The sequence below is a fragment of the Ancylobacter sp. genome, assembly GCF_965229075.1.
In the GTDB taxonomy this organism is placed as follows: Bacteria; Pseudomonadota; Alphaproteobacteria; order Rhizobiales; family Xanthobacteraceae; genus Ancylobacter.
Window position 1 is genome coordinate 454,557 of sequence record NZ_CBDDIO010000002.1, and the last position, 449,944, is coordinate 904,500.

411 protein-coding genes, 4 tRNA genes, 1 other RNA gene, 8 pseudogenes and 2 riboswitches (2 of these 426 only partly in view) are annotated in these 449,944 nt (G+C 66.9%); of the genes and pseudogenes, 226 read left to right on the forward strand and 198 right to left on the reverse strand.

Translation table 11 applies throughout. From position 1 onward, the window contains the following. Positions 1-1,031 carry the 5' portion of a glutamine synthetase family protein gene (locus tag ACO07Z_RS08210; RefSeq protein WP_421698267.1) on the reverse strand. 370 nt of this gene lie to the left of the window's left edge, so only the first 1,031 of its 1,401 coding nucleotides appear in the window; the start codon lies at positions 1,029-1,031; its stop codon lies off the left edge, out of view. 190 nt (positions 1,032-1,221) lie between these two features. Between ACO07Z_RS08210 and ACO07Z_RS08215 the strand changes: the two genes are divergently transcribed. From ACO07Z_RS08215 to ACO07Z_RS08245, 7 genes are all read left to right on the forward strand, one after another. Further along, on the forward strand, positions 1,222-2,397 hold the full coding sequence (locus tag ACO07Z_RS08215; protein WP_421698268.1) for an ABC transporter ATP-binding protein: 1,176 nt from the start codon (positions 1,222-1,224) through the stop codon (positions 2,395-2,397). Positions 2,398-2,407: 10 nt separating this feature from the next. Further along, positions 2,408-3,319, forward strand: coding sequence for an ABC transporter permease subunit (locus tag ACO07Z_RS08220; RefSeq protein WP_421698269.1), 912 nt, complete (start codon positions 2,408-2,410; stop codon positions 3,317-3,319). Further along, positions 3,319-4,137, forward strand: coding sequence for an ABC transporter permease (locus ACO07Z_RS08225; protein WP_421698270.1), 819 nt, complete (start codon positions 3,319-3,321; stop codon positions 4,135-4,137). Before ACO07Z_RS08220 ends, ACO07Z_RS08225 begins: the two co-directional genes overlap by 1 nt. A 379-nt stretch (positions 4,138-4,516) precedes the next feature. Next, positions 4,517-6,376: a DNA mismatch repair endonuclease MutL gene (gene mutL / locus ACO07Z_RS08230; RefSeq protein WP_421698271.1), complete on the forward strand. Its 1,860-nt coding sequence runs from the start codon at positions 4,517-4,519 to the stop codon at positions 6,374-6,376. Positions 6,377-6,392: 16 nt separating this feature from the next. Beyond that, positions 6,393-7,673, forward strand: a complete 1,281-nt coding sequence (locus tag ACO07Z_RS08235; protein WP_421698272.1) for an NAD(P)/FAD-dependent oxidoreductase — start codon at positions 6,393-6,395, stop codon at positions 7,671-7,673. A gap of 3 nt (positions 7,674-7,676) precedes the next feature. Further along, positions 7,677-8,201: a DedA family protein gene (locus ACO07Z_RS08240; RefSeq protein WP_421698273.1), complete on the forward strand. Its 525-nt coding sequence runs from the start codon at positions 7,677-7,679 to the stop codon at positions 8,199-8,201. A 94-nt stretch (positions 8,202-8,295) separates the two neighbouring features. Next, a complete protein-coding gene (locus tag ACO07Z_RS08245) occupies positions 8,296-8,817 on the forward strand; it encodes a macro domain-containing protein (protein ID WP_421698274.1) in 522 nt (173 codons plus the stop codon). A 120-nt stretch (positions 8,818-8,937) separates the two neighbouring features. On the opposite strand, the gene ilvC is transcribed toward ACO07Z_RS08245, so the two are convergent. The 3 genes from ilvC to ACO07Z_RS08260 form a co-directional block, all read right to left on the reverse strand. Next, a complete protein-coding gene (gene ilvC / locus ACO07Z_RS08250) occupies positions 8,938-9,957 on the reverse strand; it encodes a ketol-acid reductoisomerase (RefSeq protein ID WP_421698275.1) in 1,020 nt (339 codons plus the stop codon). 14 nt (positions 9,958-9,971) lie between these two features. Continuing rightward, positions 9,972-10,652: a TetR/AcrR family transcriptional regulator C-terminal domain-containing protein gene (locus ACO07Z_RS08255; RefSeq protein ID WP_421698276.1), complete on the reverse strand. Its 681-nt coding sequence runs from the start codon at positions 10,650-10,652 to the stop codon at positions 9,972-9,974. 69 nt (positions 10,653-10,721) lie between these two features. Further along, positions 10,722-11,663 (reverse strand): DMT family transporter, encoded by a 942-nt coding sequence (locus tag ACO07Z_RS08260; protein WP_421698277.1) that lies wholly within the window; start codon positions 11,661-11,663, stop codon positions 10,722-10,724. 186 nt (positions 11,664-11,849) lie between these two features. Between ACO07Z_RS08260 and ACO07Z_RS08265 the strand changes: the two genes are divergently transcribed. Then, positions 11,850-12,410 carry a DUF924 family protein gene (locus tag ACO07Z_RS08265; protein WP_421698278.1) on the forward strand — a complete coding sequence of 187 codons (561 nt, stop codon included), beginning with the start codon at positions 11,850-11,852 and terminating at the stop codon, positions 12,408-12,410. 39 nt (positions 12,411-12,449) lie between these two features. Here ACO07Z_RS08265 and ilvN read toward each other — a convergent pair whose 3' ends face one another. After that, the gene (gene ilvN, locus ACO07Z_RS08270; RefSeq protein ID WP_421698279.1) at positions 12,450-12,965 is read right to left on the reverse strand and encodes an acetolactate synthase small subunit; all 516 of its coding nucleotides are present in this window, start codon (positions 12,963-12,965) and stop codon (positions 12,450-12,452) included. A 144-nt stretch (positions 12,966-13,109) separates the two neighbouring features. Then, the gene (locus tag ACO07Z_RS08275; protein ID WP_421698280.1) at positions 13,110-14,870 is read right to left on the reverse strand and encodes an acetolactate synthase 3 large subunit; all 1,761 of its coding nucleotides are present in this window, start codon (positions 14,868-14,870) and stop codon (positions 13,110-13,112) included. Between the two features lie 349 nt (positions 14,871-15,219). On the opposite strand from ACO07Z_RS08275, the gene dapB reads away from it, so the two are divergent. The 3 genes from dapB (at position 15,220) to ACO07Z_RS08290 (ending at position 17,263) form a co-directional block, all read left to right on the forward strand. Next, positions 15,220-16,026: a 4-hydroxy-tetrahydrodipicolinate reductase gene (dapB, locus tag ACO07Z_RS08280; protein WP_421700776.1), complete on the forward strand. Its 807-nt coding sequence runs from the start codon at positions 15,220-15,222 to the stop codon at positions 16,024-16,026. Positions 16,027-16,046: 20 nt separating this feature from the next. Further along, positions 16,047-16,670, forward strand: coding sequence for a 2,3-bisphosphoglycerate-dependent phosphoglycerate mutase (locus ACO07Z_RS08285; protein ID WP_421698281.1), 624 nt, complete (start codon positions 16,047-16,049; stop codon positions 16,668-16,670). 149 nt (positions 16,671-16,819) lie between these two features. After that, entirely contained in the window at positions 16,820-17,263 is a 444-nt protein-coding gene (locus ACO07Z_RS08290; protein WP_421698282.1) for a PACE efflux transporter, read from the forward strand. 20 nt (positions 17,264-17,283) lie between these two features. On the opposite strand, the gene ACO07Z_RS08295 is transcribed toward ACO07Z_RS08290, so the two are convergent. Continuing rightward, positions 17,284-18,165, reverse strand: a complete 882-nt coding sequence (locus tag ACO07Z_RS08295) for a methylated-DNA--[protein]-cysteine S-methyltransferase (protein ID WP_421698283.1) — start codon at positions 18,163-18,165, stop codon at positions 17,284-17,286. A gap of 72 nt (positions 18,166-18,237) precedes the next feature. Continuing rightward, positions 18,238-18,768 (reverse strand): DUF2244 domain-containing protein, encoded by a 531-nt coding sequence (locus ACO07Z_RS08300; protein ID WP_421698284.1) that lies wholly within the window; start codon positions 18,766-18,768, stop codon positions 18,238-18,240. 22 nt (positions 18,769-18,790) lie between these two features. On the opposite strand from ACO07Z_RS08300, the gene nth reads away from it, so the two are divergent. Beyond that, a complete protein-coding gene (gene nth / locus ACO07Z_RS08305; RefSeq protein WP_421698285.1) occupies positions 18,791-19,660 on the forward strand; it encodes an endonuclease III in 870 nt (289 codons plus the stop codon). Positions 19,661-19,663: 3 nt separating this feature from the next. On the opposite strand, the gene ACO07Z_RS08310 is transcribed toward nth, so the two are convergent. Beyond that, a complete protein-coding gene (locus ACO07Z_RS08310; RefSeq protein ID WP_421698286.1) occupies positions 19,664-20,326 on the reverse strand; it encodes a sulfate transporter family protein in 663 nt (220 codons plus the stop codon). 270 nt (positions 20,327-20,596) lie between these two features. On the opposite strand from ACO07Z_RS08310, the gene ACO07Z_RS08315 reads away from it, so the two are divergent. Continuing rightward, positions 20,597-21,976 (forward strand): flavin monoamine oxidase family protein, encoded by a 1,380-nt coding sequence (locus ACO07Z_RS08315; RefSeq protein WP_421698287.1) that lies wholly within the window; start codon positions 20,597-20,599, stop codon positions 21,974-21,976. 111 nt (positions 21,977-22,087) lie between these two features. Here ACO07Z_RS08315 and pheT read toward each other — a convergent pair whose 3' ends face one another. The 5 genes from pheT to ACO07Z_RS08340 all read right to left on the reverse strand — a co-directional run bounded on the left by pheT (position 22,088) and on the right by ACO07Z_RS08340 (position 28,167). Continuing rightward, positions 22,088-24,493 (reverse strand): phenylalanine--tRNA ligase subunit beta, encoded by a 2,406-nt coding sequence (pheT, locus tag ACO07Z_RS08320; protein ID WP_421698288.1) that lies wholly within the window; start codon positions 24,491-24,493, stop codon positions 22,088-22,090. 121 nt (positions 24,494-24,614) lie between these two features. After that, complete coding sequence (gene pheS / locus ACO07Z_RS08325; protein WP_307022213.1) at positions 24,615-25,715, reverse strand: phenylalanine--tRNA ligase subunit alpha; 1,101 nt, start codon at positions 25,713-25,715, stop codon at positions 24,615-24,617. Positions 25,716-25,949: 234 nt separating this feature from the next. Then, positions 25,950-26,318 (reverse strand): 50S ribosomal protein L20, encoded by a 369-nt coding sequence (gene rplT / locus ACO07Z_RS08330; protein WP_013165152.1) that lies wholly within the window; start codon positions 26,316-26,318, stop codon positions 25,950-25,952. 31 nt (positions 26,319-26,349) lie between these two features. Continuing rightward, complete coding sequence (gene rpmI / locus ACO07Z_RS08335; protein ID WP_091437955.1) at positions 26,350-26,550, reverse strand: 50S ribosomal protein L35; 201 nt, start codon at positions 26,548-26,550, stop codon at positions 26,350-26,352. Positions 26,551-26,748: 198 nt separating this feature from the next. Next, positions 26,749-28,167 (reverse strand): SH3 domain-containing protein, encoded by a 1,419-nt coding sequence (locus ACO07Z_RS08340; RefSeq protein WP_421698289.1) that lies wholly within the window; start codon positions 28,165-28,167, stop codon positions 26,749-26,751. Between the two features lie 242 nt (positions 28,168-28,409). Here ACO07Z_RS08340 and ACO07Z_RS08345 point away from each other — a divergent pair, with 242 nt between their 5' ends. After that, a complete protein-coding gene (locus ACO07Z_RS08345; RefSeq protein WP_421698290.1) occupies positions 28,410-29,216 on the forward strand; it encodes an undecaprenyl-diphosphate phosphatase in 807 nt (268 codons plus the stop codon). Positions 29,217-29,292: 76 nt separating this feature from the next. Here the strand turns inward: ACO07Z_RS08345 and ACO07Z_RS08350 are convergent, their stop codons facing one another. After that, on the reverse strand, positions 29,293-30,315 hold the full coding sequence (locus ACO07Z_RS08350; protein ID WP_421698291.1) for a complex I NDUFA9 subunit family protein: 1,023 nt from the start codon (positions 30,313-30,315) through the stop codon (positions 29,293-29,295). Between the two features lie 274 nt (positions 30,316-30,589). Here ACO07Z_RS08350 and ACO07Z_RS08355 point away from each other — a divergent pair. Further along, positions 30,590-30,674: transfer RNA gene (locus ACO07Z_RS08355), tRNA-Leu, on the forward strand. A gap of 189 nt (positions 30,675-30,863) precedes the next feature. Here ACO07Z_RS08355 and ACO07Z_RS08360 read toward each other — a convergent pair. Then, a complete protein-coding gene (locus tag ACO07Z_RS08360; protein WP_421698292.1) occupies positions 30,864-32,210 on the reverse strand; it encodes a PLP-dependent aminotransferase family protein in 1,347 nt (448 codons plus the stop codon). 163 nt (positions 32,211-32,373) lie between these two features. On the opposite strand from ACO07Z_RS08360, the gene ACO07Z_RS08365 reads away from it, so the two are divergent. Further along, positions 32,374-33,225, forward strand: coding sequence for a DMT family transporter (locus ACO07Z_RS08365; RefSeq protein ID WP_421698293.1), 852 nt, complete (start codon positions 32,374-32,376; stop codon positions 33,223-33,225). Between the two features lie 25 nt (positions 33,226-33,250). Here ACO07Z_RS08365 and ACO07Z_RS08370 read toward each other — a convergent pair whose 3' ends face one another. Beyond that, entirely contained in the window at positions 33,251-33,751 is a 501-nt protein-coding gene (locus tag ACO07Z_RS08370) for an SH3 domain-containing protein (RefSeq protein WP_421700777.1), read from the reverse strand. Between the two features lie 297 nt (positions 33,752-34,048). Here ACO07Z_RS08370 and ACO07Z_RS08375 point away from each other — a divergent pair, with 297 nt between their 5' ends. The 5 genes from ACO07Z_RS08375 (at position 34,049) to ACO07Z_RS08395 (ending at position 38,557) form a co-directional block, all read left to right on the forward strand. Next, positions 34,049-35,050, forward strand: a complete 1,002-nt coding sequence (locus ACO07Z_RS08375; protein ID WP_421698294.1) for a 2-hydroxyacid dehydrogenase — start codon at positions 34,049-34,051, stop codon at positions 35,048-35,050. Between the two features lie 924 nt (positions 35,051-35,974). Then, complete coding sequence (locus tag ACO07Z_RS08380; RefSeq protein ID WP_421698295.1) at positions 35,975-36,763, forward strand: hypothetical protein; 789 nt, start codon at positions 35,975-35,977, stop codon at positions 36,761-36,763. A 23-nt stretch (positions 36,764-36,786) separates the two neighbouring features. After that, on the forward strand, positions 36,787-37,032 hold the full coding sequence (locus ACO07Z_RS08385; protein ID WP_421698296.1) for a hypothetical protein: 246 nt from the start codon (positions 36,787-36,789) through the stop codon (positions 37,030-37,032). Positions 37,033-37,426: 394 nt separating this feature from the next. Then, entirely contained in the window at positions 37,427-37,735 is a 309-nt protein-coding gene (locus ACO07Z_RS08390) for a hypothetical protein (protein ID WP_421698297.1), read from the forward strand. 237 nt (positions 37,736-37,972) lie between these two features. Continuing rightward, positions 37,973-38,557 carry a hypothetical protein gene (locus ACO07Z_RS08395; RefSeq protein WP_421698298.1) on the forward strand — a complete coding sequence of 195 codons (585 nt, stop codon included), beginning with the start codon at positions 37,973-37,975 and terminating at the stop codon, positions 38,555-38,557. 87 nt (positions 38,558-38,644) lie between these two features. Here ACO07Z_RS08395 and ACO07Z_RS08400 read toward each other — a convergent pair whose 3' ends face one another. Continuing rightward, positions 38,645-39,448, reverse strand: a complete 804-nt coding sequence (locus tag ACO07Z_RS08400; protein ID WP_421700778.1) for a HesA/MoeB/ThiF family protein — start codon at positions 39,446-39,448, stop codon at positions 38,645-38,647. 141 nt (positions 39,449-39,589) lie between these two features. Between ACO07Z_RS08400 and ACO07Z_RS08405 the strand changes: the two genes are divergently transcribed. From ACO07Z_RS08405 to ACO07Z_RS08430, 6 genes are all read left to right on the forward strand, one after another. Beyond that, positions 39,590-40,822, forward strand: a complete 1,233-nt coding sequence (locus ACO07Z_RS08405; protein ID WP_421698299.1) for a glycine hydroxymethyltransferase — start codon at positions 39,590-39,592, stop codon at positions 40,820-40,822. Between the two features lie 115 nt (positions 40,823-40,937). Beyond that, positions 40,938-41,014 (forward strand) — tRNA-Arg (locus tag ACO07Z_RS08410). A 1,111-nt stretch (positions 41,015-42,125) separates the two neighbouring features. Beyond that, positions 42,126-43,124 carry a Bug family tripartite tricarboxylate transporter substrate binding protein gene (locus ACO07Z_RS08415; protein ID WP_421698300.1) on the forward strand — a complete coding sequence of 333 codons (999 nt, stop codon included), beginning with the start codon at positions 42,126-42,128 and terminating at the stop codon, positions 43,122-43,124. 202 nt (positions 43,125-43,326) lie between these two features. Further along, the gene (locus ACO07Z_RS08420) at positions 43,327-44,835 is read left to right on the forward strand and encodes a tripartite tricarboxylate transporter permease (protein ID WP_421698301.1); all 1,509 of its coding nucleotides are present in this window, start codon (positions 43,327-43,329) and stop codon (positions 44,833-44,835) included. Then, positions 44,832-45,389 carry a tripartite tricarboxylate transporter TctB family protein gene (locus ACO07Z_RS08425; protein ID WP_421698302.1) on the forward strand — a complete coding sequence of 186 codons (558 nt, stop codon included), beginning with the start codon at positions 44,832-44,834 and terminating at the stop codon, positions 45,387-45,389. Before ACO07Z_RS08420 ends, ACO07Z_RS08425 begins: the two co-directional genes overlap by 4 nt. Before the next feature lie 277 nt (positions 45,390-45,666). Beyond that, the gene (locus tag ACO07Z_RS08430) at positions 45,667-46,599 is read left to right on the forward strand and encodes a LysR family transcriptional regulator (protein WP_421698303.1); all 933 of its coding nucleotides are present in this window, start codon (positions 45,667-45,669) and stop codon (positions 46,597-46,599) included. Positions 46,600-46,616: 17 nt separating this feature from the next. Here ACO07Z_RS08430 and ACO07Z_RS08435 read toward each other — a convergent pair whose 3' ends face one another. From ACO07Z_RS08435 to ACO07Z_RS08455, 5 genes are all read right to left on the reverse strand, one after another. Further along, on the reverse strand, positions 46,617-47,195 hold the full coding sequence (locus tag ACO07Z_RS08435) for an SRPBCC family protein (RefSeq protein WP_421698304.1): 579 nt from the start codon (positions 47,193-47,195) through the stop codon (positions 46,617-46,619). Positions 47,196-47,259: 64 nt separating this feature from the next. Then, entirely contained in the window at positions 47,260-48,246 is a 987-nt protein-coding gene (locus ACO07Z_RS08440; RefSeq protein WP_421698305.1) for an ABC transporter substrate-binding protein, read from the reverse strand. Between the two features lie 87 nt (positions 48,247-48,333). After that, complete coding sequence (locus ACO07Z_RS08445; protein WP_421698306.1) at positions 48,334-50,703, reverse strand: xanthine dehydrogenase family protein molybdopterin-binding subunit; 2,370 nt, start codon at positions 50,701-50,703, stop codon at positions 48,334-48,336. Then, positions 50,700-51,176, reverse strand: coding sequence for a (2Fe-2S)-binding protein (locus ACO07Z_RS08450; protein ID WP_421698307.1), 477 nt, complete (start codon positions 51,174-51,176; stop codon positions 50,700-50,702). The genes ACO07Z_RS08445 and ACO07Z_RS08450 overlap by 4 nt, the downstream gene beginning before the upstream one ends. A gap of 25 nt (positions 51,177-51,201) precedes the next feature. Further along, positions 51,202-52,068: an FAD binding domain-containing protein gene (locus ACO07Z_RS08455; protein ID WP_421698308.1), complete on the reverse strand. Its 867-nt coding sequence runs from the start codon at positions 52,066-52,068 to the stop codon at positions 51,202-51,204. 536 nt (positions 52,069-52,604) lie between these two features. On the opposite strand from ACO07Z_RS08455, the gene ACO07Z_RS08460 reads away from it, so the two are divergent. The 12 genes from ACO07Z_RS08460 to tcuB all read left to right on the forward strand — a co-directional run bounded on the left by ACO07Z_RS08460 (position 52,605) and on the right by tcuB (position 66,359). After that, complete coding sequence (locus ACO07Z_RS08460) at positions 52,605-53,588, forward strand: zinc-binding dehydrogenase (RefSeq protein WP_421698309.1); 984 nt, start codon at positions 52,605-52,607, stop codon at positions 53,586-53,588. Further along, positions 53,585-55,147 (forward strand): class I adenylate-forming enzyme family protein, encoded by a 1,563-nt coding sequence (locus tag ACO07Z_RS08465; protein WP_421698310.1) that lies wholly within the window; start codon positions 53,585-53,587, stop codon positions 55,145-55,147. Before ACO07Z_RS08460 ends, ACO07Z_RS08465 begins: the two co-directional genes overlap by 4 nt. Then, on the forward strand, positions 55,144-55,590 hold the full coding sequence (locus ACO07Z_RS08470) for a PaaI family thioesterase (RefSeq protein WP_421698311.1): 447 nt from the start codon (positions 55,144-55,146) through the stop codon (positions 55,588-55,590). The genes ACO07Z_RS08465 and ACO07Z_RS08470 overlap by 4 nt, the downstream gene beginning before the upstream one ends. 9 nt (positions 55,591-55,599) lie before the next feature. Continuing rightward, entirely contained in the window at positions 55,600-56,970 is a 1,371-nt protein-coding gene (locus tag ACO07Z_RS08475) for a hypothetical protein (protein ID WP_421698312.1), read from the forward strand. Positions 56,971-57,088: 118 nt separating this feature from the next. Continuing rightward, the gene (locus tag ACO07Z_RS08480; protein WP_421698313.1) at positions 57,089-57,613 is read left to right on the forward strand and encodes a thiamine pyrophosphate-binding protein; all 525 of its coding nucleotides are present in this window, start codon (positions 57,089-57,091) and stop codon (positions 57,611-57,613) included. A 12-nt stretch (positions 57,614-57,625) separates the two neighbouring features. Continuing rightward, the gene (locus tag ACO07Z_RS08485) at positions 57,626-58,237 is read left to right on the forward strand and encodes a thiamine pyrophosphate-dependent enzyme (RefSeq protein ID WP_421698314.1); all 612 of its coding nucleotides are present in this window, start codon (positions 57,626-57,628) and stop codon (positions 58,235-58,237) included. A gap of 11 nt (positions 58,238-58,248) precedes the next feature. After that, positions 58,249-59,661 carry an aldehyde dehydrogenase family protein gene (locus tag ACO07Z_RS08490; RefSeq protein ID WP_421698315.1) on the forward strand — a complete coding sequence of 471 codons (1,413 nt, stop codon included), beginning with the start codon at positions 58,249-58,251 and terminating at the stop codon, positions 59,659-59,661. A gap of 35 nt (positions 59,662-59,696) precedes the next feature. After that, positions 59,697-61,817, forward strand: a complete 2,121-nt coding sequence (locus ACO07Z_RS08495) for a hydantoinase/oxoprolinase family protein (protein ID WP_421698316.1) — start codon at positions 59,697-59,699, stop codon at positions 61,815-61,817. Position 61,818: 1 nt separating this feature from the next. After that, positions 61,819-63,414, forward strand: coding sequence for a hydantoinase B/oxoprolinase family protein (locus tag ACO07Z_RS08500; RefSeq protein ID WP_421698317.1), 1,596 nt, complete (start codon positions 61,819-61,821; stop codon positions 63,412-63,414). Positions 63,415-63,450: 36 nt separating this feature from the next. After that, positions 63,451-63,801, forward strand: coding sequence for a RidA family protein (locus tag ACO07Z_RS08505; RefSeq protein WP_421698318.1), 351 nt, complete (start codon positions 63,451-63,453; stop codon positions 63,799-63,801). A 22-nt stretch (positions 63,802-63,823) separates the two neighbouring features. Beyond that, positions 63,824-65,224 carry an FAD-dependent tricarballylate dehydrogenase TcuA gene (tcuA, locus tag ACO07Z_RS08510; protein WP_421698319.1) on the forward strand — a complete coding sequence of 467 codons (1,401 nt, stop codon included), beginning with the start codon at positions 63,824-63,826 and terminating at the stop codon, positions 65,222-65,224. A gap of 13 nt (positions 65,225-65,237) precedes the next feature. Next, positions 65,238-66,359: a tricarballylate utilization 4Fe-4S protein TcuB gene (gene tcuB / locus ACO07Z_RS08515; protein WP_421700779.1), complete on the forward strand. Its 1,122-nt coding sequence runs from the start codon at positions 65,238-65,240 to the stop codon at positions 66,357-66,359. 133 nt (positions 66,360-66,492) lie between these two features. On the opposite strand, the gene ACO07Z_RS08520 is transcribed toward tcuB, so the two are convergent. Further along, positions 66,493-67,458 (reverse strand): SDR family NAD(P)-dependent oxidoreductase, encoded by a 966-nt coding sequence (locus ACO07Z_RS08520; RefSeq protein ID WP_421698320.1) that lies wholly within the window; start codon positions 67,456-67,458, stop codon positions 66,493-66,495. A 155-nt stretch (positions 67,459-67,613) separates the two neighbouring features. Here ACO07Z_RS08520 and ACO07Z_RS08525 point away from each other — a divergent pair, with 155 nt between their 5' ends. After that, the gene (locus ACO07Z_RS08525; RefSeq protein ID WP_421698321.1) at positions 67,614-68,519 is read left to right on the forward strand and encodes an AraC family transcriptional regulator N-terminal domain-containing protein; all 906 of its coding nucleotides are present in this window, start codon (positions 67,614-67,616) and stop codon (positions 68,517-68,519) included. A 331-nt stretch (positions 68,520-68,850) separates the two neighbouring features. On the opposite strand, the gene ACO07Z_RS08530 is transcribed toward ACO07Z_RS08525, so the two are convergent. Then, positions 68,851-70,059, reverse strand: coding sequence for a glycosyltransferase family 2 protein (locus ACO07Z_RS08530; protein ID WP_421698322.1), 1,209 nt, complete (start codon positions 70,057-70,059; stop codon positions 68,851-68,853). Positions 70,060-70,102: 43 nt separating this feature from the next. After that, the gene (locus ACO07Z_RS08535) at positions 70,103-71,800 is read right to left on the reverse strand and encodes a hypothetical protein (protein WP_421698323.1); all 1,698 of its coding nucleotides are present in this window, start codon (positions 71,798-71,800) and stop codon (positions 70,103-70,105) included. A 331-nt stretch (positions 71,801-72,131) separates the two neighbouring features. Here ACO07Z_RS08535 and ACO07Z_RS08540 point away from each other — a divergent pair, with 331 nt between their 5' ends. Beyond that, positions 72,132-73,094, forward strand: coding sequence for a UDP-glucuronic acid decarboxylase family protein (locus tag ACO07Z_RS08540; RefSeq protein WP_421698324.1), 963 nt, complete (start codon positions 72,132-72,134; stop codon positions 73,092-73,094). A gap of 477 nt (positions 73,095-73,571) precedes the next feature. Beyond that, on the forward strand, positions 73,572-74,828 hold the full coding sequence (locus ACO07Z_RS08545; RefSeq protein WP_421698325.1) for an aminotransferase class III-fold pyridoxal phosphate-dependent enzyme: 1,257 nt from the start codon (positions 73,572-73,574) through the stop codon (positions 74,826-74,828). Here the strand turns inward: ACO07Z_RS08545 and ACO07Z_RS08550 are convergent. Continuing rightward, a complete protein-coding gene (locus ACO07Z_RS08550) occupies positions 74,823-75,569 on the reverse strand; it encodes a hypothetical protein (RefSeq protein WP_421698326.1) in 747 nt (248 codons plus the stop codon). The two genes, ACO07Z_RS08545 and ACO07Z_RS08550, sit on opposite strands and share 6 nt — an antisense overlap. 589 nt (positions 75,570-76,158) lie before the next feature. Between ACO07Z_RS08550 and ACO07Z_RS08555 the strand changes: the two genes are divergently transcribed. Both ACO07Z_RS08555 and ACO07Z_RS08560 read left to right on the forward strand, forming a co-directional pair. Then, on the forward strand, positions 76,159-78,390 hold the full coding sequence (locus ACO07Z_RS08555; RefSeq protein ID WP_421698327.1) for a TonB-dependent hemoglobin/transferrin/lactoferrin family receptor: 2,232 nt from the start codon (positions 76,159-76,161) through the stop codon (positions 78,388-78,390). A gap of 38 nt (positions 78,391-78,428) precedes the next feature. After that, positions 78,429-79,013 (forward strand): biliverdin-producing heme oxygenase, encoded by a 585-nt coding sequence (locus ACO07Z_RS08560; RefSeq protein WP_421698328.1) that lies wholly within the window; start codon positions 78,429-78,431, stop codon positions 79,011-79,013. Between the two features lie 66 nt (positions 79,014-79,079). Here the strand turns inward: ACO07Z_RS08560 and ACO07Z_RS08565 are convergent, their stop codons facing one another. From ACO07Z_RS08565 to ACO07Z_RS08575, 3 genes are read right to left on the reverse strand one after another with little or no spacing between them, the layout of a single operon-like run. Continuing rightward, positions 79,080-79,844: a heme ABC transporter ATP-binding protein gene (locus ACO07Z_RS08565; protein WP_421698329.1), complete on the reverse strand. Its 765-nt coding sequence runs from the start codon at positions 79,842-79,844 to the stop codon at positions 79,080-79,082. A gap of 4 nt (positions 79,845-79,848) precedes the next feature. Next, positions 79,849-80,931 (reverse strand): FecCD family ABC transporter permease, encoded by a 1,083-nt coding sequence (locus ACO07Z_RS08570; protein ID WP_421698330.1) that lies wholly within the window; start codon positions 80,929-80,931, stop codon positions 79,849-79,851. A gap of 2 nt (positions 80,932-80,933) precedes the next feature. Then, positions 80,934-81,902 (reverse strand): heme/hemin ABC transporter substrate-binding protein, encoded by a 969-nt coding sequence (locus tag ACO07Z_RS08575; protein ID WP_421698331.1) that lies wholly within the window; start codon positions 81,900-81,902, stop codon positions 80,934-80,936. Between the two features lie 283 nt (positions 81,903-82,185). Here ACO07Z_RS08575 and ACO07Z_RS08580 point away from each other — a divergent pair, with 283 nt between their 5' ends. The 6 genes from ACO07Z_RS08580 (at position 82,186) to ACO07Z_RS08605 (ending at position 89,507) form a co-directional block, all read left to right on the forward strand. Then, on the forward strand, positions 82,186-84,405 hold the full coding sequence (locus ACO07Z_RS08580; RefSeq protein WP_421698332.1) for a GumC family protein: 2,220 nt from the start codon (positions 82,186-82,188) through the stop codon (positions 84,403-84,405). Further along, the gene (locus tag ACO07Z_RS08585; protein WP_421698333.1) at positions 84,395-85,057 is read left to right on the forward strand and encodes a hypothetical protein; all 663 of its coding nucleotides are present in this window, start codon (positions 84,395-84,397) and stop codon (positions 85,055-85,057) included. The genes ACO07Z_RS08580 and ACO07Z_RS08585 overlap by 11 nt, the downstream gene beginning before the upstream one ends. Positions 85,058-85,216: 159 nt before the next feature. Next, positions 85,217-85,858 carry a hypothetical protein gene (locus tag ACO07Z_RS08590; protein WP_421698334.1) on the forward strand — a complete coding sequence of 214 codons (642 nt, stop codon included), beginning with the start codon at positions 85,217-85,219 and terminating at the stop codon, positions 85,856-85,858. Next, complete coding sequence (locus ACO07Z_RS08595) at positions 85,855-87,156, forward strand: outer membrane beta-barrel protein (protein ID WP_421698335.1); 1,302 nt, start codon at positions 85,855-85,857, stop codon at positions 87,154-87,156. The genes ACO07Z_RS08590 and ACO07Z_RS08595 overlap by 4 nt, the downstream gene beginning before the upstream one ends. A gap of 87 nt (positions 87,157-87,243) precedes the next feature. After that, positions 87,244-88,020, forward strand: a complete 777-nt coding sequence (locus ACO07Z_RS08600) for a metallophosphoesterase (protein ID WP_421698336.1) — start codon at positions 87,244-87,246, stop codon at positions 88,018-88,020. Beyond that, on the forward strand, positions 88,017-89,507 hold the full coding sequence (locus tag ACO07Z_RS08605) for an O-antigen ligase family protein (RefSeq protein ID WP_421698337.1): 1,491 nt from the start codon (positions 88,017-88,019) through the stop codon (positions 89,505-89,507). Before ACO07Z_RS08600 ends, ACO07Z_RS08605 begins: the two co-directional genes overlap by 4 nt. Before the next feature lie 16 nt (positions 89,508-89,523). Here the strand turns inward: ACO07Z_RS08605 and ACO07Z_RS08610 are convergent, their stop codons facing one another. Genes ACO07Z_RS08610 through ACO07Z_RS08620 form a run of 3 tightly spaced genes read right to left on the reverse strand, consistent with a single transcriptional unit; the run spans position 89,524 to position 92,235 of the window. Then, complete coding sequence (locus tag ACO07Z_RS08610; protein WP_421698338.1) at positions 89,524-90,114, reverse strand: polysaccharide biosynthesis/export family protein; 591 nt, start codon at positions 90,112-90,114, stop codon at positions 89,524-89,526. A gap of 37 nt (positions 90,115-90,151) precedes the next feature. Beyond that, positions 90,152-91,240, reverse strand: coding sequence for a glycosyltransferase (locus ACO07Z_RS08615; protein WP_421698339.1), 1,089 nt, complete (start codon positions 91,238-91,240; stop codon positions 90,152-90,154). 41 nt (positions 91,241-91,281) lie between these two features. Continuing rightward, complete coding sequence (locus ACO07Z_RS08620; protein ID WP_421698340.1) at positions 91,282-92,235, reverse strand: NAD-dependent epimerase/dehydratase family protein; 954 nt, start codon at positions 92,233-92,235, stop codon at positions 91,282-91,284. A 399-nt stretch (positions 92,236-92,634) separates the two neighbouring features. Here ACO07Z_RS08620 and ACO07Z_RS08625 point away from each other — a divergent pair, with 399 nt between their 5' ends. From ACO07Z_RS08625 to ACO07Z_RS08650, 6 genes are all read left to right on the forward strand, one after another. Continuing rightward, entirely contained in the window at positions 92,635-94,059 is a 1,425-nt protein-coding gene (locus ACO07Z_RS08625) for an exopolysaccharide biosynthesis polyprenyl glycosylphosphotransferase (protein WP_421698341.1), read from the forward strand. Positions 94,060-94,130: 71 nt separating this feature from the next. Beyond that, a complete protein-coding gene (locus ACO07Z_RS08630) occupies positions 94,131-95,219 on the forward strand; it encodes a glycosyltransferase (protein WP_421698342.1) in 1,089 nt (362 codons plus the stop codon). 58 nt (positions 95,220-95,277) lie between these two features. After that, complete coding sequence (locus tag ACO07Z_RS08635) at positions 95,278-96,171, forward strand: glycosyltransferase family 2 protein (protein WP_421698343.1); 894 nt, start codon at positions 95,278-95,280, stop codon at positions 96,169-96,171. Between the two features lie 2 nt (positions 96,172-96,173). Further along, complete coding sequence (locus tag ACO07Z_RS08640) at positions 96,174-97,253, forward strand: glycosyltransferase family 4 protein (protein ID WP_421698344.1); 1,080 nt, start codon at positions 96,174-96,176, stop codon at positions 97,251-97,253. Positions 97,254-97,265: 12 nt separating this feature from the next. Beyond that, complete coding sequence (locus ACO07Z_RS08645; protein ID WP_421698345.1) at positions 97,266-98,363, forward strand: glycosyltransferase family 4 protein; 1,098 nt, start codon at positions 97,266-97,268, stop codon at positions 98,361-98,363. Next, positions 98,360-99,775, forward strand: coding sequence for a hypothetical protein (locus ACO07Z_RS08650; RefSeq protein ID WP_421698346.1), 1,416 nt, complete (start codon positions 98,360-98,362; stop codon positions 99,773-99,775). The genes ACO07Z_RS08645 and ACO07Z_RS08650 overlap by 4 nt, the downstream gene beginning before the upstream one ends. A 20-nt stretch (positions 99,776-99,795) precedes the next feature. Here ACO07Z_RS08650 and ACO07Z_RS08655 read toward each other — a convergent pair whose 3' ends face one another. Further along, a complete protein-coding gene (locus ACO07Z_RS08655; RefSeq protein ID WP_421698347.1) occupies positions 99,796-100,581 on the reverse strand; it encodes an FkbM family methyltransferase in 786 nt (261 codons plus the stop codon). Between the two features lie 120 nt (positions 100,582-100,701). Next, positions 100,702-101,385, reverse strand: coding sequence for a GntR family transcriptional regulator (locus ACO07Z_RS08660; RefSeq protein ID WP_421698348.1), 684 nt, complete (start codon positions 101,383-101,385; stop codon positions 100,702-100,704). Between the two features lie 238 nt (positions 101,386-101,623). Here ACO07Z_RS08660 and ACO07Z_RS08665 point away from each other — a divergent pair, with 238 nt between their 5' ends. The 9 genes from ACO07Z_RS08665 (at position 101,624) to ACO07Z_RS08705 (ending at position 110,579) form a co-directional block, all read left to right on the forward strand. Next, positions 101,624-102,439: a transporter substrate-binding domain-containing protein gene (locus ACO07Z_RS08665; RefSeq protein WP_421698349.1), complete on the forward strand. Its 816-nt coding sequence runs from the start codon at positions 101,624-101,626 to the stop codon at positions 102,437-102,439. A gap of 152 nt (positions 102,440-102,591) precedes the next feature. Then, a complete protein-coding gene (locus ACO07Z_RS08670) occupies positions 102,592-103,254 on the forward strand; it encodes an amino acid ABC transporter permease (protein WP_421698350.1) in 663 nt (220 codons plus the stop codon). 26 nt (positions 103,255-103,280) lie between these two features. Beyond that, the gene (locus ACO07Z_RS08675; RefSeq protein ID WP_421700780.1) at positions 103,281-103,934 is read left to right on the forward strand and encodes an amino acid ABC transporter permease; all 654 of its coding nucleotides are present in this window, start codon (positions 103,281-103,283) and stop codon (positions 103,932-103,934) included. Positions 103,935-103,951: 17 nt separating this feature from the next. Further along, positions 103,952-104,677: an amino acid ABC transporter ATP-binding protein gene (locus tag ACO07Z_RS08680; protein ID WP_421698351.1), complete on the forward strand. Its 726-nt coding sequence runs from the start codon at positions 103,952-103,954 to the stop codon at positions 104,675-104,677. 39 nt (positions 104,678-104,716) lie between these two features. Beyond that, positions 104,717-105,613: a dihydrodipicolinate synthase family protein gene (locus tag ACO07Z_RS08685; RefSeq protein ID WP_421698352.1), complete on the forward strand. Its 897-nt coding sequence runs from the start codon at positions 104,717-104,719 to the stop codon at positions 105,611-105,613. A 207-nt stretch (positions 105,614-105,820) separates the two neighbouring features. Continuing rightward, positions 105,821-107,104 (forward strand): NAD(P)/FAD-dependent oxidoreductase, encoded by a 1,284-nt coding sequence (locus tag ACO07Z_RS08690; protein ID WP_421698353.1) that lies wholly within the window; start codon positions 105,821-105,823, stop codon positions 107,102-107,104. Positions 107,105-107,116: 12 nt separating this feature from the next. Next, a complete protein-coding gene (locus tag ACO07Z_RS08695; RefSeq protein WP_421698354.1) occupies positions 107,117-108,118 on the forward strand; it encodes a 4-hydroxyproline epimerase in 1,002 nt (333 codons plus the stop codon). 167 nt (positions 108,119-108,285) lie between these two features. Then, positions 108,286-109,389, forward strand: coding sequence for a cis-3-hydroxy-L-proline dehydratase (locus ACO07Z_RS08700; protein ID WP_421698355.1), 1,104 nt, complete (start codon positions 108,286-108,288; stop codon positions 109,387-109,389). A 152-nt stretch (positions 109,390-109,541) separates the two neighbouring features. Beyond that, a complete protein-coding gene (locus tag ACO07Z_RS08705) occupies positions 109,542-110,579 on the forward strand; it encodes a trans-3-hydroxy-L-proline dehydratase (protein ID WP_421698356.1) in 1,038 nt (345 codons plus the stop codon). A gap of 230 nt (positions 110,580-110,809) precedes the next feature. On the opposite strand, the gene ACO07Z_RS08710 is transcribed toward ACO07Z_RS08705, so the two are convergent. Genes ACO07Z_RS08710 through ACO07Z_RS08720 form a run of 3 tightly spaced genes read right to left on the reverse strand, consistent with a single transcriptional unit; the run spans position 110,810 to position 113,712 of the window. Then, on the reverse strand, positions 110,810-111,799 hold the full coding sequence (locus tag ACO07Z_RS08710; protein WP_421698357.1) for a TRAP transporter substrate-binding protein: 990 nt from the start codon (positions 111,797-111,799) through the stop codon (positions 110,810-110,812). Between the two features lie 27 nt (positions 111,800-111,826). Beyond that, entirely contained in the window at positions 111,827-113,092 is a 1,266-nt protein-coding gene (locus tag ACO07Z_RS08715; RefSeq protein ID WP_421698358.1) for a TRAP transporter large permease, read from the reverse strand. Further along, complete coding sequence (locus tag ACO07Z_RS08720; protein WP_421698359.1) at positions 113,092-113,712, reverse strand: TRAP transporter small permease; 621 nt, start codon at positions 113,710-113,712, stop codon at positions 113,092-113,094. Before ACO07Z_RS08720 ends, ACO07Z_RS08715 begins: the two co-directional genes overlap by 1 nt. Before the next feature lie 92 nt (positions 113,713-113,804). Here ACO07Z_RS08720 and ACO07Z_RS08725 point away from each other — a divergent pair, with 92 nt between their 5' ends. The 5 genes from ACO07Z_RS08725 (at position 113,805) to ACO07Z_RS08745 (ending at position 121,406) form a co-directional block, all read left to right on the forward strand. Further along, the gene (locus tag ACO07Z_RS08725) at positions 113,805-114,518 is read left to right on the forward strand and encodes a GntR family transcriptional regulator (protein ID WP_421698360.1); all 714 of its coding nucleotides are present in this window, start codon (positions 113,805-113,807) and stop codon (positions 114,516-114,518) included. Beyond that, a complete protein-coding gene (locus ACO07Z_RS08730; RefSeq protein WP_421698361.1) occupies positions 114,515-115,576 on the forward strand; it encodes an Ldh family oxidoreductase in 1,062 nt (353 codons plus the stop codon). Before ACO07Z_RS08725 ends, ACO07Z_RS08730 begins: the two co-directional genes overlap by 4 nt. A 108-nt stretch (positions 115,577-115,684) precedes the next feature. Further along, complete coding sequence (locus tag ACO07Z_RS08735; RefSeq protein ID WP_421698362.1) at positions 115,685-117,658, forward strand: 7TM-DISM domain-containing protein; 1,974 nt, start codon at positions 115,685-115,687, stop codon at positions 117,656-117,658. Beyond that, on the forward strand, positions 117,595-118,275 hold the full coding sequence (locus ACO07Z_RS08740) for a response regulator transcription factor (RefSeq protein ID WP_421698363.1): 681 nt from the start codon (positions 117,595-117,597) through the stop codon (positions 118,273-118,275). The genes ACO07Z_RS08735 and ACO07Z_RS08740 overlap by 64 nt, the downstream gene beginning before the upstream one ends. Positions 118,276-118,394: 119 nt before the next feature. After that, positions 118,395-121,406, forward strand: a complete 3,012-nt coding sequence (locus tag ACO07Z_RS08745) for an autotransporter outer membrane beta-barrel domain-containing protein (RefSeq protein WP_421698364.1) — start codon at positions 118,395-118,397, stop codon at positions 121,404-121,406. 137 nt (positions 121,407-121,543) lie between these two features. Here ACO07Z_RS08745 and ACO07Z_RS08750 read toward each other — a convergent pair whose 3' ends face one another. The 4 genes from ACO07Z_RS08750 to ACO07Z_RS08765 all read right to left on the reverse strand — a co-directional run bounded on the left by ACO07Z_RS08750 (position 121,544) and on the right by ACO07Z_RS08765 (position 127,065). Further along, positions 121,544-122,707, reverse strand: coding sequence for an osmoprotectant NAGGN system M42 family peptidase (locus tag ACO07Z_RS08750; RefSeq protein WP_421698365.1), 1,164 nt, complete (start codon positions 122,705-122,707; stop codon positions 121,544-121,546). Continuing rightward, a complete protein-coding gene (ngg, locus tag ACO07Z_RS08755) occupies positions 122,704-124,395 on the reverse strand; it encodes an N-acetylglutaminylglutamine synthetase (RefSeq protein WP_421698366.1) in 1,692 nt (563 codons plus the stop codon). The genes ACO07Z_RS08750 and ngg overlap by 4 nt, the downstream gene beginning before the upstream one ends. 16 nt (positions 124,396-124,411) lie before the next feature. Beyond that, positions 124,412-126,187, reverse strand: coding sequence for an N-acetylglutaminylglutamine amidotransferase (locus tag ACO07Z_RS08760; RefSeq protein ID WP_421698367.1), 1,776 nt, complete (start codon positions 126,185-126,187; stop codon positions 124,412-124,414). A gap of 185 nt (positions 126,188-126,372) precedes the next feature. Further along, on the reverse strand, positions 126,373-127,065 hold the full coding sequence (locus ACO07Z_RS08765) for a TetR/AcrR family transcriptional regulator (protein WP_421698368.1): 693 nt from the start codon (positions 127,063-127,065) through the stop codon (positions 126,373-126,375). 81 nt (positions 127,066-127,146) lie between these two features. Here ACO07Z_RS08765 and ACO07Z_RS08770 point away from each other — a divergent pair, with 81 nt between their 5' ends. The 3 genes from ACO07Z_RS08770 to ACO07Z_RS08780 all read left to right on the forward strand — a co-directional run bounded on the left by ACO07Z_RS08770 (position 127,147) and on the right by ACO07Z_RS08780 (position 131,139). Continuing rightward, positions 127,147-127,887 (forward strand): SDR family NAD(P)-dependent oxidoreductase, encoded by a 741-nt coding sequence (locus ACO07Z_RS08770; RefSeq protein ID WP_421698369.1) that lies wholly within the window; start codon positions 127,147-127,149, stop codon positions 127,885-127,887. A gap of 253 nt (positions 127,888-128,140) precedes the next feature. Next, positions 128,141-130,528: a glycosyltransferase gene (locus ACO07Z_RS08775; protein ID WP_421698370.1), complete on the forward strand. Its 2,388-nt coding sequence runs from the start codon at positions 128,141-128,143 to the stop codon at positions 130,526-130,528. 143 nt (positions 130,529-130,671) lie between these two features. Next, positions 130,672-131,139 carry a hypothetical protein gene (locus ACO07Z_RS08780; RefSeq protein WP_421698371.1) on the forward strand — a complete coding sequence of 156 codons (468 nt, stop codon included), beginning with the start codon at positions 130,672-130,674 and terminating at the stop codon, positions 131,137-131,139. 35 nt (positions 131,140-131,174) lie between these two features. On the opposite strand, the gene rnk is transcribed toward ACO07Z_RS08780, so the two are convergent. Continuing rightward, entirely contained in the window at positions 131,175-131,606 is a 432-nt protein-coding gene (gene rnk, locus ACO07Z_RS08785; RefSeq protein ID WP_421698372.1) for a nucleoside diphosphate kinase regulator, read from the reverse strand. A gap of 828 nt (positions 131,607-132,434) precedes the next feature. Between rnk and ACO07Z_RS08790 the strand changes: the two genes are divergently transcribed. After that, a complete protein-coding gene (locus ACO07Z_RS08790; RefSeq protein ID WP_421698373.1) occupies positions 132,435-133,271 on the forward strand; it encodes a class I SAM-dependent methyltransferase in 837 nt (278 codons plus the stop codon). A 280-nt stretch (positions 133,272-133,551) separates the two neighbouring features. On the opposite strand, the gene ACO07Z_RS08795 is transcribed toward ACO07Z_RS08790, so the two are convergent. Further along, a tRNA-Thr gene (locus ACO07Z_RS08795) sits at positions 133,552-133,626 on the reverse strand. Between the two features lie 264 nt (positions 133,627-133,890). Here ACO07Z_RS08795 and ACO07Z_RS08800 point away from each other — a divergent pair. The 11 genes from ACO07Z_RS08800 (at position 133,891) to ACO07Z_RS08850 (ending at position 142,238) form a co-directional block, all read left to right on the forward strand. Next, positions 133,891-134,082, forward strand: coding sequence for a hypothetical protein (locus ACO07Z_RS08800; protein ID WP_421698374.1), 192 nt, complete (start codon positions 133,891-133,893; stop codon positions 134,080-134,082). A gap of 165 nt (positions 134,083-134,247) precedes the next feature. After that, positions 134,248-135,537, forward strand: a complete 1,290-nt coding sequence (gene murA / locus ACO07Z_RS08805; protein ID WP_421698375.1) for a UDP-N-acetylglucosamine 1-carboxyvinyltransferase — start codon at positions 134,248-134,250, stop codon at positions 135,535-135,537. 105 nt (positions 135,538-135,642) lie between these two features. Next, complete coding sequence (locus ACO07Z_RS08810) at positions 135,643-136,122, forward strand: DUF2948 family protein (protein WP_244378791.1); 480 nt, start codon at positions 135,643-135,645, stop codon at positions 136,120-136,122. Positions 136,123-136,309: 187 nt separating this feature from the next. Further along, positions 136,310-137,602: a histidinol dehydrogenase gene (hisD, locus tag ACO07Z_RS08815; RefSeq protein ID WP_421698376.1), complete on the forward strand. Its 1,293-nt coding sequence runs from the start codon at positions 136,310-136,312 to the stop codon at positions 137,600-137,602. A 10-nt stretch (positions 137,603-137,612) separates the two neighbouring features. Continuing rightward, entirely contained in the window at positions 137,613-138,107 is a 495-nt protein-coding gene (locus tag ACO07Z_RS08820) for a UPF0262 family protein (protein WP_421698377.1), read from the forward strand. An 83-nt stretch (positions 138,108-138,190) separates the two neighbouring features. Further along, the gene (locus ACO07Z_RS08825; RefSeq protein WP_421700781.1) at positions 138,191-138,598 is read left to right on the forward strand and encodes a low molecular weight phosphatase family protein; all 408 of its coding nucleotides are present in this window, start codon (positions 138,191-138,193) and stop codon (positions 138,596-138,598) included. A 94-nt stretch (positions 138,599-138,692) separates the two neighbouring features. Then, positions 138,693-139,316, forward strand: a complete 624-nt coding sequence (locus ACO07Z_RS08830; RefSeq protein ID WP_421698378.1) for a Maf-like protein — start codon at positions 138,693-138,695, stop codon at positions 139,314-139,316. Next, on the forward strand, positions 139,313-139,525 hold the full coding sequence (yacG, locus tag ACO07Z_RS08835; protein ID WP_421698379.1) for a DNA gyrase inhibitor YacG: 213 nt from the start codon (positions 139,313-139,315) through the stop codon (positions 139,523-139,525). The genes ACO07Z_RS08830 and yacG overlap by 4 nt, the downstream gene beginning before the upstream one ends. Positions 139,526-139,816: 291 nt before the next feature. Then, positions 139,817-139,892: transfer RNA gene (locus ACO07Z_RS08840), tRNA-Phe, on the forward strand. Positions 139,893-140,070: 178 nt separating this feature from the next. Further along, complete coding sequence (locus tag ACO07Z_RS08845) at positions 140,071-141,255, forward strand: tyrosine-type recombinase/integrase (protein WP_421698380.1); 1,185 nt, start codon at positions 140,071-140,073, stop codon at positions 141,253-141,255. Further along, positions 141,252-142,238, forward strand: a complete 987-nt coding sequence (locus tag ACO07Z_RS08850; protein WP_421698381.1) for a hypothetical protein — start codon at positions 141,252-141,254, stop codon at positions 142,236-142,238. Before ACO07Z_RS08845 ends, ACO07Z_RS08850 begins: the two co-directional genes overlap by 4 nt. Here ACO07Z_RS08850 and ACO07Z_RS08855 read toward each other — a convergent pair. Next, positions 142,216-142,323 (reverse strand): annotated as a pseudogene (locus ACO07Z_RS08855) (IS5/IS1182 family transposase); the annotation flags it as partial. The gene ACO07Z_RS08850 and the pseudogene ACO07Z_RS08855 sit on opposite strands and share 23 nt — an antisense overlap. Then, positions 142,322-142,768, reverse strand: a pseudogene (locus tag ACO07Z_RS08860) (DDE-type integrase/transposase/recombinase); the annotation flags it as partial. The pseudogenes ACO07Z_RS08855 and ACO07Z_RS08860, both read right to left, overlap by 2 nt. Before the next feature lie 23 nt (positions 142,769-142,791). Here ACO07Z_RS08860 and ACO07Z_RS08865 point away from each other — a divergent pair. The 4 genes and pseudogenes from ACO07Z_RS08865 to ACO07Z_RS08880 form a co-directional block, all read left to right on the forward strand. Continuing rightward, a pseudogene (locus ACO07Z_RS08865) lies at positions 142,792-143,437 on the forward strand (IS5 family transposase); the annotation flags it as partial. 119 nt (positions 143,438-143,556) lie between these two features. Then, positions 143,557-143,877, forward strand: a complete 321-nt coding sequence (locus ACO07Z_RS08870; RefSeq protein ID WP_421698382.1) for a helix-turn-helix transcriptional regulator — start codon at positions 143,557-143,559, stop codon at positions 143,875-143,877. A 400-nt stretch (positions 143,878-144,277) separates the two neighbouring features. Continuing rightward, complete coding sequence (locus tag ACO07Z_RS08875; protein ID WP_421698383.1) at positions 144,278-145,189, forward strand: hypothetical protein; 912 nt, start codon at positions 144,278-144,280, stop codon at positions 145,187-145,189. Between the two features lie 357 nt (positions 145,190-145,546). After that, a complete protein-coding gene (locus ACO07Z_RS08880) occupies positions 145,547-146,344 on the forward strand; it encodes a hypothetical protein (protein ID WP_421698384.1) in 798 nt (265 codons plus the stop codon). 127 nt (positions 146,345-146,471) lie between these two features. On the opposite strand, the gene ACO07Z_RS08885 is transcribed toward ACO07Z_RS08880, so the two are convergent. The 3 genes from ACO07Z_RS08885 to ACO07Z_RS08895 form a co-directional block, all read right to left on the reverse strand. Next, a complete protein-coding gene (locus tag ACO07Z_RS08885; RefSeq protein ID WP_421698385.1) occupies positions 146,472-147,008 on the reverse strand; it encodes a hypothetical protein in 537 nt (178 codons plus the stop codon). Between the two features lie 149 nt (positions 147,009-147,157). Beyond that, positions 147,158-147,499, reverse strand: coding sequence for a hypothetical protein (locus ACO07Z_RS08890; protein ID WP_421698386.1), 342 nt, complete (start codon positions 147,497-147,499; stop codon positions 147,158-147,160). An 11-nt stretch (positions 147,500-147,510) separates the two neighbouring features. Continuing rightward, positions 147,511-147,930 carry a hypothetical protein gene (locus ACO07Z_RS08895; protein ID WP_421698387.1) on the reverse strand — a complete coding sequence of 140 codons (420 nt, stop codon included), beginning with the start codon at positions 147,928-147,930 and terminating at the stop codon, positions 147,511-147,513. A gap of 205 nt (positions 147,931-148,135) precedes the next feature. Between ACO07Z_RS08895 and ACO07Z_RS08900 the strand changes: the two genes are divergently transcribed. The 5 genes from ACO07Z_RS08900 (at position 148,136) to ACO07Z_RS08920 (ending at position 152,653) form a co-directional block, all read left to right on the forward strand. Next, the gene (locus ACO07Z_RS08900; protein ID WP_421698388.1) at positions 148,136-148,444 is read left to right on the forward strand and encodes a helix-turn-helix domain-containing protein; all 309 of its coding nucleotides are present in this window, start codon (positions 148,136-148,138) and stop codon (positions 148,442-148,444) included. Positions 148,445-148,680: 236 nt separating this feature from the next. Continuing rightward, entirely contained in the window at positions 148,681-149,286 is a 606-nt protein-coding gene (locus ACO07Z_RS08905; protein ID WP_421698389.1) for a hypothetical protein, read from the forward strand. Positions 149,287-149,418: 132 nt separating this feature from the next. Beyond that, positions 149,419-150,015: a recombinase family protein gene (locus tag ACO07Z_RS08910; RefSeq protein ID WP_421698390.1), complete on the forward strand. Its 597-nt coding sequence runs from the start codon at positions 149,419-149,421 to the stop codon at positions 150,013-150,015. Continuing rightward, positions 150,012-150,350, forward strand: a complete 339-nt coding sequence (locus tag ACO07Z_RS08915; RefSeq protein ID WP_421698391.1) for a DUF3768 domain-containing protein — start codon at positions 150,012-150,014, stop codon at positions 150,348-150,350. Before ACO07Z_RS08910 ends, ACO07Z_RS08915 begins: the two co-directional genes overlap by 4 nt. A 362-nt stretch (positions 150,351-150,712) precedes the next feature. Continuing rightward, the gene (locus tag ACO07Z_RS08920; RefSeq protein ID WP_421698392.1) at positions 150,713-152,653 is read left to right on the forward strand and encodes an ATP-binding protein; all 1,941 of its coding nucleotides are present in this window, start codon (positions 150,713-150,715) and stop codon (positions 152,651-152,653) included. 130 nt (positions 152,654-152,783) lie between these two features. Here ACO07Z_RS08920 and ACO07Z_RS08925 read toward each other — a convergent pair whose 3' ends face one another. From ACO07Z_RS08925 to ACO07Z_RS08945, 5 genes are all read right to left on the reverse strand, one after another. Continuing rightward, on the reverse strand, positions 152,784-155,009 hold the full coding sequence (locus ACO07Z_RS08925; protein ID WP_421698393.1) for a hypothetical protein: 2,226 nt from the start codon (positions 155,007-155,009) through the stop codon (positions 152,784-152,786). Positions 155,010-155,470: 461 nt separating this feature from the next. Continuing rightward, positions 155,471-156,685 carry a restriction endonuclease gene (locus tag ACO07Z_RS08930; protein ID WP_421698394.1) on the reverse strand — a complete coding sequence of 405 codons (1,215 nt, stop codon included), beginning with the start codon at positions 156,683-156,685 and terminating at the stop codon, positions 155,471-155,473. A gap of 191 nt (positions 156,686-156,876) precedes the next feature. Further along, positions 156,877-158,616, reverse strand: coding sequence for an ATP-binding protein (locus ACO07Z_RS08935; protein ID WP_421698395.1), 1,740 nt, complete (start codon positions 158,614-158,616; stop codon positions 156,877-156,879). Beyond that, positions 158,613-159,665, reverse strand: coding sequence for an SIR2 family protein (locus tag ACO07Z_RS08940; RefSeq protein ID WP_421698396.1), 1,053 nt, complete (start codon positions 159,663-159,665; stop codon positions 158,613-158,615). The genes ACO07Z_RS08935 and ACO07Z_RS08940 overlap by 4 nt, the downstream gene beginning before the upstream one ends. A gap of 221 nt (positions 159,666-159,886) precedes the next feature. Next, entirely contained in the window at positions 159,887-161,866 is a 1,980-nt protein-coding gene (locus ACO07Z_RS08945; protein WP_421698397.1) for an ATP-binding protein, read from the reverse strand. 454 nt (positions 161,867-162,320) lie between these two features. On the opposite strand from ACO07Z_RS08945, the gene ACO07Z_RS08950 reads away from it, so the two are divergent. Further along, on the forward strand, positions 162,321-162,635 hold the full coding sequence (locus ACO07Z_RS08950) for a hypothetical protein (protein WP_421698398.1): 315 nt from the start codon (positions 162,321-162,323) through the stop codon (positions 162,633-162,635). 298 nt (positions 162,636-162,933) lie between these two features. On the opposite strand, the gene ACO07Z_RS08955 is transcribed toward ACO07Z_RS08950, so the two are convergent. The 6 genes from ACO07Z_RS08955 to ACO07Z_RS08980 all read right to left on the reverse strand — a co-directional run bounded on the left by ACO07Z_RS08955 (position 162,934) and on the right by ACO07Z_RS08980 (position 168,353). Then, positions 162,934-163,659, reverse strand: coding sequence for an amino acid ABC transporter ATP-binding protein (locus tag ACO07Z_RS08955; RefSeq protein WP_421698399.1), 726 nt, complete (start codon positions 163,657-163,659; stop codon positions 162,934-162,936). Between the two features lie 8 nt (positions 163,660-163,667). Continuing rightward, the gene (locus ACO07Z_RS08960) at positions 163,668-164,333 is read right to left on the reverse strand and encodes an amino acid ABC transporter permease (protein WP_421698400.1); all 666 of its coding nucleotides are present in this window, start codon (positions 164,331-164,333) and stop codon (positions 163,668-163,670) included. Between the two features lie 11 nt (positions 164,334-164,344). Further along, a complete protein-coding gene (locus ACO07Z_RS08965) occupies positions 164,345-165,007 on the reverse strand; it encodes an amino acid ABC transporter permease (protein ID WP_421698401.1) in 663 nt (220 codons plus the stop codon). 163 nt (positions 165,008-165,170) lie between these two features. Next, positions 165,171-165,983 carry a transporter substrate-binding domain-containing protein gene (locus tag ACO07Z_RS08970; RefSeq protein WP_421698402.1) on the reverse strand — a complete coding sequence of 271 codons (813 nt, stop codon included), beginning with the start codon at positions 165,981-165,983 and terminating at the stop codon, positions 165,171-165,173. A gap of 181 nt (positions 165,984-166,164) precedes the next feature. Next, entirely contained in the window at positions 166,165-167,376 is a 1,212-nt protein-coding gene (locus tag ACO07Z_RS08975; RefSeq protein ID WP_421698403.1) for a glycine C-acetyltransferase, read from the reverse strand. An 11-nt stretch (positions 167,377-167,387) separates the two neighbouring features. Continuing rightward, positions 167,388-168,353 (reverse strand): aminotransferase class IV, encoded by a 966-nt coding sequence (locus ACO07Z_RS08980; RefSeq protein WP_421698404.1) that lies wholly within the window; start codon positions 168,351-168,353, stop codon positions 167,388-167,390. A 219-nt stretch (positions 168,354-168,572) separates the two neighbouring features. On the opposite strand from ACO07Z_RS08980, the gene ACO07Z_RS08985 reads away from it, so the two are divergent. The 3 genes from ACO07Z_RS08985 to argE (ACO07Z_RS08995) all read left to right on the forward strand — a co-directional run bounded on the left by ACO07Z_RS08985 (position 168,573) and on the right by argE (ACO07Z_RS08995) (position 170,856). Further along, positions 168,573-169,037, forward strand: coding sequence for an Lrp/AsnC family transcriptional regulator (locus ACO07Z_RS08985; RefSeq protein ID WP_421698405.1), 465 nt, complete (start codon positions 168,573-168,575; stop codon positions 169,035-169,037). A gap of 125 nt (positions 169,038-169,162) precedes the next feature. Further along, complete coding sequence (locus tag ACO07Z_RS08990; RefSeq protein WP_421698406.1) at positions 169,163-169,678, forward strand: peptide deformylase; 516 nt, start codon at positions 169,163-169,165, stop codon at positions 169,676-169,678. Positions 169,679-169,686: 8 nt separating this feature from the next. Next, a complete protein-coding gene (argE, locus tag ACO07Z_RS08995) occupies positions 169,687-170,856 on the forward strand; it encodes an acetylornithine deacetylase (RefSeq protein WP_421698407.1) in 1,170 nt (389 codons plus the stop codon). Positions 170,857-171,044: 188 nt separating this feature from the next. Here the strand turns inward: argE (ACO07Z_RS08995) and hdhA are convergent, their stop codons facing one another. From hdhA to ACO07Z_RS09010, 3 genes are all read right to left on the reverse strand, one after another. Next, positions 171,045-171,812 (reverse strand): 7-alpha-hydroxysteroid dehydrogenase, encoded by a 768-nt coding sequence (hdhA, locus tag ACO07Z_RS09000; RefSeq protein WP_421698408.1) that lies wholly within the window; start codon positions 171,810-171,812, stop codon positions 171,045-171,047. A gap of 22 nt (positions 171,813-171,834) precedes the next feature. Further along, positions 171,835-173,205 (reverse strand): serine hydrolase domain-containing protein, encoded by a 1,371-nt coding sequence (locus tag ACO07Z_RS09005; protein WP_421698409.1) that lies wholly within the window; start codon positions 173,203-173,205, stop codon positions 171,835-171,837. 174 nt (positions 173,206-173,379) lie between these two features. Then, a complete protein-coding gene (locus ACO07Z_RS09010; protein WP_421698410.1) occupies positions 173,380-174,639 on the reverse strand; it encodes a porin in 1,260 nt (419 codons plus the stop codon). Positions 174,640-175,299: 660 nt separating this feature from the next. On the opposite strand from ACO07Z_RS09010, the gene ACO07Z_RS09015 reads away from it, so the two are divergent. From ACO07Z_RS09015 to catB, 13 genes and pseudogenes are all read left to right on the forward strand, one after another. Then, positions 175,300-175,602, forward strand: coding sequence for an urease subunit gamma (locus ACO07Z_RS09015; protein WP_421698411.1), 303 nt, complete (start codon positions 175,300-175,302; stop codon positions 175,600-175,602). 19 nt (positions 175,603-175,621) lie between these two features. Then, positions 175,622-176,032: an urease subunit beta gene (locus tag ACO07Z_RS09020; RefSeq protein ID WP_421698412.1), complete on the forward strand. Its 411-nt coding sequence runs from the start codon at positions 175,622-175,624 to the stop codon at positions 176,030-176,032. A 33-nt stretch (positions 176,033-176,065) separates the two neighbouring features. Continuing rightward, positions 176,066-177,784, forward strand: coding sequence for an urease subunit alpha (locus ACO07Z_RS09025; protein WP_421698413.1), 1,719 nt, complete (start codon positions 176,066-176,068; stop codon positions 177,782-177,784). A gap of 61 nt (positions 177,785-177,845) precedes the next feature. Next, positions 177,846-178,229: a fluoride efflux transporter FluC gene (locus ACO07Z_RS09030; RefSeq protein ID WP_421698414.1), complete on the forward strand. Its 384-nt coding sequence runs from the start codon at positions 177,846-177,848 to the stop codon at positions 178,227-178,229. 9 nt (positions 178,230-178,238) lie between these two features. After that, positions 178,239-178,664, forward strand: coding sequence for a CrcB family protein (locus tag ACO07Z_RS09035; RefSeq protein WP_421698415.1), 426 nt, complete (start codon positions 178,239-178,241; stop codon positions 178,662-178,664). Continuing rightward, positions 178,636-179,286 (forward strand): urease accessory protein UreE, encoded by a 651-nt coding sequence (gene ureE, locus ACO07Z_RS09040; protein WP_421698416.1) that lies wholly within the window; start codon positions 178,636-178,638, stop codon positions 179,284-179,286. The genes ACO07Z_RS09035 and ureE overlap by 29 nt, the downstream gene beginning before the upstream one ends. Before the next feature lie 41 nt (positions 179,287-179,327). Next, the gene (locus tag ACO07Z_RS09045; RefSeq protein WP_421698417.1) at positions 179,328-180,008 is read left to right on the forward strand and encodes an urease accessory protein UreF; all 681 of its coding nucleotides are present in this window, start codon (positions 179,328-179,330) and stop codon (positions 180,006-180,008) included. Positions 180,009-180,033: 25 nt separating this feature from the next. Further along, a complete protein-coding gene (gene ureG, locus ACO07Z_RS09050) occupies positions 180,034-180,681 on the forward strand; it encodes an urease accessory protein UreG (protein WP_421698418.1) in 648 nt (215 codons plus the stop codon). Between the two features lie 3 nt (positions 180,682-180,684). Beyond that, positions 180,685-181,621: pseudogene (locus tag ACO07Z_RS09055) on the forward strand (urease accessory protein UreD). 15 nt (positions 181,622-181,636) lie between these two features. After that, a pseudogene (gene yut, locus ACO07Z_RS09060) lies at positions 181,637-182,649 on the forward strand (urea transporter). Positions 182,650-182,772: 123 nt separating this feature from the next. After that, entirely contained in the window at positions 182,773-184,014 is a 1,242-nt protein-coding gene (locus tag ACO07Z_RS09065) for an ammonium transporter (RefSeq protein WP_421698419.1), read from the forward strand. Between the two features lie 119 nt (positions 184,015-184,133). After that, entirely contained in the window at positions 184,134-185,384 is a 1,251-nt protein-coding gene (locus ACO07Z_RS09070; protein WP_421698420.1) for an SLC13 family permease, read from the forward strand. A gap of 490 nt (positions 185,385-185,874) precedes the next feature. Then, positions 185,875-186,513: a type B chloramphenicol O-acetyltransferase gene (gene catB / locus ACO07Z_RS09075; RefSeq protein WP_421698421.1), complete on the forward strand. Its 639-nt coding sequence runs from the start codon at positions 185,875-185,877 to the stop codon at positions 186,511-186,513. A 210-nt stretch (positions 186,514-186,723) separates the two neighbouring features. Here catB and ACO07Z_RS09080 read toward each other — a convergent pair whose 3' ends face one another. Then, positions 186,724-187,206, reverse strand: a complete 483-nt coding sequence (locus ACO07Z_RS09080; RefSeq protein ID WP_421698422.1) for a DMT family transporter — start codon at positions 187,204-187,206, stop codon at positions 186,724-186,726. Between the two features lie 12 nt (positions 187,207-187,218). Here ACO07Z_RS09080 and ACO07Z_RS09085 point away from each other — a divergent pair, with 12 nt between their 5' ends. Then, positions 187,219-188,199, forward strand: a complete 981-nt coding sequence (locus ACO07Z_RS09085) for a LysR substrate-binding domain-containing protein (RefSeq protein ID WP_421698423.1) — start codon at positions 187,219-187,221, stop codon at positions 188,197-188,199. Between the two features lie 128 nt (positions 188,200-188,327). On the opposite strand, the gene ACO07Z_RS09090 is transcribed toward ACO07Z_RS09085, so the two are convergent. Together ACO07Z_RS09090 and ACO07Z_RS09095 are read right to left on the reverse strand one after the other, a co-directional pair. Then, complete coding sequence (locus tag ACO07Z_RS09090) at positions 188,328-189,470, reverse strand: MFS transporter (protein ID WP_421698424.1); 1,143 nt, start codon at positions 189,468-189,470, stop codon at positions 188,328-188,330. Between the two features lie 76 nt (positions 189,471-189,546). Beyond that, complete coding sequence (locus ACO07Z_RS09095) at positions 189,547-190,080, reverse strand: helix-turn-helix domain-containing protein (RefSeq protein WP_421698425.1); 534 nt, start codon at positions 190,078-190,080, stop codon at positions 189,547-189,549. A 959-nt stretch (positions 190,081-191,039) separates the two neighbouring features. On the opposite strand from ACO07Z_RS09095, the gene ACO07Z_RS09100 reads away from it, so the two are divergent. From ACO07Z_RS09100 to ACO07Z_RS09115, 4 genes are all read left to right on the forward strand, one after another. Next, a complete protein-coding gene (locus tag ACO07Z_RS09100; RefSeq protein ID WP_421698426.1) occupies positions 191,040-192,800 on the forward strand; it encodes an amidohydrolase in 1,761 nt (586 codons plus the stop codon). Positions 192,801-192,902: 102 nt separating this feature from the next. Beyond that, positions 192,903-193,226, forward strand: coding sequence for a hypothetical protein (locus ACO07Z_RS09105; protein WP_421698427.1), 324 nt, complete (start codon positions 192,903-192,905; stop codon positions 193,224-193,226). A gap of 112 nt (positions 193,227-193,338) precedes the next feature. Continuing rightward, on the forward strand, positions 193,339-195,144 hold the full coding sequence (locus ACO07Z_RS09110) for a sulfatase-like hydrolase/transferase (protein ID WP_421698428.1): 1,806 nt from the start codon (positions 193,339-193,341) through the stop codon (positions 195,142-195,144). 167 nt (positions 195,145-195,311) lie between these two features. Further along, the gene (locus ACO07Z_RS09115) at positions 195,312-196,121 is read left to right on the forward strand and encodes a hypothetical protein (protein WP_421698429.1); all 810 of its coding nucleotides are present in this window, start codon (positions 195,312-195,314) and stop codon (positions 196,119-196,121) included. Between the two features lie 18 nt (positions 196,122-196,139). On the opposite strand, the gene ACO07Z_RS09120 is transcribed toward ACO07Z_RS09115, so the two are convergent. Beyond that, a complete protein-coding gene (locus ACO07Z_RS09120; protein ID WP_421698430.1) occupies positions 196,140-196,502 on the reverse strand; it encodes a hypothetical protein in 363 nt (120 codons plus the stop codon). A 199-nt stretch (positions 196,503-196,701) separates the two neighbouring features. On the opposite strand from ACO07Z_RS09120, the gene ACO07Z_RS09125 reads away from it, so the two are divergent. From ACO07Z_RS09125 to ACO07Z_RS09135, 3 genes are all read left to right on the forward strand, one after another. Beyond that, a complete protein-coding gene (locus ACO07Z_RS09125; protein ID WP_421698431.1) occupies positions 196,702-198,033 on the forward strand; it encodes an HdeD family acid-resistance protein in 1,332 nt (443 codons plus the stop codon). Positions 198,034-198,265: 232 nt separating this feature from the next. Then, positions 198,266-198,436, forward strand: a complete 171-nt coding sequence (locus ACO07Z_RS09130) for a hypothetical protein (RefSeq protein WP_421698432.1) — start codon at positions 198,266-198,268, stop codon at positions 198,434-198,436. Positions 198,437-198,648: 212 nt separating this feature from the next. Further along, positions 198,649-198,840 (forward strand): hypothetical protein, encoded by a 192-nt coding sequence (locus tag ACO07Z_RS09135; protein ID WP_421698433.1) that lies wholly within the window; start codon positions 198,649-198,651, stop codon positions 198,838-198,840. Between the two features lie 20 nt (positions 198,841-198,860). Here ACO07Z_RS09135 and ACO07Z_RS09140 read toward each other — a convergent pair whose 3' ends face one another. Further along, positions 198,861-199,469, reverse strand: a complete 609-nt coding sequence (locus ACO07Z_RS09140) for a hypothetical protein (protein WP_421698434.1) — start codon at positions 199,467-199,469, stop codon at positions 198,861-198,863. A gap of 229 nt (positions 199,470-199,698) precedes the next feature. Here ACO07Z_RS09140 and ACO07Z_RS09145 point away from each other — a divergent pair, with 229 nt between their 5' ends. Both ACO07Z_RS09145 and ACO07Z_RS09150 read left to right on the forward strand, forming a co-directional pair. Then, the gene (locus ACO07Z_RS09145; protein WP_421698435.1) at positions 199,699-201,390 is read left to right on the forward strand and encodes a type I secretion system permease/ATPase; all 1,692 of its coding nucleotides are present in this window, start codon (positions 199,699-199,701) and stop codon (positions 201,388-201,390) included. Between the two features lie 3 nt (positions 201,391-201,393). Continuing rightward, positions 201,394-202,731 carry an HlyD family type I secretion periplasmic adaptor subunit gene (locus ACO07Z_RS09150; protein ID WP_421698436.1) on the forward strand — a complete coding sequence of 446 codons (1,338 nt, stop codon included), beginning with the start codon at positions 201,394-201,396 and terminating at the stop codon, positions 202,729-202,731. Here the strand turns inward: ACO07Z_RS09150 and ACO07Z_RS09155 are convergent. The 3 genes from ACO07Z_RS09155 to ACO07Z_RS09165 all read right to left on the reverse strand — a co-directional run bounded on the left by ACO07Z_RS09155 (position 202,685) and on the right by ACO07Z_RS09165 (position 205,710). Then, positions 202,685-203,086, reverse strand: coding sequence for a phage terminase large subunit family protein (locus tag ACO07Z_RS09155; RefSeq protein WP_421698437.1), 402 nt, complete (start codon positions 203,084-203,086; stop codon positions 202,685-202,687). The genes ACO07Z_RS09150 and ACO07Z_RS09155 overlap by 47 nt on opposite strands. A gap of 401 nt (positions 203,087-203,487) precedes the next feature. Continuing rightward, positions 203,488-204,657 carry an MFS transporter gene (locus ACO07Z_RS09160; protein WP_421698438.1) on the reverse strand — a complete coding sequence of 390 codons (1,170 nt, stop codon included), beginning with the start codon at positions 204,655-204,657 and terminating at the stop codon, positions 203,488-203,490. Positions 204,658-204,675: 18 nt separating this feature from the next. Continuing rightward, positions 204,676-205,710, reverse strand: coding sequence for an aldo/keto reductase (locus ACO07Z_RS09165; RefSeq protein ID WP_421698439.1), 1,035 nt, complete (start codon positions 205,708-205,710; stop codon positions 204,676-204,678). Positions 205,711-205,816: 106 nt separating this feature from the next. On the opposite strand from ACO07Z_RS09165, the gene ACO07Z_RS09170 reads away from it, so the two are divergent. After that, positions 205,817-206,713: a LysR family transcriptional regulator gene (locus ACO07Z_RS09170; RefSeq protein ID WP_421698440.1), complete on the forward strand. Its 897-nt coding sequence runs from the start codon at positions 205,817-205,819 to the stop codon at positions 206,711-206,713. A gap of 710 nt (positions 206,714-207,423) precedes the next feature. On the opposite strand, the gene ACO07Z_RS09175 is transcribed toward ACO07Z_RS09170, so the two are convergent. The 5 genes from ACO07Z_RS09175 to ACO07Z_RS09195 all read right to left on the reverse strand — a co-directional run bounded on the left by ACO07Z_RS09175 (position 207,424) and on the right by ACO07Z_RS09195 (position 212,361). Next, positions 207,424-208,437, reverse strand: a complete 1,014-nt coding sequence (locus tag ACO07Z_RS09175; protein WP_421698441.1) for a proline racemase family protein — start codon at positions 208,435-208,437, stop codon at positions 207,424-207,426. A gap of 19 nt (positions 208,438-208,456) precedes the next feature. After that, positions 208,457-209,251: an ABC transporter permease gene (locus ACO07Z_RS09180; RefSeq protein ID WP_421698442.1), complete on the reverse strand. Its 795-nt coding sequence runs from the start codon at positions 209,249-209,251 to the stop codon at positions 208,457-208,459. Further along, a complete protein-coding gene (locus ACO07Z_RS09185) occupies positions 209,248-210,093 on the reverse strand; it encodes an ABC transporter permease (RefSeq protein ID WP_421698443.1) in 846 nt (281 codons plus the stop codon). The genes ACO07Z_RS09180 and ACO07Z_RS09185 overlap by 4 nt, the downstream gene beginning before the upstream one ends. After that, positions 210,093-211,136, reverse strand: a complete 1,044-nt coding sequence (locus ACO07Z_RS09190) for an ABC transporter ATP-binding protein (RefSeq protein WP_421698444.1) — start codon at positions 211,134-211,136, stop codon at positions 210,093-210,095. The genes ACO07Z_RS09185 and ACO07Z_RS09190 overlap by 1 nt, the downstream gene beginning before the upstream one ends. A gap of 184 nt (positions 211,137-211,320) precedes the next feature. After that, positions 211,321-212,361, reverse strand: a complete 1,041-nt coding sequence (locus ACO07Z_RS09195; RefSeq protein ID WP_421698445.1) for an ABC transporter substrate-binding protein — start codon at positions 212,359-212,361, stop codon at positions 211,321-211,323. 104 nt (positions 212,362-212,465) lie between these two features. Between ACO07Z_RS09195 and ACO07Z_RS09200 the strand changes: the two genes are divergently transcribed. Next, positions 212,466-213,560 (forward strand): GlxA family transcriptional regulator, encoded by a 1,095-nt coding sequence (locus ACO07Z_RS09200; protein ID WP_421698446.1) that lies wholly within the window; start codon positions 212,466-212,468, stop codon positions 213,558-213,560. Between the two features lie 281 nt (positions 213,561-213,841). On the opposite strand, the gene ACO07Z_RS09205 is transcribed toward ACO07Z_RS09200, so the two are convergent. The 6 genes from ACO07Z_RS09205 to ACO07Z_RS09230 all read right to left on the reverse strand — a co-directional run bounded on the left by ACO07Z_RS09205 (position 213,842) and on the right by ACO07Z_RS09230 (position 220,522). Next, positions 213,842-215,365, reverse strand: coding sequence for a PLP-dependent aminotransferase family protein (locus tag ACO07Z_RS09205; protein ID WP_421698447.1), 1,524 nt, complete (start codon positions 215,363-215,365; stop codon positions 213,842-213,844). Positions 215,366-215,431: 66 nt separating this feature from the next. Next, the gene (locus ACO07Z_RS09210) at positions 215,432-216,253 is read right to left on the reverse strand and encodes an ABC transporter permease (RefSeq protein WP_421698448.1); all 822 of its coding nucleotides are present in this window, start codon (positions 216,251-216,253) and stop codon (positions 215,432-215,434) included. A gap of 1 nt (position 216,254) precedes the next feature. After that, positions 216,255-217,115 (reverse strand): ABC transporter permease, encoded by an 861-nt coding sequence (locus ACO07Z_RS09215; protein WP_421698449.1) that lies wholly within the window; start codon positions 217,113-217,115, stop codon positions 216,255-216,257. Next, positions 217,112-218,194 carry an ABC transporter ATP-binding protein gene (locus ACO07Z_RS09220; RefSeq protein ID WP_421698450.1) on the reverse strand — a complete coding sequence of 361 codons (1,083 nt, stop codon included), beginning with the start codon at positions 218,192-218,194 and terminating at the stop codon, positions 217,112-217,114. The genes ACO07Z_RS09215 and ACO07Z_RS09220 overlap by 4 nt, the downstream gene beginning before the upstream one ends. A 68-nt stretch (positions 218,195-218,262) precedes the next feature. Further along, positions 218,263-219,462, reverse strand: coding sequence for an ABC transporter substrate-binding protein (locus tag ACO07Z_RS09225; RefSeq protein WP_421698451.1), 1,200 nt, complete (start codon positions 219,460-219,462; stop codon positions 218,263-218,265). A 118-nt stretch (positions 219,463-219,580) separates the two neighbouring features. Next, a complete protein-coding gene (locus ACO07Z_RS09230) occupies positions 219,581-220,522 on the reverse strand; it encodes an aminotransferase class IV (protein WP_421698452.1) in 942 nt (313 codons plus the stop codon). Between the two features lie 243 nt (positions 220,523-220,765). Here ACO07Z_RS09230 and ACO07Z_RS09235 point away from each other — a divergent pair. Next, positions 220,766-221,866 (forward strand): annotated as a pseudogene (locus ACO07Z_RS09235) (IS3 family transposase). Between the two features lie 56 nt (positions 221,867-221,922). Here ACO07Z_RS09235 and ACO07Z_RS09240 read toward each other — a convergent pair. Next, a complete protein-coding gene (locus ACO07Z_RS09240; protein WP_421698453.1) occupies positions 221,923-222,939 on the reverse strand; it encodes an AraC family transcriptional regulator in 1,017 nt (338 codons plus the stop codon). An 82-nt stretch (positions 222,940-223,021) separates the two neighbouring features. Here ACO07Z_RS09240 and ACO07Z_RS09245 point away from each other — a divergent pair, with 82 nt between their 5' ends. After that, entirely contained in the window at positions 223,022-224,236 is a 1,215-nt protein-coding gene (locus tag ACO07Z_RS09245; RefSeq protein WP_421700782.1) for an MFS transporter, read from the forward strand. A 48-nt stretch (positions 224,237-224,284) separates the two neighbouring features. Next, a pseudogene (locus ACO07Z_RS09250) lies at positions 224,285-224,449 on the forward strand (NADP oxidoreductase); the annotation flags it as partial. Between the two features lie 448 nt (positions 224,450-224,897). On the opposite strand, the gene ACO07Z_RS09255 reads toward ACO07Z_RS09250, so the two are convergent. The 7 genes from ACO07Z_RS09255 to ACO07Z_RS09285 form a co-directional block, all read right to left on the reverse strand. Continuing rightward, positions 224,898-225,758 carry a class I SAM-dependent methyltransferase gene (locus ACO07Z_RS09255; RefSeq protein ID WP_421698454.1) on the reverse strand — a complete coding sequence of 287 codons (861 nt, stop codon included), beginning with the start codon at positions 225,756-225,758 and terminating at the stop codon, positions 224,898-224,900. Next, a complete protein-coding gene (locus ACO07Z_RS09260) occupies positions 225,755-226,003 on the reverse strand; it encodes a hypothetical protein (RefSeq protein WP_421698455.1) in 249 nt (82 codons plus the stop codon). The genes ACO07Z_RS09255 and ACO07Z_RS09260 overlap by 4 nt, the downstream gene beginning before the upstream one ends. Before the next feature lie 11 nt (positions 226,004-226,014). Continuing rightward, positions 226,015-226,206 carry a hypothetical protein gene (locus ACO07Z_RS09265; protein WP_421698456.1) on the reverse strand — a complete coding sequence of 64 codons (192 nt, stop codon included), beginning with the start codon at positions 226,204-226,206 and terminating at the stop codon, positions 226,015-226,017. A 336-nt stretch (positions 226,207-226,542) separates the two neighbouring features. Then, positions 226,543-226,731, reverse strand: coding sequence for a DDE-type integrase/transposase/recombinase (locus ACO07Z_RS09270; protein WP_421698457.1), 189 nt, complete (start codon positions 226,729-226,731; stop codon positions 226,543-226,545). Between the two features lie 170 nt (positions 226,732-226,901). Beyond that, positions 226,902-228,440, reverse strand: a complete 1,539-nt coding sequence (locus ACO07Z_RS09275; RefSeq protein ID WP_421698458.1) for an efflux transporter outer membrane subunit — start codon at positions 228,438-228,440, stop codon at positions 226,902-226,904. A gap of 46 nt (positions 228,441-228,486) precedes the next feature. Next, a complete protein-coding gene (locus ACO07Z_RS09280; protein ID WP_421698459.1) occupies positions 228,487-231,636 on the reverse strand; it encodes an efflux RND transporter permease subunit in 3,150 nt (1,049 codons plus the stop codon). A gap of 11 nt (positions 231,637-231,647) precedes the next feature. After that, positions 231,648-232,916, reverse strand: coding sequence for an efflux RND transporter periplasmic adaptor subunit (locus ACO07Z_RS09285; RefSeq protein ID WP_421698460.1), 1,269 nt, complete (start codon positions 232,914-232,916; stop codon positions 231,648-231,650). 206 nt (positions 232,917-233,122) lie between these two features. On the opposite strand from ACO07Z_RS09285, the gene ACO07Z_RS09290 reads away from it, so the two are divergent. Then, positions 233,123-233,680, forward strand: coding sequence for a TetR/AcrR family transcriptional regulator (locus tag ACO07Z_RS09290; RefSeq protein ID WP_421698461.1), 558 nt, complete (start codon positions 233,123-233,125; stop codon positions 233,678-233,680). Positions 233,681-233,693: 13 nt separating this feature from the next. On the opposite strand, the gene ACO07Z_RS09295 is transcribed toward ACO07Z_RS09290, so the two are convergent. Further along, positions 233,694-234,623: a LysR substrate-binding domain-containing protein gene (locus tag ACO07Z_RS09295; RefSeq protein ID WP_421698462.1), complete on the reverse strand. Its 930-nt coding sequence runs from the start codon at positions 234,621-234,623 to the stop codon at positions 233,694-233,696. A 73-nt stretch (positions 234,624-234,696) separates the two neighbouring features. Here ACO07Z_RS09295 and ACO07Z_RS09300 point away from each other — a divergent pair, with 73 nt between their 5' ends. Continuing rightward, a complete protein-coding gene (locus ACO07Z_RS09300) occupies positions 234,697-235,899 on the forward strand; it encodes an MFS transporter (RefSeq protein ID WP_421698463.1) in 1,203 nt (400 codons plus the stop codon). A 56-nt stretch (positions 235,900-235,955) separates the two neighbouring features. Further along, positions 235,956-236,381 (forward strand): GFA family protein, encoded by a 426-nt coding sequence (locus ACO07Z_RS09305; protein WP_421698464.1) that lies wholly within the window; start codon positions 235,956-235,958, stop codon positions 236,379-236,381. 80 nt (positions 236,382-236,461) lie between these two features. Here the strand turns inward: ACO07Z_RS09305 and ACO07Z_RS09310 are convergent, their stop codons facing one another. The 9 genes from ACO07Z_RS09310 to ACO07Z_RS09350 form a co-directional block, all read right to left on the reverse strand. Beyond that, a complete protein-coding gene (locus tag ACO07Z_RS09310; RefSeq protein ID WP_421698465.1) occupies positions 236,462-237,370 on the reverse strand; it encodes a CDP-diacylglycerol diphosphatase in 909 nt (302 codons plus the stop codon). 1 nt (position 237,371) lies between these two features. Further along, positions 237,372-238,259, reverse strand: coding sequence for a hypothetical protein (locus ACO07Z_RS09315; protein ID WP_421698466.1), 888 nt, complete (start codon positions 238,257-238,259; stop codon positions 237,372-237,374). A 2-nt stretch (positions 238,260-238,261) separates the two neighbouring features. Continuing rightward, complete coding sequence (locus ACO07Z_RS09320) at positions 238,262-239,074, reverse strand: DUF4239 domain-containing protein (protein WP_421698467.1); 813 nt, start codon at positions 239,072-239,074, stop codon at positions 238,262-238,264. Between the two features lie 29 nt (positions 239,075-239,103). Further along, positions 239,104-240,486, reverse strand: coding sequence for a hypothetical protein (locus ACO07Z_RS09325; RefSeq protein WP_421698468.1), 1,383 nt, complete (start codon positions 240,484-240,486; stop codon positions 239,104-239,106). Positions 240,487-240,851: 365 nt separating this feature from the next. Further along, positions 240,852-241,361 carry a ferritin-like domain-containing protein gene (locus ACO07Z_RS09330; RefSeq protein ID WP_421698469.1) on the reverse strand — a complete coding sequence of 170 codons (510 nt, stop codon included), beginning with the start codon at positions 241,359-241,361 and terminating at the stop codon, positions 240,852-240,854. 231 nt (positions 241,362-241,592) lie between these two features. Then, complete coding sequence (locus ACO07Z_RS09335) at positions 241,593-241,814, reverse strand: general stress protein (protein WP_421698470.1); 222 nt, start codon at positions 241,812-241,814, stop codon at positions 241,593-241,595. A gap of 125 nt (positions 241,815-241,939) precedes the next feature. Beyond that, positions 241,940-242,818 carry an efflux RND transporter periplasmic adaptor subunit gene (locus ACO07Z_RS09340; RefSeq protein ID WP_421698471.1) on the reverse strand — a complete coding sequence of 293 codons (879 nt, stop codon included), beginning with the start codon at positions 242,816-242,818 and terminating at the stop codon, positions 241,940-241,942. Beyond that, positions 242,815-243,048, reverse strand: coding sequence for a DUF1656 domain-containing protein (locus tag ACO07Z_RS09345; protein WP_421698472.1), 234 nt, complete (start codon positions 243,046-243,048; stop codon positions 242,815-242,817). The genes ACO07Z_RS09340 and ACO07Z_RS09345 overlap by 4 nt, the downstream gene beginning before the upstream one ends. Further along, on the reverse strand, positions 243,045-245,141 hold the full coding sequence (locus ACO07Z_RS09350) for an FUSC family protein (RefSeq protein WP_421698473.1): 2,097 nt from the start codon (positions 245,139-245,141) through the stop codon (positions 243,045-243,047). The genes ACO07Z_RS09345 and ACO07Z_RS09350 overlap by 4 nt, the downstream gene beginning before the upstream one ends. Positions 245,142-245,414: 273 nt before the next feature. Here ACO07Z_RS09350 and ACO07Z_RS09355 point away from each other — a divergent pair, with 273 nt between their 5' ends. The 5 genes from ACO07Z_RS09355 (at position 245,415) to ACO07Z_RS09375 (ending at position 251,204) form a co-directional block, all read left to right on the forward strand. Beyond that, positions 245,415-246,326 carry a ubiquinol oxidase subunit II gene (locus ACO07Z_RS09355; protein ID WP_421698474.1) on the forward strand — a complete coding sequence of 304 codons (912 nt, stop codon included), beginning with the start codon at positions 245,415-245,417 and terminating at the stop codon, positions 246,324-246,326. After that, the gene (locus tag ACO07Z_RS09360; protein WP_421698475.1) at positions 246,323-248,452 is read left to right on the forward strand and encodes a cbb3-type cytochrome c oxidase subunit I; all 2,130 of its coding nucleotides are present in this window, start codon (positions 246,323-246,325) and stop codon (positions 248,450-248,452) included. Before ACO07Z_RS09355 ends, ACO07Z_RS09360 begins: the two co-directional genes overlap by 4 nt. Then, positions 248,449-249,081 (forward strand): cytochrome c oxidase subunit 3, encoded by a 633-nt coding sequence (locus ACO07Z_RS09365; protein WP_421698476.1) that lies wholly within the window; start codon positions 248,449-248,451, stop codon positions 249,079-249,081. The genes ACO07Z_RS09360 and ACO07Z_RS09365 overlap by 4 nt, the downstream gene beginning before the upstream one ends. Continuing rightward, positions 249,078-249,434 (forward strand): cytochrome o ubiquinol oxidase subunit IV, encoded by a 357-nt coding sequence (gene cyoD, locus ACO07Z_RS09370; RefSeq protein WP_421698477.1) that lies wholly within the window; start codon positions 249,078-249,080, stop codon positions 249,432-249,434. The genes ACO07Z_RS09365 and cyoD overlap by 4 nt, the downstream gene beginning before the upstream one ends. A 102-nt stretch (positions 249,435-249,536) precedes the next feature. After that, positions 249,537-251,204 carry an alpha-amylase family protein gene (locus tag ACO07Z_RS09375; RefSeq protein ID WP_421698478.1) on the forward strand — a complete coding sequence of 556 codons (1,668 nt, stop codon included), beginning with the start codon at positions 249,537-249,539 and terminating at the stop codon, positions 251,202-251,204. A 109-nt stretch (positions 251,205-251,313) separates the two neighbouring features. On the opposite strand, the gene ACO07Z_RS09380 is transcribed toward ACO07Z_RS09375, so the two are convergent. Further along, the gene (locus tag ACO07Z_RS09380) at positions 251,314-252,912 is read right to left on the reverse strand and encodes an alpha-amylase family glycosyl hydrolase (RefSeq protein WP_421698479.1); all 1,599 of its coding nucleotides are present in this window, start codon (positions 252,910-252,912) and stop codon (positions 251,314-251,316) included. Positions 252,913-252,948: 36 nt separating this feature from the next. Next, positions 252,949-253,941, reverse strand: a complete 993-nt coding sequence (locus ACO07Z_RS09385) for a TIGR03885 family FMN-dependent LLM class oxidoreductase (protein WP_421698480.1) — start codon at positions 253,939-253,941, stop codon at positions 252,949-252,951. A 207-nt stretch (positions 253,942-254,148) separates the two neighbouring features. Here ACO07Z_RS09385 and ACO07Z_RS09390 point away from each other — a divergent pair, with 207 nt between their 5' ends. The 5 genes from ACO07Z_RS09390 (at position 254,149) to ACO07Z_RS09410 (ending at position 258,296) form a co-directional block, all read left to right on the forward strand. Next, positions 254,149-254,385, forward strand: a complete 237-nt coding sequence (locus ACO07Z_RS09390; RefSeq protein WP_421698481.1) for a cysteine rich repeat-containing protein — start codon at positions 254,149-254,151, stop codon at positions 254,383-254,385. Positions 254,386-254,483: 98 nt separating this feature from the next. After that, positions 254,484-255,407: a glycine betaine ABC transporter substrate-binding protein OsmF gene (gene osmF / locus ACO07Z_RS09395; protein ID WP_421698482.1), complete on the forward strand. Its 924-nt coding sequence runs from the start codon at positions 254,484-254,486 to the stop codon at positions 255,405-255,407. Beyond that, a complete protein-coding gene (locus tag ACO07Z_RS09400) occupies positions 255,404-256,606 on the forward strand; it encodes an ABC transporter permease (protein ID WP_421698483.1) in 1,203 nt (400 codons plus the stop codon). Before osmF ends, ACO07Z_RS09400 begins: the two co-directional genes overlap by 4 nt. Further along, a complete protein-coding gene (locus ACO07Z_RS09405) occupies positions 256,603-257,538 on the forward strand; it encodes an ABC transporter ATP-binding protein (protein ID WP_421698484.1) in 936 nt (311 codons plus the stop codon). The genes ACO07Z_RS09400 and ACO07Z_RS09405 overlap by 4 nt, the downstream gene beginning before the upstream one ends. After that, positions 257,535-258,296, forward strand: coding sequence for an ABC transporter permease (locus tag ACO07Z_RS09410; protein ID WP_421698485.1), 762 nt, complete (start codon positions 257,535-257,537; stop codon positions 258,294-258,296). The genes ACO07Z_RS09405 and ACO07Z_RS09410 overlap by 4 nt, the downstream gene beginning before the upstream one ends. A gap of 9 nt (positions 258,297-258,305) precedes the next feature. On the opposite strand, the gene ACO07Z_RS09415 is transcribed toward ACO07Z_RS09410, so the two are convergent. Further along, the gene (locus ACO07Z_RS09415; protein ID WP_421698486.1) at positions 258,306-258,596 is read right to left on the reverse strand and encodes a hypothetical protein; all 291 of its coding nucleotides are present in this window, start codon (positions 258,594-258,596) and stop codon (positions 258,306-258,308) included. A gap of 197 nt (positions 258,597-258,793) precedes the next feature. Here ACO07Z_RS09415 and ACO07Z_RS09420 point away from each other — a divergent pair, with 197 nt between their 5' ends. Next, entirely contained in the window at positions 258,794-260,269 is a 1,476-nt protein-coding gene (locus ACO07Z_RS09420; protein ID WP_421698487.1) for a methyl-accepting chemotaxis protein, read from the forward strand. 9 nt (positions 260,270-260,278) lie between these two features. Here the strand turns inward: ACO07Z_RS09420 and ACO07Z_RS09425 are convergent, their stop codons facing one another. From ACO07Z_RS09425 to ACO07Z_RS09440, 4 genes are all read right to left on the reverse strand, one after another. Continuing rightward, positions 260,279-261,109 (reverse strand): ABC transporter permease, encoded by an 831-nt coding sequence (locus tag ACO07Z_RS09425; protein WP_421698488.1) that lies wholly within the window; start codon positions 261,107-261,109, stop codon positions 260,279-260,281. A gap of 3 nt (positions 261,110-261,112) precedes the next feature. Continuing rightward, a complete protein-coding gene (locus tag ACO07Z_RS09430; protein ID WP_421698489.1) occupies positions 261,113-261,964 on the reverse strand; it encodes an ABC transporter permease in 852 nt (283 codons plus the stop codon). Positions 261,965-262,138: 174 nt separating this feature from the next. Beyond that, the gene (locus ACO07Z_RS09435; protein WP_421698490.1) at positions 262,139-263,446 is read right to left on the reverse strand and encodes an ABC transporter substrate-binding protein; all 1,308 of its coding nucleotides are present in this window, start codon (positions 263,444-263,446) and stop codon (positions 262,139-262,141) included. Positions 263,447-263,497: 51 nt separating this feature from the next. Next, a complete protein-coding gene (locus tag ACO07Z_RS09440; protein ID WP_421698491.1) occupies positions 263,498-264,592 on the reverse strand; it encodes an ABC transporter ATP-binding protein in 1,095 nt (364 codons plus the stop codon). Between the two features lie 329 nt (positions 264,593-264,921). Between ACO07Z_RS09440 and ACO07Z_RS09445 the strand changes: the two genes are divergently transcribed. Beyond that, complete coding sequence (locus tag ACO07Z_RS09445) at positions 264,922-265,896, forward strand: Bug family tripartite tricarboxylate transporter substrate binding protein (protein ID WP_421698492.1); 975 nt, start codon at positions 264,922-264,924, stop codon at positions 265,894-265,896. Between the two features lie 113 nt (positions 265,897-266,009). Here the strand turns inward: ACO07Z_RS09445 and ACO07Z_RS09450 are convergent, their stop codons facing one another. After that, entirely contained in the window at positions 266,010-267,251 is a 1,242-nt protein-coding gene (locus ACO07Z_RS09450; protein WP_421698493.1) for a URC4/urg3 family protein, read from the reverse strand. Positions 267,252-267,418: 167 nt separating this feature from the next. Continuing rightward, positions 267,419-268,687 (reverse strand): GTP cyclohydrolase II, encoded by a 1,269-nt coding sequence (locus ACO07Z_RS09455; RefSeq protein WP_421698494.1) that lies wholly within the window; start codon positions 268,685-268,687, stop codon positions 267,419-267,421. Between the two features lie 216 nt (positions 268,688-268,903). Between ACO07Z_RS09455 and upp the strand changes: the two genes are divergently transcribed. From upp to hemA, 4 genes are all read left to right on the forward strand, one after another. Further along, entirely contained in the window at positions 268,904-269,566 is a 663-nt protein-coding gene (gene upp, locus ACO07Z_RS09460; RefSeq protein WP_307019117.1) for a uracil phosphoribosyltransferase, read from the forward strand. A 100-nt stretch (positions 269,567-269,666) separates the two neighbouring features. After that, positions 269,667-269,778: riboswitch (guanidine-I (ykkC/yxkD leader) on the forward strand. A gap of 93 nt (positions 269,779-269,871) precedes the next feature. Then, positions 269,872-271,077, forward strand: coding sequence for an agmatinase family protein (locus tag ACO07Z_RS09465; RefSeq protein ID WP_421698495.1), 1,206 nt, complete (start codon positions 269,872-269,874; stop codon positions 271,075-271,077). Positions 271,078-271,212: 135 nt separating this feature from the next. Continuing rightward, positions 271,213-271,722, forward strand: coding sequence for a hypothetical protein (locus tag ACO07Z_RS09470; protein ID WP_421698496.1), 510 nt, complete (start codon positions 271,213-271,215; stop codon positions 271,720-271,722). 134 nt (positions 271,723-271,856) lie between these two features. Further along, entirely contained in the window at positions 271,857-273,083 is a 1,227-nt protein-coding gene (gene hemA, locus ACO07Z_RS09475) for a 5-aminolevulinate synthase (RefSeq protein ID WP_421698497.1), read from the forward strand. A gap of 108 nt (positions 273,084-273,191) precedes the next feature. On the opposite strand, the gene ACO07Z_RS09480 is transcribed toward hemA, so the two are convergent. Next, positions 273,192-274,301 (reverse strand): AbrB family transcriptional regulator, encoded by a 1,110-nt coding sequence (locus ACO07Z_RS09480; RefSeq protein WP_421698498.1) that lies wholly within the window; start codon positions 274,299-274,301, stop codon positions 273,192-273,194. 122 nt (positions 274,302-274,423) lie between these two features. Between ACO07Z_RS09480 and hemN the strand changes: the two genes are divergently transcribed. Beyond that, positions 274,424-275,746 (forward strand): oxygen-independent coproporphyrinogen III oxidase, encoded by a 1,323-nt coding sequence (hemN, locus tag ACO07Z_RS09485; RefSeq protein ID WP_421698499.1) that lies wholly within the window; start codon positions 274,424-274,426, stop codon positions 275,744-275,746. Between the two features lie 118 nt (positions 275,747-275,864). Here hemN and ACO07Z_RS09490 read toward each other — a convergent pair whose 3' ends face one another. From ACO07Z_RS09490 to mscL, 10 genes are all read right to left on the reverse strand, one after another. Further along, positions 275,865-276,506 carry a Crp/Fnr family transcriptional regulator gene (locus tag ACO07Z_RS09490; RefSeq protein WP_421698500.1) on the reverse strand — a complete coding sequence of 214 codons (642 nt, stop codon included), beginning with the start codon at positions 276,504-276,506 and terminating at the stop codon, positions 275,865-275,867. Between the two features lie 132 nt (positions 276,507-276,638). Next, positions 276,639-276,986 (reverse strand): response regulator, encoded by a 348-nt coding sequence (locus ACO07Z_RS09495; RefSeq protein ID WP_421698501.1) that lies wholly within the window; start codon positions 276,984-276,986, stop codon positions 276,639-276,641. A 111-nt stretch (positions 276,987-277,097) separates the two neighbouring features. Continuing rightward, positions 277,098-277,715 carry a response regulator transcription factor gene (locus tag ACO07Z_RS09500; RefSeq protein ID WP_244378919.1) on the reverse strand — a complete coding sequence of 206 codons (618 nt, stop codon included), beginning with the start codon at positions 277,713-277,715 and terminating at the stop codon, positions 277,098-277,100. Positions 277,716-277,727: 12 nt separating this feature from the next. Beyond that, positions 277,728-278,903: a two-component system sensor histidine kinase NtrB gene (locus ACO07Z_RS09505; RefSeq protein WP_421698502.1), complete on the reverse strand. Its 1,176-nt coding sequence runs from the start codon at positions 278,901-278,903 to the stop codon at positions 277,728-277,730. A gap of 78 nt (positions 278,904-278,981) precedes the next feature. Further along, positions 278,982-280,196 (reverse strand): pyridoxal phosphate-dependent aminotransferase, encoded by a 1,215-nt coding sequence (locus tag ACO07Z_RS09510; protein ID WP_421698503.1) that lies wholly within the window; start codon positions 280,194-280,196, stop codon positions 278,982-278,984. Between the two features lie 110 nt (positions 280,197-280,306). Beyond that, entirely contained in the window at positions 280,307-281,179 is an 873-nt protein-coding gene (gene rfbA / locus ACO07Z_RS09515; RefSeq protein WP_421698504.1) for a glucose-1-phosphate thymidylyltransferase RfbA, read from the reverse strand. Positions 281,180-281,200: 21 nt separating this feature from the next. Continuing rightward, positions 281,201-282,088 (reverse strand): dTDP-4-dehydrorhamnose reductase, encoded by an 888-nt coding sequence (gene rfbD / locus ACO07Z_RS09520; protein WP_421698505.1) that lies wholly within the window; start codon positions 282,086-282,088, stop codon positions 281,201-281,203. Further along, positions 282,085-283,164 carry a dTDP-glucose 4,6-dehydratase gene (gene rfbB / locus ACO07Z_RS09525; RefSeq protein ID WP_421698506.1) on the reverse strand — a complete coding sequence of 360 codons (1,080 nt, stop codon included), beginning with the start codon at positions 283,162-283,164 and terminating at the stop codon, positions 282,085-282,087. Before rfbB ends, rfbD begins: the two co-directional genes overlap by 4 nt. Before the next feature lie 4 nt (positions 283,165-283,168). Then, the gene (gene rfbC, locus ACO07Z_RS09530; protein ID WP_421698507.1) at positions 283,169-283,744 is read right to left on the reverse strand and encodes a dTDP-4-dehydrorhamnose 3,5-epimerase; all 576 of its coding nucleotides are present in this window, start codon (positions 283,742-283,744) and stop codon (positions 283,169-283,171) included. Between the two features lie 93 nt (positions 283,745-283,837). After that, positions 283,838-284,266, reverse strand: a complete 429-nt coding sequence (gene mscL, locus ACO07Z_RS09535) for a large conductance mechanosensitive channel protein MscL (RefSeq protein ID WP_244378929.1) — start codon at positions 284,264-284,266, stop codon at positions 283,838-283,840. Between the two features lie 169 nt (positions 284,267-284,435). Between mscL and ACO07Z_RS09540 the strand changes: the two genes are divergently transcribed. Then, on the forward strand, positions 284,436-287,975 hold the full coding sequence (locus tag ACO07Z_RS09540; protein ID WP_421698508.1) for a PAS domain-containing hybrid sensor histidine kinase/response regulator: 3,540 nt from the start codon (positions 284,436-284,438) through the stop codon (positions 287,973-287,975). A 103-nt stretch (positions 287,976-288,078) separates the two neighbouring features. Here the strand turns inward: ACO07Z_RS09540 and ACO07Z_RS09545 are convergent, their stop codons facing one another. The 3 genes from ACO07Z_RS09545 to ACO07Z_RS09555 all read right to left on the reverse strand — a co-directional run bounded on the left by ACO07Z_RS09545 (position 288,079) and on the right by ACO07Z_RS09555 (position 290,597). Continuing rightward, a complete protein-coding gene (locus ACO07Z_RS09545; RefSeq protein ID WP_421698509.1) occupies positions 288,079-289,038 on the reverse strand; it encodes a putative phage abortive infection protein in 960 nt (319 codons plus the stop codon). A gap of 271 nt (positions 289,039-289,309) precedes the next feature. After that, the gene (locus tag ACO07Z_RS09550) at positions 289,310-289,987 is read right to left on the reverse strand and encodes a response regulator transcription factor (RefSeq protein ID WP_244378935.1); all 678 of its coding nucleotides are present in this window, start codon (positions 289,985-289,987) and stop codon (positions 289,310-289,312) included. A gap of 139 nt (positions 289,988-290,126) precedes the next feature. Next, entirely contained in the window at positions 290,127-290,597 is a 471-nt protein-coding gene (locus tag ACO07Z_RS09555) for a secondary thiamine-phosphate synthase enzyme YjbQ (protein WP_421698510.1), read from the reverse strand. Between the two features lie 129 nt (positions 290,598-290,726). Here ACO07Z_RS09555 and ACO07Z_RS09560 point away from each other — a divergent pair, with 129 nt between their 5' ends. Further along, positions 290,727-291,710 carry an alpha/beta hydrolase gene (locus ACO07Z_RS09560; RefSeq protein ID WP_421700783.1) on the forward strand — a complete coding sequence of 328 codons (984 nt, stop codon included), beginning with the start codon at positions 290,727-290,729 and terminating at the stop codon, positions 291,708-291,710. A gap of 16 nt (positions 291,711-291,726) precedes the next feature. On the opposite strand, the gene ACO07Z_RS09565 is transcribed toward ACO07Z_RS09560, so the two are convergent. The 3 genes from ACO07Z_RS09565 to ACO07Z_RS09575 form a co-directional block, all read right to left on the reverse strand. Then, positions 291,727-292,263 (reverse strand): hypothetical protein, encoded by a 537-nt coding sequence (locus tag ACO07Z_RS09565; protein WP_421698511.1) that lies wholly within the window; start codon positions 292,261-292,263, stop codon positions 291,727-291,729. A gap of 54 nt (positions 292,264-292,317) precedes the next feature. Then, a complete protein-coding gene (locus tag ACO07Z_RS09570; protein ID WP_421698512.1) occupies positions 292,318-292,932 on the reverse strand; it encodes a 2-hydroxychromene-2-carboxylate isomerase in 615 nt (204 codons plus the stop codon). Between the two features lie 150 nt (positions 292,933-293,082). After that, entirely contained in the window at positions 293,083-293,514 is a 432-nt protein-coding gene (locus tag ACO07Z_RS09575) for a MerR family transcriptional regulator (protein ID WP_421698513.1), read from the reverse strand. A gap of 410 nt (positions 293,515-293,924) precedes the next feature. Here ACO07Z_RS09575 and ACO07Z_RS09580 point away from each other — a divergent pair, with 410 nt between their 5' ends. Next, positions 293,925-296,258 carry a hypothetical protein gene (locus ACO07Z_RS09580; RefSeq protein ID WP_421698514.1) on the forward strand — a complete coding sequence of 778 codons (2,334 nt, stop codon included), beginning with the start codon at positions 293,925-293,927 and terminating at the stop codon, positions 296,256-296,258. A gap of 13 nt (positions 296,259-296,271) precedes the next feature. Here ACO07Z_RS09580 and pdeM read toward each other — a convergent pair whose 3' ends face one another. The 3 genes from pdeM to ACO07Z_RS09595 are packed head-to-tail and all read right to left on the reverse strand — an operon-like array spanning position 296,272 to position 300,453. Next, entirely contained in the window at positions 296,272-296,994 is a 723-nt protein-coding gene (gene pdeM / locus ACO07Z_RS09585) for a ligase-associated DNA damage response endonuclease PdeM (protein WP_421698515.1), read from the reverse strand. Continuing rightward, the gene (locus tag ACO07Z_RS09590; RefSeq protein WP_421698516.1) at positions 296,972-299,479 is read right to left on the reverse strand and encodes a ligase-associated DNA damage response DEXH box helicase; all 2,508 of its coding nucleotides are present in this window, start codon (positions 299,477-299,479) and stop codon (positions 296,972-296,974) included. The genes pdeM and ACO07Z_RS09590 overlap by 23 nt, the downstream gene beginning before the upstream one ends. A 47-nt stretch (positions 299,480-299,526) precedes the next feature. Continuing rightward, positions 299,527-300,453, reverse strand: a complete 927-nt coding sequence (locus ACO07Z_RS09595; protein ID WP_421698517.1) for a class I SAM-dependent DNA methyltransferase — start codon at positions 300,451-300,453, stop codon at positions 299,527-299,529. 49 nt (positions 300,454-300,502) lie between these two features. On the opposite strand from ACO07Z_RS09595, the gene ACO07Z_RS09600 reads away from it, so the two are divergent. From ACO07Z_RS09600 to ACO07Z_RS09620, 5 genes are read left to right on the forward strand one after another with little or no spacing between them, the layout of a single operon-like run. Continuing rightward, a complete protein-coding gene (locus ACO07Z_RS09600; protein WP_421698518.1) occupies positions 300,503-301,579 on the forward strand; it encodes a ligase-associated DNA damage response exonuclease in 1,077 nt (358 codons plus the stop codon). Next, on the forward strand, positions 301,576-303,273 hold the full coding sequence (locus ACO07Z_RS09605) for a cisplatin damage response ATP-dependent DNA ligase (protein WP_421698519.1): 1,698 nt from the start codon (positions 301,576-301,578) through the stop codon (positions 303,271-303,273). The genes ACO07Z_RS09600 and ACO07Z_RS09605 overlap by 4 nt, the downstream gene beginning before the upstream one ends. Before the next feature lie 3 nt (positions 303,274-303,276). Next, a complete protein-coding gene (locus ACO07Z_RS09610; RefSeq protein WP_421698520.1) occupies positions 303,277-303,546 on the forward strand; it encodes a DUF6460 domain-containing protein in 270 nt (89 codons plus the stop codon). A gap of 4 nt (positions 303,547-303,550) precedes the next feature. Further along, on the forward strand, positions 303,551-304,879 hold the full coding sequence (locus tag ACO07Z_RS09615) for an MATE family efflux transporter (protein ID WP_421698521.1): 1,329 nt from the start codon (positions 303,551-303,553) through the stop codon (positions 304,877-304,879). A gap of 27 nt (positions 304,880-304,906) precedes the next feature. Then, a complete protein-coding gene (locus ACO07Z_RS09620) occupies positions 304,907-305,776 on the forward strand; it encodes an FkbM family methyltransferase (RefSeq protein WP_421698522.1) in 870 nt (289 codons plus the stop codon). Positions 305,777-305,786: 10 nt separating this feature from the next. Here ACO07Z_RS09620 and ACO07Z_RS09625 read toward each other — a convergent pair whose 3' ends face one another. Genes ACO07Z_RS09625 through ACO07Z_RS09635 form a run of 3 tightly spaced genes read right to left on the reverse strand, consistent with a single transcriptional unit; the run spans position 305,787 to position 308,729 of the window. Then, complete coding sequence (locus ACO07Z_RS09625; protein WP_421698523.1) at positions 305,787-306,869, reverse strand: quinone-dependent dihydroorotate dehydrogenase; 1,083 nt, start codon at positions 306,867-306,869, stop codon at positions 305,787-305,789. Positions 306,870-306,885: 16 nt separating this feature from the next. After that, a complete protein-coding gene (locus ACO07Z_RS09630) occupies positions 306,886-307,248 on the reverse strand; it encodes a DUF952 domain-containing protein (protein ID WP_421698524.1) in 363 nt (120 codons plus the stop codon). A 32-nt stretch (positions 307,249-307,280) separates the two neighbouring features. Continuing rightward, positions 307,281-308,729: a pyridoxal phosphate-dependent decarboxylase family protein gene (locus ACO07Z_RS09635; protein ID WP_421698525.1), complete on the reverse strand. Its 1,449-nt coding sequence runs from the start codon at positions 308,727-308,729 to the stop codon at positions 307,281-307,283. Positions 308,730-308,879: 150 nt separating this feature from the next. Between ACO07Z_RS09635 and ACO07Z_RS09640 the strand changes: the two genes are divergently transcribed. Then, complete coding sequence (locus tag ACO07Z_RS09640) at positions 308,880-309,506, forward strand: S24 family peptidase (protein ID WP_421698526.1); 627 nt, start codon at positions 308,880-308,882, stop codon at positions 309,504-309,506. Positions 309,507-309,569: 63 nt separating this feature from the next. Here ACO07Z_RS09640 and ACO07Z_RS09645 read toward each other — a convergent pair whose 3' ends face one another. Next, complete coding sequence (locus tag ACO07Z_RS09645) at positions 309,570-309,827, reverse strand: YMGG-like glycine zipper-containing protein (protein WP_244378969.1); 258 nt, start codon at positions 309,825-309,827, stop codon at positions 309,570-309,572. 221 nt (positions 309,828-310,048) lie between these two features. On the opposite strand from ACO07Z_RS09645, the gene ACO07Z_RS09650 reads away from it, so the two are divergent. Then, complete coding sequence (locus ACO07Z_RS09650) at positions 310,049-310,684, forward strand: peroxiredoxin (protein WP_421698527.1); 636 nt, start codon at positions 310,049-310,051, stop codon at positions 310,682-310,684. A gap of 143 nt (positions 310,685-310,827) precedes the next feature. On the opposite strand, the gene ACO07Z_RS09655 is transcribed toward ACO07Z_RS09650, so the two are convergent. Genes ACO07Z_RS09655 through def form a run of 3 tightly spaced genes read right to left on the reverse strand, consistent with a single transcriptional unit; the run spans position 310,828 to position 312,791 of the window. Next, positions 310,828-311,277, reverse strand: coding sequence for a GNAT family N-acetyltransferase (locus tag ACO07Z_RS09655; protein ID WP_421698528.1), 450 nt, complete (start codon positions 311,275-311,277; stop codon positions 310,828-310,830). Continuing rightward, positions 311,274-312,191: a methionyl-tRNA formyltransferase gene (gene fmt, locus ACO07Z_RS09660; protein ID WP_421698529.1), complete on the reverse strand. Its 918-nt coding sequence runs from the start codon at positions 312,189-312,191 to the stop codon at positions 311,274-311,276. The genes ACO07Z_RS09655 and fmt overlap by 4 nt, the downstream gene beginning before the upstream one ends. Before the next feature lie 48 nt (positions 312,192-312,239). Beyond that, positions 312,240-312,791, reverse strand: a complete 552-nt coding sequence (def, locus tag ACO07Z_RS09665; RefSeq protein ID WP_244378977.1) for a peptide deformylase — start codon at positions 312,789-312,791, stop codon at positions 312,240-312,242. Positions 312,792-312,901: 110 nt separating this feature from the next. On the opposite strand from def, the gene ACO07Z_RS09670 reads away from it, so the two are divergent. From ACO07Z_RS09670 to ACO07Z_RS09680, 3 genes are all read left to right on the forward strand, one after another. After that, complete coding sequence (locus tag ACO07Z_RS09670; protein ID WP_421698530.1) at positions 312,902-314,110, forward strand: DNA recombination protein RmuC; 1,209 nt, start codon at positions 312,902-312,904, stop codon at positions 314,108-314,110. Between the two features lie 106 nt (positions 314,111-314,216). Continuing rightward, positions 314,217-315,116, forward strand: coding sequence for a LysR family transcriptional regulator (locus tag ACO07Z_RS09675; RefSeq protein ID WP_244378981.1), 900 nt, complete (start codon positions 314,217-314,219; stop codon positions 315,114-315,116). A gap of 87 nt (positions 315,117-315,203) precedes the next feature. Next, positions 315,204-315,377: a DUF1328 domain-containing protein gene (locus tag ACO07Z_RS09680; protein WP_018389091.1), complete on the forward strand. Its 174-nt coding sequence runs from the start codon at positions 315,204-315,206 to the stop codon at positions 315,375-315,377. 176 nt (positions 315,378-315,553) lie between these two features. On the opposite strand, the gene ACO07Z_RS09685 is transcribed toward ACO07Z_RS09680, so the two are convergent. After that, on the reverse strand, positions 315,554-316,105 hold the full coding sequence (locus ACO07Z_RS09685; RefSeq protein ID WP_421698531.1) for a sigma-70 family RNA polymerase sigma factor: 552 nt from the start codon (positions 316,103-316,105) through the stop codon (positions 315,554-315,556). Then, positions 316,102-316,338, reverse strand: coding sequence for a NepR family anti-sigma factor (locus tag ACO07Z_RS09690; RefSeq protein ID WP_421698532.1), 237 nt, complete (start codon positions 316,336-316,338; stop codon positions 316,102-316,104). Before ACO07Z_RS09690 ends, ACO07Z_RS09685 begins: the two co-directional genes overlap by 4 nt. Positions 316,339-316,539: 201 nt before the next feature. Between ACO07Z_RS09690 and ACO07Z_RS09695 the strand changes: the two genes are divergently transcribed. The 5 genes from ACO07Z_RS09695 (at position 316,540) to ACO07Z_RS09715 (ending at position 323,224) form a co-directional block, all read left to right on the forward strand. After that, on the forward strand, positions 316,540-317,343 hold the full coding sequence (locus ACO07Z_RS09695) for a response regulator (RefSeq protein WP_244378985.1): 804 nt from the start codon (positions 316,540-316,542) through the stop codon (positions 317,341-317,343). A 10-nt stretch (positions 317,344-317,353) separates the two neighbouring features. Then, entirely contained in the window at positions 317,354-318,673 is a 1,320-nt protein-coding gene (locus tag ACO07Z_RS09700) for a sensor histidine kinase (protein ID WP_421698533.1), read from the forward strand. Positions 318,674-318,900: 227 nt separating this feature from the next. Then, positions 318,901-319,338 carry a hypothetical protein gene (locus ACO07Z_RS09705; protein ID WP_421698534.1) on the forward strand — a complete coding sequence of 146 codons (438 nt, stop codon included), beginning with the start codon at positions 318,901-318,903 and terminating at the stop codon, positions 319,336-319,338. Positions 319,339-319,467: 129 nt separating this feature from the next. After that, complete coding sequence (locus tag ACO07Z_RS09710; protein WP_421698535.1) at positions 319,468-320,064, forward strand: PRC-barrel domain-containing protein; 597 nt, start codon at positions 319,468-319,470, stop codon at positions 320,062-320,064. 367 nt (positions 320,065-320,431) lie between these two features. Further along, the gene (locus ACO07Z_RS09715) at positions 320,432-323,224 is read left to right on the forward strand and encodes a [protein-PII] uridylyltransferase (RefSeq protein WP_421698536.1); all 2,793 of its coding nucleotides are present in this window, start codon (positions 320,432-320,434) and stop codon (positions 323,222-323,224) included. Between the two features lie 33 nt (positions 323,225-323,257). Here ACO07Z_RS09715 and ACO07Z_RS09720 read toward each other — a convergent pair whose 3' ends face one another. Next, on the reverse strand, positions 323,258-324,460 hold the full coding sequence (locus ACO07Z_RS09720; protein ID WP_421698537.1) for an MFS transporter: 1,203 nt from the start codon (positions 324,458-324,460) through the stop codon (positions 323,258-323,260). A 196-nt stretch (positions 324,461-324,656) separates the two neighbouring features. On the opposite strand from ACO07Z_RS09720, the gene ACO07Z_RS09725 reads away from it, so the two are divergent. From ACO07Z_RS09725 to ACO07Z_RS09740, 4 genes are all read left to right on the forward strand, one after another. Then, positions 324,657-325,079 (forward strand): HIT domain-containing protein, encoded by a 423-nt coding sequence (locus tag ACO07Z_RS09725; protein ID WP_421698538.1) that lies wholly within the window; start codon positions 324,657-324,659, stop codon positions 325,077-325,079. 8 nt (positions 325,080-325,087) lie between these two features. Next, on the forward strand, positions 325,088-326,077 hold the full coding sequence (gene nudC, locus ACO07Z_RS09730) for an NAD(+) diphosphatase (RefSeq protein WP_421698539.1): 990 nt from the start codon (positions 325,088-325,090) through the stop codon (positions 326,075-326,077). A gap of 121 nt (positions 326,078-326,198) precedes the next feature. Next, a complete protein-coding gene (locus ACO07Z_RS09735; protein ID WP_421698540.1) occupies positions 326,199-326,612 on the forward strand; it encodes a MerR family transcriptional regulator in 414 nt (137 codons plus the stop codon). Then, positions 326,563-326,994 carry a carboxymuconolactone decarboxylase family protein gene (locus tag ACO07Z_RS09740; RefSeq protein WP_421698541.1) on the forward strand — a complete coding sequence of 144 codons (432 nt, stop codon included), beginning with the start codon at positions 326,563-326,565 and terminating at the stop codon, positions 326,992-326,994. The genes ACO07Z_RS09735 and ACO07Z_RS09740 overlap by 50 nt, the downstream gene beginning before the upstream one ends. A 6-nt stretch (positions 326,995-327,000) precedes the next feature. Here the strand turns inward: ACO07Z_RS09740 and ACO07Z_RS09745 are convergent, their stop codons facing one another. Next, positions 327,001-328,119, reverse strand: coding sequence for a 2'-deoxycytidine 5'-triphosphate deaminase (locus tag ACO07Z_RS09745; RefSeq protein WP_421698542.1), 1,119 nt, complete (start codon positions 328,117-328,119; stop codon positions 327,001-327,003). Positions 328,120-328,239: 120 nt separating this feature from the next. Further along, positions 328,240-328,320, forward strand: a riboswitch (SAM riboswitch). 42 nt (positions 328,321-328,362) lie between these two features. Here ACO07Z_RS09745 and ACO07Z_RS09750 point away from each other — a divergent pair. The 4 genes from ACO07Z_RS09750 to argE (ACO07Z_RS09765) all read left to right on the forward strand — a co-directional run bounded on the left by ACO07Z_RS09750 (position 328,363) and on the right by argE (ACO07Z_RS09765) (position 332,872). Then, the gene (locus ACO07Z_RS09750) at positions 328,363-329,571 is read left to right on the forward strand and encodes an O-succinylhomoserine sulfhydrylase (protein ID WP_421698543.1); all 1,209 of its coding nucleotides are present in this window, start codon (positions 328,363-328,365) and stop codon (positions 329,569-329,571) included. Between the two features lie 130 nt (positions 329,572-329,701). Beyond that, positions 329,702-330,094: a Co2+/Mg2+ efflux protein ApaG gene (apaG, locus tag ACO07Z_RS09755; RefSeq protein WP_421698544.1), complete on the forward strand. Its 393-nt coding sequence runs from the start codon at positions 329,702-329,704 to the stop codon at positions 330,092-330,094. Between the two features lie 105 nt (positions 330,095-330,199). Beyond that, positions 330,200-331,651: a TrkH family potassium uptake protein gene (locus tag ACO07Z_RS09760; RefSeq protein WP_421698545.1), complete on the forward strand. Its 1,452-nt coding sequence runs from the start codon at positions 330,200-330,202 to the stop codon at positions 331,649-331,651. A 57-nt stretch (positions 331,652-331,708) separates the two neighbouring features. Next, positions 331,709-332,872 carry an acetylornithine deacetylase gene (gene argE, locus ACO07Z_RS09765; RefSeq protein ID WP_421698546.1) on the forward strand — a complete coding sequence of 388 codons (1,164 nt, stop codon included), beginning with the start codon at positions 331,709-331,711 and terminating at the stop codon, positions 332,870-332,872. 63 nt (positions 332,873-332,935) lie between these two features. Here argE (ACO07Z_RS09765) and ACO07Z_RS09770 read toward each other — a convergent pair whose 3' ends face one another. From ACO07Z_RS09770 to ACO07Z_RS09790, 5 genes are all read right to left on the reverse strand, one after another. Further along, positions 332,936-333,979: an Hsp33 family molecular chaperone gene (locus ACO07Z_RS09770; RefSeq protein WP_421698547.1), complete on the reverse strand. Its 1,044-nt coding sequence runs from the start codon at positions 333,977-333,979 to the stop codon at positions 332,936-332,938. 163 nt (positions 333,980-334,142) lie between these two features. After that, positions 334,143-335,081 carry an ornithine carbamoyltransferase gene (argF, locus tag ACO07Z_RS09775; protein WP_421698548.1) on the reverse strand — a complete coding sequence of 313 codons (939 nt, stop codon included), beginning with the start codon at positions 335,079-335,081 and terminating at the stop codon, positions 334,143-334,145. Next, the gene (locus ACO07Z_RS09780; RefSeq protein ID WP_421698549.1) at positions 335,078-336,286 is read right to left on the reverse strand and encodes an aspartate aminotransferase family protein; all 1,209 of its coding nucleotides are present in this window, start codon (positions 336,284-336,286) and stop codon (positions 335,078-335,080) included. Before ACO07Z_RS09780 ends, argF begins: the two co-directional genes overlap by 4 nt. Before the next feature lie 182 nt (positions 336,287-336,468). Next, positions 336,469-336,987, reverse strand: coding sequence for a Spy/CpxP family protein refolding chaperone (locus ACO07Z_RS09785; protein ID WP_421698550.1), 519 nt, complete (start codon positions 336,985-336,987; stop codon positions 336,469-336,471). Positions 336,988-337,013: 26 nt separating this feature from the next. Next, positions 337,014-337,367 carry a GCG_CRPN prefix-to-repeats domain-containing protein gene (locus ACO07Z_RS09790; protein ID WP_421698551.1) on the reverse strand — a complete coding sequence of 118 codons (354 nt, stop codon included), beginning with the start codon at positions 337,365-337,367 and terminating at the stop codon, positions 337,014-337,016. 422 nt (positions 337,368-337,789) lie between these two features. Between ACO07Z_RS09790 and ACO07Z_RS09795 the strand changes: the two genes are divergently transcribed. From ACO07Z_RS09795 to ACO07Z_RS09805, 3 genes are all read left to right on the forward strand, one after another. Further along, positions 337,790-338,293, forward strand: coding sequence for a GcrA family cell cycle regulator (locus ACO07Z_RS09795; protein WP_421698552.1), 504 nt, complete (start codon positions 337,790-337,792; stop codon positions 338,291-338,293). Positions 338,294-338,455: 162 nt separating this feature from the next. Continuing rightward, complete coding sequence (locus tag ACO07Z_RS09800; protein WP_421698553.1) at positions 338,456-339,223, forward strand: M48 family metallopeptidase; 768 nt, start codon at positions 338,456-338,458, stop codon at positions 339,221-339,223. Between the two features lie 335 nt (positions 339,224-339,558). Then, positions 339,559-340,893 (forward strand): YncE family protein, encoded by a 1,335-nt coding sequence (locus ACO07Z_RS09805; RefSeq protein WP_421698554.1) that lies wholly within the window; start codon positions 339,559-339,561, stop codon positions 340,891-340,893. A gap of 46 nt (positions 340,894-340,939) precedes the next feature. Here ACO07Z_RS09805 and ACO07Z_RS09810 read toward each other — a convergent pair whose 3' ends face one another. Continuing rightward, on the reverse strand, positions 340,940-343,201 hold the full coding sequence (locus ACO07Z_RS09810) for a transglycosylase domain-containing protein (protein ID WP_421698555.1): 2,262 nt from the start codon (positions 343,199-343,201) through the stop codon (positions 340,940-340,942). Between the two features lie 317 nt (positions 343,202-343,518). Between ACO07Z_RS09810 and ACO07Z_RS09815 the strand changes: the two genes are divergently transcribed. The 3 genes from ACO07Z_RS09815 to ampC are packed head-to-tail and all read left to right on the forward strand — an operon-like array spanning position 343,519 to position 346,794. Further along, positions 343,519-344,580 (forward strand): linear amide C-N hydrolase, encoded by a 1,062-nt coding sequence (locus ACO07Z_RS09815; protein ID WP_421698556.1) that lies wholly within the window; start codon positions 343,519-343,521, stop codon positions 344,578-344,580. 51 nt (positions 344,581-344,631) lie between these two features. Further along, positions 344,632-345,585, forward strand: a complete 954-nt coding sequence (pip, locus tag ACO07Z_RS09820) for a prolyl aminopeptidase (protein ID WP_421698557.1) — start codon at positions 344,632-344,634, stop codon at positions 345,583-345,585. Between the two features lie 30 nt (positions 345,586-345,615). Beyond that, a complete protein-coding gene (gene ampC / locus ACO07Z_RS09825; RefSeq protein WP_421698558.1) occupies positions 345,616-346,794 on the forward strand; it encodes a class C beta-lactamase in 1,179 nt (392 codons plus the stop codon). Positions 346,795-346,803: 9 nt separating this feature from the next. On the opposite strand, the gene ACO07Z_RS09830 is transcribed toward ampC, so the two are convergent. Both ACO07Z_RS09830 and ACO07Z_RS09835 read right to left on the reverse strand, forming a co-directional pair. Beyond that, positions 346,804-348,177, reverse strand: coding sequence for an APC family permease (locus ACO07Z_RS09830; RefSeq protein WP_421698559.1), 1,374 nt, complete (start codon positions 348,175-348,177; stop codon positions 346,804-346,806). A gap of 95 nt (positions 348,178-348,272) precedes the next feature. Next, complete coding sequence (locus tag ACO07Z_RS09835; protein WP_421698560.1) at positions 348,273-349,250, reverse strand: SAM-dependent methyltransferase; 978 nt, start codon at positions 349,248-349,250, stop codon at positions 348,273-348,275. A 236-nt stretch (positions 349,251-349,486) separates the two neighbouring features. Between ACO07Z_RS09835 and ffs the strand changes: the two genes are divergently transcribed. The 3 genes from ffs to ACO07Z_RS09850 all read left to right on the forward strand — a co-directional run bounded on the left by ffs (position 349,487) and on the right by ACO07Z_RS09850 (position 352,031). Further along, an RNA gene (gene ffs / locus ACO07Z_RS09840) (signal recognition particle sRNA small type) lies at positions 349,487-349,584 on the forward strand. Between the two features lie 147 nt (positions 349,585-349,731). Continuing rightward, positions 349,732-351,696, forward strand: a complete 1,965-nt coding sequence (locus tag ACO07Z_RS09845; RefSeq protein ID WP_421698561.1) for a DNA polymerase III subunit gamma/tau — start codon at positions 349,732-349,734, stop codon at positions 351,694-351,696. Positions 351,697-351,710: 14 nt separating this feature from the next. Then, on the forward strand, positions 351,711-352,031 hold the full coding sequence (locus ACO07Z_RS09850; protein WP_421698562.1) for a YbaB/EbfC family nucleoid-associated protein: 321 nt from the start codon (positions 351,711-351,713) through the stop codon (positions 352,029-352,031). A gap of 125 nt (positions 352,032-352,156) precedes the next feature. On the opposite strand, the gene ACO07Z_RS09855 is transcribed toward ACO07Z_RS09850, so the two are convergent. The 11 genes from ACO07Z_RS09855 to ccoN all read right to left on the reverse strand — a co-directional run bounded on the left by ACO07Z_RS09855 (position 352,157) and on the right by ccoN (position 365,668). Then, positions 352,157-352,792 (reverse strand): TetR/AcrR family transcriptional regulator, encoded by a 636-nt coding sequence (locus ACO07Z_RS09855; RefSeq protein ID WP_421698563.1) that lies wholly within the window; start codon positions 352,790-352,792, stop codon positions 352,157-352,159. After that, entirely contained in the window at positions 352,789-356,196 is a 3,408-nt protein-coding gene (locus ACO07Z_RS09860; protein ID WP_421698564.1) for an acyl-[ACP]--phospholipid O-acyltransferase, read from the reverse strand. The genes ACO07Z_RS09855 and ACO07Z_RS09860 overlap by 4 nt, the downstream gene beginning before the upstream one ends. Before the next feature lie 148 nt (positions 356,197-356,344). Next, positions 356,345-357,496, reverse strand: coding sequence for an MFS transporter (locus ACO07Z_RS09865; protein ID WP_421698565.1), 1,152 nt, complete (start codon positions 357,494-357,496; stop codon positions 356,345-356,347). Then, positions 357,493-357,693: a cbb3-type cytochrome oxidase assembly protein CcoS gene (gene ccoS, locus ACO07Z_RS09870; protein WP_421698566.1), complete on the reverse strand. Its 201-nt coding sequence runs from the start codon at positions 357,691-357,693 to the stop codon at positions 357,493-357,495. Before ccoS ends, ACO07Z_RS09865 begins: the two co-directional genes overlap by 4 nt. Next, on the reverse strand, positions 357,690-359,948 hold the full coding sequence (locus ACO07Z_RS09875) for a heavy metal translocating P-type ATPase (protein ID WP_421698567.1): 2,259 nt from the start codon (positions 359,946-359,948) through the stop codon (positions 357,690-357,692). The genes ccoS and ACO07Z_RS09875 overlap by 4 nt, the downstream gene beginning before the upstream one ends. Before the next feature lie 116 nt (positions 359,949-360,064). Continuing rightward, a complete protein-coding gene (locus tag ACO07Z_RS09880; RefSeq protein ID WP_421698568.1) occupies positions 360,065-360,562 on the reverse strand; it encodes a FixH family protein in 498 nt (165 codons plus the stop codon). 21 nt (positions 360,563-360,583) lie between these two features. Then, complete coding sequence (gene ccoG / locus ACO07Z_RS09885; protein WP_421698569.1) at positions 360,584-362,053, reverse strand: cytochrome c oxidase accessory protein CcoG; 1,470 nt, start codon at positions 362,051-362,053, stop codon at positions 360,584-360,586. Between the two features lie 159 nt (positions 362,054-362,212). Beyond that, positions 362,213-363,097, reverse strand: a complete 885-nt coding sequence (gene ccoP / locus ACO07Z_RS09890; protein ID WP_421698570.1) for a cytochrome-c oxidase, cbb3-type subunit III — start codon at positions 363,095-363,097, stop codon at positions 362,213-362,215. Positions 363,098-363,099: 2 nt separating this feature from the next. Next, positions 363,100-363,255, reverse strand: a complete 156-nt coding sequence (locus ACO07Z_RS09895) for a cbb3-type cytochrome c oxidase subunit 3 (protein WP_244379205.1) — start codon at positions 363,253-363,255, stop codon at positions 363,100-363,102. 10 nt (positions 363,256-363,265) lie between these two features. Continuing rightward, the gene (ccoO, locus tag ACO07Z_RS09900; RefSeq protein WP_421698571.1) at positions 363,266-364,021 is read right to left on the reverse strand and encodes a cytochrome-c oxidase, cbb3-type subunit II; all 756 of its coding nucleotides are present in this window, start codon (positions 364,019-364,021) and stop codon (positions 363,266-363,268) included. A gap of 12 nt (positions 364,022-364,033) precedes the next feature. Continuing rightward, the gene (ccoN, locus tag ACO07Z_RS09905; RefSeq protein ID WP_421700784.1) at positions 364,034-365,668 is read right to left on the reverse strand and encodes a cytochrome-c oxidase, cbb3-type subunit I; all 1,635 of its coding nucleotides are present in this window, start codon (positions 365,666-365,668) and stop codon (positions 364,034-364,036) included. Between the two features lie 349 nt (positions 365,669-366,017). Between ccoN and ACO07Z_RS09910 the strand changes: the two genes are divergently transcribed. The 5 genes from ACO07Z_RS09910 (at position 366,018) to cysG (ending at position 370,176) form a co-directional block, all read left to right on the forward strand. Further along, positions 366,018-366,317 carry a hypothetical protein gene (locus ACO07Z_RS09910; RefSeq protein WP_244379209.1) on the forward strand — a complete coding sequence of 100 codons (300 nt, stop codon included), beginning with the start codon at positions 366,018-366,020 and terminating at the stop codon, positions 366,315-366,317. 93 nt (positions 366,318-366,410) lie between these two features. Beyond that, positions 366,411-367,064 (forward strand): peptide-methionine (S)-S-oxide reductase MsrA, encoded by a 654-nt coding sequence (gene msrA, locus ACO07Z_RS09915; RefSeq protein ID WP_421698572.1) that lies wholly within the window; start codon positions 366,411-366,413, stop codon positions 367,062-367,064. Between the two features lie 159 nt (positions 367,065-367,223). Then, positions 367,224-367,946, forward strand: coding sequence for a hypothetical protein (locus tag ACO07Z_RS09920; RefSeq protein WP_421698573.1), 723 nt, complete (start codon positions 367,224-367,226; stop codon positions 367,944-367,946). A 141-nt stretch (positions 367,947-368,087) separates the two neighbouring features. After that, entirely contained in the window at positions 368,088-368,585 is a 498-nt protein-coding gene (locus tag ACO07Z_RS09925) for a TIGR00645 family protein (RefSeq protein WP_421698574.1), read from the forward strand. 88 nt (positions 368,586-368,673) lie between these two features. Beyond that, a complete protein-coding gene (gene cysG, locus ACO07Z_RS09930; protein WP_421698575.1) occupies positions 368,674-370,176 on the forward strand; it encodes a siroheme synthase CysG in 1,503 nt (500 codons plus the stop codon). Between the two features lie 316 nt (positions 370,177-370,492). On the opposite strand, the gene hisG is transcribed toward cysG, so the two are convergent. Further along, a complete protein-coding gene (hisG, locus tag ACO07Z_RS09935) occupies positions 370,493-371,464 on the reverse strand; it encodes an ATP phosphoribosyltransferase (protein ID WP_421698576.1) in 972 nt (323 codons plus the stop codon). After that, entirely contained in the window at positions 371,461-372,579 is a 1,119-nt protein-coding gene (locus ACO07Z_RS09940; protein ID WP_421698577.1) for an ATP phosphoribosyltransferase regulatory subunit, read from the reverse strand. The genes hisG and ACO07Z_RS09940 overlap by 4 nt, the downstream gene beginning before the upstream one ends. 206 nt (positions 372,580-372,785) lie before the next feature. On the opposite strand from ACO07Z_RS09940, the gene ACO07Z_RS09945 reads away from it, so the two are divergent. Continuing rightward, positions 372,786-373,013 (forward strand): hypothetical protein, encoded by a 228-nt coding sequence (locus ACO07Z_RS09945; RefSeq protein WP_244379221.1) that lies wholly within the window; start codon positions 372,786-372,788, stop codon positions 373,011-373,013. A 94-nt stretch (positions 373,014-373,107) separates the two neighbouring features. Here ACO07Z_RS09945 and hisS read toward each other — a convergent pair whose 3' ends face one another. From hisS to ACO07Z_RS09960, 3 genes are all read right to left on the reverse strand, one after another. Continuing rightward, the gene (hisS, locus tag ACO07Z_RS09950) at positions 373,108-374,715 is read right to left on the reverse strand and encodes a histidine--tRNA ligase (RefSeq protein ID WP_421700785.1); all 1,608 of its coding nucleotides are present in this window, start codon (positions 374,713-374,715) and stop codon (positions 373,108-373,110) included. Positions 374,716-374,839: 124 nt separating this feature from the next. Next, positions 374,840-375,955 carry a TIGR03364 family FAD-dependent oxidoreductase gene (locus ACO07Z_RS09955; RefSeq protein WP_421698578.1) on the reverse strand — a complete coding sequence of 372 codons (1,116 nt, stop codon included), beginning with the start codon at positions 375,953-375,955 and terminating at the stop codon, positions 374,840-374,842. 96 nt (positions 375,956-376,051) lie between these two features. After that, a complete protein-coding gene (locus ACO07Z_RS09960) occupies positions 376,052-377,944 on the reverse strand; it encodes a tetratricopeptide repeat protein (protein ID WP_421698579.1) in 1,893 nt (630 codons plus the stop codon). Between the two features lie 278 nt (positions 377,945-378,222). Between ACO07Z_RS09960 and ACO07Z_RS09965 the strand changes: the two genes are divergently transcribed. Continuing rightward, a complete protein-coding gene (locus ACO07Z_RS09965) occupies positions 378,223-379,560 on the forward strand; it encodes an aspartate aminotransferase family protein (protein ID WP_421698580.1) in 1,338 nt (445 codons plus the stop codon). 287 nt (positions 379,561-379,847) lie between these two features. Here the strand turns inward: ACO07Z_RS09965 and ACO07Z_RS09970 are convergent. The 3 genes and pseudogenes from ACO07Z_RS09970 to ACO07Z_RS09980 all read right to left on the reverse strand — a co-directional run. Continuing rightward, positions 379,848-380,356 (reverse strand): annotated as a pseudogene (locus ACO07Z_RS09970) (efflux RND transporter permease subunit); the annotation flags it as partial. Positions 380,357-380,510: 154 nt separating this feature from the next. Continuing rightward, positions 380,511-380,816, reverse strand: a complete 306-nt coding sequence (locus ACO07Z_RS09975; protein ID WP_421698581.1) for a MarR family winged helix-turn-helix transcriptional regulator — start codon at positions 380,814-380,816, stop codon at positions 380,511-380,513. A 296-nt stretch (positions 380,817-381,112) separates the two neighbouring features. Further along, the gene (locus ACO07Z_RS09980; RefSeq protein ID WP_421698582.1) at positions 381,113-382,147 is read right to left on the reverse strand and encodes an aldo/keto reductase; all 1,035 of its coding nucleotides are present in this window, start codon (positions 382,145-382,147) and stop codon (positions 381,113-381,115) included. Positions 382,148-382,259: 112 nt separating this feature from the next. Here ACO07Z_RS09980 and ACO07Z_RS09985 point away from each other — a divergent pair, with 112 nt between their 5' ends. Next, on the forward strand, positions 382,260-382,892 hold the full coding sequence (locus tag ACO07Z_RS09985; protein WP_421698583.1) for a TetR/AcrR family transcriptional regulator: 633 nt from the start codon (positions 382,260-382,262) through the stop codon (positions 382,890-382,892). 195 nt (positions 382,893-383,087) lie between these two features. Here the strand turns inward: ACO07Z_RS09985 and ACO07Z_RS09990 are convergent, their stop codons facing one another. The 3 genes from ACO07Z_RS09990 to ACO07Z_RS10000 all read right to left on the reverse strand — a co-directional run bounded on the left by ACO07Z_RS09990 (position 383,088) and on the right by ACO07Z_RS10000 (position 385,852). Beyond that, complete coding sequence (locus ACO07Z_RS09990) at positions 383,088-383,693, reverse strand: class I SAM-dependent methyltransferase (RefSeq protein ID WP_421700786.1); 606 nt, start codon at positions 383,691-383,693, stop codon at positions 383,088-383,090. Between the two features lie 88 nt (positions 383,694-383,781). Next, positions 383,782-384,423, reverse strand: coding sequence for a DedA family protein (locus tag ACO07Z_RS09995; RefSeq protein ID WP_421698584.1), 642 nt, complete (start codon positions 384,421-384,423; stop codon positions 383,782-383,784). A gap of 109 nt (positions 384,424-384,532) precedes the next feature. Next, positions 384,533-385,852: an MFS transporter gene (locus ACO07Z_RS10000; RefSeq protein ID WP_421698585.1), complete on the reverse strand. Its 1,320-nt coding sequence runs from the start codon at positions 385,850-385,852 to the stop codon at positions 384,533-384,535. Between the two features lie 165 nt (positions 385,853-386,017). Here ACO07Z_RS10000 and ACO07Z_RS10005 point away from each other — a divergent pair, with 165 nt between their 5' ends. The 4 genes from ACO07Z_RS10005 to ACO07Z_RS10020 all read left to right on the forward strand — a co-directional run bounded on the left by ACO07Z_RS10005 (position 386,018) and on the right by ACO07Z_RS10020 (position 389,819). Beyond that, positions 386,018-386,977 (forward strand): AraC family transcriptional regulator N-terminal domain-containing protein, encoded by a 960-nt coding sequence (locus tag ACO07Z_RS10005; protein WP_421698586.1) that lies wholly within the window; start codon positions 386,018-386,020, stop codon positions 386,975-386,977. A gap of 327 nt (positions 386,978-387,304) precedes the next feature. After that, the gene (locus tag ACO07Z_RS10010) at positions 387,305-387,772 is read left to right on the forward strand and encodes a DUF2147 domain-containing protein (protein ID WP_421698587.1); all 468 of its coding nucleotides are present in this window, start codon (positions 387,305-387,307) and stop codon (positions 387,770-387,772) included. Positions 387,773-387,843: 71 nt separating this feature from the next. After that, a complete protein-coding gene (locus tag ACO07Z_RS10015) occupies positions 387,844-388,704 on the forward strand; it encodes a DUF2306 domain-containing protein (RefSeq protein WP_421698588.1) in 861 nt (286 codons plus the stop codon). Positions 388,705-388,880: 176 nt separating this feature from the next. Further along, positions 388,881-389,819, forward strand: a complete 939-nt coding sequence (locus tag ACO07Z_RS10020) for an SDR family oxidoreductase (RefSeq protein ID WP_421698589.1) — start codon at positions 388,881-388,883, stop codon at positions 389,817-389,819. 59 nt (positions 389,820-389,878) lie between these two features. Here the strand turns inward: ACO07Z_RS10020 and ACO07Z_RS10025 are convergent, their stop codons facing one another. Next, positions 389,879-390,013, reverse strand: coding sequence for a hypothetical protein (locus tag ACO07Z_RS10025; RefSeq protein WP_421698590.1), 135 nt, complete (start codon positions 390,011-390,013; stop codon positions 389,879-389,881). A 272-nt stretch (positions 390,014-390,285) separates the two neighbouring features. On the opposite strand from ACO07Z_RS10025, the gene ACO07Z_RS10030 reads away from it, so the two are divergent. The 3 genes from ACO07Z_RS10030 to ACO07Z_RS10040 are packed head-to-tail and all read left to right on the forward strand — an operon-like array spanning position 390,286 to position 394,031. Next, positions 390,286-390,738 carry a (2Fe-2S)-binding protein gene (locus ACO07Z_RS10030; RefSeq protein WP_421698591.1) on the forward strand — a complete coding sequence of 151 codons (453 nt, stop codon included), beginning with the start codon at positions 390,286-390,288 and terminating at the stop codon, positions 390,736-390,738. Positions 390,739-390,741: 3 nt separating this feature from the next. After that, positions 390,742-392,961: a molybdopterin cofactor-binding domain-containing protein gene (locus ACO07Z_RS10035; RefSeq protein ID WP_421698592.1), complete on the forward strand. Its 2,220-nt coding sequence runs from the start codon at positions 390,742-390,744 to the stop codon at positions 392,959-392,961. A 44-nt stretch (positions 392,962-393,005) separates the two neighbouring features. After that, a complete protein-coding gene (locus tag ACO07Z_RS10040) occupies positions 393,006-394,031 on the forward strand; it encodes an XdhC family protein (protein ID WP_421698593.1) in 1,026 nt (341 codons plus the stop codon). Here the strand turns inward: ACO07Z_RS10040 and ACO07Z_RS10045 are convergent. Together ACO07Z_RS10045 and ACO07Z_RS10050 are read right to left on the reverse strand one after the other, a co-directional pair. Then, a complete protein-coding gene (locus tag ACO07Z_RS10045) occupies positions 393,958-394,884 on the reverse strand; it encodes an AraC family transcriptional regulator (protein WP_421698594.1) in 927 nt (308 codons plus the stop codon). The two genes, ACO07Z_RS10040 and ACO07Z_RS10045, sit on opposite strands and share 74 nt — an antisense overlap. Before the next feature lie 80 nt (positions 394,885-394,964). Continuing rightward, the gene (locus ACO07Z_RS10050) at positions 394,965-395,792 is read right to left on the reverse strand and encodes a helix-turn-helix transcriptional regulator (RefSeq protein WP_421698595.1); all 828 of its coding nucleotides are present in this window, start codon (positions 395,790-395,792) and stop codon (positions 394,965-394,967) included. A gap of 87 nt (positions 395,793-395,879) precedes the next feature. Here ACO07Z_RS10050 and ACO07Z_RS10055 point away from each other — a divergent pair, with 87 nt between their 5' ends. From ACO07Z_RS10055 to soxA, 9 genes are all read left to right on the forward strand, one after another. Continuing rightward, positions 395,880-396,797 (forward strand): SDR family oxidoreductase, encoded by a 918-nt coding sequence (locus ACO07Z_RS10055; protein WP_421698596.1) that lies wholly within the window; start codon positions 395,880-395,882, stop codon positions 396,795-396,797. 210 nt (positions 396,798-397,007) lie between these two features. Further along, positions 397,008-397,466 (forward strand): (2Fe-2S)-binding protein, encoded by a 459-nt coding sequence (locus ACO07Z_RS10060; RefSeq protein WP_421698598.1) that lies wholly within the window; start codon positions 397,008-397,010, stop codon positions 397,464-397,466. Between the two features lie 11 nt (positions 397,467-397,477). Further along, positions 397,478-399,670 (forward strand): molybdopterin cofactor-binding domain-containing protein, encoded by a 2,193-nt coding sequence (locus ACO07Z_RS10065; protein WP_421698599.1) that lies wholly within the window; start codon positions 397,478-397,480, stop codon positions 399,668-399,670. Further along, entirely contained in the window at positions 399,670-399,975 is a 306-nt protein-coding gene (locus tag ACO07Z_RS10070; RefSeq protein ID WP_421698600.1) for a c-type cytochrome, read from the forward strand. The genes ACO07Z_RS10065 and ACO07Z_RS10070 overlap by 1 nt, the downstream gene beginning before the upstream one ends. Positions 399,976-399,982: 7 nt before the next feature. After that, complete coding sequence (locus tag ACO07Z_RS10075; protein WP_421700787.1) at positions 399,983-401,227, forward strand: FCSD flavin-binding domain-containing protein; 1,245 nt, start codon at positions 399,983-399,985, stop codon at positions 401,225-401,227. Beyond that, complete coding sequence (gene soxX / locus ACO07Z_RS10080; RefSeq protein WP_421698601.1) at positions 401,224-401,688, forward strand: sulfur oxidation c-type cytochrome SoxX; 465 nt, start codon at positions 401,224-401,226, stop codon at positions 401,686-401,688. Before ACO07Z_RS10075 ends, soxX begins: the two co-directional genes overlap by 4 nt. 4 nt (positions 401,689-401,692) lie before the next feature. Continuing rightward, a complete protein-coding gene (locus ACO07Z_RS10085; RefSeq protein ID WP_421698602.1) occupies positions 401,693-402,193 on the forward strand; it encodes a SoxY-related AACIE arm protein in 501 nt (166 codons plus the stop codon). Then, positions 402,190-402,510: a thiosulfate oxidation carrier complex protein SoxZ gene (gene soxZ / locus ACO07Z_RS10090; protein ID WP_421698603.1), complete on the forward strand. Its 321-nt coding sequence runs from the start codon at positions 402,190-402,192 to the stop codon at positions 402,508-402,510. Before ACO07Z_RS10085 ends, soxZ begins: the two co-directional genes overlap by 4 nt. Further along, a complete protein-coding gene (gene soxA / locus ACO07Z_RS10095) occupies positions 402,510-403,283 on the forward strand; it encodes a sulfur oxidation c-type cytochrome SoxA (RefSeq protein ID WP_421698604.1) in 774 nt (257 codons plus the stop codon). Before soxZ ends, soxA begins: the two co-directional genes overlap by 1 nt. A gap of 20 nt (positions 403,284-403,303) precedes the next feature. On the opposite strand, the gene ACO07Z_RS10100 is transcribed toward soxA, so the two are convergent. Continuing rightward, positions 403,304-404,848: a sensor histidine kinase gene (locus ACO07Z_RS10100; RefSeq protein WP_421698605.1), complete on the reverse strand. Its 1,545-nt coding sequence runs from the start codon at positions 404,846-404,848 to the stop codon at positions 403,304-403,306. Next, positions 404,845-405,564 (reverse strand): response regulator, encoded by a 720-nt coding sequence (locus ACO07Z_RS10105; RefSeq protein ID WP_421698606.1) that lies wholly within the window; start codon positions 405,562-405,564, stop codon positions 404,845-404,847. The genes ACO07Z_RS10100 and ACO07Z_RS10105 overlap by 4 nt, the downstream gene beginning before the upstream one ends. A gap of 281 nt (positions 405,565-405,845) precedes the next feature. Between ACO07Z_RS10105 and ACO07Z_RS10110 the strand changes: the two genes are divergently transcribed. The 3 genes from ACO07Z_RS10110 to ACO07Z_RS10120 all read left to right on the forward strand — a co-directional run bounded on the left by ACO07Z_RS10110 (position 405,846) and on the right by ACO07Z_RS10120 (position 409,520). Next, on the forward strand, positions 405,846-406,121 hold the full coding sequence (locus ACO07Z_RS10110) for a hypothetical protein (protein ID WP_421698607.1): 276 nt from the start codon (positions 405,846-405,848) through the stop codon (positions 406,119-406,121). A gap of 393 nt (positions 406,122-406,514) precedes the next feature. Further along, a complete protein-coding gene (gene hrpB / locus ACO07Z_RS10115) occupies positions 406,515-409,007 on the forward strand; it encodes an ATP-dependent helicase HrpB (protein WP_421698608.1) in 2,493 nt (830 codons plus the stop codon). 294 nt (positions 409,008-409,301) lie between these two features. Continuing rightward, on the forward strand, positions 409,302-409,520 hold the full coding sequence (locus ACO07Z_RS10120) for a hypothetical protein (protein ID WP_244379257.1): 219 nt from the start codon (positions 409,302-409,304) through the stop codon (positions 409,518-409,520). Positions 409,521-409,529: 9 nt separating this feature from the next. On the opposite strand, the gene ACO07Z_RS10125 is transcribed toward ACO07Z_RS10120, so the two are convergent. Further along, on the reverse strand, positions 409,530-410,849 hold the full coding sequence (locus ACO07Z_RS10125) for a hemolysin family protein (protein WP_421698609.1): 1,320 nt from the start codon (positions 410,847-410,849) through the stop codon (positions 409,530-409,532). 180 nt (positions 410,850-411,029) lie between these two features. On the opposite strand from ACO07Z_RS10125, the gene aroC reads away from it, so the two are divergent. The 4 genes from aroC (at position 411,030) to ACO07Z_RS10145 (ending at position 415,648) form a co-directional block, all read left to right on the forward strand. Next, the gene (gene aroC / locus ACO07Z_RS10130) at positions 411,030-412,142 is read left to right on the forward strand and encodes a chorismate synthase (protein ID WP_421698610.1); all 1,113 of its coding nucleotides are present in this window, start codon (positions 411,030-411,032) and stop codon (positions 412,140-412,142) included. A gap of 139 nt (positions 412,143-412,281) precedes the next feature. Beyond that, on the forward strand, positions 412,282-412,590 hold the full coding sequence (locus tag ACO07Z_RS10135) for a hypothetical protein (RefSeq protein ID WP_421698611.1): 309 nt from the start codon (positions 412,282-412,284) through the stop codon (positions 412,588-412,590). A 793-nt stretch (positions 412,591-413,383) separates the two neighbouring features. Beyond that, complete coding sequence (ribB, locus tag ACO07Z_RS10140) at positions 413,384-414,688, forward strand: 3,4-dihydroxy-2-butanone-4-phosphate synthase (protein ID WP_421698612.1); 1,305 nt, start codon at positions 413,384-413,386, stop codon at positions 414,686-414,688. A 153-nt stretch (positions 414,689-414,841) separates the two neighbouring features. Next, on the forward strand, positions 414,842-415,648 hold the full coding sequence (locus tag ACO07Z_RS10145; RefSeq protein ID WP_421698613.1) for a DUF1194 domain-containing protein: 807 nt from the start codon (positions 414,842-414,844) through the stop codon (positions 415,646-415,648). Between the two features lie 6 nt (positions 415,649-415,654). Here the strand turns inward: ACO07Z_RS10145 and ACO07Z_RS10150 are convergent, their stop codons facing one another. Continuing rightward, positions 415,655-416,914: a class I SAM-dependent RNA methyltransferase gene (locus ACO07Z_RS10150; RefSeq protein ID WP_421698614.1), complete on the reverse strand. Its 1,260-nt coding sequence runs from the start codon at positions 416,912-416,914 to the stop codon at positions 415,655-415,657. 214 nt (positions 416,915-417,128) lie between these two features. Between ACO07Z_RS10150 and ACO07Z_RS10155 the strand changes: the two genes are divergently transcribed. Continuing rightward, positions 417,129-417,665, forward strand: a complete 537-nt coding sequence (locus ACO07Z_RS10155; RefSeq protein WP_421698615.1) for a DUF1097 domain-containing protein — start codon at positions 417,129-417,131, stop codon at positions 417,663-417,665. Positions 417,666-417,700: 35 nt separating this feature from the next. Here ACO07Z_RS10155 and ACO07Z_RS10160 read toward each other — a convergent pair whose 3' ends face one another. Both ACO07Z_RS10160 and dxs read right to left on the reverse strand, forming a co-directional pair. Continuing rightward, positions 417,701-418,456: a TlyA family RNA methyltransferase gene (locus ACO07Z_RS10160; RefSeq protein ID WP_421698616.1), complete on the reverse strand. Its 756-nt coding sequence runs from the start codon at positions 418,454-418,456 to the stop codon at positions 417,701-417,703. An 18-nt stretch (positions 418,457-418,474) separates the two neighbouring features. Further along, positions 418,475-420,397 carry a 1-deoxy-D-xylulose-5-phosphate synthase gene (gene dxs, locus ACO07Z_RS10165; RefSeq protein ID WP_421698617.1) on the reverse strand — a complete coding sequence of 641 codons (1,923 nt, stop codon included), beginning with the start codon at positions 420,395-420,397 and terminating at the stop codon, positions 418,475-418,477. 207 nt (positions 420,398-420,604) lie between these two features. On the opposite strand from dxs, the gene ACO07Z_RS10170 reads away from it, so the two are divergent. From ACO07Z_RS10170 to ACO07Z_RS10180, 3 genes are read left to right on the forward strand one after another with little or no spacing between them, the layout of a single operon-like run. After that, on the forward strand, positions 420,605-421,900 hold the full coding sequence (locus ACO07Z_RS10170; RefSeq protein WP_421698618.1) for a hypothetical protein: 1,296 nt from the start codon (positions 420,605-420,607) through the stop codon (positions 421,898-421,900). 15 nt (positions 421,901-421,915) lie between these two features. Further along, complete coding sequence (locus ACO07Z_RS10175; RefSeq protein WP_421698619.1) at positions 421,916-422,503, forward strand: protein-S-isoprenylcysteine O-methyltransferase; 588 nt, start codon at positions 421,916-421,918, stop codon at positions 422,501-422,503. Positions 422,504-422,518: 15 nt separating this feature from the next. Continuing rightward, positions 422,519-422,770, forward strand: a complete 252-nt coding sequence (locus ACO07Z_RS10180; RefSeq protein ID WP_421698620.1) for a DUF1272 domain-containing protein — start codon at positions 422,519-422,521, stop codon at positions 422,768-422,770. Here ACO07Z_RS10180 and ACO07Z_RS10185 read toward each other — a convergent pair. From ACO07Z_RS10185 to ACO07Z_RS10195, 3 genes are all read right to left on the reverse strand, one after another. Continuing rightward, entirely contained in the window at positions 422,736-423,197 is a 462-nt protein-coding gene (locus ACO07Z_RS10185) for a DUF1284 domain-containing protein (RefSeq protein ID WP_421698621.1), read from the reverse strand. The two genes, ACO07Z_RS10180 and ACO07Z_RS10185, sit on opposite strands and share 35 nt — an antisense overlap. Before the next feature lie 28 nt (positions 423,198-423,225). Next, positions 423,226-423,471: an exodeoxyribonuclease VII small subunit gene (locus ACO07Z_RS10190; protein ID WP_244379273.1), complete on the reverse strand. Its 246-nt coding sequence runs from the start codon at positions 423,469-423,471 to the stop codon at positions 423,226-423,228. Positions 423,472-423,537: 66 nt separating this feature from the next. Continuing rightward, the gene (locus tag ACO07Z_RS10195; protein ID WP_421698622.1) at positions 423,538-424,467 is read right to left on the reverse strand and encodes a histone deacetylase family protein; all 930 of its coding nucleotides are present in this window, start codon (positions 424,465-424,467) and stop codon (positions 423,538-423,540) included. 241 nt (positions 424,468-424,708) lie between these two features. Between ACO07Z_RS10195 and ACO07Z_RS10200 the strand changes: the two genes are divergently transcribed. The 3 genes from ACO07Z_RS10200 (at position 424,709) to ACO07Z_RS10210 (ending at position 428,109) form a co-directional block, all read left to right on the forward strand. Next, the gene (locus ACO07Z_RS10200) at positions 424,709-425,695 is read left to right on the forward strand and encodes an L-threonylcarbamoyladenylate synthase (RefSeq protein ID WP_421698623.1); all 987 of its coding nucleotides are present in this window, start codon (positions 424,709-424,711) and stop codon (positions 425,693-425,695) included. Positions 425,696-425,874: 179 nt separating this feature from the next. After that, positions 425,875-427,149 (forward strand): cell wall hydrolase, encoded by a 1,275-nt coding sequence (locus ACO07Z_RS10205; protein ID WP_421698624.1) that lies wholly within the window; start codon positions 425,875-425,877, stop codon positions 427,147-427,149. Positions 427,150-427,458: 309 nt separating this feature from the next. Beyond that, positions 427,459-428,109, forward strand: coding sequence for a carbonic anhydrase (locus ACO07Z_RS10210; RefSeq protein ID WP_421698625.1), 651 nt, complete (start codon positions 427,459-427,461; stop codon positions 428,107-428,109). Positions 428,110-428,397: 288 nt separating this feature from the next. On the opposite strand, the gene ACO07Z_RS10215 is transcribed toward ACO07Z_RS10210, so the two are convergent. From ACO07Z_RS10215 to ACO07Z_RS10245, 7 genes are all read right to left on the reverse strand, one after another. Next, on the reverse strand, positions 428,398-428,880 hold the full coding sequence (locus ACO07Z_RS10215; RefSeq protein WP_421698626.1) for an ATP F0F1 synthase subunit B: 483 nt from the start codon (positions 428,878-428,880) through the stop codon (positions 428,398-428,400). A gap of 10 nt (positions 428,881-428,890) precedes the next feature. Next, a complete protein-coding gene (locus tag ACO07Z_RS10220) occupies positions 428,891-429,493 on the reverse strand; it encodes a F0F1 ATP synthase subunit B (RefSeq protein WP_244379279.1) in 603 nt (200 codons plus the stop codon). 87 nt (positions 429,494-429,580) lie between these two features. Further along, positions 429,581-429,808 carry a F0F1 ATP synthase subunit C gene (locus ACO07Z_RS10225; protein WP_131833791.1) on the reverse strand — a complete coding sequence of 76 codons (228 nt, stop codon included), beginning with the start codon at positions 429,806-429,808 and terminating at the stop codon, positions 429,581-429,583. A 65-nt stretch (positions 429,809-429,873) separates the two neighbouring features. Further along, positions 429,874-430,623 carry a F0F1 ATP synthase subunit A gene (locus tag ACO07Z_RS10230; RefSeq protein WP_244450779.1) on the reverse strand — a complete coding sequence of 250 codons (750 nt, stop codon included), beginning with the start codon at positions 430,621-430,623 and terminating at the stop codon, positions 429,874-429,876. Positions 430,624-430,753: 130 nt separating this feature from the next. Beyond that, positions 430,754-431,137 carry an AtpZ/AtpI family protein gene (locus ACO07Z_RS10235; RefSeq protein ID WP_421698627.1) on the reverse strand — a complete coding sequence of 128 codons (384 nt, stop codon included), beginning with the start codon at positions 431,135-431,137 and terminating at the stop codon, positions 430,754-430,756. A 256-nt stretch (positions 431,138-431,393) separates the two neighbouring features. Then, positions 431,394-434,846 (reverse strand): chromosome segregation protein SMC, encoded by a 3,453-nt coding sequence (gene smc / locus ACO07Z_RS10240; RefSeq protein WP_421698628.1) that lies wholly within the window; start codon positions 434,844-434,846, stop codon positions 431,394-431,396. Between the two features lie 117 nt (positions 434,847-434,963). Beyond that, entirely contained in the window at positions 434,964-436,034 is a 1,071-nt protein-coding gene (locus ACO07Z_RS10245) for an FUSC family protein (protein ID WP_421698629.1), read from the reverse strand. 97 nt (positions 436,035-436,131) lie between these two features. Here ACO07Z_RS10245 and ACO07Z_RS10250 point away from each other — a divergent pair, with 97 nt between their 5' ends. After that, positions 436,132-437,307, forward strand: a complete 1,176-nt coding sequence (locus ACO07Z_RS10250) for a site-specific DNA-methyltransferase (RefSeq protein WP_421698630.1) — start codon at positions 436,132-436,134, stop codon at positions 437,305-437,307. Between the two features lie 78 nt (positions 437,308-437,385). Here the strand turns inward: ACO07Z_RS10250 and ACO07Z_RS10255 are convergent, their stop codons facing one another. Together ACO07Z_RS10255 and mutY are read right to left on the reverse strand one after the other, a co-directional pair. Beyond that, entirely contained in the window at positions 437,386-437,574 is a 189-nt protein-coding gene (locus ACO07Z_RS10255) for a CsbD family protein (protein ID WP_421698631.1), read from the reverse strand. An 86-nt stretch (positions 437,575-437,660) separates the two neighbouring features. Beyond that, the gene (gene mutY / locus ACO07Z_RS10260; protein WP_421698632.1) at positions 437,661-438,764 is read right to left on the reverse strand and encodes an A/G-specific adenine glycosylase; all 1,104 of its coding nucleotides are present in this window, start codon (positions 438,762-438,764) and stop codon (positions 437,661-437,663) included. A 66-nt stretch (positions 438,765-438,830) separates the two neighbouring features. Here mutY and ACO07Z_RS10265 point away from each other — a divergent pair, with 66 nt between their 5' ends. Both ACO07Z_RS10265 and ACO07Z_RS10270 read left to right on the forward strand, forming a co-directional pair. Further along, the gene (locus ACO07Z_RS10265) at positions 438,831-439,343 is read left to right on the forward strand and encodes a DUF721 domain-containing protein (protein ID WP_421698633.1); all 513 of its coding nucleotides are present in this window, start codon (positions 438,831-438,833) and stop codon (positions 439,341-439,343) included. Positions 439,344-439,474: 131 nt separating this feature from the next. Further along, positions 439,475-440,131: a DsbA family protein gene (locus tag ACO07Z_RS10270; RefSeq protein WP_421698634.1), complete on the forward strand. Its 657-nt coding sequence runs from the start codon at positions 439,475-439,477 to the stop codon at positions 440,129-440,131. 77 nt (positions 440,132-440,208) lie between these two features. Here the strand turns inward: ACO07Z_RS10270 and ACO07Z_RS10275 are convergent, their stop codons facing one another. Both ACO07Z_RS10275 and ACO07Z_RS10280 read right to left on the reverse strand, forming a co-directional pair. Next, positions 440,209-440,640, reverse strand: a complete 432-nt coding sequence (locus ACO07Z_RS10275; RefSeq protein WP_421700788.1) for a VOC family protein — start codon at positions 440,638-440,640, stop codon at positions 440,209-440,211. Between the two features lie 92 nt (positions 440,641-440,732). Further along, positions 440,733-441,848, reverse strand: a complete 1,116-nt coding sequence (locus ACO07Z_RS10280) for a PA0069 family radical SAM protein (RefSeq protein ID WP_421700789.1) — start codon at positions 441,846-441,848, stop codon at positions 440,733-440,735. Between the two features lie 335 nt (positions 441,849-442,183). On the opposite strand from ACO07Z_RS10280, the gene ACO07Z_RS10285 reads away from it, so the two are divergent. Next, the gene (locus ACO07Z_RS10285) at positions 442,184-442,771 is read left to right on the forward strand and encodes a glycosyl transferase (RefSeq protein ID WP_421698635.1); all 588 of its coding nucleotides are present in this window, start codon (positions 442,184-442,186) and stop codon (positions 442,769-442,771) included. A gap of 4 nt (positions 442,772-442,775) precedes the next feature. Here ACO07Z_RS10285 and moaB read toward each other — a convergent pair whose 3' ends face one another. The 4 genes from moaB to ACO07Z_RS10305 form a co-directional block, all read right to left on the reverse strand. Continuing rightward, positions 442,776-443,339 (reverse strand): molybdenum cofactor biosynthesis protein B, encoded by a 564-nt coding sequence (gene moaB, locus ACO07Z_RS10290; protein WP_421698636.1) that lies wholly within the window; start codon positions 443,337-443,339, stop codon positions 442,776-442,778. An 8-nt stretch (positions 443,340-443,347) separates the two neighbouring features. After that, positions 443,348-444,244: a neutral zinc metallopeptidase gene (locus ACO07Z_RS10295; protein WP_421698637.1), complete on the reverse strand. Its 897-nt coding sequence runs from the start codon at positions 444,242-444,244 to the stop codon at positions 443,348-443,350. Positions 444,245-444,344: 100 nt separating this feature from the next. After that, positions 444,345-444,977 carry an alpha/beta hydrolase gene (locus ACO07Z_RS10300; protein WP_421698638.1) on the reverse strand — a complete coding sequence of 211 codons (633 nt, stop codon included), beginning with the start codon at positions 444,975-444,977 and terminating at the stop codon, positions 444,345-444,347. Positions 444,978-445,037: 60 nt separating this feature from the next. Beyond that, the gene (locus ACO07Z_RS10305) at positions 445,038-445,970 is read right to left on the reverse strand and encodes a ring-cleaving dioxygenase (RefSeq protein WP_421698639.1); all 933 of its coding nucleotides are present in this window, start codon (positions 445,968-445,970) and stop codon (positions 445,038-445,040) included. 189 nt (positions 445,971-446,159) lie between these two features. Between ACO07Z_RS10305 and ACO07Z_RS10310 the strand changes: the two genes are divergently transcribed. Beyond that, positions 446,160-447,125 (forward strand): LysR family transcriptional regulator, encoded by a 966-nt coding sequence (locus tag ACO07Z_RS10310; RefSeq protein WP_421698640.1) that lies wholly within the window; start codon positions 446,160-446,162, stop codon positions 447,123-447,125. Here ACO07Z_RS10310 and ACO07Z_RS10315 read toward each other — a convergent pair. Beyond that, positions 447,115-447,564, reverse strand: a complete 450-nt coding sequence (locus ACO07Z_RS10315) for a MarR family winged helix-turn-helix transcriptional regulator (RefSeq protein ID WP_421698641.1) — start codon at positions 447,562-447,564, stop codon at positions 447,115-447,117. The genes ACO07Z_RS10310 and ACO07Z_RS10315 overlap by 11 nt on opposite strands. Positions 447,565-447,738: 174 nt before the next feature. On the opposite strand from ACO07Z_RS10315, the gene ACO07Z_RS10320 reads away from it, so the two are divergent. Together ACO07Z_RS10320 and ACO07Z_RS10325 are read left to right on the forward strand one after the other, a co-directional pair. Next, a complete protein-coding gene (locus tag ACO07Z_RS10320; RefSeq protein ID WP_421698642.1) occupies positions 447,739-448,761 on the forward strand; it encodes a sugar-binding transcriptional regulator in 1,023 nt (340 codons plus the stop codon). A 169-nt stretch (positions 448,762-448,930) separates the two neighbouring features. After that, positions 448,931-449,944, forward strand: partial view of an NAD(P)H-dependent oxidoreductase gene (locus ACO07Z_RS10325; protein WP_421698643.1) — the 5' portion only. Its footprint extends 288 nt past the window's final position; only the first 1,014 of its 1,302 coding nucleotides appear in the window; it begins with the start codon at positions 448,931-448,933; its stop codon lies beyond the right edge, outside the window.

The window sequence follows — 449,944 nt, forward strand, 5'->3', positions numbered from 1 at the left end:
TAGCCCCACTGCACGTTGATCGGCGCCATCGAATCGCGCGTCAGCCGGCGGTAGGAGTTCACGTAGGGCGCGAGGATCGACATGACCGCCGGCAGGTAGCGCTGCTGGCCGGCGATGAAGGAGAAGAACTCCGGCGTCGGGTCGCCATCGGCGTCGGAGAAGATGTTGCGCCCCGTCTCGCCATCCACGATGGACTGGTGGATGTGCATGGCCGAGCCCGGCTCGTCGGCGATCGGCTTGGCCATGAAAGTGGCGTAGATCTTGTGCTGCAGCGCCGCCTCGCGGATCGTGCGCTTGAACAGATAGACCTGGTCGGCGAGCACGATGGGATCGCCGTGCAGCAGGTTGATTTCCATCTGCGCCGCGCCGTCCTCATGGATCAGCGTGTCGATCTCCAGGCCCTGCGCCTCGGAGTAATCGTACATGTCCTCGAACAGGGCGTCGAACTCGTTGACCGCCTGGATCGAATAGGACTGACGGCCGATTTCCGGCCGGCCCGAACGGCCGATGGGCGGCTTGAGCGGGTAGTCGGCATCGGTGTTCGGCTCGACGAGATAGAACTCGATCTCCGGCGCGACGACGGCCTTCCAGCCCTTCTTGGCGTAGAGATCGACCACGTTCTTCAGCACCTGCCGTGGCGCCAGTTCCACCGGGCGCCCGTCGCGGTGAAACGCGTCGTGGATCACCTGGGCGGTGGGGTCCTGCGCCCAGGGCACGATGGCGAGGGTGGAGAAATCCGGCTCCATCACCAGATCGCTGTCCACCACCACCGAGTCGACGAGATTGTCGTAGGGCGGGTAGTCGCCGGAAATGGTTTGGAAGAACACGCTGAGCGGCAGGTTCATCGTCGGGCCGGACAGGAACTTGGAGACCGGCATGATCTTGCCGCGTCCGACGCCGGCGAGATCCGGCACCGCGCATTCGATTTCGGTAATGCCGCGCGCAGCCATCCACGCCTTTGCCTCGGCAAGGGTGGTGACGCCACGGGGATTGTCGACCGCGTCCTTCTCAGAACGCTTCTTCTTGGCCATGATTGCCTTCCTGATGCGCTTTCTGCGCCGCTTGAGGCAATCACGGCCCGCTTGCCGCCGTCAAGGCAGGGCTACCTCGCCACCTTTGCAGGCATGGTAAAATTGTTCGCAGCGAGGCGTTGAGCCGGTACGCGAAGCCGGTTAGCGTCCACATGCCGACATATCCGGCGGGGAAACGGGACCAGTCAGCATGAGCACCGGCGTCACCGAAAAGACGCAGAAGACCATTGGCGGCATCCGTCGGAAATTCGCTCCCTGGAACGACCCGCAGGCCGTCCCGCTGATCAGCTACAAGAACGTCAGCAAGCGCTTCGGCGAGTTCACCGCCGTCGACAACCTCTCCCTCGACATTTACGAGCGCGAGTTCTTCGCCCTGCTCGGCCCGTCTGGCTGCGGCAAGACCACGCTGATGCGCATGCTCGCCGGCTTCGAGGACCCGACCGAGGGGCAGATCACCCTCGCCGGGCACGACCTTGTCGGCACGCCGCCCTACAAGCGGCAGACCAATATGATGTTCCAGTCCTATGCGCTGTTCCCGCATATGAGCGTGTGGGACAACATCGCCTTCGGCCTCCGGCAGGACCGGATGGAAAAAGGCGCCATCGCCGCCCGCGTGGAGGAGATGCTCAAGCTGGTGAAGCTTGAGAAATTCGCCAAGCGCAAGCCGCACCAGCTGTCCGGCGGCCAGCGCCAGCGCGTGGCGCTCGCCCGCTCGCTCGCCAAGCGGCCCAAGGTGCTGCTGCTGGACGAGCCGCTCGGCGCGCTCGACAAGAAGCTGCGCGAGGAAACCCAGTTCGAGCTCATGGACATCCAGATGGAGCTCGGCATGACCTTCCTGATCGTCACCCACGACCAGGAAGAGGCGATGACGGTGGCCGACCGCATCGCGGTGATGAATCACGGCAAGCTGGTGCAGGTCGCCCCGCCGGCAGTCATCTATGAGCACCCCAATTCCCGCTACGTCGCCGATTTTGTCGGCGATGTGAACATTCTCGACGCCACGGTTGAAGCGGTGGAGGCCGGCATGGTCACGCTGCGGCCGAACGTGGCGCCGGAACGGCGCTTCCGCATCGCCCAGGACTGCGCGGTGAAGCCCGGCGACAGCGTCGCCATCGCCCTGCGGCCGGAGAAGATGCGGGTCGAGCTCGACCCCCCGGCCGATACCGGCATCAACTGCCTGCAGGGCGAGATCTGGGACATCGGCTATCTCGGCGATCTCTCGATCTTCCATGTCGAGCTGCCCGGCGGCACCCGCGTCAAGGCCGCCAAGCCGAACCTCACCCGCATGGTCGAGCGCCCCATCACCTGGGACGACAAGGTCTATGTGTACTTCTCGCCCGATGCCGGCGTGGTCCTGACGAGCTGAGGAGGCCACCATGGCAAGCAAGGCGAACGGGCGATGGCTGGTCCTCACCGTCCCCTATCTCTGGCTGCTCGCGCTGTTCCTGATCCCGTTCCTGATCGTCTTCAAGATCAGCCTGTCGCAGGACGCGATCGCGCAGCCACCCTATGTCCCGATCTTCGATCTCGCCGAGGGCTGGGCCGCGTTCAAGGACGCCCTCAGCGAACTCTCCTTCGACAATTACGGCTATGTGCTGTCGTGGGACAATGAGTTCATCGAGGCCTATGGCTCCAGCCTCTGGATCGCCGGCATCTCCACCCTGCTGCTGCTGATGGTCGGCTATCCCATCGCCTATGGCATGGCGCGGGCGCCGAAATCCATCCGCCCGACGCTGCTGATGTTGGTCATCCTGCCGTTCTGGACCTCGTTCCTGATCCGCGTCTATGCCTGGATCGGCATCCTCTCGCCGGAAGGGCTGCTCAACCAGCTGCTGTTCGCGCTCGGCATCGTCGACCGCGACGCGCCGCTGCAGATTCTCGCCACTGACACGGCGGTTTATATCGGCATCGTCTATTCCTACCTGCCCTTCATGATCCTGCCGCTCTATTCGGCGCTGGAAAAGATGGACGAGACGCTGCTGGAAGCCGCCGCCGATCTCGGCTGCCCGCCCCTCGCCGCCTTCTGGAAGATCACCTGGCCGCTCTCGCTGCCGGGCGTGTTCGCCGGCTGCCTGCTGTGCTTCATCCCGGCAGTGGGCGAATTCGTCATCCCCGACCTGCTCGGTGGCTCGGACACGCTGATGATCGGCAAGGTGCTGTGGACCGAATTCTCGGTGAACCGCTCCTGGACCGTCTCGGCGGCGGTGGCGGTGCTGCTCTTGATGGTGCTGGTGATCCCGATCGTCTTCTACCAGAACCTCCAGGCTCGCGAAGTGGAGCGACGCTGATGCGCAAGGGTCTCTCCTGGTTCAACGTGACCTCGATCACGCTGGGCTTCGCCTTCCTCTACATCCCGATCATCCTGCTGGTGATCTACTCCTTCAACGCCTCGCGCATGGTCACAGTATGGGCGGGCTTCTCCACCCACTGGTATGTGCAGCTGTTCCAGAACGAGCAACTGCTCGACGCCGCCTGGGTGACGCTGCGCGTCGCCTTCCTCACCGCCACCATCGCCACCGTGCTCGGCACGCTGGCGGCGATCGCCCTCACCCGCTACGGGCGCTTCTTCGGCCGCACCCTGTTCTCCGGCATGGTCTATGCGCCGCTGGTGATGCCGGAAGTCATCACCGGCCTTTCGCTGCTGCTGCTGTTCGTCGCTGTCGGTATCGATCGCGGCTTCTGGACCATCACCCTCGCCCACATCACCTTCACCCTGTGCTTCGTCTCGGTGGTCGTGCAGTCGCGCCTCGTCACCTTCGACCGTTCGCTGGAAGAGGCGGCGCTCGATCTCGGCTGCCCGCCGTTCAAGACCTTCTTCGTGGTGACGCTGCCGATCATCCTGCCGGCGGTGATCTCGGGATGGATGCTCGCCTTCACCCTGTCGCTGGACGATCTCGTCATCGCCAGCTTCACCACCGGCCCCGGCGCCACCACCCTGCCGATGCGCATCTATTCCCAGGTGCGCCTCGGCGTGACGCCGGAAATCAACGCCGCCTGCACCATCCTCATCGCCATCGTCACCGTGGTGGTAATCTTCGCCTCGATCATGACCAAGCGGCAGGAAATCGAGCGCGAGAAGGCCGAGCGCCTGGCGGCGGCGGGTTAAGCGGGCGCTTCGGCGCTTCAGAGCCGTCCCGCGCTTTCCCCTCCCCTCATCCCCGGGCGTGCCCCGGGGATTCCGTCTCTCGCCGGCATCGGAGGTCAAAATCTGGGTGCCCGGGCCAAGCCCGGGCATGAAGGAGTTCTGCACTGCGCCGGGCAGCATATGGCACGTCATGCTGAGGTGCCGGCCAACGGCCGGCCTCGAAGCACGCAGGCCCTGGCCGCCTCTGGCCGACGCCGCGTGCGTCCTTCGAGGCCCGGCTGCGCCGGGCGCCTCAGGATGACCAAAGTCCCAAAAGGTCAACAGTACCGGATCGGGCGCGCGCGCCACGCGCCTGCTATAGTCCGGCCGCCATCGCCCCCGAATCGTTCCCGGACCCATCATGCCGCTGCGCCTGCTGCCTTCCACACTGGTCGACCGCATCGCGGCCGGCGAGGTGGTGGAGCGTCCGGCGGCGGCGCTGAAGGAGATTGTCGAGAACGCGCTCGACGCCGGTGCCACCCGCATCGAGATCGTCATCGACGGCGGCGGCCGCCGGCTGATGCGCGTCACCGACGATGGCAGCGGCATGAGTGCGGAGGAACTCGCCCTCGCGGTGGAGCGCCACGCCACCTCCAAGCTCGACAGCGAGGATCTGCTCGCCATCCACACGCTCGGCTTTCGCGGCGAGGCGCTGCCCTCCATCGGCGCGGTGGCGCGCCTCACCATTACCAGCCGGCCGAAAGGCAGCGACAGCGCCCATGAGATCCGCGTCGAGGGCGGGGTGAAATTCCCGGTGCGCCCGGCGGCGCTTGGCTTCGGCACGCGAGTGGAGGTGCGGGACCTGTTCTTCGCCACGCCGGCGCGGCTGAAATTCCTCAAATCCGAGCGCGCCGAGACGGCGGCGGCGGTGGACGCGGTCAAGCGCCTCGCCCTCGCCCGCCCCGAGGTCGGCTTCACCGTTGTTACCGACGACCGCGCGCCGATCACCTGGCCGGCCCGGACCCGCGATGCGGCCGGGCAGCGCGCCCGCATCGCCGATGTGCTGGGGGCGGAGGCCGGCGGCAACGCGCTGGATGTGGAAGGCCTGCGCGAGGGGGCGCGCCTCTCGGGCCTCGCCGGCCTTCCGACCTATTCCAAGGCGAATTCGCTGTCGCAATATCTGTTCGTCAATGGCCGCCCGGTGCGCGACAAGGTGCTGATCGGCGCCATCCGCGCGGCCTATGCCGACCTTCTGCCCTCCGACCGGCACCCGGTGACGGCGCTGTTCCTCGATCTCGATCCGCGCGAGGTGGATGTGAACGTCCACCCCGCCAAGACCGAGGTGCGGTTCCGCGACGCCGGCAACATTCGGGCACTGATCGTCCGTACCCTCACCGACGCGCTGACCGCCGGCGTGCCGCGCACCGCCTCCACCGCCGCCGACCGGCTGGCGCAGTTCGCGCGGCCCGACTTCGCGACGAATTATCGCCCCGAGCCACGACCGGGCGCCTATGACTGGACCCGCTCCTGGGCGGCACCGGAGGGCCTCGCCGACCCGCGCGCGCCCGGCTTGAACGAGGCGCCTGCCCGCTTCGATTTCGACGCCCCCATCCATTCCCCGGGCGGCGGCCTCGGACTCGCCCTCGCGCCCGGAGCCGATGCCCGTGCCAATGCCGCCCCCGCCGCGCCGGAGGCGCTGGAGCGCCCGCTCGGCGCCGCACGGGCGCAGCTGCACGAGACTTACATCATCGCCCAGACCCGCGACGGCGTCGTGGTGATCGACCAGCACGCCGCGCATGAGCGCATCGTCTATGAAAAGCTCAAGGCGGCGATGGAACGCGACGGCCTCGCCCGACAGATGCTGCTGGTGCCGCTGGTGGTGGAACTTGACCCCTCCGAGGCGGCGCGCCTTGCCGAACGGGCCGGGGCGCTGGAAAAGCTCGGCCTCGTCATCGAACCCTTCGGCCCCGGCGCGCTGCTGGTGCGGGAAGTGCCGGCCCTGCTGGGCGACGCCGACATCTGCGCGCTGGTGCGCGAACTCGCCGAGCACGCGGCGGAATGGGACGACGCGCTGCCGCTGGAACGCCGGCTGCTCCACATCGCCGCCACCATGGCCTGCCACGGCTCGGTGCGCGCCGGCCGCCGGCTGCGGGTGGAAGAGATGAACGCCCTGCTGCGCGAGATGGAAGAGACGCCGAACGCCGCGCAGTGCAATCATGGCCGGCCGACCTTCGTCACCCTGGCGCTGGCCGACATAGAGCGCCTGTTCGCGCGGCGCTGACGGCGAGAGTTTTATCATGGCCCCCACCCTCGACCACCCCAAGAGCTGGTACGCCGCCACGGCGAACCGCTTCGCGCCCCTTCCCCCGCTGCAGGGCGGCACGCGGGCGGATGTCTGCGTCATCGGCGGCGGCTATACCGGCCTCTCCGCCGCGCTGCACATGGCCGAAGCCGGGCTCGACGTGGTGCTGCTGGAGGCCGGGCGCGTCGGCTCCGGCGCCTCGGGCCGCAATGGCGGGCAGATTCATAGCGGCCATCGCCGCGACCAGGATTTTCTCGAAGCGCAGGTCGGGCTCGACGACGCCAAGGCGCTGTGGCGCATGGCCGAAGACGCCAAGGCGCTGCTGCACGCGCTCATCAAGCGCCACGACATCGACTGCGATGTCCGCCCCGGCCTTGTCGTCGCCGATCATAAGCCCGGCTATGTCGCCCACAGCCACGCCTATGCGAAGAAGCTCAACGAGGTCTATGACTACCCCGACGCCGCGCCGCTGAGCCGCGAGGAACTGCGCGCCATCGTCGGCACGGATGTCTATCACGGCGGCATGATCGACCATGGCGGTGGACATCTTCACCCGCTCAACCTCGCCCTCGGCCTCGCCGACGCCGCCCGCCGCGCCGGCGCGCGGCTCTTTGAGCAGTCGCGTGCGCTGCGCATCGAGGAAGGCGCCAAGGTCCGCGTCGTCACGGCCGCCGGCTCGGTGAAGGCGGACTGGGTGCTGGAGTGCGGCGACGGGCTGCAGGATGGGCTCGACCGGCGCGTCGACACCCATGTCATGCCGATCTGCAACTACATCGCCGCCACCGCCCCGCTGGGGGAGCGGGCGCGGGAGATCATCTCCAATGGCGCGGCGGTGGCCGACAGCCGCTTCGTGGTCAATTACTACCGCCTCTCCGGCGACGGGCGGCTGCTGTTCGGCGGCGGCGAGAGCTACCGGCGCGGGCTGCGGCCGAATCCGGCCGAATTCGTCCGCCCCTATATGCTGCGCATCTTCCCGCAGCTGGCCGATGTCGCCATCGACTATGGCTGGGGCGGCGTTCTCGGCATCACCATGACCCGCCTGCCCTTCGTGCGCAAACTCTCGCCCCGCGTGCTCACCGCCGCCGGCTATTCCGGCCAGGGCGTGATGCTGGCGCCCTATTTCGGCAAGCTGCTGGGCGAGGCGGTGAAGGGCCAGCTCGGTGGGCTCGATCTGCTGGGACGCCTGCCGGTACCGGCGTTCCCCGGCGGGCCCCTTATGCGTTGGCCACTGCTCGTGGCGGGCCTGAGCTACTACGCCCTGCGCGACCGGCTCTAGCCTGTGGCGGATCTCCACGCCTATGCCCGCGACGTGCTTGCCTTCGTGGAGGCGCACGCCCATTATGCGCCCTACATCGGCTTTTTGCTCGCCTTCTGCGAATCGCTGCCGATCGTCTCGCTCTTCGTCCCCGGCACCTTCGTGCTACTCGGCCTTTCCCCGGTCATCGCCGCCGGGGGCGTGCCGTTCTTCCCGGTATGGGCGGCGACGGTGGCGGGCGCGGTGCTGGGCGACACCCTCTCGTTCTGGATCGGGTTTCACTTGAAGGGCAGCGCCCGCCAGCGCTGGCCGCTCAACCGCTTCTCGGAGGCCCTCAAGCGCGGCGAGCACTTCTTCCTGCGCTATGGCACGCTCGGCGTGTTTTTCGGCCGCTTCTCCGGCCCTCTCCGTCCCTTCGTGCCGCTGGCGGCCGGCATGTTCGCCATGCCCATGTCACGGTTTCAGATGGTGAACCTCACCTCCGCCATGCTGTGGGCGCTGCTCATGCTCGGCCCCGGCGCCGCAGCGGTGAAGGCCCTGGGCTACTGAGGCCCCGGCCAGGCCTTCTTGCGTTTCCTCAACGACACCGGCCCCGCCTTCCCCGACACAGGGCGCAACCAACGCAGCCGAGGAAGGACACCCCATGGCCAAAATCTACGAAGTGGAAGGCGACATCCTGCTGAGCGGCGCCGCCGCGATTGCCCATGGCGTGGCGCCGAACGATCATTTCGACAGCGGCCTCGCCCTCGCTTTGCGCGAGCGCTTCCCGTCGCTGGCCAAGGACTTCCGCCATTACTGCCGGGTCGACAATCCGCAGGCCGGCGGACTCTGGGTGTGGGGCGGCGTGGCGGAGGATGGCGCGGCGGCGCATATCGTCAACCTGCTGACGCAGGACGCGGCGGAAAACGCCATCGGCCGGCCGGGCCGGGCGTCGACCGAAAATGTCGGCCACGCGCTCAAGGCGCTGGCCCGCCTCGTTGCGGCGGAAGGCATCGCCAGCCTCGCTTTGCCGCGCCTCGCCACCGGCGTCGGCGGGCTGGACTGGGCGCAGGTAAAGCCGCTGATCGAGCGGCATCTGAGCGAGATCGACATCCCGGTCTATGTCTATGTGGTCTACCACAAGGGCCAGAAGGCCAATGAGCCGGGGCTGAAGGCGGCGGCCTGAACAGACCAGACACCAAAAACAAGGGCGGCCGAGAGGCCGCCCTTTGCTCTTGTGGCCGGCCCCAAACGCACATGGCCGGGCAGAGCCCGGCCATGTCGTTCGTCCCGAAGGCGAAAGACCTCAGTTCTTCGACTTGTCGACCAGCTTGTTGGCGCCGATCCACGGCATCATGCCGCGCAGCTTCTCGCCGACCTGTTCGATCTGGTGGCTGTCGTTGAGGCGACGGATGCCCTTGAAGCGCGACGCGCCGGCCTTGTATTCCTGCATCCAGTCGGAGGTGAACTTGCCGGTCTGGATGTCGGTGAGCACGCGCTTCATCTCGGCCTTGGTCTCGGCGGTGATGATGCGCGGGCCGGAGACATACTCGCCCCACTCGGCGGTGTTGGAGATCGAGTAGTTCATGTTGGCGATGCCGCCCTCATAGATGAGGTCGACGATCAGCTTCACTTCGTGCAGGCACTCGAAATAGGCCATTTCCGGGGCGTAGCCGGCTTCCACCAGCGTCTCGAAGCCGGCGCGGATCAGCTCCACGAGGCCGCCGCACAGCACCACCTGCTCGCCGAACAGGTCGGTCTCGCACTCTTCCTTGAAGGTGGTCTCGATGATGCCCGAACGGCCGCCGCCGACGCCGCAGGCATAGCTGAGGCCGAGGTCGAGCGCGTTGCCCGAGGCGTCCTGATGCACGGCCACGAGGCAGGGCACGCCGCCGCCCTTCTGGTATTCGCCACGCACGGTGTGGCCGGGGCCCTTGGGGGCGACCATCAGCACGTCCACCGTCGCCTTCGGCTCGATCAGGCCGAAATGCACGTTGAGGCCGTGGGCGAAGGCGATGGCGGCGCCGTCGCGGATGTTGGGGGCGATCTCGTCGCGGTAGATGTCGGCCTGCAGCTCGTCCGGGGTCGCCATCATCATCAGGTCGGCCCACTTGGCGAGTTCGGCGACGCTCATCACCTTGAGCCCGTCGGCCTCAACCTTCTTGGCGGTCGCCGAGCCCGGCTTCAGGCCGATGGCGATCTCCTTGACGCCGGACTCCTTGAGGTTCAGCGCATGGGCGCGGCCCTGCGAGCCGTAGCCGATGATGCCGACCTTCTTGCCCTTGATCAGGTTCACGTCGGCATCGCGGTCGTAATAAACGCGCATGGGTGTCTCCTATGTCACGCGTTGATTTTTGAACGTTCCGGCATGGGGTTGCCCGTGCCGTAGAGGGTGAGGAACTGGTCGGTGGCGCGGGCGGCGTCGCGCTCGATTTCGGCCTGCGTGAGGTCAAGCGTGTCGCCGAGCAGCAGGCGGATCTGCACATCGCGGCCCACCAGCCCGATGAAGCTGCGGAAGGCGGTCTCGGTGTCGTCGAAGGCGATCAGCCCGGCCTCGCGGCCGGCGTCGAGCACCGGCTTCAGCCGCGCGCCGATGGCGAAACGGCCATTGGCCAGCATGATGGCACCGAGGCTGGCGCCCTCGCCCGGCTTATGCGCGCCGCCGCCGCTCTGGGCGATGGCGACGCGGTTCAGCGCGATCGAGGTCGGGCTGGAAATGACGCCGAGCCAGTTGACGGCGAAGCGGATCAGGCTGTCGCGCAGGGCCAGCGCGTCGAGCCTGGTGCGGTCGTAATTGCCGGCGCGGACCTTGGAAGCCTGCCAGCGCACGGTGGCGGTGAGCAGCCCCTCCCGGTCGCCGAACCATTTGTACAGGCTTTCCTTCGAGCAGGAGGCGCGACGCGCCACCGCATTCATCGTCAGTTCGCCGCCCTGTTCCACCATCAGCGCCAGCACGGCGTCGAGGACCGCCTGCTGGCGCTCCGTCAACGTGTCGTCCTGTGTGTCTGAGGGCAAAGCCATGGGCGCCAGAGGTCCGTACCGTACGTTACGGTTCCCTCTACAGGAGGCCCCCTCCGGGCGCAAGCGGAGTCAGCGCGCCCCGCGCCGCAGGCGGTATTTCCATGGAATGCCTTTCAGCGAGGCGAGCGCGACGCCGCCGGCCGCCAGCGCCATTCCCGCCCAGGCGAGCGGCGGCATGGCCTCGCCGATCAGCCCCCAGGCGATGAGCGCCGTCGTCGGCGGCACGAGGAAGAACAGAGCCGACACCTTCGACACCTCGCCGGCACGGATCATGGCGAGATAGAGCGAGATGGCGATCAGCGAGTTGCCGATCACCAGATAGGCCAGCACCGCAAGGAAGGTCGGCGACCAGTTGACATGGCCGTCCTCCATCAGCAGCGCCAGCGGCAGCGTGCAGACGAAGCCGATGGCGCATTGCACCGTGTTCGACACGAGCGGATGCTGCGGCGTGCCGAAGCGCTTCTCATAAAGCGCGCCGCCGCACATGGCGAGCAGCGCGCCGACCGCCAGCAGCACCACGCCGGGCGAGGTAACCTCGATCGCCGAGCGCGAGGCGATCACCAGCCCTGCCCCGGCGAGGCCGAGCAGCAGGCCGAGCCAGCGCAGTGCCCCCACCCGCTCGCCGGTGAACACCGGCGCCACGAGCCCGACCACGATCGGCTGCAGCGAGACGATGATCGCCAGCGCGCCCGCCGAAATGCCGAAGCGGAAGGCGAAGTAGCTGAGGTTGAAATAGAGCACCTGGATGAGGAAGCCAACCACGGCGAGATCGGCATAGGCACGGGGCTGACGCGGCAAAGGCGGGCGGAACCAGGCCAGCAGCGGCAGCAGCACCGCCAGCACCAGCCCGTAGCGCCAGGCCAGCAGGGTGAAGGGGCCGGTGGAAAGGATGCCGATCTTCGCCACCGCGAAGCCGCCCGACCACAGCAGCAGAAAGATGAACGGCGCCGCCAGCAGCCACAGAGGCTTTCCTGTGCCCGCCACCGGCACCGCGCCTGCACGCTCGCTCACGTTTCCACGCCTCCGTCGCATGGCGGCGGCGCGAGGCGCCGCGACGCACCCCGCGAAACGCCATCTTCACATGCCTTGGCCGGGCAGGCCAAGAGCTTGTGTGCAGCGCAGCACAGATATCGGGGCTCGACTTTCGCCCTCGCACCGTCCTATCCGGGACCGTCGACAGAAAACGGAGCCCCCGCCATGACCCTGCCGAACAATGACCTTTCGACGGCCGACGCCATCATCGCCTTCTGGCGCGAAGCCGGCCCGGAGCGCTGGTTCGCCAAGGACGACGCCTTCGACGCCGCCATCCGCGCCCGGTTTCTCGCCGCCTATGAGGCCGCCGCCGCCGGGGAGCTCGGCGCATGGCGGGAGACGCCGGAGGGAAGCTACGCTTTGATCCTGCTGCTCGACCAGTTCCCGCGCAATCTGTTCCGCGGCTCGCAGCGCGCCTTCGCCACCGATGCGCAGGCGCGCGACGTGGCGGATGCCGCCATCGCGCGCGGCTTCGACCGCGCCTTCGAGCTACCGGAGCGCCGCTTCTTCTATGTGCCGTTCATGCATTCGGAGGAACTGGCGGATCAGCAGCGCTGCGTGGCGCTGTGCGAGGCGGCGGGCGATGAGGAGGGCGTGCATCACGCCGTCATCCATCACGACATCATCCGCGATTTCGGCCGCTTCCCGCACCGCAATCCGGTGCTCGGCCGCGCCATGACGGAGGAAGAGCACGCCTTCCTCACCTCAGGCGGCTTCGCCGGCTGAAGGAACGGCGCGGCAGCACGAGCAGCCGCGCCTTTTTCCTCACATGCCTTCGGCACCGCGCCCGATGGCGGCGACGCCGGTGCGCGAGACCTCGACCAGGCCGAGCGGCTCCAGGAGCGAGACGAACTGGTCGATCTTCTCCGGCTTGCCGGTGATCTCGAACACGAAGCTCTCCAGCGTCGTGTCGACCGTGCGGGCGCGGAAGCTGTCGGCGATCAGCAGCGCCTCCTGGCGCACCTCGCCCTTGCCGCGCACCTTGATCAGCGCCAGCTCGCGCTCCACCGACTTGCCGGCGACGGTGAGATCCACCACCCGGTGCACCGGCACCAGCCGGTCGAGTTGGCTCTTGATCTGCTCGATGATCGGCGGCGCGCCCGTGGTCACCACGGTGATGCGCGAGAGATGCGAGGCGTGGCTGACCTCGGAGACGGTGAGGCTGTCGATATTGTAGCCGCGCCCGGAAAACAGGCCGACGATGCGGGCGAGAACGCCCGGCTCGTTATCGACCAGCATGGACAGGGTGTGGCGCTCGGCGGGTTCTTGAACGGGAGGCATGGGGCACTCGGAAAAGGGGGCTGGAACGCCAGGCTCCCTCTCCCCGGCGGGGAGAGGGGTGGGGTGAGGGGCTACTGGCGCGTCCGCCCCCTCACCCGGCCGCTGCGCGACCGACCTCTCCCCGTCGGGGAGAGGTGAAGCGCGTCACACCAGCATCTTGCCTTCCTCGTCGATGGCCTCGTCCAGCGCCTCGGGATGATCGGGGAGGATCATCTCGTTATGCGGCTTGCCCGAGGGGATCATCGGCAGGCAGTTCTCCATCTTGTCGACCAGGCAGTCGAACAGCACCGGCCGGTTGACGGAGATCATCTCGTGGATCGCCCCGTCGAGATCGGCCGGGTTGGAGCAGCGAATGCCGACGCCGCCATAGGCTTCCGCCAGCTTGACGAAGTCCGGCAGCGATTCCGAATAGGAATGCGAGTAGCGCCCGCCATGCAGCAGGTCCTGCCACTGGCGCACCATGCCCATATATTCGTTGTTCAGCACGAAAATCTTCACCGGCAGGTTGAACTGCAGCGCGGTGGACATTTCCTGCAGGCACATCTGGATCGAGGCTTCGCCGGCAATGTCGATGACGAGGCTCTCGGGATGGGCCACCTGCGCGCCGATCGCCGCCGGCAGGCCATAGCCCATGGTGCCGAGACCGCCGGAGGTCATCCAGCGGTTCGGCTCCTCGAAATGGAAGTGCTGCGCCGCCCACATCTGGTGCTGGCCGACCTCGGTGGTGATGTAGACATCCTTGTCCTTCACCTGGTCGTACAGCGCCTTGATCGCCTGCTGCGGCTTGATGATGCGGTCGGAAGCCTTGAAGGCCAGCGACTTGCGGGCGCGCCACTTGTCGATCTGGCCCCACCAGCCGGCGATGGCCTTGCGGTCCGGCTCGGCCTTCATCGCGCGCCACATGGTCAGCATGTCTTCCAGCACATGCTTCACGTCGCCGATGATCGGCAGGTCGACCTTGATGTTCTTGTTGATCGAGGACGGGTCGATGTCGATGTGGATCTTCTTCGAGCCCGGCGAGAAGGCGTCGACGCGGCCGGTGATGCGGTCGTCGAAGCGCGCGCCGATGCAGACCATGACGTCGCAATCATGCATCGCCATGTTGGCTTCATAGGTGCCGTGCATGCCCAGCATGCCCAGCCACTGCTTGTCGGAGGCCGGGAAGGCGCCGAGGCCCATCAGCGTCGAGGTCACGGGATAGCCCGACAGCCGCGCGAATTCGCGCAGCAGCCGGCTCGCCTCCGGGCCGGAATTGATCACGCCGCCGCCGGTGTAGAGGATCGGGCGCTTGGCCTTGGCCAGCATCTCCACCGCGGTCTTGATCTTATCCGGGTCGCCCTTCAGGCGCGGCTGATAGGTGCGGTGCTGGATGTTCTCCGGCCCGACATACATGCCCTTGGCGAACTGCACGTCCTTCGGGATGTCGACGACGACCGGACCCGGACGCCCGTTCTGCGCGACATAGAACGCCTCATGCATGACGCGGGCGAGGTCGTTGATGTCGCGGACGAGGTAGTTGTGCTTGGTGCAGGGCCGGGTGATGCCGACCGTGTCGCACTCCTGGAAGGCGTCCGAGCCGATGAGATGGGTCGGAACCTGGCCGGTGATGCAGACGAGCGGAATGGAATCGAGCAGCGCGTCGGTGAGGCCGGTCACCGCATTGGTGGCGCCGGGGCCGGAGGTGACGAGCACCACGCCCACCTTGCCGGAGGAGCGGGCATAGCCCTCCGCCATGTGCACCGCCCCCTGCTCGTGGCGCACGAGAATGTGCTTCACCTGGTTCTGGTGGAACATGGCGTCATAGATCGGCAGCACCGCGCCGCCGGGATAGCCGAACATGTGCTCGACGCCCTGATCGATCAGGGCCTGCATCACCATTTCGGCGCCGGTCATCTCGCGCATCATGGTCTTTTTCCTTCCACGCTCGTCGTGTCTTGCGTCGTTTCGGAACAGCCCCGGGGAGGGCCAGAAAATCAAAAGGCCCCGTCAGGGGCCCGTCGCGCGTCACCGTTGAGCGGAGCAGCCGTCAGGCAAACTCCGCGGCGACGCGCCGTCCTACGATAAGGGTAATAATCTTGCGCATTCCGGCGCCACTCCTTCGTAAAGTTGCGCGACCTCTACAGCCACGCCGCGCAGGCGTCAAGCACATGGGCACGACCGCGCGAAGATTGTAGGAGAATAGCGCACTTTTCGCGGCGGATGAACGCCGCTATACCCCCGCAGTGCAACAGGAGCAGGCGATCCTATGACGCAGATGCGGCTCGTCGTCGTCGGGGCCTCGGGCCGCATGGGCCGGGTGCTGGTGCGTGCCATCAGCGAGGCGGCAGATCTCGTCCTCGTCGGCGCGGTGGACCAGCCCGGCAGTGAATATCTCGGCCGCGATGCGGGCGAACTCGCCGGCCTGCCGGCGCTCGGCCTCAAAGTATCGGACGATCCGCTGCCGCTCTTCGCGGCCGCCGATGGGGTGATCGACTTCACCATTCCCGCCGCCAGCGTCGCCTATGCCGCCTTCGCCGCGCAGGCGCGCATTGTCCATGTCATCGGCACGACAGGCTTTTCCGCGGAGGACGAGGCGAAGATCGCCGCCGCCGCCCGCCATGCCGTCATCGTGCGTTCCGGCAATATGAGCCTCGGCGTCAATCTGCTGGCGGCGCTGGTGCGGCGCGTGGCACGCACGCTGGACGAGGATTTCGACATCGAAATCGTCGAGATGCACCATAACCGCAAGATCGACGCGCCCTCCGGCACCGCCCTGCTGCTGGGCGAGGCCGCCGCGCAGGGCCGCGGCGTCACCCTGCAGGAAGCCGGCGTCTTCACCCGCCACGGCCACACCGGCGCGCGCAAGCCGGGCGATATCGGCTTTGCCACGCTGCGCGGCGGCACGGTGGTGGGCGACCATAACGTCATCTTCGCCGGGGCCGGCGAGCGGATCGAACTGGCGCACCGCGCCGAAGATCGCGGCATCTTCGCCCGCGGCGCGCTCGCCGCCGCCCGCTGGGCGCGCGGGCGCAAGCCCGGCCTCTATTCCATGACCGATGTCCTCGGCCTCACCGATTTCTGATCCAGCCGGAGAACGACCCGATGTCCGAACGCCTTCTCGTGCTCGTGCGCCACGGCCAGAGCGAGTGGAACCTCAAGAACCTGTTCACCGGCTGGCGCGACCCGGACCTTACCGCCCTCGGCGTTGAAGAGGCCAAGAAGGCCGGCGCGCGGCTGAAGGCGGAGGGCTACCAGTTCGACCTCGCCTTCACCTCGCAGCTGTCGCGGGCGCAGAAGACGCTCGACCTCGCGCTCAAGGAGCTCGGCCAGACCGGCCTGCCCATCACCCGCGACCTCGCGCTGAACGAGCGCGACTATGGCGACCTCTCCGGCCTCAACAAGGACGATGCCCGCGCCAAATGGGGCGAGGAGCAGGTGCATGTCTGGCGCCGTTCCTATGACGTGCCCCCGCCCGGCGGCGAGAGCCTGAAGGACACGGTGGCCCGTGCCCTGCCCTATTACGTCACCGAGATTCTGCCGAAGGTGATGCAGGGCAACCGCGTTCTGGTCGCCGCCCATGGCAATTCGCTGCGTGCGCTGATCATGGTGCTGGAGAAGCACTCGCCCGAGAGCATCATGAAGCGCGAACTCGCCACCGGCGCGCCGGTGATCTATCGGCTGAAGGCCGACACGACGGTCGAGAGCGTCACCGACCTCGCCGGCTGAGTCTTCCACCCGCACTGTGCGGCCGGCGCGCCTCAAGACCGCGCCGGCCTTGCCCTAACGCCCAGCAGACCCATATGACCAGCGTGAAGACGACTTCCCCCACTCCGGGAACCCAGGCGGGACGGCCCGAGGCCAAGGGGAGGACCGTCATGCGCGGCACCGCCGACCGCATCCGTCACGTCATCAGCTTCGAAATCGTCGCCCTGTCGATCATCACCCCGCTCGGGGCGTGGGTGTTCGGCGTGCCGATGCTGGACATGGGCGCGGTGGGCGCCGGCGCGGCGCTGATCGCCGCCGGCTGGAACTATGTGTTCAATCTCGGCTTCGACCACGCGCTGGCGCGCCTGCGCGGCTCGGTGCGCAAGACGCTGGCGCTGCGGATGCTGCACGCCCTGCTGTTCGAGGCCGGCCTCGTGCTCGTCCTCGTGCCCTTCGTCGCCTGGTATCTCGGCGTCGGCCTGTACGAGGCCTTTCTGATGGATCTGGCGCTGACGGTGTTCTTCCTCGTCTACGCCTTCCTGTTCAACTGGGCCTATGATGCCCTGTTCCCGCTGCCGGAACCCCGCCACCCGGCGGCCGCCGCTCCGCGCTGACGCCGGACCGGGGGTGCGGGTCAGCCCTTTGTGAGCTGGCCGGCTTCCCAGCCGAGAATGGCGCGCTTGCGGGTGAGCCCCCAGTGATAGCCGGTGAGATCGCCGTTCTTGCCAAGCACGCGGTGGCAGGGCACGACGAAGGACATCGGGTTCTTGCCCACCGCCGCGCCGATGGCGCGCGCCGCCTTCGGCTTTTCCACGCATTGGGCGATGCTGGAATAGGTGGTGGCCTTGCCGAGCGGAATGCGCATCAGCGTCTCCCACACCTTCACCTCGAAATCGGTGCCGATGAAGACGATGCGCAGCGGATCGTCCGGACTCCAGGTGCCACGGTCGAAGATGCGCGCCGCATAGGGGGCGGTGGCGATGGGGTCCTCGATATAGAGCGCGTTCGGCCAGCGCCGGCGCATGTCGGCGAGCGCGGCGTCCTCCTCGCCCTCATCGGCGAAGGCGAGGCCGCACAGGCCGCGCGGCGTCACCATGGCGAGCGCGGCGCCGAAGGGCGAGGCGTGGAAGCCATAGCGCACCACCAGCCCGGCGCCGCCGGTCTTCCACTCGCCGGGCGACATGGATTCGTGCACCACGAACAGATCGTGCAGCCGCCCCGGGCCGGACAGGCCGAGCTCATAGGCGGCGTCGAGCACATTGTCGGATTCGGTCAGCACCCGCCGTGCGGCGTCGATGGTCACCGCCTGCAGGAAGTCTTTCGGGGTGAGGCCGCACCAGCGGCGGAACAGATCGGTCAGCGCGCGCGGATGCACGCCGGAGGCGCGGGCGATCTCCTCCACCTCCGGCTGGTCGCGGAAGCGCAGATTCACATATTCCACCGCGCGGCGAACGATTTCATAATCCGCGGCAGCGATTTCCAGGGGGTGGGCGGCGTCGAGATTGGGCGCGAGCACGGGCGTTCTCCTCAAGCTGCCTCTATCCGACCACGCCCGACGCGGGCAGGCCACCCGATTTCGACGGCGGCGTCAGACGGCGGAGCGCGCCACGCCGCGCTTGGCCTCGGCGAGCGCGCGCGCCAAACTCTCCGCCAGTTCCTCGCGCTGCGCCGTGTGCAGGAAGCTGCCGATCACATAGGGCCGGCCGCGCATTTCCAGCGCCAGGCGCTGCACGCCGAAATCCTCGATCGCGTCGCAGGTCAGCCGGGTCCAGAGTGGGTTCAGTTCCTCGCGATATTCCGTGCCGTCCGCCGCGACATGGCGCAACCGGATGACGCTCGGCGTCACGGTGATTTCCTCGCAGGCGCGGGCGGCACGGTAATTCAGCCGGAACCCCCACCAGATCGCCAGCACGTCGAGCCCGAAAAGGCCGAACACCGGCCAGGCGCCCATCATCAGGAAGGCGAGGCCGCAGACGAAGCTGATGCCGGCAATGATGCCCATCACCACCAGAAAGCCCTGCGGCCCGAGCGAGCGGTGCGGCTGGTAGCGCACGGAAAACAGCTCCGGCTCGTCGAAGCCGGCGCCCTCATTGGGAAAGGCGGTATTGGCAGCGCTCATGGGCCCGCATTATAGGTCGAAAATGGCGGATGAGGATAAGGATTCGGTGCGACCCAGTGCGCGCCCGCGCAAGCGGCCGGCGGCAAAGGCGCGCCCCGCCGCGCCCGCCCTGGTGCGCGGCGGCAAGGCCGCCCCCCGAGCCGCGAAAACCAAAGCCGCCGTCGCGGTACTGGAAGAGCAAGCGGCGACCCGCCCCACCCGCCGGCGCGCCGTGGCCAATGCGGCGGCGGCCGCCATCGGCGGCGCGTTCCGGCCGTGGAGCGACGCGGAAATCGTCACCGCCTTCACCCGGTTCGAGGCCGCCAACCCGCATCCCGAAGGCGAATTGGAGCATCACGACCCCTTCACTTTGCTGGTGGCGGTGGTGCTCTCGGCGCAGGCCACCGATGCCGGCGTCAACAAGGCAACGCGCGGCCTGTTCAAGGCCGCCCCCACGCCGGCGGCCATGGTGGCGCTGGGCGAGGAAGGCGTGGCGCAGCACATCCGCACCCTCGGCCTCTATCGCGGCAAGGCGAAAAACGTGGTCGAACTCTCCCGTCGCCTCCTCGCCGAGCATGGCGGCGAGGTGCCCGCCGACCGCGCCGTGCTGGAGACCTTGCCGGGCGTCGGCCGCAAGACGGCGAATGTGGTGCTCAACATCGCCTTCGGCCTGCCGACCATCGCCGTCGACACGCATCTGTTCCGCATCGCCAACCGCACCGGGCTGGCGCCGGGCAAGACGCCGCTGGAGGTGGAACTAGGGCTGGAGCGCATCATTCCCGACCGCTTCAAGCTGCACGCGCATCACTGGCTGATCCTGCACGGGCGCTATGTCTGCAAGGCGCTGAAGCCGGACTGCCCGCGCTGCCTAATCGCCGATCTGTGCCGCTGGCCCGAGAAGACCCCGGCCTGACGCTCAGCTCTGCCGCGAGAGCCGCTTGTGCAGCCGCACCATGAAGATCGTCGCGAACACCGGGGTGACGAGGTTGAGGATCGGCACCGACACCACGGCGGCGATCGCCAGCCCGCCGAGGAAGATCGCGCCCGCATGGTGGCGGCGCAACAGCGCCACCTCATCCTCGCTGCGGTAGCGCATGGCCGCGAGCTGGAAATATTCCCGGCCGAGCAGATAGCCATTGGCGACATAGAACACGACGAGGTTCACCCCCGGCACGAGCAGGAGGAGCAGCGCCACCAGGTTCACCGCCAGCATGACGCCGAAGAACTTCACGGTCAGCCAGAGCGAGCGGGCAATTGGCAGCGCCTGCCCCTCCGGCTCCAGCGGAAAGTGATTGCGCTCCACCTGCGCGGCGACATCGTCGAGGAACAGGCCGGCGACCAGCGAGGTCACCGGCGGCACCAGGAAAATCGCGCCGATGAAGATGCCGAAGGCGGCGAGAATATCGATGGTGATCTCGGCCCAGCGCAGATCCAGCGTGACGAAATAGGTCAGCGCGTAATGCGCCCCAACGCCGAGCGCGATCAAGAGCCCGATGGCGAGGCCGACCGAGCGCAGCAGCACGCGGCGATAATCCGGCGAAAAAGTCTGGGCGAAGGCCGTGATCGCGTCCCGCAGCATCGAATTCCCCTTTGGCGACCGCCCCTAGGTAGGGCGCCCGACCCCGCCGCTCAAGCCGCGCCGGCGGGACGGCCGGCGGCGCGGGCAAGTTCGGGCTTGATTCCCGCGACGCACCTGTGAGTCCCGATTCGTTCTCCACGAACAAAACATGATTCAGCGCAAGCCTTTAGCCGGCATCTCCCCTACTCGCGGCAGCCATGGCGGCCGGCGCCTTCGCCTGCCCGGCCGGTCATGCTAGCCTGCCCGCCTCATCGCATGAGTACCCGCCTTATGACCCGAACGCGCCCTGGCGGCACGCTGAACCGCCGCCACTTCCTCGCTGCCGCCTCGGCCGCTCTGCTGCCGACACCGGCCCTCGCCCAAGCCGGGGCCAGCGATGTCGATGTCGTCATCATTGGCGGCGGCGCGGCGGGCATCGCCGCCGCCCGCCGGGTCGCCGAGGCCAAGCGCTCCTATGTGCTGCTGGAGGCCGGTCCACGTCTGGGTGGGCGGGCCCGCACCGAGAGCGCCTTCGGGCTCAAGGTCGATCTCGGCGCCAGCGGCTTCGCCGGCGACGACGGACCGCTGGGTGCCAGCGCGCTGGCGGCCGGGCAGACGCTCGTTCCCCTACCCTCCGGGCGGCGCCTGTTCGCGGAAGGGCGCGAGGTGCGCGAAAGCGGCTATGACGCCTTCACCGCCACGCTGGGCGCGTCGCGGCGGGACATGCTCGCGGCCATCGAGGGCGGCAAGGATATGGCGGCGGCGCAGGCCCTCGCCAGTGCCCCGCCGCCGGTGAAGGGCACACCCGGCTCGGGCGGGCCGTGGGCCGCCACGGTGGCGCAGTTTCTGGGTCCCCTGAGCTGCGGGCGCACCCTCGCCGCTCTCTCGGCGCTCGATCTCGCCCGGCGGGACGCCCGGCCGGACGACACGACGAGCCCCTTCGGTGTCGGCGCGCTGATGGAAGCGCTCGGCGCCTGGGTGAATGTGCAGAGGGACGCGCCGGTCACGCTCATCACCAATGGCGGACGCTTCCACAGCGTGACCGTGCGTGGGCAGCGCACGCCGATCCGCGCCCGCGCCATCGTGCTCGCCGTGCCGGCCCCGGTGCTGGCGGCGGGCGCGATCCGCTTCAACCCGGTGCTGCCGACACGGCTGGTGACCGCGCTACGGGCGATTCCCGCTGGCTATCTGGAACAGGTGGCGTTCCGCCTTGCCGGCAATCCGCTCGGCCTGCAGCCGAACGAAACCGTGCTGGCCAAGGCCAATGCCACCGTGCCGGCGCTGCTGCGCGGCCGCATCAATGGCGGCGAACTGCATGTGCTCACTTTCGGCGACGCGCCGGCCCGCGCCATTGCCGAGAAGGGGGCGGAGGCCGCCCTGCCGCTGGCGCAGGGCTGGCTGCGCGCCAACTTCCCCGGTGCGGAGACCGCGGTTTCGGAGGTGGTCGCCTCGCGCTGGGGGCAGGACCCGCTGATCCGCGGCGCGCTGAGCCCGGCTTTGCCCGGCCAGGGCGCGCAGCGCCGCGTCTTCACCGATACGGTGCAGAACCGCATTTTCCTGGCCGGCGACTATGTGCCGGAAAGCGGCTGGGGCACGCTGGCCGGCGCCTTCGCCTCCGGCGAGGCCGCCGCCGGCCGGGCGCTTCGGCTGTTTGGCGACGGGCCAGCCTAGACGCCAACCATCACTGTTTTACCGGCCGCAACGCCGACGACGTAAATCGCCTGCCGGATGTCGGACCCTCCCGGATCGGCCCTTCGGCCGTCCGGGATGGGCTTCGTCGCGTCAGCCGCGCAGCGTGGCGCCGGTCTTCTTCGCCACCTCGGCGACGATCTTCGCCGCCACCGCGTCGATCTCGGCATCGGTCAGCGTCTTCTCGCGCGGCTGCAGGGTGACGGACAGCGCCACCGACTTCTTGTCCGCGTCGATGCCCGGCCCCTCATAGAGGTCGAACACGTTCACGCCGGTTATCAGCTTGCGGTCGACGCCGGCCGCCGCCTTCACCATGTCGCCGGCGGCGACGCCCCGCGCCACCACGAAGGCGAAGTCGCGCTCCACCGGCTGGAAGGCGGCGAGTTCGAGCAGCGGCTTCACCCGCGTCGCCTTGGCCTTGGGCTCGGGAACGCGGTCGAGCAGCACCTCGAACGCCACCAGCGGGCCGGCGGCGTCGAGGGCCTCCAGCACCGAGGGGTGCAGTTCGCCGAAATGACCGATCACATTCGGGCCGAGCCGGAAGGTGCCGGAACGTCCGGGGTGGAACCAGGCGGGGGCGTCGGTCGATATCTGCAGATTCGCCACCGGCGCGCCGCAGGCGGCGAGCAGCGCCAGCGCGTCCGCCTTGGCGTCGAACGCATCGACGCCCGCCGCCTTGCCGGACCAATGCCGGCCGGCGCCGGTCGGCTTGGCGGTGGCGCGGCGGATGCCGGTCGCCGCAATGAACTGGTCCTGCGGGCGGTCGCCCTTGAACACCTGCCCGACCTCGAACAGCGCGACATCGCCGAAGCCGCGATCGGCATTGGCCTGCGCGGAACGCACCAGCCCCGGCAGCAGGCTCGGGCGCATGTCCGAGAGGTCGGCGGCGATGGGGTTGGCAAGCGCGAGCGCCGGCTGGCCGCCGCCGAACATCTCCGCCTGCGGCTTCGGCACGAAGGACCAGGTGACGGCTTCCACCAGCCCGCGCGCGGCGAGCGCACGCTTGGCCTTGCGGGTGCGAAGCTGCAGCGTGGTCAGCACCGGCTTGCGCGCGGTTTCGTCGCGCGGGAAAGGCAGCGAGGGAACGCGGTCGAGGCCGACGATGCGAATGACCTCTTCCACCAGATCCGCCTTGCCCTCGATGTCGCCGCGCCAGCTCGGCGGGGTGACGCGCACCGTGCCGGAGGCGCCCTCCACGGCGAAGCCGAGCGCCTTGAGCGTGTCGGTCTGTTCGGTCTCACTGGCGACCAGACCGGTCAGTCTTTCGGTCAGTTCCAGCGGGAAGTCGATCACCCTCGTGGTGTCGGGAATCGCGCCCGCCAGCACGATGTCGGAAGCCTCGCCGCCGCACAGATCGAGGATGAGCCGCGTCGCCAGTTCCAGCCCGGGCACGGTGAACGCAGGGTCGATGCCGCGCTCGAAACGGAAGCGGGCATCGGAATTCAGCCCCAGCTTGCGGCCGGTCTGGGCGATGTTGATCGGCTCCCACAACGCAGATTCGACAAGAACGTCAACGGTTTCGGCGTCGCAGCCCGACTCCTCGCCGCCCATCACGCCGGCGAGCGATTCCACGCCCTTGTCGTCGGCGATGACGCACATGGTGGCGTCGAGCGCATAGGTCTTGCCGTCGAGTGCCAGCAGGCTCTCGCCCGCCCGCGCGCGGCGCACGACGAGATTGCCGTGCACCCTCGCCGCGTCGAAGACATGCAGCGGCCGGTTCTGGTCGAAGGTGAGCAGGTTGGTGACATCGACCAAAGCATTGATCGGCCTAAGCCCAACAGCCCGCAGCTTGGCCTGCAGCCACTCCGGCGACAGGCCGTTTTTGACCCCGCGCACCAGCCGCAGCGCGAAGGCCGGGCACGGGGCGTCCTCGGTGATGGTGACGGAGACCGGGCAAGGATAAGTGCCCGGCACCGGGGCGATCGCGTCTTCCACCAGCCGGCCGAGACCGGCGGCGGCGAGGTCGCGGGCGATGCCGTGCACGCCGAGCGCATCGGCCCGGTTCGGCGTCACCGCGATCTCGATGACGGGATCATCAAGGCCAATCCAATCGACATAAGTAGCGCCCACCGGGGCGTCATCCGGCAGGTCGATGATGCCGTCATGATCTTCCGACAGCTGAAGCTCGGCGGCCGAGCACAGCATGCCCCGGCTCTCCACGCCGCGAATCGAGCCGATGCCGAGCGTGATATCCTTGCCGGGAATATAGGTGCCGGGCGGGGAGAACACGCTCTTCATGCCGGTGCGGGCGTTCGGCGCGCCGCACACCACCTGCACCGGGTCGCCGGCCCCGGTGTCAACGAGGCACACGCGCAGCTTGTCCGCGTTGGGGTGCTGAACGGCGGAGAGGACATAGGCGATGGTGAAGCCCTTGAGCTTGGCCGCCTTGTCCTCGACGCCTTCCACTTCCAGCCCGATGCGGTTGAGCGCGCCGGTAACGTCATCGAGCCCATAGTCGCCGGAAAGATGCTCGCGCAGCCAGGAGAGGGTGAATTTCATCGGACAAGCCCTTTGTCAGGCGTCATCCCGGCCGCAGCGAAGCGGAGAGCCGGGATCGTATTGGGACGATTGAGGCGCGGAAGGCGGTCCCGGATTAGCCAATCGCCATCCGGGAGACGGATCAGGCCGAAAGCCCACCCGCCAGTGTCGGGAAGTCGAGCGGGCGGAAGCCGTAATGGGCGAGCCAGCGGACATCGGCCTCGAAGAAGGCGCGCAAATCCGGCATGCCATATTTCAGCATGGCGATGCGGTCGATGCCCATGCCCCAGGCGAAGCCCTGATACTCGTCCGGATCCAGCCCGCAATTGCGCAGCACGTTCGGGTGCACCATGCCGCAGCCGAGAATCTCCAGCCAGTCCGAGCCCTCGCCGAAGCGAATCTCGCCCGGGCGCGAGCGGTCGCACTGAATGTCCACTTCCATGGACGGCTCGGTGAAGGGGAAGAAGGACGGGCGGAACCGCATCTTCACATTGTCCACCTCGAAGAACGCCTTGCAGAACTCTTCGAGAATCCATTTGAGGTGGCCGAGATTCGAACCCTTGTCGATGACAAGGCCCTCGACCTGGTGGAACATCGGCGTGTGGGTCTGGTCGCTGTCCGAGCGATAGGTGCGGCCGGGGCAGATGACGCGGATCGGCGGCTTCTTCGACAGCATGGTGCGCACCTGCACCGGCGAGGTGTGGGTGCGCAGCACCAGGCGCGAGCCGTCTTCCTTCGTCGGCAGATAGAAGGTGTCGTGCATCTCGCGCGCCGGGTGTCCTTCGGGGAAGTTCAGCGCGGTGAAGTTGTGGAAATCGTCCTCGATGTCCGGGCCTTCCGCCACCGCGAAGCCCATATCGGCGAAAATGGCGGTGAGTTCGTCGATCACCTGGCTGATCGGGTGCAGGCGCCCCTGCTCGGCCGGGGTCTCGCGCACGGGAAGGGTGACATCCACCCGTTCGGTCTCCAGGCGCTTGGCCAGCGCGGCGGCCTTGAGGTCGGCGCGGCGAGCGGCGAGCGCCTCGTTCAGCCGGTCGCGCAGGCCGTTAATGGCCGGGCCGGCGCTCTTGCGCTCTTCCGGACTCATTCCCCCGAGGCTCTTGAGCAGTTCGGACACCGAGCCCTTCTTGCCCAGCGCGGCGACGCGGATCGCCTCCAGCGCCGGCTCGTCCGCCGCACCCGCAATGCCAGCGGCCAGTTCGCGCTCCAGCGCGTCGAGATCGGGAAGGGCGGCAACGGACATATCGAATCCTCGGCGGCAAGGCGGTGTGGACGGAAGGATGGGCAGAGCGGAAGCAAGGGCCTCCTTCTGCCTGCCGTCATCCTGAGGTGCAAACGCGGTGAGCCCCGAAGGAGGACGGCGCGAGAGGATGACGGCAGCTGGAGCGTGGTCTCATAGCCGAGCCGCTCCAACGCGAAAAGCCCCAACGCTTGCGCGCGGGGCTTTCCAGCTTTCGGTCCCGGCGGTTCGGGAAGGTCAGGCGGCCTGCTTTTCCAGCGCGGCCTTGGCCTGCTCGACCAGCGCCGCGAAGGCGGCGGGCTCGTGGATGGCAATATCCGAGAGCACCTTGCGGTCGACCTCGATCCCGGCCTTGCCGAGACCGTCGATAAATCGGCCATAGGTGAAGCCGAGCTCGCGGGTCGCGGCGTTGATGCGCTGGATCCAGAGCGCGCGGAAATTGCGCTTCTTCACCTTACGGTCGCGATAGGCGTATTGCTGCGCCTTTTCGACGGCCTGCTTCGCGACGCGGATGGTATTCTTGCGGCGGCCGAAATAGCCCTTCGCAGCCTTCAGCACCTTCTTGTGCTTGGCGTGGGAAGTGACGCCGCGTTTGACACGTGCCATGGGGAAATCTCCTGGGACTGGCTAGGGGGCGTCAGCCGTTGGGCAGAAAGAACTTGCGAACGTTGAAGGCATCACGCTCGGACATGACCGTGGTGCCGCGCTGGTCGCGGATCTGCTTGTTGGTGCGCTTGATCATGCCGTGGCGCTTATTGGCCTGGGCCATGATCACCTTGCCGGTGCCGGAGAGCTTGAAGCGCTTCTTCGCTCCGGACTTGGTCTTCATCTTGGGCATTTGGCTCGATCTCCGCAGCCGGCGGCGCTCCCACGAGGGGATGTCCCGGCCCAATCTAGTGTGAGCGTTCGAACCGCCACGGCAGCCCTTGTAGCCGGGCGGTTCTTGAAGGCCGCACCCTCTACAGCAGAGGCGGCATTATTTCAAGTCGGTGACGGCGAAGACCCGACGGTGTGGATACCGCCGGGCCGTTCTTCGTCAGATATTGCAGCCGGGCGCACCCGGCGCGCACGGCGCCTGCCCCTGCGGGGGACGCCCCCCCGGCGGCGGACCGCCCTGTGGCGGCCGGCCGGCACCAGGACCGCCCGGCCCACCCGGGCCACCAAAGCCGGGACCACCGGGAATACCGGGACGCCCCGGACCACCGGGATTACCCGGTCCCCCGGGACCGCCAGGCCCACCGGGCTTGCCGGGGCCGCCCCAGCCGGGGCCGCCCGGTCCGCCGGGACCGCCAGGGCCACCCGGCTTGCCGGGACCACCCCAACCGGGACCACCGGGACCGCCCGGACCGCCAGGGCCGCCGGGCTTGCCGGGACCGCCCCAACCGGGACCGCCGGGATTACCTGGACCACCCGGACCGCCAGGACCGCCGGGCTTGCCGGGACCGCCCCAACCGGGGCCACCGGGGCCGCCCGGTCCGCCGGGACCGCCAGGGCCACCCGGCTTGCCGGGACCGCCCCAACCGGGACCGCCGGGATTACCTGGACCACCCGGACCGCCAGGACCGCCGGGCTTGCCGGGACCGCCCCAACCGGGGCCACCGGGGCCGCCCGGTCCGCCGGGACCGCCAGGGCCACCCGGCTTGCCGGGACCGCCCCAACCGGGACCGCCGGGATTACCTGGACCACCCGGACCGCCAGGACCGCCGGGCTTGCCGGGACCGCCCCAACCAGGACCACCCGGACCACCCGGTCCTCCGGGACCGCCAGGCTTGCCGGGACCACCCCAACCGGGACCACCGGGACCGCCAGGGCCGCCCGGCTTGCCGGGACCGCCCCAGCCGGGACCGCCCGGACCGCCAGGGCCGCCGGGCTTGCCGGGGCCACCCCAACCGGGACCGCCAGGACCACCGGGGCCACCGGGTCGACCCGGCGCACCCCAGCCGGGATGGCCGGGCCCCCAGTTCGGCGGACGCGGGCCCCACCCGCCGGGAGGCGGAGGTCCCCAGCCGCCCGGCGGCGGCGGGCCCCAGCCCGGCCCTGGGCCCGGATAAGGCCCCGGCCGATAGGGGGGGCCCCAGCGGTCATAGGTCGAATACCAGGGCCGCCCGCGGTAATAGCGGCCCCAATAATCATTGAAGCTGAAAGCGACGATCGGCACGCCGATGGTTGGGGCGTAGTCGTAGAACTCGACACGCCGCCCGCGATAGACCGTTTCGATATACTGGGCAGCGACCCAGCCGCGCATGTCGTCAATGCCGACATCGCACCAGCTATAATCGCCAAGGCAGCCGAAAATGGCCAGCGGCGCCCCTTCGGCGAGCACCACCACCACGGGGTAATCCACACCGGGCCCCGCTCGCAAATTCACATTCGTCGTCACAAATCCGCGGTCCTGCGCGACCGCGGCACCCGCGAGCGCCAGCCACAGCAGGGCGCCCGCCACCATTCTCTTCATGAAAAACTCCCAAACGCCGCCGTTTCCGGGCAACGCCGACCAACGGCAAGGGGAGCCGCCAGTTGAGGCGGATTCATGTCTGCCCGAGGCTGAGGCCGACCGCAACGGAAGTTTATTTGCCGGCCCTTACCCGGGGCTTCCATTGCGTCACGTTGCGAAGCCGGCGCGAAGCGGACAGGATGCGCCCGCGCCGCCCCGGCGCCCGCCCACTGCTCATCGCCTCTTCCCCACGGATAAGCCTCATGTCATTCGGCACTTTGCTCGAAGCCTTCCTTCTCGGCCTTCTGGAAGGCTTTACCGAGTTCCTGCCCGTCTCCTCCACCGGCCATATCCTGCTCGCCGGGCACTTCCTCGGCTTCGAGAGCGAAGGCAAGGTGTTCGAGGTCGTCATCCAGCTCGGCGCCATCCTCGCCTTGCTCGTGGTCTATTTCCGCCGCTTCTTCGATGTGCTGATCACCCTGCCGACCAGCCCGCGCTCGCGCAATTTCGTGTTCGGCATTCTCATCGCCTTCCTGCCGGCGGCGGTCATCGGCGCCTTCGCCCACGGCTTCATCAAGAGCGTGCTGTTCGAGACGCCAGCGCTGATCTGCATCATGCTGATCCTCGGCGGGATCATTCTGCTCTGGGTGGACACGCTGAAGGTGAAGCCGGTGCACACCGACGCCATGGCCTTCCCGCCCCTGCTGGCGCTGAAGATCGGCTTCATTCAGTGCCTGGCCATGATTCCCGGCGTGTCGCGTTCGGGCTCCACCATTGTCGGTGGCCTGCTGCTCGGCGCCAGCAAGCCGGCCGCGGCCGAGTTCTCCTTCTTCCTCGCTCTGCCGACAATGACCGGCGCCTTCGCCTATGACCTCTACAAGAACCGCGACGCGCTCAATGCCGACGACATGACTCTCATCGCGGTGGGCTTCATCGCCGCCTTCATCGCCGCGCTGGCCGTGGTGCGTGGGCTTATCGCCTTCGTCTCGCGCCACGGCTTCGCACCGTTCGGCTGGTGGCGCATTGGCGTCGGCGGGGTGGGCCTGGTGGCGTTGGCGCTGGTGGGTTGAGATCCACGCACGCCGCATGAAAAAAGCCGCCGGCGCGGGCGCGCCGGCGGCTTTTCGTTGGCGGCGTCCGCGTGGATCAGGCGGCTTCCGGCCGGGAGAACTGGCCGGCCTTGCGGTAACGCCAGAGATAGCCGGGCAGGATGGCCCCGAGAGCGCTCGGCGTGATGCCGAGCCCTTCCAGGGTCCGCCCTTCCGCCTTGGCGGCGTCAGAGACCACATTGTCGTAGCCGAGGAGACGGACCTGATCGCGGGTCAGCAGCGGATTGGGCAGCATTTCGAGGAAGCGGGCGTTGAAGGCCGCGAGCCCCGCCGGCATCGGCAGCAGCAGGCGCTTGCGGTCGATCTCGGCCAGCAGCAGTTCCATCAGTTGCTTGAAGGTCAGCACTTCCGGCCCGCCGAGTTCATACACCGTGCCCGGCCGCGCCTGGCCGTCCACCGCGCGGGCGAACGCTTCGGCGACATCGCCGACGAATACGGGCTGGAAGCGCGTTCCGCCGCCGCCGATCAGCGGCAGCGCCGGGGACAGCCGCGCCATGGCGGCGAAGCGGTTGAAGAAATCGTCTTCCGGGCCGAAGACGATGGACGGGCGCATCACCACCGCGCCGGGAACGGCTTCCAGCGCCGCCGCCTCGCCCGCCGCCTTGCTGCGGGCATACAGCGCATCCGAATCAGCCGAGGCGCCGATGGCGGACATATGGATCAGCCGCGCGCCGACTTCACGCGCCGCCAGCGCCACCTGCCGCGCGCCGAAATTATGCACCGCCTCGAAGCTCTGGCGGCCGCTCTCATGCAGCACGCCCACGAGGTTGATCACCACTTCTGCGCCTTCCGCCGCCCGCAGCACGGAAGCGGGGTAGCGCAGATTGGCCTGGACGGGGGCGATCTGCCCAACGGCACCGAGCGGCTGGAGATGGCCTGCGAGGTCCGGCCGGCGCACCGCCACCCGCACCCGCCAGCCCAGCCGCGCCAAGGCGCGCACCACGTGGCGGCCGACAAAGCCGGAGCCGCCATAGATCGTCACCAGCCGTTCCATCGGCGCCGGGCGACGGGCCAGTTCAGCCTCGCTCTCCAGCGGCAGTTCCTTCGTGGTGTCGACCATGTGACGTCTCCCGGCCCGGCATTGGCATGCCACGACGATTAGCGCGCCGCTGCGGCAGCGTCCAGCGCTCCGCGTGAGAGCGGCGCGGGCTTTTGCGCGCAGGCCGGAGCGGAGGCACCGCGCGGCGGGCGCCGAAGTGGCGCCGCCGTCTGTGAGCGAGCCCGCGACAACCGATGAACGAGATTTCCACCGCTAGCTTGGCTCTTCTGTGAAAGGTGCGTTGACAAGAGGGAGTCCACCCGACTATCTCTCGCCGCCGTGCCGCAAGGCACATGCCCAGGTGGCGGAATTGGTAGACGCGCACGGTTCAGGTCCGTGTGGGTAACACCGTGGAGGTTCGAGTCCTCTCCTGGGCACCATTTGACCGTCCGAGACGGTCCTGAGATGACCGAAAAACCGCTGAAACCAAAGGGTTTCAGCGGTTTTTTCGTTTTCGACGGCTCTACGTGGTCCGCCGGCATCCAACATTTTTGTTGGTGGCCTCGATACCTGCATCCACCTAGTGCCGACACCGGTCCATGTAAGCGGCGCGCCGGGCGCGGGTCGTCCTATCCAAGCGCGCGGCGCAGAAAGGCCAGCACTTCGGGGGGCATCTGTGTGACGTTGAAGCGCATGAAATCCGCCGCCGTCCGGCTGACGCTGAAGACATTGCCCGGCGCGAGGACGATGCCTTCCCGCAGCCCACGCTGCGCGAGTTCGGACGCATCGACGGCGCCCGGCAGCCGGCACCAGAGATAGAAGCCGCCCCGGGGCAGCGTCCACGGATGCACGTCGCTCGTGGCGAGCGCGGCGATGACCTCGCGACGGCGGCGCGTCAGCCGGGTCTGGAGGCTGCCGAGGTGCCGGTAATAGCTGCCATCGCTGAGGGTGCGGAACACGAGTTCGGCGGCAAGCGGGCTCGGGCCGCCAAAGCCCGTCGCCAGTTGCAGGTCGGCCAGCGCTTCGACGCGCTCCCGCCGCGCGGCGATGTAGCCGCAGCGGACCGACGCCGAGAGCGTCTTGGAGAAGCTGCCGATCCGGATCACCCGGTTCAGCCCGTCGAGGGCGGCGAGACGCACCGAACGTTCCGGCTCGAAATCGGCGAAGATCTCGTCCTCAACAATGATGAGGTCATGAGCGGCGGCCGCGGCGAGAAGCTGATGGGCGGTGCGCGGCGACAGGCTAGCGCCTGTGGGGTTATGCAGCGCGGCATTGGTGAGATAGAGGCGCGGCCGGTGGAGGGCGAGCGCCTCCTCGAACCGGGCGATGTCGGGACCGAAAGGTGTGTGGGGCACGCCTATGATGCGCACCGCATGTGCCTGCAGCAGCGCGCGAAAATTGAAATAGCAGGGGTCGTCCACCAGCACCGCATCGCCCGGCCGCAGCAGGTGCCGGCAGATGAGGTCGATGGCCTGCGTGCCGGAACTGGTCAGCAGCATATCCTCCGGCCCGGCCTCGATGCCCTCGGCGGCGAAAGAGCGGGCCAGCAGCCGACGCAGAGCCGGCGAGCCGCGGGTGGAGCCATATTCCACGAGCGTGGCATCGGTCGTCTTCGCCGCGGCGCGTAGCGCACGGCGGATGGCGGCGAGCGGCATCCAATCAGGCGGCAGCCAGCCGCAGCCGGGCCGGAGCGTTTCTCTCCCGGCGTCCAGCGACTGCCGCGAGACCCAGAACGGATCGACAGCGCGGTCGAGGGGCGCGTGCGTGTCGGCCACCCGCCCGGCCGGTGCGCTGGCGGCGACATAAAACCCCGATCCGGGGCGGGGGCGGATCAGCCCCTCCGCGGCCAGACGGTCATAGGCCTCGACCACGGTGGAGGGCGAAACCGCGCGCTCCCGTGCCAGCTTGCGGATCGAGGGCAATTTGTCCCCCGGCAGCAGGGATTGGCTGGCGATAAGGCGCCGGATCGCCAGCATCACCTTTTCCGTGCGCCCGGCTGGCGGAGCCGATGGATCCTCAGGCGACGTCAACTGTATGGCTCCGTATGCCCTCACTGTTCGGCTCCATGCTACGGAACCGTGGCTGTCAGCGCCATCCTTCCGCGCTTAGGAGGAGAGCTGTCGAGCAAAGGAGCCTGATATGGCGCGGGGATGGTGGAGCGGACTGATCGGCGTGGTCATCTTCAGCGGCTCGCTGCCGGCGACGCGAATCGCCGTTAGCGGCTTCACGCCGCTGTTCCTTACGTCTGCGCGCGCCGTCATCGCCGCGCTGCTGGGCGCCGGCCTGCTGCTCCTGCTGCCGCAGAAGCGGCCCGCACGCGCCGATATAGGGCCGCTGACGGTGGTGGCGGCCGGGGTGGTGATCGGGTTTCCGCTACTCACCGCCCTGGCGCTGGAACACATCACCGCCGCGCGCTCTATCGTCTTCATCGGGCTACTGCCGCTGGCGACGGCGCTGTTCGGCGTGCTGCGCGGCGGCGAGCGGCCGAAGCCGGCCTTTTGGCTGTTCTCCGTCGTCGGAGCGGCCACCGTCGCCGGCTTCGCGCTGGGAAATGGGATGCCGAGCTCGGTTGTTGGCGATCTGCTCATGGTTGGAGCGGTGCTGCTGTGCGGGCTCGGCTATGCCGAAGGGGCCCGGCTGTCGCGCCGTCTCGGCGGCTGGCAGGTGATTTCCTGGGCGCTGCTGCTGGCGCTGCCGCTCATGCTGGCCGTGGCGGTGGCGACGCACCCGGCCACGCTGGCGCCGGTGAGCGTGGCCGCCTGGGCGGGCCTTGCTTATGTCTCGGTGTTCAGCATGCTGGTGGGCTTCGTCTTCTGGTATCGCGGGCTGGCGCTGGGCGGCATTGCCGCGGTCGGCCAGCTGCAGCTGCTTCAGCCGTTCTTCGGGCTGGGGCTGGCGGCGCTCTTGGTGGGCGAGCAGGTCTCGGCCACCATGATCGCGGCGACGCTGCTCGTCGTGCTGTGCGTGGCGGGCGCGCGGCGCTTCGCCTGAGGCGAAAACGCCTAACGCCTTGCCCCTACTCCAATTTCTCGCCGGGATAGACGCCCCAGAGGCGTTCCTGTTCGATGAAACCGTCGAAGCCATTGTCGAAGAAACGGCACCATTTGCCGTCGCAATGCTCGACCTTGCCGAGCACACCAGCTTCCAGCCGGGCGCGGACGGGCGATTTGGCGGAAGGTTCGGCATAGAGGGAGACTTCCTCGCCCGCCTTCCACGGATTGACCAGCGCCGTGCGCCTGCCCGACAGCATGGAATGGTACACCCATCCCTCGGCCCCGTCGGCGTCACGGATGCGCCGCCACGTCTCGAATTCTGCGGTGATTTCAACGGGTAATCCGGCGCGGGTGAACACCCAGGCGACGCCGTGGTCGCGGGTGGGGCCGGAGCGCACATTCACCTTGTCGGCCTTCAGACTGACGAAACGCGGCACGGGCAGGCCGCTCGTGCGCCCCACCGGCCCCGCCGCGTCGGCCGGCGCGGCGTCCTTTGCCGCCCCCTGCGCCGCCTCCTGCGCCATGACCGGTGAGTGCAGTGAGGTGGACAGTGAGGCCAGACCGGCCAGCACGGCAATCGTCATCGGCAGCTTCGTTCGGCCTCGAAGCTTGTTGTCACGCATCGTCTCAATCACCCTTCGTCATCGGGCGGCGCTGTCGCGCAGCACGATCGTGGAAACACGCCTGCACTGCGAATCGGTGCATTTTTGTGTTTCCTGGACCTGTCTGCTAAGGAACGGCTCGCCCGGTTTTGGCGCGAGTGTGGGGCCCGTAGCGTTAACGGGAGCTTGATCGCCACGGTGATTTGTACGGGGAGCAACATGGCCCGCAGGAAGCCGCTGGTCGTCGTGACGCGAAAGCTGCCCGACAAGATCGAAACCCGCATGCGCGAATTGTTCGATGCGCGGCTCAATGTCGACGACGTGCCGATGAGCCAGGCCGCGCTCGCCGAGGCCGTCGCCACCGCCGATGTGCTGGTGCCGGCCATTTGCGACCGCATCGACGCCCGCGTCATCGAGGCGGCCGGGCCGAACCTCAAGCTGATTGCCAATTTCGGCAATGGCGTCGATCATATCGATGTCACCGCCGCCACCGAGCGCGGCATCACCATCACCAACACGCCCGGCGTCCTTACCGAGGACACCGCCGACATGACCATGGCGCTGATTCTCGCCGTGCCGCGCCGGCTCACCGAGGGGGCGGCGCTCATCACCAGCGATGACGGCGCCTGGCCGGGCTGGTCGCCGACCTGGATGCTCGGCCACCGCATCTGGGGCAAGCGGCTCGGCATCATCGGCATGGGGCGCATCGGCCAGGCGGTGGCGCGCCGTGCCCGCGCCTTCGGCCTGCAGATCCACTACCACAACCGCCGCCCCCTCCCCGCGCAGATCGAGGAGGAGCTGGAGGCGACCTATTGGGACAGCCTCGACCAGATGTTGGCGCGGATGGACATTCTCTCCATCAACTGCCCGCACACCCCGGCCACCTTCCACCTGCTCTCCGCCCGCCGGCTGAAGCTGGTGCGGCGCGACGCCTATATCGTCAACACCGCGCGCGGCGAGGTGATCGACGAGCATGCGCTGATCCGCATGATCGAGCAGGGCGAGATCGCCGGCGCCGGGCTCGACGTGTTCGAGCGCGAGCCGGCGGTGAGCCCGAAGCTTCTCAAGCTCGCCCGCGCCGGCAAGGTGGTGCTGCTGCCGCATATGGGCTCGGCCACGGTGGAGGCCCGCGTCGACACCGGCGAGAAGGTCATCGTCAACATCAAGGCGTTCATGGACGGCCACCGCCCGCCGGACCGGGTGCTGCCGGCAATGCTGTAGGGTGCGGCAGAGGGCGGGCGCGATCCCCAGACACGCCGCGCCCCGCGCGGCGCCGATCCGGGGTCAGGAGAGGCCTCGCGCCAGCGCAATCGCCTTTCACCTCTCGTACCTGCGCGCTTCGAGGCGCGCTGCGCGCGCACCTCAGCATGACGTGGGGCCTTTGTCCGGCATATCGTCATCCCGGACGGCCGAAGGCCGATCCGGGATCGCTCCGCATGATCGCGCGCAACGATAACCCCGATCCCGGCTCTCGCTGCGCTCGGCCGGGATGACGCCAGCCTGAAGCCGTGCAGGGAGCGCCGCTTCAGCGCATATGCCGCCCCCTACAGACCCGCGCCCGACCAAGCCACCCCATGGCAAGTAGACACCCCTGTCGCGTTGCCTCGCGCCCGCTCAAGGGGTAATGATCTTAGCGATTACGGCCTCACATCGCGGATTTTGCCGAGCTAATCGGCCTATGCACGGAGCCGATATGATAAAACGTGCATTACTTGCTATATTTGGATTCTTATTATTATATGTATCGTTATTTATATTTATGATAAGCTTAAATATTATAGTATTTGTCGTACATGTGGAAATTTTCCCGGTGGTACCATCGAAATAGGCGACAGCACCCGGCATATTTCAAAAAAAGATGGATATATAGCGTTCATTCAACAGTTAAATAGAGGTTCCGGCGCCACCCTGAACTGAGAGGACTCTATAGATACAGATGGATATTTTATATCTGAAATTGATCAATTTATATATATTGAAATAGATGGCTGCGACATAAAGGATATCCGGGGATATGATTTCGCATCTCCATTTATGATTATATTCGGTTTTTAATTCAGATTTACCTTTATATGTTTACCTGAGCACTGATTTCTATCCACTAGAGCGATCCGCGCGCTACTGGCGTGACGCAGATCGCCGCACGTGGCTCAAGTCTCTGTTCGGCGCGCTCCCGGAGGGACAGCACAGCCGCCGCCCGCTCCCATTTCCCGGACAATGCGCACCTGCGCGGCGCTGATCCGGGCCCCAGGAGAGCGTGTTGAGCCCCACCCCTCCCATCTGCGTGCTTCGCGACAGTGGAGAGGACCTGCGTCGGGCGGGGGCTTTCGTCCTGTACCCAGCGGCGCGGTGATAGGCGCGGCGGATCGCACTGATATATTGCAGGATCGACTGTCGCGGGATGGTGCCGCACTCGGAGTCGCAAGCGCGAGCGCCAAGATCGAGCAGCCGGCATGGCTACGAGTCGCCTCTGCGATGGGCGATTGCGAACAAGACGACAGTGACGATTCGGACGGCGCTGCATATTTCCATCGGATGCGACCATTATCGGGAGCGACTCTAGTGCCGGAAATCGACAAGCAGATCGTCTACGCCCGGGCAGAGATAATGAATTATGTACAGGAATTTGTCGTCAACGAGGGAATGTCATCGAAGAGAGGAAATACATATCTCAATTTCTCTTCAGGGAATCGTGATATGAAGAAATCATTTAAGGTTCTTGATAAAAATTACTGCTACATACATCGATTCGAGCTGCATTGCGGAATCAACTGGCGAGAAATATGGAGAATTTTTTGGATCGAAAAGCCCTTTATGAAAGAGAGTATGTTTAAAGATATGGCTCTTATTGGACTCATTTCAACAAGTGAAGATGAGTTCTTTGATATTCAATATCGATCAATGCGCGATGTCGATCGTACTTCAAATTTATAATCAGGTATTATAAGGAAAGAGTATTGCAATTCTTCGAAAAATGGTCGGATTATCGCAAGGTTAAGCAAGAGTTCTTCGCGCTTTCCGATGGCGCGAGGCAGATTACTCTTCTGCCAAGTGACATGTCTCGAATCGCTGTCGCCATCGCTTTGGCCGACGGCGACAGGGAGTTGGCTCGAAAACTGATAGAAGAACATGGACCGCATTTTAAGTCGGAACCAAAATTGGAACGGTTTTTTGAAACGTTGCGTGCCCGAGGCCTTGTTTAGGCCCGGCTTCCTATCGTCATCCCGGACGACTGAAGGCCGATCCGGGATCGCGCCGCATGAATGCGCGCAACGATAACCCCGATCCCGGTTCTCTCGCCGCTCGGCCGGGATGACGCCAGCCTGAAGCCATGCGGGAAGCGCCGGTTCGCGCCTATGCCCCCGGCAGACCCGCGCCCTATCGAGCCCCCCCATGGCACGCACGCGCCCCTGTCGCGTTGCCTCGCGCCCACTCAAGGATTAATGATCTTAGCGATTACGGCCACACATCGCGGATTTTGCCGAGCCAATCGGTCTACGCACGGAGCCGCATATGATAAAGCGACTATTACTTGCCACATTTAGCGCGCTTTTATTATATATATCTTTATGTATATTCATGATAAATTTCAATCTCGTGGTATTTGTCGCGCATGTGGAAAATTTCCCCGGCGGCATCATTGAGATAGACCACGTCACCCGACATATTGCAAAGAAAGATGGATATATAGCGTTCATCCAAGAAATAATAAGCGATACAGATGCCACCTTGAAATGCGTAGACTCCATCGACAAAGATGGATATTTCACGTCTAACCTTGACCACCTTGTTTATATTGAAATAGATGGATGCGATATAAAGTATTTATGGGAATATAATTTAATAGATCCATTTATGATTATATTCGGCTTTTTAATTGAGATTTATCTTTATATTTTTACCTGAGTGCTGAATTATATCCACGAGAGCGATGCGTGCGCTACTGCGTGACATAGATCGGTGCACGTGGCTCAAATCTCTGTTCGGCACGCTCGCCGGAGGGACAGCACAGCCCTCGCACGCTCGGCTTCCCCGGACAAGCCGCGCCTGCACGGTGCTGATCCGGGCCCGCACGGCTCCTCACCTCGTCAAAAGTGGCTTGCCAAGAGCTCGCCAGAGGACCTTCAATAGATCGCCGATCGTATGAAGCACAGCGCCGACATCGAACGCCCGCAACTTTTTCTGCCGAGACAAATGCAAAAAATGGAAGTTGGTGAAAGTAAAAGAAATATCATTCAGGGCGACGCCCTTGAGATGATACGTCACGGACGCTTTGGACCTATCTCCATCGGAAGCTCGCTCGCGGAGGTCAGGGAATTCCTAAGTCCGATAGAAGGACTTGAGCCCGAACCTCTCATCACATACGATCCCGATGTGGAAGATACATGTGCATTTGTTTTCGACTGTTTGCGTTTTTATTTGAGAAAGAAACATGGCGAAGAATTTAAAGTTTTTGCGATTGTCGTAGATGCTCTGACCGAAGATCAAGGATTTCTCGATTATGATGAAAATATATTTTTCAAATGCCACGGACTTAGACGTAAAATCAAAATAGAAAAGATAAAAAGACGACTGAATAATATGGGAATTGATATCATTGAACAAAAGACAGTCGCTTTTTGGGTCGAATTGCGTACACACCCATCCTGCGCTCTAATTTTGACGTTCTACGAACCGGAGGGAATATTCGAGTCAAAGGCAACTCTCTCAAAATTTGAGCTTAAGTAGTGTATTATCCTACAGGCGTTCCATTCGGCGGTACTTATCGCACCAGCGCGCTGCCCGCCGGCATGACACGAGCGCGATAAGGGCGCGCTACCTTACATGCCCCGACAAATCCGTGATCGTCGGGTTCTCGCCGGTCAGCGGGTTGTCCGGGTCCCAGCCATAGCTCAGCGTCTCGAAGCGCATGGTGAGCGTGTCGATCATCAGAAGCCGCCCGACCAGCCCCTCGCCGAAGCCGACCACGGCGCGCACCGCCTCCAGCGCTACCAGCGTGCCGGCCACCCCGGCCACCGCGCCGAGAATGCCGGCCTCGGCGCAGCTGGGCACCAGCCCCGCCGGCGGCGGTTCCGGAAACAGGCAGCGATAGGTCGGGTTCGGCGTGCCGTCCGGCCCCTTCTCATGCGGGCGCAGCGTGGTCACCGTGGCATCGAAGCGCCCCAGCGCGGCGGAGACGAGCGGCCGGCCCGCCAGCGCGCAGGCATCCGAGACGAGGTAGCGCGTGGAAAAATTGTCAGAGCCGTCGATGACAACGTCGGCCGCACCCACCAGCGCCAGCGCATTTTCCGCCGTCAGCCGGGCCGTGATCCCCTCGAACCCCACATGCGGGTTGAGCGCGACGATGAACGCGCCCGCGCTCTCGGTCTTGCGCCGGCCGATGGCCTGGGTCGTGTGGATGACCTGCCGCTGCAAATTCGACAGCGATACCTCGTCATCGTCGATGACGGTGAGATGGCCGACCCCGGCGGCGGCGAGATACATCAGCGCCGGCGCGCCGAGCCCGCCCGCGCCCACGACCAGCATCCGCGCCTTTTTCAGCTTCTGCTGGCCCGGCCCGCCGATTTCAGCGAGCACGAGATGGCGCGCATAGCGCTCCACCTCGTCAGGGGAGAACAGCGGCGCGCGCGGCGGCGGGGCGGAGGCGGCGGGTGTGTCTGTCATGGCTGAGCTATATAACAACCCGCCGCCCGCTCGCCACAGCCGGGATGCCCGCGCCGCAGCATTGGCCGGCGGCCGGGAAACGGCTATCTCGGTGCCATGACCGGGGATCACGCACCACTCTTCGCCGCCGCCGCCCGCCACGCCGAGACGCTGACCCGCGCGCGGCTGGTTCTCTATGCCGGCGCCAACCTGCCCTCACCCGACGTGCTGGCGGCCTTTGCCCCGGGCCTCGGCGCCATGCCGTCCATGGGCCCGAGCTTCGACAAGGAGCAACCCGGCACCGAGATCGTCTCGCAGTTCGAGGTGGCCATCCGGGCGGAAGCCTGCGCGCTGTTCGGCGCCGCCTGGGCCGAGCCGCGCCTGCCGAGCGCGACCCTGTGTAATCTCGCCGTGTTCCACGCCTTCGCCCGGCCGGGCGATGTGATGCTGGCGCCGGACAAGGCGCAGGGCGGACATCTGAGCCAGCGGCGCGGCGGCACGCCGGAGCTTGCCGGGCTCACCTGCGAGGAGCTTCCTTTTGATGCCGCCGGCCTGTGCCTCGATGCGACAGGCGCCGCGCGGCTGGTGGAACAGCGGCGCCCGCGCCTCGTCATGCTCGGGCGCAGTGTCACGGTTCGAGCGGACGACATCGCCCCCGTGGTGGCGGCGGCCCGGGCGGTGAGCGCCACCACCGTGTTCGACGCCTCGCATGTCGCCGGGCTGATCGCGGGCGGCACCTACCCGAACCCGCTGGAAGCGGGGGTGGATGTGCTTGTCACCTCGACCTACAAGACGCTGCCCGGCCTGCCGCACGGGCTGATCCTCGGCCGCGACCCGGCACAGGGCGAAGCGCTGGCGCGGCTGCTCGACGCCCGCTTCCTCGCCAATTCCAACGCCGCCCTGCTGCCGCCGCTGCTGCGCCTGCTCACCGACATGCGCGCCGGGGCGGCGGATTATGCGCACCGCATCGTCGCCAACACCGCCGCCCTCGCGCGGGCCTGCCGCGCGCGCGGCCTGCCGGTAATCGCCCCGGAAGCGGGGCATACGCACCAGATGCTGATCCCCATCGCGCCCTCGACCGAGCCGCGCGCGCTGGTGGCGGCGCTGGCGGAAGGCGGCATCATTGTCGGCCTGTGCCCCGACATCACCCGACCGGGACGCAGCGCGCTGCGGGTCGGCACGCAGTTTCTCGCCACGCTGGGGCTCGGTGCGGCGGACATGGAGTCGGTCGCCGATCTCCTCGCCGCCGCGCTGCAGGCGGACACCGAGGGCGTGGCGCTCAATCCCGCCGGCGCGGCGGCTCTGCCCGCGCGGATCCAGGCGCTGCTCGAAGGCGCGCGCCCGGCATAGGCGGCTCCGACGCGAGGTTGCGGCCCCTCTCCCCATGAAACCTCCCGCGCCCCCGTTGCCGGGGGCCGGCGCTTCGATTATGAAGACGCGGCACAGGCGCATCCTTCGCGCCCAGGCACCCGTAGCTCAGCTGGATAGAGCGCTGCCCTCCGAAGGCAGAGGTCGCACGTTCGAATCGTGCCGGGTGCGCCATTTTGCGGCTAAACGTCAGTAACTTACCAGCATGCTCCTTGGGGCTGCCCGCCTCTGACCCGCCACGGAAGCAGATTGCGACGTGCGGTAGCGTGCTCGGGCGTAGAGCAGGCGACGAGGATTCGCGATCAGTGCGGCGGCTCTGCGTCAGCCGCATCCCACACTTTATGAGAATCTACGCCGCGAGAGCGGGCTTGTCCTTGAACTGGAGAGGTCCCGATCGCCTCGGCGAGTTGGGGCAGCGCAGCGCGTGGCGCGCGCGCGAAGTCGAAATCCGGCTGCAACCCTCGTCTTACCGGCGGAACCGGTGGAGCCGAAGGATGGGATGATTGGTCCTGCAGGCCGGAAACGGGGATGGAGACGCGCTCCCGCATGGCCGCAGGCCCCAGGTGCCGAAAAAGCGGCCGTTGGCGAGACCGGCTGCTCCACCAAGCTGGAGAATCTCCCTCCACTGATCAACGGACGCCGAGCAAAAATATGCGGCAGGTGCAGCCACGCTGCTGAAGGCGCGCTGGGCAGCAGAAGCTGACCACCGCAGGCGAGCGGATTCGTTGATGACACTATATTGGCATACATTATAATTATCGCCCAAAATACCGGCGAGATGAGCAGCTTTCCTGCCTCCACTGCCATGTAAAGAGGCAAACGCGCCTGCGCCTTGTCCTAACGGCCCGAGCGATAAACTCGACGTCACCCGGCTTCGGGCAGGCTTTGTTGCGCCATATATAATCAAAAACGAATAAGCCAGAACAATTATAAATTTGCACCACGGAAAAGCCGGGCAATAATGCTCCTTAAGGCACACGCACGATGTGCAGATGAACAATGAGGGGACGGTTGACTATGGCTTGAATGAACCGCGGCACGCCGAGTTGGCTGTATCCAAACGGGTGATTTCAAGTATAGCGCACGCATTATCCCCCGCCACATCGTGTGATCGATGCTTGCCTGATGCTTTCGGGTGCGGACGCCTTGGCGGTTCGGCGTTCGGGACAGCGTAAGGGACCTTCCAGGAACCAATGAGCGGGAGATGAAATTGGGCACGTCATGTTCGTCGAGAGAGAAGAAGGCTGACCGTCCCGGGCGCAGGCTCAGTAAGCTGGCGGCGCCCGTGCTGCTGCCGTTGAGTCTCGCCGCGTTCGCGTCGGGTGCCGCCATGGCCGCCGAGAGCTGCGATTTCTATCAGGGCAAAACGGTCGAACTGATCGTACCGTTCTCTGCCGGCGGCGGGTTCGACGCCTATGGGCGTCTGGTCGCCAAATATATGGGGCCCGAACTTGGCGCCGCGAACATGATCGTTCGTAACCAGCCGGGTGCCGGTGGCCTTCTCGCCACCAACCAGACCGCCAAGGCGAAGCCGGACGGCCTGAAGGTGCAGCTGATGTCGGTGAGCGGCATGATTACCGGCGAACTCGGTGGTGCCGATGGGGTCAATTTCAAGAGCGGCGATTTTTCGTGGATCGGCCGCATCTCCGGAGAGCCCGACGTCATCGCGACCTCGCCCGCCAGCCCGATCAACACCCTCGCCGACGTGAAGAAGATCGGCGGGGAGCGCAAGATCCGTATCGGCTCCTCGGGGATCGGCGACATCGACTATATCGAGGCCGGGCTGCTGGCGAAAATGCTGGGTGTCGAGACGGATATCGTCACCGGCTTCAGCGGCTCGCCGGAAGTCTACGCCTCGCTCGGCCGCAACGAAGTCGATTTCTTCTCCTCCTCGCTCAGCGCCGGCGAAGCCGCGGAAAAGGCCGCCACCGCCCGCCTTCTGTGGTCATTCGACACCGAGCCGGTACCCGGCAGGCCGGAAATCAAGCCGCTCTCCGACATTGTGGATGCGCAGTTCATCCCGCTCATCAAGGCGCAGGCGGCGGTGGTCGCGGCGGGCCGGGCACTCGCCGGGCCGCCGAAGCTGCCGGCGGATCGGCTGACATGCCTGCGAAACGCCTTCGACCGCGCCATGGCAAGCCCGGCTCTCATCGAAGAGTCCAAGAAGATCAACCGTCCGGTCGCCCCGCTCACTGGCCAGCAGATCACCGATCTGGTGCGCAGCGTGACGGACGGCGCGCCCAAGGACTATCTCGAAATTCTCAGCAAGGCCTACGCGCACTAGGCGCCCATCCAAAGGTGCCTAAAGGGCCGGCGCGCTCAGGCCCGGCCGGCACGGCACTCCGACTGAGGGCGAGCACGGCACGCTTGGGTTGGTCTCGTCGGACGGGAAAAGGCGCTAGCCTCAGCCGTCCGCGAGGTCCTTCCGGACGTTTGCGCCTTGCGACCCGCCGCTCTGGACAGACCCAGCCGAATAGGACGACCTCATGCTCGATGCAGCGCTGTCAGGCCTGCTCCAGGTGCTCAGCCCGAACTCCATGATGCTGATGATGATCGGCATCTTCATCGGGTTCGTCGTCGGTATCCTCCCCGGTATCGGCGGGCCGGTCGCTCTGGCGCTGATGCTGCCCTTCACCTTCGGCATGCAGCCGATCGAAGTGTTCTCCTTCCTGCTCGGCATGAGGGTGGTGACGTCGACGACCGGCGACATCACCGCCGTGCTTTTCGGCATACCTGGCGAGGCCACCTCCGCCGCCACCGTGCTCGACGGCCACCCCATGGCCCGCAAGGGGCAGGCCGGCCGGGCGCTCGGGGCGGTGCTGATGAGTTCTCTGGTCGGTGCCGTCATCGGCGCGGCCGTGCTTGCGGTATCGATTCCGATCATTCGGCCCATCGTGCTAGCCTTCGGCCCGCCCGAGTTCTTCATGCTCACGGTGGTTGGGCTCATCTTCATCGCCTCGCTGTCGCGCGGTCAGATGCTGAAGGGCATGATCATGGGCTGCTTCGGCCTCCTGGTCGCCCTTGTCGGCATCGACCCGCAGGCCGGCATCCCGCGTTACGTCTTCGGCCAGCTCGAACTGTGGGACGGCATCGGCATCGTGCCGATCGTCATCGGCCTGTTCGGCGGCCCCGAGATCCTGCAACTGATGCTCAGCAAGGAGAGCATTGCCGGCAATGCCGCGAGCCGAAAGATCGTCGGCGTCTGGGAGGGCGTGCGTGACACGTTCCGCCATTGGAAGACGGTGGCCGTGGCCGGCATTATCGGCTCCGGTATCGGCGTTGTCCCGGGTGTTGGCGGCTCGGTTGCTCAGTTCATCGCCTACGGCCATGCCAAGCAGACCTCCAAGCATCCGGAGGAGTTCGGCAAGGGCAGCATCGAGGGTCTGCTCGCCGCGGGCGGAAACAACAATGCCAAGGATGGCGGCTCGCTCATCCCGATGATCGCTATCGGCCTGCCGGGCGGGGTCGGCACGGCGATCCTGCTCAATGCCTTCCTCATCTCGGGGCTCAATCCCGGACCGGAGATGCTGACCACCCATCTCGATGTCACCTTCGCGATGGTGTGGATCATGATCATCGCCAACATCCTCGTGGTGCTCATCTCGCTTCCTCTGCTCAAGCCATTGGCCCGCCTCACCTTCACCGAGGGCCCCATCCTGGTGCCGGGGCTGATGATCCTGCTGGTTCTCGGCGCCTATGCGGAGAACAACAGCCTGGTCGACGTCTGGGTGATGCTGGTGGCTTCCGCTGTCGGCGTCGCCTGCCTCAGATGGAACTGGCCGCGGGCGCCGCTGCTGCTCGGCGTGGTGCTTGGTGATCTGTGCGAACGCTATCTCTTCCTGTCCAACGCGCTCTATGGATGGGGTTGGATACAGCGGCCGTTGGTGATCCTTCTGTTCGCCGCCGTGGTGGCCATCGTCTTCAAGATCGTCTGGGATATGCGCAAACAGGCCCGGCGTCGCCACGCCGTCGATCTCAAGGAGGTGGGCTCGTGACACCCCAGCAAGAACCCCGCGCCCGTGTCGTGCCTTATGGCGACTGGGTCATCACCCTCGCCTTCCTGGTGATGATGGCCGGCGCCTATTTCCTCACCCTGGGGTGGCCGCCAAATGCCGCCTTCTTCCCGCAGCTTCTCGCGGCCACCGGCGCCGTCATGTGCCTGGTGCAGCTCGGCTGCTTGGCCTGGCAAGCACGCACGCCGCCGGCCCGCCGGGAGACGCGTCCTGTCGTCAGCAATGGCGAAGTGGCGCTGGTCGAGGGCGACGAGGAACAGGGGAACGAGGACGAGTTCCACAAGGTCTTCACCCACGCTGACGGCCGCTCCTGGGCGGCGTGCCTCGGCTGGATCGGGCTGTTCTTCGTCTCGATGTACACGGTGGGCCTGCTCATCACCCTGCCCGTGTTCACCGTCCTGTACCTGCGCGGCGTCGCGAAGGCGTCGTGGCTGACCTGCCTGCTCTACGTGCTCGGCACAGCCGGCGTGATGTATCTGCTCTTCGTCATGTTCCTGCACCTGCCGCTGCCGCAGGGCGTTCTCTTCGGCGAGTAGCCCCTGCGCCGGAGCGGTCTGCGGGAGAGCGCCGTATCCCGCCCGGCGCCGGACGGCCACGCTGCAACCCGCGGCTAGACAGGGAGCCCCCTGCTTGCCGCGCGAGTGAACGCGAGAAGCGTCCGGGATCGCGCCTGCCAGCGGTTATGGGCGTTATCCCCGTCCTGCTAAGGTGCTGGTGAGGGAGGGCCTTTGACACTCTCACCGCAGCTGCGCCATGCTGGTTGGTGTCGGGAAATCGGCCGCAGAAGAATGAAAAAGGGGAACACCTCAAGACATGGGCGCGGCCATCAAGCTCAGGCATTTGCGGTGTTTCGTCGCCGTCGCCGAGACCGGATCCTTCACGCTGGCGGCCAACCGCCTGTTCCAGACGCAATCCTCACTCACGGCGACCATCAAGCAGCTTGAGGAGGCGGCCGGGCTGAAGCTGTTCGACCGCACGACGCGGCGGGTCGAACTCACCAAGGATGCGATCTGGTTCAAGGTCGTCGCCGAGCGCGTGCTCCGCGACTTCGACAACGCGATCTCCGATCTCCAGGCTATCTCCAAGAGCCAGCGCGGCCACATCAAGATCGCCGTCGCGCCGTCGATGATGACGCATATCCTGGCCCCGACGCTCAAGGCGTTCCGGCGGCTTTATCCGGACATCACCATTTCCGTCTACGATCAGGGTTCGGACAAGATCGAGCGTTCGGTGCTTGAAGGCGAGATGGATTTCGGTCTGTCGAGCCGCCTCAACAACTTCTCCGATCTCGATTATGTGCCGGTTCTGTCCGATCCGTTCGGCGTCGTCTTTCCTGGCGACCACCCGCTTGCGACGCGCAAGGGCAAGGTGACGTGGGAAGACCTGAAAGCCTTCGACTATGTCGGCCTTACCGAGGATACCGGGATCGGGGCTATCATCGCGCGCCATCGCGAACTCGGCCTCAACGAGCGGGCGGAAACCCACGATCACGCCTCCAGCACGACCTCGCTCTACGCGCTGCTGCATCTCGGCGGCAAGATCTCGGTACTTCCATCGCTGGCGGCACGCACCAGTCCCCTCACCGAATTCGAGTTCCGCGAATTGTCGGAACCGGTGGTGACGCGCGAGATCTGCCTGATCACGCGTCATCTGCGCTCGCATTCGCCGAGCACCCAGCGGATCATCGAAATCCTGCTGGCGACGATCAAATCCACCGACGACATGCACGGCGCCAAGGCCTTGTGAGGCGCCGCGCGTGAGGGTCAGCCGCGCGACCAAAGCCGGCGCAGGCTCTGCCAGAGCACGGTAAGGATGAGCGAGAAGCCGCTGATCGGCTTGGCCGCTGCCAGCTGCGGTGCGGCCGGCGCCTGACCGGACTCCGTGTCCGCTGGCGTCGCGACGAGTGTCCGCAGATTGGCGGCAAACTGATTGCAGATCTGCGTCGCCACGCCCTGAATGACGCCGCTGCCCCGCCCATATTGCGCCACCGGACCGGAGAGGGTGACCTCGGTGGTGATGTCGGCCCGCGTGCCGGTGCCGCTGGGGCTGAGCTGGAAGGTGACGAGGCCGCTGGCGCCGCCACGTCCCTTCTGGTCGCTGCCCTGTCCCTTCATCTGCGCCCGGTAGGCTGCCGCGTCGCGCGCGACGAAATGGGCGACGCCCCTGAAGGACAGCGCCACCGGCCCGAGCTTGACCGCCACCTGCCCCTCATAGCCGCCATCGGCCGTCTGCCCGGTCAGCTGCGCGCCGGGCATGCAGGGCGCGATGCGCGGAATATCCGTCAGCACGTCCCATGCGCGGTCGGGTGGCAGCGGGATTTCAAAGCTGTTCTTGATCTCCACGGTAGATCCTCTCTCATCGCGACGGGGAACGGCGCGCCCGATGGGCTGGCGGCCACACTTCGAGTCAGGTGCGGAACTTGCCGCGCTTGCGCCCCTGGGAGACCGGCAGAAACAGCTCCTCCAGCGGAATGCGGCGGTCGATGAGGCCCTGCTCATGCGAATAGGCGACCAGCGTCTCGAAGTTGTTTCGGTTGGCCTCGCTGAGCCCATATTCCCAGGGGTCGGTACCGAGCAGTCTTTCCTGCTCCTCCCACGCTTCCTGATACCAGGCGAGCGGGACGAGCCGCGGGTTGTGCATGCGCTTCATCGCGATGTTCTTGGCTTCGTCGAAGGCCTGGTAGAGGTTCGGCACCACCCAGGGGTGCCTCTCGACCAGCTCCTGCTTCAGCCCCAGTACATGCATGATCGGGAAGATGCCGGTGCGCGCAAAGTAAGCTTCCTCCTCGGCCTTGTAGTCGGGGAAGAGACGCCCGACACGCGGGTCCTTGCGGAGGATCGGCTCGATGATGTCAGGGTGCAGCACGGCGTCGAGCTCGCCCTCCGCCAGCATCGTCTCGACCGACTTGTCGTCGGGCAGGCGGGTCAGCTTCAGACCCGGCGGCGGGGTGAAGTTGATATCCTCGTCCAGCTCCGCGAACCATTCGATCGACTGGTGCGGCACGCCATATTCGTGCTCCAGGATACCGCGCAGCCAGAGCGTGGCGGTCACCAGATAGAACTTCACGCCCACCTTCTTGCCGATGAGGTCGGTCGGCTTGGTGATGCCCTTCGCTGTATTGGTGAAGATGAAGCCATGGCGGAAGCGGCGATGGGGAAACACCGGCAGCGCGCGAAACGGCATGTCGCGCCCGCGTGCGGCAATGTAGGACGAGGCCGAGCACTCGGCGATGTCGTATTCGCTGTTGCGCAGAAAGCGCCAATGCCGCGTGGCCGAGTCGGCGCCGGTGAGAATGTTCAGCTCGATGCCGTCGGGACGGACCACGCCCTCCTTCAGCGGCCGGATGATCTCATAGTCCCCGCAGGCGAGGGTCAGCTGGAGTTTGCTGGTCATTCGAAGGGTCCTTGCTTGGATCCGGCTAGCATTTTCGAGCCAATTGGGTTCCGGCGCGCGTGAAGAAACTGCGTAGAGCGAACGCCTCTAAGGTGCGTGCGCGTGACGGGCGGCCTCGACCAGCCTGAACAGAGCTTCGGGAGGAATGGGTGTCTGCGAGATGCGGATGTCGAACGGGGCGAGCGCATTCTCGATCGCCGAGATGATCGCGGCGGCAGCCGGGATGGTGCCAGTCTCGCCCACGCCCTTGGCCCCGATGGGGTTGTTCGGCGCTGGCGTCTCGCGATGGATCGTTTCGAGCCGGGGGAGCTCGGTGGCGGTGACGAGCAGATATTCCTGGAAGGTAGTCGTCACCGGCTGGCCCGTGTCGTCATAGCCCATCAGCTCGTATAGGGCGTTGCCGATGCCGTGAACGATGCCGCCATGGATCTGGCCCTCGACCATCATCGGGTTGATCATGCGGCCGGAATCGTTCAGCGCGACATAGCGGGTGATCTCGACATGGCCGAGTGCCGGCTCGACCTCGACCTCGACCACATGGCAGGCATTGGCATAGGTGAGCGCGTCGGTGCGCCACTGGACGCTTGCCTCCAGTCCCGGATCGACGCCGGCGGGAAAGGCGTAGCCCGGCGCGCCGCGCAGCAGGCGGGCGATCTCGCCGAGGGCGAGGTTGCGATTGCCGCCCTTCACATGAACATGGCCCTGGCGCAGTTCGAGCTGTTCTGCCGGCACGTCGAGAAGCGCGCTCGCCGCCTTCAGCGTCTTGGCCGCGACCTCCCGGGCCGCGAGATGCACCGAGGAACCGGCGGTGACCATCTGGCGGCTGGCGAAGCCGCCGAGGCCGAGCGGCGTCGTCGAGGTGTCACCGGCGATGACGGTGACGTCTTCGGGGGCGAGGCCCAGCTCGTCCGCGCATATCTGCGCCAGCGCCGTCGCGAGGCCCTGGCCCATGGCGGTGGCGCCCGTGAAGACGCTCACCTTGCCGTTCTGGCCGACCCGGACTATCCCACTTTCGAACGGTCCGCGGCCGGTGCCCTTCACCGCATTGGCCATGCCGATGCCGATATAGCGGCCCTCCGCCAAGGCGCGCTTCTGCCGCTCGGGAAAGTCGTCCCATCCCGCCGCCGCCAGCGCTTCCGCCTGCGAAGCGGGATAGTCGCCGCTGTCATAGACCATGCTCGCGCCGGAACGGGTCTTCAGCTTCTTGGTATACGGCATCATCTCCGGTTTGATGAGATTGCGCCGCCGCACCTCCGCGCGGTCGAGCCCCAGCCGCGCGGCGATGAGGTCCATGGTGCGTTCCATGGCGAAGACGGCCTGGGGATAGCCGGCGCCCCGCACCGATGAGACCGGCACCTTGTTGGTGTGCACCACGTGCACATCCATGCTGTAGGCGGGCAGCAGGTACGGCCCGCTCATCGCGGTGGCGCCGTTATAGGGAAGGTTCACCGGCTTGGGGGCATAGGCGCCCTGATCGTGCACCAGATTGCCGCGAATGCCGAGCAGCCGGGCCTGCGCGTCCACCGCGACCTCGACCGTCCAGTACTGGTCGCGCTCCTGGATCGAGGAAATGAAGGTCTCGCGCCGGTCCTCGACCCATTTGAGATTGCGCTTCAGCAGGCGCGAGGCCGCCGGGATCGCGACCTCTTCCGGATACAGGCAGTATTTCGGCCCGAAGCCGCCGCCGACATCGGGCGTGATGACGCGCAGCGCGTTCGCATCCATGCCGAGCATGGTCTGCAGCATGTAATAGAGATCGTGTGGCATCTGCGTGGAGGACCATACGCAGAGATCATCCCCCGGCCGGATCTCGGCCAGCACGCCGCGCCCTTCCATCGAATGCCCGCAGCCGCGGTGCTGCGAGAGCACGTCCGAGAAGATGTGAGCCGCCCCGCCGAAGGCGGCATCGACATCACCGAACCCGACATGGAAGGTGCTGAGCACATTGCTGGCGATCTCGCTGCGCACCAGCGGCGCGTCGGCTTTCATCGCGGCGCGCGCGTCGCAGGCAACCGGTAGCGGCGTGAACTCGATGTCGACCCGGGCTACCGCGTCTTCCGCCACGTAGCGCGAGCACGCCACCACGAGCGCAATCGGCTCGCCGACATAGGCGACCTCATGGTTCGACAGCACGAAAGGCGTGCTCCGGGTCTCGCCGGCCACGGGGCTGGCCCCGAGCGGCATGCGGCCGGAGGTGAGCATCGGCATCAGGTCGGCGAGCAGCAGCACCGCATGCACGCCCTCCATCGCCCGGGCGGCGTCGACGTCGATCCGCTCGATCCGGGCATGGGCGACCGGGCTGCGCACGAAGGCGCAGTGCAGGATATCGGGAAGGTGGATGTCGTCGAGATAGCGCCCGGCGCCGGTCAGCAGCGCCAGGTCTTCGAGGCGTGGGACGGAGCGGCCGACGAAAGGCCCGCTGCCACCGAGGTCTTCCGGCACGCGCGTTTCGTTCATCGCGCCGTCTCCCGCGCGGCGACAACCCGCAGCGCGGCGTCGACGATGCTCTGATAGCCGGTGCAACGGCAGATATTGCCGGAAATGGCGTCGCGGATCTCACTTTCGCCGGGGGCATCCGTCTCCTTCAGCAACTCCACCAGTGTCATCAGCATTCCCGGCGTGCAGAAGCCGCATTGCAGCCCGTGCGTGTCGCGAAAGGCCTGCTGAAGCGGATGCAGCGTGCCGTCGGCGGCGGCGAGGCCCTCCACCGTCTCGACGATGGCCCCTTCGGCCTGCACCGCCAGCATCAGGCAGGCGCGCGCGCTCACGCCGTCCACCAGCACCGTGCAGGCGCCGCACACACCGTGCTCGCAGCCGACATGGGTGCCGGTGAGCGCCAGCGTGTGGCGCAGGAAATCGGCCAGCGTGGTGCGCGCCTCGGCAATGCCGCGATAGGGCCTGTTATTGATGAGCAGTTCGATCTCGTGCATCACGACGCTACCGCCTTGCTGGACGTCACCCATGGGAGGCGCGCGCCAGTGCGAGGTTCAGACTCCGGCGCAGCATGGTTCGCGCCACGCTGAGCCGGTAGTCCGGCCCGCCGTGGAAATCGCCGAGCACGTCCAGTTCGGCGCAGCTCTCGATCACGGATTCCAGCGCCTCCGCCGCGCCGGCACTTCCCACGATCAGCCCCTCCCCGATGGGATGCCGCTGCGGTACCGCGCCAATGCCGCCGATGGCGATGGCGCAGCGCGTGACGATGCCGGCGGCGTCGCGTTCGACCAGCACGGCCGCGGAGGCGACAGCGAAGTCGCCATGGCGGCGGGAGAATTCGTGGAAGGCGTGGCCGTGGGTCGGCGCCCAGGGCGCGAACTCCACGGCGGTCACGATTTCGTCCGGCGCGATTCCCGGCATCATGTAGCCGGCAACAAACTCGCGCACGGGAATGAGCCGAGTGCCGCTCGGCCCGGCTGCCTCGATCTGCGCATCGAGCAGGAGGGCGAGCGTGGGCAGTTCCGATGCCGGATCGAGATGGCAGAGGCTCCCGCCGATGGTGCCGCGATTGCGGGTCTGCCGATGCCCGACCAGCCTCACGGCCTCGCGAAAGATCGGCATCGCCACGTGGAGTTCGTCGTCGAGTTCAATCCGGCGCTGGCGCGTGAGCGCGCCGATGCGTATCCGCTCCGCACCAATGGTGATGCCAGCGAGATCGACGAGATCGTTGATGTCGATGAGGGCATCGGGGAAAACGTAGCGCAGATTGAGCATCGCCATCAGCGACTGCCCGCCTGCAAGCACCTTGGCGTTCTCGGTCCCGCTGAGCAGGGCGATGGCCTCGCCGAGCGTTGACGGTCTGAAATAGGCGAAGGGGGGCGGCTTCATCGGCGTGCTGCGGCTGCTGTTCCATACCGGGCCACGGGCAGCCCTGTCTCGAAAGAGGTTCATCCGGCGGGTGGTCGCGCGCCTCCCGGACGTATCGCCGATCGGCTCACCGCCGCACTGTGACATCCATCACCCAAAGCAGTGTAGTCGGCCGAGGTTCATTCGGTGAGACGAATTATCGGAAACAGATTTGATCACGACAAATTACTAATTCCGCTAAATTATTCGGCTCTACAAATAAATTGGTCTGCGAGCCATGGTCGCATGGTGGGGCGACTGGATCCTTCGACGGCGCGCTCCACCGCGCGAAAGGCAGAGCCGGCTGCCGGCCCGACAGCCAAATCTGGACCCGCTGCCGAGGGCAAGGGCGGCATTCGTGCCGTCGCCCCAGCGCGGCTTTTCCGGCCGATCATCTATCTGAAAATACGAACAATCAAGAATATTTAATAATTTGCGGCATCAGCGGCAAGCACTTATCGGTTGAATAGACCCCGATCAGCGAACGGAATCTCGCCCGAATGGCCACGAGCACAACCATGAATGTTGTTGCCCTGCATGCGCATGGCGGCACCGAACAGCTCGCCTTCGAACAGTGGGAGCGCCCCTCCCCCGCCCCCGACCAGGCGCTCGTGGAAATCAAGGCGTGCGGGCTCAACTATATGGACGTGTTCGTCATGCATGGCATGCCGGACATGCCGACCAAGATGCCCCGGATTCCGGGCGGCGACATTGCCGGCATCGTGCGTGAGGTCGGCGCGGACGTCTCCTCCGCATGGGTCGGCAAGCGCGTGGTGCTGTTCCCCCGCTTCCCCACGGGTGGCGTCCTTGGCGAGAACGGCAATGGCGGCTTGTGCGAGTACATCGCGGCCGACCACCGCCAGCTCATCGAGATTCCCGATGGAGTGAGCTTCGACGAAGCCGCCGCGCTGCCGATCGCCTATGGCACCTCGCACCGCATGTTGTTCACCCGCGGCAAGATCAAGGCGGGAGAGAAGGTGCTGATCCTCGGCGCCAGCGGCGGCGTCGGGGTATCCTGCCTCCAGTTTGCCAAGATGGCCGGATGCGAAGTCTTCGCCTGCACCTCGTCCGAAGAAAAGGGCCGCAAGCTGCGGGAGCTCGGCGCCGACCACATCATCAACTATGTCGAGACGCCGGAATTCTCGCGCGCCGTCTGGGCAGCCAGCGGCAAGAAGGGCGTCGACGTCGCCATCAACTTCACCGGCGGCGATACCTGGATCCAGACCCAGCGCTGCATGGCGCAGGGTGGACGCATCCTCACCTGCGGCTCGACGGCCGGTCATATCAGCGAGATCGACGTCCGCTTCCTGTGGCACCGCGAGACGGAGATCATCGGCAGCCGCGCCTATGTGCCGGACGATATCGCGGCGTGCCTGGGCTTCGTCGCGTCAGGCCAGCTCAAGCCGGTCATGGAGACCCGGCTGCCGCTCGAACGGGCGGCCGAGGGCATCGCCCTTCTCGAAAGCCGGCGCATCTTCGGCAAGGTGATCGTGAACCCATGACCCGCGCCATCCGCAATCTCGGCTGCCTGGGCAGCGACTTCCGCGACAGCGGTCATCTGGCGATCATCGACCTGCATGACCCGCAGCACCCGCGCGAGATCGACTACCCGACCTATCACGCCGCCTGCGATGCGGTGGCGCGCGGGCTCGTCGCGCGAGGCTTCCGCCCGGGCGACCGGATCGGCATGTTCTGCTCGAACCGGGCGGAATTTCTCGAGGTCTTCTTCGGCGCCATGCGGGCCGGCGTCATCCCGGTGATGATGGGCGTTTTGCTGCCCGAGGAAACGCTGGCCTGGATCATCGACGATTGCGCCATCAAGCTGGTGTTCTGCGAGACCGGCCTCGCGGCCCGGCTGCCGGCCGGCACGTCCCTCGTCCGCGTGGACGCCGAGGGCGCGGACGGTCTTGCCGCCTTCAAGGACCCGGGCCCGTTCACGCCCTTCCTGCCCGACCACGACTCCGTGGCCTTTCAACCCTACACATCGGGCTCCACCGGCCGCCCGAAGGGCGTGCTGCTCTCGCACCGCGCCCATAGCTGGGTCGCCGAAACCATCTCCCGCGACCGTGATTTCTCGCCGGCGGACCGGATGATCGTGGCCGCGCCGCTCTACCACAAGCACGCGATGAACTCGATCAAGTGCGTGCTGTATGGCGGATCGACCGTCGTGCTCATGCGCAAGTTCGAGGCGCGCCACTACATCGAGGCGATCAACCGCTACCGCACGACGGTGGTGTCGGGCGTGCCCACCATTCTGGCGATGATGCTGCAGCAGAGGGATCTGCTGGCCGGCCGCGATTATTCCTTCGTGCGCCTCGCCACCATGGGCGGCGCCCCCGCCTCCGATGAATTGATCGACCAGGTCGCGGAGCAGTTCCCCCAGGCCAAGATCAACCTGATCTTCGGCATCACCGAGACCAGCGCGGCGCTGTTCGGGCGCCATCCGCAGGGCGCGCCGCGCCCGCGCCATTCGATCGGCTGGCCGATCGCGGGCAACGAGTTCCGCCTCGTCGGCGGCACGCCGGACTTCGGCACGCTGCATGTGCGCGGGCCCGGCATGATGAACGGCTATCACAACAACACCGAGCAGATGGCCAAGAAGTTCGATGCCGATGGCTGGTTCAACACCGGCGACATACTGCGTCGCGACGAGGCCGGCTGGTACTATTTCGTCGGCCGCTCGGACGACATGTTCACCACCAGCGGCCACAACGTTTATCCGGCGGAGGTGGAGCTGATGCTGGAGCGCCATCCCGACATCGAACAGGCGGTGGTGGTGCCGGCGCCGGACGAGATCAAGCACACAGTGCCCTATGCCTTCCTGGTCAAGCGGAGCGGGTCGAGCCTCTCCGCCGAAGAGGTGAAGCAGCACGCGCTGAAGAACGCGCCGCCTTACCAGTATCCGCGCGTGGTGGTGTTCCTCGACGCGCTTCCGATGACGGGCGTCGGCAAGATCGACCGACGCTCGCTGGAAGCGGAGGCCTGCCGCCTGCGCGAGGTTGCGCGGACCCCGCCGAAAGCCGTCACCGGCACGGAAGCGAACGAAGGAGCGCGCATATGAGCACGGAAAAGCTCGGCAAGACGGCCGCCGACGTCCAGACCATCGTCGATCGCAGCCCCTTCCTGTCCTGGCTCAACCTCACCATCCTTGAGCTGGGCGACGACACGATCGAGTTGAAGGCGGCCTGGCGACCGGAATGGGTCGCCAACCCCACCATCGGCCAGACGCAGGGCGGCATTCACGCGGCGCTGATCGACTTCGCCGCCAATCTCGCCCTGATGAACAGCATGGGCCGGCCGGTTCTGACGGTGGATCTGCGGGTGGATTACCATCGGCTGGCCACCAAGGGCGACCTCACCGCCAAGGGCCGGGTGATCAAGCTCGGCAAGCAGGTCTCGACCTGCGAGGCGGAAATCTACGACGAGGCCGGGCGGCTCCTCGCCAGCGGCCGCGGCACTTTCCTGACGGCACCGCAGGAGGGCAAGGCCCCTTCCGGCACATAGGAGGCGATCATGAGACGTCGGACGACTGTGCGCGTTGTTTGTGGTATTTTAACACCTCTAATCCTGTCTTTCACCCCCGCCCACGCGTGGGATCTGCCGGCCGACAAGGGCACCATCTCCGCCGCGCAGGTCGAGGAAATCCGCGCCGGCAACGACTTCCCCGCCACCACCGGCTATGCCAGCAAGATCGACTATGTCGATTTTGACGCCAATGGCCGCAGCTTCACCCAGGTCGTCCTGCGACTCGATCCCGAAAAGCCGCTGCTGCACAACGGCCGAAAGGTCGTGCTGGTGGCGACCGAGGAGGGAAGCTCCAGCGTCAACGGCTTCCTGACCACGGATGAGGGCAAGGAAGGCATCGGTGTCTGGCTCGCCAAACGCGGCGTGACCTTCATCGGCCTGAACCGCGTCGGCCGCTGGAACTTCTTCGCCCCCGACCGCAGCGGCAGCTGGGAGAGCATCCCCCTCAACGACCGCATGCCGATCTTCTCGCAGCACCAGAAGGCCTACTGGTCGGTGGACGACTGGACCTCGCAGGCGGCGGGCAAGACGTCGAGTTCGTCCGGCAGCGAGTTCGTGCGCTTTCCCAAGCCCGATACCGAGCTTTACAACTACATGGTCGCCGCCACGCCGGTCGTCTTCGTCGATGGCTTCGAGAAGGGCTTGCGCCATGTCCTCAGCGAGGAAGAGCGCCGGCAGTCGCTGCTGCTCTACTGGGGCTTCTCCACGGGTGGCGCCTTCATGTGGCCGCTGGCCGATCGCATCAAGCCGGACGGCTTCCTCAATTGGGGCACCTCGCCTCCCGGCATCGCCTATTTCTATGGCGCGGCGCTGCACAAGGGGCGGTGGGACTGGCTCTACGAGAAATCAGCGCTGCGTGTGCGCGGCCGCGGCAGGGCCGATTTCGACTTCTACAACACCCGCGCCAATCCGGATGAGAAGGACGCGCGCTGGGAGCGCAACCTCAAGGAGCCGCGTTTCAAGGCGGCCGAAGACAGCCTGATGTTCTTTAATATCGGCGCGCTGTCCGAAGGTGCGCTGCGTCTCTACACGGCGGAATTCCTGCCGGCCGAGCGCCGCCAGCTCGGCTATGCCGCGCTGGTTCAGGAGCAGATTGCGATCGCCGAACCCGGCCCCGGGCTGAAGGGCGTTCCGATTTGGGACATGAACGGCACCTTCGACGAAGTCTATCCGCCGCAATGGATGGAGGCCGCCCGCGAGCTGACGGCGGAAGCCACCGGCAAGCATCGCATCACCCGCATCGAGGGGCTCAACCACAGCATCGTTGAACGCCAGGTGCCTGTGATTGGAACAGTGTGGCTGCGGGCGATCCAGGACGGGTTTTTCGATCCGTTATTTATCACCAAACCTGAACAATAGACAAAAATTAATAGTTTGTGTCGAACAGCCGGCGTGAACTAGCGTCATCTCAGACAGAAGGCGAGCAGAGCTTGCCTTCTGCATTCCGGCCCCCCGAAATCATCCAACCGAGGCCGACATGTCCGGTGAACCGACCGCCGAAAGCTGGGAAGAGATCGTCGTCCGCGTGCTCAAGGCGAACGATGTCAGCCTGGTCAGCTATGTCCCCGACAATGTGCTGGCGCGGCTGATCCGTCTTATCGAGGCCGATCCCTTCTTCACCGTCATCTCCCCGGCCCGGGAAGAGGAGGCCGTGGCGATCGTCACCGGCGCCTATATGGGCGGAAAGCGCGGCATCGCGCTGATGCAGACCAGCGGCTTCGCCACGGTCGTCAATGCGCTGGCGTCGCTCGCCTGCCCGTTCCAGATCCCGCTGGTGATGATGATTTCCGAGCGCGGGACGCTCGGCGAATTCCAGCAGGGGCAGGCCATCGTCTGCCGCACCATGCGGCCCGTGCTGCAGAGCCTCGGGATCGAGCACTTCGCCATTCAGGAAAAGGCGCAGGTGGAGTTCGTCGTCGACGGCATGGTCCGCCAGGCCTTCGCCACCCAGGCGCCGGCGGCGCTCATCCTGTCGCCGCTGCTCACCAAGCGCGCGGCGTGAGAGGAACCGATCATGTCGAACCTCGAACCTGAGATCACCCGCGACAGCGCCGCGACGCTGAACCGCACGGCCCTGACCCGGCGGCTGGTCGCCCGGCTGACCTCCGAAGAAGCCGTCATCGGCGGCATCGGCCACACCAATTTCGACCTCTGGGCCGCCGGCCAGCGGCCGCAGAATTTCTACATGCTCGGCAGTATGGGCCTCGCCACGCCCATCGCGTTGGGGGTCGCCATCGCCCAGCCGCAGCGCAAGGTGTTCGCTCTTGACGGCGACGGCTCGATCCTGATGCAGCTCGGCACGTTCGGCACGGTGGCTGCCACCGCACCGAAGAACCTCGCCATCATCATCTGGGACAATGGCGCCTACCACATCACCGGCGCGCAGAAGACGCTGACCGCGACCTGCACGGATATCGTCGCCGTCGCGCGAGGCGCTGGCCTGAAGCAGGCGCAGTGGGCCGCCGACGAGGCCCATTTCGATGAGCTGGTCACACGCGCTCTGGAAGGCGACGGGCCGTGGCTGATTGCCGCCAAGATCGACCAGACCAAGCCGGCGGGCGTCACCGAACGCGATCCCGTCAAGATCCGCCTCAACTTCATGGCCGGCATCGGCACGCGAGCGTGAGGAGAAAAGCCATGTCGCAGCTTCTCATCGGCGGAAACTGGGTGGACGGCGCCGCGACCGATCGCCTGCGGGACAAGTTCCGCGGCGAGGTTTTCGGCGAGATGGCGGTCGCCTCTCTCGAACAGGTCGACGCCGCGGTCGCGGGGGCACAGTCCGCCGTCGAGGCGTCCGCGCTCACGCCCTATGACCGCTACCGCATCCTTTCTCGCGCCGCACAGATCATCCAGGAGCGGGCCGAGCCCCTCATGGCGCTGATGCGCGACGAGGCCGGCTTCACCCGGGCCGATGGCGACAATGAGGTCCGGCGCTGCGTTCAGACGCTGGAGCTCTCGGCCGAAGAGGCCAAGCGGTTGAATGGCGAACTGGTGCCGATGCAGGCCGGTGACGGCGTGCGCGACCGGCTCGGCTTCACCATTCGGGTGCCGCGCGGCGTGGTCTGCGCCATCACCCCGTTCAACTCGCCGCTCAACGTGGTCGCCCACAAGGTTGGGCCGGCGCTGGCGGGCGGCAACGCCGTCATCGTCAAGCCGTCCAACCACACGCCGCTCTCGGCGGTGGAGCTCTGCCGGGCGCTGATCGACGCCGGCCTGCCGTCCGGATTGCTGGCGCTGCTGCACGGCCCCGGCTCGGCCATCGGCCGCCGGCTGCTGGACGATCCGCGCATCGCCTTCTACGCCTTCACCGGAAGTACCCGCGTGGGGCGCGAGATTCAGGCCGCCGCCGGGCTGCGCGGCACCCAGCTCGAACTTGGGAGCATCGCCAGCACCATCGTCTGCCACGATGCCGACCTCGCGCGCGCCATCCCGAAGATCGTCAATGCCGGCTTCCGCAAGGCCGGGCAGGTCTGTACCTCGGTGCAGCGCCTGTTCGTCGACCGCCGCATCGAAGGCAGCTTCGTGCCGCAGCTCGTCGAGGCGGTTCGCGCCGCCAAGGCCGGCGATCCTTCCGATCCTTCCGTGGTGATCGGCCCGATGATCTCCCGCGCCCATGCCGAGCGTGCCGCCTCCTGGGTGCAGGAAGCGGTGGCAGCCGGAGCGCGCATCCTTACCGGCGGCACGCATGACGGCGCCGTCTTCGCGCCGACCGTGCTCGACCGTGTCGCGCCTTCGATGAAGGTGGTGTGCGAGGAGATCTTCGCGCCGGTGCTGTCGGTCATTCCGTTCGATGACGTCGAAGAGGCGGTCGAGATGGCCAATGCCAGCCCGTTCGGCCTCGCCGCCGGGCTGTTCACCTCCGACATCAGCACGGCGCTGCGCACCGCGCGGGCGCTTCGCTTCGGCGGTGTCCACATCAACGAGGCATCGAGCGCGCGCGTCGATGTCATGCCCTTCGGCGGCGTGAAGGACAGCGGCTTCGGACGCGAAGGGCCGGCCTACGCCATCCGCGAGATGACCGAGGAACGGCTCATCACGATCGCCTACTGAACCCCGCCTGCATCCGTTCAGAAGCACCCAACGACATGAACAAGCCTGTCACCTTTGACAACACGCTGCGTGTGGCCGTCGATATCGGTGGAACCTTCACCGACGGCGTCGCCACGCTCTCGCCCGAGGGGCGGATCTGGGTGGCGAAGTCGCCGACGACGCCCGCCGATCCGGGCCAGGCGGTGACCACGGTGATCGAGGACCTGCTGCGGCAGGTCGCGCAGTCGCATGAGGGAGCCGCCACCGCCCCGCCGCTGGCGGAAGTCGTGCACGGCACCACCCTCATCACCAACACGCTGATCGAGCGCAAGGGTGCCAAGACGGCGCTCATCACGACGCGCGGCATGCGCGATGTGCTCGAAATCGGCCGCGAATGGCGCTACGACATCTATGATCTCGACATCGAAATCCCCAAGCCGTTGATCGAGCCGCACAACCGCATCGAGGTGGCGGAACGGCTCGACGCGACGGGCGAGGTGCTGGAACCGCTCAGCGAGGACGAGCTGGACCGCGTGGTCGCGCAGCTGAGGTCGCTCGATGTCGAATCCGCCGCCGTCTCGCTGCTGCACTCCTACGTCAATACCGAGCACGAGAAGCGGATCGAAGCGCGGCTGAAGGCCGCCCTGCCACATCTCGCCATTTCGCTGTCGGCCGATCTCGCCCGCGAGATCAAGGAGTTCGAGCGAACCTCCACCGTGGCGGCCAATGCCTATGTGAAGCCGCTGGTGGCCACCTATCTGCAGGAGCTGGGCGCGCGGATCGCCGCGATCCGGCCGGGCATTCCGCTGCGGGTGATGGTGTCGAGCGGCGGCTTCTCGTCGGCGCAATCGGGGGCGGAATCGCCGATCCTGCTGCTGGAATCCGGCCCCGCCGCCGGCGTGATGTCGGCCCTGAACACGGCGCGCCAGAATGGCGTCGACCAGGTGCTCGCCTTCGACATGGGCGGCACCACCGCCAAGGCCTGCGTGGCGGTCGGCGGCGAGGCGCCGATCGCGCACAGCTTCGAATGCGCCCGCGTCGAGCGCTTCAAGCGCGGCTCCGGCCTGCCTATCCTCATCCCGAGCATCGAGCTGATCGAGATCGGTGCCGGCGGCGGCTCCATCGCCCATTGCAACCGGCTCGGCCTGTTGAACATCGGCCCGGAATCGTCCGGCTCCGTGCCGGGCCCGGCCTGCTACGGACGCGGCGGCACCGACCCGACCGTGACCGATGCCGACCTGCTGCTCGGCTATCTCAGCCCGGACAATTTCCTCGGCGGCGAGATGAAGCTTGATGTCGCCGGTGCCGCGCGCGCCATGGAACGGCTTGCCGCCGAGCTCTCGGTCTCCCCCCTCGGGGCCGCGTGGGGGATCTGCAACGTGGTCAACGAGAACATGGCCAGCGCGGCACGTATCCACATCGCCGAGAACGGTCTCGACCCGCGCGACTTCACCATGGTGGCGACCGGCGGCGCCGGCCCGGTCCACGCGGTGGAGGTGGCGCGCAAGCTGCGCATCGGAGAGGTTCTCATCCCCATTGCTGCCGGTGCAGGCTCCTGTCTCGGCATGCTGGCGGCGCCGGCCCGCATTGATCGCGCCTGGTCAAACCCGCAAATGCTGGCGGATGTCGACTGGGCGGCGGTGGCGGAAAACCTCAGTGTCCTGCGGCGCGAAAGCGAAATCGAACTCGCGGCCGCCGGCGCGCACGACGTCGAGTGGGTGATCGGCGCGGCCATGCGCTATTATGGCCAGGGCGCCGAGATCGACGTCGCGATCCCCTACACGCAGGCCTCGCCGGCAACCAGCGTGGTGCTGCGTGCCGCCTTCGAGGCCGAGTATGAGCGCCTCTATGGTCGCCTGGTGCCCAATGCCGCGCCACAGGTGATGACCTGGCGCCTGGTCGGTCGCGCCCCCAGCGAAGGCCATCATTTCGAATGGGGCGACAACCGGGTCCGCGCCACGGAGAGCGGCAACGGGCGCCGTGAGATCTACCTTCCCCTGAAAGGCGCCTACGGCACGGTCGACGTCTATGACCGCTATTCCGTCGCCCCGGGCCGCACCCTGCAGGCGCCGCTGATCCTCGAAGAGCGGGAATCGACCATCGTCGTCGCGGTGGCCGCCGACGTCACCATCCGGCCGGACCTGACCGTCGCCGTCTCCATCAAGGAATTCGACTGACATGGAACACCTTGTCGCCGAGCAACGTCCCATCTCTTCCGGTCCCTCGTCCCCACGCAGCTCTTCCGCCTTTGATGCCATCGAGCTGGAGATCCTGTGGAAGCGGCTCGTCAGCGTGGTGGACGAGGCCTCCGCCGCCTTTGTGCGCACCTGCTTCTCGACGCTGGTGCGCGACGGCAACGATTTCGCCATCGTGCTCACCGATGCTGAGGGGCGATCGCTGGCGCAGTCGACCATGTCGCTGCCCGGCTTCATCGGGTGCCTGCCGGCGACCGTCCGGCATTTCCTCGACAAGTTTCCGGCCGAGACCATCCGACCCGGGGATGTGTTCATCACCAATGATCCGTGGAAGGGATCGGGTCACGTGCACGACGTGACCACCGCGACGCCGATCTTCCACCGCGGCAGGCTGGTGGCCTTTGCCGCCGTGGTCTCGCACCTGCCCGACATCGGCGGAAAGCTGCGCTCCAATTCCAGCCGCGAAATCTATGAGGAAGGGCTGCAGATTCCGCTGATGCGGCTCCTCGACGCCGGCAAGCCGAACGAGGTGCTGATCGAGATGATCACCCAGAACATCCGCGTGCCCGAGCAGGGCATGGGGGATATCTGGGCGCAGGTCGCCGGCTGCCGCACCATGGGCGAACGCCTCCAGGGTCTGCTCGACGCGGTGGATATCAACGCGCTGGGAGCCGAGGTGCGCACGCGCTCGGAAATGGCCATGCGTGATGCCATCCGGCAGATTCCCGACGGGGTCTACCGCTCCACCGTGCAGCATGACGGCTTCGACAAGCCGATCCTTATCCAGTGCGAACTGACGGTGAAGGGCGACGAGATCGCCATCGACTATGCCGGCACCAGCCCGCAGCTGCCGCACGCCCTGAACGTCGTGCCCATCTACACCTTTGCCTATACGGTCTATGGGCTGAAGGCGCTGCTCTGCCCGGACATTCCCAACAATGAAGGCAGTTTCCTGCCGATCTCCACCACGGCCCCGGTCGGCTCGCTGCTGAACCCGACCTATCCGGCCGCCTCCGGCGGGCGCAGCGCCATCGGTCATCTGCTGCCGGCCGCCGTGTTCAAGGCGCTCGCCGGCGTGCTGCCGGAGAAGGTGTGGGCGGGCGGGTCGCCGAATTCATCGCTCACCATGTCCGGCGAGTATCGCGGCAAGCGCTTCGCCGTGGTGAACTTCCTCAATGCCGGCCAGGGCGCCACCGCACGACGCGATGGCTTCTCGGCGCTGAGCTTCCCCGCCAATCTCGGCAACACCCCGGTCGAGATGATGGAGAACCTCGCCCCCATCAAGGTGCTGCGCCGCGAGATCCGGCGCGACAGCGGCGGCGCCGGCCTTCACCGGGGCGGCGGCGGCATCAGCTTCGAGTTCGAGATGCTGCCCGACGCCTCCGACGTGATGGCCTCGTTCCTGATGACGCAGCTCAAGACCCCGACCGCCGGCTTCGCAGGCGGAGGCACGGGCAAGCCGGGCCGCCTCGTCATCAACGGCACGCAGATCGACCCCACGGAGCCGCGCGTGCTCAAGGCCGGCGACCGCGTGCTCATGGAGACCGCGGGCGGCGGCGGCTACGGGACGGCGCGCTGAGCGATGTCACGGCTTCAAGTGAAAGGGACTTTCGACATGGACGACATCACCCGTATCGACCAGAACCACCGCCGCAGCCGTGCCCTCGTGCACAATGGCATCGTCTATACGGCGGGCCAGGTTCCGGACGACATGAGCCTCGATGTCGCCGGCCAGGCCGCCCAGGTGCTCGCGAAGATCGACGCGCTGGTCAACGAGGCCGGCTCGTCGCGGGAAAGGATCCTCACCGCCCAGGTCTGGCTGCGCACCATGGACGATTTCGCGGCCTTCAACGCCGTATGGGACGCCTGGGTGGCGCCCGGCCGCACGCCCACGCGCTGCTGCGGCAAGGTCGAGATGAACAACCCATCCTGCCGCGTCGAGATTCTCGTGACGGCGGCGCTCTGACACCGGCTCGGGACCGCACGCCATGGCAACGCCCGACCTGTCGCGGCATTACGACGTACTGGTGATCGGCGGCGGCAACGCCGCCCTGTGCGCAGCGATTTCGGCCCGCCGCGAGGGCCGCTCGGTGCTCGTGCTCGAAGCCGCCCCGCGCTTCTACCGGGGCGGCAACACCCGCCACACCCGCAACATGCGCTGCGCCCATGACACCGCGACGGGCACGCTGACCGGCCCCTATACCGAAGACGAGTTCTTCGATGACCTGCTGCGGGTGACGCGGGGCAACACCGACGAGCCGCTGGCACGGATGATGATCCGCGAATCCAAGCAGATGCTGGACTGGATCGTCGAACAGGGCGTGCGTTTCCAGCCCTCCCTCGGCGGCACGCTGAGCCTCGGGCGCACCAACTCCTTCTTCCTCGGCGGCGGGCGGGCCATGCTCAACGCGCTGTACCGCACGGCCGAGACGCTCGGCGTCGACGTGCTGTACGACGCAGAGGTGACGGCGCTCGCTATTGAGCAAGGCATGTTCCTCGGCGCCACCATCGGCGGGCAGGTCAATGCCACGGTGCGGGCCGCGACGCTGATCGCCGCTTCCGGCGGCTTCGAGGCGAATATCGAGTGGCTGAAGGAGGGGTGGGGCGAGATTGCCGGCAATTTCCTCATCCGCGGCACGCCCTATAATCGCGGCTCCGTGCTGCGCATGCTGATGGAAGCCGGTGTGCAGACGGTGGGCGATCCGACCCAATGCCATGCGGTGGCGATCGACGCCCGCGCGCCCAAATTCGACGGCGGGATCATCACCCGGCTCGATTGCGTGGTGTTCGGCATCGTCGTCAACAACCGCTGCGAACGCTTCTACGACGAAGGCGAGGACATCTGGCCCAAGCGCTACGCGATCTGGGGCCGCATGGTCGCGCGCCAGCCCGACCAGATCGCCTATATCCTGTTCGATGCGCCGGCGCTGAACCTGTTCATGCCCTCGCTGTTCCCGCCCATCGCGGCATCCAGCATCGCCGAGCTGGCCGGCAAGCTGGGGCTCGACGCCAAGGCGCTCGACGCCACCGTCGCCGGCTTCAATGCCGCGGTGAGGCCCGGCACCTTCGACCATACCGTGCTGGACGACTGCCGCACCGAAGGGCTCGTGCCGCCGAAGACCCATTGGGCGCGCCGCATCGACACCGCCCCGTTCTATGCCTACCCGGTACGGCCGGGCATCACCTTCACCTATCTCGGCACGCGCGTGAACGAGCAGGCCCGCGTGCTGATGCGGGACGGCCGGCCCTCCGCCAACATCTTCGCGGCGGGCGAGATCATGGCCGGCAATGTGCTCGGCGAAGGCTACGCGGCCGGCATCGGCATGACCATCGGTTCCGTTTTCGGGCGGATCGCGGGAAGGGAGGCCGCCTCACATGCGCGCAACTGACACCATTCCCGGCATGACGGCCCCCGGTGCGACGCTGACGCCGCATGCCGACGCCCTGCACGCCGAGGGCGATCGGCTGATGACCATCTGCAACTCCTGCCGCTATTGCGAGGGGCTGTGCGCGGTCTTCCCGGCCATGGAACTGCGGCGCGAGTTCCGCGATGGCGACCTGAATTACCTCGCCAATCTCTGCCACTCCTGCGGTGCCTGCTTTGTCGACTGCCAGTTCGCGCCGCCGCATGAATTCGCGGTGAACGTGCCGCGGACGCTGGCCCGTCTGCGCAACGACTCCTACCGCACCTATGCCTGGCCTGCCGCGCTGGCGCCGATGTTCGACCGCAACGGCCTGGCGATCAGCCTAGTTGCGTCCGTTGCCGTGGCCGGATTCATCCTGGGCTTCGTGGCCTTCAACGATCCCGGCGCCCTCACCGCGACGGCGAGTGGCCCCGGCGCGTTTTACCGGCTGATGCCGCACAACGCGATGGCGGCCCTGTTCGGCGCGGCCTTTCTCTATGCGCTGGTGGCCATGGGGCTCGGCCTGCGCGCGTTCTGGAAGGACATTGGTGAACCGGCGGCGACGCTCGGCCACCCGCCCTCGCTGTGGCAGGCCGCCAAGGACGCCGGACGGCTGCGCTATCTCGACGGCGGAGAGGCCGGCTGCTTCAATGAGGACGACCAGCCCAACGACCGGCGCCGCCTCTATCACCACTTCACGTTCTACGGCTTCATGCTGTGCTTCGCGGCGACGAGCGTCGCCACGCTCTACCATTACGCGCTCGGCCGCGAGGCGCCTTACCCGCTTTACGATCTGCCTGTTGTCCTCGGCACGCTTGGCGGCATCGGTCTCATTGTCGGTCCCATCGGCCTGTTCGCCGCCAAGCTGCGGCGGGCGCCCCATCTCGTCGACGAGGCGCGGTTCGGCATGGACACGGCGTTTCTCGCCATGCTGTTCCTGACCAGCCTCACCGGCCTCGCCCTGATGCTGCTTCGTGACACCCCCGCCATGGGCACGCTGCTCGCGCTGCACCTCGGGGTGGTCTTGGCGCTGTTCCTCACGATGCCGTACAGCAAGATGGTGCACGGGCTGTACCGCTATGCCGCTCTGGTCCGCTATGCGCGCGAGAGCCGGTGGTGATGCCGGCCCATAGCGTGCCCCTCTCCAACGAAGATAATGATACGCCACCACACTCTGGGACTAAACGGGTAGCTCTCGACAGCCTGCGACCGGTCGAGAAGCGCGCCCGGCATATCGCCGGGCGCGTCCGCCGTCAGAACGCCTCGCCGACGAGTTCCTCGCTTTTGCGCCACAGGGCCTCCGCCCGCTCGACGTCGAGCGCATAGGGGCGCACGCCGCCGCGAATGCCTTCGCCGTCCTGCACTTCAGCCATATGGCAGTCCTCGCAATAGCGCCCGCCGATCGCCTCGGCATCGGCGACGCAGGCGGCCCATACCGTGGTCGCCGCCCCCTGCGGGATCGACTTCAAGGCGAAAGGCGGCAGCCCCGCCGCTGCATGGGCGGCGTCGATCGACGCGATCAGCGCCTCCATCTCGCCCGAACTCATGTGCCGGCCAAGCTCGGTGTGGATGCCGCCGGGATGCACCGCCGTGGCGCGCACGCCGCGCGCGCGGTGTCGCCGGTCGAACGCGACGGCGAACAGGCTGTTGGCCGTCTTCGAGCGGCCATACGCGACCCACGGATCATAAGTGGTCTGCTCGAAATTCGGGTCGTCGAGGTCGACATCGGCGAAGCGGTGGCCGGCGGAGGACAGGTTCACCAGCCGCCCGCCATCCCCGATCAATCGAGCGATCCGGTTGACCAGCACGAAATGGCCGAGATGGTTGGTGCCGAACTGGGTCTCGAACCCGTCGGCGGTTCGGCCGAAGGGCGGCGCCATGACGCCGGCATTGGCGATCACCAGGTTGAACCGGCGGGCATCGGCCTGCAAACGGTCGGCGCAGGCCCGCACGCTGGAAAGCGAGGCAAGGTCCAGCGCGACCAGCTCGAAACTGCCACCACCCGCCCGAGCCGCCTCCCGCACGGCGGCGGTCGCCCGCTCGGCCTTGGCGAGGTCGCGCGCCGCGCCGACCACATCGGCGCCATGGGCCGCCAGAACCCTCGCCGTCTCGACGCCCAGCCCCGCCGACGTGCCCGTCACCAGAACGCGCGTGCCGTGGAGGTCGACGCCGGCGAGCACCTCGTCCGTGGTCGATGTCGCACCGAAAGCCTTTGTCATGATCTGTTCCTGTTCGCGTGAAGACGCGCGGCGATGCCGCGTCCTGGGCCATATGGGCCGCCACTTGCGAAGCCGAGCGCCCGATCATATCAACTCCTTGCCTGATCCTATCAGCGCCGCTTGCGCTGCCGGCGCGGAAGGACAAGATCATCGCCATGCAGGATGTGCTCGATCGCATGTGCCGGCGCATTGCGCGCCATACTGACGGGATGCGGCTGGAGACGCCCGTGCCGCATGTCGCCATAGGGGTTGCCCACCAGAACAGCGCGCCGGTGACGACGCTCTATGAACCGATGGTCTGCGCGGTGCTGCAGGGTAGCAAGCAGGTGCTGATCGGCGACCGGATGCTGCGCTATGGCGCCGGGACCTGCTTCATCGCCTCGCTGGAGCTGCCCGCCACCGGATGCGTGATCGAGGCGGCGCGGGACGCACCCTATGTGGTCACCGCCCTCGCTCTCGATCGCGACCTGCTCACCAGCCTGCTCGAAGAGATGCCGCCCGCCCCCTCAGCGGCGCCTCCGGCTGGACCGGCCTCCAGTTTCGGCGTCACGCCCGCCACGGCCGAGTTGCTGGAGGCGTGGGATCATCTGCTCGCGCTGCTGGACACGCCCGCCGACATCCCCTTTCTCGCGCCCTCGCGTGAGCGCGAGTTGCTGTACCGCCTGTTGCAGGGCGGCCATGGCCCGCTGCTCCGGCAGGCCGGGCGCGCCGACAGCCGCCTGTCGCAGGTGCGCCGGGCGATCGGCTGGATCCGCCGCAACTTCGACCAGACGCTGCGGACCGAGACCCTGGCCGAGATCGCCGGAATGAGCGTGCCGTCCTTCCACCGCCATTTCAAAGCGGCGACGGCGATGAGCCCGCTGCAGTACCAGAAGACGCTGCGCCTGCAGGCGGCGCGGCGATTGCTGACGACCCACACCGATGCGGCCCGCGCCGCCTATGCCGTCGGCTATGAGAGCGCCTCGCAGTTCAGCCGCGAATATGCCCGCCTGTTCGGCACGCCTCCGGCCCGCGACGCCGAGCGCCTGCGCCGCGCCGCGCAACTGGGGGAGGCACTCTGAGCCCGATCAAATTGAAACATCCCCACCGAGCCCCGTCGGTGCTGCATTGGATCATCGATCGCTGAAGCGGGCGCCGGGCGTGCCATTTCGCAACCTGCCCACGCCGCTGAAGCAAAACCCGATCATGTCTCGGGTGATGCGGGCGCGGGACGGTTCCCAGTGGCTGCCGCTAGAGTGGTACCGTCCGCGATGAACGCTTCATTCGAGCGCGTCGTCGCGGAGTGGGGCGGTGCATTTCGTCACCCCTCACCAATGAGGAGGACGGCGTCGCCCACGCCCTCGACCCATTCGTGCTGGCGCGCGAAGTCCTAGGCGGAAAAACGGCCGGCCGTTACAGAATGCCTCTTATGATCTTCCGCCACAGCCCCTGCGGCGGGAAGGATATCGGTGGCATAAGCCAAATGAAAAACTGCGCTGGCAGGCGCCCATCAAACCCCGCGCGGACGATCCTGATGCTGTTGCTCAGGTTGAAACGCGAACGGATCGCCCAGATGAACGCATGGCTGCTGCCCAAGGCGCGAAGTTCCTTGGCGTGGCGGCAGAAGGCATTAACGACAGCTTTGGAGTTGTAGTAGCGGTATTTCGATATGTAGGAGCGGCTCGTCAGCGTGTCGAGCGCTTCCCAGTAGCGCCAGCCCAGCAGCCAGTAATTGTTCTGGGCGTTCTGAAGGACGTTGTTGATCCGCTTCAAGGGGATGTCGACATTCTTCAGGCTATCCTGAAAGGAGCGCGCCACGACGCGGATGTCCGAGACGATTTCCATGGTGGCGAAATAATTGTCGCCATGAATGCGCCGCGTCGAAAGCGGGATATCGACAAAGGCCGTTCCGCCGAAGGCATGGCAGAGCTTGAGGAAATACGCATCCGCCGGCATCATCTGGACAGGCTCTTCCTCGAGGAAAAGCTCGGCCACCGAGCGCCTCATGACATTGCTGGTCCCCGGCGACCAGAGCCAGCCCTTGATGCTTCGGTCGGCCCGCGCCACGCGCGGCATCAGGGTCGATCGATAGAATTCCGCACTGAGCTGCGGCATCCGGGCGACGGTCGCCTCGTCGCGCAGCACCTGTTTGCCATCGGTCGCGCGCTGGAGCTTGCCCCAGCAGGAGGATGACAGGGCGCGATTCTCCGTGTCGGTCTCGATCACGTTGCTGGTCGTCAACGCCACGGTGTCTATGAGGGCGAGATGGGTCTGGACATGCACAGCCGTGAAGTCCGGAAACAGCACATCGTCCGCATCGATGACCGCAATGAAGGCGCCGGTCACGGCGCGAAAGCCGACGAACGCCCCACCAAGCTGCCCGAGATTCTCGGAAAGGCGGATCAGGCGGAAGCGCGCGTCGTCTCCCACGTGACGCTCGAACACGGTGACGCTGTCATCCGTCGAGCCATTGTCGACAACCACGCATTCCAGGCTGGGATAGTTCTGGTGTCGGATCGAATCGAGAGTCTCGCCGAGAAAATGACCATAGTTCCAGTTGACGACGACAAAACTGACCAGGGGCGCCTTGAGCCCGGCGACGGGCTGGCCATCGACCGTCATCAGATCACCGTCACCCTCGCGTGGAGGGGCGGAGAGCGCTGGATCAGAATTCATAGCCCTTCAACCCCGCTCGAGCCCGCACGTCGACCACGACGCGGCCACGCTTGAGATAACGATCCGCATAGGCAGCCTCCGCCGGGCGCTCGACGTCGCGCAGGAAGATCATTCCTCCCGGCGCGACCAGACGGGAGGCCGCGTAGATGCTCTTCATCCGGCCCGGACAATCGTCCTTGTGCCCGGCGGGCCCGTCGACCAGGATGATGTCCCATTTGCGCCCCGTGACGTCTGCCGGCAGGTCCATTTCCAGCGCCTCCGGACGAGGGAGAAGACGGCTCCAATCGCTCAGCCGCGTGCCGTATGTCACGAGGTGAACAGCGGAGGCGGCGAGCTTGCTCTGAACGGTGGAGGCCCAGTCGGGGTCGTCCTCCAGGAAGGTTGTCGTTCCCCCCGAATTCAGCCGCTCCCAAAGCTGCGAGTCGTTTCCGCAGCCGAAAACCAGCAGAGAAGCACCCGGCCGCGCCCGAAGGGCCTGCACGATAGGTCGCAGTTCCGTGACAGTGAGTTGTACGTCGTCGAGGCTTTGTGGATACATGCCGATTTCGCCGGCGAACGCGCGACGCTGCGCCTGCTCCATTGCCGCGATGTGATGCTTGAATCCATTCCACGGTACGCCGCTGACCGCCGCGAAGGGCCATGTGTTTGCGACGAACCGGCGCCGCTCACCCAGCTCTTCCCGCATGCCGTCGACGAGATCGAGGAAACGGCGTCGCTCCGGCTCGATCCGCTTCAGCGTCCGGGCGCGAATCTCGTGTCTCGGAATGTTCCGCGCCTTCAGGCCGGCCACGGCGTCGCGGATCGTCCGTGGGTCGGGCTCGACCACGGCGCAGTAGTCCGGATCGAAGAAAACGTCGCGTCCCCCCTGGCTTGGCGTACTCACGACGGATAGGCCGGCCAGCATGTACTCCACGGCGGCGTAGCTTGCTCCCTCCACTTCCGACAGGAGGAGGCCCGTCGTGGCCTTGGCGAGGCACTGATTGACCTCGGCGTGGGATAGCGTCTCCGGCAGCCCGTGCTTGAGCGGATTGAGCAAGACATGGCGGGGATTTCGAGCGGCCGTCTCCGCCCAGAGGCGGCGAAAATCGTCCTGCCGCGTTTGCTGCGGCTCGGCATAGGTCACATAGGCGACGTTGTTGATACCGGCGGCGAGTTCATGCCGCTTTCCCGCGACGAAGCGCGCATTATAGATCGCATCGAACGTGACGGACACATCGTCGAGTGGACGGAAAACCTCTTCCGAAACAGTGAATTTGTGATTCAGAAACAGGGCCGGTCGACCAAATCTGTTGAGGAGCTCCGTCTCGCGCTGCGTATTGCAAATGAACCGGAGTAGATGGTCGGGGTATAAGCGCTCATGGCGCGAGGCGAGATAGGATATATACCTCGCTTTTTCCTCGCTCTCGATTGACCACGTGGGATAGACGATAAAACCTGCTTTTGCGTTGCCATAGCGACGAGCAAAGGTCGGGGCAATTCCCAGAAACTCGTCATATGGCATGCCCGAAAGGAAAATGGGCGGATTCTCCGAGAGAAGAATAGCCGGACCGAAGTCGATGGGCCTTCCCTGGAGTTCGGGCAAGCGCTGCCGCTCGAACGGGGCCGCATAGAGAGCTGGAAAGGTATTTCGGATCGGTCGAGCTAGGCTGTGTCCCGCGCGCTTCACCAGACCGACAACACGCCGCACGCTTATCCGCTCCCGCAAGAACTCGCCAAGGGTCAAATTGACTCAATACTGGAGAAAATGGATAGACATGGACGGTGCCCCATGCAACCCGCGAATCGACATTCTCCGGCAAGCAGAGACGCACACACACGCTGCCGGACGGACTTCCAATACAGATCATCGCAACCACCAGACCGCGTGGAGTGCCCAAGAGAGTGTCAGGATTTCGGACGCTTGCCCCAGGACAGCGTAGCGCCTGTCGACGTCGCGCTGCCAAGGATATCCGCCGCTCGGCGCGACGGTCGAGCCTTGGCCGTATTCTTGAGGTGATGGACGTCCGCGGGAGTTTCCAATGGCGCGCGTATTAGTCAGTGGCGGCGCCGGCTTCCTGGGAAGCCTTGTCTGCGAGAGGTCTCTCGACGCGGGACATGAGGTGTGGTGCCTCGACAACCTGTCGACAGGCAGTCGGGAAAACGTGCGCCACCTGCGCGATCATCGGGATTTTCATCTTCTTGAGCAGGATGTCTGCTCGGATATCGCGGGCGAGTTCAACACCATATTCAACCTGGCGTGTCCGGCATCGCCCAAGCAATACCAGAAGGACCCCTTCCAGACCGTAAGAACCTGTATTCTTGGAGCAGTCAATGTGCTCGCGGTCAGTCGCCGGGCCGATTCCAGAGTTCTTCAGGCCTCAACTTCGGAGGTCTATGGTGACCCGCTGGTGCATCCGCAGCCCGAGACCTATTGGGGAAACGTCAATCCGATCGGCCCGCGTTCCTGCTATGATGAGGGCAAGCGCTGTGCCGAAACACTGTTTCACGACCACCATCGCCAGTTCGGCACGCGCATCCGCATCGCGCGGATTTTCAACACCTATGGGCCGTTCATGCATCCCGACGATGGCCGGGTGGTATCGACCTTCATTGTCCAGGCGTTGCGTAATGAGCCCATCACCGTCGCCGGTGACGGCTCGCAGACGCGATCCTTCTGCTACCGGGACGACCTCGTGGACGGGCTGCTGAGGCTTATGGATGCCGACGGCGCGATGGTCGGGCCAGTGAATCTCGGCAATCCCTCGGAAATTCCAATCCTCCATCTTGCCGAGCGCATCATCGCCATGACCGGCTCCCGCTCGCGAATTGCCCATGGTCCGCTGCCCGCCGATGATCCGCAGCGCCGGTGCCCGGCGATTGGCCGTGCGCAAGCGCTGCTGGGCTGGCAGGCGTCGACCAGCCTGGATGAGGGCCTGCGCGCCACCATCGCCTATTTTGAGCGTTGTCTGTCAGGACCTCAGGCGCTGCGGCAGGCCACCTGACGGCGCCGGTGAGAGGGAGGACGCCGCGCGTGTAGCGGCGCACCGGGCGCCGGCGACGAAGACAGCAAAGCCAGGGAACCAGCTGCTCCGGCCTCACTTTGGCTGCCGAGCCGTTCTCTCCGCGCAGGAAAAGCGCGATGACGCCGTTTCGATATTCGGTCGCGATCTGCTGGTCTGCAGCCGCAGCAGCGCGGAGTTGGCCGAGAATGCCGGGCGTCCCGGCATCGGACATCCGTCACCATTCGCCTTGCATCGCCGCCGATGTGGACATGCGCCCCAGCGAGGCATCGGGCCGAACCGTCCCGGCGCAAATGCCGTGTCCTGCGGCGGCGCACGGTCGGACAGCGCGCGAGCCGCCGTGACGGGCCTTGCCGCACCTTCCCGCCACGGGCGTCGTGACGCCGTTGCGTTCCTCATTGAGAAGCACACGCCCGGCGCTGCTAATCTTCCGACGGCCGCCGCCCAACGAGACGCACCATGACCGAAGCCGACGATCTGCTCGCCCGCGACAGCGCGGCCTTCTTCCACCAGCACGGCTCCACGCCGAGCCTCGGCGCGCTGCGCGCCGCACAGGGACTTTGGCTGGAAGATGCGGACGGCCGGCGCTTCATCGACCTGCATGGCAACACCGTCCACCATCTCGGCCATGGCAACCCGGAAATCGTGGCGGCGCTGAAGGCGCAGCTGGACGAACTTGCGTTTGCCCCGCGCCGCTACACCAACCTGCCCGCCGTCGCGCTGGCGGAAGCGCTGCGGGCGCGCTGGCCCGGTCCGCCAGCGCGGGTGCTGTTCGCCACCGGCGGCTCGGATGCGATTGAGATCGCCATCAAGCTGGCGCGGGTCGCCACCGGCCGCTCGGAGACGGTGTCGCTCGAAGGCGCCTATCACGGCCATGGTTTCGGCGCCTTCGGGCTCTCTTCAGCGGCGCCCGACCCGCGCCTCGGCGCCTTCCTGCCGGGACGCCACCATGTCACGCCCTATTGGGCGGGCGAGGACGGCCCAGCGCAGATGCTGGAGGAGATCGCCCGGCATCTCGCCACCGGGCGCATCGCGGCGGTCATCGCCGAGCCGATGCGCGCGAACTGCCATGTGCCGCCGGCTGACCTGTGGCCGCAGGTCCGCGCCCTGTGCGACGCGCAGGGGACCAAGCTGATCTTCGACGAGATTCCCTCCGGCCTCGGCAAGACCGGCCGCTTCTTCGCCTTCGAGCATTTCGGCGCGGTACCGGACCTCGCCGTGCTCGGCAAGGCGCTGGGCGGCGGCATGGTCCCGCTCGCGGCGGTGATCGGCGATGCCCGGCTCGATGTCGCGCCCGAACTGGAACTCGGCCATTACACCCATGAAAAGAACCCGCTGACCACACGGGCGGCGCTAACCGCGCTGGAGATCATTGCCCGTGACGGTCTGGTCGCCCGCGCCGCGGCGGCCGGGCAGACGCTGCGCGAGGGGATCGCCACCATCGCCACGCGCGTGCCGTGCGTCACCGGAATACGCGGGCTGGGGCTGCTGCAGGCGGTGGAGTTCGCTCCCGACCGCGCCGGCCATCCGCCAGGCCCGGCCTTTGCCGAGCGCCTGGTCGCCTGCGCCTTCGCCGAGGGTCTGTCGACCACCGCCAAGGACGACGCCTCCCTCGGCCTGTCGCTGCCGCTCACCGTCACCGATGCGGAGATCGCCGAGGTGCTGGCGCGGATCGAGGCGATGGCCGGGAGGCTTGGACGCGGCCCGCTCTCATGAGCGGCTGGCCAGCGAGATCGGGGCTTCGGGCAGGACGGGCGGCGCCTCGCCGGGCTCGACATAGACCCAGGCCTTCTTGGCCGCGAGTTCGTCCGTCTCGCCGCTGGAGAGCGCCTTGATATAGGGCTCGGGCGTGAGGAACTTGGTGCCCTGCACCTTGCGCAGTGGGGTGCCCTCCTCCAGCAGCCGCTTGCGGACGGTCAGGGCGCGGGTGACATCCTCGAAGATGAAGAGGACGATGGCCATCGCATTGTGCTGATGCGGGTGGCCGTTGGTCAGCGCGACGCGCAGCGTGTTGCAGAACACGAAGACCGGGACCTGATCCTCCTGCAGGATCGAATCATACAGCGCGACGGTGACTTCCGGCCGGACCAGCTCGCTCTGCAGCGTGTGGACCTTGAGCGGGCGGCTGGGGTCGGTCTCCGGCATGTCCTTCAGTTCGAGCCAGCTGGCGTAGAGGTTGCGCAGGCCGGCGAGATAGCCGGTGATGCGGTGCACGGCATCGTCGCGCGTGCTGGCGGAATGGCTGTAGAGCACGCCGAGATAGGCGAGCGCGCCGGCGGTGACGGTGGCAAGGGCGGCGAGGATCGCCCCGGTGAAGCCGAGCCAGTTCGAGATGTTGGCGTCGTTGATGCCGACCAGCAGCCGGTCCCAGAAACTGGCAGCCAGCGCAAAGCCGATGCAGATGCCGAGCAGCACATTGGCAACGGCAACGATCACGATCCGCACGCTGTCTTTCATCCCGCAGCCTCTCCGGCGGCCGAAGCGCGACCCTGCTGTCGCCGTCTCCCGCAAGCCGCCTACCCCTTTGTGATACCACAAGCTGGCAGCCGGCGAGGCGTGCGCCTCACTCCCGGGTCGCCGACCGTGGGTGATTCGCGGGTGCGGCTGGTCCGTTCGCTCCCACCCTGTCCACCGAACTCGCGGCGTGACCGCCCGGCAGCCCGAATTGGGGCGCCGGATGCCAGCGCGCTAGGTGCGCCGCGGCCCGCCCCTTTCCGGCGGGGCACGCGGCCCTTGTATTTCCTCGCTTTGGCGTCTCTCTGCCCTGTCTGAGGCCGACATGTCTTTAATTCCTCTAATATGACTCCTAGGTCGAGTTTAAAACGATCCAAAATTGCTGTTCTTTAGAATTGCTACATGTGGGTCGCTTGTTTTTAAGTTATAAAAATCAAATTAATACGTGATTTGACTCAACTATTTACTTACCTTAACCGTCCCGCCTCGACATTAACTCTGGGTTCGGCGTCACCGAACAGGGATGCGGGCTCCCGGCGTCCGCTGGGGAAGTCGTGTCGTCCGGCGGACGCTCGATTGGGGATGGATAGAGATGCGCAAGACGATCCGGGGGCATCGCCCCCTCTCGGCAATGGCACGGACGGCGGGCTGGGGTGTGTCCTGGCTCGCCCTGTTGGCGGCCGCGCCGGCCATGGCGCAGCAGGCGAGCGCGCAGGCCCCGGCCTCCAGCGCCGCCGTGGTCGAGACGGAGGAATTCGTCGAGCTCGATCCCATCACCGTCGTCGCCACCCGCACCGCCGAGAGCTGGATCGACACGCTGGCCGGCGTCACCGTGCGGCGCTCGGAGCAGCTTGAAGCACTGATGCCAGAGCGCACGGCGGACCTGTTCCAGGGCATGCCCGGCACGACGGCGATCCAGAACGCCAATACCAGCCAGACACAGATCAATATTCGCGGCCTGCAGGATTTCGGCCGCGTGGCGGTGATCGTCGACGGGGCGCGGCAGAACTTCAACCAGCTCGGCCATGCCGGCGCCGGCGGCTTCTTCGTCGAACCCGGCCTCATTGCCGATGTCGACGTGGTGCGCGGCCCGGTGTCGAACATCTATGGCTCCGGCGCCATTGGCGGCGTGGTCACCATGCGCACCAAGGACGCCGAGGACATCATCGCCCCCGGCAAGAGCTGGGGCGTGGAAGCCACCGGCGAGGCCGCCGGCAATGGCTTCATGGGCTATGGCTCGGTGCTGGGCGCGGCGAAGGTCGGCCAGAATGTCGACCTGTTCGTCGGTGGCACCTATCGCGACGCCGACAACTACCATGACGGCAATGGCGACGTGGTGCCCGACAGCGGCTACGAGACGTGGACCGGCATCGCCAAGGCGACCTTCCGCCCGGCCGATTTCCACGAGATCAAGCTCTCCGCGCTGAACTACGACACCCAGTTCACCACCAGCGCCGACGCCAACGCGGCGACGGCCTATTCGACGCAGGCGACCAACCGCACGGTGACGGCCGCCTGGAACTACCAGAACCCGGAAGACAATCTGTTCGACTGGCGCAGCTCGGTGTACTGGAACCAGGTCGACCAGGATCAGGTGAAGGTTTCCGGCTCCTCCAACCCGATCACCGGCGCGGTGGGCGATCCGCGCAGCTTCGTCATCGACACGGTGGGCTTCGACGCCAACAATACCAGCCGCTTCTCGGCCGCCGGCTGGAACAACGCCATCACCTTCGGCGGCGACTATTTCCAGGACCAGATCGACAACACCGACGATTACGGCTTCGGCGAGGGCTACAACCCCTCGGGCGATCGCGGCGTCGGCGGCGCCTTCGTGCAGTGGAAGGGCAATTATTCCACCTGGCTGGAAGCCATCGCCGCCCTACGCTACGACGCCTATTCGCTCAATTCCGACGATGGCGGCACCAGCGGCGAGCGTCTTTCGCCCAAATTCACCCTCGGCGTCACCCCCTGGTCGTGGCTGACCCTCTACGGCACCTATGCCGAGGGCTACCGCGCCCCGACCGTGACCGAGGCGCTGGTCTCCGGCCCGCATCCGCTGCCGTTCAACACCGGCGGCACGATGTTCTACTTCCTGCCCAACCCCGGCCTGCAGGCGGAAATCGGCAAGAACAAGGAAGTCGGCATCAACATCAAGAAGGACGACCTGTTCGTCGCCGGCGACAAGCTGCGCGCCAAGCTGAATTACTACCAAAACGATGTGGAGAACTATATCGAGCTGGTCGAGTTCGGCCCCTCCACCGGTACGATCTGCCCCATTCCCGGTCGGCCGACCACCTGCTTCCCCTATAATTGGGGCGTGCCGGGCTATGCGCAGTACCAGAACGTGCAGGAAGCGCGGCTGAAGGGCTTCGAGTTCGAGGGCACCTATGATGCCCGCAAATGGTTCGTCGGCCTGGCGGGCCAGATCTCGGAAGGCGAAGTCACGTCCGGCATCTATGCCGGGCAGCCGCTCTCCAGCATCCAGCCCGACCAGGTCACCGCGACGCTCGGCTTCCGCTTCCTGGAAGAAAAGCTCACCGTCGCCGTGCGCTGGACCGCCGTGGCCGCCGTCACCGCCTCCGACCTGCCGGCCAATTCGGTGTTCGAGCCGACCGACAGCTTCAACCTGGTCAGCGTCTATGCCGGCTATCAGCCCAGCGAGAACATCCTGTGGCGTCTGTCGGTCGAGAACCTGCTCAACGAGCAATACACCCAATATGAGAACTTCCTGCCAAGCGCCGGCCTGACGGTGAAGGGAGCCCTGACGGTGCGGTTCGGGGGCGGCGAGGTCGCTTCCGTCGCCGACCCGCTCTATGTGAAGTGAAACGGTCCCGTCGCCGGGCGGGATGAGAGGAGCAGTTGATGTCTATTGCCACCGATGTGGAAGCGCCGAGCCGTGCCAAGCGGCTCAAGGCCGTGTCCAATGCCGCGCATGAGCGGGTGGATAACGGCGTGATGCAGGCGGCGCCCTTCGCCAGCGCCGAAAACTATGCCCGCTTCCTGAAGTTCCAGTACCATCTGCACCGCCGGGTGGAGACGCTCTATGCCGATGCCGCGCTGCAGGAATTGCTGCCGGACCTCGCCGAGCGCTCCCGCCTGGAGGCGCTGGAACAGGACTTCGCCGATCTCGGCATGACCCCGCCGGAAGCCGATCTCGGCCCGTCGCTCAGTCTCGCCGAAGCGCTCGGCTGGCTCTATGTGGTCGAGGGCTCCAATATGGGCGCCGCCATCCTCGCCAAGGAAGCGGCCAAGCTCGGCTTCACCGCCGAGCATGGCGCGCGCCACCTCGCCGGCCACCCGGAAGGGCGGGCGCTGCACTGGCGCCGCTTTACCGCCGCGCTCAACGAGGTGGAACTGACAGCTGAGGAAGAAGCGCGGATCGAGGCCGCCGCCACCGAAGCCTTCCTGCATGTGGAGACGCTGGTCGGGCGCGAACTCGCCGCCTGAACCACCGGCACCGCCGCATCCCCGCCCCGCCCGGTCCCCGGGCGGGGCTTTTTCATGCGCGCCACTTCAAGCCCGCGAGGCGGCCTGCGGCAGCAGGAAGGGTGTCGGCGGCGCCCAGCCGATGCGCACATCCACGCCATAGAGCTCGGCGATGCACGCCTGCGTCAGCACCTCATCCGGCGTGCCGCGCGCCGCGACGCGGCCCAGCTTCAGCGCGACGATTTCGTCCGCCACCATGGCGGCGAGGTTGAGATCGTGCAGCACAGCGAGGATGCCGGCGCCCTCAGCCGCGAGATCGCGCATCAGCCGCAGCACCAGCAATTGCTGGGCGAGATCGAGACTGGCGGTCGGCTCGTCGAGCAGCAGATAGCCCGGCCCCTCGCCCGCCTCCAGCTGCACCAGCGCCCGGGCGAGCTGCACACGCTGCTTCTCGCCGCCGGAGAGCAGCTCATAGTTCTGACCCGCGAGAGCGCCGAGTTCGACCCGCGCCAGCGCCCGGCCGATGCGCGCCGGCAGGTCGCGGCCACGGGCGGCGCCGATGCCGACCACTTCCGCGACGGTGAAGGGAAAGGCGACATGCACGCTCTGCGGCAGTACCGCCCGCAGACGGGCGAGTTGCGCCGGCCCCAGCCCGGCGAGATCGATGCCGTCCAGCGTCACCTGCCCGCGCTGCGGGCGCCGCTCGCCGGCCATCAGCTTGAACAGGGTCGACTTGCCGGCGCCGTTCGGGCCGATCAGCACGGTGACCGTGCCAGGCCGCACCGCGACCGACGCGCCCTCAAGCAGGCGCCGCCCGCCGGCGGAGAAGCCGATGTCATGGGCACAATACATCGGCTCACCCCATCAGCGCCGCGCGCCGGCGCAGCAGCAGCCAGAGGAAGAACGGCGCGCCGAAGCCGGCGGTGACGACGCCGAGCGGCAGTTCAGCGGGGCTGACCACGGTGCGCGCCACCACATCCGCCCCCAGCAGCAGTGCCCCGCCGAGCAACCCGGCGCAGGGCAGCAGCAGGCGATGGCCGGGGCCGACCATCAGCCGGATGAGATGGGGCACAACGAGGCCGATGAAACCGATCACCCCCGCCACCGCGACGGAAGCGCCCGCCCCGGCGGCGATGCCGAGAATGGCCAGCCATTTGGCCCGCTGCACGTCGATGCCGACATGGAACGCCTCCGCCTCGCCGAGCGCGAGCGCGTCCAGCGCCCGGGCGAGACGGGTGGAGATCAACACCAGCAGCGCCAGGAAGGGCAACAGCACCGCCACTTTCGCCCAGGTGGCCCCGCCCAGCGAGCCGAAGGACCAGAAGGTGAAATCGCGCAATTGCTGGTCCGAGGCGGCGAAAACCAGGAGGCCGGTGCCGGCGGCGGCCAGCGCCGCTATGGCGATGCCGGCGAACAGCATGGTGACCACCGAGGTGCGGCCCTGATGCGTCGAAATCGCGTAGAGCGCCACCGTGGCGATGAGCGCGCCGCAGAAGGCCATCAGCGGCAGGCCGACATCGGTCAGCGCCGGCGGCAAATAGCCGGCGACATGGCTGCCGGCGACGATCCACGCCGCGGCCGCCAGCGCGGCGCCATTGGAGATGCCGATGAGGCCGGGATCGGCGAGCGGGTTGCGGAAAATCCCCTGCGTCACCGCCCCCGCCAGCGCGATGCCGCCGCCGACCAGGAGGCCGAGCAAGGTGCGCGGCAGGCGTACATCCAGCACGATCACCGCCTCCCGCAAGCCTGCCCCGCTCGCCCGTTCGCCGGCCAGCGCCGCGGCGAGAATGTCGAGGATGCGACCGGGGGCGATGGTGACCGGTCCGATCGCCAGTGAGGCCAGGAAGGCCAGTGCGACCAGACCGGCGCACAGGCCGAGGGCGAGCGACGCGCGGCGCGGCCGGAACGCCAGAGGCCCGGCGGCGGGAGAAACGGCCATGCTCACGGCGTGCCGGTCGCGCTGGGCGTGGAGGTCGCGTTGGCGGCATGCGCCGGCAGCGGCGGCAGCGCCAGTTCGGGATAGATCAGCGCGGCGAGATCGCGCGCCGCCTGCGGCGTGCGCGGCCCGAAGCTGAGGAGATAGCCGCCATCCATGCGGTAGAGGCGGCCGGCCTCGATCGCCGTGGTGCCGGCAAAGGCCGGCATCGCCTTCACCGCCGCGTCGGAGACCGCGTGGTTCTGGTCCTTCATCAGCACGATGGCATAGGGATCGGCGCCCAGCACCGCCTCACCGACCGCCGGCTTGTAGCCATTGAGCCCCGCCATGGCATTGGTCACGCCGGCGAGGGCGAACATCGCCTGCGCACCCGTGCCGGCCCCGCCGACGACGGGCGCCGTTCCCGATGCCGAGAGCACGAAGACGACGCTGCGCGGCGCGGGAAGGCGGGCGCGAAGCTGCGCCAGGGCGGCGAAATCCGCCGCCACCTCGCCCACCAGCACCTCGCCGCGCTCCGGCACACCGGCCAGCGCCGCGACACGGCGGATGGTGGCGAGCACGCCGGCCTCGTCCCGCGCCTCGGGCAGTGTCTCGAAGGGGATGGCGGCGCTCTTCAGCACCTTCACCGCATCGGGCGGGCCGGCGCCGTCGAGCGCAATGATGAGATCGGGCCCGACCGACAGCACGCCCTCGGGCGATAGCGCGCGCATGTAGCCGACATTGGGCTTCTCGGCGAGGGCGCGCGGGGGATAGGTGCTCGACGTGTCGACGGCGACCACCCGGTCCTCCAGCCCCAGCGCATACAACGTCTCGGTGACGGCGCTGCCAATGGCGAGAATGCGCTGGGGCGCGGCGGCGGCGGCGGAGGCCGCATGGGCGGCCGGCCCCTGGCCGATGACGGCCAACGCCAGCAGACCCAAAGCCAGCCGCACCATCGCAGGGACACTCGTGATCGGTACGCGCCGCAGCATCATGCGTCTCTCTTCTGTTCGTCGCCGGCACAATAGGCAGGCGCACCTCCCAATTCCACAGCAACGCGGCACAAAAGAGAGACACGACGAAGATTATAAATGTAATAAATTGAAGACACGCAGATGAGACGCGCCTGCCGCAACACCCTTGATCCGCTGCGCTGCGAAAGGCGCGGGCCGCGGCTCTCTAGGCATCCCCCACCGGTTTCATATAGTTGTTGCGGGGCGGGAGCCTCCGCCGCCTGCCTCGCGGGTCGCGATGTTCGCCGTCTCTGGATGGGACCTGATGCACGGACAGATTAACCGAGCCCCGGCAGCGGAGGATGATGATCGCATCGATCTTCATCAGGTCGTGGACTTCCTTGTCCGCCGCCGTCTGCTGATCGGCTTCATCGCCGTGCTGACAATGGCGCTGGCGCTGGGCACGGCCTTTCTTCTCACCCCCCGCTACACCAGCACCGCCGAAATCCTGCTGGACCCCTCCTCGCGCTCGGTGCTCGGCGATCAGCTCAGCGGCATGGATGCGGCGTCCGTGGCGGCGGTCTCGAACATCGAGAACCAGATTTCCATCATCGAATCGCTCAACCTGCTGCGGCGGGTGGTGGAGAAGGAAAATCTGGTTGCCGATCCGGAATTCGGCAGTCAGGCGCCGGGGCGCTCCTGGCGCTCGGTGCTTTCCGGCCTGTTCGGCGGCGGCGCGACGGAGCAGCCGGAACGCCCAGCAGAGCCGGGCGCCGCCGCGATTCCCGACGATATCCGTGCCTCCATCTACCGGCTGCGCGGCGCGCTGCTGGTCGAGCGCGTGGGGCGCTCGTACATCCTGCAGATCTCGGTCACCTCGACCGATCCCAACCGCGCGGCCCGTCTCGCCAACGCCGTTGCCGACGCCTTCATCGTCGACCAGCTGGAAACCCGCTTCGATGCCGCCCGCCGCGCCTCCGACTGGCTGAACGACCGGCTGCAGAAGCTGCGCGAGGCGCTGCGCCACTCGGAAGAGGCGGTGTCGCAGTTCCGCACGGAGCATAATCTCGTCTCGGTCGGCGCCCGCTCGCTCAATGAGCAGCAGCTCTCCGAAATCAGCGCCGAGCTGGTGCAGGTGGAGACGGAAGCGGCGGAGAAGCAGGCCAAATACGAGCAGGCCAAGAAAATTCTCGACGAAGGCGGCAACCTCGCCACGCTGCCCGATGTCATACGCTCCGGCGTGGTGACAAATCTGCGCGGCCGCCATGCCGAGGTGAGCGGGCGCGAGGCCGACCTCGTCACCCGCTATGGCGAGCGCCACCCGCTGGTGGTGAATGTGCGCGCCGAGCGGCGGGAGATCGAGCGCCAGATCAGCGCCGAGATCAACCGCATCGTGGCCAATCTCGAAAACGACTACGATGTCGCCCGCACCCGTGCGGCGGCGATGGCGGCCAATGTCGCCGCCGCTTCGGGGCAGAACACCAGCGACAACGCGCTCGCGGTGAAGCTGCGCGAACTGGAGCGCGACGCCGCCGCCAACCGCACGCTCTACGAGACCTTCCTGAACCAGTCGAAGGTCACCTCCGAGCAATCGGAAATGGACATTCGCGACGCGCGGATCATCACCCCGGCGCTGGCGTCGGGCAGCCCCTCCTTCCCGCGCAAATCGCTGTTCCTCGCCGCCGGCACCGCGCTGGGACTGGTGCTCGGCATCGGGCTCGCCGCGCTGCTCGATCTGCTCAATGCCGGCTTCAGCAGCCCGCGCCAGCTGGAGGAGGCCACCGGCCTGCCGGTGCTGAGCTCGGTGGAGTGGGTGAACCTTACCGAGGGCGAGAAGACCAAGGGCGCCATCCCGGTGGTCGATTTCCTCGCCGCCAAGCCGCTCTCGCGCTTCAGCGAGTCCATCCGCAGCCTGCGGGCCGGGGTACAGATGTCGGATGTCGACAACCCGCCCCGCGTCGTCGAGATCACCTCCGCCTCACCCTCCGAAGGCAAGACCTCGATCGCGCTGGCCATGGCGGCCTCCGCCGCCAGCTCCGGCAAGCGGGTGGTGCTGATCGACTGCGATCTGCGGCGCCCTTCGCTCACCCAGCAATTCGGCCTCGACGACAAGCCGGGCCTGGTGGAATGGCTGGCGCAGACCGCCGCGCCGGACGGGCTGCTGTACCGCCATGACGCCTCCGGCATCTTTGTGCTGGGCGCCGGCGGCAAGTCGCAGAATCCGCCGGACTTGCTGGGCTCGGCGCGGATGCAGCACCTCATCGAGCAGCTGCGGCAGAATTTCGACCTCGTGGTGATGGACGCCCCGCCCATCGGCCCGGTGGTGGACGCCGCCGTTCTCGCGCCGGTGGCGGACAAGGTGCTGTTCGTCGTGCGCTGGAACGCGACGGCGCGCGAATTCGTGCGCCACGCGATCGAGCGCATCCCGGGCGAGCGCAAGATCTGCGGCATCGCGCTCAACATGATCGACCTGCGCGGCGCGCCGAAATATGGGCGCTATTCCTATCATTCCTCCGCCTATTACAAGAAATACTATGTCGGCTGAGGCGGAGCGGCGTTCCGGTGGCGCACGGGTGGGGCGCGCGGCGTTCTCGCTGGCGCTGATCGCCCTTGCCGGCGCCGTGCTGGTGAAAGGCGTCGCCTTCGCCCGGCTGGGTGCGGTCGAGTGGGGCATCGAGCGCCACGCCGCCAGCCCCCCCGCGCCCGATGCAGCCGCGCGCGCCGAAGAGACGGCGCTGCTGCGCGCGGCCGTGGCGCCCTTCCTGGACGAAGGTGGGCTGCGCGACAAGGCGCGGCTTCTCAGCTTCAGCGCCGGGCGCCGCCTCGACCCGCCGGCGGCGAACGGGGTGCAGGAAATCGCGGCGGCGCTCGCGGTCGATCCCGTGGCGCCCGCCGCCTGGATGGACCTTGCGGAACTGACCTGGCCCGACCTCGCCCTTCGCCCGACCTCCATGGCCGCCTGGGAGCTCTCACGGCTTACCGGGCCTTACGAGTACGCCGAGATGATGCGCCGGGCCCGGTTCCTCGCGCAGCGGTGGATGTTCGCCAGCCCCGAGAGCAAGCGCGCCCTCGCCTATGACATCGCCTTCCTAAGGCGCTTTCCCGACCCGTTCCTGCGTTCCTGGCAGCAGCTGCTGGCCCCGTTGCCCGCCGCCCAGCGCCGGGCCTTTCTGGACGAGGTGGGAGCCGCGCCCTGATGCGGCACCGCACCATTCCGCCCCTCTCCCACACCACAGCACCGCCGTTACGCCAAGTAAGCCGGCAACTATCGGATTTTTAAGCCGAAAAGGACCCGCAATCGCTCGAATCCGTCGCGGGACGGGTGGCAGTGCAGCATGGCGTCTGGTATTTTGAGCATGGGCAGCTACGGCGGACGGGGCATGATCGGCAAAGCGGCGCGCATCTTGGTGGTGATGGCGGCAGTGGGTGTTTCTGTGCCCGTTGCCGGCCTTTTGCTGCCCGGTCACGCGCAGGCCGCGCTCTCGGCCGCCGAGCAGGCGGTGCTCGGCGTGGTGGTTTCCGCCGAGGGAAAATCCAGCGCGGCCGATCAGGTCAAGGCGATCATGAGTTCCGGGCTCAGCGGTCCGCAAAAGGCGCTGGCGCTGCAATGGCTGGCAGAAGGGGCCGCGACCGACGCGCAGGTGGCTGCCATCGCGGCGGCGATCATCTCGGCCGCGGTCGAAGCCGGCGCCGCCGGCAATACGGGCGTGGTCTCCGTTCTCGGCACGGGCCTCGGCCAAGCCTATGCCGCTCTCAAGGGCGACGGACGCAGCGGGGCCGCCGGCGCCATCCAGACGGCGGTTCAGGCCGCGACCGCGCAGCCGGGCGGCCAGGGCGGACTTTCGAGCCAGATGGCGGCGGTGCTGACGGGCGCGTTCAACGCCGCGGCGGCCGGCACGCCGCGCAGCGCCGCCGGCTCGTCCGGCAGCGACACGCCGACCCCGGGGCAGACGGACAATCCCACGACCACGCCGACCCCGACGCCGAGCCCCTCATGAGGATCCGTCTCATAAAGGCTCTCTTCCATGCCGCAGGCGTGCTCGCCCTCGCCGCCCTTGCCGTGCCCGGTGCGGCGCAGGCCCAGGATGCGCCGCCCAGCACCCGCCAGTCCGTGGAAGTCGATCCGGCGCGGGCAGCGGTTCTCGACCGCCAGCCGGTGAACTATCTCCCGCTCGGCGTGCCCGTAGGCTCCTTCGTGCTGTTTCCGACGCTGAAGCTGGAAACCGGCTACGACACCAACATCACCGCCGCCAACAGCAACGAGAAGGAAAGCTGGCTGTTCACCGTCCGGCCGGCCTTCGACCTGCAGTCGGACTGGGCGCGCCATTTCCTCGCTTTCGACGGCTATTTCGAGAGCACGAGCTACGCCCGCTACAGCAGTGCGGACTATGAGAACTACGCCGCCGGCGCGCGCGGGCGCATCGATGTCAGCAGCGATTTCACCATTGGCGGCTATGCCCGCTACGCCCATCTCAACGAATTGCCGGGCGATGACGAGACCAATGTGAACAGGCTTGGCGACCCGCTTCCCTATGAGCAGGTGACGGCGGGCGTCAATTTCGACAAGCAGTTCAACCGCATGTGGGCGACGGGCGGCATCGACTACCGCTACCGCGATTATGATGCCTGGCTGAACGGCCAACCCTCCGACCAGGCCTATCGCAACGGCAGCGACTATAATCTCGCCGGGCGCCTCGGCTATGAGCTCAGCCCGCTCACCAGCCTGTTCGTCGGCGGGTCCTATCACTGGTACGAGATGCAGGACCAGGACTATGACGCCGCCGAGTACAGGGTCATCACCGGCATCAAGATCGAGCCGTCGCGCCTGACGCGCGGCGAGGCCTATATCGGCTATTACAATTGGGCCTCCGACAATGGCGACCTCTCCGGCAGTTCCGGCCTGACCTTCGGCGCCAATCTGCAATGGTTCGTGTCGCCGCTGCTCACCGCGACCTTCACTGCCGGCCAGCAGGTGATCACCTCGAACTATGAATTTGCCGGCATCACCGGCTCGGCGGTGGTGAGTTCGACTGCCGGGGTGCGGCTCGACTACGAGTTCCGCCGCAACATCGTGGTGTCGGGCTGGGTGGACTATCTCAACCAGGATTACGATGAGTTCCCGCGCGTCGACAACCAGTATGTCATCGGTGCGGAACTGCGCTATTCCATCAACCGCTTCGCCACGGCGAAAGTGAACTACACCTATACGAACTTCGACACCAACTTCAACAACATCAACGGCGCCGAAAATTACGTCCGCAACCTCGTCCTCGCGGGCGTTACCCTGGCTTATTGAGGCCGGCCCGCAACCGTTGGGCCGGCGCTTGTGCGTGCGCCGGCGGCTGATAGGGTGCGCGGCGCGGTGCCGCCTGCGGGCGGCCAGATGAGTTTCGGGCTCGGCATGTTGTTCTCCCGCTTCCGCGCGGCTTCGCGTCGCCCCACCCCGGCGCGCGTTCCCGACGGCGCCCGTGTCTACGCCATTGGCGACATTCACGGGCGAGACGATCTACTGCGCGCCCTGCTCGCCGCCATCGCCGCCGACAGGGCAAGCCATGCCGGTCCCAGCCATATCGTGTTTCTCGGCGACTATATCGACCGAGGGGAGGCCAGCGCGGCGGTGGTCGAACGGCTCGCCAGCGGCCGGGACGAGGGCCGCGACGGGTCATGGAGCTGTTTGCGGGGCAATCATGAATCTACCTTTCTGGCCGCCCTGGCGGGCGAGGTGGACTGGGAACCCTGGCTGCGGATGGGCGGGGTGGAGACGCTGTTTTCCTATGGTGTCTCCGTCCGCGACATCACCGGCCCGGAGCGCGACGCGCAGCTGCGCGAGGCCGCCTTTGCCGCTATTCCGCCGGCGCATCTCGATTTTCTCCGCCAGCTGCCGACCAGCCGCGAGATTGGCGACTATTTCTTCTGCCATGCCGGCATCCGGCCCGGCGTGCCGCTCGACCGGCAGACGCACGAGGACCTGATCTGGATCCGCGATCCGTTCCTCCACTCCACGCGCGACCACGGCAAGCGTATCGTCCACGGCCACACGCCCGTCATGGCGGTGGAGATGCAGGCCAACCGTATCAATGTCGATACCGGCGCCTATCTGACCCACCGCCTGTCCTGCGTCGTGCTGGAAGGCGAGACGGCGCGGGTGATCCACACATGAGCCCGCCCGCCGCCGCCCGCAGCACATCCGACGTGTCCGGCGCGTCCGGCGGGGGGCGCGCCTCGGCCTTTCTCGCCCGCCGTACCGGAGCGGAAACCTATAACGACCTCGTCTTCGCCGGGCTCGTCCTCGCCCTCGCCTGGGTGCCCTTTCTGCTTGGCAGCAACCGCCTCGTCGCCTGGGGCGTGAATGCCGTGCTGTTCGCCCTGCTGCTCATTCTGTTCGAGGCGGGGCGGCTGGTCAGCGGCGCCCGCCACCCCGTGGCGCCCCGGCGCTTGTGGTGGCTCTTCCTGGCCGGCAGCCTGCTGGTCGGCTGGATATTGTTCCAGCTTTCCTCCTGGGCGCCGCCGGACTGGCAGAATCCGTTCTGGCAGATGACGGCGGAAACCCTCCAGCCGCTGCCCGGCGCCGGACCGGTGGCGGGCCGCATCTCGGTCACGCCGGAGGCCGGCCTGCGCGGGCTGGTCGTGCTGCTCACCCATGGAATCGCGTTCTATCTCGCGCTCCAGCTCTGCCGCGACGGGCGGCGGGCGGACCTGTTCCTGCGCGCGCTGGTGGTGATCGCGGTCGGCTATGCGCTTTTCGGCCTGATCCAGCACACGCTGACGCCGGACCTGCTGCTGTGGTTCGAGAAGAGGGCCTATGGCGGGCAGCTGACCTCCAGCTTCGTCAACAAGAACAGCTACGCGACCTATGCCGGCATCGGGCTTGTCGCCACGATTGGCCTGTTGATCGATGTCTATCGCCGCGCGGGCGGGCGGCGCAGCCTGCCGCTCGCGGTGCGGGCGACGGCCTTCGTCGAGACCACGCTGCGCTCCGCCCTGCCGGTTCTCGCCGGGGCCGCCCTCATCGGCGTCGCCCTCGTGCTCACCGTGTCGCGCGCGGGGTTCATTGCCGGCATGGCCGGCGTACTGGCGCTGGTGCTGCTGGCCTTGGCCTCCACCCGCCGGCGCTGGCTGGTGCTCGTGCTCGCCACCCCGGTGCTGGCCGTGCTGTTCGCCACACTGGCGCTGTTCGGCGACGATCTCGGCGAACGCTTCGCCCTGCCCGGGGCCCGCGATCCGCGCTGGGCGGTGGCGGCTCGCACGCTCGACGCGGTGCGCGACGCGCCGCTGACCGGCTTCGGCTATGGCAGTTTCGACCGCATGTTCGCGGTCTATCGCGGCGCGGAAGCCTTCTCGCCCTGGCATCACTGGGACAAGGCGCACAACACCTATATCGAACTGCTGTTCGAACTCGGCGTTCCCGCCACGCTTCTGCTCGCCACCCTTGTGGCCACCCTGCTGGCGGTGACGCTCGCCAACATGCTGCGGCGCGAAAGCCCGCATCCGATCAGCCTCGTCGCGCTCGCGGCGAGCGTTACCGTGCTGTCGCATGCGGCGTTCGATTTCAGCCTGCAGATACAGGCGGTGGCGCTGACCTATTGGGCGCTGCTGGGGGCCGGGCTCGCGCAGAGCTGGAGCCGGCGGTTCGACACCGCGGAGTGAGCGGGGGAGGCCCCGGTCAGAACAGCCGCTCGCCCACCCGCACGATATCGCCGGGCAGCACCATCGTCGTGGTGGTGACAGGATAGGAATAGTCCTGCGTCTGCCCCGCTCGGCGAATGGTGACCGTGGTGTCGTTCGCCCGGTAGGTGAAGCCGCCCGCCACGGCGACGGCGCTCATGATGTTCATGCCGTTGCGATAGGGATATTCGCCGGGCTTGGCGACCTCGCCGATGATGTAGAACGGCCGGTACTGCAGGACCTCGATATTGACCCGGGGATCGCGCATATAGCCGCCGGCCAGCTTCTGGGTGATAGCGGTCTCCAGCCCATGCGCCGTCTCGCCCTGCGCCTTGATGTTGCCGATCAACGGCACGGAGATGAAGCCGCCGGAATTCACCTCGAACTCGCCCGACAGCGTTGGCTCGTTGAACACGGTGAGGCGCAGCTTGTCGCCGGTGCCGAGGACATATTCGGTGGCGGTGGCGGCATCCGCCGCCGGCGGCGGCGCGCTCGGCGCCGTGGCGCAGGCCGCCAGCGCCAGGAACAGCGGCACGACAAGGAGCATAAGCCCTGTGCGGCTCATGCGCTTCCAACGACCCACGCTCATCGCGTTCTCGCACTCCGTCTTCGCGACCCGCCCCACCCTATCGTGTCCCGGCAAGGCGTTCGTCAATGAAGGACTTGATCCGGCTTTCGAACCGCTCGCGGCCGAAACCGGCGACATGGGTGCGGTAGTCCTCCGGCGCGCCATCCACCGCGCCCGCCTCGAAGCGCTGCACCGCCTCGATGATGGCGTCGGCGGTCTGCTGGTGGAACAGCAGGCCGGTCTTGCCGTCGATCACCGTCTCCGTGGCCCCGCCGCGCCCGAAGGCCAGCACCGGGCGCCCGCTCGCCATCGCTTCCAGGGGGACGATGCCGAAATCCTCGACGCCGGGAAACACCAGCGCCCGGCAGCGCGCCAGATGATGCGCCATCTCCCCGTCGCTGACCGGGCCGAGAAAGCGGATGGTGGGGCCTGCCCGGCGCTTCAGCGCCGCGTCGGCGCCCTCGCCGATGATGTCGAGCCGACGCCCCATGCGGGTGAAGGCCTCGACGGCCAGCTCGATCTTCTTATAGGGCGTGATCTGGCCGGCGCAGAGATAGGCCTCGCCAATGTCCTCCGCCGGAGCGAAGCGGGCGAGATCGACCGGCGGGTGGATGACCGTGGCCTCGCGCCGGTAGAACTTGGCGATGCGCTGCGCGACATAGGCGGAATTGGCGATGAAGGCGTCCACCCGCGCCGCCGTGGTCACGTCCCACTGGCGCAATCCCGGCCCGAACAGCGACATGGCCAGCCGGGTGACCGGGCCGGAGGCGGCGCGGTATTGCGGCTCCAGGTCCCAGAGATAGCGCAAAGGCGAGTGGCAATAGCAGACATGCAGACTGTCCGGGCGCGTCACCACGCCCTTGGCCGGGCCGGCCTCGCTGGATATCACCAGGTCGTAGCCGGTGAGGTCGAGGCTCTCCAGCGCATAGGGCATGAGCGGCAGCATCTTCTGATAGTGCCGCCGCCCGCCCATGTGCTGCAGGAAAGAGGTGGTGATGCGGTGCCGCCGCAGGGTTTCGGAAAGCTGAGCCGGCTCGGCAACCAGGGTGAAGATGTCGGCATCAGGGTAAAGGCGGCAGAAGGATTCCAGCACCTTCTCCCCGCCCCGCATCCCGACGAGCCAATAATGAACCAGGGCGACCTTCATTACATGTCGTCTTTCACACGGGGACGGTGTCGGGGCGATCGTCAGTTGAAGGCGCCGGCGGAATCGTTCTTCCAGCGTTGCAGCGCCAGGGGAAGCTGCCCGCGCCGTGCGAGGCCGTGCGCGTCCAGCCAGCCCGGCACCACATCGGTCGAGCGCACCAGCTTCATGACCCGCTCCGGGTGAATGCCGATGCCCGCGCCGGCCAGCGGCTTGAGGGCGCCCGCGGCGGCGAGCATCAGCGAACGGGGCATGGTCAGCGTCCTCGCCCGCGGAAAATGCTCGGCGCGAAAGGTCTCGACGATCGCCTCCAGCGTGTAGCGGTCGGGATAGCAGCCATTGAACAGCAGCACGCGCTCCTCCCGCGCGGCGGCGTGCAGCAGCGAATCCACGAGATCCTCGACATAGTAGCAGGCCTTGATCGTGTCGCGCCGCCCCGGATAGACAAACAGCCCGCGCCGCAGCAATCCGGCCAGGCGGGTGAAATTGCCCCCCTCGCCGGCACCGAAGACCACCGCCGGCCGGCAGATCACCAGCCGCCGCTCCGCCGCCTCCGCCTGCCAGGCACGGTGAACATCCTCCGCCATCGCCTTGGAGCGCCCATAGGCCGATTCAGGCGCGCGCCGCGAGTTTTCCGACTTCGTGTCCTCGCCGGGGCCATAGACGGAGATCGAACTGGTGAAGACGATGGTCCGCACCTTCTGGCGCCGGGCAAAGGCGCAGACTTCCAGCGCCCCGCTTATGTTGGTTTCGTAATATTCATGGTCGGCATGGCCCGGCGTGGTGTGAACCGCCGCGAGATTGAAGATCGTCGTCACGTCGCCGTCGACGGAGAAGGCGGCGAGATCACGGACATCGCCGGTCCGATAGTCGACGCCGGGAACCGGGAATTTCGGCGGGCGGATATCGACGCTGATCAGCTGCACGGGATGCGTCTGTGCCAGCCGCCGCAACAGGTGCGCGCCAATGAAGCCGGCCCCGCCGAAAACAATCGCCACTTCTCCTCGCGTCATGTCCTTCCCAGGCACCCATTCACCATCCAGGGACTATCGAATTAAAAACGTTCTAAAATTGTATCAGTACGCATTAACCGGTTTGCTTGACATAGCGTCGCTCCACAGGGGCAAATTGCACCCAAAATGTTGCACGCCGACAACTCTATCTGCTATGCAAATACCATAGCAATAGAAGCGGCATAAAGGCGGACGGGAGCGATCCCACGTCGACGGGGTCGGAGCGCACACCGGCTTGGTCCTGACGGCAAACGGGGGCGCGGGCGGCGCGCCGCCGTCTCCTTGTCATGGCGCACCGCGACACGGCACGTAACGGTTTCTTTGCCGGCTGATGAGCGGTGATCACCGCCCTATCACGGCAATCATTGCAAGGAAGGCAGCCGCATGGAGGTCCTCGGCGCTTATGGCGGCATCCGCGAGGCGGCCGCCAGCGTACCGCCGACGGAACCCGCGCCCGATCGGCTGACGCGTTACCGCGACTCTCTTCGCGTCTGCCTCACCCTCTCGCTCGCCGCCACCGACCTGCTCGCCCTCGCCGGCAGTTGCCTGGCTGGCGCGGCGCTGCGCCATGGCTCACCCTTTGACGGCAATTGGCAGATCTTCTTCTTTCTGGCTCCTACCTATCTTCTGGCGGCGGTGAGCCTGCGGGCCTATGCGATCGAGGCGGCGACCTCGCTCGGCCGGGCGCTCTCCGCCAGCTTCACGGCCCTGCTGATCACCGCCGGGCTGTTCCTCACCGCTCTTTTCGCGCTGAAGGTGGGCAGCCTGCTCTCGCGCCTGGAAATCGGCTACAGCTTTCTGCTGGCTTTCGCGCTGATCGGCATGGGCCGGCTGGTTGCCACCCTGCTGACGCGCAGCTGGCTTCTCCCCATCGTCGCGCCGCGCCTCGTCGTGCTCACCGACCGACGCGACACCGAGGCACCCGGCGGCGATGAGCTGACCACCTATGTGGAGGTGGGGGGCTCCGGCCTGACGCCGCGCCGCGACGATCCTGCCTTCTTCGCCGCTCTCAGCGAGACGATCGGTTATGCCGACCGGGTGATCCTGGCGTTTTCGGACGCACGGGAGCGGCTGGAATGGACCGAGGCGATGCGGCTGAGCGGTTTTGAGAGCGAGGTGGTGGTCGATCTCGGCCGGTTCGAGCCGCTGTCGCTGTCACGCTGGAACACCCAGACAACCCTGCTGGTGTCGCGCGGCCCGCTCTCGCTTACGGAGCGCCTGACCAAGCGGCTGTTCGATCTCGCCGTCACCCTGCCTCTCCTTCTGGCGGCGGCCCCGACCATTGTCGCCGCCGCCCTGCTGGTGAAGCTCGATAGCCCTGGGCCGGCCTTCTTCGTGCAGGAGCGGGTGGGGCGCAACAACCGTCCCTATCGCTGCTTCAAATTGCGGACGATGCGGCGCGAGGCAACCGACGCCACCGGACAGGTTTCCGCCGCGCGCAGCGACGGCCGCGTCACCCGCGTCGGGCGTTTCCTGCGGCGCACCAGCATCGATGAGCTGCCGCAGCTTCTCAACGTGCTGATCGGCAATATGAGTCTGGTCGGCCCGCGCCCGCATGCGCTGGGTTCGCGGGCTGAAGGCGCGCTGTTCTGGGAACTGGTTCCCGATTACTGGAGCCGCCATGCGGTGAAGCCGGGCCTGACCGGCCTCGCCCAGATCCGCGGCCTGCGCGGCGCCACGCAAAGCCGCCGGGACATCGAGGCCCGGGTGGCCGCGGACCTCGAATACATCAATAACTGGTCGCTCTGGATGGATGTTAAGGTGCTGCTGCTTACCGTCCGCGTCATCATCCACCGCAATGCCCATTGAGCCGATGCGCCCGCCTGTTCCGTTCCCGCCCGGCCGCCCCGCGATCCCCTCCAGCCGGGCGCGCGGGCCTCATGCCTCTTGATGTCGACTTCTCCCTCGCCTTCAACGACCGGACGGGGAAGCTGTTTCTCGGCCGGGAAATCATCGCCACGCTCGGCGCCCGCGTCGCCTCGGTGCGCTATGGCCGGCTGAAGCAGTTCCCCCGCAGCGATCTCGGCCGCCGCCTCGCCGGGCGGCTGACGCACTGGGAGACGATGGCGCGCGCCTTCGATCCCCGCCTTGCCGCGCCGCTGCCCCGGGTGCGGACACCGTATCCCACGCTCCATCTCGATCCGCTCAGCGTGCTGCGCCACCGGCTGCAGGAGCGGGACATCGTTCTGTGCCACGATGTCGGTCCGCTGACCCACCCCGACCAGTTCGCTCCCCGCGTCGACGAACTTTACGCCGGCGCCTATGCGGCGATCCGGGCGGCACGGCCGCATATGGTGTTCGTCAGCCGCACCTCGCAGCAGGCGTTCCACGCGCTTTTCGGCGAGGACTATCCCTCCTCCACCGTCATCTACATTCCCGTGCGGCAGGAAATGGCCGCGGCGTCGGCGTCACCCCCCGCCGATCACGGCACCCCGTTTCTGCTCACCGTCGGCAGCCTAGGCCGGCGCAAGAACCAGGCACTCTGCATCGAGGCTTTCGCCCGCAGCGGCCTCGCCGCCCAGGGCTGGCATTATGTGCTGGCCGGCGGGCACGAGCCCGGCGCGGATGAGGCCATTGCGCTCGGCATGAAGACCGAGGGCGTCATCCTGCGCGGCTATGCCGGCGAGCCCGAACTGCGCTGGCTCTATCGCCATGCCAGCGGCTTCGTGCTGATGAGCCGGCTGGAGGGCTTCGGCATGCCGGTGATCGAGGCGATCGAGCACGACCTGCCCTGTCTGGTGACGGAAAGCAGCGTTCTCGCCGAGGTCGGCGGCCCCTCGACGCTGCGCGCCGACGCCACGGATGTGGACGCGATCGCGGCGGGCATGCGCGCCCTGGCCCTGATGCCCGCGGCCGAACGGGCCGAACGTGCGGCCCGCAGCCGGACCCATCTCGCCCAGTTCGATCGCGAGCTCGTTCTCGGCCAATGGCGCCAGCTCGCCGACCGCCTCACCGGAGATGCGCCATGATCATCGACGAACCGATTTCCGCCCTGCCCCTTTTCAACAGCCGCAAGGGCCGACGCTGATGACGGCGAGCGGAGAACTTTCCGTCGGCATCGTCGTCGCCACCCTCGGGCGGGCGAGGAATGTGGAGACGCTGCTGGACCGCCTGGCGCTGCAGAGCCGGCTCCCGGCCTGCGTGCTGCTGTCGCTGGAGACGCCGGCCGACGCGCCGCCGGAGCGCCCTTACCCTTTCCCGCTGATCAGGATCTTCGGGCCGCGCGGCCTGTGCCAGCAGCGCAACCGCGGGATCGATGGGCTGCCGGCCGATATCGATATCGTGCTGTTCCTCGATGACGACTACGTTCCCTCGCGCCGACTGGTGGCCGGCGTGGCGCGCTTCTTCGCCACACATGGCGGCATAGACGGGGCGAGCGGCCGCCTGCTGGCGGATGGCATCAACGGCCCGGGCATCGCGCCCCGCACGGCGGTGGAACTGGTGGAGGCGGAGGATGCGCGGGGCGAGGAACCGGCGCTCAGCGTGTCGGCGCCGCATGCCGGCCTCTATGGCTGCAACATGGCGTACCGGCGCGCGTCGATCGGCGCCACGCGCTTCGACGAGAACCTGCCGCTTTATGCCTGGCAGGAGGATATCGATTTCGGCGGCCAGCTCGGTGGCCGGCTCGTCTATACCGATGCGTTCTATGGCGTGCATTGCGGCGAGAAGGCCGGACGGGAGCGCAATGGCCGGCGGCTGGGCTACAGCCAGATCGCCAATCCCTGGTATCTCTGGCGCAAGGGCTCCATGCCCACCCGCTTCGCCTATCGGCTGATGCTGCGCAGCCTGGTGGCCAATACGGCGCGGGTCCTGCGCCCGGAGCCGTGGATTGACCGAAAGGGGCGCTTGACGGGAAACTGGCTGGCGGTGCGTGATATTCTCATCGGAGGTGCCGATCCGCGCCGCATTCTGGAGCTGTAGGCATGGCCGGCAAGGCCCCGCTGTTCATCAACGGCAAGTTCATCTCTGCCGGGCCGACGGCGGTGCATCGGGTGGCGCTGGAGCTGGTGAAGGCCCTCGCGCCTCTTGTCTCCGACCGGGAACTCTGCCTGCTGGTGCCGCCGGGCCTTACGCAATTCGCCAACGATCCCGGTATCCCGGCCCGACCCGTGGGGGGGCTGAAAGGCACGGCGTGGGAACAGATTTCCCTCCCCTGGTATGCACGCGGGGGCGTCCTGCTGAACCTGTGCAACCGCTCGCCCCTCGTCCTGCGCAACGGCGTGACCCTGCTGCACGACGCCCAGGCCTTCACCGCGCCCCGGTCCTACGCTTTTTCGGGGAGGGTGGCAGGGCAATGGCAGGCCCGCGCCGCCGGCCGGCGGCAGCTGGGGCTGCTGACCGTGTCGGAATTCGCCAAATCCGAACTGGTCGGGCTCGGCCTCGCCCCGGCGGAGCGGGTGCATGTCATCCCCAATGGCGCCGACCATGTGCTGCGGGCGCCGCTGCAGACGGAGATTCTCGCCCGGCTCGGGCTGGCGCCGCGCGGCTATGCGCTCGCCCTCGCCAATCTGATGCCGCACAAGAATATTCCGCTGCTGGTCCGCGCCTTCGCCCGCCCGGCGCTGGCGGGGATGACCCTTGTGCTGGTGGGTGGCACCGGGCGCGCGGTCTTCGCCGCCGCCGGGGTGACGGCGGGCGCCAATGTCGTCTTCCCCGGCTATGTCAATGATGGCGAGATGCGCGCCTTGCAGGAAAACGCGCTGGCGGTGTGCACCCCTTCGCTCACCGAGGGCTTCGGCCTGCCGCCGGTGGAAGGGCTGATGCTGGGAACGCCGGCGGTGATCGCACCCTGCGGCGCCCTGCCGGAAGTGTGCGGCCCCGGCGCGCTGCAGGCGGACCCGCACGACCCCGCCGCCTGGGAAGCGGCGCTGCTGCGGCTGCGCGACGAGAGCGGCCTGCGCGACCACCTTGCCCGGGAAGGTCACGCCTTCGTCGCCCGCTTCACCTGGCAGGCCGCCGGCAGGCGGCTGCTTGAGGTGGTCGACACCGTAGCGCCAGGCTGAGCGGGAGGGCGCGTGGACATCTGCATCAATGGGCGCTTTCTCGCCGGCCCGCCGGCCGCGACCTATGCGGTGGCGGAGCGGCTGAGCCGCGCCCTTGCCGCGCTGGAAGCGTCGGGCGCCTATCCCGCGGATTGGCGGATGCGCGTGCTGGCGCCGCCCAATGCGCGCGCGCTCGATGTGGGACTGCCGGTCGAGCGGGTCGGCCGCCGGACGGGCAACCTTTGGGAGCAGATCGACCTGCCCCGGGCCGCCGGGGGCCGGCTGCTGATCAGCTTCGCCGCCCGCAGCCCGCTGCTGCTGCGCAACGGCCTGACCATGGTTCATGACGCGCAGGTTTTCACTACGCCGTCCTCCTATTCTCTGGCGTTCCGCGCCACCCTCAAGGCCAATATCCGTCTCGCCGGCCGGCGGCAGCTGGGGCTGCTGACCGTGTCGGAATTCGCCAAGGCGGAACTGGTCGGGCTCGGCCTCGCCCCGGCGGAGCGGGTGCATGTCATCCCCAACGGCGCCGACCATGTGCTGCGGGCACCGCCGCAGCCGGAGATTCTCGCCCGGCTCGGGCTGGCGCCGCGCGGCTATGCGCTCGCCCTCGCCAATCTCATGCCGCACAAGAACATCCCGCTGCTGGTCCGCGCCTTCGCCCGCCCGGCACTGGCGGGGATGACGCTGGTGCTGGTGGGCGGGACCGGGCGCGCGGCCTTCGCCGCCGCCGGGGTGACGGCGGGCGCCAATGTGGTCTTGCCCGGCTATGTCGGCGATGGCGAGATGCGCGCCTTGCAGGAAAACGCGCTGGCGGTCTGCACCCCCTCGCTCACCGAGGGGTTCGGCCTGCCACCGGTGGAAGGGCTGATGCTGGGAACGCCGGCGGTGATCGCACCCTGCGGCGCCCTGCCGGAAGTGTGCGGCCCCGGCGCGCTGCAGGCGGACCCGCACGACCCCGCCGCCTGGGAGGCGGCGCTGCTGCGGCTGCGCGACGACAACGGCCTGCGCGAACACCTTGCCCGGGACGGCCAGGCCTTCGTCGCCCGCTTCACCTGGAAGGCCGCCGCAAAGCGTCTGCTTTCCGTCCTCGACGCCGTCGCCTCCAAACACGGCAGGAGCCGGCCGTGAACGGGCTGGCCCTCGCCGGCTTCTGGGCGCTCGCGGTGTGGGGGCTGTTCTCGCGCCGCCAGCTCTTGCTGTGGCTGTTCTTCGCCATGCTGCCTTTCGGCATGTTCGCCGTCATCCCGACACAGCTCACCGGTGGCCTTTCGATTCTGGCGGCGCCTGTTGCGGGCGCGCTGTTCGCGCTGCGGCAGTTCCTGCTCCGCCGGCACGGCATTGCCGACCTGCTGACCCTGGCCCTGCGCGGGCCCGGAATCCTGCTGACGCTGTTCTGGACGGTGGCGCTGCTGGTGACGCTGTTCGCCCCGCGCCTCCTCGCCGGGCAGGTCGCCGTGGTGCCGATGGCGGAAGCCTTTCTCGGAATCGCCCTGCTGCGCCCGACCCTGCAGAACGTGTCGCAGATCGGCTATCTCACGCTCTCCGTGCTGCTGGTTTTCGCTTTCGCCCGGTTCTTCAGCATCCCGCGCCACCAGGGGCTGATCCTGCGCGGGCTGATGGTCAGCGCGGTTGTCACCATCGTCACCGGCGCCCTCAGCTATCTCTCCGCCACAATCCCGCTCGACCCGGTTCTCGCTCCGTTCAAGACCGCCGGCTACGCCTTGCTGGACAAGGTCAGCATCGGCGACGGCGTCCCGCGCATCACCGGCCTGATGCCCGAAGCCTCCGCCTATGGCGCGCTGGCGCTGAGCCTGCTGGCCTGCCTGTATTTCCTGCGCGGCATCGTCGACGACCGAACGCAGTCGCTCCGTCTCAATGCGTTGATCATTGCCCTGGCGGTCCTGGTGGTCGCCTCCACCTCGTCGGCGGGCTATGTGGGTCTCGGTGTCCTCGCCCTGCTTATCGGCCTCGACTGGTTCACCCGCGCCTTCCGGATCAACCGCCCGCGCTTCTCCCAGAGCGGCGTGCGCGAGGATTTTTTCCTCGCACTCGCCATCATCGGCTTCGCCGCGGCGGCGGTCATGATCACACCCGGCGTCTTCGAGCCGGTCATGGAGCGGCTCGATGAGGTGGTGTTCAGCAAGACCCAGACCGATTCCTATGTGGAGCGCAGCACCTGGACGACGCGCTCGCTGCAGGCCGGTTTGGACAGCTATCTCATCGGGGTCGGCCTCGGCTCGACGCGCGCGTCCAACTTCGCCGTGGTGCTGTTCGCCAGCACCGGCCTCGCCGGCTTCATTCTCTATTTCGGCTTCGTGGCGCGCCTGCTGCTGAGCCCCGGGCCCCGGGGCGAGCCGCAGTTGCACGGCCTGTCGAGCGCGCTCAAATGGTCGTTCTTTCCCGCTTTCGCCGTGAGCCTTTTGATCGGAACCACCCCGGATTTCGGCGCTTTCGAGGCGCTGCGGTTCGGGGCGCTGATCGCCCTCACCGAGGCCGGACGGCGGGCCTCGCTCGCCGAGCCGTCCCGCTACGCCGCGTAGAGCGCACGCGGTCGCCGGGTTCAGCCGACGGGTGGAGAGGCGGTGAAGCCTGGATTGTACATGATGCAGTCGATTTCCACGAGACTGGGGAAATGACCGTAATTGTTGGGAACGAAGGCGCTCAGCCTGAAGCCCAGAGATTCGTAGAAGCGGATCGCCTCGTCATAGGGCGTAGCCGAATCATAGATCTTGATGACGGACAGTTCGCTTTGCAGACCGACGAACGCCCGCATGATGTCGGCGGCGCCCGCGACGACCTTCACATCGCCACCCTGCGTATCGAGCTTGAGGAAAGGCCGCGTGAAGCCGAACCTCTCGCGATACATCCGGTAGTAGTTCGTCAGCAGGTCGACTTTGACCGTGACGGTGCGCACGACCCTGTTGGTTTCCTGGAAGAGATCGACGCCGCTATGGTCGGGAGACGCGAGCGAACTGAACTGGTGGGACGCCATGATGTTGAAGCGGTCGACGCCCACATGGTCCGCCAGCGCCACCTCCTCGACCTGCCACAGCGGGTCGCCCTTCGCCAGCGCACGCACATGGTCGGCGCATTCGGGAATGGGCTCGAAGGACACGATGAGCCCCTCATAGCCGACCTGCTGGCGCAGCATGGTCGCGTATTGGCCCCTATTGGCACCAACATCGAAAATGCAGTCGATGGCGAAATGCTCGATGAACCGCCGCAGATGCATGCGCTCGGGAAGGGCGTGCAACTCGCTGTCGCGGATCAGCAGGAGCTTTGAGCGGGAGCCGCGCTCGACCAGCTGGGAAAGACCGGCCACCGCCGACCGCATGAGCCGCTTCATCTACCCACCGTTCGCCCACACTCAGCCGCGCCACGGCGATGGCCGCCACAGGCCCGGCAAGACTGGCGCAGCGCGAACGGGGACGCAATCCACCTTCCGCCGCCTGACAGGGCGTTTCCCCTATGACGCCGCCTCCTCGGCCGCCCGGGTACGTTCGAGGAAATCGATCAGCGAGACGCAGGCACCGAGAATATGCTGGCGGGTGAGTTCGGCCGCCTCCTCGGCATCGCGGCGGATGCAGGCGAGCAGGATGCCCTCATGTTCGCGGCGGGCGCGGGCCATGCCGTCGGTAAGCACCAGCTGGGCGCGCAGATAGCGGTCGACGCGGTCAAGCGCGGCGCTGATGGTCTGCAGGTAGTAGGGCCGGCCGGACGCCTCGTAGAGACTGTAGTGGAAGCTGCGGTTGAGCTCGCCCCAGTGCGAGGAATCGGTCTCGGTAGCGAAGGCATGGGCGAAACGCTTGGCCGCCTCCAGCGCCTCGTCCGACATGCGCTCCACCGAATAGCGCAGCACCTCGGGCTCCAGCAGGGCGCGGAACTGGAAGATCTCGCGTATCTCGTCGGTGGACAGAGTGGTGACGACGGCACCGCGATAACGCTGGGTGGAGACCAGCCCCTGCTCCTCCAGCCGGGTCAGCGCCTCGCGGACGGGAATGCGGCTGACATTGAACATGCGGGCGATATGGTCCTGCCGCAGGGTCTGGCCCTCGGCGATGTCGCCCTTGGCGATCGCCTGACGCAGCGCGTCGAAAATGACATCCGAGGCGGATGCCATCTGCGCGATGTCCGTCGCCTTCACCTTCACCTGCCTGCCTCCCGAAACCCGGCGCCGATTCAGCCGAAATCCGGCTTTCGGCAGCGTGCCGCTTTGTCGTCCGCGATTCTACCTGATGTGCACAGGTAAAATTCGCACCGCGACCTCAAAATGGATATTGCAACTTGGATCCAAAAATTGGAAGCTCCTTTCCGTCGCCGGCCTGGACACCGCAAAGGCGCCGCCGGCCATCAACAATGAAGACAGCTTCCTCCAGAGGAGAGCCATTATGGCTAAGGGATTCGGCATTCTGGCCGCGGCGGCGCTGACGCTCGCCGCCGCTCTGCCCGCGCAGGCGGACAAGCTCGACGACATCATCGCTTCCGGCACGCTGCGCTGCGCGGTGGTGCTGGACTTCCCGCCCATGGGCTCGCGCGATGCCAGCAACAACCCGATCGGCTTCGACGTCGATTACTGCAACGATCTCGCCAAGGCGCTGGGCGTGAAGGCGGAGATCGTCGAGACCCCCTTCCCCGACCGTATCCCGGCGCTGATCTCCGGCCGCGTCGATGTCGGCGTCGCCTCGACCTCCGACACGCTGGAACGCGCCAAGACGGCCGGCTTCACCATCCCCTATTTCGCCTTCAAGATGGTCGTGCTCACCAAGGACGGCCTCGGCATCAAGGATTACGACAGCCTGAAGGGCAAGAAGACCGGTTCGGTCGCCGGCACCTTCGAAGCGCTGGCGCTTGAGAAGGACGTGAAGGCGTGGGGCGCGGGGACGACGTTCCGTGGCTACCAGACGCAGGCGGATGTGTTCCTCGCCCTCGCCCAGGGCCAGATCGACGCCACCGTCGTCACCTCCACCGTCGCCGCCGCGATCGTGAAGGAAGGCAAGTATAAGGGCCTGATGATGGGCGGCGATGCCCCCTACGACATCGACTATGTCGCCCTCATCGCCCTGCGCAACGAGCAGGGCCTCCTCAACTACCTGAACCTGTTCATCAACCAGCAAGTCCGCACCGGCCGCTACAAGGCTCTCTACGACAAGTGGATCGGCCTCGGTGCCGCCCCCGACCTGACGGTGCCCGGCGTCTATCGCTGAGCGCCCGCCCAACGCGTCATCCCGGACGGCCGGCAGGCCGATCCGGGATCGTCCGCAGGCTCTGCGCGCGATCCCGGCTCCGCACTCCGCCGCCGGGATGACGGATGGCCATCCCCCTTGCAGTTTCCGACCGAGCCGGACTGGCGCGACCCATGAACTACACTTTCCACTGGCTGCCGGCGTTCCGCGCCCTGCCCGACATGCTGTGGGGCGCGCTGGTCACGCTGGAGATCGCCGTGCTCTCCATGCTGCTCGGGGTCGCCTTCGCGATCCTGCTCGCGCTCGCCGCCGCCTCGCCCTACCGGGCGCTGCGGGCGGTGGCGGCAGGCTGGATCGAGCTCGCCCGCAACACACCGGCGCTGTTCCAGATTTACATGGCCTATTTCGGCCTCGGCTCGCTCGGCATCCATCTCGACAGTTTCGTCGCCCTGCTCGCCGGCATCACCTTCAACAATGCCGGCTATCTCGCCGAGACCTTCCGCGGCGGCCTGCGCGCCGTGCCGCCGACGCAAGTGCGCGCCGCCCGCTCGCTCGGCATGGGGCAGGTGCAGGCCTTCCGTCTGGTGGTGATGCCGCAGATGTTCCGCATCGTCTTCTATCCCCTCACCAACCAGATGGTGTGGGCGATCCTGATGACCTCGCTCGGCGTCATTGTCGGCCTCAACAACGATCTCACCGGCGTCACCCAGGACCTGAATGTGCGCTCCTTCCGCACCTTCGAATATTTCGCGCTCGCCGCCGTGATCTATTATCTGCTCGCCAAATTCGTCACCCTCTCCGCGCGCCTGATGGCGTGGCGGCTGTTCCGCTACTGAGAGGGGCGCGCGCCATGTTCTCCTCGCTGTTCGAGACCAGCTTCTCCTTCAACGACCTGCTGTTCATGCTCAAGGGCGCCGGCGTCACGCTGATGCTCACCTTCTGGGCGGTGCTCGGCGGCACGCTGCTCGGCGTCGTCTTCGGCGTCATCCGCGCCATCGCGCCCTGGTGGGTCAACGCCCCGCTCGGCGCCATTCTCGACGTGTTCCGCTCCATCCCGCTGCTGATCCAGTTGGTGGTGGCAAATTCCTTCAAGACGATCATCGGCTTGCACTGGGCGCCGTTCACGGTCGGCTGCGTCGTGCTGGCGCTGTACATGTCGGCCTATTGCACCGAGATCGTCCGCTCCGGCTTCCTCGCCGTGCCCACCACCACGCGCCGCGCCGCCCGCTCGCTGGGGCTCTCCTGGCGGCAGGATCTGACCGAGATCGTCTTTCCCATCGCGCTGCGCGTCGCGCTGCCGAGCTGGATCGGCCTGACGCTCGGCGTGATGAAGGACACCGCCATGGTGTGGTGGATCGGCGTCGTCGAATTGCTGCGCTCCTCGCAGGTCATCGTCACCCGCATCCAGGAGCCGCTCTTCGTGCTCTCCATCGCCGGGCTGATCTATTTCCTGATGAGCTTCCCCATCGCCCGCCTCGGTGCCCGCCTCGAAAAGCGCTGGCGCGAGAACGACTGAGACGCTGAGGTTTTTGTATGTCGATCGAAATACAGGACGTTCACAAATCCTTCGGCTCGCTCGAAGTGGTCAAGGGCGTGACCATGACCGTCGAGAAGGGCGAGGTCGTCTCCGTCATTGGCGGGTCCGGCTCGGGCAAGTCCACCTTGCTCATGTGCATCAACGGGCTTGAGCCGATCAATTCCGGCCGCATCCTCGTCGACGGCACGGATGTGCATGCGCGCGGCACCGATCTCAACAAGCTGCGCCGCAAGATCGGCATCGTGTTCCAGCAGTGGAACGCGTTCCCGCACCTCACCGTGCTGGAGAACGTGATGCTGGCGCCGCGCAAGGTGCTCGGCAAGTCGAAGGCCGAGGCGGAAGCCATCGCGGTGGACAAGCTCGCCCGCGTCGGCCTGTCGGAAAAGCTGAAGGTCTATCCCTCACGGCTCTCCGGCGGCCAGCAGCAGCGCATGGCGATTGCCCGTGCGCTTGCCATGTCGCCCGACTACATGCTGTTCGACGAAGTCACCTCGGCGCTCGACCCGCAGCTCGTCGGCGAGGTGCTCGACACGATGCGCTCGCTCTCCGCCGACGGGATGACCATGATCTGCGTCACCCACGAGATCGCCTTCGCCCGCGAGGTCTCCGACCGCGTCGCCTTCTTCCACAAGGGCAAGATCCACGAGATCGGCCCGCCCGCCCAGGTCATCGGAAATCCGCAAAAGCCGGAAACCATCGATTTCCTCAAATCCGTCCTCTGATCCCTTCGCGCATTCGCACGAGACTTAAGGAGCATTCCCATGTGGCAGGGCGTCTATCCCGCCGTTACCGCCAAGTTCAACGAAGACGACACGCTCGATCACAAGGAGATGGAGCGCAGCTTCGGCCTGCAGATCGACGCCGGCGTCGACGGCATCATCGTCAACGGCTCGCTCGGCGAAGGCCCGATGCTCTCGCATGACGAGCGCCTCGCCGTGCTGAAGACCGCCAAGGCGGTGGCCGGCAAGCGCCCGGTGCTGATGACCATCGCCGATTCCGCCACCCGCGATTGCGCGAGCCTCGCCAAGCGCGCCGCCCAGGCCGGCGCCGACGGGCTGATGGTGGTGCCGAGCCTTGTCTACCACACCAACCCGAAGGAGACGGTGGCCACCCTCTCCGCGGTGGCGCAGGCGGCCGACCTGCCGGTCATGATCTATTCCAACCGCGTCGCCTACCGCGTCGACGTGACCGTCGAGATCATGGCCGAACTCGCCAAGGACAAGCGCTTCGTCGCGGTGAAGGAATCCTCGGACGACATCCGCCGCACCGTCGAGCTGCAGAACGCCTTCGGCGACCGCTACGACATCTTCACCGGCGTCGACAATCTCGCCTATGAGGCGCTGGCGCTCGGCGCGGTGGGCTGGGTCGCCGGCCTCGTCGTCGCCTTCCCCGAGGAGACGGTCGCGATCTACCGGCTGATGAAGGCCAAGCGCTATGACGAGGCGCTGGCGATCTACCGCTGGTTCCGCCCGCTGCTCGATCTCGACGTGTCGACCTATCTCGTCCAGAACCTCAAGCTGGTCGAAGCCATGGTCACCGGCACCACCGAGCGCGTGCGCGCGCCGCGCCTGCCGCTGGAAGGCGAGCAGCGCGCCAAGGTGGAGAAGATCGTGCGCGAGGCCCTCGCCACCCGCCCGACCCTCGCCAAGGCGGCGTGAGGGCGGCAAACCGCGTGCCTCAGGCGTACGGCGCCCTGGCCACCGGCCTCGCAGCGCCGTCATGCTGAGGTGCGCGCAGCGCGCCTCGAAGGATGGGCTTCCGGCCCGCCCGGCACGCATCCTTCGAGGCCCGGCTCACGCCGGGCACCTCAGGATGACGCCGATTGGTGTTCCTCACCTTCCCATCCCCCGCTGACATGGCGGGGGATGCCCCCTCCCACGAGGTCGGTCAAAAACGTGCCCTCAGCCTCCCCCCAGAACGACATCGTCATCATCGGCGCCGGCATTGTCGGCCTCTCCGCCGCGTTCCATCTGCTGGCCGAGGGGCACCGGGTGCGTCTGGTCGAGCGCGGCGGCGTCGCGGAAGGGGCGAGCTATGGCAATGCCGGCGCGCTGGCCTTTACCGACATTCTCCCCCTCGCCTCGCCCGGCATGCTGCGCAAGGCGCCGAAATGGCTGCTCGACCCGCTGGGCCCGCTGACCATTCCCCCGCGCTATCTCGCGCCGATCACGCCGTGGCTGATGCGCTTCTGGCGCGCCAGCCTGCCCGACCGCTACCAGGCCTCGATCGCGGCGCAGAGCAACCTCATGCGCTTTGCCGCCACCGCCATGCAGGCGCTGGTGACCCAGGCCGGCCTTGCCGAGCATCTGCGTTCCGATGGCAACCTCCAGCTCTATGAGAGCGAGGCCGAGCTTGCCGCCGCGATGCCGGGCTGGGAGGCGCGGGCGCGCGAGGGCATCGCCTTCGAGCATGTGCGCGGCGCGCGGCTGGCGGAACTTCAGCCCGGCCTGTCGCCGCGCTTCACGGTCGGCACCTTCACCCCGCATTGGCAGACGGTGAGCGACCCCTATCATTTCGCGCTCGCCTTGTTCCGCATGGTGATGGCGCGCGGCGCGGGGCTCGTGCATGGCGAGGTGGCCGGCATCACGGCGACGGCGGAGGGCGTCGAGCTGCGCCTCGCCGACGGCAAGGTGCTCAAAGCTGGCCGGGCGGTGGTCGCGGGCGGCGCCTGGTCGCGCCCGCTGGCGAAATCGCTCGGCGATTCCGTGCCGCTGGAGACCGAGCGCGGCTACAACACCACCTTGCCCCCGGGCGCTTTCGATCTGCGGCGCCAACTCACCTTTGGCGGCCACGGCTTCGTGGTCACGCCGCTCTCCACGGGCATCCGCGTCGGCGGCGCGGTGGAACTCGGCGGGCTGAAGGCGCCGCCGAACTTCAAGCGCTCGGAGGCGATGCTGACCAAGGCGGCGCGCTTCCTCCCCGGCCTGCGCACCGAGGGCGGCAAGCAATGGATGGGCTTCCGCCCCTCCCTGCCGGATTCGCTGCCCGTGATCGGCCCCGCCACCGCTTCGCCGCGCGTGCTCTATGCCTTCGGCCACGGCCATCTCGGCCTGACCCAGAGTGCGGCGACGGGCAAACTGGTGGCCGATCTCGCCGCTGGGCGCCGCCCGTCCATCCCGCTCGAACCTTTCCGTCCCGACCGCTTCTGACGAGTATTTCCCATGGCGCGACACAGCTTCTTCTGCATAGACGGCCACACCTGCGGCAACCCCGTGCGGCTGGTGGCCGGCGGCGGGCCGAACCTCGTCGGCGAGACCATGATCGAGAAGCGCGCGCATTTCCTGCGCGAGTTCGACTGGATCCGCACCGGGCTGATGTTCGAGCCGCGCGGCCACGACATGATGTCCGGCTCGATCCTCTATCCCCCGACCCGGCCGGATTGCGATGTCGCCATCCTGTTCATCGAGACCTCCGGCTGCCTGCCCATGTGCGGCCACGGCACCATCGGCACGGTGACGATGGCGATCGAGCACGGGCTGGTGACGCCGAAGACGCCGGGCGTGCTGATGCTCGACACCCCCGCCGGCGTGGTGAAGGCAGAATACAAACAGGTCGGGCAATATGTGGAAGAGGTGCGCATCACCAATGTGCCGGCCTTCCTCTATGCGCGCGGGCTGACCGCCGAATGCCCCGGCCTTGGCGAGGTGACGGTGGATGTCGCCTATGGCGGCAATTTCTACGCCATCGTCGAGCCGCAGGCCGCTTTCCGCGACATGGCCGACTTCACCGCCGGCGAACTGGTGGGCATGAGCCCGGCGCTGCGCCGGGCGCTGAACGAGAAATACGAGTTCGTCCACCCGGAGAAGCCGGAAATTCGCGGCCTGTCGCACATTCTCTGGACCGGCGCCGCCCGCCACCCGGAAGCGCATGCGCGCAACGCGGTGTTCTATGGCGACAAGGCGATCGACCGCTCGCCCTGCGGCACCGGCACCTCGTCCCGCATGGCGCATCTCGCCGCGCTCGGCCAGCTGAAGGTGGGCGACGACTTCGTGCATGAGAGCATCATCGGCTCGCTGTTCAAGGGCCGGGTCGAGGCGGCGGTGAAGGTGGGTGAGCGCGACGCGATCATCCCCTCCATCGGCGGCTGGGCGCGGATGACCGGCTACAACACCATCTTCATCGACGACCGCGACCCCTTCGCGCACGGCTTCGTGGTGGTGTGAACAACGCCGGGCGCGACGTCATCCTGAGGTGCTCGGGCTTCGCCCGAGCCTCGAAGGAGGCTCAAGCAGGGCGCCATCTGTTTCAACATCCTTCGAGGCTCGCTGCGCTCGCACCTCAGGATGACGGCTGAACGCGGACCGCAACGGCAGACAACGGAAACCACGCCATGAAGATCACCGGCATCAAGGCTTACAAGGTCGGGCTCCCGCTGCGGGAAGGCCGCTACAACTGGTCGAACGGCAATTTCATCGAGGTGTTCGATTCCACCGTGGTGGCGGTGGAAACCGATGCCGGCATTACCGGCTATGCCGAATGCTGCCCGCTCGGCTCGGCATATCTTCCGGCCTATGCCCATGGCGTGCGCGCCGGGCTGGAGGAAATCGGCCCGAAGGTGATCGGCCTCGACCCCACTGACCTCAACGTGCTGAACCGGCACATGGACGCGGTGTTGCGCGGCCACCCCTATGTGAAGGCGCCGATCGACATCGCCTGCTGGGACATTCTCGGCAAGGTGGCCGGCCTGCCGGTCTACAAGCTGCTCGGCGGCGCCGCGCAGGAAAAGGTCGCGCTCTACCGCGCCATCTCGCAGGAGGCCCCTGACGTGATGGCGAAGAAGATCGCCGGCTACAAGGCCGAGGGCTACACCAAGTTCCAGCTGAAGGTCGGCGGCGATGCCGACCAGGACATCGACCGCATCCGCGCCACGCGCGACATTCTCGACGCCTCCGACATTCTCGTCGCCGACGCTAACACCGGCTGGACCCGGGCGGAAGCGGCGCGCATCTGCGCGGAAGTCGCGGACCTCGACGTTTATATCGAGCAGCCCTGCCCCACTTACGAGGAATGCCTCTCGGTGCGCGCCCGCACCGCCCGGCCCTTCGTGCTCGACGAGGTGATCGACGGCGTCGGCACGCTGATGAAGGGGCTGGCGGACGATGCGATGGACATCATCAACCTCAAGATTTCCAAGGTCGGCGGTCTGACCAAGGCGCGGCTGATGCGCGACATCTGCGTCGCCTCCGGCACGCCGATGACCATCGAGGACACCTGGGGCGGCGACATCGTCACCGCCACCATCGCCCATCTCGCCCGCTCGACACCGGAGGAGTTCACCTTCTCCGCCACCGACTTCAACAGCTATGGCACGGTGGACATCGCCAGCGGCGCGCCCAAGCGCGAGAACGGCTTCATGACCGCCTCCGACGCGCCGGGGCTCGGCATCACCCCGCTGTTCGATGTGCTCGGCGACCCGGTGGTGGTGATCGGCTGAGAACTTTCACTCCCTCTCCCCGTCGGGGAGAGGGTCGGGGTGAGGGGTCTTCGACGCGCCGCAATGGCAGCCCCCCTCACCGACCCGCTTCGCGGGCCACCTCTCCCCGTCGGGGAGAGGGTCAAGGCGCCGCACGTAAACGCGAGGCCCCCATGCGCTCTTCCAAGGTCATCCACATTGTCGGCTGCCATGCCGAGGGCGAAGTCGGCGATGTGATCGTCGGCGGTGTCGCGCCCCCTCCCGGCGACACGGTGTGGGCGCAGTCGCGCTTCCTCGCCTCCGACAACACCCTGCGCAACTTCGTGCTGCAGGAACCGCGCGGCGGGGTGTTCCGCCATGTGAACCTCCTGGTGCCACCGAAGGACCCGAAGGCGGCGGCCGCCTTCATCATCATGGAGCCGGAAGACACGCCGCCCATGTCCGGCTCCAACTCGATCTGCGTTTCCACCGTGCTGCTCGACACCGGCCTCGTGCCGATGACCGAGCCGGAGACGCATATGGTGCTGGAGGCCCCCGGCGGGCTGATTGAGGTCACGGCCTATTGCCGCCATGGCAAGGCTGAGCGGATCAAGGTGCGCAACCACCCCTCCTTCGCTGACAAGCTTGACGCCAAGCTGGAAGTGGAGGGGCTCGGCACGCTTACCGTCGACACTGCCTATGGCGGCGACAGCTTCGTCATCGTCGACGCCCATGCGCTCGGCTTTGCGATCCGCCCGGACGAGGCGAAGGACCTCGCCGAAACCGGCATGCGCATCGTCAAGGCGGCGAACCGCCAGCTCGGGTTCCAGCACCCCGAGAATGCCGACTGGAACCACATTTCCTTCTGCCAGTTCGCCGCGCCCGTGGTGGAGGTGGACGGGGTGAAGACGGGCGCCAATGCGGTGGCCATCCGCCCCGGCAAGATCGACCGCTCGCCCACCGGCACCGGCTGCTCCGCCCGCATGGCGGTGCTGCACGCCAAGGGCCAGCTGAAAGTGGGCGAGACCTTCATCGGCCGCTCGATCATCGATTCCCGCTTCGTGTGCCGGATCGAGGGCGAAACGACGCTCGGCGGGCGACCGGCGATCCTGCCCTCGATCATGGGCCGGGCCTGGGTGACGCACACCGCGCAGCTGATGGTCGACCCCGAAGACCCATGGCCGACCGGCTACCGGCTCTCCGACACGTGGCCGGTGTGGAAGCAGGACTGACGTTGGCCTTCCGGCCGGTGTGGAAGCGGGACAGATAAGGCTTCATCCTCACGCCGTCATCCTGAGGTGCTCGGGCATCGCCCCAGCCTCGAAGGAGGCTCACGCAGGGCACCCTCGGCTTCAGCATCCTTCGAGGCTCGCTATCGCGAGCACCTCAGGATGACGTTGCGAGCCCCCAAAAAGAGGCGCCCCGCGAGGCGCCTCTTTCATTTCAATCTGGCAATCAGCGTTCAGCCCAGCGTGGCGCCGATCTTGCGCAGTTCGGGCAGGATCGGCGCCTTGGGCGTCCAGATCTTGTCGTATTCGGCGATGATCGGCGCCGCATCGGCGGTTGGCGGCACGACGATCTTGATGCCGGTGCCCTCGAAATCCTTGATGAGCTTGGGCGCGTTGGCGACGGTCTGGTCGACCTGCACCGCCAGCGCTTCCTTGGTCGCGGCGGTGATCAGCGCGCGGTCCTCGCTGGACAGCGTCTGCCACGCCTTGCCCGAGGCCAGCGCGATGAAGGGCATGAACACCGCGTCCATGCGCATCAGCACCTTCGACACCTTGTCGAAACGCTGGTTCCAGGAGAAGTCGAGATCGGCCTCCAGCCCGTCCACCTGCCCGTTGGCCATGGCGTCATAGACCTGCGGCGTCGGGATCGGGGTCGGGGCGGCGCCGAGCAGCGAGTAGAAGTCGCGGAAGGCCGGCGTGGTGTTGATGCGCAGCTTCATGCCGTTGAGCCCGGCAATGCCGTCGATCTGCTTGGCCGAGAACACCACGCGGATCGAGGTGATGCCCCAGCCGAGGCCGAGCGTGCCGGTTTCCTTCGGCAGCGGCTCCAGCATCTGCATGGCGATGGGCTGGCGCACCAGCTTGGCGGCGGCCTCGGTGGAGCGGATCACGTAAGGCGCAAGGATGGCGGCGACGTTCGGCACCCGGTTGCCGACCTCGGCCGCCTGCAGGAAGGCCATGTCGAGCGCGCCGGTCTGCAGCTGCTGCATCATCGCGCCCTCATTGCCGAGCTGGCCGGCATGGAACACGGTCATGGTCAGCTTGCCGCCGGTCTTCTCCTTCAGAACCTCGGCGACCTTGAGCGCGGCGTTGTTCCAGGGGTGGCCGGGCGGGGTGATGATGCCGAGGCGCAGATCGCGCGTCTGGGCGCGCAGCACGCCGGGGGCGGCGAGCGGCAGGGTAGCGCCGGCAGCGGCGGCGAGCAGGGTACGGCGGGAGATCATCGGGGCGGTCCTTTCGGCTGGAAGGGTTCAGCGGACGAGGGCGGTGGAGAGGCCGGGGAAGATCGAGAGCAGCACCAGCAGCAGGCAGGCGGCGAAGAAGAACGGCAGGGTGACGATGAACATCTTGCCGGGCTTGGCGCCCGTTACCGCCGCCGCCACGAAGAAGCACAGGCCCACCGGCGGCGAGAGGAAACCGAGCACGAGATTGACCACCGCCACCACGCCGAACTGCACCGGGTCGATGTGATACACCTCGGTGGCGATCGGCAGCAGGATCGGCACGGTCATGATCAGCCCCGGCGCGCCGTCGATCACCGTGCCGATGACCAGCAGGATGACATTGACCAGCAGCATGAAGCTGACCGGGCCGGTGGCGATGGACTGGATCCACAGCGCCACTTCCTGCGGCACCTTGGCGAAGACCAGGACCCAGGACAGCACGCCGGCCGCGGCCACGAGAAACAGCACGATGCCGGAATAGACGCCCGCCCGCACCAGCATGCGCGGCAGCTGCGACAGCGACAGTTCGCGCGTCCAGAACCGCCCCACCAGCACGGAGGCCAGTGCGCCGACGGCGGCGGATTCGGTGGGGTTGGCGAGGCCGGTGAGGATGGAGCCGACGATGACGATGGGGATCAGCAGCGTCGGCGCGCAGGCCACCACGGTGGCGACGCGCTCGCGCAGGGTGAAGCTCTCCCCGCGCGGGTAGTTGTAGACATAGCCCATGACGGCGATGACAACGCAGAACATCGCGGTGAGCACGATGCCGGGGATCAGCCCCGCCACCAGCATGGTGCCGACCGGCACCTGCGCCAGCACCGAATACATGACGAACATGATCGAGGGCGGAATGATCGGCCCCAGCATGCCGGCATAGGCGGTGAGGCCGGCGGCGAAGGTCTTGTCGTAGCCCTTCGCCTCCATCTCCGGCACCATGATCTGCGCCATGATCGCGACCTGCGCCGTCGCCGAGCCGAGGATCGAGGAGACGAACATGTTGGCCAGCATGTTCACATAGGCGAGGCCACCACGCAGCGAGCCGACAAAGGCCATGGTCATGGAGATGATCTGGCGGGTGATGCCGCCGCCATTCATGATCTCGCCGATGAGAATGAACAACGGGATGGCGATCAGCCCGTAATTGTCGACCGAGCCGAACATCTGCATCGGGAAGCTCTGATAGAGCACCGGATTGCCGGAGGCCTGGATGAAGACGACGCCGGTAAGGCAGATGGCGATGCCGATCGGCACGCCGATCAGCAGGAAGGCGAGGAAGGCGGCGCCGGTGAGCATCAGGCGACCTCCTCGGCATTGCTGAGGCCGATACCGCTGCGGTCCGGCGGGCTGGCGAAGCCGAGATCTTCCAGCAGATTGGCCGCGCTATGCACCATGAGGGTGAGCGCGAAGAGCGGCATCACGAGATAGACGACCCAGCTCGGCCAGTTCAGCGTCTGGGTGCGCTCCGTATAGAGGAAGTTGAACGTCGCCCCGCCATATTCGCGCGCATCGAAGCCGGCCGAGGCAATGCCGACCGGGTCCATCCACAGCCAGCACATCACCGCCAGCGCCACGCCGAAGCCGAGAATGCAGAGCGTGGCGACGACCCGCATCGTCTTCACCGCCGCAGGAGGCAGGCGCTCCGTCAGAATGGTCATCGAGAAATCGAGCCGCAGCCGCGACATGGCGGAAGCGCCGAGAAAGGTGAGCCAGACGGTGGTGAAGATGGCGGATTCGTCGATCCAGTAGAGCGGAACGTGGCTGTAGCGGGTGACGACGTTGAGCAGGATCAGCCCGGTGAGCAGCGCCATCAGGCTGCCAATGGCGAAGCGCTCCATGACCAGAAGGGCTTCCGACGCTGCGGTGACGGCACGAAAGGGCCGACCACCGGCAGCAAAGCCGTTGGTGTGCGTCATATACCCGTTCCCCTCTTTTTTGTGATCGTAGATTTTATAAATTATATCCGTCAATATGTTTGGGTGATTATTCGCGGCGCGGCCGAAGGTAAATGAACCCGCTTCTCAAGCATCGAACCCTGTCGGCGGCGATCCTCGATCAGCTGCGCCGCGCCATATTGGACGGCACCTATCCCGCCGGCGCCCAGCTGCGGCAGGACGCGTTGGCCGCCACCTTCAATGTGAGCCGCATTCCCATTCGCGAGGCGCTGTTCCAGCTCGATGCGGAAGGGCTGGTGCGGATCGTGCCGCAGAAGGGCGCGATCGTTTCCGAACTCTCGGCCGATGAGATCAACGACGTGTTCGGCCTGCGCATGCTGCTGGAACCCCGCCTGCTCGCCCGCTCCATCCCTCATCTCGCCACTGCGGACTTCGCCCGCTTCGACGACATGCAGCAGCAGATGGTCGCGGCTACCGCAGCGCAGGATCTCAGCCGCTGGGGCCAGCTGAACGCGGAATTTCACATGGCGCTCTACGGCCATGCCGGCCAGCCGCGCTCCCTTTCCATTGTCCACTCGCTGCTGCAGTCGAGCGACCGCTACACGCGGGTGCAACTCAGCGACACCGCGGGGTCCGGCATGGCCGGCATGCAGCGCGCGTTCGAGGAACATGCCACGCTGATCGACCTCAGCCGCGCGGGCGAGACGGCGCGCGCCTGCGCCTTCCTGGAAGAGCACATCCGCACGGTGCATGACGACCTGCTGCGGGCGCTGGAGCGTGGCGCACGGGAAGCGGCCGGTCTCCCGGAAACGGGAGCCGTCTCATGAACGCGCCGGGCACGGGAAACGCGCTGGTCACGCTGAGCCTTGCCGAAATCCATGCGCTCACCCGCGACACGCTGCGGGCGGCGGGGCTGGGGGACGCGCATGCGGAAGCGATTGCCCGCTCCATCACCCGCGCCCAGGCGGATGATTGCCATTCGCACGGGCTCTACCGGCTGCTCGGCTATGTCGACAGCGTGCGCAGCGGCAAGGCGGAGCGCGAGGCACTGCCCGTGCTCACCCGCACGACGCCGGTCATTCTCAACGTCGACGCGCGGCGCGGCTTCGCCCCGCTCGCCATCGAAGCCGGCGTGCCGGCGCTGATCGAGGCGGCGAAGACCTATGGCATCGCCGCGCTGGCGATCCATGACTGCTATCATTTCTCCGCGCTGTGGGCGGATATCGAGCCCGCCGTGGAGGCCGGGCTCGCCGCCTGGTGCTTCACCGTCGGCCAAAGCTGCGTCGCGCCGGCGGGCGGCACCGCGCCCTTGCTGGGCACCAACCCCATCGCCTTCGGCTGGCCCGGGCCGGCGGGGCGGCCGTTCATTTTCGACTTCGCCACCAGTGCCGCCGCGCGCGGCGAGGTGGAACTGAAGCGCCGCGCGGGCGAGACCCTGCCCGAAGGCTGGGCAGTGGGCCCGGATGGCGACCCGACCACCGACCCCGCCGCTGCGCTCAAAGGCGCACTGCTCCCCTTCGGCGGACACAAGGGCTCGGCCCTCTCGCTCATGGTGGAACTCATCGCCGGCCCGCTGATCGGCGATCTCACCAGCCGCCAGGCCAAGGCGGTGGAGAATGGCGATTCCGGCCCGCCGCTCGGCGGGGAGCTGTTCATCGCCATGGACCCCGCTGTCTTCGGCCGCGACACGCTGAGCCAGCGCCTCGCTGACGCCGACGCGCTTTTCGCCCTCGCCAAGGCCCAGCCGGGGGTCCGGCTGCCGGCGGAACGCCGCTACGCCGCCCGCGCCCGCAGCCGTGAGGGCGTGCAGATTCCGTCACGTCTTCTCGCCGAAATCCACGCCCTGATACACGGCAACACCGAGGAAGAGCGCACGAGCAGCTAGCGAACGGACGGGGCCCCGGTTTATCTGGGATCGGTTATCTCAGGGCGGGTGCCGCGCCGATTGCGGGCCGAAGACGGGCGGAGCGGCATGCAGCAGCCGGCAGGAGACGTGAGCCGACAGGCAGACGGGCGCGCGCGGGCGCGCATCACCGACAGTCACAGCAGCCCGCTTTCGGCGGTCGCCCGCCTGCTCATCCTGCTGCTCCTCGTCGGCGGTGGCGGCGCCATCGCCTGGACGGCGACAATTCCCTCGCAGGACCATGTGATCGCCCGCGCCATGTTTGAGGACCGCGACGGCACCATGACCATCAACGAGGTGAGCAGTGCCGCCTTCGCGCCCGTCGCGCCCATTCTCACGCGCGGCTACACGCCCTCCGCGACCTGGCTGCGGCTGACCGTCGGGCCGGCCGATGGCGGGCCGCTGGTGCTGCGCATCCGCCCGACCTATCTCGACCGCGTCGCCCTGTTTGAGCCCGTGCCCGGGCGGCAAGGCGTCTGGCGCGAATATGTCACCGGCGACCGCACGCCCTTCCTCGAACGCGAGATGCCCTCGGTCACGCTCGGCTTCACCATCTGGCCGACTGGACCGGAGACGACCTATTATCTGCGCCTCACGACCACCAGCACCTCGCTGATGCATGCCGAGGCGCTGCTGCCGCAGGTGGCGGCGCTGCGCGACCTGCACATCCATGTCAGCCAGATCTTCATCCTGGCGCTGCTGCTCTTCATCCTGTTCTGGACCGCCAGCGACTTCGCCCTCAACCATGACATCGTGGTCGGCTGTTTCGCGGTCAACCAGCTGTTCTTCATCAGCCACAACGTGCTGATCATGGGCTATGGCGCCCTGATCTTTCCCAATGCACCGGTCGGCTTCGTCGACACGCTCACCAGCGTCTCGATCATCGCGGCGCCGCTGTTCTCGCTGCTGACCAACCGCCTGCTGCTGCGCCAGTTCGACCTGATCCCGCTGGCACGCTGGGGCATCGATGCGCTGCTGCTGGCCTTGGTCGTCGCCTTCGGCCTGCTCGCGGCCGGCGCCACCCAGCAGGCGCTGAAGCTGAACGCCCTGGTGGTGGCGCTCATCGTGCTGTTGCTGCCGCTGATGGCGTTCGGCACACGCCGGGAGGCGCCACCCGGCCGGCGGGTGCTGCGGGTCTTCTATGTCATCCAGGCGGTGGCGCTCCTGCTCACCATGCTGCCGATCCTCGGCGTGCTGCCCGCCTCGACCTGGAACCTCGACGCCAACATCATTCACGGCCTGCTGTCCGACCTACCCATGTTCGTGCTGCTGGCCCTGCGCTCGCGGGAGGCGCGCGAGCGCGGCATCGAGGCGCAGCTGGCGCTCGATCTCACGCGCGGCCAGCTGGAGCTGCAGCGGGCGCAGTTCGAGATGCAGAACCGGTTCATGGCGATGCTCACCCATGAATTGCGCACGCCGCTTTCCGTCATCCGCCTGTGCGTCGACACGGCGAAGGTGGCGGGCGAGCCGCGCCGGCTGATCGAGGCCGCTTTCGGCAATATGGAAGGCATCATCGACCGCTGCAGCTTCGCCGACCGCATGGAGCAGAAGGGTCTTGAGGTGGCGCGGGCGCCGGTGGATGTCGCGGCGGCGCTGCGGGCGGCGGTGGCGGCGAGTTCCGAGGCCGCCCGCGTCGCGCTGCATGTCGGGGCGCTGCCCAGCGTCACCTCCGACGCCCGCCTCATCGCCACGGTGCTGCACAATCTCATCGACAACGCGCTGAAATACTCGCCGGAGGGCGCGACCGTGGAGGTGACGGCTGCGGCGGAGGCGGGCGAGGCTGGCCCCGGTGTGCGGATCACGGTCGAAAATCCCTGCGGCCGCACGGGCGTGCCCGATCCGACGCAGCTGTTCGAGAAATTCTACCGGGGGCCACACGCGCGCACCAAGAGCGGCTCCGGCCTGGGGCTTTACATCGTCCACGGAATCGTGGACCTCCTTGATGGTTTGATCACATACGATTTCATCGAGGGAAGAGCGCGCTTCAGCGTCTGGTTGCCATGCTCAGCATTGCCGTCGTCGAAGACAATGACGATCTCCGAACCGCCATCGTCAACGCCCTGAGCGGCGAGGGCCACCATGTGGTCGGTTTCGACTGCGCCGAAGCCATCGCCGAACAGGGGCAGGCGCTGCGCATCGACCTCGTCGTGGTCGACCTCAACCTTCCCGGTGAGGATGGGCTGAGCCTCACCCGAAGGCTGCGCGTCACCAACCCTGATATCGGCATCATCATGATGACCGCCCGTACCCGCAGCGACGACAAGCGGATCGGCTATGAGAGCGGCGCGGATATCTATCTGCCGAAGCCGGTCTCGCTGGAGGAGCTGACCGCCGCCATTCTGGCGCTGTCGCGGCGCCTGCGCCCGGCCGCGCCAGCGCCAACGGGGCTTGTGCTCGATACGGTGCGGCTCACTTTGGTGGGACCACAGGGCAAAATCAGCCTCTCCGCCCCGGAAGCCGCGCTGCTCGCGGCCTTCGCCCGGGCGCAGGACCACCGTCTGGAAACCTGGCAGATCATCGTCGTGCTCGAACAGGGCGACCGCGCGCCGAACCGCAACGCGCTCACCGTGACTATGTCCCGCCTCTCCGCCAAGCTGCGGCACTGCGGTGGCGGCGCGCATCCGCTGCGCTCGATCCGCAATTGGGGCTATCAGTTCTGCGAGCCGATCATCCTGACCTGAGCGGTTGTTCACCGGCGGCACTACCCTCAAACACCTCCGGTAAGCTTCTGTAATCATCCAGTTCCCGGCTTCGCTACTTTACCGCCCCAGGTTGAGGGGTGGATGGGAAACGCTGGGCTATGGGGAAGCTTGAACGCCGGGTGAGCCGCAGGCGCGCCGTCGGGAGAATCGCGGCCGGTAGCGCGCTCGTCGCCGCCTTCTCGGGCCTTAGCCCGCAGGCGCAGGCCGACTGCGTGCGCGACGGCACGGTGGTGACCTGCGCCACGGCCTCGCCGGCCGGCTATGAAGAGATCGTCACCAACGGCCGCACCGACCGGACCGTCAACGTCGCCGCCGATGTGGCAGACGGCATCGAGATCCAACTCCTGCAGGGCGGGAATATCGACTTCCACCAGAAGTCCGGCACCATCACCAACAATTACGGTGACAGCGTCTATCTCAAGACCACCGATGGCAAAGTCACCGGTACGTTCGGCAACATGTCCACCAAGGACAACGCGCTGGAGATCGTGGCGTCGGAAATCGACATCACCGTCGATGGCTCGATCACCGGCACCGGTTTCGCCTCCTCCGGCGTTAACTTCTACGATGTCGGCTCGGTGAAGATCACCAATTCGGGCGGCGACGCCAACGCCATCAGCGGCAATTCGGCCGGGCTCAATGTCTGGCATGCGGACAGCTTCACGCTCATCAACGAAAACGGCAGCAAGATCACCGGCACGACCAAGAGCAGCGACGGTGTCTTCGCCAACGACATCGACGGGGATATCTCGATCTCGAACGACGCCAGCTCGATCACCGGCGCCACGGCCCTCGGCATCTGGTACAGCGCCGGCGACGTGACCATCGACAATGGCAGCGGCACGATCTCGGGCACGTCTTACGGCATCGACATCTACAAACTCGGCGGCAGCGCGAAGGTCAGCAATGGCAGCGGGACCATTGCCGGCGGCAGCTATGGCGGCGCCTCGTTTGACACCATTGACGGCGATGTGGAGCTGAAGAACGGCACGGGCGGAAAGATCACCAGCACGAAGAACTACGCCGTCTACGCCTCCGATATTGAGGGCGACACGCGGATCGAGAACAGCGGCGGCCTCATCGCCTCGACCAAGGGCGGCATCTATGCCGATGGCGCCAGCGTGACCATCATCAACCGTCCCGGCCTTGATGCCGGCGACATCGAACAGTTCGGCTTCATCACCGGCGGCATCGTCATCGACAGCGAGGCTTACTCGGCGAAGGACGACACGGGCGGCGCCACGCTGACCAATGAGGCCGGCGGCATCATCATCAGCCAGGCGCTGCCGGTGCTGGACGGCGAGATCACCCGCGAGCAGATCGCCGCCGCCTCGGCCGTCACAGCGGTGAAGGCCACCGGCGGGCGCATCTCCATCGCCAATGACGGCATTCTCATCGGCCGCGTCCAGCTCACCAAGTCGGACGACGTGTTCGAGAACACCGGCGGCTGGGTGGTGAGCGGCGTCAACGATTTCGGCGCGGGGCAGGACACGCTGACCAATAAGGGCACCATCTATGCGGCGGCCCTCGCCGACACCGCCGAGACCACCCGCTTCGACGGGCTGGAAAGCTTCACCAACCACCACATCTTCAGCCTCGCCGATGGCGGGGCCGGCGACACGGCGGTGTTCGCGGGCGATGTCGCCTTCGCCAAGGGCGCGACCTACATCATCGACATCGGCCTTGCCGGGCAGGCGGACCTCATCACCGCCGAAGGCAAGGCGACGATCGATTCCGACGCCGGCATAAGGCTGCGCGCGGTGGACGCCATCGCTTTCGGCACCGATTACCGCGTGCTCAGCGCCGCCGGCGGGGTGAGCGGCAATTTCGGTAATGTCGACGGCGAGGTGGAGGTATCGGCCTTTGTCGGCCTCACCTCGATCAACACCGGCTACGACATCTATATCCGCTACGATCAGGTGCGCGACTTCACCGCCGCCGCCACGACGCGCGACCAGTTCGCCGTGGCGAGCGCGCTCGACACGCTGCCGGGCAAGGGGCCGACGGGCACCCTGCGCAATGCGCTGGCGTTCCTTCCCACCGACGCGCAGGCGCGGGGCGCCTTCGACCAGCTCGCGGGCGAGGTGTACGCCTCCTCGCAGAGCCTGTTCGTCCAGCAGAGCAGCCTGATCCGCAACGCGCTGATTGACCGGATGCGGGCGGCGCAGGGGGCGGTGGGCGCCTCCGCCGCGCCGGTGCTGGGCTATGCGCCGGCGCCGGGCAGCAGCCCTGCCGCGCGGGCCATCGACGACGGCCTCGCCACCAAGGCCGCGCCACTCGCGGCGACCACGCCCGAACGGGCGCTGTGGGTGACCGGCTTCGGCTCCTGGACCGATTTCGACGGCAGCGCCAACGCCGCCGGCTTCAACGGCTCGACGGGCGGCTTCCTCATGGGCGGGGACGCCGGCTTTGACGGCGGCTGGCGCCTCGGCGTCGCGGGCGGTTACAGCGCCACCTCATTCAGCGGGTCGGGCGCGTCCGGCGACAGCGACAACTGGCATATCGGCGCCTATGGCGGCAACCAATGGGGCGCCCTCGCCCTGCGCGCCGGCCTCGCCTATACGTGGCAGGACGTGTCGACCTCGCGCTCGGTTGCCTTCGCCGGCTTCGCCGACAGCCTGAGCGCCGATTACCACGCCGGCCTGTTCCAGGCCTTCGGCGAGGTGGGCTATCGGGTGGAGACGGCCGTCGCCGCCTTCGAGCCCTTCGCCAACCTGACCTATGTCAGCCTCGACACCGACAGCTCCGGCGAATGGGGCGGGGCGGCTGCGCTCGCGACCCGCGGCAACGACATGGAAACCAGCTTCACCACGCTCGGCCTCAGGGCCGAGAGGGACATGGTGCTCGGCAGCTTCGCGACCACGCTGCGCGCCTCGGCCGGCTGGCGCCATGCCTTTGGCGACATCACGCCGGTGGCGACGCAGGCTTTCCTGGGCTCGGCGGCGTTCGACACGACAGGCGTCGCCCTCGCCGAGGATGCCGCCGTGGTCGAAGCGGGGCTCGATGTGCATGTCGGCGCCGGCGCCACGCTCGGCGTCGCCTATACCGGCCAATATGGCGACGGCGTCACCGAGAACGGCTTCAACGCCAGTTTCAAGCTGAGCTTCTGACGCGAACATCGAAATCCGGCGGGATGCGGGTTCCGCCGGTCTTCGCGGGGCTGGCGCTCACAGGGCGTCGGCCCCCGCGAGGCCCCCGGGTCGCACGGGCGGTGCGTCCCGGGGATGACTTTCCCGCCCCCGGGCGTCTATTCCGCGAGATCCTCGCTCTCGACATCGGAAGACAGTTCCTGCACCGCCTCCCGCGTCGGCTGGTGGGTGAAGCCCTTGAGGTCGGCCGTCGGCTGGAAGTCGCGGGTGATCTCCACCGGACTGACGACATAGGCGGTCACGAGTTCCGCCAGCGAACGCAGCGCGTGCATGTGGATGCGCTCATAGCCGTGGGACGCATCGACGCCGAAGGTGATGAGCGCCGTGCGCACATCCGCCCCGGCGACCACGGCGCTGGCCGAATCCGAACGGTAGAAGCGGAACACGTCCTTCTGGTAGCGAATGTCGTTGGCGCGGCACAGTTCCACCAGCTTGCGGGTGAGGTGGTAGTCGAACGGCCCGCTCTGGTCGGCCATGGAAATCGTCACGCCGAACTCGTCGGAGTTCTGCCCCGGCGCGGTGGTGCCGTTATCGATCACCACAAGCGAAGCGACATCCGCCGTGAGCACGGCGGAGGCGCCGACCCCGACTTCCTCGGCGATCGAAAACAGCCAGTGAATATCCACCGGCGTTTCCGCCTCCGCCTCATGCAGCGCCTTGATCGCCGCCAGCATCACCGCGACCCCGGCCTTGTCGTCGAGATGGCGCGAGACGATGAAGCCGCTGTCGAGAAATTCCGGCTGCGGGTCTATGGCGACGATGTCGCCGATCTCGAAGCCGAGATGCTGCAGGTCGGCGGCGTTGCGCGCCCGCGCATCGACCCGCATCTCGACGTGATCCCAGCCGACCGGCAGGTGGTCCACCTCATCGTTGAAGGTATGGCCGGAGGCCTTCAGCGGCAGGATGGTGCCGCTGTAACCGCCCTTCTCGGTGAAAACGGTACCGCGCGCCCCTTCCGCAAAGCGCGCCGACCAAGTGCCGATGGGCACGAGCGACAGCCGCCCGTTCTCCTTCAGCGCCTTCACCTGCGCGCCGAGCGTGTCGACATGGGCGACCAAGGCCCGCGCACCGAGCGGCGTGCCGCCGGGGCGGACGGCGCGGATGGCGCCGCGCCGGGTGAGCTCCACCTTCAGGTCGAAATGGGCGAGTTCCTTGGCGACGAAGCGCACGATGGTGTCGGTGTAGCCGGTGGGGCTGGGGATGGCGAGCAGCCGGCGCAGCACCTTGGCGAGGTACTCCGCGTCGATGGTCAGCCGCGTCATGCCTCCGCCCTCCCCTGCGGCGCGTCCATGGCGTGACGCACCCCGGCGGGAATCGCGAGCGGAAAGAGCAGGTCGATGAAGCGCTCGGCGGTGGGTTGCGGCTCGTGATTGGCAAGACCGGGACGTTCATTGGCCTCGATGAAGGCATAGTCCGGCCCGGTGGGCGATTTGACCATCAGATCGACCCCCACGACAGGTATGTCGATGGCCCGCGCCACCTTGATGGCGGCGTCCACCAGCGTGGGATGCACCATGTCGGTGATGTCATGGATGGTGCCGCCCGTGTGCAGATTGGCCGTGCGCCGCACCTTCAGTTCCTTGCCGGCCGGCAGGACATCCTCCATCGAGAAGCCGGCATCGCGCAACGTGCGTTCCGTCTCCCCGTCGCAGGGAATGCGCGATTCCCCCGAGGTCGCAGCGGCGCGTCGGCGGCTTTGCGCCTCGATCAGCGCGCGCACCGTGCTGCGCCCGTCGCCGACCACCGTGGCCGGGCGGCGGATGGCGGCGGCGACCACGCGGTAGTTGATAACGACGAGCCGCACATCCTCGCCCTCGACGCATTCCTCGACCAGCACCTCGCTGCAGAATTTGCGCGCCTCCGCGATGGCAGCGTCGAGTTCGTCCAGCGAGGCGACGCCGACGCTGACCCCCTGCCCCTGCTCGCCGCGCGCCGGCTTCACCACCAGCCGGCCATGGCGCTTGAGGAAGGCGGCGATCTCCTCCATCGGCGCGCTGGTGGTGAGCTGCGCCGGCACCCGCACGCCGGCCTCGGAGACGATGCGGCGGGTGATGCTCTTGTCGTCGCAGATCGACATCGCCACCGCCGAGGTCAGTTCCGACAGGCTCTCGCGGCAGCGCACCGTTCGGGCGCCGAAGGCAAGCCGAAAGAAGCCGCCGGCGGGGTCGATCGGCTCCACCAGAATGCCGCGGCGGCGGGCCTCGTTGATGATGATCTGGGCGTAGGGATTATAGCCCTCGCTCGGCTCCGGGCCGGCGAACAGCTTCTCATTGATCGGGTTCTTGCGCTTCACCGTGAAGAAGGTGACCCGCTCGAAGCCGAGCTTCTCATAGAGCGCGATGGCCTGCGTGTTGTCGTGCATCACGGAGAGATCGAGAAAGGCTGCGCCCTGCTGCGCGAAGCGCTCGGCGAGGCAGCGCACCAGCGCCTCGCCAATGCCGGGCTGGCGCGCCTGAGGATCGACCGCGAGACACCAGAGCGAGGTGCCGCGCTCCGGATCGTCGAAGGCGAGGCGGTGATCGACGCCCGTCACTGTGCCGACGATGCGCCCGCTCGCCTCATCCTCGGCCACGAGATAGGTGAGCGGGTCGGGCGCGCGCGGCGACTGGAAGAACTCCAGCGGCACCGTCACCATGCCGCGCGAGGCATAGATGCGGTTGATGGCGTCGGCATCCGCGCCGGTTTCCAGCGGGCGGATGCGAAAGCCCGAAGGCGGCCGCTCGGATGGCTGGTAGCGGGCGAGATCGAGCCGGAAGGTGTGCGAGGGATCGAGAAACACCTCCTGCGGCGCGTGCGAGAGCAGCACGTGCGGTTCCTCGACATAGACGGCGATGTCGCGCCGGTCCGGCCCTTCCTCGCGCAGCGTGTCCACGAGATCGGGCAGGCTGTCGAAGGTCTGGCCGAAGATCAGCCGGCCCCAGCCGACATTGAGAGCGCAATTGCGTGTCATATCGCGTCCCTCCCACTCAGACGCCGTGCGACTGGAGCCACATCTCCAGCAGCGCCACCTGCCACAGCTCCGAACCGCGCAGCGGTGTGATGTGGGAGACGGGATCGGCGAACAGCGTGTCGAGATAGTCCTGCCGGAACAGGCCACGCTCGCGCGCCGCCTGCGAGCCGAGCGCGTCGCGCACCATGTCGAGATAGGGGCCGGAGATGTATTTGAGCTGCGGCACCGGGAAATAACCCTTGGGCCGGTCGATCACCTCATGCGGCACGACGAGCCGGGCGGCCTCCTTCAGCACGCCCTTGCCGCCCTGCGCCAGCTTGTATTCCGGCGGGATGGTGGCGGCGAGTTCCACCAGCTCATGGTCGAGGAAGGGCACGCGCGCTTCCAGGCCCCAGGCCATGGTCATATTGTCGACCCGCTTCACCGGATCGTCGACCAGCATCACCTGCGAGTCCAGCCGCAGCGCCCGGTCCACCGGCGTGGCCGCGCCTTCCGCCTGCAAATGGGCGGCGACGAGATCGCGGCTGACATCGCTATCCGCGAGCCATTGCGGGCCCAGCTGGCGGGCGAGCGTGGCGTGGTCGCGGTCGAAGAAGCCGCGCGCATAGTCGCCGACCACATCGTCGCTGTCGGCAAGCGGGGGATACCAGTGATAGCCGGCAAACACTTCGTCCGCGCCCTGGCCGGACTGCACCACCTTGATCGACTTCGAGACCTCGCGGGAGAGCAGGTAGAAGCCGATATTGTCGTAGGACACCATCGGCTCGGACATGGCGTGGATGGTGTCGGGCAGCGCCCCCATCAGGTCGGAGGACGGCACGAAGATTTTGTGGTGGTTGGTCCCGAAGCGCTTCGCGATCAGGTCGGAATAGACGAACTCGTCGCCCTTCTCGCCATTGGCCTCCTCGAAGCCGATGGAATAGGTGGCGAGATCGCGCTGGCCTTCCTGCGCCAGCAGGCCGACGATGATCGAGGAATCGACGCCGCCGGACAGCAGCACGCCGACCGGCACATCTGCCACCATGCGCCGGCGCACGGCGGTGCGCAGGGCGTCGAGCACCCGGTCGCGCCAGTCATCGGCGGTGAGGTTGGCGTCTTGCGCCCGGCGCTCATAGGGCGGGCGCCAATAGACCCGCTCGGTGAAGGTGCCGTCCGGCGCATAGCGGCGCACCGTCGCCGGCGGCAGCTTGCGCACGCCTTTGAGGATGGTGCGCGGCGGCGGCACCACGGCGTGGAAGCTCATGTAATTGTGCAGGGCGTCGCGGTCGATGGTGGTGTCGACATCCCCCGCCGCTAGCAGCGCCGGCAGGCTGGAAGCGAAGCGCAGGCGCTTGTTCCCTTCCGTGTAGTACAGTGGTTTGATGCCGAAACGGTCGCGCGCCAGCACCACCGCCCCGCTGTCGCGCTCGGCGATGGCGAAGGCGAACATGCCGTGGAATCGCTCGACGCAGGCCTCGCCCCAGGCGTGATACGCCTTGAGGATCACCTCGGTGTCGCCCTGCGAGAAGAACCGGTAGCCCTTGGCCTCCAGCGCGGCGCGCAGCTCGGGGTAATTGTAGATGCAGCCATTGAAGGTCAGGGTCAGCCCGAGTTCGGGATCGACCATGGGCTGCGCGGCCTTGTCGGAGAGGTCGATGATGCGCAGGCGGCGATGGCCGAAGGCGACGGGGCCCCGCGCTTCCAGCCCGGCCCCGTCGGGCCCGCGCGGCGCGAGCACATCCATCATGGACGCGATGGCGCGCGCATCGGCGAAGGATCCATCAAAGCGAACGTCTCCGGCAATTCCACACATACGGCTCTCGGTCTCCTGTGGCTGGGGCATCGGCCCGGGAGCGGTGGCATCGTCCGATCCGACCTACTCCGATAGGGATAAGCACAGGGGGCGCGTTTCGTTTCATCGCCGCCACCGGCTTTCGAGCCGGGGGCGCGCCGCTTCCCTGTCGTTATGCGGCTAAGAAACAGGCTAGGGGACGGCTGTCAGGGCGCCGTCCCGGCGGGCGCGGCCTCGGCGTCTCGCGCCTGCCGGATGCGGGCGTCGACGCCCTGGAGCGCCACCTCGGCCACCGCTTCCAGAGCCGCCCGGCCGACGCCGTCGCGGGCGAGAAGCGACATCCCGCCCTGCACGGTCTGGAGGAAACGGGCGATGCCGTGGGCATCGAGGCCGGCGGGCAGTTCGCCTTCCGCCACGCCACGCGCCAGCCGCGCGGTGAGCCGTTCCAGCGTCGTACCGCGGGCGTCGCGCAGACGGTCGCACAGGGCGGGATGCGCCTCGGCATCCACCGCCGCGAGCGCCACCATGCAGCCATGGGGAATGTCGGCGCGGCAGCCGGTCAAGGCCGCGGCGGAATCGAACAGCAACGCCGCAATCGCCTCGCGCGCCGTTGGCGCCGCCTGGAAGCCGGCCCAGACCAGCCCCTCATAGCTCTGCCCGTAATGACCGAGGGCCTCGACATAAAGCGCCTCCTTGCAGCCGAAGGCGGCATAGAGGCTGGGGGCACCGATGCCCATGGCGGCGGTGAGATCGGCGACGGAGGTCGCCTCATAACCCTTGGTCCAGAACAGCCGCATCGCCTGCGCCAGAGCCGCCTCCCGATCGAAGGCGCGCGGGCGCCCCCGGTGGCGGGCCGGGCCGGCGGGACGGTTCGAGGCGGGGCCGTCTGAATTCTGCATCGCTCGATATATAAAGGCTTGACCGCCCCGATCAATCGCTTTAGCCATTTATGTATCAATCACTATATAAATGGATCGAACATGAGTGAACTCGCAGGAAAGCGCGCCTTGGTGACGGGCGCTTCGCGCGGCATCGGGGCCGCCATCGCCCTGGCACTGGCGGAAAAGGGCGCGGATGTTGCTCTCACCTATGAGCGCTCGGCGGAGCGCGCGGCGGAGGTGGTTCGCGGCATCGAGGCGCTGGGCCGGCGCGGACTGGCGATCCAGGCTGACAGCGCCGACCCGGAAGCGGTGCGGCGCTCGGTCGACGCGGCGGTGGCGGGGCTCGGCGGGCTCGACATTCTCGTCAACAATGCCGGCATCGCCCGTCAGGGCCCGGTGGCGGAGATCAGCCTCGCCGATCTCGACGCGCTGCTTAACGTCAATGTCCGCGCGGTGGTGCTGGCCTCGCAAGCGGCGATCCCGCATCTGAAGGCCGGCGGGCGCATCATCTCCATCGGCTCCTGCCTTGGCGAGCGCGTGCCCTTTGGCGGCGTGACGGTCTATTCCATGACCAAATCGGCGCTTCTGTCCTTCACGCGCGGCCTCGCCCGCGAGCTCGGCCCGTCCGACATCACGGTGAATGTGGTACAGCCCGGCGCGACCGACACCGACATGAACCCCGCCCATGGCGAGCAGGCGGACGGGATGCGGTCGCTCACCCCGCTCGGCCGCTACGGCAGCCCGGACGACATCGCCGCCGCGGTCGCCTTCCTCGCCAGCCCGGCGGCGCGGCAGATCACCGGCACCGCCCTTACCGTGGATGGCGGCTTCAACGCCTGACCCCGCCTTCCGCGCGCCCATCGACGAGGCGGCGGGAAGGCGGGCCGCAAAGGCCCGGCAACACGGTCGGGAGGCGATGCGCTCATCGCCTCCCTCTCCCTCATCCAGCGACCGCTCGCGGGGAGAAAACAGGCGCCGTCGGTTGACGGCCGGAGGCTCGTGGCCTAAAAATTGTACATTATAATATTTCGCATTATCGGCACTCCGTCGCCTCGCTGCTCTTTCTCTGCGCCCAAAAGGCTCATTTTGCGCAATGTCGATCGATGACTCTCGCGTCCGCTATTGGCCTCTCGGCGAGAATACGCAAAATTTCGGCGATTATATTTCTGAATATTTGGCAGCGCACCTCTTCTTCAACCTTCGGCCCGGCACGTCCGGCATCCACATCATCGGCAGCGTGATCGACGACATCTTCGTCCCGCCGCAGGCCGGGAGGGAACGCCCGGTCGTGTTCTGGGGATGCGGCGTGCGCGAACCCGGAGGTTTGTCGCGGGCAAACCGGCCGTCCACCGAAATTCGCGCCGTTCGAGGCCCGCTGAGCGCCGCGGAACTCAACCTCGGCGCCGATGTGCCGCAAGGCGACCCGGCGTTTCTCCTTCCCGCGCTTTACCGCCCGCGAAAGCTGGACGCGCTGCGAGGGAAGACCCTTTGCATCCCGCATTTCCATGACACGCGCGACGACGACGCTCTTCGCGCCGCCTCGGGCTGCGATGTGGTGGTGCGCTGCACGATCGCGCCGTCCGAGAAAGCGCTGACCGATATCATCGACGCGATCTTCTCCGCCGATTTCGTGCTCGCCTCGGCCATGCATGCCTGTCTGGTCGCCGCGGCCTATCGGCGGCCCTTCGCCTTCTGGAGCGGAAAGAGCATCGACCTGCCGTTCAAATGGCGGGATGCGGCGCTGTCGCTCGACATTCCCTGCGTCTTCGTTTCCCATATTGACGAGGGCCGGCGCCATTATACCGAGGCCATAGCGCCCGCGATCCGGCTGCCGGACATGCGGCCGAGCCTGCTGCGTGCGCCGCTGCTGGTGCGGGCCTCGGGGCTCGCCGCGGTCCTTCAATGGTATCGTGAAAACCCGCCCGCCGGGGGGCCCTCCGACCCGCTGGAGGACACCGAGGCCCTCGCCCGCTTCGCGACGGAGCAGCAGCGGCTGTTCGACAGCATCCTGGCGGCCACGCTCAGCCAGCAGCCGCCCGCGAAGGCGCTTGAGGCCCCTCCATGCCGCGGATCTTTACCCCGGATGCTGTTTGAAAAGGACGGCACGCCGAGGCTCGCCCTGCGCCGCCTGCTGTTCCACACCAGCGGCAAGCCGCGACGCCTGCTCCGGCGCTGGCTCATGCGCCATGGCGCGCCGCCCCGGCTCCTTCAGCCCTGGATGAGCAGCGACGCCTATCGGGCCTTGCCCAAGGCCTTCGGTCTTCCTCCGGTCGCCATACCCCGCACCGGCGCTCTCCGCGTCCCGAACGGGGCCTCAGCCATGCGACCGGAACGCCCGCCCGCCGGAATCCCCATCGTCGAAGGGCGCCGCCGGGTGCTCCTCATCGATGGTGCCTATCCCACGCCTGATCGGGACTCCGGCTCCATCGACGCGGTCCATTTCGTGCGCATCTTCAGCGAACTTGGATACAGCGTCTATTTCAGTGCCACCGGCAGTTTCACCTCCGGCGCCCTGAGCACCGTCCAGAGAGCCGCCAGGGCGCAGCTTCAGCGCATGGGCGTCATCGTTGTGGACGATGTCTATGCGCGCAGCATCGGCGATCTCATCCGCGCCAATGGCTTCCTGTTCGATCTCTTCTTTCTGTCCCGCGTGCATGCCGGTGGGCACTTCTATGAGACGGTGCGCGCCCACGCCCCAGAGGCACGGGTCCTCTTCAATTCGGTCGACCTGCACTATGTGCGGGAAGGCCGGGAAGGCTGTCTCGAAGGCGACAAGAGCAAGATCGACGCCGCACGCGCGACCCGCGAGAGAGAACTGCACTTGGTGCGCCACGCGGACGCAACCCTTGTCGTCTCCGAGGAGGAGCTGACACTGCTGCGCAAGGAGGCGCCGGAAGCCCGCGTGCACGCCTTCCCGCTGATCCGCGACATTGCCGGCCGGAGCGCCGATTTTGCCGCGCGGCGCCATATCGGCTTCATCGGCGGCTACAGGCATCAGCCCAATATCGACGCCGTCCACCACTTTCTCGAAGCGATCTGGCCCCGCATCCTGGCTGAACTGCCCGAGGCGCAGTTCCACCTCATGGGCGCCGATATGCCCGATTGCCTTAGCGCTCGGACGGACCCGGGCCTGGTGATCGTGGGCCATGTGCAGGATTTGCGCGCTGCCTTCGAGGAAATCCGGCTGACCGTTGCGCCCCTGCGCTATGGCGCCGGCGCGAAGGGCAAGGTGCTGTCAAGCCTGACCCACGGCGTGCCCTGCATCTGCACCTCGATCGCCGCTGAAGGGATGCAGTTGGGCAGCGACGGAGGCATTCTCATTGCCGACGCCCCCGATGACTTCGCCGCTCTGGTGGTTCGCGCCTATCGCGACGAGCCATTGTGGCAGCAGCTTTCGTCCGATGGACTGCGCCGCGCCGAGGAACATCACAGCTTCGCGGCCGGCCTCGCCCGCATGACCGCGATTGCCAACAGCCTCTAGAACCGGGGACTGAGCCCGGCGGGAACGTGGCGCGAGAGCCACCGCCCGTGTCGTCGCGATCCGCGTTCACCCTTGCACGGCGTCTCCGGCCTTTTGATCCGCCATGCCCTATAATCGCTACAGCTTTGCCGTAGGCCGCAGGCATGAACAAAGCTGCTCCCGTGCCGCCCGCCGTCAATCGCCTGCTTTATGGGGCGGCGTTCGCCTGCGTCGTCATCATCGTGGTCCTCTCCCTGCTCCCTGCTCAGGAGATGCCGCGCACGGGCATTCCCGATGGCACCGACCACTTCATCGCCTATTGGGGCACGGGCGGCCTGATGGCGCTCGCCTACCGGGGCAGGGGCGCGGTGCTGGCGCTTGCGGGCCTTGCCCTGGTCGGCCTTGGCGGACTCATGGAGGCGCTCCAGCAGCTTTCGCCCGGCCGCTCGACGACATGGAGCGACTTTCTCATGAGCGGTGGAGGGGCGGTTGCCGGCCTCACCATGGGAACCATAGCAGCCCGCGCCATCCGCTACGGGCGCCGGTACTGCCATGAGCGCCTCGGCAGCCTGCCCCGCCTCAGAGCCCCCACACCGCCGACGCCTTTGCCTGTTCGGCCGGGTCGCCGTTGATCGGCGAACCGCCTGTCGGATGAGGCCGGCCCCCCTCAGGAGCCGACGCCAGCCAGCTCACCGCTGACAGCCTCCTCGCTCGCCTCGACGCTGACGACCGTGAGCGTATGGACCGTGCCGTCACGGGCCGTCCACTTCATCGACTGCCCCCCTGAAAGCCCGATCAACGCAACCCCCATGGGCGTCATCACGGACACCTTACCCGCGAGAATATCGGCCTCGCCGGGGAGAACGAGCGTGACGGTGCGGTCGTCGCCGTCATCCGTGGTGAACCTGAACCGCGAGCCGAGGCGCACGAATGGGGAGCCGGGCTTCTCCGAAGCGACAACCCGTGCCCGGTCCAGCTCGGTGTAAAGCTCTTCGGCAAGGTCGGGGTGGCGGGACGCATAGCCGTCCGCCAGCTTCGTCAGGCGTGCGTGGTCGTCGCTTGTGATGAGGATGGCCGGCTTGCGGCTGCCGAGTGCCATTGAAGTCTCCAATTGAAATAGACGCAGAGCGCGGCGCGCTTCGCGTGTCGTTGGTCCGATGAGGTGGATTGTGCCGCCCAAGGCGGCTTCGCGGCCTACAGCCTGAGAGCACGCGCCCCGGTGCTAGGGCGCAAGACGGCCCAGCCGGGGGCTAGTGTCCCGCGATGGGACACACCCGAAAGTGTCGATGCTGTGCGCGTGCGATCGTCATAACTGGAAATTGGGGGTGGTCTGCCCCAAAGTCAAACCCCGGAAGCCGAGGAAAGGGTAGCGCCGCACGCGGACATGGGCCGTCGCCACTTTAGCCACGCCCCCAGCCGCCCCTCGCGTGGCGAGATCAGACGCTCCGCTCCCTCAACAGCGCCGCGCCCGCCCGCGCCGTTCCGGATGTCCGAGAGAGAAAATCTCAATCGTCCGGGCGAACTCACAGCTGATAGAAGCTGACGCTACGTCAACAGAAAGGGCGCCAGCTGCGAGTCGCTTTGCCCTCGGAGCCGCTTGCCATCAAACAAGGGCGTCTGTTGGCGATAGATTCCAGCGGAAAATGCTGTGGGAAAGCTCCATCTCGACATCGGCCTCCGGGTGAGCGGCGCCGAGCCTGTTAGAATGAGGGGCTTTGGAAGAATACGCTGAAGATCGCGTCAACTCTGGTTACTTCGTCCGAAGATCGGGTCTGTCGAATGCAATCTCGCGCGCAGAGGCTCGGAATCGGCCACGCATGTCGTCTCTCAGGGGTAACCCGGCGCAAGGTCCGTCCTTTCAGGACGAGCTTGAGTGACATGACAGATTTGGAATTCTAATCTTAAATCGTAAGTCGGACTTGATCGCATGTCCTATGATTTTTCTCCCACTGAATTTTCGGCCGAAGAAGCTCTCAAATGGTTCGAAGACTGTGGTGACACCGACGCCGGCTATCTGCTGGCACACTGGAGCCGATTTCAATCGACTTATGAATTTGCCATGGCCCCGGTCGATAAGAGGGCCAGACTCGATATACTGGACGTCGGATGCCACTGGCTGCACAACGCACTTCTTTATGCGCGAGCGGGCCACAGGTTAACCTGCATCGATGGATCGGCTCTGGTTGAGCATGCGAGCGTTATCGCGGCGGCTGAGCGCATGGGGGCCAGGCTGCTGCCCATGCGCCGCATGGAAACTGGTGAAGGCCTGCGGGCGCTTGCGGACAACAGCATTGATCTCGTACTTTTCTCCGAGATCATCGAGCATATCGCCTTCAACCCAATTCCGTTCTGGAAGGAAATCTACCGCATTCTTCGCCCCGGCGGAAGAATTGTCATCACCACGCCAAATGCCGTTTATCATCGATCGATCGATACGCAGATGAACCATCTTCTGTCGGGCCGTGGCGGCTTTGGAATCACCGTGAACGACATCATGGCGACAGGGACATACGGCCACCACTGGAAAGAATACAGCCTGCCCGAACTGAGAGACTATTTTGCCAAGCTGTCCGGTGATTTTGACACATCGCGCCACGCCATGCCGACGCGCGAGGAGGACGTGAACGCAATGCTGGGGGCGATTTCCGAGCTCGTAGCGGCGTGCGCCGATGTCAGGGCACATTCGATCTATCTCGATGTGGTGCTGACACGGAAGGATGCCGGAATAAGCATCTCGCCGCCCTGGATTCCGCCGCAGTCATAAGGCGGACGGGGGTGGACGGCGGGTCTGCCGGCGGCATTGGCGCAACGAGCGATGATCGCCACTACGCATTACCCCGCCAGCGTTGCCGCGCTTGGCGGGGTTTGCTTTTTTGGGGTCAGGCGGTTCAACCCTCATTCGCGCGTGCACGCCGAAACGGCCCGGGACCGAACTCCTCGCATTCTCTCCCATCCCCGACGCGACAAAGAGGGTTATACCGCTCAGACCCGTGGGGGAGCAGAGACCAGCTTCTCGTTCAAGGGCTGATTTTTCTTGGGAAAAATGGTGCTGCGAGAGAGGATTGAACTCTCGACCTCTCCCTTACCAAGGGAGTGCTCTACCACTGAGCTACCGCAGCGCCGGCTGTTGGTGGGCAGGGCCACCAAGGCGCGGGGACGTTTGCCACAGTGCGCCGGTCGGCGCAAGCGTCCGCCGTGCAAATCGCCAAGGCCAATCCCCAAGCCTGTGCATGCCGTGGACAAGCCGCAGCGGCGCGGCGCATCACAGGCCCCTTCCCGCCGCTCACGGGGCGGCCCTTCCGCCCGTGGGCGGGCCGCAGTAGAAGGTCGGATCACCGGCGGGCGAGGCGCGCCGGTGGCGAGCTGAAGGCGGAGGCGGCGGAATGAGTGGCGAGGGGGAAACCGAGCGGGCCGAGCGGCTCGCCGCCGCGCTGCGCGCCAATCTCGCCCGGCGCAAGCAGCAGGCGCGCGGGCGCCGGGAGGGTCCGCCGGTGACCGAGGCGCCCGACCCCTCCGAGCCGGCGCACGCCGGGACGCGGCCGCAGACGCCAGGCCCCTCCGACGGCGAGGGGTGAGCGCGCGTTGTCGCAGGCCGCGCCCCGCGCTAAAGATGACGGGAACAAGGATGGGGCGCCACGAATCGGCCCCATCGCCCAGACATGCCGCTGCCGACAGACGCCGACGCGACCGGATCGCGCGGGTCGTGCCCGCTGTCGCGCGCTGAAGGAGTACCTGACCTCATGGACCGTATCCGCATCGTCGGCGGCAATCCGCTCAACGGGACGATCCCGATCTCCGGCGCCAAGAACGCCGCCCTGCCGCTGATGGTCGCCGGCCTGCTCACCGACGAGAAGCTCATTCTGGAGAATGTCCCGCGCTTGGCGGATGTCTCGCAGCTGCAGCGCATTCTCGGCAATCATGGCATCGATATCACGGTGAACGGCAAGCGGCGCGGCGACGATGCCAATGCCGGGCAGACGCTGGAGATCGACGCGCGGGTGATCGTCGACACCACCGCGCCCTATGAGCTGGTGTCCAAGATGCGGGCGAGCTTCTGGGTCATCGGCCCGCTGCTGGCGCGCATGGGCGAGGCCAAGGTCTCGCTGCCCGGCGGCTGCGCCATCGGCACGCGCCCTGTCGACCTGCACATCGCGGCACTGGAAGCGCTGGGCGCCGAGATCGAGATCGATGCGGGCTATGTGCTGGCCCGCGCGCCGAAGGGGCTGAAGGGCGGGCGCATCGTCTTCCCGAAAGTGACGGTCGGCGCCACCCATACCGCGCTGATGGCGGCGAGCCTCGCCGATGGCGAGACGGTGATCGAGAACGCCGCGCGCGAGCCGGAGATCGTCGATGTCGCCGACTGCATCAACGCCATGGGCGGGCGCATCGAGGGACAGGGCACCTCCACCATCCGCATCACCGGCGTGCCGCGGCTGCGCGGCGCGCGCCACAGCGTGCTGCCGGACCGTATCGAAACCGGCACCTATGCCATGGCGGTGGCGATGACCGGGGGCGACGTGCTGCTTTCCGGTGCGCGCGCCGACCTGCTGGAGACGGCGCTCGACACGCTGCGCGAGGCGGGCGCGGAGATTTCCGTTTCCAATGAGGGGCTGCGGGTGAAGCGCAACGGCGCCGGCATCTCCCCGGTGACGGTGACGACCGAGCCTTTCCCCGGCTTCCCCACCGACCTTCAGGCGCAGCTGATGGCACTGACCACCCGGGCGCGCGGCACCTCGCACATCACCGAGACGATCTTCGAGAACCGCTTCATGCATGTGCAGGAGCTCGCCCGGCTCGGCGCCCGCATTCATCTCGACGGCGAGACCGCCACCATCGAGGGGGTGGAACGGCTGAAGGGCGCCCCGGTCATGGCCACGGATCTGCGCGCCTCGGTGTCGCTGGTCATCGGCGCGCTCGCCGCCGAGGGCGAGAGCATGATCCACCGCGTCTATCACCTCGATCGCGGTTTCGAGCGGCTGGAGGAGAAGCTCTCCGCCTGCGGCGCCGAAATCGAGCGTCTGGCGAGCTGAGCCCGGCTACGCAGTTTTCCGCAGCCCCTTGGTCTGCCGTAGCCCCTTGCCGGAGCGGGGTTGCGGCGCCATCTGTGCCGCGAGTGAGGCGGCGGAGAGAACGACATGGCCGGTTTGAAGCTGGTGGCGCTGGACAGCGAGGACCTCGCGGTCCTCTCGGTGCATCTGCAAGACGCGGTGGTCGCGATCGGCGACATGACCTTCCTGCCGAAGGAGCGGCGCTTCGTGCTGCTCGCCAATCGTTTCGACTGGGAAAAGGCGATCCAGGCCGAGGCGATGGCCGATGCCGACGCTCCCATCGGCGCGGCGGCGGCCGCCGCCGGCCCCTGCGTGCGCCGCCGGGCGGGGCTGCGCTTCGAGCGGGTGCTGGGCGCCCGTGTGCGCGGCATCGACCTCAAGAAGAAACAGGGCGTGCTCAACTTGCTGGCCGTCACCTTCCAGGAAATCGACGCCCCCTCCGGCATCGTCACCTTCCTGTTCTCCGGCGGTGGCGAGGTGCAGCTCGATGTCGAGTGCATGGAAGCCGGGCTGGAAGATCTCGGCCCCGCCTGGGACGCCAAGGGCACGCCCTGCCACGAGGCGTGAGAGCGCAGCCACCTGCCGCACGCGCTCCCTTTGCGAATGTCCTTGTCTTCGGCAAGCCCGGTTGCGATAGGACAGGGGAACAGGCAGCGGCGCCCCGCGCGACCTGACGCCCCCTGCGGCGTCGGGGCGACGGCCGGCAAGAGAGGCTGCTGCCGACGTGCCGCTTGCCGACCCGTAGGACCCCGCCATGCCGCTTCGCCTCGACACACGCTCGCCCGATTTCTCCGCGCGCTTCCGCGCCTTTCTCGGCACCAAGCGTGAAGTGTCGGCAGATGTGGCGGAGGCCGTGGCGCAGATCATCGACGCTGTGCGCCAGCGCGGCGACGAGGCGCTGATCGCCTTTTCCAAGACCTTCGACCGGGTGGACCTCGGCACGCTGGGCATACGGGTGACGGTGGACGAGATCGCCGACGCTCGCCGCGCCTGCGATGCCGCGACGCTGGAGGCGCTGAGCTTCGCCCATGAGCGCATCCGCGCCCATCACGCGCGCCAGCTGCCGGCAAGCGGGCGCTATGTCGACGCTGCCGGTGTCGAGCTCGGCCATCGCTGGACGCCGGTGGACGCGGTCGGGCTCTATGTGCCCGGCGGCACGGCCGCCTACCCCTCCTCCGTGCTGATGAACGCGGTGCCGGCCAAGGTGGCGGGCGTTGCCCGGCTCGCCATGGTGGTGCCGGCGCCCGATGGCGTGCTGAACCCGCTGGTGCTCGCCGCCGCCGAGCTTGCCGGGGTCGACGAGGTCTACCGCGTGGGCGGAGCGCAGGCGATCGCCGCGCTGGCCTATGGCACGGAAACCATCGCCCCCGTCGCCAAGATCGTCGGCCCGGGTAACGCCTATGTCGCCGCCGCCAAGCGCCATGTCTTCGGCACGGTGGGCATCGACATGGTGGCGGGACCTTCCGAGGTGCTGGTCATTGCCGATGGCGAGCAGAACCCGGACTGGATCGCCGCCGACCTGCTGGCCCAGGCCGAGCACGACACGGCCGCCCAGTCGATCCTGATGACGAACGACGCCGCGCTGGCCGATGCCGTGGTGGCGGCGGTGGAGCGCCAGCTCGCCACCCTGCCCCGGCGCGCCATCGCGGCGAAGAGCTGGGACGAGTTCGGCGCGGTCATCCTTCTCGCCAGCCTCGATGAGGCGCCGGCGCTGGCCAACCGCATCGCCCCCGAGCATCTCGAAATCATGGCGGCGGACGCCGAGGCGCTGGCGGACGCCATCCACCATGCCGGCGCGATCTTCCTCGGCGCCCACACGCCGGAAGCGATTGGCGACTATGTCGGCGGCTCCAACCATGTGTTGCCGACCGCGCGCTCGGCCCGCTTCTCCTCCGGCCTCGGCGTGCTCGACTTCATGAAGCGCACCTCGATCCTCAAATGCGGGCCGGAGCAGCTGCGCGCGCTCGGGCCGGCGGCGATCGCGCTCGGCGAGGCGGAAGGGCTCGGCGCCCACGCCCGCTCGGTGGCGATCCGCCTCAACCTGTGACGGGGCGGCCATGGGCGACGCGGATCCCCATGCCGAGACCCGCCGCCTGTCGGCGGTGACGCTGGACGGCGCTTCCATCGGCCGTTCCAATGTCGATGTCGAGCATGAGCGGGCCGTCGCCATCTATGACCTGCTGGCGGAAAACAGCTTCGCTCCGCTCGGCGATACCGCCCCCGGCCCCTACCGCCTCGCCATCGCGCTGAGCGAAGGTCGCCTGGTGCTCGATGTCACCCGCGAGGACGGCGCGCCTGTGGTGCAGCATCAGCTCTCGCTCAGCCCGCTGCGGCGCGTGGTGCGCGATTATTTCATGGTCTGCGAGAGCTATTATTCCGCCATCCGCACCGCCAGCCCGTCCCAGATCGAAGCCATCGACATGGGCCGGCGCGGCCTGCACAACGAGGCCTCCGAATTGCTGCGCGAGCGGCTGAAGGACAAGATCGCCCTCGATTTCGGCACGGCCCGGCGCCTGTTCACGCTGGTCTGCGCGCTGCACTGGAAAGGCTGAGCGTGGCGCCGCCCGGCTCCGCCGACGCCTCCCCCGGCCCCGCGCCGGCCGCACGCCGGGAGCGGCCGCAATCGGTTCTGTTCATGTGCGGGCAGAACTGCGTGCGCTCGCCCATGGCGGCGGTGCTGGCGCGCCATCTGTTCGGCCGCTCGCTCTATGTCGGCTCCGCCGGGGTGATGAAGGGCGAGGCCGATCCCTTCGTCACCGCCGCCATCGACGAGGTGGGGCTCGATCTCTCGCGCCACCGGCCGCAGACGCTGGAGGAACTGGAGGAGAATGAGGGCCTCGGCTTCGATCTCGTCATCACCCTTTCGCCCGACGCCCATCACCGCGCGCTGGAATTGACCCGCACCAACGCCATCGATGTGGAATACTGGCCGACACCCGACCCGACGCTGGCCAGCGGCAACCGCGAGCAGCGGCTCGACGCCTATCGCGAGGTTCGCGACGAGCTGGAACGGCGAATCCGCGCCCGCTTCCGCCCGAAATGAGCCGGCGTCGGCAAGGCCGTTCCGTTTTCCCCGCACATGCTCTAGCTTGCCGGCCGATTGCCCCGCCGGCCCGCCGGCGCAAAGGAGTGACCGCGTGAGCGCCCGCCCGACACTGGTGCTGGCCTCGGGTTCGCCGCGCCGCCTGGCGCTGCTGGCCCAGGCCGGAATCGAACCCGACGCCCTTCTGCCCGCCGACATTGACGAGACGCCGGAGCGTGGCGAACTGCCCCGCCGCCTGGCGCTGCGGCTGGCCCGCGAGAAGCTGGACGCCGCCGATGCGCGCCGCCGCGCCATGGACCAGCATGAGGGCGCCTTCCTGCTCGCCGCCGACACGGTGGTCGCGGTGGGCCGCCGCATCCTGCCCAAGCCGGACATTGCCGAAGAGGCGGCGGACTGCCTGCGCCTGCTCTCCGGCCGCGCCCACCGCGTCTATACCGGCCTCGCGCTGATGACGCCGAAGGGCGGTGTGCGCACCCGCCTTGTCGAGACAAGGGTGCGTTTCAAGCGCCTGTCGCGCGAAGAGATGGACGCCTATGTCGCCTCGCGCGAATGGGAGGGCAAGGCCGGCGGCTACGCCATTCAGGGCCTTGCCGGCGTGTTCGTGATCAAGCTGGTCGGCTCCTACACCAATGTGGTGGGCCTGCCGCTGGCGGAAACCGTGGCGCTGCTGGGGGGCGAGCGTTTCCCGGTCTATAAGCGCTGGGGGCATCCGGAATGAGCGCCGACACTGCCGGCCCAAGCGGCAAGCCGTGCCCGATCTGCGGCAAGTCCATGGTGGAAAAATATCGCCCCTTTTGCTCCGCCCGCTGCGCCGATGTCGATCTAAACCGCTGGCTGACCGGGGTCTATGCGATCCCCGTCACGGAAAATGACGACGAGGATGGCGAGGAACCCTCCCTCGCCCCCAAGCCGCCGCGCGAGGGCTGAAGGGGGCCTTCGGGCGGCGTCCGGGCCCGATACCGCTCTGGTGCGGCAGGGCTCGATGCACATGCGGCCGGCCCCACGCCCACCTCTCTGGCTTTGCCGAATGCCCGCAGGCGACGACCGGCGAACGACGCTCCATCCGAAACGGCGCCGGGCGCGACGGTGCGGGGCGAGCCGACCATCGGTGACACGGCTGGGGACAGGCTGAATTTCCGTTTCATGACATATGGACAGGGCGCAGCCGAGACTCTATAACCCGCCCGCTCCGCACGGCTTGCAGCCGTTGCCGGCTACGCCCAGGTAGCTCAGTTGGTAGAGCATGCGACTGAAAATCGCAGTGTCGGCGGTTCGACTCCGTCCCTGGGCACCATTTCCTAGTCTGGCACAGGCCGACTAGGTCCGGTAAACCTAGTAATATCAACAAAAACAAGCCTGTTGATGGTCCGGCGTCATCCAGCGCCGTCCGGGTGCATCCAATAAAATTGTTGGTATGGTTGTTGGTATCGATTTGGCGGGGTGTTGGTATCGCCCCGAGGTCGGGTGCCGCGATGCCGCTTTCAGATGCCGCCTGCCGGGGCGCCAAGCCGGCCGATTCACTGAAAAAGCTGTCGGATGGCGGTGGTCTGCAGCTGTGGGTGCAGCCCTCCGGCGCGAAACTATGGCGACTGGCCTATCGCTTTGGCGGCAAGCAGAAGCTGCTCGCCATCGGCCCCTATCCACTGGTGTCGCTGAGCGATGCCCGGCAGACTCGGGACGAGGCCAAGAGGGCGCTTCTGGCGGGTCAGGACCCGTCAGAGGTTAAGCGGGCAACGATCGCGGCGGCCAAGGCAGGGCCGACCTTCAAGGACATTGCGGAGGAGTACCTCGCCAAGCAGCAGCGGGCGAAGCGAGCGGAGCGTACCCTTGAGAAGTTAGAGTGGCTTCTCGGCTTGGCATACCCCGAGCTCGGCAGGCGTCCTTTGGACTCGATCAAGGCGGCCGACATATTTCCAGTTCTTCACGAGGTGGAGTTGCGCGGCAATCATGAGACAGCAAGGCGGCTGCGCTCCACCATTGGTGCCGTGTTTCGCTACGCGATTTCCACGGGTCGCGGCGAAGCCGACCCGACGATGGCGCTGAAGGGCTCCCTGGCTGCACCGACCGTCACGCCACGGGCCGCCGTCACTGAGCCCAAGAAGCTGGGCGGCTTGCTGAGGGCCATCGACGGATTTGACGGACAGCCAACGACCCACGCAGCCTTGAAGCTGATGGCAGTCCTTTTCCCGCGCCCCGGCGAACTGCGCGCGGCAGAGTGGGCGGAGTTCGATTTCGAAAAGGCCGAGTGGACCATTCCTGCCTCCCGGGCGAAGATGCGTCGACCGCACCGCATGCCGCTGCCGCCTCAGGCGATCACGATCCTCGAAGACCTGCGCCGCTTCACCGGCCGCGGCACCCTGCTCTTCCCTTCGGTGCGGACCGTTTTGCGCCCGATTTCCGAGAACACGCTGAACGCGGCGCTGCGCCGTCTTGGCTATGCTCAGGACGAGGTCACCTCCCATGGCTTCCGCGCCACCGCCTCCACACTGCTGAACGAATGCGGCCTCTGGCATGCTGACGCGATCGAGCGGCAGCTCGCCCATGTCGAGGGCAATGCGGTCCGCCGCGCCTATGCGCGTGGTGAGCACTGGGACGAGCGGGTCCGAATGATGGCGTGGTGGGCCGATTATCTAGATGGTTTGAGGCGGACGAAATGAAGAAGGCCTCGGATTCCAAGATTGCTGAACTGGGTGAAATCTACGGAAATTTAGTAGAAAGGCTGAACGAAGAGCCACTGACGTGGCCGGATTTCCCGCGCGGATCCTTCAAGGAGTCTGCATGGGATACATTCGATCCAGTTCAGGCGGCGAGCATATTATTGTCAGAGCGCGAGAGTTTCGCCGGCCATAAAAGGGTTTTGTTTTCAGCGTACTGTGCTTGGTCCGTTTCTCCAATGTACAGAAAAACGATTAGAACAGCGATATCATTGGCAATTATCGATCATATCGCGGCTGCTGAAACTATGGCGCAGAAGATGTACGGAGACGTTGGGCTTCTAGCCGACATGGCGGCTCGCTTTAATCATTTGGGTCACCATTTTTTGTACGAAATTTATTTTCCAATCGGAGGAATCCGGGCCGCATCACAGACATCGTCCCGCACGACACTTAAGAAGTGGCTTAATGAACATAGAATCGAAATTAAGTATCTTTGTATAATTCTCAATATGCGTCGATTTGGTAATGAATTCATGAAGGATAAATCACGTTTCATAAAGGTTAGCAATCATAACTCCATGAAATATGCTCAATTGATGACTAATGAATTGCCAGATTTTGGAAGTTCAAAGATGTATGAAGCATGGAAGAAAAGAAAGAGTTCTATAGCAATTCCGTATGCTGCGTCGTATGTAACTCTTCCGGATGGAAGCTCGTTACTAGACGTAATATTGGGTGGACGTATTTCATATTCTAAGCACTCCAAATATTTTCAGGAATGGATGGCTAAAGCGATATCCGCGTCAGTCGATGTGATTGGACGAATCGTCGATGCCGAAGTTGGTGCAGCGAACCTCAGCCAGCTTCCTAAGGTGAAAGGCTCACCTCTTGGTGAAATTCCATTCACTCCCCAGCAACAAAATTATCTAATCCAAAAATATTCCGTTAGTTGTGGTCATTCTAGGCGCCGTGGACAAATTTGAGCCAGTATCTAGCGGTGGCGATATGGACCATGCCTAGGAAGCTGTTGACAAGTTGATCATAGCGGGTAGTGATGGCGCGGTTGAGCGAGCAACCAGTCCCGGACATGGCGTCGCAGGTCGTCAATCGAGGCGTAGTGGAAGGCGCGCACGGTCGCGTCCTTGATGGTGCGAACCATCCGTTCGGCCTGTCCATTGGTCCAAGGGTGATACGGCTTGGTGAGCCTGTGCTCAATATGGTGTTCGGCACAGACCCTTCCGAAGACGTGGGCGCCGGAGCCACTTTCAGCTCTTTTGTCGTGGTGGACGAACTGAACGCCGTTATCGGTCAGCACCGTGCGGATCTTGTAGGGGGCCGCCATGAGCAGAGCCTTGAGGAAACCCGCCGCGACCAACTTCGTCGCCTTCCGGTAGATCCTGGCGAAGACCAGCTTGGATGTGCGGTCGACGGCCACGAACAGATAGGCCTTGCCGCCCTCGTAGCGCAGCTCGGCGATGTCGAGGTGGAAGTAGCCGATCTCGTAGGCTTTGAACATTACACTGTGGGACTAAACATTCGGGCGCGCCGCGGCGCGACCTGCCCGAGCGCTACGGCCCGCGTACCACCTGCTACAACCGCTTCGTGGGATGGCGGAAGGCGGGTGCCTGGGACCGGGTGATGGACGCCATTACCGCCGCTCACGACGGTGACATCCAGATTATCGACAGCACCCCTGTCCGAGCGCACCAGTAGGCAGCGACGGCCAAAAGGGGGGCAGGATCACCGTCTCGGTCGATCACGCGGCGGGCCCACGACCAAGATCCACGTTGTCGTCGACACGCAGGGTCTCCCGATCCGGCTCGGCCTAACCGCCGGGCAGACGCACGCTGGGCAGATCGCCGACGCGCTGCTCGCCCATCTCGGCCCACGCACCATTGTGCTGGCGGACATGGCTTATGATGCCGCTCGCATCCGCGAACTGATCCAAGAACTGGGCGCCACTCCCAACATCCCGCCGAAGGGCAAGCCGCGCTGGAAACCCCACTTCAGCAAGCGCCTCTACCGCGAGCGCAACCTGATCGAGAGGTTCTTCTCCAACCTGAAGCGCTTCCGCCGCATCGCCACCCGCTACGATAAGCTCGCCACCAACTTCCTCGCCATGGTCCAGCTCGCCTCAATGCGGCTGTGGGTCCGGGCTTATGAGCCTACGGCCCAGATCTGACAAGGTGTCCACCTAGAAATGGACACGTGTCCGCGCGAGGGTGGACACCTAATGTCCCGGGATTTTTCCCGATATATTCTTCCACGGCCAAATATTTAACTCGGCTTTAGGGAGATAACATGAAAGAATCGATGGATTTTGGGCCGATTTCCAGCAATTATGCTGCCTCATCTCGCAAAGCGCAGGTGTTGCCACAGGACCAATCAATCGCTCTCAAGCGGCTTGCGACTGCTGGCATGATCGAGGGCTCTGAGTCACGGCTGCAAGAAGGCTTGATTCGCCCCCGCGAGCTTGCCGCAACCCTTGGCATCAGTAGGTCGACACTTTTCGCGTGGACCGCTGCCGGTCGAGTTCCGCCTGGCATCAAGCTCAGTAGGTCCGTGCGCGTCTGGCCGCGCGCGGACCTGCCGGACATCGTTGCCGCACTCGCTCAGGAGTGAGGCAATGCCTGACGACGACACTAGGTAGACCTGCCTTCGGTTGTCGACGGGGGCGCCTTGTTCCATCAAATAGCCTGCGGTGCGGCACTCGTGCCGCACCGCAGGCGCCGATGCGTAAGCGAGCCCGTCTCGTTCCCCTGTCATGGGACATTGGATTGGTCGCTGGCCCCGCACCCCTCGATCTTCGCATGTCTGTGTAGGCGAAGAGCAAGATCGACGTTCTCTACGCCAGCATCAACACGACCATGGGCTCCGGCGGCTCGTAACGCCGGGGCCCTCATCACCTCCGAAGACCCGCCTGATTCCTGGCGGCTCCTTCACCTCTTAACCCCGACGGAAATCGTCTAAGCCCTTATCCGGGCTGCGACTTTATTTCTGAAGTTCATAAAGTTGGATGATCATGGACCCTTCAACCGATAACCGCCTTCAGGCGGCGATCAGAAATATCGCCAACGACCCCATCAATGTGATCCGCACCGCTCAGGATGCCTACCAGCGTGCTGCCTGTGGCTTCCGCGAGCGCCAACGCGAGATACTCGCCAGCGCGTACACCTTCGCAATGTACGTCCGCGACAAGCCCGAGTTGATCGCGAACTTCTATGCCGAGCCGTTCTTCAACCAAAAGAAGCGCCGCCCGAAAGACAAGGCGATTCTACGAATGGCGATTTGCTTTGCGCTAGGTAGCTTGAGTGGACCTGAGTACCGTCGTGCGATGGCGCTCGCCTATGTGTTGCAGCCCGACTTTGATAAGCACCGTACGCCCAAGGACGTGGCAGAGGACTTGCGGACCCTCGGGATTTTTAAGCTGAGGGCACGCCGGCTCCCCAACGAGAGCAAGGCTGGGCCCGCTCGCCCCCTCGATGAGATCGATAATGGGGAACTGCTCAAGGGCATCGATCCCGCAGAAATCGATCGGTACGACGACTTCCATGAGGCCGAAGACCCGTCCGGCGAAGAGGAGGAGCAGGAGGAGCAGGAAGACGAGGACGAGAAGGAGTGCGACGAAGAGCAGGTCTACGAAGACGAGTTCGACGAAGTGAAGGAGCCGGCCGGCCACAGCCGCGAAAAGCGCTCCAAGCTGCGGAAGCGCACCAAGAAGCAGCAAGCGGTCTATGACCTTCTGTCGGCTGTGAACGACGTGTTGGATGGCTGGGATGGCTCGCCGGTCCTCCTGCTCGAGGCTGGACAACACATCAACTTCGCGAGCCCGCTGGAACCCCAGCTCGGGCGTAGCGGGACCATTCGGTATGTTCGCAAGCGCCTGCCCGGCGAGTTCGTTCACATGCGAATCGAGAATCTGGAGCCGGACTAATAGCTCTGGTCAATGGCATTAGGCCCGCTGCAACAATGCCCTTGCCGCCAACCCGCGGCAAGGGCGAAAGATACAGGCAGACGATGACCACGCGTCATACCCCTTGTTACACACTTCACCTCGCACATGGGCCCAACGAAGCCTGTAAATCACCCTTCGTAGGCAACTGAACCCCTTTAAACCAAACCTAGTTGAAACATGACTACTAACGTTAAGCCCAAAGCGGCGAGGCGAACGCGCTTTCGTACCCATAAGGATTTCGAGAAAGCGCACAAGCAAGCCAGCGACGCCGTCAGGAACTACCTGCACTGCCCTCGTAAGAACCGGCAGACCCTTAAGCCTCATGAGGTCCGCGAAATGGCGCCGCAGGCGTGGCGCTACTGGTTGGCCAACAACGCCATCTCCCGCACCGCTTTCATGGAGATCATTGAGCGGCGGTTTGGCGAAACGGTGGAGAGCGAGCTGCCTGAAAATGCCGAGTTGGCCATGGTGACGCTCACCCCCCGTCAGTCGGCGGTGCCGATCGGGGAGGCCGAGACCTACGACACAGCGGCCTTGGCAAGCTGGACCCGCCGTACCCTCCACGGGTTCAACTTCATCGGGATGATAGAGGCCGGGTTGTTCGGAAACTACCGCATGGGCGCAGACGGCAAACCGGAGCGCGTAGTGCATTTCCACGTGCACTGCATTGTCTGGGGATTTCGTCGCCCAGACCTCACCCGGTTGAAGCAGCGCATCAACACGGAGGAGGAGGCGCTCTACACTGGCGGCAAACCGATGCATATCCGCCACCTCCAGCGGAAGCACTGGCAGGAGGACCTTCGATATCCGTTCAAGGGCCAGCTGACAGACTATCGACTCAGTCAGGTCACGGTGGCGGAGTTGATCGAGCGCACCGGAAAGGTCGCCAACACGCCCATCTGGTCCTTCCGTCAATACGCCTATCCCATGCGGCCGAGCGAGATGGTGCGGATGGTGCGGGTGATGGCGAGCCGCACGCTCGACAAACTGATCGTTGCCGGCGGCCATGAGGGTAACGCCCTCTGCACGGCGATACGCCGCGAGGCGTTGTTGAAGGTTCCGCTCAAGCACCGTGAGGAGGAGGACGAGCTCTTCCTGGACCGTACCGATCCCGACGATAAGGATGCTGACTAGAACCCCGCGTCACCGAGACTGTGACGCGGGCCCACTCGGGTAGGGGCTGGTCGTGAGACATGCCGGCCCCTACCTCCTTTTGATCACCCAGCTTCGCGATGGCCTTCTGGCTAGGCAGTGCCCCCAGTTACTTCCTCACCGGTCCCAGCCCCGGCGCGAGGGTGCGGATGTCGCGGCCGCTGTCGAGCCGCATGCAAAGCTGGACCGTCTTCGTCACCCAGCAGGCCCCGTCCTGCTCATTGAAGTCGTCGCCACCGATAAGTCCGAGATTCTGGTCGATGTTGTCCGACCCGGGCATGGCGTTCCAGGCGAGATATTGCTCGCGGCGCTTTTGCCGGCCCTGTCCGTCGTAGTGGCTGGTGAGGCGGAAGGCGTAGGAGAGGTCGTACTGGCCCGGGTCGCCGTCGAACATGTAGAAGTCTCCTACGCCCTTGCGCCCTCTCTCGTCGGTGGTGAGGACGCAGGCTTGGTCGTCGGCGATGATCCTCATGCGAGACTGGCCCGGTGCGACGACGGCGGAGAAGGTGCAGAAGCCCTTGATCATCATCTGCCCCTGTTGAAACCCGATCTCCTTGTCGGTGGCGGGGACGCCTGGAGTCTGTGCCTGCAGCGGCAGGGTGGCGAGCAACAGCGCGATAGCGGCGCCTGTGGCGGGTTTGGCCATGGTCAATCCTGGGGGTGCAATATGTGAGAGGGCCGGCGCAGTCGCGCGTCCGCCTCAGCCGGAAGTCCGGGGCGGCGGTTTGGCGGATGGCGTCATGGTGTGTGGCAGACACCCGCCACACACGAGGCGCGGCGGGCCGTGGTCGGCGTTCAGCTCTTCTCGCCGGCCTTCTTCTTCAGTTCCCGGCTGCCGAGGAAGGACAGCACGGTGAGCCCCAGCGCCACGAAGCCCCACACTTTGAGGTCCGGGAACTCGGCGGCGAAGCCGAAGGCGAGAAGGGCGGCAAAGGCGAAGATGCCGGCCGACAGTTTCGGGAAGCCCATGACGAAGGCAGCACCGAAGGCAAAGAGCAGTGCGACCAGCAGCCCAACGGCGCCGGCGGCAGAAACGGTCTCCTTGCTGGCGAGGCTGCCGCCCATGGTGACGGCACAGGATTGCAGCCCGACGACCAGCGTGAGGCACAGGGCGATGATGAGGACGGCGATGCGCATGGCGTGGCTCCTCACTTCACCCGACCATGACCGCTGCTGAGGCGATCCAGATCTTCCATGCCCTGCGCTGTCGGACCGAAAATCATCAGCCCGATGGCAAGAAGGTAGCCGACGTTGGTGGCGACGACGTCGCAGAGCCTTTGCTCGTCCGCCTTCGCGGGTTCTCGGCCCTGTCCGATGATGCGATCCGTATTGACGCTCATTCCGATCATGGGCGCTGCTTCCTCGCGCAGGCCCCGCCAGATGAAGCCGTTCTGCCGTTCAAAATGGGCATTCACCCGCTGGACGATCTCGCCAACTCCGGGGGCGTAATAGCAGGTGGCCTTGCTTTGCTCGTAGGCTTCCACCGCGCCAGCGGCCTGTTGAAGGCTGCGCAGATCGACGGCTGAAGCTGGCAGCGTCGAGAGGCCAAGCAGGGCGCCCGCGACCATGGCGAAGATACGTCCAGCTCGGGGGCTGCCTGCCCCGGTAGTCTTACGATGTAGTTCCATATTACCTCCGACTGGTCGGCTGTCCGCGTTGCCTGGATTGATCGTTGAGCGAGTGATCGGGGCTCCTTTTGAGCGCGCGATGCCCTTCGGAGCCGAGTGCGCAGCGGCGGCGACGCCAATAACTCGATAACCTTGAGCATACTCAATGGTAATCGATACGGCAAATTGGTCGCTTGCGGCCATGGATGGCCGAAAGCGCGTTGCCTGGAATCTCAGGCGGATAAGGGTTGAGCGTGGTCTCTCGCAGGAGAGGCTTGCGATCGACGCTGGCGTCGACCCCAGCTATGTCAGCCAGATTGAAACCGAGACCTACAACCCGACTGTGGGCGTGCTGGACAAGTTGTCCGCCGCGCTGGGAGTTGATGTCGGCGAGCTACTGTTGCTCCCGCCCGATGGCACCCCGCCGCCTCCTTTGCGACGTGGCCGCAAGTCATCGCGTAGCGCGGCCGGCTAGGTATTCACACCGGCATAGCCATCAAGGCGACACAGAATACTGTCGAGCCAAAAGCCCTTTTAGCGCCGGGCTTTGTCGGCTGTTCGCATGAGCCAGAAATGCAGACCGCAACCCCATGTCCTTGAAAAACAACTATAGATTGTAGTATGGTGGTGCCGCCACAGCCGGCCATGCGCCGGCATTTGCACCCACCTCCAAGGGCCCTTCGGGGCCCTTCTGCATTTCAGGAGCACGTCATGCCCAAACCTAGCCTTGCCGTCGTTTCCAAGAACGCGCCCCCGCCCGCCACGCGCACCGCCGCCCTCGTGCTGTTCGGCCGCGATGAGGCGGGAAAGCCGCACGCGGCCTCCTTCGCCACCACGGAGAGCGAGCGTGCGCAAGCCGCCGCTGCCGCCATGGGGCTGCGCCATGCCCCGGTGAATGGGGAGGCGGTCGCGAAGCTCGCCCGCCTGCTGCCCATCGGCCGGCTGTTTCCCAGCGGAAAAGCCTTCGTGCCCTTCGTCAAGGCGACGCTCTATGGCGAGCTGCTTGCCGCGCTCGGCGAAAAGGATGAGGAACAGGACGGCGGGGATGCCGAGGCCGAGCATGAGAAACTCGCCCCGGCGCTGTATGACTTCTCGGCCTATCGCCTGCCGCCGGGCTGGGGTGAGATCGGGCCGGGCCACCTCGTCCTCGCCACTGTCGGCCCGCAGGAGGGCTGGTATGAGGCGCTGATCACCGAGGTGAAGGATGATGGTGGGCTGTTCGTGCTGTCATGGCGCGACTGGCCCGAGGAGCCGCCCTTCCTGCGCCGCACCCATCAGCTGGCGCTGCTGCCGGTCATCGCCGCCGCCGCGGTCTGACCCGCCAAGCCGCTGGGGGCGGCGCTGGCGCCTGTCGGCTTTGTCGAGGGCGCCAATGAACCTTGCCGGCGCGGTTCCGCCGCCAGCGCCGCCCCTACGGCCTCACCTCATTGCCGTTCAGGGAAAACTCTCATGCTCGTGGGCTATATGCGTGTATCGAGCGCGGACGACCGCCAATCGGTGGACCTCCAGCGCGACGCTCTGATCGCCGCCGGCGTCGATGAACGCCATCTCCATCACGACAAGGCGTCGGGAGCCAAGGACGATCGGCACGGCCTGATGCGCTGCCTCGATGACCTGCGCGCCGGGGACTGTCTCGTCGTCTGGAAGCTGGATCGGCTCGGCCGCTCGCTCATTCATCTTTTGACGCTGGTCGAGGATTTGAAGAAGCGCGGCGTCGCCTTCCGCTCGCTCACCGAGCAGATGGACACCACCACCCCGCATGGGGAGCTTCTATTCTCGATCTTCGGCGCCCTCGCGCAGTTCGAGCGTGCCCTAACGAGGGAGCGCGTCATGGCCGGGCTCGCTGCCGCCAAGCGCCGGGGACGGCGCGGCGGGCGCCCCCAGGCCATCGATGACGAGAAGCTGCAGCAGATCATCGCCGCGCTGGAATCGGGGGCCTCCAAGGCCAGCGTTTGCCGCGCCTTCGGCGTCGCGCGCTCGACACTCGGCGGGGCGCTAGGGCGCAGCCGCTACCAGACTTCCCTGGACATGGGGGCACACTCATGAGCACCGCCCCGCGATTCGCCACTATCGCCCAGCTGAACGATGAACTGCGCCGGACCTTCGCCACCGGCGACGTCATGCTCACCGCCGGCATTCGCACCCTACCGCCCGCGCAGCTGCCCGCCGTGCTTGCCCGCGTCCGCCACCATAACGACTTCACGCCGGACAACGATCCCTACGGCGAGCGGGACTTCGGTGCCGTCGCCTTGGAGGGCCTCGGCCGCATTTTCTGGAAGATCGACTATTACGACCCGACCCTGACTTTCGGCAGCGAAGACCCCGCCGATCCCACCCGCACCCGCCGCGTCCTCACCATCATGCTCGCCGAGGAGTATTGAGGGGATAAGGGGGGACCGCACAACAAGGTGAGTTCGCCGCGATCGCAACGAATGGTCGGTATGGGGCCGACAGCTGACTATCCGCTTCTGGTCGAGAAACTGAGAAAGCCGACGGTCAAGGTCCGATCCCATCTACGCCGCCGCTAATGCAAATTAGGCGGCAACCGCGCCTTCTACCGCTTCTTGGATGACTTCATCCAGATGCCCGAGCGCGAGCGGTTCATGGGCACGGAAACCAGCACGGCACCTTCACCGCCGCGAGCGGCCGCCGCCTAGGCGGCTTCTTTACCCTTGACCCTCAGTCACGCTTCGTCGCTAATGAACGCACAGCGCGAGTAATACTTCGCGGCAGGGAGGTGGTTGTGAGAATTAAGGCTCTGATACTTGAAAACTTTAGGTCCTATAAGGAGCGAGCCACAATTCCCTTTGCACAGTTGACCGGCTTCATTGGACGCAACGATGCTGGGAAATCGACCGTTCTCGAAGCACTAGATATATTTTTTGAAGGCGGTGTAGCGAAAATTGAGCCAGCCGATGCGAGCAAAGGGGGAAATGCGCGAAACGTGCGCATCGGCGTCGTTTTTGATGATTTGCCCAATCATCTCATTCTCGACTCGAATGCGTTGACGACCCTCCAAGCCGAACACCTGCTTAACGCTGATGGCGACCTCGAAGTGCACAAGGTTTTCAATTGCGGAAATCAGACGCCAAAGGCCGTGATTTCCGCTCAAGCGGTCCACCCCACAACGCCCGAGGCCGCAGACATTCTACAAAAGAACCAGCGTGATCTCCGAACGATCATTCGTGACCGGGGCCTTGAGAACAATTGCAGCCAGGCCGAAAACCCCTCGATGCGGCAGGCGATCTATCAATCCATCGGTGGCTTGAACCTCCAGCTTCGTGACGTTCCGCTGAACGAGGAAAACGGCAAAACGATATGGTCGTCCTTACAAGCCTACATGCCTATATTCGCACTATTTCAATCGGACCGGCAGAGCAGCGATCAGGACGCTGAGGTCCAGAATCCGATGAAGATCGCTATCGAGCAGGCTTTGGAAACTCTTGAGCCCCAGCTCGATCAGATTACTGCTGAAGTCCATCGGAAGGCTCAGGAGACGGCCCAACGGACGCTTGAAAAGCTGCGAGAGACCTATCCCGAAATTGCATCGACACTGGAACCAAAATTCAAAAAGCCCTCTTGGAAGAACATCTTCAAGCTCGACCTCGAGGCTGATGATGGCATTCCACTTAACAAGAGGGGCTCTGGCGTCCGCCGTCTTGTGCTCTTGAGCTTCTTTCAGGCCGAAGCCGAAAAGCGACGCACCGAAGCACAAGCCGGAAATGCACCGCGCAGAAGGGTTGTCTATGCGATCGAAGAGCCTGAGACATCGCAGCATCCTGACAACCAAGAGCAGATCATCGGCGCCGTGAAAGCCCTAGCCGCGGCGGGCGATCAGGTTGTGCTGACGACGCACGTTCCGGCGCTTGCCGCCCTTATCCCCCTCGAAAGTCTCCGCTTCGTTGATCGTGACCCGGCGACCGGCGCTGTTCGCGTGCGCAGTGGATCGCAGGGCGATGGAGTGTACGCCGAAATCGCGGACGCTCTCGGTGTTCTCCCTGATCCGCTTGCCAAACAGGGCATTAAGGTAGCGGTCCTTGTAGAGGGAAAGACCGACATCGACGCAATCAGGTCTATGATGCAGGTCTTGGTAGCTGCCGGGGAAATTGCTCCGATCGACGAGCGTTACATCTTCTGGACAATCGGCGGAGGAGACAACACGCTGAAGGACTGGGTCGAGCGGCGCTATCTGGATAAGCTGAACGTCCCGCAGGTTATGCTTCAAGATTCGGATCGCACGAGCGCGGCGCTTCCGATCAAGGCGGAGAAGACTACATGGCTACAGGACATGCAGGCAAGGCCGCACACGACGGCATTCCTCACAAGAAAACGCAGTATGGACAACTACTTCCATCCTGACGCACTCACACGACTTACGAATAACCTCCTTAGTCTGCCTGCCGGAATCGACCTTGATTTCGTGAAGATGGCCGATGAGTTATCCATGCACCTGACCGCCGCTCGACAGAACGCAAGGCAGACTGGTTTCAACTACCAGCCCGACGACCATAACGGCGATCGGATCAGTAAGACAAATCCGGGGGCATGTAAGACCATCATCTGTGCGCACGTCATGCGGCACATGACTGCCGAAGAAATAAGGCAGCGCGCCAGCTATCAGAACGGTGCGGATACAAAGCACGAGGTCATGGAGTGGATCGCGGCCATTCAAGCGCATCTGTGAACATGACTAGAACGCAGTGTGAACCGCCCCGGGCCATTTTAGGTGGGGGCGAGTAGGCAATAGGTCAACCGAGGCCACCACCGAAACGGTCAACGAACCACGAAAAACCCCGGCATCAAGCCAATCCGCGTTAGTCATCGACATCGCGGAAGATGCTGTCTGACAGCCCTGAGTTAGCCTTTGGGGCATCCGAGGATCCACTAGGTGAAGGGGAAGGCTCGTACTCGTCCTCCATCTGATAGACAGCGTTTTTTACCAAGCTTGCCAGCGTCAAAATAGGTGTTTGGTCGCAAACGCCGTCCACATTCAGGGCGTCGCATAGCGTGATCACAGACTCTTCAAGCCGGTGGAAATGTTCGTCTGGCGGGTATTCGGGGTCCCAAGATGACCGCAACCGTTCCACATAATCGCTGAGCCGAGGTAAAACCCTCTCACGCGCCAACCGTCGGACTTCATCCATTTCGTCGGCACGGAGAATACTTTCAAGGTCAGGATTTTCAAATAAACTGGCGTCAGCTTCATTGATCAAGTTGTCCATCACCGACCTGACGAAATTCAGACGGTGCTCCTCAAGTAGGAGGCCTTGCCGGTACAGCTTCGACAGAAGTGAAGAGTCCGCATCGTCTGTGATTGGCGAGCTGAAATGATTGAACCCACTCAGGACGTCAGGTCGTTGATTTATCAGTAGTGCGTTTACCACCTTGCTAGAGCGATACGACATGAACGTGCGAAGATTGGCGATATGCACATTCTGGATGCGCTCAACCAACAGCGTGTTGAGTGATCCAGGCACTACGAGCGAAGCTCCCTGTACAGTTTCGCCAGCGCACACGACTTCGTAGAGGATCGTCTCGGCCTTCGCGCCTCGAAGATACACCTCGATCAGCTCCGGACTTCCGGCCAAGTAGGCCGAAAAGGCGTCACTTACCGTTGGATGCTTGTAGGTCCAATAGTGACCCTGCTCATCCAGCGCGAGCAGGAGAACGCTCCCGTTTAAGGCCTCTAGCTCATTCCTTACGGAGGCTACTCTCACCCCGAACGCACTTGCGCCCGCTTCCAGCTCGGACGCGCTGACGGGCGAACGAACTTTGCCGCCGTTCAGGAACACGACTGCTATTGCAGCACGGCATTCCGGCGAGAGGCCCGTTAGGGTTTCTTTCAAAAAGTCCCGCGGGTTCGCAAAGAAGTTCGTCAGCACTTCTTCGATCGGCAGCAGATTCTTGGCAAAGAATGTCGAACCTAGCCTTCGTGCTGTTTCAGGCAAGAAATTGCTTTGTCTAGCAAGAGCGGGAAGAAAGGGCTTCACCGCGCTTCGGAATTTGGTCGGTTGGTCGCCAAATTTCAGATGATTATAGAGGATTTGAGCGCGCTCTGCGTTCGACAGCTTGTGGACGTCTATAACGACTTGGCTTTTGTTAAGAACTGGTAGTGCTGATATTTTCAGGTCTGCCTTCGCGGATCGCCAGATGTAGTCACGCGATGTGATGAGAAATCTCGTGCCGCGTCGCATGGCGCTGTGCATGAGGGGGAATACTTGGTTCCACGCCTCAGCCGTTTGCTTCTGGTATTGCTTGCTCCCCCATGCATCATCGATCCAAAAGAATTGACCTCCCGCTGGATTCAGATGGCGCTGCAAATCATCGGCCGACGTTGCTCGTACTGTGCTGCACTGCCATCGATCTGCTGCGCCTACCGCGATGCTCGCGCCGATTGTGGATTTGCCGGCTGCAGGAGCACCCAGGAGCAGTACGAGGCTATGATCGCTGATAGCTTTCACGCTTTGCCGATGTGCGTCGGTCACCACGATCCGTTGAAGATCATCCCCCATGGCGCTCAGAATCATCTGCGCCTGCTGATACGCACGGCCGTCTAGGAGATCGTGAAGATCGCCCAAGCCGTACAAGCGGGGGACCAGCATACGAAGCTTGGGCGAACTGCGAATCTGACGGTTGATCCAATCTGCACCAAAAATCCGGCACTCCTTGACGCCAGTTTCTAGGAAAGCGGTTTTTATAGCGAGGTCGCTCTCACCGGTCACATGGTGGTTTGTGATGATGATGTAGTCGTCCGCTTCACCTAGCTCGACGAGTCTTTGTGCTTTTGTCAGCTCGTCTTTGAGCAACGACAGACTCAGGTTGTTTCCTTGCTTCGACGTGAATTTGCACTGCACCGTCGACCGGCCGGGATTTGCTCCATCCCACCTTCCGATAAATGCGCCATCGCGACCGGCATCACTGGACGGCAAGAAAGTTTGAACGGGTCGCGAGAGGCAAACTTCGGCGACACTGACTGCTAGTTCCTGAAAGGCATTCCAGCCCAGCAAATGCAGGGGGTAGGGCTGCAGGGCCTCAATCACGGTAACCTTTGGAGCTGCTGTCTCATTCACCCGCTAACACTATCAGAACGGCAAATTCGCGATAAGCCGAATTGAGGCTTTCGTTTGGTTTGCCCTCTGAATTTTTGCGTTATCGAGAAGACGGGCGGCACGCCTCAGACGCAGATCGGTGAGCAGTAGTCTCTTGCCGTCGGCGTGGCATTGTTTGAATGTCCATCTGTCGTCGTAGCGCTAATGACACTCCCGGCGCAAAGGTGACGCGGTGCCCCAACATGCGAACATCCGCATTTCGGCCGCAGCCGTTGCCAGATCAATGACCGCAATGGGGGCGCTTTGCTGACAGGCGGCATCGGGGCCGGGAGCGGACCGGCCGGTTTTGGATGCCGCTGTGCAGATAGCAGCCGTTCTGCGTCCGACCAACTCACGCTGTGCCAGTGCAACACGGTGAGCGACGACTTGCGATGGAAGCAGTCGTTCCCTGGCTAATCACATAGATCGAAAAGCGCGGGTTTGCCGTCCCATGCCGAATACAGGTTCCGGCCGTCCCAATAGCTTACTTCGCCGTTGTGGACGGACCGCTTTACGCGAAAGACCGTGCCCCTCGTCAAGCGCTCGATGCACGTCGGGCCAATTTCGGGTACCTCGTACCCCCTTTGCCCGTACCCATCGTCCGAAATCGTCTGTGAAGGGATGGCCATCAGTAGGGCCGCGTGCTTCGTTTCTTTCAGGACGATCGCGAACTGGTTCACAATAACAGAGTAGCCGGTCTGCGCGTAAACGACGCGTGGATCCCTGGGGGCGAGGCCCTGCAGCAGCGTAGAGACCGCCTGGGGCGTAACCAACTTCGACTTGTCGCGGATTATCCCGTCGCTCGCGTCCCGACACCACTCTTGAACGTCGGCGGAGGTCGCGAGCGTCATCGGAATGCGGGTCCGGCCGGCGAACGTCCGCGCCGAGGGCAGGTAGTCAGATGTTGTGACGAATATGCTCTTCTGGGCAGCCTCGACGTCGGCGATGCCGTGCAGCGCTGCGACCGCTGATATGTCGATCTTATTCCTCGGAGCGTAGCGCTTGGCTTGGACTAACGTCAGAATGTCGCCCAGTGGATCCCGCTGGAGCACGCGAACGTCGACGCCGCCGTCGTTCGAGCCGGGGCCAAGCTCGCAAGTGAACCCTTGGGCCTGGAAGATTCGGAAGAGCAGTATCTCGAATTCGCGCCAATCCAGCCGGTATAGGTCCTCGGGACGCTTCGCGAAGTGCGAATAAAGCTCCTCGTAGACGTCCGCGACGTCCTGCTGGACTAGCCCGCACACCCACTGCCAGTTCCCACGATCAAGGAAGGGCTGAAATAGGGGGCTGTCGTCCTCGGGATATATGTGGGCGCTAACGCCATCGTTGCGTTCATACCAGAACCCTTGACGCTGGAGCAGATCGAAGAACTCCATGTCGAGACCGTCGAAGTCGCCATCGAGCGCGCGTCCAAGGTCACCCTCAAAGTGTAGGATCGTGGCGACAGGGGGCTCCCCTGGCTCTCCGTTGATCCGTTCGGCATAGGACTGGAAACCGCAATCGAACCACAAGTCGTGGCGGGTTGCCCACTCCTGTATTGAACGCTGCAGGTCGGCGACGATGGCGTCGAGCTCGGAATCTGAGGGTGTCTCCGCAACGGTGTTCAGATCCTGACTTCCGTCAGACATATCTCGTTCCGCCTCTACTAGTTGCCACAGGGCTCTGTCTCTGCCGCGCGCCCATCGACCGTCGCCGTCGGGCTGACAGGGAGTTGACCTGATGCGAAACTTCGCAGCGTCCGTCAGCCCTGCCGGACGGCCGCTTTGAGTGGCTTGTGGATCCTCCAGCCCTCAGCACATGACTGCCAAGATGGCCCCATCTATTTGTTCATGGTCTGACGACGCCAGAAATCGACGGCATCGGCAAGAGCGTTCGTCGCCTTGGGATCGGCCCAGCGATCCCAGAAGTCTATAGTCCCGCTCAATGGCTCGTTCTTGGGCTGGGCAATCCGGATCCGAGTGGGCAGTAAGATCGCGTCGCCAACCACCAACGCCTCGCCGGTGTCGAGGACGGGGAGCAGATCGCCAAAGCCGCCAAGGCTGTCGGGCAACAGGCGTCGCACCACCGCTTGGTCCTCGCCATTGGTCAGGCGCATAGCAATCAAGTTGCTGCATTGGCTGACAACCGTGCGGCTGACTTCCGAAGGCCGCTGGCTGATGACGACGAGACCCACGCCGTATTTGCGCCCTTCCTTGGCGATCCGCTCGAAGGTCGCGATCGCATTTTCGGCCGCCCCCGAGTTGGCCTCTTGGGGGATGTATAGATGCGCCTCATCGCAGAATAGCGCCAAGGGATGACGTAGCCCTGCCGGGCTCCACTGCTGAACAGAGAAGGCTAGGCGGCCGACCATGCCAACGATCAGCGGCAGGATGTCTGACGGCACTTCGGAAAAATCGATGATCTTCACTCCGCCAGCCCCGCCCTTGGCTGAGCGCCCAGCCAGAAGCGCGTGCACCACTCTGTTGAGCCAGCCATAGGAGTCGGCGACCCCGTCTGCCGGGAATAGGAACCCGAGGCGACGATCGCTCTGCTTCGCTTCGAGACGCTGGATCAGCCGGCTGAGCTTGCCATGGAAATCGCCTTGTTTGTCTCGACCTCCAGAACCGGCCACCATTTCGACGTTCAGCCGATCAAGCTCGCCTAGCACCGCCTTCATGGCGAAGGGCACAGGACTGTCGATTGTGAAATTCGCCAGCACGTCATCGTGCTTACCGACCGTCAAGAACGCCTTCTTGGCCTCGACCACGGCGCGCGACATCACCATTGCCTGGTTGGGTGCGTTCTGGTCAGTGCGGTCGACGAACATCGAGATCAGGGCCTCGTAGCTCATTAGCCAATAGGGCAGGTGCAGCACGCCGTCGCCCAAGCTACGACCCGCTTCGATGTCACCCGGACCGGCAACGCGGAAATGGTCAAAGCCATCTCCGACCATCGAGGCGTACTCGCCGTGCATGTCCAGAACGATGGCGTTGGCCGCGCCCAATTCAGCGATCTGCTCAAGCATCCGCGCTGTCGTCCACGATTTGCCCGATCCGGTGCTGCCGACCACGACGGCGTGGCGTTGAAAGAGCTTGTTGCCGTTGACGAAGGCCTCGGCATTCTCGTCGAGCGTATAGCTGCCCAGCGACAGGCGCTGCCCCGCGCCGGTTACGGCGGAGATGACCTCCATGAAGCGTGTCAGGCGATCACCTTCTAGGGCAAAGCAGCGCGCATCGATTTCCGGTACCGTCTCCAATGTGCGCCGAAAGATATTAGGCCGTTCGCCAACCAGATCGAGCAAGGTCCCGATCAGAGCTATCCGCACCAGATTAAGCTCCGGATAGACCTGCTCGCCTTGGTCAACGTCACCAATCTTGGCGTCCTCAACGGCGGTCCGGGTGATCTTCTGGATTACGCCGATCAGGCGTTGGCCGGCCATGCTGCTTTGCAGAGCGACCAAGCGATTGACTTGTAGGCTTCGCAAGGACTCCACGTCATCGACGCGTACAACCACGGTAGCCGTATCCACCGATTGCACATGCCCCAAGGCGTCGGCGTCCGAAAAATCGAGTATGCTCAAGGCGTCACCCCAATCGTCATATCGAGGAACTTGTCGAGATCCCAGATCGGCTGGCCTGGAATGTCGAAACCGTCGGGTCGGTCATGCGCATAGGCTATTGCGCCGCCGCCACCGTCTTCCAGTGCCAGATAGCGCCGGCAGCGGCCGCCTTTTAGGAAGGCCCTGGCTATCGGCGTCAACTCCTTGGTAATAACCACAAGTGGCACAGCGTCATGTTCGCATCGTTCGACGAGTTTGGTCTGTACATGCTCGTCATTAAAGCCGTAGCCGACACAAAGGTAAGCGCGAGCCTCTTCCAGCGCCTTGTCTGCGCAGGCGAAGATGGAGCGGAACGGTTCACCGTGCGTGAGACGGTATTTGTCGATCCCTGGCGTGATCATCAGCGGCGTAAAACCCGCTGGCGTCTCCCTAGCCGATCGGACGCCGACGATTTGGCTAGTTCCTTGGAACCAATCGAGAGAACCGTGAACCTTCCAGATGCAGACGGTTCGGGCCTGATCCCTTCGCCCTGCCGCTGGACGAAGTTCTTCCTGCCTTGTACGCGTCTGCAAATGGCCTTGAGTGAATCCGGTGAAGGTCGAATAGTCAGCCGCGTCAGCAGCGTATTCGGCCAACCGGTCATAGTTGGGCGTCACGACATGCACGGTGCGTTGCGTGCTCGACGACAGATGCTTGAACAGACGCGATAACGGCAGGCTGCGACGGTCTGACAGCAGCCTCGTCAGAACCGCAAGATCCGACGGCAGGAGAAAGGATCGCGTCTGCTCGGCCACGAAATGGGTCTGGCGTTCGGTTAGGCGTACGGCCTGGAGCGCGCTTTCCAGATCATCCCCTGTCACCAATCGTCCTAAGAAGCGATCCCATTCAATCGTCTCTTCAGGTGTCCAGCCGCCCGGTGTCGTCGACCCCGACAAATGGGTAGTAAGGGGCCACATGCCTGGGACCCCTTGGGCGGCCGAGGCGCCGCTTCCCAGGATGATCACAGGAGAGGTATTGAGCGCCCCCTGCGCGAACTCGCGCGCCACCTCGAAAGCCGTCTTTGCCGCCATTCGTCTCCCCCGCCCTGAAGGGCAATTCTAATTCTATCGCGGCGACGAATTTGGAGCGACCGACAGTACATGTAAATACAATCACGGTCACCGCCCTCGTCGTTATGGTATTATTGCCTAATATAACAATTATATCGTCCGATTATGTGTCGTTCAATCTGTCTTGTATTCGTGATTACAATATTCACGAACTCTGCCTGTCGCCCACGGGCGCCGATGATCTACTCGTCCAGCAAGACCGAAAAGAAAGCCTGATTTCGTTTCTTAGCCATCTCAAGCAGCGTCTCGTAGCCGAGAGCTTGAATGAAAATTCGCTCGTTGTCGCGGTAGCGAACATACATTTTGGGATTCCAGTCGTTCTTAAAATCATGACCTTTCAGCACCTTGTGGAGGGACGGCGTGATATCCGCGACGATGAAAGCAAAGCGCCGGACGACGCCAGCAAAACTCATATGCGAGCCATCTGTCCGGGTAATTCCTCCAGCTGCGATAGCACCCTCCAAAGTCTCAATCACTTGCAAGACTGGATCTGTCCTGACGTTCCCGAACCTATAGTCATCACGGCTCGGGCGTTTGAATTCCACGATGGTTAGTGTCGTGCCGTCTTCGTCCCCAAGCACCATGCTGTCGTCGAAAAAGACGAGATCCGTGATTTTGTCGCCAGCCTTGCGGCCCTTTCCGTGCATCGCACGGTCGCTCGATATGTAGGGTAAGAAGCTGAGCGCATCGTCGATCAGCCAGAGATTGTGCTCGAAATATCCGGTCTGAACGTTGTCGCTGAAGCGCCTAAAGACAAGCTCGTGAATATCGTCTTCCGGAGACCGCTTGCCATCGTCCTGATACTTCCGGGCAGATTCCACGAGAGCAATGATGTTCTTTCGATGAATGACGTACTCGGCCAGCGCCTCCTTCTTGCCAGCATCTAGCTTGTCGACCAGGTCCTTGATCTTGCGCTCATAATCCGCAGGGCTATTGGCTGCGGCAGTGATTTGTCTTGTGAGATCCGCCGTGGCCCGAAATCGCTCGATAGCGAGGTCGGAAACGAACTGTTCCGCCTTCCAGTGATTGGGCTTCGCTGCGACATAATCAGTGAGGGACCGACCTCTCAGGCCGAGGCGCAAGATCGGGTTTTCTCGCAGAGCGCCGGTCAGGTCAGCCGACTGCTCCGACTTGATCTTGTCGATCTGCCCCTTTTCCTTTGCCTGAATGGCATCGGAGACTGAAGACACGATCGCCTCGACCGACTTGGGTGAAAGATTGATGCTGGTTCGAGCGTCGTTTAGGCGCTTTTCGAACGAGTCGCCGCGCACGACGGCGATCACAATGTAAGGCTTGCTGTTCTCGTCCAGGAAATGCGGCTGGCCAAGCTTGTTGGTCAGGTCACGAGGATAGCCGACGATGCGATCCGCCGCGGACAGCAACAGGCAGTGGCTCCTGAACTGCCGGCTCCTTGGAATCCGCGTGAGCGAGTAAGTCAGAGTCTCATCGGCACCATCGATATCGCACTGGAACTCGCGGGAATCCATTTGAACGAAGACATCTTTGAAGTGGCTGGTGATGTTCTCAGGCAGAGCATCATCGAACTGGATGGTTATCCTCGGAAGCCAACGATAAAGGAAATAGGGCAGAAAGTGGCTGCCAATGGCCTCTATGATGTCGCCAGGCTGCAGTTCCCTGATTAGCTCCCACCAATTCGTCAGAGGTTGACCATACTCCACGCGCAGTCCGGTACCTACGAACTCGGCGTCACCATCGTGAAAGGTAAACTCCTGATCCTGATGAATGTCGAAGCGGAAGGTGCGCAACTTTTGTTCCGTGAAGAACTCGTACCTGCTAGAATAAAGTATTCGAGAGAAAACCTTGAAGGCAATGAAACGCCCGAAGCCACGTCCGCGCTGGTGAAGTTTATAGCCGCTGAATGGCGTTTTAAACGAGAGGAAGTTCTCGTCCGTCAGTCCTATTCCGTTATCGGTCACGCTAACGACCAGTCTGGCTGGATCGTTGGGATTTCTGACGTGGATGTGGATTGAACCCTTTTCCTTAGCCTCCTCGCCAAAACGCGAGCCAATTCCGTCCATCGCGTTCGAGATGGCTTCCAGGACGGGAAGCAAAAAGCCATGCATGTCATGCGCCAGATGCGTTCTGGACAGGACAGCCTGCATGTCCGGCTTGCCCAGAACGTCGGTAGTTATGTCCGTCATCGCATGTAGCCCCCAGCACCCCGACTATGCGCAACAAGGAGGCACGCCGCAACGCGGGAGATACAGAGGAGTCCTCGAAAGAATGGACGGCAGATATATCCCGAGTCGAAGACCGGACACCGGCCTGATGGCGCGAAGGTTACCATCTGGCTTGTGGGGACAAGGCACTTTGGAAGCACAATCGCGAGTATCTGGGTAACGTGCGGTGTGTCCATTTCCGGGCTGCATCTGAATGCCTGCTCTTGGCGCGCAGGTGCCGACGTGCCCTACTTCAATAACGTCCGCTTTTGGGCCGCGACCGTTGCGAGATCAATGGCCGAGAAGGCGGCGCAAAGCGGACGTCTGGGGCAAGCCACTCGATGGGAGCAAAGAACCCTGGGCGGTGGCTCACGGCTCACGCGCTGCGGCGACTGTACGGCTGGTGGCCATGGCAGGTGCGAGGTGCAGTTCGCCCATGACCATTTCGGCGTGCACCGCAGCTGAGCAGTTGAGCCCTTCGCCCGTAGGGCGCTTGGCCGATTGCTCGCTTTCGGTCCTTTCCGAGATGCTCGATTGCGTGCCGGTCCGCCCCGCCATCATGGACCAAACCGCCGACAAACCCTCGCTTGGCGTTGCTGGGCATCAAGCCAATTCGGCAGGGATTATCGGCCGCTTCCGCACGGTGACGGTGGCGGCCATGTGCGGGGTGACCTCGCCTGCCGCAAAACACCTGTTTTTCGGCAAGGCTGCCACCATGCCGGGTGACGCGTCGCTCGCAATGCCGACATAATCAGAAGGCTGGCCTGGGAGGATGCCACCAAGTGTGGGCTGGCTGCACGTAGCCCGTCGGCTGGCAGACTTCAGTGACCTGATCATCATGGCGGACGATAGCAGTAGGCTTGCCGATCTGGTGGGTGATCGAGCAGTCCCCAATGCGCAGCCCGGTGCCGCTACCCCCCCCACAACGTATTCGCGAAGGCGCCGCGCTCGAATTTTTAGGCGAGTTTCTTATTGTCGGCTTCCTTCGCCTCAATTTTGAGGCGAAGGAATCTTTCAGGACTCGAGAACATCTAAGGTTTCCGCGGCATTCACAGCGTTGATTTCAGGAAGTCGATGGTTTCCGGCTTTTGCGGACTTCCGATGACCTGGGCGGGCGGGCCGATCTCGTGGATCTTGCCCTTGTGGAAGAAGGCGACGCGGTCGGAGACCTCGCGGGCGAAGGCGATCTCGTGGGTGACCACGATCATGGTCATACCCTCCCTGGAGAGGGCGCGCATGGTGTCGAGCACCTCGCCGACGAGCTGCGGGTCGAGCGCCGAGGTCACCTCGTCGAACAGCATGTAATCGGGCGACATGGCAAGCGCACGGGCAATCGCCATGCGCTGCTGCTGGCCGCCGGAGAGCCGTGAGGGATAGACCTTCAGCTTTTCCGACAGGCCGACGCGGGCGAGCTTGTCCACCGCGATGGCCTCGGCCTCGGCCTTCGACTTGCCGAGCACCTTTCGCGGGGAGAGCATCACGTTTTCCAGCACGGTCAGATGGGGGAACGCATTCCACTGCTGGAACACGATGCCGATCTTGCGGCGCAGTCTGTTGAGATCGGTGCCACGCGCATGCACATCCGTGCCGTCGACGAGGATGCGGCCCGCATTGATCGGCTCAAGCCCGTTGATGCACATGAGCAGCGTCGATTTGCCCGAGCCGGACCCGCCGATGACGGAGACGACCTCGCCCTTCTCGACGGTCATGGTCACACCCTTGACGACTTCGAGCGAGCCGAAGGATTTATGCACATCCTGGATTTCGATGGACATGTCGTTTCCTAGTCATTCTCGTGCCAGCGCTTTTCCAGCCGCGCCCCAAAGCGGGCGATGGGAAAGCTCATCAGGAAGTAGATCAGCCCGGCGATGGAGAGCACGAAGAGCGGCTCCTGGATGCGGGTGACGATGACCTGCGAGGAGCGCAGCAATTCGACGACGCCGATCCACCACACCATGGCGGTGTCCTTCATCACGCCGAGCGTCAGGCCGATCCAGCTCGGCAAGGCGACGCGCAGCGCGATGGGGAAGACGATCTCGGTCAGGTCCTGCCGCCAGGTGAGCCCGAGCGAGCGGGCGGCGCGGCGCGTGGTCGTGGGCACGGCGAGGAAGCCGGAGCGGACGATCTCCGCACAATAGGCCGACATGTAGAGCGCCAGCACGACGCAGCCGATTGTGAACGGGGGCCACTGGATACCGATGATGGTCTTAAATGCGTTCGCGAGGACAAGTTGGATCAGCAGAGGAACGGAGCGGAAGACGTCCAGCACGCCACCGATGGGGGCGTTGATCCACCACGGCGCGACGGTGCGGATCGCGCCTAGTGCCATACCGAGCAGCGTACCGCCGAGCACCGCCCAGAAGGTGAGCATCAGCGTGACGCCGGCGCCTTTCAGCATGAACATCAGGTCATTGAAGGAAAAGCTGGTGTCGAGGACCGAGGAGAACATTGCGCTTCTCCTCAGTAGCGGAACAGCCGCCACGCCATCAGGCGCGCGGAGCCGGTGACGAACTTGGCGAGCAGGTAATAGATCACGGCGGCCAGGGCGAAATATTCGAAGGTGCGGAAGGAGCGCACATTCAGGTCCTGGGTGACGCCGGTGAGATCGTTGTTGAGGCCGACAATGACGCCGAGCGAGGTCATCAGGATCGCCCAGACCATCTGGTTGGTGAGGGGATAGAAGACGATGCGGAACATCTGCGGCATCACCACCAGCCGGAAGGCCTGGACCTGCCCCATGCCGAGCGAGCGGGCGGCGCGGGTTTGCGTCAGCGGCACGGCGCGCAGGCCGCCGCGGAAGGTCTCGGCGAGATAACCGGCATTGTTGAAGGTGATGCCGGCGAGCAGGGCGACAAAACTGTCGAGATGGATGCCGAGCGAGCCGAGGCCGAAATAGGCCATGTAGATCTGGAACAGCGCCGGCGTGTTGCGCGCCAGCTCCACCCAGCTTGTCGATAGAGTGCGCAGCAGGCGCAGACGAGACGTGGTGCCGAGCGCGAGCAGGATTGCGAAGGCGACCCCGAGCAGCATGGAGAGCACGGCGATCTCCAGCGTCACTAGAGCCCCCGACATCATGTCGGGTACGGCTCTCAAGACGGGCAGCCAGTGGAAGGTATAGCTCATCGGGAACTCGTGGTCGCTGGGGGCGGCGCCGACATGGAGGCGCGGGAAACCGAACGATCATGTCGACCAGTGATGCAGCCGCATTTGCCGGGCTCGTCATCCAGGTGGGCTCCGACGTGATCCCGGACCGGTCGCGATCCGGGATCACGTGTGGCGGCCCGACTTAGCGGTAGACGCCGGGAACGGTGAGGTTGGGTAGTTCGCCCATGCCGATCCACTTATCGTAAAGCGCCTTGTAGCGGCCGGTGCGGACCTGCTGGTTGATGAACAGGTTCAGGTAGTTGAGGAGACCCTGCTCGTTGCGCAGGGCGATGAGGGCGACATAGTCGATGTCGTAGGGGGCATCGCCGCCCATTACGAGGCCCTTGTACTTGCCGTCCTTGACGATGGCCGCCGCGACGGTGGACGTGACGACGGTGGCGTCGATCTGCCCCTGGGACAGCGCAAGGAACACATCCGCTTGGTTCTGGTAGCCCCGGAAGGTGCTGCCCGCACCCCACTTCTTCACGTCGCTTTCCAGGGCCATGCCTTCATATGCGCCAGTGACGGAACCCACCTTGCGGCCTTTAAGCTTGTCATAGGTGTCGAGGCCGAGCCCTTCGCGCGTCAGCACGACATTCTTGTAGGCAAAGTACGGGATGCTGAAACCGACGGTTCGTGCACGCTCCAACGTGTCGGAGGTCGAGGCGACGCCAACGTCGACGCGGCCAGAGATCAGCGCCGGGATACGGTCGGGGAACGGAGTCTCGACGATCTCCGCCTTCACGCCGAGCGCCTTGGCGAGGTCGTTGCAGTAATCGACGTCGAAGCCGATCGGGTTGTTGCTGGCATCGCGCGCGCCCATGGGCGGGAAGTCCAGCACCACCGCGCAGCGCAGCGTGCCGGAAGCGATGATGTCGTCGAGCTTGTCCGCCTGCGCGGGAATGGCAACGCCGCACGTAAGGGCAAGCACAGTTGCCAGCATTTTGCAGTTCATGTTCACTGTTCCTCTGGATTTATGATTTCTGGACGATGATGACATCATCTCGCGCTCATATTTCCGCTTCTGGATGAAGTGTTCCGGACAAAGACATGCCGTGACAACGCCGCGTCGGTCATGTTTTTGGCGATGATGAAACGGATGTTTCAGCCGGCGCGGCCGGCCGCTGCGGCCGCCGTCAACGTCTCGCCGGGGGGAGCGCGCCGCTGGCGCGTCCGGCCTCCGCGAAGGCCTCGAGCGCAAAGGCGATGTCGTCGGCGGAATGCGCCGCGCTGACCTGAAGGCGGATGCGCGCCTGATCGCGCGGCACGACCGGATAGGAGAAGGCGGTGACGAACACGCCGCGTTCGCCAAGAGCACGGGCCAACGCCGCCGCGCGGGCAGCATCGCCGATCATGACGGGCACGATGGGGTGATCGACGCCGCTCAACCGAAAGCCCAGAGCGACCAGCCCCTGCCGCAGCTCGCGGGTTCGCGCCGCCAGATTCCCTCGCAGAGCTTCGTCACTTTCGGCAATGTCGAGGGCGACCAGCGTCGCCGCACAGATGGCGGGCATCAGCGCATTGGAGAAGAGGTAGGGGCGCGCGCGCTGACGCAGCCAGGCGACCAGTTCAGTGGCGCCCGACACATAGCCGCCGGACGCGCCGCCGAGCGCCTTGCCGAAGGTGCCGGTGAGCAGGTGCACGCGACCTTCGACCCCGTGCAAGGCGGGAGTACCCCGGCCGCCTTCGCCGACGAAGCCCACGGCGTGGGAATCATCCACCATGACCAGAGCGCCGTGCTTTTCCGCAACCGTGCACAGCGCAGGCAGGTCGGCGACGATGCCGTCCATGGAGAACACGCCGTCCGTCACCACCAGTATTGTCCGGGCCCCTGCGGCCTGCCCGAGCGCCATGTCCAGCGACGCGGGGTCGTTATTGGCGTAGCGGTAGCGTCGCGCCTTGGACAGGCGGATGCCGTCGATAATGCTGGCGTGGTTGAGCGCGTCGCTGACGATGGCATCCTCTTCGCCCAGCAGCGGCTCGAACAGGCCGGCATTGGCGTCGAAGCATGAGGGAAACAGGATGGTGTCCTCGGTGCGCAGGTAGCGGCTGACGCGTTGCTCCAGCTGGCGGTGCACCGCATTCGTGCCGCAGATGAAGCGGACGGACGCCATACCGAAGCCATGCCTGTCGAGCGCCTCTCGCGCGGCCGCGAGGAGGCGCGGATCGTTGGCGAGGCCGAGATAATTGTTGGCGCACAGATTGAGGACCCGATCGCCCCCGCCCTTGACGCCGACCCATATCCCCTGCGGGGTCTCCAGTGCCCGCTCGTGGCGCACGAGCGACTGCGCCTCCAACTGGTCGAGTTCGGCGCGGAAGCGGGCGAGTGCGGTCTCGACGACGGCCATGGCAGCCTCGCTCACAGCGGATAGGCCACGGGCGACGACCAGGCCGGGTCCTCGTGCTTCGCCCAGTAGAGGTCGGCCAGCCGGCGGGTGATCGGGCCCGGGCGACCGAGGCCGATGGGCGCGCCTTCGACGCGGCAGACCGGCATGATGCCGCCGGCGGTGGAGGTGATGAACACCTCATCCGCGCCGCGCAGGTCGCCGACGCTGACATCGCTCGCCGTGCAGCGGAGCCCTTCCTCGATGCACAGGTCGAACACGGATCGGCGCGTGATCCCTGGCAGCACGCCATAGGCCGGTGTCGTCAGCGCGCCGTCGCGGACGATGAAGACGTTGAAGCCCGGCCCCTCTGCGATGTTGCCATGGCTGTCGAGCACCAGCGCGGTTTCGGCGCGGCGGTCATAGGCGTCATAAAGCCCCTTCACGAGATCCAACCAGTGATAGTTCTTGATCTGCGGATCGACCGAGCCGGGCGGAATGCGCACCACATCGCTGATGGCGATGTCGAGCCCGCGCTCCAGCTGCTCGGCATTGGCGACCGAGCCGAACGGTACTGCAAAGGCGATGAAGCGGTTCACCGCCTGACGGGGATCGCGGCTGAACGTCGGCGAACTGCCGCGCGTGCAGATCATCTCGACATAGGCGGCGCGATGACCGGAGAGGGCGACGCAATTTTCCAGGATCGCCGTCACCTGCGCCCGATCATGCGGAATGCTCATCCGCAGACGGTCGAGACCGCCGAAGAACCGATCGAGATGCAGGTTCAGACGGAAGAAGCGGCCGTTCCAGACATGGGCGGTGTCATAGGTGGCGTCGGAATGCAGGAGCCCCCAATCGAGGACCGAAATCTTGGCTTCCGAGACCGGCAGATATTGCCCATCCATGAAGGCGACGCCCTCAGGATACGCCACAGGGTCGATATGCCTGAGGCTGATGTCGGGAAGCGGCGCGGGCGGGGTCGAAGAGGTAGGGTGAGCCATGGGTACGTCCTGATCTGTCTGCGCGCCGCCGACCCTCAGGCGGGGCTGGCCGTCGCCTCGAGTGAGGATGACGTCACTTTAGGCGCGGGTTCGGGGCCTTTCCCCTCAAAGTGAGACCAATTCTGGCTCATGCGTTGCAAGCATCTGCGATGAAATGAAATGCATGATCAGGGCGGCTCGCGTACAGCCGGGCGCCCGCCACTGGAGAGGAGACCCGCCGTGCCCACACGTCTCGATGATCTCGACCGACGCCTCATCCGCACCCTGCAGGATGATAACCGGCTCAGTTTCGCCGAACTCGCCGAAAAGGTCGGCTCTTCTGCCGCCTCCTGCATGCGGCGCGTGAACCGGCTGCGGTCGGAGGGCGTGATCGTCGGCGATGTCGCACTGATCGACCCGAAGAAGGTCGGCAAGTCGCTCACCGTCATCGTCAATGTCGAATTGGAGCGCGAAAGGCTGGATCTGCTCGACGAGTTCAAGCGCGCCATGCGCGCGACGCCGGAAGTGAGTCAATGCTGGATGGTGACGGGTGACGCCGACTTCGTGCTGGTGGTGCTCGTTGAGGATGTCGACGAGTTCGACAACTTCGTCAAAACCCGGCTCTACACCAACCCGAACGTGCGCAAATTCCGCAGCATGATCGCGCTGGAACGCACCAAATTCGACCCGCGCATCCATGTCTGACGCAGACATTTCAAAGTGCCGGCGGCTTTGAGGCGATTAAGGCGGATGGTTGCGCAATCTGTCGACATGTCGACGGCATAAACGGCGACAATGCCATTCCAGCGCCTCTCTGCACGAGGGAAGAAATGCCGGTTCGGCCTGTTGTTCTCTTCGGCGATCCCCGCCTTCGTCACATATGCCACCCCGTCGATATCGCGGCCGACGACTGGCGCACGGACGCGCATGATCTGGCCGATACGCTCACGTGCTTGCGCCAGCGGCTCGGCTTCGGGCGGGCGCTGGCGGCACCTCAGATTGGGTCGCAGCATCGCCTCATCGCCTTCGATTGCGCCCTGGGACGCTTTGTCATGGCCAATCCTGAAATCATCTGGCGTTCCGCTGAAATGCAGCCGGTCTGGGACGATTGCTTCAGCCTGCCGGGGGTCTGCATGGCGGTGATGCGCCATCGTTCGGTCAGCGTACGTTTCCGCACCCTCGACAATGAGCCTAGCGAATTGGCCGAGCTGCCACCCGACCTTGCCGAGCTGGTTCAGCACGAGATCGATCACCTCGACGGAATCCTCATGAGCGACCGGCTCGTCGATTCACGTGCCATCATCAGCGCGGAGATGGCGGCGCTGACGCCTCATCCCGGCGCATGAGACGGACGATGGAGGACAAAAGCGCCTTTCTCGCCCGCGCGCTTGCCTTGCTGGAGCGGCTCGTCGCGTTTCCAACGGCGCCGGACGCCAGCACTCTCGACCTGATCGATTTCTGCGGCGACTACCTCGCGGCCCACGGCGTCGAGAGCCACCGCGTCCCATCGCCCGACGGGCGGCACGCTGCGCTCTACGCGACGATCGGCCCCCGCTGTCCTGGTGGGGTGGTGTTATCGGGACATGTCGATGTCGTGCCAGTCGAGGGGCAACTTTGGACCTCGGATCCATGGCGTCTCACCGAGCGCGACGGCCGGCTCTACGGTCGGGGAAGCTGCGATATGAAGGGCTTCATCGCTCTCATGCTCGCGGCAGTGCCGGAGCTCTGCGCCGCTCCCCTCGCCCGGCCGGTGCATCTCGCGCTCTCCTATGACGAGGAGGTGGGCTTCGCCGGAGCCTATCGGCTTGTGCCAGTCCTCAAGCAATCCCTGCCGATGCCGCAGGCGGTGATTGTCGGAGAGCCGACACGCCATCGGATCGTCAACGGGCACAAAGCCTATGCCGAACTGGAAACACGGCTGCGCGGCCATGCCATCCATTCCGGTCGCGCCGATCTCGGGGTGAGCGCCGTGACCATGGCGGCTCGCCTCATCGGCCGGATCGACGAGATGGACCGGGAGAACGCTGCGCGGGCCGCCGCGCGGCCGCCGCTCTTCCAGCCCAACTACACGACGCTGCATTGCGGCCGGATGGAGGGTGGTGTCGCTGCGAGCACGGTGGCGGCGCATGCATGGTTTTCGACCGATATCCGCGCGGTGCCCTGGGAGAAGGCCGACGACTATATCGAACGCCTCCGCCGGATCGCCGCCGATATCGAAGCCGAGATGCGGGCAACGCATGCGGGATGCGGCATCGACATGCGGGTGATCGTCAACGTGCCCGGCCTGTCGCCCGAAGGCGACCAGAGCGCGACGGCGCTGGTGCAGAAGCTCCTGCCGCGAGCGGCGCTTACAACAGTCGCCTATGGCACCGAGGCCGGCATGTTCCAGCAAGCGGGCTGGTCCAGCGTCGTATGCGGTCCCGGCGACATTCTTCAGGCCCATCGTCCCGACGAGTACATCGAGCGTGCCGAGCTCGTGGCCGGAGTGGACGTTCTGACACGGCTGACGCAGGCGCTGTGTTGACGCGCTGTCGATGGAAACAACCTGCACAGGCCCTGCGCTTTACGGCGCATCGGGAAGCGAGATCGAACGCTGAGGGCGGCTGACGTTGCCCCCAACTTCTATCCAGCTCTAAGTAAGGACGTAGCGCTTCAAATTACTGAGACCCCATCGACGGATAAAATCTTACAAAAAAACTCCGCACCGCTCACTCATTCTAACTCCTGAACGCCACCACCCGATACAGTGAGCACTTGCCCGCTGATCCAGTTCGATGCTGGGGCGCACAGGAAGAGGGCCGCATTGGCGATATCTTCGGGCTGACCTAAGCGCCCGAGCGGCGTGCGTCGCAGCATCGACATCTCTATCTCTGGGGTGAGGACTTTCGCTAGCGCCTCCGTTCTCACAGCGCCGGGCGCAATGGCGTTGACGCGAATTCCTCGCGGGCCAAGGTCGAAGGCCATGTTCCTCGTCAAATGATTCACCGCAGCTTTCGACGAGCCGTACGAGGTCATCCGCGCGTTCCTGTTCTCTCCCGCCATCGAGGAAATATTCAAGATGGCGCCGTGGCCGGCCTCGGTCATATGCGGTGCGGCCAGCTGTGACAGCCGGAACAGCGAGAAGACATTAAGCGTGAACGCTCGGCGGAAATCGTCCATGGGCATGTCAAAGGGCTTCGGACCCCCGCCGCCCGCATTATTGACCAACATTGTCAAGCTGCCGAACGAGCCGACCGCTGCCTGCACCGCAGCGTTCAGATTGTCATCGTCGGTAACGTCGCACGCGATGGCAATCGCACGCCCCCCTGCCTTGATGATTTCCGAAGCAACGCCCCCGGCCCCGCTGCCGTCAATGTCGCTCACCGCTACCGCCGCGCCGGAGGCCGCAAAGGTCAGCGCGATAGAGCGTCCGATCCCAGCGGCCGCGCCCGTGACCAATGCGACCTCGCCATCCAATCGGAAAAGCCCGTGACCTGGCATTGAAAAGCTCCGTTGGAGACGTTCAGTCAGTCTGGTGCGATTTCAAATACGCGGCCACGGCGCGAAACGCCGGCAGCGAGGTCGGATCGATGAGGGGATTTTCCGCCCGCGGGTAGGACGCATAACGCACAAGCACCATGTCGGCCGACGGGTCCACGTAGATTGTCTGCCCATGGACGCCTCTGGCCGCGAAAACACCTTCATGGCCGGGGTAGATCCACCACATGCTGCTGTAGCGGCCACCCAGCAGCGTCGGATAGTTGCTGCCAAACTTGCTCGCGTCGCCGCCTTCGCGGATGCTCCGGACAGCCTCAGCCGGAAACAGCCTTTCGCCCCCGATCACACCTTCGTTGACCATGAGTTGCCCCAGGCGCCCGAGGTCGCGCAGACCCGCACTGAGCCCGCCTCCTGCGAATGGCACGCCTGTCCCGTCGACCGTCATATAGGCGTCCTGTTCGGCCCCCATCGGCTGCCACAGTCGCTCAGATGCCAATTCGGTCACGGACTTTCCCGAGACGCGCGACACGATCCAACCCAGCATGTCGGCGTCGATCGTCTTGTAATGGAACGCGGCCCCGTGTTCGCCCTGCGACTCCACGGCGGGTAGATAGTCAAAGTAACCCGAAGGCATTTGACCGGGCTCTGGTTTCGACAGCGGGTTCACCGCTGCGGAATACCGCCAAATATCCGCGTCGGGATCGGAATAGTCTTCTGAGAATCTGAGCCCGGTCGTCATGTCCATCACCTGACGGACCGTTGCCGATCCATATGCCTTTCCTTTGAGCTCGGGGATGATGTCAGATACGGGCGCGGTCTCGTTCAACTTGCCTTCGGCGACCAGGATAGAGGCGAGAAGTCCTGTCAGAGACTTTGTCATCGACATGGCGGCGTGTTTACCGGCCGGGTTCAAGCAGCCGAAATAGCGTTCATAGACGACACGACCCTTGTGAAGGATCAGCAGGCCATCTGTATAGTTGGCGGAGAGGGACTCCTCCCACGTCATCGTCTTGTCGCTGCCGATCGGCGTGAACGTCAGCGCGTCGATCGCCTGCCGATCGTTGGCAAACTGATAAGGCGGTGGATATTCGAGAGGACGGGGCGCGCCGAGGCCGCGACTGATCTCCTCCGTCGGCAGCAACTCGCGCAAATGGCAGACCGACCAGCGCAGCTTTGGAAAGCTGAAATAAACGGAGTCTGGTTGCGTGATGATCCGGGCGCGGGGAGGCGGAACCCCCTTCATCCAGCCCATGACGTCAGGATCAGACTGCTGCGCTGAAAGAGGAGCCGTTTGCGCGGCGGACGGTGCCGAAAGCAGCGACGCTGTCGCGATCCCGGCGCTGATTGCGTGGGCCAGAGCCGCAAAGCGCCGGCCAACAGAGCGCAGTAGGGTCATGGGCGCACCCGAAGTTTCGTTCCGACGGGCATGAGACCTGTCACTTGTCGCTTCAGAGGTAGGCGCTGCGTCGCCGCACCGAACGAAATCCGGTTTGCAGGATGGTCGAGCCGCGCCTCAACGACCGCGGGAGAACCGTTGCGCAAACGACGACCAGCGCAATTCCGTTTCGACTTAAAAATCATAGCGCGCCATCAGCAAAATCTGATGGGCGCTCTGTGAGCTCTGAGACAGTCCGTAAGACGTTTTTACATAATCGCGCGCCGCGTAATAATTGAAGACGTATTGCGCGACAAAGGAGAGATTTTCAGTCGCCGACCAAACGAGGTTTCCCCCTGCGTTGAAATTCTCACCGCCAGAGGCGCCGTAGCTCAAAACGGCATTGGCATTCTTGAACTCGAAGCGCCCATATGCCGCGTAGAACGCTGAATTTAGGACCGAAGACCAGTTGTGCAGATACTGCGCCGTTATGTTCCAGCCGGACACGCGCGAGAAGCCATCGTTCATGTCCCAATAGGCATCGGGTGGTGAGAAATCGCCGCTCGGATCGATCAAGCCGAGATAACTCGTCGCGCCATCGACATAGGCCGTCTGCAGGTAAAGGGAGTCGCCCTTCGCCAGCATCGGCAGATTAACCATCACGCCCGCCTGAAAGGCATAGCCCCAGGTGGTTGGGGATGAAGCGGTTTGCGGCAGGTCCCCTTCCAGCGCGATGCGGTGCAGCGCGCCCGAAAACTGATAGGAGCCCCAAGCCGTCGTCTGCCCGAGCGCGACGACAAAGTCCGGTGCCTTGTCGTTTTGGGCGAGCATCACCGCAGAAGCCGCGTCCGCCGGCTTGATGCCGCCATCGCGATACCTGCCTTGCTCGAGGGCGAGAGTTAGTGAGATGTCCCGCGCCAGCGCGAGGGTGTAGCCCAGGACGGGTAGCTTGGTGTCATCCCCCACAATACCGGGATCGGTACCGAGAACGTCCTCATTCTCGTAGAAATCGAAGAACGAATTCCGCACGCCGAAGGTTATGCCCGCCCATTCGAGATACAATGTCTGCGGTTTGATCTGGAACTCTGACGGGCCATCGGACCAGGGATCCGAGGTGCGATACTGGAAGCGGACATCCGCGACGCCCCGCAGAGGCCCCAGGAAAGCCGTCTCCGTCGTCGTGTTTGCCGTGATGGCAACCGTTCCAATGCTGTAGAATTCCTTGTCCTTCGCGGGATAGTTTGAATAGGTATTGTAGTAGCCCTCCGCCCATAGGTAACCGCCAGCCTCGACACAGGTTCGCAGGCTCTCGATCCAGACCTGTTTCGAGCCCTCGGAGGGGCAGCTCTCCCGGCTTGGCAAGAGATCGGATCCCGCCATTGCGCGGTCTGTCAGCGGATTGGCCAGCAGGAAGGCGACCGTCGCACAGCCTGTTGCTCCCGTTTTCCACGTCATCGGGCCGCTCCTCTCAAGCGTCTGACTGATCAAAGCAAGTTTGGCTAGGCGACAAGTCTTGTGGCCCACTGGCTGGGCACGAGCCCGCCTTGCCGTGTCTCCAACTTACGTGGACCGCCACCCTTCAGAGGTGATGACGTCCCCTCCGCGCCGCCGCACGCGCATCACTCTTTTGAGTGCATCGAGGCCGGTTATTGGATCGGCTGGTATAACGAATAACGTTCAGCTTGCGGCAGCTAAGCTGACAAAATGTATTAAAATGCCGTTACTTCCGGATTTTGAGCATAAGCCAATTCTAATTGAATGTAAACCCTATCCGGAAATCGCCACACTAAGACAATTTATCAAAAATTGATTCGAGAGGAATTTTAACAATTATCTTGGTGACACATGTACGAATCTGGGCTTGAATGACACCAGTTATCCGTTTCGCCTATTTGCGATATCGAAGGAAGGAGTTCTGTGCGTCTTATGGCGACCATGCCGAGGAATGGCATGGCGCCTAGGGCAATCGGAGACAACATCAGTTCCTGAAACGGGAACTTTTTCTCTTTACGCTACGAGTCCTTCCCGCCTCGGCGGGAGATCTCAGACATTGACCAGATTGGTCTCAGGTCGCCGCATAAAAAACGTGGGCCATGATCGTCGAGGATGTCCGTCATGCATTTCACGCCTAGAGAAATCGATAAGCTGCTGATTTACACGCTCGCCAACGTTGCGCAGCAGCGTAAGGATCAGGGCCTGAAGCTCAATCATCCCGAGACGGTGTCACTTATATCCATCGCGGCCCTGAACGGTGCGCGTGCCGGCAAGACGGTGGAAGAGGTGATGGAGCTCGCCGGCAAAGCCATCACCCGCGCGGACGTCATGGACGGCGTCGCGGAGATGATCCCCTACGTTCAGGTCGAAGCGGTCTTCACCGATGGCAGTCGGCTCGTCACCGTCCACAATCCCATCAAGTAGAGGGGCGAGGATTGGCATCATGGGCAATGATCAGAAGAAGGCGCCAGTCGGCGGACTTGTTTTCGGCAAGGGAGATATCGAAATCAATGCCGGCTATCCAACCACGTCGCTGAAGGTCCGCAACACGGGAGATCGGCCGGTTCAGGTTGGATCACACTTTCATTTCTTCGAGGTCAACGCCTTCCTGGAATTTGATCGCGAACAGGCCTTTGGTAAGCGTCTCAACATTCCCGCAACGACCGCTCTTCGCTTCGAGCCGGGTGATGAGAAAGAGGTCGTGCTCGTGCCTTTTCAGGGCAAGCAACGCGTTCTGGGTTTCAACGGTCTCGTCAATGGCTGGGTCGGCGACGAGAACTACGACGATTATCGCCCGCGTCTGACCGATGCTCTGGAGCGCGCGCAGCGCTACGGGTTCAAAAGCAGATCGTGACGAGCCTGCACAGGCACGCAATGGAGCTCTGAGATGGCAAAGATCTCGAGGCAGCAATATTCGGACCTTTATGGCCCCACGACCGGCGACAAGGTTCGACTTGGGGATACCGACCTCTACATCGAGATCGAGAAGGATCTACGTGTCTATGGCGAAGAAGCCGTCTATGGCGGCGGCAAGACGCTTCGCGATGGCATGGGATATGACAACGAACTGACCAGCGCCGCCGGGGCGCCGGATCTGGTCATTACCAATGTCACCATCGTCGATGCCGTGCTGGGGGTGATCAAGGCCGATATCGGGATCAAGAACGGTCTCATCTGCGGGATCGGCAAGGCGGGAAATCCGTCCGTCATGTCGGGTGTCACCCCGGGCCTGGCGCTCGGGCCAGGTACGGACGCGATTTCGGGCGAGCACCTCATCCTGACGGCGGGCGGCATCGACGCACACGTCCACTTCATCTCTCCGCAGCAGGCCCAGGCCGCGCTCTCCAACGGTGTCACGACCTTGTTCGGGGGCGGCATCGGGCCGAGCGACGGGACCAACGGCACGACCATCACGCCCGGCACGTGGAACATCGAAATGATGCTCCGGTCGTTCGATGCCTGGCCGGTGAATGCGGGCGTGCTCGGCAAAGGCAATGGTTCGGCCCCGCTTCCGATCGAGGAGCAGATCCGTGCCGGCGCGATGGGCCTGAAAATCCACGAGGACTGGGGCAGTACGCCGGCGGCGATCCGCAATGCTCTGACCGTTGCGGACAATTACGACATCCAGGTGTGTATTCACACCGACACGCTCAACGAAGCCGGCTTCGTTGAGAGCACCATCGCCGCCTTCGAGGGGCGTACCATTCACACCTACCATACGGAAGGTGCCGGCGGCGGCCATGCGCCGGATATCATCCGGGTCGCCGGCCTGTCGAATGTCATCCCCAGTTCGACCAACCCCACCCTTCCCTACGGGATCAACTCCCAGGCCGAATTGTTCGACATGACCATGATCTGTCACAATCTCAGCCCGAAGATTCCGACCGATGTCGCCTTCGCCGAAAGCCGCGTCCGCGCCGAGACCATCGCCGCCGAGAATGTGCTGCACGATCTCGGCGCCATCTCGATCCTGTCCAGCGACAGCCAGGCCATGGGACGGGTCGGGGAAAACTGGGTGCGCACCCTGCAGACCGCCGATCTCCTGAAGCAGCGCATGGGCGCCTACAAGGGGGACACGTCCGGCAATGACAATGAGCGGGTCCTGCGCTTCGTCGCCAAGGTCACGATCAACCCGGCCATTGTGCAGGGGGTTTCCCACGTCATCGGTTCTGTCGAGATCGGCAAGATGGCCGACCTTGTGCTCTGGGAGCCCGCCTTCTTCGGTGCCAAGCCGAAAATGGTCATTAAGGGCGGCATGATCTCCTGGGCGCTGATGGGCGATCCGAACGCCTCGCTGCCCACCCCCCAGCCCGTGATGTACCGGCCCATGTTCGGCGCGATGGGCTCGGCACTGCCCAAAACCCGGATGACCTTCACCTCGCATGCGGCCTATGAAGCCGGCATTGTGGATCGCTACGAGCTGAAGTCGCAGGTGGTCCCTGTCTACGGCACGCGTACGATCACGAAGAACTCCATGGTGCGTAACACCGCCCTGCCGGTGATCGAGGTCAATCCCGAGACCTTTGCGGTAACGGTCGACGGCACGCACGCAACGATCGAGCCGGCAACACGTCTTCCCTTGAGTCAGCTCTACTTCTTCAGCTGACCCCTGCACCGGACGATGGAGGGGCGTCGCCCCTCCGCCTCAACTCGATGGCAGACAGCCGATGCAAGCAATCGACATCGTGTGGGTAGGGTTGGGAGGCGGGATCGGGTCTCTGCTGCGCTGGCAGATTGGCCGCCTCATCGACGGGCACGTCAGCCACCCGTTCAAGGCGGGCACCTTCGTCATCAATGTCACCGGCGCCTTCGTCATCGCCTATCTCGCGACATTGCTCGCGGTGACATGGCATCATCGCTATGGCGACGTCATCTCGTCGCTTGTGCTGACAGGGGCGCTCGGCGGCTACACCACCTTCAGCACCATGCAACTCGATGCCGTTCAGATGGCGGAGGCGCGGCGGCATGGGCTCGCGCTGATTTATCTCGTCACGTCCGTGGCCACGGGCCTGCTTGCCGCCGCCATCGGCGTGGCGCTGGCGAAAGCGTAGGGCGCGACGATGTGGTGGCCGGTTTTCAGTGTTTTCGTGGGCGGGGGGCTGGGGGCGATCTCCCGCGAGTTCTCCATGCTCATGCTGGGACGCTACAGCACGGCCTTTCCGGTCGATGTTTTCGTCGCCAATGTCCTCGCGTCATTCCTGCTCGGCTTCATCTTTGGACTTAGTCGTGCCGGCAGGATGTCGAAGAATGTCACTCTCCTGGTGTCGACCGGCTTTTGTGGGGGAATGTCCACCTTTTCGACATTCATCTTCGGAGCCTACTCGGAGATCACGACCCCCGGCCAACTCGGCCTCTCACTTCTCTACATCATCGCCAGTCTCGTCGTCGGCTACAGCGTTACGTGGCTCGGCCTTCGCGTCGCGTCCCGCCTGACGCCGGGTTTCCAGGGAGACACACATGATTCTCGTCGAGAGCACGCTCGGTAATCTCCGCGACGCCATCTGGCAGGAACGCGCCCGCAGCGCGGCCGTCGATCTGCTGGTGTTGGAGCAGTGGGAAGCGCCCAAGAGCCGGCTGCGCAAGACGACGGGGAGCGGAGTGGAGATCGCCATTTCGCTGCCGCGCTCCGAGCACCTGCACGATGGCGACATCCTCCACTATGACGCGGAAGCGAAGTTGATCGTCGCGGCGCGGATCGCCCTCAAGGACGTTCTGGTCATCGAACTCGAAGGGCTCGAAAAGCTGTCGCCCGGCGAAATCCTGCGCACCTGCTTCGAGTTGGGCCATGGCCTCGGCAACCAGCACTGGCCGGCCGTGGTCAAGGACTCCACGGTCTATGTCCCGCTATCCGTCGATCAGAAAGTCATGGCATCGGTCATGCGCACCCATGCTTTCGATCATGTGAAGACGTATTTCGCGCCCGGTGAGGAGATCGCCGCCAAGCTGGATGCACGGGAAGTGCGCCTGCTCTTCGCCGGGGCCGACGCGACGCCCCATCACCATCACGATGTTTCGCCGGATACGCAGCCTCACCGTCATTCGCATGGCCACAGTCACAACGACGGCCATCACCATGGCCACGATCATTCGCACACACCGGTGACCTGACGATGGACGCAGTGACGCCAAAGAATGGCGGCTCCTCCGGCATGGCGCATCTCGCGCGCCTGCTGCAGTTCTCGGATTCCACGCTGCCCATCGGGTCCTTCGCCTTTTCCAACGGGCTTGAATCGGCGCTGCAGACCGGCGCCGTCTCCGATCCCGACAGTCTGCTGCGTTATGTCGACCTCATTCTGCGGCAGACGGCGCGCATGGATGGCATCGCGCTGCTGCACGCGCACCGCGCCGCGCTGGCCGACGATTATGGGGAAGTGCTGGCCGCGGATAGCGAGTTGTTCTGCCGGCGTGTCGGCGAAGAGCAGCAGTTGATGCTGACCCGGGTCGGCAAGAAATTCGGGGAACTGGTACTTAAGATCATGCCTTCCCCGATGCTTCAGCGCTGGCTCCACGCCATCCGCGCTAATGAAACGCCGGGTTGCCTTCCCATCGGCCAGGCGATTGCGCTTGCCCATATGGGGGTTGATGAGAGCGAAGCCTTCGTCATGCATCAATACGGCATCGCCTCCATGATCCTTAGCGCGGCGCTGCGGCTGATGCGCATCGATCACATCGAAACCCAGCGCATTCTATTCGCGGCGCAAGGGCGCGTCGAAGGCGATTACCAGGCCGTGCGTGAGCTCTCGCTCGACGAAATGGCCTCCTTCGCGCCGGTCTTCGACGTGCTCGTCGCGCACCACACGACCACCCATGTCCGTCTGTTCATGAACTGACGCGCCATCGGCAAAGGAGCGGCTCATGAAGAAAATCACCCGTATCGGCATTGGCGGCCCGGTTGGATCGGGCAAGACCGCGGTCATCGAGGCGATTACGCCGCGGCTGATCGATCTTGGCATCAAGCCGCTGATCATCACCAACGACGTGGTGACGACCGAAGATGCCAAGCAGGTGCGCCGCACGCTGCGGGGCATTCTGATCGAGGAGAAAATCGTCGGCGTCGAGACGGGAGCCTGCCCGCACACCGCCGTGCGCGAAGACCCCTCGATGAACATCGCTGCGGTGGAGGAACTCGAGGAACAATACCCCGATAGCGACGTGATCCTTATCGAGTCCGGGGGTGACAATCTCACCCTCACCTTCAGCCCCGCTCTGGCCGACTTCTATATCTATGTGATCGACGTCGCGGCGGGCGACAAGATCCCGCGCAAGAACGGCGCCGGTGTCTGCCAGTCGGACATTCTCGTGATCAACAAAAAGGATCTCGCTCCCTATGTCGGCGCGAGCCTGGATGTGATGGACCGCGACTCCCGGCTGATGCGCGGCACGAAACCGTTCCTGTTCACCAATTGCAAGACAGGCGAAGGCATCGACGATCTCATTCGTCTCATCCTCGATATGGCGCTGTTCGATGTGAAGGTGACGTCGCGCCTTCCGGTGGATGCCTGACACATGGGACTCAATGCGAGACTGGGGCAACTCGACACGGCGCGCGAACTGGTCGGCTTCCAGACCGAGCCCGCCCAGATGCGCGCCGCTGCCCCGGGCAAGGTCGGCGAGTTGCGCCTGGGCTTCTCGCTACGGGAGGGGCGCTCGATCCTGCACGACCTCTACCGTGTGACGCCGCTGCTCGTGCAGCAGGCGCTCTACTGGGACGAGGCGATGCCGGAATTGCCGATCTGCTCGATCATCGCGATCGGAGGCGGCATCCTTCAGGGCGACCGGTACAGGATCGACATCTCCGTCGGCGAGGGCGCGTGCGCCCATGTCACGACGCAGAGCGCCAATCGCGTGCACCAGATGGATGCGAACTACGCCTCCCAGCATCAGGCCGTAACGCTCGAGAGCGGCGCCTATCTGGAGTATCTGCCCGATTTCACCATCCCCTATCGCGGCTCCCGCTTCATCAACCAGACCGACATCGTTGTCGCGGAAGACGCGACGCTGCTGCATGGCGAGATGGTCCTCGCGGGCCGCAAGCACCACCATGTCGACGAGCGGTTCGGACTTGATCTCCTGTCCCTCGCCGTCGCGGTGCGTCGGCCGGACGGCCGCAAGATCTTCGCCGAGAAGATCCTGATCGAGAAGGACGAACCCACCGTCGACTATCCCGCGGTGATGGGGGGGCTTCGACGCCTTCGCCAACATTATGTGCCTCACCCCGCCGCCCGTGGCGACCCGCATCAAGGAACGGTTCGAGACCCATTTTCCCGCCGGGGCGCCGCGCGGCATTTCCGGTGTCTGTCGCCTGCCCAACGAGGCCGGGATCATGCTGCGTGCGGTGGGCATGGAGACCTATGACGTTCGAAACGAGGTGCGCCGGTTCTGGCAAATCGTTCGCGAGGAGGCGCGCGGCCGTACACTTCCGCAGGAATTTCTTTGGCGCTGAAAGAAAGACCGCCTCATGGACAGCCAGCAAAGAAATATCGGAACCGATCTTCTCAAGGGAACCAGCCAGGTCTTCTTTCTGGAGAACGCGCTGACGGGACTCTTATTTTGGGTCGCCATAGCTTATGCGTCCTATGTGACCGGTGTCTGGGCGACCACGATCGGAGCGCTGATCGGTGTTGTGGTTGCGACGCTGACGGCCCGGCTGCTGGATTGCGACGAGAAATCGGTTGCCTCGGGCCTTTTCGGCTTCAACGGTGTCCTTGTCGGCGCCGCCCTGCCGACCTTCATCGCCGTCACGCCGCAGCTTTGGGCCTATGTGGTGATCGGTGCCGCCACGAGCACGGTGGTTACCGCGGCCTTCAGCGCAACCCTCACGGCCAAGTGGGGCATTCCCGGCTCGACCGGACCTTTTGTGCTGACCGGCTGGCTGATGGTTGCCGGCGCCCACTCCTTGGCGGCCTTCAGGTCATCGGCGACGCCCCGAAGCTTGCCACGGACTATGTGCAAAGGCTGGCGCCCCTTCCCCAGCCGCTGGAGCTGGTTCAGATCTTCTTCCGTAACATCGGCCAGGTCTTCTTGCTCGGCAGTGAAATCTCCGGCGCACTCATCCTGGTCGGCATCTTCATCGCCTCGGTGCCGGCTGGTATCGCCGCTGCTGCCGGCTCGCTAGTGGCGCTGGCCGTCGCCATCGGCATGGGCGCCGATCCGGCGGTCGTCAGCCAGGGGCTATACGGCTTCAGCCCCGTGCTTACCGCCCTCGCTGTCGGCGTCATCTTCCTGCAGACATCGCCCAAAGTAGCCGCCTATGCGCTGCTGGCGACCGTGACGACGGTTTTCGTGCAGGGAGCGCTCGACGTGATGGTCGCGCCGGCCGGCATTCCCTCGTTCACGGCCCCCTACGTCTTGACGATGTATCTCTTCATTGCGCCGAAGAAGCTTCTTGCTCCGCACCCGCACCGGCCTGTGGCCGACCATATGATCGGCCGTGAGCACGGCGAGGCGCCCCCATCCACGAGGGCGATGTGATGGCGCGGACAGAACGGCCTCTGGGCACGCATCACACGCCAGGGCGGCTGCTAACCCATTGAATTCCAGCTTCGCGCGGTTGGCCACTGGGGTCGACCGGCGCCTTGAAGAAGGGGAAATGAGATGCAAGCGATCAATGCGGGCGATACCGCCTTCATTCTCCTATGCACCGCCTTGGTGTGCATGATGACCCCGGCCCTGGCGCTCTTCTATGGCGGACTCGTCAAGCAGCGCGACATGCTCTCGATCATGATCCAGAACTTCGTCTGCATGGGCGTCGTCGGGCTGATCTGGGTATTCGGTGGCTTCAGCCTCGTCTTCGGTCCCGATATTGGCGGCGTTATAGGCAGCATCGTTCCCTATTTCGGCATGTACCATGTCGGCATCGCGCCCAATCCGACCTATGGGCCGAACATCCCGTTCATCATGGTGTTCGCCTATCAGATGATGTTCGCCATCATCACGCCGGCGCTGATGACAGGCGCGTTTGTCGGGCGGCTCCGTTTCGGCGCCTATCTCTTCTTCATCGCCTTTTGGACCATCCTGGTCTATTTGCCCGCAGCCCACTGGATCTGGGGCGGCGGCTTCCTCGCCAAGCTGGGCGTGGTCGATTTCGCGGGCGGCATCGTCATCCACACGTCTGCGGGCTTTTCCGCTCTGGTGACGGCGGCCTATCTCGGCAAGCGCAAGCTCGCCCCCGGCGAGAGCGAATCCGAACCCGCGAGCCTTCCACTGGTGGCCCTCGGAGCGGGCCTGCTGTGGTTCGGTTGGTTCGGCTTCAATGCGGGCGGTGCCTACGCCGCCGATGCGCTCGCCGCCTATGCCTTCACCAACACCATGCTCGCCGGCTCCATCGCCATGCTCGTGTGGATGTTCTGGGAATGGCTGAAGACGGGCCGGCCTTCGTTCTCCGGCGTGCTGGTCGGGGCGGTCGCAGGGCTTGCGACCATCACACCCGCCTCAGGCTATGTCGAACCCATGTCCGCGCTGCTTATCGGCGCCATCGGCGCCACCGCCTGTTACCACGCCAAGCATGTGCAGGCCTGGCTGAAGATTGACGATTCCCTTGAGGTGTGGCGGGCGCACGGCGTCGGCGGCATGACGGGCGCTCTCCTGATCGGCGTGCTGGCAAGCTCGCACATCAATCAAGTGACGGCCGGTGTACACCAGCTCGGTGTCCAGCTGCTCGCGGTCGTCGTCGTCGCCGCCTATGCCGGCATCGTCACCTATGTCCTTCTCAAGGTGCTTGATGCGATGGGCGTATTGCGCGTGCCTGATGTCATCCAGGTCGAGGGGCTCGACCGGCCGCTCTATGGCGAGAGCGCCTATAATCTCTGGAACATGGACCGCGGTAATCCGAAGTAACCCCCGGCAAGGGGAGCGGCCGACCGCCGCTCTCCGTCCGCTCATGACGAACACCCGGCCCTTGCCCTTTGCCAGGAATGCCTGCCGCGTATCCGGTTCCGCCGGGGAGAGTGGGTGACATGGACCTGACGCTCACGATCTTCGTACTGGTTTACGTCGCCATGGGCGTTGGCCATTTGCCGGGCTTTCGCCTCGACAGGACCGGGGCTGCCACCGTCGGGGCGATGGTGCTTATAGCGTCGGGCGAGATTTCGCCCGCCGCCGCCTGGGCGGCGGTCGACTACCGGGTCATCGGCCTTCTCTTCGGCCTGATGACGGTGTCGGCGGCCTTCATGGTCGCCGGCTTCTATGACTGGATCGCCAACAAGATCGGTCACCTCGTTGTGGGCCCCAAGGGCCTCTTGGCTATCCTCATCGCCGTTTCCGGCGTCATGGCCGCCCTTCTGAACAAGGATGTCGTAGCCGTGGCGATGGCGCCGATCTTGTGCTCCATCTGTCTGGGGCGGCAGCTCAATCCACTCCCCTTCCTGCTCGGCTTCTGCTTCGCGGCCAATTTCGGTTCGACGGCGACCCTTCTTGGCAGTCCCCAAAACATGATTGTCGCCGAGACGTTGAACCTGTCCTTCGTTGACTTCATGGTGGCGGCGGCGCCGCCGGCCGCACTCAGCCTGCCGCTGATCTGGGTCGTGATCGCCATGTGCTATCGCGGCCGCTGGTCACTGCCCGATGCGGCCCGGCCGGCGGGTGGAAGCGTGGCCGCGAGCGCCCCCGATGCGCCGGTGAAGTTCAGCCGGGGTGAGACGATCAAGGCCGGCGTGGTTGCCCTCGCCGTCGTCGCGGCGTTCATCTTTACCGACGTTCCCCATATGCTGATCGCGTTGATGGGCGCCAGCGTGCTCCTCGTTAGCCGGCGAATTGCGTCGAGCAACCTCCTGCACCACGTCAATGGCGATCTGCTGCTGCTGCTGTTCGGGCTGTTCGTGGTCAATGCGGCGTTCACCGCCACCGGTCTGCCGGAACAGATGCTGGCGCGATTACGCGACGGCGGGCTCGATCTTCACGACCCGCCGTCCATGCTGCTCATCGTGGCGGTTCTGAGCAACATTGTCGGCAACAACCCGGCGGTCATGCTGGTGGCCCCCTTCATCTCCGGCAGCCACGAACCGGAAGCGCTGGGTGCCGCCATCGTCCTTGGCACCGGCTTCTCGTCGAGCGCGGTGGTCTTCGGCAGCCTCGTTGGGATCATCGTCGCCGAGGAATGCCGCAAGCGCGGCATCGCGCTCGGCTTCATCGAATTCGCGCGCGCAGGTGTCCCGACATCCATCATCTGCTTGCTGATCGCAGCCGTATGGATTCATCATCTCGGCTGAAGCGGCGCCTTGTGCAGGAGATACTATAGATGGGTGTCGTCTATGTTTCCGCGCCTCGGGCTGGGGGGAGAAGTTCGCAACCTCCAGCCTGTGCGCGTTCTGGAAGCGGTGGCGGCCCCGGCAGAGGACGGTGAGCGCACGGCCCGGCGGCAGGGCAAGCCGCGTGGCTCGCGGCTCGTGTTCAGGAGCCTTCCATCATCGCCATGGTCGACAGGGGCCGGCAGAACCGGCGCGTGAAGTTCGGCTTTAGCCGCTTCCGGGCATGCCCAGCCCCGAACGGATGCGTTGCGATGCCGCCTTGGCATGCCGCATCGACTGGGCCATGGTCCTCTCATGAAGGCTGCGGACCGAACCACCGGCATCGCGCTTCCGCGTTTCTGACGTGAGAAGCGGGGACGGGCGATCCTGTCGATCGCCTGTCGGTGTTCGCCTGCGCGACAGCGGGCAAACCGGCGCCGCATGCGCGGCTTGCGAACCTTCGGATTTTCTCATGCACAACGTCTTCGAAAGCCCGTTCAAGGGCATCACCCTCGATCGCCTCGTCACCCATCCCAACATCCGGGTCGGGCGCCATAGCTACTATTCCGGCTATTATCACGGGCATGGCTTCGACGACTGCGCCCGCTTCCTGCTGCCGGACGAGGGCGCCGACAAGCTCATCATCGGTTCGTTCTGTTCGATCGGCTCGGGCGCCGCCTTCATCATGGCCGGGAACCAAGGCCATCGCAGCGACTGGATCAGCACCTTTCCGTTCTTCTGGATGTCGGACGTGCCGGCCTTCGCCGGGGCGAAGAACGGTTACAAACCGGCGGGCGACACGGTGATCGGCAACGATATCTGGATCGGCTCCGAGGCGATCATCATGCCAGGCGTCACGATCGGGGATGGCGCGGTCATCGGCACGCGCGCGCTCGTGACGAAGGATGTGGAGCCCTACGCCATCATTGGCGGCAACCCGGCAAGGATCATCCGGAAGCGGTTCGACGACTCTGCCATCGCCAAACTTCTGGAGCTTCGCTGGTGGGACTGGAGCGATGACGAACTGCGGGATGCCATGCCCCTTCTTACCAGCGGGGATGTATCGGCTCTTCATCGCCATTGGAAAAGAGCCATGGCTCGCGCGACTTGATCACTGCGGTCGAACGGGCACGCCCTCGGCAACCTTCCCATCGAACCGTACCGGCGCCGGCCTTGCGGGCCTCCGGGCGCGGGCGGACCCAGTGCGACCGCCGGTGTCAGGCCCGCTAGAGGCCTGCCCGGATCGTCCCGCGCCCGGCATCGTCATTTATGCTCCGTGCGGACCTCTCCGCAGCCACGGCACGGGGCGCAAAGCCCCATGTCACGAACCGGCGGGTGGTTTTGCACCCAGCCCCTGGAACTGCATCACGATCAGCCCAAGAAAGACCAGACCGAGACCGACCAGACGTGAGGGTGACAACGGCTTTCGAGGCAGGCCCACGAGGCCCCACTGGTCGATGACGATCGAGGCAAGCATCTGCCCGGCGATCGCCGCGACGACGAAGCCGGCAGCGCCGAGTTTCGGCGCGAGCAAAAGCGCGCCGGTGATGTAGACCACCCCGACAAGGCCACCGATCCATATCCAGCGGGGCGCCTGCGCCAGATGCGACAGGCTCGGCGTCCCCGTCTTCGCCAGCACCATGACAGGCAGGATGCAGGCGAAGCTGACACAAAGCGAGACGAGCGTGCCCCAGAGGGGGTGGCCGAGCGCTCGTCCGAGCGCGGCGTTGGCGCCCGCTTGAAACGGAACAACCGCTCCGGCGATGACAGCGGCGAGGGTGAGAAGCACGGCGTTGGTTGGCATGGCGGACCTCCGATGCCCACCCTCATCCCCTATAGGCTTGGTCGATGGAAATTCCGATGTATCATTCTCGTTATGCACGATGCGAATACACTTCGGGGCGTTGATCTCAATCTCCTCGTCATCCTCAATGCCCTGCTGATGGAACGGCACGTGTCGCGGACGGCGGCGCGGCTGCACATGAGCCAGCCGGCCGTCAGCCACGCCCTCGGGCGTCTACGCCATCTCTTCGATGACCCTCTCCTGATCCGCCGCGACGGCCGTCTGGTGCCGAGCGCGAAGGCACTGGAGATCGCCCCTGCGCTGGCCGATGCCTTGCGACAGGTGCGGGACGTTCTGGGGCCGAAAGGCTTCGACCCAGCGGGAGAGAAACGGACGTTTCGCCTTGCGATGTCCGACTATGGTTCCGCCGTCCTTCTCCCCGGCCTTGTGAGGAAGCTACGGCTTGAGGCCCCCGGGGTCGATCTGACGATCACCCAATCGGGCCGTGAAGCCATGCTGGGCCGGGTGCTGGAGGGAGACTGCGATCTGGCACTGGGCGTCTTTCCAGATCTGCCTGGCCGGATGGAGGCGCAGGTGCTGTTCGTCGAGCGCTTCGCCTGCCTTGCGGACCGGGAAACACTTGGGGGCCGCGATCATCTGGACATCGCTGACTATCTACGCAGGCCTCATATGCTCGTTGCCATGGAGGACGGCTCTAGCGAGATCGAGGCGGCCCTCCGCGCGACCGGCCATGTGCGCCGCATTGCCGTCACGCTGCCCCACTGGGGGACGGCACCTCGGCTGATCGTCGGGACCGAGCTCCTTCTCACCGTCGCGCGCCGGACGCTGGCGCCCCAGCAGCACGATCCGGCCTTCGCCGTCTTCGAGCCGCCTTTTCCGATCCCGCCCTTCCGCTTTGTTCAGGTCTGGCATGAACGACGCAGCAGTGATCCCGCGCATCGCTGGCTGCGCACGGCCCTTGCCCAGGTTTCCGTGGCACTTGACGAGGACTAGCGGTTGCGAGCGACCAAAGGAAGTTCAGCGTGGCGACCAAGGAGGTCTGAGAGCTCTGCTATCGTACCGCTTGATACCCCCGCTGCGGATGTCGCATCCACACAGAGATATCGTTTCTGCTCGGATGATTATCTTTCATGAGAGCGGACGATGAGAAGGGCTGCAAGCGCTGCACAGGAGACCGATGCCGCGAATCCGGCAAGGGGCGCGAGGCCCAGCGCCAGAAGAGGTGCCAAGACCGCCGTCCCAAGGGCTGCCGCCATGAGGACAAGAAGGACGACGAGCGCTGCGGCCCGACTATCGTCTCCATCTGCGGCAACGATTGCCCGGTGAAAGCCGATTGGGGCGCGCAGGCCGAAGCCAAGGCCATTGAGGGCAAAGAGGGGTAGGATGACTTCGATGCTGCCGTAGCCCGTCACGGCAGAGAGGAAAATCAGCCCGAAGGTCGCGGCTAGGAGGCCTGTGCCCAGCCAGAGCAGTTTCGGCGCGCCGATGCGCTCGGCGATGCCAGACGACAAAAGGCTCCCCGCAATGAAGGTTGCAACGCCTACCAGTTGGAGGGCAAGGAACGCCTCCATTCCGAAGCCCTGCTCGACGAATACGGCCGGAGCGCCAAAGACGAAGATAAGGATACTTGCTAGCGAGAGGGACTGGCTGATCCAGTATCGCAAGAACAGAGGCTTTCGCGCCAAGGACATGTAACTGCCCTTGGCGAAGCTGCGCTTCCCGGAAAATGGACGCAGCAGCACGTGTGATGCCACCGCGCACGCCAGCCCAGCTCCAGCCAAGACCCAGAAGGACAGCCGCCAATCGCCAAGCCCGAGAAGATACAATCCCGCGATGGGCGCCAGCGCTGGCGCAAGGGACCCCGCAGAACCGAGCCACCCCATGGCTTTGGGTGCATGCTCGTCTCCAAATATGGAGCGCACAATGCCGGGCGCGAACACGGCTGGGGCCGCTCCAAATGCTCCTTGGATAAAGCGCCAAGCGACCAAACTGTCCAATTGGGAAACCGTTGTCGCGATGGCGGACACCAGAGCGAAGAGGACGAGTGACGACGTCAACAGCCGCACCTGATCGATCCTGGTCCCGAGTTCGCCAAAGGCGAGGAGGCCCAACGCTGTGCCAAGCGAATAAGCCGCGAGAACCAGTTGCGCGCGAGCCGTATCGCTGCCAAGCCTTTCCGGCAGCAACGGGACCGCTGGCAACACCAAGTCCACACCCGCTATCCCGACGATGGTTGAGGCGGCGACAACAAGAAAAAGCGGCATGCGTGAAGGTGCAGTCATGCCTGGCATGTGCCCGTCTGAGCAATGCAAGACAAGAGCTGCAGGTCTGCGGAATATTTTATGCGGGAAGTGACGTGGTCAGTCGAACGGCCCGGCCGTCGGCAAGGAGCAGCCTCTCCCAACGAACCATGCCGGCAGAGATCGGCACCTCAGGATCGCAGTTCGCGCCTGTCGCGAATTCCATCTCCGCAACAACGTCATCGAACCATCCGATCGAGTTCAGGCTGCGCTCTGCCGCCTCAATCTCTGGGGATGCATAGAGCAGGAGCGATTTGCCCAGTGCTTCGGGTGGATCGAGGTGCCATTCCGACCAGCGTGCGGGAGAAGCCGCGAGTAAATGATGAGTTCGGTCGTCAATCAGGTGCACTCGGCTGGTCGACGAATTGATGAGCCTGGCCAATATCGTGTCAGCAGACTGGCTCGGGCGCAGCAGGTGTTGTTCGAGCTTTCCGATCTGCTGGCCTGTCGGCGGGAGCAGGCCGCGTTCAAGGCGAGACAAAGTCGGCTGACTAATATCGAGAAGTTCGGCCAAGTGCTCCTGCTTCATCCCCCGGATAGTTCTAAGGCGACGTATCCAGGCCCCCGAGCGCATCTCACAAATCTCCAGATCGAACCCGGCGCAACGACCGCCTCAAGGATGATGCTGGCGAAGCTGTTGGATGTTCGAGCTTGGACCTTAGAGCCGCGACGGACGGCTAAGCAAGGTCCGCTTCCACGGCGTGCGCCGCCCGCAGTTGGCGCACTGTGCCTACGTACCGTATTCCGCTGATGCAGCCGTTACCAGATCAAGGGCCGGCATGGCGGCGCTTCGCTGACAGGCGGCTTCGGGGTCGGGAGCGGGCGGTCAGCTATCGGGTGGCGAATGCCGTTCAGCTGCCATTCTGCTCGCGGCCCCTCTCCAGCCTGGGTCGTCATACTTGTCGTCGGACTAACTGCTCGGATCATCCATCTGCGCAAGAAGGGCTCGCACGCGGCTGGGCACGCACCGAACGGGGAACTGCCAACTGAAGGGGCAAACGCGGCGACGCGGAGGAGGATCGCCGGACTTGAGTCGTGTCCCCAACTCGCCAGACATGTCCCATCGGCATGCTCAAAACTTCGTCGCTGGTATCAAGTGCAGGGGCCGCCCATTGCCGTTTGTGCGCCTAGCATCTCGCGAAAGCGATACGCGAAGTCAAAATAATCGCAATTTGTAACAGGATACCTAATGCAATGGCCCGCCCACTTGCGGACATTTAAAAGTCATAATAGCGTTTTCCTGCGACTCGACAGAATTATTGGAATAAAAGAGGGGCTGAGATATATGAGAATTATTTTCTCAAATTAACATTTATTGCAAAATTCAGCCTTTCTGGAGTGATTATCCCCGCAGGATCTGCGGGGCACTGTGTCTTGACTTGCCGCGGCGCGCTTAGCGCGGGCGGCAGTGTATGCATGCGGCAAGCGGGTGGGCTGATTTCGTGCATGTGCGGCATGCACGTTGGGGGGGGTGACATGTGTATTGCATGTGAGTGGGCGCCGTATTTTGAGGCCTTTGGCCGAAGTCAGTCCGTGAACCGGCGCTCGGTGCTGCGGGCGGGCGCGGCGATGACGGCGGCGACGGCCCTGGCGCCGGGCTTCTTTGCCTCCGACGCGCGTGCGCAGCAGCCCAAGGCTATGACGGACGGGCCGGCGGATTTCGTATTCCACAACGGACTGGTGTACACGGTCGGCGGCCCCGCCCCATGGGCGGACGCGGTCGCGGTGCGCGGCACTACCATCGTCCATGTGGGCGACGAGGCCGGCGCCAAGGCAATGGCCGGACCCAACACGCAGTTCATCGACCTGAAGGGCCGGCTGCTGATGCCCGGCTTCGTCGAGGGCCACACCCATCCGTTCCTGGGCGCCTTCATGACCTCGGGCCTCGATCTCCAACTCGCCAATCTCCCCGAGGTGCTGGCGGCGATCAAACAGTATGCGCAGGAGAACCCGACCGGACCGATCCGTGGCTTCGGCTGGCGCGTCGACATGTTCCCGCCCGAGGGGCCGAACCGGGCCGAGCTCGACGCCATCCTGCCGGACCGCCCGGCCTTCTTCTTCGCCATCGACGGCCATAGCCTTTGGGCGAATTCCAAGGCGCTGGAAATGGCCGGCGTCAGCCGCGACACACCCGATCCCATTCCGCGCTTCAGCTATTACGCGCGCGACCAGAACGGCGACCCGACCGGCTATGTGCTGGAAACCAACGCCGTCCTGAGCCTGGTCAACGCCGTGGAGCCGATCTCGGCGCAGGCCATGGGCCGACTGCTGGAAACCTGGCTGCCGAAGGCCGCCGCTGCCGGCATCACCACCGTGTTCGACGCCGGTGTCCCACCGGTCGGCAGCGATCAGGGCGCGATCATCGATCTCTACGTCGATGCGGAGAAGCGCGGCACGCTGCCCTTCCGCGTATCCGCTTCCTATTCCGTGAAATCGCTGCCGATCGACAATGTCGTCGCGGAGATGAGCGCGCTCAACAAGCAAATTGCCACCGAGCTTGTCCATGTCGACATCGTCAAGATCGTCGGCGACGGATCGCAGGGCGGCTATACGGCCTGGCTGCTCGAACCCTATGCCGACATGCCGGACTCCACCGGCGGCTCGCCCTTCACAGAGGACCAGTGGCACCAGCTCATCGGCATGGTGGATGCCGCCGGCTTCGACGTGCATGTGCACGCCTGCGGCGAGCGGACGGCGCGGGTCGCGCTTGATGCGATCGAGAAGGCCATCGCCGCCAATCCGGCACGCGAACGGCGCAATGCCATCGCGCATCTGGTCTATGTGGACGACGCCGACAGCCCCCGCTTCGCCAAGCTTAACGTCACCGCCCAGTTCTCGGCCTACTGGTCATCGGCCGATCCGGACACGCTAGAGAATATGGTGGCGCGTTACGGCGAGGCGCGCGGCAACAAGCTCTACCGCACGAAGACGATCCTCAACCAGGGCGGCCGGGTCTCCTTCGGCACGGACTGGCCGGCGGCCGGCTATTTCTCGACCTATGAGCCGCTCAAGTCGATCCAGGTCGGCATTACGCGGCAGCTTGTCGGCCTGAAGGATGCACCGGTTCTGAGCCCGGCAGACGAGCGGCTAACGGTGGAAGAGGCGATCCACGCCAATACGATGGGCGCCGCCTATCAGCTACGCATGGAAAAGGAGATCGGCTCCATTGAGGTGGGCAAGCGCGCCGACCTGATAGTGCTCAGCCAGAACATCCTGAAGATCGATCCGCACGAGATCCACAAGACGAGGGTCGAGCTGGGCATGATGAACGGCATCATCCGTCATCAGGCGTGAGGCCGCTCCCGAAGCCGACGAGGCGGGCCGCCCAGTGCCCCCTCGCGCCATCTCATCGCCGGTCATTGGCCTTGCCGCAGAGGTTGTCTGAAAGGTCCTCCCATGAAACGTCTTTTCGCTCTCGTGACACTCTTCCTGGGCCTCGCGGCAACGCCCCTGCTGGCCCAATCGCTGCCCGACATCTGCACCAAGAAAAACTGCTTCATGGCCTTCGACGGCAGCGAGCGCGGCTTCTGCCAGGCCTATGTTGAAGGCAAGTCCTGCTTCATGTCGTTCAACGACAGCGAGGATCGCGGATGGTGCCAGCATCTGCGCGAGGGAAAGTCCTGCATGATGGCGCTGGACGGTCAGGCGCGGAAGGACTGCGACGCGAACAGGATCCCCCGCGAGCATCGGCATTGGCAACGCATGTGCAGCTTCTGGTGAACCGCCCACGTGCCGCGGCACCTGCCGGCCGAAACTCCTGTCGCGGCCAGCCGGCGTTTCGCTCCTCTAACCCGTCGAACCTTCCGCGCGCGCATTCATAAGGCCCAGCTCCATGTCCCAAGACGATACGCCTGGCGGCATTTCCCGCCGCGACCTGCTCGGAAAGGGGACGGCGACGATCCTCGGCGCCAACCTTCTGCCCGGCATCGCGCCCGCGCCGGCGGAGGCCGCGACCGCGACCGGGCCGGCGGAGCCGATCATCGCGCCGGACAGTCCGCCGGGCGGCTACAACATCCTGTTCATTCTCGTCGACCAGGAACATTTCTTCCCGGAGTGGCCGTTTCCCGTGCCGGCGCGCGAGATGCTGAAGCAGAAGGGCATCACCTTCGCCAACCACCAGGCGGCGTCCTGTGTGTGCTCGCCGGCCCGCTCGGTCATCTATACCGGCCAGCACATCCAGCATTCCGGTGTCTTCGACAATCTGAACTATCTCTGGCAACCCGATCTCTCGACCTCGATCAAGACGATCGGCCATCGGATGAGCGAACTGGGTTATCATTCCAGCTACCAGGGCAAATGGCACATGAGTGCCAATCTCGACCAGACCAAGGTGGCGGTCGACGCGCCGATGGCGGACTATCGGGACATCATCCAGAGCTACGGTTTCGACGGATTCTTTGGCGTCGGCGACCTGATCGACAGCGGCCTGGGCGGCTACACGTTCGACGGCTTCACGGCGGATCGCGTGGCGAGCTGGATGCGGCGCGAAGGCGAAGAATTACGCGCGAAGGGACAGCCCTGGTTCCTGGCGGTCAACTTCGTCAACCCGCACGACGTCATGTACATCAACTCGGACCTTCCCGGCCAGGTGGTTCAGGGTAAGAGCGCGGCTATCGATATCTTCCCGACGCCGGACGACAAGCTCTATCAGGAGCGCTGGGACGACCTGCCGCTGCCCTTCAACCGCAGCCAGCCGCTCGACGCGCCGGGACGCCCGAAGGCGCACGCCATCTACCAGCAGATTCAGGACATGATGGTCGGCGCATGGCCGGATGAAGACCGGCGCTGGCATGTCCTGCGCAATTACTACTACAATTGCATCCGTGACTGCGACCGGCAGGTGATGCATGTCCTCAAGGCGCTTGAGGACAACAATATGCACAAAAACACCATTGTGGTGTTCAACGCGGATCATGGCGAACTGGCGGGCCATCACCAGATGCGCGGCAAGGGTAACTGCACCTACAAGGAGCAGAACCATGTCCCGCTCATCGTCTATCACCCCGCCTATCCCGGCGGCGTCACCTGCGAAGCCATCACCTCGCAGCTGGACCTCGCCCCGACCCTGATCGCCCTCACCGGCGCCGACCCGGCGGCACAGGCCAAAGCCGTCGACGGGCTGAAGGGGCACGATTTCTCCGGCCTGCTGAGGGCGCCGGCGACGGCCAAGGTCGACGCGGTGCGCCCGGCCTCGCTGTTCAACTACAACATGCTGTCCTACCAGGACGTCACCTGGGCCGAGCACTTCGTGAAGATGACCTTCTCGGGCGACGTCACTAACAGCGAGAAGATTCAGACGTATCTGAAGAACGATCCCGACTTCGCCGAGCGGGTGGGTATCCGCTCGATTTTCGATGGGCGCTACCGGTTCTCGCGCTACTTTGGTCAGACGGATTTCAACACACCGACCACGCTCGAAGACCTCGTCGCGAAGAACGATCTGGAACTTTACGACCTGCAGGAAGATCCTGGCGAAATGAAAAACCTGGCCATGGACACGGCCAAGAACGGCGAACTGCTTCTGGCGCTGAACAAGGTTGCCAACGACCTCATCGCGGCCGAGGTCGGCGTCGATGATGGCTCGTTCCTGCCGATCAAGGACGGCAAATGGTACTTCCCGACCAAAAGTGAACGTTAGGCATTGCCATGGCGCATGCGACAGGATGGTCAGGCACAGCGCGGCGCCCATGTCGCGCTCATGCGGGCGCACTGGCCGCTCTGCTGTGTCTTACGGCAGCACCCTCGGCGCGTGCCCAGGCCTGCAACGATTGCGCAAGCGGGAACGGTGACGGCACCTCGCAGCCAATGACCAATTTCTTCGGCAATTCGCGTTATCTGCAGGCGATGAGCGATCAGGTGAATCTCAGCCGGCAGGGCGGGCCGCTCCCCTTCACCCTGTCGGGCAATGTTCAGGCCTGGACCAGCGGCCCTTCGCAGCCCGACCTCTACACCGAGATCGCCCAGCTCGCCTACAAGCTGGACGACCAGTGGACGGTGATCGGCCAGCAACTCTACCAGCAGCAGGCATCGATCGAGCTGTGGAATTTTGTCGGCGGGTTCGGCTACCAGCCGACGGAGGACTTCAGCATCAACGTCATGGCCGGCTTCGGTGTCCACACGCGCTACACCTATGAGTGGGCAGCCTATGTCTCTCCGCAATACACGCTTCCGGTCAGCATAGGCGGCGAGAAGCGGATCGCGGTCGGGGCCAATGTCACGGTAGAAAGCTACGCGCTCGGCACCTTCTACCAGGTTCAGCCGCGTGTCAGTCTCCGGGCGGCGGACTGGCTTCCGCAGGTGCAGGTCGCCTATGCCTTCGGCACGTTCGACAATGCCACCGACGTCACGAAGACCCAGTACTACCAGCCGCAGGCCGTGAGCGGCTGGTCAGTTACGGCGGTGTTCCACCCCTTCGAGGCCATTTACGCCGTGATTAGCTATCTGCCGGAGAACCGCAATTACATAGCCGGCAACTATGCCACCCAGAGCACCGTCAGCTGCACGCTGCACATGAACCTGTCCCCTTCGCTGCGCACGTCGGTCTATTACCAGGATACGTGGTATCAGGGCGGCGGCGACCAGGCGCTCGGCGGCGGTTTCAGCGTGGCCTTCTGAGCATGACCCTCCGGGCGCTCACTTCAGGCCGGCCAGCGACCGCGCCTTGGCGACCGCCTTCAGGCAACCGGCTTCATCGCCCGCAGCCTGAAGGTTCAACGCCTCGTTCAACGCGCCGGCCGGCCCGCTTTCGGGCTGCTTCAGCCCGGCCGCCTCAAGCGACGACGGCGTCGGTTCGTGGGAATCTTGAGCGGCGACGGTCTGGTCCTGCGTCTTGGGCTGGGCCGGCGGCGGCTGCGTCAGCTTCAGCTCATGCTGCGTCTTGGCGATCGCCTCGACGCATGTTTCCCAGGTCGCAGCGTAGGTCGGCACCGCCACGACCTGCAGCACAAGCAGCGCGAGGCCCGCGAAGCCGAAACGAAATGCCTGATGCCGGTTCATGGCCGCCCTTCCCGGATGATAGCTGCGCCGGCAGCCGACGGCGATCACTGAAGCACCCGCCTTCCGCCAGCGTCAAGCCAGGGAACACCGCTCGGAAAGCCGGTGAACCTTGCGAGTCGGCGAAGCAGCGCCCAGCCCCCGCCGCGGCCATTCCGTCGCCTTCCTGGCGGAGCACGCAACATCCGACTGGATTCAAGCCATGTTCAAGCTGTCCTTCCTGTTGATCGGCGCGCGCGCCTTCCGTGAGCGATGGTATGTGCTGTGCGGCATGGGCGTCCTCTTGGTCGCCGCCGGCGTTTTCCTTGCCTTCCACGCGCCAGACCATCTCGTGGTCCTTACGGGGCGGGCCGTGGGTGTGGTTTTCCTGTTCATGGCGGCCGGAAATCTACTGCAGTTCGCGAGCCAGCTCCGCAGCGTGCGGGGGATCGTCGCCCTCATTCGCGCCTTCTGTCTCCTTGCGACCGGCGCGCTCGCCATCCATTGGCCAGGCCACGCCGAGGATTTGCTCGCGGCGCTGTTCTGCATCGTTTTCATTGCCGACGGTGTCGGGCGCATCGCGGTGGGGGTGCTTCTGAGGCTGCCGGATCTGCGCTGGCGGCTGATCTATGGCGGCGTACAACTCACCTTTGCCCTGGTCTTCCTTGCGGGATGGCCGGTCCCGCTGGAGCGCAGCATCGCCCTGTGCGTCGGGCTGATCCTCGCCTTTCGCGGCTGGCTGCTGCTGCGGCTTGGCCTGCTGTTCCGCCAGCTGCCTACCGACGCGACAATCCTCCACCTGCCGATGTTCGCCTCGCGCGGCTGGTACGAGCGTTCCCCCGACATGACGGATCCGGGCCTGGCGACGGTCGCTTATCCGATGATCGTGCATGTGTGGACACCGGTCGGCTCGGCGCAGGTGCCGCATCGCCGGCTGCTGATCGATCGCTACGTGGCGGCGGTGAACGCCGACGGGATGATTTCCACCGGTCACGCCTCGCTGGAAATGCCGCCGACGCTCTACATCAGCCACTATCCCGCCGTTGAGATGGACCGCTCGGGCGAGGATTTCGTCGGCGCGCTACGCGCCACCCCGGACAATGACGTGCCGGGCCACTTCCAGCCCTCCTATGCCGAGGAGGCGGCGGGGTGGTGCGAGGCCGATGGGCGGGTCGAATTCCACAATTACAGCCCCCGCCAGCTTGACGCGTTCTGGGCTCATTACCGCAAAGACCATACGTACAACCTTACCAACCGGAACTGCTCGGTCGTGGTGGCGCAGGCGCTCGACGCGGCGCTGGAGAGCTCGCTCGCGACCCGTTATCCGTGGCTGCAATTGCTCATGCTGCTGACAAATCCCGATGTGTGGCTCGGCGCCCTGATCCGCGCGCGGGCGAATGTCGGCACTTGGACGCCCGGCCTCGTTCTCGACTATGCCCACACCTTGGCACGCATTGTCGAGCGGCGTGAGATCTCCTGGTTCGAGAGTCTGGCGGGTTTGGTCCGGCGCCTGCGCCTACCGGCGCGGCCGAGCGGCGAGAGCGTTCCCCCGTGACCCTTCCGCCCCCTGCCTACTCGTCCGTCGTTGCGCAGGCGGCGGTCATCGCAACGGCCAGCATGTTCGGGCTGACCGACAGCCTCGGCGCCACCCTCATCGCCTTTAGTCTCGCCGACCAAGGCTGGGGAGAGGCGGCCATCGGTGCCAATGCCGCGATGCATGCGGCAAGCATCGTCGTCGTGGCGCTCCTGCTGCCACGCATCGTTCCGATTTTCGGCATACGCCGCCTATGCTGCTGGCGCTCGTCGTGGCGGGCATCGTGCTGGCCAGCTTTCCGGCGCTACCCTTCCTTGTGCTCTGGTTCGTGCTGAGATTTCTTCACGGCATGGCCTCTGAAATGCTGTTCGTCCTGTCGGAAGCCTGGACGAACAGCCTGAACCGGGAAGAAACGCGCGCCTGAGTCATGGCGGCCTGCACGGGAGTCCTATCCGTCGGCTTCGCCGGCAGCCCCTCCATCCCGTCGGTCATCGGAACGTCCGGCAATTTGCCCTATCTCGTCGGCGCCAGCCTTGCGCTCGTGGCGATGTTTCTGGTCGCTACACCCAAGGTGGCGGCGCCGGATTTCGCCGAGGCCGCCATGGGGAGCCCGCTGCGGTTCTTCACCTGGCCCCGGTGGCAATCGCCGCTACAACCCTCAACGCGGCGCTGGAGACCTCGGGCCTTTCGTTCCTGGTGGGAGCGATCGCGCTTCAGCTGCCCATCGGCTGGTTCGGCGACAAGTGGGACCGCGTCAGGCTGGTGGTCTGCCTCGCGGCGGCCGCCGCCTTCCTGACTGTCATGGGTACAAAGGGCGGTTTCCCCTGACCGCCCGATCGGAAAGGGGTCTAGGCGATGAAATCGTCGGCCACTGGCCGCGGGGCGGTGACGATGTCCTCGATGCGGTCGCCGGTCGGGTCCGCATACGCGGCCTCGAAGGTCGAGACGGTGGCGCTGTCGCCGCCCGACGGCAGTGCGGAGGCGCTGTCGACGGCCAGGGACTCCTCCGCCTCTGCGAGACCCCTATCGTCGATATTGGAGAAATCCAGCAGGCCAGACGATCCTTCCGCGCCGGCGGTGCCAGGCTCGAGCACGAAATCATCCGCGCCGCCGCTGCCCTGGCCCTGCGCGTCGCTGGTCTTATCGTCGATCCGGCCAAAATTGAGGCCGATATTCTCCGACGGCCGGTCGTCCCCGCCGCTGCCTTGGCCCTGCGCACTGATGGTCTTGTCGTCGATCCGGCCGAAATCGATGCTGATATTTTCCGACGGCCGGTCGTCGCCGCCGCTGCCTTGGCCCTGGGCACCGCTGGTCTTGTCGTCGATCCTGCCGAAATCGATGCTGATATTCTCCGTTGGCCGGTCGTCGCCGCCACTTCCCATGCTGGCGCCGCCAGAGGGCCTGACCCCGGAGGTGGCATCCTGGCCGGCACGATCGAGGCTGGCTGTCGGGCTCATCGGAGAACTCCCTTGATGAAAGCGGATCAGAGGTAGCATATAGCGGGGTGGTGGCGGGAGAGGCCGGCGCGGCGGCGGGAGTGTCATCACGCCAAGGTGTTTCATCCGCGCACCCCGTTCCGTTCATTCTCCGCGAGCCGCCGCCACATGAATGCGCGTCCAAGCCATGCACCGGCCATAGCCCCCACGCGATGGACCCGGACGCCAGAGCCGGCACGCGGAACCGACCGTGACTGACGCGTCCGTCCGGAGTGGGACCGCGGTGGCGCAGGCGCTACGCGAGGTGCGCGGCGCCTTTCTGGGCGTCGGGGTGCTGAGCGGGGCGAGCAATTTGCTCATGCTCACCGGCCCGCTTTTCATGATCCTCATCTATGACCGGGTGCTGACCAGCGGCAGCGTGCCGACGCTGGTGGCGCTGGGCGTGCTGGTGATGGGGCTCTATGCCTGTCTCGGCCTCATCGAGATCCTGCGCAGCCGTGTGCTCGCCCGGATCGGCGAGCGGATCGACGAGAGGCTCGGGTCCGCCAGCTTCCGGCTAGCGCTGGAACTGCCTCTGGCCGCGCCTCTGGGCACGGCCGCCCGGCCGGTCGGCGATCTCGACCTGATCCGCGGCTTTTTCGCCGGGCCGGGCCCGGTGGCGCTGTGCGACCTGCCCTGGCTGCCGGTCTATCTCGTCGTGGTGTTCGCCTTCCATCCCTGGCTGGGCTGGCTGGCGGTAGCCGGCTCGCTGCTGCTGATGGCCAGCACGCTTGCCAGCGAGTGGGCCATGCGCGCGCCCGTGCGCGAGAGCGCCGGCCTCGCCATCCACCGCCAGGACCGGCTGGAGGCGGGACGGCGCAATGCCGAGGTGCTGCGTGCCATGGGCATGGCCCCGGCCTATGCCGCCGGCTGGCGCCGGATCAATGACGAGCATGCGCGGCTCCGCCTGCGCCTCGCCGACATCGCCGGGCTGCATGGTGGCCTCACCCGGGCGCTGCGGCTCGCGCTGCAATCGGCGGTGCTCGGTCTCGGCGCCTATCTGGTGATCCGCCAGCAGCTTTCGCCGGGCGTGATGGTCGCGGCCTCCATCATTACCGCCCGGGCGCTGGCCCCGGTCGAGCAGGCGATCGCCAATTGGCGCGGCTTCATCGCCGCGCGGCAGGCCCGTGCCCGGCTGGAGACGCAGCTGGCGCCGCCCCCCGATGCCGAGAAGCTGGCCCTGCCGGCGCCCGTGGCCAGCCTCGCGGTAGAGCACATTGCCGTCGCACCGCCGGGCGTGGCGCAGCCGGTGGTGCGGGAGGCGAGCTTCCGGCTGGAGGCGGGGCAAGGCCTCGGCATCGCCGGGCCGAGCGGCTCGGGAAAGTCGAGTCTCGCCCGGGCGCTGGTAGGAAGCTGGCGCTGCCTGCGCGGCACCATCCGGCTCGATGGCGCCGAGCTGAAGCAGTGGCGGCCGGAGGCGATCGGCCGCCATATCGGCTATCTCCCGCAGGATGTGGAGCTGTTCGACGGCACGGTGGCGGAGAACATCGCCCGTTTCGAACCCGGGGCCCCGGCGGAGGAGGTGCTGGCGGCGGCCCGCAATGCCCATTGCCACGAGATGGTTCTGCATTTTCCCGAAGGCTACGACACGCGGATCGGGCTTGACGGCATGGCGCTCTCCGCCGGACAGCGCCAGCGCATCGGCCTGGCCCGCGCGCTCTACCGCAAGCCCTTCCTGATCGTGCTCGACGAGCCCAATGCCAATCTCGACCGGGATGGCGAGGCGGCGCTCGCCGCCGCCATCCGCGCCGCGCGCGAAGGCGGTGCCATCGTCATCGCCATCGCCCACCGCACGCAGCTGCTCGGCACGCTGGACCAGCTGCTGATCCTGAAGGAGGGCCGGGTCGCCGATCTCGGGCCGCGGGACGAGGTCCTCGCCCGGCTGAAGATGCCGGTGGAGTAGCCCATGCACCCTGTCATGCCCCCCGAAGCGCCGGCCCGCGCTATCTCCCCTGCCGCCCGCGCGATCCGGCGCGACCTTGCGCTCGGCTTCGGCGTCATCGCACTGCTCATTGGCGGCCTCGGCGGCTGGGCGGCGACGACGGAGCTCGCCGGCGCGGTGATCGGCAACGGCTCGCTGGAAGTGGACGGGCGGGTAAAGAAGGTGCAGGCACGCGACGGCGGCGTGGTCGGCGACATCACCGTGCGCGACGGCGACCGGGTGGCTGCGGGGGACGTGCTGGTCCGGCTCGATGACACGCTGACGCGAGCCAACCTCGCCATCGTCGAAGACCAGATCCGGCATCTAGTCGCCCGGCGCATGCGGCTCATTGGCGAGCGCGATGGCGCGGCGCGCCTCACCGTTCCCGAGGAGTTGCAGCCCGCCGATGACCCCTCCGGCCGTGCCGCCGCCCTCGTCGCTGCCGAGCAGTCGCTATTCAATGCCCGCCGCGACCTCGGCGCCGGGCAGAAGCGCCAACTTGAGGCGCGCATCGCCCAGATCCGCCGCGAGGTTGAGGGGCTGGCCGAGCGCCGCGACGCTAAGACCGAGGAACTCGCCTGGAACGCGCGCGAGCTGGAGAGCATCACCACCCTGCACGGCAAGGAGCTTGCCACCCTCGGCCAGGTGGCGGAACTGAGCCGGCTGCGTGCCCAGCTGAACGGCGAACATGGCCAGTTCGTCGCCGAAATCGCCCGCGCCGAGGCCCGCATCGCCGAGACTGAGCTTGCGATCATCGAGATCGACCAAGAGCGGCAGGCCGAGGCTATGGCCAGCCTGCGCGAGATCGACTTCAGGCTGGCGCAGCTTTCCGAGCAGCGGATCGCCGCCATCGAGCGGTTGCAGGGAATGGAGGTGCATGCCCCGCAGGCCGGCGTCGTCCATGACCTCGCCGTGCACACGCTCGGCGGTGTCGTCGCGCCAGGCGAAACACTGATGCAGATCGTGCCGAGTGCGGACGCGCTGGTGGCCGAGATGCGGCTGCGCCCGCGCGACATCGACCAGGTCCACACCGGCGAGCCGGCGGTGCTGCGGCTCACCGCCTTCAATCAGCGCACGACGCCTGAGCTGGCCGGCACGGTGGCGCAGGTCTCCGCCGACGTGCTGGTCGACGCGGCCAGTGGCGAAAGCTGGTACACGGCACGGATAGCCCTCGACCCTGCTTCGGTGGCGAAGCTCGGCGGGCTCCAACTGGTGCCCGGCATGCCGGTGGAAGTGTTCATCCACACCGAGCCGCGGCTGGCGATTTCCTATTTCCTCAAACCGCTGCAAGACCAGCTGATGCGTGCCTTCCGCGAGGAATGAGGTCGCAAAGCCGGGCGGGCGACATGGCGGCGGCGAGCCGGACCACGGCATCCCGGCCGATGGCTCCGGAGCCGGAGCCGCCGATGTTGCGCGACATGCGGTGGGCCATGTCGATCGAGCGCCACACGGCAAGGATGAGCCCCGACGCCTGCGCCACCCAATAGCCGACGGCGTTGAGGCTGGCCTCGGTGCCGCCGGTCTGCGCGCCCATCATCAGCACCACCTGCTTGACGGGCGAGGCGGTGGAGAGGCAGTCAATGCTCTCGGCGAGATAGGGCACACGCGCCGTGCGCCACGGGCCGGGCTCGGCATTGGTGCCCGGCAGGGTGCGGTTGGCGTCTTCCCATTCGGTCACGGTGAGTTGCAGCTGCGGCCGCGGCCCCCGCCGCTAGGTCGCGTCGACGCCGGACAGAGGAAATTTGCAACCACAGTGGCGATTTGGGAGAAGACCGCCATTTCGTCACGGTCAGTTCAGCAGAATGACAGCTTTTGCGAAGTGCCCGTAATGAATTGAATATCCGGGATGGCGACGCAAGGCGGACATACCGCCGTTGAATGCCGAGGGACGGAACTGCCCGTCCCGCAACCTTCCGAACGTCTGCAGACGTGCAGGACCGCGCCGCTCTTCCCAGTCTGGCAGGGCCATTTCGGGCGGTTACCAAGCGTCCAATTCAGTCCAGCAGATTTGTCATGTCGATACCGGAGGTCTGGAATATGCACGGGTCGCCAACGTCGGCTCGTGGCACACCCTTCAGCTCAGCGCAGACCGCATACCATGGCGGGCCGGCGGCGCCGGACCATCAGCATCATCAGCGTAAGACCGCAAGCGGCCGCCGCCGCGCCGGCGAGCGCGATCGCGGGGTAGCCGAGCCCGCCGCTGATCACCGCGCCACCCAGCGCCGCGCCCATGGCGTTGCCCAGGTTGAACGCACCGATATTCACCGATGAGGCGAGATTGGCCGCGTCCGCAGCGGCGGCCATCACCCGCATCTGCAGCGGCGGCACCAGCGCGAAGCTGGCGACGCCCCATAGGAAGATCAGCACGGCGCTCGGCGCAGCGAACGGCATGGCGGCGGCGAAGGCCACCAGCAGCGCGACCAGCGATGCCAGCGTGACGATGAGCGTGCGGTCCACCGAGCGGTCGGCGAACCGGCCGCCCAGCCAGTTGCCAAAGGTGAGGCCGACGCCATAGGCCACCAGCATCGCGGTGACGAAGCCGATCGACGCCTGCGTCTCCTGCTGCAGGATCGGCGAGATATAGGTGAACACCGTGAACATGGCGGTGGAACTGAGCACGGTGAGCGCGAGCGCCAGCACCACCGGCGCCCGGCCAAGCACCTTCAGCTCCGACACCACGTCGCCGCCGGCCCCGGCGGCAATATCGGGCAGCGTCAGGCGCAGCGACGTCATGGCGACGACGCCGAGCAGCGCGATGCCCCAGAACGCGGCGCGCCAGCCCATCAGGTCTCCGGCCCAGGTCGCCAGCGGCACGCCGACGACATTGGCGATGGTCAGCCCCATGAACATCGCGGCGACCGCACCGGCGCGCCGGTTCTCCGGCACCAGGCTGGCGGCGACGATCGAGCCGACACCGAAGAAGGCGCCATGGTTCAGCGAGGTGAGCAGCCGGGCCACGAACAGCATCTCATAGCTGGTCGACAGCGCGGCCATGAGGTTACCGATGGTGAAGATCGCCATCAGGCCGATGAGCAGCGTGCGGCGCGGCACCCGGCCTGTGGTGAGCGTCATCAGCGGCGCGCTCAGCATGACGCCGACGGCATAGGCGCTGATCAGCAGGCCGGCCGTCGGGATCGATACGCCGAGATCGCTGGCGATCACCGGGAGCAGGCCCATCGGGGCGAATTCGGTCACACCGATGCCAAAGGCGCCGGCGGCCAGCGCAAGAAGAGGCGGATTGAGTTTCACGGCAGGGGCGCCTTGCGGTCAGACCAGAGGGGGATTGAGACGGGCAAATCCCGCCTGCTGGCGATAAGGCGTGTGCGGATAGGGCGGCAGCACGTCACTGGCCGCATCCAGCGCCGCTATCTGCTCGAGCGTGAGGCTCCAGCCGACGGCACCGAGATTCTGGCGCAGCTGTTCCTCGGTGCGGGCGCCGATGATGACGGAGGACACCGTTGGGCGCTGCAGCAGCCAGTTGATGGCGATCTGCGGCACGCTCTTCCCGGTTTCCTCGGCGATGGCGTCGAGGGCATCGATGACACGGTAGAGATGCTCGTCCTCGACCGGCGGGGCAAAAATCGCGGTCTCGTGCAGGCGGCTACCCGCGGGGATCGGCGAGCCGCGGCGGATCTTGCCGGTCAGCCGGCCCCAGCCCAGCGGACTCCACACCAGCGCGCCGACGCCCTGATCCAAGCCGAGCGGCATCAGGTCGGCCTCATAGGCGCGGCCGATCAGCGAGTAATAGACCTGATGGGCGACGTAGCGCGGGCGTCCGTCGCGCACGGCCGCAGCCAGCGCCTTCATCAGCTGCCAGCCGGGATAGTTGGAGACGCCGGTGTAGCGGACCTTGCCGGCGGCCACGAGGGTTTCAAGCGTGGCGAGCAACTCCTCGACGGGTGTCGAGGCGTCGAAGGCGTGCAGCTGCAGCACGTCGATGTAATCCGTGCCGAGCCGGCGCAGCGCCGCCTCGACCTGGCGGATCAGTCGGCTGCGCGACACGCCCCAGTCGGCCGGGCCGTCGCCGGTTGGCAAGCCGGTCTTGGTAGAGATCAGCACGGCGTCGCGCCGCCCCCGGATAGCCTCGCCCAGCACCCGTTCCGAGGCGCCATCGGAATAGACGTCGGCGGTATCGAACAGATTGACGCCCGCCTCCAGGCAGATGTCGACCAGCCGGCGCGCTTCATTGGCGTCGCTCCGCCCCCAGGCTCCGAACAGTGGCCCGGCGCCGCCGAACGTCCCGGCACCGAAACTGAGAACGGGAACCCGTAGCCCCGATGATCCCAACTGACGATAGTCCAAAGAGGCCTCCAACGATCGGTGATTATGTCTCCACGCAAAGATGGACGACATGAACGCCAGCGAGTAGGGCTTTCAGAGGCCAATGTTTTTTGATCCGGACGCAAAGATGGTGATTGAAGGAACCGATCGCGCCAGGGAGCTCGAAGTCTTCTCCACCATTGCACGCACAGGCAGCTTCTCCGCCGCCGGCCGCTCCCTAGGCCTCACGCCTTCGGCAATCAGCAGGACGATTGACCGGATCGAGGCGCGCCTCGGCGTAAGGCTGCTGATCCGCACGACGCGCGCGCTCACCTTCACGGCGGAGGGGCAAAGCTATCTCGGTGCCGCACGGCGCATCCTGGCCGATCTCGACGAGGCCGAGCGCGTCATCGCCGACCAGGGGGCGCCGCGCGGGCGGCTGCGGGTGAGCGCGGCCTTTTCGCACGGGCGGCTCTGCATCGTGCCGTTGCTCGGCGATTTCGCCCGCCTCTACCCGCACATCCTCGTCGACATCAGCCTGACCGACGCGGTCGTCGACGTGGCCGCGGGACAAGCGGATGTGGCGATCAGGTTCGGGCCGCTGGCCGACAGCGCCCTGACCGCGCGGCGGATCGGCGAGACCGGCCGCGCGGTCGTCGCCTCGCCCGACTATCTCGCCCGGCACGGCACGCCGCGCGTGCCGGAAGACCTGCTCGGCCATAACTGCCTGAACTTCAATTTCCGCCGCGCCGAGCCGGTATGGCCCTTCCGCCGCGAGGGGCGCGACTATGCGCTGACCGTCACCGGGAATATCGAAGCCAATAATGGCGAGACGCTGGGACAGCTTGCGGTGGACGGGGTCGGCATCACCCGCGTCGGCAATTTCGGCATCATCGATGATGTGACGGCGGGCCGGCTGGTGCCGATCCTCGAGGCGTTCAACCCCGGCGATGTGGAGCCGATCCATGCCGTCTTCGTGGGTGGCGCCAACATGCCGGCACGGGTGCGCGTCTTCGTGGACTATCTGGCCGGCCGCTTGCGCTGAAGTCATCTATCGGATCGAGTCTTGCTCGGCATCGCGTCTTGTCTGTCGAGTCGGCCGGTGGAGTGGTCGCTCTCGGCATACAGGCAACCGTCCGCTATTGGCCGCAAAAGCGCCGACGTGCCCCACCTCGCTAATGTCCGCTTTTGGGCCGCGGCCGCTACCAGATTAACGGCCGGAATCGCGGCGCAAAGCGGACGTCGCTGGGGGCATCGGAGGTGGCAAAGCGTCATGGGTGACAGCTCACGCGCCGTGGCGCCTGCGCGGCCGGTGTCCTTGGCATGAGTAAGGTGCAGTTCGTAGGGGGTTATTTTGGCGGGTTCGAGGGCTGAGCCGTTTAGCCGTTCGCCCGCCGGGCACTTGGCCACGTGCTCGCTCGCTGCTTTGCCGAGGTGCTCGATCGCTGATCGGCCCACTCCCTCATCACGAAGCCAAGCCGTCGACAAGCCCTCGCTTGCCGTTGTTGGCCATGTGGCCAATGCGGCGTGGTTTATCGGTCACTATCGTTCACTTCCTCAGGTTGGCCGTACCGCCTCTTAGGGGGGGGGGGGCGACTTCGACTGCCGCAAAACACCTGGTTGCCGGCACCGGCGTGGCAGTTGTTACGAATTTGGGGAAGCCTCCAGGGATCGAAGGGTCGATCAGATCGGCGCCGCATCGCGGCGCCGATCCTGGGTTCAATCGATCTCTCACGGGCGAAGAGAGGCCAGACGTCAGGCTACCAGGAAGCCCGCTCCGACGGGGTCCTTGCGATCAACGATCCACCGTGCCGTGCCAAGGAGCCCTGCCGTGCCCTTCACCGTCGGGCGCACGGCGCGCACATCGTTGAGCCGCGTCTCGCCGATCAGTTCGCCCTCGAAAGTGCCTGTGCCGAGCAGGCCTTCGGAGGTGATGGGCTGGTGGAGGCCGATGACGCCGCGCGCCTCGAACATCGCCATCATCGCGCTGGTGCCGGTGCCGCCGGGGGAGCGGTCGAGCTGGCCGGCGCTGAACACATGCACATTCTTGTAGAGCGCGCCCGCAATGGTCGGCTCGTGCCAGAAGGTGACGAAGTTGAAGTTGTTGATGTGGCCGGCGGTCGGGTGCTGGATCTTCACCTTCTCACGGATCGCCTCGCGGGCGAGGATGCCGAGGCGGGAGAGTTCCGAGCCGTTCTCCGGCCCGATCTTCAGCAAGGTGCCGCGCAGGTCGATGATGCCGAAATAATTGCCGCCCCACACGATGTCGGCCTTCAGCGCGCCGACACCCGGCAGGTCGAACGCCACATCCTGCGCCGCGACATAGGCCGGCACGTTCTCAAAGCGCGTCCACAGCACCTCGTCGCCCTGTGTGGCCACCTCGGCCTGCACAAGCCCGGCGGTGGTCTCGAAGCGGATCTTGGTAAGGCCGTCTTCCGAGCGCCGCACGAAGCCGTTCGCCACCATCGCCATCGCCACCGCGATCGTGCCGTGGCCGCACATGTGGGAATATTGCGTGCCGTCGATATAGATCAGGCCGGCGTCGTAGTCAGGCGAAGACGGCGGGGTGAGGAACACGCCGAACATGTCGCGATGGCCGCGCGGCTCGCGCATCAGCGCGGTGCGCACCCAGTCGTAATTGGCTTCAAGGAAGGCGCGCTTCTCCAGGATGGTGGAGCCGGCGGGGTAGGGAATGCCGCTATGGATGATGCAGAGCGGCTCACCCTCCGTGTGCGTGTAAATGACGTCGAAACTATCCTGCTTGCGCATCGCGAAGGCTCCGTTGGACTTAGGGCTGTTGGCGCTCGGACAGCATGTCGAGGCCGATCAGCAGATCGAGAAGGACGATGACGAGCGCAGCCGCGACGATGGTGATCGCGGACACCGCCGCGATCGTCGGATCGATCGTGTACTGCACGTAGTTGAACATCTTCACCGGGATGGTGTTGAGCGCCGACGTCGTGTTGAAGATCGACAGCTCGACATTGATCCAGGAGGAGATGAAGGCGAGAAGCGCGCCCGAGACGATGCCGCCGCGGATCTGCGGCAGCACGACCAGGAAGAAAGTGGTGAGCGGCCGGCCGCCGAGGTCGGCCGAGGCCTCTTCCAGCGCCCGCTGTTCCGGGGTGAGCAACGGCAGAACCGAGCGCAGCACGAAGGGCATGACGATGACGACATGGCCGACCAGCAGCGCCTCGAAGGAGCGCGCCAGCCCGAAATCCGTGCCGAACTGCAGCAGCGCCGCGCCCAGCACGACATAGGGCAGCACAAGTGGCGACATGAGCAGGGAGGCCACTGCCGCCCGGCCGGCGAAGACATAGCGCGCCAAGGCGAGGCTCGCAGGCACCGCCAGCAGCACCGCCACGACCGTTGCCGCCAGCGCCAGCAGGGTCGAGGTGACGAAGGCCGAGACGTAGGAGGGGTCGTCGAACAGCACGCCGAACCATTTCAGCGTCAGACCCTGCGGGGGAAAGGCGAGGTAGCTGGTTTCCGTGAGCGAGGCGCCGATGATCACCACCAGCGGCAACACCAGATAGGCCATGGCTGCCAGGGCAATGAAGCGAATGAGTAGCCGTGCGATCATGCCGCCCTCCGCCCGCGCTCGCCGATGCGGCCGGCGAGAGTGACAAGGAGCAGCGTCAGGACGAGCAGCGTCACGCTCAGCGCGCCGCCATAATGGAAGTCGAACACCGAGGAATATTGCTGGAAGATCAGCATCGAGAAGACGGTGATCTGCCCACCCGAGAGCAGCGCCGGCGTCACATAGGCGCTCACCGCTAAGGCGAACACCATAATGGCGCCGGAGACCGCGCCCGGCAGGCACAGCGGCAGGGTGACGAACCAGAAGGTGCGCGCCGGCCCGACGCCGAGATCGGCCGAAGCATCCTCCAGCGCGGTGTCGATCTTGGCCAGTGCATTGCCGACCGAGAGCACGACGAACGGCATGAGGATGTAAACCATGCCGATGAGGATGCCGGTCTCGGTGCCAAGGAAGCGGATGGGCCGCTCGGTCAGCCCCATCCCCATCAGCCCCTGATTGACGAGGCCCGTGCGCCCCAGCAGCACCATCCAGCCGAAGGAGCGCACGATGTTGGAGGTGAACAGCGGCACCACGATGAGGATGACGCAGGCCCGCCGCCAGCTCCGCCAGCGCACGATGCGCACCAGGTACCAGGCCAGCGGAAAGCCGATCAGCAGGCACAGCGCCGTGGTGGCGAGCGCGATGCGGAAGGTCACCCACAGCACGTCCCAATGATACTGGTCGAACAGGATGCGGGCGTAATGGGCGAAGGTCGGGCCGCCCTCGTCCGTGGTCAGACTGGAGAGCGCGACCACCGCCATCGGCGCCAGGAAGAAGGCGGCGAAGAAGGCGAGCGGTGCGAACAGCAGCAGCGCCAGCGTGGTGCGGGGAGCGGCCACCGGCATCACTCCGCGATCAGGTGCAGCGCGCTGGGGCGCAGGCCGATGGTGACCGTGCTGCCGGGCTTCAGCCCGGCGCCCGACATGCCGAGCCGCGCCACCTTAACCACCACCGCCCCGCAGCGCACGAACAGTGTGGTAAGCGGGCCGATAGCCACCACCTCCTCGACGACACCCGGCGCCGTCACGAGGTCGCCTGGTGCGGCGCCTTCCACCAGCACTACGTCCTCGGGCCGCACCATGGCGAAGCGCATGCCGTCCGGCGCGGTAAGGTCCGCCCCGCCAATGGCGAGGCGGGCGCGGCCGGGGCCGGTGGGCTCAAGAGCGATAAGGTTCGGCTCGCCGACGAATTCGGCGACGAAGCGGGTCGCGGGCGCTCGGTAGATGGCTTCCGGCGTGCCGATCTGCTCGACGCGGCCGGCATGCATCACCACGATCCGGTCGGCCATCGCCATGGCCTCTTCCTGGTCGTGGGTGACGAAAATGAAGGCGATGCCGAGTTTTTCCTGGATGTGCTTGAGCTCGATCTGCATGCGCCGGCGCAGCTTAAGGTCGAGAGCGGACAGCGGTTCGTCCAGCAGCAGGAGCTTGGGCCTGTTGACGATGGCGCGCGCGAGCGCCACGCGCTGCTGCTGGCCGCCGGAAAGCGCGCGCGGCAGCCGCGTGCCCATCTCCTCCAGCCCGACGAGAGCCAGCGCCTCGCGCGCCCGCTCCTGCGCCTCGCGACGGCCGACGCCCGCCCGGCGCGGGCCATAGGCGACATTGTCAGCGACGCTCATATGCGGGAAGAGCGCGTAGCTCTGGAACACCGTGTTCAGCGGCCGGCGATAGGGCGGGGCGTGGGTGATGTCCTCGCCGTCGATCAGGATGCGGCCCCCATCGGGGGTGAGAAACCCGGCGATGCAGCGCAGCAGCGTGGTCTTGCCGCAACCGCTCGGCCCCAAGAGGGCGATGAACTCACCGGCCTCGACCGCGAGATCGACCTCAGCCAGCGCCCGGTGGGCGGCAAAGCGCTTGGAAACGGCATCGATGGAAAGAAGCGGCTGCACGGATCATGTCCTCGCGGGGAGCGGACGGCGCGACAAAGGGTGGCCGTCCGAAGTCGGCGAAGGTCAGACTACGCCGGAACCGGCGCGCGCCAAGCGTTGGGGCGCGGGGGCGGCACGGCAGCTAAAGGGGGAAAGCCCCGCCCGGAAGTCTCGCCCGGGCGGGCCTATCCGCGTTTCGCGCGCCCTATTTGCGGGCGATCTCGCGATTCCAGGTGTCGACCAGTTCGGCGCGCTTGGCGTTCACCTCGGTCCAGTCGAGCAGGTAGAGGTCGGCGACCGAGCCCTTGGCGCCCCAAGGCAGCTTGGCGGCGGTCTCGGGCGACACCTCGACGTTCTTCACCGACGGGCCGAGATACAGCTTCTCGGCAAGGCACTGCGAGGCGGCCGGGGTCAGCGCGGTGTCGATGAACTTCTGCGCCAGCTCCGGGCGCGGCCCGTTCTTTACGAGGTGCAGGCGGGCATCGGTGGCCCACACGCCTTCCTTCGGCACGGTGAAGCCGATCGGCAGGCCCTTGGCGATGAGATCGAAGGCGCCGACATTGAAATGCGCGCCAATAATCGCCTCGCTGCTCTGGAAGGCATTGGAGGCGGCGCCCGAGGAATCGAAGAACAGCGCCGGCTTCAGCTCCTTGATCTTGGCGAAGACCGGGGCGAAGTCGCCGGCCGGGGCGTTCCAGATCTTGTGCAGGAAGAACAGGAACGGCACGCCGGAGGAATTGGCTGGCGAGGGGATCGTCACCGCGTCGGCATATTCCGGCTTCCACAGGTCGTTCCAGGAGGTCGGCGCCTCGGGAATCTCCTTGGTGTTGTAGGTCAGGCCCAGCGAGTAATAGCCGGTGCCGACGGCATAGGTGCCCTTGGCGTTGCTGTAGACCGCCTGCGGCACTGCATCTTTGAGGTTGGGCACGCCGGCCGCCGTGATCGGCGCCAGCACGCCGGCGGCTTCCGCCAGCTCGCTCACGCCGCCATCCATCCAGGCGACATCGAGGGTGGGAGCGTCCTTCTGCTGCTGCAGCTTGGAGAGGGTGACGGTGGAGGTGCCGACTTCCGGTACCACCGCGACGCCGGTCGCCTTGGTGAAGGGATCGGCGACGCAGGCCTTGAAGGCGTCGCCCCAGTTGCCGCCATACCAAGCGACGTGGAGAGACTCCTGCGCCGAGGCGGGCGCGAGCGCGGCAGCGAGCGCGAGCGCCGATGCCGTAACAAAACCGGGTAAGCGTGCCATGTTGTTATCTCCCCTCATGTGCAGGCATCGCCTGTGGGCAGGCAGGGTGCATCTTCCGCCCCTGACGCAGCGTCGGCTTGCAGGATCGGGCCAAAAACTTTGATATGAGCGACATGACGTCCGCGCCAGACCTCGCCTCCCCCCGCAGCGGCGAACCGCCCGCCGTACCTGGCCGGCTGTCTCCGCTGCGCGTCGGCTTCGTGCTGCTCGACCAGTTCACCCTCGCCGCCTTCGGTGGGCTCATTGACGCGCTGCGCCTCGCCGCCGATCACGGCGGGCGCAGCCGGCAGATCCACGCGTCCTGGACGGTGATGAGCCTCGACGGCACGCCGCGCCGGGCCAGCTGCGGCGTGGTGATTTCAGACAGCGCGCCGCTGCTCGATCCCGTCCAGTTCGACTACATCGCGGTGTGCGGCGGCAACGACTATCTCAACGAGCACCAGCCGCCGGCGCTGCTGGACTATCTGCGCCGGGCCGCCGCCGGCCGGGTCCGGCTCATCGGCGTGTGCACCGGTACCTTCGCCATCGCGCAGGCGGGCCTGGCAACGCGGCGCACGGTCTGCATCCACTGGAACGTGCTGGAGGCGTTCCAGGTGCAGTTTCCCTCGCTGAGGGCGGTCACCGACAAGCTCTTCGTCGACGAGGGCGACCTGCTGTCCTGCGCCGGCTCCACGGCGGCGATCGACCTCGGCCTCTATCTCGTCACCCGCCATTGCGGAGCGGCCAAGGCCAACCAGGCGGTGCGGCACATGATGCTGCAGGGCATGCGCCCGCCCTCGCTGCCGCAGCCGCATTTCTTTGCCGATCTTGCCAGCGTCACCGATGCACGGGTGCATCAGGCGGTGCATTTCATGGAGCAGCGGCTGGACGATCCCCCGACGATGGAAGCGATCGCACGCTATGTCGGCTGCTCGTCCCGCCAGCTCGAACGCGCCTTCGGCGCGACGCTTGGCATCGCTCCAGCGGCCTACCAGCGACGGCTGCGCACGCATTACGCCTGCTGGATGCTGGAGAACAGCCCACGCTCCATTACAGAAATCGCCTTTGATTGCGGCTTTTCCGACGCGGCCCATTTCTCTCGGGAATTCAGGACCTCTCTGGGTGTGTCCCCCCGCCAGTACCGCGCGGAACACGTCACATCTCGCAAGGCGGCAGCACCCGTCCAGATGCGCTTGGCCCGGGGAAGCCGATCTCGTTGAATTTGCGGTCGGGCTGCTCTTGGGTGGGAGAGTTACGCGGACGGAGAAGTGCCCTTCGCTGCCGCCACGGGGAAGAGACCACGAGTTTTGCCATGGTAGGGACAATCCCAACATTAGCGTGGGGATTGTCCCGGAAGGCCGGCGGCGGGGTTTCCCACTCCGGCGAGATCGCTCTGGGCAACCGCTCGCGCTTGGGCAGCGGGGAGGTTGTCAGACGTCACGCCAGACATTGCGACGGATGAAATGGGCTTGCTGAGGAAAACCACGACGCCCCCTATCTCTCAGCTGGCCTGATGCTCTGGCCTATCGCCACGCTCAAGCTCGACAAAAATGTCATGAAGAATATCAATTCCTTCGGCTATTTGATTTTCGCCAAAGGCGCTGAAGCCCAGCGTCACAAGCTGATCGACCTGCGCGCTGCGTGCGAGAGCAGCGATGGGCAGTATCTCGAGCCCGCGGCGCGCTGCCGCCTGTGAGAGAACTTGACCGCTCAGCCCGGCTGAGAGGCGGGCGATGATCTCCATGCCGGTATTGGTCGGCGTGGCCGCCATCCACCGTGAGAGGCGTCGCTCGATCGCCTGCAGAAGATAGTTCTGTCGCCGTGCATAAAGCAGCCGCATGCGCCGCACATGGGTTGCGAGGTGGCCATCCCTCATGAAGCGGGCAACCAGCGCCTGTTCAAGCATCGGCGAATAACGTCCGACAATGGCGCGTGCCGAAACGAAAGCCTCGACCAGAGCGTCCGGCAGCACGGCGAAACCCAGACGCAGGCCGGGAAACAGCATCTTGCTGAAGGTGCCGAAATAGAGAACGCGGCTCTCGCGATCCAATGCGTGCAGCGCGGGCATCGCACGGCCCGCATAGCGGAACTCCGTGTCGTAATCATCCTCCAGCACCCAGGCGCCAGCAGCACCGGCCCACTGCAGCAGGGCATGCCGCCGCTCAAGGCTCAGTTCCATGCCGAGCGGGAACTGCTTGGACGGCGAGACATAGACAAGCCGGGCGTCGGGCGCGAGGTCCATGCCCCGCTCGACCTCGATTCCTTCGTCATCAACCGGGATTGCCACGGGTATGGCGCCTGCCGCCGTCGCCGAGGCGTAGATGCCATCATAGCCCGGATCCTCGCACCAGACCTGCTCGCCGGGCGTGAGCAGGATGCGGCAGGCGAGATCCACCGCATGCTGCGCTCCCGCGAAGATGACGATGTTGTGCGGCGTGCAGGTCAGGCCGCGGCTGAGCGCGACATGCTCAGCGATAGCAACACGCAGCGGCTCGTAACCCTGCGGATCGCCCTCCCCGAGCAATTCTCCGGCGGCGTCGGGATCCAACTCGCGGTAGAGCGCGGCCGCAAGGCTGGCCCATTGCCGGACCGGGAACATGTCGACGGCCGGAAAATTGGCGCGGAACGGCACCGGGCGACGCATGTGACGTAGCGTGGAAGGCGCATGGGTGATCGCCGAATCCGGCGCCATGGACCGGCTCAGATGCCCGGCCGCCTCAATAGCGGGATTTATGCGTGCGGACGCCTTGGCCGGTCGCTGTTCGGGCAGTTCCCGCGAAATATAGGTGCCGGAGCCTGTGACAGGCTCCAGATAGCCTTCGGAAATCAGGTGATCGAAGGCGAGCAGCACCGTGTTGCGCGACACTCCCAACAGCCCGGCGAAGTCGCGCGTCGAGGGAAGTTTCTCGCCCGGCCGCAAGGCGCCGGCGGTGATCTCCTCCACGAGCCGGAGATAGAGCTGCCGGTGCAGCGGTGCGTCGGCGACCCTGTCGATATGGAGCGCGAGCGAATCCAGCAGCCTCACAATGCCTCCGCGATCTGATCGATGGGGAGAACGCAAGTTCCGCACCAACCAGCCCGCGTCCAGACGCTAAACGGCGCTGCGTTCGCGCTCCGGCCGGTAGCCGAAGGTAACGAGGCCGGTTCTCATCAGCACGAATATGAGGCCGAGCAGCAGGAACACCACGAGGTTCACGCAGGTCGCCAGCGCATAGAGTTCAGGTTTGACGCCGTAGCGCAGCGCGCCCCAGGCCGCCGACGGCAGGGTCGGCGTCGCGCCCAGCAGGTAGAACGAGATCTCTAGATTGTTGAACGCCATGATGAACGCCACGATGAAGGCCCCGAGCAGCCCCGGCCAAATCAACGGCAACGTCACTTCGAAAAAGGTGCGAAACGGGCTCGCCCCGAACACCATGGCCGCGTCGTCGAGCCTCCAGTCATAACGATAGAGCTGTGTCGCAATGATCAGCAGCGCGTAGCTGAAGCAGTGGACCCCGTTGGCGAGGATGGCCGAGACCATGTTGCCCCGTAGTCCGAGGAACAGGCCGTTGAAGATGAGCGAGGATATGCCCAGCAGCACCTCCGCTACGAAGAGAGGCGCGATGAACAGCGCCAGATAGAGCGGCGCGCTGCGGCCCGCGTGCCGCATCAGGCCTATGGTGGCGAGCCCCGCCAGCGTCGTCGACAGCAGCGCCGCGAAGATGCCGATGACGAGGCTGTTGCCCAGCGCGGTCTGATAGAGCGAGTTGGAAAACAGCCGCGTCATGATGTCGAGCGACCATTTCGGCGGATAGGGGAAGTTCGAATTCCGGGCGACGCTGGCCAGACCGATATGGACGACCGGCAGATACAGGAACAGGTAGGACACGGCGACCGTCGCCAGCAGCGCGGTCTTTCCAACTTTTATGCGCATCTCATCCCCTCCCGAAACCGGTGAAGCCGGTGCGGCGCAGATCGATGAACCGGGAGACGGTGACAACCAGCAGCACCGATACGGCAAATAGAACGACGCCCATGGCCGCGCCCAGCGCCCAGGTGCCGCTCTCGCCAAATTGCTGCGCCATCGCCATGCCGTAGAGCGTGCCATTGGGCCCGCCGAGGAAGCGGGGAGCCAGTGTGGCCGAGAGGCAGGGAATGAAGCACAGCGCGAAGCCGATCAGCGTACCGAACAGGTTCAGCGGCCAGGTGATCTCAAAAAAGGCGCGCGCCGGGCTTGCGCCGAAAATGGTCGCGGCATCGATCAGCCGCTGGTCGAAATTCAGCAGCGACAGATAGATCACCGTCACCACGATCGGCAGGTAGAGATAGACGAGGCCGATGGCGCTGGCGACATTGGTGTACATGACCACCCGCAGCGGCGCCGCCCCCAGCGACAGCAGCACACCATTGAGCAGCCCGACCGGGCCGAGGAGACCCTGGAGCGCGATGATGCGCAGTACCTCGCCGGTGAGGAACGGCACGGCAAAGGCGAGGGTCAGCAAGAGCTTGTAACGCCCGCCATAGAGGGTGATGCCGTAGGCGACGGGCCAGGCCAACAAGGTACAGATCAGCGAAACCGCGCTCGCCATCACGAGCGAGCGCACGAGAAAGGTCATGTATGCCCCTTCCGTCGCCAGCACCGCGTAATTGTGGAAGCTGAAGTCCTGGATGATGTGGTAGTTCTCGGTCCGCCAGACACTCAGCACCAGCATGGAAACGAGCGGCAGCACGAACAGTCCGACCAGGAACACGGTGGGTATGCCGAGAAAGATGGTCCGGGCGGCGCGTCCTTTCATCGGGCGTCCTCCGTCACCGGAAACAGGTCGATATCCCCCTCATTCCAGAAGCAGGCCACCTCGGTGCCTGCGGTGAACTCCGCCTCGCTGCGCGGCCGGCTGGCAATGATCTCGCCGCCGTTCCACCCGAGCACATATTCAGCATAGGCGCCGCGCAGGATGACGTAGCGGATCGTCGCCGTGAGGCTGTTGGCGGTGCCCGCCGGCACCTCCGCGACGGGCCGGAGCTGAATCTTCTCGTTCTTCACATAGGCGGCCAGCGGGTCGCCATCGGCGATGTCCCGGCGGGCCGCCGTCTCGATCCGGATGCCGTCACTGTGCAGGCTGACGTTGTCCGGGGTAACCAGCGCCGCGCCGGTGAAGCGGTTCGAGCGCCCGACGAACTGGGCGATGAAGGCCGTTCGCGGGTGGTCATAAATGGCCGTGCGCGAGGCGAAATCCTCGATGCGGCCGCCGCGAACGACCGCGATGCGGTCGCTCATCGACAGCGCTTCTTCCTGATTATGCGTCACATAGATGAAAGGGATGCCCAGATCCGTCTGGTGCTTGCGGATCTCGACCTCCATCTCCTGTCGCAACTCGCGGTCGAGATTGGCGAGCGGCTCGTCGAGGAGAAGCACCTTTGGCCGGCCGACGAGGCCGCGCCCCAGCGCCACGCGCTGCTGCTGGCCACCGGAGAGCTGGTTCGGATAGCGCTTTTCCAGTCCGCGAAGGGCGAGAATGCCCACGACCCATTCGACGCGCGCCTCGATCTCCCCCTTGGGCAGCTTGAGCATGCGCAGCGGGAAGGCAAGATTCTCGTAGACGGTGCGATGGGGGAACAGCAGGAATTCCTGGAACACCATCGCCACCCCGCGCTTGTGCGGCGGCAGCTCGGTCACGTCCTCGCCGTCGATCAGCACGCGTCCCTGCGTCGGGCGCTCGAGACCCGCGATGATGCGCAGCAGCGTCGTCTTTCCCGAGCCGCTCGGCCCGAGCAGCGAGACGAATTCATGTTTCTCGATCGACATAGCGACGCGATCGACCGCCCAGACACTCCCATACTGCTTGGAAACGCCTTCGAGATGGATATAGGCCAAGCGCCGTACTCCCTGATCGAACCAACCGAAGCAAGGCCCGGGCCTTTCGCGGCCCGGGCTATGGCTTGTCAGGCAGCCTGCACGCGCGACCAGACGCGCTCCCATTTCTCCGTCGAGGAGGGTTGGTCGAACTGATACATGCTCGACAGCTCCTCCGTGCGGTCCATCAGGAACAGCTTCTGCTCCTCCGGCGTGGAGATCGAGCGCAGATCGATCGTCGCCGACGACCCTGCGATGAGCGAGATCTTCTTGATGTTCTCCGGCGCGAGAAAGGTGTTCATAAAGTCATGACAGATGTCGAGCGCGGCGGGATCGGTCACGCCCGAGGTTACCAGCCAGGTATCGACCCAGCCGAGACCGCCCTCCTTGGGTACCAGCTGATGGGCGAAGTCGGCGGAAATCTCGCCCTTCTCCTTCTTCTGCACCAGAATGCGGTAGACCTGCGCAAATTCAGGCGCGGCGACGATGGCCCCGCTTTCCAGCAACTGCTGCAGGGTGGTGTTGTCCTGATAGCGGGTGAGCAGCAGCGATTTTTGCTGGATCAGCAGCTTCTCGACCTCGGCGAGTTCTTCATCCGTTAGGACGTAAGGGTTGAACGGCTTGCCGTCCGGGCGCGGCTTGTCCTTTGTGCCCATGCGGGTGGCAGCCAGAATGCCGGTAAGCGCGATATTCTCTTCAAAGCGTGCGCTGGTCGCGAGGCGCCCGGCAAAGGCCGGATCGAACAGGACCTCGATGCTCTCGACCTTCTCCTTTGGAACGTCGCCAGCATTATAGGTGGTGCCGTAACTACCCCAGCACCAAGTGACGCCGAAGTGCTTGCCACTCGCCTGGTCGGTGAGGAGCTTGAAACGGTCGGGCTTGAACACCGGGTAGACATTGGCGGTGTTGGGGATCTTGGCGTAGTCGATGTCGCGGATCAGCTTCTCGCGGAAATACAGGCCCGGCCAGAAGCCGTCCGCCTGAACGAGATCGAAATCCTTGGTGCCGCCGACGCGCAGCTTGTTGTAGGCCTCTGAATTGCCGTCGAAGAAAGTCGGGGAGAACTTGATCTTGTGCTTCTCTTCGAACGCTCCGACGATGTCGGGAACGGCATAGACTTCCCACATCAACGCGCGCAGCTGGGTGGGCGCGGCCGAAGCGGGCCGAATGTAGGGCGCGGCAAGCGCGCCGGCCGTCCCCGCCGCGAGTGTCTTCAGCATGGTACGGCGACTGACGGACGCGGCGGACAGGACCGCAGCGTCGGAAGAGATGAAGGTCGATTTGGTCATGGCCACGCCCTCTGGTTTTTGAAATCGGTGCGATCGGTCCTTGCGGGGCCCTTGCCTCGTGCGTTTCCCCCTCAGGGCAGTCTGAGCGCCACCCTTGAGCCGTCACTGGGAGGTCGTGTCACGCCGCGACCTTGAAGGGATTGTCGGCGTCGGCGTAGTTGACCGGCGTCATATGCCAGCCTTCCTTGTGCTTGCGCCAATAGGTCTCCTTCAGCTTGGCGCTGATCGGCCCCGGCCGGTCATTGCCATAGATGCGCTCGTTGACCCGGGCGCAGGGCATCACGCCGCCGGCGGTGGTGGTGGTGAACACCTCGTCGGCGTCCATGAGGTCGTCGAAGGTGATCGGGCCAACGATCGGCTCAAGCCCGAGTTCGGGGCACAGGTCGAGGACGGCCAGTCGGGTGATGCCGCGCAGCGCTCCGCGATCCGGGGTGATGACCTTGTTGTCCTTGACGATAAAGACGTTAAAGCCGGCGCCTTCGGTCAGGTAGCCCTCGCTGTCGAGCAGGATGGCGGTGTCGAAACCCTTGTCCTTGGCCTCGAACATGCCGCGGGTGAAGTCGCGCCACATATAGTTCTTCAGCGTCGGGTCGAGCGAATTCTGCGAGATACGGGGAACCTGCGCCACGAGCAGGTGCGCGCCGCGTTCCTGGACATCGGGCTTGATCACGTCGACCCACGGCACCGCATAGGCGATGAAGGTATTGTCGCAATCGGCCGGGTCGCGCGAGCCGTAGACGCGCGGGATGCCGCGGGTTGACAGCATCGCCACGAACGCATCCTTGAGCCCGCTCAGCGCGACGACCTTGCCGAGAATGGTTCGCATCTCGTCGCGGGTAACGCCCGGATCGAGGCGGTAGCCCTCCAGCGAACGATGAAAACGGTCGAGGTGGTCCTCCAGCCGGAAGAAGCCGCCATCGGTCACATGGACCACGTCATAGGTGACGTCCGAATGGGTGAAACCCCAGTCGCCAACCGGAATCTTCGCCTCAGAGATTGGCACATAAATGCCGTTCAAGTACGCGGCGCCTTTTGAGAAATCGGGGCCCGACTCGCTCATATTTTCCTCCTGCACAATCCCGCGCCAAGCGGGTCAGAGGAGCTTTCCTGCAAATGGCCCCGTCAAAAAGGGCCGCTTCTGGTGAAAATGGCAGGGCCACTTTGCAAAGTGTGCCTCCGATCGCGTCTTTCTCAACTAGAGGTTTATGAGCGAGAATAGGCTTAGCACCTCTCGTGCGAACTGACCTGAGCCCCTGATCCTCCTCCAGATTTGAGTAGAGTCCGTCGATCATGGAGACGGACGATGCGAGCCTCACGGTTCACAGAGGAACAGATCATCGGGATGCTGAAGGAGCAGGAGGCGGGGCGCTAAGACCGCTGGCGTCTGCCGCAAGCACGGCATCTCCTTGGCGACCTTCCACACGTTCAAGGCCAAGTTCGGCGGCATGGACATGTGCGATGCCCGGCGGCTGAGGACGCTTGAGGAGGAGCATGCGCGGCTGAAGAAGCTGCTGGCGGAGCAGATGCTCGACAACGCGATCCTGAGGGATGTCAGCTCAAGAACATGGTGACGCCCGACGCGAGGCGCAAAGACGTGGCTCATGCCTGTACGGCGCACGGAGTGAGCCAGCGTCGGGCGTGCAAGGTATTGAGCGTAGATCGCAACAGCATGCGCTATCGAAGCGTCCGTCCCGACGATGGGGCCCTGCGCGAGGCCATGCAGGCCGTGGCCGGCGAGCGCCGCCGCTTCGGCTATCGGCGGACCCACATCATGCTCAGGCGCCAGGGTATCGTCATGAACCAGAAGAAGCTGCGCCGGCTGTATCGGGACTAGACGCTCCAGGTCCGTCGGCGCGGAGGACCCAAGCGAGCGCTCGGCACGCGGCGTCCCATCATGGTCCCGGATCGGACCAACGTCCGCTGGAGCCTCGACTTCGTGTCGGATGCCTTCACGGACGGTCGGCGCTTCCAGGTGCTGGCCGTGGTGGACGACTTCAGCCGGGAATGCCTGGCGCTGGTCGCCGACACCTCGCTTTCAGGCCTGCGGGTGACGCGCGAACTCGACGCGCTGCGCGCCATCCGAGGCAGGCCTGCGACCATGGTTTCCGACAACGGCACGGAACTGACTTCGATGGCCGTTCTCAAATGGTCCCAGCAGACCGGCGTCGAATGGCACAACGTCGCTCCCGGCAAGCCGATGCAGAACGGCTTCGCCGAGAGCTTAAACGGTCGCTTCCGGGACGAGTGCCTGAACGAGACCCTGTTCTCGAGCCTGGGCAAGGCTCGTGCCGCCATCACCTCATGGAAGGAGGACTACAATGTGAACCGCCCCCATTCCGCTCTCGGCAATCGATCTCCTACCGAGCTGGCGGCAATAATCGCACTGGAAACCGGGGCCGCCTGAGGCCACAGATCAACCCTCGGACTCTCTCATAAGCCGGAGGAGAAATGGGTCTCAGGTCATCTCACCTCGCGCTGCTCGATCGTTCCCGGGGCAAACTGTATTGACCGCAGAGCCCCCGGCGCATGCCCAAGCGTTCGCTTGAAGGCTCGGCTGAACGCGGCGTGCGAGCCGTAGCCGAGCCGGTCGGCGGCCGTCTCGATGGGAATCTTGTCCCGCGTGATCCACTGGGCCGCCAGACGCATCCGCAGCTCGGTGAGATAGCGCAGCGGCGTCATCCCCGTAACTTCGAGAAAACGTGCGGCGAATACGGAGCGAGAACTTCCCATGACCGAGGCCATTTCGGCCACCGTCCATTCGCGGCCGGGATTGCGGTGCACGGCGGCAATGACGCGCGCAAGCCGGGAATCACGCAGCGCGGCCACCCATCCGGCGGCGGTGCCACAGCCGCATTCGACCCAGGCCCGGACGATGAAGACCGACACCACCTCGGCGAGGCGGGCGAGGATGCCGGCGAAACCTGCACGGTCGCCGCGGGTTTCCCGTTCCATAGCCTCCAGCATCGGCAGCAATTCGGGATAGCGATCCAGCAATGTGCCGACCGACATCACCGATGGCATCAAGGCGACCAATGGGGTCATGCCGCCGAGGTCGAATTCCATGCAGCCGCTGAAGATCACGACATCGGTGCTGCGGCAGAGATCGGTGTCGCAGGCATTGATCGCGGCGACGGTGCCGCAGAGCGGAGCCTCTGCAAAGGCGGATACCGTGCGGCATGGCAGGTCCGGAGCGGAGAGCAGGTCATGCCCGCCACCATGCGGCAGCAACACCGCGGATCCGGCCTCCAGCTTCTCGACATCGCCCTCGGGTCGCCGCAGATAGACCGTGCCGCGCGATATGAAATGAAACTGCGCACGTCCCGCCTCATTGCCGAAATGCACGCCGAAGGGGGGGGATATCTGAATACGGCGGTATTTCAGGCCGACAAACCGCATGCCGCCGAGCAGTTCGCTCACGACGTCGGCGTACGTGGAGAGCCCGCGGGAGGCCACATTTTCGGACGAATGATCAATCATGCCGGATATCCTGACATAGTTCGTCTTACCAAACCAGCCTAGTCTGTTGCAACGCAACATCCTTGTCTGGAAAGGCGAACGAATGAGTGACACGCTTGCGGTGGACGCGACACAAGCGCCCGCCATCTCCCCGGCATGGGCGGCCGTCGGCGCGATGACGCTGGGGGTTTTCGGTCTGGTAACGGCGGAGTTTCTTCCCGCCAGTCTGCTGACCCCGATGGCAGCCGATCTCGGCATCACCGAAGGCGCTGCGGGACAGGCCGTGACGGCAACGGCTCTGGTGGCGATGGCCGCCAGTCTGCTGGTGTCGGCGGCGACCCAGCGCATCGATCGGCGCAACCTCATGGTCGCCTTCTCGATTATGCTGGTGATCTCGAACCTTATCGTGGCATTCGCACCGAACCTGCCTCTGCTCATCCTCGGCCGCGTGCTGCTGGGGCTCGCGCTTGGCGGTTTCTGGGCGATGTCGGCGGCGCTGACCATGCGGCTCGTGCCTGAGGCGATGATACCGCGCGCGCTGTCGATCCTGTTCAGCGGGGTTTCGGCGGCGACGATCTTCGCCGCGCCGGTCGGAAGCTATCTCGGCTATCTCTTCGGCTGGCGCGCCGTGTTCCTGCTGGCGGCGGCCCTGGGCGTCGTGACGATCATCGCCCAGATCATGACCTTGCCGCGCATGGCACCGACCGGCACCGCTGGGCTGCGCACGCTGGCCGACGTTCTGCGCCGGCCGGGGGTCGCGTTGGGTATGTCGGCGGCCATGCTGGCTTTCGCCGGTCATTTCGCGGTCTTCACCTATATCCGGCCGTTCCTCGAGACGGTTACCGGCATCGGCATCAACGCGCTCTCCGGCATTCTGCTCGGCTTTGGACTGGCGAACTTTGTCGGCACGCTGGCGGCCGGCCCGTTGATCGAGCGCAGTCTCAAAGCGGCTCTGCTCGGCGTGCCGCTGCTCATGACCGCGCTGGGTGTCGCCCTCGTCACTCTTCCGGCGGATCCAATGGTGCATACGATGCTGTTCGCCCTCTGGGGCTTCGCCTTCGGCGGCGTTCCGGTCGCATGGTCAACCTGGCTCACCCGCGCCGTGCCGGATCAGACCGAGACCGCCGGCGGCCTGCTCGTCGCGTCCGTTCAGCTGGCGATTTCGGTAGGAGCGGCCGGCGGCGGTGCGATACTCGCGATCGATGGCGTGACCGGCACCTTTGCCGCCGCCTGCCTGCTTCTGGTGGTCGCCGCGCTGATCGTCCTGTTCGGCGTGCGCACGACGTCCAGCGGTGGTCGCGCAACCGCGCTGCACTAGACGCCTGATGCGATGGCTGAACGGCGTTGGACGCTCAGCCATCGCATTCGGGTGCTGTTCTATTCTGGCGATGACGCATGGGCACAGGCGGAAGCAGATGCGCTTATCGACGGTCTCGGCTTTCTCGGCATTGATCTCGGTCCGCTCGGCCTCGGCAGCCGTCTGGCGCAATTTCGTGGTGGGCCGCTTTTGAACCTCATCAAGATCGACTGATTGCCTCTCACCTGAAAAGAACGCTCCCATAATCTGACGCCGTGGCCTTCTCATACAACCCGCGGAATGGCAAAATAGGACTCGTCCCTCGAAGCCGAACAATATGTTCGTATATATGTTGGGCGATGGGTGTTTTGGTGATCCAATATCCATTTTAAAACATCGGCGTGACGTATTAGTTCGACTCCGTCCCTGGGCAATACGTTCGGCCTCATCTCCCCGAGCCGAGAACGATCCAGAACGGACCACACCGCGAACAGAGTCCAGTTATGAACGAGGGCAATCAGGGGGCAACGTCACCGGCCTCTTCGGATGCGGGGACGCGGGAAATCTGCTCGCAGCCCGATGGCGAGCCGGCCGATGACCGCCCGCATCCCAGGAGGTTGACGGCAATACCGACAACTCCATATCGTACAGAACGCGACAACATACGGGCGGTTTCCACCGCTCAGCCTCCCCTACGGAAAATGACCTGCATGTAGGGTACGTAATCCTGTGCAATACGGGTCGACAAGAGAAAGTCCAGAAGGCCGCTCTTCTTCAGAAATTGTGCCGGCAGTGCCAGCGGCCCCTGCCGTTTCTCGAAAGCGCGGTCGCGGTCCAGCCGTTCGATCATGTCGCGGACGATCCCCGTATTCACGTCAATCTCAAGTCCGTGCGCTGGGGCGGCCCGGCGCACCTGCGCAAGGCGCACGAAGTTGAGGCTAGAATAGAGGCCGATATAGTCGTTTTCGCGCTCGAACCGGTCGATGGCCTTCCGGAAGATCGCCCCGGTAAGCCGCTTATTCCCGACGACGGGCAGCCGGAAATGGGATTCGTAGGGGAAACCGTAATTCGGGGACATCATCAGGCATCGGCCTCCCGGCGACAGGGAGCGGGACACGAAGCCGAGGAAATGGCGCCAGTCCGGAAGATGTTCGAACACGTTCACAAGAAAAATGAAATCAAAACGCTCGACTTCGGAAAAATCCTCATAACCGCCGAGATGCAGGTTGATTCCGCTGCGCGCGGCCCGCATCCGGCCCACGAAGTCGTCGAAGAACGCAAACCCCGCGGCCATCGGCTCGATCCCATGCACAGCCAGGTGAGGGAAGCGTTCGGTGATTTCCGCCAGTAGGATGCAGGGCCCCGAGCCGACTTCGAGCACCCTTGCGCCGTCCGGCAATCCGCTTAGAACAGGAAGGATGTGGCGCAGGCCAAACTCAGCCTCCTCCAGGTACATCGGCCCCTTGGGCATGGTCTCGAAATAGGCGCGGACGGACGACGACACCAGAGCGCCGGTCAACACAGTGCGAGCGGCTTCGCTCATCGGTCCGTCTCCGGCGTCAGCGTTCTCATCTCCAGCACAATGCGGGGACGCCTCTTCACCTGTGCAAACACCCGGCCGAGATAGAAGCCGTGTACGCCGAGCGTCGCCATGATCAGACCTGACAGAAACCAGACCGACAAGACCGTGCTCGTCCACCCCGGCACCATGAAGATGCCGAATAACCCGAACAGAGCGCGCAGAAGCGCAATGAAAGCAGCAAAGAAGCTGAAGGCAAACCCGATCACAACACTGAGCTTCAGGGGCCGGTCGGAGAACCGGTCGACGATGGCGATCGCATGCGCAGCAGCCCTAGGAAGCCGTCTTTTACCCGCGAGCCGAGCTCAAGATACATCGGGAGATGGACCAGCGTTTCGCTGATCGTCTGAGTGGCGAGCATTGGTCCCTTGGTGCAGCAAAAGGCCGGCGCTCCGTGCAGCAGGTAGAACATGTGCCCGTTGCCCGTGCATGCCGGCGGCACTTGGGGCAGCTTCAGGCAGCGGGCATCGGCTGGGCTTGAGAACGCGTCCGTGTACCGGTCGAAGATCGACAGGCGCCGGGCATTATCGTGTCAATCACTTCAAGCTGAACGAAGAGATAGGCTGCGACCAGCTCTCCGGGCACAAACGACGACCCGATGTCGATCCAGTTAGATTCGTCGACCTGCCCACCGTGCTCGGCGAGGCCCTGCCGATAGCGCCCAGCCGCGTAGTGCCGCGGTCCATGTGGTGGATGCAGCCGGGTGGAGGTCCTCGCTTTTCGATGGCTGTGCGCAGGGCGGCCATCATTAGCCGAACGTCGATCGAGCGGCCGAGCGGCCGATGCCGTCGCCGACGACCTTGCGCGACCATGCATCGAGTATGACGGCGACATAGACGAAGTCGATGGTGATTGCGACATGAGTGATGTCGGCCACCCAGAGCTGGTTCGGCCCGTCCGGCACCATATCCCTTGCCAGGTTCGGGAAGATCGGCACCTCGTGATCGCCATCCGCGGTGCGCCACCTGGCGCCTCAATTCGATGCTGTGGGGGCGGTGTCGGGCCACGGGCGTTCATCTTTCGAAAGCCCGCTCCCCGGTCAACTCCCTGTCGTCACGCCGCCTTAAGGGGCGCGCTCCACCAGAACGGATCCCCGCGAGCACCCGTTCAGTTGCGCTCAGACATCGCGAATTTCTGCGCCCAGTCCGTGCGAACAAAGCGGGGTGCCATGTGATCGATCACTTCCGGTGTGCGAGTGTCGACGACGCCCGACCATCCGCCGCCCAACGCCTTGTTCAGTGCGATGTAGTCCGTCGTGATCGCCACGCGGCTCTGCAGTTGGGCGTCTTCCGCCGAATAGAGCGAACGTTCCGCATCGAGCACGTCGAGGAAGCTGCTGCTGCCGCTTTGATACAGCGTGCGCGCCAACGAGGCCGCCTGCCGGTAGGACCGCACGGACGCGTCGAGGCTGCGGATGCGCCGCTGCTCTTGCCTCAGCGCCACGCTGGCATTCTCGACGTCCTGCAGCGCCGTCAGCACGGCCGAGCGATAGGCGACGAAATACGCGTCGCGCTCGGCCTGAGCGTACTCGACCGCGGCTTCCAACTGCCCGGCATTGAACAGCGGCACGCTCACGCTCGGACCGAAACTCCAGCTGATGGACGAACTCTTTCCAAGACCGCCGAGCTTGGTCGCCGAGGTCGACACCTCGCCGGCAAGGCTGACATCGGGATAGCGCGCGGCCTCGGCCTGACCGATCTGCGCGGTGTATTGCGCGAGCTGGCGTTCGGCGAGCCGCACATCCGGACGTGACAGCAGCACGTCGGCCGGCACGCCCTCCGGCACTGGGCGGCGAGGGGCAGGAATGGGAGCGCTGCGCTTCATAACGTCGTTCAGCGCGGAGGGCGGTTGGCCCAGCAGGATGGCAAGCTGGTGCACCGACTGCTGATAGGCCGATTCAAGCTGAGGGATATCGGCTTCCGTGCTGGCCGCCTGCCCTTCGGCATTGGCCGCGTCGACGGCGGAGGCAGACCCCGCCTCCAGCTTGGTGCGCGTCAGCGCCGCCGTCTCGCGCTGCGAGGTCGCCGTGCGGCGGGCCAGCGCGATGCGGGCCTGATAGCCGCGGGCTTCGACATAGCTAGTGGTAACATCGCCGATGAGCACCAGCAGCGTGTTGCGCAGGCTCTCCTCGGAAGCGTCGAGCCCATATTTCGCGGCTTCGGCGGCGCGGCGGTTCTCGCCGAACAGGTCGAGTTCCCAGCTCGCATTGGCGCCGAGGTTGAAGGTGTCGAACGGGCCGGACACCGTCACATCCCCGGTGTCGGAGACGTTGCTGCCATTGTCGGCACGGCTGTAGCTGCCGGAGCCGGTCAGCGTCGGGGCGAGCGCGGCCAGTGCCTGCCGCCGCGTGGCCCGCGCCTGGCGCACCCGTGCCTTGGCCGTCGCGACATCGAGATTGCCGGCGACCGCCTGCTCGACAAGGCGGTTCAGCGTCGCGTCGTTGAGCTGCTCCCACCAATGGGCAAGGTCCGGCGGCAGACGGGTGGCATCGTCCGCCGTCACGCTGGCCGTCTTGCCGCTTCCCCAGGCTGTAGGCATCGGCATCGCGGGCGCGGTGTAGTCGGGACCGACGGCGCAACCGCTCACAAGGCCGGCGATGAGGACAAGCGAGACGTGCCAGAGCGGCCGCAGCTGGGAGGGAGGCATGAGATCACCGGTCGCGTCAGAAGGCCGGGCAGCCCCGGAGAAGCGGTTAGCGGGCATCGGCGCCCTCCACCTGAATGGCAGGTTCCGAAACGTCGCGCGGCGCCGCCTTGCCTGCGAACACCCGCCGCACCGTCACGAAAAGCAGCGGTATGAAGAACACGCCGAGCACGGTGGCGGCGATCATGCCGCCCATCACGCCGATGCCGATGGCGTTCTGCGCGCCCGAGCCGGCGCCGCTGGCGATGGCGAGCGGCGTCACGCCGAGAATGAAGGCGAGCGAGGTCATCAGGATAGGGCGCAGCCGCTGGCGTGCCGCATCCAGCGTCGCCTCGACGAGCCCCATGCCATGCGCCTGCCGCTCGATGGCGAATTCGACGATGAGGATCGCGTTCTTCGCCGCGAGGCCGATCGTGGTGAGGAGGCCGACCTTGAAATAGACGTCGTTGCTCTGGCCGAACATCGTGGCGGCGAGCAGCGCGCCGAAGATGCCGATCGGCACCGACAGCAGCACCGCGAACGGGATCGACCAGCTCTCATAGAGCGCGGCAAGGCACAGGAACACGACCAGCAGCGAGATGGCGTAGAGCGCCGTCGCCTGATTGGCGGAGAGCCGCTCCTGATGCGACAGGCCGGTCCACTCATGGCCATAGCCCGCCGACAGCCTGCCGATGATCTCGTCCATCGCCGTCATGGCGTCGCCAGATGAGACGCCCGGCGCGGCCTGGCCCTGGATCTCCAACGCCGAGGCGCCGTTGAAGCGCTCCAGCCGCGGCGAGCCATAGGTCCAGTGGGTCGAGGCGAAGGCGGAGAACGGCACCATGGCTCCGGCGGCGTTGCGCACCTCCCACTTGGCGAGGTCTTCCGGCTGCATGCGGAAATCGGCCGCCGACTGGAGATAGACCTTCTTCACGCGCCCGCGGTCGAGGAAGTCGTTCACATAGCTGCTGCCCCAGGCCGTGGAGAGCGTGTCGTTGATGTCGGCCAGCGAGACGCCGAGCGCGCTGGCTTTTTCCTGGTCGATGTCGACGACGAATTGCGGCTCGTCCTCCAGCCCGTTCGGGCGGGTGGCGACGAGGCGGGGGTCCTGCGCAGCCATGCCCAGCACTTGGTTGCGCGCGGCCATCAGCTTCTCATGGCCGGCCCCGTTGATGTCCTGGAGATAGACGCTGAAGCCGCCGCTATTGCCCATGCCCTGAATGGCCGGCGGCATGAGGGTGAACACCATGGCGTCGCGCACATGCAGTTTCGCCATGGCACGGCCGGCCACCGCCTGCGAGGACAAGCCAGGAGACTTGCGCTCGTCGAACGGCTTCAGCCGAACGAAGGCGATGCCGAGATTCTGACCCTGGCCGCTGAAGCCGAAGCCGTTGACGCTGAAGACGCCTTCGACCGCCTCCTTTTCATCGTCGAGGAAGTGGCGGCGGACGGTGTCCAGCACGGCCTCGGTGCGGTCCGATGTGGCGCCCGCGGGGAGCTGTACCATGGTGATGAGGATGCCCTGGTCCTCTTCCGGCAGGAAGGAGGAGGGCAGGCGCACGAACATCCAGCCCAACGCCACGGCGATGGCGAGGAAGATGGCGAGAAAGCGCCCGCTGCGCGCCAGAACACCGGCTGTGCCCGTGCGGTAGGCCCGCGTGCCGCGCTCGAAATTGCGGTTGAACCAGCCGGCCCAGCCGGTCTGCTTGGCCCCGTGCCGCACCGGGCGCAGCAACGTGGCGCAGAGCGCCGGGGTGAGGATCAGCGCCACCAGCACCGACAGGATCATCGCCGAGACGATGGTGACGGAGAACTGGCGGTAGATCACGCCCACCGACCCGCCGAAGAAGGCCATCGGGATGAACACGGCCGAGAGCACGGTGGCGATGCCGATCAGCGCACCGGTGATCTCCCCCATCGACTTGCGGGTGGCCTCCTTGGGGGAGAGCCCCTCCTCCTCCATCACGCGCTCGACATTTTCCACCACGACGATGGCGTCGTCGACCAGGAGGCCGATGGCCAGCACCATGGCGAACATGGTGAGCGTGTTGACCGAGTAGCCGAACAGCGCGAGCACGCCGAAGGTGCCGAGCAGGACCACCGGCACGGCCAGCGAGGGAATGAGCGTCGCCCGGAAGCTCTGCAGGAAGACGAACATCACGATGAAGACGAGGACGATGGCCTCGGCCAGCGTGCGCACCACCTCCTCGATGGAGAGCACGACGAAGGGCGTGGTGTCGTAGGGATAGACAACCTCGACCCCTTCCGGGAAGGTCGGCTTCATCCGCTCCAGCGCCGCCTTGACGCGCTCGGCAGTGGCGATGGCGTTCGCGCCCGTGCCGAGATTGACGGCGAGGCCACCCGCCGGCTTGCCGTTGTAGCGCGAGGCGGTCGTGAAGCTCTCCGCCGCCAGTTCGACGGTGGCGACATCGTTGATGCGCACCAACGAGCCATCCGTGGTGCTCTTGAGGATGATGTTCCGGAACTGCTCGGGCGTCTGCAGGCGCGAGCGCGCGGTGACGGTGGCGTTGAGCTGCTGGCCGGCGCGGGCCGGCAGGCCGCCAAGCTGGCCGGCGGAAACCTGCGTGTTCTGCGCCCCGATGGCACTCGTCACATCGCTCGGCATGAGCTGGTACTTGGACAGCTTCTCCGGGTCGAGCCAGATGCGCATGGCGTAGGAGGAGCCGAACAGCGTGGTGGAACCCACGCCCTCGATGCGCTTCAGCGTGTCGTTGAGGGTCGAGTCGACATAGTCCGACACGTCGGTGGACGACAGGCGCCCATCGGTCGAGACGAAGCCGATGACCAGCAGGAAGCCATCCGAGGCCTTCTCGACCGAGATGCCATTGGTCTGCACCACGCTCGGCAGCTGCGCCTGGACGAGCTGCAGCTTGTTCTGCACCTGCATCTGGGCGATGTCGGGGTCGGCCGCCGTAGTGAAGGTGAGGGTGATCGTCGCCTGGCCGGTCGAGGTCGAGGTGGCCGACATGTAGTCGAGATTGTCGATGCCGGTCATGCCCTGCTCGATGATCTTGGTCACCGAATTCTCCACCGTCTGCGCGTCGGCGCCGGGATAGGAGGCGGTGACGCTCACCGTTGTCGGGGCGATCTGGGGGTATTGCGCGATTGGCAGGGTGTTCAGCGCCAGGACGCCACCGAGCATGATCAGCAGCGCGATGACCCAGGCGAAGACCGGGCGGTCGATGAAATAGCGGGACATGGAACGCGCCTTCAGTTCGCCGTGGAGATGCCGGCGGCGTCCATGCGGGCCGCGCCTTGGGCAACGGCCGCGCGCCCCGCGGGGGCCGTGCTCTGCTGGCCACGCTCGCGCACCTCGCCGGTGGTCTGGTCCACCACCACGTCGACCGGGGTCACGTCCTGGCCGGGGCGGGCGAACTGGCTGCCTTCGACCACCACGCGATCGCCATCGCCAATGCCAGCCTCGACCAGCCAGCTATTGCCGACGTTGCGCGCGACGGTGAGCACGCGCTGCTCGATCTTGTTCTGCGCATTCACCACCAGCGCGACCGGCTCGCCCTTGGTGTTGCGGCTGATGCCACGCTGGGGAACCAGGAAGCTGTCGGGCGCCACACCTTCTTCGATGATGGCGCGCACATACATGCCCGGCAGCAGCAGCCGGTCCGGGTTGGGGAACTGCGCGCGCACGCCATAGGTGCCGGTGGTGGCGTCGACATAGGCGGAGGTGAATTCCAGCGTACCCGGCAGCGGGTAGAGCTGGCCATTATCCAGCTTCAGCCGCACCTGCACCCTGTCGCCGCTGATCTTGATGCGCCCCTCGCGGATCGCCTGCCGCAGATTGAGCAGATTGGTGCTCGACTGGGTCACATCGACATTGATCGGATCGAGCGTGCGGATGGTGGTGAGCGCCGTATCCTGGCTCGCGGTCACCAGCGCGCCGGGGGTGAGCGCCGACTTGTCGATCTGTCCGCCGATCGGCGCGGTGATGCGGGTGTAGTCGAGATTGATCCGCGCGGTGTCGACGCTGGCGCGCGCGGCCGCGACTTCTGCCTTGGCCTGCGCCAGCGAGGCGACAGCGTCGTCATTGTCCTGCTTGCTTACCGCATTCTGCTTGATCAGCCCGGCATAGCGCTCGACCTTGGCCTCGGCGCTCGGCACCGCCGCCTCGGCCTTCTGCAGGCTGGCGACGGCGCTGTCATAGGCGGCCTGATAGCTCGCCGGCTCGATCTGGTAGAGCGGGTCGCCCGCCTTGACCTCACCGCCCTCCTGGAAAAGCCGCTCCTTGATAAGCCCGCCGACCTGCGGCCGGACTTCGGCAACCAGCGAGGCCGAGGTGCGTCCCGGCATCTCGGCGGTGATCGCCACCGACTGCGGATGCACGGTGACGACGCCAACCTGCGGGCGCCCCTGCGCGCCCTGGCCGGGGAAGCCCGCATTGTCCTTCCCGTCGCACGCCGCCAGCGCCACCGCGAAGAAAACGAGCACCGGGATTTTAGCCAAACGGCCGTTGAGAAGTGACATCGGAGCCGATCTGATTTATGGTACGTATCAGTACCCATATTTCTCGCCTGGCCTGATTGTCAATTGTGTTAGGTCTGCCACACCGATCATCGCCTGCTGGAAGCGTTGCTGTGCCCTCCGAAGAAGCGAAGCCCGCCACTGCCCCCCGCTCTCGGGGACGCCCGAGGCTAGTTCCCGCCGCCGCCCGTCGTGACGAGATCGTCGCCGTGGCAACCCAGATGTTTCAGGAGGTGGGCTATGCGCGGCTGACCACAGACGCGGTGGCGGCCCGCTGCCGCATCTCCAAGCGCACGCTCTATCAGCTGTTTCCCAGCAAGGCGGCGCTGCTGGCGGCGATCATCGACCAGCATCGCGCGCGCATGATCCGGCTGCCGGCGGAGTACGATGATGTCCCGCTCGAGCGCGCGCTGGATCTGATCTTCGGCAACGATATCGATGAGGAGGCCGACCGCGAGCGCTTTGCCTTCCTGCAGCTGATATTCGTCGAAGCGGTTCAGCACCCCGAGCTCGATCACATATCGGCGACGCACGGCAAAGGCGTTGTCTTGCAGTTGCTCGGCGACTGGATCGCTCACGAATGCCGTCGCGGGCGCCTCCATGTCCCCGACCCGAAAGACGCGGCGCGCATGCTGATGGACATGGTGGCGGGTTCCGTCGCCCGCGGTCTCGACGGACGGCTCGACTGGGCCGGAAGTGAACGCCGCCGGGCCTATGTCCGGGAGTGCATCCGTGTGTTCCTGAACGGCACGACATCCGCTCGCTGAAGCGGCGATAGAGCTACCGCCCGGCGCTCGGCGTGGCGGACGTGCCGCCCTCCCCCTCGATCCAGGCGCAGACCCGCTCGCTGGCGGCGCGCAGCGGCGAGCCGATGGGGATGTAGGCGAAATAGCTGCGCGAGGGCAGAAAGATGCGCGGAAACGGCGTCACCAGCCGGCCGGCGCGGACATCGTCGGCGATCAGGGTGGACGGCGCCATCGCCACGCCCAGCCCGTCAATAGCGGCCTGGATCGACAGATAGAAATGGTCGAGCATCAGCGTCGCCGCCGGTTGCAGCGCGCCATGCCCGGCCTTCGCCAGCCAGTCGCGCCACAGCCGGGGCATGCTGGCGACGTGGAGCAGCGTGTGCCCCGCGAGGTCGCCCACCGCGTCCAGCGGCTGGCGCCGCAGCAGCGCCGGGCTGCACGCCGGCAGCCGTCGCTCGGGGAGCAGCAGGCGGGCCTCGAAGCCGTCGAAGGCGTCCGGCCCGCCACGGATAATCAGGTCGTACTCACCGGCCAGCCCGTCCACCGGCTCGCTGCCGGTCGTCAGCTCGATCTCGATGTCGGGATGCGCCGCCCGCAGCTGGCCGAGCTTCGGCACCAGCCAGCGCAGGCTGAAGGTGGCGAGCGCATTGACCCTCAGCACCACCGCGCCGCTGGGCGTGCTGCCATGCCCCGCCGCCGCGCGCGCGATGCGCTCCAGTGCCGGCTGAATCTCGGCCAGCAGCGCCCGCCCCTCGGCGGTGAGGGCGACCCCGTGGCTCAGCCGCCGGAACAGCGCCGGCGGGCCGAGCCATTGCTCCAGCAGCCTTATCTGCCGGCTGACCGCGCCATGGGTGACGCCGAGTTCCGCCGCCGCGTCCTTGAAGCTCGACCGACGCGCGGCCGCCTCGAAGGCCCGCACGGCGTTGAGCGGCGGCAGAGGGCGATCTTTCGAGGGTGCCGTCATGTGAGTTTATCTGACATCATGGGGTGAAATTAGTCGTTTGCGGCCCGCCGTCCAGCGGGCGCATACCGATGAGGTGACAAAAACATCAAGCCTGATCCCTTCCGCCGCGTCGCCGGCGCTGTCCTCCCCGCCGGACACGCGGCGGCGCACGCTGGTGCTCTCCGGCCTCGCCCATGCGCTGCATGACGGCTACACCGACGCGATCTATGTGCTGCTTCCGGTCTGGCGGGCCGAGTTCGGGCTCGACTATGTCGCGCTCGCGCTGCTGCGCGGGCTCTATGCCGGCGCCATGGCCGCGCTGCAGGTGCCGGCGAGCTGGCTGGCCGACCGCATGGGTGGGCGCGCGGTGCTGATCCTCGGCACGCTGATCGCCGCCGCTGGCTATGGGCTGGCCGGCTTCAGCGGCGGCGCGCTGGGGCTCTGCGCGGCGCTGTTCCTCGCCGGCGCCGGCTCCAGCGTCCAGCATCCCATCGCCTCCAGCGCGGTGTCGCGTGCCTATGGAGCGGGCGCGCGCGGGCCGCTCGGCACCTATAATTTCAGTGGCGACCTCGGCAAGGCGGTTCTTCCGGCGGCGCTGTCCTTCGGCCTGTCCTTCGCGCCGTGGCGGCCCTCGCTCTGGCTGCTGGCGCTAGCGGGGATCGCGGTCGCCGGCCTGATCGCCCTCTCCATGCCGAAGATCGCGCCCGCTCCGCCCTCGCCCGCCACGCGTGCCGCGTCATCGCGCGGCGGCGACGGCTTCCCGCTGCTGCTGGCCATCGGCGTGATCGATACGGGCGTGCGCATGGGCTTCCTCACCTTCCTGCCCTTCCTGCTGCAGCTAAAGGGCGCCTCGCAGCCGTTGATCGGCACGGCGCTGGCGCTGGTCTTCCTCGGCGGCGCGGCGGGCAAGCTCGTCTGCGGCTGGCTCGCCCAGCGCTGGGGCATTGTCGGGGTCACCCTCTGCACCGAAGCGCTGACAGCGCTGATGATCGCTCTTGCCGTCCTGCTGCCCCTGGCGCCGCTGCTGGTGGTGCTGCCTCTGCTCGGCCTCACGCTGAACGGCACATCCTCGGTGCTCTATGGCACGGTGCCGGAACTGGCGCCGGCCGACCGCACGGAGCGGGCCTTCGCCATCTTCTACACCGGGGTGATCGGTTCGGGGGCGCTGGCGCCGCTGCTGTTCGGCGCGGTGGGCGACCAGGCCGGCCCGGTCATCGCCACGCTCGGCACCGCCATCGCCGCCCTCGTCAACCTGCCGCTCGCCCTTGCCCTCGGGCCGCGATTGGCCCGACGGTGAGGGCGACCGTCGCGCGGCACACACCCACGCCGAGGAAGGCATCGACAGGCAACGACATGACAGGCGATACGAACACGCGATCCGGCCAGTGCCATTGCGGGGCGGTGCAGTTCCAAGTGACGCTCAGCGACGGCTTCAACTCGATACGGCGCTGCACCTGCTCCTATTGCCGCATGCGCGGCGCGGTCGTGGTGATGGCCGAGATGGGCGGGATCGACATTCTGCAAGGGGCAGAGGTGCTCACGAGCTACCGGTTCCACACCGGCGCCGCGCAGCACTTCTTCTGTTCGCGCTGCGGGATCTACACCCACCATCAGCGCCGCTCTGACCAGAGCCTTTACGCGGTCAACGTCGCCTGCCTGGGCGGGGTCAGCCCGTTCGACTTCGCCGAGGTGCCGGTCATGGACGGCATCAACCACACCAGCGACACCGGCAAGCCGACGCGCCGGGCCGGCACGCTGGTGTACATTCGAGCAAGCTGACCCGCCGCCGGTGCCTCGTCCGAGCCCAAACGCAGGCCCCCTCGCCGCCGACAGAGGCGCGGGTCACGACGGCCCCGCGCTCAGCGCAGGCGGCACGCCATGGGGCCGATGAAATTCAGCTCGGCCCGCTCGAACCCTTCGGCGGCGAGGATCCACAGCCCCCGCCCATCATCCGTCACCACCGCCATCACGCCATACAGCGGAAGGTCCGCCGCGCCCCCAGGCAGTATAGCGCGCACGACGGCGGGGATACCGAGGCGGGCAAAGGGATCGTCCCCCTCTGGGACCACGATGAACCGGGCATGGAAATCGAGGCCATTGATGCGGACCCGGGTCGCATTGCGCGGCAGGCCGGCCAGCGCCGCACTATAAACCGGCGTCAGCGTGCCGATGTGGATGTGAAACTGGTGCTGGCCGCGCACCGTGGGGGGCTGAATGGCGAAGGCGAGATCATTCCTCGCAAAGGGCGGTTCAACCATGGTCTGGGAGGCGACATAGGCGTCCTGCAGGTAGTTCCGCCCGGCATAGCCGGCCACGTCCTCAATGCCGATCACCGGCGCGACGGCCCACAGCACGAAGCGGCAATTCTCGCCCAGGGCGCGTGGGTGCCCCACAGGGTCGCGATAGCGGGTGTCGTATTGCAGGAAGAACGTGTCTCCGCCATGGCTGCGGCGCACGAACTCCCCTTCCGCGTCCGTGCAGCGCCCGCTGGCGCAGGCCTCGGAGGTGAGAAAGCGGAACACGGCACAGGTCTTGGCCGAGATGTTCGCCGGGTCGCTGCACGGCGCGCAGGGCTTCGGGGCCTTGTCGTCCCTGTTGGCCTGCGGCGGCGAGGTCCACTGCACCTGGCCCGCCGTCGCGGACGGATTGGGCGGGCAGGCCTGAACCTTTGGCTCCGCCACAGCGCTCGTCCCGGCGGCGAGCGCGAGGGCGAGCCCGAGCAGGAGACGCAGGTAGCGCCGGCGCTCACCCCTGCCGCCGACGCGCATGTCAGTCCTCGTTCAGAGAATAGACCAGCGCGGGGGATTGGCGCAGGAAGCCCTTGAAGCGGTAGGGAACATCCTCCGCCTCGGTGGCGACCGGCATGTCCGGGCTGATGAGATGCAGCTGGTCGCCGAACACGCCGCTGATATCGACATGGCAGTGCTGGGCGATCTCGACAGAACTCGGGCCGTCGTCCACCTCGAAATCGAAGATGTCGCGGTCCGTGACCTGCGTCATCGTCACATCGACGAACAGGCTGCGCGCCACCTCCAGCCGGCTGCTGCTGAGATTGATGCCGTCCTCGGCCGGCGCCACCACGCGAAGCCGCTCCAGCCGGATCTGCGAATTGGTGAGATCGAGCCCGTCATCGCCGGAATGGAAGCTGCGGACCTCCGCCACCCGCCATTCCTGCGGCCCCACCCCCATGAGCGAAAAGCCGTCGCGGTCGTCCAGCATCGGGTCGTCGCTCGGCGCAACGGGGTCGCCATGGCCGAGATAATAGGCCGCGATCAAGGCGGCCTCGAAGGAGGACGCCGCGTGCGGCCGGGCGACCGCGACCTCCAGCCCGTCCTTCTCCGCGCTGCGGTAGCCGCCGAAGAACCAGACGCCGCCATTGTCGGCGGTCTTCACCGGACGCAAGCGCGCATTGCAGGCGCGGATGGAGAGCCTTTGGGCGTCGAGCGCCGAGCCCTGCTCGAAGATCAGCGCCGCATGGCCGATCGGGCTCGCCGGCACGAGGCCGTTGAGGATGAGGATCGTCACCCCGTCCTCGACCATCAGTTTTGCGCCGTCCCGCACCCGCACATCCGTCGTCACGACATAGGTGACGCCCGCCACCAGACGCTGCGTGCCGGTAATGGCCTCGGGAAGGTGTTCCAGCGTCTTCGCTGCCATGATCAGGGTTTCCCCAGCAGAACGGGATCCTGCCGTTCCAGCCCGTGATAGACATCCTGCAGATTTTCGGCCGAGGTCGCGGTATCGCCGAGATAGGGCAGGTCGATGATGGCGATGGCTCCCAGCATCAGCGTCAGCATGACGAGTTGCACCACCAGCGTGATCGCCCGGACCGGCGTCGCCTCGATCAACCGCAGGCCGCAGATGATGATGACGCCGAGAATGCTGAGCAGGCTGACCGTATAGAAGATGTCGGGCAAGGCGCTGGTGACGCTCAATATGCGATCGTTGCGGATCTGCGCCATGCGGTCCGCCGCCTCCAATGTCTTGGAGAAGATGACGACGCTCTTCGGCGATTGTGGCTCGATGCGGTCGATCTGCCGGAACAGGTCGGACAGCGCCTTCGAGGTCGCGGGGCTGCCATGGCCATCCCGCAGCACGGTCCATTCGTCGGTGACGATGGATTTCGTATAGGCCAGCAGCGCCGCGCGCGCCTCCAGTGCCGGCGGGCTGCCATCAAGGATGAGCAGCCCGTTCAGGCTCTTGATGGCCTGCGCCTCCTGCGAGACCTTGTCGTCGAGACCGGACGCCGTGGTCATGACCAGCGCGAGAACAAAGCCGAGCACCACATAGGCGCCCGACATGGTGTTCTGGGTCGCGGTATCGACAATGTCGCTGTCATAGTCGAGCCAGCCCCATTTCGCGTTGATAGAGCGCACGCCAAGGGCGACAAGCAGCAAGGCGAGACAGGAAAGCGCCGGCATCAGCACCAGCAGCTGCGTGTCCGTCATGTATTGAAGAACGGAAAGATACATGGATCAGCGCCCCCGCCTGGTCGTCGCGTTCAGGATTTCTGCAAGAGATTGATCTTTTTCTGCGCGTCCTGAAGCATGCTGCTGATATTGCGCCGGAGCGTGAAATAGTGGCGCATCTGGTCGTCCTGCACCCAGGTCTCGGTCGTCTTGGTGTCGAGCAGGGTGAGGCGTTCCACCACCGAGCCCACCTCGCCCACGGTCCGCGCCGCCACAAGCTCGTCTTCGAGGTAGCGGAGCTCCCAGAAATGCAGCCACAGCAGTTTCTGCGAGGCAAAGCCCCGATAGCCGATGATCTTGTTGAAGAGCGGCAGGCCGAGCAGCAGCAAGGCGAGCAGCACGATCCAGACATTCTCCAGAAGCGCCGCAAGCCAGAGCGGGAGATAGCTGAAGATGCCCGGCACACCGCTCGTATAGAAGCGGTTGGCGATCGGGCTCAGCGGAAAGGACCGGTCACGATACTGCGGAAGATTATCGGCGACGGGGAAGAAATTGTCCGACTTCAGGGCGATCTCGCGCGTCGCGAGGAGAAAGGCCCACTGCACCGCGGGATGGGTGTCCTTCTCCACCAGCAGATTCACCGAGGAGGCGAGCAGGGCGATATCGCTCTCCGGCCGCACATCGCCAATGTCGATGGCGCCGCGCGGCACCGTCACCTTGCGCAGGAAAGGCAGGCGCCGGACATAGGCATCCACCAGCGGGAAGTTCATCAGCTTGACGGTGGGATCGCTGAGCAATTGCTGGATCACCGGCGAGGCGAAGCCATCGACGATGAACAGCGCGTCGATGGTGCCGGCGCGCAGCTGCGCGACCGCCTCCTGGTTCGGCAGCTTGAGGAAGTTCGGCCGGTCCCCCGTGCCGGGATTGTTGAGGTCCATCAGGGTGGCGAACAGCCGTTCGCTCACCGTGCCCGGCGCGCCGACGGCGATCGGCCTGTCCCGGTAGTACTCGAAGGGATCGTCGACCTTCACCGTGTCGCCGCGATAGAACAGCCAGGCCGGCGCGATCGCGACATTGCCGAGCGAGACGAGGTCGGGATAGTCCGCCGCCGACCCCGCCCCGGACACGACGAAGCTGGCATTGATGTCCGAGCCGGGGTCGTGAATGTCCTTTTCGACCGCGTCGAGACCGGGTCGGCTGCGGATGTCGAGGGTCAGCCCGTGGCGCTCGAAATAGGATTGGTAGGCGTCGCCGAGATCGCGGCTCAGCGTGCCGCGCTGGCCGATGGCCAGAACCGTGGCGCTTCGAGGAAAGGGCTCGATATAGGCCAGCACCGCCAGCGCAAGCACCGCGACGACAAGCCCGATGGGAAGGTAGAATTTCGCGATCTTCCACCAGGCGATGAGCTCCCGGCGAAGATCATATCTCAGATACTGCCTGACGAACGTAACGAAATCCCGGGAACTTCTGCCCATCGCCCCTGCCCGACCACGGATACACCTGGAAACCACGGACGAGCCAGGGGAACGTCGTCGACGCAGGCCCGGCCCGGAGGCGCGGGCCGACGACGTCGATGGCGCGGGTGACGCCGCATCCCAGTCCCAAGCCCACCGAGCTGAAGCGCCCACAATCGCTTCATTGGTACGGTAACACTCCACCGGAAGCGCGACAAGCGACGCACGGTTGTTCAACGCGTGGCCGCCGCGGCGCGGAAGCGCGCGAGCGGGCCCATGCGGCCGGCGCGAAAACGAAAACGCCCGGCCTCCGCTCAGGGGCCGGGCACGTCAGTTTCGGGCCGCACCATGCGTCGCGCCGCCCATCTGCGGCGCGGGCGCAAGTGTCAGTGCTTGGCGGTCACATCGGGAATTTCTTCCCGCGCGAGATATTTGGTGGTGATGTCCCCGAGATTGTCGCCTACCCACCGCGCCATGGCTTCTTCCTCCGCCAGAATGCGCTGGCACACCGCGCTGGTCTCCCGGTCGCCGCAGGCTTCCGCCGCGCTGATCAGCACCTTGTAGGCGGCGATTTCCATATGCTCGAATGTGTAGCTCGCCATCGAACCCTTGACGATCTCGTCGCCGACGAACATCCCGCTCAGGCCCTGGCCGAAGGCGGTGAACTTGGCGGCAAGGTCCTTGAGCGTGGAGGTGTCGCCGCCCCGGCGGACGATACAGGCTTCGATCTGCGCGGCCTGGGCGCGGGTCTCCTCAAGATGCCGCTCAAGCCCGCGCTTCACCTCGGGATAGTGCTCGATGCGCGAGGCCATGGACGACAGCATCGTCTCGGCCTGCTGTTCCATCGCACGCGCATCGCGCAGCCATTCCATAAGCCGTTCGTCGGCGGTCGCCATATCGCGTGTCTCCTGTCGCTGATATCGCTGATTGCTTTGCCGGCGGCGCCCTGAGCGGCCGGCCTATGAGGGCAACGGGTGAGAGGGACCGAGATTCCCCTGCGTCAGGCCCATTCCCGATACGCCGAGGCGCCCCAAAGGCCGCATCGTCCCCTCCTTCGCGCCAATGCCCGCCCTGGACATGCCGGGGCGGGCATTGCTGAGATCAGGCGCGATGGTCACAGCGCGGGATCAGCGCTGACCGCCCTTGCGACCTGCCTCGCTCGCCTTCTCTCGGTCGTTGGCGAAGTTGCCGGGGTTGCCGGAGGCACCGCCGGACTGCCGCTGATCGCCGCCGGACTGGCTGTGCTGCCCGGAATGCGAATGCTCGCCACCCTTGCGGCCGGCTTCGCTCGCCTTCTCGCGGTCATTGGCGAAGTTGCCGGAATTGCCGCTGTGCTGCTGGTTTGCCATGGGGAAATCTCCTTCATGGATTTCGCCCCCCGCTGAACCAACAGAAGCCCCGCGCCCTTGTTCCAAGGTAAAATCCGCCCCGCCCTCTGCGCAGGACGGGCGCCGGTCGGCGCCGTCAGCTCGGGCTAGGGCGTGGGCAACGCCGGCTTTATCACCACGGTCGCCGACATGCCGGCGGCGAGGCGCACATCGGGCGGCAGCGTTTCCAGCTTGATCCGCACCGGAAGGCGCTGGGCAAGGCGGATCCAGCTGAACTGCGGATCGACTCGCGCCAATAGGCCGGCCGCGTCGTCGGGATTGGCGATGGCGCGCGCCATGCCTTCCACCACGCCGTCGAGCACCACATTTCCCGCCATCAGTTCCACCTTGGCCGGGGCGCCGACCCGGATCTGCGGAACCTTGGTCTCCATGAAGTAGCCATAGACATAGAAGGAGCTGGAATCGACGATCGCCAGCACCCCCTGCCCCGCCGTGGCGAAGTCGCCAGCGACGGCGGTGAGATTGGTGACATAGCCGCTGACCGCCGCATGCACGCGGCTGCGGCGCATATTGATCTCGGCGATGGTGAGTTCAGCCTGCGCCACCCGCAGCGCCGCCGCCGCTTCGGCGGCGCGGGTCTGCATGCTCTCGCCGGCCTCGATGGAAAAGCCGGGGCTGTCCTCGCGCTGCAGGGTCTGGAAGCGGCGGGCGTTTTCCTGCGCCAGCGCCGCCGCCTCCGCCTTCATCGCCACATCGGCGCGGGCGAGATTCAGCGCGGCCTGGAACCGCTCCGGGTCGATCTCGAACAGAAGGTCGCCCTTCTCTACCGTCTGGTTGTCGCGCACATGCAGGGTGCTGATGAGGCCCGACACATCGGGCGCCACGCGCAGCACATCGGCCAGCACCCGCGCGTCGCGGGTCCAGGGCGAGAGCAGGTAGTAGGTCCAGAACTGCCACCCGGCAAAAGCGGCGACGGCGACGGTGGCCACCGTCACCGCGACACGGATCACGCTGCGCCCGCTCATGCCGGCCCTCCTGTCAGAAGCGGCAGCCCGAGGGTGAGGGCTACCAGGACGATCACATAAAGTGCGGCATCGAACAGCGGACGATGCCAGACGAAGCCGTAGAGCCCGCATGCCTGCGCCAGCCGGCTGAGGGCGAAGAAAGGCAGCAGGGCCACGAGCGCCCAGAGCAGCACCGGCGGCAGGTAGAAGCCGAAGAGATCGAGCGTGTGAAACAGCGGATTCCACGTCATGCGCGTTGCTCGCCAAAGACAAAGGCGCGGAAAGCGTGGTCGCGGCTCAACCGGTCCTCCAGAAAGCGCAGGCTGGCCGCCGCCTCCACCCGCAGCGGCGACGCCGGGCCTTCCGGCCGCGTCTCCGCCGCCAGCGCGGAGCTAATCCGCCCCAAAGCTTCTTCAGCCGACTGGAGCGACGCACCGGAAGCGCTAGCGAAACTCGCAAGCCCGTCGCGCAGTGTCCCGCGCAGCGGCTCAGGCAGGGATGGATAGTCGGCGATCCGCCTCAACCGGCCGAATTCCCGCGCGCTGGCGGCACAGGCCAGCAGGCCCCGCGCCAGCGTGTCATGGGCGGGACGCGCCAGCGACATCTGCGGCAGCAGCGCGCCGAGTGATTGCAACATCTCGCGCGACGCCGGCGTGGCGGGCCGCGCACCGCGCGCCACCTCGGGCAGCAGCACATGCCGCGTGCGCGCCACCACGCGGTGGCGGGCGCCCTCCGCCGTCACCGGCACGAGGCGCGCCACCATGAGGCAGACGAACATGCCGAAGGCGAGGGCGAAGCAGAAATTGGCGAAGGCCAGCGGATCGGGGGTGAAGACGTTCCCCGTCGCGGCGGCGGCGACATAGAAGATGGTGAACGTGCCCGCCGCGCGGGCATAGCGCGGGGTGCCGATGAGGAGCCCCGCCGGCACCAGCACCACGAGCAGGAACAGCGCCAGCGCCTCGAAGCCTTCGAGCCAGGGATAGATGAGGCCCATCGTGGCATAGGCGGCGAGGCACGCCGCCGCCACCGCCCGCAAATAGGGCCAGCCGAGCTTTGCCGGATCATCATTGTTCACGCATTGATAGTTCATCAGCGCGAGCCCGGTGATGCCCGCAAGGCCCTGGTCCCATTGCGTGGCGTACCAGAGGGCGCAGAACACCAGCAGCCCCAGCGCGGCCCGCGCGCCCTGCAGCAGGGCGGAGGCGTGAGCGGCGTGACGCGCCTCCCCTCGCGGCGCGGTGCGGGCGGGGTGCGGCCGGAACACCGCGCGCTCGGCCACGAACAGCAGCCCGAGGCCGCGCAGCATCTCCGCCGCCTGCCGGCAGACCAGCACGGCCTCCGCCCGCGCCTCGAAGGGCAGATCGTGCTCCGCCTGCGCGAACCGGCGCCCGAGCGCGGAGAGGTCGCGGCGCAGCCGGGACAGTTCGGCGCACCCCGCGCGGCTCTCCGGCAGGGAAGGCGCCACCGCGCCGCGCTCCAGCACCGCCGCCGCCCGCTCCAGCGCCGCCCGCACCGGGGCCAGTTCCGGCCTGTCGCCCAGGCCGCCCTCGGCGAGCCGCAGATGCAGCATGCGCGCCTGCGCCAGCACGTCGAGAAAACGCACCGTCACCGCGTCCATGCGGGCCGGGTCGGCGCGCATCTCCGCCGCCTCGAAGCGGCTATAGGAGCGGAGCGCGTCGAATTTCACCAGAATCGGCAGCAGGGCATTGCGGTCGTCGATCACCCGCGCGCCCGGGCTCGCCCCACGCAGGGCCAGGGCGCAATGGGCGGCAAGGGCGCGGCGCGATTTCGCCATCAGCCCGCGCAGCTGCGTGCCGGCATGGTCCGGCATCACCAGCGCGCCGGCGAGCGTGGCGCAGCCAATGCCGATGCTGATCTCGCTCACCCGGTCCAGCGCCACCAGCCAGGCGGCATTAGGCGCGGCCGCGCCCTGAAAGATCACAAGCAGCCCGGTGAAGCCCGCCAGCATGAAGCCATAGGCGGTGAAATTGCGCGCCCGCGCGGCGCCGTAATAGCACAGGAAGGTCCAGCCCATCGCGCTGCCGACGAGGAGCAGCGGGTCCTGCGAGAACAGCTTGACGGCCGCGAGGCCATACAGCGCGGCGAGGATCGTGCCGAGAAAGCGGAACGCGCCTTTGGCCAGCGCCGCCCCGGTGGAGGACTGGGTGAGCAGATAGACCGTCAGGATCGCCCATTGTGGCTCCTGAAGCTCAAGCCAGTAAGCAAGCGCGAGCGCGACGATGGCCGCGACAGCAAGGCGCGAAGAAAACAGAAGAGTGCGCCAGTTCGGATTCAGTAGAAATCCGGGTCTATTGTCACGCGGCAAAGAGAGACTAAGTCGCACCTAGAACCTGCCTTCACCGTGACGCTACGTCGCGCGATTATAGCCATCCTGCCCTGAATGAACAGCCTTCCTCTCCCTCGCCAGAGGGAGCGAGCTACCCCTCGGCCACGCTGCCGCCATGCCGCGGTCACGCGTTTTCCGCAATCTGCACAGCGCGGGACGGTGAATTCCGTCGCCTTTCGTGCTTTCCTGCAAGCGGGGAACGGGTCGATGTCTTCACATGAGAGGCGCGCGACTAGTCGCAAGGGGGCAGTGTTGAGGTTGAGGGGATTGATGGCCGGCGTACCGGCCGTGGCCATGCCATGCGCGGCCTCCGCCGCGGGCTTTCTCGAACCCGCCGGGCCGGTGGCGGCGGCGCAGCTCTCGCATTTCGGCACGATCAGCGCGCTGATGCTCATCGTCATCGTGCCGATGTTCATCGCCCTGCCGCTCGTTTTGCTGCGCTACCGGCGCGGCGGCAAGGGCACATACCGCCCAGACTGGGAGTTCAACTGGGGGCTGGAACTGCTCATCTGGGGCATTCCGGTGGCGCTGGTGGCCGCGCTCGGCACGGCGCTGTGGAATCACACGCTGAAGAACGACCCCTACCGCCCGCTGGGGCCCGAGCCGCTGGTGGTGGAGGTGGTCGCGCTCGACTGGAAATTCCTGTTCCTCTATCCCGAACAGGGCGTGGCGACGCTCGATTTGCTGGTGCTGCCGCAAGGCCGGCCGGTGACGCTGAAGCTGACCAGCGGCACGGTGATGCAGTCCTTCATCGTGCCCCGCCTCGCCGGCCAGATCTACGCCATGGCCGGCATGCAGACCCAGCTCAACCTCATCGCCGACGCGACCGGCGACTTCACCGGGCGCAATACCCAGTACAACGGCCTCGGCTTCGCCACCCAGTCCTTCACCACCCGCGTGGTGAGTGCCGACGATTTCGCCGCCTGGGTGACGGATGCGAAGGCGCAGCCGGCCGGTCTCGATGCCGCCGCCTATGCCAAGCTGCTGCCGCCTTCCGTGGTGAACGAACCCGTCATTTATGGCCGGTACACGCCGGGCCTGTTCGACCAGATCATCGCCAGCTTCGCGCCCGGCATGGCCACAGGCCATCAGGGCCATGCGCCGCAGGCCGGGGCGCCCGCCGCCGCCGCGCCGGCCGCCGCCCATCAGCATAACGCCCACACGCCGGAGGTCGCGCAATGAACTGGGAGCTGATCTTCGGCCAGATCAAATGGACCTCCTTCGTCTTCGCCGGGATGATCGAGAACCCCTCGCTCAGCGAGGCCATCGCCTCGGGCGCCGGGTCCATTGCCGTGCTCGGCGCGCTCGGCACGGTAGTCCTGCTCACGGTGAAGGGCTGGTGGGTGCCGCTGTGGCGCGACTGGCTCACCAGCGTCGACCATAAGAAGGTCGGCATCATGTACATCGTCCTCGCGCTTGTCATGTTCGCCCGCGCGGTGATCGAGGCGGCGCTGATGCGCGCCCAGCAGCTCGCCGCCACCGATGGCGGCGGCTTCCTCTCGGCGGATCATTTCGGCCAGCTGTTCAGCACCCATGGCACGATCATGATCTTCTTCGTCGCCATGCCGTTCATCACCGGTCTGATGAACTATGTCATGCCGCTGCAGATCGGCGCGCGCGACGTGTCCTTCCCGCTGCTCAACGCCATCTCGCTGATGCTGACCATGGCGGGCGCGATCCTGATCATGGTGTCACTGGTGGTGGGCCAGTTCTCCACCGGCGGCTGGAGCGCCTACCCGCCCTTCACCGGCATCGACTTCAGCCCCGGCGAGGGGGTGGATTACTGGATCTGGGCAGTGTCGCTCGGCTCCATCGGCTCGACGCTCACGGGCCTCAACTTCGCCGTCACCATCTACAAGAAGCGCTGCCCCGGCATGTCGCTGTTCCGCATGCCGCTGTTCACCTGGACGACGCTGTGCACGTCGATCCTGATGATCTTCGCCATGGCGCCGCTGACCGCCGCCACCGTCATGCTCGCCCTCGACCGCTACGCCGGCTTCCATTTCTTCACCAATGGCGACGGCGGCAACATGATGAACTACGCCAATCTGTTCTGGCTGTTCGGCCACCCGGAGGTCTACATCCTCATCCTGCCGGCCTTCGGCGTGTGGTCGGAAGTGGTCGCCACCTATTCCAGCAAACGCATCTATGGCTATACCTCGCTGGTCTACGCCACCATGTGCATCGCCGTGCTCTCCTTCGCCGTGTGGCTGCACCACTTCTTCACCATGGGCCAGAGCGCCAATGTGAACGCCATTTTCGGCATTGCCACGATGATCATCGGCGTGCCGACGGGTGTGAAGGTCTATGACTGGCTGCTCACCATGGTGGGCGGGCGCATCCGCCTCACCACGGCGATGCTGTTCCACATCAACTTCCTTCTCACCTTCATCCTCGGCGGCATGACCGGGGTGCTGCTGGCCAATCCCGGCATCGACTTCCAGGTCCACAACACGCTGTTCCTGGTGGCGCATTTCCACAACATGATCATTCCCGGCGTGCTGTTCGGCATGTTCGCGGCGGTGCAGTTCTGGTTCCCCAAGGCGTTCGGCTTCCGGCTGCATGAAGGGCTGGGCCGCGCCTCATTCTGGTGCTTCGCCCCCGGCTTCCTGCTGGCCTTCTTCCCGCTCTACTGGCTCGGGATGATGGGCGCGACGCGGCGCACCTTCACCTGGTCGAACCCCGACTACCTGCCCTGGTTCGCCCTCGCCATGCTTGGCGCGGCGCTGATCCTCGCCGGCTTCGCCTTTATGGTGGCGCAGATCGTGGTGTCGGTGCGGCGGCGGGCGGAACTCGCTGCCCCCTTGGGCGACCCCTGGGACGGACGGGCGCTGGAATGGTCGATCCCCTCCCCGCCCCCGGCCTGGAACTTCGCCGTGCTGCCTCAAGTGACCGCGCGCGACGCCTTCTATGAAGCCAAGAAGGACGGTACTGCCTATCGCTCGCCGGCGGCCTATGAGGATATCGAAGTGCCGCGCAACACCGCGACCGCGCCGCTCATCGGCCTGTTCGCCTGCGCCTGGGCTTTCGGGCTCGTCTGGCACATCTGGTGGCTGGTGATCGTCTCCTTCGTGCTCCTCTGGGCGGTGGTGATCGCCCGCTCCTTCGCCACGCACACGGAAGAGATCGTGCCGGCGGCGACGGTGAAGGCGGCGAACGAGGCCTTCCTCGCCGCCGTGCGCGCCACGCCGGGCGTGACCCGCGATCAGGAAATGACGGCGGCGAACCGGGGCCGTGCCATCCCGGAAAGCCTGGAAGCCAGCGCCGGCGCCTTCGCCTCCGGTGCGACCGTGGAGGTGACGCGATGAGCCTTTCCGAACGCCTCCATCCCGGCATCAATCTCGCCGGCACCGATCCCGAAAGCCACGAAGCCGCCGAAGAGGTGCTTTTCGGCTTCTGGATCTTCCTGATGAGCGATCTGGTGCTGTTCGCAGTGCTGTTCGCCACCTATGCCGCGATGAGCGTGCAGGGCATCGCCGAAGTCCCCCGGCCGGCCGAGGTGTTCGACCTCACCGCCGCCTTCCTGGAGACGCTGCTGCTGCTGTTCTCCAGCTTCGCCTTCGGCTTTGCCATGCTGGAGATGAAGTACCGCGAAAACCGGCGCGGCGTGCTCGGCTGGCTGCTCGTCACCGGCCTGCTCGGCGCCGGCTTCGTCGGCATGGAACTGCACGACTACTATGTGATGATCACCGCCCACGGCGCCGCGCCGCAGACCAGCGGCTTCCTCTCGGCCTATTACCTGCTCACCGGCACCCATGCGCTGCATGTGTCGTCCGGTCTGGTGTGGATGGCGGTCATGGCGGTGCAGGTGGTGGTGTTCGGCCTCAACTCGCCGGTGAAGCTGCGGCTGATGCGGCTCGCCCTGTTCTGGCACATGCTGGACGTGGTCTGGATCGGCATCTTCACCTTCGTCTACCTCTACGGGGTGGTGTCATGAGCAACCGCGTTCCCGCCAATTCGCCCACCGGCCTGCCCGCCAGCGAAATCGAGGATGAGGGCCATGAGCGCCGCTCCTATGTGATCGGCCTCGTTCTCGCGCTGGTGCTGACCACCGGCGCCTTCGCGGTGGTGTGGTTCGATCTGTTCAGCGGCGCCGCCGCCCTCGCCGCTTTGGGGCTGCTCGCCGTGGTGCAGGCGGTGGTGCATCTGCGCTATTTCCTGCACATCGACCTTCAGCGCTCGCACCGCGACGACCTGTTGCTGATCCTGTTCACCGTGCTGATCCTGCTCATCATGGTGTCCGGCACGATCTGGATTCTCTACGACCAGCACATGCGCATGATGCCCTGACGGCGCGCCGGCCGGCGGAAGCGGCTGGCGAACGCCGCGCGAGGAACGCTTGCGCCGCGTGAAGCGTTGCGCCCCGGGACTTTCTCACCGGGAGCGCCGCGCGTGATCACCGACCTCTGGTACAAGAACGCCATCGTCTATTGCCTCTCCGTCGAAGGCTTCATGGATTCGAACGGCGACGGCGTCGGCGATTTCCGCGGCCTGATGCGGCGGCTGGATTATCTCCACGGCCTCGGCATCACCGCCATCTGGCTGATGCCGTTCCAGGTCTCGCCCGGCGGCGACGACGGCTATGATGTCGCCGATTATTACGGCATCGATCCGCGCTACGGCACGCTAGGCGATTTCGTCGAATTCACCCACGCCGCCAAGCAGCGCGGCATGCGGGTGCTGATCGACCTCGTGGTCAACCACACCTCCAACCAGCACCCCTGGTTCAAATCCGCCCGCTCCGACCCCAACTCGCCCTATCGCGACTGGTATGTGTGGTCGAAGAAGAAGCCGAAGAATGCACATGAAGGCATGGTCTTCCCCGGCGTGCAGAAGACCACCTGGACTTATGACAAGGTGGCTAAGGAATATTATTTCCACCGCTTCTACAATTTCCAGCCCGACCTCAACACCGCCAATCCCGACGTTCAGGCGGAAATCCTGCGCATCATGGGCTTCTGGCTGCAGCTCGGCGTCTCCGGCTTCCGCATGGACGCGGTGCCGTTCGTCATCGCGGAGAAGGGGGCGGAGGTCGGCGGCACGCCGGTCGAGCATTTCAACATGCTGCGTACCTTCCGCGAATTCCTGCAGTGGCGGCGCGGCGACGCCATCATTCTCGCCGAAGCCAACATCCTCCCCGAAGACGACAAGAAGTACTTCGGCGAGGACGGCGACCGCATGCACATGATGTTCAATTTCCAGGTCAACCAGTCGCTATTCTACGCGCTCGCCAGCGCCGACATGAAGCCGCTGGTCAAGGCGCTCAACGCCACGCGGCCGGACTATGCGACGGCGCAATGGGGCCTGTTCCTGCGCAACCATGACGAGCTCGATCTCGGCCGGCTGACCGAAAAGCAGCGGGAGGAGGTGTTCGCCGCCTTCGGACCGGACAAGTCGATGCAGCTCTATGACCGCGGCATCCGCCGCCGGCTGGCGCCGATGCTGAAGGGCGACCGCCGGATGATGGAGCTGGCCTACAGCCTCATGCTGTCGCTGCCGGGCACGCCGGTGCTGCGCTATGGCGACGAGATCGGCATGGGCGACGACCTCAGCCTGCCCGAGCGTTACTGCGCCCGCACCCCCATGCAATGGTCGAACGAGAAGCAGGGGGGCTTCAGCTCGGCGGAAAAGACCTATCTGCCTGTCATTTCCGAGGGAGCCTATGGCTGGGAACAGGTCAATGTCGCCGACCAGCGGCGCGACCCGGACTCCTTCCTCAACTGGATGGAGCGGATGATCCGCACCCGGCAGGAGACGCAGGAAATCGGCTGGGGCGCGTTCGAGGTGGTGGACGTCGGCCACGACGCCGTGCTGTGCCTGCGCTATGAGTGGCGCAACAACGTCGCCGTGTTCCTGCACAATTTCCACCCCGAGGGGGTCAGCGTCCGCTTCACCCTGCCCGCGCCGGAAGGCGAGCCGAACCGGCTCGTCAACCTATTGTCCGAGGATCACTCCCAGGGCGACGCCAAGGGCCGCTACGAGCTGACGCTGGAGCCCTATGGCTATCGCTGGTTCCGCATGGGCGGGCTCGACTATGCCTACCGGCGCACGGAGCTCTAGAGTGCGATCCGATCAGATTGAAACAATCTGATCGGCAAATCGCCCGCTAACTCTAAGATAGAGAACGCGTTATCCGATCAGCTTGCGTGCAAGCCGATCGGCGCGTGCTCTAGCCCCGCGCGTCGAGCGCGACGATCACGCCCTCATAGGGCCGGAGCGAAAGCCGGCCCTCCACCCGCTCCGCCCGGCCGGGCTCGGTGGAGAGCAGCACCTGCCCCTGCGCGCCGGGCGGCAGCGGAATGTCCTCCTGCGCATTGCCGGCGAGGTTGAGCGCCACCAGCACGCATTCCGCCGCGCTCTCGCGCAGGAACACCAGCACGTCGCCCAGCGCGGTGATCTTGCGATAGGTGCCCGCGTGCAGCACCGGATGGGCGCGGCGCAGCGCGATGAGGTCGCGGTAGAGGTTCAGCAGCGAGGTGGGCTGCTGCATCTGCGCCGCGACATTGCGGGTGGCGAAGTCAGCCGCCAGCGGCAGCCAGGGTCGTCCATTGGTGAAGCCGGCATGGGGCGAGGCGTCCCATTGCATCGGCGTGCGCTCGGGGTCGCGGCCGAGACCGAGGCCCGGCTCGTTCTTCTCCCACGGGTCCTGCGCCTCCTCGGTCGGGATCGGCACATTCTCCATGCCGATCTCGTCGCCATAATACAGCGTCGGCGTGCCGCGCAGGGTGAGCAGCAGCATCGCCGCCACCCGCGTGCGCGCCGCGCCGATGCGCGAGGCGATGCGCGGCTGGTCGTGATTGCCCAGCACCCAGTTCGGCCAGCCGCCCTCCGGCACCGCCGCGTCATATTCGGCGATCAGCGCGGCGAGCTGCGGCGCGGTCCAGCTGGCATGGATGAGCTGGAAGTTGAACGGCAGATGCGCGCCTTCGAGATTCTCGCCGTAATAGGCCACCAGCCGGTCGATCGGCAGGTAGATCTCGCCGATCAGCACCCGGTCCTCGAACTCGTCGATCACCGCGCGCAGCTCGGCGATGATGGCGTGCACATCGGGCTGGTCGGTGGAGCGCGTCTGCAGGAAGCGGCGGATGTCCGCGTCGCCGGGCGCATATTCCGGGTTCGGCGGGTTGTCGCGGAAATCCGCGTCCTTCATCAGGTGCCAGATCACGTCGACGCGGAACCCGTCGACGCCGCGCGCCATCCAGAAGCGCAGCACGTCGTGCATCGCCGCCCGCACGGCCGGGTTGCGCCAGTTGAGGTCCGGCTGCTGCGTGAGGAAGGCGTGGTAGTAATATTGGCCGCTGGCGGGATCGAGCGTCCAGGCCGGCCCGCCGAAATTGCTCATCCAATTATTGGGCGGCCCGCCATCGGGCGCGGGGTCGCGCCAGATGTACCAGTCGCGCTTGGGGTTGTCGCGCGAGGCCCGGCTCTCGGCGAACCAGGGGTGCTGGTCGGACGTGTGGTTGGGCACGAAGTCGAGCACGATCTTCAGCCCGCGCGCGTGCACCTCCGCCACCAGCCGGTCAAAGGCGTCGAGATCGCCGAACATCGGGTCGATGCCGCAGTAATCGGCGACGTCATAGCCGAAATCGGCCATGGGCGAGGGGAAGATGGGCGAGATCCACACCGCGTCGACCCCCAGCGTCACGAGATGGTCGAGCCGGGCGCGGATGCCGTCGAGGTCGCCAATGCCGTCGGCATTGCTGTCCTGAAACGAGCGGGGATAGACCTGATAGAAAATCCCGCGCTGCCACCAGCGTGTCTGCGCCATCCGCGCCTCCCTTGGGCTTGGTCAGGTTGGGTTTGGTCAGGCCCCGCGCCGCACCTGCGGCAGGACGCGGGCGCCAAACGTCTCGATGAACGCCGACTGGTTTAGCCCGACATTGTGAAGGTAGATGTCGTGGAAGCCGAGTTCGGCGAATTCGTCCAGCCGCGCCGCGTGCCAGCCGGGATCGTCGGAAATGAGGATGCTCTCGTTGAGATCCTCCGGGCGCACCAGCCGTGTGGCGGCGTCGAACTGTTCCGGCAGCTTCAGTTCCGCCGCGACAGCGGAAGACAGCGTGTTGAAGCGCCACTGGTCATGGGCGTTGGCGCGCGCCTCTGCCTGCGTCGGCGCGTAGGAGACGTGGACCTGCAGCACCAGCCGGCGCCCCTCGCCGCCGCCCTCCCGGAAGGCGTCGATGATGGCGCGCAGCCGCTCCATGGGCTGGTTGATGGTCACGAGCCCATCCGCCCACGCCCCCGCGCGGCGTGCGGTTTCCGGCGTCAGCGCGGCGGCGATGAAGGCCGGCGGCACCTTCGGCCGCGTATAGAGCCGGGCCTCCTCGACATCGATCAGCCCGCCGCGCCGGCTCACCGTTTCGCCGGCGAACAAGGCGCGCATGATCTCCACCGACTCGCGCAGCCGCGCGTCGCGCTCCGCCTTGGCCGGCCAGCGCTGGCCGGTCACGCGCTCGTTCAGCGCCTCGCCGGAGCCGAGCGCCATCCAGAACCGCTCAGGAAACATCTCCGCCAATGTCGCCGCCGCCTGGGCGGTGAGCGCGGGGTGGTAGCGGCGGCCGATCGGCGTCGTCACCACGCCGAAGGACAGCGAGGTGGTGGCCAGCGCCGCGCCGAGCCAGCTCCAGGCGAAGCCGGAATGCGGCTGGCGCGCGCTCCACGGCGCGAAATGGTCCGAGCACATGGCGGCCTCGAAACCGGCCTGTTCAGCGGCGCGGACGCAGCCGAGCAGATCGCTCGGCGCGAACTGCTCGTGCGAGGCGTGGTAGCCGAGGCGAAGGCGGTCGGGCGCGCGGGGCATGGTGGGGGTCCGGCCAAGTGGAGGGGAAGCGCAAACGGCTGCGCACGGGGTCGGGGGGAAACGTCTCAGCCGGCCAAGTGTTTCCTCCCACGGTGCCGCGCGGCCCGGGCGGGCGGCGCGCCGCCCAATTTCGCCATTCAATGCGGCGCGCTTCCGCTCTACAGTGAGGGGGATCGCGCAAGACGATCAGCCAGGGAAGGGAACCCCATGCGCGCCGTCATTCTCACCATGTCTATTCTCGCCACGTCGCTGTTGACCGCCCTCGCTGCCGGCACCGCCGCGCAGGCGCAGCAGAACGATCTCGCCAAATACTGCCAGGCCGACATCAAGCGGCTGTGCCCCACCGTGCAGCCGGGCGGCGGCCGGGTCATGCAGTGCCTGAAGGCGCACAGCAAGGAAATGTCGGTCGGCTGCGCCCAGGCGCTGCAGAAGATGAAGAGCTGAGCGCTTTTCAGCCCGGTCCTCGCCGCAGGGGTGGAACTATCGTGCCCGCGCCGGCTTTTGTCGGCAGCATCTCGACACCAGTGACAGCGGGGGATTTCATGGTCACATCCATCAGCCGGCGCGGCCTTCTGGCGACCCTCGCGGCGGCATCACTCCTGCCGGGCACCGCCGCCCGCGCCGCCGCGCCGGTCGTGGTCGCGTCCAAGATCGACACGGAAGGCGCGGTGCTCGGCAACATCATCGCGCTGGTGCTGGAACATGCCGGCATTCCGGTGACGCGGCGGCTTCAGCTCGGCCCCACCAAGATCGTGCGCACCGCGCTGCTGGCGGGGGAGATCGACCTCTATCCCGAATATACCGGCAATGCCGGCTTCTTCTTCGCCATGGCGGACGACCCGCTGTGGAAGAACGCCACCGCCGCCTATGAGAAGGCCCGCGATCTCGACGCCGCCAACGGCCTCGTCTGGCTCGCCCCGGCGCCGGCGGACAACACCTGGGGCATCGCCGTGCGCGGCGACGTCGCGGCGCGCGAAAAGCTGGCGACGCTGGACGATTTCGCCCGCTGGACCAAGGACGGCAAGGTGAAGCTCGCCGCCTCGGCCGAATTCGTGGAAAGCGCGGCGGCGCTGCCCGCGTTCCAGCAGGCTTATGGCTTCAAGCTGTCGGGCGACCAGCTGCTCGTGCTCTCGGGCGGCGACACCGCCGCCACCATCAAGGCGGCGGCGGAAGGCACCTCCGGCGTCAATGCCGCCATGGTCTATGGCACGGACGGCGCCATCGCCGCGCTCAATCTCAAAGTGATGGCCGACACCAAGCAGGTGCAGCCGGTGTATCAGCCGGCGCCGGTGATCCGCAAAGGCGTGCTGGACGCCCATCCGGAGATCGCCGCCAAGCTCGCGCCGGCCTTTGCCGGCCTCACCCTGCCGACGCTGCAGCAGCTGAACGCGCAGGTGCAGTTGGAAGGGCGCGACGCCCGTGCCGTCGCCGAAGCCTATCTGAAGGCGCAGGGGCTGCTCGGGTGAGACGCCTCGCCGGCCGCGCGCCGGCGTCCCTGTCGCGCCCGTTGGCCGGGGTCGAGGCCCTGCCTCTGCTGCTCGCCGCCGTCGCGCTGGTGGCGCTGCTCGCCTGCGGCTTCGTCGTGGTGGCGCCCAACCGGCTGCTGTCGGGAACCCCGCTGCCCCTATGGCAGGCGACAGGAATGGGACCGAGCCTGGCCGTGCTGGCGCTGCTCGCGGGGATCGCCGCGCTGGCGCTGCGCCCCGCCCTCCCCGCCCAGCCGGCTCTGCTCGGCCTCTGTGCCGGCGCGCTGATGCTGGCCGCGCTGGCGCTGGCGGGGCGCGCGGCGGGGGAACAGGCCGTCGCCGCCGGGCCGCTCACCCGCGTGTCGCTCGGCACCGGCTTCTGGGTGGTGTTCACGGCGGGACTGCTGCTGCTCGCCGACAGCGCCGAGCGGGCGCCGGGCCGCGCCGGCAAGGCCGTGCCGCCCCTCGCGACGCTGGCGGGCCTCGCCGCGCTGCTCGCCAGCGGCACCCTCGCCCCACTCTCGCTTGCGCGCGAATATGCGGTACGCCAGCAGGCCTATCTCGACGAAGTGCTGCGCCATCTCCAGCTCACCGGAGCAGGGCTGGCGCTCGCCGTCATCGGGGGCGGGGCGATCGGGCTGATGGCCTATCGCCGGCCGGGTCGCGCCGCCCCGATCTTCGCCGTGCTCAACATCGTCCAGACCATCCCCTCGCTCGCGCTCTTCGCCCTCCTCATCGGTCCCATCGTCCTCCTCATCGAACTCGTGCCGGGCCTGCGCCAGCTCGGCATTTCCGGCATCGGGGCGACCCCGGCCATCCTCGCGCTGGGGCTCTATGGCCTGCTCCCGGTCGCGCGCGGCACCCACGCCGCGCTTTCCAGCGTCCCGCCGGATGTGGTGGAGGCCGCGCGCGGCATGGGCATGACGCAGGGGCAGATCGTGCGCAACACCTTGCTTCCGCTCGCTTTTCCGACGCTGCTGCAGACGCTGCGGCTCACCTTGGTGCAGCTCATCGGCCTCGCCGTGCTGGCGGCGCTGATCGGCGCCGGCGGGTTGGGAACGTTTATTTTTCAAGGACTTGGACAGACAGCGGCCGATCTCGTGCTGCTCGGCGCGCTCTCGGCCATTGCCCTCGCGCTGATCGCCGATACCGCCTTGCGCGGCCTCGCACTTTTCCTCGTGCGGAGGCCCCGGCGATGATCCGATTCGAAAGCGTTTCCAGGCACTTCGGCGCGGTGGCCGCCGTGGACGCGGTGACGCTCAACGTGCCGCGCGGCACGCTCTGCGCGCTAGTGGGCACGTCCGGTTCCGGTAAATCGACCCTCCTGCGCCTCGCCAACCGGCTTTTGGAGGCCGATGCCGGGCGCATCCTCGTCGACGGCACCGACATCGCCACCCTCCCCCCGGTCGCGCTGCGCCGGCGCATGGGCTATGTTATTCAGTCCGTTGGACTTTTCCCGCATTGGACCGTGGCGCGCAACGTCGCCACCGTGCCGACGCTTCTCGGCTGGCCGGCAGCACGGATCCGCGACAGGGTCGCCGAGTTGCTCGCTCTCGTCGGCCTGCCGCCCGAGCACCACGCCCACCGTTACCCGGACGAACTATCCGGTGGCCAGCAGCAGCGCGTCGGCGTCGCCCGCGCGCTGGCCGGCGATCCTGAAGTGCTGCTGATGGACGAGCCGTTCGGCGCCGTCGACCCGCCGACCCGGCGCGGCCTTCAGGACAGCCTGCGCGACATACAGCTTCGCACCGGCACCACCATCCTGCTCGTCACCCATGACGTGGAAGAAGCGATCCGCCTCGGCGGCACGCTCGCCGTGCTGCACCACGGGCGGCTGTTGCAAACCGGCACGCCGGCGCAAGTGCTGGCCCACCCCGCGAGCGAGGAGGTTGCCCGCTTCTTCGGCGGGCCGCTGCTGGGGCTGAACCGGCTGAAAGCGCTGCGCGTGGGCGACCGCGCGGATTTCAGCGCCCCGCCGCCCGCGGTCGACGCCGCCCCGGTCGCCGCCGAGGCGACCCTTGAAGAGGCCCTGGCCCGCATGGTGGCGGAGGGCCTCGCGCAGCTGCCGGTGCGGCGCAGCGCCGACGGGCAGCCCGGCGTGCTCACCCTTGCCGATCTGGTTCGGCCATGAGGCGTCCGCCCGCGATGGGGGCGGCGGCGTGGATCGCCGGCCGGCCAGTGCTCTGGGTCGGGGCGGTCTTTCTTGCCCTCACCTTTGGCATGGATGCGCTGGCGCCGCATCTCGGCCTACTGTTTCCGCCGGGCACGCGCCTCATCTACAGCCGCGCCAGCTTCCCCGAACTCGTCGCCGCGCATGCGCTGCTGACCGGCGCGGCGAGCCTTGTCGCCATCACGCTCGGCATCGCCGCTGCGCTGTTCGCCACCCGGTCGACGGGCCGCGCCTATGCAGGAACGCTGGACCGGCTGGGCGCGCTCGCCCAGACCTTTCCGCCCGTCGCCGTGCTGGCACTTGCCGTGCCGAGCCTCGGCTATGGCGCGCTGCCCACCGCCTTCGCGCTGGTGCTCTATGGCGTGCTGCCGGTGATGGGGGCGGGGATGGCAGGGCTTCGCAGCGTCCCGGCGCCGGTGCTGGAGGCGGCCGATGGTAGCGGCTTCTCCCCCGCCGGGCGGCTGTGGCGGATCGAGCTGCCACTGGCGGCGCCGATCCTGTTTGCCGGCATCCGCACCTCGGTGACGATCGGCATCGGCACCGCCACCATCGGCTCGACCGTCGGCGCGCTGACGCTGGGCTCGCCGATCATTGACGGACTGTCAGGCGGCAACCCGGCCTATGTGCTGCAGGGCACGGTGCTGGTGGCGCTGTTCGCCGTCACCGTCGACCTCGCGCTGGGCGAGGTGCAGCGCGCGCTCACCCGGCGCGCGCGCTGACGAGCGGCTTCAGTTGCCGTGGCCCTCGCGCTCCTGGCAATGATAGCCGGCAAGACACTGGCTCTGGTCCTGCGAGGGAATCCAGCTCGGCGCACCGTCGTCGGAGGCCATGCAGAGGCTGGGATTGGAGACGACGCGGCTGAGGTTGCCGCCGCCCGTGTCGAACACCACCTGGCCGCGCTGCTGCACCAGCGCGTTGACCTGCGCGCAGCTCATCGTGGTCGAGCGCGGGTTTTCCTGCGCCTGCGCCGAGGCCATGCCGAGAACCAGCGCGGCAGAGAGAAAGAGAACGCTTCGCATTGGGAGCTCCCGAAACATATCGCCGCGCACCCATAGGCCCGGCGAACGGCTCTTGGGAGCCGCGGCGATATCCTAGCAAATCGCCCGTGGAGGAACAGGCAAAGTCGCGTGAGGCCCGCCGCGCGCAATCCTGAAGCAAGCCTCGCCTTCTAGCGAAATGGATCGCCGCATGCGGGCGGTGATGTGGAGAGCGCTGAATGCACCTGCTGTCGAACCGCCACGCCCTGGCGACCTTGGAAGCCCTCGACCGCTCGCTCGCCGTCGTCGAATTCACGCCGGACGCGCGGCTCATCACCGCCAATGCCAATTTTCTCGCGCTCATGGGCTATGAGTTGGCGGAGATCGCGGGGAAGCCGCACACGCTGTTCGTTCGCCCGGACGAGCGCGCGAGCGAGGCCTATGCCGCGTTCTGGAACGATCTGCGCCGTGGCGCGTTCAAATCGGCTGAATTCCACCGCGTGACCAAGGATGGCCGCTCCGTCTTCATCCAGGCGACCTACAATCCCATCGTCGTCCGCGGCAAAGTGGTCAAGGTCATCAAGTTCGCCTCCGATGTCTCGGCGCAGAAGGCACGCGAGGCCGAATATGAGAGCCTGATCCGCGCCGCCGACACCTCGCAGGCCCTCATCTACTTTACGCCCGACGGCCATGTGCTGGACGCCAACGCGAACTTCCTCAACGCGCTCGGCTACACGCTCGACGAGATCCGAGGCCGACACCACGCGCTCTTCGTGCCGCCGCAGGAGCGCGACACCCCCGCCTATCGCAGTTTCTGGGCCGAACTGAAGCGTGGAACCTTCCAGGCCGGCGAGTTCCGCCGCATCGCCAAGGATGGGCGCGATGTGTGGATCCAGGCCAGCTACAACCCGGTGTTCGATGCCACCGGTACCCTGACCAAGGTGGTGAAGTTCGCCACCGACACCACCGCCGAGGTGGTGCGGCGGCAGCATCGCGAAGCACTGCAAAGCTTGATCGGCACGGACATCGAGCGCATCACGCGCGAGATCAGCGACGCCAGCCATCAGGCCGCCACTGCCTCGCACGCGACCGAGCAGACATCCGTCGGCATCAATGCGGTCGCCTCCGGCGCGGAAGAACTCTCCGCCTCGATCAGCGAGATCAGCCGGCAGGTCGCGGTGGCGCTGGACAACTCACGCGGCGCCGTGGCGGAGAACACGCGGGCGCATGAGGTCGTCTCCGCCCTCACCGATACCGCCCAGCGCATCGGCCTCGTCATCGATCTGATCACCAAGATCGCCGGCCAGACCAATTTGCTCGCCCTCAACGCCACCATCGAGGCGGCGCGGGCGGGCGAGGCTGGGCGCGGCTTCTCGGTGGTGGCGACGGAAGTGAAGGAACTCGCCGGCCAGACGGCGGATGCCACCGGCCAGATCACGGCGCAGATCGCCGCCATTCAGGACTGCACGCAACAAACCGCGCAGGCGCTCGCCGCCATCGGCCGGCGCATCGGCGACATCAATGCCATTTCCACCGGCATCGCCGGCGCGGTGGAGGAGCAGTCGGCGGTGGCGCGCGACATGTCGCTGAGCATGCTGGAGGCGGCAAAGAGCGTCGGAACGATCACCCGCAGCATGGATGCCATCGCCGCATCGGCGCATCATCTGGAAACCGCCTCCGCCGCCCTGCGCACCCGCTCGCGCGAGATTGCGTGAGGCGCTCCGTCACCCCGCCAGCCGGCGGGCGCGGCGTTTGCGCAGCACGGCGATGGTCGCCAGGGCGAGGAGAATCACCGCCAGCGAGAACACCGTCGTCACCGTGCCCAGCGCGTAGAGCACCGGGGTCGTGACATTGGTGGTCATGCCGTAGATCTCCAGCGGCAATGTGTTGAAGCTGCCGGAGGTCATCAGCGTGCGGGCGAACTCGTCATAGGACAGGGTGAAGCCGAACAGGCCGACGCCGATGAGGCTTGGCAGGATGATCGGCAGCACCACATGGGCGAAGGTCTGCCAGGGGGTGGCGCCCAAGTCGCGCGCGGCTTCCTCATAGGCCGGGTTGAAGCGGTTGAACACCGCGAACATGATCAAGAGGCCGAAGGGCAGCGTCCAGGTCAGATGCGCACCGAAGCCGGAGGAGTACCAAGCCGGCTCCAGCCCGAACACGTTGAAGGCGAGGCCGATGCCGAGCGAGATGAGGATCGAGGGCACGATCAGGCTGGCGATGGTGAGGTAGAACAGCGGCCCGCTGCCGAGGAAACGACGGCGGAAGGCGAGGCCCGCCAGCAGCGAGACCACCACCGTGGTCAGCATGGTCATCAGGCCAAGAAGGAGCGAGCGCGCGAAGGCGCCGCCGAAATCGCCCACCGCCTGCTGCTCGAACAAGAGGTTCTCGAACCAGCGCAGCGACACCCCGTTCATCGGGAAGGTGAGCCCGCCATTCGGCCCCTGGAAAGACAGGATGAAGATGGTGGAGAGCGGCCCGTACAGGAACAGCACGAACAGGATGAAGAAGGCGGTGAGCACGTAGAAGCCGGGGCCACGCTTGTCCGAGTTCATGGCTCACAACTCCTTGCGGATGTTGACGATGCGCAGGATGGCGGCGACCAGCAGCAGCACAAGCACCAAGAGGATCACCGCGTTCGCCGCCGCCGCCGGGTATTGCAGCAGCGCGATCTGGTTCGCCATCATCAGCCCCACCGAGGCCGACTGGCCGCCGGACATGAACCGCACGGTGATGAAGTCGCCCATGACCAGCGTCACCACGAAGATCGAGCCGATGGCGATGCCGGGCTTGGCGAGCGGGATGATCACATTGGTGAGGATCTGGAAGGCGCTGGCACCGGCATCCCGCGCGGCCTCGATCAGCGCCCGGTCGATGCGCATCAGCGTGTTGAAGATCGGGGTGACCATGAACAGCGTGTAGAGATGCACCATCGCCAGCACGACGGCGAAATCCGAGAACAGCAGGAATTCCAGCGGCTGGTCGATCACGCCCATCGACATCAGCGACTGGTTAAGGAGCCCGTTGCGGCCGAGGAACGGAATCCACGAGATCATGCGGATGATGTTCGAGGTAAGGAACGGGACGGTGCAGATGAGGAACAGCACCATCTGCATGGTCGCCGAGCGGATATGAAAGGCGAGGTAATAGGCGACCCAGAAGCCGACAAGGAGCGTCACCGCCCAGACGATGACCGTGTATTTCAGCGTGTTGAGATAGGTGCTCCAGGTCACCGGCGAGGTGATCGTCTCCTCGTAATTTGTGAAGACGAAAGCCGGGAAGATCTGGATCGAGTCATAGTCCCAGAAGCTCACCATCACGATGGTGGCGATCGGCAGCACCAGGAACGCCGCGAGGATCAGCGTCAGCGGCGTGGCCTGCAGATAGGGCGCGATCCGGGAGAGGGTCATGCGGGGTTTCCGGTCAAGGTCGGCATTCGCGAACATCCTTCGAGGCCAGGCTTCGCCCGGCACCTCAGGATGACGTCTGCGAGGGGAAGGCGGCGGGCGTCTTCCCTTCGTCATGCTGAGGTGCGAGCGAAGCGAGCCTCGAAGCACTCGGGCCCGCTCCGCATGGGGGATGCCTCACGCGGCGATGAACTCGTTCCAGCGGCGAACCATGTAGCGGTCCTCGTCCATCACCGAGTTCCAGCAGGCCACCGCGCCCATGCGTTCCTGGAAGGAGCCGCCATCGCGCACCGCGCCGGCCGTGTACATCACCTTGCCCTCGGGGGAGAGGATGTCGGCCTTGGCCGGCTGGCCGAGCATCCAGAACGCCCATTCGTCCGGCGTCATGTTCTTCTCGGCGGTGGAGAGCACGGCGGAGTAATAGCCCTGCCGGTTGAGATAGGCGCCGACCCAGCCGGAGAGATACCAGTTGATGTACTCATAGGCGGCGTCGAGCTGCGCGCCCTTCAGGTGCTTGGCGATGCCGAGGCCGCCGCCCCAGGCGCGATAGCCTTCTTCCAGCGGCTGGTAGACGCAGGCGACGCCCTTGGAGCGCACGGCCGCCACGGCCGGCGACCACATGGACTGGATCACCACCTCGCCCGAGGCCATGAGGTTCACGCTCTCGTCGAAGGTCTTCCAGAAGGCGCGGAACTGGCCGGCCTTCTTGGTCTTGATCAGGAAATCGATCGTGGTGTCGATCTCCGCCTTGGTCATGTTGCCCTTGTCGCCATATTTGATGATGCCGGCGCTTTCGCAGATCATCGCCGCGTCCATGATGCCGATGGACGGAATGTTGATGATTGAGGTCTTGCCCTTGAAGGCGGGGTCGAGAATGTCCTTCCAGTTCTTGATCGGCCGGCCGACAAGGTCGGGACGGATGCCGAGCGTATCGGCGTTGTAGATGGTCGGGATCAGCGTCATCCATTGGGTCGGCGCCGGGGCGAATTTCTTGGAATCCGGTCCTTCGACGAAGCCGACCGTGTTGGGCGCCGTGCCCTGCGCGATCTTCGAGTCCGGGGTGAGCTTGCCCGTGGTGAAGATCGGCACGATCTGGTCGTAATACTTGATCTTGTTCACATCCATCGGCTGCAGCGTGCCGGCGGCGAACACCTTCTTGCAGATCCAGTATTCGATATCGGCAATGTCGAAGGAGTTGGCCTGCGTCACCACGCGCTGCGACACCGCGTCGGAATCGAGCGCCGTCATCTGCAGGGTGATGCCGAGATCCGCCTTGCACTTCTCGGCGATGGCGTTGAGGTTCGACACGCCGGTGCCGAACTGGCGCAGCGTGATCGGGTTCTGCGCCCATATGGTGGGGAAGCCGGTGACTGCCTGCCCGCCGACGGCGAGGCCGCCCAGCGCCGCCGCGCCCTTCAGTAGGCCGCGACGGCTGACGCCCTTGGCGCCGGCGGCTCCGGTGCGAACCGTGGTCTTCTTGCTCATTGCAGTCTCCCGAGCGTTGTGCGGCGGGGTGAGCCGCCGATGTGTCTGGTGTCAGGCGGAAGGCGAAGGCTGAAGGATGTGAACGTCCTGCGGCGTCCAGCCGAGCGGCACGGCATCGCCGATGCTGAGCGGGGCGGCGAAGAAGGCGGTTTCCGGCACTTGAACCGCGAATTCCGACACGCCGGGCGCGGCCAGCGCCACCTGCACCTTCTGGCCGTGATATTCGATGTTCTGCACGAGGCCGGTGAGGCCGCACCCTGGCATCGCCCCGGCGCCGAGCGTCACCCGGTCGGTGCGCACGGCGATCTCCACCGGCGCGCCCGGCTCCAGCCCCGGCGCGGTGGGGGCGCGGAAGGAGGCGCCGCCCGGCACTTCAAACGTAACCTCTTCGCCGCCGAGCTGCGTCACCCGGCCGGCGATCACATTGTGGTCGCCCATGAAGCGGGCGACGAAGGCGGTGGCGGGGCGGTTGAATACCTCGCGCGGCGTGCCCGCCTGCTCGATCCGCCCGCCATTCATCACCACCACGAGGTCGGAGAGCGCCATCGCCTCCTCCTGGCTGTGGGTGACGTGGATGAAGGAAATGCCGAGCTGAAGCTGCAGCTTCTTCAGCTCCTGCCGCACCTTGATCTTGAGGAAGGGGTCGAGCGCGGAAAGCGGCTCGTCGAGCAGCAGCGCCTGCGGATCGGTGATCAGGGCGCGGGCGAGCGCCACGCGCTGCTGCTGGCCGCCCGAGAGCTGGGCGGGGCGGCGCTCGGCCAGATGCTCCATCTGCACCAGCTTCAGCATCTCCATCGCCTTGGCCCGGCGGATCGGCTTGTCGACGCCCTTCATCTTCATGGAGAAGGCGACATTGTCGACGATGTCGAGATGCGGAAAGAGCGCGTAGCTTTGGAACATCATCGCCGTGCCGCGCTTGGCCGGCGGCAGGTCCGTGACCACGGTGGGGCCGAGGCGGATGTCGCCTTCGGTGACGCTCTCATGGCCGGCGATCATGCGCAGCGTGGTGGTTTTGCCGCAGCCGGAAGGGCCGAGCAGGCAGCAATAGGTGCCAGCCGGAATCTTCAGCGAGACGTGGTCCACCGCCATGGCCTGCCCATAGCGCTTGGTCACGTCGATGAGTTCGATCTCGGCGCCCTTGCTCATGTGGTCGGCCTGCCCCCTGCGGCTGCGAACAGGCGGCTCGTCACGCAAGCGATATGCCAGCCGGGGCAACCCTGCCGCGAATCCCGGCCCGTCGCGCTCGCGCCCACGCCGCGAGGACAGGGAGCGGAACGCGTTACCGCACGATCGCTGCCGCTGCCTAGCGAACAGGCAGACCGCGCATCCCATGCCCAACTTCGCGTCCGCCCGCGCGCAATCCCTCAGACAGATGGCGGATTGAGCGTGACGTAGGGATATCGCACTCTATCTCCCACCAAGGGTCCGCAGAGGCCCATCGCGCGCATGGGGCGCGCTGAAGGAGGACACGCCGCATGAAACGCACGCTTTTCGCCACCGCCATCGCCGCACTGGCCACCGCACTGGCCCCGGCCGGCCCGGCCGCCGCGCAGGATTTCCCCACCCGCCCGGTGACGCTGGTCATTCCGTTCGCCGCCGGTGGCTCCACCGATCTGGTCGGCCGGCTGATCGCCGAGCGCATGGCGGCGGAGCTGGGCCAGCCCGTGGTGGTGGAGAACAAGGGCGGCGCCGGCGGCAATCTCGGCGCGGCGCAGGTCGCCAAGGCGAGCCCGGACGGCTACACCATCCTCATGGGCACGGTCGCCACCCATGCGCTGAACCCGGCACTGTACAAGAAGATGCCCTATGACCCCGTCACCAGCTTCGCGCCGGTGTCGCTGCTGGTGGTGGTGCCGAACGTGCTGGTGGTGAACCCGGATTTCCCGGCCAAGACCACCGAGGAGCTGATCGCGCTGCTGAAGAAGGACCCGGGCAAGTATTCCTACGCCTCCTCCGGCAACGGCACGCCGCTGCATCTCTCCGGCGAGCTGTTCAAGAGCATGGCCGATGTCGACATGCAGCACATTCCCTATCAGGGCGCCGGCCCGGCGCTGGTCGATGTGCTCTCCGGCCAGGTGCCGATCATGTTCGACAACCTCCCCTCCTCCACCAGCCACATCAAATCCGGCAAGCTGCGGGCGCTGGGCGTGACCACGGCCAAGCGCGCGCCCTCCTTCCCTGACGTGCCGGCCATCGCCGAAGCCGTGCCGGGCTATGAGACCTACACCTGGAACGCCGTCTTCGCCCCCGCCGGCACCCCGCCGGAGGTAGTCGCCAAGCTCAACGCCGCCGCCAACAAGGCGCTGGCCGACCCGAAGGTGCAGGCCCGCCTCGCCGATTTCAGCGCCGTCTCGGTCGGCTCGACGCCGGAAGAGCTGGGCGAGCATGTGAAGAAGGAAATCGCCAAATGGGCGCCGATCGTGAAGGCGTCCGGCGCGCAGCTGGATTGAGCACCCTCTGACAAGGGCGTGATCCCGGCCGAAGCGCAGCGCAGAGCCGGGATCGCTCCCTCTTCGGCACACGATCCCGGGTCGGCCTTCGGCCGTCCGGGATGACGAAAAGCTCAGAACACCGTGCCGTCGGCGTCGATGGCGAGCGGCGGCGGGCCGCCGGGCGGGCGCCGTTCCGCGGCAATGCGGCGTCCCGCCATCCAGGTGCCGCCCTGCAGAAGCTTGGCGAGCGGGAATTGCGAGGCGTCGAGCCCCAGCCGCTCGCGCACCCGGTCGGCGAGCAGATCCATCAGCGCCACGGTCAGGGCCCGCCACTCGACCACCAACTCCGACGACACCTCGTGCTTGTGCGCGGGATCGAGCGGCGTGCGCGACACGATCGCGCCAAGGTCGATCAGCAGCCCGCCATTGCGGTATTCCGGCAAGGCGGTCAGCGCGTCGAGATCGGTGACGGCGAGGCCAGAGGCCTCGAACGGCTCCAGCAGCGAATAGGTCAGCCATTGCGACAGCTTGTGGAACGGCACGAGCTGGTCGGAGCGATCCGCCACCCGCACCGCCGGATGGCGCCCGACATCGCCCAGCGCCACTCCCGCCACCTCCAGGCCCGATGGCCAGATGACGGAAAGCCCGTCGAGCAGCGCCTTGAGGATGGCTTCCGCCGGCAGCCGGCCGATCCGCGCCTGCGGGGCGAGCGTGTCATAGAGGCCGCCGGGCCGGCCACTCGGGCCGAAAATGTCCGGCCGCGCCGCCACCGCCGCGCCGAGCCGGTTCAGCAGCGCCGCCCGGCCGGCGAGACCCACGAGCGGATTTTGCTCCGACACCTGAAAGAACCGGCCGAGCGTCGCCGCATCGAGACCGATCAGCGTGGAGGCATCCGCGCGCAAAGGCCGGTCGGGATCGGCCGAGAAGCCGCCGGCCACGAACATGTCGAGGCTCGCCACCGCCAGCCCTTCCGAGCGGCCGATGGAAAGTCCGGTCTCTTGCTCATGATAACGCCAGGCGTCCCCAGCCCCGGCGTCGAGCAGCACGCTGACCACGGCAAGGTCGATCATGGTGCGCGCCCGCTCGGCAGCGTCGGCGCCCTCAAGGCGGGGGGCGAGCGCCTCCCACCGCGCCACCCCGCCGGCATCGAAGTGCCGCCAGCGGCTGTGATAGGGAATGTCGAGGCTGGGATAGTCCTGCCGCGTCACCTCGGCAACATAGTCGGCCACCGCGTCGAGCGCGGCGAGATCGACGGTGAAATGCGGCGAGCGGCCCTCCCGCACATGGTCGAGCACCTGGTGGCTGCGGGCCCGCACGGCGGCAGGCGAGCGCAGGGCGGCGAGTTCGGGGGGAACGCTCTGGGGCGGAGTCATGCGGTACATTCTTTCTCCGACGTCCGCCCCGGCGCGACGTCATCCTGAGGTGCGAGCGCAGCGAGCCTTGAAGGATGCTCGCTTAGGCGGCTCGGCGATGACAATCCTTCGAGGCCCGGCTTGCGCCGGGCACCTCAGGATGACGTGGCTTGGGAGATACGGATGCCTTACTCCTCCAGCCCCCGGCCCTGCGTCTCCTCGAACCGGCTGTCGAAGCCGACGCCGTAATAGCCGGCAGAGACCTTCGCCTCCATCTCGACGCGGGCATCGGGCGGGATCAGATCGGCGGGGATCGGCACGCGCTCCACCACCTCGATGCCGGCGCGGGCGAGTGCGTTGAACTTCATGTCGCTCATCGAGGCGAAGCGGTCGATCTTCGAGATGCCGAGCCAGTGGAACACGTCCGGCATCAGCTCCTGGAAGCGCATGTCCTGCACGCCGGCGACGCATTCGGTGCGCTTGAAATAGGTCTCGGGCAGGTCGCCACCCTCCTGCCGCTTGCGGGCATTGTAGACGAGGAACTTGGTGACTTCGCCCAGCGCGCGCCCTTCCTTGCGGTTATAGACCACGAGGCCGGTGCCGCCCTTCTGCGCCATCTCCACGCACATTTCGATGCCATGAGCGAGATAGGGCCGGCAGGTGCAGATATCGGAGGAGAACACGTCCGAACCGTTGCACTCGTCATGCACCCGGCAGGCGAGCGGGGTGACGCCGTCGCCGATCTTCGACGGGTCGCCGAACAGATAGAGCGTCATGCCGCCGATGGGCGGCAGGAAGACCTTGAGGTCACCGCGGGTGACGAGTTCCGGGAACATGCCGCCCGTGTGCTCGAACAGCGCCCGGCGCAGCGCGCCCTCGGAAACGCCGAAGCGCTCGGCGATGCCCGGCAGGTACCAAACCGGCTCGATCGCCGCCTTGGTCACGCGCACATCGCCCTTCGGCCCGATAATGTCGCCGTCGATGCTCAGCCGCCCGGCGCGCAGCGCGTCGCGGATTTCCGGCATGTCGATATGGGCGCGGGTGATGGCGATGCTCGGGCGCACATCGAGCCCGGCCGCGACCTCGCTGCCGAAGGCCTCGCCGATCATGTGGCCAAACGGGTCGAGCGAGACGATCTTCGTCGCATCACCCCATTGCGGGTGTGGGCCGATGATGTCGGAGGGCGCGGTATTGGTGAGGTCGGCCCTGAAGTCCGCCGGCAGCGCGCCGGCGGCGATGGCGAGCGCGCGATAGACCGAATAGCCGCCGGCATGGGTGCCGATGGCGTTGCGCCGCTTGGGATCGGTGAGGGTGGCGACCACGGGCCCGCGCAGGGCCGGATCGGGCGCGCCCCAGTTCAGCGCCGGGCCATCGGCCGCGACGCCGGTAGGCGCGCCATGGGAGGTGAGGACGATGTGGTTGCGGGAACGACCGCCTGCACTGGCATTGACGGACATAATTGGCTCGCTTCAAGTCCGGCGGACATCGCCGGCGTCCTGGAAGCAACCTATGTGAGCGTGAAAACGCCGCCTCCGCAAGGGGGGCGGTGCGGCTCGCCGCGAAAAAACGGACAGGATGGTCCGTTTCTTGAATCGGATTTCGCGCTAATGTGAGTTCCGTGACGGGGGCGGGCACCGTGCCGCGCCTGAGTACCATGCGAGGACGACGCCGAGATGAACGCCCCCACCAGCCCGAAAGCCGCCCTGCCGTCGAACACCGTCGTCGTCGATCACCCGCTGATCCAGCACAAGCTCACGCTGATGCGCCGCTCGCGCACCCCCGCGAATGAGTTCCGGCTGCTGCTGCGCGAGATCAGCATGCTGCTCGCCTATGAGGTGACGCGCGACATGCCGACGGAGACGATCGAGATCGAAACGCCGCTGACCACGATGCAGGCGCCGATCCTCGCCGGCAAGAAGCTGTGCCTCGTCTCCGTGCTGCGCGCCGGCGGCGGCATTCTGGAGGGCATGCTGGAAATCCTGCCCGCCGCCCGCGTCGGCCATGTCGGGCTCTACCGCGACCCGGTCTCGCTGGCGGCGGTGGAATATTATCTGAAACTGCCGCGCGACATTTCCGAGCGCACCGCCATCGTGCTCGATCCCATGCTCGCCACCGGCAATTCCGCGGCGGCGGCGGTGTCGGAGGTGAAGGCGGCCGGCTGCCAGTCGGTGAAGTTCGTCTGCCTGATCGCCGCGCCGGAAGGGCTGAAGACGCTGCACGACGCCCATCCCGACGTGCCGGTCTACACGGCGGCGGTGGACAGCCACCTCAACGACCACGGCTATATCGTGCCCGGCATCGGCGACGCCGGCGACCGCATCTTCGGCACCAAGTAACGTAAGCGACGGCGCCGCGGCGCCGAAAATCTCGGCACCGTGCCCGTGCAACTGCCTGCCATACGGGCTTTGACGGGACGGCGGACCGTTCTAACCTCTGGCCAAATGTCCCTAGGGTTCCGGCGCCGCCTGGTTGCGGCGCGCTGGTCCGAGAGGGGCAGCCGGGCGCGCCGCCAGTGCCCGGTCCACGGCGGGACAAAAGCCCGGGAGGCTCGCGCGGCGGCGTTCGCGGCGAAGACCCTCTCGCATGCGCGCCGGGGTCTCCCCCGAAGGCCGTCAGGCCCTTCGACGAACGGAGACACGACATGCGCCGCTCCCCCACCCGTTCCCGCCGCTTCGCCGGCCTCGCCCCCGCCCCGCAGCGCCAGCGCCTTCACCACCCCAATTTCGAAATCCGGGGCATGCAGGGCTGGAAGGCGCTGGAAGCGGAGGAAAGGCTCTCCGAGGATGGCTGGCGCAAGGAGCAGCAATGGGCGCTCGACATGGGCCTGCCCGGCGCCGATTCCATCACTGACAAGTCGATCCCGACCTTCGCACGTGGCGAGCTGCCGCATTTCGCCGGCATCAACACCTTCATGAAGGCGCCTTATGTCGAGAATGTCCGCGATGTCGGCAAATACGATGCCGCCGTGCTCGGCATTCCCTTCGACAGCGGCACCACCTATCGCCCCGGCACCCGCTTCGGGCCGCAGGGAATCCGCCGCATCTCGGCACTCTACACCCCCTATAATTACGAGCTGGGCGTCGATCTGCGCGAACAGATGACTTTGTGCGATGCCGGCGACGTGTTCACCATTCCGGCGAACCTGGAGAAGAGCTTCGACCAGATCTCCAAGGGCGTGAGCCACGTCTTCTCCTCCGGCGCGCTGCCGGTGATGCTGGGCGGCGACCATTCCATCGGCTTTCCCTGCGTGCGCGGCATCGCCGAGTGCACGTCCAAGCGCATCGGCATCATCCATTTCGACCGGCACATCGACATCCAGGAAAAGGATCTCGACGAGCGCATGCACACCACGCCCTGGTACTGGGCGACGAACCTGCCGAATGTCTCGCCCAAGAACCTCGTCCAGCTCGGCATTGGCGGCTGGCAGGTCCCGCGCTACGGCGTGCAGGAGGCGCGAAAGCGCGGCACCAATGTGCTGACCATCGACGATATCGAGAAGATCGGGCTGGAAAAGGCGGCCGAGATCGCGCTCGAACTCGCCTGGAAGGACGCCGACGCGGTCTATATCTCCTTCGACGTGGATTCCATCGACTGCGGCTTCGTGCCCGGCACCGGCTGGCCGGAGCCCGGCGGCTTTCTGCCGCGCGAGGCGCTGAAGATCCTCGGCCTGGTGGCGGCAGAAGGGCTGTGCGGGCTGGAGGTGGTGGAGGTCTCCCCGCCCTACGACACCTCCGACATCACCGCTTTGTTCGCCACCCGCGTGGTGGTGGAGGCGCTCGGCTCGATGATCGCCCATGGCAAGCTGGGTGCGCACAAGCACATCATCGACAAGCCGGTGAGTTTCTGAGGGTCAAACCTCCCTCTCCCCGACGGGGAGAGGGTTGGGGTGAGGGGTCTTCGACGGTGGCAGACCGCCCCCTCACCGACCCGCTTCGCGGGCCACCTCTCCCCGACGGGGAGAGGGAAGCAAAGGAAAGCCAACATGCATCGCGGCCACGACCATCACATCCATGACCACGGCGCCGGCGGGTACAGCCATTCCCATTCCGAGGCGCATTCCCACTCCCATTCTTACGGCCATAATCACGGGCACACGCCCTGCCCGGCGGCGCAGTGGCAGACGCCGCATCTGCCGCACGGGCCGGAGCCGGAGGAACACTCACACCCCGAAGCCGATCTCGATCTCGTGGAAAAGGCCTTCGTCGAGGGCTTCGCCACGGCAAGCGACCCCACCAGCTTCCTGCGCCTCGCCCGCATCCCGTTCGATGCGGTCACCGTGGAAGGCACGCGCGTCAGCCTGTTGCGGGTCGAGACGGGGGAGACCACCGATGTCGGCACGGTGATGCCGCATCTCGGCGGCGGCAGCTTCCGCTACGACCCGCTGCCGGCGGCCATGACCTCGCGCCGGCGCACGCTGCGCTTCGTCTATTTCGACGGTTCGGGGACGCTTCCGCTCACCCTGGCGCAGGTGCGCGCCCTCGCGCAGACGTGAGCGCGGCGCTTTTCCGATAGGCGCGCCCGATCGCCGCGTCCGGGCTTTGCCGGGTTGATCGGAACCGCTCCAAAGTTCATGGTGCCGACACAGTGCCTCGCTGGCTCGCCGGCGACGCCCAGTTGGGATGCGCCATGGACTACGCCCGTTTCTTCCAGGATGCCGTCGACACGCTCAAGAATGAGCGTCGCTACCGCACCTTCGCCGAAATCGAACGCGACACCGCGCGCTTCCCGCACGCCATTTGGCACACGCCGCAGGGCGAACGCGACATCGTCATCTGGTGCTCGAACGACTATCTCGGCATGGGCTGCCACCCCGATGTGGTGGAAGCGATGTGCGCCACCGCCCGCCAGTCCGGCGCCGGCGCCGGCGGCACCCGTAACATTTCCGGCAACAGCCATGCCGTCGTGGAGCTTGAGGCCGAACTCGCCGATCTGCACGGCAAGGAAGCCGGTCTCGTCTTCACCTCGGGCTATGTGTCGAACCAGACCGGCATTGCCACGCTGGCGAAGCTGATCCCCAATTGCCTGATCCTCTCCGACGCGCTCAACCACAATTCGATGATCGAGGGCGTGCGCCAGGCCGGGCGCGACAAGGTGGTGTTCCGCCATAACGACCTCGCTCATCTCGAAGAGCTGCTGCGCGCCGCCGGCGACCGGCCGAAGCTCGTGGTGTTCGAGAGCATCTATTCCATGGATGGCGATGTCGCCCCCATCGGCGCCATCTGCGATCTCGCCGAGCGCTACGGCGCCATGACCTATCTCGACGAGGTGCACGCGGTCGGCATGTACGGCCCGCGCGGCGCCGGCGTCGCCGAGCGCGACGGCGTCATGCAGCGGGTCGATGTGATCGAGGGCACGCTGGGCAAGGCCTTCGGCGTGGTCGGCGGCTACATCACCGGCACGCGCGCGGTGATGGACGCGGTGCGCTCCTATGCGCCAGGCTTCATTTTCACCACCGCCCTGCCCCCGGCGGTGGCGGCGGCCGCCGCCGCGTCGGTGCGCCACCTCAAGGCCTCGGGCGGCGAGCGGGCGCGCCAGCAGGCGCAGGTCGCCAAGGTCAAGCGGGCGCTGGACCTCGCCGGCCTGCCGCAGATGGTCACCGATACGCATATCGTGCCGATCATGGTCGGCGACGCCGAGGCCTGCAAGGCGGCGAGCGACATGCTGCTTCAGGACCACGGCATCTATATCCAGCCGATCAACTACCCCACCGTGCCGCGCGGCACGGAGCGGCTGCGCATCACCCCCGGCCCGTTCCATGACGACGCGCTGATCGCCCATCTCGCCCATGCGCTGAGCGATGTGTGGAGCCGGCTCGGGCTCGGTTTCGTCAAGCGGGCGCAAGCGGCGGAGTAATCCGCCACGAAAGACAAAGCTCCGGCGGGGTCATCCGCCGCAAGACGCAAAGCGCCGGCGGAGTCATCCGCCGCGAAAGGCCAAGCTCCGGCGGAGAATGCGCTCCGCTCAGTCCTTCGGCTCGGTGGTGTCGATCTCGACATTCTCGGAGGGGATTTCCGCCCGGCCGAAGAACAGCCTAGCGATCACCGGGATCGCCAGGGCAAGGCCGAGGAAGCGCATCAGATGGTGCGCGGCGACGAAGGCCGGGTCCATGCCGAGCACGAAGGCCATGATGGTCATCGCTTCCAGCGCGCCGGGCACATAGGACACCAGCACCTTGGGCAGCGGCTCGCCGGAGAGCCAGGCGCCGAGCACGGCGAAGGCCAGCGCGATCGCCGTGGCGATCGCCAGCGCCGCCAGCGAATCCACCAGGAAGTGGCGCAGCGTCGCCACGCGTGTGCCGGCGAAGCGGCTGCCGGTATTGGCGCCCAGCACCACGAAGCCGATGATGAGGAAAATGTCGGGAAGCCGGCCCTCGATCAGCCCGAAGCCGTGCACCAGCGCGCTCGCCAGCATCGCCCCGACCATGGCGCCGCCGGGAAAGCGGCTGCGCTCGGCGAGCAGCCCGCCGAAAATGCCGACGCCGAGCGAGGTGAGGAAGCTCGTCATGTCGGGCACCACGGGGGTGATGGGCAGCGTGCCGGAAGGCTCGTGCCCCAGCCCGCCGATCGCCGCCGGCAGCAGCGCCACCAGCACGAACAGCCGCAGCGACTGGCCGAACACCACCCGCCGCGTATCGGCCCCGGAACTTTCCGCCATGACCAGCACGGTGGAGAGCGCGCCGGGCGCGGCGGCGAAGAAGGCGCTTCGCCGGTCCCAGCCGGCGACCTTCTCCAGATAGAACATCACCGCCACCATCATGACCGGCACGGAGGCCACCAGCACGCCCATCGTCACCGGCCAGGTGGTGATGCCGCGCAGCGTCTCCGGCGTGATCGCCGAGCCCATGGAGGTGCCGAGGATCATGTAGACGCCGAGCCGCGTGTTCTTCTCAACCCCCACCGGCGCGCCGAGCAGGGCGGCCAGCGCGGTCGCCACCAGCGCGCCGGAAAGCCAGCCCGCCGGCATGGCAAGCCAGGCGAAGAAGCCGCCGCCGGCGAAGGCGAGTGCGAGCGTGCCGACATACCAGGCGTGGCGGCGGAGGGCGGGGGATTTCACGAAGGCGGGAAGCGGCATCAGGCACAACCAGGGAACGGGAGCCCCCGGGCACGCCCGCAGGGCCTGCGCAAGAGCCCGCGACGCGGCGACATTTGCGGCGGATCAATGCGACGAATGCCGGATGGGGTCAAATCCTCTCCATGCATAACGCAACGCTCATCCATGCAGAGCGGGCCGTGCCCCGCTACACCTCCTACCCCACCGCGCCGCATTTTACCGGCGCGATACGGGCCGGCGCGCATGCCGACTGGCTCGCCGTCCTGCCGGCTCAGGCGAGCGTCTCGCTCTACCTGCATGTGCCGTTCTGCCCGGCGCTGTGCTTCTATTGCGGCTGCACCACCAAGGCGACGCGACGGCCCGAGCCGGTGGCGGCCTATGCGGACCGGCTGGAGCGCGAGATCGACCTCGTCGCCGACCGCATCGGCGGGCGCCGCGTCACCCACATCGCCTGGGGCGGCGGCACGCCCAGCCTGCTGGGGCCGGAGCGGCTGCGCCGGCTCGGCGAAAAGCTCGCGGAGCGATTCGACTTCGATCACCTCGCCGAATACGCCTTCGAGCTCGACCCGCGCGAGACCGACGAGCCGCTCGCCGACGCGCTCGCCGCCATGGGCGTCGACCGCGTGAGCCTTGGCGTGCAGGATTTCAGCGTCCATGTGCAGAAGGCGATCGGCCGCATCCAGCCCTTCGCCACGGTGGAGCGCGCCATGCGCCTGCTGCGCGACGCCGGCATTTCCTCGATCAATCTCGACCTGATGTACGGCCTGCCGCACCAGAGCGAGCGCGACATTCGCCGCACCACCCAGCTCGCCACGGTGCTGGCGCCCGAACGGCTCGCTTTGTTCGGCTATGCGCATGTGCCGTGGATGCGCGCCAACCAGAAGATGATCGACGAGGCCTCCCTGCCCGGTGCCGCCGAACGCCTCGACCAGTCGGAGGCGGCGCGCGAGGTGCTGCTGGCCAATGGCTATGTCGCGGTGGGGCTCGATCATTTCGCCCGCGCCGACGATGCGCTGGCGCGCGCGGCGGCGTCCGGCCAGCTGCGGCGCAATTTCCAGGGCTACACCGCCGACCAGGCAGACGTGCTCATCGGCATGGGCGCCTCGGCGATCAGCCGCTTTCCGCAGGGTTTCACCCAGAACGCGCCGGATGCCGGCTCCTATATGCGCGCCATCGACGAGGGCGGCTTCGCCACGGTGCGCGGCATCGCCTTCACCCCGGAGGACCGCCAGCGCGGCGCGCTGATCGAGCGGCTGATGTGCGACCTCGAAGTCGATCTCGACCCCTCGACCCTGGCCGAGGCCGCGCCGCGCCTCGCCGGTCTCGCCGCTGACGGGCTGCTGACGCTGGAAGGCGGGCGCATCGCCATGACCCCCGGCGGGCGCCCCTTTGTGCGTCTCGCCGCGGCGGCGCTGGACCACCGGCTGCAGAGCCAGACCACCGCGCGCCATTCCGCCGCCGTGTGATCGGCCGACGCTCGGTCCGCCAGCACATGCCCCAAAAGAAAAGGCGCCCCAAAAGGGGCGCCAGTTGCTGGAGGGCGTCGCCGCCCTTGGAAGGGCGGCTCGCTGGAAAATCCGAAGGCTACAGCGCCCCGGCGAGGCGGCGCATGCTGCCGCGATCCTGAATACGCACCTCATCAGCCCGTTGCAGCACCACGAGGCCACGCCGCTTGAGTTCGGAAAAGGCCCGGCTCACCGTCTCCAGCGTCAGGCCGAGGAAATCGGCGATTTCCTGCCGCGTCATCGAGAGGTGCAGCGTGCCGCCGACCATGCCCTCGGGCATCAGCCGCAGCAGGAAGAAGGCGACGCGCTCCAGCGCCGACATGCGGCCCAGCACCAGTGCGTGGGAATGCATGACGCAAAGCTGCGCCTCGAAGCGCCGCAGCAGCCGGGCCGCGAGCACCGGGTCGCGCTCCAGCGCGCTGCGGTCATGGGTGTTGATGGTGGCGGGGGTCAGCGTCTCGGCCGAGCAGGCATAGAGATCGCTGTGGGCGAGGCCGAACACGTCGCCAGGGCCGAGCAGTTCCACCACCTGACGGCGCCCGTCGGGCAGCAGCTTGCTCAGCATCACCGCACCCTCGACCACTTCCATGATCCGGCGGGCGGGATCGCCCTCATGCAGCACGGTGACATGCGCGGCGACCCGCATGGTCGGGCAATGCGCTTCGGTGCCATGGGGCGGGCGCACAGTGCCGCCGGTGCGTTCGTCGATGATCTGTCGCATCTGTCTCGCTCCACCCCTTTGATCTTGCGCAAGGCTAAAGGGCAAAGAGCGGCGGCACAGTTCGGTGGGCTGCGTAAGTGACTTTCCGGAAGCGCGCCAACAACGTTTCGGCAGCACGCCGATTCCCGCGCCTCAGCCGTGCGGCAGAACCCGGGCGATGGCGTCGACATCAAGCGGCTTGCGCATCACCCCGTCGGGCACCAGGCCGCGCAGCTGATGGTCGATGAAGCCCTGCGACTGGCCGGTGATGACCACCACGCGCGGCGGCGCGGCGAGGTTCAGCAGCCAGCGCACCAGCTGCGCGCCGGGTATGCCGGGCAGGCTGAGATCGACGATCACGGTATCCCCCGCCTCCGGCACCGGGCCCTTGAACAGGCTTTCAGCGTCGCGGTGGGAGACCACGTCGTGGCCGATATTGCGCAGGATGAGCGCGAGCGAATCGCTCACACCGGCATCATCCTCGACCACGTGAACACGCAAGGGCTCTCTCCCACGGTTTTCGCTGACAGTGTGAAAGAGCGCCGGCATCAGCAATTCGTAGGGATGCGTAGACGGCCGCGTCGTGCACGGGCGTGGGACGCGGGCGGAGGCTCAGTCGCGCATATCCTTCAGCACGATGCGCACGAGATCGGCGGCGTTCTTGGCGCCGAGCTTTTCCATGATGCGGGCGCGGTGCACCTCGATGGTGCGCGGCGAGATGCCCAGCGTGCGGCCCGCCTCCTTGTTGGAGGCGCCGGAGGCGATCTGCACCAGCACCTCCCGCTCGCGCGGGGTGAGCAGGTCATGGCCGGGGAAATGTGCGGTGAGCAGGTCGCCCGGCTCGGCCGAGGCGCGCCGTCCATGCGCGGCGATGGCGTCGCGCACCCGCTCCAGCACGGTGTCGGCGTCGAACGGCTTCTCGATGAAGTCGAGCGCCCCGTGGCGGATGGCGTCCACCGCCATGGGAATGTCGCCCTGGCCGGAAATGATGAAGATCGGCGCCGGGTAGCGGTCGGCTTCCAGCTCTTTCAGAATGTCGAGCCCGGAGCGACCGGGCATGTGAACGTCCAGCACGATGCAGGACGGCACATGGCCGCGCGCCACGGCAAGGAAGGCCGCGCCGTCGGAGAAGCCGCGCACATGGTAGCCCTCTAAGCTGAGCACGAGAGAAAGCGCATCGCGCACCGCCGGATCGTCGTCGACGATGAAGACCTCACCCAGATGTGCCATTCACGGCTCTCCTCACCCGACCTCGTCCGGCACCGGCGCCGCCGGCAGCACCAGCGTGAAGCACGCGCCCCTGCCATTGCCGCCGGGATCGACCAGCAGGTCTCCCCCGTGGTTCTGGGCGATCGTCCGCGAAATCGCAAGGCCGAGCCCCATACCGCGACGTTTTGAACTAGCGAAGGCTTCGAACAGCTTTGGCAGCGCCTCTGGCGCAATGCCGGGACCGTTGTCCTGTACCTCCAGCCGGACGCTGCCGTCGCTGGCCAGGGTGCGGATGCGGATCGCCGGATCGGGCGCGCCGGCGGCGGCCTCGATGGCGTTGCGCACCAGATTGACCACGATCTGCTGCACCTGCACCGGGTCGACCGAGACCGGCGGCAGGTTCTGCCCCGGCTCCCGCTCGATACGGATGCGGTGGCGCTGGCCGAGCAGGGTCAGGTCGATCGCCTCGTCGATCAGCGGATCGAGCGCGCGCGCATGGCGCTCGGGGTCGCGCTTCTCCACGAATTGACGCATGCGCTGGATGATGTGGCCGGCCCGCTCGGCCTCATTCGCCGCCTTGTCGAGAATATCCCCCACGACGGTGACGATATCGACGCCGCGGCTATGGGCGCGGCGGATCGCCTGCAGATAGAGCATCAGTGCGGTGAGCGGCTGGTTCAGCTCATGGGCGATGGCGGCGCCCATCTCGTCGATGGCGGAAACGCGGGCGAGATGAACGAGTTCGCTCTGCAGATCGGCGAGCCGCTGCTCGCTTTCCTTGCGCGGGCGCAGATCGCGCAGAATGCCGATGAACTGCCGCCCGTCCGGCGTCGCCGCCTCGCCGACCGACAGCTCCAGCGGAAACACCGTGCCATCGGCATGCCGGCCCTGCACCTCGCGGCCGATGCCGATGATCTTCTTCACCCCGGTGCGGATATAGCTGCCGACATAGGCGTCGTGCTGGCGCGCATAGTCGCTCGGCATCACCAGCTTGACGTTCTGGCCCACCGCCTCGGCGGCGGCGATGCCGAACATCTTCTCGCAGGCCTTGTTGAAGATCAGGATGCGCGCATGCTCGTCGATGACGATGATGCCGTCGGCCGCCGTGTCCAGCACCGACAGCAGCCGCGCCTCCGACACGGTCGGCGGGTGCGGCGGGGTATCGGGCGAAGCGGAGGGCGGCGCCGGTGGAGAGGCGAAATCCTTCATGATTTCAGTCTGCTCCCGCCACCCGCGCGCCGCAACCGGCCGTTGCACGATTTTGCCGGCGCCGGCCCTGCCGGAAGCTCATTTCTGCAGCCAGCGCACGAGCCGGTCGGTCGCCTCCGTCATCTGCGCCTCGCCGCGGGCGAAGCACAGGCGGATGTAGCTCTCGCCGCCCGGCCCGAAGGCCGTGCCGGGGGCGAGGCCGATGCCCGCCTCATCCACCAGCTTGAGCGCGAGGTTCCGCATGTCCGGCTCGCCCTCGACGCCGAAGAACATGTAGAACGCGCCCGGCGGCGTGGCGAAGCGCACGCGGTTGGAGGAGGCGAGCCCCTTGGCGACGATGTCGCGCCCGCGCCGCGCCCGCTCGATCTGGTGGGCAACGAAGCTCTCACCGCGCTCCAGCGCCGCGACGCCGGCCCGCTGCATGAAGGCGGCGACACCGGAGGTGGAATACTGGATCAGGTTCTCCAGCACGGGGCCGAGCGACGGATGTGCCTCGATCCAGCCGAGCCGCCAGCCGGTCATCGCCCAGTTCTTGGAGAAGGTCTGGACGAAGAGGATACGGTCGTCCTCCGCCATCACGTCGTGGAAGGAGGGCGCCAGCGCCGGGCCGCCTTGTTCCGCGTCGTAGAAGAAGCGGCCATAGATCTCGTCGGCGACGATCCACAGACCATGCCGGCGCGCGATGTCGAGCACGCCGCGCAGCGTGTCCACCGAGGCGACGAAGCCGGTCGGGTTGGCCGGGGAGTTGATGAAGATCACCCGCGTGCGCGGCGTCACCGCGCTCTCCAGCCGGTCGAGATCGAGCCAGAATCCGCGCGTCTCATCGAAGGAGAAGGGCACGAAGACCGGCAGTGCGCCCACCACCTCGGCCGCCGCCGCCGCGTTCGGCCAGGAGGGCGAGGGTATGAGGATTTCCTCGCCGGCCGAGAGGGTGAGCGCCAGCGCCACCTGGATCGCCTGCATGCCGGAGCCGGTGACGTAGTAGCGCTCGGGATCGTCGGCCACGCCGTAGAGCCGGTGCATGTAGCCGGCAATGGCCCCGCGTAGCTCCGGTATGCCGCGTTGCCAGGTGTAGAAGGTCTCGCCCGCCGCCAGCGACCGCGTCGCCGCCTCGCTGATGAAGGCGGGGGTCGGCAGGTCGCCCTCGCCGGCCCAGAGCGGGATCAGCCCCTCTTTGCGGCGGCCGTAATTCATCACCTCGACAATGCCGCTCTCCGGCAGGGACAGCGCCTGCGGGCGGATGTGATCGAGCAGCGAGGGCGCGGGAAGGAGGGGTGCGGCGTCGGCGGACATGGGGAAAACCTGGGAGAGGGCGGGACGCCAGTCTACAACCGGTGCCGGATGCGCCCTCATTCAAAGAGGTGAAGCGGCGATGACGAAAAGCGATGGATCGCGCCGCCCGCTCAGCCGGCTTCCTCCGCGACGCGCAGCAGATAGGCGCCATAGGCCGACTTCTTTTGCGCCTCGCCGAGCGCGCGCAGCTGCGCGGCATCGATGAAGCCGGCGCGGAAGGCGACCTCCTCCGGCGAGGCGATGCGCAAGCCCTGCCGGCTTTCGAGGATCTGCACGAACTGCGCCGCCTCGATCAGCGATTCCGGCGTGCCGGTGTCGAGCCAGGCGAAGCCCCGGCCCATCATCAGCACGTCGAGCTCGCCCCGCTCCATATAGGCGCGGTTCACATCGGTGATCTCGATCTCGCCGCGTGGCGAGGGTTTCAGCCCGGCGGCGATCTCCACCACGCGGTTGTCGTAGAAATACAGCCCCGTCACCGCGAGATTGGAGCGCGGGACGGCGGGCTTCTCCTCGATCGAGATCACCTTGCCGCCCGGCCCCATCTCCACCACGCCATAGCGCTCGGGGTCCTTGACGGGGTAGCCGAACACGGTGGCGCCGGTCTCGCGCGCCGCAGCCTTGCCGAGTAGTTCCGGCAGTCCGTGGCCGAAGAAAAGATTGTCGCCCAGCACCAGCGCCACGGGATCGTCGCCGATGAAGTCGCGCCCGACGATGAAGGCGTCCGCCAGCCCGCGCGGGCTGTCCTGCACGGCGTAGCTGAGCCGAAGGCCGAACTGCGACCCGTCGCCCAGCAGCTTCTGGAACAGCGGGCTGTCATGCGGCGTGGTGATGACCAGAATGTCCCGGATACCCGCCATCATCAGCGTGGTGAGGGGATAATAGATCATCGGCTTGTCATAGACCGGCAGCAGCTGCTTCGACACCACGAGGGTGATCGGGTGAAGCCGCGTGCCGGAACCGCCGGCGAGGATGATGCCCTTCATAGGTTTCCGTATCCTGTGCAATCAGCCGGCCGGCGAGGCCAGAAGCGCGTCGACCACCTCGGTCACCCGGTCCTGCCACGGCGCGGCGCGGAAGCCGCTGGCCTGCGCGAAGGCCGCGCTGGAGAGCTCCGAATTGGCCGGGCGGCGCGCCGGGGTGGGGTAGTCCGCTGTCGTGATCGGCACGATCTCGGGATGGCGGCCGGTATGCAGGCCCGCCCGCCCGACAATGGCCGTGGCGAAGTCGAACCATGTCGTCGCCCCGGTGCCGGCGAGATGATAGGTGCCCGGTGCGAGCGTGCCGGCGGCGAGCAGGGGCGCGGCGGCCAGCAGGCCGTCGGCGATATCGCGCGTGGCGGTCGGGCAGCCGCGCTGGTCGGCGACGATGGTCAGCCGGTCGCGCTCGGCGGCGAGCCGCAGCATGGTCTTGAGGAAATTGGCGCCATGGACGCCGTAGACCCAGGAGGTGCGAATGATGAGATGGCGCGCCAGCGCGGCGCGCACCGCCCGCTCGCCCTCTTCCTTGCTGGCGCCATAGACCCCGAGCGGGGCGACGGGATCGGTCTCGACATAGGCGCCCTGCTTGGTGCCGTCGAACACATAGTCGGTGGAGAGGTGGATCAGCGCCGCGCCCTGTTCGGCGCAGGCCTGCGCGATCAGCCCCGGGGCCACCGCATTGATGAGATGCGCCCGCTCCGGCTCGCTTTCGGCGCGGTCCACCGCCGTATAGGCGGCGGCGTTGATCACCACCTCGGGCCGGGCGGTGGCCAGCGCCCGCGTGAGCGCGGCGGCGTCGGATATGTCGAGCCCGGCATGGTCGAGCGCCACCAGCTCATGGCCGGCGTCCGCCGCCTGCGACGCGATTTCGCGGCCGACCTGCCCGCCGGCGCCGAGGAGCAGAAGCCGGCTCATGTGGCGAGCCCGATGCGCTGGCGGGCGTAGCGCGCCTTCAGCGGCTCCCACCAGACGGGATTGTCAAGATACCAGCGCACCGTCTTCTCGATGCCGCTCTCGAAGGTTTCCGCCGGCACCCAGCCGAGCTCGGTGGTCAGCTTGCTGGCGTCGATGGCGTAGCGCGCGTCATGGCCTGGGCGATCGGTGACGAAGCGGATCAGACCCTCGCGCGGGCCGATTTTCGCATCCGGCACCACCCGGTCCATGATGGCGCAGATGGTGCGTACCACGTCGATATTGCGCCGCTCATTATTGCCGCCGACATTGTAGCTCTCGCCGAGCCGGCCGCGCGTGGCGATGAGGTCGAGCGCCGCCGCGTGGTCGTCGACATAGAGCCAGTCGCGCACATTCTCGCCCTTGCCGTAAACCGGCAGCGGCGCACCCTCCAGCGCGTTGAGGATGGTGAGCGGGATCAGCTTTTCCGGAAAGTGATACGGCCCGTAATTGTTCGAGCAGTTCGACATCACCACCGGCAGCCCATAGGTGTGGAACCAGGCCCGCACCAGATGGTCGGAAGAGGCTTTCGAAGCCGAGTACGGGGAATTGGGCTGATAGGGCGTGTCCTCACGGAACAGCCCTTCCGCGCCCAGCGTGCCATAGACCTCGTCGGTAGAGATATGGTGGAAGCGAAAGCGTCCCCGCGCCGCGCCGTCGAGCCCGCGCCAATAGGCCAGCGTCTCTTCCAGCAGCGTGTAGGTGCCGACGATGTTGGTGCGGATGAAGTCGCCCGGCCCGTCGATGGAGCGGTCGACATGCGACTCGGCCGCCAAATGCATCACCAGATCGGGCCGGAACTCCGCCAGCGCGGCGCGGAACGCGCGGCCGTCGCAAATATCGGCCTGAAGGAAGCTGTGGCCGGGCAGGTTGTGCACCTCGCCCAGCGAGGCGAGATTGCCGGCATAGGTCAGCTTGTCATAGGTCAGCACCTGCCGGCCCTGCCGCACCAGCCGGCGCACCACCGCCGAGCCGATGAATCCGGCACCGCCGGTGACGAGGACGCGCTGGGCGGGAACGCCGTGGAGGGAAGCGCTCATGCTCTCACGCCTCTGCCGGCTGGAAGGTGAAGGGGCTCGCAGAATCGCGCAGCAGCGGCGCTACCCGGTCCTTGCCCGAGAGGATCGCCGCCCCGGCCGCCAGCGGCCAGTCGATGGCAAGGTCCGGGTCATCCCAGCGAATGCCCGCATCGTGCGGCGGCGAATAAGGCGCGTCGACCTTGTAGGCGACGATCGTGTCGGGCTCCAACGTGCAGAAACCGTGGGCGAAGCCGTGCGGCACCAGCAATTGCTCGCCCTTTTCAGCCGTCAGCGTCGCCGCCACCCAGCGGCCATAGCTGGGCGAACCTTTCCTGATATCCACCGCCACGTCGAAGATCGCCCCGCGCACCGCCCGCACCAACTTGGCCTGCGCCATGGGCGGGGTCTGGAAATGCAGGCCGCGCACCACGCCGACCTCGCGCGAGAGCGATTCATTGTCCTGCACGAAGGCGATGTCGAGGCCGAAGGCGTCGAATTGCGGCTTCTTGTAGGTCTCGCAGAAATAGCCCCGCGCGTCGCCGTGGCGGACCGGCTGGACGAGAACGACATCGGCGATGGCAAGGCGGGTGAAGGTCGTCATAAGGTTCGGTACTCGTCGCAATTGCGCGCTTCTACCCGGTCTCGCGCCCGCGTCACAGCCCTCCCAAGGCCGTAGATGCCGGCGGGCCGCGGTTCAGACCTTCTTCGCCAGAAGGTCGCGGATTTCGGTGAGCAGCACCTCTTCCTTGGTCGGCGGCGCGGGCGCCGGCGGCTCCTTGGCGGCGTTGCGGCGCAGCCGGTTAATGCCCTTCACCACCAGGAACAGGATCCAGGCGATGATCAGGAAGTTGATCACCACGGTGAGGAAGTGGCCATAGGCGAACACCGCTCCCTGCTCGCGCGCGGCGGCAAGCGAGGTGGCGGTGACATTGGGGGAGAGCCCGACGAAATAGTTGGAGAAGTCGAGCCCGCCGAACACCGCGCCGACCACCGGCATGAACAGGTCGGTGACGATGGACGAGACGATCTGCCCGAAGGCGGCGCCGATGATCACGCCGATGGCGAGATCGACCACATTGCCCTTCACCGCGAATTCGCGGAATTCGGTGAGAACCTTGCTCATGCGACCCCCGATGCACTGCCGACCGACCGCGCCACTGTGATACGCCCCGCTGGTCCCGGCAACCCTTGCGGCAACCTCATGTGGTGGACAGGTGCCGCCGCGCCCCATCTTGCCGGCGCGGGCGGGCGCGGCGCATAAAGACGAAGGCCCCTCGCCGCCGGGAGAGTGCATGCTTCAGGCATGGTCGATCATTGCCGTCGCGCTCGTCTATATCGGCTTCCTCTTCGCCGTGGCGAGCTTCGGCGACCGGCGCCTGCCGCGGCGCGGACGCGAGGGGCGGCCCTACATTTATTCGCTCTCGCTGGCGGTCTACTGCACCTCCTGGACTTTCTTCGGCTCGGTCGGCCTTGCCACCACCCAAGGCATCAATTTCCTCACCATCTATATCGGCCCGATCCTGATCTTCGCGCTGGGCACGCCGTTCCTGCTGCGGCTGGTGCGGCTCGCCAAGGGGCAGAACATCACCTCGATCGCCGATTTCGTCGCCGCCCGCTATGGCAAGAGCCAGGGTGTGGCGGCGCTGGTGGCCGGTGTCGCCATTGTCGGCTCACTGCCCTACATCGCGCTGCAGCTGAAAGCCGTGTCCGCCGCCCTGCTCGCCATGCTCGGCGATTTCGACGGGCTCGGTCTGCATTACCCGCTGGTGGGCGACCTCGCGCTCACTGTCGCGGTGGCGATGGCGGTGTTCGCGGTGCTGTTCGGCACCCGTCATATCGACGCCACCGAGCATCAGGAAGGGCTGATGCTAGCGGTGGCGACGGAATCCATCGTCAAGCTGGTGAGCTTTCTCGCGGTCGGCCTGTTCGTGGTCTTCGGCATGTTCGCCGGTCCGTGGGACCTGTTCGACAAGGCGGCCGAGAAGGGCGTGCTGCCGGTGCTGACCGACGGTTTCAGCCTCGGCAGCTGGGCGGCGATGACCCTGCTGTCGGCGCTGGCCATCCTGCTGCTGCCGCGCCAGTTCCATGTCGCCGTGGTGGAGAACACCTCGGAGAGCGAGATCCGCACCGCCCGCTGGCTGTTCCCGCTCTATCTCGTGCTGATCAACCTGTTCGTCATCCCCATTGCGGTGGCCGGCCTCGTGGCCTTTCCGCCCGGCTTCATCGATGGCGACATGTATGTCGTCACTCTGCCGCTCTCGGCCGGGGCGCAGCTCATGTCGCTGGTGGCCTTTGTCGGCGGGCTTTCCGCCGCCACCGCCATGGTGATCGTCGAGACGGTGGCGCTCGCCGTCATGGTGTCGAACGACATCTTCATGCCGCTGATGGTGCGCGGCCGCCGGCTGCGCGACGGCGACGAGGCGAGCCGCGCGGGCGCCGCGCCGGACCATGTGGATATGGGCCACCGGCTGCTGACCGTGCGCCGCATCGCCATCTTCGCCATCCTGCTGCTGGCCTATCTCTATTACCGCGTCACCGGCGAGGCGCAGCTGGCGCAGATCGGCCTGTTGTCCTTCGCCGCCGTCGCCCAGTTCGGGCCGGCGCTGCTGATCGGCCTCGTCTGGCGGCGCGGCACCGGGCTCGGCGCGCTGGCCGGCATCGCCGCCGGCATCGCGCTGTGGGCCTATACGCTGCTGCTGCCCAACCTCGTCGATGCCGGCCTGTTCAGCCCGGCGCTGGTAACGGAGGGTCCGTTCGGTCTCGCCTTGCTGCGGCCACAGGCGCTTCTCGGCGTGCAGGCGAGCCCGCTGGTGCACGGCGTGCTGTGGAGCCTCACCGTCAATGTGCTGGTGTTCTTCGCCGCCTCGATGATCCGCCGGCCGACCCCGATCGAGCGTCTTCAGGCGAGCGTTTTCGTGCAGAGCGAGCACGCCCCCTCCGCCCCGAGCTTCCGCCTCTGGCGCTCGCCGGTGACGGTGGGCGAGCTCATCGCCACCGTCGCCCGCTATCTCGGCGAGGAGCGCACCCGCGCCTCGTTCGAAAGCGTGGCGGCGATGCGCGGCGTGTCGCTGGAGCCGGGGCGCGAGGCGGATTTCCAGCTCATCCGCTATGCCGAGCACCTGCTCGCCTCGGCCATCGGCGCCGCCTCCTCACGGCTCGTGCTGTCGCTGATGCTGCGCAAGCGCACCGTCTCCACCAAGGCGGCGCTGAAGCTGCTCGACGACGCCTCCGCCGCCATCCAGTACAACCGCGAGATCCTGCAGACCGCGCTCGACCATGTGCGCCAGGGCATCGCGGTGTTCGACCGCGACCTGCGGCTCGTCACCTGGAACCGCCAATTCGGCGAGATGCTGGACCTGCCGCCGGAAATCCTGCGCATCGGCGTCGGTATCGACCAGATCATCCGCTTCAACGCCGTCGCCGGCCAGTTCGGCCCCGGCCCGGTGGAGGAAATCGTGCGCGAAAAGCTCGCGCGCTACGCCCGGCGCAACGTCGCCTTTCAAGAACGGCTCGCCCCGCGCGGGGTGGTGATGGAGGTGCGCGTCAGCACCATGCCGGATGGCGGGGTGGTGCTGACCTTCACCGACATCACCCCCAGCGTGGAAGCCGCCGAGGCGCTGGAGCGCGCCAATGAGACGCTGGAACGGCGCGTGCGCGAGCGCACCAAGGCGCTGGAGAACCTCAACGCCCAGCTGGCGCAGGCGAAATCCGAGGCGGACGAGGCCAACATCTCCAAGACCCGCTTCCTCGCCGCCGCCAGCCACGACATTCTGCAGCCGCTGAACGCCGCCAGGCTCTACGCCACCAGTCTGGTCGAGCGCGCCGAGGGCGGCGACGATGCCCGCCTCGCCCGCAATGTCGATGCCTCGCTGGAAGCGGTGGAGGAAATTCTCGGCGCGCTGCTCGACATTTCCCGCCTCGACGCCGGCGCCCACAAGCCGGAATTCGCCGCGCTGCGCCTTGATGAGATCTTCCGCCAGCTCGATGTCGAATTCGCGCCGATGGCGACCGAGAAGGGACTGCGTCTCACCTTCGTGCCGAGTTCGGCCGCCGTGCGTTCGGACCGGCGGCTGCTGCGCCGGCTGCTGCAGAACCTCGTCTCCAACGCCATCAAATACACCCCGCGCGGCCGGGTGCTGGTGGGTGTGCGGCGGCGGCGCGGAAAGCTGCGCATCGAGGTGCTGGACACCGGTGTCGGCGTGCCGCAGGCCAAGCAGAAGATCATCTTCAAGGAGTTCCAGCGCCTCGACGAAGGCGCGCGGGTGGCGCGCGGGCTGGGGCTCGGCCTTTCCATTGTCGAGCGCATCGCCCGCGTCCTCGGCCACAGCATCACGCTGGCTTCCGTGCCCGGCAAGGGCTCGGTGTTCTCCGTCGAACTGCCAGCCGCCCCGGCCCTGCCCGCCCGCGAGACGCCTTCGCCGCGCGCGGCGGCGCCGCTGGCGACGCTTCAGGGCCTTAGCGTGCTGTGCATCGACAACGACCCGGCCATTCTCGACGGCATGGAGACGCTGCTCCATGGCTGGGGCTGCGAGGTGCTGAAAGCACCGGGCGTCGAGGAGGCGCTCGCCATGCTGCGCGAGCGCCGCGCCCCGCCCGACGTGCTGCTGATCGACTACCATCTCGACGCCGGCGACGGCATCGAGGCGACCAAGAAACTGCGCTGGAAGCTCGGCCAGAGCCTGCCGGCGGTGCTGATCACCGCCGACCGTTCGAAGCGCGTGCGCGACGGGGCCAAGGCGACGGAGATGGAAGTGCTGAACAAGCCGGTGCGCCCGGCGGCGCTGCGGGCTCTTCTCGCCCAGTGCCGCGCCGCGCGGGCGGCGGCGGAGTGAGGGGCTCGGGGAGCTCGCCGACAGTGAAGGCGACGCGGGCTGGTGTCGTGTAGAAATTACACCAGAAATCCGACCCAATTACCTCATAAATACATTGCTAAAATCAAATCTTATTTCCAGTTTTAATTTTTACTGCCACGAATTCTCGACCTTGAGTTATTATCCGAATTGGGCCGACGTTTCTGGTCCGATATAAGGGTCTCTTCTTAATTGGCGCCTCCCATTCGAAGAAAACCGTCGGAAATCTATGCAAGATGTCAAAATTTTTATCAAACCCGAAGAATTTTTCAGGAATGTTTCCAAACGGACGATATTTCGCCGTAAAACCGCAATCTTCCCATTCGCGACCAAGATGGGACATTACATTTAGCGCAAGTAACGCTTGATCATAATTAGACAATTTTGTACGAATTATTTTTGACAATTTGTGTTTTTCTGATATATCAAGATCAGAATTGTCAATCAAATTGTACATTCCAAATAGATTTCTATTATAATGAGAAAGTTTATATTGATGACCCTTGAACATATCTCGGTATTTTGATTTTGATCTATTTCGAAGTTTCGATGCAGAGTCGCTAACGGCTTTGATGTATTCTCGGCCGTACTGAGACAGTGAGTGATAAGATTGGATATTTAGGCCATAATATGCAAATGTATACGATATGTCGATGCGATCGTCTATGCTCCATTGATCATCAGATGGCACAATGCGCCTAGTGATTCTATATAGAGCGGCGAATTCACGCAGTAAAATTGATGGCGTTCCGCGCCTATCCCAAAAACTAAACTCTCCACTTTGGGAAATAGTATCGTGTGTTTTCAGCATTTCTATTAAAAAAACTGTAATTGTCTGCAATCTAGCAAATTTTTGCGTTGATATCCAAGTAATATAAACAATAACTAAAGTAACAACAGATATTACAGTCCCCCAAACTCCTCCGATATAGTCCCCAAGCTGGCCGTACTGCGTGCTATAGTCCCCATTAAGCGTGAACCCATCCAAAAGTTTCTGAATACCGGAAGACAGCCATAACTCTTTTGCGCGATCGAGGAGTGACATGCCGCTGGCTCACTTTGATTTGATTCATAGTTCGAGTTTCATTCACGCCCACACCAATCAATTCGACCACTGTTCACATGCCGCCAAAGACTGGTTTTTAGTGCAAATCTGACATTTTCGGCATCAGTCCTATAGTCGCTAACCGCCCTTCTCAGACGATCGGCGTGTCTGCTAGGCACCTGCACCCAGCATTGCCCAACCAGTGTCTCCCGCTCAGAGGTTTGATCGGTGACGAACTCGCAACGCGAACGGCGCGAGGATGAAGGCACCCCTACCCCGCCGGCTGCGAACCCTGCGCCCAGGTGCCGCCCTCGATCTTGGAGGCGGCGATCACCGCCTGGGTGCGGCTCTCAACCCCCAGCTTCTGCAGGATGGCGGAGACATGCGCCTTCACCGTCGCCTCGGAGACGCCGAGCTCATAGGCGATCTGCTTGTTCAGCAACCCCTCGGACAGCATCATCAGCACCCGCACCTGCTGCGGGGTGAGCGTGGCGAGGCGGGCGACGAGGGCCTGCGTCTCTTTGTCGGAACCGCCGGAGAGATCAACATCGCGCGGCGTCCAGGTGCGGCCCTCCAGCACGGCAGCGATGGCCTCGCGCATGGTCTCGGCCGCGCTGGTCTTCGGGATGAAGCCGGAGGCGCCGAATTCCATGCAGTTGCGGATGACGCCGGCTTCCTCATTGGCGGACACCACCACGACCGGGATGCCGGGATATTGCGCGCGTAAGTACATCAGCCCGGAAAAGCCGCGCACCCCGGGCATGGTGAGATCGAGCAGGATCAGGTCGAGGTCGCTCTCGCGCTCCAGCAGCGCCTGAAGGTCCTCGAAGCCGCCGGCCTCGAACAGTTCCGCCTCGGGAAACTGGCGGGACAGCGCCTCGCGCAGCGCGCCCCGGAACAGCGGGTGATCGTCGGCGATCACCAGCCGGAAACTCGTCGTCCTATCCACGCGCAGCGGCCCCCTCCACCTGCACCGACCCGTTCTCGCCGCGGGCCCGTGCCGCGATCATGGTGCGGACGGATCGCCACCGCAAGCCGCGCGGCCGGCGGGCCCGCCGCGGGCCTGACCGCCGGTCGTTACGCGACCTTTAGTGGGCCTCGCCGACAAAGGCTACAACCAATTCGCGCCGGTGCGGCCGCACGCGGTGCTCGACGAGATACAGCCCCTGCCAGGTGCCGAGCGCCATGCGCCCGTCAAGAACCGGCACGGCGAGGTGCACCCCGGTGAGCACGGCCTTGATATGGGCGGGCATGTCGTCCGGCCCTTCGAGATCGTGCACCCAGCCCGCGTGCTCGGGCGCCAGCCGTTCCAGCGCGGTGAGCAGATCCGTCTTCACATCCGGGTCGGCGTTTTCCTGCAAGGTGAGCGAGGCGGAGGTGTGGCGGCAGAACACCGACACCTCGCCCTCGCCGGCGCCGGCGCCGATAGTCGTGAGGAACGCCGCCACCGGCGCGGTGATCTCCACAAAACCCCGGCCCGGCGTGTCGACGTTGAGAAGGGTGGTGAACCGCCGCGTCACCGCGCTTTCGCGCACCTCGCCCTGACGGATCCGCGCCATCGGCATGCCTCCTGCCCCCTTGCGCGCTGGACGTCGCGCGCCAGCTAGGCTTGGATAGACCCAATCAGCCCCTGATGACAGGTCCTTCGCCACCCCCGTTTCTCGGAGTGTCGCTTGCCTATGAGTTCGATGCCTTCCCCGGCGCCCGCGCGCGCCGCCGCCCCGCTGGTGGTTGATCCCGCCCTGTTTGACCCTTCGGCCATCGCGCCCGACACGCGGGCGGTGAATGCCAGCATCATCAAGGCGCTCGGCGCCGTGCCGGACCGCTGGGTTTTTCCCATGGCGATGCTGCGCAAGCTGCGGCTTGAGGGAAAGGGCCCGTTTCCGCTCTCGCCGGAAAGCCCCTATGCCAAGGCGATCGAGATCGACGGGCCGCGTGGCCCCATCCCGCTGCGCATCCTCACCCCGCCAACGCCGGCCAGGGGCGTGTATCTGCATCTTCATGGCGGCGGCTGGTGCCTCGGCTCGGCGCGGGAGAATGATGGGCTCAACCACCGCTTCGTCGAGCGTACCGGCTTCGCCGTGGTCTCGGTCGATTACCGGCTGGCGCCGGAGCACCCCTATCCCGCCGGTCCGGACGATTGCGAGGCCGCCGCGCTATGGCTGCTGCGCGAGGGGCCGACGCGCTTCGGCACCGACCGCTTCGCCATTGGCGGGGAATCCGCCGGCGCCAATCTCTCGGTAGCGACACTGCTGCGCCTGCGCGACCGGCACGGCCTCACCCCGTTTCGCGCCGCCAATCTCAATGCCGGCGCCTATGATCTCGGCCTGACGCCGAGCGCCCGCAACTGGGGCGACGAGCCGCTGGTGCTGAACACGCGCGATATCAACGTCTTCGTCGGCCATTATCTGCGCGAGGGCGGCGAGGTTGGCGCGACGGATATCTCGCCGCTGCATGCTGACCTCAAGGGCCTGCCGCCGGCGCTGTTCACCATCGGCACGCGCGATGCGCTGCTGGACGACACGCTGTTCATGTCGCCGCGCTGGCTCGCCGCCGGCAACGGAGCGGAACTCGCCGTCTATCCCGGCGGCTGCCATGTCTTTGTCGGCTTCCCCGGCTCGCTGGCCGACCAGGCGCTGACCCGCATCCACGCCTTTATCGGCACCTGCTGACCGGAGCGACGGGGCTTTACAGCCCCTCCCCCTTCGGCGGCGGAGCGGGCGGCGCGGCGTCGGACGGCAGGTCCTTGCGCAGGCGCTCGATCATTTCGACAAAGCGGCGGAAGGCATGCTCGGCGAGATCGACCGCCTGGTCGAGCTTCTGGCGCGCCTCCGCCGGCAGTTCCTCCGGGGCGGCCGCAGGTGGCGCGTCCTTCGGCGGCGTCGATTCCGGTGGAGCCATGATGTCGGGAACGCCCGCACCACCGTCAGCGGCCCGCTTCTCCAGCGCCGCGAGCCGCGCCTGCAGCCGGCCGATCTCCGCTTCCAGCGCCGCCCGGTCGTCGGGCACCGCCTCGCAGGTCCAACCCCCGGCGCGCTGGGCGCAGAACGACATCGCCCCGGTGCGGGTGTCGAGCCGCATAAGCCCACCCTCCACCGGCTGCATGGTGAAGCCGGTCGCCTCCGGCGGGGGTGCGCCGGCTCCCGGCGCCGGCTGCGCCTGCGCGCCCGCCGCCATCAGCACCGCGCCGGCGATGAGGCCCGCGCGGCCAAGGCGTGTCGTCATTCCCATGCTCAGCCGCATGCTCGGCCTCCTCAGCCAGACGCGGGCGCGTGCGTGTTACGGCGTGAACGGCGCCCGCCCGCTCGACAACGCCGCGTCGAGGAGTTCGATCCGGTCCTGGCCCCAGAACACCTCGCCATCCAGCACATAGGCGGGCGAGCCGAAAACGTCCGCCTCGATGGCGGCATCGTGATTGGCCTGGTAGATGGTGGCGGTGCGGTCCTGCGCGGCGGCCTCAAGCAGGCTCGCCGGCAAGCCGAGCTCCGCCAGAAGGGCGGCCAGCGTCGCGGCGTCCGCAAGGTTCTCCTCGCGCTGCCACACCCCCGCCATCAGCCGCTGCGCCAGCGGGCCGACATCATGCCCGGCGATCTGCGCGGCGATGATCAGCCGGTCGGCCTGCTTCGGATCGAATGGCCAGTGCGCCGGCTTAACGTGCAGGTCGATACCCCGTGCCTCACGCCAGCGCTTCAGTTCCACCGTCCGGTAGCGCTGGCGGGCGGGGTGACGCTTGGCGAGCGGCAGCCCGCCAGTTTCCGCGAATAGTTCACCCAGCAGCACCGGGCGGAAATTCACCCGCACCCCATGGCGCCGCGCCAGATCGAGAAAGCGGGCATGGCCGATGAAGGCCCAGGGGCTGATGACGGAGAAATAATAGTCGATGGAACGCGACATGGCGGCACTCGGCTGAACGGGGTGATCCGGACCTTGCCGCCCACGCTAACCGATTTTTGCGGCCCGTGGGCAAGCCCCACCCCGCGCCGCGCCGAAAAGCAAACGGCGCCCACCGGGGCGCCGTTCAGAACATGTCAGGTGGAGAAGGCGTCAGGCCGCGCTGCGGGTGGAGAAGGCGGCAACCATCTGGCGCAGCTCGCCGATGGCTTCCTCGATCTCCACCTTCTGCTGCTCCAGCAGGCCAAGCTGCTCGGTGCACTTCTCGGCGGTGAGGGCTAGGCCGCCGGCCGGCACCGCGCTGCCTTCGCGCAGGGCGACCATCGCCTTGATCTCGGCGAGGGTGAAGCCGAGCTTCTTGCCCTTGAGGATGATGGCGAGGCGCGAGCGCTCGGCGGCGCTGTAGAGGCGGGTAAGCCCCTCGCGGCGCGGCGCCAGCAGGCCCTTGTCCTCATAGAAGCGCAGCGCGCGCAGCGTCACGCCGAATTCGCGGGCGAGGTCGCCAATGGTGAAGAAACCGGCTTCGCCCGACGTGGTGTGGGCGACGTCGAGGGTGCGTTCGGCCTCGTAGGAGGTGAAATCCATCTGGGCAGCTCCGGGGGGAAGGGACAGGTCACGCGTCAGCGCTGTTGACCCACTGTCGCAGAGAGGTTGCCGCAAGGGGAGAAAGTCACACCCTCCGTTAGGGAAACTTACTGTTAAATGGACAGCCAAAACTTTGTTTTTATTGACTTATCTCCGACACCCCACCCACACGTCGCTCTGGGGTAAAGCGCGGGGGAAGGCCGGCGCAAGCCACGAAAGCGCCCGGCCAGGGGCGCTGCGGCAACCGGAATCGGTGGGCCGGCACCCCGCTGTAAGCCGGGAAAGGCCCTATCGCCCGCCCCGTCATTAACCAGCCCTTTACCAAGATTCGTAACAGTTGCGGCAGGCAGCCTTCCGCGGTCGCCGCGATGATTCCTGCCGCCAATCGTGCCGGACGACGGAGACCCCAGGTGAGGCAAGAGGCCCCTTCGACGACCGGAACGATCGCCCCCGAGGCGTGGCGCGCCTTGGACGAGGCCGCCCGCCGGGACGGCCTTCCGCTCGACCAGTGGCTGCGCGCCCAGCTCATGGGTCCGGCCGCCAGTGTCACCCCGCCGGGGCTGGAGAGCCTGAACAACCTCGCCGAGCTGCGCCGCCGCATCGAGGAACTTGCCGGCCAGATCGGCCGCATCGAGGCCGCCACCCCGGCCGAGCCGGTGGCCATCGAGCCGCAGCCCATCGCGCTGCAGCCCGTCGACATACCGGCGCCGCGCGAGGCCGTCGCCGCTGCGGCGATCTCATCCAATGACCGCCTCGCCGCCGCCATGCGCGAAATCGACCATCGGCTGGCCGCGCTGCAGCTTTCCCGCCGCCGCGCCGCCACGCCGGAAGCCGCCCCCAGCCCCGCCGCCATCGAGGCCGCCGTGGCCGAGATCGCCGCGCGCCAAAGCGAGCTCGACCGCGAGATCACCCCGCGCCGGCCGCTTGCGGCGGCGCCCGCACGACGCGAGGTTGCCACCCCGATGCCGGAGGCTGCCGAGGCGCCGGCGCTTGAAAGCCCCATGCCGGAAGCCCCTACACGCCCGGCACCGCCGCGCGACCTGTTCGGCGCCGGCGTGGCGCGCGAAACCGTGCCGCCGCCTGCGTCCCCCGCGCCGCTGCCGTCCGAGGCGCTCGCCGCGCTGCAGGAAGAACTTGCCGGCCTGCGGCAGTCCATCGCCGGCCTAGCCCCGCGCCGGTCGGTCGACGAATTGCAGCGCGTGGTCGAGCTTCTGGTCGAGCGCGTGGAGCGCTCCGAGACGCGCGACGAAAGCCTGCGCGCCAGCCTCGCCGCGCTGCGCGAGATGATCGGCGGGCTGCGCCTGCCGGAGCCGCCGGAGGTCCTGCTCGGGCGCCTCGCGGCGCTGGAACGCAAGATCGACATCGTCAACGCCAAGGTGGTGGACGGCGCCACCGTCGCCCGGCTGCAGGCGCAGATCGGCGAGATTCGCGACCTGCAGGCCCGTGCCCTCTCCTCGGATTCGCTGCGGCTGCTGGCCGAGCAGGTGTCGCTGCTCGCCACCCGGGTGGCGGAAATGGCCGCCAGCGAGAACGAGACCATCTCCGCCGCGTTCGGCGCGCTGGAGCGCCGGCTCGACACGCTCTCCGGGACGATTGCCGCGCCGGCCTCGCTGTCGCTCGACGATGTGCTCGCGCGTCTCGACGCCATTCAGGCCGATCTTGCCCGCACGCGCGGCGAGGTGCCCGCCGGTGTGGAAGCGCTGTTCAAGCGGCTTTCCGACCGGCTGGAACAGATCGCGCCGCCGGTCGATGACGGCCCCCGCTTCGAGGCGCTCGGCCGACAGATCGAAGCGCTGGCGCAGCGTGTCGGGTCCGGCGGCAGCGACATGGCTGGCGAGCTCGCCAGCCAGCTTTCCGGCCATCTTGCCGGCCAGTTCGCGGTCCAGCTCGCCGGCATCGAGCGCGCGGTCAACGACCTGTTCATCCAGATGGAGGAGACGCGCGCCAGCCTGCTCGCCGCCTCCCAGCCGCGCCCGCCCGCTGGTCCCAGCGGCGATCCCGAAAGCATCACCGCCCTCATCCGCCGCGAAATCGCCGCGCTGGAGAGCCGGCGCAGCGCTGAAAAGTCGTCGGAGCGCGCCGCCGTCATGGCGGCGGCGGAAGCCGCGGTCGCGGCCGAACTCGCCAGCCTCACCGCCGCATCGCCGGCGCCAGCGCCCGAAACCGCGACCCCGGAACCGGAAGCGGCCCAGCCTGCGTCCGCCGACGTCGTGTTCACGCCAGCCCCGGCCTCCATCCCGAAAGCCTTCGAGCCGCAGCTGATGCGCGCCGCGCTGGAAGCGCTCAGCCGCACCGCGGCCGCCACCCGCCGCGCACCGGCCGCGAGCCCGACGCCAGACGGAGCCGCGCCGGCGCCTCTACCCCCGGTGGCGGCGAACGACACCGCCACCAGCCGGGCGACGCTGATCGCGCAGGCCCGCCGCGCCGCCAGCCCGGCGGAGCCGCGGCCAGCCGCGCCCCGGCCCGCCCCCGCCGCGCCAGCGGAACCGCGCCGCCATATCGGCGCCCGCCCGGCCCCGGCGCCCGGCCGCTGGCTGGCGCGCATCCGCGCCATGCTGGTGATCGCGGTCTGCGGCTCGGCGCTGGCCTATGGGTCCTGGCAGCTTCTGGCGCAGTTCCGGCAGGAACAGCTGCGCGCCGCCGGCCCCGCCACCGTGCCGGGCCCGGAAGACATCACCGGCTCGGTCGGCAATGGCACCCCGCGCGCCCCGGCCCCGCCGTCCAATCTCATCTTCTCGCGCTGAAAGCTCGCGCAGCTCAGCGGTCCGGCAGGCAGGCGTGATGGGCGATGCGGTAGGTCCGTGCGGCCCCGACCAGATGCGCGTCATAGGCCCCGCCGAACAGGCCCGCCACCGCCTCATGGCGGATGTTCAGCCCGCCGGCATAGGCGCCGAGCGCCGGCAGAACGAGGCGCCTTCCATCGCTGACGAAGCAGCGCCGGCGCAGGCTGCGCCCGCGCACCACCACCCGGGCGACGGGATGGAAATGCCCCGCGATCTCCCCCTCGCCCGCATCTGCGGCGGGCTCGTGGCGCAGGGTGAGCGGGCCCACGCGCAGTTCGTCGGCGGCGTCACCGGCGAGGCCCGGCATCGGCGCGGGATCGTGATTGCCGGCGATCCACACTAGATCGCGCCCGCGCGCGAGTTCCGCGAGGCTGGCGCGCTCGTCCGGGCCGAGCCGCGCCGCGCCATCGCGATCATGAAAACTGTCACCCAGCGCCACCAGCACGCGCGGACGCCGGCGCGTCACGAGGCGGGCCAGCAGGTCGAGCGTGGCCCGGCTGTCATAGGGCGGCAGCGGCACGCCGCGCACGGCGAAGGCGGAACCCTTTTCCAGATGCAGGTCGGCGACGATCAGCATGCGCTCGGCCGGCCACCACAGCGCCCCGGCGGCATCGAGCACCAGCGTCGCCCCGGCCAGCGTCACCGCCGTGCCGTCCTCCGCCGCGTTCTGCGCCTCAACCGCTTCCCTCGCCTGCACCGTCCATCGCCTCCCGGATCAGTTCGTCCTCGGCCTCGGCCAGCAGCGCCTCCGACGCCCCGCCCGCCACCATTTCCCGGCCGATCTCCAGCATGACCGGCACCGCCAGCGGCGAGACGCGCGAGAGGGCGACATGGTCGATTCGCCCCCGGATACGGGCGAGCATGTCCGAGAGCCGGCGAATGTCCAACAGCCCTGTCGCCGCATCCGCCCGCGCCGCGCGCAGCAGCACGTGGCCCGGCTCGTGCCGGCGCAGCACGTCATAGACGAGATCAGTCGACATGGTCACCTGGCGGGAATTCTTCTCCTTGCCGGGGAAACGCCGCTCGATCAGCCCGGCAATGACCGCGCATTGGCGGAAGGTGCGCTTCATCAGCGCCGATTCCGCCAGCCATTCCTCCAGATCGTCGCCGAGCATGTCGGCGTCGAACAGCGCGTCGAGCGACAGCCGTCCCTGCGCGATGGCCAGCGACATGTCGCGCACGCCATAGATCACCAGCGCATAGTCATTGGCCATGAAGCCGAGCGGGTGCAGCCCGGCGCGGTCGAGCCGGCGGGTCAGCAGCATGCCGAGCGTCTGGTGGGCGAGCCTTCCCTCGAACGGGTAGGCGACGAGATGGTAGCGGTCGCCGCGCGGAAAGCTCTCGACCAGCAGATCCTCGCGCCCCGGCAGGCGGGACCGCAGCTTCTGCAGCTCCAGCCAGTCGCGCACTTGGCCCGGCAGGCTCTGCCATCGCTCCGGCTCGGAGAGCAGCGCCCGCACCCGCGCGGCGAGGAAGGTGGAGAGCGGAAACTTCCCGCCGGCATAGGAGGGAACGCGCGGCTCCTTGGCGCTGGTGCGGGCGACGCGCACCTCGTTCTCATGAATGGTGAGATATTCCAGCACCTCGCCGGCGAAGACGAAGGTGTCGCCGGGGCTCATCGTCTCAACGAAATACTCCTCCACCTCGCCAAGCACCCGCCCGCCATAGCGCGATTTGGCGCTGGCGAGCCGCACTTTCAGCATGGTGGATTCGACGATGGTGCCGACATTGAGCCGGTATTGCTGCGCCACCTGCGGATTGGCGACGCGCCAGCACCCATCCTTCCTCTGCCTTATGCGGGCGAAACGCTCATAGGCGCGCAGCGCGTAGCCGCCGGTGGCGTTGAACGCGACCACATCGTCGAAATCCGCGCGGGAGAGGTCGGCATAGGGCTCGGCGGAGGTGACTTCGGCGTAGAGATCATCGGCCTCGAACGGCCCGGCGCAGGCCATGCCGAGCACATGCTGCGCCAGCACGTCGAGCGCGCCGGAGCGTACCACCACGCTGTCCTGCGCCCCCGCCCGCACCGCCTCCAGCGCGGCACGGCATTCGAGCACCTCGAAGCGGTTGGCCGGCACCAGCACCGCGCGGGAAGGCTCGTCCAGCCGGTGATTGGCCCGGCCGATGCGCTGCATGAGCCGCGAGGAGCCCTTGGGCGCGCCGACATTGACCACAAGGTCCACCGCGCCCCAATCGATGCCGAGGTCGAGCGAGGAGGTGCAGACCACCGCCTTCAACCTCCCCTCGCCCATCGCCGCCTCCACCCGCCGGCGCTGCGACACGTCGAGCGAGCCGTGATGCAGCGCGATCGGCAGATTGGCGTCGTTGATGTGCCACAGCTCCTGGAACAGCAGCTCCGCCTGCATGCGGGTGTTGACGAAAACGAGCGTGGTCGTGTGCCGCTCGATCAGGCGGTAGATCTCTTTGAGCGAATGGCGCGCCGTGTGCCCGGCCCAGGGCACATGGGCGACACTGTCGAGCATGGAAAGGTCGGGCGCCGCGCCGGGGTCCGCCACCACCAGCCCGCCCTTCTCGCCCTCCCCGGTCTGCGGCACCAGCCAGCGGCGCAGCGTGTCGGGGTCGGCCACCGTGGCGGAGAGGCCGACCGTCTGCACGCCGGGCGCGAGGCGCCGCAGCCGGGCGAGGCCGAGGCTGAGCAGATCGCCGCGCTTGGAGCCGGCGAGCGCGTGCAATTCGTCCAGCACGATGCGCTTGAGGTCCGCGAACAGCGGCTCGGCATCGGCGGAGGCGAGCAGCAGCGCGATCTGCTCCGGCGTGGTGAGCAGGATGTCGGGCGGGTCGCGGCGCTGGCGCTGGCGGCGCGAGGCGGGCGTGTCGCCGGTGCGCGTCTCGATGCGGACGGCCAAGCCCATTTCCTGCGCCGGCCGTTCCAGATTGCGGGCGACATCGACGGCAAGCGCCTTCAGCGGCGAGATGTAGAGCGTGTGCAGACCGAGCGGGCGGGGGTTGTTCCGCGCGGCCGGCCGGCCGGCGAGTTCGACCAGGCTCGGCAGGAAGCCCGCCAGCGTCTTGCCGGCTCCAGTGGGCGCGATGAGCAGGGTGGAGCGCCCCTCCCGCGCCTGCGCCAGCAGTTCCAATTGATGCGCGCGCGGCGCCCAGCCCCTGCCGGCAAACCAGCGTCGGAACGACTCGGGCAGAAGATCGTCGGGCGCGGCATCCATGATCGTCACCGCGAGAAGCTAGTGGCTCGGGCGGGAATTGCGAGCCCTCACCCCTCGCGCAGCGCGAGCACGAGCAGGCCGGCGACCGGCTGCTCCTTTTCCTTGCGCACCGACACCGGGTCGAGGGTGAGCGGCGCGAGGCCGGCGGCGACCAGTTCGGCGCGCACATAGTCCGCGGCATGGGCGAAGCGCAGCGTGTCACGCAGCAGCACGCCCTCGCCGCCATGGGTCTCGGTGGTGAAGGCGAGCAGCCCGCCCGGCTCGAGCACCCGCCGGCTCTCGGTGAGAATGGGGGTGAGGTCGTCGAGATAGCAGAAGGCGTCGCCGGCGAAGATCAGATCGACCTCGCGCGCCGGGCGCAACCTGAGAAAGGCCACCATCTCGCCGGCGGCGAGCGCGTCATAGACCTTCCGCCGCCGCGCATGGGCGACCATGTTGGGCGAGAGGTCCACGCCCTCCATCGTGCCGATGCGGTCGACCAGCCGGGCGCCGACCAGCCCTGTGCCGCAGCCAAGATCGAGCCCATGGGCGAAAGCGAAAGGGCGCGCCAGCCTTTCGCAGACCTGCGCCAGCCCCGCTTCGATCACCTCCGGCCCGCGATAGTCGAGCCGCGCCAGCGCCGCGTCGAAACGGTCGGCATATTGGTCGAACAGCGCGCGCACATAGGCCGGGCTCATGCCCGCCACCTCGCCGTCCAGCCGGGCGAGGCGCAGGGTGGCGCCAAGCGTGTCGGCGGGATCGAGCGCCCGCGCCTGCGCGAAGGCCTCGCCCGCCCCCGGTGCATCGCCCGCCGCCTCGCGCGCCTCGCCGAGCAGGAACCAGCCCGGCGCGTAATGGCCGGCGCGAGCCACCGCCTCGGCGAGAAGCTCCGCCGCGTCGGCGGCGTTGCCCTCGTCCATCAGCGCGCGCGCCCAGTCGATCCGGCGATCGACCGTCGGGTCGCCGGAGGAGAGAATGAGCCGGCCGTCGGCCATGGCGGGGTCTCGCGAAAAAAGTGGAGGCGCGCCCTATATAGGTTTCACGATGCGCCCGGAAGAGCTTCTCCACACCACCCCACAGGGGCTTTATTCGCCGGCCGGCGACTTCTTCATCGACCCGACGCGGCCGGTGGCGCGGGCGCTGGTCACCCATGGCCATTCCGACCATGCCCGCGCCGGCCATGGCCGCGTGCTGGCGACGCGGCAGACGCTCGACATCATGGCCATCCGCTATGGCGAGGCCTTCGCCGGCAGTACCCAGGCGGCCGACTATGGCGCGCGCATCGAGGTGAACGGCGTCGGCGTCACCTTCCACCCCGCCGGGCATATTCTGGGCAGCGCGCAGATCGCGCTCGACTGGCGCGGCTGCACCATCGTCGCCTCCGGCGACTACAAGCCCGGCGCCGACCCCACCGCATTGCCCTTCGCGCCGGTACCCTGCCATGTCTTCATCTCGGAGGCGACCTTCGGCCTGCCGGTGTTCCGCCATCCCGCCCCGGCGGTGGAGATCGGCAAGCTGATGGAGTCGCTGGCGCTGTTTCCCGAGCGCGCACATCTCGTCGGCGCCTATGCGCTCGGCAAGGCGCAGCGGGTGATGGCGCTGCTGCGCGCCGCAGGGCACGACCGGCCGATCCTGCTGCACGGCGCCATGGAAAAGCTGACCGCCTATTACCGCACGCAGGGCATCGACCTCGGCGAGACCCGCCCCGCCCGCGATGCCACCCCGGCCGAGCGGGCGGGCGCCGTGGTGCTGTGCCCGCCGGGCGCGCTCGCCGATGTCTGGTCGCGGCGCTTTCCCGATCCCGTCACCGCCTTCGCCTCGGGCTGGATGCGCATTCGCGCCCGCGCCCGGCAGAACGGCGTCGAACTGCCGCTGATCCTCTCCGACCATGCGGATTGGGACGAGTTGCAGGTCGCCATCCGCGCCACCGGCTGCGATGAGCTGTGGGTCACCCACGGTCAGGAAGACGCGCTGGTCCATTGGGCGACGCAAGCGGGGCTGCGCGCCCGGCCGCTGCACATGGTCGGCTATGGCGAGGAGGAGGGCGAGAGCGCCGTGCCCGATGCCGCCGCTGCGGAGGCGCCGGCATCCGAAGCCTCCGCACCGGAGGTGGCGCCGTGAACCGCTTCGCCGCCTTGCTCGACCGCCTCGCCTATGAGCCGCGCCGCAATGGCAAGATAAGGCTCATCGCCGATTATTTCCGCCACACGCCGGACCCGGAACGCGGCTGGGCGCTGGCGGCGCTCACCGGCGCGCTGTCGTTCCGCAACGCCAAGCCCGGCCTCATCCGCCAGCTCATCGGCGAGCGCACCGACCCGGTGCTGTTCGCTCTTTCCTATGACTATGTCGGCGACCTCTCGGAGACGGTCGCGCTGATGTGGCCGGCGCCACACGGGCTCAACGACACCGAGCCGCCGCCGCTTTCCGCCATCGTCCACGCCTTCACCCATATGGGCCGCGCCGAGATGCCGGCGGTGCTCGCCTCCCTGCTCGATCGGCTGGACGAGACCGGCCGCTGGGCGCTGCTGAAGCTCATCACCGGGGGCTTGCGCATCGGCGTTTCCGCCCGCCTCGCCAAAACTGCCGTGGCGGCGCTGGGCGAGCATGCGCCGGACGCGATCGAGCTGGTCTGGCCGGGGCTGGCGCCGCCCTATGAAGAACTGTTCGCCTGGGCGGAAGGCCGCGGGCCGAAGCCGGAGACCGAGGACCCCGCCCCGTTCCGGCCGGTCATGCTCTCGCATCCCCTGGAAGAGGCGGATGTCGCGAAGCTCGACCCCGCCGAGTTCCGCGCCGAATGGAAATGGGACGGCATCCGCGTGCAGGCCGCCCGCGCCGCCGGGCCGGATGGGCGGCATGTCACACGGCTCTACAGCCGCACCGGCGAGGATATCTCAGGCGCTTTCCCCGATCTGGCGGAAGCGCTGGCCTTTGACGGTGTGGTGGACGGCGAATTGCTGATCCTGCGCGAGGGCCGGGTGCAGTCCTTCAACGTGCTGCAGCAGCGGCTGAACCGCAAGGCGGTGTCACCCAAGCTGCTGATGGAGTTCCCCGCCCATATCCGCGCCTATGACCTCTTGATGGCAGCGGGCGAGGATCTGCGCGACCTGCCTTTCGACGCTCGCCGCGCGCGGCTGGAGGCGTTGATCGAAGCCCATCCCGCGGAGGGACGGCTCGACCTCTCCCCGCTCGTGCCCTTTCCCAGCTGGGAGGCGCTGACTGCGGCCCGTGCCGACCCCGCCGCCCATGGCGCGGGGGAGGATGCGGAAGCGGTGGAAGGAGTGATGCTCAAGCGCGCCGACAGCGCCTATCTGCCCGGCCGGCCCAAGGGCCCATGGTGGAAATGGAAGCGCGACCCGCACAGCGTCGATGCGGTGCTGATGTATGCCCAGCGCGGCCACGGCAAGCGCTCCTCCTATTATTCCGACTACACCTTCGGCGTCTGGACGGAAGCGGGCGAGCTGGTGCCGGTCGGCAAGGCCTATTTCGGCTTCACCGATGCCGAGTTGATGGAGATCGACCGCTTCGTGCGCCGCCACACGGTCAACCGTTTCGGCCCGGTGCGCGAGGTGGTGCACACGCCGACCGAAGGGCTGGTGGTGGAAGTCGCCTTTGAAGGGCTGGCGCGCTCCACCCGCCACCGCTCCGGCCTCGCCATGCGCTTTCCCCGCATCGCCCGGCTTCGCTGGGACAAGCCGCCCGGCGAGGCCGACCGGCTGGAAACGCTGGAGGCAATGATCGGGGAGGACGAAAGCCACGCTCCCCGCCGGCCCACCGCCGTGCTAGGGAAGCAGCGTTCGCCTGCCGGGGAAAAGTGAGTCATGGCCGATAATCAGCTTGCGCGCTGGATGGGCGGTTCGCCCTTCTGGGTTCTCATGCGGCTCGTGCTGCTCTCGTTGGTGGTGGGCGTCATCCTCGCCGCTCTGGGGCTCGACCCGCTCAACATCCTCGCCAGCCTGGAAAGCCTGGTGCGGCATCTGTTCAATTTCAGCTTCGAGGCGATCGAGCGGCTGTGGCGCTATTTCATCCTCGGCGCGGTGATCGTCATCCCGCTCTGGCTCATCCTGCGCATCGCCAATCGCGGACGCTGATCCCGTGAGCCTCGCGGCCGCCGGCCGGGTGGAGGTCACCTCCCGGCGTTTCCTCGCCCTCGCCTTGCCGGCGACGCTGGCGCAGATGACGACGCCCATATTGGGGCTGGTCGCCACCGGCGCCATCGGCCGGCTCGGCGACGCGACGCTGCTTGGCGCGGTGGCGGTGGGGGCGCTGCTGTTCGATTTCGCCTTCTGGATCTTCGGCTCGATCCGCATGGGCACGGCCGGCCTCACCGCGCAGGCGCTCGGGCGCGGCGAGAGCGTGGAACTGCGCGCGGTGCTGATCCGCGCGCTGCTGATCTCCGCCGTCATCGGCCTCGCGCTCATCGTGCTGCATGGGCCGCTGGCCGATCTCGCCTTTCTCGCCATGGGCGCCAGCGAGGGCGTTCACGCGGCGGCGACGCTGTATTTTTCCGTGCGCATCCTTTCCGCGCCCTTCGCCATCGCCAATTTCGCCCTGCTCGGCTGGCTGGTCGGCATTGCCCGCACCGATATCGGCCTCGGTCTGCAGATTCTTATCGCCGGGGTGAACGCGCTCGCCACGGTCGCTCTGGTGCTGTGGTGGGATTTCGGCATTGCCGGCGCCGCGGGTGCCAATGTCCTGGCGGAAATCACCGGCACGCTGGTCGGTCTCATGGCCGCCGCGCGGCTGGTGGGGCGGGACTGGCGGGTGCCGTGGCGCATAGTCGTCGCTCGCACGCGGCTGATCGAGACGGTGGCGGTGAACCGCGACATCATGATCCGCACCGCACTGATTATGAGCGTGCTCTTGTTCTTCACCGCGCAGGGGGCGCGGCAGGACGATGTGACGCTCGCGGCCAATGCGGTGCTCTACAATATCGTCATGGTCTCGGCCTTTTTCCTAGACGGTTTCTCCACCGCCGCCGAGCAGATTTGCGGCCAGAGCGTCGGCGCCAGGGACAGAGCGGGTTTCCGCCGCGCGGTGCGGCTGGTGCTTGCCTGGGGCTTCGGCTTCGCCGCGCCGGCCAGTGCGCTGCTTCTAGTGGGTGGCGGGCCGCTGATCGATCTTCTGTCGGCGAACGAGCAGGTGCGGGAGGTCGGCCGCGCCTTCCTGCCGCTGGCGGCGCTGACCCCGCTGCTCGGCGTCGCCGCCTTCGCCTATGACGGCATCTATGCCGGCTCGACCTGGGCGCGCGACATGCGTAACATGATGCTACCGGCGGTGGCGCTGTTCTTCCTCGCCTGGTGGCTGACTCTGCCTCTGGGCAATACCGGTCTGTGGCTGGCCTATCTCGCCTTCATCGCCGGGCGCGGCGTGTTCCTGGCGCTACGGATGCCGGCGCTTGAGCGGGCGACGTTTCGATCTTGAACTCGGCGAAGCAGCGGGAAACAGGTAATGCGGCGCTTCATTAAGACCCTGCTTTCCCCACTGGCCGCAAAGGTGGCCTGGGCGGCCAATGAGCGCACGCTGCGGCGCAACCCCGCGTTCAGCCGTCACGGGACGCTGCTGAAGATCGAGGCCGACGGTGCGTTCGGCCCGGCGGGCACCACGCTTCTGATGATGCACGACTGGGCGATCTTCCCTTTCGTCGGGCTTCATTCTTCCTGGTCTCCGGAGATCATCGACTTCTTCGCCCGTCACGCGAACGCGTCGTCGGGCTACACCCTCGTCGATATCGGCGCGAATATCGGGCTGGTCACCCGCCAGCTTGCCCATCGGCTGTCCAATATCGACCGGATCGTCTGCGTGGAGCCGGACCCGGAGAACTTCCGAGCCCTCAAATACAACCTTACCGGCCTGCCGAGTTCGGACCCCGAGCTTTATAATCTCGCTCTGTCGGCGGAGGATGGGGAGGTGGCCTTCTTCCGTGATGTCACCAACAGCGGCAACTACTCGCTGAACGAGGCAGCGGTGAGCAACGGTGTGTTCGGCACGGCTCGCGTCGCCTGTGCCGAAACCGGCGGATGGATGGAGCGCACCCTCGGCGCCGATGGCGGGGGACCGCTGCTCTGGAAATCCGATACCCAGGGCTTCGACGAGTTGATCATCTCGCGCACGCCGATGGCAATCTGGAAGAGGATCGACTGCGCCGCGATCGAGATCTGGCGCATCCCGAAGCCGGCTTTTGACCGGGACGCCTTCGTCGCGCGGATCGACGACTTCCCTCACAAGCGGTTGGGCACGCACGACGTGACGACAGCCAAGCTCCTCGCCTATCTCGACGGCGACGACAGGCGCTACGAAGACCTGTTTCTCTGGCGTTGAACACCTTGACCTAGCCGGGAAAGGGCCCCGCCACCATTTCGCGCGCCCGCCGTCCGGTGAGCGCGGCGAGCGTCGCGTTCTCGCGCGCCAGCTGCGCGGTGAGCCCCTGCTTGATCCGCTCCACCAGCCCCAGCCCCTCATAGACGAGAGCGGAATAAAGCTGGATCAGGCTCGCCCCGGCCTCGATCTTGGCCAGCGCGGCGGCGGGGCTGTCGATGCCGCCGACCCCGATGAGCGGAAAGGCGCCGTCCACGCGCACAAAGGTTTCCGCCAGCATGCGGGTGGAGAGGGCGAAGAGCGGCCGGCCCGAGAGCCCGCCGGTCTCGCTCTTGTGCGGCGAACGCAGGCTGGGTGGGCGGGAAAGGGTGGTGTTGGAGACGATCAGCCCGTCGATCCGCCGCCGGCGCGCCACGCTCACCACCCCGTCGAGATGCGGCAGAGCGAGATCGGGCGCGATTTTCAGCAGCAGCGGCACGCCGGGCGTGGCCGCGTCACGCGCCTCGATCACTCGCGCCAGCAATTCGTCGAGCGCCTTCTCCTCCTGCAGGTCGCGCAGGCCGGGCGTGTTGGGCGAGGAGACATTGGCGGTGAAATAGCTCGCCACTCCGGCGAAGGCGCGGATGCCGGCGACGTAATCGGCGGCGCGGTCGGTGCTGTCCTTGTTCGCCCCGACATTCACCCCGACGATGCCGGGCGCCCGGCGCTTTGTGCGGGCGGAAAGCCGCGCCAGCGCCGGGCCATGGCCGCCGCTGTTGAAGCCGTAGCGGTTGATCACCGCCCGGTCCTCGACCAGGCGGAAATTGCGCGGGCGCGGATTGCCAGGCTGCGGGCGCGGCGTGATCGTGCCGACCTCGACAAAGCCGAAGCCGGCGCCCAGCATGGCGTCCGGCACCTCCGCCTCCTTGTCGAACCCCGCCGCCAGCCCCACCGGATTGGGAAAGGCGAGGCCGAAGGCCGACACGTTGAGGCGGGAATCGTCCACCGGCACGGCGCGCGGCGGCAGGCAGGACAGCGCGCGGATGGACAGGCCATGCGCGGTCTCCGGGTCCATCAGCCGGGCGAAGGGAAGGGCGAGGTCGAGCAGGCGGCTCATTGGCGCACTCATGAGATCACCCCTCCAGTGCCGGGAACAGATGCCGCCCATGCGGGCCGAGCGGCAGCTCGCGCACATAGGCCACCGCGTCGAGCGCGAGCGGGCCGTAGAGATGGGGAAAAAGGTCGCCGCCGCGCGAGGGCTCCCAGCGCAGAAGGTCGGGCGGGAGATGCTCCACCCGCACCGCCACCAGCAGCAGGTCGCCCTGCCCGGCGAAGTGCTTCGCCGCCGTTTCCGCCACCTGCCCGGCGGTGGAGAAATGAATGAAGCCGTCAGCCACATCCACCGGCGCTCCGTCGAACCGCCCGGCGGCCTCCGCCGCCTGCCACAGCGCGCGCGGCGCGATCTTGTAGATGAGCCTCGCCTGCGCCGCCGCCATGTCCGTTTCCCACCCTGTATCGTCGGCCCGTCCTACAGGGCCCCGGCCGCCGAGGCAACGCGGCGCCAGGCGCGGAGGATGGCGTCGGCGGAGAGATGGATGTCCGCCTCGGTGGTGGAGGCGCCGATCACCGACAGCCGCATGATCCAGCGCCCGCGCCATGCCGCGCCGGCGGCGAAGCAAAGGCCGTCTTCCTGCACCGCCGCGATGGTGGCGCGGGTCAGCGCGTCACCTTGCGCGCCCTCCGCCGCCCCCGCCTCCGCGCCGCCGAAGCGCACGGCGACTTGGTTTAGCACCACCTCGTTCAGCACCGTCACCCCCGGCGCGGCGGCGAGACGTTGCGCAAGAAGCCGCGCCTGCGCGCAATGGCGCTCCACCATCGCGGCGATGCCGGCCCGGCCGAAATGGCGCAGCAGCGCCCAACTGGCAAAGCCCCGGGCGCGGCGCGACAGCTCCGGCACATAGTGCGAGGGGTCGCGCTCATGCTCGCTCACCGGCGGCAGATAGCTCGCCGCGATGGTCATCGCCCGGCGGTGGGCGTCGGCATCCCGCACGATGGCATAGCCGCAGTCGAACGGCGTCTGCAGCCATTTATGCCCGTCCGTCGCCCAAGAATCGGCCGCCTCGACCCCGGTGGCGAGGTGCGCGCGCGTCGGGCAGGCGCGCGCCCACAGGCCGAAGGCGCCGTCCACATGCACCCACCCCGCCCGCGCCCGGGCGAGCGGGACCAGCCGCGCATGGTCGTCGCTGGCGCCGCTATGGATATGCCCGGCCTGCGTCACCACGATCAGCGGCGCGCCCTCGGGAACAGTGCGCGCCAACAGGTCCTCGAAGGCGTCGGGCCGCATCACGCCCTGCGCGTCGGCCGGCACGCGGATCAGGCTCGCCTTGCCGAAGCCGAGATAATGCAGCGCCGAGAACACGCTGGCATGGGCTTCCTCGCCGATCAGCACCCGCACCGGCGGGGCGCCGAACAGGCCCAGCGCCTCCACATCCCATCCCGCCCGGCGCAGCACCTCGCCGCGCGCGGCGGCGAGGGCGACGAAGCTCGCCATGGTGGCGCCGGTGACGAAGCCGACCCCGCTCTCCGCCGGCAGGCGCAGCACCTCCAGCAGCCAGCGCGCGGCCACCGTCTCGGCGGCGGCGGCGGCGGGCGCGGCGAAATGGTTGGCGGTGTTCTGGCCCCAGGCGGCGGTCAGCCAGTCGGCGGCGACGCCGACCGGGTGGGAATTGCCGATCACCCAGCCGAAGAAGCGCGGCCCGACGGAAGCGCGCAGCCCCGGCTCGGCCCGCGCCACCAGCGCGTCGAGCACGTCCGCGCCCGGCACGCCGTCTTCCGGCAGCGGGCCGTCAAAGGCGGCGAGGCAGGCGGCATAATCCGTCGCCGGCGGGTGCACTGTGGGGTCCGCGCGGTAGGCGATGGCCCGGCGCGCCGCCGCCAGCAGCAGGGTCTCGGTCTCGTCCTGTGGCGTCTCGTCCATGCGCATGCCGGCCCCTGCCCGAAAGGGCGGCCATCCTAGGCAGGGCGCGCGCCCTGTCCAGCGCCGCACCGAAGCCGCCGCAACACGGCTGGACAACGGCGAAATTAGGGTATAATTCCTACATATCTGACAAAAATCCGGGCACGAATCATGCTCAGCCATGCCCAGATCTGGCGTGCTTTGGACAGGCTGGCGGAACGGCTGGACCTCAGCCCCTCCGCCCTCGCCCGCCGCGCCGGGCTGGACGCCACCACCTTCAACCGCTCCAAGCGCGAGGCGGCGGACGGGCGGCCGCGCTGGCCGTCCACCGAGAGCATCGCCAAGGTGCTGGCCGCCACCGGCACCAGCCTCGACGATTTCATGGGGCTGGTGAATGGCGGGACGGGCGGGCGCCGCGCCATTCCGCTCATCGGCTTCGCGCAAGCGGGTGAAGGCGGCTATTTCGACGATGCCGGCTTTCCCGTCGGCGGCGCCTGGGACGAGATCGCCTTTCCCAATGTCGGCGACGAGCACGCCTATGCGCTGGAAATCTCCGGCGATTCAATGCTGCCGCTCTACCGCGACGGCGATGTCGTCGTGGTCTCGCCGGCGGCGCCGATCCGGCGCGGCGACCGGGTAGTGGTGAAGACGCGCGAGGGCGAGGTGCTGGCCAAGGAGCTGAAGCGCCAGACCAACCGCACGGTGGAGTTGCGCTCGCTCAACCCCGAGCATCCCGACCGGCTGCTGCAGGAGGCGGACATCGCCTGGATCGCCCGCGTGCTGTGGGCGAGCCAGTAGCCGAACGCGAAAACGGCCCCGCTGGGGGGCCGCTCGTTCTGTCAATTGTGTAAGGCGCTGCGGTCAGCAGCGCACCGCCACGCGGCGGCCATAGCGGTCATAGGCCCAGCAGTCGCCCGGCGAGGTCGCCGCGCCGATCAGCGCGCCGGTGCCCGCGCCCACGCCCGCGCCGATCGCCGCGCCCGTGCCGCCGCCGGCAATGCCGCCAATGACCGCGCCGGTGCCGCCGCCGATGAGCGCGCCGCCCGCGGCGCGGCGTTCCGTGGTGGTGCAGGCGGCGATGCTGAGCGTGGCCAGCGAAAGCACAACGATCTTGAGCATGATCCCTCTCCTTTTGAGCATGCCGGACCTGCCCGGCAGACCGTGACGGCGATTCCTGATCTCGAAGGCGCCCGACCCCCGGCCGGAGGCGGCGCCCGTCCGGTAACGTGCGGTTGGCCTGCAGGTTCCACTGTCACAGGCGCGGAATAGGATGACGGCTTGCACCCGCTGCCGGGCGGAGTATGCTACCAAAACACTAGATTTCTTGACGGGAGTTCGCCATGACCATCCGCCTCGGGGACGTCGTTCCCGATTTCGATGCCGAGACCACCGAAGGCCCGATCCGCTTCCATGAATGGCTGGGCGATTCCTGGGGGGTTTTGTTCTCGCACCCGAAGAACTTCACCCCGGTCTGCACCACCGAGCTCGGCCAGGTGGCGCGGCTGAAGCCGGAATTCGACCGCCGCAACGTCAAGGTGATCGGCCTCTCCGTCGATCCGCTCGACGCGCATGCGAAATGGGCCGAGGACATCGCGGAGACGCAGGGCTACGCCCCGAATTTCCCACTGATCGCCGACCCGGAGCGCACCGTCTCCGGCCTGTACGACATGATCCACCCGAACGCCTCGGACACGCTGACCGTGCGCTCGGTGTTCATCGTCGGGCCGGACAAGAAACTGAAGCTCTCCCTCACCTACCCGGCCAGCGCCGGGCGGAATTTCGACGAGATCCTGCGGGTGATCGACTCGCTGCAGCTGACCGCCCAGCACGCCGTCGCCACCCCGGCCAACTGGAAGGACGGCGAGGATGTCATCATCGTGCCCTCGGTCAGCGACGAGGCGGCGAAGGAGAAGTTTCCCGGCGGCTGGAAGACGCTGAAGCCCTATCTGCGCGTGGTGCCGCAGCCGGGCAAGTGAGGGGGCACGCGTCGCCCGAATACGTCATCCCGGCAGGAGCGGAGCGGAGAGCCGGGATCGCTCGCCACTGTCACGCACCCTTGAGCCACGCGATCCCGGATCGGCCTTGCGACCGTCCGGGATGACGGAATCCGTGGGGCCCGTCAGGGCGCCAGCGGCTTGCGGTACTGGATGAAGCCGGTGCGCTCGGCGAGGCTGTTATACAGCCGCTGTGCCGTGTGGTTGGTCTCGTGCGTCAGCCAATAGACCTTCGGGCTGCCCTTGGCCGTCGCGTCCGCCGCGACATGGTCGATCAGCAGGCGGCCGAGGCCCTGTCCGCGCTGGCTGGCGTCCACATAGAGGTCGTTGAGGTAGCACACATCGCCCACCCACCAGGTGGAGCGGTGGAACAGCCAGTGCACCAGCCCGACCGCCTGCCCGGCGGCATCGAAGGCCAGCGCGCCGTGCACCGGCTCGGCGGGGTCGAGCAGGCGCTGCCAGGTGGTCGCCGTCACCTCGTCCGGCAGCGTCGCCTCGTAAAAGACGAGATAGGCCTGCCAGAGCGGCAGCCAGAGCGCGTGATCCTCGGCCGTGAGAGCGCGTATGTCCGTCATGTCACCACCCTGCCCGCGGCGAGGTCGCTGCCGCGCAAAAACTCGTCCGCCGGCATCGCCCGGCTGCCGGCCTTCTGCACCTCGACGAGCCGCACCGCGCCCTCTCCGCAGGCGATGGTGAGCGCGCCGTCCAGCACCAAACCGGGTGCGCCGGCACCCGCGCCCAGCGTCGAGCGCAGCACCTTCACCCGCGCACCGTCGAGCTCGAACCAGGCGCCGGGAAAGGGCGAGAGGCCGCGAATATGGTCGTGCACCGCCTGCGCCGGCCGGGTCCAGTCGATGCGGGTCTCGTTCTTGTCGATCTTGGCGGCGTAGGTCACACCCTCGCTCGGCTGCGGCGTGAAGCCGAGCGCCCCACGCTCCAGTGCCGCCAGTGCCCGCGCCATCAAATCGCCGCCGACGATCATCAGCCGGTCGTGCAGTTCGCCCGCCGTCATGTCCGGCCCGATGGCGACGCGCTCGACCAGCCCCACCGGTCCGGTGTCCAGCCCCGCCTCCATCTTCATGACGGCGACGCCGGTTTCGCTGTCGCCGGCCATGATGGCGCGCTGGATCGGCGCCGCGCCGCGCCAACGGGGCAGCAGCGAAGCATGCAGGTTGAGGCAGCCGAGCGGGGGAAGATCGAGGATCGCCTGCGGGAGAATACGCCCATAGGCCACCACCACGGCGGCGTCGGCCTCATGCGCGGCGAAGGTCGCGGCCGCGTCCTCGGTGCGCAAGGTGGACGGCGTCAGCACCGGAATGCCGAGCCGTTCCGCCGCGCGGTGCACCGGCGAGGGCACCAGATCGAGCCCGCGCCGCCCGGCCGGCGCCGGGGCGCGCGTGTAGGCCGCCACCACCTCGTGGCCGGCGCCGACAATCTCCACCAGCGTGGAAACCGCGAAATCGGGCGTGCCCATGAAGACGATGCGCATGCGGCTCTCCGCTGGAAGGTGGAAACGACGCGGCGCGTGCGCGCGGGATCAGGCCCGCTCCTTCTTCGCCAGCTTGGTGAACTTGGTGATCACCCGGTCGCGCTTGAGCTTGGAAATGTGGTCGATGAACAGCACGCCGTTGAGATGGTCGATCTCATGCTGCACGCAGGTGGCGAGCAGGCCGTCGGCGTCCATTTCCTGCGTCTCGCCATTCAGGTCCATATAGCGGACCTTCACCCGCGCCGGGCGCTCGACATCGGCGTAATATTCCGGGATCGACAGGCAGCCCTCGGCATAGACCGACATTTCCTCGGACGAGGCGATGATCTCCGGGTTGATGAGCGCCAGCGGGTGCTTCTCGCGCTCCGCCTCCTCGTCCTCCGCGCCGTCCGCCTGCGCCTGGCGCGGGCCGACATCGACGGTGACGATGCGCTCGGGAATGCCGACCTGGATCGCTGCCAGCCCGATGCCGGGGGCGTCATACATGGTCTCGAACATGTCCTCGACGATGGCGCGCACGCGCGCATCCACGCGCAGCACGGGATCGGAGAGCTGGCGCAGGCGGGTATCGGGGAGGATCACGAGCGGACGTATCGACATGCCGTCCAGATAAGCGCCGCGCCGAATTCCGTCAACGCGGGGTTTACCCTGACAGTAACGGATGTTCACTCTCCGTTCGCACCAACGCCCGAATCTGCTAGAAGACGGCGATGGATCAGATCGTGTTCACGCTCGGCACGCAGCCGGTGACGCTGGCGCAGACGCTTGCCGGTGCCGGCGCGCTCGCCTTTCTGCTGCTCGTCGCCGTTCTGCGCGCGGTTTCCCGCAGCGCCCGGCAGAACGCGCTTGAGGCCGACGAACAGGCCCGCCGCGCCGACGAGCTGGAGGAACGCCTCGCCGATCTCGCCCGCACCCAGGCGGAAACCATCGGCCGGGTGCAGTCGATGACGGAGGTGCTGGCCCAGCGCCAGGGCGACCTCGCCCGCGCCGTAGCCGAGCGGCTCGACGCGTCCTCCCACCGCATGGGAGAAAGTCTGGCGCGGGCGAGCGAGGCCACGCATGAAAACCTCGTGCGGCTCAATGAGCGCCTCGCCCTTGTCGATCAGGCGCGGGCGAGCCTGGGCGAACTCTCCGGCCAGGTGATGAGCCTGCGCGAGACGCTGGCCAACAAGCAGGCGCGCGGCGCCTTCGGCGAGGGGCGGCTGCAGGCCATCATCGCCGACGCCCTGCCGCGCGACAGCTTCGCCTTCCAGCACACGCTGAGCAATGGACGGCGCGCCGACTGCGCCATCTTCCTGCCCGGCGACACCCGCCCGCTGCTGGTCGATTCCAAATTTCCGCTGGAATCGATCACCGCCTTTCGCGAGGCGCCGACGCCGGAGGCGCGCAAGCCGGCGGAAGCGCGGCTGAAGGCCGATGTCGGCCGGCATGTGAAGGACATTTCCGAGCGCTACCTCGTCAGCGGCGAGACGCAGGACGTGGCGCTGATGTTCGTGCCTTCCGAATCCGTCTATGGCGAGTTGCACGAGCATTTCGATGACCTCATCCAGCAGGCCTTCCGCGCCCGCGTCATTCTCGTCTCGCCTTCGTTGCTGATGCTCGCCGTGCAGGTGGTGCAGGCCATCTGCAAGGATGCGCGCATGCGCGAGCAGGCCGACCTGATCCGCACGGAATGCGGCAAGCTGGTCGCCGATGTGATCCGCCTGCGCGAACGCGTCGGCCATCTGCAAAAGCACTTCGGCCAGATGACCGACGACGTGGCGCAGGCGCTGACCTCCGCCGACAAGATCGCCAAGCGCGGCGCGCGCATCGAGCAGCTGGAGTTCGAAGCCGACGGCCCAGCGGGCGCGCCCTTGCCGCCTGATCTCTTTGCGGCTAATCCGCTGCCGACCCCGGCGCTGCGCGGGGCGGCGGAGTGAGGGCTCGCGGTGGGGCGGCGGTCTTTAATCCGTCCAATTCGCAGGATGAAGCTTTTCTGATAGTTTGATAGAATGTTTCTATCGTCTGTGTCAGGAAACGCCCCGCGTGATCGACCGTTTTGAACTCCTGCTCGCCCTCGCCAAGGAGCGCCATTTCGGCCGTGCCGCCGAATCCTGCGGGGTGACCCAGCCCACGCTCTCGGCCGGCCTCAAGCAGCTGGAAGAACAGCTCGGCGTCCGGCTGGTGGAGCGCGGCTCGCGCTTCATCGGATTCACCCCGGAAGGGGAGCGCGCGCTGCAATGGGCGCGGCGGGTCATCGGTGATGTACGCGCCATGCGCCAGGAAATCGCCGGCATGCGCAAGGGGCTTTCCGGCCATCTGCGCATCGCCGCCATCCCCACCGCCATGCCGATGCTCTCCGAGCTCACCACGCCGTTCCACGCCAAGCATGCCGATGTGCGCTTCACGCTGATTTCCGCCTCCTCCAACGAGGTGCTGCGGCTGATCGAGAATCTGGAAGCCGATGCCGGCATCACCTATCTTGACAACGACCCGCTCGGGCGGGTGCAGACGGTGCCGCTCTACAAGGAAGGCTACCGCTTCCTCACCTCCGCCGACTCGCCGCTCGGCGACAAGGCCAAGGTGACCTGGGAGGAAATCGGCCGGGTGCCGCTGTGCCTGCTCACACCGGACATGCAGAACCGCCGCATCGTCGACAAGCAGCTCGCCGAGGCCGGCCATGCGGTGGTGCCGATGCTGGAGGCCAATTCGACGCTTGCCCTGCTTTCGCATGTGCGCACCGGCAAATGGGCCAGCGTGGTGGCCAACACGCTGGCGGATGTGTTCGCCTTTCCCGCCAGCATCCGCTCCATCCCCATCGAGGGGCCGGAAGTTCTGCACCAGATGGGGCTCGTCGTGCTCGACCGCGAGCCGATGACGCCGATCGTCACCGCCCTGCTGGCGGAAGCCCGCGCCGTCGCCCCCTCGCTGGCGAAACGCATCTAAGGCCCAAGCGGTAACCGCGGAACCCTGAGCCGCCTCGTTTGTTGTTCCGCCACACGGCCACGGCCGTCTCGCGAAGTGGAGGCTTACATGCTGGGTTGGGCGCTGACCTTTCTCGTGGTGGCTCTGATCGCCGCCGTTCTCGGTTTCGGCGGCATTGCCGGAACCGCGATCGAAATCGCCAAGATCATCTTCTTCGTCGCCATCATCCTGTTCCTGGTGTCGGCGGTGTTCGGCTTCATGCGGCGCGGCCGCGCGCCTTGAAGTCTCGGCTTCCGGGCCTCCGGCCCGGAAGCCGAACGGCTTTGCCGCAGCCATGCAAACGCCCCCGACGCAAGCCGGGGGCGTTCTCGCGTTGAACGCGCGAGTGGAACAGGGACGCTCTTTGTTGAAGCTGTCTTATGGAAGGAGGCGGGATCGTCCGGCGGCGGCAATGCCGCTCAGGTGCGTTCGGCAGCGAGCACCGCGCGCGTGGTCTTGTCGGGGCCGAAATCGCTGACATCGTCCAGCGCCAGCATCTCGCCGAGCCGCTTGCGCGCCCGGTTCACCCGGCTCTTGATGGTGCCGACGGCGCATTGGCAGATATCGGCGGCTTCCTCATAGGAAAAGCCGGAGGCGCCGACGAGCACCAGCGCCTCGCGCTGGTCGGGCGGCAGCTGTTCGAGCGCGGCGCGGAAATCCTCGAAATCCAGATGGGTGTTCTGGTCGGGATTGCTGGTCAGCGTCGCGGCAAAGGCCCCGTCCGAATCCGGCACCTCCCGGCGCCGCTTGCGGTATTCGGAGCGGAACAGGTTGCGCAGAATGGTAAACAGCCAGGCCGGCAGATTGGTGCCGGGCCGGAAGCTCGAAATATTGGCGAAGGCACGCAGCAGCGTTTCCTGCACCAGATCGTCGGCGCGGTCGACGCTACCCGACAGCGAGATGGCGAAGGCCCGCAGATTGGGGATGGCGGCGATAATCTCGTCGCGCAAAGTCGGGTCGAACCGGCTCACTTGCGCCCTCCGCCCTCGCCGGACGTGTTGTCCGCCTTATCGAGTTTGGACAGCAGGTCCATGAAACGGTCGGGCACGCCCTGGCGCACCACGTCGTCATACATGGCGCGCAGGTGCTGGCCGATCTTGGCCTGTATCTCGCTCCCGAGAGCGGTTTGGTTACCGCCGCCCAAAGGCGAGGAGGACATGCCATCCGCCGCGGCGGCCGCACCCTCCGAATGATCGTCACTCATCATTTTCTTTCCCGACATTGAGCCCCCGAAAGGTCGAGAGGGAAGACGGCTCCGTCGCTGCATACGAGGTCACAACGAGCCAAAGGCGAAACGGTTCCGGGAATTCTAGTGCATCGCGAAAATTTTTGACCTACTCCGGAACCACGCGGTCCATCGTGCGTTAACAGCCGCTTCACAATTTGCAGCTTCGGGGAGACGCGAGTGAGCACTTCTCAACTTGTCGCGCAGCACCTGCCCTTTCTGCGCCGCTATGCGCGCGCGCTCAGTGGCAGCCAGTCGGCCGGCGACGCCTATGTTACGGCCATGCTGGAGACGCTCATCGCCGATCCCTCGACGCTCGACCGTTCGATCGATCCCCGCGTGGCGCTCTACACCCTGCTCACGCGACTGTGGGATTCCGTCACGCTGAACGCCCAGCTCGACGCCCCGCCCGCCCCGCTGCAGGGCGAGCGGCGGCTCGGCCACATCACCCCGGTGGTGCGCCAGGCGTTCCTTCTGGTGTCGCTGGAAGGCTTCACCGAAGAGGAGGCCGCGAGCATCCTCTCCATCGACGTGCCGACCCTGCGCAATCTGGTCGCCGATGCCGGGCGCGAACTGGCGGCGGAAATCGCCACCGACGTGCTGATCATCGAGGACGAGCCGTTCATCGCGCTCGATCTTGAAGGGCTGGTGGAAGGCCTCGGCCATCGCGTCACCGGCATCGCCCGCACCCATACGGAAGCGGTGGACCTCGCCCGCCGCAAGGCGCCGGGCCTCATCCTCGCCGACATCCAGCTGGCGGATGGCTCGTCCGGCCTCGATGCGGTGAATGAGCTGATCGAGAACACCGAAGTGCCGGTGATCTTCATCACCGCCTATCCCGAGCGCTTCCTCACCGGCGTGCGCCCGGAGCCGGCCTTCCTGATCGCCAAGCCGTTCCAGCCCTCGACCGTCGCCGCCGTCATCAGCCAGGCGCTGTTCTTCGAGCGACGCGCCCGTCCGCGGGAGCAGCGTGCCAGCGCCTGAGCACCCCTAAATGCCCGACATAGCCCTTGTCGACAACGCGGCGCGCTGGATCACGGTCCTGTCGTCGCTGGCCATTTTCATAGCCTTGGTGCGGCTTCTGTTCCTGCGCCGCAACCTGTCGATCCGCACACGGCTTCTGGGTTTGCTGCTGGCGACGCTCGTATTGTCGTTCGGCGTGCTCTCGCTGCTGGTGATCTTCGATTTCGGCAGCACCTATCCGTTGCTGCCGATGGCCGTGCGTATCGGCATCGCTTTGCTCAATCTCATCGGCGCCGTCGCCCTGTGGTCGAACTTCGCCGCGCTGATCGACATGCCGACACCGCGCCACGCGGTGAGCGAGCAGCGGCGGCTGACGCTGGAACTGGCCACCGCCCTGCAGCGCTACGAGATGGCGCTGCGCGGCTCCAATGTCGCGATCTTCACCCAGGATCGCGACCTGCGCTACACCTCGGTCAGCAAGCCGCTGTTTGGTTTCCCCGTGGAGCAGGTGCTGGGTTCCAGCGATGCCGATCTGCTCGGCGAGGGGCAGGCCCAGGCGCTGACCCTGCTCAAGCGCGACGCCCTCGCCTCCTCCACCTCGCGCAAGGGGGAGATCGAGATCGAGGAAGGCGGGCGCAAATGCTGGTACGACATCCATATCGACCCGCTGCGCGATCTCGCCGGCACCACGGTAGGCCTCACCGGCGCGGCGGTGGATGTCACCGAGCGCAAGGAAAATGAGCAGCATCTGCGCCTGTTGATGCGCGAACTCACCCACCGCTCGAAGAACCTGCTGGCGGTGATCCAGGCCATGGCGCGGCAGACCGCCCGCCATGCCGGCTCGATCGACAATTTCGTCGAGATCTTCAGCGCCCGTCTCCAGGCTCTGTCCAAGTCGCACGACCTGCTGGTGCAGGAGAGCTGGTACGGCGCCTCGCTGAACGACATGGTGCGTTCGCAGCTCGGCCACCATCTCGACCGCGAGAACAGCCAGTTCACCATCGAGGGGCCGAGCCTGTTCCTGAAGCCGGAAGCGGCGCAGAATATCGGCCTCGCCATTCACGAACTGTCGACCAACGCCGCCAAATATGGCGCGCTCTCCGTGCCGACCGGCCATGTCGACATCATCTGGGCCCGGCGCACGCCGGAAGCCGGTGGCGGCTTCGAGCTTTCCTGGCGGGAGCGCGGCGGCCCGGCGGTTTCGAAGCCGGAAGGGCGCGGCTTCGGCTCGCTGGTGATCGAGCGCAATCTCGCCCGCGCGCTCGACGGCAAGGTGGAGCTCGACTTCGCCCCCTCCGGCCTCGTCTGCACCGTGAGCGTGCCCGAGAGCCATTTGACGCCCGAGCGCTGACCGCGCCGGGCGTTTCGTCCTTCCAACGCATAGGCAACGCGCGAAAACGTGATCCTGAACGGGAACGCGTTACGGTTTACGCGCGTTAACCCTGCGATCACGGCGACCGCCTTCGCCGGACCAATTCATCGAAACCATCGTCTGCGGAAAAGCTCCGGCGGCGACGTGCTCCACGTCGCGCGACCGCGCATGGCTGCCCGCAGGTCCGGACGAAAGGGGAAGCAGTGATGAAGGGCATCGACAGCGTCTTCAAGGGGTCCGCCTACCTTCTCGGCGCCGTCACCGGCGTCGTCTTCATGGTGCCGCTCACCGCCGGCGCCCTTGCCACCGGTTCAATCACCCGCGCCGCGCCGCAGGCGATCGCCATCGATGCCTTCGGGCCGGACATGGCCGCGCGGCAGGCACATCTCGTCAATCGTGCCGGCAAGGGTTCGCGCCTCGACGCGATGCCGCAGCCGACCCCCGCGGCGACGGCACCGGTTCCCGCCACGACCCCCGCGCCCGTCATCGTCAACAGCCAGCCGGAGCCCGCCCCGCTGGCCCCGAGCCGCGCCACCCGCACCCCCAAGGGCTGCCTTTCCGCGCTGGGCGTGACGAAGTCAAGTCTATCGACCGAAGAGTTGACGGTTTGCGTCGCCGATGCCTCGCTCATCGGTCGCGGCTGAGATCTTCGTAAATAAATACCGCATTCGAAAAGTCTCTACGTTGGGGAACCCATTCGGTTCTATTTCGTTTCTACCACAGAGGATCGAACGATCGGTCCGATTTCGAAATTACCGAACACGGAGAAGACGATGACCAGCAAGCTTGCGACACTCACCGCCGCCGCTGCCCTGGCGCTCGCCCCCGCGGTCGCCTTCGCCCAGAGCCCGGCGCCTCAGACCACGACGCCGCCGGCCGCCAGCCCGGTTCAGCCGGATGCCGGCAACCCGCAGGCCCCGGCCTCCGAAATGCCCGCCACCACCCCGACCCCCGGTACGGCCGGTTCCACCGACAGCGCCGCTCCGGCCGCTTCGGCGACCGCAACCCCGGCGACGCCGAAATTCATCAGCGCCCAGAGCGCCGGCCAGTGGCTCGGTTCCGACCTGATGGGCACCGAGGTGGTGACCGCCAATGACGAGAAGCTCGGCTCGATCAGCGACGTGATCGTCGAGCGCGAAGGCGAGATCATCGCCGTGGTGATCGATGTCGGCGGCTTCCTAGGCATCGGCGCCAAGCCGGTCGCGGTGTCCTTCGACTCGCTGACCGCCACCCCCACGGACAATGGCGAGAAGGTCGTGGTCTCCATGACCAAGGAAGAGCTGAATTCGGCTCCCGAGTTCAAGAGCCTGGAGAAGGCCCGCTCGGAGACCCCGAGCACCGGCGCCACGCCGACCACGACCACCAACTGATCCACGCCTTACGGTTCGGCCGCCGCGCGGCCCTCTCCTAGCGACCGCCGGCATCCGCCGTGCCGTCAGGATGGACATGCCCGCCCTCGTGGCGGGCATGTCTCGTTTCAGGACCTTGCCCGCCCTCGTGGCGGGCATGTCTCGTTTCAGGACCTTGCCCGCCCTCGTGGCGGGCATGTCTCGTTTCAGGACCTTGCCCGCCCTCGTGGCGGGCATGGCTCGTTCTGAGAACCTTGCCCGCCCTCGTGGCACAGGTCTCGTTCAAGGAGACGTTTGGCGGGTCGCAGTCGCCTTCCCGCGCGGCAGCGCACGATGACGGCGGCCGGCGGATCGGCTAAAGCGGATATCCGACCAGCCGGACCCCGCCATGACCGAACCCCGCCGCCGCCCTGACCATCCCTTCAAGGAACTGTTCGACATCGACGCCATGCGCGTCGAACTCGCCGCGTTGGCGCGCGAGGTGCTCGGCACCAGCACGTCCGGCCGCGAGATCGAACTGCGCACGCAGATGGCGCGCCGCCTCAAGGCCGCCTATCAGCACGGCCACAAGGTCGCCGAGCGCTGGCTGATGGTGGAAGGCTCTGGCCGGCGCTGCGCCGAGCGGCTCTCGCGCCTGCAGGACGAGATCATCGCGCTGGTCCATGAGGTGGCGGTGAAGACGCTCTACCCCTCGGACAACCCCTCCACCTCCGAGCGCATGGCGATTGTCGCCGTCGGCGGCTATGGCCGCGGCCTGATGGCGCCGGGCTCGGACACCGACATTCTGTTCCTGCTGCCCTACAAGCAGACCGCCTGGGGCGAGAGCGTCGCCGAGGCCATTCTCTACGTGCTGTGGGACATGGGGCTGAAGGTCGGCCATTCCACCCGCTCGGTCGATGAGTGCATCCGCCAGGCGCGCGGCGACATGACGATCCGCACCGCGCTGCTGGAAGCCCGGCTGCTAATCGGCGAAAAGACGCTGTTCGAGGAACTGACCGCCCGCTTCGACAAGGAGGTGGTGCAGGGCACGGCGGCGGAATTCGTCGCCGCCAAGCTCGGCGAACGCGAAGAGAGGCTGAAGCGCGCCGGCCAGTCGCGCTATGTCGTCGAGCCGAATGTGAAGGACGGCAAGGGCGGCCTGCGCGACCTGCACACGCTGTTCTGGATCGCGAAATACGTCTACCGCGTGCATGAGACGCGCGAACTCGTGGCCAAGGGCGTGTTCACGGCGGAGGAAGCCAAGATCTTCCGCCGCTGCGAGAATTTCCTCTGGTCGGTGCGCTGTCACCTGCATTTCCTCGCCGGCAAGCCGGAGGAACGCCTCTCCTTCGACCTGCAGCGCGAAATGGCCGAGCGGCTCGGCTATGTCTCCCATCCCGGGCTGAAGGATGTGGAGCGCTTCATGAAGCACTATTTCCTCGTGGCCAAGGACGTCGGCGATCTCACCGCCATCGTCTCCGCCGCGCTGGAAGAGCGGCACGACAAGCCGGTGCCGCGGCTCGACCGCATGATCGCGCGGCTGCGCCGCTCCGGCCGGCGCACGCTGAAGGAAAGCGCGGATTTCATCGTCGACAATGACCGCATCAATGTCGCCGATTCCAGCGCCTTCGGCCGCGACCCGCTCAACCTCATCCGCATCTTCCATCTCGCCGGCAAGCACGGGCTGAACTTCCACCCCGACGCGATGCGCCTCGCCACGCGCTCGCTCAAGCTCATCGACCACAATCTGCGCGAGAACCCGGAAGCCAACCGGCTGTTCGTCGAGATCCTCACCTCGAAGGAAAGCCCGGAAATCGTCTTGCGGCGGATGAACGAGACTGGCGTGCTCGGCCGCTTCATCCCGGAATTCGGCCGCATCGTCGCGATGATGCAGTTCAACATGTATCATTCCTACACGGTGGACGAGCACCTCATCCGCTCCATCGGCGCGCTCTCGCGCATCGAGCGCGGCGACCGGCCCGATTACGGCCTCGCCAATGAGCTGATGCCGACGATCAAGAACCGGCAACTGCTCTATATCGCGGTGCTGCTGCACGACATCGCCAAGGGCCGGCCGGAGGACCATTCCATCGCCGGCGCCCGCGTCGCCCGCCGCCTGTGCCCGCGCTTCGGCCTCAGCCCGGTGGACACGGACACGGTGGCCTGGCTGATCGAGCAGCACCTCACCATGTCCACCATCGCCCAGTCGCGCGACCTCTCCGACCGCAAGACGATCGAGAATTTCGCCGCGGTGGTGCAGAATCTGGAGCGGATGAAGCTGCTGCTCATCCTCACCACCGCCGACATCCGCGCCGTGGGGCCGGGCGTGTGGAACAACTGGAAATCGCAGCTTCTGCGCACGCTCTATCACGAGACCGAGCCGGTCATCACCGGCGGCTTCTCCGAGAGCAATCGCAACCAGCGCGTCGCCCGCGCCCAGGCGGAACTGCGCGGCGCCCTCGCCGAGTGGGACGCGGCGGACCTCGACGCCTATATGGGACGCCACTACCCCACCTACTGGCTGCAGACCGACCGCCAGCACCAGATGGAGCATGCCCGCTTCATCCGCGAGACCGAGGCACAGGGCAAGGCGCTCGCCACCCGCGCCATCACCGATCCCAAGCGCGGCATCACCGAGCTCACCGTCTTCGCGCCCGACCACCCGAAGCTGCTGGCGGTGATCGCCGGCGCCTGCGCCAGCGCCGGGGCGCACATCGTCGACGCGCAGATCAGCACCACCACGGACGGGCGGGCGCTCGACACCATCTCGCTCACCCGCGCCTTCGAGCAGGATGAGGACGAGATGCGTCGCGCCGATCGCATTGCCTCCGCCATCGAGAAGTCGCTGGCCGGCGAGATCCGGCTGCCGGAAGTGGTCGCCCGCCGCATCCCGCGGCGGCCGCGCGCCTTCACCGTGGAGCCGGAGGTCACGCTCAACAATTCCTGGTCGAACCGACACACCGTGATCGAAGTGTCCGGGCTCGACCGGCCGGGCCTGCTCTACGGCCTCACCCAGACGCTGTCGCGGCTCAATCTCAACATCGCCTCCGCGCACATCGCCACCTTTGGCGAGCGGGCGGTGGACGTGTTCTACGTCACCGACCTGATGGGGGCGAAGATCATGGGCGCGGCGCGCCACTCCGCCATCCGCCGCGCGCTGTTGCAGGTGCTCGACGCCGATGACGAGGCCAACGCCGCCTGAGGCGGCGTTCCGGTATTTGCCGGGCGCGCGGGGTCAGGACACCCGCGCGCCGCGCAGGCTCGGCAGCAGGAAGGCCAGCAGGCCGAAGGCGGGCAGGAAGGCGCAGGCCTGATACACCGCGTCAATGCCGTAGCGGTCGGCGAACACGCCCAGCGCCGCCGCCGCCAGACCGCCAAGTCCGAACACCAGCCCGTAGAAGAACCCGCCCACCAGCCCGATGCGGTGCGGCATCAGGTCGATGGCGTAGACGAGGATGGCGGCGAAGGCGCTCGACATGATGAGGTTGATGACGATGGTCAGCACCGCCGTGCCGGCGAGCCCCGCATAGGGCAGCGCCAGCGTGAAGGGCAGCGCGCCGAGGATCGAGAACCAGATGATCTTGTTGCGCCCGATCCGGTCGCCCAGCATGCCGCCGAACAGAACTCCCGCCGCCGAGGAGACGAGGAACAGGAACAGCATCAGCTGCGAGGCCTGCACCGACACGCCGAAACGTTCGATCAGGTAGAAGGTGTAGAAGGAAGTGAAGCTCGCGGTGTAGGCGGTCTTCGAGCACAGCAGCACGATCAGCACCGCCAGCGGAAACGCCACCTCGCGGAACGGGCGGTGCGCCACGTCAGGCTCGCCCCGGTGCCCGGCCGGCCGCACCGGCACGGCAAGCGCGCTGTGGCGCGCCGTCCAGGTGAGCAGCGGCATGGCGAGGAGCGCGGCGGCGCAGAACCAGGCAAGACTCGACTGGCCGTTCGGCACGATGATGAACGCAGCCAACAGCGGCCCGATCGCGCCACCGGTTTGCCCGCCGACCTGGAACAGCCCCTGCGCGAAGCCGTGCCGCCCGCCGGAGGCCTTGCGCGCCATGCGCGTCGCCTCCGGGTGGAAGATCGACGAGCCGATGCCGACGAACGCCGCCGACACCAGCAGCAGCGGGTAGGTGCCGGCATGGGCGAGGCCGATGAGGCCGAGAAGCGTGAACCCCATCCCCGCCACGGTGGAATAGGGCAGCGGGTGCCGGTCGGTATAGAGCCCGATCACCGGCTGCAGCAGCGAGGCGGAAATCTGGAAGGTCAGGGTGATGATGCCGATCTGGCCGAAATCCAGCGCATAAGCGCTCTTGATCAGCGGGTAGATCGCCGGGATCAGCGACTGGATCATGTCGTTGAGGAAATGGGCGGCGCTGAGCGCCACCAGCACCGGCATGGCGGTGCGGCGCAGGGAATCGGCCGGCACGGAGAGGGTCATGGCACGCTGCTTCGGCACGCTGCTTCGGCGGGGGATCGCGACCTTCTCTCTAGGACAAAGTGACGCGCACGACAAATGCTGTTGGCGCGGGGCAGGCCGCCATCGCTGTGCGCGCGCGGCGATGGAAAGGCGGGCCGGTGACGGCTATAGCTTTTCCGCGCCCGCAGCCGGCGGGCATGGGGAGCTTAGCGCCCGCATGAGCGACGCCTCGACCTTCGTTCTCGACCCGCGCCTTGAGGGCGACAGCTTCCCCGTGCTCGACCTCGCCCTCGCCAGCGTGCGGCTGATGGACGATGCGCGGTTTCCATGGGTCATCCTGGTGCCCCGCCGCCCCGGCCTTGCCGAACTGATCGACCTCGACGACGTGGCCCGCGCCACGCTGTGGGGCGAGATCGACGCGGTGAGCCTGGCGCTGAAGGCGCTCACGGCCTGCGACAAGCTTAATGTCGCCGCGCTCGGCAATATGGTGCGCCAGCTGCACATTCATGTCATTGCCCGCTTCGAAACCGACGCGGCCTGGCCCGGCGCGGTGTGGGGCGCGGGCGGCGAGCGCCAGACCTATGCGGCACCGCAGGCCTTGCTGCTGGCGGCGCGGCTGCGCGAGGCGCTGGCGGCATGAGCAGCCCCATGCCCGCCGATCACGCGCTCGGCCTGTGGCCGCATCTCGGCTATACCGGCTCCCGGCTCGACCGGGCCGGGCTGCGGCGGGGCGAGATGGAGCGCTTCCGCGCCGATCCCCGCGCCCACGCCTGCCTGATTTCCGGCGAGAGCGTCGTGCTGCGCCGCCTGCCCGGCTTCATCGCCGGCATGGAAGAGGGGCCGGGCTCCTGCACCGCGCTGTTTCCGCTCGCCGAGGCGGTGGCGCTGGGCGGGCGGCTGGATGAGGCCTGCCTGCTCGGCTTGGAGGGCGAGGTGCCGCATCTCGCCTTGCCGCTTCCCGCCCCCGCGCTCGGCGCCCTCACCGAGCGGCCGGAAGCGCGCCCGGACCTCTTCGTCATCGATCTGCGCGCCATCGCGGTGCGCGAACTCACCAGCGTCGAGGAGACCGGCCAGCTCGCCACCGCCAAGGCGATGCTCGCCTGGCATGCACGGCGCAGCTTCTGCTCCAATTGCGGCGGGCGGCTCGCCATGGCCGAGGCCGGCTGGCGGCGCGACTGCCCGAGTTGCGGCGCCCAGCATTTTCCCCGCACCGATCCCGTCGTCATCATGCTCACCGTCGATGGCGATGAGTGTTTGCTCGGCCGCTCCGCCCGCTTCGCGCCCGGCATGTGGTCCTGCCTCGCCGGCTTCGTCGAGCCGGGCGAGACCTTCGAGGACGCGGTGCGGCGAGAGACGCTGGAAGAGGCCGGCATCGCCACCGGCGCGGTGCGCTATCTCTGCGCCCAGCCCTGGCCGTTCCCGATGTCGATCATGACCGGCTTCCACGCGCAGGCGGCGTCGCGGGAGATCGCGATCGACCCGAACGAGCTGGAAGCCGCGCGCTGGTTCTCGCGCGAGGAGGCGCGGCTGCTGCTCACCCGCACTCATCCGGATGGGCTGATCGCCCCCCCGCGCATGGCCATCGCGCATCACCTGCTGCGGGCTTTCGTGGAAGGGCGCGACCCGCCGGCGGGATGAACCGGCCGCGCCGCCGCGCGTCGGCACGGGGCGGTCGTGAATGGGCGCGGGCGAGAAAGCGCTTGACCTGGAGTGCGCTCCAGCACCTAGACCCATGCACGTCGTAACGTTCAGGACAAAGATGAAGATCGGCGAACTGGCCCGGCGCACGGGATTGAGCCTCGACACGATCCGCTACTATGAGCGTATCGGCCTGCTCCCGCCTGCCCACCGGAACGCGGCGCGCCAGCGCGACTATGACCCGTCCATCCTCACCTGGATCGCTTTTCTCCGGCGGCTGAAAACCACGGGAATGCCGATCCGCGACATGGTTCGCTATGCCGTGCTGCGGGCGCAGGGGGAGGAAACGGCCGCCGAGCGCGGCGCCCTGCTCCGGCAGCACCGCGATGCGGTGCAGGCGCATGTCGACGAACTTCACGCCTGCCTGGCTGTCCTCGACACCAAGATCGCCGGCTATGCCGGCACCAATCATGAGGACGTGAACCATGACCCCGACACTCAACGCCCCGGCCCCGTGCCCGACGCCGAACGCTGAAAGCGACACCAATGCCCGCTACGCCGCCGGATGGGCGGCGCTGGCGCGGATCGACGGCGAGGCCGGCACCCGTGTGGTCGACCAGCTCAGCGACATCGCCCCGGATTTCGGCCGGCTGCTGATCGAGTTCCCTTTCGGCGACATCTACACCCGCCCGGGGCTGGATCTGCGCCTGCGCGAGGTGGCGACCATTGCCGCGCTCGCCGCGCTGGGCAATGCCACGCCGCAGCTGAAGGTGCATATCGAGGCCGGGCTGAATGTCGGCCTCAGCCGCGAGGAGATCATCGAGATCCTCATGCAGATGGCCGTCTATGCCGGCTTCCCCGCCGCGCTCAACGGGCTGTTCGCCGCCCGCGATGTGTTTGCCGCGCGCCCAGCCTGACGACGCTCACTCCCGCGTCCAGGCCTTGAAATGCTTGGAGAGCTTCAGCCCCTGCGCCTGATAATTGGAGCCGAGGCCCTCGCCATAGAGGGTGCGGGGGCGCTCCAGCATGGTCTCATAGACCAGCCGGCCGACGATCTGCCCGTCTTCGAGAATGAACGGCACCTCGCGCGAGCGCACTTCCAGCACCGCGCGGGCGCCTCGGCCACCGGCGGCGTCATGGCCGAAGCCGGGGTCGAAGAAGCCGGCGTAGTGCACGCGGAACTCGCCCACCAGCGGGTCGAACGGCACCATCTCCGCCGCATGGCCGGGCGGCACATGCACCGCCTCCTTGGAGGCGAGGATGTAGAAGGCGTCGGGGTCCAGCACCAGTTCGCGCCGGCCGCGCGTCACCAGCGGTTCCCAAAAATCCTCGACTTCGCAGGCGGCGCGGCGGTCGACATCGATCACCCCGGTATGGCGCTTGGCGCGGAAGCCGAGCAGACCGCCAAAGCCCTCGCCGGAGAGATCGACGCTCACCGCGATGCCGCCGCCGGCGACATCCGGCTCCGGGCTGTCGACCAGCCGCTCGGCGGCGTTGAGGGCGGCGATGCCCGCCTCATCGAGCCGCGCGTCGCCGCGCCGGAAGCGGATCTGCGACAGGCGCGAGCCCTGCCGCACCAGAATGGGGAAGGTGCGCGGGCTGATTTCCAGATAGAGCTTGCCGGCATAGCCGGCGGGCACGATGTCGAAGGCGCGCGAACGGTCGGCGATGACGCGGGTGAACACGTCGAGCCGGCCGGTGGAGCTTTTCGGGTTGGCCGAAGCGGCGATGTCGGCGGGCAGCGCCAGCGCCTCCTCCAGCTCGACGAGATAGACGCAGCCGGTCTCCAGCACCTCGCCGCCGGTGAGGTCGAGCTGGTGCAGGCCGAGCCGGGTCAGGCGGTCCGCCACCGTCTCGCCGGGGCCGGGCAGGAAGCTGGCGCGGATGCGCCAGGCCACCGGGCCGAGCCGCAGGTCGAGGCTGGCCGGCTGCACCTGGTCGGCATCGAACGGGCGGGTGCTGCGAATGGCGCCGCCCGCGGCCAGCGCCTCGATGGCGTGGCCGGGCAGAATGCCCTCGCCGCTCAGACCTGACTCCGCCACTCTGCCGCTCCGTCGCTGCGCGCCAACCGTGCCATGGCTTTAGCGGAGGCATCCGACCACGCCAAGTGCTGCTTGTCGTGAAGTCCGCTTGACGCCCCGCCCGGCACGGGAGTAAGCGGAAGAGATCGACGTGGTCATTTGAGCCGGCCGGCTTGCCGCCACGCTAAACAAGGTTGCTAAACAGGCCGGGGCCGCGCGACAGCGCGAGCGACCCCGGTTCAATGCGAGAGACCGGAGCCGCGAATGTCCGACACGCCCAAGCTTTCCCCTGCCGAAATCGCCGGGCTCCGCCCCGAGACCCGCCTCGTGCAGGGCGGCATCCTGCGCTCGCCCTTCGGCGAGACGGCGGAGGCGCTCTACCTCACCCAGGGCTATGTCTATGAGAGCGCCGAGCAGGCCGAAGCCCGTTTCAAGGGCGAGGACCCCGGCTTCATCTACACCCGCTACTCCAACCCGACAGCGGCGATGTTCGAGACCCGCCTCGCGCTGCTGGAAGGGGCGGAAGTCGCCCGCGCCACCGCCTCCGGCATGGCCGCCGTCACCGCCTCGCTGCTGTGCCAGCTCAAAGCCGGCGACCATGTGGTGGCGGCGCGGGCGCTGTTCGGCTCCTGTCGTTATGTGATCGAGGAATTGCTGCCGCGCTTCGGGATTGCCTCGACGCTGGTCGACGGCACCGACCTCGCCGCCTGGAAGGCGGCGGTGCGGCCGGAAACCCGCGTGTTTTTCCTGGAAAGCCCGACCAACCCGACGCTGGAACTGGTCGACATCGCGGCGGTGGCGGAGATTTCCAAGGCGGCCGGCGCCTGTCTCATCGTCGACAACGTCTTCGCCACGCCGATGCTGCAGAGCCCGCTCAGCCTGGGGGCGGATGTGGTGGTGTATTCCGCCACCAAGCACATCGATGGCCAGGGCCGCTGCCTCGCCGGCGTGGTGCTGTGCTCGGAGAAGTTCCTCACCGACCATCTGCAGACCTTCCTGCGCCAGACCGGCCCCTCCGTCTCGCCCTTCAATGCCTGGGTGATGCTGAAGGGGCTGGAGACGCTGCCGCTGCGCGTGGAGCGTGCGCAGGCGAGCGCGACGGCGCTGGCCGACCGTCTCGCCGCCCTGCCCGGCGTCACCCGCGTCATCTATCCCTTCCGCGCCGACCATCCCCAGCACGAACTGGCCAGGCGCCAGATGCGCGGCGGCGGCACGCTGGTGACCTTCGAGGTGGAGGGCGGCAAGGCCGGCGCGTTCCGCTTCCTCAACCAGCTGAAAGTGGTGCGCATCTCCAACAATCTCGGCGACGCCAAGAGCCTCGTCACCCATCCCGCTACCACCACGCATCAGCGCTTCACCCCGGAAGCCCGCGCCGAGATGGGCATTTTCGACGGCATGGTGCGGCTCTCGGTGGGGCTGGAGCATGTCGACGACCTCACCGACGATGTCGCCCGCGCGCTGAAAGCGGTGTGAGGAAGGCACGGGACACGGTACCCGGCGGCGGCACGCAAACGCAGGCGTGACCCGCCGCCGCTTGCCCTGCGGCGCCAAAAGCCTTTCAGTAGACACACTTGGGCGATTCGGGGGGCGCGGGAGAGCGGGCATGTATCGGGCGACGACGAAAGGCGTGCAGGTGACGGTGACACCGCGCTTCGCACCCGAACGCTCCGATCCCGAGCGTAGCCAGTATTTCTGGGCCTACACGATCGAGATCATCAATCTTGGCGTCGACACGGTGCAGCTCAAGTCCCGCCACTGGGTCATCACCGACGCGCTGGGCCGCGTTCAGGAAGTGCGCGGCGCCGGCGTGGTCGGCGAGCAGCCGGTGCTGCCGCCGGGCGGGCATTTCGAATATACCAGCGGCGTGCCGCTGCCGACCTCCACCGGCATCATGGAAGGCCGCTACAGCCTAGAGACCGCCACCGGCGAGACCTTCGAGGCCGAAGTGCCGGCCTTCTCGCTGGATGTGCCCGGCGAAGCGCGGACGCTGAACTGACGGGATGACCGGCGCGGGCGGCTTCCGGCCCTGCGGGGAAGCGGCTATGGTGGCGGCAGCTTTCCTCCGTGGGCCTCCCGCCGCGCCGAACGGTTTCCATATCCCGTGATCGACTTCCGCCCGATCGCCGCCATTCTCGGCGTCCTCCTCGCCGTTCTCGGCACGACGATGATGATTCCGGCGATGGTCGACCTCGTCGCCGGCCGGGGTGACGTCCTCGCCTATGCCGCCTCCTCCGTCATCACCGTGTTCGTCGGCCTGTCGCTGTGGCTGGCGGGCCGTTCCAGCGAGGTCCAGCGGCTGTCGCTGCGCCAGGCCTTCGTGCTCACCACGCTGAGCTGGGTGCTGCTCTCGGCCTTCGCTTCCATCCCCTTCATGTGGGCGGAATCGAACCTCTCCTTCGCGGACGCCTATTTCGAGGCGATGAGCGGGCTCACCACGACAGGCGCCACCGTCATCGGGGGGCTCGACCATCGCCCGCCGGGCCTGCTCATCTGGCGCGCCTTCCTGCACTGGTATGGCGGCATCGGCATCATCGTCATGGCGATCGCCCTGCTGCCGATGATGCAGATCGGCGGCATGCAGCTGTTCCGCGCCGAATCCTCCGACAAGTCGGAGAAGCTGCTGCCGCGCGCGGCGCAGATGGCCAAGGGCATTCTCGCCTCCTACATCTTCCTCACCTTCGCCTGCGCCCTCACCTATGCCTTTTGCGGCATGAGCGTGTTCGACGCCGTCGCCCATGCCATGGCGACCATCTCCACCGGCGGCTTCTCCACCCACGACGCCTCGATCGGCTATTTCAACAGCCCCGCCATCGAATACGCCGCCATCTTCTTCATGCTGTCGGGCTCGCTGCCCTTCGTGCTGTATGTGCGGGTGCTGGCGGGCGATTTCAGCCGGCTGTTCGCCAATGCCGAGGTGCGGCTGTTCCTCTCGCTGGTCGCGCTGTTCGCCATCGTCTCCACCCTCCAGCAGGTGAGCGGCGGCATCAACCAGGGCGAGACGGCGCTGCGCTTCGCGCTGTTCAACGTCGTGTCGCTGATGTCGACCACCGGCTTCGTGACGGTCGATTACACAAATTGGGGCCCGCCGACCGAGGCGCTGTATTTCGTGGTGATGTTCCTCGGCGCCTGCACCGGCTCGACCGCCGGCGGCATGAAGACCTTCCGTATCGCCATTCTCGGCTCGGCGCTGAAGCAGCATCTCAAGCGCGTCATCTACCCCAATGGCGTGTTCCCCGTGCTCTATGGCGGCAAGCCGATCGGCGATGATGTGGTGGCCTCGGTGCTGTCCTTCGCCTTTCTCTACCTCACCAGCTTCCTGCTGATCGCCATCGCCATCAACATGCTGGGCTTTGATCTCATCACTGCCTTCTCCGCCTCGATCACCGCCTTGGCCAATGTCGGCCCCGGCCTCGGCCCGGTGGTCGGCCCGGCGCAGAATTTCGCCGCCCTGCCCGATCATGTGATCTGGCTGCTGTCCTTCGCCATGATGCTGGGGCGGCTGGAATTGTTCACCGTGCTGGTGCTGTTCCTGCCGAGTTTCTGGCGGCGCTAGTTGGGCACCGCAGCATAAGCCGGTATGCTGGCGCTCACTTCGCGACGAGGATTCTCCATGCTTGCCGTACGGACGACGACCGAGGAATTGCTGGCCTATCTGGTCGCCTTCGACACGACGAGCCGCAATTCCAATCTCGATCTCATCGCCTTCGTGCGCGACTATCTCGCCGCCTTCGGCATCGAGAGCACGATCATCCCGAGCGAGGCCGGCGACAAGGCGAGCCTGTTCGCCACCATCGGGCCGTCCGGCGTCGGCGGCGTCTGCCTCTCCGGCCATTCCGACGTGGTGCCGGTGGACGGCCAGCCCTGGAGCACCGACCCGTTCACCCTGACGCCCGTCGACGACAAGGTCTATGGGCGCGGCTCCTGCGACATGAAGGGCTTTCTCGCCTGCTGCCTCGCCATGGTGCCGGACATGGTGGCGCGGCCGCTGGCGACGCCGATCCATCTTCTGGTGTCCTATGACGAGGAGATCGGCTGCACCGGCGTGGTGCCGGCGGTACGCCGGCTGGGCGTCGATCTGCCCTTGCCCCGCGCCTGCATCGTCGGCGAGCCGACTTCGATGCGGGTGGTGGACGCGCATAAATCCGGCATCGCCTATGTCACCACGGTCACCGGGCGGGAGGCGCATTCCTCCATGCCGCAGCTCGGGGCCAACGCCATCTTCGCCGCTGCCGCGCTGATCGGCGAGCTCGACCGCATCCGCGCCGAGCTGGTGGCGGCGGGCGACCCCTCCGGCCGCTTCGACCCGCCCAGCACTACGCTGCAGGTGACGGTGGTGGGCGGCGGCACCGCCGGCAACATCGTGCCGCGCGAATGCGCCATTCGCTGGAATGTGCGCGGCCTGCCGGGCTTTGACGAGGAGGCGCTGCTGGAGCGCTTCACCCGTTTCGGCTCGCAGGTGGTGCTGCCGAAGCTGCGCGAGACCGCGCCGGAAGCCGCCATCACCACCGATTTCATCTACAAGGTGCCGCCGCTCGCCCCCCAGACCGGCTCGCCGGCCGAAACGCTGGCGCTGCGCCTCGCCGGGCAGAACCGCACCTATACCGTGTCCTACGGCACCGAAGGCGGCCACTTCCAGGCCCAGGGCATCCCGACCATCATCTGTGGGCCGGGCTCCATCGACCAGGCGCACAAGCCGGATGAATATATCGAGATCAGCCAGCTGCGCGCCTGCGAGCGGTTCCTCGCCGGGCTCATCGCGGAGTGCGCGGGATAAGCGGCACCTTGCGCTGCATTCCCCGGGAGGTGCCCGGGGATTGCGTGAAGACATCCGGCTGCCTCAGCCCTGCGCGGCGCCCTCGTCCGCCGCGCCGCTCTCGACGACTTCTTCCGCCTTGAAGTCATAGGTGCGGCCGCAGAACTCGCAGGTGACGGCGATCTTGCCGTCCTCCACCAGGCTGCCGCGCTCTTCCGCCGTGAAGCTGGAGAGCACGTTCATCACCCGCTCGCGCGAGCAGGAGCATTTGGCGACAACGGCCTCGGTGTCGAACACCCGCACGCCGCGCTCGTGGAACAGGCGGAACAGCAGCCGCTCGCTGGAGAGGTCCGCGTCGACCAGTTCCACATCCTCCACCGTGCCCATGATGGAGAGCGTCTCGACCCAGGCGTCGTCCTCCTCCGTCTCGGGGAGGTCGGTGCCCTCCGGCGCGTCGCCGGGATGCAGGTCGACCGGGCGCACCCGCCCGCCCTCGGTCGGCAGGAACTGCACCATCAGCCCGCCGGCGCGCCAGGAGGACGGCGCGCCACCGGGGTGCATCTCCTCCGCCACGGCGAGGCGCACGCGGGTGGGGATCTGTTCCGACTGGGTGAAATACTGGTGCGCGGCGGCTTCCAGCCCCTCGCCCGCCAGTGCGACCACGCCCTGGTAGCGGTTGACGCTCAGCCCCTGGTCGATGGTCATGGCGAGATGGCCATGGCCGAGCAGCGCGCCGCTGTCGAAGCCCGCGCCGGCGGGCAGCGCCGCCTGCATCGCCTCCAGCCGCTCCAGATCGAAGCGGGCATAGGCGCGCACATCCTGCGGGGCGGCGAAATCCACCACGAGCAGGTCGACCGGCCCGTCGGTGCGGGTCTGCAGAATGAAACGGCCCTGGATCTTCAGCGTCGAGCCGAGCAGCACGGTGAGCGCCACGGCCTCGCCGAGCAGGCGCTTGACCGCGGCGGGATAGTCGTGATGCGCGAGCACGGCGTCGAGGCTGGTGCCCAGACGCACGACGCGCCCGCGCACATCGAGCCCGTCAATGTGGAACGGGGTCACGCGGTCGTCGACCGCGCGGGGATCGGGCCCACGAGAGGCCGGGGAGGGAGAAGCGCTGTGTGTTGTCATGTCGCCCGCCCATATAGGAGCGCTGCCGGGAATGTGCGAGAGGGCCGGAAGACGCCCTCCATGTGCTGTCATCCCGGACGCAAGCAGGCCGAGCCGGGACCGCGTCCGGATGGAAAGCGCTCCCGGCGCGACGCTGCGCGTCGGCCGGGATGACGGCCCGGAGCTAGACCGCCGCGCCGTCGAGGCACCAGGCGAGAATGCCCTTCTGCGCGTGCAGCCGGTTTTCCGCCTCGTCGAACACCACGGATTGCGGGCCGTCCATCACCTCGTCGGTGACTTCCTCGCCGCGATGCGCCGGCAGGCAATGCATGAACAGCGCGTCCTTCGCCGCCCGCCGCATCAGCGCGCCATTGACCTGGAAGGGTTTCAGCAGATTGTGCCGGCGTTCGGCCTCGGCATCGCCCATCGACACCCAGGTGTCGGTGACGACGCAATCCGCGCCTTCCACCGCCGCCTCGGCCTCATGGCCGAAGGTGACCCGGGCGCCGGTCTCGCGCACCCAGTTCACCAGCGCCGGGCGCGGGGCGAGCTCGGGCGGGGTGGCGACATTGAGCGCGAAGTCGAAGCGCTGGGCGGCATGCACCCATGACACCAGCACATTATTGGCGTCGCCGGTCCAGGCGACGGTGCGACCAGTGATCGGCCCGCGATGCTCCTCGAAGGTCAGCACATCGGCCATGATCTGGCAGGGATGGGAATCGCGCGTCAGCCCGTTGATGACGGGCACGGTGGCGTATTCGGCCAGCTCCGCCAGCGCCGCATGGTCGAGAATGCGGATCATGATGGCGTCGACATAGCGCGAGAGCACGCGGGCGGTGTCGGCGATGGTCTCGCCGCGCCCGAGCTGCATCTCCGCGCCGGTCAGCATCAGCGTGTCGCCGCCGAGCTGGCGCATGGCGAGGTCGAAGGAAATGCGCGTGCGCGTGGACGGCTGGTCGAACACCATGGCCAGCACTTTGCCGGCAAAGGGTTTCTCCGCCGCCACTTCGCGCCGGCGGCTCTTCAGGCTCTTCGATAGCTCCATCACCGCGCGGAGTTCATCCGCCGGCATCTGGTCGAGGTCGAGAAAGTGCTTCACCGCACCCGGATTATGCGCGTTCATGCCGCGGCTCCCTTGGCGGCATCCGCCTTCAGCGTCGCCTCGATCCGCGCGCAGGCGGCGTCGAGCTTGGCAAACGCCGCGTCGATTTCCGCGTCGCCAATGGTCAGCGGCGGCAGCAGGCGCACGACATTGTCCGCCGCCGAGGGCGCGAGCATGCCCTCCGCCCGCATGGCGGCGATGAGATCGGTGTTGGGCACCACGGTGCGCAGGCCGAGCAGCAGACCTTCGCCGCGTACTTCCGCGATCACCGAGGGATGGCGGTCCTTCAGCTCGGCGAGGCGCTGGCGCAGCCGGGCGGAGGTGGCGAGCACCTGCTCGAAGAAGCCCTCTTCCAGCACCACGTCGAGCACCGCATTGGCGACGCTCATCGCCAGCGGGTTGCCGCCATAGGTCGAGCCATGGGTGCCGGCGGTCATTCCCTTGGCGGCGTTCTCGGTGGCGAGGCAGGCGCCGACGGGGAAGCCGCCGCCAATGCCCTTGGCGACCGCCATGATATCCGGCGTGATGCCGGCCCATTCATGGGCGAAGAACTTGCCGGTGCGCCCGACGCCGCACTGCACCTCGTCGAGGATGAGCAGCAGCCCATGCGCGTCGCACAGCGCCCGCAGCTCGCGCAGGAAAGCCCAGGGCGCGCTGCGCACGCCGCCTTCGCCCTGCACCGGCTCGATGAGGATGGCGCCCGTCTCCGGGCCGATCGCCGCCTTCACCGCGTCGAGGTCGCCGAACGGCACCTGGTCGAAGCCGGGCATGGCTGGGCCGAAGCCCTCGAGATATTTCGCATTGCCGCCGGCGGCGATGGTCGCCAGCGTGCGGCCATGGAAGGCGCCCTCGAAGGTGATGATGCGGGCGCGATCCGGCTGGCCGCTGGCGGAATGGTATTTACGCGCCATCTTGATCGCGCATTCCAGCGCCTCGGCGCCGGAATTGGTGAAGAACATGGTGTCGGCGAAGGTCGCCGCGGTGAGGCGCGCGGCGAGGCGCTCGCCGCCTTCGATGCGGAACAGGTTGGAGAGGTGCCAGAGCTTGCCGGCCTGCGCGGTGAGCGCGGCGACGAGATGGGGATGGGCGTGGCCGAGCACGTTCACCGCGATGCCGGCGGTAAAGTCGAGATATCGCTCGCCGTCCTTGGTGAACAGCCAGGCGCCCTCGCCCCGCTCGAAAACGAGGTCAACACGGTTATAGGTCGGCAGGATGGGGGTGATCACCTCGCCCCTCCCTCTCTCAACATGCAGCGCGCCCGCAGAGGTCAACGCCCGCCCAAAACGAAACGTGCCGCCCTTGCGGGGGCGGCACCCGATGGCGGCAATTCTAGCGAATGGCGACGTGCGGTCAATATTCGCCGGCCCGGCGGGCGCGAATTGCCGCCGGGCCCCGCGCCTTGGCGTCGCTATTCCTGCTCGGCCTCGAAGATCCACAGCTCCAGCGTCGGCTGAGGACGCCCGGCGTGGTCGGTCATGTCGAGAAAGGCCGGGATGCGGCGCTTCTGCTCCACGCTCAGCGTCGCGACCAGCGGCTTCAGCGCGGCAATGACGGAGTTGAGGTCGGCGGCACGCGCCGCCTCAGCCCCGGCAAGCCGCTCCAGCACGTCGAGGAAGTCCTGAGCCGGCTCCGCTTCCGCGCGGTCCGCCGCGCGCCCGGCGGCGTTCTTTGCCGCCTGCCGGATCGCTTCCTCCACCGGCGGCCAGAGCTTTTCCTGCTCCGGGGCGAGGCGGATCACGGTCTTGAGTGCCACCAGCCGGGCGTCGAGCGTCGCCTGCGCGTCCTCCGCGCTATAGAGGTCGACCAGCGGCTGCGCCGCTTCGACCGGGGGCGGCGGAGGAGCGACGGACGCCGCATTCTGCGCCTGCGCGGCACTCGCGAGCGCAAGCACGGTGGCCAGCGTCGCCAATCTGAGGAAAGAGGTCATTGTCTGTCTCCGTGCGCGCAAAGGCTTCAGGGCTTCCAGCCGCCACCGGGCAGCGGGCCGTGATAGGGCGTGTCGCGGCAATGGCCCCAGGGCCCGCGCCAGAAGCCGGGCGGGCAGCCATTGCCGTAATAGACCGGCGCGCCGGGCGGGCCGGCATAGCCGCCCCCGGGCAGCGGCCCGGTATAGGGCGTGTCGCGGCATCCGCCCCACGGCCCGCGCCAGGCGCCGGGGCCGCAGCCCTGCGCGACCGGGGTGAGGCGGGGGGCTGCGTCTGCCGCAAGCGCGAGCGGCGCCTGCGGCGCGGCGGGTGCGGCCATGGCGGGTGCCGCTAGGGCACTGAAGAGGGCGAGGCAGGGGAAGGCTCCGGCAAGCCGTTTCATCGGCATCTCCACTGAGAGCGTGACGCGCCCCGACGCCCCCTCGCCACGGCGAAAGGGAACGGCCGCGCATTCCGTCCAAACCGGCAGAAATGCGTTGAGTTCCCAGGCGCGCGCATGGCTGATCTGCACCGAAATGAGAGCCATCCGCCCGGCGCCCGCTTGGCCGGCGCGGCCAAGTGCTTGATCCGACTCCGCTTCGCCCGCGAGTGTTGCAGTGCGGACTCTAGCTGGGGAAAACGATCGTTTCGGCTCTGAACCTACTCGCTCCGAGTCCGCGCATATTGTAGCCTCCCCCCAGTGAGATACGACATCTCGTGCGGCGGCAATTCCCTGTTGCGTTTGCGGGCGTTGGGTTCGGCAGGTTCGACCTGCCGGAGCGTTGAGGGATTCCGCTTCCCGGTCAGCACGAAGGAGGCCAAGCGATGAACTGGACCGACGAACGCGTCGAGCTGCTCAAGAAACTCTGGTCGGAAGGCCTCTCGGCGAGCCAGATCGCGGCCGAACTCGGCGGCGTCACCCGCAACGCGGTCATCGGCAAGGTGCACCGCCTCGGCCTTTCCGGCCGCGCCAAGGCGCCCACCGCCCCGGCACCCCGCCCGCGCAAGCCGCGCCCCGCCCCGGCCGCCCAGGTCGTGCGGCCGATGGTGCAGGGCAACACCGCCCTCGCCCCGGTGATGGCGCCGGTCGCCGAGCCGGAGCCCGAGGTCGTCCCCGAGGTCGCCGCCAAGGTGATCCCGATGGGCGAGCGCTGCACCATTCTCGATCTTACCGAATTCACCTGCCGCTGGCCGGTGGGCGACCCCGGCAAGGGCGATTTCCACTATTGCGGCAGCCGCTCCAAGACCGGCCTCCCCTATTGCGCCTATCACGCGCGCATCGCCTATCAGCCGGTGCAGGACCGCAACCGCCGCCGCGTCGCCCGCTAGAGCCTGATCCGATCAGGTTGAAACAACCTGATCGGTAAATCAGCCTCTAAGTTCTAGATAGCGCCGCCGCACACGGCGAAGCCGGCCGGCACGTTCCCCGTCTGGCGCTGTCGCGCCGGCGGGTGCCATAATTGGGGCGCCTTTTCCCGGCCCGGTCGTTCCATGCTCTTCCGCGCCCTCGCCTCCGCCCGACGCAAGACCCCGGCCGCGCCGGAGCCCAGCCATTTCCGGCTGCGGCTGACGGCGGAGGAGGTCGTCGTCCAGCTCCGCCGCAATCCGCGCGCCCGACGCTACACGCTGCGCGTGCGGGCGGCGACGCGCGACGTGGTGCTCACTCTTCCCGCCCGTGGCACGCTCAATGAAGCGCTGGATTTCGCCCGCCGCCATGCCGGCTGGGTGGAATTGCGCCTCTCCCGCCTGCCCGAGGTCGTCGCCTTCACCGCCGGCGCCACCGTGCCGCTGCGCGGCACCCCGCACCGCATCATCCATCGACCGGAGATGCGCGGCACGGTGTGGACCGGCACGGAAGACGACGAGGCCGTGCTGTTCGTCGCCGGCGACAGCGCGCATGTGGCGCGGCGTATCGGTGATTTTCTCAAGCGCGAGGCGCGGCGCGATCTGCTGGAGGCGGCGCGGCGCCATGCCGGCGCGCTCGGCGTTTCCATCACCCGCGTCACCCTGCGCGACACGGCGAGCCGCTGGGGCTCCTGCTCCAGCACCGGCGCGCTGTCCTTTTCCTGGCGTCTGATCCTCGCCCCGCCCTCGGTGCTGGACTATCTCGCGGCGCATGAGGTGGCGCATCGGCGGGAGATGAACCACGGCCCGCACTTCTGGGCGACGGTCGACCGGCTCTTCCCCGAGCGGCACGCCGCGGAAGCCTGGCTGAAGAAGCACGGCGCGAGCCTCCACCGCTACGGCGCCAGCGACTGACGCCGCGCCGCTGTCCCCCACCGGTCACCGCCCTAACCGGCAGGATCTTCCGCGCGCCCTCCTGGGCGAGCGTGGCTGCGCGGGCCCGAGCGCAGCACAGCGTGATCGCTCGTGGGCAAACGAGAGCTCTTGCCGAAACTGAATTATGAATGCACATTGACGCAAGGTCAGACGGGCGCCGTCGCTTGGCCATGGCCCGGGCGATGGCCGCGCAGGTCAGGCCCAGCGGAAAGCCTAGGGATCACCGACCGCGCGGCGACAAGCGCGGCGGCGAAGGTGCCGGCGCACGCCGGTGTGCAGACCCCGCAAAGAACCGGGGTAACGGAGGAAACGCCATGATGAAAATGATGACCGCCGCGCTGCTTGCAGCGACGGCGCTGATGACGCCTGTGTCTGCGAAGGACTATTTCCTCGCCACCGGACGGTGGGACAATGTGATGCTGGTAATCGATCTGCAGAAGGCGATCGACCCGGCAAACGATGGCACGGCCAATGCCGTGGTCAGCCGCGTGCGCTCGACGCCCGACATCGAGGTCGACGGCACCAAGGAAATCGCCAGCGGCCAGCCGATCATCGTCGCGATCGCGCCGGATTACCGCAAAGCCTATATCTCCAATCATTCCGGCCGAACCCTGGCCAAGCTCGCCACGGCGTTCCAGCACGGCCATCCCGGCTCGGTCACGGTGCTGGACCTCACAAAGGTGTTCGATCCCAGCGTGGCGGAGACCACCTCCGCCGTCGAAGGCTGGATCGACAGTGAGGGCTTCGGCGCGACGGGCTTCGCGCTGCTGCCAGACGGCGCGCATGCCGCGCTCGCCCATGCCGAGGGCAAGGGCATTGAGGATGGCGGCTACCACATCAATATCGTCGATCTCAAGCAGGGCAAGGTCGTGCACAGAGTCGAGCAGGCGCTCGGCAAACCAGGCCATGCCTGCCCGCCGCCGGAGCTGCCGAAGAGCGCCCCGGACCCGCGTTTCGGCTGCTACCCGGATTCCAACGGGGTGACAGTCTCGCCCCTCGGCGGCCCCAAGGGCCTGATCTTCACCGCCAATGGCGGCACCAACGATGTCTCGGTGATCGACATCGCCAAGGCGCTGGCGGGGGAACAAGGCGCGGAGATCGGCCGCATCCCGGTGCAGGCCGGTGGCTTCGGCATCGCCACCTCGCCGGACGGCAAGCTGGTGGCCCAGGCTTCGCGCGAGAACGCCCAGGACGGCAAGGAAGGCAACACCATCTCGCTGATCGATGTCGAGAAGGCCGCCACGGACCCGGCAAAGGCCGAGGTCGCGCGCGTGCTGGTCGGCACCGACGACGCCAACGAGCCCTCGCGCCCCTTCGTCGCCGCGTTCACGCCCGACGGCACGAAGATCGTGTCGACCAATTTCCGCACCAACAACATCGATATCTTCGACGTGAAGAAAGCGCTGGCCGGGGAGAAGGCGACGCTCGCCCGCCTCCCGCTCTCCACCGGCTCGAACGACCCATCGCGCCCGCGCGGCGTCGCCTTCACGCCGGACGGGCGCTACGCCGCCATCACCGGCGCACCACCCAAGGGCGGGCACAATTCCAGCATGGTCTGGATCATCGACCTCACAACCAACAAGGTGGCGGGCCGCGTCACGCAGGTCGGCTCGGAAAGCTACATGATCGGCTATTTCCAGGCGCCCTGAGCCGCGCAGGAAGAATGCGGGCGCGGCCGGCAGGCCGCGTCCTCCGTCAGCCGCTGCCGAACAGCTTGTCGAGCAGCCAATTGTCGAGGCCGGGGCGGGGGGCGGCAGGGGCACGCTGCGGGCCGCCGGTCACGACAGGCTCCTCCGGCACGTCGCCCGGGGGAAGCTGGCCCGCGCCGCCGGCGATGGCGGGCGCCTCGGTGCCGGGCAGAGCGACAACCGGCTGGTCCTTGTGCGCCACCTTCATCACCTGGCTCCAGATATCCACCGGCAGGCCGGAGCCGCCGGCCTTCTTGGTCGGCGAGGAATCGTCATTACCGAGCCAGACGCTGGTGATGAAGCGGCCGGTATAGCCGACGAACCAGGCATCGCGGTAATCCTGGCTGGTGCCGGTCTTGCCGGCGGCGGGCCAGCCCGGCAGGTCGGCGCGCCGCGCCGTGCCGGTGACGAGCACCTCCTGCATCATCCGGTTCATCATCGCCACATGCGGCGGCGCCATCACCAGGCCGCGCCCGGCCTCGGCATAGGCGTAGAGGATGGTTCCCGCCTTGTCGCGCACCCGCTCGATGATGTGCGGGGTCACGCCGACGCCGCCATTGGCGAAGGGCACATAGGCGCTCGCCATTTCCAGCACCGAGACTTCCGACGTGCCGAGCGCGATCGAGGCGTTGGGCTCCAGCTTGGAGTTGATGCCGAGCCGGTGCGCGGTCTTCACCACCTCGTCCGGCCCCACTTCCAGCGCGAGCCGCACCGACACGGTGTTGAGCGACAGCGCCAGCGCGGTCTTCAAATCCACCGCGCCGCGATACTCGCGGGAGAAGTTCTCCGGCTTCCAGCCCTTGAGCTGGATCGGCGCGTCGGCGCGGACGCTTTCGGGGGTGAGCCCGCGCTCCATGGCGGTGAGATAGACGAAGGGCTTGAAGGACGAGCCGGGCTGGCGGCGCGCCGTCACCGCGCGGTTGTACTGGCTCTCCTCATAGGAGCGCCCGCCAACGAGCGCCCGCACGCCGCCGCCCGTGTCCATCACCACGAGCGCGCCCTGCTCGACGCCGAGCTTCTTGCCGGATTTCGCCAGCGCGTCCTTCAGCGCCTTGTCGGCGGCGGTCTGCACGGCGGGGTCGATGGTGGTCTGCACCACGAGGTCCTGCGTCACCGGGCCGACCAGCGTCTTCACCTGCTCCAGCACCCAGTCGGCGACATAGCCATAGGAATCCGGCCCCTGCGCCTTCGCGACGGTGGCGGGGCGGGCCAGCGCCGTCTGACGCATTTCCGGGGTGATGAAGCCGGCCTCCTGCATCGCCGCCAGCACGATCTCGGCGCGGGCCTGCGCGCCCTCCAGGTTGCGCGTGGGGGCGAGGGCGGAGGGCGACTTCACCAGCCCCGCCAGCATCGCCGCTTCCGACAGCGTGACCTGCCGCGCCGACTTGCCGAAATAGCGCTGCGCGGCGGCTTCCACCCCATAGGCGCCGGCGCCGAAATACACGCGGTTCATATAGAGTTCGAGAATCTCGTTCTTGGAGTATTTGGTCTCCAGCCAGATGGAGAGGATCAGTTCCTGCACCTTGCGCGACAAAGTGCGCTCCTGGGTGAGGAACAGGTTCTTGGCCAATTGCTGGGTCAGGGTCGAGCCGCCCTCGCGCAGCCTTCCCTTGGTCAGGTTGACCACCACCGCGCGGGCGAGGCCCATCGGGTCGAGGCCGAAATGGGCGTAGAAGCGCCGGTCCTCAATGGCCACGAAAGCCTGCGGCAGATAGGGCGGCAGCGCGCGCAACGGCACATTGGTGCCGCCCATCTCGCCGCGCGTGGCGATCGCCTGCCCGTCCGCGCCCTGGATGATGACGGTGGGCGGGCGGTCGGGAATGGCGAGGTTCTGGATCGGCGGCAGCTGGCTCGCCTCATAGAAGATCAGCCCGGCAAGGCCGATCGTCCCCCACAGGCCGAGCACGAGGCCCCAATAGACCAGCCGGCCGAACAGGCCGCGCTTGGGCGGGCGGCGGCGCCCGCCGCCACGGCCGCGCTCGCGCGAGCGCTCCTCATCCTGTCGGCGGTTCCGGCTTTTCCTCGCCACGCGCGGCTCGTCCTCCCAATCAGCTTCCTCGGCCTCGTCCCATTCGTCATGGCGGTGGCGGTTGACGCACGGCGGCGGCAGCGCCTTTGGCGGCGCCTTGCGGTTGCGGGCGGGGGCGCGTTCCAGCGGCGCGGGCGGAATCGTCGGCCGGTCGTCGGCGCTGAGGCGCAGATCGCCATCGAAGCCGGGCGTGCCCAGCACCGGCTCGCGCCTCTCCCTGTCGCCGCGTCGTCCGAACATGAACCTCCGCCCCGCAGGGCGCCTGTGTGAGCCGGTAAAGGAACCCTAAATCAGGGCTTTTAAGCGGGGGTTAAGGGGAGAGACTGAGGCATGTCGAGCCGCCTCGACTTCAGATGTTCGCCCGCGTGGTTTGCAGCGTCGGCGTCATTTCGGCGCTCGTTGCCACCGCCTGGGCGGGGGTGTGTACGAACGATTCATTTGCTCCGAGTGCTTGCGTCAAATCAAAAGGGGGGAGAGCGCCTCTCTTTATTATGCTGCAACAAAATTCTATTTTCGTATTACTAATGCTGCCAGCCTGCCCGCCACAGGAGCCTCGCATGATCGCGCCCGCTTCCCGCCTCGCCCGCCTGTTCGCGCTGTCGCTCGCCGGGCTCACGGCCGCCGGCCCGGCGCTGGCCTGCACGCGGCTGGTCTATCTCGGCCCGAATTCCAACATCGTCACCGCCCGGTCGATGGACTGGAAGACCGATATCCTCACCAATCTCTGGATCTTTCCGCGCGGCGCCACCCGCAGCGGCGAGGCCGGGGCCAACTCCGCCTCCTGGACCTCCCGCTATGGCAGTGTCATCGCCTCCGGCTTCGACATTTCCACCGCCGACGGGGTGAACGAGGCGGGGCTGGCGGCGAATGTGCTGTGGCTCACCGAGGCCGGCTATCCCGCCTATGACGGCAAGACGCCCGGGCTCTCCATCGCGCTGTGGGCGCAGTACATGCTGGACAATTTCGCCACCGTCGCGGAGGCGGTGGCGGCGCTGGAGAAGCAGCCCTTCGTGGTCCGCACCGCCAATCTGCCGGATGGCGAGACACTGGCGACACTGCATCTCTCGCTGTCCGATCCCACCGGCGACAGCGCCATCGTCGAATATCTCGACGGCAAGCAGGTGATCCATCACGGCCGGCAGTATCAGGTGATGACCAATTCGCCGAGTTTCGACCAGCAGCTGGCGCTGGCGAGTTACTGGAAGGAGATCGGCGGCGCCATGCTGCCGGGCACCAACCGGGCCGCCGACCGCTTTGTGCGTGCCTCCTATTATGTCGGCGCGGTGGCGCAGCAGCCGGAGCCCGACAAGGCGGTAGCAGCCGCCATCAGCATCATCCGCAACGTCTCCGTGCCCTATGGGCTCACCTCCGTGGATGCGCCCTATGTCTCTTCCACACGCTGGCGCTCGGCGGTGGACCACAAGCGCCGGCTGTATTTCTTTGAGTCCGCGCTGACACCGAACACGTTCTGGGTCGACCTGAAGCAGATCGATTTCTCTCCCGAGACCGGCAAGGTGAAGAAGCTCGAACTCGGCCCGAGCCAGGACATCACCTATGACGGCGATGCCACGCCGCAGTTCAAGGAATCCGCGCCATTTCATTTCATGGGGGTAAACTAGCGGGTGAGTCGGCGCCGCGCCGGCGCCCCTAACCCAACAAGCACGGCCCCCATGAGCGAACTGCGCAGCCTCTACCCGCCGATCGAACCGTTCGAGACCGGCATGCTCGATGTCGGCAATGGCCATTCCATCTATTGGGAGCGCGTGGGGACGAAGGGCGGCAAGCCCGCCGTGTTCCTGCATGGCGGGCCGGGCGGCGGCATCTATCCCGCGCACCGCTCGCTGTTCGACCCGACCCGCTATGAGGTGGTCCTGTTCGACCAGCGCGGCTGCGGGCGCTCCACCCCCTATGCCGAGCTGGAGCACAACACCACCTGGGATCTGGTGGCGGATATCGAGCTTCTGCGCGAGACCTTCGGCTTCGACACATGGCAGGTCTTCGGCGGGTCCTGGGGCTCGACGCTGGCGCTCGCCTATGCGGAGACCCATCCCGAGCGCGTCAGCGAGCTGATCCTGCGCGGCGTCTACACCCTCACCCAGGCCGAACTCGACTGGTATTACCGCTTCGGCGTCTCCGAGATGTTCCCCGACAAATGGGAGCGATTCCTCAGCGTGCTGAAGACGCCGGAACAGCGCGCCGACCCGGTCACCGCCTATCGCGCTTTGCTCACCGGCCCGGACGAAGCGTTGAAGCTGGAAGCTGCGAAGGCGTGGTCGACCTGGGAAGGCGAGACCATCACCCTGCTGCCGCATCCCGGCTATTCCGCCGACTTCAGCGACGGGCATTTCGCCCTCGCCTTCGCCCGCATCGAGAACCATTATTTCTTCCACAAGGCCTGGCTGCGCGAGCGCCAGCTGCTCGACGACGCGCATAAGCTCCGGGGCATTCCCGGCGTCATCGTCCATGGGCGCTACGACATGCCCTGCCCGGCGCGCTATGCCTGGGAACTGGCGAAGATCTGGACCGATGCCGAGCTGCATCTGATCGAGGGCGCCGGGCACGCCTATTCCGAGCCCGGCATTCTCGACCGGCTCATCCGCGCCACGGACACATTCGCCCGTTAGGGCGGGGGTGTCCGTGCCAAGGAGCCTTCCATGATCCAGCTGTCCCGCCGCGCCTTGCTCGCCTCGGCCCTGCTGCCGCTCGGCGCCGCCGTTTCGCCGGCCCGCGCCCAGACCGCCGCCGCCCCGGCCGATTTCGGCAAGGTGGCGGCGCCCGTCTTCAGCGCGCTCGCCAAGACCCACGGCATTCCCGGCCTCGTGGTCGGGATCACCCGCAACGGCCAGCACGAAATCCTCGCCATCGGCCAGACCGCGCGCACCGACGGCAAGCCGGTGGACGGCGACACGCTGTTCGAGCTCGGCTCGGTCAGCAAGACCTTCAACGTGACGCTGGCGGCGCTGGCGGCGGAGCGCGGGCGGCTCGACCTCAACGCGCCGCTCGACAAGGTGGCGCAGCGGCTCACAGGCACCGCTTTCGGCGCCCTCACCCCGCTCGATCTCGCCACCCATGCGACGGGCGGCATGCCGCTGCAGGTGCCCGACAGCGTGCGCAACGAGAAGGAACTGGTGGAGTGGCTCGCCGCCTGGAAGCCGGCCGCGCCCCCGGCGACGCGCCGCGCCTATTCCAACATCAGCATCGGCGTGCTCGGCCTCGTCACCGCTACCGCGCTCGGCACCAGCTTTCCCCGCGCGGCGGAGAACGACCTGTTTCCGGCGCTCGGCCTCACCAGCACCTATATCGACGTGCCGGAAGCGGCGATGGCGCGCTACGCCATGGGCTACACCGCCGCGGACAAGCCGACCCGGGTGACGCCGGGCGTGCTGGCGCCGGAAGCCTATGGGGTGAAGTCCACCGCGCTCGACATGCTCACCTTCCTCGACGCCAATATGGGCGTCGGCAAGGTGGCGCCGGAGCTGGCGCGGGCGCTGGCCCGCACCCATACCGGCTATTACGAGACCTCAAACTATGTGCAGGAGATGGTGTGGGAGCGCTATCCCTGGCCGGTGGCGCGCGACCGGCTGCTGGCCGGGAATGGGCCGGACATGGCGCTGAAGCCGCAGCCGATCAAGAAGCTCGACCCGCCCTCCCCGCCGGCCCCGGCGAGCTTCATCAACAAGACCGGCTCCACCAGCGGCTTCGGCAGCTATGTGGTGATGCTGCCGGCGGAAAAGCTCGGGATCGTCGTGCTGGCCAACCGCTATTACCCCAATGAGGAGCGGGTGAAGGCGGTCTATGCGCTGGTGGAGGGCCTGCTCGGCCGCGCCGACTGACGCACCCGCTCACGCCGCCCGTGCCGGCGCGCTGCCCCAGCGGATGAAGGGCACGCCCGCCAGCAGCACGGCCACCCCGACAAGGGCGCCATAGCCGGTATAGGCGATGCTGGCATAGAGCAGATAGGCGCAGGTGAGGCAGAACAGCGCCGGGGTCAGCGGGTAGAGCGGGGCGCGGAAGGCCCCCTCCCGCCCGCCCTCGCCCCGGCGCAGCAGGAAGAACGACACACCGACCAGCAGCAGGAAGAACCAGAACACCGGCGCGGTGTATTCCACCATGGCCTGGAAGCCGACGCGGGTGCCGGCGCCGAAGATCACCAGCGCCAGCGCGATGGCGCTCTGCGCCAGAATGGCGTTGACCGGCATATTGCTGCGCTCCTCCCACAGGCCGATGCGGCCCAGTACCGGGAGTTCGCGCCCCAGCGAGTAATACAGCCGGGCGCCGGTGAAGATGGTGGCGTTCATCGTGCTCAGCGCCGCGAAACACACCAGCAGCGCCACCGCCAGCGAGGCACCGGGACCGAACAGACGCTGCAGCGTATCGGCCGCAACCACGTCGCTGGCGCGTAGCCCCTCCAGGCCGAGCACGTTGAGATAGGCGAGGTTGACGAGGAAATAGAGCCCGGTGATGACCGCGACGCTCACCACCAGCACGCGCGGCATGTTGCGCCGCACATCCTTCATCTCGCCGGAGAGATAGGCCACCTCGTTCCAGCCGCCATAGGTGAGCAGGATCAGCACCATGGCGAGGCCGAAGGCCCCGCTCGCCGAACCCGCTTCCGTCACCGGAGGCAGCGTCGGGGCGCTGCCGAGCGCGAGGCCGAAGCCGGCGATGGCCAGCACGGCGAGGATAGTGAGGATGGTGAAGCCGAGCTGCAGCCGCCGGCTCTGGCGCGAGCTGGTCAGGTTGATGGCGGTGAACAGCAGGATCGCCCCGGCGGCATAGAGTGCCGGTCCCCACGGGCCGAGCGGCAATATGCCCTGCGCGTAATCGCCGAACACGAAGGCCACTGCGGCGATGGCGCCGGTCTGGATCACGGTCAGCCGGGCCCAGGCAAACAGCAGCGCCACATGCCGCCCCAGCGCGCGGCGCAGATAATGATATTCGCCCCCCGCATGCGGATAGGCGGAGCCGAGTTCGGCATAGACGAAGGCGCCGATGAGGGTGACGAGGCCGCCGATCACCCAGAAGCCGACAAAGGCCCATTCGCTCGACACGTTGAGCGCGACAATCTGCGGGGTGCGGAAAATGCCGATGCCCACCACGATGCCGACCAGCATGGCGATGCCGTCGAGCGCGGAAAGGGCCGGCTTCGGCGTCCCCTGCATCCGGGCAGGATCGACGGCCACAGCGGAATCGCGCGCGATCGCGAGGGGCTTCACGGGGCTCTCCATGTCGGGAAGGGGCTGGCGCGCGCAGGGGCGCGGCACCCCGGCCGGGGTGCGGGCCGGGGCGGCACGGGCGGGGCGCGGAGGCGCTAGCTGCGAACGGCGGTCCAGTTCTTCACCGGCCCGTCCGAGGCGGTGCCGGACAGGCTGTTGCCGACCACCGCGCCGACATAGTCGACGCCGTCGACGGTAAAGCGCAGCTCCTTGCCGACGACGCGACCCTGCTCGATCGGCTTGCCGCCGAGTTCGCCGGTGACCTTCTGATAGCTCTGGGTGAGCCGCAGCGGCTGTTCGCCGAGCTGCCACTCGCCTTCCACCTTGGCCGGCACGATCCACATCAGCGCCGTGCACCACTGGGTGCAATTGTCGCTGAGCCGGTCGATGCGGTCGGCCTCCCAGTCGCCCATGGCGAAGCTGTTGGAGACGACGCGGGTGCCGGGTTCGAGTTCGAGAATCTGCGGCCGCAGCCGTTCGTTCAGTTCCGGCAGCAGGAACAGGGTCAGCACCTGCGCCTTGGTGAAGTCGGTCTCGAAGATGTCGGCCTGCTCGAAGCTGGCGCGGTCGGCGACCCCGGCCGCCTCGGCGCGGCGCTTGGCGAGTTCGACCAGCTCGGGATTATATTCGATGCCATGCGCCCTCAGCCCGCGCTGGGCGGCGGCGATCACCGTGCGCCCGTCGCCGGAGCCGAGATCGATGAGGTGGTCCTGCGGCGTCACTTCGGCCATGTCGAGCATGCGCTCGACCAGCGTGTCGGGCGTGGGCACCCACACCACATCCTTGCCGGGCTGGCCGGATTGCGGCGCATAGCCTTCCTCGGCCGAGGTCGTGACTTCGGGCGGGGCGTTTACCGGCGGCGCCGTCTGCGCCGTGGCCGGGCCGGCCAGCGTGAGCGCGCCGGCGGTGAGAAGCGCGGCGAGGCCGGCGCTAGTGCCGTATCTCCGCCGCGCCGAGTGCTTCGGACGCTGCGCCGAGTGCTTCGGACGCTGCGCCGCACCGATGAGCGATGAATCGGCGACGCGTGACGGCTGATGACAATCAGATGAATTTTCGTCGAATGCCCGTAGCAACTTACCTCTCCTTCGGTTGATACTTGCTCAATCGACTCCTATTAAGACCTTCCGCTTGGTAACATTGGCTCTTCATCGCGACCACTCAATTAACCTTGACGCCGCAACGGTCACAACGGTTTGAGCGAGGGGTTTCCGCAGCGCAACAACGCCCTAGGCGCGCCGCTCCGGGTCCGCCACGGCGCCCAAGGCCAGGCCCCCTTGCATCCCCCGCGCATCTGGACGATATAGGCGGCGGGAGGTTGGCGGTGGACGAGCCACTCGCCAACCGGGTCAGGTCCGGAAGGAAGCAGCCCCAACGAGCCCGGATCGGGTCTCTGTCCAGCCTCCCACCCTTTCCCACGCTGTGCGCCGATGGCCCCGCGCGGACCCTGCGCCGAAGGCAGCACGGGCGCTGCCCTTCGCTCTCATCCCCGGAAATTTCCCCCGCGCGTCACTGCGCCGTTGTGCCCGGCACCGCCCGCGATGCTATGAAGGGGCCATGAGCGCCGACACCCCCGACATGTCCGACCTGACGCACCCCGGCGATGACGGGCCGGGCTTCGATCTCGGCCCGCTGCCGAGCGTGCCGGCCGTGGCCGCGGCGGCGGCCCCCGCGCCCTATCGCGTGCTCGCCCGCAAATACCGCCCGCAGACCTTCGCCGATCTGATCGGCCAGGAGGCGATGGTGCGCACGCTGGGCAACGCCTTCGCCTCCGGGCGCATCGCGCAGGCCTATATCCTCACCGGCGTGCGCGGTGTCGGCAAGACCACCACCGCCCGCATCCTTGCCCGCGCGCTCAATTACGAGCCGGCCGACGGCCCTGTGGGCGGCGGCGCGCCGACCCTCGACATGCCCGTGCTTGGCCGCCACTGCCGCGACATCATCGAAAGCCGGCATGTCGACGTGCAGGAAATGGACGCCGCGTCCAATACCGGCATCGGCGACATCCGCGAGATCATCGAGGCGGCGCGCTACAAGCCGGTGCTGGCGCGCTACAAGGTGTTCATCATCGACGAAGTGCACATGCTCTCCACGGCGGCCTTCAACGGGCTGCTGAAGACGCTGGAAGAGCCGCCCGAGCATGTGAAGTTCATCTTCGCCACCACGGAAATCCGCAAGGTGCCGGTCACGGTGCTCTCGCGCACCCAGCGCTTCGATCTGCGCCGGGTCGAGGCCGGCACGCTGGCGCGCCATCTCCAGGGCATCTGCACGGCGGAAGGCGTCGGCATCGACGCCGAGGCGCTGAGCCTCATCGCCCGCGCGGCGGAAGGCTCGGTGCGCGACGCGCTCTCGCTGCTCGATCAGGCCATCGCCCATTCCGGCGGCCAGGCGACGGGGGGCATGGTGCATGGCGAACAGGTGCGCGCGCTGCTCGGCCTCGCCGATCGCGGGCGGGTCATCGACCTGTTCGAGGCGCTGATGCAGGGCGACATCGCGAAGGCGCTGACCGAACTGCGCGAGCAATATGATTCTGGCGCCGACCCGGCGGTGGTGATCGCCGATCTCGCCGAATTCACCCATCTCGTCACCCGCATGAAGATCCTGCCCGAGACGGCGGACGACGCGGCGCTGGTGGAAGCCGAGCGCCTGCGCGGGCGGGAATTCGCCCGTGGCCTGTCCATGCGGGTGCTCTCCCGCGCCTGGCAGATGCTCACCAAGGGCCTGGGCGAGGTGCAGCAGGCGGCCAAGCCCATGCAGGCGGCGGAAATGGTGCTGGTGCGCCTCGCCTATGCCGCCGACCTGCCGACCCCGGACGAGGCGCTGCGCCGCCTGCGCGATGGCGCGCCCGAGACGCCGGCTGGCCGGCCCGGCGGCGGTGGCGCGCCGATGGGCGGTGGGTCCGGGGGTGGCGGTTCGGCGATGGCGGCGACCGCGCCGCGCAGCTTCCCCGCGCCCTCGCACGCCCCGTCTGCCGCGCCCACTGCAGCTAGCCACCTTTCCGTCGCCTCGCGCGCCACGCCGCGCCCGGCCGCACCGGCACCCGCGCCCACGCCCGGCCTCGCCGTGGCGAGCTTCGAGGATCTTGTCGCCCTCGCCGCCGCCCGGCGCGACCTGAAGCTGAAATTCGCGCTGGAAAACAGCGTGCGCCTCGTCGCTTTCGAGGACGGGCAGATGGAAGTGGCGCTCGCCCCCGGCGGCGCGCCGAACCTCATTCAGGAACTGCAGTCCAAGCTGTCGGAATGGACCGGGCGGCGCTGGCTGGTCGCCCTTTCGCGCGAAGAGGGCGAGCCGACGCTGGCCGAGAAGGCCGCCGCCCAGCGCGACGCGATGATGACCGGCGTGCGCGCCGACCCCTTGGTGGCGGCGGCGCTGGCGCGTTTTCCCGGCGCCACCATCGTCGATGTGCGCTCCCTCGCACCGGAGGAACCCGCCGGCTTCACCGGCGATGCCGACATGACCGACGCCGATCTGATGGCCGCCCGCGACGACGGGCCGGGCGCGGATGACGAGATCGAATTCTGACACAGGAGTTTCCGATGAAAGACCTTCTCGGCATCATGTCGAAGGTGAAGGAGATGCAGTCGAAGATGGAGCAGCTCCAGGCGGAGCTTGAAGCCATCGAGGTCGACGGCGCCGCCGGCGGCGGCATGGTCACGGTGCGGGTATCGGCCAAGGGCGCGCTCAAGTCGATCCATATCGACCCGAGCCTGCTCAACCCGGACGAGGCGGAAATCCTCGAAGACCTGATCGTCGCCGCTCATGCCGATGCCCGCGCCAAGGGCGAGCGCATCGTGCAGGAAAAGACCCAGGCGATCACCGCCGGCCTGCCGATCCCGCCCGGCATGAAGCTGTTCTGAGACGGGATCGCGCCCGCTCTCCCTCACGGGGTGAGGAAGAACCGCCGGGCCTGTTTTGACGCAGGACGGCGCCAGCTCCCTCTCCCCCACGGGGAGAGGTGAAGAACGGCAAGGCCTCGCGCCGCCTATCCCGCCTTCGCCCGTTCCACCACGCCCAGCACGGCCGCCGTGATCGCGTCGGCCTGCGCCGCCAGCGGGCCTTCGATCCGGCCATAGAGCGCGAACACCGCCGGCTGCACCACGCAGCCCAGCGCCAGCGCGCTCGCCAGCGTGACCCGCGCCGGCGGCACACCGGCGCCGCGCAGCATCTGCGCCACCGCTTCCACCACATTCTCCTCCGGCGCCTCCGGCACGTCGCCGAGATGCTCGTGCTGGTGGATGAGCAGATAGGCGAACAGCGCCGGCTCGGCGTCGAATAGCTCGCAGGCCAGCCGCACCACCGCCCGCAGCTTGGGTTGCAGTTCCGGCTCGGCGGCGTCGAGCTGGCAGATCTGCGCCGCCAGCCCGGCATAGCGGGTGAGAAAAAGCTCGCGCGCCAATTGCTCCTTGGAGGGGAAATGGCGGTACAGCGCCCCCTCGCTCACGCCCACGCCGAGCGCGATGTCGCGCACCGAGGTACCGGCGACGCCCTTCTGCGCGAACAGCTCCAGCGCCACCGCCTCGATGCGCGCGCGCGTATCCGCCCCCCGCGCCCGCGGATCGGGCCCGCGCGCCCGCGCCGCCCCGCCCTCGCGCCCGCGGCGGGCGGGCGACGGCCTCATGCCCCGTCTCCGGCCGGCGCGCGGGCGGCGAGCATTTCCAGCGCGATGCCGCGTGCCTTGGTGAAGTCCACCTTGCCCGAACCCAGCAGCGGCAACGCGTCCATGCGCAGGATATCCGCCGGGATCATCAGCTCGGTCACCGCCCGTTCGCGGCCATAGGCCTGAAGCGCGGCGCGGGTGAGGTCCGGCGCCGTGGTCATCAGAATGATGCGCTCGCCCCGCCGCGCATCCGGCACCGCCACGGCGACATGCTCGGCATCGGGCCGCAGCGTCGCCACCATGGCGTCGATGGCGGCGAGCGAGATCATCTCGCCGGCAATCTTGGCGAAGCGCTTCACCCGGCCGCGAATGGCGACGAAGCCCTCCTCGTCGAAGCTGACGATGTCGCCCGTGTCGTACCAGCCATGCTCCGGCGGCTCTATCACGCCGGGCTTCTCCGCGCGGAGATAGCCGAGCATCACATTCGGCCCGCGCACCTGCAGCCGCCCGCCTTCCTCGATGCCGGCCATGGTTTCCAGCCGGTGGTGGATGCCCGGCAGCATGCGGCCCACCGTGCCGACGCGGTTGAACATCGGCGTGTTCACCGCCAGCACCGGCGCGCATTCGGTGACGCCATAGCCTTCCAGAATGCGGTGGCCGAACTTCTCCATCCACACCCGCCGCGTTTCCGCCTTCACCGGCTCGGCCCCCGCCACCACGAAGCGCAGCGAGCGGAAATCATAGGGGTTGGCGGTGCGGGCATAGCCCATGAGGAAGGTGTCGGTGCCGACAATGGCGGTGGCGTTGGTGGCGTAGACCAGTTCCGGGATGATCCGGTAGTGCAGCGGCGAGGGGTAGAGATAGGTCTTCAGCCCCGACACCATCGGCAGCACCAGCCCGCCGGTGAGCCCGAAGGAATGGAACACGGGCAGCACGTTGAACATGATGTCGGCGGGCGAGAAGTCGATGCGCGCCGCCACCTGCGCCACATTGGTGAGAATGTTGCGGTGGGAGAGCACGACGCCCTTGGGCGTACCTTCCGAGCCCGAGGTGAACAGCACGAAGGCCGGGTCGTCAGGATGGGCGGGCTTCGGCGCCGGCAGCGGCAGCATCGCCCTTATCTTGTCCGGCGTGGTGACGGAGGCGCGGATGTCCTCGCTCATCAGCACCCGCACATGCTTTTCCAGTTCCGCGACTTCCGCCTCCAGCCGCGCCTTCTCGATGAAGGCGCGCGAGGCGACCACCAGCTTCACCTCCGCCGCCTTGCAGGCGATGACGAGATTGGTGGCGCCGGCGGTGTAGTTGAGCATGACCGGCACGCGGCCATGGCGGGAGAGGCCCATCAGCACCACGGCGATGCCGGCGGCGTTGGGCAGCAGCACGCCGACCTTCTCGCCGGGCGCGGTCTCCTTCGCCAGCTTGTCGCCGAGGATCTTCGCGCCCAGCAGCAGCTTGCGGTAGGAGAGGATGGTGCCGAGCGGGTCTTCCAGCACGATGCGCTTCATGCCGAGCCGCACCGCCGCGTCCTCCACCGCCTGATAGACGGTGACATTGGTGTGGCTGGTCTCGAAGACGAGATCGCTCATCACGTCATAGAGCGCCGCGCCCGCCGCACGGCGGCGCTTGCGGCCGAACAGCTCCTTGTCGACCTTCAGCTTGCGCGGCGGCAGGATGGTGACGCGCACCTTGGGGAAAAACCGCTTGCGGGTCTGGTGGCCGTCGAGGCGGGAGAAATAGGTCTGCTCCAGCCCCTCGATACGCACCGGCACCACGGGCGCGTCCGCCTTGTCGGCGATCAGCGCCGAGCCGTCATAGATCTTCATGATCGAGCCGGTGACGGTGATGCGCCCCTCGGGGAAGATCACCAATTGCTCGCCCTGCTGCACCTGGCGGATCAGGTCGCGGGTCGCCATCGGCTTGGTGGGATCGAGCGGGAAGGCGCGCACCAGCTTGAGGAAGGGCTTCACCCACCACGCTTCGGCGATGGCGCGGTCGACGGCAAAGACCGGGTCATTGTCGAGCAGCGCCATGATCAGCGGCGCGTCGAGGAAGCTCACATGGTTGATGGCGATCACCGAGCCGGGGCCGGCGGCTTTCAGATGCTCCGCCCCCGTCACCTCGACGCGGAACAGCACCCGGAACACCAGCTTGATGAGGTCGCGCAGCACCTGGCCCTGGAAGGCGCGGCCGGCGAGAATGGCGACGATCAGGCTCGCCGCGCCGATCAGGCCGAGCAGCGCCGGGGCGCCCAGACCGGCGAATTGCAGCGCGGCGACGATGACCGCGCCGGCGACCATGAAGGCGGCGTTGAGCACATTGTTGCCGGCGATCACCCGGGCGCGCCGGTCCTCGCCCGCCGCCGCCTGCACGAAGGCGAAGGTCGGCACCACGAAGGCTCCGCCGGCGGCGGCAAGGCCGATCAGCCCGATGGCGGCATGCACGCCGGCGCCGGAGGTGAGGAAGGCGTACCAGCCGATAGGCTGCGCCGCCGGGGCGAGCGTGCCCATGAGCAGCGCCAGATCGAGCGCGAACACGCCCATCAGCAGCCCCGCCGCCGGCACCAGCGCCAGCAGGATGCGCCCTTCCGACAGTTTCGCCGCCAGCGTGGAGCCGATGGCGACGCCGATGGTGAACAGCACGAGGAACAGGGTGACGACGCTTTCCAGCCCGCCGATATTGTCCTTGACCAGCGTGGGCAGCAGCGAGAGCACCACGCCGCCGACCAGCCAGAACCAGGAGACGATCAGCGCCCCGCGCCAGATCGGCTTTTCGGCGCGGATGTCGGCCAGCAGCGTCATGGTGCTGCGCCAGATGTTGCGGTCGATCACGAGGTCCGGCGCGCCGGGCAGCGTGTGGGGGATCGCCCGGGCGGAGAGCCAGGCGATGACGGCGAGCACGAAGGTGAAGCCGGCCACCGCCCATTCGCCGGTATGGGTGAAGGCCAGCGCCCCACCCACCGTGCCGCCGAGAATGGCGGCGAAGGTCGCCATCTCGATCAGGGCATTGCCGGAAACGAGTTCGTCCTTGGCGAGGTGATCGGGCAGGATGCCGTATTTCACCGGCCCGAACAGCGCGCTCAGCGTGCCCATCAGGAACAGGCCGATGAACAGCAGCGGGATCGACTGGATGACGAAGCCGGCGCTGGCGATGAGCACGATCCAGATTTCGGCGAACTTCACCCGCCGGGCGATCAGCGACTTGTCATAGCGGTCGGCGAGCTGACCGCCCAGCGAGGAGAACAGGAAGAAGGGCAGGATGAACACGCCGCCCGCCAGCGTCACCAGCGCGCCGCCATTCACATGGGCGATGCCGTAGAGGATCAGCAGCGCCATGGCGTTCTTCACGAAATTGTCGTTGAACGCCGCGAAAAACTGGCACCAGAACAGCGGCGCGAAGCGCCGTGCCGTCATCAGCCGCGTGAACATGCCTGATTCCTCACCGCAATGTCAGTGAACGATCACTTACATAAACCGTCGCGGGCGTCAATATCGCACAGAGGGCCGTATCCCGGCGGCGCGAAACGCTGGCCGGGGTGACGCGCAGCGCGCGCGCCGGGATGACGAGCAAGAAAAGCTAGATCAGCACGCCGAGCAGCGCGGCGGCGAGCAGCAGGCCGTCATGGGCGGCGAGTTGCAGCCGGTTGGGCGTGCCCGCGCCATGCAGCATCAGCGTGGTGGCAAGGCTCGCCAGCGCCCAGCCGGCGCCCACCATGAGAAAGGCGAGGCTGATTGTCACCGCCTCGCTCGCCTGCGTCACCGCCACAGCGGCGCCGAGGCACAAAGCGAGGGCGAGCAGCGCCAGCGGCGTCGCGCCGATCCGGCGCACCAGCACCCCGCCGGCCAGCGCCGGCGCATACATCGCCACCACATGCCAGGCGACGATGCCCGAGATCAGCGGCACGCCGACCCCGCAGCCGGCGAGCGACAACGGCGCGCCGGCCATGGCGGAGGTCATCGCCCCCCAGGCCAGCGCGCCGATCAACGTCGGGGCCACCAGCGCCCGCCAGGCCAGCGGCGCGGGGCGTTGCTGCGGTGCGGCCATCGCCTCCACCGTGAGATCGGCATGGGAAAAACGCGCCTCGGGCAGCAGCACGGCGAAGGCCAGGGCGCCGAGTTGCGCCAGCGCGGCGAGCAGCAGCGTGCCGGCGAAAGTGTAGGGTGTGAGCGCCGCTTCCGCCGCGCCAGCGAGCAGCGGCCCGGCAAGGCCGGCCAGCGCCCCGGCGCCGATCAGCCGCGCCACCATGCCGGCCCGCGCCCCGGTGGCGGCGCCGAACGCCGCCGCGTGGCGGTAGAACATGCCGAAGCCCTGCGCCGCGCCGAGCCAGGCGGCGCCCAGCACCAGCATCGGGAAGGCGCCGAGCGCCATCGCATAGGTCGCCATCAGCCCGCCGGCGACGCCGAGGCTGGCGCCGAGCGCGAAGGCGGCGCGCCGGCCGAAATTGTCGAGCAGGAAGCTGGCGGGAAGGCTCGCCAGCGCCGCGCCGAGCAGCAGCGCGGCGAGCGGTAGCGCGGCAAGTTCCGGGCGCGGGGCCAGCATCGCCCCGGCGAGCGGCAGCGCGCCCAGCGTCAGCGCCTGCGCTAGCACCACAAGGGCGAAGCCGCCGGCCAGCCGCCCGATGCCGAGCGAGCGGCGCAGCGCGCGCGGCGCGTCTTCCGGGCAGGAGCAACCGAGCCGGCCGGCGCGGGCGGCTTCCGCCTCGGCGTCGAAATACTCGCTCGCGCTCATGCCCGCGGCTCGCCGGTCAGGGCGTTGCGGTCAGGGCGCACAGGTGCGGTCTCGCGCAGATCGTCATCGGACAGCACGCGCACCGCCGCGCCCTCGATATCGTCATACTGGCCGCTGCGCAGCGACCAGAGGAAGGCCACCAGCCCGAGCAGGCCGAGGCTCAGCGCCGCCGGCACCAGATAGAGAAGCACGCTCATGCCGCCTCCTTTTCCCCGGCCGCGAAGCCGCCCTGCCGCGCCCGCAGCGCGTTCAGCGTGACGATGACCGACGAGCCGGACATGGCCAGCGCCGCCACCAAGGGCGTCACATAGCCGGCCACCGCCAGCGGCACGGCGATGAGATTGTAGATCACCGCGATCATCAGGTTCTGCCGCATCAGGTGCCGCGCCCGCCGCGCCACCTTCAGGGCGATGGCGACAGGCGCCAGCTTCTCGCCGAGGAACACCGCGTCGGCCTGCGCCCGGGTCACATCGGCGGCGCTGATCGGCGAGAGCGAGACATGGGCGCTGGCGAGCGAGGGCGCGTCATTGATGCCGTCGCCCACCATCAGCACGCCGTGCCCCTTGGCATCGAGGCTTTCCAGCACGGCGATCTTGTCGCCCGGCCGCATCTGCGCCCACCAGTCGGTGACGCCGAGTTCGCCCGCCACCGCCGCCACCGCCGCGCGCCGGTCGCCCGAGAGCAGCACCACTTTGAGCCCGGCGGCGCGCAATTCGTCGATCACCGCCTTGGCATCGCGGCGCAGCGCCTGGCGAATGTCGAGCACCGCGCAGGCCTCTCCCAGCCGCACCGCGACCAGCGACGCCTCGGGCGCAAGGGCGGCGCGTTCGGCCGCCAGCTTTTCGCAGCCGCAGAAAGCCGGGCTGCCGAGCCGGGCCATAACCCCGTCGATCTCCGCCTCCACCCCCGCGCCGGGCACCTCGCGCACAGTATCGAGCGGCCGTGCGTCGGGATGCGCGGCGGCGATCGCCCGCGCCAGCGGGTGGGTGCTGGCCAGCGCCAGCCGCGCCGCGACGGCGAGCAGCGGCGCCGGCACATCGCCCGTGTCGGAAAGGCTCGGCTCCGGCAGGGTCAGCGTGCCGGTCTTGTCGAAGGCGACGGTGTCGATCTCGGCGAGGCGCTCGAAGGTGTCGCCGGAATGCAGCAGCACGCCGGCGCGCATCAGCGTGCCCGCCGCCACCACCTGCACCGCCGGCACGGCCAGCGCCAGCGCGCAGGGGCAGGTGATGATGAGCACCGCCACCGCGATCAGCACCGCCTGATGCAGCGAGGCGCCGGCGATCAGCCAGCCGGCCAGCGCCAGCAGCGCCGTGGTGTGGACCATGGGCGCGTAGAGCCGGGCGGCGCGGTCGGCAAGGCGGATATAGCGCCCGCGCGCGGTCGAGGCCTTGTCGAGCAGCCGCTCGATCTCGTCGAGAAACGTGTCTTCCCCGGCGGCGACGGTCTTCAGCCGCAGCACGCCGTCATGGATGAGGCTGCCGGCATGCACGGTGGCGCCGACGCTGAGGCTGCGCGGCAGCGTCTCGCCGGTGACGAGGCTCTCATCCACCGCCGCCGTGCCGGACAGCACGATGCCGTCCACGGGGGCGCGCTCGCCCGCCCGCAGCATCACCTCGTCGCCCGGCTTCACCGCGGCGGCGGGCACGGTGACGAGCCGCCCGTCCGGCTCGATGCGGTTGGCGCTCACCGCCTTCAGCGCCGCGAGATTGCCCGCCTCCGCCCGCGTGCGCCGGCGCATGGCGTGGTCGAGATAGCGGCCCGCCAGCAGGAAGAACAGCAGCATCACCGCCGAGTCGAAATAGGCGTGCTCGGCATGGTGCAGCGTCTCGAACACCGAGACGCTGAGCGCCAGCAGCACGCCGAGCGTGATCGGCACGTCCATGTTGAGCGAGCGGGATTTCAGCGCCCGCAGGGCACTCTGGAAAAACGGCTGGCCGGCATAGGCGGCGGCGGGTAGCGCGATCAGCGCCGAGAGCCAATGGAAGAAATCGCGCGTCTCGGGGGTGATGTCGGTGACATTGCCCGACCACACCGACACTGAGAGCAGCATGATGTTCATCGCCGCGAAGCCGGCGACGCCGAGGCAGCGCAGCAGGTGCCGCGAGGTGGCGTTGTCGATCTCCTCCAGCCGGTCGGCCTCGAAGGGATAGGCGCGGTAGCCGGCCTTGGCCAGCGCCTCCAGCACACGCGCGGGGGCGGGCTCGGCCTTCGCCTCCCAGCCAATGGTGAGGCGGTGCGTGGTGTAGTTCAGCCGCGCCCGGGCGATGCCGGGCAGCGCCTCGCAGCCATCCTCGATCTCGTCGATGCAGGCGGCGCAGTCGATGCCCTCCACCGCGAAGGCCATTTCCGCCTGCCCGGCCGGGTCGCGGCGCAGGAACAGCGAATAATCCTGCGCCGCCGGGGTGGCGGGCAGAGAGGCGGTCGCCGGGAGAGAAAGAGCCTGCGCGCTCATGGATTGCCTCCGGCCTGGAGCGTTTTCGAGCGAAGTGGATACCGGTTCGCGTGAAGAAAACGCGACAAAACAAAGAATTAGATCGCTTCACCGTTTCCGCGAAACAGTGAAGCGATCTAACGGATGACGACACGGTTGGTGGAACGGAACAGCCGCTCGCCATCGCGGGAGAGTTCGAGGACGAGTTCCCACTGGCCGGCGGTGATGGTGTCGCTCGCCCGCCATTGGCCGGCGCCGACCTTGACGGGATCGAGCGTCACGTCGAAGCGGCGGTCGGTGGGGTGGCGCAGGGTGGCGGCGAGGGCGACATCGGTGAGCGGGCGGCCGGCGGCGTCGCGGGCGGCGACATCGAGCCGGCCCGGCGCGACATGGGCGTCGACCTGCCAGTGACGCGCGGCCTGCGCGGCGGCGGCCTCGCTCTCGGCCTTGAAGGCGAGCCCAGCCTTGTAGGAGCTTTCCGTCTCCACCCCGCCGAAGGTGGTCAGCGCCGCCCGCACCAGGAAGAAATTGGCGGTGAACACCACGCCGAAAAAGGCGATGAAGCAGATCAGCACCGTCCGGCCGGTGAGTGGCCGGACCTTGTGTTCGTCGCGCGCGGTCATGAGCGTGGCCATGCGGGTTCTCCGGTCGGGGCGTCAGGGGCCCTTGAAATGGTCGGGAGCGGTCGTGGTCTCGCCGCCGATCACGTCGGTGACGGAGAAGGTGACCGGCAGCGAGGCATTGGCCGGCAGCTTGGCGGAGGTGGAGATCAGCGCCCGCAGCTCATAGGTCTGGTCCGGCCCGACCTCGACCACGGGATGGCCGTTCTCGGTCTCTGAAATGCCGCCCACCACTTCCAGCCGCGCCTCCGGCACGCCCTCCACCGCGATGGCGAAGCGGCGCGGCAGCGACTGCTTGTTGACGATGCGCAGCGTGTAGGCATTGCGCAGCGAGCCGTCGGACAGCCGCACGAACAGCGGGTTGCGGTCATGGATGACGGAAACGCCTTCCGAGCCGCGCATCGCCAGCGTCGCCACCATGATGCCGCCGACGATGACGATCAGCCCGGCATAGAGCAGGGTGCGGGCGCGCAGCACCTTGGTGACCGGCGCGAGGCCCTTCATGCGGCGCTCGACATTCATCTCGGTGTCGTAGGCGATCAGCCCGGTGGGGCGGCCGACCTTGTTCATCACCGTGTCGCAGGCGTCGATGCACAGGCCGCACTGGATGCAGGCGAGCTGGCTGCCGAGGCGGATATCGACGCCGGTCGGGCAGGCGGCGACGCATTGCTTGCAGTCGATACAGTCGCCCGCCGGCACGCCCGCCGCGCGCAACGCCTCGGTCTTCTTGAGCGAGCCGCGCGGTTCGCCGCGATCGTAGCGATAGGTGACGTTGAAGGCGTATTCGTCGGTGAGCGCCGCCTGGATGCGCGGCCACGGGCACATATAGGTGCACACCTGCTCGCGCATATGGCCGGCGAGCACATAGGTGGTGAAGGTCAGAATGGCGATCCAGAGATAGGCCACCATCGGCGCGGTGCCGGTGAACAGCTGCCACACCAGCGTCGGCGCGTCGGCGAAATACAGCACCCAGGCGCCGCCGGTCCACCACGCCACCATCAGCCACAGCGTGTGCTTGGACGCCGCCTCAAAGGCGCGCCGGCCGCGCGAGGCGGTCTTCAGCTTCTCGCGCCGCTCGCGCGGGTCGCCTTCCACCATGCGCTCGATGGCCTGGAACAGGTCGGTCCACACGGTCTGCGGGCAGAGATAGCCGCACCACAGCCGCCCGGCCACCGCGTTCATCAGGAACAGCACCAGCGCGGCGAGGATCAAGAGACCGGTGACGTAGTAGATTTCCTGCGGCCAGATCTCGATGAAGAAGAAATAGAACCGCCCATTGGCGAGATCGACCAGCACGGCCTGCGAGGGGGCGTTCGGCCCGCGGTCCCAGCGCAAAAAGGGCAGCAGATAATAGATGCCGAGGGTAACAATGAGCAGCGTCCACTTGATCTTGCGGAACGTGCCGTGGACGGCGATGGGGTAGATCTTGCGCCGGGCCTCATAAAGCGGGGCATCGTCGTCAACTTCCGGCTCTTCGAGCCGTTCCACCTTGGTCGCCATGTTCATGTCGGTCCCCGACCTGTGCGCGGTGCGCCTTCATGGAGGCTTTCTAGACCGCCGGGCGGGGAGCGTTGATCCGGGGCTTGCCGGGCGGAAAAATGCTTATGCGGCGGGACGCCGCTGAGACGCCCCGCCGCATGGCCTCAACCCGTCAGGGTGCGCGCGCTATTGCCCCCCGCCGAGCGCATGCACATAGACAGTGAGGGCCTTGATGGTGGTCGGGTCGAGACGCCCCGCCCAGGCCGGCATGATGCCGGCGCGGCCATTGGTCAGGGTGGCGATGATGCTGTCGCGGTCCGAACCATAGAGCCAGATGCCATCGGTAAGATTGGGCGCGCCAAGCTCGATATTGCCCTTGCCGTCGGCGCCGTGGCAGGCGGCGCAATTGGCCGCGAACACTTCCTTGCCCTTGGCGAGGTCGGGCGTCACGCCCTGCGGCACCGGCAGGTTGGAGAGCGAGCGCACATAGTCCGCCACCGCGACGATTTCCGGGCGCTGCAGCAGGCCGTCGCGGCCGAAGGCCGGCATGTCGCCGACATGGGCGTCGGCATCGGTGGAGCGGATGCCGTGCAGGATGGTCTGCTGGATCTGCGCCAGCGAGCCGCCCCACATCCAGTCATCGTCGTTCAGGTTCGGATAGCCCTTGGAGCCGGCGGCACCCGAGCCATGGCAGGGGGCGCAATTGTCGCCAAAGGCGGCGCGGCCCTGGGCGCGGGCGAAGGCCAGAAGTTCGGGGCTGGCCTCGATCTGTTCGAGCGAGGCGGCCTCCAGCTTCTCGGCGAAGGCGCCGCGCTGGGCGCGCAGGTCCGCGAGCTGCACCTGCACCGCCTCGCGCGACTTCCAGCCGAGCACGCCCGAGGTGTAGCCGGAGACCAGCGGCCAGGCCGGGTAGGCGATCCAGTAGAGGAACGCCCACACGATGGTGGCGTAGAAGGTCCACAGCCACCAGCGCGGCAGCGGGTTGTTCAATTCGCGAATGCCGTCCCACTCGTGGCCGGTCGTCGAGACGCCGGTGACGGCGTCGACTTCGTTCTTGTGATGCTCGGCCATGATCAATCCTCGCGCAGCGGCATGCGGGCAGCGTCCTCGAACTGCGCCTTGCGCCGCGGCGAGAGCGCATAGGCGAGCACGCAGAGGAAGATGCCGACGAAGTAGAGAAGCCCCCAGGTCTGAGCGAATTCGGCGAGGGCGCGATAAGTCTCGTTCATCCCAGCCTCCTCAGCGGATGTTTGCCTTGTCGTCGTAGAGCTTGAAGTCGACCATGGTGCCGAGCGCCTGGAGATAGGCGATCAGCGCATCCGCTTCCGACAAAAGCTTGGGATTGCCGTCGAAGTCGCGCTGCTGCGCGCCGGGATAGCGTTCCTTCAGACCGTCGGCATCGGCGTCGGGGTTGGCCTGCGCCTTGAGGTCCGCCAGCGCCTCTGCGATCATCGTCTCGGAATAGGGCACGCCGAGCACGCCATTGACCTTCATGTCGTCGGCGATCTCGTAGGTCTTGAGCGGAGTCTGCGCCAGGAAGGGGTAGCCGGGCATGATCGAGCCCGGGACCACCGAGCGCGGATCGGCGAGATGCTGGCGCTGCCATTCGTCGGAATATTTGTTGCCGACGCGGGCGAGGTCCGGCCCGGTGCGCTTGGAGCCCCACTGGAACGGGCGGTCATACATGCTCTCGGCAGCCAGCGAGTAGTGGCCGTAGCGTTCCACCTCGTCGCGCAGCGGGCGGATCATCTGCGAGTGGCAGTTGTAGCAGCCCTCGCGGACATAGATGTTGCGGCCCGCGAGTTCCAGCGGCGTCCAGGGACGCACGCCGGAAACCTTCTCGATGGTGCTCTTGAGGTAGAACAGCGGCACGATTTCCACGAGGCCGCCAATGGCGACCACGAGCAGGATGCCGATCAGCAGCCAGATCGAATTCTTTTCGAGAAAGGCGTGCTTGGCCCAGAGGGATTTCTTCGGAGCGACGGCTTCAGCCATGATCTTGCCTCCTCACTCGGCCGGCACGAGGGACGGGTTGCGGACGCCGGTGTCGGCTTCCGCCAGATCCGGCTGGCGGATCGTCATGAAGACGTTGAACGCCATGATCAGCGCACCGACCAGGAACAGCACCCCGCCGACGGCGCGAATGATGTAGAAGGGGTGCATCGCCTCGACGGTCTCGATGAACGAGTATTCGAGGAAGCCGAGCGAAGTGTAGGCGCGCCACATCAGACCCTGCAGGATGCCCGACACCCACATCGCCGAGATGTAGAAGACGATGCCGATGGTCGAGATCCAGAAGTGCCAGTTGACGAGGCGGAGCGAATACAGCTCGCGCTTGTGCCACAGCCACGGCACCAGGCAGTAGATGGCGCCGAAGGAGATGTAGGCGACCCAGCCGAGCGCACCGGCATGCACATGGCCGATGGTCCAGTCGGTGTAGTGGGAGAGCGAGTTCACCGCCTTCACCGACATCATCGGCCCCTCGAAGGTGGCCATGCCGTAGAAGGCGACCGACACCACCATGAGACGCAGCACCGGGTCGGTGCGCAGCTTGTCCCAGGCGCCCGAGAGCGTCATCAGGCCGTTGATCATGCCGCCCCAGGAGGGCATCCACAGGATGATGGAGAAGGTCATGCCCAGCGTCTGCGCCCAGTCCGGCAGCGCGGTGTAGTGCAGATGGTGCGGGCCGGCCCAGATATAGATGAAGATCAGCGCCCAGAAGTGGATGATCGACAGCCGGTAGGAATAGACCGGCCGGTCGGCCCGCTTCGGGATGAAGTAATACATGATGGCGAGGAAGCCGGCGGTGAGGAAGAAGCCGACCGCGTTATGGCCGTACCACCACTGCACCATGGCGTCCTGCACGCCCGCCCAGACGATGTAGGATTTGGGCGAGAACACCGAGACCGGGATGCTGGCATTATTGCCGAGATGCAGCATCGCGATGGTGACGATGAAGGCGAGGTAGAACCAGTTGGCGACGTAGATGTGCGGTTCCTTGCGGCGCCACAGCGTGGCGAGGAACACGAGCAGATAGGTCACCCACACCACGGTCAGCCACAGATCGGCGTACCATTCCGGCTCGGCATATTCCTTGCCCTGGGTGATGCCCAGGAGATAGCCGGTGCCGGCGATGACGATGAAGAAATTATAGCCCAGCACCACGAACCACGGCGCGAGATAGCCGACGAGGCGGGCGCGCGAGGTGCGCTGCACCACATAGAACGAGGTGGCGATCAGCACGTTGCCGCCAAAGGCGAAGATCACCGCCGAGGTGTGCAGCGGGCGCAGCCGGCCGAAGGCGGTCCAGGGCAGGTCGAGGTTCAGCCAGGGGAAGGCGAGCTGGAAAGCGATGATGACGCCGACCAGGAAGCCGGCGATGCCCCAGAACATCGCCGCCACGGTGGCGAACTTCACCGGGGCGAAATTGTAGTTCGGCTTGCCGTCGATCTCGCGCGCCGGCAGGGCCGCCGGGCGGTCCACATAGCGGTTGAGGATGACGAACACCGCCGCCAGGCTGGCGAAGGCCGAGAGATAGGCGTGGAAGGCATAGGCGGCATCGTGCGTCTTTGCCGCCACGGTGATGCAGGACAGCGCCAGGACCGCGAAGACGAAGGCAAGGCCGCCCTCGCCGAAGGTCATCTTCTTTCCGCTCTGATCGACGCCCGGCTCGGTGGCACCCGAGCCGCGTCCAGCGGAGCTTTGTAGCTGCGTCATTCGACCCTCCACGTTCCGATCGGCCGATCTGGAACGACTCCATGATGTGGAGGGAGCTTTCGCGCCGCGGGCGAGCGACAACCTTGATCCACATCAAGGCTAAGGGTCTTCACGGACGCGCGAGACCGGCGGCGCAATGCCGCGCGCACAGGGTTTGCCGCGCCCCTCCCCGCCCGTGCCGGACCGCGCGGGCCTTGCCTCCCCCGCCCGCCCCGCCTACAGACGGTCGGACGCGACAGATGCGCCACAGCGCATGAGGACCGGGACGCCGCGCATGATCCGCTTTCTCTTCCGCTTCGTCGGCCTGTGGGTTCTGGCCGGCGCCTTCGTGGCGCTGGTGCTGGACGGCGTGCGATCCATCGCCTCGGCGGAGATCGTCACCACCCCGCTCGGCGTCACCTGGCTCGCCGTGGGGCCGGACTCGCTGACCCGCTTCCAGGCCTTCGTCACCCGCACCCTCTCCGCCACGGTGTGGGACTATCTCGTCGTGCCGGTGCTCGGCGCCCCGCTGTTCCTCGTGCTCGGCGTCATCGGCGCGCTGCTGCTGCTGATCGGCCGCCGCCCGGCAGCGTGATGCCGCGCGCGTGATCGGCGCGCCACGGCTCCGCCCTCGCGCAAAGCGGGCGCAATCCCCATATTGGCGCCATTCCAGCAAGGGATTTGCCCCATGTTCTTCTTCAAGAAGAGTATCGACCTGCCGACCCCCGCGCAGGCGCTGCCCGGCCGCGCCCGCCCGCTGCCCACCGCCGAGACCCATTTCGTCAACGGCCACAAGCTGAAGGGGCCCTACCCCGAGGGTTTCGAGACCGCGATTTTCGGGCTTGGCTGCTTCTGGGGCGCGGAGCGCAAGTTCTGGCAGACGCCGGGCGTGTATGTGACAGCCGTCGGCTACATCAACGGCATCACCCCGAACCCGACCTATGAGGAGACGTGCACCGGCCTCACCGGCCATGCCGAGGCGGTGCTGGTGGTCTATGACCCCGCGAAGGTCAGCTACGCGCAGCTGCTCAAGCTGTTCTGGGAGAGCCACGACCCGACCCAGGGCATGCGGCAGGGCAATGATGTCGGCACCACCTACCGTTCCGGCATCTATGTCACCTCACCGGCGCAGCGGGCCGAGGCCGAGGCGAGCAAGGCGGCCTATGAGCCGGCGCTGAAGGCCAAGGGCTTCCCGGCCATCACCACCGAGATCGTCGACGCCCCGGTGTTCTATTTCGCCGAGGACTACCACCAGCAATACCTCGCCAAGAACCCGAACGGCTATTGCGGGCTCGGCGGCACCGGCGTCTCCTGCCCCATCGGCACCGGCGTCACCGCCTGACGACACCCGGCGCGGCGGGGTTTCCCGCCGCTCCCTTCGCGCCCCGTGCCTGCCGATTCTTTGCCTGTCTATTCTTGGTCGCATCGCCGGGCGCGTCTTCCGCCCGGCGCCGGTGTGGGGGTAGCTTCCCGCCACCTGCCCCGACCGAGGATGCTGCCCATGTTCGCCCGGCTCGCCACGCTCACCCGCTCCGCTCTTCTCGCCCTGCTGCCGCTATGCGCAACGGCGGCGCTGGCGCAGCAGCCGGCCGACCTGACGCAGAAGCTGCCGGCGGTGCTGCGCGACGCGCGCTATTGCGAGCTGGTGGCGGTGCATCTCACCATCGACGGCCTCAAGGCCTCGGTGTTCAACACGCTCGGCTTCGACGACTGCCCCGCCGACAAATGGGACGCGCTGACCCGGCGCGACCTGCTCCGGCAGTTCGACACGCTCGCCGTGGTCATGAACGGCCCGCGCCATTTCATCATGGACGGCATCACCGCCTCAGGCGACACCAAGACCGGCGAGGTCATCACGGTGGGCGGCATCGTCTTCGCCAAGCGCGCCGAGGTGTCGCTGTCGCTGCATCAGGCGATGGGGCCGAGCTATACCGAGCAGACCATCGACCGCGAGACCACCTACCGCTTCGACGCCGGCAAGCCGGTGTTCCAGCTCACCGCCCCGGACGGCGCGGTCTATGTGATGCAGTCCTACGCCCAGATCGTCGACCCGACGCTCGGCTATGCCGATCTCGCCGGGCTCGGCAGCCGGCTCAAGCCGCCGGCGGGCTGGAGCTACAGCACCCGCACCCCGCAGCAGGACCTGCTGCTCGCCGCCAAGGGCACGGCCATCGTCATTCAGGACGAGCTGAAGAACACCTATCAGAAAGTGACGGCGAACTGACGCACCGTCACCCAGCGAGGGGGACACGACGCCCCGCGTGAACCCCTCGCGCCCCTTCATAGAGCCTATTGCCGCCGTCGCCGCGCCGTGGCACCCCTCTCGCACCCGCGAGAGGCGGGGTCAGCTCAAGGCGACGGACGCATGGAAAAGGTCATAGAACGCTTCATCTTCGTCAGCCGCTGGATCATGGCGCCGTTCTATTTGGGGCTGGTGATCGCGCTCGCGGTGCTTCTGTACAAATTCGGCGTCGAGCTGGTGCATTTCGTCACCCATGCCGCGGATCTGGACGAAAGCGACACCATTCTCGGCATACTGGCGCTGATCGACCTCACCTTCACCGGCTCGCTGGTCATCATCGTCATCTTCTCCGGCTATGAGAACTTCGTCTCCAAGATCGACGCCTCAGGCCATTCCGACTGGCCGGAATGGATGACCAAGGTCGATTTCTCCGGCCTCAAGCAGAAGCTGCTCGCCTCCATCGTCGCCATTTCCGCCATCGCGCTCTTGAAAGCCTTCATGAATCTCGACCGCGGCGTCGACGAGAAGCAGCTGATGTGGCTGGTCATCATCCATGTCGTGTTCGTGCTCTCCGGCGTGGTGCTGGCCTGGACCGACAAGCTGTCGGAAAAGGCGCACTGATATTTTCCGAACAATTCTCGTCCATTACCTTTAATCGACGTGAATTTTGTGTGATAAGTCCGCTACCCCCTTTCGGACGACCGCCGCGATGACCGATTCCGCCTCCCCCACCCCGCCCGGCGAGCGCCGGGCCCGCCGCGCTTCCGGGCGCATGGACCCGCTCGCCCGCCTGCCGGTGTTCTTCGCCCTGGCCGGGCGCCGCGTCGTGCTGGCAGGTGGCTCGGAGGCGGCAGCGTGGAAGGCGGAGCTGCTCTCCGCCGCCGGAGCGCGGATGGAGGTGATCGCCCCCGCTTTCTGCGAGGACCTGGTCGAACTCGCCGCCGCCCCGCCCGACGGCCCGCTGCTACTCATCGCCCGCGACTGGACCCCGGCCGACCTTGACGGCGCCGCGCTCGCCATCGGCGCCATCGAGGAAGACGAGGAGTGCGCGCGTTTCGCCGAGGCCGCGCGGCACGCCGGCGTGCCGGTCAATGTGGTGGACAAGCCCGCCTTCTGCGATTTCGCCTTCGGCGCCATCGTCAACCGCTCGCCGCTGGTGGTCGGCATTTCCACCGACGGCGCCGCGCCGGTGTTCGGGCAGGCGGTGCGGGCCAAGATCGAGGCGGTGATCCCGCAGGGCTTCAAGCGCTGGGCGGAAGCGGCGCGCAGCTGGCGCCCGGCGGTGTCCGCCCTTGCCCTGTCCTATCAGGGGCGTCGCGGCTTCTGGGAGCGCTTCACCCGCGCCGCGCTGGAGACGCCGGAGGCCGAACCGACGGAGGCCTTGCGCGAGAGCCTGCTCGGCCGCGCCGAGGTCGAGCGCTCCGACACGCCCCAGGGTTCCGTCGCGCTGGTCGGCGCCGGCCCGGGCGACCCGGAACTGCTCACCCTGAAGGCGGTGCGCGTGCTGCAATCCGCCGATGTGGTGCTGTATGACGATCTCGTTGCCCCGGCGGTGCTCGATGTCGCCCGCCGCGAGGCCCGCAAGATGCTGGTCGGCAAGACCGGCTACAAGGCCTCGTGCAAGCAGGACGACATCAACGCGCTGATGGTCTCGCTGGCCAAGCAGGGCAAGCGGGTGGTGCGGCTGAAGGGCGGCGACCCCATGGTGTTCGGCCGCGCCGGCGAGGAGATCACCGCCGCGCGCAATGCCGGCCTGCCGGTGGAGGTGGTGCCGGGCATCACCGCGGCGCAGGGGGCGGCGAGCCGGCTCACCACCTCGCTCACCCATCGCGACCATGCGCGACGGTTGCAATTCGTCACCGCCCATGCGCGCGACGGCAAGCTGCCGCGCGATCTCGACTGGCAGGCGCTGGCCGATCCCGCCGCCACCACGGTGGTCTACATGCCGCAGCGCACCTGGGGCGAACTGGCGGGCAAGGCGATGGCGGCGGGCCTCGATCCGGCGACGCCGGCCATCGCGCTGTTCTCCGCCACGCGGCCGGAGGAACGGCAAATCCCCGCCACCGTCGCCACGCTGCAGGCGGCGCTGGAAGCGGCGGTCGCCGATGGCGCCACCGGCCCGTGCCTCGTCCTGTTCGGCCACGCCATTGGGGAAGCGGCAGCTTTCGCGCAGCCGGAAGCGGCGGAGACGGCACAGGCCGCGCGGGGATAACCCAAGGAGCGCCTGACATCGGCCGTCTGCGTCCTTCGAGGCCGGGGCTGCGCCCGGGCACCTCAGGATGACGCGCCTTCCTCAAAACCACGCGCCGTCGTCCCGGACGGCCGAAGGTCGATCCGGGATCGCCGCCAGTCCTCGGAACGACCGGCTGTCGCTCCCCGCTCGGCCGGGATGACGAAGCCCTCCCTCATCCCCGGGCTTGACCCGGGGATCCAGCCTTTGGACCCGTCAAAGCGGCCCTCTTTCCGGCGGTGCCGTTTCTGGGTGGCCGGGTCAAGCCCGGCCATGAGGGGGCAAGGGTGGCGAAGGCCTACCCGATCCGCTCTTCCAGCTTGGCGTAAAGCGGGTTCTCGGCAGCGAACACATAGTCGAGCGGGCCGACCGAGACGGTGGCCGCCCCCTGCTCGCGCAGGAACACCGCCAGCGGGTGCAGCGTGTCCGGCGGGCAGTGCAGCGTCACCATGCCCGAGGAGGTCGGCGCGCCGAACGGCGCCACGGCGCGGAAACGGCGCACCGCCTCCTGCACTACGCCGGCATCGCAGGCGGCAAAGCGGGTCTTGACCTCGCGCATGGTGGCGGCGCGCTTGGCCGCCGTCACCCGGTCGAGCAGCGCCCGCGCCGCCGCCTTCGCGGCCGGGTTCCAGTCCGCGTGCAGCGACGCCACCAGATTGGCCTCCGAGCGCAGCATCACCCCGTCCTCGATCACCTTCAGCGCGTTGGCCGCCAGCGTCGAGCCGGTCGTGGTGATGTCGACGATCAACTCCGCCGTGCCCGCCGCCGGCGTGCCCTCGGTGGCGCCGAGGCTTTCGACGATGCGGTAATCGACAATGCCGTGGCGGGCGAAGAAGCCGCGCGTGAGGTTGAGGTATTTGGTCGCCACCCGCACCCGACGGCCGCGCGTGGCGTGGAAATGCGTGGCGACATCGTCGAGGTCGCGCATGGTGCGCACGTCGATCCAGGCCTGCGGCACCGCCACCACCACATTGGCGTGGCCGAAGCCGAGCCCTTCCACCAGCAGCACCTTGGAATCGGCGTCGGGGATGCTCTCGCGCACCAGATCCTCGCCGGTGACGCCGAGATGCACGGCGCCCGCCGCCAGCTGGCTGGCGATCTCGGAGGCCGAGAGATAAGCGACTTCCACTCCCTCCACCCCGGTCAGCGTGCCGCGATAGTCACGCGCGCCGCGCGACTGTGTCAGCGACATGCCGGCGCGGGCGAAGAAGCCGGTGGCGTTTTCCTGCAGCCGGCCCTTGGACGGCACGGCGACGATCAGTGCGCTCATAGGCGGGCCTCCACGGCATCGAGCCGGCCGAGCCAGACGGCGAAGCCGACGGCGGGAATGGGTTCCCCGGCGCCGAGCCGGCCGAGCAGCCCGTCATAGCGCCCGCCGGCCACCAGCGGCGCACCCACGCCGTTCTCATGCAGCTCGAACACCATGCCGGAGTAATAATCCAGCGGCCGGCCGAAGGCGGTGGCGAAGGACAGGCGCTCGGGCTCGATGCCCTGCGCGGCGATGAAATGGGTGCGGGTCTCGAAGGCGTCGAGCGCACCGTCCAGCTCCAGCCCCGCCTCGCCCGCCAGCGCCCGCAGCCGCGCCGCCGCCTGGTCGGGCGTGCCGGCAATGGCGAGATAGCGCTCGATCACCGCGACCTTTTCCGCCGACAGCCCCTCGGCATCGCCGGGCGCGGCCTGCTCCAGAAAGCGCTCGGCGATTTCCGAGACGGAACGCCCGCCGACGGTGGAGATGCCGGCGATGGAGAGCAAATCCGTCACCAGCGCCCGCGCCGCCGCTGGGTCGGAGCCCGCCAGCGCCGAGAGCACGCCGGCATGGGCGGTGACGCCGCCGGCCTCGGGGCGCTGCTTCAGCAGCGCGAGGTCAGCGCCGAGATCGCCGGAGCGGGCGAAATCCTTGATCAGCCGCCGCCGCCACACGGGCGGCAGATCCAGCGCGTCGAGCAGCGTGGCGAACAGGCCGGCATCGCCGAGCCGGATGGTGGGGTCGATCACCCCCCACAGCGCCGCCGTCTCCAGCCCCAGCGCCAGCACATCGGCATCCGCCGCCTCGCGGTCGTGCCGGCCGAGGGATTCGACGCCGGCCTGCAGCAGCTCGCCGCCCGCCACATCGGAGCGGAACACCGGGCCGAGATAGGCGAAATCGCGCGGCTGGGCGGCGCCTTCCGCGATGTAATGGCGGCACACCGGCAGGGTCAGGTCCGGGCGCAGGCACAGTTCGCGCCCGTCCGGGTCCATGGTGATGAACATGGTGCGCCGCATCTCCTCGCCCGAGAGGTCGAGAAAGGCATCGGCGGGCTGGAGCACCGGCGGCTCGACGCGCGTGAAACCGGCGCGCGCATAGAGCGCGAGCAGTTCCTCGGCGTGGCTTTGGTCGGCGGGCATGGGCGGGTCCGGTGTGCGGGAAACGGGGCGGCGAGAAGCTGCGCGCTTCTAGCAAAGCCCCGCGCGCGGGTCCATGCGCGGGCGGCGAGATGGTTTCCGGGTGGGCGAGGCGCCGCCCGTTCCCCTACGCCTCGCCCCCTCTGGCATCCCGGCGGGTCCGCGCCTATTTCCTCGCCGCATTCCGTTTCCTGCCAAGGACTTCCGCGATGAAAGGCGCCCTCAGCGAACTCTCCGCCTGGCTTCAGGCCAACGGCCTCAACCCCGCCGATTTCCGGCTGCGGCTGGAGGCGAAGACCATCACCGCCCAGCGCGACGCGCTCAAGGCGTTCAAGGCCGAGGTCGAGCCCCACCTCGCGCCCCCCGCCGCGCCCCATCGCAAGGGCACGCTGAACGGGGTGGAAATCTCCGTCGAAGGCCCGCTGCACGGCTTCTGATCGGGTGACGGTGCGCGCAATGACGGCCCGTCCGCGCGCCCGTCATGCTGCGGCGCCCGGCACAGCCGGGCGTTGACGCACGCAGGCCGCCGCCTCAACCCAGCGCCGCCCCGTGCGGCACGCCGTGATGGTCGAGCAGCTCGCGCACCTTCTCCACCAGCTCGGCCTCACCGCAGGCGAACTGCGCCGGGCGGGTGCTGCGCCACTCGGCATTGTCGGTGATGGCGGCGGCGGCCTTGGCGCCTTCGATCAAATCCTTGATCTGCACCTGACCCGCCGCGCGCTCGTCCGAACCCTGGATGACGACGCAAGGCGAGTTGCGGCGGTCGGCGTACTTGAACTGGTTGCCGAGATTCTTCGGGTTGCCGAGATACATTTCGGCGCGGATGCCGGCTTGGCGCAGCGTGGCGACAAGGCCCATGTAATGCGCGGTCTGGTCGCGATCCATCACCACCACCACGACCGGGCCGAATTCCGGCGCGGCGTCGGTCTTGAGATAAGACAGCGCCGAGGCGAGGCGGGAGACGCCGATGGAGAAACCCGTCGCCGGCACAGCTTCGCCGCGGAACCGGCCGACCAGCCCGTCATAGCGCCCGCCGCCACCGACCGAGCCGAAGCGCACCGGGCGACCCTTCTCGTCCTTCACCTCGAAAGTCAGCTCGGCCTCGAAGACCGGGCCGGTGTAATATTCGAGGCCGCGCACGACGGAGGGGTCGACCCTGATCTCGGTCCACTGATATCCACAATCTCTCGTCAAGCGAGAGATATCTGCCAGCTCATCGAGGCCGCTTTGATAAACCTCGTTATCAAACAACGGCCTTAGACTGGCGACGGTGGCCCAATTAGCGGGACCGATCTTTACACCTTCCAAACCACTTGGATCAAATTCGAGATTGCCCTCGTTAAGCACATTGCCTTCCGCATCAATGACTTCCTTTAGAGGGAATCCTGCGGAGAGAAATTGAACCAACTTATCGATTGATTCTTCATCGAGCTCCGCGCCTTTAGTGAAATCCCCGCTCTTAGTCTGCGGGTTCTCCCAGCGACCTTCTCCTAAGAGTTCTCGAACGCCCGTAAAGCCCACTTTATCCAGCTTATCGATAGTGCGTAATACAATCAGCCGCTGCGGAAGCTTATCGTCGCCCCCGAGACCAATACCGTCCAGCACGCCGTCCAGCACCTTGCGGTTGTTCACCTTGATGACGAACTTGCCGCCCAGCCCCAGCGCTTCCAGCGTGTCCGCCATCATCATGCAGATCTCGGCATCCGCCGCGACCGTCGGCGCGCCCACCGTGTCGGCGTCGAACTGCATGAACTGGCGGAAGCGGCCGGGGCCGGGCTTCTCGTTGCGAAACACCCAGCCGGCGCGGTAGCTGCGGAAGGGTTTCGGCAGCTTGTCGAAATTCTCCGCCACATGGCGGGCGAGCGGGGCGGTGAGGTCGTAGCGCAGCGACAGCCACTGCTCATCATCGTCCTGGAAGGAGAACACGCCCTCATTCGGCCGGTCCTGGTCCGGCAGGAACTTCCCCAGCGCGTCGGTATATTCGATAAAGGGGGTTTCCAGCGCCTCGAAGCCATAGAGCTCATAGACCCGCCGGATGGTCTCCAGCATCGCCCGCGTCGGGGCCAGCTCCGCCGGGCCGCGATCGGCGAAGCCGCGCGGCATGCGGGCGCGAAGCTTGGTGGGTTTGTCCTTGGCCATGGGCGCCGTCCTTCTCGAAGTACGGCGCGGGTTTAGAGGATGGGGCGACGTGCGGCAATGGCTTGGCGGCAATGGCTTGGCGGCAATGGCTTGGCGGCAATGGCCTGGCGCCAATGCCGACGCTTCAGTCGAACAGCTCCGCCACCGCTTCCTCGGCAATGGCGAAGCCGGTGGAGGCGCCGGTGCCGCTGGTCACCACCACGAGGCGGATATGGTCGTGCGGGCGGTCGATGAAAGCGAGCCGGTCGGCAGCGGAGGCATAGGTGCCGATCCAGCGCTCGGTGACGGCAGGCCGGCGGCCGAACAGGGCGGCATACTCGTCGAGGATCAGCTCATCGACGAAATCCGGGGCGAAGGGGTCCGGCGTCGCGGCGTAGTGATGGCTGTCGCCGACCACGAGCGACCCGTCGGCCGACTGCACCACGATGAGATGCACCCCGTGTTTCAGATGCTCGGCCTGCTCGGCCTGCAGCACGCGCTTCAGCGCCTCCGCCTCGGGCAGTTCGGCATAGCCGAGATAACGCCCGAGCGAGAGGTCGGTCATGACAGAGCCCGGCAGCCGGCCGAGCGCGGGGTCGGTCACGCGCAGCATGTGCAGCTTGCAGCGGGTGACGCCATAGGCTTTGAAACGGTCCTCGAACAGCGTGTGGAAATCGTCGCCCGGCGCCACCACGATGCGCGCGGCCGAAATCGTGCCGGAGGAGGTGACGACGCGGCCCGGCTCCACCGCCGTCACCGCGCTTTCGCGGCGGAATTCCACGCCCTCGCGTGCCAGCCAGGCGGCGAGACGGGGAATGGCGTCGCGCGATTCCACCCGCATGTCGTGCGGGCTCCACAGCCCGCCGGAAAGCGGGCCGGTGAGCGCGGGCAGCCGTTCGCGCGCCGCCTCGGGGGTCAGCAGCTCGCAGCCCTCGCCCATCTCGGTGGCGCGGAAGGCTTCCAGCACCGGCATCGCCTCCGGCCGGCGCACGGCGACCAGCAGGCCGCGATGCTCCACCGCGATGCCGGCCTTCGGCGCCACCTCGGCCCAGATGTCGCGCGAGCGCATGGCGCGGCGCCAGCATTCGCCGCGCTGCTGGCCGGTGACGGTGACGAAGCCGAAATTGCGCACCGAGGCGCCATTGGCCTGCGCGTCGCGGTCGATAACGACCGTCTTCAGCCCGCGACGGTGGGCGGCGAGGGCATGGCCGAGGCCGACGACGCCCGCACCGACAATGGCGAGATCGAAACTGTCCGACATGAGAGGGGTCCGCGTGGAAGGGATGATCCGGGCGGACCAAGCCTATAGCCCCTCCCGGCCCGTCCTGCCATGCGTTGCTGTACGCAGGCGGGGCTATCAGTTGGCGGCGGCGGAACTTGACCGCTTCAGCCCGAGATCGGCGAGATCGGCCCGCACCTTGCGGGCGACGCCGGCATCGGGGAAGAAGCGGGCGATCATGGTGTCGGGGTCGCTGCCCCAAGCGGGGGCAAGCGCGACGAGCTTGGACAGATCGGCCCGCGCCTCCTCATCCTCGCCGGCGAGATGGCTGGCCAGCGCCCGTGCCAGCAGCCCCGGCGCGTAGCCCTCGCCCATGAGATGATCCGCCGCCGCCATTGCCGCCACCGCGTCGCCCCGGACATAGGCGGCGATGACGCGGTGATATTCCACCCAGGGCGGCATGCCCGGCGCCGCCTGCGCGGCCTGCGCCAGCATCGTCTCGCCCCGCGCGGTTTCCCCCAGCGCGATCAGCCGGCCGCCGAAATCGGCGATGATGTCGACATCATAGGGGTTCAGCTCCAGCGCGGCGGTGCCGGCCGCCAGCGTCGCCGCGCGTTCGCCCCGGAAGAAATGCACATCCATCAGCACGCGGCGGGCGAAGGCGCTGGTGGGCGCCAGTTCCACCGCCTGCTCGGCGGCGGCGAGGGCGCGGTTGAGCGTCGGGGTGGCGGCACGCATCGGGGCGCCGGCGCGGATTTCGTCGAGCGAGAGTTCGGCCAGCAGCGCATAGCCGAGGGCGAAGGTGCGGTCGTCCGCCACCGCCTTTTCCAGGCACGCCTGCGCCGCCTCATGCTCGGCCGGGAGATAGGAGCGCCAATAGGAATAGGCCATGAGCACGCAGCCATAAGGCCCCGCCAGCGCCGGGCCGCCGGCGGCGGTGACGCGCGCCCGCGCCCGCGCCTGGATGACGCCATAGGGCTCGGCGATCGCCGCCATGATGTCGCGCACCAGGCCGATTTCCAGCGCCGTGGCGTCGCCGCCGCGCTTCAGGCTGTCGAACTCGCGCGACCAGACGATGGTGCCGTCGCACAGGTCGGATAGCCGCAGCAGCACGGAGAGCGTGCCGTCGTCATGGTTCTCCACCAGCCCGCCCAGCGCGAAGGCGGAGCTGGCGGCCGCGCCCTCGCCGGAACAGCGCAGCGCCGGCCGCGCATCCGGGCTCGCCAGCACGTCGAGCAGGTCGAACCGGGCCAGCGCGTCGCGCACCCGCACCTCGATCCCCTCGGCGGTGAAATCGCCGCTGCTGGCGGCACCGGGCGCCTTGGCCGCGCCGCCCGTGGTCTCGAAGGCCCGCACCTCGATCATCGGGATGCCGAGCCGATTGGTGCGCTCCAGCGGTTGCCAGGTGGAACCGGCGAGCAGGCTGCGCAAGCCAAGCGGGTCATGGCTGCCGGTGGCGAGGCCGGCCACGACGACGCCGCAGGCCAGCAGCAGCAGGGCCAGCGCAAGGACGCGGCCGAGGCGCGGCCGGGCCGGCGGCGGCAGGGCGGCGGGCGCGGGCGTCGATGCGTCGGGCTGGGGGGCGCCGGCGGCGGCGTTTGCGGGGGTGCCGGCCTCGGCGTCGCCCTCGACGAAGGCCTCGTCCTCGCCCTCCCCGGCCGCGAGGCGCGGCAGGAATTGCGGCACATAGCTGCCGCGCGGAATGGCGATTTCGATCTCGTCGCCCGCCCCGGCCCCGGCATAATAGCGCTCCAGCGCCCGGCGCAGCCGTGTCGCTTCCACCCGCACGATCGGGTCGGCCTGCGGGTCGAAGGAGGCGTCGCGGCCCAGCGCCTCGACGGCGATGGTGTAGCCCTTGATCGCCTCGCGCCGCCCCTCCAATGTGGCTTCGACGACGAAACGCAGGATGTTGCCGAGCTGCGGCGAGGAGCGCAGCTCCTCGGAGCCGAGCACGAGCGCCAGCGCGTGCCGCACCGCTTCCGGGGTGGCGGCGCCGGCGTCAGGCGTGTCGAGTGTCGTGCTCTCCGGCACTGCAACGTCCTATCCTGCGCCGCTCCGGGGTCCCCCCTCCCGCAACGGCCGAAACGCTCCACGGAAAGTGTGTGGCGCACCGCATGACGCAACGTGACCACTTTCCCTCTGCCGCGCCTTGATGGCCGCGATGAGGCGGCGGGGTCAAGGTCCCGCGGGCGGCAGAAAGGAAAGTGATCACATCATGATTATTTCTCGTGAGCAGATCCTGCATAGATATTATACATGAATAAAAAAGCGCGGCCTGCCCTGATCGTCGTCCCCTGACGGAGTTTTCCATGCCCTCCTCTTCGTCCGCCATTGCCAGCCCGAACGACCTTGAGGCGTTCTTCATGCCCTTCACGCCCAACCGGGCGTTCAAGGCGAAGCCGCGGCTGCTGTCCCGCGCCAAGGACATGCACTATTACACGCCGGAAGGGCGCGGCGTGCTGGATGCTACCGCCGGTCTGTGGTGCGCCAATGCCGGCCACAACCGCGATCCCATCGTCGAGGCGATCCAGAACCAGGCGGCGGAGATGGATTTCGCCCCGCCCTTCCAGTACGGCCACCCCAAGGCTTTCGCTGTCTCCGCCCGCATCGCCGCGCTGGCGCCGGGCGATCTCGACCATGTGTTCCTGTGCAATTCCGGCTCCGAGGCCGGCGACAGCGCGCTGAAGATCGCGCTCGCCTACCACGCCACCACGGGCAACGCGACGCGCACCCGCCTCATCGGCCGCGAGCGCGGCTATCACGGTGTCGGCTTCGGCGGCATCTCGGTCGGCGGCATGTCGCCGAACCGCAAGATGTTCGGCTCGCTGCTGCCGGGCGTCGACCATCTGCCGCACACCTATAACCGCGAGAAGCAGGCCTTCTCCAAGGGCGAGCCGGAGTGGGGCGCCGAGCGCGCCGACGCGCTGGAGAACATCGTCGCCCTGCACGACGCTTCCACCATCGCCGCCGTCATCGTCGAACCGATGGCCGGCTCCACCGGCGCCCTTCCCCCGCCGGTCGGCTATCTCAAGCGCCTGCGCGAGATCTGCGACAAATACGGCATCCTGCTGATCTTCGACGAGGTCATCACCGGCTTCGGCCGCCTCGGCTATGCCTTCGCCGCCGAGCGCTACGGCGTGGTGCCCGACATGATCACCTTCGCCAAGGGCGTCACCTCCGGCGCGGTGCCGATGGGCGGCGTGCTGGTGCGCAAGCACATTTACGACGCCTTCGTGAAGAGCGACGCGCCGGTCATCGACCTGTTCCACGGCTACACCTATTCGGCCCATCCGCTGGCCTGCGCCGCCTCGCTGGCGACGCTGGACCTCTACCGCGAGGAAGGCCTGTTCGAGCGGGTGCGGGCGCTGGAGCCGGTGTGGGCGGACGCGTTCCACTCGCTGCGCTCCAAGCCCGGCGTGCTCGACATCCGCACCATCGGCTTCGTCGGCGCCATCGACTTCGCCTCGCGCGAGGACGGTGTCGGCCGCCGCGCCTATGAGGGCATGGAACGGCTGTTCCATGACGAGGGCATGCTGGTGCGCACCGCCGGCGACACCTTCGCCGTCAGCCCGCCACTCATCGTCAGCGAGAGCCAGATGGGCGAGATCGTCGAGAAGATCGGCCGCACGCTCGACCGGATTTTCTGAGCCGGACGGGCGAGCCGCCCTCATCCCCGGGCCTGTCCCGGGGATCCAGCGCTCCCGCCTTGCACCGTTGAAAAGCCTGCATGGCCGGGTCACGCCCGGCCATGAACGTATCTGGCGCCCTGTTCCTCCCAAACAACGTCGTCCTGAGGTGCCTGGCCAGATCTGAACTTCCCGGATCCGAACACCGAATGACATGGCCGCCGGCCCAGCGCCAATCGACGCGAAATCTGCCGGCGCCAAGGCGGCTGTCAATCTGAGGCCAAATCTCGCCGGGATCGGTTATCGCTTCATTCGGCGGGAAGTTCCCTGCGGGCTTCCGCCCGGCGAAGCCCAATGCGCCGGCTCATCGCATAGAAGGGTGGGGTGAGGATAAGGCCGAAGCAGGTGACGCCGAGCATGCCGGCGAACACCGAGATTCCGAGCACCTGCCGGAGTTCGGCGCCGGCGCCCTCGGCGAGGACCAGCGGCAGCGCCCCGAGGATGAAGGCCAGGGATGTCATGATGATCGGGCGCAGCCGCACGCGGGCCGCCTCGGCGGCGGCCTCGGCCGGGAACGTGCCGTCATCCTCGCGCTGACGGGCGAACTCCACGACAGCAGGCACATCGGCACGATCAGCATGACGGCGAGCGGCAGCGTCCAGCTTTCATACTGCGCGGCGAGCAGCAGGAACACGAACACGATCGACGCGGCGAAGACAATCGGCCCGGAACTCCCGGCGAGCCGCTCCTGCAACGCAAGTTCGGTCCACTTGAAACCGTAGCCTTCCGGCAGCTGTTCGCCGGCGATCTGCTCCATCCGGCTCCCGCAGCAGGTCGAGCAGGAAAACCCGCGCGTCGTCCGGCACCGCGATTTCGGCGCCGTTGATCCTGAACGCCATCCTCTTCCTCCTATCGCCATCATGCACGCGAGCAATCCATCATGGCGGGGGGTATGGCGGCGTTCGGATTATTCAATTTTCGTGATATACGATTTTCGTAATAAGTGTGATGAAGCTCGTCCACTCGGCGGGCGAGAAGGGCGCCAGCATCCGGCGGTAGAGCTCGCGGTGGCCGGCGACATAGGCTTTGGCGCGTGCGTCCCCGGTGTCGGTGAGTATCAGCGCCACCGCCCATCGATCCTCTTCGGCGCGGTGCCGTTCCAGGAACCCCCGTTTGGCAAGCCGGTCCGTCGTCGAGGAAATCGTCGTGTTTGCGACACCCAGAAAGCGCGCAACATCGCTCGGTCCGCATCCCGGGCGCTCCGCGATGCAGAGCAACTTCTAGTTGTCCAGCTCGTTCAGCGGCTTTTCCGCCCCCAGCGCGTCGGCCAGCTTGCACCGGCGTGCGAAGGTATCGAAAGCGTCGCCAACGTGGCGAGTTCATCATCGGTGGGGATGGTCATGGCGACGGGTCTAGCGCGGTGGCCCTCGTGGTTTCCAGCGTCATCAAGGGGTGCACTATGCGTGATCCACCCAAACCCCGATTTGTGGATCGGCCGTCGACGATAGAGAACGCTTTACCGATCTGATTGCGATGCAATCAGATCGGTACGTGCTCTAGCCGAGCGCTCGCATCAGGCTGCGGCCCGCTCGCCGATTGGCAGGCGGCGCAGCGGGCTATGCGTCATCGCCGGGGGCAGATAGGCCGCCCCTTCGAGCGGCGCCACGTCACATCCGGGCGGCACGATCTCGTCGATCCTGTCCAGAATGTCGTCGGAAAGTACAACATCCGCGCCCGCCAGCAGGCCGTCGAGCTGCTCAAGCGTCCGGGGACCGATGATCGCTGCGGAGAGGGCCGGATGCGACAGGACGAAGGCAAGCGCCATATGCATCAGCGAGATGCCTGCGTCTTCCGCCAGCTCGATCAATGCCTCGACCGCGCTCAGGCTTGCGGCGTCGGACATGGCCTTCGGGAAAAACTTCACCCGCAGCGAGTCCGGCGGCGGCTCGCCCCTGCGATACTTGCCGGTGAGCATGCCCTTGGCCAACGGGCTCCAGGCCATCACGCCCATGCCATAGCGCTGGCAGGCCGGAAGCACCTCGCGCTCTATGGAGCGGTTGAGGATCGAATAAGGCGGCTGCTCGGTACGGAAGCGGGCCAGCCCGCGCCGCTCGGCGGTCCACTGCGCCTCCACAATGTCGGATGCGGGCACGGTGGAGGCGCCGAAGGCGCGGATCTTGCCCGCCCGCATCAGGTCGGTGAGCGCCGACAGCGTCTCCTCGATGTCCGCGTCCGGCGACAGCCGGTGGATCTGGTAGAGGTCGATATGGTCGGTCTGCAGACGCTGCAGCGACCCTTCGACGGCACGCGTGATCCAGCGGCGGGAATTCCCCCGCTGGTTCGGATCGTCGCCCATGGGAAGAGCCGCCTTCGTGGCGAGCACGACATCGTTTCTCCGCCCCTTCAGCGCCTTGCCGACGATGATTTCGGACTCGCCCCGGCTGTAGGCGTCGGCGGTGTCGACGACGTTGATACCGAAGTCGAGGGCCTTGTGGACGATGCGGGCGCAAGCCTCGTGGTCGGCATTGGCCAGTTTTCCGAACATCATAGTCCCGAGGCAGTAGGAACTGACCCTGATGCCGGTCCGGCCGAGCGGACGGTACTGCATGATCGTCTCCGTTCAAAAAATCTGGCAGCCGCGCCGAAAGCGGCCTAGCTTAAAAGTGGAACCAGCGTCCGTTTATACGGAACGTTGTTCCACTTATCAAGGAGTGAGACGGTTGGACCCCACCGAAGACAGTGTGTCGCGAGCGCCGGTCGAGCCCGGCCGGCCCCTGCGGGCGGATGCGCGCCGAAACGTCGATGCCCTGCTTCGCGCCGCGCTGACGGTTTTCGAGCGTTTCGGCGTGGATGCGCCGATGCGCACGATCGCCTCCGAGGCCGGTGTCGGGGTAGGGACGCTGTATCGACATTTTCCGCAGCGCTCGGAACTCATCAGGGAGATCATCCGGCGCGAAGTCGATGCGTGCGTCGAGGCGGCCGCTGTCCTGGGCGCAAGCCTTCCGCCGGGGGAGGCGCTCGCCGCGTGGGTCCAGCGTCTCGTCGATCTCGCCGGCACCAAGCGCGGCCTCGGACCGGCGCTCCACTCGGGCGACGCCGCCTATCAATCGCTTCCCGACTATGTTGTGGGCCAGCTCACCCCCGCGCTGCGGGCCCTGCTCGACGCCGCAGCGGTGGCCGGCGATATCTGTTCCGATATCGACGCCCGTGAGGTGCTGCTCGCTTCCATGCGGCTGGCGGCGCCCGCGAGCCAAGGCGACGTCGCCGAGGCGCGCCGGATGGTCGCGCTTCTGATCGACGGTCTGCGCTTCAGGGCCCACGCGGCCGCGCATGCCGCCACGACAGACGGCTGATGTCGGCATCCCGCTGGAAGTCCGAAGTGCCGCCGATGCCGCGTGCATCGCCGAGCCTATGACCCCGCTGCAGATAGGTGCCATCGCCTTTGGGTTCCGGTTCGCGCGAAGAGAATGCGTAAAAACAGAAACCTGGAACATGTCCGGCGAACCGGCTTGCACCGGACATGCTCTGGCGTTCGGCTTCCGCGACGCTCACAGGTCGCCGCCGCTGCCCGGTTCCCGATGCGCCTCGTGCCCGGCGGTCCGGCGGATGCGGTAGACGGCAGCGGGCGGCAGGTTGGCCAGCGTGCCGCCGATGCGCTCGGCCTCCAGCCCCAGAGACGCCAGCAGCGGGGACGGCACCGGGCAGCGCGGGCCATAGGTGAACTGGTAGAAGGCGCCGTCCGGCCGCATCTTGCCGAAGGCGCCCATGAGGATCGCCCTCACCTTGCGCGGAGGGATAGACAGCAGCGGCAGGCCGCTGACCACGGCGCCCGCCGGCGCGCCGCCGAACAGTTCGACCGTGTCGAGCCGCGCGGCATCCATCCACAAGGTGCGGGCGGCGGGGTAGCGGGCCTGCAGCGCGATGGCGAATTCCGAACCGAACTCGATCAAGGCGAGATCCGCCGGCCGCACCCCGCGCGCGATCAGCGCCCGGGTGAACACGCCGGTGCCCGGGCCGAGCTCGATCACCGGCCCGGTGTCGGCCGAGATGTCGCGGGTGATGAGGCGGGCGAGCGCACGGCCCGAAGGAGCGATGGCGGCGACGCGCAGCGGGCTGCGTAGCCATGCCTGAAAGAAGCCGAGCGTTTCGGCCATGCACTGAGAGGACATTGCGGATGTTCCGGTTCCAGGGGGGCGATGGTGGCGTAGGCGGCGGCGCGAACACGCGGCAAGGGGGCGGCCGTCAGCACCGGCGCAGCGCGACATCGCGCGCACGGCGGGTGCGAAGAGCGCGGCCGACCCCGATCAGGACGGCTTCAAGGGCGAGTACGCCGCCGAGCACACCCAGCGCCAGCACTGTTGCATTGACCGTGTCGATGGAGTGAGCGGCCGCGTATCCGGCGGTGACGAACACGCCGTTCCAGACCGCGATGCCTGCGGCGGAGGCAATGAGGAAGCCGCGTGAAGGACCGCGCAGCAGCCCGGCAAAGGCCGGGGCGAACAGCCGGATGGTCGGCAGCAGCTGCAGCGAGAAGGCCAGCACCAACTGATTGCGGCGGAAGGCGGCGATCTGGCCCGCGGTGCGCTCCCTCGACATGCCGAAGAGCCGGCCGGCGCGGAAGACAAGCCGCCGCGAGCGCGCCTCGCCCAACGCCCGGACGGCGTGAAAGCACGCGGCGCAGCCGATCAGACCGCCCGCGCTCGTCGTCACAAGCGCTCCGGCAAGCGACCAGGCGCCCTCCTGGGCCGCGATACCGACCGTGAGCAGCAGGCCGTAGGAGGGGAGGATCGGTACGAAACGCTCCGCGAGGGCGACGGCAAAGAGCCCAGGCAGGCCGAAAAAGCATATCCACACCATGACGGTACTTATCGGGTCGAAATCCATCGGGGGTACTTTCTGTCCGAGGGGGAGCGGCAACGCACGGGGAGCCGGCGCGCCGGGTCGTGGCCTGCGCGGGGGAACGCGGCCGGATGGTCGACAGCGGGCTGGAGCCTCAGCGGCGGGCGGCGGCAGCCGCCGCGATGCGCCGGTCGGCAACCAGCATCGCGAGGGCGGTGGCGACGCTCGCCACCGGGACGACGAGCAGGCCGAGCGCGACGCCGTTGGGAATCTGCGCCGCGCTCACCGCATCGCTGACGAGGCCGACGATCAGCGGTCCCAGCGCCGGCCCCATGAGGCCGGAGCCGACCATGACGATGCTGGTGGCCTGCGCCTCCCGGCCCTTTCCGGCGACGAGATGGGCGGCGCCGAAGGCGAAGGGCAGCATGAAGGCGAAGGACAGCATGCCCGGCACCAGCAGGGCGACCGCCGCCCAGCCGGCCGGCACGAACAGCGCGGCGGCGGTGGTGATGCTGGCGAGGAGGAACAGATAGGCCGGCGGGCCGAGCACCTTGCCGGTGCCGGACTGAACCCCCCGGTCGAACATGCGCCCGCCGATCACCGCGCCGAGAATACCCATCAGTCCCTGCAGCAGCCCGAAGGCAAGGCCCGCCTCGCCGGCGGTGAAACCGTGGATGCGGATGAGGAACGGGCCGGCAAAGGCGTAGAACGGCGCCGAGGCGAAGCCGACCGCGATGGCGCCGACGAACAGCCAGCGGAAGGCGGGTCCCGCCAGCAGCCGCGCGCAGGAGCGCAGGAACGAGTCGCCGGTAGCGGTGGTCGCCCGAAGCGGCGGCGTCGGGCCGATGACGAGGAGAACCAGCAGTCCGATCGCCCCGCCGATCGCCCCGGCGCCGACCAGCACCGCGCGCCATCCGAACTGGTCGGCAATGGCGCCGCCGGCGGCGAAACCCACCATCGAGCCCAGAGGCAGCCCCATGGCGAAAAGACCGATCGCCAGCCCCCGCCGCTCCGGCCTTATCTTGCGGGCGATGATGGCATGGCCCGCCGGAAAGGCGCCGGCCTCGCCCGAGGCCACGCCGAAGCGCGTCAGGGCCAGAACGAGGAAACTCGCAGCCACGCCGCCCAGCGCCGTCATCGCGCTCCAGGCAAAGATGCAGAACACCAGGACGAGGCGCGGCGAGCCGCGATCGGCGGCCCGGCCCAGCGGCAGGGAGAGCAGGGTGTAGCAGATCGCGAAGGGCACCCCGGTGAGCAGCCCCACCTGCGTGTCACTTAACGAAAGCTCGCCCTTGATCGCCTCCACCATAATGAAGGGTAGGATGCGGTCCGCCTGCGAAATCGCACTCACGAGGAAAAGTGTCAAAAGTATAGCATAGACCTGCCATCCCCTCACGTATTCGCTACCAGATGCAGCCGATGGATGAGGGATATCCTTTAGTCCATCTATTGATCTCGCGGCCGTTTCCGTCATTCTGGGCAGGCTCCTTAGCTTATCGTCGCAGCTATAGGCTAAAAGGAGCAACCAATGATCAGAATGCCCGAACTCTCAATAAACTTGCCTATTCCTGCAGGCTCCTCTGGCCCATCGGGCGAGAGCGGCAGGCGCGGCGGATCGGGCAGCGAACCGGAGGCGTGTGTGCCATCATCGCTTTTTGAGACCGTCACCGAGTATATCGAGAGCAAAGGTGGCGGACAGGGTCTGTTCCCCACCGCCATGCCCGAGTTCAACGTCATCCGTTCCTTCCAGGAGGTGATGCCTCACCGCAAGATCTACCAGCCCTCGCTCTGCATCGTGCTACAGGGCGGCAAGCAGATCCTCTTCGGCGGCGAGACGCTGGACTATGGCGTCATGGAATGCCTGGTCGTGAGCATCGCGCTCCCCGGTACGGGCCGGATCGTCAAGGCCAGCGAGACCGAACCCTTCGTCGGGGTGACCGTCGATCTCGATGTCGCGATCATCCGCGACATGGTCGAGCGGATGGACGAACGTCCCGCGCCGCCCGCCACCAGCACCCCATGCGCCTTCGTGGCGCAGATCGACGAACCGCTCGCCGAGTGCATCCAGCGACTGGTGCGGCTGGCCGACAACCCGAAGGCCGTCCCGATCCTCTACCCCTCGGTCATGCATGACATCTGCTACTGGCTCCTGAGCGGCCCGCACGGCGCGGAAATCTGCAAGCTGTCGCTGCCCGCCTCGAACACCGAGCGCGTCGCCAAGGCCATCTATCTGCTGCGCGAAAAAATCGCCCAGCCGATGCGAGTCGAGCAGCTCGCCGAGGCGGTCAATATGAGTCCGTCCTCGTTTCACCAGCACTTCAAGGCGCTGACCTCGATGACGCCGCTGCAGTACCAGAAGCAGCTGCGCCTGCTGGAAGCGCGGCGGCTGATGGTGGCGAATGCCGCCAGCGTGGCGGCCGCCTCCTACACGGTGGGCTATGAGAGTGCCTCGCAGTTCAGCCGCGAATATTCCCGCATGTTCGGCGTCGCTCCCAAACGGGATGTGCTGAACCAGCACCGCCTGTATCGCTCTCTCACAGGCCGCGACATGCCAACGAGCCCCGTATCCCCGATGGGCCCGACCGCCCCTTCCGCCTGAAGACCGTCCCGTCCCGGCGTCAAGCGCGCCCCGTCGTCAGCCACCAGCGGCTAGCGGCGGGGCTTTTTTGTCCATAGCGACGCCGAGGTGTGCCTCGCGATTCGAGGCGCGTGGAGGATCGGGCAGATTTTTTGCGCGTTCCGGCATTCATCGCCGCGCGGCCGGGAGGTAGCGTCCCGCCTCGATGGCCGCCCGTCGCCGATGACCTCCCGCGCCTGAGGGCGCGGCGCAACGGGGCACACGCGCAGCGCGGCCGGGCCGGCCCGCCCCATGGCGACAACTCGATGCAGATCGTCGCCTGCGCCCCCTCTTTCCAGGAGACAGCCAATGTCCAATGCCGTCAAGGCACGCCTGTTGGCCGCGGCCGCCGCCGCTGCCCTCGCGCTCACCACCGTCGAAGCGGCCGCGCAAGCCGCCGCGCCGGAGCAGATCATCGGGGTCTGGGAAGCCGAAAACGGCGCCATCAAGCTGGAGATGTTCGACGCCGGCGGCAGCTACGCCGCCCGCATGCTCTATGGCCGGCAGCTGATGGAGGCGGACGGCACCACCTTCAAGAAGGACACGCTCAATCCCGATCCGGCCCTGCGCGGCCGTTCGCTGGAAGGCATCGTCTTCGTCACAAATCTCACCTGGGACGCGCAGGATCGCCGGTGGGAAGGCGGCAATTTCTACAGCGGCCTGACCGGCCGGACCATGTCGGTCCAGGCCGAACTGGTCGGCGAGACGATGCAGGTGCGCGCCTATATGGGCGCACCGCTGCTCGGACAGACCATCACGTTCCGCCGGGTGCCGTGACGCTCGCCCGATGAGGCCCAGCGCCGCCGGCAGGGCCTCGCCCCTGCCTCCGCTCTTGAACAAGGGGGTCCATGATGGCAGCTCATTCCAACCTGCCCGCCGTCGCGTCGATCCGCGCCCCGGCGCCGCCGCACGATCGTCTCGACACGATGCGGCGCTGGAGCTGTTTGGCCCTGATCGCCGTAAGCTGGCTCAGCGGGATCATCTTCGCCGCGTATATCGTCATCTTTTTTGGCGGCGCGCTCGCCGGCGGCATCGGCACGCGCTGGAACCAGGCCTTGCCGGGCCTTTACGAAGCCGGCGCGCCGCTGGCGACCCTCGCCATCGGCGCCCATTTCTTCGCCGGCGGGGTGCTGCTGCTTCTCGGGCCGATCCAGCTCATCCACCCTGTACGGCGCGCCGCACCCGGGCTGCACCGCTGGCTCGGCCGGCTCTACCTTCTCTCCGCCGGTGCGGCGGGGCTGGGGGGTCTCGGCTTCATCCTCACGCGAGGCACGATCGGCGGGCCGCTGATGGATGCCGGCTTCGGCCTCTATGGGGGTCTCATGGTGCTGTGTGCGGCGATGGCTTACCGCCACGCACGGGCGCGGCGCATCGACCATCACCGCGCCTGGGCGATCCGCCTGTTCGCGCTGACAATCGGCTCGTGGCTCTATCGCATGGAATACGGACTCTGGTTCCTGCTGTTCGGCAGCCTGGGCCGCGCGGCGAATTTCTCCGGCTGGTTCGATGCGGTCATGGTGTTCTTCTTCTACCTCCCCAATCTCGTCGTCGCCGAGATCGCCATCCGGACAGGCGCGGGTCCGCGCGGCGCGCCGGCCAATCTGACGGCCATCGCCGTGCTGCTGCTGGCAACCGCGCTGATTGCGGCGATGACGGTGACCTTCACAGCGCGCGCCTGGGGACCGAGGATACTCGGCGCCCTCGCCTGACCCGCCTCCGCGGCGCTATCGCTGCGCACCTCCTCCTCCGCTCGGGATTGGAGGAATAGGCATATTTTCTGCGCCTTCCGGCATGGCGGTTCGCCCCGCTGTGGGCACTCTTGGGCCGGGCGATGCCGTCCGAACCGCAACGCCGCCATGCCCTTCCCAACCAGCAAGGAACCACCATGAAACGATGGACCACCCGGGACATTCCCGCCCAGCACGGCCGCACGGCCCTCGTCACCGGCACAGGCGGCCTCGGCTATGAAACCGCCCTCGCCTTGGCCCGCGCCGACGCCAGCGTGCTGATCGCCGGGCGTAATCCGGCCAGTGGCGCGGCTGCGGTGGCCGCGATCCGGCAGGCGGTCCCCGGCGCGCAGGTGCGGTTCGGCGAGGTTGACCTCGCCAGCCTTGCCTCGGTCGCCACCTTCGCCGCGCGCCTCGCCGCGGAGCAGGAGAGCCTCGACCTTCTGGTCAACAATGCCGGCGTAATGACCCCGCCGCAGCGCCGTGAAACGCGGGATGGCTTCGAACTGCAGTTCGGCACCAACTATCTCGGCCATTTCGCGCTCACCGCGCAGCTGATGCCGCTGCTGAAGAAGGGGCGTCAGCCCCGCGTCGTCACCGTGGGCAGCATCGCGGCGCGGCGGGGGGCCATTGATTTCGACGACCTTCAGGCCGAGCGCAGCTATCGCGCCTTTCATGTCTACGCCCAGTCGAAGCTGGCCTGCCTCGTCTTCGCCTTCGAGCTGAGCCGGCGCAGTCGCGCGGCGGGATGGGGCGTCGAGAGCCTGGCGGCGCATCCCGGCCTTTCGCGCACCAATCTGCTCTACAACAGCCCCGGGGGCCCGACCCGCACCGTCTATCTCCTGCGCCGCCTCCTTCGGCTGACGTTCCAGCCCGCCGCGCAGGGCGCCCTCCCCACTCTGTTCGCCGCCACCGATCCGGCGGCCCGCGACGGCGCCCATTATGGACCGGACCGCCTGGCAGGAACGCGGGGCCATCCCACGGAGGAACCTGCGCCGCCGCGGGCGCTGGACGCGGCCGTCGCGGCGCGCCTGTGGGATGTGTCCCAGACGATGGCGCGGGTGACGTTCGAGCACGCCGCCGCAAATGCCGCGTGACGCGCCGGGGCGGGCGACCCTCGCCTTCCCCAGAGGTGCGACATCAGGTTATCTCCGGTTTACAGCGTGATCATGAATGATCTGGGTCGCCCCTTCACCGCGCTGACATCCGCCGCCATCGCGTGATCGACGGCCCGAAGGCGATCGTCGGCACCGACCTTGCCACCTCCACCCTCGAATTTGCGGAGGGACATCGGCGCTCTCCCCTAGAGGCATGGAAGAACACGCTTCGCACGATCGCGCAGAAATGACGGACGCTTCAGCATAGTGAGGAGTGCCGCGGCCTCCTATCCTCGAAATAGATGATGCATCACACCGTCGTTACGTTTCGGGTGCGAGCTTGACACAGCCGGGAGCCTCGTTTGTCTCGGGAAAGACTGTGTCACCGTAGGGTCGGCGCCGGGGTCGAACGGCGCCGCGGGCATCATCTGTCGAAAACCTTTGACCGGGAAAGGGAGATGCCGTCATGACCGCCTTCACCATCAATGGGCGCGCCGTCCAGGTCGCCGCCGAACCCGACACGCCGCTTCTCTGGATTATCCGCGATGAGCTCAAGCTCACCGGCACCAAATATGGCTGCGGTGTCGCCCTGTGCGGGGCCTGTACCGTCCATCTCGACGGCGAGCCGGTGCGCGCCTGCCAGACCCCGCTCAACTCCGTCGCCGGGCGGCAGGTGACGACGATCGAGGGCCTCTCGCCGGATTCCAGCCATCCCCTCCAAAAGGCTTGGATCGCCGAGCAGGCGCCGCAATGCGGCTATTGCCAGTCCGGCCAGATCATGCAGGCGGCCGGGCTGCTGGCAAGCAATCCGCGCCCCAGCCGCGAGGAGATCGTTGCGCATATGGACGGCAATTTGTGCCGCTGCGGCACGTATGACCGCATCCTAAGCGCCATCGAGCGTGCGGCGCAGGAGGGCTGAGCCATGACGGCCCGCCACATGTCCCACACCACCGCCCTGTCCCGCCGCAGCTTTCTCGTCACGCTCGGCGGGGCCGGCATCGCCGTAAGCCTTGGGGGCCTCGTCCAGTCCGCGCACGGCGCGACCGATGCCGAGGTCGCACCCAGCGGGCTGACGCCCAATGCCTGGGTGACCATCCACGCCGATGGAACCGTAACCCTCGTCTCTCCCGCCGCCGAAATGGGACAAGGGGTTAAGACGGCCCTGCCCCTGCTGATCGCCGAGGACATGGATGCCGACTGGGACAAGGTCCGCGTCGTGCAGGCGCCGTCGGATGCCGAAAGGTACGGCAATCCCGGATTTTATGGCATTCAGCTAACCGGCGGCAGCGAAACGGTGCGGGGCTATTACCAGTTGCTGCGCCTTGCCGGCGCGCAGACCCGCAAGGTTCTCCTCGCCCTCGCCGCCCAGCGGCTCGGCGTGCCGGTGGGCGAACTCGTGACCGAGCCCGGCCGCGTCGTGCATGCTGGCAGCCGTCGCACGCTCTCCTATGGCGAGATCGCCGCGTTTGGCGTGCTGCCCGACCCGCTGCCGCAGGCGAGCGAGGCGGACCTGAAGCCGGCCGACCAATGGCGCTATATCGGCCGCCGCGAGGTCGACCGGGTCGACGTACCCTCCAAGGTCAATGGCACCGCGCGGTTCGGCATCGATGTCGATCTGCCGGACATGCTCCATGGCGCCGTCCTGCGCCCGCCGGTGCCCGGCGAGCGGCCGGAGCGCATCGACGACACGGCCGCGAAGGCGGTGAAGGGCATCACCCGCATCGTGCCGCTCTCCTATGGTGTCGGCATCATCGGCGAGAGCACCGATGCGGTGCGGCGGGCCAAGGAGGCGCTCCTTGTCACCTGGAGCACGTCCTCGCGGGTGCGCGCCTATGACAGCGCCGCGCTGGCGGACGCCTATCGTGACATCGGCCGCGATCTCGCCCAGGAAGGCGTGCCCGCCCGCGCCGAAGGCGACGCCCGCGCCGCCATCGCCGGCGCCGCGCGGGTCGTCGCCGCGGACTATGTGACCGATCTCGTCTATCACGCGCCGATGGAGCCGATGAACGCGACGGCGCTTGTAATCGGCGACCGGGTCGAGGTGTGGGCGCCGACGCAGGGACCCACGGGGACACAGGGTTTTGCCGCCGCCGCCGCGGGCACCACGCCCGACAAGGTGACGGTCCATACCACGCTTCTCGGAGGCGGCTTCGGCCGCAAGGCCGAGGCCGACTTCATCAACGACGCGGTACTGCTCGCCCGCGAGGTCGAGGGTCGTCCGGTGAAAGTGGTCTGGAGCCGCGAGGACGATGTGCAGCACGGCAAGTACCGTCCGCTGGCCGCCCAGCATGTCGAGGTTGGTCTCGACAGCGCCGGCACCATCGTCGGCTGGCGCCACCGCGTCGTCGCCGATTCCATCTTCGCCCGCACCCTGCCGGAAATGTTCAAGGGCGATGGCGGGCTCGATACGGTGGTCACCGACGGAACGATCTTCAACTACCGCGTCCCCGCCCATCTGGTGGAATACATCCGGCAGGACAGCGGGCGCGATGTCGGGTTCTGGCGCGCCGTCGGCTATGGCCAGAATACTTTCGGCGTCGAATGCATGATTGACGAGGTGGCCACCGCGAGGGGGGACGATCCGCTCGCGCTTCGGCTGGAACTGCTCGGCGGCCAGCCGCGCGCGCGCCGGGTGATCGAGGCGGTCGCGGCCAAGGCCGAATGGGAGCGCCCGCGCGAGGGCCGTGCGCTGGGGCTCGCCTATACCGACGCCTTTGGCGGGCATTGCGCCCAGGTGGCCGAGGTCTCCCTCGACCGCGCCAGCGGCGAAATCCGGCTGCACGAGGTGTGGTGCGTCGTCGATCCCGGGGTCGCCATCCAGCCGCGCAACATCGAGGCGCAGCTGACCGGGGCCATCGTGTTCGGCGTGAGCCACGCGCTCTATGAGCAGATCAACATCGTGGCGGGGGAGGTGCAGGAGACCAACTTCGACACCTACCGCCTCCTGCGCCTGTCGGAGATGCCGCGCATCCATGTCGAGGTGATGCCGACGCCCGAGAACAAGCCGGCCGGCATCGGCGAGATCGGCCTGCCGCCCGTAGGGGCGGCCATCGCCAATGCCGTGGCCCGCCTCACCGGCGGCGTGCGGCTGCGCCACTACCCCTTCCTGCCGGAACGGGTAAAGGCGGCGCTCGCAGAGTGAGCGCCGGGGGGCTGGGGGGCTCTCACCGATCAAGGAAACAAGGCATGCAGAGGCTCGACGCCAGCTGGGACCCGTTCGACGACTATGTGATCGACTTCGCCCTTGCCCGCTTGCGGCAGGGCGAAAGAATTGCGCTGGTGACGCTGTTCTCCATCGACGGCACCTCGCCGCGCCCGCTCGGTGCCCAGATGGCGGTCACCGCGAGCGGCGAAAGCGTCGGTTACCTCTCCGGCGGCTGTCTCGAACGCGCGGTGGTGGCGGAGGCCCAGGAGGCGATGAAGGCAGGCGCCAACCGCCTTGTCCGCTATGGCAAGGGCTCCCGCTTTCTCGACATCCAGCTGCCCTGCGGCAGCGCGATCGAGCTCCATTTCGACGTGACCGCGACGATCGCCGGACTGGAGGCGACCGACCATCAGTACCGCGCCCGCCGCGAGAGCACGGCCGAGATCGGGCCAGCCGACGAAACCGGCCGGGTGCTGATGCGCCATTACCGGCCCCGACTGCGGCTGCTGATCGCCGGGGTGGGGGCGGCGGCGGTGCAACTCATGCTGCTGGGCAGGACAAGCGGCTTCGCCACCGAACTTCTCTCGCCCGACGAGCCGACACGCGCCGCCTGCGCGCGGGAGGGGCTTGTCGCCCGCCCCATCCACGGCAGCGGCCATGCCACCGCATTCTCCGCCGACGCCCGCACCGCCTTCGTGCTGATGTTCCACGATCACGACTGGGAACAGGAGTTCCTCGCGGCGGCATTGGCGAGCGAAGCCTTCTACATCGGCGCGCAGGGCAGCCGGCTGGTGCACGCCTCCCGCCGCCAGCGCCTGCTCGCCGCCGGATTCGGCGCGGCGGCGGTGGCGCGCATCCGCGGGCCAGCCGGCCTGTTCCACGGCGCGAAGCATGCCTATGCCGTCGCGGCCTCGATCCTTGCGGAAATCATCGAAACCGAGCAGCGGTGCTTCCCGTCGCTGGTCTCGCTGGCGCGTGCACCGGCTGAGCGCGCTATTGCGCCGCTCTCGCGGCGGCCGGTGACGTTCGCCCGTAATGGCGGGGCGAACAGCCCATCATCCGCTTGAATGCCGCGCTGAACGCGCTTTCCGATTCGTAACCCACCGCCAGGGCCACCGTCCCCACCGGCTCGCCGCCATTCTCCAGCCGGTCGCAGGCCAGCAGCATCCGCCAGCGGGCGACGTACTGCATCGGCGGCTCGCCCACCGCCTCGCGGAAGCGCAGCGCGAAGGTCGAGCGCGACATGCCGGCCTGCTCCGCCAGCAATTGCAGGGTCCAGCCATGGGCGGGCTCGGCGTGCACCGCCCGGATCGCTGCGCCCAGCTGCCGGTCGGCCAGCGCGGCCAGCCAGCCGACGCCACTGCCGGATTCCAGGTGGACGCGCAGCGCCTGCACCAGCATGAAATGCGCGAGATGCTGCAGCACCAGCGCGTTGCCGGCCTGGCGCTCGCGCAGTTCCTTCATCATCTGTTCGACCGACCAGCGCAGCGCCGCCTGCCCCGCCTGCCCGGTGATATGGACGATCGGCGGCAGCAGCCCCAGCAGCATGTCGGCATGGTGGCCGCCGACACCGAAGCGGCTGCCGACGAGGGCGAATGCGCCGCCGCCATTCAACCGTACCGCACCGCCCCGCCGCGCCGGCGGAAAAATCTGGCCGGCCTGCGTAGCAGGCAGGCTCAGGTCGCTACCCATGCGGAAGGCACGGCCGCTCGGCAGCACGAAACACTCGCCGGCCTCCAGCCGCACCGGCTCATCCACCCCGTCGACGGCAAGCCAGCCGCCACCGGAGACGACGGCGTAGCATTTGATAAGCGCACCCTGGTTGCCGAACTGAACCGCCCAGTCGCCGCCGGCCTCGAAACCGGAGGAAACATAGGCATGCGGCTTCAGCAGGGAGAGCACGTCGGAAAGCGGGTCCATGTCGCTCCGGGGTTCGACAGCGTTGACAATATGCCGAGAAACAACCTTTAGGCCCTTGCCCGTGGCGGATTCTGACCCGCCTACGCCTCGGTACATAGCCGGCTCATCTTATCGAGGTCGCCGGCCGTCGCCGGTACATAGGCCATCAGCCTAAGGTCCGGCCGGCCGTCGATGGCAAAGGAGGAGAACTCGAAGGTGATCTCGCCCACCCTCGCGTGACGAATGGTCTTCGCGCCTTCGCCCGTCGTCCGCACGTCGTTCTCGCTCCACAGGCGGGCGAAATCGGCGCTGCGCGCGGACAGTTCGGCGACGAGTTCGGACGCTCGTGCATCCGCGCCGGCGCGGACGGTCTCCGCCCGAAACGTCGCCACCAGGAACCGTGCGACCGCCTCCCAGTCGCTCTGGGCGGCGCGCGTGGCCGGATCGAGGAACATACGCCGCAGGATGTTGCGCGCCTCGGGCGCCATCGCCTGGTAATCGGCGAGAGCCAGGCGTGCCGCGCGGTTCCAGCCGATGATGTCCCATGTCGCGGTGGCGACGGTGGCCGGGATCATCGGCAAGGCATCGAGAAAGCGCTGCAGCCGCCCGGAAATGCCCTCCTGCGCGGGGGCACCCGCCTTGGGGCGATGGCCGATGCCCACGAGGTACAGATGCTCGCGCTCCGCCTCGGTCAGCAGCAGCGCGCGGGCGAGGCTGTCGAGCACGCGCGGCGAAGGGGCGCCGCCCCTGCCCTGCTCCAGCCAGGTGTACCAGGTGGTGCTGATATGGGCCCGCTGCGCGACTTCCTCGCGGCGCAGGCCCGGCGTGCGGCGGCGGCCGCCGAAACCCAGCGCGGCCGCGTCGAGCCGCTGGCGGCGATCCCGGAGATACGCGCCGAGCCGGTGCATGTCACCGGCATCCTGCAGCATGGTAGTCATTATACCCCTATAAAATCACTACTTTAACTTGATACAGTGTGACGCCTATTCTTCTCCTCGACAAGAAGGAGACGTGTGATGCAAGTATTTGTGACCGGCGCGACAGGTTTTGTCGGCTCCGCCGTAACCGCCGAACTCATCGCAAACGGACATCGCGTTCTGGGCCTCGCGCGCTCGCAACGCGGAGCGTATCAACTCGTCCGCAGGGGCGCGCAGGTGTTGCGCGGCGACCTCGAAGCGCCGGAGACCCTGCGCGAGGGGGCGGAGCGGTGCGACGCCGTCATTCATACGGGCTTCGTCCACGATTTCGCCCGCTTCGCGCATTCCTGCGCCATCGACCGCGCGGCCATCGAGACGATAGGGGCGGCGATCGCCGGCACACAGAAGCCGTTCATCGTCACCGCCGGTCTCGCCGGGCTGGGCATACCGGGCGAGCCGGTGACCGAAGACGTCATCGCCCCGCAGCCCACCGACGCCTATCCACGCGCCTCCGACAGCGCGGCGCGGGCGCTCACCGCGCGCGGCATCCCCACAACGATCATGCGCCTTCCGCCCTCCGTACACGGGCGCGGCGACCACGGCTTCGTGCCGATGCTGATCGACATGGCGCGGCGCCAGGGCCGTTCCGCCTATGTCGGCGAGGGCGACAATGTCTGGCCCGCCGTGCATGTCAGCGACGCGGCCCGTGCCTTCCGCCTCGCCATCGAACAGGGGCCGGGCGCGGAGACGTTCCATGCCGCGGCCGAGGCGGGCATCGCGTTCCGCGAGATCGCCCGCGCCATCGCGGACGGGCTGGACCTGCCCTGCGTCTCGCTCACGGGGGAGGAGGCGCGCGCGCATTTCGGCTGGTTCCTCGGCTTCGCCTCAATGCATCAGCCGGTGTCCAGCGTGTGGACGCAGGAACGCCTGGGATGGAGGCCCACCGGTCCGGGCCTGCTGGACGACATCCGCCACGCCGGTTACGTCGCCGCCGATCCGGTCCCGGCCGGTCTCTAGCGCCGGCGGCGCCCCGCCGCAGTTTGTATCAATTCTTATCAGCAGCTACCGTTGCGACACCTCGCGACAATCGGCAGCGTGGGCGGCACGCTTCTGCGACAGCCCGCGCCTAGCTTTTCCCGGCCGACCAAATCCTGCCGCCCCGTCGCCGGAAGCCCTTCGCTTTCCGGCCCATTCGGCAGTCTCCGTTTCTCCAGCCGGGAGGCCACCATGGTCCAGCTCACCGTCAACGGGCAGACGCACACGGTCGAGGTCGAGCCCGACACGCCGCTTCTCTGGGTCCTGCGCGAGCAGGTAGGCCTGACCGGCACCAAGTTCGGCTGCGGCATCGCCCAGTGCGGCGCCTGCACGGTTCACATTGACGGCGTGGCGACGCGTTCCTGCGTGATGCCGGTCTCGGCTATCGAGGCGGACCAGAAGATCGTCACCATCGAGGGCCTGTCGCCCGACGGCTCGCACCCCGTGCAGAAGGCCTGGCTGGCGCTCGACGTTCCCCAGTGCGGCTATTGCCAGACGGGCATGATCATGGCGGTGGCGAGCCTTTTGGAGACCAACCCGTCCCCGACCGACGACGACATCAACGCCGAGATCACCAATATCTGCCGCTGCGGCACCTATAACCGCGTCCGCGCCGCCATCCACATGGCCGCCGACGGCAAGGCCGGCTGAGGGAGAGCGCCATGAGCATTGTCCAGTCGGTCTCGCGCCGCAATTTCATCGTCGGTTCCGCCGCCAGCATCGGCGGCCTGTCGCTCGGCTTCCATGTGCCCTTCCTGGCGTCGGCCTCGGCGCAGGAGGCGGCGGCGACCCTGCCGCCGGAGATCAATGCCTGGGTGGTGGTGAAGCCGGACGACACCATCGTCATCCGCATCGCCCGCTCGGAAATGGGCCAGGGCACGCTTACCGGCCTCGCCCAGCTCGTCGTCGAGGAACTGGAAGGCGACTGGTCGAAGGTCACGACCGAATATCCGACGCCGGGCGAGAACCTGAAGCGCGACCGCGTCTGGGGCAGCTATTCCACCGGCGGCTCGCGCGGCATCCGCGATTCCCACGATTATGTCCGCAAGGGCGGTGCCGCCGCTCGGCAGATGCTGGTCGCCGCCGCCGCGGAGCGCTGGGGCGTGCCAGCGAGCGAATGCACGGCCGCCAGCAGCGTCATAACCCACACCGCCTCCGGGCGCACGCTGCGCTATGGCGAGGTGGCGGAAGCGGCTGGCCGCCTGACGCCTCCGGCCGAGATCACGCTCAAGGACCCAAAGGACTGGAAGATCGCCGGCAAGCCGCTGCCGCGCCTTGATACGGTGGACAAGCTCACCGGCCGGCAGGTCTATGGCGCCGATCTCAAGCTGCCCGGCATGCTCAACGCCGCCATCAAGGCCTGCCCGGTCTTTGGCGGTACGCTGGCGAGCTTCGAGGCCAATGCCGTCGCCGGCATGCCCGGCGTGAAGAAGGTGGTACGGGTCGATGACCGCTCCGTCGCCGTCGTCGCCGACACCTGGTGGCGGGCCAAGACCGCGCTCGACGCTTTGCCCGTCACCTGGAATGACGGCCCCAACAAGGATCTCTCCAGCGCCGACATAAGCGCGATGCTGGCGGAGGGGCTGGAGGCGGAGGAGGCCTTCGTCGGCAACCGCCAGGGTGACGCCAAGGCGGAGATCGCCCGTATCGCGGCCGCGGGCGGCAAGGTGATCACCGCCACCTACGCCTTTCCCTACCAGAACCACGCCACCATGGAGCCGATGAACGCCACCGCGCGCTGGACGGCGGAGACATGCGAGGTGTGGGTGCCGACCCAGAATGGCGAAGCCAGCCTCGCTGCCGCCGCCGAGGCCGCCGGCCTGCCGGTCGGCCAGTGCGAAGTCTACAAGATCCATCTCGGCGGCGGCTTCGGCCGGCGTGGCAATTTCCAGGATTATGTCCGCCAGTCGGTCAGCATCGCCAAGCAGATGCCGGGCATCCCGGTCAAGCTGTTGTGGAGCCGCGAGGAGGACATGCTGCACGGGGCCTATCACCCCACGACCCAGGCCAAGCTCACCGGCGCGCTGGACGCGGACGGCAACCTCACGGCGCTGCATCTGCGCATTTCCGGCCAGTCCATCCTCGCCGCGGTTCGGCCGGAAGGCATGCAGGGCGGCATGGACCCCGTGGTGTTCCAGGGGCTGACGGCAAGCCTGCCGGAGGGCCACCTCGCCTATACCGTGCCGAACCTGTTGATCGACCACGCCATGCGCAACCCGCCGGTGCCGCCCGGCTTCTGGCGCGGGGTGAACCTCAACCAGAACGCCATCTATGTCGAATGCTTCATCGACGAGCTGGCCCATGCCGCCGGCACTGAGCCGCTCGCCTTCCGCCGCAAGCTGATGGCGAACCACCCGAAGCACCTCGCCGTGCTGGAAGCGGCGGCGAACGGCATCGGCTGGGACACGCCGCCAGCGCCGGGGCGCCATCGCGGCCTTGGCCAGATCATGGGCTTCGGTTCCTATGTCGCCGCCGCCGCCGAGGTCTCGGTGGAGAATGGCGAGCTGAAGATCCACCGCATCGTCGCCGCCACTGATCCCGGCCATGTGGTCAATCCGGCGCAGGTCGAGCGGCAGGTCGAGGGTTCCTTCGTCTACGGCCTCTCCGCCTGCCTCTATGGCGAATGCACGCTGGCCGACGGCCGGATGCAGGAGGAGAACTTCGACACCTACGAGGTGCTGCGCATGGCTGAGATGCCTGACGTGGAAACCATCATGCTGCCCTCTGGCGGGTTCTGGGGCGGGGTGGGGGAGCCGACCATCGCCGTCGCCGCGCCGGCGGTGCTCAACGCGCTGTTCGCCGCCACCGGCAAGCGCTACCGCACCATGCCCTTGAAGAACCACGAGCTTGCCTGATGCGTCTGCTCTCTCTCATGCTGCCGGCGCTAGGACTGTTGACGTCAGCCGTGCCGGCAGACGCTGCGCCACCGCGCGGGGCGGCCTCCTGCTCCGGCTGCCATCCGCGCACGGCGACCAGCGGGCCGGTGCCGAGCCTGAACGGGCAGCCCGCCGACAAGATCGTGACGGACATGGCGGCCTTCCGCTCGGGCGAGCGCCGTTCAACCGTGATGACGCGCATCGCCAAGGGCTTCACCGATGAGGAAATACGGGCCATTGCCGACTATTTCGCCGCCGGCGGCAACGCACCCGCCCAGCCGTAGACGCGTTCTGGGCGGGCTGGCGGCGGGGGTCTGCGCCGCTCTCACCAGCCCTGCCGTGCTCGCCCAGTCGGCCCCCCGCGTGGTGGTGATCGGCGGTGGTTTCGGCGGGGCCAGCCTTGCGCGCGCCCTGAAGCGCGAGGACGCCGGCATCGCCGTGGCGCTGGTGGAACCCAATGCGCATTACACCGCCTGCCCGCTCAGCAATGCGGTGATCGCCGGGCTGCGCGACATGGAGGCACAGCATTTCGGCTATGCCGGCCTCGCCGCCGACGGCATCCATCACGTGTCGCAGAGGGCCGTGCGGGTGGAAGCGGAACACCGGCGCGTCGTGCTCGCCGACGAGGTACGGCTCGGCTATGACCGCCTCGTCGTCGCGCCCGGGATCGAGCTGCGCTTCGACGCCATTCCCGGCTATGACGTCGCGGCCGCCGAACTGATGCCGCATGCCTGGAAGGCCGGCGAGCAGACCCTGCTGCTGCGCCGCCAGCTGGAGGCGATGGAGGATGGCGGGCTGGTGGTCATCTCCGCCCCGGCCAATCCTTTCCGCTGCCCGCCCGGTCCCTATGAGCGGGCGAGCCTGATCGCGCACTACCTCAAAGCCCACAAGCCGCGCTCCAAGCTCATCATCCTCGACGCCAAGGACGCCTTCTCCAAGCAGCGGCTGTTCGAAGCGGGCTGGGCCGCGCTCTACCCCGGCATGATCGAATGGGTCGGCCTCTCCTTTGGCGGCGCAGTGACCGAGGTGGACGCCGCGACCCGCACGCTGCGGACCGAGTTCGGCGAGCACCGCGCGGCGGTGGCCAACGTCATTCCCCCGCAGCGCGCCGGCGCCATCGCCGACATCGCCGGCGTCACGGATCGCAGCGGCTGGTGCCCCATCGACCCCGTCACCTTCGAATCCCGGCTCGTGCCGCATATCCATGTTATCGGCGACGCCGCCATTGGCGGGGCGATGCCGAAATCCGCCTTCACCGCCAATGCCCAGGCCAAGGCGTGCGCCAGCGCCGTCATCGCCCTTCTGCGCGGCCGCGACCCGGGCGAGCCGAAGCTGATCAACACCTGCTACAGTCTGCTGGCGCCGGATTACGGCATTTCCATCGCCGGCGTGTACAGCCCGCAGAATGGGCTGCTCGCGGAAGTGGAGGGCGCCGGAGGGACCTCTCCGCCGGACGCGCCGGGCGCCCTCCGCGCCGAGGAGGCCGCCTATGGCGAAGCGTGGTTCGACACCATCACCGCGGAGGCGTTCGGGTGAGACGGGCGCTCGCGGGTGCCGCTCTCGCATTGTCCGGCGTGGCGGGGAGCGCCGTACGCGCCGACGCTCTGGAGGGTGCCGAACGGGTGCCCTATGTCGTGACAGACGACAGCATTCGCGAACCGCTCGGCGGGCAGCGCGGCGATCCAGCCATGGGGCAGGCGCTGATCGCCGAGCGGCACCGCAGCCTCTGCATCCTGTGTCACGCGGTTCCCGGCGGTGCGATTCAGCTTCAGGGCACGCTGGCGCCGAGCCTTGCCGGCGTCGGCTCTCGGCTCGACGAGGGGCAGATCAGGCTGCGCATCGTCGACATGAAGCGGCTCGACCCGGAGAGCATCATGCCCAGCTACCACGCGCGTGCGACAGGGGCGCGCATCGCGCCGGCCTGGCAAGGCAAGCCGGTGCTCGGGGCGGCCGAGATCGAGCATCTGGTCGCCTATCTCTTGACCCTCAAGGAGTGAGCCCATGAAAGCGCCCACGATCCGAGAGCGCGCGATACGGGAACCCGCCGGCGGCCCCTCGCTTGGCCGCCGCGCCGTGCTGGCCGGCGGCATCGGCATTCTGGTCATGGCGCTGCCGCTGCGGGCACTGGCGCGGCCCTCGCTGGCAGAAGCCGTCGCCGGCTTCACCGGCGGCGCGCCGGTCAATGCCGGCCGGGTGACGCTCACCGTTCCGCCGCTGGTGGAGAACGGAAATGCGGTCGGCGTCACCGTCGCGGTCGAGAGCCCGATGACCGAGGCCGCTTTTGTCCGCCGCATCGGCCTGTTCAACGAGAAGAACCCTCAGGCCGATGTCGCGATCTTCCATCTCGGCCCGCGCAATGGCCGCGCCCGCATCGCCACCCGCATCCGCCTCGCCACTTCGCAGACCCTCGTGGCCGTCGCCGAGCTGAGCGACGGCAGCTACTGGTCGAGCGAAGCCAATGTCATCGTCACCCTCGCCGCCTGCATCGAGGATTTGTCATGACCCGCGCCCTCGTCAGCGTGCCGGAGACCGCGAAAAAGGGCGAGATCGTCGACATCAGAGCGATGATCGCCCACCCCATGGAAACCGGCTACCGCATGGGGCCGAACGGGGTCGAAATCCCCCGGCGCATCATCACCCGCCTCACATGCACCTATGGCGGGGAGGAGGTGTTCGCGGCCGAGTTCTTCCCCGCCATGTCGGCCAACCCGTTCGTGTCATTCAGTCTCGTCGCGGCGGAAAGCGGCACGGTTTCGTTTGCCTGGACCGACGACGAGGGGCGGACCGAAACGGCCAGCGCCGAGATCGTGGTGAGCTGATGCGCCGGCCGGCCGCGAGCCTGCTCGCCCTCGCCTTCCTCGCCGGCCCGGCGATGGCGCAGGGCCTCGCGCCGGAAGAGCGGCGTTCCGGGGCCGCCTTCATGGGCCCGCAGACGCAGGCGATGCAGGCGGACGATTCCGCCAATCCCGGCATGCTCTGGGTACTGCAGGGGGGCGGGCTGTGGGAGCAGCCGGGCGCGTCCGGCCCCTCCTGCGCCGGCTGCCACGGTCCGGCGGCGGAGAGCATGCGCGGCGTCGCCGCCCGCTATCCCGCCCTCGACGCTTCCGGCGGACGCCCCATCGATGTCGCCGGCCGCGTCAATCAGTGTCGCACGCAGCGACAGGGCGCGCCGGCGCTGGCGCGGGAGAGCGAGGAGCTGCTTGCTCTCACCACCTTCGTCACGCACCAGTCGCGCGGTCTGCCGGTCGCGCCGCCGGCCGAGCCCCGGCTCGATGTTTATCGCGAGGCCGGGCGGCAGATGTTTTCCAGCCGCATGGGCCAGCTCGACCTGTCCTGCGCCGACTGCCACGAGGACAACTGGAACCAGCGTCTGGCCGGCAGCGCCGTCACCCAGGCGCACCCGACCGGCTATCCGCTTTACCGTCTGGAATGGCAGGGCATCGGCTCGCTTCAGCGCCGCATGCGAAACTGCATGATCGGCGTGCGCGCCGAGCCTTTCGCGGCGGGCTCCGAGGAGTTCATCGCGCTGGAGCTTTATCTCATGCAGCGCGCCGCCGGCATGGAGATCGAAACGCCGGCCGTGCGGCCATAGTCAGAAGCGGGCGGGCAACATCACTCCGCCGGCGTGCGGGCGCCGATGGGAAGGCCGGGCCGACGCGACGCGCGCACCGGGCCTTTCGCTTCCGGCCCGGCGAGAGCGGCGTGGGGCAGGCTGATGGTGGCGCGCAGGCCGTGGCCGGTATTGGCAAGGGTGATGTCGCCGCCATGATGGCGCACCATGTTGCGTGAGATCGACAGGCCGAGGCCGATGCCGCCGGTTTCGCGGTTGCGCGAATGCTCCAGGCGGAAGAACGGCTCGAACACCTTCTCGGCGATGTCGGCGGGAATGCCCGGCCCGTCATCCTCGATCACGATCTCGATCGCCTGCGGCGTCGTGCGCAAGGCAACACGGGCGCGCTCGCCATAGCGCACCGCATTCTCCACCAGATTGCGCACCGACCGCTTCAGCGCGTCCGGCCGGCAGCGATAGCTGATCTTCGGCCCTTCGGCACAGGCGACCTCGTAGCCGATCTCCACAAGGTCGTCGCACAGGCTGCCCACCAGCGCGGTGAGATCGACATTGCGCGTGACCTCCTCGGTCGCCTGCTCGCGCGAGAAGGCCAGCGTCGCCTCGGTCATGGCGCGCAGCTCGTCCAGCGTGTCGAGCATCTTCTCGCGCGTCTCGTCATCGGCAACGAACTCCGCCCGCAGCCGCAGCGAGGTGATCGGCGTGCGCAGATCATGCCCGATCGCCGCCAGCATGCGGGTACGGTCCTCGACGAAGCGCTGCAGCCGCGACTGCATGAGGTTGAACGCCACGGCCGTGTGACGCAGGTCGTCCGGCCCCTTCTCCTCCAACGGCGCGACGCTTTCGCCCCGCCCCAGCGCTTCCGCCGCCGCGGCGAGGCGCCGCATGGGCTTGGTCATGGTGCGGGCGATGAAGACCGCGCAGAGCGAGAGCACGATCGCCGTCACCGCCAGCGAGATCAGCGAGCGGGTGGTCCACATGCTGTTCGCCATCTTCTTGGAGAAGGCGCTGTTGAGCCAGGACCCGTCCTTCAGCTGCACGGCGAGGCCGAGGCCGGTGGTGTCGCCCCAATACATGAATTTGGCCGCGCGCGAGAGCGGCCACGCATGGGCGGGCAGGTCGAGCCAGCTGGTGTAGGGCGCGCCGCTCGACGGACCTGCCGAGGCACCAGCCGTGCTCAGCGGCTGCGGGGCGAGCGCCGGGACAGGCGCCGGAGCCGAAGCGGTCTCCCGCGACCCCGCCTCGCTGCCGGCGAGATTAGCCAGGGTCGGCAGCGGTTCGGAGAGGCGCTTCTTGGCCTCGCGGCGCCAGCTCTCGACATCCCCGGGAAAGGCCGGGGTCACCCAGAAGCGCGTGTAGCTGGTGCCGCTCGCCTGCAAGATGTCGGCCTGCACGGCGGGCGGGGTGGTCTCCAGCACCTGTGCCACCGAGGCGCTGCGGCTGAGGAATTCGGCCTTGGCCGTGCGCAGCAGCACGCCGCCCATCTCGTCGGTGAACAGAAAGAAGCTGATGCCCTGCGACACCGCGAGCGCCAGCAGCACCACCGCGACGAAGCGGGCCGTTAGGCTGCGGTTCCACACCCTGATCATTGCCCCTCCACCTCGGCCGAGAAGCTGTAGCCGCCGCCCCAATGCGTCTTGATCAGCACGGGCGATTTCGGATCGGTCTCGATTTTCTTGCGCAGCCGGCTCACCTGGTTGTCGATGGCGCGGTCGAACGGCTCCGCGCTGCGTCCGACGGTAAGGTCGAGCAACTGGTCGCGGCTCAGCACCAGCCCGGCATGGTCGAGGAAAACGCTCAGCAGCCGGAACTCGGCCGTGCTCAGCGGAACGGCGAGCCCGTCCGGATCGATCAGCTCGCGGCGTCCGACATTCAGCGCCCAGCGGTCGAAGCGCAACTCCTTGGCCTTCAATTGCCCGCGCTGCGGCGGCAGGCTCTGCACCCGCCGCAGCACCGCCTTGATCCGGGCAAGCAGTTCGCGCGGGTTGAACGGCTTGGAGAGATAGTCGTCGGCCCCCAGCTCCAGCCCGACGATGCGGTCAGTCTCTTCCGCCATCGCCGTGAGCATGATGACCGGAAGCTGCGTGGATTCCCTGAGATAGCGGCAGAGCGAGAGCCCGTCCTCGCCGGGCATCATCACGTCGAGCACCACGAGGTCGAAGGCGTTACGCTCCATCAGCCGGCGGAACGCGGCAGCGTTCTCCGCCAGCGAGGTGCGGTAACCGTGCCGGTGCAGATATTTACCGACGAGATCGCGAATGTCGCGATGGTCGTCGACGATGGCGATGTGCGGTACGGCGTCCATAGTTAAGCTCCACGCCCTTTACATACCGCCATCGCCCTTTGCCCGCTGGGAAAAATTGTAACAAAGCGTATAGCGCCGATGGGTTGCGACAGCCGGAGACAATTGACGGTCTCTTGCGAAGAATTTCTGCGACATCTTCCGCCTATCTTGGCTTCATCGGACGACGGCAAGCCGCCGCTGCGTCAGACACCTGAGTAAAATCAATTACTAATTCAGTTTAGACGTATTACCCTGCGCGCCGATAAATTGGAGCAGGAGACAGAGCAACAGGAGATACTATCATGACCAAGTTCAACTGGAAGATGACCCTCACCGCCACCATTCTTTCTCTTTCTGCCGCTGGCCTGGTCAACACGGCTTTGGCCGATGGGCGGGACCCGGTGGAGAAGGCCGGCTACGGCGCCGCCGTCCGCAGTTCCAGCGAGGCGCGGACCAATGGCGGTGCCACCGGGCCGGTGGTCGAAGGTCGCAACGCCTATGTCAGCGAGCCATCGACCCAGAATGTCGAGCCCTACATCCAGCGCCAGATCGAGCAGAACATTCGCTCCACCCGCTGAGAGCATCGCTATCTGTGAGTGGAGGGCGCGGGCCGGAAGGTCGGCGCCCTTCGCGCGTCCTGTCCCGGGGATCCAGCGCTCCCGCCTCGTACCGCTGAAAAGTCTGGGTGGCCGGGTCAAGCCCGGCCATGAACGTATCTGGCGCCCTGTTCCTCCCAAACAACGTCGTCCTGAGGTGCCCGGCCAGCGGCCGGGCCTCGAAGGATGGTGCCCATCGGCCGGCCTTCCAGCCGCCCTCATCCCCGGGCTTGACCCCGGGGACCCAGCCTTCCCACTAGCGCCCGCCCAAAGCCGGGTGGCCGGGTCAAGGCCGGTCCTGAGGGCACAGCGGGCAGCAGGCGTATGAGGTCGCGCCCGTTCCCGCGCAGGGCAACAGGCTGTATAGCCCTGCGCATGCCGCCGCCCCTCTCGCCCCTCCCCATCGACGACGCCCTGCCGGAACTCACCGCCGCCCTGCGCGTGGGCACGGCGGCCGTGCTTGTCGCCCCGCCGGGCGCGGGCAAGACCACACGGGTGCCGCTGGCGCTGCTCGGCGAGCCCTGGGTGGCGGGGCGGAAAATCCTTGTGCTGGAGCCGCGCCGCCTCGCCGCCCGCGCCGCCGCCACCCGCATGGCGCAGACGCTGGGCGAGGAGGCCGGGCAGACGGTCGGCTACCGCGCCCGCTTCGGCTCGAAGATCGGGCGCACCACCCGCATCGAGGTCATCACCGAAGGCATCTTCACCCGCATGATGCTGGATGACCCGGAGCTTTCCGATGTCGCCGCCGTGCTGTTCGACGAGTTCCACGAGCGCAGCCTCGACGCCGATCTCGGCCTCGCTCTGGCCCTCGACGCGCAAGGCGCGCTGCGCGAGGATTTGCGGCTCTTGGTGATGTCCGCCACGCTGGACGGTGCCCGCGTCGCCCGCCTTCTCGCCGGCGCGCCGGTCATCGAAAGCGTCGGCCGCGCCTTCCCGGTGGCAACCCGCTATGCCGGCCGCCTGCCCGGTGCGCCAGTGGAGCGGCAGATGGCCGATCTCATCGCCCGCACGCTGCGCGAGGAGACGGGCTCGCTGCTCGCCTTCCTGCCCGGCGCGTCTGAGATCCGCCGCACCGAGCGCTTTTTGCGTGAGACGGTCCACGACCCCGCGCTCGACATCGCCCCGCTCTACGGCGCTCTCCCCCCGGCCGAGCAGGACCGCGCCATCGCCCCGGCGCCCAAAGGCCGGCGCAAGGTGGTGCTCGCCACCTCCATCGCCGAGACCAGCCTCACCATTGAGGGGGTGCGCGTCGTCATCGACAGCGGCCTCGCCCGGGTCCCCCGCTTCGAGCCCGGCGTCGGCCTCACCCGGCTGGAAACGGTGCGGGTGTCGCGCGCCGCCGCCGACCAGCGGCGCGGCCGCGCCGGGCGCACGGAGCCGGGCGTGTGCCTGCGGCTGTGGAGCGAGCCGGAAACCGCGAGCCTGCCGGCCTTCGCCACCCCGGAAATTCTCGCCGCCGACCTCTCCCGCCTCGTGCTCGACCTCGCCGTGTGGGGCGTGCGCGATCCCGCCAGCCTCGCCTTTCTCGATCCGCCGCCCGCCCCGGCGGTGAAGGAGGCGAAGGCGCTGCTCACGTCGCTCGGCGCCTTCGACGCCGACGGGCAGGTGAGCCCGCTCGGCCGCGCCATGGCCCGGCTGCCGCTGGAACCGCGCCTCGCCCGCATGGTGATCGAGGGCGCGCGACGCGGCGCGGGGGAAGAGGCGGCGCGCATCGCCGCCCTCGTTTCCGAGCGCGGGCTCGGCGGCGACGCCCCCGACCTCGCGCACCGGCTGATGGACTTTTCCCGCGACCGCTCCCGCCGGGCGGAAGAGGCGCGCCGTCTGGCGGAGCGCTGGGCCGGCGAGGCGGAACGGCAGGTGGCGGGGACGCGCGGGGCCGGGACGCGAAGGGCGGGCGAGGCGCCCTCGCCCGCCGTGCTGCTGGCGCTGGCCTTCCCGGACCGGGTGGCGCGCGGGCGCGGCGACGGGCGGCGCTTCGTGCTGGCGAATGGCCGTGGCGCGGCGATCGACCCCGCCGCCGCGCTCGCCCGCGCCCGCTTCCTCGCCATCGCCGAACTCACCGGAACGGCGGACGAGGCCCGCATCCTGCTCGCCGCCGAGCTGACCGAGGCGGAGATCGAGGCCGAGTTCGGCGACGCGATCACCGAGGGGGTGGAAACCGCCTTCGATGCCGCCTCGGGCGCGCTGCGCGCCCGCCACATCCGCCGGCTCGGCGCGCTGGTGCTGGCCGAGCGCACCGCGCCGCTCAAACCGGGACCGGAGACCGCGCGGGCGCTGGCCCATGCCGCCGCCGCGCGCGGGCTGGAGCGGCTCGCCTGGTCCGACGCGCAGCGGCAATGGCTGGACCGTGCGCGCTTCCTCCACGCCAGCGCACCCGATCTCTGGCCGGACCTCGGCTGGGAGACTCTGGCGGCCACGGCCGAGGACTGGCTGGCCCCGGCGCTGGACGACATCACCTCGCTCGGCGCGCTTGATGCCGACCGGCTCGGCCGCGCCCTGTCCGGCCTGCTGCCGTGGGAGTTGTCGCGCGGCATGGAAGCGGCGGCGCCCACCCATTACGAGGTGCCGACCGGCTCGCGCCTGCCCATCGACTACGCGGCCGAGGGCGGGCCGACGCTGCATGTGCGGGTGCAGGAGCTGTTCGGCCTCACCACCCACCCCAGCATCGCCGGCGGGCGGGTGCCGCTGATCCTGTCGCTGCTCTCCCCCGCGCACCGGCCGATCCAGCTCACCCGCGACCTGCCGGCCTTCTGGGCCGGCTCCTGGCGGGATGTGCGCGCGGAGATGCGCGGCCGCTACCCGCGCCACCCCTGGCCGGAAGACCCGGCGCAGGCCGAGCCGACAAGGCGGGCGAAGCCGCGCGGCTAGAGCACGTTCCGATCTGATCGCATCGCAATCCGATCGGTAAAACGTTCTCTATCAATATTTTAGAGACTGATTCACCGATCGGGTTGATTCAACCTGATCGGATCAGGCTCTGAGTTCCCCGCCGCGACGAAGTATTAACCATGCCGTTCCGGCAAACATTAACCACAGACCAAGAGGAGCGCCGCGCAAGGCTGGCTTTAACGCGTGGTCAAGGTGTGAGGCGCAAGCTGACCTCACAACAAAATCTGTCCCAAGACAGATGTCACGTGGATGATTGCAAGCAGAGACAGGCCCATGCGCGAAATGGTGGAACGGGAAATGGTCGGGCAGTCGATGGCGTCGCGCCGTCGCACCGCCGTCGCACGCCGCCCCCAGGGCACAGGCCTTGAATATGGCCTGATCGCCGCCGCGCTCGCGGTCGCCATCGTCACCGTCGTCGTCGGCGTCGGCACCCGCTATGGCGGGCTGCCGACGGCCACGTCGGCGGTCTCGGTCGATGTCATGGTGCGCTGAAGGCGAGGCTTAGCCCAGCAGCGGCGCCCGCCGGCGCGGCACCACGGCGCGCTGCACCAGCAGCTTGTCGACGCGCCGTCCGTCCATGTCCACCACCTCGAAGCGCCAGCCCATGGATTCGAAGGCGGCGCCCTCCTGCGGCAGCGCCTTCAGCTCATGCAGCACCAGGCCGGCGGCGGTGTGGAAGCCGGCGTCCTGCGGCAGTTGGATGCCGAGCACCTCGGCGAGTTCGTCCACCGGCGTGGAGCCGGCGACGAGATAGCTGCCATCGGCCCGCTCCACCACATCGGGCTTGGCAAGGCCGGCCTCATCCAGCACCACCGTGCCGGCGATGGCGTCGAGCAGGTCGGCCGGGGTGAGGATGCCGACCATCGAGCCATATTCGTCCACGACAAGCGCCAGCGGCGATTCCGCGTGGCGCAGCACCTTCATCGCGTCGAGCGCGCCGGCGGTCTCCACCAGCACGGCGGCGGGCTTCACCAGGCGGCGCGGGTCGGGCGTCTCGCCATTGAGATAGGCTTCGAGCAGGTCGCGAATGTCGATGACGCCGACGCTCTCCTCCGGCGTGCCCTCGCAGGCCGGCATGCGGGTGTGGCGGGTTTCGCGGATGGTCTGGCGCACCGCGTCGGGGTCGTCGGTGAGGTCGATCCAGTCGACATCGGTGCGCGGCGTCATCACCGCCCGCACCGGCCGGTCGGCGAGGCGCATCACGCCCGCGATCATCTTGCGCTCGTCGGGGTCGATGACGCCCGCCGTCTCCGCCTCCATCACGATGGCGCGGATTTCCTCGTCGGTGACGTTGTTCTCCTCGCCCTTGCCGTGCTCGCCGAGCAGGCGCAGCACGAGGCGGGAGGAAATGTCGAGCAGCCACACCGCCGGCGCGCCGATGCGGGCCAGCATCACCATGCCCGGCGCCACCAGGCTCGCGAGCTTTTCCGGGCTCTGCAAGGCGAGGCGCTTGGGGATGAGTTCGCCGATGATCAGCGAGATATAGGTGATCGCCGCCACGACCAGCGAATAGCCGAGGCCGCCGGCAAGGCCGGGCGACATGCCCTGTTCCTGCAGCCATTCGCCCAGCATGGTGCCGAGCGTGGCGCCGGAGAAGGCACCGGCGAGAATGCCGATCAGCGTGATGCCGATCTGCACGGTGGAGAGGAAGCGGCCGGGATCGGCGGCGAGCTGCAGCGCCATGCGGGCGCCGTGGGAGCCGCCATCGGCCATGGAGCGCAGGCGGGCCGGGCGGGCGGAAACGACGGAAAGCTCGGCCATGGCGAGCACGCCATTGATCAGGACGAGCAGGACGACAACGGCGATTTCAAAAAGGGGCATTGGCTCGGTTTGACAATCACGAATGGGAGAGATGTAGCACGAACGCCGTCCTTCGCCATGTGGGCGCCAACAGGGCGCCATGTGCTGAACCGTCGAACGGCGCCGAACGCGCTGTTTGACGCCCGCCGCGCGGGCGCCTAGAAGCGCCGTGACCCCTCCCCTGCCGCCGGCGGAACCGCTATGTCCTTCAACAGTTTCGGCCATCTCTTCCGCGTCACCACCTTCGGCGAGAGCCATGGGCCCGCCATTGGCGGGGTGATCGATGGCTGCCCGCCCGGCATCCGCTTCCGGCTGGAGGAGGTGCAGGCCGCGCTCGACCGCCGCCGGCCCGGCCAGTCGCGCTTCACCACCCAGCGGCGCGAGCCGGACGAGGTGCGCATCCTCTCCGGCACGCTGGCGGAGGAAGACGGCACGCTCCTTTCCACCGGCACGCCGATCGCCTTCCTCATCGAGAATGTCGACCAGCGCTCCAAGGATTATTCGGCGATTTCCGAGAGCTATCGCCCCGGCCATGCCGATTATGCCTATGACGTGAAATACGGCCTGCGCGACCATCGCGGCGGCGGGCGCTCCTCCGCGCGCGAAACGGCGGTGCGCGTCGCCGCCGGCGCCATCGCCGCCAAGGTGCTGCCTGATATGACCATCACCGGCGCGCTGGTGCAGATGGGCGAGATCGGCATCGACCGGGCGAACTGGGACAGCGCGGAGATCGGCCGCAACCCGTTCTTCTGCCCGGACGCGCAGGCGGCCGCGCGCATGGCGGACTATCTCGACGGCATCCGCAAATCCGGCTCCTCGGTCGGCGCGGTGATCGAGGTGGTGGCGGAAGGCGTGCCGCCGGGCCTTGGCGCCCCGCTCTATGGCAAGCTCGACGCCGATCTCGCGGCGGCGCTGATGAGCATCAACGCGGTGAAGGGCGTGGAGATCGGCGAGGGCTTCGCCAGCGCCACGCTGACCGGCGAGGACAATGCCGACGAGATGCGCATGGGCAATGACGGCCGCCCGGTCTTCCTCGCCAACCACGCCGGCGGCATTCTCGGCGGCATTTCCACCGGCCAGCCGGTGGTGGTGCGCTTCGCGGTCAAGCCCACCTCCTCCATCCTCACCCCGCGCCGCACGGTGACGCGCCATGGCGAGGATGCGGAGATCGTCACCAAGGGAAGGCACGACCCCTGCGTCGGCATCCGCGCCGTGCCGGTGGGCGAGGCGATGGTGGCCTGCGTGCTCGCCGACCATTTCCTGCGCCATCGCGGCCAGGTGGGCACCCCGCCGGCCTGGCCGTTCCCGCGCTGAGGCTGGCCGGCGGCGCCCTCACGACGCCACAGAAGGGTTGAAGCTGGAGGTTGCAGAGGTCGCGTTACTCGCCGACACTGCGACGGTGCCGGGTTGCGGCTGCGCCCCCTCAAACGGTGCCCTCTGGGAGTATCGACCCATGCGAAGGCTCCTCAAGCTGAGTGCCCTGCTGCTTCCCCTCGGCTGGATTTTTCTTGTTGCGTTTATCGTCAAGTTTTCCTTCTTCCGGGACACATATGAAGCTCTCTGGGAGGAGCGGCACCAGATGATCGATGCCCGCTCCGACAGGAGCAGCACGGGAAAGACCTTTGAAGAGATCTACTACGACATGCAGGAAGCGGAGCGTGAATATCTTCTGGCACTTGAAGGCTTGGCTATTCTGGGGATACTCCCGGCATTTTTCGTTTATTTTCTAGTTTCGCTCTCCACCCTACGTTCACGCCGATAGTATTCAGAAGGTCTTCAGCCGCGGGGATCTTCATCGCCGAGAAAGCCGAAGGTTCAGGCGTGCGACTGAGGTCGTCATCCCGGCCGGAGCGCAGCGAAGAGCCGGGATCGCTCGCCATTTCCGCACGATCCCGGATCGGCCTGACGGCCGTCCGGGATCGTACGGGAACAGGAGGCGGCCACGGCATCCACGCCCGATCTCATCAAGGAATAAAATCCTAGACACCTCCCATTTTCTCTGCCATCCTTGCCCCACCTCATCCCGACGAAGGGGGCGCAACCGGAGCGACCGGCTCGCGCGGGATGGGCGGCGGTGGCCGGGCGGCGGGGATAACGCACCCCAAGGCCCGGCGGCCCAAGCCATGCGTCCCCGGTCGGTCTTCCCACCGGCCACGGGGCGACGCGCGCCGACCCGTCCGCAAGGGCGCGCCGGCGCGTCAAGCACCCCACAGGGGAGGATAGAAAGCGACAGTCCTCCCGGGCGCGCATGGAGCAAGCCTAGAAACACCGCGTTGCGGGGCGCCGGAGGCGGCGCGTCGGACGGTTGAAGACCTGCTTGCACCACCTTTTCACACACGGTGCAGGCGACCGCCGGGGTTTCCGCCCCGGCGCCCCGCACGCCCCTTGTCGGGGCGGCAGGCGACGTGCCGGCCCGCAGCCCCGCGCCCGAACCGGCGACGGGGTGCTTTAGGCTGCCCGCCATGTCGGGCTCGATCACGCCTCGTTTTCAGTATTACTGAAAGTCCCGCATCTTTTCATTGCGGACGAAAGCCGGACGGCCTAGCCTGTCGGTCATGAAACTCGCGGACTGGCTCACCACCTCAGGCACGACCAAGAGCGCTTTCGCGCGCGCCGTCGGCCTGTCGCCCGCCAGCATCACCGCGCTGTGCAAGGACGAGACGGCCTGGATTTCCCGGGAAGCGGGCGCGCGCATCGCCGCCGCCACCGGCGGCGCGGTGACGCCGAACGATTTCCTCGGGCTGGCGAGCGTGGAAGCGACCTTCATGAGCGATAATCTGCAGGCCCGCGTCGAAGCGGCCATCGAAGCCTTTGCCCGTGGCGAGATGCTCGTCGTCACCGACGACGACGACCGCGAGAACGAAGGCGACCTCATCGTCGCCGCCCAGTTCGCGACGGCGGAAAAGCTCGCCTTCATCGTGCGCCACACCTCGGGCATCGTCTGCACCCCGCTCACCGCCGAGCACGCCAAGCGGCTGCGGCTCAACCCGATGGTGACGGATAACGACGCCCCCCACGCCACCGCCTTCACCATCTCGGTGGATTACCGCCACGGCACCACCACGGGCATTTCCGCCGAAGACCGCACCGCCACCGTGCGCGGCCTCGCCAACCCCAATGCCGGCGCGGTGGATTTCGTGCGGCCCGGCCACATTTTCCCGCTCATCGCTCGGGATGGCGGCGTGCTCATGCGCTCCGGCCACACCGAGGCGGCGGTGGATCTGTGCCGCCTCGCCGGGCTGGAGCCGGTCGGCGTCATCTGCGAGCTGGTCAACGACGACGGCACGGTGATGCGCGGGCCGAAGGTCACGGACTTCGCCACCGCGCACAAGCTCACCCGCATCTCGGTGGCCGATCTCATCGCCTATCGCCAGCTGCGCGAGAAGCTGGTGAGCCGCACCGCCGAATTCGCCGCCCCCACCATCGTCGGCGACATGCACGCCATTTCCTATGTCACGCCGTTCGAGCCGGTGAACCATATCGCGCTCGTCTACGGCAAGATCGGCGACGGGCGCGACGTGCTGGTGCGGCTGCACCGGGCCGACCCGATCGGCGACGTGTTCACCGGCGGCAAGGCGCTGCGCGCCTCGCTGGAGCGCATCAAGGCGGAAGGGCGCGGCGTGCTGGTCTATCTGCGCGACGGCACGACGGGCGTGCCGGTCTCCACCGTCGGCGGCGAGGACAAGGTCGAAAGCGCCAAGCTGCGTGACCAGAACTGGCGCGAGGTCGGCCTCGGCGCGCAGATCCTGCGCGATCTCGGCATCTCGTCGATACGGCTGCTGGCGTCGCGCGCCCGCACCTATGTCGGCGTCGCCGGCTTCGGCATCGAAATCCTCGGCACGGAGATGCTGGACGGCTGACGGCGGCCGCTACCCCGGTAGCGAACGCTCACGCGAACGGCATCGCCCGGCCGCCTCTGCCTGCACTTTCGGCTTCTGGCCGGGCAAGGCTCGTGTCACCATCGTGACGACGCGTCTCTGACACGTCGAGACCCGTCAAGGACGGAGGTCGCGATGGCGTGCATGCGTGCCTTTGCCGCCCTGGTCGCGGCCTTTCTGGGTGTGAGCGCGCCGGCGATCGCCCGCGCCGACACGATGGTGGATGTCGAGTTGGTGCTGGCGGTCGACGTGTCCTACTCCATGGACCTCGACGAACTCGCCTTGCAGCGCGAGGGCTATATCGCCGCCGTCACCTCGCCGGAATTCCTCAATGCGCTGCGGCTCGGCCCGCATGGCCGCGTCGCCATTGCCTATGTCGAATGGGCGGGGGCGGATGAGCAGAAGCTGGTGGTGGACTGGACGCTGATCGGCAGCCCCAGCGAGGCCCGCGCCTTCGCCGACGCGATCAGTCGGGCGCCTTTGCGGCGCGTCTACCGCACCTCCATTTCCAGCGCCATGACCTTCGGTGCCGACCTGATGGACGGCAACGGCATTCGCGGCCTGCGGCGGGTGATCGACATTTCCGGCGACGGTACCAATAATCAGGGGCCGCTGGTGGACGTGACCCGCGACGCGGTGGTGGCGCGCGGCATCACCATTAACGGCCTGCCGCTGATGCTGAAGGAGTCCGGCGGCTCGCTGCTCGATATTGGCGACCTCGACATTTATTACGAGGACTGCGTGATCGGCGGGCCGGGGGCTTTTGTCATTCCCGTGCGCGGCACGCACGAATTCGCCGACGCCATCAAGACCAAGCTGGTGCTGGAAATCGCCGGCGTCCGCCCGCCCCCCGCGCCGCTTGTGCGGCACGCCTCCGCCGCCGAGCCGCGCGTGTCCTGCTCCATCGGCGAGCGCATGTGGATGGAACGCTGGGGTAACTGACGCCGCTCAGCGCCGAAAAACCCCCACCAGCTCCACATGCGAGGAATAGAGGAACTGGTCGACCGGGGTGACGCGCTCCAGCCGGTAGCCGCCCTCGGTGAGGATCTGCGCGTCGCGCGCGAAGGTGGTCGTGTCGCAGGACACGCCGATCACCAGCGGCACCGCGCTCGCCGCCAATTGGCGCGCCTGCGCCTCCGCCCCCTGGCGCGGGGGATCGAACACCGCGACATCCACGCCTTTCATCTCCTGCGCCAGCAGCGGCCGGCGGAACAGGTCCCGCACCTCGCCGGCCAGCGGTTTGAGCCCGGCGACCCCGCGCACCGCTTTGTTCAGCGCCTCGATGGCGGGAGCGGAAGATTCATAGGCCGTCACCCGCACCCGCTCGGCCAGACGCAGGGCGAAGGTGCCGACGCCGGAGAACAGGTCCACCGCCCGCGCCGCGCCGCGTACGCCATCGACCGCTTCCATGACCAACCGCGCCAGCGCCGCCTCCCCCGCCGCCGTCGCCTGCAGGAACGACCCCGGCGGCAGCGCCACCCGCGCCCGACCCATGGTGAGCAGCGGCGGCTCGCGCTGCAGCACCAGTTCGCCATGGCGGGTAAGGCGCGCCAGCCGGTGCGCACCCGCGATCTGCGCCAGAGCGGCGACGCGGTCCGGCTTCAGCGGGCCGCTGCCGCGCACATCCATGTCCAGCCCGGTTTCGGTCGCCGTCACCTGGATGTCGAGCGGCTTGGCCAGCGGCACCAGTTCCTGCGCCACCGCCCACGCCGCCGCCAGCGCACCGTCGAGTCCCGGCGCCAGAATGGGGCAGGCGTCGATGGCCACCACCGCGTGGCTGCGCCGTCCGGCAAAGCCGACCGCCAGCGTGTCACGCCCTTTCGGCGCACTACCGCCCGTGCCACGCGCGTGGAAGGTCGCCCGGCGGCGCCCTTCGCCATGCGCGGGGAGCAGTGGCGCCACCTCGGTGGAAATCCCCGCCCGCGCCAGCGCCTCGACCACAAGGCCGCGTTTCCAGGTTTCATAGGGCGCCGGCGCCCAGTGCTGGAGCGCGCAGCCGCCGCACAGACCGACATGCGGGCAGATCGGCTCCACGCGCTCCGAGCTTGGGATGCGGATGGCGAGCAGCCGCGCGCGCTCGTGCTCGCGCGCCACCTCCACCCTTTCGCCGGGCAAGGTCAGCGGCACGAAAACCTGCCCCTCCGATGTGTCGGCAATACCGTCACCACGGTGACCCAGGCGGTCGATATCCAGCGTGACGACGTTCATGCGGGAAACAGCTCCATCATGCATCATAGGTTATTATGTATTTAGCTCATTATCTCGCTACAAAGATGATCAGCGATCACCCAAAACTCATGGTTTCGCGAAGAGACTCATGTATTTTAGCCGCGGCTGATTCCAACATTGTAGATGGACAGTCATTTTTACTTAGCACATGCACATAATAATAAGTATCCAAATCCAGGAAGAGGGGAAACGTATGTCGCTTGTTTCGGCTCTGGCCATCAGTGTCGGCGTCCTTGGGGGCGTCGCCACCTGGCTGTTTCTCGGCCCGCTGGCCGGGGGTCTGCAGATCTGGGCCGCCTTCATCGCCTGGGCCTGCTACTTCCATTGCGGTGGCAAGGAAGCCGGGCTTAAGGCAACGGTACTGGCGAACATCGCTGGCGCCGTCATGGCCTGGCTGACGCTTCTGGCCGTCAGCCGCGGCGGGCTTGGCGAGACGCTCGGCCTGCCCGTGTGGGCCGGCCTCTGCGTCGGCGTCGGCGTGCTGGTGATGATTCTGCTCGGCCATCTCCCGGCCTTCGCCGCCATTCCGGCGATGGTCTATGGCTTCGCCGCGACGGCAGGCTACGCGCTGCTCACCACCGACGGGCTTGCCAACCTCACGGCCGCCGGCCTCGCCAACCCGCTGGCGACCATCGTGCTGTCGATGATCGTCGGTGCCGCCTTCGGCTATCTCTCGGAGAAACTTGCCGGGATGCTGGTCGCCAGCGGCGGCCAGACGCGCCGGGCCTGAGCGGTAGCGCTCTCCGGGGTGAGGCGCGGACGGTTTCACGCCGCCCGCGCCGCCACGAGCAGATACTCCTCATTGCCGTCGCCGCCGAGGATCGGGGAAGCCAGACGCTGCAAAATCTCCCAGCCATGATCCTGCAACAGCGCGATGGTCCGCTCGGCCGCATCGGCGCGAGCGCCCGCATCCCTCACGATCCCGCCCTTTGACAGCTTGTCGCGTCCCACCTCGAATTGCGGCTTCACCAGCACGACCAGACGCGCGGCCGGGGCCGCATGCCGCAGCACCGCCGGCAGAACCTGCTGCAACGAGATGAACGACACGTCGATAGTGATCATCCCGGCGGGCGGCACCGCTCCGGGAGAGAGGCCACGTATGTCGGTGCCTTCCAGCGACACCACCCGGGGATCGTCCCGCAGTCGTGGGTGCAATTGGCCATGGCCGACATCCACCGCATGCACACGCGCTGCCCCGCGCGCCAGCAGCACCTGAGTGAAGCCGCCAGTTGATGCGCCTACGTCGAGCGCCTCCACGCCGTCGACGGAAAGTCCCGCCGCGTCCAGTGCCGCCTCCAGCTTCAATCCCGCCCGCGACACCCATTCATAGGCTTCGCGCGCCTCGATAGCGGCATCGGCGGCGATGGTTTCCGAAGCCTTGGCGACCGGCTTGCCGGCGGCGGTGACGAGCCCGGCGGCAATGGCCGCCTGCGCCCGGGCGCGGCTGTCGAAGAAGCCTCGCGCCACCAGCACGCGATCGGCGCGGTCCCGGCCGGCGGGAGGGGAAGGGGGCGACACCATGCCGGGCGCGCGGCCGGATCAGCCGCGCAGCAGCGCGAGCGCGGCTTCTTCTTCGCGGCCCAGAGCATTGAAGACACCGCGCACGATGCCTTCCGCATCGAGGCCAGCCTCGTGCATCTGGCTGGCCGGGGAATCCTGCTCGATAAAACGGTCCGGCAAGGCGAGCGTGCGCACCTTGAGCCCACGGTCCAGCGCGCCGGCTTCGGCCAGCAGGGTCAGTACATGACTGCCAAAGCCGCCGACCGCTCCTTCCTCGACCACGACGAGCACTTCATGCTCACGCGCCAGACGCAGCACCAGATCGCGATCGACCGGCTTGGCGAAGCGCGCGTCGGCCACGGTTGTCGACAGGCCAAAGCCGGCGAGCTGGTCGGCGGCGCCGAGACAGGCGGCGAGCCGGGTGCCGAGCGACAGCAGGGCGATCTTCGAGCCCTCGCGGACGACCCGCCCGCGCCCGATCTCCAGTGGCGTGCCGCGGGCCGGGCGCTCCACGCCCACGCCTTCGCCTCGGGGATAGCGGAAGGCGATCGGCCCCTCGTCAAAGGCCGCAGCGGTGGCGACCATGTGGACGAGTTCCGCCTCATCCGCAGCCGCCATCACCACCATGCCGGGCAGGGTGGCCAGCATCGGCACATCGAAGGCGCCGACATGGGTGGCACCGTCCGCCCCGACGAGGCCGGCACGGTCGATGGCGAAGCGCACCGGCAGGCGCTGGATCGCCACATCATGGACGATCTGGTCGTAGGCGCGCTGCAAGAAGGTGGAATAGATCGCGCAGAACGGCTTGTAGCCCTCCGTCGCCAGCCCGGCGGCGAAGGTCACGGCATGCTGTTCGGCGATACCCACATCGAACGTGCGGGTGGGAAAGGCCTCCCCGAACAGGTCGAGCCCCGTGCCGGCCGGCATGGCGGCGTTGATGGCGACGATCTTGTCGTCGCGGCGGGCTTCCTCGATCAGGCTGTCGGCGAAAACGCGGGTATAGCTCGGCGCGTTGGACGCCGCTTTCTTCTGCGCCCCGGTGGCGACATCGAAGCGCTGGACGCCGTGATATTTGTCGGCGGAGGCTTCGGCCGGCGGATAACCCTTGCCCTTCTGGGTCACGACATGCACCAGCACCGGACCGGTCTCGGCGTCGCGCACGTTACGCAGAATGGGGAGGAGATGGCTCAGATTATGCCCATCGATCGGCCCGACATAGTAGAAGCCCAGTTCTTCGAACAGCGTACCGCCGGTCCAGAAGCCGCGCGCGAACTCCTCCGCCCGCGCCGCCTGACGGCCGAAGAATTTCGGCAGACTGCCGGCGAGCTGTTTCGCGGTCTCCCGCAGCGAGCGGTAAGTGCGGCCGGAGAGAAGCCGCGCCAGATAGGCCGACATCGCGCCAACAGGCGGGGCGATCGACATGTCGTTGTCGTTGAGAATGACGATGAGGCGCGAATCCATCGCCCCGGCATTGTTCATGGCCTCATAGGCCATCCCGGCCGACATCGCGCCGTCGCCGATCACGCAGACCACGTTGCGGGCGTCACCCGCGAGGTCGCGTGCCACCGCCATGCCGAGCCCGGCGGAAATCGAGGTGGAGGAATGGCCGGCACCGAAGGGATCGTAGGCGCTTTCGGCCCGGTTGGTGAAGCCCGAGAGCCCCCCGCCCTGGCGCAGCGTGCGCATACGGTCGCGTCGTCCGGTGAGAATCTTGTGCGGGTAGCACTGGTGCCCGACATCCCAGATCAGCCGGTCATTGGGCGTGTCGAAGACGTGGTGCAGCGCCACGGTCAGCTCGACTACGCCAAGCCCGGCGCCGAGGTGACCGCCGGTCACGGAAACCGCGTCGATCATCTCCTCACGCAGCTCCGCCGCGATCTGCGGCAACTGCTCCTCCGGCAGGCGGCGCAAATCGGCCGGCTCGCGGATCGTGTCGAGTAGCGGCGTGGAGGGACGGGTCAAGAACGGCTCCGAAAACACATCCGCCGAGGCGCGCACAGGGGCGCGCGCCGCCGAGCGAAGTTCAACGGCATACACAAGGACAGCGAGGGGCGCAACGCACGCCCGCGCGACCGCAAAGGCCGGCCAGCCACGTAACCGCATGTGGAGACAGGACGGACACGCCCAGACGACATTGGCCTCAGGCCCGGCTTACTCTAGAAAAGCGGCATGGAAGCACGAGTCACTGCGGCGGACAGGAATGACGGACCGGAGGCCGCCACTGCAGGCGCCGTGCCCGGCGCAGCCCCACAGGCCGGCCGAACCTTCCGCCGGCTGATGCTGTTCTTCCCCGGTCATGACCCGACCGAAATGGACTATCACCACGGCCGCTTCGCCAATCAGGCCCAGCGCTTCGGCGCCCTGTGGTCGGTCCAGGTGAAAGTATCGCCCCGTCTCGACGATGGCGCGCAGCCCTATGCCCGCTGGGAGATCGACGCTAACGGCCCCAACTGGTCGACCCGTACCGACTACCGAATCCTGCGCTGGGAGGACATCATCCAGACGCTCGATGCCCGGTCAGACCCGGTGCGGCTGTGGCGCGGCTTCGGCGGACTCTGGGATTTTCTGCGCGGCGGCGCGGCGCGCGGCTATTTCCGCGCCAGCCCCCGCTACGGCGCCTTCTTCTTCTTTCCCTATCTCATCGCCGCGCTGTTCCTCACCGCCGGGCTCGCAGTAGGCGGGTTCGTGCTGTGGGGGGCCGGCCTCGTCCTGCCGACCCCGCTCGCCTGGGGCGCGGCGCTCGCCGCCGGCATCGCCACCTTCTTCGGCCTCTTCCGCCGGCCGGGGCGCGACTGGCGCCTGCATCAGGCGCTCGACGACTGGGACCTTGCCCGCGACTATCTTCACGATGCCACCCCTGCGGTCGATGCACGGCTCGACCGCTTCGCAAAGGTGCTGGTGGAGGCGGTGCGCGCTGGCGACCAGGACGAGATCATCCTCGTCGGCCACAGCCTCGGGGCGACGCTCATGCTCGGCGTCATCGACCGTGCGCTCGACCGCGAACCCGCCCTTGCGCAGGGACGCACGCGGGTGAACCTACTCACCTGCGGCGCCACCATTCCGAAGCTTGCCCTGCACGCCAAGGGCGGAAAGGTGCGCCGGCAGGCCGCCCGTGTGGCGCAGACCCCGGGCCTCACCTGGGTCGAATATCAGGCGCGGCATGACGCGATCAATTTCTACAAATTCCATCCGGTGACGCTGCGCCGCACCAGCTTCGATCAGCCGGAGGCCAGCCAGCCCCTGCTGCGCAACGCCAACATCAAGGAAATGCTCACCCATGCGAAGCTGAGGCGGCTGCGCTGGCACGCCATGCGGCTGCATTACCAGTTCCTGCTGGCGAATGAGCAGAAGGCGCCGTACGACTATTTTATGTTCGCCCTCGGCCCGCTTGCCTTCGCCGACCTGTCCTCGCGCCCGGAGGGCCCGGTCGGTCGCTTCGCGGCGGATGGCTCCCTGATCGCCTGAACCAACGGACGCTTCATGAACCTTCTCCTCGCCGCCAAGATCGTGTGGGCCGCCGGCTGCATCGGCTGGTACGTCATCCGCCTGCCCTTCGAACGCAAGGTGAAGCGCGAGCGCGTCGTCGACGCCCGTGACCGGCTGCGCGAGCTCATCCTGCTCTCCTGCTCCACCGCCGGCCTCGGCATCGTGCCGCTGCTGTGGGCAACGTCGCGGGTGTTCGATTTCGCCAACTATCCCTATTCCGTCCTTCAGTTCGCGCTCGGCACGTTGACCTTCGTGCTGGCCTTGTGGCTGTTCCGCCGCACCCATCGCGACCTCGGCAAGAACTGGTCGGTGACGCTGGAGATCAAGGATACGCACAAGCTGGTCACCGGCGGTGTCTACCGGCATGTGCGTCATCCCATGTATTCCGCCTTCTTCCTGTGGGCGCTCGCGCAGCTGATCCTGATCCCGAACTGGGTCGCCGGTCCGGCGGGATTCATCGGCTTCGGCATCCTTTACGCCTTCCGCATCGGCCGCGAAGAAAAGATGATGCTGGATACGTTCGGCGATGAATACCGCGCCTACAGCGCCCGCACGGCACGGCTGATCCCAGGCGTCTACTGAAGGAAGGACCTGCTCATGCTGGAGCTTCGGCCGGGCTGCGAGTGCTGCGACCGCGATCTCCCGCCGGACTCACGCGAGGCGATGATCTGCACCTTCGAGTGCACCTTCTGCACGGCCTGCGCGGGGGCGGTGCTGGGCGGCATCTGCCCGAACTGCGCGGGTGAGCTGGTGCGCCGGCCGGTGCGCCCGCCGGCGGCGCTGGCCCGCCACCCGGCCTCACCCGTGCGGGTGTTCAATCCGGGCTGCCAGAGCCGACAGGCGGGTTGATCCGCACGCCAGAAAGCCGCGTTCCCGCAAACCCCTGCCCGGCGATGTCTGTGCAGAACGGCGCCCATTCGCAGCCGGTGCAGGCGGCTCGCACCGCGCCTTCGGCATAGGCCGCGCGCATCTGCGCCAGCGTCTCGGCGGTCAGGACGATCCGTCGGCCCTGTTCCAGCACCAAGCCCAACCGTTGCGCGAGTGCGGCAGAGGCCTTCGCATCACGCTGCGCCACGCTCTCAGTGCGGCAATGCGAGCCCTGCTCCTTGAGCATCGGCGCGCAGATATCGTCCGGCCCCTCCACCAGCTCGACCGGCTCTCCCGCATTCAGGCGGGCAATGATACGCATGTAATTGGCGGTGAAAGCGGGCGTGTATCCCCTGCCGACAAAGGTCAGCATACAGAGCAGATGGTGGGCACGCAGGCGCACAGCCATAGCCGGTGCCTCGCGCTGAGAGTTCGACTTACTCCCCGTCCAGCGGCTGTGTGCCGGACGGGCGGCCATCGGCGCCGAGGGTGATCTTCTCGACCCGCGCCTCGGCGTCCTTGAGCAGCGCGTCGCAGCGGGCCTTGAGCGCCTCGCCGCGGGCATAGAGCGCGATCGACTCCTCCAGCGGGACATTGCCGCCCTCGAGCTTGGCGACGATGGTCTCCAGCTCGGCGAGCGCCTTTTCAAAGCTCAGGGCGTTCACGTCCGCCGCGTCGGTCATCGCGTTCTCCTTGAGATGAGTCGGCCCCTTATACAGGGCGCGCGCGCGGCACTCACCCCCTCGCGGTCAGCCGCGCATCAATGCCATGACATGAGCGGAGGCGGAGCGCGCCAACCCTTCGAGGTCATAGCCGCCCTCCAGCACCGAGACGATCTTGCCGCCGCAATGCTTGTCGGCAATGTCCATCAGCTTCTTGGTCACCCAGGTATAATCGTCTTCCAGCAGATTGATGTTGCCCAGCGGGTCGCGCGTATGCGCGTCGAAGCCGGCGGAGATGATGAGCAGTTCCGGGCCGAAGGCCTGCAGGCGCGGCAGGATGCGACTTTCAAAGGCCTCGCGGAAATGCACGCCATCGTCACCGGAGCGCAGCGGAGCGTTGACGATGTTGTCGGTCGTGCCGCGCTCGCCCACCGCGCCGGTGCCGGGAAAAAGCGGCATCTGGTGGGTGGAAGCGTACATCACGCTCGGATCGGAGAAGAAGATTTCCTGCGTGCCATTGCCGTGATGCACGTCGAAATCGACAATGGCGACGCGGCCGATGCCGTGCACTTTCTGCGCGTGGCGGGCAGCGATGGCAACATTGTTGAACAGGCAGAAGCCCATCGGGGTCCGCGTCTCGGCGTGATGACCAGGCGGCCGCATCGAGACGAAGGCATTGCTCACCTTTCCGGACAGCACCTCGTCGACGCCGAGCACGGCACCGCCGACACCGCGCCAGATCGCCTCGCCGGTGCCGGGCGACATCACCGTGTCGCCGTCGATCCGCACCATGCCCTCATCCGGCATCGCTTCGTCCAGCGCGGCGACATAATCTTCGGGATGCACGCGCACAATGTCCTCGCGCGCCGCCACCGGCGCCTGTTCGCGGGCCAGGGTGGCGAACTGCTCGCCCTCGAACACCCGGTTCAGCACGCGCACCCGATCCGGCCGCTCGGGATGACCGGACGGCGTGAGATGGTCGAGGCAGGCGTCGTGGGCGATCAGCAGCGTGGTCATGGCGTTCCTTTGGCGTCCTTGGTCGTTCCGGCCGTTCAATGTTCAGGCCCGGCGGCTGGTGGACGATATGCCACGGCGCCGTGTGGGGCCAGCCTTGCGCCTGCCGATTCCCCAGTGGCCCGGCACGCGGGGGCGAACCGGCCCCGCCGTTGACCGACCCGGCGGGACGTCCTATCGGAGCGCGCCTGAGCGGGAGATGCAAGCGGTGGCCGAGAAAAGCAGCGACGTCGTGGATGGACCGATGCGGGCGACACGCGTCATCCCGGCGGACACCGCCGGCATCGCCGAGGCCGCGCGCCTGCTTCGCAACGGCGGGCTGGTGGCATTGCCGACGGAGACCGTTTACGGCCTTGCCTGCGACGCGACCGATCCCCGCGCTGTTGCCAGCCTCTATGCTGCCAAAGGACGGCCTAGCTTCAACCCGCTGATCGCTCATGTGCCGGACCTCGCGGCGGCACGTCACGTCGGGCTCCTTACCCCGGCCGCGGAGACGCTCGCCCTCCATTTCTGGCCGGGCCCACTCACACTGGTCGTTCCAGCGCTAGAGGAAGCCACCTGCGCCCTCGCCCGCGCCGGCCTCGCCAGCGTCGCCCTTCGCGTGCCGGCCCACCCGGTCGCGCAGGCGGTGCTCGCGGCCGCCGGGCGCCCGATCGCCGCTCCCAGTGCCAACCGCTCCGGCCATGTCTCCCCCACCACGGCGGCACATGTTTATGCCGATCTGAACGGGCGCATCGATCTTATCCTCGACGCCGGCGCCTGCGCCGTCGGGGTGGAATCCACCATTCTCGACTGCACCGGGGAGAGACCCGTGATGCTGCGGCCCGGCGGCCTGCCGCGCGAGGCGATTGAGGCGGTGCTTGCCGACCCCGTCACCGATCGCGCCTCCGAGGCGGCGGCCAATGACGACGCTCCGCTCGCCCCTGGCATGCTGGCCTCGCATTATGCCCCTTCCGTGCCGGTGCGGCTGGGCGCACGGGAGGTACTGCCGGGCGAAGCGCTGCTCACTTTCGCCGGCGCCCGCCCCTCGGGTAGCGAAAGAGCGGCCGTGATGCGCGACCTCAGCCCGGCTGGTGACCTCGTGGAGGCGGCGGCCAACCTCTTCGCCTTCCTGCGCGATCTCGACCGTGTGGGCGCGCGCGGCATCGCCGTGGTGCCTCTGCCTGACCACGGACTCGGCGAAGCGATCGCCGACCGCCTGCGCCGCGCGGCCGCCCCCCGCCCCCGCTGACCGCACACGCCTGCGCTTGCCACACGTCATTAACGGTCGGGCAAGGTTAATGCGCGACAACTGTGTGGCCGGCCGCACCCGCCCTTGCCTGTGGCAAAGCAGGTACGCGACGGCTTCCGACGGGTCGAGTGGCGTTAAGGCGGCGGGCGGACATGCGATTCTCAGCGCGCGTTCACAGGATGGCGGTTACCGGTGCCTGGGCGCTGGCTCTGTTCGTCGGCGGCGCGACGGGTATTGGCCATCAGGACATATTGAGCCGACTAACTCATCAGCCCGGCGTTGCCGAACGCGCCCGTATTTCGGTCCTCGGCGAGCCTGTCCGGCTGCTGAAGGCCTCCACCTTCGTTTGGCCGAGCCGCTCGGCCTTGCTGGCCCCGACCGAGATCGCCTCTCCGCCGCAGGCGGCCTTGGCCGTCGACATTAATCGCGGCGGCAAGACCGACCGGCTGGCGCTCACGCCGATGGCGCCGCTCGATGTCGATCCGCTCGCGGTCTCCGGCGTGGCGACGCCCGCGAGTCTCGCCGGAGCGGGCACCACGACGCCCTCCGAAGGTGCCGGCTTCACCGCCACCGGTACCAGCATCGGCACCGAGCCAGCCGGATTTGCCGGCACCGGCACCGATCCGCTCGACGCGGAAGACGCCGGTGCGCTGGCGGCAGCCGATGACGAGGAATTCTACGCCGTACCGGCCGGCGATCCCACGGGCGATCCCACCCAGTTGGAACAGGACGCCGCGCTCCTCGGCGCCGCGGACGACGCAACAGTGTCGCTGCCCTCCGACGGTGCGGTCGCCGCTGCGCTCGACGGCCCTGCGCCCGCTTCACCTTCCGCCGATGAGGCCGATCCGGCGCTGCCGCTCTACCGCCAGAGGGCCTTCATCTTTGGCCTCACGGAAAATGCCCTGCCGCCGCAGCCTTTCCTGCACATGACCGCACTGCCCAGCGGCGACGCTGGCACCACCGAGGCGCAGAAGGCGGAGGACAACCTCGCGCGCAGCATGCTCGGACCAACGCCGGCCGAACGGCTCGGCCTCGCTGGCAAGCGCCGCGTGCGGGCGGAGAAATGTCTGGCCGAAGCGGTCTATTTTGAGAGTCGGGGCGAGCCCTATCGCGGCCAGGTGGCAGTGGCGCAGGTTGTGATGAACCGCGTCTTCTCCGGCTATTATCCCGCCGACATCTGCCGGGCCGTCTACCAAAACGCCCATCGTCGGTTCGCCTGCCAGTTCACCTTCGCCTGCGACAATGTTCGAGACGTGGTCACCGAGCCGGCGCTCTGGGACCAGGCGAAGGAAATCGCCAGCGACATGCTGGACGGACGGGTGTGGGATGAGAAGGTGGGCCGCGCTACCCATTACCATGCGCGCTCGGTGCGGCCGAACTGGATCCGCGAAATGCGCAAGCTTGATCGCATTGGCGAGCACACCTTCTACCGTCCCCGGCGGTGGACCAGCTGAGTCGCCACTTTGCGCGGAAGTTAGCCTGGGGAAAGCCCCGCCGCACATCTTGGCCGCTAAGGCGGCGTGACCTGACGAGTTGGGATCGGCACCGCCGTCCGCGCCAACCCTCAGTCGCGCCGCCTCCCGCAGGACAGGCGTCAAGGACGCCATCCCATGTGCCAAGAATGCCGGACCCGAACCACCCTCTCGCGCCGGGCGCTCCTGCGCGGCGCGACCTCTGTCGCTCTTTCCGCCAGTGCCCTGTCTTGGGCCGGCCAGGCTGCCGCCACGACCAACCCTTCGCCTGCACCATCGCCTGATCTGGTGATGAAGGATCTGGCGGCCGGCAATGCCCGGCATGTGCGCGGCGTGCAGACCTGCACGGACTTCCTCGCCAACCGCGCGGCACTGGCCAAGGGCCAGCACCCGGTCGCTATCGTGCTCGCCTGCGCCGATTCGCGCGTCGCCCCGGAATATGTGTTCGACCAGGCCCCGGGGCGGCTGTTTATCGTCCGCGTCGCCGGCAATTTCGTCGATGAGGAGGGCCTCGCCAGCATGGAGTATGCGGTCGAGCATCTCGGCGTGCCGGTCATCGTCGTGCTCGGCCACTCCAGCTGCGGGGCCCTCACCGCGGCGGTAGCCGTCGAGCAGAAGCACGAGCCCCTTCCCGGTCATAAGCCGGCGCTGGTCGAGCATCTGAGCGTGCCGGTCCGTATCGCCCTTGCCGGGAATCCCGCCGACCCCGTGGCCGCCGCCATACGGCAGAACGTCGTCTATTCAATGGAGCGGCTGGTGAAGGAGCGTTCGCTGGTTTCCAGCGCCGTGTCGGAAGGCAAGGTGCGAATAGCGGGCGGCGTTTACGATCTCGCCACGGCGAAGTTGGCTTTATGGGCAGCTGACATGCGAGGCGGGGCCGTCCCGGCGGCATCGCCCCCGGCCGCGCCGATCATTCACCACAGGTGGCGCATTGCGCGATAACAGCCTGACCGAGACGCCGCGCCAGCAGCGCCGCCTCTTCGCGGGTCTCTACGGCGTGCCAGCGTGCGTTGGGATCCGGCGCGCTAGCCTTTAGGCCGCGCCCATTATTGCACATGCAACAGTTGCGGCGATGGACACGGACATAGCTGTGTGTCCGGTTCTCATAGACCCAAAACTCGGCCATCCCTAAATCCAGCACCCACTCGCAATGGCAACATAGCACCACTTTTGCGACAAGAAAAAGCCCGGCGCGAAGCCGGGCTTTCACTATTCAACAGTGTCGAAGGCTCAGTTGAGCTTCGACTTCACCTCGGCCACCGCGGCATCGAGAACTCGGTCGGCGGCGCTACCGGTGAGCTGTGCGGCCAGCAGGACTTCCGAGGCCTTCACCGCCGCGTCGGCGGCAGCCGCCTTCACTTCGGCGAGAGCCTGCGCCTCGGCCTGAGCGATCTTCTGCTCGGCCATCTTGGTGCGGCGGAGGATCAGATCCTCAAGCTTCTGCTTGGCCTCCGAAGCGAGACGCTCGGCCTCTGCCTTGGCCGTAGTGACGATCGCCTCGGCCTCTTCCTCGGCCTCGCGCTGGCGGCGCTTATACTCGGCGACGAGCTTCTGCGCCTCTTCCTTCAACCGGCGCGCCTCTTCGAGCTCGTGGCGGATGCGATCCCCGCGAGAATCGAGCTTGGCGGCAATGCCGGAGAATGCCCCCGCCCGGGCGAGCAGGAGGAAGAAGATGACGAAGGCGACGGCGACCCAGAAAGTATCGCTACCCATGGTGCGCTCCTCAGCCCTTTATGGCGGTGTCGACCGCCTCCTCGACCGCGCTCGGCGCGGGCGTGGTGCCGATCAGCGTGTTGACGATGGCGCCGGCCGCGTCGACCGCGATGCCGCGGACATTGGCCATGGCCGAGGTCTTGGTGGCGGCGATCTGCACTTCGGCGGCAGCGAGCTTGACGTTCAGCTCCGCTTCCAGCGCCTTGCGGCGCGCTTCGGCATCCGCCGCCAGCGTGTCACGGGTCTCGGTGGCAATGCCGTGGGCCTTGTTGCGGGCGCTGGCCAGCGCCTTCTCATAGGCTTCGGCCGCCGCTTCGCTTTCCGCCTTCAGCTTGCCGGCTTCCTCGATATCGTCGGCGATGCGGTCATGCCGCTCTTCGAGAATCGTGGCGATGCGCGGCAGGGCGATGCGGCTCATCAGCAGGTAGAGCGCGGCGAACGCGATCACCAGCCAGAGGAGCTGCGAAGGAAAGGTATGAACGTCGAAGGGAGGGAAGTTGCTACCGTGTGCTTCTGCTGCGGGCACGGCAATCTCCACACCACTCGCGGCCGGCAGGGTGCCGGGCGACGCCTGGGCGACAATGATAGCGGCCGGACCGTTGGGCTCGGACATGGGTTCAGACTTCCTCGATCAGGGCTGATGACGTCTCATCCCACCTGCGCGGAGCCCACTGGGCCCACGCAGGTGGGGGGAGAAGCATCAGACCACGAAGAGGAGGACGAGGGCGACGACGAGCGAGAAGATGCCCAGACCTTCGGCGAGCGCCGCGCCGATGAAGGCGCGGGCGAACTGGCCGTCAGCCGCCGACGGGTTGCGCAGGGCGCCCGAGAGGAAATTGCCGAAAATGGTGCCGACGCCGATGGCGGCGAGACCCATGCCGAGCGTGGCGAGACCGGCGCCGAGGAACTTGGCGGCTTCCGCTTCCATGATCTTCTCCTGTTGGAATAGTCAGATTGGTTGAAAGGCTGGATGGGTGTCCCGCGACGCGCGGCTCAGTGACCGGGGTGCAGCGCGTCGTTGAGATAGATGCAGGTCAGCACCGCGAACACATAGGCCTGCAGGGCGGCGACCAGGAATTCGAGGGCCGTCAGCGCCACCACCATGAACAGCGGCAGCACGGCGCCAAACCAGCCGACCACGCCGGAGGCCGTCATCATCACGATGAAGCCGGCAAACACCTTCATCGCGATGTGGCCGGCGAGCATGTTGGCGAAGAGACGCAGCGAAAGGCTGATGGGCCGGGAGAGGAACGAAATGACCTCGATCACGACCATGAAGGGCAGCAGGAACGCCGGCACGCCCGACGGCACGAAGAGGTGGAGGAAATGGGTGCCGTGGCGCACGAAGCCGTAGATGATGACCGTCAGGATGACGAGCAGCGCCAGGGCGGCGGTGACGATCAGATGGCTGGTGACGGTGAAGGCATAGGGGATCATACCGACCATGTTGGCGGTCAGCACGAAGATGAAGAGCGAGAAGACGAGGGGGAAGAACTTCATCCCCTCATTGCCGGCCGAGCCGCGCACGGTGGAGGCGACGAACTCGTAGGAGAGCTCCGCCATCGACTGCAGCCGGCCGGGAACCAGGGTGCGGCCGCGGGTGGCGAAGGTGAGGAAGAAGAACACCAGCGCCACGATGCCGAACATGAAGGCGGCGGAATTGGTAAAGGCGAGCTCGACGCCGCCAGGCTGCCCCAATTCCACGATCTTGTGGATCTGGAACTGATGGATCGGATCGATCACGTTGCCGCTGGCCATCGCCGGTCGCTGCCCTCAACACGCGGCGCCATAGGCGCCCGCCCCCATCTCAAGCACCGCCGAAGCGGCACCGTCTTGTTCATTGGCGCCCAGCACAGGCCGGGACCGAAATGTTTCAGGCGCCACCTTGCGGTGGACCCTTGCGACCGAATTCTCCGGCCGCGCGCATCATGTTCACAATGCCCGCGCCGAAGCCGAGCAGAATGAACACGATCATTCCCCACGGCGCGACGCCGAGAAAACGATCAATCGCCCAGCCCAGACCGGCGCCGACCAGCACACCCGCGACGAATTCGGCACCGAGCCGAAACGCCAGCGCCATGCCGGCCGAAGAGGATGTCCTGTCCGCGCCGGCGGAAGCCTTCTTTTCGGCTTGCCGCTCGGCCTGCACCTTGTCCAGCGCACTGCCCAGCCCGCGCAACCGGCCGGAAAGCTCGGCGTCGGAAACATCCGGCCGCCCCGAGTCGCCATGGCCGTCCGTCTTGTCTCGGTCGTCCATCATCCGCACTCAAGCCTGACCGGAGAAGGATTTCCCGACCCCGAAGACGGGCGCACCATAGTGTTCGCCCCTAGGGGTGTCAAGGATGTGATCGCATCTTTTAAGTCATTGCAAAACAATGACAAAAGCAAATTGTGGACGCTCTGTCGCAGGCGTTTCGATCGCTTCCCGCACCAAGGGAAGGGGGCTGCCATGTTTTTGGCATGCCAGCTGCGCATCCGAAATTACCCGTACCGCAGCGCCGGATGCGACGTGATCAGCTCGCCTCGAGGAAGCGCTCTGCGGTCGCAAGGTCGACGGAGACGAGCTTGGAGACCCCGCGCTCGGCCATGGTGACGCCGAACAGCCGGTTCATCCGGCTCATGGTGATAGGGTTGTGGGTGATGGTGACGAAGCGCGTCTCGGTGAGACGGCGCATCTCGTCGAGCAAATTGCAGAAGCGCTCCACGTTGGAATCGTCGAGCGGCGCATCCACTTCGTCGAGCACGCAGATCGGCGCGGGATTGGTAAGGAACACCGCGAAGATCAGCGCCATCGCGGTCAGCGCCTGTTCGCCGCCGGACAGCAGCGAGAGCGATTGCGGCTTCTTGCCCGGCGGTTTGGCGATGATGTCGAGCCCCGCCTCCAGCGGATCGTCCGAATCGGTCAGCACCAATTGCGCCTCGCCGCCGCCGAAAAGCGTGGTGAAGAGCTGGCGGAAATGGCCGTCGACGACATTGAAACTGGCCTGCAGCCGCTCGCGCGCCTCGCGGTTGAGACTGTAAATGCCCTGGCGCAGCCGCTTGATCGCTTCGGTGAGATCGTCACGCTCGCCAGTGAGGCCCTTCTGCTGGGTCTCGATCTCGGCAAGCTCCTCTTCGGCGCGCAGATTCACCGCACCGAGCCGCTCGCGGTCCGCCTTCAGCCGGCCGAGTTCGGCTTCCAGCTCCGCCAGCACCGGCATCGGGCTGTCCGGCGTAAAGCCGGCGATCTCGCGGGCGGTCTCCGGCGGGCCGTCGAGCGCCTCCGCCATCTCGCGCGCAAGCACCTCGCGACGCTGGCGCGCGGCTTCTACCCGGGCCTCGGCGCGGGCGCTTTCCTCACGCGCAGCGGCAAGCGCGTCGAGCGTGGCGCGGGCGAGCTTGTCGCCCTCCACCTGCAGCGATTCGGCGCTCGCCAGCCGGTCGGCCGCCTCGCGGCGCGCCGCCTCCGCGCGAGCGATCTCGTCGAGGAGAGCGCGCCGGCGCGCGGCGAAGCGCACGGGCGCATCGTCCAGTTCTTCGCGCTCATGGGCCGCTTCTGCGAGGCGTGCCTCGAGCGCGGCGACGCGCGCGCCCGTGCCGCCGGCCCGCGCCTCCCAGGAGGCGCGCTCCTGGGCGATGAGCGCGAGGCGCCGCAGACGCTGGTCACGCTCGCGCACCAGCGCATCCGCGCGCACACGGGTCTCCGCCAGAACGGCACGATCCTGTGCGACGCGGGCGCGGATTTCCGCCAGTTGCGCTTCCCCCTCCGCCGGTGGCGGCTGGTCGGCCATGTCGGCGCGCGCCTCTTCGAGCGCGATCGCGGCGATTTCGCGCTCTTCCTGCAGACGCGCCAGATTGGCGCCGAGCGCGGCGAGGCGGGCGGATTGCTCGGCGGCGGCGCGTTCGGCACGGGCAAGCTCGTCCCGTGCCACCTCCATCGCCCGCAGGCTGGCGCGGCGGGCTTCGCGGGCGGCGTTCTCGCGAGCACCCGCGGCGCGCAGCGCGGCCTCCGCCGCTTCCAGCCCGCGGCGATGCCGTGTCACTTCAAGCCGGGCACCTTCGAGCTGCGCTTCGATGTCGGCGAGGCGATTGCGCTCCGCCAGCCGCCGGGCCGCGGCGGTGGGCGCGTCGGCGGCGGCGACAAAGCCATCCCAGCGCCACAGATCGCCCTCGCGGGAGACGAGGCGTTGGCCGGCCTTAAGCTGGGCGGCGAGGCCCGGGCCGTCGATGCGATCGACGACGCCGATCTGGCTGAGCCGGCGGGCCAAAACCTTGGGCGCGACCACATGGGCGGCAAGTGGCTCAGTGCCCTCGGGCAGCGGTGCGTCGCCGAGAGGGGCGACCAGCGTCCAGTGCACCGGCGCTTCGCTGTCGGAAGGCGCATCGAGATCGTCGCCGAGTGCGGCGCCGAGCGCAGCCTCGTAGCCACGCGCCACCTCGATGAAGTCGAGCACCGGCGACCAGCGGCGCGGCGTGCCGACATCGAGCAGCTTGGCGAGGGTGCGCGCTTCCGTGTCGAGCCGTTGGGCCGCCCGTTCCGCCTCGGTCAGCGGACGGCGGGCCTGGTCGAGCGCGGCGCGGGCCAATGCATGAGCGTTCTCGGCCTCCTGCGCCGCCGTCTCGGCGGCAGCGAAGGATTCCTGCGCCACTTCGGCACGCTCGCGACGCTCATCGAGACGAGCGGCATCCACATTCGATTCCAATTGGCTCTTCTGGCCCGCCAGCACCTCCACATCGCGGTCGAGCCGCGACAGGCGCTCACCCGCCTCGCGCAGCGCCCGTTCCATCGCCCCGCGTCGCGCGGTCGCTTCGGCATTGGCAGCGGTGGCATCGGCAAAGGCGCGCTCGGACTCGGCGAGGCGCCCCACAGCCTCGCCGTTGCGGGCCAGCGCCTCGTCCTCCAGCTGCGCCGCCTGCTCCTGAGCGGCGGCGAGTTCCTCCGCCTCCTGGGTGAGGCGCTCCAGCATCTCGCCCGCGTCCTGTTCTAGAGCCCGCTCGCGCTCCATGTCGCCGCCGAGTTGGGCGAGCCGGCGGTCAAGCTCCTCGCGGCGGGCCCCCGCGCGCGCTTCCTCGCGGTCCAGTTCGCCACGAGCGAGTGTCAGCCGCTGAAGCGCGGCGGCCGCGGCCGCATCGGCCTCGCGCAGAGCGGGAATGCCGTGCGCGGCGACGGCGGCGGCGCGGGCGGCCTCGCCCTGCTGCAAGGTCCGCGCGGCAACCTCGCGCACGGCGAGATCAAGCGCCCGGCTCGCTTCACCGAGCCCCGCCTCCGCCTCCAGCCAGCGCAGCCACAGCAGCGCGGCTTCGGCCTTGCGTATATCGGCGGAGAGCACCCGGTAGCGCGAGGCCTGACGCGACTGGCGGCGCAGGGCGTCGAGCTGGCCGGAAATCTGACCAATGACATCCTCGAGCCGCGTCAGGTTGGTTTCCGCCGCCCGCAGGCGCATTTCCGCCTCGTGCCGGCGCGCATGCAGGCCGGCGACACCGGCGGCTTCTTCCAGCAGGCGGCGCCGGGCGGTGGGCTTGGCGCCGACGATTTCGCCGATCTGTCCCTGCCGCACCATGGAAGGCGAGCGCGAGCCGGACGAGGCGTCGGCGAACAGGATCTGCACGTCGCGGGCGCGCGCCTCGCGGCCGTTGATCCGGTAGGAGGAACCCGCCTCGCGTTCGATGCGGCGGGAAATTTCCAGCATGTCCGCGTCGTTGAACACGGCCGGGGCCGAGCGGTCGCCATTATCGACCACCAGCACCACCTCGGCCGTGTTGCGCGCCGGACGGGTGGTGGAACCGCCGAAGATGACGTCGTCCATCCCCTCCGCGCGCATCGCCTTATAGGAGCTCTCGCCCATCACCCAGCGCATGGCCTCGACAAGATTCGACTTGCCGCAGCCATTCGGGCCCACAATGCCGGTAAGGCCGGGCTCGATCAGCATTTCCGTCGGCTCGACAAAGGTCTTGAAGCCGGTAAGACGCAGGCGCGTGAATTTCATGGGTGTAGGGTGCCGCCCGACAGCTACAAGTTCAAGTGGCGGCACGCACCCGATCCACGACATGTTGCGGTTTGCGCGCCATTTCGAGCCTCGGAACGGGCGCGGCGCCGGCTGCGGTCAGGCCTCCTCCCAGCCGAACCAGCGACGCAGGCGCGCATTGACCATCAACGCCGCCAGCGCAAAGGCGCAGCCGAGGGTTATATCGGCCACGCGATCCCCCGCCGCGTGCATCGGCACATGCATCAACGTGCCCACTAGCTGCAGCAGCAGGATGATGAACGCCGCCATCGCCGCCATGCCGAGAGCGCCATGCACGCGCTGCCCCGGCCAGCGCACCAGGGCGGCAAGGGTGAGGCCAGCCATCAACCCGGCGGGCGAGGTGACCAGCGCGCCATAGGCAACAGCGGCTCCCGCGCCGAGCACCGTGCCCACCGCCAGATCAATCATCATGCGGCGGCTGAACTGGGTATCGTCGCGCAGTACGATCACCACCGCAAAGACCGCCCAGTGCGGGTGCGGCAGGCCGAGCAGCCGCCCCGTCATGAAGGCGAGCGCCACGGCCAGCGCGACGATGCCGGCGAAAAGCAGCCGCTCCTGCTGCGTGTCCCTGATATGGGCGAGAATCGCGGCCAGCGTCGGCGCGGTGGAGGGCCGCCACAGGCCGGTCAACATGTCCCATCCCACCGAGACCAGCCACGCATAGAGCGAGAACACGGCCACCACGCCGACATCGCCGGGCTGGAACGGCACGTCGAGCGCCGCAATCGCCGTGGCAAGGCAGAAGAAGCGCGCCGCGAAAGCCGCGCTCGGATGCACCGCCTCCACCAGCGCATAAAGCGCAGCGGTGACCACCAACGCGGTCGCCGTCAACCAGACATGGCCCGCGACGCCGCTACCGAGCGTGGCGCCGGCGAGTATCACGGCCCCGGCCACGGCGAACAGCACGGCGCGGTGGCGGGCCGAGCCGCCCGTATCCAGCGTGAAGCCGAGAATGCAGGTGAGAAGCGCGTAGCCGACCCAGTAATTCTGGTGCAGCGCCAGCCCCGCCGCCATCGGCGCCATGACCGTGGCGGTGAAGCGCAGCGAACGGCCAGGCAGGCCGTCGCCATGCCAGCGCAGCGGGGTCGCGCCGATGGGATGCGAGGCCGCCGCCGTGGATGCTCCGGCGCCCGGCTTCGATGAATGCACTTTTGGCGGCATCGCTTTACCCGGTCTTTACCCTGTCCGGCGGAGATTGTGGATACACGAGTTCCGTTGCGTCCTGTACGAGTAGGGTAGAGCGTTCATGAAGGTCGTTCGCAACGGGGAAGCCCAAAGGGCTCCCCGATCCGGCATTGCCCGTTCCGCTGGCCTGCCCTCCCAGTTGCCCCTCGACAGCATCATCCGCGGCGATTGCGTCGCCGCTTTGTCACGGCTTCCCGCCGCATCGGTCGATCTCGTCTTCGCCGACCCGCCGTATAATCTCCAGCTTCAGGGCGAGCTGAAGCGGCCCGACGACAGCCGGGTCGACGCGGTTGATGATGCCTGGGACAAGTTCGACAGTTTCGAGGCCTATGACGCGTTCACCCGCGCCTGGCTGCTCGCGGTACGCCGGGTGCTCAAGCCCACCGGCACACTGTGGGTGATCGGCTCCTATCACAACATCTTCCGCGTCGGGTCGCTGCTGCAGGACCTCGATTTCTGGATTCTCAACGACATCGTCTGGCGCAAGACAAACCCGATGCCGAATTTCCGTGGCCGGCGCTTCACCAACGCGCATGAGACGCTGATCTGGGCGGCGCGCGAGCCGGGCGCCAAGGGCTACACCTTCAATTACGAGGCGCTGAAGGCGGCCAATGAGGATGTGCAGATGCGCTCCGACTGGCTGTTCCCGATCTGCTCGGGCCATGAGCGGCTGAAGGATGAGACCGGCCACAAGGTTCATCCGACGCAGAAGCCGGAGGCGCTGCTCGCCCGCGTTATTCTCTCGGCATCCAAGCCCGGCGATGTGGTGCTCGATCCCTTCTTGGGCTCGGGCACGACGGCGGCGGTAGCCAAGCGGCTGGGGCGGCATTTCGTCGGCATCGAGCGCGATGCCACCTATGCCGACGCCGCGCAGGCGCGCATCGATGCGGTGGAGCCGCTCCCCGATCTCGCTCTGGTGCCGGCACCAACGGCGCGCGAGGCGCCGCGTATCGCTTTCAACGCGCTGGTGGAACGGGGCCTGCTCATGCCGGGCACGTTGCTCACCGATGCGAAGGCAAAGGTGCGCGCACTGGTACGCGCCGACGGTACACTTTCGTTGGAGACAGCACCGGGTCTGGGGCAGATCGGCTCCATCCACCGTGCGGGTGCGATCGCGCAGGGGATTGAGGCCTGCAATGGCTGGACCTACTGGCACATTGCCACCCGCGAAGGGCTGCGCCCCATCGATTCGCTGCGCGCGGTCGTCCGTTCGGAAATGGCGATGGCGGCGGAGTAAACCGGCCAACCTCCGATCGTGTGTGCACGTAAAAAGGCCGCCCATTCGGGCGGCCTTATCATCGGCAGCGGTGGCGGCTCAGAGGTTGCCGGCCTTCTTCACCGATTCCTTGATCTCGCCCTTGGCCTGCTGGGCCTCGCCCTTGAGCTCCTGCACCTTGCCTTCGGCCTGAAGACGCTCGGAACCGGTCACCTTGCCAACGCCCTGCTTGACGTTGCCGATAGCTTCGTTGCCCATGCCCTTGGCCTTGTCCATCGTGCTACCCATGGTCGTCATCTCCTGTTTTGATCCGCTCGTGCGGCTTGCAGGAACAACGATCCCGGAGCGCAAAGGTTCATTCACACCGACGTAATCTAGCGCGCGAGGTTGGGTGACGCATGGGCCAGAACCTTGCGCATGACCGACGGAAACGCCTCGGCATCGAAACCCTGCGGCGCGACCCAGCGATGGCCCGCTGGCGCAGGCTGGCCGGCCGGCAGCTCCGCCCGCCAGAGCTGCAGTTCCAGCGCGAAATGGCTGAACACATGGGTGACGGTGGCGTTGAGCACCGTCCAGGACGCCTTGACCGGAGCATGCGCGACGAGATGGGTGACGCCGCCCGGCTCCCAGGGCGTCGACGGCACCTCGCTCATTCCGCCGAGCAGACCCTTTGGCGGCCGCGAGCGCACCAGCACCGCGCCATCCGCCCGCACGGCGAGGAAGGCCACCCCCTGGCGGGTCGGCCGCGCCGCTTTCGTCGCCTTCAGGGGGTAACGCTCCGGCACGCCACCGGCGCGGGCCGCACAGGGTCCCTGCCATGGGCAAAGCGCGCAGGCCGGCTTGCGCGGCGTGCAGATTGTGGCGCCGAGATCCATCATCGCCTGGGCGAAATCGCCGTGGCGCACTTTCGGTGGAAGGGTAAGCGCCAGCGCGCGCAGCCGGGCACGCGCCTTGGGCAGCGACTCTTCCACCGCGAAGAGCCGGGACACCACCCGCTCCCAATTGCCGTCGACCGGCGCGGCGCGACGTTCGAAGGCGATGGCGGCAATCGCCGCCGCCGTGTAGGGGCCGATGCCCGGCAACTCCAGAAGCGCCGCCTCCTCCGACGGGAACTCCCCGCCATGGCGCTCCACCACGGCTTTGGCGCAGGCATGCAGATTGCGGGCGCGGGCATAGTAACCAAGACCCGCCCAAGCCGAGAGCACCTCCTCCAGCGGCGCCGCCGCCAGCGCGGCGACCGTGGGCCAGCGGCGCAGGAAGTTCTCGTAGTAGGGCGCGACCGTCACGACCGTCGTCTGCTGCAGCATGATCTCGGACAGAAACACCCGGTAAGGGTCCTGCCGCCTTCCCGGCGCCGCGCGCCAGGGAAGGCGCCGGCGATGCCGGTCATACCAGGCGAGCAGCGCGCCCGGATCGGGAGCGGCAGGGGCAGCGGCGGACGCGGCGGTGGGAGCGGCTGGATTGGCGGCGGCTTGCATGCGATCCTCAGGCACAACGCCCGCACCGTGGCCGCTTCGGCCGCGCCGGGCAAGACGTGAGTTGAGATGGCCCCGCGTTCCCACACCCGCCCGCTTGCCGACCTCATCGACGGCGCCATAGCCGAATGCTGCCGCCGGCGCGGCCTCGCCTCGGTGGAGATCGTCACCCGCTGGGCCGATATTGTCGGGGACGCGCTGGCGGCACGGGCGGTGCCGATCAAGCTCGCCTGGCCATCACGGCCGGACAGCGGCGAGCCCGGCGTGCTGCATGTGCGCGTGGAGGGCGGCTTCGCCATCGAATTGCAGCACGACGCGCCGATCGTTATCGACCGGGTCAACCGTTATTTCGGCTGGCGCTGCATCGGCCGGCTGGCGCTGAAGCAGGGCCCGGTGCCGCGTCCGCGCCCACGCTTCCGCTTCCATGAGCCGGACGCCGCCGAATGCGGTGCCGCCCGGCAGCGAATCGCCGCAACCGCCGGCTCCTTCGAGGACGACGCGCTTGCCACCGCCCTCGCCCGACTTGGCGCGCTGGTGACCCGGGAGAAACGGGGCAAGGGACGAGGCTTCACGCAGCGGTGAGGCGTGCGTTGGTAGCCCCCCGTTGCCATGACGCCGCCCGGGCTGTACGCGCTTGTGAGGGGCGCAAGGCGCGGACCTAGGCTTAGGCATTCCGGCCGGTAGACATGTCCGGCCGCTTCTGGAGACCGACAATGATCGACCGCCGTCGCTTCCTCGAAGGTGTTGGCACCCTCGCCCTCTCCCTTGCCGCCTTCGGTACGCTCGCCAGCAGCCTGATCGGGCGCGCCGAGGCGCAGACGGTCGACACGGCCAAGCTGATGGCGCCCGGGGCGCTGCCCGACCAGGTGCTGGGCAAGGCCGACGCGCCGGTGACCATCGTGGAGTATGCCTCGATGACCTGTGGTCATTGCGCGCATTTCCACGAGACGACCTATCCGGTGCTCAAGGAGAAATATATCGACACCGGCAAGGTGCGCTTCATCCTGCGCGAATTCCCGCTCGACATCGTCGCTAAGGCCGCGTTCATGCTGGCGCGCTGCGGCGGCGAGGGCAAATATTACCCGATGACCGACACGCTGTTCGAGACCCAGAAGAACTGGGCGTTCTCGAACAATCCGGCGCAGGCCCTGCTCGCCATCGCCAAGCAGAGCGGCATGACGGAAGAACAGTTCAACACCTGCCTCAACGACACCAAGCTGGCTGGCCAGATCGACGAAGTCGCCAAGCGCGGCGCCGAGCTCGGCATCGATTCGACCCCCACCTTCTTCATCAACGGCAAGAAGGTGTCGGGTGCGATGAGCCCGGAGCAGCTCGACAAGGAACTCGCCCCGCTGCTCGGCGGCAACTGAGCCTCACGGGAGGTAGCCTGCCCGGCCTCTCCCCGCTTGGCCCCCGTCGATGCGGATCTGACGCGCGCGCTGCCGGCTCAGTCCGGCAGAACGATGCGGCCGGCCGCATCGAAGGGAAAGCCGGGATTGTGGGCGATCTCCCAGGGGTGGCCGTCGGGATCGGCGACATAGCCGGAATAGCCACCCCAGAACGTCGGCTGCGCCGGACGCAGCGGCCGCCCGCCCGCCGCCACGGCGCGGATCAGCGTCGTGTCCACCTCCGAACGGCTCGCCCGGTTGCAGGCGAGGGCGATGCCGCCGAACGCCCCCGGGCGCCCGGCGATCACCCCAGCATCAGCGGCGAGTTCCACGCGGGGATAAAGCGACAGCACTACGCCGCCGGCGTCGAAAAAGGCCGCGCCGGTGGCCTCCTTCACCCGTCGCACAAGGCCCAGCGCCTCATAGAACGTGACCGCTCGCTTCAGATCCGCGACGCCCAGCGTCACCAGCGAGAGCTGCAGCGGCGGCATGACGCGCGCCGTGCCTTTCGGCTCGGATACCGGCGCGCCGTCGTCCGCCGCAGGCGCGCCCCTCACGTCCGGCCTCATCCCCATGTTCCCGCTCATGCACCTTCTCCGAACAGTGACAATTGCTCGCCCTTCTGCGGCGGGCGGGTGAAATGACGGGTCGAGAGGCGCGTCGAGCGACGGTTCAGACCCAGCCTCTCCACCGCGATCTCGAAGCGGCGGGCCAGCGTCCAGGCATAGGGGCCGGTGCCGGTCATGCGCTGGCCGAAGGTGGAATCATATTCCCGCCCGCCATGCAGTTCCTTCAGCAGCGACAGCACATGACGGTAGCGGCCGGGGAAATGGGTGAGCAGCCATTCGCGGAACAGGTCGCGGATTTCCAGCGGCACACGCAGCATGACATAGCCGGCTTCCGACGCACCGGCTGCCGCCGCCGCGTCGAGAATACGCTCCATCTCGGCATCCGTGACGGCGGGGATCACCGGCGCTACCAGCACGGCGGTCGGCACGCCGGCGTCGGAAAGCCGGCGCAGCGTGTCCAGACGCCGTGACGGCGTCGCCGCGCGCGGCTCCATCAGCCGCGCCAGCTTGGGGTCGAGCGTGGTGATGGACAGCGCAACCTTCGCCAGCCCCTTCTCCGCCATCGGCCCCAGAATATCGAGGTCGCGCACCACCAGCGCCGACTTGGTGACGATGCCGACGGGATGGCCGAAATCGCGCAGCACTTCGAGAATACGGCGGGTCAACCACCACTCGCGCTCGATCGGCTGGTAGCCGTCGGTGTTGATGCCGAGCGCGATGGTGCGCGGCTCATAGCCGGGCTTCGACAGTTCCTTGGCCAGAAGCTCCGGCGCATCGGGCTTGGCGAACAGCTTGGTCTCGAAGTCGAGCCCAGCCGACAGGCCCTGATAGGCATGGGTCGGCCGGGCGAAGCAATAGACACAGCCATGTTCGCAACCGCGATAAGGGTTGATCGAGCGATCGAAACCGACATCTGGCGAATCGTTGCGGTTGATGATGGTGCGCGGCTTCTCCACCGTCACGCTGGTGCGGAAGGCCGGCAGGTCGTCCAATTCCTGCCAGCCATCGTCGAAGCGCTCACGGCTGTGCGGCTCAAAGCGCCCGGCCGGATTGGAGAGCGCCCCCCGCCCACGCCGCCGCTCACCCTCCACCAGCCAGTCCGGCATTGGCGGGGGCGCCACGGCGTCCATGTCGGACAGGCCGGTGAGGTCGCGCGCCGCCTCCGCCTGCTCCTGGGCGCGAGCATCGCGACGCTGCTGCGCCAAGCGCCCCAGATGGCGCGGAGTGGCAGGCGGTGCAGTTAGGGCAGAAGGGCGATCGGGGACGGAGCGTTGCATGTCGGGGCCTCTCGCGGAGACTGTTCTTTACGTCAGCCTTGAGAACATATCAAGAACATTGACCGAATTGCGACAGCCGGACTGTACGGGCGTCGAACCGTGGGTTAGGCAGGAAAAGCTTTTCCCTCAGGCTCGGGACGCCTCCCCGGCCGTTCTCCAGACCCGGATCCTTCAAGGGTGGCCACGGCGTGATCTCGGTCGTCATTCCCACAAGTGCGGGCGCCAAACGGCTGATTCCCACCCTTTCCTCGCTGGTGCCGGGTGCTGCCGCGGGGCTGGTGCGGGAGGTGCTGCTGGTCGATTCTGGCAATGCGCCCGACGTGGCGGAAATCGCCGACGCCGCCGGCTGCGAATATCTCTCCGGCCCGGCCGACACCGGCGCAAGGCTGCGACAGGGCGCGGCGGCGGCACGGGCCTCCTGGCTGCTGTTTCTCGAACCGAGCGGCCTGCTGCAGGAAGGCTGGGCGCGCGAGGTGCGCAGCTTCACTGATCAGATCGAGCGCACCGGCGCCGCCGAGCGGCGGGCGGCGACCTTCCGGCTGGCGCTGGATGGGTTCGGTGTCTCGCCACGGGTGAGAGAGGCGGCGGCCATGCTGCGCCATGCGCTCACCGGGCGTCCGCGCCCGGAACAGGGCCTGTTGCTGCACCGCCGCCTCTACGAGACGCTGGGCGGGCACACGCCGGGACCCAATGCCAATCGCCGTCTGCTCTCCCGCGTGGGCCGCAAGCGGCTGGTGCTGCTGCGCTCACAGATCCTGCTGCCGGAAGAAGGCTGAAAGCTCAGCCCGTCGGACCGGCCGGCGCGCGCAGCTTGCCGCGCTTCAAATGTTCATCGAGACGCGGAAGAATCTCGACGAAATTGCAGGGCTTGTGTCGGATGTCGAGCTGGTGGACCAGAATCTCGTCCCAGCCATCGCGGCAGGCACCGGGGGAGCCCGGCAGGCAGAAGACATAGGTGGAATTGGCGACACCGGCGGTGGCGCGGCTCTGCAGGGTCGAAGTACCGATCTTGCCGAAGGAGACCATGTGGAACACGGTCGAGAAGCCTTCCATGCGCTTCTCGAACAGCGGTTCTACCGCTTCAGGCGTCACGTCGCGGCCGGTGAAGCCGGTGCCGCCGGTGGTGATGACGACATCGACGGCGGGATCGGAGATCCAGCCCGCCACCTTCGCCCGGATCGTCTCCACATCGTCCGGCACGATGGCGCGGTCGGCGAGGCGGTGGCCGGCCGTCTCCACCCGCTCGGCCAGGGTGTTGCCAGAGCGGTCCTCGGCCAGCGTGCGGGTGTCGGAAATGGTGAGCACCGCGATGGCAAGCGGCACGAACGGCGTCTGGTCGGTCATCGTCTCTCTCAGATCGAGCCCTTGAAGGTGTTGCACTGCGCCAGCGAGCCTTGGGCGAGGCCCTGCCGGAACCATTTCACCCGCTGGGCGGAGGTGCCATGGGTGAAGCTGTCGGGCACGACATAGCCCTGCGCCTGCTTCTGCAGCCGATCGTCGCCAATGGCGGCGGCGGCGTTCATCGCTTCTTCGATATCGCCGTCTTCCAGAATGCGCCACTGCGCATCGGCATGGTGCGCCCACACGCCAGCGAGACAATCGGCCATCAGTTCGACCCGGACGGACAGGGCATTGGCCTCCGACCGCGAGGCCTGGCGCTGGCGGGCCTGCACTTTTTCCAAGAGACCGATCTGGTTCTCAACGTGATGACCGACCTCATGGGCGATGACATAGGCGGCGGCGAAATCGCCCGGCGCGTTGAAGCGCCGCTTCAGATCCTTGAAGAAGGAGGTGTCGAGATAGACCTTCTGGTCGCGCGGGCAATAAAACGGGCCTACGGCGGCATCTGCGGCGCCGCAGGCCGAACGGGTGGCGCCGGTGAAAAGCACCATGCCGGGCTCGCGATAGGTCGCCCCCTCGCCCTTGAAGATCGGTTTCCACACATCCTCGGTCTGTGCGAGCACGACGGCGGCGAAATCGCCGAGCTTCTGGTCCTCGGCGCTCAGATTGCGCGGGGGCGCGCTCTGGCGCTGCGGGGAGGTCTGGCTGGACGGGCTGCCGTCGCCGAGCAGGATTTCAGCGCCGCCGATCAGCACGGCCGGGTTGATGCCGGTGGCCCAGGCGATGAGGCCGACAATGATCAGCCCGCCAATGCCAAGGCCTCCCCGGCCCATGCCGCCACCACCACCAAAACCTCCACCGCGCCGGTCCTCGACATTGCCGCTCCGGCGGAAATCCTCCCAACGCATCCTCACCTCCCGCACGGCAGCGCCACAGCACGAGTGTGAAACACCTGTGCCGTGGCAGCAATGCGCCGGGAGGCATCCGGTTCCGCCGGATGTGGGGCCATCAGGCAGCCGTTCGCGCCGGAGCCCGCAGAAAGTCGCGGGCGAGCGTCAGGTCAGCCTGGGAGAGCCCGTGCCCGGCCGGGAGGGTGCGGTGGTCGAGCGCCGCGCCCGCCGCGCGCAGCTGGCCGGCGAGGCGGGCCGCGTTCTCTTCCGGCACGATCGGGTCCATCGCACCGGAGAGAAGGAGCACGGGGCGGCCGGCGAGATCGGCTGGCGGCGGCACGGCCAGCGGTACCATGGCGCGCATCAGCACCGCCCCCGCCAGCACCTCCGGCTGGGTCAGAAGCAGCGCCGCGGCGATGTTGGCGCCGTTGGAAAAGCCGACCGCAACCGGCGCGGCAAGGCCATAGGCGGCGCGCGCCTCCGCGATGAAGCCGGCGAGTTCGGCGGCGCGGGCGCGCACATCGTCCTCGTCGAACACGCCCTCGCGCAGGCGGCGGAAGAAGCGCGGCATGCCGCCTTCCAGAACCTTGCCGCGCGGGGACAGCAGGGCAGCGCCCGGCGCGATCATGCCGCCGAGCGAGACAAGGTCGTTCTCGTCGCCGCCGGTGCCGTGGAGCAGCAGAAGCGGGGCGACACCCGGCTCGCGGGCGGGCTCATAGCGATGCACGAAGGAAAGCGCGGCGTCGGTCATGACGGCCTCCTCGTCAGGGATGGAAGGGGGGCGCCGCCCAGCGGGGCGGCGCCGCGTCGTTCAGGCGATCTCGGGCAGTACGGCCTCGATCTGGCCGCGGCGGCTCTCAAGGAAGCCGGGCAGCTTCAGCGCCTCGCCCAGGCTCGCCGCCGGCTCATCGGCGGCGAAGCCGGGGATGTCGGTAGCGATCTCGAACAGCACATGGCCGGGCTCGCGGAAGTAGACGGACCGGAAATAGTTGCGGTCCTTCTGCTCCGTGGTGGCGATGCCATGGTTCTCGTTCAGCTTCTTCACCATGGCGAACTCGGCCGCGTCGTCTGCGGCGCGGAAGGCGATATGGTGCACCGAGCCGCCGCCCATGCGGGCGGGCAGGAAGCCGCCGGCCTCATGGATATCGACAATGCCGCCGATCTCTGTGCCTTCGGCCTTGAAGCGCACCAGCGAGCCCTCGCGGCCGATCTCCTTGAAGCCGAACACGTCGGTGAGGATCGCCCCCGTGGGCGCCGCCTCGGCCAGCAGCAGATTCACGCTGTGAAAGCCGCGAAGGGCGTTCTCGGCGGGAACGTCGGTGCCAAGCCACGCCGGCTCATTCTCCGCCCCTGCGACGCCGACCAGTGCCAGACGGGTGCCGTGCGGGTCCTTGAACGCCAGCACGGTCTCGCCGAAGCGCTTCACCGGCGCACTGTGCGCCACGCCCTTCTCGACAAAGCGCTGCGTCCAGTAGCCGATGGAGCCGGCGGGCACGCGGAACGCGGTCTCCTGCGTCTCGCCGATGCCAACGCGGCCCGGCGCAACGTGATCCCAAGGGAAAAAGGTGAGGATGGTACCGGGCGAGCCCGCCTCGTCACCATAATAGAAGTGATAGGTGCCGGGATCGTCGAAATTGACGGTCTTCTTCACCAGCCGAAGGCCGAGCGTCTTCGTGTAGAATTCAACGTTGCGGCGCGCATTGCCGGCGATCGCCGTCACATGATGGATGCCATTGCGGTTCATGATCTTGCCCTCCTGTGAGCGCCAACCGCGCTCCGTTGCGACAAGAGATAACCCGGCAGCGGCGCAATGCCAGACCTTATCAATTGCGTTGACGCAATCTCATCTGTGCTGCTATCGTTTGTGCGTGGCAGGCGGACCTGAGAGGCGCGTGTGCGCCGCCATCCGTCGTCGCCACAATCGGGGAGCAGCATGGCCGAACCGTTCAAAAATCTCGGCTGGGACGATTTCCGGCTGATCAAGGCGGTGGCGGATGCGAAGGGCCTGCCGGCGGCGGCGATGACGCTGGGGGTCAACCATTCCACCGTGTTCCGCCGGCTCAAGCAGATCGAAGAACAGCTCGGCACGGTGCTGTTCGAGCGCCACCGCACCGGCTATGCCCTCACTCCCGCCGGCGAGGAGATGGTGGCGCTCGCCAACCGTCTCGACGAGGAGATCACCGCTGTCGGCCGCAAGCTCGCCGGCCGTGAGCCCGCCCCTTCGGGCGAACTCCGGGTGACCACGCCGGACTCGCTGCTGATCCATCTCTTGATGCCGATGCTCGCCACCTTCCGCGACCGCTACCCGGAGGTGCGGCTCGACATCGTGCTCAGCAATCAGCCGCTCAATCTCTCCAAGCGCGATGCCGATGTCGCCATCCGCGCCACCGACAATCCGCCGGAAAACCTCGTCGGCCGGCGCGTCGCCCGCATCGCCTGGGCCCTTTATGGGCGTGCCGCCGATTTCCCCGAACCGCGCGCGGTGACCCCGGAGCAGTTGGAAACATCCAACTGGGTGTCGCTCGGCGACAGCCTCGGTTCGCTGAAGACGGTGAAGTTCGTCCAAGAGAACGTCGCCGCCGACAAGGTCGCTTACAAGATCAACAGCGTGCTCGGCCTCGCCGAGGCGGTGGAGGCAGGAATCGGCATCGCGCATATCCCCTGTTTCATCGGCGATGCCCGGCCCTCGCTGGTGCGGCTGGGCCCGCCGGATGATGACTATGCCGCCGATCTCTGGCTGCTGACGCATCCCGACCTGCGGCATTCGCCGCGCGTGCGCGCCTTTCTCGACTTCCTCGCCGGGGAGATCTCCCGGCATCGCCGGTTCATCGAAGGCCAGATCGAACTGGAAGCGGAAGCCTTGCCGGTAGCGGAAGCCTCGTCCGCCGCTACGGCTTGAGCCGCGTCAGCAGCCGGTCGCGCAGCCGGCTGAGATCGTCGGTGAGGGCGCGCAGTTCCTCGGAATCATGATCGAGGCAGACGCCCATCTCACCGGGGATGCGCTCGGCCTCGTGCCGCAGGGCTCGCCCCTTGTCGGTGAGATAGACCCGCACCTGCCGCTCATCGGCCGCGTCGCGCAGCCGCCGCACCAGCCCGGCCCCTTCCAGCCGCTTGAGCAGCGGGGTCAGCGTGTTGGTCTCCAGCAGCACACGGTCGCCGATCTGGCCGACGGTGAGCCCCTCCTCCGACCACAGCGTCACCATGGCGATATATTGCGGATAGGTCAGGCCCAGCCGGTCCAACATCGGCTTGTAGACGCGGTTGAACGCGTGATTGGCCGAATAGACCGCGAAGCAGAGAAAATCCTTGAGCTGAAGCGTGTCGTCGGTGCTGGACATCGTGCAACCATGCGTACCCCAAGCTGGCACCGTGCGCCCGCCAGGAACCGCGGACAAGCGGGTTTTTGCGTAACGGCGGCCCATTTCCTCGCTTGGCCGAGGCGCCTGGTTTGAAGATGGCGCCCGGCTCCTCTATAGCAACCGGGATACTTTCGTCGGGGGGGTGAGGTGTTCATGTCGGGTGGAGCTGCGACGACCAGGCCGGGCAGCCTGAGCGAGACGCCCTCGCTCGCCGATCTCAGCCCGACCGGACGGCGCTCGGCGCGGCTGCGGCTGCGCGCGGCCTGGATGTATTACGTCGAGGGCATGACCCAGAGCGCCATCGCCGAGGCGCTGGACATTGGCCGCGTCACCGTGGTCCGCCTGCTCGCCGATGCCCGCCAGCTCAACGAGGTGAAAATCTCGCTGTCGCGCGAGATCGCCGAGTTGCCCCGGCTGGAAATGGGGCTGCAGAAAGCGTTCGGCCTGCGCGAGGCGGTGGTCGCCCCCGTCTCCGGCCCGTTCGCCGACGCCACCAGCGCCATCGGCGCCGCGACCGGGCTGTTCATCTCCGACCTCATCCGCTCCGACATGAAGATCGGCTTCGGCTGGGGCCGCACGCTGATGCGCGCCCTCGGCTTTATCGACGAGAAGACGGTCTCCAACCTGCAGGTGATCTCGCTGCTGGGCGGCATCACCAAGGCCAAGCAGTACAACCCGTCAGAATTTGCCTGGCAGCTCTCGCGCCTTTTCCAGGCCGACTGCCACCTCATCGCCGCCCCCGCCATCGTCGACAGCATCGCCACCAAGCAGGCGCTTATCGAGCGCTGCGGCCTCGGCACGGTCTATAACCTCGCCCGCGAGATGGACGCGGTGGTGCTCAGCGTCGGCGAGATGGACTCGGAAAGCACCTCGCTGCGCTTCGGCTTCTTCTCCGAAGCCGACTGGGCCTCGCTGATCGCCGCCGGCGCGGTCGGCGATGTCGTCTATAATTTCATCGATATTGAGGGCCGACCGGTCGACCACCCCATCAATACGCGCGTCATGTCGATCCCGATCGAGACGCTGCAGGCAACACCGGAGCGCATCCTCACCTCCGGCGGGCCGGGCAAGGCCAAGGCGGTGCTTGCCGCGCTGCGCATGCTGCGTCCCACCGTGTTCATCACCGACGAGATCACCGCTGCGGCGGTACTGGAAGAGGCTGGCGCCGCCTATTGAAAACGTGGAAGCGCGGGATGCGGTCGCACGCGCTCTTTGCCTCGGAACAAATGTCGAGTACCGAAGAACAATGACGCTTGCGCCGAAAGCCGCAGGCGCGCCTCAGGGAAGGGTTGGGCGTATGCTCGGTGCAAACAGGTTCGGTGCTGGCGGGATCGTGCGGACGGGGATGGCCGCCGAACTGGAACAGTGGACCGCCAAGCATGGGCCGGTGACTATCGGCCTCGCCGGCGCCGGCCAGATGGGCACCGACCTTATCGTACAGGCGGCGCTGATGCCGGGCGTGCGCATCGGCGCCGTGACCGAGCTGAACGCGCAGGCGGCGATCGACGCCGCGCTCATGGCCGGGCACCGGCGCGAGGACATCGTCAGTGCCTCGAACACCTCCGCGATCGACCGCGCGATCGAAGCCGGCCATTTCGTCATTACCGACGACTACCGCGCCATGTGCGCTTCCGGCCATATCGACGTGGTGATCGACGCTACCGGCAGCCCGAACATCGGCACGCTCGTCTCGCTGGAGGCCATCCGCAACGGCAAGCATGTGGTGCTGCTGAGCGTGGAGGCCGACATCACCATTGGCCGCTATCTCAAGCAGGAGGCGCGCGCGGCGGGCGTCGTGCTCACCGGTGCGGCGGGCGACGAGCCGGCCGCCACCATCGAACTGATCGGCTTCGCCCAGGCGCTGGGCTTCGACATTGTCTGCGCCGGCAAGGCCAAGAACAACGCCTTCAAGCCGGACGCCATCCCCGACGAGTTCGAGGAGGAGGCGCGGGCGCGCAACATGAATCCGCGCATGCTGGTGGAATTCGTCGACGGCTCCAAGACCATGGTGGAGATGACGGCTCTCGCCAACGCCACCGGGCTGGTGCCTGACGTGCCCGGGATGCACGGCCCGCATGCCGACCGCGACGTGCTGGCGCAGGTACTGTGCACCAAGGAGGATGGTGGCATCCTCTCGCGTTCCGGCGTGGTCGACTTCACCCTCGGCAAGGGTGTGGCGCCCGGCGTGTTCTGCATCGTCAAGCCGCGCCATGACCGGGTGATCGAGCGCATGGCCGACCTCAAGGTCGGCCCCGGTCCCTGCTTCGCGCTGATCCGCCCCTACCACCTCACCAGCCTGGAAGTGCCGCTCTCGGCTGTGCGCGCGGTGATGCACGGCACGCGCGATATGGAGGTGCTG

Coding starts and splice junctions, on each gene's coding strand:
- hisD (WP_421698376.1), top strand. CDS start 136,310: ATGCCGCTTCGCCTCGACACACGCTCGCCCGATTTCTCCGCGCGCTTC.
- ACO07Z_RS09140 (WP_421698434.1), bottom strand. CDS start 199,469: ATGAGCCCGACAGCCAGCCTCGATCGTGCCGGCCAGGATGCCACCTCC.
- aroC (WP_421698610.1), top strand. CDS start 411,030: ATGTCCTTCAACAGTTTCGGCCATCTCTTCCGCGTCACCACCTTCGGC.
- ACO07Z_RS08500 (WP_421698317.1), top strand. CDS start 61,819: ATGGAACACCTTGTCGCCGAGCAACGTCCCATCTCTTCCGGTCCCTCG.
- ACO07Z_RS08665 (WP_421698349.1), top strand. CDS start 101,624: ATGGCTAAGGGATTCGGCATTCTGGCCGCGGCGGCGCTGACGCTCGCC.
- ACO07Z_RS10085 (WP_421698602.1), top strand. CDS start 401,693: ATGAAAGCGCCCACGATCCGAGAGCGCGCGATACGGGAACCCGCCGGC.
- ACO07Z_RS08630 (WP_421698342.1), top strand. CDS start 94,131: ATGCCTCTTGATGTCGACTTCTCCCTCGCCTTCAACGACCGGACGGGG.
- ACO07Z_RS08760 (WP_421698367.1), bottom strand. CDS start 126,187: ATGTGTGGAATTGCCGGAGACGTTCGCTTTGATGGATCCTTCGCCGAT.
- ACO07Z_RS08905 (WP_421698389.1), top strand. CDS start 148,681: ATGCCCAAACCTAGCCTTGCCGTCGTTTCCAAGAACGCGCCCCCGCCC.
- ACO07Z_RS10000 (WP_421698585.1), bottom strand. CDS start 385,852: ATGACGGAAACGGCCGCGAGATCAATAGATGGACTAAAGGATATCCCT.
- ACO07Z_RS08765 (WP_421698368.1), bottom strand. CDS start 127,065: ATGCAGAATTCAGACGGCCCCGCCTCGAACCGTCCCGCCGGCCCGGCC.
- ACO07Z_RS10120 (WP_244379257.1), top strand. CDS start 409,302: ATGCGCGAAATGGTGGAACGGGAAATGGTCGGGCAGTCGATGGCGTCG.
- ACO07Z_RS08915 (WP_421698391.1), top strand. CDS start 150,012: ATGAGCACCGCCCCGCGATTCGCCACTATCGCCCAGCTGAACGATGAA.
- ACO07Z_RS10175 (WP_421698619.1), top strand. CDS start 421,916: ATGAACCTTCTCCTCGCCGCCAAGATCGTGTGGGCCGCCGGCTGCATC.
- ACO07Z_RS09865 (WP_421698565.1), bottom strand. CDS start 357,496: ATGAGCGCGAGCGAGTATTTCGACGCCGAGGCGGAAGCCGCCCGCGCC.
- ACO07Z_RS08640 (WP_421698344.1), top strand. CDS start 96,174: ATGGCCGGCAAGGCCCCGCTGTTCATCAACGGCAAGTTCATCTCTGCC.
- ACO07Z_RS09710 (WP_421698535.1), top strand. CDS start 319,468: ATGACCAGCAAGCTTGCGACACTCACCGCCGCCGCTGCCCTGGCGCTC.
- ACO07Z_RS09565 (WP_421698511.1), bottom strand. CDS start 292,263: ATGACGACACGCCTTGGCCGCGCGGGCCTCATCGCCGGCGCGGTGCTG.
- ACO07Z_RS09110 (WP_421698428.1), top strand. CDS start 193,339: ATGTCCCAAGACGATACGCCTGGCGGCATTTCCCGCCGCGACCTGCTC.
- ACO07Z_RS09340 (WP_421698471.1), bottom strand. CDS start 242,818: ATGAGCGGGCGCAGCGTGATCCGTGTCGCGGTGACGGTGGCCACCGTC.
- mutY (WP_421698632.1), bottom strand. CDS start 438,764: ATGCAAGCCGCCGCCAATCCAGCCGCTCCCACCGCCGCGTCCGCCGCT.
- ACO07Z_RS09095 (WP_421698425.1), bottom strand. CDS start 190,080: ATGCGCTCGGGGGCCTGGATACGTCGCCTTAGAACTATCCGGGGGATG.
- ACO07Z_RS09035 (WP_421698415.1), top strand. CDS start 178,239: ATGTGGTGGCCGGTTTTCAGTGTTTTCGTGGGCGGGGGGCTGGGGGCG.
- ACO07Z_RS10190 (WP_244379273.1), bottom strand. CDS start 423,471: ATGACCGACGCGGCGGACGTGAACGCCCTGAGCTTTGAAAAGGCGCTC.
- ACO07Z_RS09020 (WP_421698412.1), top strand. CDS start 175,622: ATGGGCAATGATCAGAAGAAGGCGCCAGTCGGCGGACTTGTTTTCGGC.
- ACO07Z_RS08375 (WP_421698294.1), top strand. CDS start 34,049: ATGGCCCGCAGGAAGCCGCTGGTCGTCGTGACGCGAAAGCTGCCCGAC.
- ACO07Z_RS08625 (WP_421698341.1), top strand. CDS start 92,635: ATGGAGGTCCTCGGCGCTTATGGCGGCATCCGCGAGGCGGCCGCCAGC.
- ACO07Z_RS09850 (WP_421698562.1), top strand. CDS start 351,711: ATGAAAGACCTTCTCGGCATCATGTCGAAGGTGAAGGAGATGCAGTCG.
- ACO07Z_RS09570 (WP_421698512.1), bottom strand. CDS start 292,932: ATGTCGCGTTCCATCGACTATTATTTCTCCGTCATCAGCCCCTGGGCC.
- ACO07Z_RS09425 (WP_421698488.1), bottom strand. CDS start 261,109: ATGAACTCGGACAAGCGTGGCCCCGGCTTCTACGTGCTCACCGCCTTC.
- ACO07Z_RS08845 (WP_421698380.1), top strand. CDS start 140,071: ATGCCGCTTTCAGATGCCGCCTGCCGGGGCGCCAAGCCGGCCGATTCA.
- ACO07Z_RS08360 (WP_421698292.1), bottom strand. CDS start 32,210: ATGCTGGCGATCCGGCGCCTTATCGCCAGCCAATCCCTGCTGCCGGGG.
- ACO07Z_RS09355 (WP_421698474.1), top strand. CDS start 245,415: ATGGCCGGCGTACCGGCCGTGGCCATGCCATGCGCGGCCTCCGCCGCG.
- moaB (WP_421698636.1), bottom strand. CDS start 443,339: ATGACCGACCAGACGCCGTTCGTGCCGCTTGCCATCGCGGTGCTCACC.
- ACO07Z_RS10100 (WP_421698605.1), bottom strand. CDS start 404,848: ATGATCAGGGTGTGGAACCGCAGCCTAACGGCCCGCTTCGTCGCGGTG.
- ACO07Z_RS08890 (WP_421698386.1), bottom strand. CDS start 147,499: ATGCGCATCGCCGTCCTCATCATCGCCCTGTGCCTCACGCTGGTCGTC.
- ACO07Z_RS08980 (WP_421698404.1), bottom strand. CDS start 168,353: ATGGCTCACCCTACCTCTTCGACCCCGCCCGCGCCGCTTCCCGACATC.
- ACO07Z_RS08960 (WP_421698400.1), bottom strand. CDS start 164,333: ATGTTCTCCTCGGTCCTCGACACCAGCTTTTCCTTCAATGACCTGATG.
- ACO07Z_RS10295 (WP_421698637.1), bottom strand. CDS start 444,244: ATGCGTTGGGAGGATTTCCGCCGGAGCGGCAATGTCGAGGACCGGCGC.
- ACO07Z_RS09005 (WP_421698409.1), bottom strand. CDS start 173,205: ATGACCCTACTGCGCTCTGTTGGCCGGCGCTTTGCGGCTCTGGCCCAC.
- ACO07Z_RS08450 (WP_421698307.1), bottom strand. CDS start 51,176: ATGCACGAGATCGAACTGCTCATCAATAACAGGCCCTATCGCGGCATT.
- ACO07Z_RS08740 (WP_421698363.1), top strand. CDS start 117,595: ATGCTCAGCATTGCCGTCGTCGAAGACAATGACGATCTCCGAACCGCC.
- ccoP (WP_421698570.1), bottom strand. CDS start 363,097: ATGGCCGAGCATCACAAGAACGAAGTCGACGCCGTCACCGGCGTCTCG.
- ACO07Z_RS09770 (WP_421698547.1), bottom strand. CDS start 333,979: ATGACAACACACAGCGCTTCTCCCTCCCCGGCCTCTCGTGGGCCCGAT.
- ACO07Z_RS10170 (WP_421698618.1), top strand. CDS start 420,605: ATGGAAGCACGAGTCACTGCGGCGGACAGGAATGACGGACCGGAGGCC.
- ACO07Z_RS09295 (WP_421698462.1), bottom strand. CDS start 234,623: ATGACGGCACCCTCGAAAGATCGCCCTCTGCCGCCGCTCAACGCCGTG.
- ACO07Z_RS09635 (WP_421698525.1), bottom strand. CDS start 308,729: ATGGACGAGACGCCACAGGACGAGACCGAGACCCTGCTGCTGGCGGCG.
- ACO07Z_RS10105 (WP_421698606.1), bottom strand. CDS start 405,564: ATGGACGCCGTACCGCACATCGCCATCGTCGACGACCATCGCGACATT.
- ACO07Z_RS08975 (WP_421698403.1), bottom strand. CDS start 167,376: ATGGCCGTCGTCGAGACCGCACTCGCCCGCTTCCGCGCCGAACTCGAC.
- ACO07Z_RS09325 (WP_421698468.1), bottom strand. CDS start 240,486: ATGGGCAGAAGTTCCCGGGATTTCGTTACGTTCGTCAGGCAGTATCTG.
- rfbD (WP_421698505.1), bottom strand. CDS start 282,088: ATGAGCCGGCTTCTGCTCCTCGGCGCCGGCGGGCAGGTCGGCCGCGAA.
- ACO07Z_RS09600 (WP_421698518.1), top strand. CDS start 300,503: ATGCGCCCGGAAGAGCTTCTCCACACCACCCCACAGGGGCTTTATTCG.
- pheT (WP_421698288.1), bottom strand. CDS start 24,493: ATGAAATTCACCCTCTCCTGGCTGCGCGAGCATCTTTCCGGCGACTAT.
- ACO07Z_RS09090 (WP_421698424.1), bottom strand. CDS start 189,470: ATGCCGCTTTTTCTTGTTGTCGCCGCCTCAACCATCGTCGGGATAGCG.
- ACO07Z_RS10300 (WP_421698638.1), bottom strand. CDS start 444,977: ATGACCGACGCCGCGCTTTCCTTCGTGCATCGCTATGAGCCCGCCCGC.
- msrA (WP_421698572.1), top strand. CDS start 366,411: ATGTTCTTCTTCAAGAAGAGTATCGACCTGCCGACCCCCGCGCAGGCG.
- ACO07Z_RS08265 (WP_421698278.1), top strand. CDS start 11,850: ATGACCCTGCCGAACAATGACCTTTCGACGGCCGACGCCATCATCGCC.
- ACO07Z_RS09285 (WP_421698460.1), bottom strand. CDS start 232,916: ATGTCACTTCTCAACGGCCGTTTGGCTAAAATCCCGGTGCTCGTTTTC.
- ACO07Z_RS09700 (WP_421698533.1), top strand. CDS start 317,354: ATGCCCGACATAGCCCTTGTCGACAACGCGGCGCGCTGGATCACGGTC.
- ACO07Z_RS09690 (WP_421698532.1), bottom strand. CDS start 316,338: ATGAGTGACGATCATTCGGAGGGTGCGGCCGCCGCGGCGGATGGCATG.
- ACO07Z_RS09455 (WP_421698494.1), bottom strand. CDS start 268,687: ATGTCCGTCAATGCCAGTGCAGGCGGTCGTTCCCGCAACCACATCGTC.
- ACO07Z_RS09440 (WP_421698491.1), bottom strand. CDS start 264,592: ATGAGCAAGGGCGCCGAGATCGAACTCATCGACGTGACCAAGCGCTAT.
- ACO07Z_RS09555 (WP_421698510.1), bottom strand. CDS start 290,597: ATGGCGCGGATCCGTCAGGGCGAGGTGCGCGAAAGCGCGGTGACGCGG.
- ACO07Z_RS08730 (WP_421698361.1), top strand. CDS start 114,515: ATGAACGCGCCGGGCACGGGAAACGCGCTGGTCACGCTGAGCCTTGCC.
- ACO07Z_RS08505 (WP_421698318.1), top strand. CDS start 63,451: ATGGACGACATCACCCGTATCGACCAGAACCACCGCCGCAGCCGTGCC.
- ilvC (WP_421698275.1), bottom strand. CDS start 9,957: ATGCGCGTTTATTACGACCGCGATGCCGACGTGAACCTGATCAAGGGC.
- ACO07Z_RS08345 (WP_421698290.1), top strand. CDS start 28,410: ATGTCATTCGGCACTTTGCTCGAAGCCTTCCTTCTCGGCCTTCTGGAA.
- ACO07Z_RS08370 (WP_421700777.1), bottom strand. CDS start 33,751: ATGGCGCAGGAGGCGGCGCAGGGGGCGGCAAAGGACGCCGCGCCGGCC.
- ACO07Z_RS09895 (WP_244379205.1), bottom strand. CDS start 363,255: ATGAACGAGACTTATCGCGCCCTCGCCGAATTCGCTCAGACCTGGGGG.
- ACO07Z_RS08670 (WP_421698350.1), top strand. CDS start 102,592: ATGAACTACACTTTCCACTGGCTGCCGGCGTTCCGCGCCCTGCCCGAC.
- ACO07Z_RS09240 (WP_421698453.1), bottom strand. CDS start 222,939: ATGATTGATCATTCGTCCGAAAATGTGGCCTCCCGCGGGCTCTCCACG.
- ACO07Z_RS09030 (WP_421698414.1), top strand. CDS start 177,846: ATGCAAGCAATCGACATCGTGTGGGTAGGGTTGGGAGGCGGGATCGGG.
- ACO07Z_RS09305 (WP_421698464.1), top strand. CDS start 235,956: ATGACAGGCGATACGAACACGCGATCCGGCCAGTGCCATTGCGGGGCG.
- ACO07Z_RS09575 (WP_421698513.1), bottom strand. CDS start 293,514: ATGGATTTCACCTCCTACGAGGCCGAACGCACCCTCGACGTCGCCCAC.
- ACO07Z_RS10065 (WP_421698599.1), top strand. CDS start 397,478: ATGAGCATTGTCCAGTCGGTCTCGCGCCGCAATTTCATCGTCGGTTCC.
- ACO07Z_RS09965 (WP_421698580.1), top strand. CDS start 378,223: ATGCCCTCCTCTTCGTCCGCCATTGCCAGCCCGAACGACCTTGAGGCG.
- ACO07Z_RS10015 (WP_421698588.1), top strand. CDS start 387,844: ATGATGGCAGCTCATTCCAACCTGCCCGCCGTCGCGTCGATCCGCGCC.
- ACO07Z_RS08810 (WP_244378791.1), top strand. CDS start 135,643: ATGGCCGGTTTGAAGCTGGTGGCGCTGGACAGCGAGGACCTCGCGGTC.
- ACO07Z_RS10225 (WP_131833791.1), bottom strand. CDS start 429,808: ATGGAAGCGGAAGCCGCCAAGTTCCTCGGCGCCGGTCTCGCCACGCTC.
- ACO07Z_RS08695 (WP_421698354.1), top strand. CDS start 107,117: ATGGCGCGACACAGCTTCTTCTGCATAGACGGCCACACCTGCGGCAAC.
- ACO07Z_RS09200 (WP_421698446.1), top strand. CDS start 212,466: ATGAGCGACATGACGTCCGCGCCAGACCTCGCCTCCCCCCGCAGCGGC.
- ACO07Z_RS09740 (WP_421698541.1), top strand. CDS start 326,563: ATGACCCCGACACTCAACGCCCCGGCCCCGTGCCCGACGCCGAACGCT.
- dapB (WP_421700776.1), top strand. CDS start 15,220: ATGCGGCTCGTCGTCGTCGGGGCCTCGGGCCGCATGGGCCGGGTGCTG.
- ACO07Z_RS08710 (WP_421698357.1), bottom strand. CDS start 111,799: ATGATCTCCCGCCGTACCCTGCTCGCCGCCGCTGCCGGCGCTACCCTG.
- ACO07Z_RS09715 (WP_421698536.1), top strand. CDS start 320,432: ATGACCGAACCCCGCCGCCGCCCTGACCATCCCTTCAAGGAACTGTTC.
- ACO07Z_RS08940 (WP_421698396.1), bottom strand. CDS start 159,665: ATGGCGGCAAAGACGGCTTTCGAGGTGGCGCGCGAGTTCGCGCAGGGG.
- ccoN (WP_421700784.1), bottom strand. CDS start 365,668: ATGACCTTCGGCGAGGGCGGCCTTGCCTTCGTCTTCGCGGTCCTGGCG.
- ACO07Z_RS09330 (WP_421698469.1), bottom strand. CDS start 241,361: ATGGCGACCGCCGACGAACGGCTTATGGAATGGCTGCGCGATGCGCGT.
- ACO07Z_RS09225 (WP_421698451.1), bottom strand. CDS start 219,462: ATGACCAAATCGACCTTCATCTCTTCCGACGCTGCGGTCCTGTCCGCC.
- ACO07Z_RS08605 (WP_421698337.1), top strand. CDS start 88,017: ATGAGCCCGCCCGCCGCCGCCCGCAGCACATCCGACGTGTCCGGCGCG.
- mscL (WP_244378929.1), bottom strand. CDS start 284,266: ATGAGCAAGGTTCTCACCGAATTCCGCGAATTCGCGGTGAAGGGCAAT.
- ACO07Z_RS10205 (WP_421698624.1), top strand. CDS start 425,875: ATGGCGGTTACCGGTGCCTGGGCGCTGGCTCTGTTCGTCGGCGGCGCG.
- ACO07Z_RS08580 (WP_421698332.1), top strand. CDS start 82,186: ATGCACGGACAGATTAACCGAGCCCCGGCAGCGGAGGATGATGATCGC.
- ACO07Z_RS09430 (WP_421698489.1), bottom strand. CDS start 261,964: ATGACCCTCTCCCGGATCGCGCCCTATCTGCAGGCCACGCCGCTGACG.
- ACO07Z_RS08750 (WP_421698365.1), bottom strand. CDS start 122,707: ATGACGCGGCTGACCATCGACGCGGAGTACCTCGCCAAGGTGCTGCGC.
- ACO07Z_RS10215 (WP_421698626.1), bottom strand. CDS start 428,880: ATGGGTAGCGATACTTTCTGGGTCGCCGTCGCCTTCGTCATCTTCTTC.
- ACO07Z_RS09230 (WP_421698452.1), bottom strand. CDS start 220,522: ATGAGCGAGTCGGGCCCCGATTTCTCAAAAGGCGCCGCGTACTTGAAC.
- ACO07Z_RS09070 (WP_421698420.1), top strand. CDS start 184,134: ATGGACCTGACGCTCACGATCTTCGTACTGGTTTACGTCGCCATGGGC.
- ampC (WP_421698558.1), top strand. CDS start 345,616: ATGATCCAGCTGTCCCGCCGCGCCTTGCTCGCCTCGGCCCTGCTGCCG.
- ACO07Z_RS09195 (WP_421698445.1), bottom strand. CDS start 212,361: ATGGCACGCTTACCCGGTTTTGTTACGGCATCGGCGCTCGCGCTCGCT.
- ACO07Z_RS09150 (WP_421698436.1), top strand. CDS start 201,394: ATGCACCCTGTCATGCCCCCCGAAGCGCCGGCCCGCGCTATCTCCCCT.
- ACO07Z_RS09955 (WP_421698578.1), bottom strand. CDS start 375,955: ATGTCGGACAGTTTCGATCTCGCCATTGTCGGTGCGGGCGTCGTCGGC.
- ACO07Z_RS09025 (WP_421698413.1), top strand. CDS start 176,066: ATGGCAAAGATCTCGAGGCAGCAATATTCGGACCTTTATGGCCCCACG.
- ACO07Z_RS09420 (WP_421698487.1), top strand. CDS start 258,794: ATGCACCTGCTGTCGAACCGCCACGCCCTGGCGACCTTGGAAGCCCTC.
- ACO07Z_RS09590 (WP_421698516.1), bottom strand. CDS start 299,479: ATGGATGCCGCGCCCGACGATCTTCTGCCCGAGTCGTTCCGACGCTGG.
- ACO07Z_RS09275 (WP_421698458.1), bottom strand. CDS start 228,440: ATGCCTCCCTCCCAGCTGCGGCCGCTCTGGCACGTCTCGCTTGTCCTC.
- ACO07Z_RS09595 (WP_421698517.1), bottom strand. CDS start 300,453: ATGGCCGACGGCCGGCTCATTCTCTCCTCCGGCGACCCGACGGTCGAT.
- ACO07Z_RS08900 (WP_421698388.1), top strand. CDS start 148,136: ATGGTAATCGATACGGCAAATTGGTCGCTTGCGGCCATGGATGGCCGA.
- rplT (WP_013165152.1), bottom strand. CDS start 26,318: ATGGCACGTGTCAAACGCGGCGTCACTTCCCACGCCAAGCACAAGAAG.
- ACO07Z_RS09185 (WP_421698443.1), bottom strand. CDS start 210,093: ATGCCGGTGGCCGCTCCCCGCACCACGCTGGCGCTGCTGCTGTTCGCA.
- ACO07Z_RS10195 (WP_421698622.1), bottom strand. CDS start 424,467: ATGACCACGCTGCTGATCGCCCACGACGCCTGCCTCGACCATCTCACG.
- ACO07Z_RS09125 (WP_421698431.1), top strand. CDS start 196,702: ATGTTCAAGCTGTCCTTCCTGTTGATCGGCGCGCGCGCCTTCCGTGAG.
- ribB (WP_421698612.1), top strand. CDS start 413,384: ATGAAACTCGCGGACTGGCTCACCACCTCAGGCACGACCAAGAGCGCT.
- ACO07Z_RS09490 (WP_421698500.1), bottom strand. CDS start 276,506: ATGCGACAGATCATCGACGAACGCACCGGCGGCACTGTGCGCCCGCCC.
- ACO07Z_RS10270 (WP_421698634.1), top strand. CDS start 439,475: ATGATCGACCGCCGTCGCTTCCTCGAAGGTGTTGGCACCCTCGCCCTC.
- ACO07Z_RS10235 (WP_421698627.1), bottom strand. CDS start 431,137: ATGGACGACCGAGACAAGACGGACGGCCATGGCGACTCGGGGCGGCCG.
- ACO07Z_RS09080 (WP_421698422.1), bottom strand. CDS start 187,206: ATGCCAACCAACGCCGTGCTTCTCACCCTCGCCGCTGTCATCGCCGGA.
- ACO07Z_RS08395 (WP_421698298.1), top strand. CDS start 37,973: ATGAAGCACAGCGCCGACATCGAACGCCCGCAACTTTTTCTGCCGAGA.
- ACO07Z_RS09085 (WP_421698423.1), top strand. CDS start 187,219: ATGCCCACCCTCATCCCCTATAGGCTTGGTCGATGGAAATTCCGATGT.
- ACO07Z_RS08910 (WP_421698390.1), top strand. CDS start 149,419: ATGCTCGTGGGCTATATGCGTGTATCGAGCGCGGACGACCGCCAATCG.
- ACO07Z_RS09855 (WP_421698563.1), bottom strand. CDS start 352,792: ATGAGGCCGTCGCCCGCCCGCCGCGGGCGCGAGGGCGGGGCGGCGCGG.
- ACO07Z_RS09010 (WP_421698410.1), bottom strand. CDS start 174,639: ATGACGTGGAAAACGGGAGCAACAGGCTGTGCGACGGTCGCCTTCCTG.
- ACO07Z_RS09795 (WP_421698552.1), top strand. CDS start 337,790: ATGAACTGGACCGACGAACGCGTCGAGCTGCTCAAGAAACTCTGGTCG.
- ACO07Z_RS08485 (WP_421698314.1), top strand. CDS start 57,626: ATGTCGAACCTCGAACCTGAGATCACCCGCGACAGCGCCGCGACGCTG.
- ACO07Z_RS08480 (WP_421698313.1), top strand. CDS start 57,089: ATGTCCGGTGAACCGACCGCCGAAAGCTGGGAAGAGATCGTCGTCCGC.
- ACO07Z_RS08685 (WP_421698352.1), top strand. CDS start 104,717: ATGTGGCAGGGCGTCTATCCCGCCGTTACCGCCAAGTTCAACGAAGAC.
- ACO07Z_RS08245 (WP_421698274.1), top strand. CDS start 8,296: ATGGCCAAAATCTACGAAGTGGAAGGCGACATCCTGCTGAGCGGCGCC.
- ACO07Z_RS09415 (WP_421698486.1), bottom strand. CDS start 258,596: ATGCGAAGCGTTCTCTTTCTCTCTGCCGCGCTGGTTCTCGGCATGGCC.
- ACO07Z_RS08875 (WP_421698383.1), top strand. CDS start 144,278: ATGGACCCTTCAACCGATAACCGCCTTCAGGCGGCGATCAGAAATATC.
- ACO07Z_RS08235 (WP_421698272.1), top strand. CDS start 6,393: ATGGCCCCCACCCTCGACCACCCCAAGAGCTGGTACGCCGCCACGGCG.
- ccoO (WP_421698571.1), bottom strand. CDS start 364,021: ATGGCTGAAGCCGTCGCTCCGAAGAAATCCCTCTGGGCCAAGCACGCC.
- ACO07Z_RS09790 (WP_421698551.1), bottom strand. CDS start 337,367: ATGAAACGGCTTGCCGGAGCCTTCCCCTGCCTCGCCCTCTTCAGTGCC.
- ACO07Z_RS09450 (WP_421698493.1), bottom strand. CDS start 267,251: ATGACTCCGCCCCAGAGCGTTCCCCCCGAACTCGCCGCCCTGCGCTCG.
- ACO07Z_RS09500 (WP_244378919.1), bottom strand. CDS start 277,715: ATGGCACATCTGGGTGAGGTCTTCATCGTCGACGACGATCCGGCGGTG.
- ACO07Z_RS09505 (WP_421698502.1), bottom strand. CDS start 278,903: ATGAAGGATTTCGCCTCTCCACCGGCGCCGCCCTCCGCTTCGCCCGAT.
- ACO07Z_RS10040 (WP_421698593.1), top strand. CDS start 393,006: ATGCAGAGGCTCGACGCCAGCTGGGACCCGTTCGACGACTATGTGATC.
- ACO07Z_RS09445 (WP_421698492.1), top strand. CDS start 264,922: ATGAAACGCACGCTTTTCGCCACCGCCATCGCCGCACTGGCCACCGCA.
- ACO07Z_RS08570 (WP_421698330.1), bottom strand. CDS start 80,931: ATGGCCGTTTCTCCCGCCGCCGGGCCTCTGGCGTTCCGGCCGCGCCGC.
- ACO07Z_RS08775 (WP_421698370.1), top strand. CDS start 128,141: ATGTCGATCGATGACTCTCGCGTCCGCTATTGGCCTCTCGGCGAGAAT.
- ACO07Z_RS10265 (WP_421698633.1), top strand. CDS start 438,831: ATGGCCCCGCGTTCCCACACCCGCCCGCTTGCCGACCTCATCGACGGC.
- murA (WP_421698375.1), top strand. CDS start 134,248: ATGGACCGTATCCGCATCGTCGGCGGCAATCCGCTCAACGGGACGATC.
- ACO07Z_RS10255 (WP_421698631.1), bottom strand. CDS start 437,574: ATGGGTAGCACGATGGACAAGGCCAAGGGCATGGGCAACGAAGCTATC.
- ACO07Z_RS09655 (WP_421698528.1), bottom strand. CDS start 311,277: ATGACGGACATACGCGCTCTCACGGCCGAGGATCACGCGCTCTGGCTG.
- ACO07Z_RS09175 (WP_421698441.1), bottom strand. CDS start 208,437: ATGCGCAAGCAGGATAGTTTCGACGTCATTTACACGCACACGGAGGGT.
- ACO07Z_RS09620 (WP_421698522.1), top strand. CDS start 304,907: ATGCGGCGCTTCATTAAGACCCTGCTTTCCCCACTGGCCGCAAAGGTG.
- ACO07Z_RS08445 (WP_421698306.1), bottom strand. CDS start 50,703: ATGAACGAAACGCGCGTGCCGGAAGACCTCGGTGGCAGCGGGCCTTTC.
- argF (WP_421698548.1), bottom strand. CDS start 335,081: ATGAACGCGCATAATCCGGGTGCGGTGAAGCACTTTCTCGACCTCGAC.
- rfbC (WP_421698507.1), bottom strand. CDS start 283,744: ATGACGACCTTCACCCGCCTTGCCATCGCCGATGTCGTTCTCGTCCAG.
- ACO07Z_RS09130 (WP_421698432.1), top strand. CDS start 198,266: ATGCTGCTGGCGCTCGTCGTGGCGGGCATCGTGCTGGCCAGCTTTCCG.
- ACO07Z_RS08455 (WP_421698308.1), bottom strand. CDS start 52,068: ATGAAGCCGCCCCCCTTCGCCTATTTCAGACCGTCAACGCTCGGCGAG.
- ACO07Z_RS09545 (WP_421698509.1), bottom strand. CDS start 289,038: ATGTCACTCCTCGATCGCGCAAAAGAGTTATGGCTGTCTTCCGGTATT.
- ACO07Z_RS09610 (WP_421698520.1), top strand. CDS start 303,277: ATGGCCGATAATCAGCTTGCGCGCTGGATGGGCGGTTCGCCCTTCTGG.
- hrpB (WP_421698608.1), top strand. CDS start 406,515: ATGCCGCCGCCCCTCTCGCCCCTCCCCATCGACGACGCCCTGCCGGAA.
- ACO07Z_RS08490 (WP_421698315.1), top strand. CDS start 58,249: ATGTCGCAGCTTCTCATCGGCGGAAACTGGGTGGACGGCGCCGCGACC.
- ACO07Z_RS09170 (WP_421698440.1), top strand. CDS start 205,817: ATGGTGATTGAAGGAACCGATCGCGCCAGGGAGCTCGAAGTCTTCTCC.
- ACO07Z_RS09210 (WP_421698448.1), bottom strand. CDS start 216,253: ATGCGCATAAAAGTTGGAAAGACCGCGCTGCTGGCGACGGTCGCCGTG.
- ACO07Z_RS10310 (WP_421698640.1), top strand. CDS start 446,160: ATGGCCGAACCGTTCAAAAATCTCGGCTGGGACGATTTCCGGCTGATC.
- ACO07Z_RS08350 (WP_421698291.1), bottom strand. CDS start 30,315: ATGGTCGACACCACGAAGGAACTGCCGCTGGAGAGCGAGGCTGAACTG.
- ACO07Z_RS08470 (WP_421698311.1), top strand. CDS start 55,144: ATGAGCACGGAAAAGCTCGGCAAGACGGCCGCCGACGTCCAGACCATC.
- ACO07Z_RS10160 (WP_421698616.1), bottom strand. CDS start 418,456: ATGGTGTCGCCCCCTTCCCCTCCCGCCGGCCGGGACCGCGCCGATCGC.
- ACO07Z_RS09995 (WP_421698584.1), bottom strand. CDS start 384,423: ATGGATTTCGACCCGATAAGTACCGTCATGGTGTGGATATGCTTTTTC.
- ACO07Z_RS10280 (WP_421700789.1), bottom strand. CDS start 441,848: ATGGACGCCGTGGCGCCCCCGCCAATGCCGGACTGGCTGGTGGAGGGT.
- ACO07Z_RS09560 (WP_421700783.1), top strand. CDS start 290,727: ATGCCTTCCCCGGCGCCCGCGCGCGCCGCCGCCCCGCTGGTGGTTGAT.
- ACO07Z_RS10180 (WP_421698620.1), top strand. CDS start 422,519: ATGCTGGAGCTTCGGCCGGGCTGCGAGTGCTGCGACCGCGATCTCCCG.
- ACO07Z_RS09315 (WP_421698466.1), bottom strand. CDS start 238,259: ATGGCAGCGAAGACGCTGGAACACCTTCCCGAGGCCATTACCGGCACG.
- ACO07Z_RS09945 (WP_244379221.1), top strand. CDS start 372,786: ATGAAAGGCGCCCTCAGCGAACTCTCCGCCTGGCTTCAGGCCAACGGC.
- ACO07Z_RS10200 (WP_421698623.1), top strand. CDS start 424,709: ATGCGGGCGACACGCGTCATCCCGGCGGACACCGCCGGCATCGCCGAG.
- ACO07Z_RS10025 (WP_421698590.1), bottom strand. CDS start 390,013: ATGTCCCTCCGCAAATTCGAGGGTGGAGGTGGCAAGGTCGGTGCCGAC.
- ACO07Z_RS09480 (WP_421698498.1), bottom strand. CDS start 274,301: ATGCCGCTTCCCGCCTTCGTGAAATCCCCCGCCCTCCGCCGCCACGCC.
- ACO07Z_RS08680 (WP_421698351.1), top strand. CDS start 103,952: ATGTCGATCGAAATACAGGACGTTCACAAATCCTTCGGCTCGCTCGAA.
- argE (WP_421698546.1), top strand. CDS start 331,709: ATGCTTGCCGTACGGACGACGACCGAGGAATTGCTGGCCTATCTGGTC.
- ACO07Z_RS09920 (WP_421698573.1), top strand. CDS start 367,224: ATGTTCGCCCGGCTCGCCACGCTCACCCGCTCCGCTCTTCTCGCCCTG.
- ACO07Z_RS10150 (WP_421698614.1), bottom strand. CDS start 416,914: ATGAACGTCGTCACGCTGGATATCGACCGCCTGGGTCACCGTGGTGAC.
- ACO07Z_RS09785 (WP_421698550.1), bottom strand. CDS start 336,987: ATGACCTCTTTCCTCAGATTGGCGACGCTGGCCACCGTGCTTGCGCTC.
- ACO07Z_RS09990 (WP_421700786.1), bottom strand. CDS start 383,693: ATGGCCGAAACGCTCGGCTTCTTTCAGGCATGGCTACGCAGCCCGCTG.
- ACO07Z_RS09645 (WP_244378969.1), bottom strand. CDS start 309,827: ATGCTCAAGATCGTTGTGCTTTCGCTGGCCACGCTCAGCATCGCCGCC.
- cyoD (WP_421698477.1), top strand. CDS start 249,078: ATGAGCAACCGCGTTCCCGCCAATTCGCCCACCGGCCTGCCCGCCAGC.
- tcuB (WP_421700779.1), top strand. CDS start 65,238: ATGACGGCCCCCGGTGCGACGCTGACGCCGCATGCCGACGCCCTGCAC.
- ACO07Z_RS09065 (WP_421698419.1), top strand. CDS start 182,773: ATGCAAGCGATCAATGCGGGCGATACCGCCTTCATTCTCCTATGCACC.
- ACO07Z_RS09980 (WP_421698582.1), bottom strand. CDS start 382,147: ATGCAGTACCGTCCGCTCGGCCGGACCGGCATCAGGGTCAGTTCCTAC.
- ACO07Z_RS08290 (WP_421698282.1), top strand. CDS start 16,820: ATGCGCGGCACCGCCGACCGCATCCGTCACGTCATCAGCTTCGAAATC.
- ACO07Z_RS08955 (WP_421698399.1), bottom strand. CDS start 163,659: ATGTCCATCGAAATCCAGGATGTGCATAAATCCTTCGGCTCGCTCGAA.
- ACO07Z_RS09045 (WP_421698417.1), top strand. CDS start 179,328: ATGGCGCATCTCGCGCGCCTGCTGCAGTTCTCGGATTCCACGCTGCCC.
- rpmI (WP_091437955.1), bottom strand. CDS start 26,550: ATGCCCAAGATGAAGACCAAGTCCGGAGCGAAGAAGCGCTTCAAGCTC.
- ACO07Z_RS08405 (WP_421698299.1), top strand. CDS start 39,590: ATGACCGGGGATCACGCACCACTCTTCGCCGCCGCCGCCCGCCACGCC.
- ccoS (WP_421698566.1), bottom strand. CDS start 357,693: ATGAGCGTGCTTCTCTATCTGGTGCCGGCGGCGCTGAGCCTCGGCCTG.
- osmF (WP_421698482.1), top strand. CDS start 254,484: ATGGTCACATCCATCAGCCGGCGCGGCCTTCTGGCGACCCTCGCGGCG.
- ACO07Z_RS10305 (WP_421698639.1), bottom strand. CDS start 445,970: ATGAACCGCAATGGCATCCATCATGTGACGGCGATCGCCGGCAATGCG.
- tcuA (WP_421698319.1), top strand. CDS start 63,824: ATGGCAACGCCCGACCTGTCGCGGCATTACGACGTACTGGTGATCGGC.
- ACO07Z_RS08930 (WP_421698394.1), bottom strand. CDS start 156,685: ATGTCTGACGGAAGTCAGGATCTGAACACCGTTGCGGAGACACCCTCA.
- ACO07Z_RS08950 (WP_421698398.1), top strand. CDS start 162,321: ATGACCATTTCGGCGTGCACCGCAGCTGAGCAGTTGAGCCCTTCGCCC.
- ACO07Z_RS08225 (WP_421698270.1), top strand. CDS start 3,319: ATGCGCAAGGGTCTCTCCTGGTTCAACGTGACCTCGATCACGCTGGGC.
- ACO07Z_RS08745 (WP_421698364.1), top strand. CDS start 118,395: ATGGGGAAGCTTGAACGCCGGGTGAGCCGCAGGCGCGCCGTCGGGAGA.
- ACO07Z_RS08945 (WP_421698397.1), bottom strand. CDS start 161,866: ATGACGGACATAACTACCGACGTTCTGGGCAAGCCGGACATGCAGGCT.
- fmt (WP_421698529.1), bottom strand. CDS start 312,191: ATGCGCATCGTCTTCATGGGCACGCCCGATTTCGCGGTTTCCACGCTG.
- ACO07Z_RS08850 (WP_421698381.1), top strand. CDS start 141,252: ATGAAGAAGGCCTCGGATTCCAAGATTGCTGAACTGGGTGAAATCTAC.
- ACO07Z_RS08615 (WP_421698339.1), bottom strand. CDS start 91,240: ATGAAGGTCGCCCTGGTTCATTATTGGCTCGTCGGGATGCGGGGCGGG.
- ACO07Z_RS09860 (WP_421698564.1), bottom strand. CDS start 356,196: ATGTTCACGCGGCTGATGACGGCACGGCGCTTCGCGCCGCTGTTCTGG.
- ACO07Z_RS08965 (WP_421698401.1), bottom strand. CDS start 165,007: ATGAGCTATACCTTCCACTGGCTGCCCGTCTTGAGAGCCGTACCCGAC.
- ACO07Z_RS10125 (WP_421698609.1), bottom strand. CDS start 410,849: ATGCCCCTTTTTGAAATCGCCGTTGTCGTCCTGCTCGTCCTGATCAAT.
- def (WP_244378977.1), bottom strand. CDS start 312,791: ATGTCGATACGTCCGCTCGTGATCCTCCCCGATACCCGCCTGCGCCAG.
- upp (WP_307019117.1), top strand. CDS start 268,904: ATGAACGCCCCCACCAGCCCGAAAGCCGCCCTGCCGTCGAACACCGTC.
- nth (WP_421698285.1), top strand. CDS start 18,791: ATGGCGGATGAGGATAAGGATTCGGTGCGACCCAGTGCGCGCCCGCGC.
- ACO07Z_RS09015 (WP_421698411.1), top strand. CDS start 175,300: ATGCATTTCACGCCTAGAGAAATCGATAAGCTGCTGATTTACACGCTC.
- hdhA (WP_421698408.1), bottom strand. CDS start 171,812: ATGCCAGGTCACGGGCTTTTCCGATTGGATGGCGAGGTCGCATTGGTC.
- ACO07Z_RS09390 (WP_421698481.1), top strand. CDS start 254,149: ATGCGCGCCGTCATTCTCACCATGTCTATTCTCGCCACGTCGCTGTTG.
- ACO07Z_RS09910 (WP_244379209.1), top strand. CDS start 366,018: ATGATCCGCTTTCTCTTCCGCTTCGTCGGCCTGTGGGTTCTGGCCGGC.
- ACO07Z_RS08705 (WP_421698356.1), top strand. CDS start 109,542: ATGCGCTCTTCCAAGGTCATCCACATTGTCGGCTGCCATGCCGAGGGC.
- ilvN (WP_421698279.1), bottom strand. CDS start 12,965: ATGCCTCCCGTTCAAGAACCCGCCGAGCGCCACACCCTGTCCATGCTG.
- ACO07Z_RS10055 (WP_421698596.1), top strand. CDS start 395,880: ATGCAAGTATTTGTGACCGGCGCGACAGGTTTTGTCGGCTCCGCCGTA.
- ACO07Z_RS08590 (WP_421698334.1), top strand. CDS start 85,217: ATGGGCAGCTACGGCGGACGGGGCATGATCGGCAAAGCGGCGCGCATC.
- ccoG (WP_421698569.1), bottom strand. CDS start 362,053: ATGAACATGGCGACCAAGGTGGAACGGCTCGAAGAGCCGGAAGTTGAC.
- ACO07Z_RS08595 (WP_421698335.1), top strand. CDS start 85,855: ATGAGGATCCGTCTCATAAAGGCTCTCTTCCATGCCGCAGGCGTGCTC.
- ACO07Z_RS09255 (WP_421698454.1), bottom strand. CDS start 225,758: ATGAGCGAAGCCGCTCGCACTGTGTTGACCGGCGCTCTGGTGTCGTCG.
- ACO07Z_RS09335 (WP_421698470.1), bottom strand. CDS start 241,814: ATGGCAAACCAGCAGCACAGCGGCAATTCCGGCAACTTCGCCAATGAC.
- ureE (WP_421698416.1), top strand. CDS start 178,636: ATGATTCTCGTCGAGAGCACGCTCGGTAATCTCCGCGACGCCATCTGG.
- argE (WP_421698407.1), top strand. CDS start 169,687: ATGGAGGACAAAAGCGCCTTTCTCGCCCGCGCGCTTGCCTTGCTGGAG.
- ACO07Z_RS09310 (WP_421698465.1), bottom strand. CDS start 237,370: ATGCGCGTCGGCGGCAGGGGTGAGCGCCGGCGCTACCTGCGTCTCCTG.
- ACO07Z_RS09880 (WP_421698568.1), bottom strand. CDS start 360,562: ATGGCCACGCTCATGACCGCGCGCGACGAACACAAGGTCCGGCCACTC.
- ACO07Z_RS09180 (WP_421698442.1), bottom strand. CDS start 209,251: ATGATCGCACGGCTACTCATTCGCTTCATTGCCCTGGCAGCCATGGCC.
- ACO07Z_RS08565 (WP_421698329.1), bottom strand. CDS start 79,844: ATGTATTGTGCCCATGACATCGGCTTCTCCGCCGGCGGGCGGCGCCTG.
- ACO07Z_RS08365 (WP_421698293.1), top strand. CDS start 32,374: ATGGCGCGGGGATGGTGGAGCGGACTGATCGGCGTGGTCATCTTCAGC.
- ACO07Z_RS08560 (WP_421698328.1), top strand. CDS start 78,429: ATGTCTATTGCCACCGATGTGGAAGCGCCGAGCCGTGCCAAGCGGCTC.
- ACO07Z_RS08555 (WP_421698327.1), top strand. CDS start 76,159: ATGCGCAAGACGATCCGGGGGCATCGCCCCCTCTCGGCAATGGCACGG.
- ACO07Z_RS08520 (WP_421698320.1), bottom strand. CDS start 67,458: ATGACAAAGGCTTTCGGTGCGACATCGACCACGGACGAGGTGCTCGCC.
- ACO07Z_RS09320 (WP_421698467.1), bottom strand. CDS start 239,074: ATGTATCTTTCCGTTCTTCAATACATGACGGACACGCAGCTGCTGGTG.
- ACO07Z_RS08430 (WP_421698303.1), top strand. CDS start 45,667: ATGGGCGCGGCCATCAAGCTCAGGCATTTGCGGTGTTTCGTCGCCGTC.
- ACO07Z_RS10155 (WP_421698615.1), top strand. CDS start 417,129: ATGTCGCTTGTTTCGGCTCTGGCCATCAGTGTCGGCGTCCTTGGGGGC.
- ACO07Z_RS08585 (WP_421698333.1), top strand. CDS start 84,395: ATGTCGGCTGAGGCGGAGCGGCGTTCCGGTGGCGCACGGGTGGGGCGC.
- ACO07Z_RS09105 (WP_421698427.1), top strand. CDS start 192,903: ATGAAACGTCTTTTCGCTCTCGTGACACTCTTCCTGGGCCTCGCGGCA.
- ACO07Z_RS09435 (WP_421698490.1), bottom strand. CDS start 263,446: ATGAGCAAGAAGACCACGGTTCGCACCGGAGCCGCCGGCGCCAAGGGC.
- catB (WP_421698421.1), top strand. CDS start 185,875: ATGCACAACGTCTTCGAAAGCCCGTTCAAGGGCATCACCCTCGATCGC.
- hisS (WP_421700785.1), bottom strand. CDS start 374,715: ATGGCCAAGGACAAACCCACCAAGCTTCGCGCCCGCATGCCGCGCGGC.
- ACO07Z_RS09510 (WP_421698503.1), bottom strand. CDS start 280,196: ATGTCCGCCGACGCCGCACCCCTCCTTCCCGCGCCCTCGCTGCTCGAT.
- ACO07Z_RS08420 (WP_421698301.1), top strand. CDS start 43,327: ATGCTCGATGCAGCGCTGTCAGGCCTGCTCCAGGTGCTCAGCCCGAAC.
- ACO07Z_RS09385 (WP_421698480.1), bottom strand. CDS start 253,941: ATGCCCCGCGCGCCCGACCGCCTTCGCCTCGGCTACCACGCCTCGCAC.
- ACO07Z_RS08655 (WP_421698347.1), bottom strand. CDS start 100,581: ATGAAGCGGCTCATGCGGTCGGCGGTGGCCGGTCTTTCCCAGCTGGTC.
- ACO07Z_RS09380 (WP_421698479.1), bottom strand. CDS start 252,912: ATGGCGCAGACACGCTGGTGGCAGCGCGGGATTTTCTATCAGGTCTAT.
- ACO07Z_RS09680 (WP_018389091.1), top strand. CDS start 315,204: ATGCTGGGTTGGGCGCTGACCTTTCTCGTGGTGGCTCTGATCGCCGCC.
- ACO07Z_RS09805 (WP_421698554.1), top strand. CDS start 339,559: ATGATGAAAATGATGACCGCCGCGCTGCTTGCAGCGACGGCGCTGATG.
- ACO07Z_RS08770 (WP_421698369.1), top strand. CDS start 127,147: ATGAGTGAACTCGCAGGAAAGCGCGCCTTGGTGACGGGCGCTTCGCGC.
- ACO07Z_RS08970 (WP_421698402.1), bottom strand. CDS start 165,983: ATGAACTGCAAAATGCTGGCAACTGTGCTTGCCCTTACGTGCGGCGTT.
- ACO07Z_RS10220 (WP_244379279.1), bottom strand. CDS start 429,493: ATGTCCGAGCCCAACGGTCCGGCCGCTATCATTGTCGCCCAGGCGTCG.
- ACO07Z_RS10210 (WP_421698625.1), top strand. CDS start 427,459: ATGAAGGATCTGGCGGCCGGCAATGCCCGGCATGTGCGCGGCGTGCAG.
- ACO07Z_RS10045 (WP_421698594.1), bottom strand. CDS start 394,884: ATGGACCCGCTTTCCGACGTGCTCTCCCTGCTGAAGCCGCATGCCTAT.
- ACO07Z_RS09360 (WP_421698475.1), top strand. CDS start 246,323: ATGAACTGGGAGCTGATCTTCGGCCAGATCAAATGGACCTCCTTCGTC.
- ACO07Z_RS09800 (WP_421698553.1), top strand. CDS start 338,456: ATGCTCTTCCGCGCCCTCGCCTCCGCCCGACGCAAGACCCCGGCCGCG.
- ACO07Z_RS09470 (WP_421698496.1), top strand. CDS start 271,213: ATGCATCGCGGCCACGACCATCACATCCATGACCACGGCGCCGGCGGG.
- ACO07Z_RS09410 (WP_421698485.1), top strand. CDS start 257,535: ATGAGGCGTCCGCCCGCGATGGGGGCGGCGGCGTGGATCGCCGGCCGG.
- ACO07Z_RS09735 (WP_421698540.1), top strand. CDS start 326,199: ATGAAGATCGGCGAACTGGCCCGGCGCACGGGATTGAGCCTCGACACG.
- ACO07Z_RS10320 (WP_421698642.1), top strand. CDS start 447,739: ATGTCGGGTGGAGCTGCGACGACCAGGCCGGGCAGCCTGAGCGAGACG.
- ACO07Z_RS10050 (WP_421698595.1), bottom strand. CDS start 395,792: ATGCTGCAGGATGCCGGTGACATGCACCGGCTCGGCGCGTATCTCCGG.
- ACO07Z_RS08285 (WP_421698281.1), top strand. CDS start 16,047: ATGTCCGAACGCCTTCTCGTGCTCGTGCGCCACGGCCAGAGCGAGTGG.
- ACO07Z_RS08525 (WP_421698321.1), top strand. CDS start 67,614: ATGCAGGATGTGCTCGATCGCATGTGCCGGCGCATTGCGCGCCATACT.
- ACO07Z_RS08700 (WP_421698355.1), top strand. CDS start 108,286: ATGAAGATCACCGGCATCAAGGCTTACAAGGTCGGGCTCCCGCTGCGG.
- ACO07Z_RS10035 (WP_421698592.1), top strand. CDS start 390,742: ATGACGGCCCGCCACATGTCCCACACCACCGCCCTGTCCCGCCGCAGC.
- ACO07Z_RS09405 (WP_421698484.1), top strand. CDS start 256,603: ATGATCCGATTCGAAAGCGTTTCCAGGCACTTCGGCGCGGTGGCCGCC.
- ACO07Z_RS08895 (WP_421698387.1), bottom strand. CDS start 147,930: ATGGTCGCGGGCGCCCTGCTTGGCCTCTCGACGCTGCCAGCTTCAGCC.
- ACO07Z_RS09115 (WP_421698429.1), top strand. CDS start 195,312: ATGACCAATTTCTTCGGCAATTCGCGTTATCTGCAGGCGATGAGCGAT.
- ACO07Z_RS08600 (WP_421698336.1), top strand. CDS start 87,244: ATGAGTTTCGGGCTCGGCATGTTGTTCTCCCGCTTCCGCGCGGCTTCG.
- rnk (WP_421698372.1), bottom strand. CDS start 131,606: ATGGCACTCGGCAGCCGCAAGCCGGCCATCCTCATCACAAGCGACGAC.
- ACO07Z_RS08440 (WP_421698305.1), bottom strand. CDS start 48,246: ATGACCAGCAAACTCCAGCTGACCCTCGCCTGCGGGGACTATGAGATC.
- soxA (WP_421698604.1), top strand. CDS start 402,510: ATGCGCCGGCCGGCCGCGAGCCTGCTCGCCCTCGCCTTCCTCGCCGGC.
- rfbA (WP_421698504.1), bottom strand. CDS start 281,179: ATGAAGGGCATCATCCTCGCCGGCGGTTCCGGCACGCGGCTTCACCCG.
- cysG (WP_421698575.1), top strand. CDS start 368,674: ATGACCGATTCCGCCTCCCCCACCCCGCCCGGCGAGCGCCGGGCCCGC.
- ACO07Z_RS10020 (WP_421698589.1), top strand. CDS start 388,881: ATGAAACGATGGACCACCCGGGACATTCCCGCCCAGCACGGCCGCACG.
- rfbB (WP_421698506.1), bottom strand. CDS start 283,164: ATGAGCGCTTCCCTCCACGGCGTTCCCGCCCAGCGCGTCCTCGTCACC.
- ACO07Z_RS09625 (WP_421698523.1), bottom strand. CDS start 306,869: ATGAGCCGCCTGCTCGACCTCGCCCTTCCCTTCGCCCGGCTGATGGAC.
- ACO07Z_RS09705 (WP_421698534.1), top strand. CDS start 318,901: ATGAAGGGCATCGACAGCGTCTTCAAGGGGTCCGCCTACCTTCTCGGC.
- ACO07Z_RS08540 (WP_421698324.1), top strand. CDS start 72,132: ATGGCGCGCGTATTAGTCAGTGGCGGCGCCGGCTTCCTGGGAAGCCTT.
- hisG (WP_421698576.1), bottom strand. CDS start 371,464: ATGAGCGCACTGATCGTCGCCGTGCCGTCCAAGGGCCGGCTGCAGGAA.
- ACO07Z_RS09940 (WP_421698577.1), bottom strand. CDS start 372,579: ATGCCCGCCGACCAAAGCCACGCCGAGGAACTGCTCGCGCTCTATGCG.
- ACO07Z_RS09280 (WP_421698459.1), bottom strand. CDS start 231,636: ATGTCCCGCTATTTCATCGACCGCCCGGTCTTCGCCTGGGTCATCGCG.
- ACO07Z_RS10315 (WP_421698641.1), bottom strand. CDS start 447,564: ATGTCCAGCACCGACGACACGCTTCAGCTCAAGGATTTTCTCTGCTTC.
- pip (WP_421698557.1), top strand. CDS start 344,632: ATGAGCGAACTGCGCAGCCTCTACCCGCCGATCGAACCGTTCGAGACC.
- ACO07Z_RS10145 (WP_421698613.1), top strand. CDS start 414,842: ATGGCGTGCATGCGTGCCTTTGCCGCCCTGGTCGCGGCCTTTCTGGGT.
- ACO07Z_RS08575 (WP_421698331.1), bottom strand. CDS start 81,902: ATGATGCTGCGGCGCGTACCGATCACGAGTGTCCCTGCGATGGTGCGG.
- ACO07Z_RS09670 (WP_421698530.1), top strand. CDS start 312,902: ATGGATCAGATCGTGTTCACGCTCGGCACGCAGCCGGTGACGCTGGCG.
- pheS (WP_307022213.1), bottom strand. CDS start 25,715: ATGTCCGTTGCCGCCCTTCCCGATCTCGACGCGCTGGAGCGCGAACTG.
- ACO07Z_RS08300 (WP_421698284.1), bottom strand. CDS start 18,768: ATGAGCGCTGCCAATACCGCCTTTCCCAATGAGGGCGCCGGCTTCGAC.
- ACO07Z_RS08545 (WP_421698325.1), top strand. CDS start 73,572: ATGACCGAAGCCGACGATCTGCTCGCCCGCGACAGCGCGGCCTTCTTC.
- ACO07Z_RS09540 (WP_421698508.1), top strand. CDS start 284,436: ATGCTTCAGGCATGGTCGATCATTGCCGTCGCGCTCGTCTATATCGGC.
- ACO07Z_RS10135 (WP_421698611.1), top strand. CDS start 412,282: ATGCGAAGGCTCCTCAAGCTGAGTGCCCTGCTGCTTCCCCTCGGCTGG.
- ACO07Z_RS09630 (WP_421698524.1), bottom strand. CDS start 307,248: ATGGCGGCGGCGCAGGCGAGGCTCATCTACAAGATCGCGCCGCGCGCG.
- ACO07Z_RS09810 (WP_421698555.1), bottom strand. CDS start 343,201: ATGTTCGGACGACGCGGCGACAGGGAGAGGCGCGAGCCGGTGCTGGGC.
- yacG (WP_421698379.1), top strand. CDS start 139,313: ATGAGCGCCGACACTGCCGGCCCAAGCGGCAAGCCGTGCCCGATCTGC.
- ACO07Z_RS08550 (WP_421698326.1), bottom strand. CDS start 75,569: ATGAAAGACAGCGTGCGGATCGTGATCGTTGCCGTTGCCAATGTGCTG.
- hemN (WP_421698499.1), top strand. CDS start 274,424: ATGCATAACGCAACGCTCATCCATGCAGAGCGGGCCGTGCCCCGCTAC.
- ACO07Z_RS10010 (WP_421698587.1), top strand. CDS start 387,305: ATGTCCAATGCCGTCAAGGCACGCCTGTTGGCCGCGGCCGCCGCCGCT.
- apaG (WP_421698544.1), top strand. CDS start 329,702: ATGTATCGGGCGACGACGAAAGGCGTGCAGGTGACGGTGACACCGCGC.
- ACO07Z_RS08690 (WP_421698353.1), top strand. CDS start 105,821: ATGCCCCCTCCCACGAGGTCGGTCAAAAACGTGCCCTCAGCCTCCCCC.
- ureG (WP_421698418.1), top strand. CDS start 180,034: ATGAAGAAAATCACCCGTATCGGCATTGGCGGCCCGGTTGGATCGGGC.
- hemA (WP_421698497.1), top strand. CDS start 271,857: ATGGACTACGCCCGTTTCTTCCAGGATGCCGTCGACACGCTCAAGAAT.
- ACO07Z_RS08790 (WP_421698373.1), top strand. CDS start 132,435: ATGTCCTATGATTTTTCTCCCACTGAATTTTCGGCCGAAGAAGCTCTC.
- ACO07Z_RS10110 (WP_421698607.1), top strand. CDS start 405,846: ATGACCAAGTTCAACTGGAAGATGACCCTCACCGCCACCATTCTTTCT.
- soxZ (WP_421698603.1), top strand. CDS start 402,190: ATGACCCGCGCCCTCGTCAGCGTGCCGGAGACCGCGAAAAAGGGCGAG.
- ACO07Z_RS10070 (WP_421698600.1), top strand. CDS start 399,670: ATGCGTCTGCTCTCTCTCATGCTGCCGGCGCTAGGACTGTTGACGTCA.
- ACO07Z_RS10185 (WP_421698621.1), bottom strand. CDS start 423,197: ATGGCTGTGCGCCTGCGTGCCCACCATCTGCTCTGTATGCTGACCTTT.
- ACO07Z_RS08610 (WP_421698338.1), bottom strand. CDS start 90,114: ATGAGCGTGGGTCGTTGGAAGCGCATGAGCCGCACAGGGCTTATGCTC.
- ACO07Z_RS08825 (WP_421700781.1), top strand. CDS start 138,191: ATGTGCGGGCAGAACTGCGTGCGCTCGCCCATGGCGGCGGTGCTGGCG.
- ACO07Z_RS10275 (WP_421700788.1), bottom strand. CDS start 440,640: ATGCCGCCGCTGCAGCTCTCGCTGGTGACGCTGGGCGTCGCGGATCTG.
- ACO07Z_RS08530 (WP_421698322.1), bottom strand. CDS start 70,059: ATGACGGTCGATGGCCAGCCCGTCGCCGGGCTCAAGGCGCCCCTGGTC.
- ACO07Z_RS09120 (WP_421698430.1), bottom strand. CDS start 196,502: ATGAACCGGCATCAGGCATTTCGTTTCGGCTTCGCGGGCCTCGCGCTG.
- nudC (WP_421698539.1), top strand. CDS start 325,088: ATGCCCGCCGATCACGCGCTCGGCCTGTGGCCGCATCTCGGCTATACC.
- ACO07Z_RS08310 (WP_421698286.1), bottom strand. CDS start 20,326: ATGCTGCGGGACGCGATCACGGCCTTCGCCCAGACTTTTTCGCCGGAT.
- ACO07Z_RS09925 (WP_421698574.1), top strand. CDS start 368,088: ATGGAAAAGGTCATAGAACGCTTCATCTTCGTCAGCCGCTGGATCATG.
- ACO07Z_RS09845 (WP_421698561.1), top strand. CDS start 349,732: ATGAGCGCCGACACCCCCGACATGTCCGACCTGACGCACCCCGGCGAT.
- ACO07Z_RS08465 (WP_421698310.1), top strand. CDS start 53,585: ATGACCCGCGCCATCCGCAATCTCGGCTGCCTGGGCAGCGACTTCCGC.
- ACO07Z_RS08885 (WP_421698385.1), bottom strand. CDS start 147,008: ATGGCCAAACCCGCCACAGGCGCCGCTATCGCGCTGTTGCTCGCCACC.
- ACO07Z_RS09650 (WP_421698527.1), top strand. CDS start 310,049: ATGACCATCCGCCTCGGGGACGTCGTTCCCGATTTCGATGCCGAGACC.
- ACO07Z_RS08635 (WP_421698343.1), top strand. CDS start 95,278: ATGACGGCGAGCGGAGAACTTTCCGTCGGCATCGTCGTCGCCACCCTC.
- ACO07Z_RS08340 (WP_421698289.1), bottom strand. CDS start 28,167: ATGAAGAGAATGGTGGCGGGCGCCCTGCTGTGGCTGGCGCTCGCGGGT.
- ACO07Z_RS08780 (WP_421698371.1), top strand. CDS start 130,672: ATGAACAAAGCTGCTCCCGTGCCGCCCGCCGTCAATCGCCTGCTTTAT.
- ACO07Z_RS09720 (WP_421698537.1), bottom strand. CDS start 324,460: ATGACCCTCTCCGTGCCGGCCGATTCCCTGCGCCGCACCGCCATGCCG.
- ACO07Z_RS08495 (WP_421698316.1), top strand. CDS start 59,697: ATGAACAAGCCTGTCACCTTTGACAACACGCTGCGTGTGGCCGTCGAT.
- ACO07Z_RS08460 (WP_421698309.1), top strand. CDS start 52,605: ATGAATGTTGTTGCCCTGCATGCGCATGGCGGCACCGAACAGCTCGCC.
- ACO07Z_RS08820 (WP_421698377.1), top strand. CDS start 137,613: ATGGGCGACGCGGATCCCCATGCCGAGACCCGCCGCCTGTCGGCGGTG.
- ACO07Z_RS08215 (WP_421698268.1), top strand. CDS start 1,222: ATGAGCACCGGCGTCACCGAAAAGACGCAGAAGACCATTGGCGGCATC.
- ACO07Z_RS10250 (WP_421698630.1), top strand. CDS start 436,132: ATGAAGGTCGTTCGCAACGGGGAAGCCCAAAGGGCTCCCCGATCCGGC.
- ACO07Z_RS08725 (WP_421698360.1), top strand. CDS start 113,805: ATGAACCCGCTTCTCAAGCATCGAACCCTGTCGGCGGCGATCCTCGAT.
- ACO07Z_RS08990 (WP_421698406.1), top strand. CDS start 169,163: ATGCCGGTTCGGCCTGTTGTTCTCTTCGGCGATCCCCGCCTTCGTCAC.
- ACO07Z_RS08870 (WP_421698382.1), top strand. CDS start 143,557: ATGAAAGAATCGATGGATTTTGGGCCGATTTCCAGCAATTATGCTGCC.
- ACO07Z_RS08275 (WP_421698280.1), bottom strand. CDS start 14,870: ATGATGCGCGAGATGACCGGCGCCGAAATGGTGATGCAGGCCCTGATC.
- ACO07Z_RS09215 (WP_421698449.1), bottom strand. CDS start 217,115: ATGAAAGGACGCGCCGCCCGGACCATCTTTCTCGGCATACCCACCGTG.
- ACO07Z_RS08720 (WP_421698359.1), bottom strand. CDS start 113,712: ATGACGCACACCAACGGCTTTGCTGCCGGTGGTCGGCCCTTTCGTGCC.
- ACO07Z_RS08255 (WP_421698276.1), bottom strand. CDS start 10,652: ATGGCTTTGCCCTCAGACACACAGGACGACACGTTGACGGAGCGCCAG.
- smc (WP_421698628.1), bottom strand. CDS start 434,846: ATGAAATTCACGCGCCTGCGTCTTACCGGCTTCAAGACCTTTGTCGAG.
- ACO07Z_RS08715 (WP_421698358.1), bottom strand. CDS start 113,092: ATGCTCACCGGCGCCGCCTTCCTCGCCTTCCTGCTGATCGGCGTGCCG.
- ACO07Z_RS08880 (WP_421698384.1), top strand. CDS start 145,547: ATGGCGCCGCAGGCGTGGCGCTACTGGTTGGCCAACAACGCCATCTCC.
- ACO07Z_RS09265 (WP_421698456.1), bottom strand. CDS start 226,206: ATGTTCTACCTGCTGCACGGAGCGCCGGCCTTTTGCTGCACCAAGGGA.
- ACO07Z_RS09875 (WP_421698567.1), bottom strand. CDS start 359,948: ATGAGCGCGCAGGCTCTTTCTCTCCCGGCGACCGCCTCTCTGCCCGCC.
- ACO07Z_RS08475 (WP_421698312.1), top strand. CDS start 55,600: ATGAGACGTCGGACGACTGTGCGCGTTGTTTGTGGTATTTTAACACCT.
- ACO07Z_RS09465 (WP_421698495.1), top strand. CDS start 269,872: ATGCGCCGCTCCCCCACCCGTTCCCGCCGCTTCGCCGGCCTCGCCCCC.
- ACO07Z_RS10030 (WP_421698591.1), top strand. CDS start 390,286: ATGACCGCCTTCACCATCAATGGGCGCGCCGTCCAGGTCGCCGCCGAA.
- mutL (WP_421698271.1), top strand. CDS start 4,517: ATGCCGCTGCGCCTGCTGCCTTCCACACTGGTCGACCGCATCGCGGCC.
- ACO07Z_RS09640 (WP_421698526.1), top strand. CDS start 308,880: ATGCTCAGCCATGCCCAGATCTGGCGTGCTTTGGACAGGCTGGCGGAA.
- ACO07Z_RS08800 (WP_421698374.1), top strand. CDS start 133,891: ATGAGTGGCGAGGGGGAAACCGAGCGGGCCGAGCGGCTCGCCGCCGCG.
- ACO07Z_RS09725 (WP_421698538.1), top strand. CDS start 324,657: ATGAGCGACGCCTCGACCTTCGTTCTCGACCCGCGCCTTGAGGGCGAC.
- ngg (WP_421698366.1), bottom strand. CDS start 124,395: ATGACACGCAATTGCGCTCTCAATGTCGGCTGGGGCCGGCTGATCTTC.
- ACO07Z_RS09750 (WP_421698543.1), top strand. CDS start 328,363: ATGTCCGACACGCCCAAGCTTTCCCCTGCCGAAATCGCCGGGCTCCGC.
- ACO07Z_RS08220 (WP_421698269.1), top strand. CDS start 2,408: ATGGCAAGCAAGGCGAACGGGCGATGGCTGGTCCTCACCGTCCCCTAT.
- ACO07Z_RS09365 (WP_421698476.1), top strand. CDS start 248,449: ATGAGCCTTTCCGAACGCCTCCATCCCGGCATCAATCTCGCCGGCACC.
- ACO07Z_RS09245 (WP_421700782.1), top strand. CDS start 223,022: ATGAGTGACACGCTTGCGGTGGACGCGACACAAGCGCCCGCCATCTCC.
- ACO07Z_RS10060 (WP_421698598.1), top strand. CDS start 397,008: ATGGTCCAGCTCACCGTCAACGGGCAGACGCACACGGTCGAGGTCGAG.
- ACO07Z_RS09815 (WP_421698556.1), top strand. CDS start 343,519: ATGATCGCGCCCGCTTCCCGCCTCGCCCGCCTGTTCGCGCTGTCGCTC.
- ACO07Z_RS08315 (WP_421698287.1), top strand. CDS start 20,597: ATGACCCGAACGCGCCCTGGCGGCACGCTGAACCGCCGCCACTTCCTC.
- ACO07Z_RS09345 (WP_421698472.1), bottom strand. CDS start 243,048: ATGACGTGGAATCCGCTGTTTCACACGCTCGATCTCTTCGGCTTCTAC.